The sequence below is a fragment of the Mucilaginibacter sp. CSA2-8R genome, assembly GCF_038806765.1.
Classification (GTDB): Bacteria; Bacteroidota; Bacteroidia; order Sphingobacteriales; family Sphingobacteriaceae; genus Mucilaginibacter.
Genome location: NZ_CP152389.1, coordinates 1,611,650 through 2,073,022 on the forward strand (window position 1 = coordinate 1,611,650; position 461,373 = coordinate 2,073,022).

334 protein-coding genes, 7 tRNA genes, 3 rRNA genes, 2 other RNA genes, 2 pseudogenes and 1 riboswitch (2 of these 349 only partly in view) are annotated in these 461,373 nt (G+C 42.6%); of the genes and pseudogenes, 200 read left to right on the forward strand and 148 right to left on the reverse strand.

Annotated features, from left to right (window positions below; all coding sequences use genetic code 11):
• The 3 genes from proS to AAGR14_RS07040 all read left to right on the forward strand — a co-directional run.
• Positions 1–430, forward strand: partial view of a proline--tRNA ligase gene (gene proS, locus AAGR14_RS07030; protein WP_342647884.1) — the end only. The gene continues 1,043 nt to the left of window position 1, outside the view; only the last 430 of its 1,473 coding nucleotides appear in the window; the start codon falls outside the window, past its left edge; its stop codon occupies positions 428–430.
• Positions 431–548: 118 nt separating this feature from the next.
• Positions 549–1,688, forward strand: a complete 1,140-nt coding sequence (locus AAGR14_RS07035; protein ID WP_342647885.1) for a cystathionine gamma-synthase — start codon at positions 549–551, stop codon at positions 1,686–1,688.
• Between the two features lie 112 nt (positions 1,689–1,800).
• On the forward strand, positions 1,801–2,727 hold the full coding sequence (locus AAGR14_RS07040) for a TIGR02757 family protein (RefSeq protein WP_342647886.1): 927 nt from the start codon (positions 1,801–1,803) through the stop codon (positions 2,725–2,727).
• Between the two features lie 33 nt (positions 2,728–2,760).
• Here AAGR14_RS07040 and AAGR14_RS07045 read toward each other — a convergent pair whose 3' ends face one another.
• From AAGR14_RS07045 to AAGR14_RS07055, 3 genes are all read right to left on the reverse strand, one after another.
• Positions 2,761–3,372, reverse strand: a complete 612-nt coding sequence (locus tag AAGR14_RS07045) for a DUF1349 domain-containing protein (protein WP_342647887.1) — start codon at positions 3,370–3,372, stop codon at positions 2,761–2,763.
• A gap of 76 nt (positions 3,373–3,448) precedes the next feature.
• Positions 3,449–4,294 (reverse strand): alpha/beta hydrolase, encoded by an 846-nt coding sequence (locus AAGR14_RS07050; RefSeq protein WP_342647888.1) that lies wholly within the window; start codon positions 4,292–4,294, stop codon positions 3,449–3,451.
• 92 nt (positions 4,295–4,386) lie between these two features.
• Positions 4,387–5,442: a nucleoid-associated protein gene (locus AAGR14_RS07055; RefSeq protein WP_342647889.1), complete on the reverse strand. Its 1,056-nt coding sequence runs from the start codon at positions 5,440–5,442 to the stop codon at positions 4,387–4,389.
• 184 nt (positions 5,443–5,626) lie between these two features.
• Between AAGR14_RS07055 and AAGR14_RS07060 the strand changes: the two genes are divergently transcribed.
• The 4 genes from AAGR14_RS07060 to AAGR14_RS07075 all read left to right on the forward strand — a co-directional run bounded on the left by AAGR14_RS07060 (position 5,627) and on the right by AAGR14_RS07075 (position 9,294).
• Positions 5,627–6,202, forward strand: a complete 576-nt coding sequence (locus tag AAGR14_RS07060) for a CAP domain-containing protein (protein ID WP_342647890.1) — start codon at positions 5,627–5,629, stop codon at positions 6,200–6,202.
• Between the two features lie 116 nt (positions 6,203–6,318).
• Entirely contained in the window at positions 6,319–7,473 is a 1,155-nt protein-coding gene (locus tag AAGR14_RS07065) for a zinc-dependent alcohol dehydrogenase (RefSeq protein WP_342647891.1), read from the forward strand.
• A gap of 12 nt (positions 7,474–7,485) precedes the next feature.
• Complete coding sequence (locus AAGR14_RS07070) at positions 7,486–7,971, forward strand: hypothetical protein (RefSeq protein WP_342647892.1); 486 nt, start codon at positions 7,486–7,488, stop codon at positions 7,969–7,971.
• Between the two features lie 282 nt (positions 7,972–8,253).
• Positions 8,254–9,294, forward strand: a complete 1,041-nt coding sequence (locus tag AAGR14_RS07075; protein ID WP_342647893.1) for a DUF4097 family beta strand repeat-containing protein — start codon at positions 8,254–8,256, stop codon at positions 9,292–9,294.
• A gap of 67 nt (positions 9,295–9,361) precedes the next feature.
• Here AAGR14_RS07075 and AAGR14_RS07080 read toward each other — a convergent pair whose 3' ends face one another.
• Complete coding sequence (locus AAGR14_RS07080) at positions 9,362–10,201, reverse strand: endonuclease/exonuclease/phosphatase family protein (protein ID WP_342647894.1); 840 nt, start codon at positions 10,199–10,201, stop codon at positions 9,362–9,364.
• Positions 10,202–10,316: 115 nt separating this feature from the next.
• Positions 10,317–12,137 carry a hypothetical protein gene (locus tag AAGR14_RS07085; protein ID WP_342647895.1) on the reverse strand — a complete coding sequence of 607 codons (1,821 nt, stop codon included), beginning with the start codon at positions 12,135–12,137 and terminating at the stop codon, positions 10,317–10,319.
• Positions 12,138–12,592: 455 nt separating this feature from the next.
• Here AAGR14_RS07085 and AAGR14_RS07090 point away from each other — a divergent pair, with 455 nt between their 5' ends.
• Positions 12,593–15,850, forward strand: a complete 3,258-nt coding sequence (locus AAGR14_RS07090; RefSeq protein ID WP_342647896.1) for a TonB-dependent receptor — start codon at positions 12,593–12,595, stop codon at positions 15,848–15,850.
• Between the two features lie 18 nt (positions 15,851–15,868).
• Positions 15,869–17,392 carry a RagB/SusD family nutrient uptake outer membrane protein gene (locus AAGR14_RS07095; RefSeq protein WP_342647897.1) on the forward strand — a complete coding sequence of 508 codons (1,524 nt, stop codon included), beginning with the start codon at positions 15,869–15,871 and terminating at the stop codon, positions 17,390–17,392.
• 93 nt (positions 17,393–17,485) lie between these two features.
• Here AAGR14_RS07095 and AAGR14_RS07100 read toward each other — a convergent pair whose 3' ends face one another.
• Positions 17,486–17,977 carry an ABC transporter ATPase gene (locus tag AAGR14_RS07100; RefSeq protein ID WP_342647898.1) on the reverse strand — a complete coding sequence of 164 codons (492 nt, stop codon included), beginning with the start codon at positions 17,975–17,977 and terminating at the stop codon, positions 17,486–17,488.
• A gap of 71 nt (positions 17,978–18,048) precedes the next feature.
• Between AAGR14_RS07100 and AAGR14_RS07105 the strand changes: the two genes are divergently transcribed.
• The 7 genes from AAGR14_RS07105 to AAGR14_RS07135 all read left to right on the forward strand — a co-directional run bounded on the left by AAGR14_RS07105 (position 18,049) and on the right by AAGR14_RS07135 (position 22,683).
• The gene (locus tag AAGR14_RS07105) at positions 18,049–18,501 is read left to right on the forward strand and encodes a hypothetical protein (RefSeq protein WP_342647899.1); all 453 of its coding nucleotides are present in this window, start codon (positions 18,049–18,051) and stop codon (positions 18,499–18,501) included.
• A 146-nt stretch (positions 18,502–18,647) separates the two neighbouring features.
• Positions 18,648–18,720, forward strand: a tRNA-Phe gene (locus AAGR14_RS07110).
• 865 nt (positions 18,721–19,585) lie between these two features.
• Entirely contained in the window at positions 19,586–20,065 is a 480-nt protein-coding gene (locus AAGR14_RS07115; protein ID WP_342647900.1) for an HPP family protein, read from the forward strand.
• A gap of 45 nt (positions 20,066–20,110) precedes the next feature.
• Positions 20,111–20,467: a DUF1622 domain-containing protein gene (locus AAGR14_RS07120; RefSeq protein ID WP_342648682.1), complete on the forward strand. Its 357-nt coding sequence runs from the start codon at positions 20,111–20,113 to the stop codon at positions 20,465–20,467.
• A gap of 70 nt (positions 20,468–20,537) precedes the next feature.
• Positions 20,538–21,602 (forward strand): hypothetical protein, encoded by a 1,065-nt coding sequence (locus AAGR14_RS07125; protein WP_342647901.1) that lies wholly within the window; start codon positions 20,538–20,540, stop codon positions 21,600–21,602.
• Positions 21,603–21,787: 185 nt separating this feature from the next.
• A complete protein-coding gene (locus AAGR14_RS07130) occupies positions 21,788–22,393 on the forward strand; it encodes a ParA family protein (protein ID WP_342647902.1) in 606 nt (201 codons plus the stop codon).
• Between the two features lie 47 nt (positions 22,394–22,440).
• Complete coding sequence (locus AAGR14_RS07135) at positions 22,441–22,683, forward strand: hypothetical protein (protein ID WP_342647903.1); 243 nt, start codon at positions 22,441–22,443, stop codon at positions 22,681–22,683.
• Between the two features lie 98 nt (positions 22,684–22,781).
• Here AAGR14_RS07135 and AAGR14_RS07140 read toward each other — a convergent pair whose 3' ends face one another.
• Genes AAGR14_RS07140 through AAGR14_RS07150 form a run of 3 tightly spaced genes read right to left on the reverse strand, consistent with a single transcriptional unit; the run spans position 22,782 to position 24,943 of the window.
• On the reverse strand, positions 22,782–23,453 hold the full coding sequence (locus tag AAGR14_RS07140; RefSeq protein WP_342647904.1) for a response regulator transcription factor: 672 nt from the start codon (positions 23,451–23,453) through the stop codon (positions 22,782–22,784).
• Positions 23,446–24,261 (reverse strand): histidine kinase, encoded by an 816-nt coding sequence (locus tag AAGR14_RS07145; RefSeq protein ID WP_342647905.1) that lies wholly within the window; start codon positions 24,259–24,261, stop codon positions 23,446–23,448. The genes AAGR14_RS07140 and AAGR14_RS07145 overlap by 8 nt, the downstream gene beginning before the upstream one ends.
• A complete protein-coding gene (locus AAGR14_RS07150; RefSeq protein WP_342647906.1) occupies positions 24,248–24,943 on the reverse strand; it encodes a hypothetical protein in 696 nt (231 codons plus the stop codon). The genes AAGR14_RS07145 and AAGR14_RS07150 overlap by 14 nt, the downstream gene beginning before the upstream one ends.
• A gap of 798 nt (positions 24,944–25,741) precedes the next feature.
• On the opposite strand from AAGR14_RS07150, the gene AAGR14_RS07155 reads away from it, so the two are divergent.
• The 3 genes from AAGR14_RS07155 to AAGR14_RS07165 all read left to right on the forward strand — a co-directional run bounded on the left by AAGR14_RS07155 (position 25,742) and on the right by AAGR14_RS07165 (position 29,143).
• On the forward strand, positions 25,742–28,120 hold the full coding sequence (locus AAGR14_RS07155) for a TonB-dependent receptor (protein ID WP_342647907.1): 2,379 nt from the start codon (positions 25,742–25,744) through the stop codon (positions 28,118–28,120).
• Positions 28,121–28,290: 170 nt separating this feature from the next.
• Entirely contained in the window at positions 28,291–28,626 is a 336-nt protein-coding gene (locus tag AAGR14_RS07160) for a helix-turn-helix transcriptional regulator (RefSeq protein WP_342647908.1), read from the forward strand.
• Between the two features lie 307 nt (positions 28,627–28,933).
• Positions 28,934–29,143 carry a hypothetical protein gene (locus AAGR14_RS07165; protein ID WP_342647909.1) on the forward strand — a complete coding sequence of 70 codons (210 nt, stop codon included), beginning with the start codon at positions 28,934–28,936 and terminating at the stop codon, positions 29,141–29,143.
• A 253-nt stretch (positions 29,144–29,396) separates the two neighbouring features.
• On the opposite strand, the gene AAGR14_RS07170 is transcribed toward AAGR14_RS07165, so the two are convergent.
• Positions 29,397–31,421, reverse strand: coding sequence for a M13 family metallopeptidase (locus AAGR14_RS07170; protein ID WP_342647910.1), 2,025 nt, complete (start codon positions 31,419–31,421; stop codon positions 29,397–29,399).
• A gap of 663 nt (positions 31,422–32,084) precedes the next feature.
• On the opposite strand from AAGR14_RS07170, the gene AAGR14_RS07175 reads away from it, so the two are divergent.
• Both AAGR14_RS07175 and AAGR14_RS07180 read left to right on the forward strand, forming a co-directional pair.
• Complete coding sequence (locus AAGR14_RS07175) at positions 32,085–33,065, forward strand: hypothetical protein (RefSeq protein ID WP_342647911.1); 981 nt, start codon at positions 32,085–32,087, stop codon at positions 33,063–33,065.
• 527 nt (positions 33,066–33,592) lie between these two features.
• Entirely contained in the window at positions 33,593–34,495 is a 903-nt protein-coding gene (locus AAGR14_RS07180; protein ID WP_342647912.1) for an NAD(P)-dependent oxidoreductase, read from the forward strand.
• Between the two features lie 119 nt (positions 34,496–34,614).
• Here AAGR14_RS07180 and AAGR14_RS07185 read toward each other — a convergent pair whose 3' ends face one another.
• Positions 34,615–35,346 carry an SDR family oxidoreductase gene (locus AAGR14_RS07185; protein ID WP_342647913.1) on the reverse strand — a complete coding sequence of 244 codons (732 nt, stop codon included), beginning with the start codon at positions 35,344–35,346 and terminating at the stop codon, positions 34,615–34,617.
• Between the two features lie 643 nt (positions 35,347–35,989).
• Here AAGR14_RS07185 and AAGR14_RS07190 point away from each other — a divergent pair.
• Positions 35,990–37,099, forward strand: coding sequence for a Gfo/Idh/MocA family oxidoreductase (locus AAGR14_RS07190; RefSeq protein WP_342647914.1), 1,110 nt, complete (start codon positions 35,990–35,992; stop codon positions 37,097–37,099).
• A 484-nt stretch (positions 37,100–37,583) separates the two neighbouring features.
• Here AAGR14_RS07190 and AAGR14_RS07195 read toward each other — a convergent pair whose 3' ends face one another.
• From AAGR14_RS07195 to AAGR14_RS07215, 5 genes are all read right to left on the reverse strand, one after another.
• Positions 37,584–38,513, reverse strand: coding sequence for a rhodanese-like domain-containing protein (locus AAGR14_RS07195; protein WP_342647915.1), 930 nt, complete (start codon positions 38,511–38,513; stop codon positions 37,584–37,586).
• Positions 38,514–39,193: 680 nt separating this feature from the next.
• Positions 39,194–41,617, reverse strand: coding sequence for a TonB-dependent receptor (locus AAGR14_RS07200; RefSeq protein WP_342647916.1), 2,424 nt, complete (start codon positions 41,615–41,617; stop codon positions 39,194–39,196).
• Between the two features lie 266 nt (positions 41,618–41,883).
• A complete protein-coding gene (locus tag AAGR14_RS07205; RefSeq protein ID WP_342647917.1) occupies positions 41,884–42,045 on the reverse strand; it encodes a DUF2004 domain-containing protein in 162 nt (53 codons plus the stop codon).
• A gap of 15 nt (positions 42,046–42,060) precedes the next feature.
• Positions 42,061–42,216, reverse strand: coding sequence for a hypothetical protein (locus AAGR14_RS07210; RefSeq protein ID WP_342647918.1), 156 nt, complete (start codon positions 42,214–42,216; stop codon positions 42,061–42,063).
• A 459-nt stretch (positions 42,217–42,675) separates the two neighbouring features.
• Positions 42,676–45,111: a TonB-dependent receptor gene (locus AAGR14_RS07215; RefSeq protein ID WP_342647919.1), complete on the reverse strand. Its 2,436-nt coding sequence runs from the start codon at positions 45,109–45,111 to the stop codon at positions 42,676–42,678.
• A gap of 239 nt (positions 45,112–45,350) precedes the next feature.
• On the opposite strand from AAGR14_RS07215, the gene AAGR14_RS07220 reads away from it, so the two are divergent.
• The 3 genes from AAGR14_RS07220 (at position 45,351) to AAGR14_RS07230 (ending at position 49,464) form a co-directional block, all read left to right on the forward strand.
• On the forward strand, positions 45,351–46,388 hold the full coding sequence (locus AAGR14_RS07220; RefSeq protein WP_342647920.1) for a histidine kinase: 1,038 nt from the start codon (positions 45,351–45,353) through the stop codon (positions 46,386–46,388).
• Positions 46,381–47,103, forward strand: coding sequence for a LytTR family DNA-binding domain-containing protein (locus tag AAGR14_RS07225; RefSeq protein ID WP_342647921.1), 723 nt, complete (start codon positions 46,381–46,383; stop codon positions 47,101–47,103). The genes AAGR14_RS07220 and AAGR14_RS07225 overlap by 8 nt, the downstream gene beginning before the upstream one ends.
• Positions 47,104–47,445: 342 nt before the next feature.
• Positions 47,446–49,464 (forward strand): M13 family metallopeptidase, encoded by a 2,019-nt coding sequence (locus tag AAGR14_RS07230; RefSeq protein ID WP_342647922.1) that lies wholly within the window; start codon positions 47,446–47,448, stop codon positions 49,462–49,464.
• A 231-nt stretch (positions 49,465–49,695) separates the two neighbouring features.
• Here the strand turns inward: AAGR14_RS07230 and AAGR14_RS07235 are convergent, their stop codons facing one another.
• Positions 49,696–50,556 carry an RNA polymerase sigma factor RpoD/SigA gene (locus AAGR14_RS07235; RefSeq protein ID WP_342647923.1) on the reverse strand — a complete coding sequence of 287 codons (861 nt, stop codon included), beginning with the start codon at positions 50,554–50,556 and terminating at the stop codon, positions 49,696–49,698.
• 542 nt (positions 50,557–51,098) lie between these two features.
• Between AAGR14_RS07235 and AAGR14_RS07240 the strand changes: the two genes are divergently transcribed.
• Together AAGR14_RS07240 and AAGR14_RS07245 are read left to right on the forward strand one after the other, a co-directional pair.
• Positions 51,099–52,241, forward strand: a complete 1,143-nt coding sequence (locus tag AAGR14_RS07240; RefSeq protein WP_342647924.1) for a glycoside hydrolase family 43 protein — start codon at positions 51,099–51,101, stop codon at positions 52,239–52,241.
• 314 nt (positions 52,242–52,555) lie between these two features.
• A complete protein-coding gene (locus AAGR14_RS07245) occupies positions 52,556–53,359 on the forward strand; it encodes a hypothetical protein (RefSeq protein ID WP_342647925.1) in 804 nt (267 codons plus the stop codon).
• Positions 53,360–53,994: 635 nt separating this feature from the next.
• Here the strand turns inward: AAGR14_RS07245 and metE are convergent.
• Positions 53,995–56,289: a 5-methyltetrahydropteroyltriglutamate--homocysteine S-methyltransferase gene (gene metE, locus AAGR14_RS07250; protein ID WP_342647926.1), complete on the reverse strand. Its 2,295-nt coding sequence runs from the start codon at positions 56,287–56,289 to the stop codon at positions 53,995–53,997.
• 183 nt (positions 56,290–56,472) lie between these two features.
• Positions 56,473–56,658: riboswitch (cobalamin riboswitch) on the reverse strand.
• Between the two features lie 175 nt (positions 56,659–56,833).
• Here metE and AAGR14_RS07255 point away from each other — a divergent pair.
• Positions 56,834–57,298 (forward strand): Lrp/AsnC family transcriptional regulator, encoded by a 465-nt coding sequence (locus AAGR14_RS07255; RefSeq protein ID WP_342647927.1) that lies wholly within the window; start codon positions 56,834–56,836, stop codon positions 57,296–57,298.
• Positions 57,299–57,944: 646 nt separating this feature from the next.
• Here AAGR14_RS07255 and AAGR14_RS07260 read toward each other — a convergent pair.
• The 6 genes from AAGR14_RS07260 to AAGR14_RS07285 all read right to left on the reverse strand — a co-directional run bounded on the left by AAGR14_RS07260 (position 57,945) and on the right by AAGR14_RS07285 (position 67,968).
• The gene (locus tag AAGR14_RS07260; RefSeq protein ID WP_342647928.1) at positions 57,945–59,624 is read right to left on the reverse strand and encodes a trypsin-like peptidase domain-containing protein; all 1,680 of its coding nucleotides are present in this window, start codon (positions 59,622–59,624) and stop codon (positions 57,945–57,947) included.
• An 86-nt stretch (positions 59,625–59,710) separates the two neighbouring features.
• Positions 59,711–60,844 (reverse strand): TlpA disulfide reductase family protein, encoded by a 1,134-nt coding sequence (locus tag AAGR14_RS07265; protein WP_342647929.1) that lies wholly within the window; start codon positions 60,842–60,844, stop codon positions 59,711–59,713.
• 76 nt (positions 60,845–60,920) lie between these two features.
• On the reverse strand, positions 60,921–62,351 hold the full coding sequence (locus tag AAGR14_RS07270) for a RagB/SusD family nutrient uptake outer membrane protein (RefSeq protein ID WP_342647930.1): 1,431 nt from the start codon (positions 62,349–62,351) through the stop codon (positions 60,921–60,923).
• An 18-nt stretch (positions 62,352–62,369) separates the two neighbouring features.
• Positions 62,370–65,855 carry a TonB-dependent receptor gene (locus AAGR14_RS07275; protein WP_342647931.1) on the reverse strand — a complete coding sequence of 1,162 codons (3,486 nt, stop codon included), beginning with the start codon at positions 65,853–65,855 and terminating at the stop codon, positions 62,370–62,372.
• Positions 65,856–66,080: 225 nt separating this feature from the next.
• Positions 66,081–67,223, reverse strand: a complete 1,143-nt coding sequence (locus AAGR14_RS07280; protein ID WP_342647932.1) for a FecR domain-containing protein — start codon at positions 67,221–67,223, stop codon at positions 66,081–66,083.
• 154 nt (positions 67,224–67,377) lie between these two features.
• Entirely contained in the window at positions 67,378–67,968 is a 591-nt protein-coding gene (locus tag AAGR14_RS07285; RefSeq protein ID WP_342647933.1) for an RNA polymerase sigma-70 factor, read from the reverse strand.
• Between the two features lie 410 nt (positions 67,969–68,378).
• Between AAGR14_RS07285 and AAGR14_RS07290 the strand changes: the two genes are divergently transcribed.
• Entirely contained in the window at positions 68,379–68,636 is a 258-nt protein-coding gene (locus AAGR14_RS07290) for a hypothetical protein (RefSeq protein WP_342647934.1), read from the forward strand.
• A 597-nt stretch (positions 68,637–69,233) separates the two neighbouring features.
• Here the strand turns inward: AAGR14_RS07290 and AAGR14_RS07295 are convergent.
• The 3 genes from AAGR14_RS07295 to AAGR14_RS07305 all read right to left on the reverse strand — a co-directional run bounded on the left by AAGR14_RS07295 (position 69,234) and on the right by AAGR14_RS07305 (position 70,038).
• Positions 69,234–69,319: transfer RNA gene (locus tag AAGR14_RS07295), tRNA-Leu, on the reverse strand.
• A 50-nt stretch (positions 69,320–69,369) separates the two neighbouring features.
• Positions 69,370–69,445, reverse strand: a tRNA-Gly gene (locus AAGR14_RS07300).
• 110 nt (positions 69,446–69,555) lie between these two features.
• Positions 69,556–70,038: a regulatory protein RecX gene (locus AAGR14_RS07305; RefSeq protein WP_342647935.1), complete on the reverse strand. Its 483-nt coding sequence runs from the start codon at positions 70,036–70,038 to the stop codon at positions 69,556–69,558.
• A gap of 57 nt (positions 70,039–70,095) precedes the next feature.
• Between AAGR14_RS07305 and AAGR14_RS07310 the strand changes: the two genes are divergently transcribed.
• A complete protein-coding gene (locus AAGR14_RS07310; protein ID WP_342647936.1) occupies positions 70,096–72,561 on the forward strand; it encodes a bifunctional UDP-N-acetylmuramoyl-tripeptide:D-alanyl-D-alanine ligase/alanine racemase in 2,466 nt (821 codons plus the stop codon).
• A 14-nt stretch (positions 72,562–72,575) separates the two neighbouring features.
• Complete coding sequence (locus tag AAGR14_RS07315) at positions 72,576–73,172, forward strand: DUF502 domain-containing protein (RefSeq protein WP_342647937.1); 597 nt, start codon at positions 72,576–72,578, stop codon at positions 73,170–73,172.
• Between the two features lie 210 nt (positions 73,173–73,382).
• Here AAGR14_RS07315 and AAGR14_RS07320 read toward each other — a convergent pair whose 3' ends face one another.
• Positions 73,383–75,449, reverse strand: coding sequence for a M13 family metallopeptidase (locus AAGR14_RS07320; protein ID WP_342647938.1), 2,067 nt, complete (start codon positions 75,447–75,449; stop codon positions 73,383–73,385).
• A gap of 382 nt (positions 75,450–75,831) precedes the next feature.
• Complete coding sequence (accD, locus tag AAGR14_RS07325; protein ID WP_342648683.1) at positions 75,832–76,677, reverse strand: acetyl-CoA carboxylase, carboxyltransferase subunit beta; 846 nt, start codon at positions 76,675–76,677, stop codon at positions 75,832–75,834.
• Between the two features lie 187 nt (positions 76,678–76,864).
• On the opposite strand from accD, the gene fbaA reads away from it, so the two are divergent.
• The 3 genes from fbaA to AAGR14_RS07340 all read left to right on the forward strand — a co-directional run bounded on the left by fbaA (position 76,865) and on the right by AAGR14_RS07340 (position 78,937).
• On the forward strand, positions 76,865–77,944 hold the full coding sequence (gene fbaA / locus AAGR14_RS07330) for a class II fructose-bisphosphate aldolase (RefSeq protein ID WP_342647939.1): 1,080 nt from the start codon (positions 76,865–76,867) through the stop codon (positions 77,942–77,944).
• Positions 77,945–78,039: 95 nt separating this feature from the next.
• Positions 78,040–78,552 (forward strand): low affinity iron permease family protein, encoded by a 513-nt coding sequence (locus tag AAGR14_RS07335; RefSeq protein ID WP_342647940.1) that lies wholly within the window; start codon positions 78,040–78,042, stop codon positions 78,550–78,552.
• Entirely contained in the window at positions 78,506–78,937 is a 432-nt protein-coding gene (locus AAGR14_RS07340) for a GNAT family N-acetyltransferase (protein ID WP_342647941.1), read from the forward strand. Before AAGR14_RS07335 ends, AAGR14_RS07340 begins: the two co-directional genes overlap by 47 nt.
• Before the next feature lie 80 nt (positions 78,938–79,017).
• On the opposite strand, the gene AAGR14_RS07345 is transcribed toward AAGR14_RS07340, so the two are convergent.
• From AAGR14_RS07345 to AAGR14_RS07370, 6 genes are all read right to left on the reverse strand, one after another.
• A complete protein-coding gene (locus AAGR14_RS07345; protein ID WP_342647942.1) occupies positions 79,018–80,337 on the reverse strand; it encodes an NAD(P)/FAD-dependent oxidoreductase in 1,320 nt (439 codons plus the stop codon).
• Positions 80,338–80,438: 101 nt separating this feature from the next.
• The gene (gene secDF / locus AAGR14_RS07350; protein ID WP_342647943.1) at positions 80,439–83,414 is read right to left on the reverse strand and encodes a protein translocase subunit SecDF; all 2,976 of its coding nucleotides are present in this window, start codon (positions 83,412–83,414) and stop codon (positions 80,439–80,441) included.
• Positions 83,415–83,524: 110 nt separating this feature from the next.
• On the reverse strand, positions 83,525–84,007 hold the full coding sequence (locus AAGR14_RS07355) for a dihydrofolate reductase (RefSeq protein WP_342647944.1): 483 nt from the start codon (positions 84,005–84,007) through the stop codon (positions 83,525–83,527).
• 25 nt (positions 84,008–84,032) lie between these two features.
• A complete protein-coding gene (locus AAGR14_RS07360; protein ID WP_342647945.1) occupies positions 84,033–84,413 on the reverse strand; it encodes a type II toxin-antitoxin system death-on-curing family toxin in 381 nt (126 codons plus the stop codon).
• Entirely contained in the window at positions 84,410–84,598 is a 189-nt protein-coding gene (locus AAGR14_RS07365) for a hypothetical protein (protein WP_342647946.1), read from the reverse strand. Before AAGR14_RS07365 ends, AAGR14_RS07360 begins: the two co-directional genes overlap by 4 nt.
• A gap of 26 nt (positions 84,599–84,624) precedes the next feature.
• Entirely contained in the window at positions 84,625–85,446 is an 822-nt protein-coding gene (locus AAGR14_RS07370) for a thymidylate synthase (protein WP_342647947.1), read from the reverse strand.
• Positions 85,447–85,566: 120 nt separating this feature from the next.
• Here AAGR14_RS07370 and ispE point away from each other — a divergent pair, with 120 nt between their 5' ends.
• Positions 85,567–86,370 (forward strand): 4-(cytidine 5'-diphospho)-2-C-methyl-D-erythritol kinase, encoded by an 804-nt coding sequence (ispE, locus tag AAGR14_RS07375; protein WP_342647948.1) that lies wholly within the window; start codon positions 85,567–85,569, stop codon positions 86,368–86,370.
• Between the two features lie 23 nt (positions 86,371–86,393).
• Here ispE and AAGR14_RS07380 read toward each other — a convergent pair whose 3' ends face one another.
• The gene (locus AAGR14_RS07380; protein ID WP_342647949.1) at positions 86,394–87,125 is read right to left on the reverse strand and encodes an MBL fold metallo-hydrolase; all 732 of its coding nucleotides are present in this window, start codon (positions 87,123–87,125) and stop codon (positions 86,394–86,396) included.
• Between the two features lie 14 nt (positions 87,126–87,139).
• The gene (locus tag AAGR14_RS07385; protein ID WP_342647950.1) at positions 87,140–88,378 is read right to left on the reverse strand and encodes an MFS transporter; all 1,239 of its coding nucleotides are present in this window, start codon (positions 88,376–88,378) and stop codon (positions 87,140–87,142) included.
• A 123-nt stretch (positions 88,379–88,501) separates the two neighbouring features.
• On the opposite strand from AAGR14_RS07385, the gene AAGR14_RS07390 reads away from it, so the two are divergent.
• Together AAGR14_RS07390 and AAGR14_RS07395 are read left to right on the forward strand one after the other, a co-directional pair.
• A complete protein-coding gene (locus AAGR14_RS07390; protein WP_342647951.1) occupies positions 88,502–89,389 on the forward strand; it encodes a LysR substrate-binding domain-containing protein in 888 nt (295 codons plus the stop codon).
• Positions 89,390–89,561: 172 nt separating this feature from the next.
• Complete coding sequence (locus AAGR14_RS07395; RefSeq protein ID WP_342647952.1) at positions 89,562–92,375, forward strand: L-fucokinase; 2,814 nt, start codon at positions 89,562–89,564, stop codon at positions 92,373–92,375.
• A 288-nt stretch (positions 92,376–92,663) separates the two neighbouring features.
• Here AAGR14_RS07395 and dnaJ read toward each other — a convergent pair whose 3' ends face one another.
• The 5 genes from dnaJ to AAGR14_RS07420 all read right to left on the reverse strand — a co-directional run bounded on the left by dnaJ (position 92,664) and on the right by AAGR14_RS07420 (position 96,727).
• The gene (gene dnaJ, locus AAGR14_RS07400; RefSeq protein ID WP_342647953.1) at positions 92,664–93,839 is read right to left on the reverse strand and encodes a molecular chaperone DnaJ; all 1,176 of its coding nucleotides are present in this window, start codon (positions 93,837–93,839) and stop codon (positions 92,664–92,666) included.
• A gap of 141 nt (positions 93,840–93,980) precedes the next feature.
• The gene (locus AAGR14_RS07405; RefSeq protein WP_342647954.1) at positions 93,981–94,592 is read right to left on the reverse strand and encodes a nucleotide exchange factor GrpE; all 612 of its coding nucleotides are present in this window, start codon (positions 94,590–94,592) and stop codon (positions 93,981–93,983) included.
• A 197-nt stretch (positions 94,593–94,789) separates the two neighbouring features.
• Positions 94,790–95,473, reverse strand: coding sequence for an ATP-binding cassette domain-containing protein (locus AAGR14_RS07410; protein WP_342647955.1), 684 nt, complete (start codon positions 95,471–95,473; stop codon positions 94,790–94,792).
• 6 nt (positions 95,474–95,479) lie between these two features.
• Entirely contained in the window at positions 95,480–95,683 is a 204-nt protein-coding gene (locus tag AAGR14_RS07415) for a fructose-6-phosphate aldolase (RefSeq protein ID WP_342647956.1), read from the reverse strand.
• A gap of 21 nt (positions 95,684–95,704) precedes the next feature.
• Complete coding sequence (locus AAGR14_RS07420; RefSeq protein ID WP_342647957.1) at positions 95,705–96,727, reverse strand: acyl-CoA reductase; 1,023 nt, start codon at positions 96,725–96,727, stop codon at positions 95,705–95,707.
• Between the two features lie 110 nt (positions 96,728–96,837).
• On the opposite strand from AAGR14_RS07420, the gene AAGR14_RS07425 reads away from it, so the two are divergent.
• Positions 96,838–97,191, forward strand: coding sequence for a 4Fe-4S dicluster domain-containing protein (locus AAGR14_RS07425; RefSeq protein ID WP_342647958.1), 354 nt, complete (start codon positions 96,838–96,840; stop codon positions 97,189–97,191).
• 79 nt (positions 97,192–97,270) lie between these two features.
• Positions 97,271–98,032, forward strand: coding sequence for a C40 family peptidase (locus tag AAGR14_RS07430; RefSeq protein WP_342647959.1), 762 nt, complete (start codon positions 97,271–97,273; stop codon positions 98,030–98,032).
• A gap of 12 nt (positions 98,033–98,044) precedes the next feature.
• Here AAGR14_RS07430 and AAGR14_RS07435 read toward each other — a convergent pair whose 3' ends face one another.
• The 11 genes and pseudogenes from AAGR14_RS07435 to AAGR14_RS07485 all read right to left on the reverse strand — a co-directional run bounded on the left by AAGR14_RS07435 (position 98,045) and on the right by AAGR14_RS07485 (position 107,757).
• Positions 98,045–98,950 (reverse strand): WD40 repeat domain-containing protein, encoded by a 906-nt coding sequence (locus tag AAGR14_RS07435; RefSeq protein WP_342647960.1) that lies wholly within the window; start codon positions 98,948–98,950, stop codon positions 98,045–98,047.
• Between the two features lie 133 nt (positions 98,951–99,083).
• On the reverse strand, positions 99,084–99,692 hold the full coding sequence (gene hisIE, locus AAGR14_RS07440; protein ID WP_342647961.1) for a bifunctional phosphoribosyl-AMP cyclohydrolase/phosphoribosyl-ATP diphosphatase HisIE: 609 nt from the start codon (positions 99,690–99,692) through the stop codon (positions 99,084–99,086).
• Between the two features lie 83 nt (positions 99,693–99,775).
• Positions 99,776–100,579, reverse strand: coding sequence for an imidazole glycerol phosphate synthase subunit HisF (hisF, locus tag AAGR14_RS07445; RefSeq protein ID WP_342648684.1), 804 nt, complete (start codon positions 100,577–100,579; stop codon positions 99,776–99,778).
• A gap of 45 nt (positions 100,580–100,624) precedes the next feature.
• Positions 100,625–100,777 (reverse strand): annotated as a pseudogene (locus tag AAGR14_RS07450) (DUF559 domain-containing protein); the annotation flags it as partial.
• 201 nt (positions 100,778–100,978) lie between these two features.
• Positions 100,979–101,728 carry a 1-(5-phosphoribosyl)-5-[(5-phosphoribosylamino)methylideneamino] imidazole-4-carboxamide isomerase gene (locus AAGR14_RS07455; protein ID WP_342647962.1) on the reverse strand — a complete coding sequence of 250 codons (750 nt, stop codon included), beginning with the start codon at positions 101,726–101,728 and terminating at the stop codon, positions 100,979–100,981.
• Positions 101,729–101,731: 3 nt separating this feature from the next.
• A complete protein-coding gene (hisH, locus tag AAGR14_RS07460) occupies positions 101,732–102,388 on the reverse strand; it encodes an imidazole glycerol phosphate synthase subunit HisH (protein WP_342647963.1) in 657 nt (218 codons plus the stop codon).
• A gap of 109 nt (positions 102,389–102,497) precedes the next feature.
• Complete coding sequence (hisB, locus tag AAGR14_RS07465; protein ID WP_342647964.1) at positions 102,498–103,646, reverse strand: bifunctional histidinol-phosphatase/imidazoleglycerol-phosphate dehydratase HisB; 1,149 nt, start codon at positions 103,644–103,646, stop codon at positions 102,498–102,500.
• The gene (gene hisC, locus AAGR14_RS07470; protein ID WP_342647965.1) at positions 103,643–104,692 is read right to left on the reverse strand and encodes a histidinol-phosphate transaminase; all 1,050 of its coding nucleotides are present in this window, start codon (positions 104,690–104,692) and stop codon (positions 103,643–103,645) included. Before hisC ends, hisB begins: the two co-directional genes overlap by 4 nt.
• A 77-nt stretch (positions 104,693–104,769) precedes the next feature.
• On the reverse strand, positions 104,770–106,074 hold the full coding sequence (gene hisD / locus AAGR14_RS07475; protein WP_342648685.1) for a histidinol dehydrogenase: 1,305 nt from the start codon (positions 106,072–106,074) through the stop codon (positions 104,770–104,772).
• A gap of 56 nt (positions 106,075–106,130) precedes the next feature.
• Entirely contained in the window at positions 106,131–106,982 is an 852-nt protein-coding gene (gene hisG, locus AAGR14_RS07480; protein WP_342647966.1) for an ATP phosphoribosyltransferase, read from the reverse strand.
• Between the two features lie 274 nt (positions 106,983–107,256).
• Complete coding sequence (locus tag AAGR14_RS07485; protein ID WP_342647967.1) at positions 107,257–107,757, reverse strand: HAD family hydrolase; 501 nt, start codon at positions 107,755–107,757, stop codon at positions 107,257–107,259.
• 227 nt (positions 107,758–107,984) lie between these two features.
• Here AAGR14_RS07485 and gltB point away from each other — a divergent pair, with 227 nt between their 5' ends.
• Positions 107,985–112,511 (forward strand): glutamate synthase large subunit, encoded by a 4,527-nt coding sequence (gene gltB, locus AAGR14_RS07490; RefSeq protein WP_342647968.1) that lies wholly within the window; start codon positions 107,985–107,987, stop codon positions 112,509–112,511.
• Between the two features lie 4 nt (positions 112,512–112,515).
• Complete coding sequence (locus AAGR14_RS07495) at positions 112,516–113,988, forward strand: glutamate synthase subunit beta (protein ID WP_342647969.1); 1,473 nt, start codon at positions 112,516–112,518, stop codon at positions 113,986–113,988.
• A 61-nt stretch (positions 113,989–114,049) separates the two neighbouring features.
• Here AAGR14_RS07495 and AAGR14_RS07500 read toward each other — a convergent pair whose 3' ends face one another.
• Positions 114,050–114,970: an arginine deiminase-related protein gene (locus tag AAGR14_RS07500; protein WP_342647970.1), complete on the reverse strand. Its 921-nt coding sequence runs from the start codon at positions 114,968–114,970 to the stop codon at positions 114,050–114,052.
• Positions 114,971–114,999: 29 nt separating this feature from the next.
• Positions 115,000–116,448, reverse strand: coding sequence for an arginine deiminase family protein (locus AAGR14_RS07505; protein ID WP_342647971.1), 1,449 nt, complete (start codon positions 116,446–116,448; stop codon positions 115,000–115,002).
• 88 nt (positions 116,449–116,536) lie between these two features.
• On the opposite strand from AAGR14_RS07505, the gene argS reads away from it, so the two are divergent.
• The 5 genes from argS (at position 116,537) to AAGR14_RS07530 (ending at position 124,456) form a co-directional block, all read left to right on the forward strand.
• A complete protein-coding gene (argS, locus tag AAGR14_RS07510) occupies positions 116,537–118,300 on the forward strand; it encodes an arginine--tRNA ligase (protein WP_342647972.1) in 1,764 nt (587 codons plus the stop codon).
• Positions 118,301–118,568: 268 nt separating this feature from the next.
• Positions 118,569–121,604: a TonB-dependent receptor gene (locus AAGR14_RS07515; RefSeq protein ID WP_342647973.1), complete on the forward strand. Its 3,036-nt coding sequence runs from the start codon at positions 118,569–118,571 to the stop codon at positions 121,602–121,604.
• Positions 121,605–121,612: 8 nt separating this feature from the next.
• On the forward strand, positions 121,613–123,175 hold the full coding sequence (locus AAGR14_RS07520; RefSeq protein WP_342647974.1) for a RagB/SusD family nutrient uptake outer membrane protein: 1,563 nt from the start codon (positions 121,613–121,615) through the stop codon (positions 123,173–123,175).
• Between the two features lie 8 nt (positions 123,176–123,183).
• Positions 123,184–123,714 (forward strand): hypothetical protein, encoded by a 531-nt coding sequence (locus tag AAGR14_RS07525; RefSeq protein ID WP_342647975.1) that lies wholly within the window; start codon positions 123,184–123,186, stop codon positions 123,712–123,714.
• A 76-nt stretch (positions 123,715–123,790) separates the two neighbouring features.
• Positions 123,791–124,456 (forward strand): hypothetical protein, encoded by a 666-nt coding sequence (locus tag AAGR14_RS07530; protein WP_342647976.1) that lies wholly within the window; start codon positions 123,791–123,793, stop codon positions 124,454–124,456.
• Here AAGR14_RS07530 and bioD read toward each other — a convergent pair.
• The 4 genes from bioD to AAGR14_RS07550 all read right to left on the reverse strand — a co-directional run bounded on the left by bioD (position 124,441) and on the right by AAGR14_RS07550 (position 127,444).
• On the reverse strand, positions 124,441–125,055 hold the full coding sequence (bioD, locus tag AAGR14_RS07535; RefSeq protein WP_342647977.1) for a dethiobiotin synthase: 615 nt from the start codon (positions 125,053–125,055) through the stop codon (positions 124,441–124,443). The two genes, AAGR14_RS07530 and bioD, sit on opposite strands and share 16 nt — an antisense overlap.
• Positions 125,045–126,163 (reverse strand): 8-amino-7-oxononanoate synthase, encoded by a 1,119-nt coding sequence (locus AAGR14_RS07540; RefSeq protein ID WP_342647978.1) that lies wholly within the window; start codon positions 126,161–126,163, stop codon positions 125,045–125,047. The genes bioD and AAGR14_RS07540 overlap by 11 nt, the downstream gene beginning before the upstream one ends.
• A 56-nt stretch (positions 126,164–126,219) precedes the next feature.
• Entirely contained in the window at positions 126,220–126,609 is a 390-nt protein-coding gene (locus AAGR14_RS07545; RefSeq protein WP_342647979.1) for a hypothetical protein, read from the reverse strand.
• A gap of 61 nt (positions 126,610–126,670) precedes the next feature.
• A complete protein-coding gene (locus AAGR14_RS07550) occupies positions 126,671–127,444 on the reverse strand; it encodes an XRE family transcriptional regulator (protein WP_342647980.1) in 774 nt (257 codons plus the stop codon).
• Positions 127,445–127,528: 84 nt separating this feature from the next.
• Between AAGR14_RS07550 and AAGR14_RS07555 the strand changes: the two genes are divergently transcribed.
• Positions 127,529–127,885: a GIY-YIG nuclease family protein gene (locus tag AAGR14_RS07555; protein WP_342647981.1), complete on the forward strand. Its 357-nt coding sequence runs from the start codon at positions 127,529–127,531 to the stop codon at positions 127,883–127,885.
• Here AAGR14_RS07555 and msrB read toward each other — a convergent pair.
• The 4 genes from msrB to AAGR14_RS07575 form a co-directional block, all read right to left on the reverse strand.
• Positions 127,875–128,354: a peptide-methionine (R)-S-oxide reductase MsrB gene (gene msrB / locus AAGR14_RS07560; RefSeq protein WP_342647982.1), complete on the reverse strand. Its 480-nt coding sequence runs from the start codon at positions 128,352–128,354 to the stop codon at positions 127,875–127,877. The two genes, AAGR14_RS07555 and msrB, sit on opposite strands and share 11 nt — an antisense overlap.
• A 46-nt stretch (positions 128,355–128,400) precedes the next feature.
• Complete coding sequence (locus AAGR14_RS07565; RefSeq protein ID WP_342647983.1) at positions 128,401–129,021, reverse strand: fasciclin domain-containing protein; 621 nt, start codon at positions 129,019–129,021, stop codon at positions 128,401–128,403.
• Positions 129,022–129,110: 89 nt separating this feature from the next.
• Positions 129,111–132,332 carry a basic secretory protein-like protein gene (locus AAGR14_RS07570; RefSeq protein ID WP_342647984.1) on the reverse strand — a complete coding sequence of 1,074 codons (3,222 nt, stop codon included), beginning with the start codon at positions 132,330–132,332 and terminating at the stop codon, positions 129,111–129,113.
• Between the two features lie 64 nt (positions 132,333–132,396).
• On the reverse strand, positions 132,397–134,712 hold the full coding sequence (locus AAGR14_RS07575; RefSeq protein WP_342647985.1) for a transglycosylase domain-containing protein: 2,316 nt from the start codon (positions 134,710–134,712) through the stop codon (positions 132,397–132,399).
• Between the two features lie 105 nt (positions 134,713–134,817).
• Here AAGR14_RS07575 and AAGR14_RS07580 point away from each other — a divergent pair, with 105 nt between their 5' ends.
• Entirely contained in the window at positions 134,818–135,696 is an 879-nt protein-coding gene (locus AAGR14_RS07580; protein WP_342647986.1) for a polyphosphate kinase 2 family protein, read from the forward strand.
• A gap of 82 nt (positions 135,697–135,778) precedes the next feature.
• Here the strand turns inward: AAGR14_RS07580 and AAGR14_RS07585 are convergent, their stop codons facing one another.
• From AAGR14_RS07585 to AAGR14_RS07620, 8 genes are all read right to left on the reverse strand, one after another.
• The gene (locus AAGR14_RS07585; protein ID WP_342647987.1) at positions 135,779–138,355 is read right to left on the reverse strand and encodes a M1 family aminopeptidase; all 2,577 of its coding nucleotides are present in this window, start codon (positions 138,353–138,355) and stop codon (positions 135,779–135,781) included.
• Between the two features lie 15 nt (positions 138,356–138,370).
• Positions 138,371–139,549: an NRAMP family divalent metal transporter gene (locus AAGR14_RS07590; RefSeq protein ID WP_342647988.1), complete on the reverse strand. Its 1,179-nt coding sequence runs from the start codon at positions 139,547–139,549 to the stop codon at positions 138,371–138,373.
• Positions 139,546–140,310: a 5-oxoprolinase subunit PxpA gene (locus AAGR14_RS07595; protein ID WP_342647989.1), complete on the reverse strand. Its 765-nt coding sequence runs from the start codon at positions 140,308–140,310 to the stop codon at positions 139,546–139,548. The genes AAGR14_RS07590 and AAGR14_RS07595 overlap by 4 nt, the downstream gene beginning before the upstream one ends.
• 19 nt (positions 140,311–140,329) lie before the next feature.
• Positions 140,330–141,322 (reverse strand): biotin-dependent carboxyltransferase family protein, encoded by a 993-nt coding sequence (locus AAGR14_RS07600; RefSeq protein ID WP_342647990.1) that lies wholly within the window; start codon positions 141,320–141,322, stop codon positions 140,330–140,332.
• A gap of 1 nt (position 141,323) precedes the next feature.
• Complete coding sequence (gene pxpB, locus AAGR14_RS07605; protein WP_342647991.1) at positions 141,324–142,058, reverse strand: 5-oxoprolinase subunit PxpB; 735 nt, start codon at positions 142,056–142,058, stop codon at positions 141,324–141,326.
• A 138-nt stretch (positions 142,059–142,196) separates the two neighbouring features.
• A complete protein-coding gene (locus AAGR14_RS07610; RefSeq protein ID WP_342647992.1) occupies positions 142,197–143,024 on the reverse strand; it encodes a murein L,D-transpeptidase catalytic domain family protein in 828 nt (275 codons plus the stop codon).
• Between the two features lie 156 nt (positions 143,025–143,180).
• Positions 143,181–143,759 carry a nitroreductase gene (locus AAGR14_RS07615; protein WP_342647993.1) on the reverse strand — a complete coding sequence of 193 codons (579 nt, stop codon included), beginning with the start codon at positions 143,757–143,759 and terminating at the stop codon, positions 143,181–143,183.
• 74 nt (positions 143,760–143,833) lie between these two features.
• Positions 143,834–144,556 (reverse strand): hypothetical protein, encoded by a 723-nt coding sequence (locus tag AAGR14_RS07620; protein ID WP_342647994.1) that lies wholly within the window; start codon positions 144,554–144,556, stop codon positions 143,834–143,836.
• Between the two features lie 209 nt (positions 144,557–144,765).
• On the opposite strand from AAGR14_RS07620, the gene AAGR14_RS07625 reads away from it, so the two are divergent.
• The 5 genes from AAGR14_RS07625 (at position 144,766) to AAGR14_RS07645 (ending at position 151,153) form a co-directional block, all read left to right on the forward strand.
• A complete protein-coding gene (locus AAGR14_RS07625; protein ID WP_342647995.1) occupies positions 144,766–144,960 on the forward strand; it encodes a cold shock domain-containing protein in 195 nt (64 codons plus the stop codon).
• 139 nt (positions 144,961–145,099) lie between these two features.
• Positions 145,100–146,227: an endonuclease/exonuclease/phosphatase family protein gene (locus AAGR14_RS07630; protein ID WP_342647996.1), complete on the forward strand. Its 1,128-nt coding sequence runs from the start codon at positions 145,100–145,102 to the stop codon at positions 146,225–146,227.
• Positions 146,228–146,561: 334 nt separating this feature from the next.
• Entirely contained in the window at positions 146,562–147,242 is a 681-nt protein-coding gene (locus AAGR14_RS07635) for a MarR family winged helix-turn-helix transcriptional regulator (RefSeq protein WP_342647997.1), read from the forward strand.
• 80 nt (positions 147,243–147,322) lie between these two features.
• Entirely contained in the window at positions 147,323–148,228 is a 906-nt protein-coding gene (locus AAGR14_RS07640) for a DUF1338 domain-containing protein (protein ID WP_342647998.1), read from the forward strand.
• A 3-nt stretch (positions 148,229–148,231) separates the two neighbouring features.
• Complete coding sequence (locus AAGR14_RS07645; RefSeq protein ID WP_342647999.1) at positions 148,232–151,153, forward strand: FAD-linked oxidase C-terminal domain-containing protein; 2,922 nt, start codon at positions 148,232–148,234, stop codon at positions 151,151–151,153.
• A gap of 3 nt (positions 151,154–151,156) precedes the next feature.
• Here AAGR14_RS07645 and AAGR14_RS07650 read toward each other — a convergent pair whose 3' ends face one another.
• Positions 151,157–153,514: a glycoside hydrolase family 127 protein gene (locus AAGR14_RS07650; protein WP_342648000.1), complete on the reverse strand. Its 2,358-nt coding sequence runs from the start codon at positions 153,512–153,514 to the stop codon at positions 151,157–151,159.
• Positions 153,515–153,686: 172 nt separating this feature from the next.
• Here AAGR14_RS07650 and AAGR14_RS07655 point away from each other — a divergent pair, with 172 nt between their 5' ends.
• The 3 genes from AAGR14_RS07655 to AAGR14_RS07665 are packed head-to-tail and all read left to right on the forward strand — an operon-like array spanning position 153,687 to position 155,102.
• Positions 153,687–154,271, forward strand: coding sequence for a TetR/AcrR family transcriptional regulator (locus AAGR14_RS07655; protein WP_342648001.1), 585 nt, complete (start codon positions 153,687–153,689; stop codon positions 154,269–154,271).
• Positions 154,272–154,305: 34 nt separating this feature from the next.
• On the forward strand, positions 154,306–154,770 hold the full coding sequence (locus AAGR14_RS07660; protein ID WP_342648002.1) for a hypothetical protein: 465 nt from the start codon (positions 154,306–154,308) through the stop codon (positions 154,768–154,770).
• Positions 154,771–154,781: 11 nt separating this feature from the next.
• Positions 154,782–155,102: a DUF3817 domain-containing protein gene (locus AAGR14_RS07665; protein WP_342648003.1), complete on the forward strand. Its 321-nt coding sequence runs from the start codon at positions 154,782–154,784 to the stop codon at positions 155,100–155,102.
• A gap of 13 nt (positions 155,103–155,115) precedes the next feature.
• Here AAGR14_RS07665 and AAGR14_RS07670 read toward each other — a convergent pair whose 3' ends face one another.
• Entirely contained in the window at positions 155,116–156,258 is a 1,143-nt protein-coding gene (locus AAGR14_RS07670; protein ID WP_342648004.1) for a putative sensor domain DACNV-containing protein, read from the reverse strand.
• 129 nt (positions 156,259–156,387) lie between these two features.
• On the opposite strand from AAGR14_RS07670, the gene AAGR14_RS07675 reads away from it, so the two are divergent.
• From AAGR14_RS07675 to AAGR14_RS07685, 3 genes are all read left to right on the forward strand, one after another.
• Positions 156,388–157,236 carry a 5'-nucleotidase gene (locus AAGR14_RS07675; RefSeq protein WP_342648005.1) on the forward strand — a complete coding sequence of 283 codons (849 nt, stop codon included), beginning with the start codon at positions 156,388–156,390 and terminating at the stop codon, positions 157,234–157,236.
• Positions 157,214–158,155, forward strand: a complete 942-nt coding sequence (locus AAGR14_RS07680; RefSeq protein ID WP_342648006.1) for a metallophosphatase — start codon at positions 157,214–157,216, stop codon at positions 158,153–158,155. Before AAGR14_RS07675 ends, AAGR14_RS07680 begins: the two co-directional genes overlap by 23 nt.
• A 102-nt stretch (positions 158,156–158,257) precedes the next feature.
• Positions 158,258–158,851, forward strand: coding sequence for a DUF6580 family putative transport protein (locus AAGR14_RS07685; protein ID WP_342648007.1), 594 nt, complete (start codon positions 158,258–158,260; stop codon positions 158,849–158,851).
• 24 nt (positions 158,852–158,875) lie between these two features.
• Here AAGR14_RS07685 and AAGR14_RS07690 read toward each other — a convergent pair whose 3' ends face one another.
• From AAGR14_RS07690 to AAGR14_RS07705, 4 genes are all read right to left on the reverse strand, one after another.
• Positions 158,876–159,838: a YpdA family putative bacillithiol disulfide reductase gene (locus tag AAGR14_RS07690; protein WP_342648008.1), complete on the reverse strand. Its 963-nt coding sequence runs from the start codon at positions 159,836–159,838 to the stop codon at positions 158,876–158,878.
• Between the two features lie 13 nt (positions 159,839–159,851).
• Positions 159,852–160,133 carry a GNAT family N-acetyltransferase gene (locus AAGR14_RS07695; RefSeq protein ID WP_342648009.1) on the reverse strand — a complete coding sequence of 94 codons (282 nt, stop codon included), beginning with the start codon at positions 160,131–160,133 and terminating at the stop codon, positions 159,852–159,854.
• A 97-nt stretch (positions 160,134–160,230) separates the two neighbouring features.
• Positions 160,231–160,329, reverse strand: an RNA gene (gene ffs, locus AAGR14_RS07700) — signal recognition particle sRNA small type.
• Positions 160,330–160,451: 122 nt separating this feature from the next.
• Positions 160,452–161,009 carry a 2'-5' RNA ligase family protein gene (locus AAGR14_RS07705; protein ID WP_342648010.1) on the reverse strand — a complete coding sequence of 186 codons (558 nt, stop codon included), beginning with the start codon at positions 161,007–161,009 and terminating at the stop codon, positions 160,452–160,454.
• Between the two features lie 72 nt (positions 161,010–161,081).
• Between AAGR14_RS07705 and dinB the strand changes: the two genes are divergently transcribed.
• Positions 161,082–162,266, forward strand: a complete 1,185-nt coding sequence (gene dinB, locus AAGR14_RS07710; protein WP_342648011.1) for a DNA polymerase IV — start codon at positions 161,082–161,084, stop codon at positions 162,264–162,266.
• A 140-nt stretch (positions 162,267–162,406) separates the two neighbouring features.
• Here dinB and AAGR14_RS07715 read toward each other — a convergent pair whose 3' ends face one another.
• Both AAGR14_RS07715 and AAGR14_RS07720 read right to left on the reverse strand, forming a co-directional pair.
• Entirely contained in the window at positions 162,407–163,501 is a 1,095-nt protein-coding gene (locus AAGR14_RS07715) for an L-dopachrome tautomerase-related protein (protein ID WP_342648012.1), read from the reverse strand.
• Between the two features lie 153 nt (positions 163,502–163,654).
• Entirely contained in the window at positions 163,655–163,942 is a 288-nt protein-coding gene (locus tag AAGR14_RS07720; RefSeq protein WP_342648013.1) for a hypothetical protein, read from the reverse strand.
• 161 nt (positions 163,943–164,103) lie between these two features.
• On the opposite strand from AAGR14_RS07720, the gene AAGR14_RS07725 reads away from it, so the two are divergent.
• The gene (locus AAGR14_RS07725) at positions 164,104–164,829 is read left to right on the forward strand and encodes an RNA pseudouridine synthase (RefSeq protein WP_342648014.1); all 726 of its coding nucleotides are present in this window, start codon (positions 164,104–164,106) and stop codon (positions 164,827–164,829) included.
• A gap of 32 nt (positions 164,830–164,861) precedes the next feature.
• Here the strand turns inward: AAGR14_RS07725 and AAGR14_RS07730 are convergent, their stop codons facing one another.
• The 6 genes from AAGR14_RS07730 to AAGR14_RS07755 form a co-directional block, all read right to left on the reverse strand.
• Positions 164,862–165,599: a class I SAM-dependent methyltransferase gene (locus tag AAGR14_RS07730; RefSeq protein WP_342648015.1), complete on the reverse strand. Its 738-nt coding sequence runs from the start codon at positions 165,597–165,599 to the stop codon at positions 164,862–164,864.
• Between the two features lie 144 nt (positions 165,600–165,743).
• Positions 165,744–167,123: a sigma-54 dependent transcriptional regulator gene (locus tag AAGR14_RS07735; protein ID WP_342648016.1), complete on the reverse strand. Its 1,380-nt coding sequence runs from the start codon at positions 167,121–167,123 to the stop codon at positions 165,744–165,746.
• 122 nt (positions 167,124–167,245) lie between these two features.
• Positions 167,246–167,628, reverse strand: an RNA gene (gene rnpB, locus AAGR14_RS07740) — RNase P RNA component class A.
• Positions 167,629–167,809: 181 nt separating this feature from the next.
• Positions 167,810–168,544, reverse strand: coding sequence for a polyprenol monophosphomannose synthase (locus AAGR14_RS07745; protein ID WP_342648017.1), 735 nt, complete (start codon positions 168,542–168,544; stop codon positions 167,810–167,812).
• A gap of 104 nt (positions 168,545–168,648) precedes the next feature.
• Entirely contained in the window at positions 168,649–170,121 is a 1,473-nt protein-coding gene (locus AAGR14_RS07750; RefSeq protein ID WP_342648018.1) for a POT family MFS transporter, read from the reverse strand.
• Between the two features lie 120 nt (positions 170,122–170,241).
• Positions 170,242–171,162, reverse strand: a complete 921-nt coding sequence (locus tag AAGR14_RS07755; protein WP_342648019.1) for a hypothetical protein — start codon at positions 171,160–171,162, stop codon at positions 170,242–170,244.
• Positions 171,163–171,356: 194 nt separating this feature from the next.
• Here AAGR14_RS07755 and AAGR14_RS07760 point away from each other — a divergent pair, with 194 nt between their 5' ends.
• From AAGR14_RS07760 to AAGR14_RS07770, 3 genes are all read left to right on the forward strand, one after another.
• Entirely contained in the window at positions 171,357–173,387 is a 2,031-nt protein-coding gene (locus tag AAGR14_RS07760; RefSeq protein WP_342648020.1) for an HDIG domain-containing metalloprotein, read from the forward strand.
• Between the two features lie 80 nt (positions 173,388–173,467).
• A tRNA-Ser gene (locus AAGR14_RS07765) sits at positions 173,468–173,557 on the forward strand.
• Between the two features lie 415 nt (positions 173,558–173,972).
• Positions 173,973–174,266 carry a hypothetical protein gene (locus AAGR14_RS07770; RefSeq protein ID WP_342648021.1) on the forward strand — a complete coding sequence of 98 codons (294 nt, stop codon included), beginning with the start codon at positions 173,973–173,975 and terminating at the stop codon, positions 174,264–174,266.
• 46 nt (positions 174,267–174,312) lie between these two features.
• On the opposite strand, the gene AAGR14_RS07775 is transcribed toward AAGR14_RS07770, so the two are convergent.
• From AAGR14_RS07775 to AAGR14_RS07785, 3 genes are read right to left on the reverse strand one after another with little or no spacing between them, the layout of a single operon-like run.
• Positions 174,313–175,260: a 6-bladed beta-propeller gene (locus AAGR14_RS07775; protein ID WP_342648022.1), complete on the reverse strand. Its 948-nt coding sequence runs from the start codon at positions 175,258–175,260 to the stop codon at positions 174,313–174,315.
• Positions 175,257–176,492: an MFS transporter gene (locus AAGR14_RS07780; protein WP_342648023.1), complete on the reverse strand. Its 1,236-nt coding sequence runs from the start codon at positions 176,490–176,492 to the stop codon at positions 175,257–175,259. Before AAGR14_RS07780 ends, AAGR14_RS07775 begins: the two co-directional genes overlap by 4 nt.
• A gap of 16 nt (positions 176,493–176,508) precedes the next feature.
• The gene (locus AAGR14_RS07785; RefSeq protein WP_342648024.1) at positions 176,509–177,486 is read right to left on the reverse strand and encodes a galactose oxidase; all 978 of its coding nucleotides are present in this window, start codon (positions 177,484–177,486) and stop codon (positions 176,509–176,511) included.
• 29 nt (positions 177,487–177,515) lie between these two features.
• On the opposite strand from AAGR14_RS07785, the gene AAGR14_RS07790 reads away from it, so the two are divergent.
• The 5 genes from AAGR14_RS07790 (at position 177,516) to AAGR14_RS07810 (ending at position 185,702) form a co-directional block, all read left to right on the forward strand.
• Positions 177,516–178,151, forward strand: a complete 636-nt coding sequence (locus AAGR14_RS07790; RefSeq protein ID WP_342648025.1) for an alpha/beta hydrolase — start codon at positions 177,516–177,518, stop codon at positions 178,149–178,151.
• Positions 178,152–178,438: 287 nt separating this feature from the next.
• A complete protein-coding gene (locus AAGR14_RS07795; protein WP_342648026.1) occupies positions 178,439–179,482 on the forward strand; it encodes an ATP-grasp domain-containing protein in 1,044 nt (347 codons plus the stop codon).
• 792 nt (positions 179,483–180,274) lie between these two features.
• Positions 180,275–183,388: a TonB-dependent receptor gene (locus tag AAGR14_RS07800; protein ID WP_342648027.1), complete on the forward strand. Its 3,114-nt coding sequence runs from the start codon at positions 180,275–180,277 to the stop codon at positions 183,386–183,388.
• A gap of 28 nt (positions 183,389–183,416) precedes the next feature.
• Complete coding sequence (locus AAGR14_RS07805) at positions 183,417–185,042, forward strand: RagB/SusD family nutrient uptake outer membrane protein (RefSeq protein WP_342648028.1); 1,626 nt, start codon at positions 183,417–183,419, stop codon at positions 185,040–185,042.
• A 438-nt stretch (positions 185,043–185,480) separates the two neighbouring features.
• Entirely contained in the window at positions 185,481–185,702 is a 222-nt protein-coding gene (locus AAGR14_RS07810; RefSeq protein ID WP_342648029.1) for a VF530 family protein, read from the forward strand.
• Positions 185,703–185,750: 48 nt separating this feature from the next.
• Here AAGR14_RS07810 and AAGR14_RS07815 read toward each other — a convergent pair whose 3' ends face one another.
• Positions 185,751–187,052 (reverse strand): DEAD/DEAH box helicase, encoded by a 1,302-nt coding sequence (locus AAGR14_RS07815; RefSeq protein WP_342648030.1) that lies wholly within the window; start codon positions 187,050–187,052, stop codon positions 185,751–185,753.
• A 1,094-nt stretch (positions 187,053–188,146) separates the two neighbouring features.
• Between AAGR14_RS07815 and AAGR14_RS07820 the strand changes: the two genes are divergently transcribed.
• From AAGR14_RS07820 to AAGR14_RS07855, 8 genes and pseudogenes are all read left to right on the forward strand, one after another.
• Positions 188,147–189,665, forward strand: a 16S ribosomal RNA gene (locus AAGR14_RS07820).
• Positions 189,666–189,877: 212 nt separating this feature from the next.
• A tRNA-Ile gene (locus AAGR14_RS07825) sits at positions 189,878–189,952 on the forward strand.
• Positions 189,953–189,974: 22 nt separating this feature from the next.
• Positions 189,975–190,048 (forward strand) — tRNA-Ala (locus tag AAGR14_RS07830).
• Positions 190,049–190,298: 250 nt separating this feature from the next.
• Positions 190,299–193,183: ribosomal RNA gene (locus AAGR14_RS07835) — 23S ribosomal RNA — on the forward strand.
• Positions 193,184–193,370: 187 nt separating this feature from the next.
• Positions 193,371–193,482 (forward strand): 5S ribosomal RNA (gene rrf / locus AAGR14_RS07840).
• Together the 16S, 23S and 5S rRNA genes with 2 tRNA genes alongside form the textbook arrangement of a ribosomal RNA operon.
• Positions 193,483–193,714: 232 nt before the next feature.
• Positions 193,715–194,296 (forward strand): CDP-alcohol phosphatidyltransferase family protein, encoded by a 582-nt coding sequence (locus AAGR14_RS07845; protein WP_342648031.1) that lies wholly within the window; start codon positions 193,715–193,717, stop codon positions 194,294–194,296.
• Between the two features lie 99 nt (positions 194,297–194,395).
• Positions 194,396–195,123 (forward strand): annotated as a pseudogene (locus tag AAGR14_RS07850) (gamma-glutamyltransferase).
• Positions 195,124–195,140: 17 nt separating this feature from the next.
• Entirely contained in the window at positions 195,141–195,401 is a 261-nt protein-coding gene (locus AAGR14_RS07855; RefSeq protein WP_342648032.1) for a hypothetical protein, read from the forward strand.
• Positions 195,402–195,492: 91 nt separating this feature from the next.
• Here the strand turns inward: AAGR14_RS07855 and AAGR14_RS07860 are convergent, their stop codons facing one another.
• The 3 genes from AAGR14_RS07860 to AAGR14_RS07870 are packed head-to-tail and all read right to left on the reverse strand — an operon-like array spanning position 195,493 to position 198,509.
• Complete coding sequence (locus AAGR14_RS07860) at positions 195,493–195,819, reverse strand: hypothetical protein (RefSeq protein ID WP_342648033.1); 327 nt, start codon at positions 195,817–195,819, stop codon at positions 195,493–195,495.
• Positions 195,820–195,822: 3 nt separating this feature from the next.
• Positions 195,823–196,260 carry a hypothetical protein gene (locus AAGR14_RS07865; RefSeq protein ID WP_342648034.1) on the reverse strand — a complete coding sequence of 146 codons (438 nt, stop codon included), beginning with the start codon at positions 196,258–196,260 and terminating at the stop codon, positions 195,823–195,825.
• 26 nt (positions 196,261–196,286) lie between these two features.
• Positions 196,287–198,509 carry a DUF2723 domain-containing protein gene (locus tag AAGR14_RS07870; protein ID WP_342648035.1) on the reverse strand — a complete coding sequence of 741 codons (2,223 nt, stop codon included), beginning with the start codon at positions 198,507–198,509 and terminating at the stop codon, positions 196,287–196,289.
• A 398-nt stretch (positions 198,510–198,907) separates the two neighbouring features.
• On the opposite strand from AAGR14_RS07870, the gene AAGR14_RS07875 reads away from it, so the two are divergent.
• Positions 198,908–198,981: transfer RNA gene (locus AAGR14_RS07875), tRNA-Pro, on the forward strand.
• 549 nt (positions 198,982–199,530) lie between these two features.
• The gene (locus AAGR14_RS07880; RefSeq protein WP_342648036.1) at positions 199,531–201,225 is read left to right on the forward strand and encodes an RICIN domain-containing protein; all 1,695 of its coding nucleotides are present in this window, start codon (positions 199,531–199,533) and stop codon (positions 201,223–201,225) included.
• Positions 201,226–201,649: 424 nt separating this feature from the next.
• On the opposite strand, the gene AAGR14_RS07885 is transcribed toward AAGR14_RS07880, so the two are convergent.
• Positions 201,650–202,999 carry a family 43 glycosylhydrolase gene (locus AAGR14_RS07885; RefSeq protein WP_342648037.1) on the reverse strand — a complete coding sequence of 450 codons (1,350 nt, stop codon included), beginning with the start codon at positions 202,997–202,999 and terminating at the stop codon, positions 201,650–201,652.
• A gap of 436 nt (positions 203,000–203,435) precedes the next feature.
• Between AAGR14_RS07885 and AAGR14_RS07890 the strand changes: the two genes are divergently transcribed.
• The 3 genes from AAGR14_RS07890 to AAGR14_RS07900 all read left to right on the forward strand — a co-directional run bounded on the left by AAGR14_RS07890 (position 203,436) and on the right by AAGR14_RS07900 (position 210,555).
• On the forward strand, positions 203,436–205,673 hold the full coding sequence (locus AAGR14_RS07890; RefSeq protein WP_342648038.1) for a TonB-dependent receptor: 2,238 nt from the start codon (positions 203,436–203,438) through the stop codon (positions 205,671–205,673).
• 437 nt (positions 205,674–206,110) lie between these two features.
• Complete coding sequence (locus tag AAGR14_RS07895; RefSeq protein ID WP_342648039.1) at positions 206,111–208,705, forward strand: sugar-binding domain-containing protein; 2,595 nt, start codon at positions 206,111–206,113, stop codon at positions 208,703–208,705.
• 74 nt (positions 208,706–208,779) lie between these two features.
• The gene (locus tag AAGR14_RS07900; RefSeq protein WP_342648040.1) at positions 208,780–210,555 is read left to right on the forward strand and encodes an SGNH/GDSL hydrolase family protein; all 1,776 of its coding nucleotides are present in this window, start codon (positions 208,780–208,782) and stop codon (positions 210,553–210,555) included.
• Between the two features lie 242 nt (positions 210,556–210,797).
• Here AAGR14_RS07900 and AAGR14_RS07905 read toward each other — a convergent pair whose 3' ends face one another.
• Both AAGR14_RS07905 and AAGR14_RS07910 read right to left on the reverse strand, forming a co-directional pair.
• Positions 210,798–213,062, reverse strand: a complete 2,265-nt coding sequence (locus AAGR14_RS07905; RefSeq protein ID WP_342648041.1) for a sugar-binding domain-containing protein — start codon at positions 213,060–213,062, stop codon at positions 210,798–210,800.
• A 131-nt stretch (positions 213,063–213,193) separates the two neighbouring features.
• Positions 213,194–216,142, reverse strand: coding sequence for a discoidin domain-containing protein (locus AAGR14_RS07910; RefSeq protein WP_342648042.1), 2,949 nt, complete (start codon positions 216,140–216,142; stop codon positions 213,194–213,196).
• A gap of 470 nt (positions 216,143–216,612) precedes the next feature.
• On the opposite strand from AAGR14_RS07910, the gene AAGR14_RS07915 reads away from it, so the two are divergent.
• The 18 genes from AAGR14_RS07915 to AAGR14_RS08000 all read left to right on the forward strand — a co-directional run bounded on the left by AAGR14_RS07915 (position 216,613) and on the right by AAGR14_RS08000 (position 249,587).
• Positions 216,613–217,806: a DUF4185 domain-containing protein gene (locus AAGR14_RS07915; protein WP_342648043.1), complete on the forward strand. Its 1,194-nt coding sequence runs from the start codon at positions 216,613–216,615 to the stop codon at positions 217,804–217,806.
• Between the two features lie 95 nt (positions 217,807–217,901).
• Entirely contained in the window at positions 217,902–219,239 is a 1,338-nt protein-coding gene (locus AAGR14_RS07920; protein WP_342648044.1) for an SGNH/GDSL hydrolase family protein, read from the forward strand.
• 91 nt (positions 219,240–219,330) lie between these two features.
• On the forward strand, positions 219,331–220,692 hold the full coding sequence (locus AAGR14_RS07925) for an SGNH/GDSL hydrolase family protein (protein ID WP_342648045.1): 1,362 nt from the start codon (positions 219,331–219,333) through the stop codon (positions 220,690–220,692).
• Positions 220,693–221,140: 448 nt separating this feature from the next.
• Complete coding sequence (locus AAGR14_RS07930; protein WP_342648046.1) at positions 221,141–223,246, forward strand: glycoside hydrolase family 38 C-terminal domain-containing protein; 2,106 nt, start codon at positions 221,141–221,143, stop codon at positions 223,244–223,246.
• A gap of 101 nt (positions 223,247–223,347) precedes the next feature.
• A complete protein-coding gene (locus AAGR14_RS07935; RefSeq protein WP_342648047.1) occupies positions 223,348–225,654 on the forward strand; it encodes a GH92 family glycosyl hydrolase in 2,307 nt (768 codons plus the stop codon).
• A gap of 162 nt (positions 225,655–225,816) precedes the next feature.
• Positions 225,817–226,653, forward strand: a complete 837-nt coding sequence (locus tag AAGR14_RS07940) for an alpha/beta hydrolase family protein (RefSeq protein WP_342648048.1) — start codon at positions 225,817–225,819, stop codon at positions 226,651–226,653.
• A 235-nt stretch (positions 226,654–226,888) separates the two neighbouring features.
• Positions 226,889–228,628, forward strand: coding sequence for a RagB/SusD family nutrient uptake outer membrane protein (locus tag AAGR14_RS07945; RefSeq protein WP_342648049.1), 1,740 nt, complete (start codon positions 226,889–226,891; stop codon positions 228,626–228,628).
• 16 nt (positions 228,629–228,644) lie between these two features.
• On the forward strand, positions 228,645–229,118 hold the full coding sequence (locus AAGR14_RS07950; RefSeq protein ID WP_342648050.1) for a DUF5004 domain-containing protein: 474 nt from the start codon (positions 228,645–228,647) through the stop codon (positions 229,116–229,118).
• Positions 229,119–229,130: 12 nt separating this feature from the next.
• On the forward strand, positions 229,131–230,135 hold the full coding sequence (locus AAGR14_RS07955) for a DUF4961 domain-containing protein (protein WP_342648051.1): 1,005 nt from the start codon (positions 229,131–229,133) through the stop codon (positions 230,133–230,135).
• 91 nt (positions 230,136–230,226) lie between these two features.
• Entirely contained in the window at positions 230,227–233,355 is a 3,129-nt protein-coding gene (locus tag AAGR14_RS07960) for a SusC/RagA family TonB-linked outer membrane protein (RefSeq protein ID WP_342648052.1), read from the forward strand.
• Between the two features lie 13 nt (positions 233,356–233,368).
• Entirely contained in the window at positions 233,369–235,081 is a 1,713-nt protein-coding gene (locus AAGR14_RS07965) for a RagB/SusD family nutrient uptake outer membrane protein (RefSeq protein WP_342648053.1), read from the forward strand.
• Positions 235,082–235,118: 37 nt separating this feature from the next.
• Positions 235,119–238,247, forward strand: a complete 3,129-nt coding sequence (locus AAGR14_RS07970) for a TonB-dependent receptor (protein WP_342648054.1) — start codon at positions 235,119–235,121, stop codon at positions 238,245–238,247.
• A gap of 84 nt (positions 238,248–238,331) precedes the next feature.
• Entirely contained in the window at positions 238,332–240,626 is a 2,295-nt protein-coding gene (locus AAGR14_RS07975) for a GH92 family glycosyl hydrolase (RefSeq protein WP_342648055.1), read from the forward strand.
• Between the two features lie 7 nt (positions 240,627–240,633).
• Entirely contained in the window at positions 240,634–242,814 is a 2,181-nt protein-coding gene (locus AAGR14_RS07980) for a GH92 family glycosyl hydrolase (protein ID WP_342648056.1), read from the forward strand.
• The gene (locus tag AAGR14_RS07985; protein ID WP_342648057.1) at positions 242,807–243,913 is read left to right on the forward strand and encodes a glycoside hydrolase family 130 protein; all 1,107 of its coding nucleotides are present in this window, start codon (positions 242,807–242,809) and stop codon (positions 243,911–243,913) included. The genes AAGR14_RS07980 and AAGR14_RS07985 overlap by 8 nt, the downstream gene beginning before the upstream one ends.
• 135 nt (positions 243,914–244,048) lie before the next feature.
• On the forward strand, positions 244,049–245,320 hold the full coding sequence (gene fucP, locus AAGR14_RS07990; protein ID WP_342648058.1) for an L-fucose:H+ symporter permease: 1,272 nt from the start codon (positions 244,049–244,051) through the stop codon (positions 245,318–245,320).
• Positions 245,321–245,424: 104 nt separating this feature from the next.
• A complete protein-coding gene (locus AAGR14_RS07995) occupies positions 245,425–246,444 on the forward strand; it encodes a substrate-binding domain-containing protein (protein ID WP_342648059.1) in 1,020 nt (339 codons plus the stop codon).
• A 473-nt stretch (positions 246,445–246,917) separates the two neighbouring features.
• Positions 246,918–249,587 carry a sugar-binding domain-containing protein gene (locus tag AAGR14_RS08000; protein ID WP_342648060.1) on the forward strand — a complete coding sequence of 890 codons (2,670 nt, stop codon included), beginning with the start codon at positions 246,918–246,920 and terminating at the stop codon, positions 249,585–249,587.
• A 536-nt stretch (positions 249,588–250,123) separates the two neighbouring features.
• On the opposite strand, the gene AAGR14_RS08005 is transcribed toward AAGR14_RS08000, so the two are convergent.
• The 3 genes from AAGR14_RS08005 to AAGR14_RS08015 all read right to left on the reverse strand — a co-directional run bounded on the left by AAGR14_RS08005 (position 250,124) and on the right by AAGR14_RS08015 (position 255,934).
• Positions 250,124–252,094 (reverse strand): sialate O-acetylesterase, encoded by a 1,971-nt coding sequence (locus AAGR14_RS08005; protein WP_342648061.1) that lies wholly within the window; start codon positions 252,092–252,094, stop codon positions 250,124–250,126.
• A gap of 55 nt (positions 252,095–252,149) precedes the next feature.
• Entirely contained in the window at positions 252,150–254,294 is a 2,145-nt protein-coding gene (locus AAGR14_RS08010; protein WP_342648062.1) for a TIM-barrel domain-containing protein, read from the reverse strand.
• Positions 254,295–254,470: 176 nt separating this feature from the next.
• Positions 254,471–255,934, reverse strand: coding sequence for an RICIN domain-containing protein (locus AAGR14_RS08015; RefSeq protein WP_342648063.1), 1,464 nt, complete (start codon positions 255,932–255,934; stop codon positions 254,471–254,473).
• A 4-nt stretch (positions 255,935–255,938) separates the two neighbouring features.
• Between AAGR14_RS08015 and AAGR14_RS08020 the strand changes: the two genes are divergently transcribed.
• A complete protein-coding gene (locus tag AAGR14_RS08020) occupies positions 255,939–256,190 on the forward strand; it encodes a hypothetical protein (RefSeq protein WP_342648064.1) in 252 nt (83 codons plus the stop codon).
• Positions 256,191–256,224: 34 nt separating this feature from the next.
• Here the strand turns inward: AAGR14_RS08020 and AAGR14_RS08025 are convergent, their stop codons facing one another.
• The 5 genes from AAGR14_RS08025 to AAGR14_RS08045 all read right to left on the reverse strand — a co-directional run bounded on the left by AAGR14_RS08025 (position 256,225) and on the right by AAGR14_RS08045 (position 263,224).
• A complete protein-coding gene (locus tag AAGR14_RS08025; RefSeq protein ID WP_342648065.1) occupies positions 256,225–257,409 on the reverse strand; it encodes a hypothetical protein in 1,185 nt (394 codons plus the stop codon).
• Entirely contained in the window at positions 257,409–258,584 is a 1,176-nt protein-coding gene (locus AAGR14_RS08030; RefSeq protein WP_342648066.1) for an MBOAT family O-acyltransferase, read from the reverse strand. The genes AAGR14_RS08025 and AAGR14_RS08030 overlap by 1 nt, the downstream gene beginning before the upstream one ends.
• 895 nt (positions 258,585–259,479) lie before the next feature.
• Positions 259,480–260,571: a PepSY-associated TM helix domain-containing protein gene (locus AAGR14_RS08035; RefSeq protein WP_342648067.1), complete on the reverse strand. Its 1,092-nt coding sequence runs from the start codon at positions 260,569–260,571 to the stop codon at positions 259,480–259,482.
• Positions 260,572–260,582: 11 nt separating this feature from the next.
• Positions 260,583–262,766 (reverse strand): TonB-dependent receptor, encoded by a 2,184-nt coding sequence (locus AAGR14_RS08040; protein WP_342648068.1) that lies wholly within the window; start codon positions 262,764–262,766, stop codon positions 260,583–260,585.
• A 239-nt stretch (positions 262,767–263,005) separates the two neighbouring features.
• Positions 263,006–263,224: a hypothetical protein gene (locus AAGR14_RS08045; protein WP_342648069.1), complete on the reverse strand. Its 219-nt coding sequence runs from the start codon at positions 263,222–263,224 to the stop codon at positions 263,006–263,008.
• Positions 263,225–263,580: 356 nt separating this feature from the next.
• Between AAGR14_RS08045 and AAGR14_RS08050 the strand changes: the two genes are divergently transcribed.
• Positions 263,581–265,542 (forward strand): redoxin domain-containing protein, encoded by a 1,962-nt coding sequence (locus tag AAGR14_RS08050; RefSeq protein WP_342648070.1) that lies wholly within the window; start codon positions 263,581–263,583, stop codon positions 265,540–265,542.
• A 183-nt stretch (positions 265,543–265,725) separates the two neighbouring features.
• Here the strand turns inward: AAGR14_RS08050 and AAGR14_RS08055 are convergent, their stop codons facing one another.
• The 5 genes from AAGR14_RS08055 to AAGR14_RS08075 all read right to left on the reverse strand — a co-directional run bounded on the left by AAGR14_RS08055 (position 265,726) and on the right by AAGR14_RS08075 (position 274,421).
• Positions 265,726–266,838 carry a DUF5700 domain-containing putative Zn-dependent protease gene (locus AAGR14_RS08055; protein ID WP_342648071.1) on the reverse strand — a complete coding sequence of 371 codons (1,113 nt, stop codon included), beginning with the start codon at positions 266,836–266,838 and terminating at the stop codon, positions 265,726–265,728.
• Positions 266,839–266,954: 116 nt separating this feature from the next.
• The gene (locus tag AAGR14_RS08060; RefSeq protein ID WP_342648072.1) at positions 266,955–268,949 is read right to left on the reverse strand and encodes an HRDC domain-containing protein; all 1,995 of its coding nucleotides are present in this window, start codon (positions 268,947–268,949) and stop codon (positions 266,955–266,957) included.
• A gap of 26 nt (positions 268,950–268,975) precedes the next feature.
• Positions 268,976–272,188 carry an error-prone DNA polymerase gene (locus AAGR14_RS08065; protein WP_342648073.1) on the reverse strand — a complete coding sequence of 1,071 codons (3,213 nt, stop codon included), beginning with the start codon at positions 272,186–272,188 and terminating at the stop codon, positions 268,976–268,978.
• Positions 272,189–272,191: 3 nt separating this feature from the next.
• Positions 272,192–273,688: a DNA polymerase Y family protein gene (locus AAGR14_RS08070; protein ID WP_342648074.1), complete on the reverse strand. Its 1,497-nt coding sequence runs from the start codon at positions 273,686–273,688 to the stop codon at positions 272,192–272,194.
• 4 nt (positions 273,689–273,692) lie between these two features.
• Positions 273,693–274,421, reverse strand: coding sequence for an Error-prone repair protein ImuA (locus tag AAGR14_RS08075; RefSeq protein WP_342648075.1), 729 nt, complete (start codon positions 274,419–274,421; stop codon positions 273,693–273,695).
• A gap of 409 nt (positions 274,422–274,830) precedes the next feature.
• Between AAGR14_RS08075 and AAGR14_RS08080 the strand changes: the two genes are divergently transcribed.
• From AAGR14_RS08080 to AAGR14_RS08110, 7 genes are all read left to right on the forward strand, one after another.
• The gene (locus tag AAGR14_RS08080) at positions 274,831–275,469 is read left to right on the forward strand and encodes a VWA domain-containing protein (protein ID WP_342648076.1); all 639 of its coding nucleotides are present in this window, start codon (positions 274,831–274,833) and stop codon (positions 275,467–275,469) included.
• Between the two features lie 37 nt (positions 275,470–275,506).
• The gene (locus AAGR14_RS08085) at positions 275,507–276,928 is read left to right on the forward strand and encodes a PP2C family serine/threonine-protein phosphatase (RefSeq protein WP_342648077.1); all 1,422 of its coding nucleotides are present in this window, start codon (positions 275,507–275,509) and stop codon (positions 276,926–276,928) included.
• A 64-nt stretch (positions 276,929–276,992) separates the two neighbouring features.
• Entirely contained in the window at positions 276,993–278,501 is a 1,509-nt protein-coding gene (locus AAGR14_RS08090) for a kinase (protein ID WP_342648078.1), read from the forward strand.
• 37 nt (positions 278,502–278,538) lie between these two features.
• Positions 278,539–279,540 carry a hypothetical protein gene (locus tag AAGR14_RS08095; protein WP_342648079.1) on the forward strand — a complete coding sequence of 334 codons (1,002 nt, stop codon included), beginning with the start codon at positions 278,539–278,541 and terminating at the stop codon, positions 279,538–279,540.
• A gap of 7 nt (positions 279,541–279,547) precedes the next feature.
• The gene (locus AAGR14_RS08100) at positions 279,548–280,264 is read left to right on the forward strand and encodes a hypothetical protein (protein ID WP_342648080.1); all 717 of its coding nucleotides are present in this window, start codon (positions 279,548–279,550) and stop codon (positions 280,262–280,264) included.
• 115 nt (positions 280,265–280,379) lie between these two features.
• Entirely contained in the window at positions 280,380–280,640 is a 261-nt protein-coding gene (locus AAGR14_RS08105) for a hypothetical protein (RefSeq protein WP_342648081.1), read from the forward strand.
• 27 nt (positions 280,641–280,667) lie between these two features.
• Complete coding sequence (locus AAGR14_RS08110) at positions 280,668–281,216, forward strand: RNA 2'-phosphotransferase (RefSeq protein ID WP_342648082.1); 549 nt, start codon at positions 280,668–280,670, stop codon at positions 281,214–281,216.
• Positions 281,217–281,242: 26 nt separating this feature from the next.
• Here the strand turns inward: AAGR14_RS08110 and prs are convergent, their stop codons facing one another.
• Together prs and AAGR14_RS08120 are read right to left on the reverse strand one after the other, a co-directional pair.
• Positions 281,243–282,151 (reverse strand): ribose-phosphate diphosphokinase, encoded by a 909-nt coding sequence (prs, locus tag AAGR14_RS08115; protein WP_342648083.1) that lies wholly within the window; start codon positions 282,149–282,151, stop codon positions 281,243–281,245.
• A 184-nt stretch (positions 282,152–282,335) separates the two neighbouring features.
• The gene (locus AAGR14_RS08120; protein WP_342648084.1) at positions 282,336–284,576 is read right to left on the reverse strand and encodes a glycoside hydrolase family 3 N-terminal domain-containing protein; all 2,241 of its coding nucleotides are present in this window, start codon (positions 284,574–284,576) and stop codon (positions 282,336–282,338) included.
• A 733-nt stretch (positions 284,577–285,309) separates the two neighbouring features.
• Between AAGR14_RS08120 and AAGR14_RS08125 the strand changes: the two genes are divergently transcribed.
• The 10 genes from AAGR14_RS08125 (at position 285,310) to galB (ending at position 302,206) form a co-directional block, all read left to right on the forward strand.
• A complete protein-coding gene (locus AAGR14_RS08125; RefSeq protein ID WP_342648085.1) occupies positions 285,310–288,384 on the forward strand; it encodes a TonB-dependent receptor in 3,075 nt (1,024 codons plus the stop codon).
• Positions 288,385–288,407: 23 nt separating this feature from the next.
• Positions 288,408–289,919 carry a RagB/SusD family nutrient uptake outer membrane protein gene (locus tag AAGR14_RS08130; RefSeq protein WP_342648086.1) on the forward strand — a complete coding sequence of 504 codons (1,512 nt, stop codon included), beginning with the start codon at positions 288,408–288,410 and terminating at the stop codon, positions 289,917–289,919.
• Positions 289,920–289,977: 58 nt separating this feature from the next.
• Complete coding sequence (locus AAGR14_RS08135; RefSeq protein ID WP_342648087.1) at positions 289,978–290,829, forward strand: glycoside hydrolase family 16 protein; 852 nt, start codon at positions 289,978–289,980, stop codon at positions 290,827–290,829.
• 19 nt (positions 290,830–290,848) lie between these two features.
• A complete protein-coding gene (locus AAGR14_RS08140) occupies positions 290,849–292,312 on the forward strand; it encodes a glycoside hydrolase family 30 beta sandwich domain-containing protein (RefSeq protein WP_342648088.1) in 1,464 nt (487 codons plus the stop codon).
• Positions 292,313–292,328: 16 nt separating this feature from the next.
• Positions 292,329–293,780: a glycoside hydrolase family 30 protein gene (locus AAGR14_RS08145; RefSeq protein WP_342648089.1), complete on the forward strand. Its 1,452-nt coding sequence runs from the start codon at positions 292,329–292,331 to the stop codon at positions 293,778–293,780.
• A 44-nt stretch (positions 293,781–293,824) separates the two neighbouring features.
• Positions 293,825–295,054, forward strand: a complete 1,230-nt coding sequence (locus AAGR14_RS08150; RefSeq protein ID WP_342648090.1) for a hypothetical protein — start codon at positions 293,825–293,827, stop codon at positions 295,052–295,054.
• A gap of 61 nt (positions 295,055–295,115) precedes the next feature.
• On the forward strand, positions 295,116–296,354 hold the full coding sequence (locus AAGR14_RS08155; protein WP_342648091.1) for a cellulase family glycosylhydrolase: 1,239 nt from the start codon (positions 295,116–295,118) through the stop codon (positions 296,352–296,354).
• Positions 296,355–296,441: 87 nt separating this feature from the next.
• The gene (locus tag AAGR14_RS08160; RefSeq protein ID WP_342648092.1) at positions 296,442–298,376 is read left to right on the forward strand and encodes a 7TM diverse intracellular signaling domain-containing protein; all 1,935 of its coding nucleotides are present in this window, start codon (positions 296,442–296,444) and stop codon (positions 298,374–298,376) included.
• A gap of 234 nt (positions 298,377–298,610) precedes the next feature.
• Positions 298,611–299,450 carry a phosphatase PAP2 family protein gene (locus AAGR14_RS08165; protein WP_342648093.1) on the forward strand — a complete coding sequence of 280 codons (840 nt, stop codon included), beginning with the start codon at positions 298,611–298,613 and terminating at the stop codon, positions 299,448–299,450.
• Between the two features lie 290 nt (positions 299,451–299,740).
• Positions 299,741–302,206 (forward strand): beta-galactosidase GalB, encoded by a 2,466-nt coding sequence (galB, locus tag AAGR14_RS08170; RefSeq protein ID WP_342648094.1) that lies wholly within the window; start codon positions 299,741–299,743, stop codon positions 302,204–302,206.
• Positions 302,207–302,318: 112 nt separating this feature from the next.
• On the opposite strand, the gene AAGR14_RS08175 is transcribed toward galB, so the two are convergent.
• From AAGR14_RS08175 to AAGR14_RS08185, 3 genes are all read right to left on the reverse strand, one after another.
• Complete coding sequence (locus AAGR14_RS08175) at positions 302,319–302,768, reverse strand: SH3 domain-containing protein (RefSeq protein WP_342648095.1); 450 nt, start codon at positions 302,766–302,768, stop codon at positions 302,319–302,321.
• A gap of 7 nt (positions 302,769–302,775) precedes the next feature.
• Positions 302,776–303,156 (reverse strand): hypothetical protein, encoded by a 381-nt coding sequence (locus AAGR14_RS08180; protein WP_342648096.1) that lies wholly within the window; start codon positions 303,154–303,156, stop codon positions 302,776–302,778.
• Positions 303,157–303,333: 177 nt separating this feature from the next.
• Positions 303,334–304,377 carry an NAD(P)-dependent alcohol dehydrogenase gene (locus AAGR14_RS08185; RefSeq protein WP_342648097.1) on the reverse strand — a complete coding sequence of 348 codons (1,044 nt, stop codon included), beginning with the start codon at positions 304,375–304,377 and terminating at the stop codon, positions 303,334–303,336.
• An 88-nt stretch (positions 304,378–304,465) separates the two neighbouring features.
• Between AAGR14_RS08185 and AAGR14_RS08190 the strand changes: the two genes are divergently transcribed.
• From AAGR14_RS08190 to AAGR14_RS08230, 9 genes are all read left to right on the forward strand, one after another.
• The gene (locus AAGR14_RS08190) at positions 304,466–305,161 is read left to right on the forward strand and encodes a sulfite oxidase-like oxidoreductase (RefSeq protein ID WP_342648098.1); all 696 of its coding nucleotides are present in this window, start codon (positions 304,466–304,468) and stop codon (positions 305,159–305,161) included.
• Between the two features lie 53 nt (positions 305,162–305,214).
• A complete protein-coding gene (locus AAGR14_RS08195; protein ID WP_342648099.1) occupies positions 305,215–308,589 on the forward strand; it encodes a DEAD/DEAH box helicase in 3,375 nt (1,124 codons plus the stop codon).
• 265 nt (positions 308,590–308,854) lie between these two features.
• Positions 308,855–309,379 carry an OmpA family protein gene (locus AAGR14_RS08200; protein ID WP_342648100.1) on the forward strand — a complete coding sequence of 175 codons (525 nt, stop codon included), beginning with the start codon at positions 308,855–308,857 and terminating at the stop codon, positions 309,377–309,379.
• A gap of 362 nt (positions 309,380–309,741) precedes the next feature.
• Positions 309,742–310,677, forward strand: a complete 936-nt coding sequence (locus AAGR14_RS08205; protein WP_342648101.1) for a ring-cleaving dioxygenase — start codon at positions 309,742–309,744, stop codon at positions 310,675–310,677.
• Between the two features lie 2 nt (positions 310,678–310,679).
• Positions 310,680–311,312, forward strand: a complete 633-nt coding sequence (locus AAGR14_RS08210) for a dienelactone hydrolase family protein (protein WP_342648102.1) — start codon at positions 310,680–310,682, stop codon at positions 311,310–311,312.
• Positions 311,313–311,348: 36 nt separating this feature from the next.
• The gene (locus AAGR14_RS08215) at positions 311,349–311,633 is read left to right on the forward strand and encodes a GNAT family N-acetyltransferase (protein WP_342648103.1); all 285 of its coding nucleotides are present in this window, start codon (positions 311,349–311,351) and stop codon (positions 311,631–311,633) included.
• A 16-nt stretch (positions 311,634–311,649) separates the two neighbouring features.
• A complete protein-coding gene (locus AAGR14_RS08220; RefSeq protein ID WP_342648104.1) occupies positions 311,650–312,003 on the forward strand; it encodes a hypothetical protein in 354 nt (117 codons plus the stop codon).
• Positions 312,004–312,136: 133 nt separating this feature from the next.
• Positions 312,137–313,543, forward strand: coding sequence for an ATP-binding protein (locus AAGR14_RS08225; RefSeq protein WP_342648105.1), 1,407 nt, complete (start codon positions 312,137–312,139; stop codon positions 313,541–313,543).
• Between the two features lie 26 nt (positions 313,544–313,569).
• Positions 313,570–315,231: an FAD-dependent oxidoreductase gene (locus AAGR14_RS08230; protein ID WP_342648106.1), complete on the forward strand. Its 1,662-nt coding sequence runs from the start codon at positions 313,570–313,572 to the stop codon at positions 315,229–315,231.
• A 71-nt stretch (positions 315,232–315,302) separates the two neighbouring features.
• Here AAGR14_RS08230 and AAGR14_RS08235 read toward each other — a convergent pair whose 3' ends face one another.
• The 4 genes from AAGR14_RS08235 to ung all read right to left on the reverse strand — a co-directional run bounded on the left by AAGR14_RS08235 (position 315,303) and on the right by ung (position 318,300).
• On the reverse strand, positions 315,303–316,100 hold the full coding sequence (locus tag AAGR14_RS08235; protein WP_342648107.1) for a molybdopterin-dependent oxidoreductase: 798 nt from the start codon (positions 316,098–316,100) through the stop codon (positions 315,303–315,305).
• Positions 316,087–316,788 carry a cytochrome b/b6 domain-containing protein gene (locus AAGR14_RS08240; RefSeq protein WP_342648108.1) on the reverse strand — a complete coding sequence of 234 codons (702 nt, stop codon included), beginning with the start codon at positions 316,786–316,788 and terminating at the stop codon, positions 316,087–316,089. The genes AAGR14_RS08235 and AAGR14_RS08240 overlap by 14 nt, the downstream gene beginning before the upstream one ends.
• Positions 316,789–316,952: 164 nt before the next feature.
• Positions 316,953–317,492: a pyridoxamine 5'-phosphate oxidase family protein gene (locus tag AAGR14_RS08245; protein WP_342648109.1), complete on the reverse strand. Its 540-nt coding sequence runs from the start codon at positions 317,490–317,492 to the stop codon at positions 316,953–316,955.
• A gap of 130 nt (positions 317,493–317,622) precedes the next feature.
• Complete coding sequence (gene ung / locus AAGR14_RS08250) at positions 317,623–318,300, reverse strand: uracil-DNA glycosylase (protein ID WP_342648110.1); 678 nt, start codon at positions 318,298–318,300, stop codon at positions 317,623–317,625.
• A gap of 75 nt (positions 318,301–318,375) precedes the next feature.
• On the opposite strand from ung, the gene AAGR14_RS08255 reads away from it, so the two are divergent.
• The gene (locus tag AAGR14_RS08255; protein ID WP_342648111.1) at positions 318,376–318,927 is read left to right on the forward strand and encodes a DUF2892 domain-containing protein; all 552 of its coding nucleotides are present in this window, start codon (positions 318,376–318,378) and stop codon (positions 318,925–318,927) included.
• A gap of 55 nt (positions 318,928–318,982) precedes the next feature.
• On the opposite strand, the gene AAGR14_RS08260 is transcribed toward AAGR14_RS08255, so the two are convergent.
• A complete protein-coding gene (locus AAGR14_RS08260) occupies positions 318,983–319,192 on the reverse strand; it encodes a hypothetical protein (RefSeq protein ID WP_342648112.1) in 210 nt (69 codons plus the stop codon).
• Between the two features lie 278 nt (positions 319,193–319,470).
• On the opposite strand from AAGR14_RS08260, the gene trxA reads away from it, so the two are divergent.
• The 3 genes from trxA to AAGR14_RS08275 all read left to right on the forward strand — a co-directional run bounded on the left by trxA (position 319,471) and on the right by AAGR14_RS08275 (position 322,456).
• Positions 319,471–319,791, forward strand: a complete 321-nt coding sequence (gene trxA / locus AAGR14_RS08265) for a thioredoxin (protein ID WP_342648113.1) — start codon at positions 319,471–319,473, stop codon at positions 319,789–319,791.
• Positions 319,792–319,864: 73 nt separating this feature from the next.
• Positions 319,865–320,785, forward strand: a complete 921-nt coding sequence (locus tag AAGR14_RS08270) for a DUF58 domain-containing protein (RefSeq protein ID WP_342648114.1) — start codon at positions 319,865–319,867, stop codon at positions 320,783–320,785.
• A 204-nt stretch (positions 320,786–320,989) separates the two neighbouring features.
• Positions 320,990–322,456 (forward strand): glycoside hydrolase family 130 protein, encoded by a 1,467-nt coding sequence (locus tag AAGR14_RS08275; protein WP_342648115.1) that lies wholly within the window; start codon positions 320,990–320,992, stop codon positions 322,454–322,456.
• A gap of 77 nt (positions 322,457–322,533) precedes the next feature.
• Here AAGR14_RS08275 and AAGR14_RS08280 read toward each other — a convergent pair whose 3' ends face one another.
• From AAGR14_RS08280 to AAGR14_RS08325, 10 genes are all read right to left on the reverse strand, one after another.
• Positions 322,534–323,541: a glycosyltransferase family 4 protein gene (locus tag AAGR14_RS08280; RefSeq protein ID WP_342648116.1), complete on the reverse strand. Its 1,008-nt coding sequence runs from the start codon at positions 323,539–323,541 to the stop codon at positions 322,534–322,536.
• Positions 323,541–325,817, reverse strand: coding sequence for a glycosyltransferase family 4 protein (locus AAGR14_RS08285; RefSeq protein ID WP_342648117.1), 2,277 nt, complete (start codon positions 325,815–325,817; stop codon positions 323,541–323,543). Before AAGR14_RS08285 ends, AAGR14_RS08280 begins: the two co-directional genes overlap by 1 nt.
• A 308-nt stretch (positions 325,818–326,125) precedes the next feature.
• On the reverse strand, positions 326,126–327,313 hold the full coding sequence (locus tag AAGR14_RS08290; RefSeq protein ID WP_342648118.1) for an aspartate aminotransferase family protein: 1,188 nt from the start codon (positions 327,311–327,313) through the stop codon (positions 326,126–326,128).
• Positions 327,314–327,377: 64 nt separating this feature from the next.
• Entirely contained in the window at positions 327,378–327,851 is a 474-nt protein-coding gene (locus AAGR14_RS08295; RefSeq protein ID WP_342648119.1) for a hypothetical protein, read from the reverse strand.
• Between the two features lie 9 nt (positions 327,852–327,860).
• Complete coding sequence (locus AAGR14_RS08300) at positions 327,861–328,787, reverse strand: hypothetical protein (protein WP_342648120.1); 927 nt, start codon at positions 328,785–328,787, stop codon at positions 327,861–327,863.
• A 50-nt stretch (positions 328,788–328,837) separates the two neighbouring features.
• Entirely contained in the window at positions 328,838–329,392 is a 555-nt protein-coding gene (locus AAGR14_RS08305; protein WP_342648121.1) for a sigma-70 family RNA polymerase sigma factor, read from the reverse strand.
• A gap of 92 nt (positions 329,393–329,484) precedes the next feature.
• Positions 329,485–329,949, reverse strand: coding sequence for a thioredoxin-dependent thiol peroxidase (bcp, locus tag AAGR14_RS08310; protein WP_342648122.1), 465 nt, complete (start codon positions 329,947–329,949; stop codon positions 329,485–329,487).
• Positions 329,950–329,965: 16 nt separating this feature from the next.
• On the reverse strand, positions 329,966–331,678 hold the full coding sequence (locus tag AAGR14_RS08315; RefSeq protein ID WP_342648123.1) for a M23 family metallopeptidase: 1,713 nt from the start codon (positions 331,676–331,678) through the stop codon (positions 329,966–329,968).
• Positions 331,679–331,684: 6 nt separating this feature from the next.
• Positions 331,685–332,296 (reverse strand): fumarylacetoacetate hydrolase family protein, encoded by a 612-nt coding sequence (locus tag AAGR14_RS08320; protein WP_342648124.1) that lies wholly within the window; start codon positions 332,294–332,296, stop codon positions 331,685–331,687.
• Positions 332,297–332,542: 246 nt separating this feature from the next.
• Complete coding sequence (locus tag AAGR14_RS08325; RefSeq protein ID WP_342648125.1) at positions 332,543–333,043, reverse strand: T9SS type A sorting domain-containing protein; 501 nt, start codon at positions 333,041–333,043, stop codon at positions 332,543–332,545.
• Between the two features lie 196 nt (positions 333,044–333,239).
• Between AAGR14_RS08325 and AAGR14_RS08330 the strand changes: the two genes are divergently transcribed.
• On the forward strand, positions 333,240–335,192 hold the full coding sequence (locus AAGR14_RS08330) for a KUP/HAK/KT family potassium transporter (protein WP_342648126.1): 1,953 nt from the start codon (positions 333,240–333,242) through the stop codon (positions 335,190–335,192).
• A 99-nt stretch (positions 335,193–335,291) separates the two neighbouring features.
• Here AAGR14_RS08330 and AAGR14_RS08335 read toward each other — a convergent pair whose 3' ends face one another.
• Positions 335,292–335,954: a phosphatase PAP2 family protein gene (locus tag AAGR14_RS08335; RefSeq protein ID WP_342648127.1), complete on the reverse strand. Its 663-nt coding sequence runs from the start codon at positions 335,952–335,954 to the stop codon at positions 335,292–335,294.
• A 75-nt stretch (positions 335,955–336,029) separates the two neighbouring features.
• Between AAGR14_RS08335 and AAGR14_RS08340 the strand changes: the two genes are divergently transcribed.
• On the forward strand, positions 336,030–337,727 hold the full coding sequence (locus tag AAGR14_RS08340) for an amino acid permease (RefSeq protein ID WP_342648128.1): 1,698 nt from the start codon (positions 336,030–336,032) through the stop codon (positions 337,725–337,727).
• Positions 337,728–337,817: 90 nt separating this feature from the next.
• Here the strand turns inward: AAGR14_RS08340 and AAGR14_RS08345 are convergent, their stop codons facing one another.
• Positions 337,818–340,034, reverse strand: coding sequence for a penicillin acylase family protein (locus AAGR14_RS08345; protein WP_342648129.1), 2,217 nt, complete (start codon positions 340,032–340,034; stop codon positions 337,818–337,820).
• Between the two features lie 112 nt (positions 340,035–340,146).
• On the opposite strand from AAGR14_RS08345, the gene AAGR14_RS08350 reads away from it, so the two are divergent.
• Positions 340,147–341,298, forward strand: coding sequence for an alpha/beta hydrolase (locus tag AAGR14_RS08350; RefSeq protein WP_342648130.1), 1,152 nt, complete (start codon positions 340,147–340,149; stop codon positions 341,296–341,298).
• Positions 341,299–341,358: 60 nt separating this feature from the next.
• Positions 341,359–341,883 carry a hypothetical protein gene (locus AAGR14_RS08355; RefSeq protein WP_342648131.1) on the forward strand — a complete coding sequence of 175 codons (525 nt, stop codon included), beginning with the start codon at positions 341,359–341,361 and terminating at the stop codon, positions 341,881–341,883.
• 52 nt (positions 341,884–341,935) lie between these two features.
• Here AAGR14_RS08355 and AAGR14_RS08360 read toward each other — a convergent pair whose 3' ends face one another.
• From AAGR14_RS08360 to AAGR14_RS08375, 4 genes are all read right to left on the reverse strand, one after another.
• The gene (locus AAGR14_RS08360) at positions 341,936–342,703 is read right to left on the reverse strand and encodes an SDR family oxidoreductase (RefSeq protein ID WP_342648132.1); all 768 of its coding nucleotides are present in this window, start codon (positions 342,701–342,703) and stop codon (positions 341,936–341,938) included.
• Between the two features lie 102 nt (positions 342,704–342,805).
• Positions 342,806–343,801, reverse strand: a complete 996-nt coding sequence (locus AAGR14_RS08365) for an MlaD family protein (protein ID WP_342648133.1) — start codon at positions 343,799–343,801, stop codon at positions 342,806–342,808.
• Between the two features lie 4 nt (positions 343,802–343,805).
• Positions 343,806–344,579 (reverse strand): ATP-binding cassette domain-containing protein, encoded by a 774-nt coding sequence (locus AAGR14_RS08370; protein ID WP_342648134.1) that lies wholly within the window; start codon positions 344,577–344,579, stop codon positions 343,806–343,808.
• A 13-nt stretch (positions 344,580–344,592) separates the two neighbouring features.
• Complete coding sequence (locus AAGR14_RS08375) at positions 344,593–345,402, reverse strand: ABC transporter permease (RefSeq protein ID WP_342648135.1); 810 nt, start codon at positions 345,400–345,402, stop codon at positions 344,593–344,595.
• 345 nt (positions 345,403–345,747) lie between these two features.
• Here AAGR14_RS08375 and AAGR14_RS08380 point away from each other — a divergent pair, with 345 nt between their 5' ends.
• The 14 genes from AAGR14_RS08380 (at position 345,748) to AAGR14_RS08445 (ending at position 361,985) form a co-directional block, all read left to right on the forward strand.
• Positions 345,748–346,926, forward strand: a complete 1,179-nt coding sequence (locus AAGR14_RS08380; RefSeq protein WP_342648136.1) for an aldose epimerase family protein — start codon at positions 345,748–345,750, stop codon at positions 346,924–346,926.
• 139 nt (positions 346,927–347,065) lie between these two features.
• Positions 347,066–347,635: a C40 family peptidase gene (locus AAGR14_RS08385; RefSeq protein WP_342648137.1), complete on the forward strand. Its 570-nt coding sequence runs from the start codon at positions 347,066–347,068 to the stop codon at positions 347,633–347,635.
• A 23-nt stretch (positions 347,636–347,658) separates the two neighbouring features.
• Complete coding sequence (locus AAGR14_RS08390; RefSeq protein WP_342648138.1) at positions 347,659–347,823, forward strand: hypothetical protein; 165 nt, start codon at positions 347,659–347,661, stop codon at positions 347,821–347,823.
• A 1,758-nt stretch (positions 347,824–349,581) separates the two neighbouring features.
• The gene (locus AAGR14_RS08395; protein ID WP_342648139.1) at positions 349,582–350,490 is read left to right on the forward strand and encodes a glycosyltransferase family 2 protein; all 909 of its coding nucleotides are present in this window, start codon (positions 349,582–349,584) and stop codon (positions 350,488–350,490) included.
• A gap of 4 nt (positions 350,491–350,494) precedes the next feature.
• Complete coding sequence (locus tag AAGR14_RS08400; protein WP_342648140.1) at positions 350,495–351,298, forward strand: DUF5672 family protein; 804 nt, start codon at positions 350,495–350,497, stop codon at positions 351,296–351,298.
• A gap of 1 nt (position 351,299) precedes the next feature.
• Complete coding sequence (locus AAGR14_RS08405) at positions 351,300–352,049, forward strand: glycosyltransferase family 2 protein (protein WP_342648141.1); 750 nt, start codon at positions 351,300–351,302, stop codon at positions 352,047–352,049.
• Positions 352,034–352,888, forward strand: a complete 855-nt coding sequence (locus tag AAGR14_RS08410) for a glycosyltransferase (RefSeq protein WP_342648142.1) — start codon at positions 352,034–352,036, stop codon at positions 352,886–352,888. The genes AAGR14_RS08405 and AAGR14_RS08410 overlap by 16 nt, the downstream gene beginning before the upstream one ends.
• Positions 352,885–353,670 carry an ABC transporter permease gene (locus AAGR14_RS08415; protein ID WP_342648143.1) on the forward strand — a complete coding sequence of 262 codons (786 nt, stop codon included), beginning with the start codon at positions 352,885–352,887 and terminating at the stop codon, positions 353,668–353,670. Before AAGR14_RS08410 ends, AAGR14_RS08415 begins: the two co-directional genes overlap by 4 nt.
• Positions 353,671–353,686: 16 nt before the next feature.
• Positions 353,687–354,910 carry a polysaccharide ABC transporter ATP-binding protein gene (locus AAGR14_RS08420; protein ID WP_342648144.1) on the forward strand — a complete coding sequence of 408 codons (1,224 nt, stop codon included), beginning with the start codon at positions 353,687–353,689 and terminating at the stop codon, positions 354,908–354,910.
• Positions 354,911–354,921: 11 nt separating this feature from the next.
• The gene (locus AAGR14_RS08425) at positions 354,922–355,824 is read left to right on the forward strand and encodes a TylF/MycF/NovP-related O-methyltransferase (RefSeq protein WP_342648145.1); all 903 of its coding nucleotides are present in this window, start codon (positions 354,922–354,924) and stop codon (positions 355,822–355,824) included.
• 17 nt (positions 355,825–355,841) lie between these two features.
• Positions 355,842–357,053: an acyltransferase family protein gene (locus AAGR14_RS08430; protein WP_342648146.1), complete on the forward strand. Its 1,212-nt coding sequence runs from the start codon at positions 355,842–355,844 to the stop codon at positions 357,051–357,053.
• A gap of 9 nt (positions 357,054–357,062) precedes the next feature.
• A complete protein-coding gene (locus AAGR14_RS08435) occupies positions 357,063–358,031 on the forward strand; it encodes a class I SAM-dependent methyltransferase (protein WP_342648147.1) in 969 nt (322 codons plus the stop codon).
• Entirely contained in the window at positions 358,024–358,893 is an 870-nt protein-coding gene (locus AAGR14_RS08440; protein ID WP_342648148.1) for a glycosyltransferase family 2 protein, read from the forward strand. Before AAGR14_RS08435 ends, AAGR14_RS08440 begins: the two co-directional genes overlap by 8 nt.
• Before the next feature lie 80 nt (positions 358,894–358,973).
• Positions 358,974–361,985 (forward strand): lantibiotic dehydratase, encoded by a 3,012-nt coding sequence (locus tag AAGR14_RS08445; protein WP_342648149.1) that lies wholly within the window; start codon positions 358,974–358,976, stop codon positions 361,983–361,985.
• On the opposite strand, the gene AAGR14_RS08450 is transcribed toward AAGR14_RS08445, so the two are convergent.
• Complete coding sequence (locus AAGR14_RS08450; RefSeq protein WP_342648150.1) at positions 361,969–363,018, reverse strand: histidine kinase; 1,050 nt, start codon at positions 363,016–363,018, stop codon at positions 361,969–361,971. The genes AAGR14_RS08445 and AAGR14_RS08450 overlap by 17 nt on opposite strands.
• A gap of 118 nt (positions 363,019–363,136) precedes the next feature.
• Between AAGR14_RS08450 and AAGR14_RS08455 the strand changes: the two genes are divergently transcribed.
• Positions 363,137–363,304: a hypothetical protein gene (locus AAGR14_RS08455; RefSeq protein WP_342648151.1), complete on the forward strand. Its 168-nt coding sequence runs from the start codon at positions 363,137–363,139 to the stop codon at positions 363,302–363,304.
• Positions 363,305–363,362: 58 nt separating this feature from the next.
• On the opposite strand, the gene AAGR14_RS08460 is transcribed toward AAGR14_RS08455, so the two are convergent.
• Positions 363,363–364,094 (reverse strand): LytTR family DNA-binding domain-containing protein, encoded by a 732-nt coding sequence (locus tag AAGR14_RS08460; protein WP_342648152.1) that lies wholly within the window; start codon positions 364,092–364,094, stop codon positions 363,363–363,365.
• A gap of 525 nt (positions 364,095–364,619) precedes the next feature.
• Between AAGR14_RS08460 and AAGR14_RS08465 the strand changes: the two genes are divergently transcribed.
• The gene (locus AAGR14_RS08465; protein WP_342648153.1) at positions 364,620–365,588 is read left to right on the forward strand and encodes a pectinesterase family protein; all 969 of its coding nucleotides are present in this window, start codon (positions 364,620–364,622) and stop codon (positions 365,586–365,588) included.
• 44 nt (positions 365,589–365,632) lie between these two features.
• Here the strand turns inward: AAGR14_RS08465 and AAGR14_RS08470 are convergent, their stop codons facing one another.
• Positions 365,633–368,266, reverse strand: a complete 2,634-nt coding sequence (locus tag AAGR14_RS08470) for a glycoside hydrolase family 3 C-terminal domain-containing protein (RefSeq protein WP_342648154.1) — start codon at positions 368,264–368,266, stop codon at positions 365,633–365,635.
• A 208-nt stretch (positions 368,267–368,474) separates the two neighbouring features.
• Here AAGR14_RS08470 and AAGR14_RS08475 point away from each other — a divergent pair, with 208 nt between their 5' ends.
• The 3 genes from AAGR14_RS08475 (at position 368,475) to AAGR14_RS08485 (ending at position 374,462) form a co-directional block, all read left to right on the forward strand.
• Positions 368,475–370,646, forward strand: a complete 2,172-nt coding sequence (locus tag AAGR14_RS08475) for an alpha-glucuronidase family glycosyl hydrolase (protein WP_342648155.1) — start codon at positions 368,475–368,477, stop codon at positions 370,644–370,646.
• A 28-nt stretch (positions 370,647–370,674) separates the two neighbouring features.
• Positions 370,675–371,793, forward strand: a complete 1,119-nt coding sequence (locus AAGR14_RS08480; RefSeq protein WP_342648156.1) for a glycoside hydrolase family 43 protein — start codon at positions 370,675–370,677, stop codon at positions 371,791–371,793.
• A gap of 107 nt (positions 371,794–371,900) precedes the next feature.
• A complete protein-coding gene (locus AAGR14_RS08485) occupies positions 371,901–374,462 on the forward strand; it encodes a glycosyl hydrolase 115 family protein (RefSeq protein WP_342648157.1) in 2,562 nt (853 codons plus the stop codon).
• An 83-nt stretch (positions 374,463–374,545) separates the two neighbouring features.
• Here the strand turns inward: AAGR14_RS08485 and AAGR14_RS08490 are convergent, their stop codons facing one another.
• From AAGR14_RS08490 to AAGR14_RS08505, 4 genes are all read right to left on the reverse strand, one after another.
• Entirely contained in the window at positions 374,546–375,502 is a 957-nt protein-coding gene (locus AAGR14_RS08490; protein WP_342648158.1) for a transketolase C-terminal domain-containing protein, read from the reverse strand.
• Positions 375,503–375,657: 155 nt separating this feature from the next.
• Entirely contained in the window at positions 375,658–376,503 is an 846-nt protein-coding gene (locus AAGR14_RS08495) for a transketolase (RefSeq protein ID WP_342648159.1), read from the reverse strand.
• 179 nt (positions 376,504–376,682) lie between these two features.
• The gene (fsa, locus tag AAGR14_RS08500; RefSeq protein WP_342648160.1) at positions 376,683–377,348 is read right to left on the reverse strand and encodes a fructose-6-phosphate aldolase; all 666 of its coding nucleotides are present in this window, start codon (positions 377,346–377,348) and stop codon (positions 376,683–376,685) included.
• Positions 377,349–377,417: 69 nt separating this feature from the next.
• On the reverse strand, positions 377,418–378,533 hold the full coding sequence (locus tag AAGR14_RS08505) for an endo-1,4-beta-xylanase (RefSeq protein ID WP_342648161.1): 1,116 nt from the start codon (positions 378,531–378,533) through the stop codon (positions 377,418–377,420).
• Between the two features lie 413 nt (positions 378,534–378,946).
• Here AAGR14_RS08505 and AAGR14_RS08510 point away from each other — a divergent pair, with 413 nt between their 5' ends.
• The 7 genes from AAGR14_RS08510 to AAGR14_RS08540 all read left to right on the forward strand — a co-directional run bounded on the left by AAGR14_RS08510 (position 378,947) and on the right by AAGR14_RS08540 (position 395,240).
• Complete coding sequence (locus tag AAGR14_RS08510) at positions 378,947–383,068, forward strand: two-component regulator propeller domain-containing protein (protein ID WP_342648162.1); 4,122 nt, start codon at positions 378,947–378,949, stop codon at positions 383,066–383,068.
• Positions 383,069–383,854: 786 nt separating this feature from the next.
• The gene (locus AAGR14_RS08515; RefSeq protein WP_342648163.1) at positions 383,855–387,022 is read left to right on the forward strand and encodes a SusC/RagA family TonB-linked outer membrane protein; all 3,168 of its coding nucleotides are present in this window, start codon (positions 383,855–383,857) and stop codon (positions 387,020–387,022) included.
• A gap of 12 nt (positions 387,023–387,034) precedes the next feature.
• Positions 387,035–388,978, forward strand: coding sequence for a RagB/SusD family nutrient uptake outer membrane protein (locus AAGR14_RS08520; protein WP_342648164.1), 1,944 nt, complete (start codon positions 387,035–387,037; stop codon positions 388,976–388,978).
• A 262-nt stretch (positions 388,979–389,240) separates the two neighbouring features.
• Positions 389,241–391,127, forward strand: a complete 1,887-nt coding sequence (locus AAGR14_RS08525; RefSeq protein WP_342648165.1) for a sialate O-acetylesterase — start codon at positions 389,241–389,243, stop codon at positions 391,125–391,127.
• Positions 391,128–391,152: 25 nt separating this feature from the next.
• Positions 391,153–392,691 (forward strand): acetylxylan esterase, encoded by a 1,539-nt coding sequence (locus AAGR14_RS08530; protein ID WP_342648166.1) that lies wholly within the window; start codon positions 391,153–391,155, stop codon positions 392,689–392,691.
• Positions 392,692–392,702: 11 nt separating this feature from the next.
• Complete coding sequence (locus AAGR14_RS08535) at positions 392,703–393,521, forward strand: polysaccharide deacetylase family protein (RefSeq protein WP_342648167.1); 819 nt, start codon at positions 392,703–392,705, stop codon at positions 393,519–393,521.
• Between the two features lie 48 nt (positions 393,522–393,569).
• Complete coding sequence (locus AAGR14_RS08540; RefSeq protein ID WP_342648168.1) at positions 393,570–395,240, forward strand: glycoside hydrolase family 43 protein; 1,671 nt, start codon at positions 393,570–393,572, stop codon at positions 395,238–395,240.
• Between the two features lie 88 nt (positions 395,241–395,328).
• Here AAGR14_RS08540 and AAGR14_RS08545 read toward each other — a convergent pair whose 3' ends face one another.
• From AAGR14_RS08545 to AAGR14_RS08560, 4 genes are all read right to left on the reverse strand, one after another.
• Entirely contained in the window at positions 395,329–396,057 is a 729-nt protein-coding gene (locus tag AAGR14_RS08545) for an esterase-like activity of phytase family protein (RefSeq protein ID WP_342648686.1), read from the reverse strand.
• Positions 395,961–396,623 (reverse strand): esterase-like activity of phytase family protein, encoded by a 663-nt coding sequence (locus AAGR14_RS08550; protein WP_342648169.1) that lies wholly within the window; start codon positions 396,621–396,623, stop codon positions 395,961–395,963. Before AAGR14_RS08550 ends, AAGR14_RS08545 begins: the two co-directional genes overlap by 97 nt.
• A gap of 298 nt (positions 396,624–396,921) precedes the next feature.
• Entirely contained in the window at positions 396,922–397,746 is an 825-nt protein-coding gene (locus AAGR14_RS08555; RefSeq protein ID WP_342648170.1) for a universal stress protein, read from the reverse strand.
• A 6-nt stretch (positions 397,747–397,752) separates the two neighbouring features.
• A complete protein-coding gene (locus AAGR14_RS08560; RefSeq protein ID WP_342648171.1) occupies positions 397,753–399,177 on the reverse strand; it encodes an inorganic phosphate transporter in 1,425 nt (474 codons plus the stop codon).
• A gap of 333 nt (positions 399,178–399,510) precedes the next feature.
• Between AAGR14_RS08560 and tkt the strand changes: the two genes are divergently transcribed.
• From tkt to AAGR14_RS08605, 9 genes are all read left to right on the forward strand, one after another.
• Entirely contained in the window at positions 399,511–401,526 is a 2,016-nt protein-coding gene (gene tkt / locus AAGR14_RS08565; RefSeq protein ID WP_342648172.1) for a transketolase, read from the forward strand.
• A gap of 5 nt (positions 401,527–401,531) precedes the next feature.
• Positions 401,532–401,990 carry an RpiB/LacA/LacB family sugar-phosphate isomerase gene (locus AAGR14_RS08570; RefSeq protein ID WP_342648173.1) on the forward strand — a complete coding sequence of 153 codons (459 nt, stop codon included), beginning with the start codon at positions 401,532–401,534 and terminating at the stop codon, positions 401,988–401,990.
• The gene (gene tal / locus AAGR14_RS08575; protein ID WP_342648174.1) at positions 401,987–403,114 is read left to right on the forward strand and encodes a transaldolase; all 1,128 of its coding nucleotides are present in this window, start codon (positions 401,987–401,989) and stop codon (positions 403,112–403,114) included. Before AAGR14_RS08570 ends, tal begins: the two co-directional genes overlap by 4 nt.
• 4 nt (positions 403,115–403,118) lie before the next feature.
• Entirely contained in the window at positions 403,119–403,736 is a 618-nt protein-coding gene (locus AAGR14_RS08580) for an HAD family phosphatase (RefSeq protein WP_342648175.1), read from the forward strand.
• Between the two features lie 42 nt (positions 403,737–403,778).
• Positions 403,779–405,188, forward strand: a complete 1,410-nt coding sequence (gene gndA, locus AAGR14_RS08585; RefSeq protein ID WP_342648176.1) for an NADP-dependent phosphogluconate dehydrogenase — start codon at positions 403,779–403,781, stop codon at positions 405,186–405,188.
• 39 nt (positions 405,189–405,227) lie between these two features.
• A complete protein-coding gene (gene zwf / locus AAGR14_RS08590) occupies positions 405,228–406,730 on the forward strand; it encodes a glucose-6-phosphate dehydrogenase (RefSeq protein ID WP_342648177.1) in 1,503 nt (500 codons plus the stop codon).
• 16 nt (positions 406,731–406,746) lie between these two features.
• A complete protein-coding gene (gene pgl / locus AAGR14_RS08595) occupies positions 406,747–407,472 on the forward strand; it encodes a 6-phosphogluconolactonase (RefSeq protein WP_342648178.1) in 726 nt (241 codons plus the stop codon).
• 103 nt (positions 407,473–407,575) lie between these two features.
• Complete coding sequence (locus tag AAGR14_RS08600) at positions 407,576–408,529, forward strand: ROK family protein (RefSeq protein WP_342648179.1); 954 nt, start codon at positions 407,576–407,578, stop codon at positions 408,527–408,529.
• 121 nt (positions 408,530–408,650) lie between these two features.
• Entirely contained in the window at positions 408,651–408,785 is a 135-nt protein-coding gene (locus AAGR14_RS08605) for a hypothetical protein (protein ID WP_342648180.1), read from the forward strand.
• 221 nt (positions 408,786–409,006) lie between these two features.
• On the opposite strand, the gene AAGR14_RS08610 is transcribed toward AAGR14_RS08605, so the two are convergent.
• A complete protein-coding gene (locus AAGR14_RS08610; RefSeq protein ID WP_342648181.1) occupies positions 409,007–410,656 on the reverse strand; it encodes a glycoside hydrolase 43 family protein in 1,650 nt (549 codons plus the stop codon).
• Between the two features lie 277 nt (positions 410,657–410,933).
• Between AAGR14_RS08610 and AAGR14_RS08615 the strand changes: the two genes are divergently transcribed.
• From AAGR14_RS08615 to AAGR14_RS08665, 11 genes are all read left to right on the forward strand, one after another.
• A complete protein-coding gene (locus tag AAGR14_RS08615) occupies positions 410,934–413,396 on the forward strand; it encodes a DUF5686 family protein (RefSeq protein WP_342648182.1) in 2,463 nt (820 codons plus the stop codon).
• A 522-nt stretch (positions 413,397–413,918) separates the two neighbouring features.
• Positions 413,919–416,525 carry a TIM-barrel domain-containing protein gene (locus tag AAGR14_RS08620; protein ID WP_342648183.1) on the forward strand — a complete coding sequence of 869 codons (2,607 nt, stop codon included), beginning with the start codon at positions 413,919–413,921 and terminating at the stop codon, positions 416,523–416,525.
• Positions 416,526–417,593: 1,068 nt separating this feature from the next.
• The gene (locus tag AAGR14_RS08625; protein ID WP_342648184.1) at positions 417,594–420,752 is read left to right on the forward strand and encodes a TonB-dependent receptor; all 3,159 of its coding nucleotides are present in this window, start codon (positions 417,594–417,596) and stop codon (positions 420,750–420,752) included.
• Positions 420,753–420,763: 11 nt separating this feature from the next.
• Positions 420,764–422,656: a RagB/SusD family nutrient uptake outer membrane protein gene (locus AAGR14_RS08630; protein ID WP_342648185.1), complete on the forward strand. Its 1,893-nt coding sequence runs from the start codon at positions 420,764–420,766 to the stop codon at positions 422,654–422,656.
• Between the two features lie 18 nt (positions 422,657–422,674).
• Entirely contained in the window at positions 422,675–425,575 is a 2,901-nt protein-coding gene (locus tag AAGR14_RS08635) for a SusC/RagA family TonB-linked outer membrane protein (protein WP_342648186.1), read from the forward strand.
• 23 nt (positions 425,576–425,598) lie between these two features.
• Entirely contained in the window at positions 425,599–427,374 is a 1,776-nt protein-coding gene (locus tag AAGR14_RS08640) for a RagB/SusD family nutrient uptake outer membrane protein (protein ID WP_342648187.1), read from the forward strand.
• A 35-nt stretch (positions 427,375–427,409) separates the two neighbouring features.
• Complete coding sequence (locus AAGR14_RS08645; RefSeq protein ID WP_342648188.1) at positions 427,410–428,441, forward strand: DUF5627 domain-containing protein; 1,032 nt, start codon at positions 427,410–427,412, stop codon at positions 428,439–428,441.
• Positions 428,442–428,565: 124 nt separating this feature from the next.
• Positions 428,566–429,978, forward strand: a complete 1,413-nt coding sequence (locus tag AAGR14_RS08650) for a glycoside hydrolase family 43 protein (RefSeq protein ID WP_342648189.1) — start codon at positions 428,566–428,568, stop codon at positions 429,976–429,978.
• A 218-nt stretch (positions 429,979–430,196) separates the two neighbouring features.
• Positions 430,197–433,343: a glycoside hydrolase family 2 TIM barrel-domain containing protein gene (locus AAGR14_RS08655; RefSeq protein WP_342648190.1), complete on the forward strand. Its 3,147-nt coding sequence runs from the start codon at positions 430,197–430,199 to the stop codon at positions 433,341–433,343.
• 100 nt (positions 433,344–433,443) lie between these two features.
• Complete coding sequence (locus AAGR14_RS08660) at positions 433,444–433,779, forward strand: nitrilase-related carbon-nitrogen hydrolase (protein WP_342648191.1); 336 nt, start codon at positions 433,444–433,446, stop codon at positions 433,777–433,779.
• Positions 433,780–433,898: 119 nt separating this feature from the next.
• Positions 433,899–434,030: a hypothetical protein gene (locus tag AAGR14_RS08665; protein ID WP_342648192.1), complete on the forward strand. Its 132-nt coding sequence runs from the start codon at positions 433,899–433,901 to the stop codon at positions 434,028–434,030.
• A 345-nt stretch (positions 434,031–434,375) separates the two neighbouring features.
• On the opposite strand, the gene AAGR14_RS08670 is transcribed toward AAGR14_RS08665, so the two are convergent.
• The gene (locus AAGR14_RS08670) at positions 434,376–436,166 is read right to left on the reverse strand and encodes an aminopeptidase P family protein (RefSeq protein ID WP_342648193.1); all 1,791 of its coding nucleotides are present in this window, start codon (positions 436,164–436,166) and stop codon (positions 434,376–434,378) included.
• A gap of 317 nt (positions 436,167–436,483) precedes the next feature.
• Between AAGR14_RS08670 and AAGR14_RS08675 the strand changes: the two genes are divergently transcribed.
• The 7 genes from AAGR14_RS08675 (at position 436,484) to AAGR14_RS08705 (ending at position 445,490) form a co-directional block, all read left to right on the forward strand.
• A complete protein-coding gene (locus AAGR14_RS08675) occupies positions 436,484–437,362 on the forward strand; it encodes an AraC family transcriptional regulator (RefSeq protein ID WP_342648194.1) in 879 nt (292 codons plus the stop codon).
• Positions 437,363–437,434: 72 nt separating this feature from the next.
• Complete coding sequence (locus AAGR14_RS08680) at positions 437,435–438,364, forward strand: dihydrodipicolinate synthase family protein (protein WP_342648195.1); 930 nt, start codon at positions 437,435–437,437, stop codon at positions 438,362–438,364.
• A gap of 33 nt (positions 438,365–438,397) precedes the next feature.
• The gene (locus tag AAGR14_RS08685; RefSeq protein WP_342648196.1) at positions 438,398–439,894 is read left to right on the forward strand and encodes an aldehyde dehydrogenase (NADP(+)); all 1,497 of its coding nucleotides are present in this window, start codon (positions 438,398–438,400) and stop codon (positions 439,892–439,894) included.
• A gap of 15 nt (positions 439,895–439,909) precedes the next feature.
• Positions 439,910–440,908 (forward strand): 4-hydroxyproline epimerase, encoded by a 999-nt coding sequence (locus tag AAGR14_RS08690; protein WP_342648197.1) that lies wholly within the window; start codon positions 439,910–439,912, stop codon positions 440,906–440,908.
• Positions 440,909–440,954: 46 nt separating this feature from the next.
• On the forward strand, positions 440,955–442,211 hold the full coding sequence (locus AAGR14_RS08695) for an FAD-dependent oxidoreductase (RefSeq protein ID WP_342648198.1): 1,257 nt from the start codon (positions 440,955–440,957) through the stop codon (positions 442,209–442,211).
• A gap of 688 nt (positions 442,212–442,899) precedes the next feature.
• Complete coding sequence (locus AAGR14_RS08700) at positions 442,900–444,480, forward strand: glycoside hydrolase (protein WP_342648199.1); 1,581 nt, start codon at positions 442,900–442,902, stop codon at positions 444,478–444,480.
• A 26-nt stretch (positions 444,481–444,506) separates the two neighbouring features.
• Entirely contained in the window at positions 444,507–445,490 is a 984-nt protein-coding gene (locus AAGR14_RS08705) for a glycoside hydrolase family 43 protein (protein WP_342648200.1), read from the forward strand.
• A 120-nt stretch (positions 445,491–445,610) separates the two neighbouring features.
• Here AAGR14_RS08705 and AAGR14_RS08710 read toward each other — a convergent pair whose 3' ends face one another.
• Positions 445,611–448,316 (reverse strand): DUF5695 domain-containing protein, encoded by a 2,706-nt coding sequence (locus AAGR14_RS08710; RefSeq protein ID WP_342648201.1) that lies wholly within the window; start codon positions 448,314–448,316, stop codon positions 445,611–445,613.
• Positions 448,317–448,641: 325 nt separating this feature from the next.
• On the opposite strand from AAGR14_RS08710, the gene AAGR14_RS08715 reads away from it, so the two are divergent.
• From AAGR14_RS08715 to AAGR14_RS08765, 11 genes are all read left to right on the forward strand, one after another.
• A complete protein-coding gene (locus AAGR14_RS08715; protein ID WP_342648687.1) occupies positions 448,642–449,997 on the forward strand; it encodes a Gfo/Idh/MocA family oxidoreductase in 1,356 nt (451 codons plus the stop codon).
• Positions 449,998–450,001: 4 nt separating this feature from the next.
• Positions 450,002–451,042: a PmoA family protein gene (locus tag AAGR14_RS08720; RefSeq protein ID WP_342648202.1), complete on the forward strand. Its 1,041-nt coding sequence runs from the start codon at positions 450,002–450,004 to the stop codon at positions 451,040–451,042.
• Between the two features lie 21 nt (positions 451,043–451,063).
• Positions 451,064–451,942 (forward strand): sugar phosphate isomerase/epimerase, encoded by an 879-nt coding sequence (locus tag AAGR14_RS08725; protein WP_342648203.1) that lies wholly within the window; start codon positions 451,064–451,066, stop codon positions 451,940–451,942.
• 21 nt (positions 451,943–451,963) lie between these two features.
• Positions 451,964–452,716, forward strand: coding sequence for a DUF1080 domain-containing protein (locus tag AAGR14_RS08730; RefSeq protein ID WP_342648204.1), 753 nt, complete (start codon positions 451,964–451,966; stop codon positions 452,714–452,716).
• 75 nt (positions 452,717–452,791) lie between these two features.
• Positions 452,792–453,829: an FAD:protein FMN transferase gene (locus tag AAGR14_RS08735; protein WP_342648205.1), complete on the forward strand. Its 1,038-nt coding sequence runs from the start codon at positions 452,792–452,794 to the stop codon at positions 453,827–453,829.
• An 8-nt stretch (positions 453,830–453,837) separates the two neighbouring features.
• Entirely contained in the window at positions 453,838–455,037 is a 1,200-nt protein-coding gene (locus AAGR14_RS08740) for a Gfo/Idh/MocA family oxidoreductase (protein WP_342648206.1), read from the forward strand.
• A gap of 180 nt (positions 455,038–455,217) precedes the next feature.
• Positions 455,218–456,096 (forward strand): AraC family transcriptional regulator, encoded by an 879-nt coding sequence (locus AAGR14_RS08745; RefSeq protein ID WP_342648207.1) that lies wholly within the window; start codon positions 455,218–455,220, stop codon positions 456,094–456,096.
• Between the two features lie 17 nt (positions 456,097–456,113).
• Positions 456,114–457,631, forward strand: a complete 1,518-nt coding sequence (locus tag AAGR14_RS08750) for a gluconokinase (RefSeq protein ID WP_342648208.1) — start codon at positions 456,114–456,116, stop codon at positions 457,629–457,631.
• Positions 457,632–458,134: 503 nt separating this feature from the next.
• On the forward strand, positions 458,135–458,971 hold the full coding sequence (locus tag AAGR14_RS08755; protein ID WP_342648209.1) for a fumarylacetoacetate hydrolase family protein: 837 nt from the start codon (positions 458,135–458,137) through the stop codon (positions 458,969–458,971).
• An 82-nt stretch (positions 458,972–459,053) separates the two neighbouring features.
• Positions 459,054–460,769: an IlvD/Edd family dehydratase gene (locus AAGR14_RS08760; RefSeq protein ID WP_342648210.1), complete on the forward strand. Its 1,716-nt coding sequence runs from the start codon at positions 459,054–459,056 to the stop codon at positions 460,767–460,769.
• A gap of 18 nt (positions 460,770–460,787) precedes the next feature.
• On the forward strand, positions 460,788–461,373 hold the 5' end (the start) of the coding sequence (locus tag AAGR14_RS08765; protein ID WP_342648688.1) for a gluconate:H+ symporter. 731 nt of this gene lie beyond the right edge of the window; only the first 586 of its 1,317 coding nucleotides appear in the window; it begins with the start codon at positions 460,788–460,790; its stop codon lies beyond the right edge, outside the window.

Below are 461,373 nucleotides of genomic sequence, written 5' to 3' on the forward strand. Positions count from 1 at the left end.
TGCCGAATACGAATTAAAAGGGGTTCCTTTGCGTATAGCCATTGGTAGCCGCGATATGCAAAACGGTACTGTGGAACTGGCCCGACGTGATACTAAAACTAAAGAGACGGTAGCACAGGATGGATTAGCTGAGCGTATTGAAAAGCTGTTGGAAGAAATTCAGGAAAATATCTATCAAAAAGCCTTCAACTTCCGCGCAGAAAACACTGTTGAGGTAAACGATTACGAGGAGTTTAAACGCATACTGGACGAAAAGCCAGGTTTTATTTCAGCCCATTGGGACGGCACTCCCGAAACCGAGCAACGCATTAAAGAAGAAACCAAAGCCACCATCCGTTGTATACCTTTAAACAACAAGCAGGAAGAAGGCAAATGTATTCTGACTGGCAACCCTTCAACACAAAGGGTATTGTTTGCGAGGGCTTATTAGCCCCCCAACCCCCTAAACGGGGAGCAGGAGGTTGATAGGCAACAGTGGTAATCATCCTTCCCTAAAAGGATAAACGTTAAAATGCTCCCCCTTTAGGGGGCTGGGGGGCGGCAGCTATATGAAATTTGCAACTAAAGCAATACATGCAGGGCAACACCCTGACCCGAGTACAGGCGCGGTGATGACGCCGATTTATCAAACGTCTACTTATGCCCAGCGGACTCCGGGCGACCACCAGGGGTATGAGTATTCGCGTGGCACCAACCCAACCCGTAAGGCGCTGGAAGATTGTTTAGCTGCGTTGGAGAATGCCAAATTTGGTCTGGCTTTTTCGAGCGGCATGGGCGCTACCGATGCGGTAATGAAATTATTGCAGCCCGGCGATGAGGTAATTACCAACAATGATTTGTACGGCGGCTCATATCGAATTTTTACCAAGATTTTTGCAAACTACGGTATCAAGTTTCATTTCATCAATCTGCACCAACCGGAGATTATTCATGAGTACGTGAACGATAAAACCAAACTGGTTTGGATAGAAACGCCTACCAATCCTACCATGCAGGTGGTTGATATTGAGGCCGTAGCGGCTATCTCCAAGGCTAAAAACCTGATGCTGGTGGTAGACAATACTTTTGCGTCGCCCTACCTGCAAAACCCAATGGATTTGGGTGCTGATTTGGTGATGCATTCCGTAACTAAATACATCGGCGGCCACTCAGATTTAGTGATGGGCGCGTTGATGATGAACGACGAGGATTTGTACAAGCGCTTGTGGTTTATCTATAATTCGTGCGGTGCCACGCCCGGACCGATGGATAGTTTTCTGGCATTGCGCGGCATTAAAACCCTGCATCTGCGCATGAAAGCCCATTGCGAAAACGGCCGCGCCATAGCCGCGTTTTTAAAAGACCATCCAAAGGTAGAACGTATTTATTGGCCTGGTTTTACCGACCATCCAAACTACCATGTTGCAGCCAAACAGATGCGCGATTTTGGCGGCATGATCTCCATCGTACTCAAAGGCGCCGACCTAAAAGAAACTTTCCGCATAGCATCCAATTTCAAGGTGTTCACACTGGCCGAATCGTTGGGAGGGGTCGAGTCACTTATCAATCACCCCGCCACCATGACCCACGCCTCCATCCCGCGCGAAACCCGCGAAGCCGCCGGCGTGGTAGACAACCTGCTGCGTATTAGCGTTGGGGTAGAAGATATCGAGGATTTACTTGAAGATTTAAAGAACGCATTGGCGTAAAGAAGAGAATCAAGAGCCAGGAACCAAGTATTAAGAAATTGCAGTTGATAAAATTTGTTCAATTTTCAATCTTGGTTTCTGGCTCTTGTTTCTTGGCTCTATACTCTAAAAAATGGTAACTGATATCAAAGCTTTTCTGGATGCGAAAGTAGCGCAGTATAACCGGCCGGAGTTTATTGAAAACGATCCGATTGTAATACCGCATCTATTCAGCAAGCAGCAGGATATTGAAATCATGGGCTTTTGGGCAGCCACATTAGCCTGGGGGCAGCGCGTTACCATCATCCGTAAATGCCGCGAACTTATTGACCTGATGGATGGTGCTCCATACGATTTCATCATCAATCATCAGGAGCCCGACCTCAAAAAGTTACTCAACTTTAAGCACCGTACCTTTAACGACATTGATACGTTATACTTCATCGCATTCTTCAGGCATCATTATAAAAGGTATGATAGTTTAGAAGATGCGTTTATAACAGCCCAGCTACACCCCCCCAGCCCCCTAAAGGGGGAGCAAGTATATCAGGCGGAGTATTTTGCTGCTCATCAAACTTCTGCTCCCCCTTTAGGGGGCTGGGGGGCTTCGCCCTCATTGGGCTGGGGGGCTGTAGCTGGTGCAGAATCTTCTTTAAATCACTTCCGTTCCTACTTTTTCTCCCTACCCGATTATCCGCATCGTACAAAAAAGCATGTGTCGTCGCCGTCGCAAAAATCTACTTGTAAGCGGTTGAATATGTTTTTGCGTTGGATGGTTCGAAAGGACGATGCCGGCGTGGATTTTGGTATCTGGAAACGCATTAGTCCGGCACAATTGGTATGTCCCTGCGATTTACATGTAGACCGTATTGCGCGCAAGCTTAAATTGATTACCCGCAAACAAACTGACTGGCAAACGGCTGTGGAACTTACCGAACACCTGCGTCATTTTGACCCGCTCGACCCGGTGAAATACGACTTTGCCCTGTTTGGTTTAGGTATAGAAGAGCGGTGGGGCCTCGACAATATTCTGCCTAACGCCCTGCCCTCAAACGAATAATTTGCTTTGACTAGACCGTTATCAAGGATATGATTACTTAACAGGCTTCACCGTAAAGTTGTCAAACGTTACAGGGAAGTTTTTTTTGCCCGGTGCAGCAGCTACCATACCTATCTGTGCTTTTACTTTAGGCGGGAAGTAAGCTAACCGCAGCATTTTGAAAGTTTTAGCATCAAACGAATACTCAATCTGTACATAATCACCTTTACGCAATAGCTTTAACCAGATAGATTTCGGGCTGTCATTACGCGGCACAACCGACCAGTCTGATACCTCTCTGGTTACTACGGCGCTTATATTTTGCACACCGTCTACATACTCAATACCTGTTTTAATCCAGTTTTTGTTATCAATTCGCACCATCAACCCGGCCTGGTGAAAAAGTTCCTGGTAATGGCCGCTCACTTTTACAGTGGCTTCAAAATCGCCTTCCATTTCCTGGTAGTAAAATGGGCCCGAGTCGCGGATAAAACCGTAGTGGGTAACGCGCCAATAATCTGTGCCCGGGTCAACGGTCATGGTTAACTGGTGTGCATCGCCTTTCCATTGTTTGGGTTGGTTAAGCCATTTCATGGGTTTGTTTTGTGCAAAGGTGACGGTGCTAAGTAAAAGTAAAGCAGCAGTAAAGTATTTAGATGTTTTCATGGTCAGATTAGTTTGTTGCGGTAATGATAGTAACATTCAACGTCATAAACAACTGGCCAGAGTTATCGCCATTGCTTTACTCGCGAATAAACCTGAGTATCATTTGGTTGATTTCGTCAGGTTTTTCATGATGCAGCCAGTGGGTAGCATCTTCAATCATGAAGAGTTTACCTTGCTTGCACGTGGCCAGGCTGTCTTCGGCCATTTCGGCACTCAAAGCACTGTCTTTCTTACCCCAAATAATGAGCGTAGGTACGGAAACCTCGGGATGTTTTTTACCGATGTCATACCTGAATGCCCGATACCAGTTGAGCATGGCGGTTAAAGCGTATGGTTGCCGCCAGGCCTTTCGGTAATTTTCTAGCTCTTGAGCTGTAAAAGTGTCGGGATTAGCCGAACGCACTAGGGCTTGTGTTAAAAATCTAAAATTCCATAATCGGCATAGCAACTCGGGTAGCAAGGGGATTTGAAAAAAGGCCGCATACCAGCTTTTGAATATTTGCTTGATGTTGGTTCGCAAATGCTTTTTCATTACCGCCAAGTGCGGCATATTTAGGATGACCAGCTTTTGCAGCAGTTCGGGATGTTGGGCAGCCAATGCCCAAGCTACACCGCCGCCCCAATCGTGGGCTACCAGTATTACTTTATGCGGGGTAAGCTGTTTAATCCATTCGGCAACATCGGTTACCAGCGCATCAAGGCGGTAAGCTTTTACACCTTTAGGTTTGTCGCTCAGGTTGTAGCCGCGCTGGTCGGGCGCTAAAGCATAATACCCTTGCGACGCAAAAAAAGTAATTTGCTGATGCCAGGCATAACCAAACTCCGGAAAGCCGTGCAAAAATATGATGATTTTCGCCTGAGCATCTCCTTCATAGTTAATATGAAGGTTGATGCCGTTAACCTGGTCAAAACGCTCTTTCATAATGTTGCCTCATATGGTAATAAAGAGGCGGCGGATAATGTTTCGCTGATTTAACGCTAACCGAGTCGGTTAATATTGCAAACAGGCAGGTTTTACTCTTCCTCTTTAAAGTAAACCTTATAAAAGTTCATGGCTTTATCATCGTCAAAACCTTTTTCAATAAGCTCTTTATTGCCGTGGATGTAGATGTGAAAGTTTTTGTCGAGTTTTAAAACGCTTTTGTACACACGGGCCTGCTTTTTAACGGCATTATCCGATATTTCAAAAGTGTCGGGTATTTTGGTTTCAAATTCCTGCTCGTATTGGTTTTTGTAGGTTTTAAAAGATTCAATAGCCTGGTCGTTACCTAGAACCTCGCCCGTAAATTCATCCAGTTCAAACGTATCTTTTTCTTTAAAATACTTCATCGAGCGGTTGAGCAAATCAATTTTATCGGCCTTGCTCATGTCGAACTCGTCGTCCAGTTTTTCGGTAACAAAGTTTTTGTAAATGCTTAGTGCATTGTTGGTTTGATTAAAGTTATCATTCCGCACCTTAAGTTTCAAAAATTCATCTTTCCAGTATACGGCTTCCTGGCTACGGTTGGTGTGGTCAATCACTACCACTTTATAGCCTTCTTCTTTCTGCGAGTTGATGATTAAACAGCCTTTATCCAGCTTGTTGATGTTGATGGCATTTTCTTCATAATCCAGTTCAAAACCATTATCCTGCGGAAAAATCTTCAGGAAGGTTTCTTTAGTTTCCGATTTAAAAATACCGATGGCATCCAGTTGCTCGCCCTCTAACTGCACGTTATTAAAATAACCGATATACACCTCGCCCGCTTTTATTTTGGGGTGGCCCGATACACTGTACAAGTGCTTGGCTATTTGCTGCGACAGCTCATGGAAACGGCTTTCGTCGGCAAACATATCGGTACAGTAGGCGTAAATTTCGTTCAGGTGCAGGTCGCCGCCGGCATGCATCAGGTGGTATACCTCGTTGGTTTTTTCAAACGGTGTTAAAAAGTACTGCATCAGCAGGCGCGGTATCACCTCGTCCTTTAAAGCTAAAGGGGTATCTGATAACACATAGCGCTCATCCTGCATGGGATTGCCCACGTGATGAACCGAAATATTCTGGAGTGAAGCTTCGAAAGAGGTAACCATAATTTAAGGTACCAAAGAAACGAATAATAATGCGAGTAACCGGAACCGATGCGTTATAATTTGAAGGCGGCAGAGGCCACATTGTAATTCATAAAACTAAAATTGAAGCTGCTTTGGTGCTGATAATTTTACCGCCCTGTGCTGCGTTAAACTACATCGAATTTTTAGTGTCTGAAAGATTAGAATGTTGAAGTTTACAAAAAAAACGGCCGTTGCCGGACTAATGATCTTGGTAGGTGCCATCACCGCCGCCAAACTGCCCAATATGGACAATAGCTCATTTAAAAATGAATTTTTAGCGCGCATTAATCAAACCCGTGCCGAGGGTTGCCGTTGCGGAACTACTTATATGCCGCCTGCGCCACCGCTGGTTTGGAACAACCAGTTGGAAGATGCTGCTAAGGGCCATGCTAAAGACATGGATAAACGCGACTATTTTGACCATACCAGCAAAGATGGCCGCACCATTGAAGACCGGATTTTTGATGCAGGCTATACCTATAATGGTTATAAAAGCTTTGCCATTGGCGAAAACATAGCTAAAGGGCAGGAGAGCATAGCCGAAGTAAACGCCGGCTGGTTTAAAAGCCCGGGCCATTGTAAAAATTTGATGAACCCGGCATTTAAAGAAGTAGGCATTGCTGAGCGCAACAGTTATTGGGTACAGGATTTTGGTGGCCGCGAAGCGTTTACCGAGCAGGAGCAGAGGTTAATTAAAAGTGGAAAGCTCATCATCAGGCGGCGAAAATCGGCTGATTAGAACTTTGCCACAGTAATTGAAAGCATACATATATTCCTATATAATCTAAACAATAAATTATTTACTAAGTTATTTGATTAACCATTAGTTATAATTAAACAAGAAAGGAATAAATTATGCTGGCAATGAATTACCGCGGGCCTTTTAGGGTAAGGGTCGAACAAAAGCCTTATCCTGAAATTTTGCACCCGAACGATGCTATTGTAAGAGTAACCCGCTCGTGTATTTGCGGCTCCGATTTGCATTTATACCACGGATTGGTACCTGACACACGCGTAGGCACCACTTTTGGGCATGAGTTCATCGGTGTGGTAGAAGAAATAGGGCCGTCCGTAGAAAATGTGAAAGTAGGAGATACCGTATTGGTTCCGTTTAATATAGCCTGCGGTAAATGTGCTTTTTGTAAGCAGGAGTTGTATGGCAACTGCCACGAGTCGAACCCGGAGGCAACGGCTGTAGGCGGTATTTTTGGCTATTCGCATACTGCCGGTGGTTTTGACGGCGGTCAGGCTGAGTATGTACGTGTGCCGTATGCAGATGTAGGCCCAACGGTTATTCCCGATTGGATGGACCCGGATGATGCTGTGTTACTGACCGACGTAGTACCCACCGGTTACCAGGCCGCCGAAATGGGCGGTATCAAAAAAGGTGATACTGTAGTGGTGTTTGGTGCAGGTCCGGTAGGCATTATGGCTGCAAAATGTTCATGGCTGTTTGGTGCAGCCCGCGTAATTGTGATTGACCACCTGGAGTACCGCCTAGACTTTGTACGCAAATATGCGCAATGCGAAGCTTATAACTTTAAGTCGTTAGAAGATCCGGTTCTTTTCCTGAAAAAAACAACAGATTGGTTGGGTGCCGACGTATGTATTGACGCTGTAGGCGGTGATGCTGCAGGTAGCGCCATGCAAACTATTACCGGGCGTAAATTGATGTTGCAGGCTGGTTCGGCTACAGCGTTGCACTGGGCTATTAACTCCGTAAAAAAAGGCGGTATTGTATCCATAGTAGGTGTGTATGGCCCTACCGATAACTTGGTGCCTATCGGTAATGTGGTAAACAAAGGTATTACCATACGGGCTAACCAGGCTTCGGTTAAGCGCCTGTTGCCTCGTTTAATAGAACATATTAAAGCCGGTCGCTTAAATCCTAAAGAAATTATATCGCACCGTATTCCGTTAGAAGAAGTATCTGATGCGTACCACATTTTTTCGGCAAAGCTCGATAACTGTATCAAACCTATTTTAATTCCACCATCGGCAAGAGTGTAAAACAGTAAAGTTATGGAAACAAAAGAAAAAGACTTTTCGCATATCAATGGGTGGGGTATTGATGCTGACCCTGAAAATGAACCCACCTATCCTATAAAAAAATATACCGGGGACGATCATCAACGTATCCATTGGGAACGCCCGCCGCTACAGCCCGTTACCGTAGAAGTATTGCATTCTAACGAGCGCCCAAACTTGTCGGCCGTTTTCGGTACGGTTGCACCACCCTCAGGGTTAAGCGGTGCTATACGCCGTTATGCATTTAAATACAGCGAGTCGAGTTACGGGCATTGGTTGCCCTTGTTGCTGGCCGACAGGGTAAATGTGGTTGAAGGTATTATTGACGACTTGAAACAAGGCCACGTACCCAATATTTTTGCCGAAAAAGGATGGGCGGCCGAGTGGAAATACAATCGTAAAGCTGTACTACAGAAAGCCGCTACCGCGGCTATTGTAACCTTTGTGGTATTAGTATCGCTCAATAAAAAGAAAAAATAATTAGTAAAGGGGATGTATGAGTGAAAGGCGCTTATGTAATACATAAGTGCCTTTCTTTTTATAAAATGCACTATTATATAAAAGCTAATTTTAACAAATTAAAGTTTAAACAATTACAAAACCTGTATCATTTGCGTACACAAGCTGTTACGCAGACGAACGTAAAAGGTATTGTTATATATTTTCAACTTACTGTAAGTTAGTTGTTTGTGTTCTTGGTATCGCTTTTAAGCTGTTTATGTCATCAGTTTAATCATATTTAAGCATACATAAAGCATTACAATGAAAAAGCAAACCCTTATCCTTTATATGGCTTTGAGCAGCCTGGCTGCATCGGCCCAAAACAAATGGAACGCCGAACCTTATTTAACCAAGTCTTTATCTAACTCGGCTATTAAAGATGTATTTGTACGTACTTCGGGCGGCAGCATCGAGGTGGATGGTATATCGACAGGCGAAGCGCGGATCGAAGTGTACATCAGCGCTAACAATGACCGGGGCCGGTTGAGTAAAACAGAGTTGGAGCAGCGCCTGAAAGAAAACTATACTCTCGAGATTACAGATGATAATCATGAGCTTCATGCTACGGCGAAGTCTAAATCCAATATGGATTGGGGTAAGGCTGTCAGTATATCTTTTAAAGTTTATGTGCATAAGGCAGTATCTACCAATCTAACTACCAGTGGCGGTAGTATCAGTTTGTCCGACCTTGCCGGCGAGCAAAATTTTACCACCAGCGGCGGCAGTTTGCAGGTAAGTCATGTAAGCGGTCGTATTAAAGGGCGTACCTCTGGCGGCAGCATTCAGGTTGACCACGCCAATCAGGATATTGACTTAATAACCAGTGGCGGCAGCATTAGTGCCAGTAACTGCCAGGGTAATCTTAACCTGGTAACCAGCGGAGGTTCTTTACAATTGAGCCAGCTACACGGCAAAATAAATGCTACTACCTCAGGCGGCAGCATAAATGCCGACCATATTTCGGGCGATTTATCAACCAGTACTTCGGGCGGTACTATCAATCTTACTCAAATTGACGGAGGTGTTGAAGCTGCAACCAGCGGTGGCAGTATACATGCTCAGTTAAACAGTGTAGGCAAATACGTAAAGCTAAATACCAGTTCTGGACACATCGATTTAAGTATGCCGCAGCAAAAAGGCTTTAATTTAGATTTGAAAGGTAATCGTGTAAATACCACCTTAGCTAACAGCAATTTTGAAGGCAGCAAAGATGAGGATAGGATAGAAGGAAAAATTAACGGCGGCGGTGCGCTGGTGCAAGCTTATGCATCGCGCGGCAGCGTAAATGTAAAGTTTAACTAATTTATTAAATAACAACCTTATCACTAAAAGCACAAAGGCCGGTTCGTTATTCGAACTGGCCTCTGTTTTATTTAAACGTTATTTGTGCGGTTATCGGGAAGTGGTCTGATGGATACTTACCATGATAGCTGTCGGTCAGTAATCCCCAGCGTAGTACCTTAAAGTTACCGGTGGTAAAGATATGATCTATTACCTCGTCACTTTTTAAATTTGAGCCAAAACTGTTAAAGGAGCCGTTATTGGCGTAAGGATATTTAACCTGTGTATAAGCATCTTTAAGCCAGCCAGAGGTAGCAATACGCTGGTACCAGGTGCTGTTGCGTCCGCCATTAAGATCGCCGGTTAAAACTACAGGCTCATTGCCTGCAATGCTTTTAATCCGTTGCATAATCAGCTTGCTGCTTTCTTCGCGGGCAATATTACCCTGGTGGTCGTAATGAGCATTAAAAAAGTAAAACTTACGTTTTGATTGCAGGTCTTGCAGGTAAACCCATGAGCAGATGCGGTTACAACAGGTTGCATCCCAACCTAGCGAAGGCTTTTCGGGCGTTTGTGATAACCAAAAGTCGCCGTGATTCAACAGTTTAAACTTATCTTTTTTAAATAGAATAGCCGAGTGCTCTCCTTTGTCTTTACCGTCGTCGCGGCCTACACCCGAACGCTGATATTGAGGTAGTATTTTGATGATGTCGTCTAACTGGTTTTGGTAACCTTCTTGCGTGCCAAATACGTCAAAATCATGGTAGCGGATAAGCTCGGCTACAACCGGTGCTCGATTCATCCATAAGTTACCGGTGTCGTTGGTTGTAATCATCCTCAAATTGTAGGTGGCTACAGTTAAGGTTTGTGCTGGTGCTGTACGCAGCATAAAGACGAGCACGAGGGAAAGAAGAAGCCTTAATTTCATAAAATGAAGTGCGAGATTATTAAACGTATTTACTTAGTTAACAAGGCAATTATACCAATTATACATTAGGGCAAAGTTAACTTTTAAGATCGCACCAAAGCCGGTGCGGTTCCAACTATTGCTTTAGCGCTTTTTTACGTGCTTTTTCCAATTCTTTTAAACGGTGCTTTTCTTCTTTACGCTTCTTTTTGGCTTCCTTTTTCTGCTTCTTAAAAAACTTCTTTTTTTCCTTTTTGGATAGTTTAATGTCAGCGTCGCGCTGTGTTTTAAAATCCAAACCGGCGCAGGGTTTAATGCCCATAAGCAAGGTGCGCCATAGCGTAGCAAAAAACGGGTAATTCTTAGGCCGCTGGTAAACCACATGGGCTGTACGTGGCTGCTGGCCCGGTTGGTCGGGATTATTATTTTTAAGGATGAGCGTATTTGCCAGTAAGGAAACTAAGGCAAGCTTACGCATTTTTAAGCTGGCCGTATCTGCTTTTAACAGCTGTATCTTTAAATCATTATACAATAAGGTAACCTGCCCGGTAGCCGTGCTGCGGTTGGCCTTAAAGGCAAATGCCAGCCGCTTAGCTACACCCGATTGTATTTTAAGCGAAGCCAATGGAACCGTGGCCTGGTTAACGCTTGGCATGGCGATGGGGCCTGCCCATCCATTATAGCTATACGAATACAAGCTATCAACCAGGTTAAAAGCAAAATTTACCCGCATGGGGGCATGGTTCAAAAAATGAGCATTAAACGAAGCTTTGCTATAATGGTTCTTTTTTAAAGCATTGGCGTCGGTGGTTACGTTGGTCATATGCCCGTTAATCCGGTTAAAACTTAAAGTGCCAGTACCCTTGGTTTGGGTGTTGTGCTCTGTATAAATAACATCGTAGTTTTTTACGATGATGCTGTCAACGTCAAGTTTAAAGGGGATGGAGCGTAGCGACTGGTTTGGGAATGTAAAGGCCTTGTCTTGCGAGAAACTTTTGGGGTTGATACGCGGATTACTGAACACTTTAATTTGTCCGTTATTGAGTATAACGCTTTTGGCTTTCACTTTACGGCTTTTGTCAAAAAGATTAAAGTCAAAATGGTTAAGCAATAACTTACGGGCAGTAATCACAAACCGGTCTTCATAAGTTTTACTAAAAAAAGCTGCCGGGGTGTATAACGGTGTCAAGGTTAACGAATCAACCTGTAGCTGCCGGGTTTGTGTAGAGAATTTAATGGATTTAGCTTGGTAGCCATACAGCGCGTGCGCAGTGCGGCCTCTGTAGTGCTGAAGTTCTATATCCATATTTCGGCAAAACAAAAAGCGTTGCTTATTATACTGGGTAGCCGAATCAATTAGTAAATCTGTTGCTTTAATATTCAACTCTTTAAAAGCTGTAATAGCCGGTTTGGCTGTTTCATGGTTTTCGTACCGCAGCTTAATCTGGTTCAAGGCAATGTTACCTACCTGTACTAGCTTAAGCGATTTAGACAGCTGCTCGTAAAGTGTACGGTTGTCTTTTGGCTTGGTGGCTTTTAGTGGATCGGGTTTGGCAAGTACCCTGACGTTGGGAGCGTTTAAAATGATGTCGCCTATAATGAGTTTATGCCTTAACCATAAAGTGATGAGGTGAACGTGGTTAAGCTCTAAGCGTTTTACTTGTAACTGATAAACCTGGTTAGGCGCCGTGTGCATTTGTTGTTGCTGATGATAGGTGCTGCTGTCGAACTTTAGCTGGACCTGGTTAAGCATGATCTGTCCTTGCAATAAATTGATGCTGGCACCAGCAAACTCTACATGGTAAAGACCATCAGATGCTTTTTGTACAACTTGATTTAGTTTTTTAGATAAGATAGGACTAAACCACCAGGTTACGATAAAGCCAGCTAAAACAATGGTAAGTACAATAGTTGCAATGGTTATTAATCCAACTTTAACCCATTTGTACTTAATCATTACTCATCCTATCTGTTTTGAATTAGACTCCTCTATCGGCTATTAAAAATTTAACAACACGCAGGAGTAATAAGTTTTGAGATGTTAAAGTAGTTGTTATGCGTAGTTGCGGTTTACACTATACGTAATTCAAAATATACTGGCAAAACCTGACTCGGTCAAAGCTAAAGGCTTTTAGCATTATCCTAAATTAAATGGTAAACCGGTACTAATTTAGTCGAAATGCGGCTATTAAATTTCAATATTACACTTATTGGCTTCTTTCTATTTACAAGTCGGTAGCAAAATGTCTAATTCTTTAACATCATCTTAAAGTTCTTATAAAAAATTAATGATCGTAATAAAAATATTACAGTCAGGATAGCTCAGGACACTAACCGGGCATTGATTAGCTAATATTGAGCAAACCAATAGTTAAAGCTGCATGTATAGCAGCGCCGATTAATTTAAAGTTTATGATGAATAATTTACTCCATTATTTTAATGGCAAGAGAGTAGGTTTGATGCTGGTGATATGCTTGTTGAGCATAGGTACAGCATTGGCCCAGCAGATTACCATAACTGGTACCGTGACGGATGATACCGGCGAAACGGTGCCCGGAACAACCGTTACCATCAGAAATAAGGCCGGTGGTACAGCGGCAGATGTGAACGGTAAATACAGTATTAAAGCTACCAAAGGCGATGTGCTAATATTTAAACTTTTAGGATACGCTGACCAGCAAGCTACAGTAGGCGACAATCCGGTGATCAATATTAAGTTTGCTAAGGATAGTAAGCAGCTTACAGATGTGGTAGTTATTGGCTACGGAACTCAGAAAAGAAGCAACGTGAGCGGATCGGTAGCAAGTTTAAAAGCAGATAATTTACAGGAGCGTCCTATAACGCGTGTTGACCAGGCCCTGGTTGGCCAATTGGCAGGTGTGGTAGTAAAACAAACCACTGGTGTACCCGGTAAGGCATTTAGCGTGCAGGTGCGCGGTAGTGGCTCTATCAGTGCCGGCAATGAGCCATTATATGTTATTGATGGTTTCCCTTTGTCGGTATCAGCTCCTGGAACTAACGGTAGCTTTTCAACAGGTAACCCCTTGGATAATATTAACCCAAATGATATTGAAAATATAGAAGTGCTGAAAGATGCTGCTGCTGCTGCCATTTACGGTTCAAGGGCGTCTAACGGTGTAGTTTTGATTACTACCAAACGGGGTAAAACCGGAAAACCACAAATCAGCTACAACGCTTATGTGGGTTATAACGCCCCGGCCAAAAAACTTAAAATGCTGAATGGCGACCAATGGATTGATAGGGCTACTGAGATGATTAATGCTGCTTACGTGCTTAGGTTTGCTGCTAATGGTGCAACAGCTAATGATACTTACGAGCAACGCCGCGCTATCATTAATAGTACATTAGCTGCGGGCAGCCAGATACAGACCGGGCAGTATAACACGGGCTATATGCTTGATCCGCGATGGGCTGTAGCAGGCCATCCGGGTTTAGAGTCTATTGACTGGCAAAAAGAAATTGAACAAAACGGGTTTGTTCAAAATCATCAGTTGTCGGCAAGTGGCGGTACCGATAATGTAAAGTACTTCATCTCGGGTAACTACGCTGATCAAAACGGCTTTGTAAAAAGCCTTGGATACAAAGCATATTCTGCCCGTGCAAATGTTGAAGTAACGGCATCTAAAAAACTGAAAGCAGGCATCAATATCGCTCCAACCTATTCAATAACCAATGACCCAGGCGTAGAAGGAAAAGATAATATTTTTCATCAGGCTTTGAGTATGACTCCAATACAGGAAAGCAGCTCGGGTTTATACCCTAATGCTTTTGCCAACCCTCAATATGCATGGAGCAATACTACTAACAGCCCAGTGGCCAAATTAGAAAATATTGTAGGCGAAACTAAAAGGTTCCGTACACTAACCTCACTTTATGCAGAGTATCAAATTATTCCTGATTTGACTTTCAGAAGTTCATTAAACCTCGATAACACTGATAATAATTCAAGAGGTTATACGCCTTATACCGTTGCAGGTAACGTTGCCGCGCGTATTTACAACCCGGCAACCAATAATAACCTGTACGCTAACTCATCAGCATCATACAGCAGTTATAAGAGGCTGACGTTTGTTAATGAGAATACGCTGAATTACAACAAAACATTTAATAAAGTACACAGCTTAAGTGTATTATTAGGTCAATCATATAATGTAGACCGTTTAGACCAGGCTTCGGCAGCTTCAGTTGGCGGGCTTACCAGTGCTTCTATACAAACCGTAAACGCCGGAGCAAATTCATCTGGCAGTACAAGCAGCCAGCAAAGTATACTGGTGTCTTATTTTAGCCGTGTTCAATACTCGTTTGCAGATAAATATTTGTTATCAGCCAGTTTACGCGAAGACGGATCGTCAAGATTTGGTGCGAATACAAAGTATGGTATATTCCCTTCGGCATCTGTGGCCTGGAGAGTAACTCAGGAAGACTTTATGAAGCCGGTATCGGCCATCAGCGACTTGAAGTTGCGTTTTAGCTATGGTGTAAACGGCAGTAACAACATACCAAATTACGGCAGTATAGCTACCATTGGCCTTGCTGGGTACGTTTTGGGCGCCACGCCTGCTTTAGCTAACGGACAAGCCCCCAACGTGGTAGCTAACCCGGATTTGCAATGGGAAAAATCACAAACGTATGATCTGGGTGTTGATTTCGGTTTCTTAAAAAACCGCATCACAGGATCATTTGATTACTATAATAAACTTAATACCCAATTGCTATTACAAGTGCCAATTCCGGCAGTAACCGGTTTTACTCAATACTTAAGCAATGCAGGTTCAGTAAGAAATATTGGTCAGGAATTGCAAATCAACACGCGTAACCTGGTTAATAAATTTCAATGGAGTACAACTCTTAATATAAGCCATAACAGCAATAAAATTGTATCGCTGTTTGGTAACCAATCGCAAATTATTATTCCAAACTCTTTTGATGTTTCAGATAACATTTTACGCGTAGGCTCGCCTATAAACAGCATTTACGTAGTTAAACAGATTGGCATTTTAACACAAGCCGACATTAATAACAAGGTAGCTACTTATAATACCGGCGAAACTGTTGGTGATCCAAAATATCAGGATTTAAATGGTGATGGTGTAATCACAGAGGCAGACAAGCAAATTGTAGGTCATCCCAATCCTAATTATACCTGGGGCGTTACCAACACATTCCGTTTCAAAGGCTTTGATTTAAGTGTATTAGTACAGGGACAAAACGGCGGCTCTATTTACTCATTATTAGGCCGTGCTATTACCCGTACAGGCCAGGGTTTTACCGACAATGCACCGGCGTTTTACACCGATCGTTGGAGATCACCTGACAATCCGGGTGCCGGACGTGTAAGTAAAGCATATTCTACTTTTGGCTTTGTAGCTAATACAGACTGGTTATACTCATCAGATTATGTAAGAGTTAGAAACATCACTTTAGGGTATAACTTAAAAGATCTGTTTAAAACATCAAAAGCCATACAAGGCGCCCGGATATATGTATCTGCCGAAAATTTCTTCGGTCATGATAAATATTACGGAGGTTTAAATCCTGAAGCTGCAAATACGGCAATAAGCTCCAACAGTGCCTATCCTCAGTCTGGCGATTACGGCGGTTTGCCATTGGCTAAATCACTAATTGTCGGATTTAACGTTACTTTCTAATCTTCCAAAATTGTTAACATGAAAAAGATACTTTTTCTATCAACTATAGCTTCTTTTTTGCTAACTGCTTCTTGTAAAAAGCAGTTAGATCAGCTGCCTATATCATCATCAACTACGGCAACCTTTTATAAGTCTCCGCTTGATTTTGTACAAGGAACCAACGCTATATACTCATCTTTACATAATTACCCAAACAGGTTACTTAACCTTTCTGAAATTAGGTCCGACAATATTTATGGCGTTTCAGTTACGGTACGCGATTGGGATCCTATCAATAACCTGTCACCGGGTATAGCAGCCAATACTTATATCGATGAGGCGTGGACAACCGACTTTAACGGTGTTTTTAAAGCTAACACGGTGCTCAATCAAATTGCCTCAAACGGAAGTGTTATCAACTCCGAAACTTTGGCAACAAGATTACAGGCCGAAGCTCGTTTTTTACGTGCATTTTACTACTTCGACCTGATTAGGTACTTTGGCAAATTACCTATCATTGATCATGCGGTTACTGTTAACGAAGCTATTACTATAGGTCGTAGCCCGGTAGATGACGTTTACAAATTCATCATTGCAGACCTGCAGTACGCCATGGCTAATTTGCCTGCAACTTATACAGGAACTGATGTTGGGCGTGCAACTAAATGGGCTGCCGAAGGTGTTTTAGCGCAGGTTTACATGGCCCGTTCTGGTGCAACTTATGGCATTGAAGGCCCTGGCCTTGGTGTAAACGAATGGAATTTGGCATTGCCTCTGTTAAATGATATTATAACCAACGGGGGTTTTGCCTTTAATACTAACTTTGCTAATGTATTTTCATATACCAATCAAAGCCCAACCGTAAACAAGGAAGCTATTTTTGACGTAATGTATACCAGTGGTATAAGTGGGTCAAATGATTTGTATGGCGCGTCATTTCCTTGGGTTTTAGCTCCAAATACTTATTTTTCGTCACTTGGCTCTAATACGGTAGCCAACGGCAGCCTGGAAATAATACCTGTTTCAAATGATTTGGTGAATAGTTATGCTGCCAATGATGTGCGCAAAGCGTTTACCATAAACACAGCAGGATACACTTTCTCCGGTAATACCGAAACACGTCCGTTCTTTAAAAAGTATTTGGATATAACCAGGATACCAACGACGAGCCGGTTTGATTGGGCCATCAATTTTATTGCTCTGCGTTACACCGACATCTTAATGCTTAAAGCTGAATGTATTTTACGCGGTGCTCCTGGTTCACAAGCAGACGTTGATGCTATTGTAAATCAGGTTAGAACGCGGGCCGGATTAGCCGCTGTAACGGGTGTTACACTGCCGCAATTATTTGAGGAACGCCGCAGGGAGTTTGCCGACGAAGGTTCGCGTTGGTTTGATTTACAAAGGAGCGGCAATTTGGTAACCATCATGAATGCATGGATCGCTAAAGAAGACACTCAAAAGAGAATCAATACAGCTACCGCTAACTATGTAATTTATCCGATTCCTCAGCGAGAATTAAACACAACGCCTGGATTATATACTCAAAATCCTGGTTACTAATAATCCCAGCTGATATAATTTAAAAGCCCTCCTGTATATTAATTACAGTAGGGCTTTTTTAATTATCAAAGTCTTTAAAAATCAAACAGGGTTTTATAACTGGCTCACCAATAAGCCGCCAAACAGCTGCATATGCCAGCTGTTTTTTAAAGGAACTTCCCACTTGGTTTGCAATTCGGCAAGCGTTTGTACCATGTTGTTAAATACTATAGTATTCTCATCAATCACCCCGGCTTTAATTAGCTCTTCGAATTGCGCACGTGGTGCCGAAGCAATGCCAGACGCCGTTTGGTAGGCCAGGTTAAAGCGGTCGAATAAGTTGATTTGATACTCTTGCTCTAATTGCTTCATCAGGTGGACTGATTTATCAATGGAGCAGCCCGTAGCACCGGCTTGGCTTTCATCAACCAATAAAATAATGAAGCGGTTATATTTAACCATCGCTGCAGCTTTGAGTTGATGATTATGGGCCGTCCAGCTCTGGGTAAAATTATTTAACTGTTGTTGTAACTTTTGCGTCTGCGCTGTCGTTAACTCCTTGTCAGATTGATAAATCCACACTCTTGAATTCTCGGAAACTTGCATCCACAAAAGTATGCAATTTGTGAATTAGAGAGTGAGTTATTATTGTCATGTTCAAATCAGCTTTCGTAAAAATGAATTTATTTAAAATATGTGCTGTAATTGCCTTTTGCGCAGCATTAAGTTTAAGTTTTACGGTCGAATTTGATAAAATCAGCGCTATCGATTTTAGCAGCCGTTGCCTTTACAAAGGCTTCGATCCTACAGATGAGGGTAAGATTACTGGTTGGCAGTTTTATGTAACGCCAGATAATTTTATGCGATTTAAAAAGATTTATTTCAAAGGTCGGCAGGCATACTTTTCTTTTAATATCCATCGCTTTCAGGATTTGAGTTACATTGGCGATCATAATAGGGGCATTGTGCAGATCAAGACCCAGGCTGATGATATCATTGTGCAAACGTACAATGACCCTAAAGGAAATGTAGATTCGATGAGTACTATACTTAAAATTCCGGTGCGGAATGTAAGTGCGGAACAGATAGACAGTCTTAAAAAGGCTTTAACGTTCTTGAAAGCGCATTAAGTGCAGGGCTTGTTGAATTTTTGCTAAAATAATTTAAATGACTATCAGGTAGTTAACGCGTAAAGCGAGTCAATAAACAAAATATATTCAAAATAAATTTTGCAAAACAAAAAATCGGGCTACATTTGCAGACCGAAAAACGGAAAGGTATCATAGCTCAGTCGGTAGAGCAAAGGACTGAAAATCCTTGTGTCGCTGGTTCGATTCCAGCTGATACCACACAAAAGAGAGTACCAACTCAAGTTAAAACCCTGTAAATGTGTAATTTACAGGGTTTTCTGTTTTATATTCGCCCATCAGATTTAATGTTCGTCAATCAGCTAAACCTTTTGTTAAAAATCCATTTGTTATTCAATAGTAAAACAAAAAGTAGTTATGGGGGCAAAGATTCTCACTCTAGGAAATCTAAAATGATTTGGTAGATTGTTAAATCGAATGAAAGCTCTAATCGGCCAGATACAAGGAGAGTCATAGAAGTTCCGTAAAACTCATCATGTAAAAATCTCCAATATTACCTTCCAAGCACTCATGGGATAAAGGTACAACCCCGTTTTACGAAGGTTGGATGAGTTTTCTACTACAATCATGAGTATTTAAAAAGGCAATACGCCGAGCAAGTAGATCAAAATCAGCAGACATGACTCTTTGTTTTGCAAAAGAGCAAATCTGTTGTTTTATATAAACCAACAGATTTGCTCTTTCCGGTTATCAATCATCAAGATACAGCCGAGTAAAACGAAATGATGTGACGCACCGAAAAGTAGACTGTATACTATAGAAATACATCAATAGCGTTAGAGCAATACGCGTTGTTTAATATACTTTGGCCGATGATAAACCATTCGGTGGTAATTTTGATCCTCTTTGGCCTGGAGGGGCTAATAATATAAAGCAGCCAACGGCTGCTGCTAATCATTTAATTAGTCAAGAGTACCTCAGTTATTGCATGTGCTGCCTTAAAGACACTTGCCTGCAAAGAAAGGTATCGGGTAGCTGTGTTTTTATACACTGTCTGGCGTGTACATTTAGTTAATATGCGATTGAATCTGATGAAACAATTTGGGAGCAGGTATCTTGTAGTTAAATGCGAACCCGGTATGACCTGAAGACAGAAATTTATTTAGCATTGCTACCTACACTGACAATGGCGATGGTTTTATTTCTACTGGAGACTTACAGCAAACAACACCTGCTCTTTGCTTCTCTGGCCTCAAGTGCTTTCTTAATCTACCTGGACCCTCACCTGCCGAGTAATAGCATATACACCTTGACGATGGCGCAGGTGTCGGCAGCTTTAGTAGGCTTTGGCGTACTCAAGGTGATTGGGCCTGGTTATACGTCTGCGATGACTGCTATGGTCATGGCTATTGCCTTGATGATACTGTTGAATATAATGCATCCACCAGCGGTTTCGACAGCACTGACCTTTGCCTTTGAAACAGGTAAGACGTTGCCACTTTTTTTGATTGCGCTGGCTTTATTAGTTATTCTAATTGTCTTGCAAAAGGTGTCGGTATGGCTTATTAACAGACGTGTCCCGGCTGACCCGCTCAATCAACTTTAATTTGCCTTTCTGATGACTCACAATCCATCCGTAGAAAATTTGGTTATGTCCCTGGTACAATGGCTTAGGCTTGGCGTCGAGATTACCGGCGCTGTCGCCATAGGAATTGGCTCAGTGATATCTCTTTTTCGTTTTGTCAAGGCGCTTACGGTAGGCCAAGAAACTGATTTCAATGCTATCCGGCTTACGCTTGCACGTTACCTGGCTTTAGCGTTAGAATTTCAACTGGGAGCAGACATCTTGTCCACAGCTATTGCGCCGAGTTGGCAAGAAATAGGTAAGTTGGGAGCCATAGCTGTTATTCGTACCGGGCTAAATTTCTTCTTATCTAAAGAGATGAAGGACGAGAAGAAAGCATCAGCCGGTGAGGAGGATGTGCAGGCCCGTGCTGAACAGAAGTAATGTAACTTAAGTTCTAATTAGTCTTAACTTTAGTGCGGCCTGCTTGTTATGTTCTCATTAATTTTAATGAATGGACTTGTCTGCGCTTTCCTTACCTGTACTTTTGGGCATCTTTATTGCAGCTGCTGTAGCCATTTGGTTAGCAGGCGTCAAGTTGTCGGATACCACAGATATCCTTTCAGCCCGATTGGGCCTCGGTGAAGCACTGGGAGGAGCGATAATTCTCGCTGTGGTTACCAATTTACCCGAAATTGCAATCACCGTAAGTGCCGCTTTAAAAGGTAACTTAGGCATTGCTATTGGTAATATTCTTGGCGGTATTGCCATTCAAACGGTGGTGCTCGTCATTTTGGATGCGTTTGGACTAGGTAAGGCCGGTGCGCTCAGCTTTAAAGCTGCTTCGATGTCCCTAATCCTGGAAGCGTTATCCGTGGTGACAATCTTAGCAGTTGTAATACTCGGTCACCAATTGCCTGCTAACTTGATTTTTCTGCGTTTCCCTCCAGCAAGCTTATTGATCGCTATTATTTGGATCGTCAGTCTTTGGTTGATTAATAAGGCTAACCAGGATTTGCCTTGGGTTGAGCAGGGGCATGCGCCGGATAGTCAAAAGCAATTAAAAGGACATGCAAAGGCTAAAAAAGATCAGCGGGCTAAAGCTACAAGTACTGGTAAGGTAAGCATGCTCTTTTTCGTCTGTGCGCTGATTACGTTGGTAGCGGGAGTGGCCCTTGAAGAAAGTGGAGATGCTATTGCTAAACAAATTCATATGGGCGGGGTGGTCTTTGGTGCCACGGTACTTGCACTGGCTACCTCTTTGCCCGAAATTTCAACTGGTTTAACTTCGGTTAAAATGGGTGATTACAAAATGGCCATGAGCGATATTTTTGGTGGAAATGCATTTTTACCTGTGTTGTTTTTACTAGCTGCGCTGTTGTCAGGTAAAGCACCTCTGCCACAGGCACAAAATACAGACATCTTCTTGACGAGCTTGGCTATTATATTAACTGCAATTTACATCTGTGGTATGATATTCCGTCCTCGAAAGCTTATACTAAATATGGGAATAGATTCATTGCTCGTTTTGACTACATATTTTTTTGGTATACTCGGTTTGCTCATTATCGCTCATTAATTATCAGATCGGCTGTTAATAGCATTTTATTATTTGATATGCCGCCGGCTTATCAAATAATAAAATGCTATTTCTATCTGAAAGCCAATTAATTAACTTATAGAGGAACTAATACATATCTATGCATAAATGCATAGATATGTATTTATGCATATTTAATTAACTTGGACGTACTATATTTGTGCATGGGAAAAATTATAACGGTAGCTCATCAGAAAGGCGGGGTAGGTAAGAGTACCTTAGCCATGAATCTGGCAGTCTGCTTTCAAGACCAGTTAAGCGTGGCCTTAGTAGATACCGATTTGCAAGGTAGTATTGCAGATCTAAGGGAAAATCTACCCGGACTCACCGTAATGCAGGAAGATAACTTTGAGCGTATCAAGTCTGCTGAACAAGAATTGATTGTTATAGATACACCGCCCTATTTATCAAACCGGTTGCCCGAACTTTTTTTGATTTCCGACTATGTATTGATTCCGACCAAAGCAGGCTTCTTTGATGTCATGGCTATCCGCTCAACACTGGCACTGGTAAAGCAGGCGCAGGCTAAACAACCTCAATTAAAAGCAGGTATTGTTTTGAATATGATCAAGCCACGCTCCGGGGTGACCCAAGAAGTTAAGCATTTGTTGCAAAGCTTCGATACTCCGGTGTTGCAAACCATGATTCATGACCGGGTGAGTTTCACTCGATCACCGATTACCGGCGGTGTGTTAGGCGGGGTTGACAGTAAGGCAAAGGAAGAGATTACCAGCTTAGCTGAAGAAATTGTAGATAGTATTAGTACATAAAATTAGATTTATGCATTTTTGTAAATGCATAAATACAAAATTTCAGCATGGCAGATTATAAAAGTAAACTGGGTAATTTAGCAGATAAACTCAAAAAGGAAGAGCCCAAGACGCCCATCCAGGAAGTCGCACCAGTAAAGGCGCAGGCCACGGCGAAAGAGCCGGAAGGACAACTTAATGTATGGATACCGCGAAAGCTGCTTAAAAAAATGAAAACTCATGGCATAGAAGAAGAATTATCTCTTAAAGAAATTACGATTCTGGCGTTAGAAAAATATTTGGATAAGTAGTAATTGTATTGAAGTAGCATTTGCGTATATCGATGCTCTATTGTATTACTGAATAAACTTTTATGCGCTATAATATGAAAGCAGTGTAATAGAGAGGCTTACAACTGTACAATCTGGTTTCTGATAGCAAACAGTACCAATCCGGTGACATTGCGTGATCCGGTTTTTAATAACAAACTGTTACGGTGGCCATTTACAGTTTTTACGCTGATGAAGAGTTTTTCAGCTATTTCCTCGGCAGTGTATTGCTGACAGGTTAATTTGAGCACTTCCTCTTCGCGCGGAGAGAGAAAAGACATCAGGCTTTTAGTAGTCCTTGCCTTTTTTCCCATGCTGTCATGAATTGCTTTCAGAACTGTGCTGTTAATGTAACTGCCGCTCTCGTGTATGTTGACTATAGCCCGATACAGTTCTTGCGGGTCACAATCTTTGGACAGGTAACCATGCGCCCCGTTCTTAATCAGTTCAGCCATGTAATTCTCGTCATTATGGACCGAAAGTACCAGCACTTTGATGTTGGGAAATTTTTCAGCTAATTCCTTGGTCAGGTGCAGGCCGCTGTATTCTTTTTTACCAAGCGGGGGCAATGATAGGTCGACCAGCAGTAGATCCGGCAAGTTAACGGCAGAATCAAGTTTCCCGATCACCGAAAATCCGTCCGAGCTCTCGAACATAACTTCAAAGTTGCTCCAACTGTTCAGTATGGATTTGATACCCTCTCTAAACAGGAACTGATCTTCTACAATTCCTATGCTTATATTTTTAGACATTGCTATCAGTTTGCGGTTTTATGGCAAGGTCAACAGGTATACTAACGATTGCCTTAATGCCTTTTTCGGCTCCATTACCATAAGTAAAGTGCCCATGCATTCCCTGAGCCCTTGCTTCCATATTAGTGAGGCCAAGTCCTGCCTTGTTTTCCTCGTCATTTTGAAAACCTATACCATCATCCTCAAAGTGAATCAGTAAACTTTGCTTGTCGCGAGCAAATGATAATAGTATATGGCTGGCGTTTGCGTGTTTAATCGTATTGTTAATTAGTTCCATGATGATCCGGTAAGCTCCTAATGCGACCTCCCATTTTACATCAGGCCATTCGTGATTTATTATTAATTCGGCTTTGATCTTTCCGGATTGATTGATATCCTTTATTAGTGCAACAACTGTTTTCATCAATCCAAACAGCTCCAGTTGCGTAGGCATCAATTGATGACTGATACTTCTTATGGTGTCAATTGCCCTGGTAGATAAATCAATGATGTTATCTATGCTTAAAAAGTACTGGCTTTGGTTTTCGTTCAGCCATTGTTGTTGCCTAATCAGTTTTAAGTTCATATTGATGATGGATATCGTTGCACCCAGGTCATCATGTAAATCCCGGGCAATGCGCTTGCGTTCTTGCTCCTCCACCATAATACTGTTTTGCAGAAGCTCATTCTGCTGCTTTGCTTCCATGGCAATCTTTTCCAGTTCAAGTTTCACCAAGCTTCTTTGAAAATTTTGGTACAACAATACCACCCCGAAAGCGATGGCAAACAGTATGATCGTAAGCGGTATAATGATATCAGTTAGTGCCATTGTTTCTCCGGTGTTTACACATGGCTATGATGAAGCAGCTGAACATACATGCTGCCAAAAAAGTGTTAAGTATAAAAATATAGCTTACTGTGATGTTAATAAAGCTTGTATGCGATTTGTTTATTTGATGAGCAAGGTAGTAGTTGGAGAAATAGTAAATCAACAAGCTTGCAGAATAATAGACAAATATTCCCGAATTAATGAGTTCAAAAGTTTTGCCTGTTGCTGAGGTTTTCATTCCGGAGCGCCTGTCTAATAGCACCATAAAGGCAAATACTGACAAAATAATTAAAAGGGTTGATTCGACCACCAGTGCATAGGAGTTAAATGTATCTACAGGCTGTATAAAGATGCTGTTAAAGATGGAAAGCATGAAAAAGAAACCAACCAGCGTAAAATATATCTTCTTATCCAGATAGGGTTTCAAGAAGGAGTAGTAAAAATGTGCCAGCAACAAAAATTCGATCGGTACATCAATATGGAACATCAGCAAATGGTAGTTATTTGTGACATTCAGTATAATCAGTTGAGCAACCTGGATAAAGGCGTTAAAGAGCAGAAACAGGTTAAACGAGTATAATTTGTGATCTGCTCTTTTAAAATCACGCAGGGCCATTAAGCCTGCTATCACCGGCGGAACGTTGCACACATAGATGATAGAATGAATGATAGATTTTTCCATGGATGCAATGCTGATACCAATTAACCGATCTCTGCGCTGTTTGACGGGTACTGCCTAAAATTTCCGGATATATTGTCAATAAATGATCAGGGCAGGTTCCGAATAACGCCTCAATTCCCAAAGATGAGGTATGTTGAAACCCTCAATACCTGAGTATATGTTTACTAAGAATAACCTCCTGAATGATTGATAATGCCAAATTATTTAATTTCCATCATTTAAGTTGGTGAAATGACTCATTAGTTATCTGATGACGTATCGTCAAGCACTTAAGGAAACCAATCCACAGCGCAAATTTTGAGTTAGAACACTGTAATTAATCGCTTAAAAGCTAAACACTGGCCAATCACTTTCAGCCATATTACTTAAAAAATATTTATTTAGGTAGCAGTTATCGCCTTAGCTTGATCAAATAGGTATTTCTACCTATATGTTTTCCAAAAAATGGGTGAAAATATGGGTTTATGACTCCCCTTATTTTTCATCTCTTAACGATTTGTTGAAAAAGCCATTTTTACCCTTCTAAGGTTTCGTAGTAAAGTGATTTCACTTCAAAGAAAAGCCCTTGACCAATTGAGGAAATAAATTTTCGTTAATATATAAGTATAAATGCCTAACAGAGTAGACATAGAAATATTGTGTAATCAGAATTTATTCACAGCCCGCTGTGAACGCTTTACTATTTACACCGACTGCCGTTACCAGCAAAAAGAAATTAATAATCAGTTTCTGTATGGTTTTAAAATCCTGTTTGGTTGTCTTATCTGTTTTTTCTTACTGCTTTCTCATACTCATTTGTTGGCTCAAACAAATTCATCATCTATTTCTGGAAGAGTTATTAACGAACACCAGCAACCTGTTGAAGCGGCAACCATTGTTTTATTAAATCAAAAGGATTCTACCGTTGCCGCCTCTGCAATTACAGGCAAAACCGGAGGGTTCCAGATTGCCGGTTTGCGCAGCGGTAACTACCTGCTTTTAGTAAGTGCTGTGGGCTTCATTAAAGCCTACAGCAAATCTTACCCATTATCCTTAAGCAAGGCGCTTATAACGGATGATGTTATTTTGAAAGCGGACTCCAGGCAATTGAAAGAAGTGCAGGTAGTCAGTTCAAAACCACCCATCGAAGTACGCCCCGGCAAAGTTATTCTGAACGTTCAGAACAGCATTATGGCGGATGGCAATTCTGTATTTGAAATATTAAAGCAATCGCCGGGTGTGCGCGTTGATGTTTCAAATACGATCAGCGTGGTAGGCAGACAAAGCGCTTTAATTATGGTGGATGGCAAGCCTACCAACTTATCGGGAGAGGACCTTATAGACTTTCTTAAAACTATCCAGTCAAGCACAATTGATCGAATCGAATTAATAACCAGCGGGTCGGCCAGGTATGATGCAGCGGGTGCAGGTGTGGTAAATATTATTTTAAAGAAGGGAAAAAACATTGGCTTTAACGGCTCGGCAACCGCTACAGCAGGCTACGGTACCTATTATAAAAGCAATGCCGGTGTGAATTTTAATAACAGGACGGATAAGCTCAATGTCTTTGGAAACTACACCTTGAGAAATGACGAAAGTTTTATCAGTAAAAAGCAAAACAGGGATGTTGATTATAATGATTTACTGAGTGTTTTGGTTACTGATTATTATTCCAAGCGGAAGATTATTAGTAATTCTTTTAACGCAGGAGCTGATTACTTCATTTCTCCTAATCATACTATTGGCGTTTTAATCAAGGGTAATTTTCAGCATAATCCGGTTCAAAAGAATATAAATCTGAAAGTTTATAACCAATCTAAGCTCGATTCAACAGTGGTGGCTAATTCTGTGATTGATAAGAACATCACCCAGATGAACTACAATTTAAATTATACGGGTAAGATCAATAAAGCGGGGGGCACGTTATCAGCAAATGTTGACTATAACACGTTTGTCCGTTCTTCTAATGAGTATATCACCAATCGGTTTTACAATTCTACAGGCGATATATTCCGTCCCGACTCTTTGCTACGCAATTTATCACCAGCTCATATTAAGGTATGGACCTCAAAAATTGATTTTGTCAATCCCCTTTCCAAAGTACTCACCTTACAGGCCGGCGCAAAATATAGCAATGTAAAAAGCGATAACAACTTAAATTTTGGGCCATTAGTAAATGGTGTATATCAGACCGACCCCTCCTTCAGTAATCATTTTATCTATCACGAAAATGTAAACGCTGCTTACTTAAATTTTGAGAACAAGGGAGACAAAGTTGAGTGGACCGCAGGCTTGCGGGCTGAACAGACAGTGACCGAAGGAAATTCTATTACCTCACACCAGGTCATCAAAAACAATTACCTCAATTTTTTCCCCAATGCGTTATTGGTTTATAAACTAAACGCAAAGCATAATTTTTCGTTGAGTTATAACCGGGGCATTTCAAGACCCAGCTATTCTTTTTTAAACCCGTTCAGAATTTTCATCGATTTATATGATTATGACGACGCCGGTAATCCTAACCTGCGACCTCAATACACCAACAACCTCGAATTATCCTATACTTATAAAGATGTTATTACCGCTACATTGTTTAGCAACACCGTGAGTAATGCTTATGAATTTCCGCTTTACCAGCAAAATGATACCACTAAGTTGTTTAATACCAGAAAGGTAAATTTGGGTAACGTGTATAATTACGGTATGCGGTTTTATGCTCCGGCAGAGTTTACAGCCTGGTGGAAAGCCGATTTTAATGTTACGGCATCCTATGTGCGATATGTGGTGAATCCAATCTATACCACTTTTAAACAAGGTAGCCAGGACATCATGTTATCAGCAGATCAGCACTTCACCATCACTAAAACTATCAGAGCAGAGCTCAGCGGTTTTTATGAATCTCCAGTGGTTAACGGGCTTGACCGGCTCAAATCTTACGGATATGTTAACGCTGGTTTGAGTATGCAGCTTTGGAACAACAGTGGAAGCATCAGACTTAATGCGGCAGACATTTTTAACACAAACAACTTCAGGAATAGGGTGAAATATGCAAATATATCCTTTTATCAGGTAGCCAAGGAGGAGACTCGGATGGTGCGTGTCACTTTTACCTATAAATTTGGGAAGTCGACAGTTAAAGCTGCTAAGACCCATCAAACCGGTAACGAAGAGGAGCTTAAAAGAACTACCGGAGGATAGCCCGACACTCGGCTTAATTAATATGCTGGTAGTTAACCTAAACTCAACAAATAATCAGTTACCATATCATCTTAGCGCAATGATGACCTGTAATTGTGTACCGGTAGCGAAAATTAAAGATTTGATGCGCACATACTTATCTAAAAGCTATTTTAACTGAACCTCGAATCATGAATATTAAATTTGGCAGTGTGTTGCAGTCCATCCGTAAAGAATCTAACCTGAGTCAACAAGACGTAGCAAATATTATTAGCTGCAGCAGGGGGACTTATTCGTGCTGGGAACATGATGACGGGGAAATCCCAATGTCTAAGCTTTTTGTGTTGCTTAACTATTATAACATTTCTTTGTCAGCTTTTGTTAAGCGCGTGCAAAAAGATAACCATGCAGGTCAGCTTGTGGTATCAGACCTGCAATTGAGTGATCTGGCAGACATCCAAAGTGAACTTACGCAAATCAGCAAACGTATCGATTTGCTCAACAGAAGTTTGTTGTCCAATTCTTAAATATTGATTGCAGCTCACTATGGTCTGAATTCAGTTTTATACAGCTTTTAATCAAAAGATGAGAATTCAATTGTTGGAGTATAGTGGTTGCTTAATAAGCAAATACTAACTTCTCTTGTGCACCTATCGTCTTAGGTAAATCATATCAGTCTTAACGCAGCACATATCCGTTCTCCCCGCAAATTATTTTCATAGTGGTGGTGCAAAAAGCATAAAATTCCAGCAAAAGATGCCTGTTATTCCAGCATCGATTTTAATTAAAAAAGTACACAGAGCCATATCTTTATAATATTATAATTCAAAAAACATGAAAACAAAAATTATTACTTTGTCAATTGTGGCTGTTGTTGCAATGACCAGCGTTGGCCTTCGCAGCGTGATTTATGACGTTCGCTCATCGAAAAAACTGGCTGTTGGTCGTACTGCTCAGTTTGACATTCGCTCATCGAAAAAACTGGCTGTTGGTCGTACTGCTCAGTTTGACATTCGCTCATCGAAAAAAGCGTTAGTAGCATAGTCTTCAACGCTGTTGTTTCACAGCATGCCAGCGAAGGCAGTAGCTGTGCAGTCGTATGATTATCACATTTTAATGCGACTTAAGATCAGATTCAATAGGGTAGCAGCGTGCAAATTTGTACGCTGCTATTTTGCTTTATCCAAATTACCCCGATAATAGATTATAGTCAGGCAAGTCGTACGCTCGGCAATATGTTTAAACAAAAATGGCTACCAACACTTGGTAACCATTCATTTAATATGATTAAAGGTTTTTACCAAACCTTCACTCTTAAACTATCCGGGCGGTACATTTTATCTCCGGGTTTAACACCAAAGGCCTGATAAAAGGCAGGCATGTTAGAAAGCGGGCCATTGGTGCGATACATTTCCGGTGAGTGCGGGTCCGTGGTAATACGGGTACGTGTTTCTTCGTCCCGTTCTTTTATTTGCCAAGCCTGGGCAAATGCCAAAAAGAAACGTTGATCGGGTGTTAAGCCATCAATCTTATCTGTGCTTTTACCCTGCTTTGTCCGCTTAAAGGCTTGGTAGGCAATGGCTAAGCCGCCAATGTCAGCCAAGTTTTCTCCTTGCGTTAATTGTCCGTTTACATGCAGGTTATTTAAAACGGTATAGCTGTTATACTCATCAATAATCAACTTAACTTTTTTGCTGAATTTTACGGCATCTTCTTTGGTCCACCAGTCTTTTAAATTACCATCTTTATCATATTGCTTTCCCTGGTCGTCAAAGCCATGTGTCATTTCATGACCAATAATAGCACCGATTGAGCCATAATTAACGGCATCATCGGCATCAGCAAAATAAAATGGTGGCTGTAATATACCGGCCGGAAATACAATCTCATTTAAGCCGGGGTTGTAATACGCATTTACCGTAGGCGGCGTCATGCCCCACTCAGTACGGTCAACAGGTTTTGCTAATTTAGCAATGGTTTCCTGATAATTATGCCGCTCTGTACTTACTGTATTGGCAAAATAATTATTGCGGCTAATGGTAACGTCGTCATAATTTTTCCATTTGTCCGGGTACCCGATTTTTTTTGTGAAGGCAGACAGCTTGGCCAAAGCTTTTTGCTTGGTTGCGGCGCTCATCCAATCCAGTTTCTCAATGCGCGACCGGTAAACCATTTGCAGGTTGTTCACCAGTTCCAGCATGCGTTGCTTGTCTTTGCGTTTAAAATAATCCTTCACAAACAGCTGACCTAACAATTCGCCCAAACCACCGTCAACTTGGCGTGACACTGTTTTCCACCGTGGCTGCTGCTGTTTGCTTCCGCTTAAAACCCGGCCGTAAAAATCAAAGCGCGCATTGCGGAAGGGTGAGCTTAAATAGCGGGCGTAGTGGTCTGCAATGTTAAAACGAATTTTATCTTTCCAAACGTTAAGCGGCTGCGCTTTAATCAATCTATCTAATTCCTGGTAATATCTGGGTTGGCTTATTAAAACAGTATCAGTTTTAATTCCCATAGTATTTAAAATGGCTGGCCAACTCAAATCAGGCATCATGGTTTCTATCTGCTTAACGGTGTACTTGTTGTAGTTTTTGTTGGGGTCGCGCAGCTCAACCGGTGTACGATGTGCTTTGGCAATCAGGGTTTCTAATGCCAAAATCTGCTTGGCCTCTTTTTGAGATTCCTGCGAATCATAACCTGTTAGCTTGAGCATTTTCTCGATATAAGAAACGTATGCCAGGCGAATTTTATTTGAAGCCGAATCGTTACGGAAATAGTAATCCTTTTCGGGCAAATCCAAGCCGCTTTGGTAAAAATTAGCCATGTATTTGCCGCTGTTTTTATCATCCGGATTAACGCTAAAGTCAAATAAATAGCCTGCGCCGTTTCGGTAATCAGCCGTAACAAAATAAATCAGCTGTTTATAATCTTTCACCTCCGCTAATTTTCTCAATAAAGGCTGTATAGGTTTAGCGCCGGCCTTTTCTATGGCTACCGTATCCATCCCGGCAGCATAATAATCTCCTACCTTTTGTTCAAGCGTACCTGGCGCATGTTTTTTCGAAGACAAGTTATCGAGTAGATTTTTTAACTTTTGCTGATTATTGTTTTCTAACGTGTAGAACGAACCCCATCCCGATTCTGAAGCTGGGATAACTGTTTTTTTGAGCCAGGTTCCGTTGGCGTACAAAAAGAAATTGTCTTGCGCCCTGACGGTTGTATCGCGTGCATTCGGGTCAAGAAAAACCTGTTGCTTTTGTTCTTTTTGTCGGCAAGAAGTGAAAAGCCAGAGAGCTGCAAAAATTATAAATGGTGTTTTATTCATGAGAAAACTTTGTATTAAATATCCGCAATTATCACCAAAAAAGAGAAGCTATAGTTGTTCAGACCATGCCGAATTTTTAATTTAAGCTTACCAATAACGGCTGTTGCTTATGGTTTGGTATGATTACGCGTCTTACAGCAAATAAAGTGTACAATAAACCAGCATAGTTTGTACAATATTTTTGCAAAACAGGCCTGTATGAAAGCTTAATTTAGCTTTATGCACACAGCAAGGTTTTGTTAATAGTTAAAAGGCGCTCGGCGCGATGCCGAGCGCCTTTATTAACATGATCCGGTTTAAACCTAAGCAAATCAATTATTATAGAAACTAATATCATGCTCCACGAGCACTATGAAGGGAGCGTTGATAAGTTTCTCAATTAAAGAGTTTAAGGGTTATTAATAACTGGAAACTCTTAATAAATTAGTTTGGATTATTCCCTGAAGTTCTGATTTAGCTATAGTTGCAGATTAAAAGCATAGCCATTTGAAGTGTCCTTTACCGGACGATAAAAAGCCCATCCTGATTTTTAACCTTATGTTGGATCGCGCCTGCCATCATTGATTGTGATTACGCATTGGTTAACATTTATCAAAAATGGTAATAATCAATTGCCAGATGTTGTAACTTAATGGCGTCAATCTTTTCCTCAAAAATCACTTTATGAGCTATATTACTTACAACATCATTGTTAAAGTCGAAAATAATCGTGACACTTTGATAGACAACTTAACGAAGAATTTAAAATACCAATATGTGCATGAATTTTTCACTCCGTTTCATGGAGTTATATGTCAAACCAACGATAATTTAAGGGAAATTCCATTCGACCGCTTTAAAGAAGAACTTTTTAACAATGAAGCCGATAAGATTGATAAAGTTGAAAACCAACTTAGAAATTATAGTATAGAGCTTTCAAAAAGTTTTACCGATACCGACATTGCATTTATAAACGTTGATTGTTTTGGTGGAAAATGTTCGTCAAATGGCTTTGTTGTTAGAAATGGACAAAAGACATACGAGAATGATGGTCATCACTCTGCACATATAGACATTTTAAAAAGAATATCAGCAGATTATTCTGGCTGGCATTTCTACCCGTTTACCCGGAATTTTTACTCCAGAAAGGCCGGAGTAAAAGGAGGGATAACGGGCGATATAGTCAACTTTACATTGCCTGCAATCTGGATGTCTTTTAACATAGATTTTGGCAACAATCCATCGTATGATATCGCAGTTGCGGAAAATGAGCTATTAGTAGAAAAAATAAATTTTTTTGAATTCTACTTTATGAAAATAGATGAAAACTGGCTGAAAGTTTTAGGTACTCTATTTGATGATTCTGCGGAAAATTTGGCTGATATGGAAAACACAATTACAGAACATTTAGCCGGGCTTGAGTATCAAATCCAATTTGATCTGTTTGATGGTTCATTCCAAAAAAAGATTGGAACGTTACCTAACGAACTTGGCTTTGAAATTCATCAACGAAGTTATAGATATAAAGCATTTAACGAAAGGCCTATCCCATTTCATCCTACCGAAAATAATATACAACAGACTAGTTCAAAACAAGACGAAACTACTGAGAAGGTTTCCGACAATAAGAAAGGTTTTTTCTATAGATTTTTTGGCAGGAAATAACCTATAGAAAAACAGAAAGGGCAAGAGTGTCTTTTTCAGCGGCTATAAGGAATCGGATTTATTAAATAAATGTTTTGAAAAACGCACGTTTAGAGTTAGCTAATTTACAGAAATCATCTGAGATCGAACGATGTTGTTGTCATGGAAATTCTTCTTAATCAGCTAACCAAAGGTCCAAGGTTATTCCTGTTCGGCTACGCCAATAAAGTAAAAGCCTCTTAGAGCAATCGAGAGGCTTTTGTTTTGCAAGGAACATCATCCAGAGAAACTTAGCTGGGACGTTAGTAATCAATACTATAAGGACTTTTCCCAGATACCAAAATCGATAAATGGAAACCTTGATGTTGTTGAACAAAAACTGAATAGGGCGATATATTAGATAAACATTCAAGCGATGCATGAAAATAAGTCAAATCAATCATTAACATTCTCAGGCTTTCATTGTTCCTATATTTGTAAGTACTAACGGTGAAGTAGTGAACAGCTGCAGGGACAAAAAATGAAATCATTATAATTCAGTAGAATTCATGACCAAAAAGCGGATATTTTTTACAGGGGGATCAGGAAAGGCGGGGAAGCACGTAATACCATACCTTCTAAACCAGGGGCATAGGGTAATGAATGTAGACTTGGTTCGTTTGGATTACCCGGGCGTAGACAATCTGATAGCTGATATTACCGACTCAGGGCAAATGTTTAATGCCATGAGTTCGTACGCCGGGTTAGATGAGTTGGAAAGGGGAGACGGGGTGCCGAAATTTGATGCTGTGGTACATTTTGCAGCTGTGCCCAGGATCTTACTTACACCTGATAATGAAACTTTTCGGGTCAATACCATAGGCACCTATAATGTGATTGAAGCAGCCGTGAAGCTTGGAATTAAAAAGATCATTATTGCCTCGTCAGAGACCACCTACGGGATTTGTTTTTCAGATGGCAAAACAGACCCTCATGTGTTGCCATTAGAGGAAGACTATGATGTAGACCCAATGGATAGCTATGGATTATCGAAGGTGGTGAATGAGAAAACGGCAAGAGCCTTCCAGCGACGCTCGGGCTTTGATATCTATGCACTTCGTATTGGCAATGTCATTGAGCCCCACGAATACACGGAACTGTTTCCTGAATATTTCAAACATCCTGAAGTGCGTCGCAGGAATGCTTTCTGTTATATTGATGCCCGTGACCTTGGCCAAATTGTGGATTTATGTTTGGAAAAAAATGATCTTGGTTTCCAGATTTTTAATGCCGGCAATGATCATAACGGTGCGATTATCCCAAGTAAAGAACTGGCTGAAAAGTTTTTTCCCGGTGTGCCGGTGACCCGTGAATTAGAGGAGAATGAAGCCCTGTTCTCAAACCGCAAAATCCGTGACGTTTTGGGATTCAAAGAAGAACATAACTGGCGAAACTATGTAAAGGTGGACTAACCCCTTGGTCTGGAAATTTGTACACCAAACAATGAAACTAATTGTTACTATTTAGGAACTTAAATTTCCCTTAATCAGGTGTGTAAGTAGACGACATTGGTTTATCCGCGTTAGTCTACTTACAGCGACTCACTCATAGTGCGCATTTGGATTTCAATAATTCTTGAACCAGGTGTTTGCGTACAGGCCAATAACACTGCCCCGGCTACATCCGTAGCTTCGAGCATGCTGGATTGCTCAACACTTTCTTCAGTGCGGCCGGTTCCAATAGCAAACTCTGTTTTTACTCCGCCCGGGCAAATAACACCTACTTTAATACCACTTGGTCTAAGTTCTTTGTCGAGGGATTGAGCAAAACCTACCTGTGCAAATTTGGTGGCACAATACACCGCCTGATTGGCAAAACCATAAAGTCCTGCCATAGATGAGATCATCAAGATGGTACCTTGTTTCTGCAGTAACATTTGAGGCACTACTTGCCGGGTAAAAATAAAAGTGGTACGCATATTAGTATCCATCAGTTGGTCATATTCTTCTAAGGAGGTATCAATAAGATTTTTATAATTACCCATACCTGCATTGTTCAAAAGAATGTCAATTCTTCCTGCTTCATTCAACGCGGTTTCGACGCATCTTTTAGCCGTTGCTTCGTCGTTTGCATCACCAGCAACAATATATGCCTGTGTATTCATCGCATTGATTTCAGCTGCTAACGCTTCCAGCCTATCCTGCCGGCGCGCGGTTATAACAACTTTGGCTCCTTCAGCAGCTAAAGCAAGGGCTGATGCTCTGCCTATTCCTGCACTGGCGCCTGTTACAATGGCGACCTTACCGCTTAATTTTCCTGGCATAACTAAAATGGGTTAAAATGTATTCTTAATCAGGAAAACTCTTTAAGTGACCACATTGTTCGCAGAAGTGCTCTTTAAACTGGTGTTAACTAAGCGTGATGATAGAATTATTCAGTAAAGTTGCACTAATAACTGCTGCAACGCGCTCAGCAAAAAAGATGCAAAGTAGAAGGCTATCTCATATGGTATGACCAAAATAATATAGAGTGGTTATCAGTTTATGGGATACGCTATGGTATTGTTCACGTGCATTTCAAATCACAAAACCGGATTATAAAAGCAAGTGCTAACGCTTATGCACAAATGATTAGCGACCAGGAAAAATTGGCCTGAACGATGTAGAACCAATAATTTATAATGCCTTTTTGCGCTGTTAATAATTAACTCGATTACTGAAATTTGAAAATATAAAATTGGCCTGATGATTGCCCCATTCATGCATAAATTGATTTAGGTTATATTATTTGAAGACTGCTTAGTTTTAATGGTCATAATCCTTAAGAATTGGTTCATTGCCAGCCTCTAAATTAAAATATACCTAACTATATATCGCTGTTTTTGTTAACCTATAAGTATATTGTGCCGGCTTACTGCAGCTAATTCTTACAGGTATTCTTTTAAACCATAATCATAAACCCTGCCTATGAAACCGAAACCATTTAACAGAAGAGATTTCTTAAAAACTTTGTCGTACGGTGCCGGTGCCCTTACGTTAGGTTCCGCTCTTGGCTCCATACAAGCAATGGCATTGCCCCAGGGCAAAAAGCTGGGCATTGCATTGGTTGGTCTTGGTGGTTATGCCGGCGGGCAATTAGCCCCGGCCTTGCAGGAAACCAAACATTGTTACCTGGCGGGTATAGTGACTGGTACGCCATCAAAGGCTGATGAATGGTCTAAAAAGTACAGGATACCCGATAAAAACGTTTATAACTATCAAAACTTCGACGAGATAGCTAAGAATAAGGATATTGACATTATATATGTGGTGCTGCCTGTATCCATGCATAAGGAATATACGATCCGTGCGGCTAAAGCCGGCAAGCATGTGATCTGTGAAAAGCCAATGGCATTAAACGCCGCCGATTGTGTGGAAATGATTGAAGCCTGTAAAAAAGCAAACAGGCTGCTGTCTATTGGTTACCGTTTGCACTTTGAGCCCCATACCCAAGAGATCATGCGCCTGGGGCGCCAGAAGGTTTACGGCAAGGTTACAGGAGTTGAAACAGGCAACGGGTTCAGATACACTGGTGATCCCAATGCCTGGCGGTTAAAGAAGGCTTTAGCGGGGGGCGGGGCATTGATGGATATGGGTGTTTACTCTATACAAGGGTCGCGGTATAGTACTGGGTTGGAGCCATTATTTGTAAAGGCAACGGAGCAAAAAACCAATTATAACCTGTTTAAGGAAGTGGACGAAACCATATTCTGGGATTTGGAATTTCCGGGCGGATTGATAACTAAAGGAAAATCAAGTTATAATAACAACTGGGGTTATTTGAATGTAACGGCTGAAAAAGGGCAGTATAGCCTTCAGCCTGCTTTCGCCTATGGAGGTATACAAGGTGTTACTCCGCAAAGAGTCATGAATTTTCCCCAAATCAACCAGCAGGCTTATCAAATGGATGACTTTGCACAATGCGTACTACAGAAAAAGCAGAGCCGCGTTCCGGGCGAGGAAGGTTTAAGGGATATGAAGGTTGTAGATGCTATCTACCGTAGCATTGCCTCAGGGCAAAGAGAAAAAATTGGATAATCGAGGATCAAAGATCGAAATTTAAGTCACAACCGTTCATAACATGCATTACAGCCTCTTAATCTTCGGCCTCAGTAACGTGTGATCATAATTTCATACAGAAGGCAACATATTAGTCTTAAAAGCCAGGTATAACGATTTTAATCGGATCATCCGAAGTCGCACGATTGTTGGCTGCTTTTACTCCGCAAAATATTAAACTGAAATTGCGCAGCAATTGGCGCAAATGTTATGGCCTTTAGCGAGGGCGGTTCGCTTACTTGGCTTATAGGTTTCGAATTTTTGGGCGCAGGAGTTGTTTTATCGAGGAGCGCTTTTTTAACACCAGTGACTGTGCCTTATTATTTTATCGTTGGCTGCTGGACTTAGCAACCGTATGCATAGGCACCAGTGCAAGGCTCTAAAGTAAAAATTCGGGGCAGTTAATGTGTTGATCTGAAAAGACTGCTGGACTTGTACGGCCCGGCAACGTCTTCGCGGAGATTCAGGAAAACAGAACCACTCCGCCGGATCTGGCCCATTCATCAATGCCTCCCAGCAGGGGGCGAATTCGTCGGATACCGGCTTTGCGTAATTGATCTGCATACTTGGCTGCGGTGATTTCGTTCGGACAGGAGCAGTAAACAATGACCTCGTTGTTGTGCCCATACCTGTCAGCGATTTCGCTCAAATTGGCATCATCAACAGCTATCGAGCCCGGTATAAAACCATTTCTCACCCGTTGATCTACAGGACGTGCATCAAGGATGACAGGCAAGTTTTCTTGCTGAATCAAGGCCAGTAAATCTTCTACCGTAACGCGATCTACATTGAATTGTCGAAGCAGCCGCCTCCTTTGATACCATTTAAAAAGAATGTATACGCCAAAAGCCAGGAGTATGATTAGCCCGCCTGCCTTGCCGTAATCGGAAAGGGTAGACAAAATGCTGCTGACCTGCCGGCGAAAAACGTTACCTAATAAAACCGCGCTGGCCAGGTATATGATTGCTGCAATCAAAGAAAAGAATCCAAATAGTCTTAAGCGCATATGATACACACCCGCAATAACCGGAGCAATGGTTGAAAGACCGGGGACGAATTTAGCGACCGTCAGCGCAGGGGATCCATAGCGGTCTAAAAGGTCCCCACTGCTGCTCACGCAAGAGTCGGGAGATAGCGATATTTTGCACAAACGGGCCAGCACCCGGGTGCCGTAATGTTTGCCGGCATAATACAGTACCATATCACCCATAAAGGTTCCGAGCACTCCGGTCAGGATAAGCAGGCCTATATCAGCTGCGTTGGGTGGCATGACAGCCGCAGTGACTACAAGAATCGCAAAGGCAGGAAGTGGCAGACCCAGGCTTTGCAGCAAGGTGATCAGCAAGATCATCGGCAGGCCGAAGGTTTGCACTAAATCTATCAGTGTACTCATGTTTTAGCAATGGATATAAAATTAAAAATTTGACCTGATGCTCAGTTGAGATTTCCCGAATTTTACCATAGGATGCTATTTTAAACTGTTTAACAGGAGAGCTATATCGTAATAAAGGTAACTTCCTGTTTCTGCTATGCTTGCGGCTCTTTTAAAATCGCCTTTTCATCATCTTTGCTGAGCCTTTGAATACATCAATGCCAAAATTTCTACCTGCAAAAACTTTAAGTAGTTTATGTCAATTGGTATTTAATTGTTGATTATTAGTGGATTACAAAAGAAACTACTGTAACTCTTCAACAGAGATGATATCAATAAAAATTTTTCTCAAAATGCTGACTGCTTATGGTTTGTAGAGAGTATAGTTAAGCCTGTTAGGCGTTGTTTTCAATAAAATAAACACACTGTTTGAGACGCAGCCCGACTTTTGTACTATCTCAAATTACATTCAAATTTCAATAATCCTAATATAGAACCTGTTAAACTCGACAGGCGGTTCAAGGTTAGTCCTGCCCGGGCCAATTTCTGTTAAATGCAGATAGTAAAACAAGCAGTGGTACCTATATTGTCTTGGGTGCCGAAATTGCGGCTGGTTATCATAGCTGCTAAACAGCCAACAACTGGCCTATTGTTTATTGTTATAACATCTGGAATGAATAGTAACAATTGCTATCCTCCGGTTAGAATTTAGCGCCTAATGTAATATAGCATGACCTTCCATCGCCGGGTAATATACCGTTGCCCAGATAAACGAGCGTCTCAGTCCTGCGCGTAAAGTATTTATTATCTGTCAGGTTATTTACGCCCATCCTAATGTTGTACTTGTCAGAAAACTTATAGCCCAGGGCAAAGTCGGCCACCCCATATCGTGGCACATAGCCCACATTGGGACTTGTGCTGGTAGCCGCTGTATTATTTGCATCCGACCATGAACTGCCAACATAGGAGTAATAGAAGGTAGCGGATACATTATGTAACGACCCGTTTATGCCCGAGCGGCTAACAAATTGAGGAACATCTTCTAACGTTTTGCCTGTTAAATCAGCCGCGCCTACTTTGCCATTTAAATACCTGGCGTGATTATAAGCGTAAGAAGAAAATATGGAAAGGTCATTGTTAGGGTCTTGGTTATTGAAATTAAGCAGATGAATTTCAACAAAAGCTTCCACCCCCTTAGTGAGCGCATTGCCGGCATTGGTGGTGTAAGTGTACGGTTTACCATTGGCATCGGTCAGGGTTACGTTGCCTATCCTGTTGTTATACTTCAATTCAAATGCGCTCAGATCAAAGTTTAATATGTTTTTGATTTTTCCCCTAATGCCAATATCTGCATTGTGGCCGCTGGCATCTTTCAAATTCGGGTCGATCACCGCAGTGCTCGATCCAATGATCAAATTTGCATAAAGGATAGGCCTGTAAGCCTGCGAATAGTTACCATAAGCATTAATGCTTTCAGTAATCTTGTATTGCGCACCTACGCCACCCAGCACAATGTTCCTGGAGGTTGAAAGGGATACGGGGTTAAAATTTTTATAGACTTTGTATTCCGTACCGTTTAAGGTTGAGTGCAGGTTATCGTACCTTACCCCGGGAGTAACAGACAGCCTGTCTGTGATTCTGAAAAGGTTTTCGAGAAACAATCCGTAGTTTATAGTTCTAAAAAGCAGGTTAATACCGTAATCGCCGGTTTGAGTGAGGTTAAAATCACTTCCTGTAGTTGCCTCCCCATTTTGTTTTCTGTTTGTAGCGGCGTTAGAATATTTTAAACCGCCAGAGATAGCACTTTCATGGCCAAACAAATTGTATTTTTTAATTATTCTTGCGTCAACTGTATAGCTGTTGTAAAAATCTCTATTTAGCTCCCTTGGCGCGTAGGCGCCTGTAGTTTTGCTTATGGTATCGGCATTGGTGGCTAAAGCCGGGCTTGCAATTACCATGTTTCTTTGCCCGAAAAAAGTATAAGCTTTAACATTCAATGAGGTCTTGTTATTGATGGTGTAATTAAAAAGTAAAGCGGGCAGGTTAAGTATCGGGTTAAAATAATTTCTGCTCCGGGTTGATTGGCGCGGATCGGCAGCAAACATCGCGTCGGTAAGTCCGCCTGCAAATTTCTGTACATAGTTTTCTCTTGAGTATTCAAGACCGATATCCACTTTATCTGTGGGCTTATAGTGCAAACTTGCATAAGCATTAAGGAAATTATAGCTGGAGTTTGAACGCCATCCATCGCTGCTACGGTAATTAAAAAAAGCATAATAAGTAAACTTGCCTTTTTTGCCGCCTGCAGAAGCAAAAGAATTTGAGGTATTAAACGAGCCGAATGTTAATTCGGTTGCTATGCTTAACGATCGCGTCGTATCTGGTTGTTTTATGACATAATTGAGCATTCCGCCAAACTGTGGGCCATATTGAAGCGCAGCAGATCCCCTGATGAGCTCAATTTGCTGTACGGCTTCCAGTGGCGGGTTGTACATGGCCTCGGGATAACCATACAGATCGTTATTCACATTGTAGCCGTTCTGGTTCACATTTAACTCCCATGATCTGTGCGGACTTAATCCTCTTGCCGCAATACTTGTTTGGGTACCCGAACCATCCAGCTCCCACGAGGTAATACCCGGTACTTTTGCAAACACGTCGCGGGCTCTGTTTTGAGCAATATCCCCATTAATGCTGTCAACCAAAATTACCTCATTTTTTTTGCCCGAATAAATATTCGTTCCGCCAATCTCCGGTAGCGTTGATATGCTTCCTATACCTCTTTCGCTTTGTACTTCAACAGAACGCATACTGATAACGCTATCCTGAAGCGTATAGGAAAAATCGCCGGTATTATTGTTTTTTATGCGTATACGTTGTGCAACATTTTGGTAGCCCATATGCGAAATAATGATCAGGTAATTTCCGGCCGGAATGTTATTGATGTGGTATTGCCCTTTATTGTCGGTGGTGGCCCTATAGTTTGTTTTGTAGAGGATGATATTTGCCATCTCCAACGATACTTTTCTATTGTTGGCGATGCTGCCTTTAATATTGCCGGTTGATTGGGAAAAAGTGTAGGTAAATTTTAAGAAGAAGAAAAGGGCAAGGAAAGTTCTTTTCATATATGATCGGTTTTTAACACGGGTTGATTTATTCTCGACCTTTCGTTGTATTTTCTAAAATATAACGCTAAATTATAGAAATCTCCGATACCATCAGTTGCCCGGTTAAAAGGTAAAGAAGGGTAAGAAAGTACCCAGTAAGCCAACTAATTGATGGTCAATTAAGGAAGATTGTGAGTCTTAAGTGTAAGCTTTTAAGGCAAATAAAAATTTGTGTTCTACAAGCTTAGGCAGGTCATAAGGCATTGCTGTTCTTATACAATAAATTAGCTTTCCATGGTTATTTCTTGAAGAATCTGCTTGCTATCCATTGTTACAACTAAAAGATAATTAAATATATCTTCTCCAATAGTAAAATCTAAAGTTGCAAACCACTCTTCAACATCAGGATAAAAACCAATTCTTTGTAGTGTAAGTTGAGATAACATTTGCCTTTCAAAAGACTAACTTCTGTCAGCCATTTTAGTAAGCTCTTGCAGATTTTCAGCATTAAGTTCTTCCATGTGAAAGTTTAAAAATTCAAAGGTGTTTTCACCTTCTTCAAGATCCTTATTTATGGCCTTCAGTGCTGCTTGGTAAACGGCTGTCAAGTTATCCAAGTAATCCTTAATACAATCCAGCTTTTGAGATTCAATTTCCTTGTATTCAAAATTTAAATCGATTTGCAGTGTTCCATTCTTGAATTCGGCTTCAACACTATGATAGTCATGCAGATTGTGGAATCAATTGAGTTGAAATAAGGCAGGTCGATAATCATAGTTTCCTGATTTAGTTTATTGAGCAGTAAATGTATACAATCACATCATACATTCACCTCACCTATAAGTTGTTTGAATAGCAGATCAGCAGCAGCGGGAATGGCCTTAAATCCCGATAGGAAAGTTTTAATTTCACAACTGCACTTAAACTGAAAACATGCGTTTATATCCCATCAATATCAACTGTAGGTAAGTAGTGTTTTCATTCTCTAAAACTATCTTTAGCAGATCTATATTTTTGGATTTAAAGTTTTTAGCTACCGATGATAGGTCTTTTAGTTTACTACATTACGTAGTTTTTTAAAGTCTACCCTTTTCATCGTCCAGTCCATTATTTTCATGCTTGCTTTTGCGCTTAAATTTATCCTTTCCGAAGCGGTAAGTAAACGCCAAGCCTATTCTCTGGGTGTCGGATTCAGTCACCTGCGTATATTTAGCCTGTTTTAAATCTACCGAGTAGTTGTGATACACCCACGAGTGGAACAGGTCATCTATGTTGAAGCGTATGCTGCCGTTGCCGTCTAAAATCTTTAATTGTATTGCGCCGTTAATGCGAAACATAGCCCGTGTGTAAGCCTGACCGTTCAAATCGCGGCTGATGTAGTACCCACCTAATTCGGCAGTTAGCTTTTTGCTTAAGGTAAACTGATTTTGCGCTCCGCCACGTATGGCTGACAGCTTGGGATTAAGCGTTACACCATCAACTTGTCCGTTAAGGCCCAGCCTAAGTATCTGCATATCTAAATTAGATGACCACCAGGGGTAAGGCACTAAGGTGGAACCCAGATTTAGGATATACATAAACCCTCCGCCAACATTTTGCGGAGTGCTAATGAATACATTATCTACTACCGTGGTGGTCCTGAAAACCACATCTGTAAAACGGTTATAACTTAACCCTAAGCGTAAGGCCTGGCGGTATTGGTATTTTAGCTCATACCGGTACTGGTATTGGGGCGTGAGCAGCGGATTGCCGGAGGTGTAGGAGTACTGGTCGCGAATGAAGATAAAAGGATTAAGTTGCTGATAACCGGGCCGGTTAATGCGGCGTGACAGGCTGAAGTTAAAGCTTTGCCTGCCTGTAGTATCCAACTTGTAATTAATAAATAAGCTTGGAAACAGCTGCGTATAATCCTTAATAAATTGTGTGCCCGCTACCTGCGCGTTGCCAAACTGCCGGCCTGCAGCATGTGTGTTTTCCAGGCGTAAACCTCCCATGATGCCAATATATTTCCAAGCCTTTTGCACGCTAAAGTAAGCTGAATTAATGTTTTCAGCGTATTTGAATTGGTTAGATCGGGTGTTATCTATCACAGGTGTCCCATCAATTACATTGTAATAACCGGCCGTATTATAGTTGCTTGCGAACCTCGTTTTTACGCCAGCTTCTATTTTTGCTTTTCCTCTCAAGGAATAACTGTAGTCTGCCTTGGCGTTATATACTCGAATGGCTGACGGGATCTGGTAGTAATACCTACTGTTACCTGATGCCTGGCCTGCTGGCGTATACGTGTAATTATCCAGTAACTGCTCGTTTCGACTGGTATAATTAAGATAATTAGCATCCAGAGCCAGCTCTTTTCCGCTTTTTCCAAATTTGTGCAAGTAATTAGCATTAACACTCCAGTTAGTCAAATTATCATTAATCAGCGAACTGCCGGTGCCTGTACCATCAGGCAATAAGGGGCTAAAGTTCATGTTTTCGTAATTGTAATCACTTTTTTGCCTTGTTTGATTAATGTTGACTTGTACCCCGTAGGTTGTATTGTCAGAGATGTTATAATCAAAGCCCGTCACCAGGTTGGCGCCATTCAAGCGGCTGATGCTTTTGTCGTTAAGCAATATCATCGAGCTTAATACTTGCTGTGCATTGTAAAAGAACCGGTCGTACTCCTCGGTATTATAATTTTTTTCATGGCTGTACGAGAGGTTGCCAAATAGATTCAATTTTTTCCGGTTAAAGTTGAGATTCAAATTATTATTGCTCCTGGCATATTGCCCTTGTGAGTAGCCGGTTTGCAAGCCACCTGTTAAGCCGCCTGTTTTTATCTTTTTGAGTTTTAAATTGATGATTGCATTGCCCGACGCATCATAACGCGCCGGTGGATTATCCAGGAGCTCGATTTTGTCCAGGCCGCCTCCGGGAATACTTTTTAGGTAGTTTGAAAGGTTTTGGCCCGACATGTAGGTTTGCCTCCCATCAATCAAAACCATAACGCCCGACTTCCCGTTCAGGGTAATATCCCCGGAAGCATTAACCGATACACCGGGCGTTTTTTCCAGCACCTCCAAGCTATTGCTGCCGGCGGCGCTAATCATAGCATCTACGTTGACGATTGTGCGGTCAATTTCGGTTTGTATCAAGCGGCGTTTTGCGTTAACAACTACAGTAGCCAGTCCAATACTTTGCGAGGAGGTCATAATTATGGGTGACAGTGCAACGCTACTGTTTTTAATGATGATGGGTGGGCTTTGGTAGCTTTGCTGCCCTAAAGCAGTTACGCGAAGTAAATAGGTGCCATTACTAACGTGGTTCAACATAAAGCTGCCATTTGCGTCACTGGTTCCGGCTTGGCTACTAACTGAGTCCGTCGTTTTCAGGAGCCGGATTGTAGCGCCCGTTACAGGGTTATGATGGGCGTCTTTAATAAATCCGGTGATTATCCCTGCTTTTTGTTGTGCTGCAGCAATTAAACCGAAGAAAATGAAGAGAGTGATTGTGATGGTTATTTTCATGGTGTACATATGGGCATTAAGGCGAGTACCTAAGCAAATATTGATTATGCAAACCCTCACCATGCATAATTATGTTATATATTAGCTATGCGGTGACGGAGGGCGTTTTTGAGGGGCCGAAACGTTTGGAACCCCGAAACATCTCATTCGTCAACTGATGGCCTTAGTACAGACCCTTTACTTTGCACTATCCAATTCAATTCTGATATTGTTATCCATTACAATTAGGAATCATCGACATGAGCATGAACGCTTCTATGAATAAGAGCTTCTTTGGTAAAAACTTGTACTTCTACCTGGCAGTCATCGGAGGCGGATTATTATTCGCTCCGATCGATGCTTACGTAAGCTCTGTCGGCATTCATGCGGATGAGGCCGTGGCAGTGGCCGTCAGTGTGTTTTTCGTTTTGGCTGTTTTTGCAGGCAGATATATAATGCAGGTTTGGTCGGCCAGCCTAAATTCACTTCCAAAGGTGTTTTTGGCCGTTGCAGGATTGCTGATCTTGTTCAGTGGGGTTTGGCTGTTCTTTCATGCCAGGTTCTCACTCGGGCGCAGGACTGGCATATTATTCTTTGTCCCAATGATGCTGTTAGGGCTTGCGGCTGGGGCATTAGTTAAGGTGGTGCATGCTGTGACCGAAAACCAGCTTTTAGCCGCAAAAAGCGAGGCTGCGCAAAATAAAAGTGAATTACATTTATTACAGTCCCAACTAAGCCCGCACTTTCTATTCAATACGTTGAATAATCTGTATGGCTTGTCGCTGACCGATCATCAGAAACTGCCGCCTTTGCTGCTAAAGCTGGCCGAACTGTTACGGTATTCGGTATACGATGTAAGTGCACTTTACGTACCGCTGGCCAGCGAGATGGCTTACTTGCGAAATTATATCGAATTTGAGCGCATCAGGATTGGAGAGAAATTGGTGCTGACCACCGACTTGGAAGACATGGTAGATGCGGAGGTGATGATAGCACCCATGCTATTAATCGTATTTTTGGAGAATGCTTTTAAGCATTCGAAAAATACGGCCGACCAACAAATATTCGTTCATGTTAGCTTAAAAACCTGGGAAAACTCCATCTTGTTCACGGTTAAAAATACCTACGGAAATGAAGAGACATCAAGCAATTCTCTTGATGATCGTAGCAGCGGTTTCGGCCTGCACAATGTAAACAAGCGACTGGAAATGCTTTACCCTGATACGCACGAACTGCAGGTGTCGAAAGATGAAAAGTTTTATAAAGTAGCATTGCAGCTTAAAACTCAATATGAATAAATTCAACTGCCTGATTGTTGACGACGAGCCGATAGCCAGGGATATTCTGGAAAACTATTGCAGGCATCTGAGCGACCTGAACATTGTTGGGTTGTGCAGTAATGCGCTCGAAGCAAAGGCGGTACTGCAAAATCAGTCGGTAGATATCCTGTTTTTGGATATTAATATGCCGGTACTCGATGGTATTTCTTATGCCAGAACACTGCGCCATTCGCCGCAAATCATCTTTACCACCGCTTACAAGGAGTTTGCCGCCGAGGCGTTTGATCTGACCGCCTGCGATTATTTGCTAAAACCGTTTTCGTTTGATCGGTTTATCGTTGCTATTGATAAGGCACTAGATAGATTAAAACCTGCTCCGCCACATGGTCCAGTCCAATCGCTTGCAGCCAACCGCGACAGGGAGGACTTTGTTTTTGTGAAGGCGGATAATAAGATATATAAGGTTCTTTTCGATCAGCTGCTTTATGCAGAGGCCCAGGGCAACTACACAAAGATTGTAACCACAACTACAACCCTGCTGCCTAAAATGGTATTTTCATCGCTTGAAGAATCGCTACCCAAAACGTTGTTCTTGCGCACTCACCGTTCATTCATCATCAATAAATCAAAAATAAGCCACATTGAAGGGAATCGCATTTTAATTAACAACTTCGAAATTCCTATTGGTAGCAACTATCGCGAGCAACTATTTAAAGCGCTCGGGTTTGATTAGAATTATGCAAAGTAAATAAGGCAGAAAGTGACGGTGCTCAACTGCAGCAAACGTAGCTTGATCTTCGGTCGCTCATGTTTGTGCCACAATCTGGACGTAATTTACATACCGGGTTATCATCAATATTAAAGAGCGATTTACGGAGTTAATCTCTCTCCAATGCTTCCAAACAAAACAACCAGTTTGAAACATTTATGCGCCAGCGGATAGGGGGATAGCTTTTTTCTGCATAGCCCACTTTGACAGTGCCGATAGATTGTCTGAGGGGAATTTAATTTGAAGCAGCTACGAAGCATTGAACCCGCCTGCGATTAGGGATTATCTTACTATCTTTAGCCAACCATGAAAAAAAATCTTACGCGTTGCTTGGCTATAGGGCTTTTAAGTATAGGTCAGCTGTCAGTAGCTCAGCACAGAAGCTTCGTTGATGTTTCAGGCTTAGATCCGTCGGTAAAGCCGGGCGACAATTTTTTTAAGTATGTGAACGGCCGATGGTACGACACCGTGAAAATTGATAACGACCAGGCCGGAGTTGGTTCTTACTCCTTCCTTAACATTCCACAAAAGCGCCTGCTGCAAAATATACTGGATAGCGTCTCTAAGGCTACAAACAAGCCCGGAAGTGTTGAACAATTGGTAGGAAACTTCTATGCCTCAGGTATGGACATGGCCACAATTAACCGCCGGGGCTATGACCCTGTAAAACCGGTACTGGGACGCATCGCTGCCATACAAAGCATACCCGCGCTTTTGAAGTTTGTTGCTGCAGAAATGCCATTAGGTAACCGCTCAGTCATCAGCTTCGGTATCTCTCCCGACAATCAGAATAGTTCAATCAATATTGCCCATGTATACCAGGGCGGAACCGGGCTACCCGAGAAGGGGTATTATTTCAAGGCAGATTCAGCTACGCTTCTGGTTCAGAAAGCTTATAAAGCCTATCTGCAAACCTTATTTGAACTAACCGGAGCCAGCCCTGCCATGGCAGCAAAAAATGCGGCCATCGTTTACGGCATCGAAAAGCAGTTAGCCGCCGGAAGTAAAAATAATATCGAATTAAGGGATGTTCATGCAAACTTTAACAAAGTGGCCGTTGCTGCTATTCAAAAAAAGCAGCCTAATATCGGTTGGCGGAACTTTTTGAACAGCATAGGAGCCCATACCGACTCCATTGATATGGCTCAGCCGGCATATTATGGTAAATTAAACAGCATGTTAAAGTCGGTGAGTTTAGCCGATTGGAAGACATATTTGAAGGCTACCACTTTGCAAAACTATGCCGACCGGCTCAGTCAGCGGTTTGTTGATGCCTCTTTTACGTTTGGTAAAGTTTTATCCGGTGAGGACAAGCAAAAGTCGCGCAGGCAGATTATGACGGCAAATGTAGATAATCTTTTGGGGCAGGCTTTGGGCCAGTTATACGTTAAGCGTTATTTTAATGAGGACGCCAAAAAACGCGTACTGGCGTTAGTAAACAACTTACAAAAGGCCTTTGAAAATCGCATCAGCCACTTAGACTGGATGAGCGATAGCACCAAAGTAAAGGCTAAGGAAAAACTATATACCATTACCAAGAAGATTGGCTATCCGGATCATTGGCGGAGCTATGATCGGGTACAGATCAGCAGGACCAGGTTTTTTGAGAACGTGATATCGCTCAATCAGAACGATTTTAGATACGAACTGGCAAAGCTTAACAGGCCGGTAGATAAAACGGAATGGCAAACAACGCCCTCTACTGTTACCGCCTATTATAACCCGCCAGTAAATGAGATTGTATTTCCGGCCGGGATACTTCAGTATCCTTATTTTGACTTTACGGCTGATGACGCGATCAACTATGGGGGCATTGGGATGGTGATAGGGCATGAGATGACCCATGCATTTGATGATCAGGGTGCCCAGTACGATAAAGATGGTAACGTCCGGAATTGGTGGACAAAAGAAGACTACAGCAAGTTTAAAGAAAGAACAACCCTGCTCTCCAATTTATATAGCACATTTACGGTGTTAGATACTGTACACGTCAAAGGCCCTTTGACCCTGGGCGAAAACACGGCAGACAATGGTGGTATAGCGATTGCCTATGACGCTTTTAAAATGACGGAACAGGGCAAAAGCAACGAAAAGATTGACGGCTTTACACCGGATCAGCGCTTTTTCCTGTCAATCGCGAGAATATGGCGCGTGAAAACCAGGGACGCATTTTTACGCACCTACGTGAACACCAATCCGCACTCGCCTGCAATATGGCGGGTGAATGGTCCTTTAATGAATTTTGCACCTTTCTACAAGGCGTTTAACCCGCAACCCGGTGACAAAAATTACAAAGCCGAAAATGAGAGGGTTAGAGTATGGTAATTACAGTTCAGGTAACGAGTCGTGACTAAAAATGGACTGGACTTTGCGTAAAAGAAGTGAACGCAGAAGTTTACATTTTTTAAAATGCAGAGGCTTTTTGCTATATATAGAACGGCCGCAATTAGGATATAATCATCACGATTATATCTTGATTGCGGTCGGCCGGGAGAAACGGGATTTGCTGTGCTGATAGATACCTTTAAGCTTACAGCAATTGTAAAATATTGAGGCTTAACCCATGTAGCTTCTCAGGGCGCTTGTTCTTCTGCTGTTGCGCAGCCTGGCTAAAGCTTTGTCTTTTATTTGTCTTACCCGTTCATGAGTAAGATCGTATTTGTCTCCAATTTCTGTCAGGGTATGTGCATGCTGGTTTTTTAGCCCGAAAAACATTTCCAGAATGTCTCTTTCTTTCTGGCCAAGGATAGACATGCTTTCAGATACCTCCACGCTCAGTGATTCATTCATCATAGCTTTGTCGGCACCTGGCTCGGCGCTTGTCAATACATCCAGCAAAGTGTTGGTTTCCTCGCTCGAAAACGGCGCATCATAGGAGAGATGCTTGCCCGAATTGGCCAGGGAACCGGTAACCTTTTCTACGGTTGTTTCTAAATCTGCTGCCAGTTCTTCTGGTGTGGGTTGCCGCTCGTAAACCTGTTCAAGCCGGGAAGCCGACTTAGCGATTTTCGAGATATCACCTACCTGGTTCAGCGGCAGGCGAACCATGCGCGACTGATCAGCAATGGCCGACAAGATAGACTGGCGGATCCACCAAACAGCATAAGAAATAAACTTAAAGCCTTTGGTTTCATCAAAACGTTTGGCCGCTTTAACCAAACCGACGTTACCTTCATTAATCAGGTCGCCCAGCGTCATACCCGAACTCTGGTATTGCTTAGCCACCGAAACAACAAAACGAAGATTAGCCGTGGTTAATCTTTCCAATGCCGCCTGGTCGCCTTCCCGGATCTTCTGCGTCAGGGTGACTTCGTCCTGAGCGGTAACCATAGGTATTTTGGCTATGTCTGATAAATATTGATTTAAGGATGCGCTCTCGCGGTTGGTGATTGACTCACTAATTTTAAGCTGCCTCATGTTGTGTCTTAATTATAACGTGAACACTAAAGATTTAAAGCCATCTAAAGGCCGTTTATCAAAGGAATCCTTAAAATGATAGCCTCAGCTTGCAGAACAGGGTAGAGGAAAGGAATCGCGAAAATCTTTAATGAACAAAAGTAAGAAGAAAAGAGGGCTTTTTTGTTTTCTGGGTGTCAAGATCTTAATGGTCTTGTATTTAAAGCTATTTCGCATCTGGCTGTAATATAAGTCGGCAGACGATAAGTGACCTTTTAGGAGTATAGTGAAATCATTAAATTCTGTTGTGGTAACAATGATTTTGGCAGGGCCGAGCGCATCCGTGTAGGGTATCATGAAGTTGTTGCCTTTGCTATCATAGCATTTTGCAGCTTTCTACATTTTTATCGTCATTTTAGACAATATTGCCATTCAAGATATTATAACTCCTGTAGATTAGCATTTATGGGTGATTCATCCTGACAACTGGCAATTTATATAGTAGTTATATGCATCAACTTGTTTAAGTTCAACTGGTTAACATTAGTTTAAAAAGAATTACTATGGTACAAGCACATTTACATACTATTCTGCCTAACCGGTTTGCGAGGCATATCTTCATTTTGGGAATAATGGTGTTCCATTATACACTTGCTTTTTCCCAGCCGTCGGTAACCGGCCCTCAAACCACAGGTACTCCCGGTATTCAGATCGTACAAGAAATTAAGCAGCCAAACAGAAAGTTCAGTGAAAAAGATTTGGCTGCTTATTTATTAGTCTACTTTAAAGACCAGGACCAGTCTGCATACCTCGCTGTCAGCGCTGATGGTTATACCTTCACGGATATTAATAACGGCAAACCGGTTTTTATTGGCTCCGGGCTTGCTGAGCAAAAGGGTGTCCGGGATCCGCACATCTCCAGAGGTCCGGATGGGGCGTTCTATCTGGCTATGACAGACCTGCATATATTTGGTAAGCGTGCCGGCTACCGCGATACGGAATGGGAGCGGCCCCACGAAAAATACGGTTGGGGCAATAACCGGGCGCTGGTACTCATGAAATCGTACGACCTGATACATTGGACACATGCAGATTTTCGTGTCGATAAGGCATTTCCGGAGCTGGGAGATATTGATTGTGCCTGGGCACCCGAAACGATCTATGACCCAACAGCCAAGAAAATGATGGTTTATTTTACTATCCGTTATAACAATAAGGATGCTGGCATTTATTACGCCTATGCAAATGCAAACTTTACCAAACTCGAAACCGTTCCGAAGCGCATCAACGAAGTTGGTGGTATTGATGCCGATATTACTAAGGTAGGAAATGAATACCAAATGTTTTTTGTTGCAGGTGCTAAGATTTGGCACGCCGTTTCTGATAAAATTAACACTGGTTACCAACCCGATAAAGAACACCGGATAGACCCTGAGCAAGTATCTACAGAAGCTCCAAACGTGTTTAAACGTATTGGCACCAACACCTATGTTTTAATGTATGACGTTTATGGCGCCCGCCCCAGCAACATGGGATTTAGCGAAACAACCAACTTTAATCACTTCAAGGACCTGAAACACTTCAACGATGGTGTCATGAAAACGACCAATTTTACAAGCCCGAAGCATGGTGCAGTAACCTATCTGACAAAAAAGGAACTGGACGCCATAGTAGCGCATTGGCATGTTGAACTTAAAAATAATTAACAGCATCCTTTGATGAGTGCAGGGCCCCTGCTGAACCATATTTTGCCTATAAATGCTTTTATACAAAAAGTCCTTATATATTCGGCTGCTGCAACTTCCTTAAGCTTAAATGAAAGAGCCTTTTATAATTAAGCATTTTTGGTTAAATACGCTGACATACTTTTAGCCGACTTGCTTCGAGACGGGAGTACAACGCAATAGGCGTTTATTACTGCTTTATTGCACTTAAACTAAATGATTCAATAAGTTGTGACAGATAGTGAATTATTAAACTAAAACACAACTTTTATGTTTAAGCTGAAGAATTTCAAGCTATGAATAAATACAAAGCAATCATTATTGGTACTGTCGCTGTTTTTTTAATTACATCTAACGCTCAGGCGCAATTCGGCGGGTTGCTGCAAAAAGCGAAAGACAGAGCAGCGCAAAAAGCAGGCGAAATGATGGATGGGAAAAAAGAGCCTAAAACAGAGCCTGTGTCCGGAAATAAAAGATTAAAAGTGAATGCTGCTTTCGATTTTTCTTCTGGAGATTCTGTGCTTTTTGTGGAAAGCTTTTCTGCAGTGCCGGCTGGAGCTACCGTCAGATCACTTAAAACGAACGGATCTGCCACGGTAGCCACGTTGGATGATATGCCTGGGAAATGGCTGTTAATGGAGGCCAACGCCACGTACAGGCTTACTAAGCAGCTTTTTTACCCAAAACGTTTCACTGTAGAGTTTGATATCATTGTTGCTGCAGACAAAGTAAGTGATGTCGATCCTGTAATTTTCGGTTTTACTAATGACAATAGTGTCAGGGGATATATACAGCAGGATGGAGCCCATACTACGCTGCAATATTATAATAATGATGATATTGTTGTGGGTAATGCGCACGGCAAGTATTTATCTACCAATTTTGATTTAACTCCTTATAACAATCGTTCGATGCATGTTTCTATAATGGTGGATGGGGACCGGTTTGTGCTATATTTAGACAAAACTAAAATTACGGATACAGAATTATTTCTGCCATCCGAAACCAAAAATTTCTATCTGAGTGCCCCTTTGTCTTATCACAATGGTGCCAAAGTTTTGATTGGCAATCTTCGCATTGCCGGATTCAGAAAAGTATAAGTCCAGCTTTCAGCTTCAAAAATTATACTTATCGGAGAACTAAGACTGAATGTTATTTTAACACCGTGACTGTATTTATATTTTAGAATTACAAATTAGCGTTAAGCCTTCCTGACTTATGTGTTAACAAACCTGCAGCTTCTTAATTAGGGTTTATTTATCTTAAACAACCAACGTTGACAGATACGATTTTTATTCCCTGCGCATTCTGCGGCTTTAAAAATTGTGAGCAAAAGTTTTATAAAAGGGTTTAAGTGGATACTATCACGCATTGCTTAACAGCATTCCGCTATTTAGTTACCCGAATGCAGCATGGGAAATACCGCTTTGCCTTAACCTCACTGACGTGGATGCAACTCAAGGGATAAGGTTATTTCGATAAATAACTATCAAAGTCGTCTGACCACCAATTTTCAACATTGTGTTTGTTACAGAATGGTGCCATCTGCACATCACATAAAATTAAACGATTAATCGAGGGATCTATATAATAAGGCCCTGCGCCAATGAAGCCGGTACGACCGGTAACTAAGAAGAATATAAGCATATAGCTTTGTTCTGTAAACGCTTATGACGTTCTAAAAAGCATTACTAAGAATACGGTGGGCATTACGCCCGCCGTATCAAATATTGCCTTAAACGCTGATCTTTTCACGGGCTGCCTTAGCTGCGGCAACCATGTTTTCGAGTGCCGCTTTAGTCTCCGGCCATTTCCGGGTTTTCAAACCGCAATCCGGATTCACCCAAAGGTTTTGTGCTGGTAACAGGGCAGAAGCTTTAATTAAAAGTGACACCATTTCATCGGTTGTTGGTACCCGGGGCGAATGTATATCATATACGCCTGGGCCTATCTCATTCGGATATTTGAAATGGGCAAAAGCATGCAACAGCTCCATTTGTGAACGTGAGGTTTCAATGGTAATTACATCGGCGTCCATAGCTGCAATATGCTCAATAATCTGGTTAAATTCGCTGTAGCACATGTGGGTATGTATCTGCGTTTGGTCTTCAACACCACCAGCCGTAATGCGGAAGGCTTTTACCGCCCAGTCCAGATAGTGAGGGTGTTTGGCTTTGCGCAGGGGTAACCCTTCACGTATGGCTGCCTCATCAATCTGTATAATACCGATGCCTGCTTTTTCCAGCGCCAATACCTCATCACGTATTGCTAAGGCAATCTGGTTGGTGGTTATGTCGCGCGGCTGGTCATCGCGCACAAAAGACCATTGCAGTATAGTTACGGGTCCGGTCAGCATACCTTTCATTAGCTTTTTGGTCTGCGCGGCGGCAAAGGTAATCCAATGCACGGTCATGTCCTGCCGGCGGCTTACGTCGCCGTAAATCACCGGAGGCTTTACACAACGGCTGCCATAGCTTTGTACCCAGCCATTCTTAGTAAACAGAAAGCCGTCCAACTGCTCACCAAAATACTCCACCATATCATTACGTTCAAACTCTCCGTGCACCAGTACATCCAAACCAAGGTTTTCTTGCCAGCGTATCACCTCCACAGTCGCTTCCCTGATGGCTTTTTCGTATTGTTCAGGTGTCAGATCGCCCTTCTTTAACTTGGCACGCAATTGCCGAATGTCTTCTGTTTGAGGAAATGACCCAATAGTGGTGGTAGGGAAAGCCGGCAGACTAAAACGTTCATGATGCAATTGCTGGCGTACAGGAAATGGGCTTTTGCGCGAAGCATCAGCTTCCGTAATGGCTGCTACCTGGTCTTTAACGTTTTGCTTATGTACCTTAACAGACGTGCGGCGGCTAGCTATGGCCGCTTTGTTTGCAGCTAATAGCGTATGATCTCCTTGTGCAATCTGTTTTAGTTCAACTACCTCAAACAGCTTTTGCCTGGCAAAGGCCATCCAGTTCCTGATCTCCGGATCGATCGTGGTTTCCGCCTCCAGATCAATAGGGCTGTGCAACAAAGAGCATGATGGTGCAATGATGATGCGATCTGCACCTAATTTCGATATGGCTTTATTGATTAGGTTGATTGACTTTTCGTAGTCATTTTTCCAAATGTTACGGCCATCAATTAAACCCAAAGAAAGTGTCATATAGTTAGGGATAAATGCCAGCACTTCATCCAGTTGCTCAGGGGCACGCACCAAATCGATGTGCAGGGCAGCAACCGGTAGGTTAACCGCTAACTGTGTGTTATCAAGTAGCCCCTCAAAGTACGTCGCTATCAAAATTTTGATACCGCTTACACGATTGGCGATAGAGCGGTAAGCATATTCGAATGCCTCCTTCTCTATTTTTGACAAGTCGAGTGCAAGACAAGGTTCGTCCAGTTGTATCCAGGCAGCCCCTAATTGCTTAAGGCGATTGATGATCTCAACATACAGGGGTATCAGCTTTTTAATCAAATCAATGCGATCAAAATTTTCCTCTTTCTCTTTACCTAACAGCAGGTAACTCACCGGACCCAGTAACACCGGCTTAGCTTTTGCACCCAGTTGTTGTTGAGCGAGTGTGAATTCGCTAAAAATATTTTCTGAAAACAGCTTGAATTCCTGGTTGGCGCTAAACTCGGGTACAATATAATGGTAATTGGTATCCAGCCATTTAGTCATTTCCATAGCGGTTATATCCAAGTCACCCTTTTGATAACCGCGTGCCATAGCAAAGTATAAGTCGATCTCGCTATTGCCTTTAACGCCGGTAAGTACCTCGGCGTAACGTTTAGGTATGTTGCCTAACAGCAGGCTGGTATCCAGCACATGGTCATAAAAACTAAAATCATTGCACGGAATAAGGTCAATACCGGCCTCTAATTGGGTTTGCCAATTATCAGTTTTTATGGCTCGGGCCACTTGACTCAATTCGTCAAAGTTGATCTTTCCTGCCCAATATTGTTCACAGGCTTTTTTTAGTTGTCGCTGGCCACCAATGCGCGGGTAGCCAAGATTTTGAGTTAACATGTACTAAACTTTTTTTAATGGTTAATGATCATCATAATAAGTTCTTTATGTTTTTAAACTCTGCTATGCGAAGATGCCCTAGACTTGTGTTTATCGTAAAAACAAGACATAGATGTCCCATTGGCCTTTGTTATAGACCTCATACATAAACATTGATCTGACTTAAGCTTCTAATCGCGAAAGCATTGTCAATACAGATGGGGCAGGTATCCTGACTTGTAACAGTTCTCATCTTCCTTCCCGCTTTTGGCAGTGGACTAAATTGAAAAGAACTTGGGTATGTTACTTACAGTTGCGCGACAGTTCGTGATTCACACACAATTCCCTATTCATTTACCGCTAAGTAAAACCACATCCGATCGTTAAAAATTACAAAGAACATCACCTGCTCGTGGCAAGTGTAAAGTGCTGTGCAAATGTATAAATCAAGAGATTGAAACTTTTAACGCGCAAGTAATAGGTGAAATATGCTTAATGGATATTATAAAATAGAATTTTTATCTTTTAAGACCTTACATTTGTTGTGTAGAAAGCGATTTAAACTATGGATGCACTTGATGAGATTGATTTAAAGCTTTTAAGGATACTGGGAAATAACTCGAGTTTTACGGTAAAAGAACTTTCTGCTCAGGTAAACCTCTCTTCAACGCCGGTTCTTCAGCGGGTAAAAAGGTTGGAGAGCAGTGGATTTATTAAGAAGTATATCGCATTGCTCGATCCTGAAAAATTGAGTAACGGATTTATGGTGTTCTGTAATATTAAACTTAAACAGCACGACCGCAAGATAGGGCACCATTTTGTAGAAGATATTATGAGCATACATGAGGTTGTAGAATGTTATAATGTGTCGGGTGAGTACGATTTTTTGCTTAAGGTTTTTGCCAGAGATATGAAGCATTATCAGGATTTTGTATTTAATAAGCTGGGCTCTGTCGAGAGTATAGGAAGCACCCACAGCACCTTCGTGATGGCAGAGATCAAGAATATGCATAATATTCATGTCTTTTAAATTTGAAAATAAGTCACCGTACACTATTTGATGAAGTATAGCCTGGAAAAAAACCTGCAGTCGGGATCAGGTATCTGTTGCAAGAGGTGAGTAATGAAGGCATAGGACGCTCAGAATTCCTTCGGCTGCAGAGTTAGTGAGAGATACAGACAGCCCTAAATCAACGTTTCCCTAAATAAACGTCTGATGCCTGCCGCTGAGGTTTATGACAAGCTCAATGCTCAACAGGCTAACGCTCTGGCTGTGGCGCAGTTTGTTCAGTATGAATGGAACACATCATGATGACGGTAGAATACAATCAAGTGAATGTGACCATGATTGGCAACACCGCATTTCGATATTAAACATCCTAAGAGCTTATTAAGCTCTTAGGATGTTTAATGGCTACTCATTCACCCCAAATAATACACCGTATGTTACTGGTGAATTAATAAAGTTACAGCTTTTGAACAGGCGTTGGTTGACGGTTTGATGCAACCAACTGTTATTAAGATACTACAGTTTATTCACCGGAGCAGAAAAGATTTTATGCTCCAGTGAATTTGGGTTTGCAAAACCTCAAATCAATGCATCTATAAAATTCAGCTTCTTTACAACTTTGTGAACGGCTTAACCTGTATTTTGAAACTTTATGGATGTTTCCGTTTCACTTTGCCTGCCTGTTGCTTTGAAGCTCCATCTTTGCATTGCCGTAAGCCGTGTTGATAAAAGCTCGCAAGACTTCAGCAGGTAATAGCAAACTGTTTGCCCTGCTGTAGCGCGCTATCTGTGTACCGCAGAACTCTCCTTTCAGATTAAAAACAGGACCACCGCACTGTTCAGGTTTTAGCACTGCATCGTTAGTGTAGACATGCGTAAAGCCGTCCCGGCGTCTACTTTTACCGCCCGCAAAGTGCTCGGCAGGGTGGCTGGAACTTGTTAGTGGGGGATAGGTCAACAGCAGGGCAAAGTGCAGTTCCTGGTTTTCCCGCTTAATGTGCAGACTGACTGTATCTCCGGGCCAGTACGTTGACATTGCTGTTGCGTAAGCTGTAGCGCTATCAATATGGGTTAAGCCAACTTGATTAACTACGTCTCCTGTTTTAATACCAGCCAGTGCCGCCGGTGAGCCGGGGCGAACAAAATATATTTTTGCCGGCTTGCTGCTTTTAGCAGCGGTGGCTCCCGAAAAACCGGCACTGCTCACTTTAGGCAATTCAGTGTCGGCGCTGCCTAAAATACTTACCGCTGCTGCAGTGTCAACCTGCGGAGAGATCAGAAATGCGCCTGGTGTCATAGCTGCCATTATATTGGCATCAAACTGTTTAAATGTAATGCCGCCATTGATTGGTGACGAAGGATGCAGTAAAACCAGATCATTTGTTTTATCCCGAAAACCTACTTTAGCACGCACTCTTTTTTCAGGGGAAAAGATTACTATCACGGAGTCATCAACCATAGAGCTCTTAGAGATAATGACTGAAGTGCCCATTGTTTTTTCCAGGGGTGTTCCGCGAAGTGATATCACAGTTCCCAAAATTCGCCTCACCTTATTATTCGCCCTGCTTTCAATAGCTACGACGGCCGGTATTTGATTTGTAGTTTTAAAAGCAGCGATATCTTCCGGTTTCAGCACCGCATACGTTTTGAGCTTAGGTATTATTGCGGACGTTAGCGCGTTTTGCGGTGGCAAGGCATGGTAAGTGGTTGCTGTTAACAGCGCCTGCCAGTGCTTCATGTATACATCAACAGGTACGTCATAGTTATTTTTTTCTGATACTTCTATAGCGCTATGAATGCCGATAACATGTCCGTCAATATCAAAAAGCGGACCTCCGGAATCGCCCGGTTCCATGATGCAGCTTGATTTAATGAAGCCACGATCATTAAGTGGATCTGTTACTACACCAAGCCGCACCGTTGGCTTATCTAAGTTAAGGCTCTCCGGATAAGCAATACTGATACAAGCCGCATGCGGCTGTAATGATGCTGAGCTGCCAATTTCTGCAAACGGCCAGTTGCCTCGGGTCACAATTTTCATCAGGGCAACGTCTGGCCGGGTCTTATCTTCCGAAAGCTCTATTTTTCCTAAAGCAACGGCAATACAGTCACTGCCATCAGCAAACATAACCCGGTAAGTATTGGTTGGTGTTACCACATGCGCGGCGGTTAAGATGTAACTATCTTTAACCACCACGCCGCTAAACTGTGCGCTGTTACGCTGATGAAGCAAAGTATCATATCCCCAAATGCGTACACATGCCGGCCGAGCCTTTGCTACTGCATCTGTTATTTGTTGCTGTAACTGTATGGCTTCCTTGTGCTGTGCTATTACAACTACTGGCAATAACAGTGATATGAAAATGGTAACAAAGCCTTTTTGCCAGCCGTGGCCTTTTACCGGGCTGTAGCTTCTATTTATCCGGCAAAGCATTAATTGGCAAACATTGCAGCTAATTTCTTATTCAGTTCTTCGCCCCTTAAACCGGTGCTAAGCAGCTTCCCGTCTTTATCTACTAAAAATGTGGCCGGAATAGCAGATACCCCATACAAGCGGGCAACCGCATTGCTTTCGCCTTTAAGGTCGGATAGTTGTGGCCAGCTCATATTTTCTTGTTTAAGGGCCAGTAACCATTTTGATCTGCTGTTATCCAGAGACACTGATATAATTTCAAACCCCTTATCTTTATACTGTTTATACTGGTTAACAATATTTGGAACTTCCTGGCGGCACGGTGAGCACCAGCTTGCCCAAAAATCTATCAGCACCACTTTTCCCTTAAAAGATGATAATGTTACCGGTTTGCCATCAACGTTCACCTGTGTAAAATCTGGTGCTGCCGCGCCTACTTTAAGACGGTAATGGGCATTTATAAATTCTTGTATTGTTTTTCCGGCATCGGTAGCCTGTATTTGGGGAGGCATCGTCTTAAAAACCTGTTCAGCAACAGTAACTGTTTTGTCATTTGCGGCAGTAGTAAATAATGCTACCGGCGCGTAATAAGAGTTTGGATTGCTTTTAGCAAACTGCAGGTTTTTGGTTTGATAGTCGCGCAGCATCTTAAAGTGGTGGCGTGCCACCTGGTTGGTAAAGGCTGTATCAGAAGCCAGTTCAGGAGCTGCTGCTATTTCGGCGTTAGAAATTTTATCAATATCCCATGGCATAGGGCCAACGGCTTTAACATAGGTTGCATACTCTGCATACGTTTTAGACCCGGTAATCCGGGCATTGCTTAACGAATCTTTAGAGTCGATGATAAGGTTTTCGCCGCTAAAGTGAAAGTAAATAACATCGCTACCATGTGTGGCCCTATCCTTACCTACACCTTGATGATCAAGCGCCATGCGTGCAGAACTATACGGCTTTATTTTGCCGGCAAACTTAAAGTTGCCATTCACCAGGGTAGATGAGTCCAAGTGATCCTGACGGTCGGTCATGTAGTTCAGGTACACTTTAGCCGGAGCATTTAAAGAGCCAATATGGCCGGTAATGGTAAAATTCTGTGATTGTGCTGCGCCGGTGAGCGATATGAGCGATAAAGCCAGCACATTAAATATCTTTTTCATTTTTTTAGTTAAATATTTCTATTTGTTTCAAGGAGCTTTTTATTATCAGGCTGCTGTGAACAGCTTTAATGCATACTTATCGCTGGTAGCCCGGATTCTGGTCACCAAAATTTGGGTTGTTCACAATTTCTGAATGTGGGATAGGTAGTATGTATTGTATTTGGCTGGTTATAGTCGGCCTTATGGTTTTTACTGTGTTGAAGGGCAGGCGTAGTAGTGCAAGCCATTCACTGCCATCTTCTCCAACCAGGTTACGGGCATACTCATAATACAGCTGAATCAACAGGGCATCAGTGGTTACAGCGGCATCAACAGCACCAAAATCGGTAACACCGGCTTTACTCAATACTGTTTTTAAAAGTGATTTTGCAGTATTTGCATCGCCGCCCGAGCGCACTGTAGCTTCGGCAAGCATGAGGTATACTTCTGTTAAGCGGAAAGCATAAGCTACTTCGGATAGCTGAGTTGGTACTTGCGCTGGCTGCACATATTTAATAAAAAAGAAGGTTTTGTTACCGGTTACTGCATTTCCAACCACCCAGCTTTGGCGCGGATCTCCGGCATATAAGTTCTTTAAAGCTGCCGTAGCCTGAAAAGGACGCGGAGGCCGCGCCAGTCCAAAATTGAGACTGGTATTCTCATTATTGATCAGTAATTCCTGATTAGCTTGCGGCTGTACGCCCAACATAACCTCCTGGCTTTGTAAGCCTCGGGTGTAAAAAATATCTTGTAGCTTGTTTTCTAACTTGTATGGGCTTCCGGTTATAATGGCATTGCCTAAGTTGACCGACTGCTGGTAGTCGTCTGTTTGGCCACGGCTAAGTAATACGCGCATTTTTAAGGCCATTGCTGTCCATTTATTAGCGTAAATATTAGTGTTTACTGCAGTGGCAGCACCGTTAGCTATGGCATAATCCAAGTCACTTACAATAAAGGCATAGCTGTCTTTTACCGAACTGCGCGGTTTGTTGATGTTAGTAAGCGTGTTAAATTGATCGACAGTAACAATGCCGTATTTGCTGTTAATGTCAAACCATTGCCCAAACAGGCTAAGTAGTTTAAAACTGGCGTAAGCTCTTAAAAATCGCGCTTCGGCAATAATCTGCGATTTGCGGCTACCAACAAATTTGTTGTCGGCTAAGTTGTTAACACCGGCAATTACCCCGTTAGCTGTGTTTATTAAACTGTAATAACGTCCCCATTGGTCGGTGTAGGTAGTTAATGCAAAATTGTCAACCTCCTCACTATAAGAGCCGGCACCATAAGCAATATAACCTGCCGCCATTGATCCAAAAACTTTATTGGCACTCCATTTTATCTGTGTATTGTCTGCATTGGCAAACACATAATAGGCGCCATTTAAAGCAATATTGGCTGATGGCTGGTCTACAATGGTATTGCCCTCTACCTTTGCATTTTCGGGCAGGGCATCAAGTTGCTTGTTGCATGATGTATTTAGTAAAAGCGCTGCTGCCAGCAGTGCGTATACTTTATATATATTATTCATTTTATTTTATCAGTTACGTTAAAATCCTAAACGCACGCCTATGGTGTACGTCTTAACTGTAGGGTATCCGCTGTTATCACTGTATCCGCTAATCAGGCTGTAAGGATCATTGCTTACTTCGGGGTCAACGCCGGGATACTTGGTTATGGTAAACAGGTTGGTGGCTGATGCATAAACCGATGCGGTAAGTATTTTATACTTGTTCATCAAGCTTTTGGGCAGCTGATAAGATAGTGTTACCGACTTTAGCTTGGCGTAAGAGCCACTGTAAATGTTAGCATTAGATAGTGAAGCAACGGTATTGCCGGTATAGATAATTCTTGGCCGGTTGGTATCTGTGTTTTGCGGCGTCCAGCGGTTTAAGATGGTAGTTTGTTTGTTGCTTAAATTGTTGACGTTCTGGTTGGCAAAATCAGCCAGATAGTAGATGTTACCGCCGTAAGCATAAGTGAATAAACTTACCAGCGATAGGTTTTTAAAATTGATGGTGTTGGTATAGCCACCGGTAAACTTAGGCGCTGCATTACCAATTACTAATTCGCTGCTCGGGAAACCGCCTAAAGGATTAATCTCATACATTGGATCGCCAATATTTAAGTACGGCGAAATGAATTGAGACAAAGTGTACTTTGCCTTGTAGTCGGCCAGCTGCTGTGCTGTTTGGATGATGCCCAGATACCTGGAACCGTAAAATAAACCAATGGGTTCGCCATTTCTAATAATGGTATTTCCGATATATTGCTGTGACTGATTGGGATCAGAAAAGTCTTTATCAATGTTGGTTACCAGGCTGCGATTAAATGAGAAGTTGGTAGAGCCGCTCCATGTAAAGCTTTTGCTCCTGATAATGTCGCCGCGTACGTCAATCTCCAAGCCGCGGTTGCGGATGCTTGCCAGGTTGGCAATTACACTGCCGAAAGCGGCGCTTGGGGCTAAACTTTCGCCAAATAACAAGCCTTTGGTACGCTTTTCATAAATACCTACCTCGCCTATCAAGCGCGATTTAAAAAGTGAAAAAGTTACACCTGCGTCTTTTTGCAGGGTTGATTCCCATTTAATATTATTGTTGCCTAACTGGCTGGGAGCAATAGCATTGGTGCCCGCGTAAGTACCCGGAGAGTAAAGAGTGCGGTAGAGGTAATTACCAATGTTTTGGGTGCCCGTATAGCCCGCGCTTGCCCTAAGCTTTAAATCATCGAGCCATTTAACTTTTGATAAAAAGCTTTCTTGCGAAATACGCCAGGCGATACCGCCAGATGGAAATACCGCTGTGCGGTGAGCAGACGGAAACTTAGAAGATGCATCTGAGCGGCCTGTAAAGGTAAATAAATATCTGTCCTTTAAAGCGTAGTTAACCCGCGCGTAAAAACTCAGTAATGAGTTTTGGCCAGCCGAAGAGCTTGAAGGTAGCGTAACGGCTGCCGATGATAAATCATTCAATACAAAATCATCCGGAAAGTATTGCCCCTGGGCTAAAAACGAGTGCTGTGTATCTTTTTGCCATGATGTACCGGCCACTACATCAATGCGGTTATCATCATTAAATTGCTTATTAAAGGTTAACGTGTTTTCGAAAAGTTGCGAAACTGATTCGGTTTGTCCCTGAGCTGCAATACCGTCGTTTAGGTATTGGCCGGTTGTGCCATTAACAGCCAGGCCACTACCTGGGTTGTAATTGCGCTGATGGTACTGGTTGTAATTAATAGATGCAACGCTCCTGAACTTTAGATTCTTGATAATATCCCACTCTAAAGCCAATGACCCCAGTAATGAAGCTGTTTGTCCGCGGTTGATGCCTTTTAACAGATTTAGCGGATTTCGCAATCCGCCCGCGATGGCAGCCCCTGATGACTCGGTCGAAAAGGTGTTCACCGAACCGTCTTCGCGGTAAGGCAAATAGGTAGGCGGTGCTAAAAGGGCTTGGGTATAAGCACCGTTAGTGATGTTCTGGGTATTAAAGCCATAATCTATATTGCTTATGGTTCGCAAACGAGAATTGATATTATTGTCCAAGCTTACCTTGCCCGATACGCGCTTCATATCAGAACCTTTAACTACCCCTTTAACATCAGTATAGGATAGCGAAGTGTAGTACCTTGAATTTTGTCCGCCGCCCCGCACCGAAAGATCGGCGTTTTGTGTAATGCCGTTACGTAACACCAGTGCGAGCCAGTCTGTATTGGCATTGCCTAGGTAATTTGCATTGTTAACAATATTAGTAGCTACGTTATCTGCCGGCCGTCCCACTCTTCTTTGTTCAGTAAGCAAATTTTGGGCAGCCTCTCTCATAATCATCTTATATTGGTCTGCATCAAGCAGCTTCAGCTTTTTAGGGTCCTGGACGCCTACCCAATAGTTTGCCTCCAATACTGGTTTTTGGTCATACTTTCCCTTCTTCGTGGTAATGATAACTACGCCGTTCGCTGCTTTAGATCCATAAATGGCCGTCGCAGATGCATCTTTTAATATATCAATGGATTCAATATCGTTGATGTTTAAACCTCCAAGGCTATTTAACCCACGGGCAAAGGCGTCACTTACAGAACCTCCGGCAATATCCCTGCTTGAGATGGGATTGGATACTTCGCCTGCATTTTGGATATACCTGTTTTGCACCGTAACCTGTACACCATCAATAATATATAATGGGTCATTGCCGCCTAAAATTGATGTGCCGCCGCGTATACGTATTTTTGCCACTCCACCCGGAGAGCCGTCGGCCTGTACTACCTGTACGCCTGCTGCTTTACCCGCCAAAGCTTGGTCAAAAGTTGTAAAAGGCACGTTTTTAACTTCGTTAACATCAACAGATGCTACAGCGCCGGTTAAATCCTTACGCTTGGTAGTGCCATAACCTACAACAACCACCTGCTCCAGCCCATCTACCGCAGGGTCGAGGCTAACATTTAGGACAGGCTGGTCGGTAACAGCTACTTCTTTGCTTTTGTAGCCAATAAAGCTAAATACTAATACATCGCCTTTTTGTGCGTTAATAGTGTAATAGCCGTCTTTATTGGTTAAGCTACCGCCTTTGGCATTTTTTTGTCTCACGGTTACCCCAGGTAGGGGCGAACCCTTTTCGTCAACTACCCGCCCTTGTATTGCTGCTTGCACGTCGGCCTTACCCGTTAGTGCAACGGCGGGGTCTTGGCGCTTTACAACAATTGTGTTATTAATTATTTTGTAATTCAGCGGCTGGTTAACAAAGCAAGCTGTTAATGCATCCTGTAAGGATGCATCTTTTAAATACAGATCTACCTTATGCAGATTTTTAAGATCCTGATCGCTGTAAAAGAGCTGAAAGCCACTTTGATTACCAATAATTTTAAGTGCCTTGTTGAGTGTTATGTTTTTTTCACTTGCTGTAATTTTTTGGCTGTAAACTTTAGCACTTACCTGTGTTAAGGCGACAATGAGTAGTAGTACAGTCATTTTCATAACCAGTAGTATTTTAGGAGGCAGCCATAGCTTGGGCATAGCTATCGCAGTAGCATTAAATTTCATTACTTTTGTAAGGGTTTTGGGTTAATGTTTAATCTGTGTTTCAAATAGTTTAATGTCCTGCCATATCTTCAAATGAAGCAGGAAAGGTTTAACTCAGCCCTTTGGCCGGTAAGTGTACCACCACTTGCCGGCTTTTTGCTGAGCACCTCAGTTGCGGGGTTACTTTTGTAAACAATTGTTCATAAAACAGGGGTTAAGGTGAGCGTTAAGGTTATTTGATAAGGTTTAGGGTGTTATTATAATTTTTTTGTCTTCAATTTTAAAATGCAAGCCTGAGTAGCTTAATATTTCCAATACTTGCGAGGCATTTACATTTCGTGCAATGGTTCCGCTGAAGGTTTTATCAGGTATTTTGCCGTTATAAGTAACTTTTACATCATACCATCGGGAAATCTGGCGCATTACAGACTCAACCCCAGCCTGGTTAAATTCAAAAAATCCGTTTTTCCACGCAATGGCCTCATTTGCATTTTGAAGTGTATTTACGGTAATTGCAGCGCCTGATACTTCGGTATTAACCTGGGTTTGCTGTCCCGGATTTAAAGTAGCGTTTTGGTTTTTAGTGGTGACCTTAATCCTGCCTTGTAACAAAGTGGTTTTAATGTCGGGCTCATCCGTGTAAGCATTAACATCAAAATGGGTACCCAGCACTTCTACTTTTTGGTTGTTTGTTATTACCCTAAATGGCCTGGCCGGATTATGAGTTACTTCAAAATACGCTTCACCTGTAATTTCTACCTCGCGCGAGCTGCCTTGAAACACCGTTGGAAACTTAATGGATGATGCCGCATTAAGCCACACTTTTGTACCGTCAGATAATGTTAATGTGTACTGGCCTCCTCTTGGGGTTGATAGTGTGTTGTAGGCAACTGCGTTACTATTTTGAGGCGTGATTGTACCTGCGCTGTTATAAACTACTTTGCCATCACCAGCTTTGCTTATGGCTACTGCCCCTTCGGTTGCAATTTGGCCGGTCGAAACATCATTTAGAGTTATGGTATGGCCGCCTGCTAAGATGAGTATTGCTTTATTGCGCCCGGGTAACAAGTCATGCTTGATAGTTTGGGTGTAATAAGCCGGGGCTGATTTTTTGTTTAACAAAAAATAGGTGCCTGCTGCGGCAAACATTAGGAGAGCCGCTGCCAAACCCAGCCAGGAATAAAGTGATATTGCAGATTTATTACCCGGTTGATTAATGTTAGCTTGAGAGAAAATCTGTTTTTTTATCCGCTCCCTAAAGTCGGCTTCGCCTTCATTGGAGTTGATTTCATGCACTGTGTCATCAAATGAATTGTACCATTGGTCAAATTCATTTCTCTCAGCAGGAGTAATGGTGTTGTTAAGCCACTTTTCAGCAAGCTTAAGCATTCTTTCATCCGGTTGTTGCAAAGACATTTAGGGACTCTTTATTACAAAACCGTTTGAAAGCTGGAAATCCCTTAGTCTATTAAGGAATATTTTACTTCTTTTTTAATTAAAAAGCGCAATCAGAGAGCTAAAAGTCAATTTCAACTCCTTGAAGTCAGATTTTGGGAAAATAAAATGCAAGAAAAGCTAATAAAACGTAGCCAAATTTACCTCTTAGTACTTTTCTGGCTTTTGAAAGGTGGGCTTCTACTGTCTTTTCGGATATATTAAGTTCGCTGGCTATTTGTTTTTGAGAATATCCCTGCTCGTATTTTAGTTTATACACCAGCTGACATTTTTCTGGTAGTGCTTTAATGGTAAGCTGCAGGGTTTGCTGCAATTCGTCCATATCTAACTGTTTCAACAAGCTTTCATCAACCTCTGTAAAGCTATTAGTAAGCTCCTGGCTATATTTAGAAACATGAGCGCGCTTACGCATGGCATCAAGTATCTCAAACTTAACAGCTATAGAAAGATAATTGGCAAAACCTGTAGAAAGGTTAAATGTCTCTCTTCGCCGCCATAAATTCAAAAATATTTCCTGTACTATTTCTTCAGCTTCGTCTTCGTCTCCCAAACGTTTGCTGGCCATTACAAAAAGCTGTTTCCAGTAACGCTCATAAATAACCGTGAATGCCGAAGTACTACCTTCTTTTAGGTGCAAAGCCAACTCGTGGTCGGGTAGATTATTTAAAGCCACTGCCATTCCAATAACGAATATAACTATATATTAACGTAAATTTAAAATACTGATTTTTTAAAACAAGGGTGTAGTTTGTTGTGAAGCGGGATTAAATTAATATACTTTTAATCAGCCTAAAAAATCAATAAACGACCAGGCAGGTAGCTGTTACTTGCTGTTAAAGTACATTTTTCAACATTTTACAGTTCGCTATAACGTTTTAATTAACTACCTCAGATCTTTACAGTCGGTCTGTTAGAAGATTTGCGGTGCCCGTTCGGATTTATATCAGAAAATCTTCCATCAATTAACGGTTGTTATACGGAGGTAGAGGCAGCTGTCTGCTTATTACTTATTACCACATTGGCAAGTTGTCTCAAATCTTGTGTTCGGCTCTCACAAAACTGGCCGCTAAGTAACCTAATGTGGCTTTGTTGAATTTATCGTTAAAATTAGCCGCGGTACATTTGGCATTCTTTTGTTTCTTACAGCTATTGTTAAAGGGCGCCACAAATACCATCATTTCAGACGCATTAAACCAGTTTAGAAGTGCTTTTAAGCAGTTAGATGACAACGAAAAAAGTGACGACGACGGGAGTGATTTTGCAATATATTTTAACCAGGTACATTATAACTTTTTGGGCACCTTGCCGACTTCGCACCAAGATTTACAGAAGGTACAGCCCAACTGACGCAATGGCTTAAAGAAGGTAAACTTACCTACTCAGAAACAATTGTGAATGGATTTGAAAAATTGCCGGAAGCATTCCTTGGCTTGTTTGAAGGTAAGAACGAAGGGAAGATGATTGTTGAGATATAAAAACAAGCAATTGTTTGCACTCGCCACAAACTACTATAAATACAATCAAATCAATAAGCTCTGCTACCGCTTAGATATAAAAATTGTATGAATTAATTATACCGGAACAGTTGCCATTAGCAATAGCGGACTATATAAAGTGGTGATAAACAAGACAGTCTGTTGCAGTAAACGCATCATTGTAGCGATACAAAAAAGCACTGTGGGCGAGAAAATGGTATTGGCACCGCAGCAAAGCCCTTTGCACCAAAGAATACAAAGTTGGGTAAGTAATAATGTGCAGAAAAAGTTTAACCGCTATAAGTAATTCAATACACGTGCATCATACATCGGTCTTGAATTGCTTTGATAACCGGGCTACCAACACAAGTACTTAATGCTACATTGCCAAGACCAAGGCTTTCAGAGCTGTTTCCAGAGCCGAATAGCATCACAAAAAAAGCCCTTCTGATTTCTCAGAAGGGCTTTGTACCCAGGGCGGGAATCGAACCCGCACTCGCTTTAAGGCGAACAGGATTTTAAGTCCTGCGTGTCTACCAGTTCCACCACCTGGGCAGGTGATTAACCTTTTCAAAAATAAATCCCTTACTGGTTAAGAAGGGATTTGGAGCGAAAGACGAGATTCGAACTCGCGACCCCGACCTTGGCAAGGTCGTGCTCTACCAACTGAGCTACTTTCGCATTTGTTTCCGGAGGCTTTGCTTTGCGTAACCCCCTTGCGTTTTGGTGATGCAAATATAGGCACATAAACCTATTCCGCAAATAAAAAATTTAAAAGTTTTTTAACTATTTCATAACTCACTGGATTTCAAAACATCATTTATTAAATCGCTTTCAAAACCCCGGCTCATGGCATACTGTTGCAGTTTGTAACGGCGTTTAAAAGTATCACTTTCGCCAATTTGAGATTGTTTCTTCTCTAATATTTTTTGTAAAACGCTTATATATTCATCTCCGTCTATCAATTGCAGCGCTTTGCCAATGAGTTTGTCAGGTACTCTTTTAAGTTTAAGGCCTTGTTTTATCTTTATTCGTCCCCAGCCTTTCATCCTAAACTTGCCTTGAGCATAGGCTCTGGCAAAGCGTTCTTCGTTTAAATAGTTACCGGTAATTAACTGGCTAATTACACTTTCAACACCGGTAGGGTACATGCCCATTTCGTATAGCTTATCGCGCACTTCTTGTTGTGAACGTTCCTGGTAGGCGCAAAACTGTTCGGCTTTAATTAAGGCAGTTTTTTCGTCGGTAATTCTCTTCTTTTTCGGCTCATCCATGCAAACCAAATTTACCAAAAATTCTTCTGTTTACATAAATATAGCCACTTTAGTACCATGTTGAGCAGCCAGTATTCTATCCTCGAAGTACAGCAAATTATTTACGCTTCGGGTAACATTGTTAGAGAAAATAACATCAGTGTGCTGCTCACCGACAGCCGCCAAATCAGTAATCCGGCCGAGAGTTTATTCTTTGCACTGGATGGTCGGCGCGATGGCCATGCATTTGTTAACGAGGCTTACAACCATGGTGTACGCGACTTTGTAGTGCGCTATGTGCCCGAAGGTGATTACCCGGCTGCTAACTTTCTAGAAGTGCCTGATGTACTGCAGGCGCTGCAAGCGCTGGCTGCTCACCACCGCAGCCGTTTTAACCTGCCTGTTATCGGTATTACAGGCAGCAATGGCAAAACGATCGTGAAAGAGTGGCTATATCAGTTGATGGGCACCGATAAAAATGTAGTGCGAAATCCGAAAAGCTATAATTCACAGATTGGTGTGCCGCTGTCTGTTTGGCAAATACAGGCAGATAACGACTTGGGTATTTTTGAGGCGGGTATATCTACGGTAGGAGAGATGGATGCCTTGCAGGCCATTATACAACCTACAATCGGCGTATTAACCCATTTAGGCTCTGCCCATGACGAAGGCTTCGAGAGCCGGACCCAAAAAGTGCAGGAAAAACTTAAGCTGTTTAAAAACTGCGGCCTGCTTATACATAATTACGATCAGTTGGTGGAGTACCAGGCCGACCTGCCTGCCACAACTACGTTTACCTGGAGCCTTAATTTTAAGCAGGCCGATTTATATGTGTTTAGCCAAACGGTAATATCTAAACGGTTTTACCTGCGAGCCATTTATAAGGGTAAAGAAATTGAGTGTTTGATTCCTTTTTTGGATGAAGCCTCGGTAGAGAATGCCATTTTGTGCTGGGCTACTTTGTTAGCGCTTGATTATAGCCCTGTAGATGCAGACAAAAAACTGGAGCATTTAAGCCCGGTAAGTATGCGGCTGGAGATGAAAACCGGTATTAATGATTGTTCGGTCATCGACGACTCTTACAACTCCGATATCCGCTCACTCGAAATTGCGCTTAACTTTTTGCAGCAGCAAAATCAGCATAAAATTAAAACACTGATTTTGTCTGACATTTATCAGTCCGGTTTACCACCGCATGACCTGTATAGCCGGGTTGCCGATTTAGTTAAAGCTAAACGGGTGGATAAACTGATAGGCGTAGGCGAAGCCATTTCGCAGCATCAAAATCTTTTTGCCGAAGTACCGCAAAGGTTTTTTTATACACAAACAGCCGAAATGCTGCGGCATCGTAAAGAAATTAATTTTAATAACGAGGCTATACTCATTAAAGGGGCGCGTAGCTTTGAGTTCGAACGCATCAGCAGGGCTTTATCCCAAAAGGCGCATGAAACTATGCTGGAGATTAACCTCAATGCGCTGCTGGGTAATCTTAATTTCTACAAATCAAAGCTGCAGCCCGGAGTTAAATTAATGGCTATGGTCAAAGCATTTTCGTACGGCAGTGGCACGTTTGAGGTAGCTAACATTTTGCAGTACAATAAAGTTGATTACCTGGCGGTGGCCTACATTGATGAAGGTATAGCTTTGCGGCAAGCAGATATTACGCTGCCCATTATGGTGCTTAACCCTGAGCCATCTGCTTTTGAAAAAATGGTGGAATTTAAGTTGGAACCCGAAGTTTACAGTTTCGGCATGCTGGATAAATTAGTGAGGTATGCGCAGCTTCACCAAATTTCGGCTTATCCGGTGCATTTAAAGATTGATACAGGAATGCATCGTTTGGGTTTCGAAGAGTATGAGCTGGAAACGTTGTATGATTTGGTACAGGATAATCCGTACATTAAAGTGGTATCCATCTTTTCACATTTGGTGGCGAGTGATAACGAAGCGCATGATGCCTTTACCCGCAAACAAATTAAGGCTTTTAAACAGGCGTTCGCACTGATGGAGCAAGCATTGGGCTATCCTGTAATTAAACATATCTCCAACACATCTGCTATTACGCGCTGGCCTGATGCGCAGTTTGACATGGTGAGATTGGGTATTGGCTTATATGGCATTGATGCCGCCGTGCCTGAGCATTTAAATGGTTTACAACCTATCGCTACGCTCAAAACCAGTATATCACAAGTGAAAAATATAATAGCCGGCGACACCATAGGTTATAACCGCAACGGCTCCCTGCTTAAAGACGGGCGTATAGCTACCGTACGTATCGGTTATGCCGATGGATATTTGCGGGCCTTTGGTAATGGTGTAGGCAAAATGCTGGTTAAAGGCGTGTTAGTGCCTACGGTAGGTAACATTGCCATGGATATGTGTATGATTGATGTAAGCAGCGTTGAAGTGAAGGAAGGCGACGAGGTGATTGTGTTTAACGAGCAGCAAACTATCGAAGATTTGGCCGCACAAATAGGTACCATTCCCTATGAAATTTTAACCAATATTTCGCAGCGCGTTAAAAGAGTGTATTTTTATGAGTAAAATTGCCGTTGTTTATGAATACGGTTGCACGGACCCTTATACGTTATTTCATCAAAGGCATGCTGGTAGTTGTGCCTTTGGGTGCAGCTGCTTTTTTAATATACTGGGCCGTATCTCGTTTAGATAACGCCTTAAATTTAAGTGATGTATTGTGGGTTAATCCTAAAACCGGTAAGGCATTATACATTCCCGGATTAGGAATTTTAACTGTAGTTGTGCTCATCATGATTGCGGGTGTGTTGGTTACCAACGTAATCACCGATCCGATTAAAAACTGGTTTTACCGCTGGTTAAACCGTTTACCACTATTTAAATTCTTGTATTCATCCATCAAAGATTTAACGGAAGCTTTTGTAGGCGAAGAAAAGAAATTTAACGAACCAGTATTGGTGGAAGTTGGTTCGGCAGGTGTAAAGAAGATTGGATTTCTGACACAAAAAGATATGACCAAAATGGGTTTACCAGGCGAAGTGGCGGTGTACTTTCCGTATTCTTACTCGTTTGCCGGTCAGGTTGTAATTGTTCCGGCCGATAAGGTAAAACCTATCAAAAAGAACGCTGCTGAGGTGATGAAGTTTGTTATATCAGGTGGTGTCAGCGGTTTAGAGTAATTAATTTTAGATCGGGCCATTAATCACGTTAAGCACAACTCATTATTAAAGCTTGTCTTGCTCCTTTATAACTTAATCACCTAAGTTATACTCCTAAATATACTATCTACTCCATTTAGGCTAAAACTCACTGGTAGGTTTTAATATAAAAAGGCCCGACTCTATTAATAAAGTCGGGCCTTTAAGTAATTACCTTACGGTAAAAATTGATTACCAGATTCTGATACGGTCTTCTGGTTTTTTATACATTTTATCTCCAGGTTGCACGTTAAACGCTTTATACCAGGCATCGATGTTGGTTAAAGGTGCATTGGTACGGAACTGACCCGGTGAGTGAGGGTCGGTTTGCACTTGTAATGCTAAAGCCTCGGGGCGTTGTAAGCCTCTCCATACTTGTGCGTATGATAAAAAGAAACGCTGATCTGGCGTAAAGCCGTCAATTTTAGTGTTAGACTGGCCTTGTTTGGTCTTCTTAAATGCTTCGTAAGCAATGTTTACACCGCCTAAGTCTGCTAAGTTTTCGCCCAGGGTTAATTTACCGTTTACATGCAAAGTATCTAAAGCCGTAAACGCGCTGTATTGGTTCACCACTAAATCCGCACGCGATTTAAATTTATCGGCGTCGTCTTTTTTCCACCAATCGCGCAGGGTACCATCAGCATCGTACTGGCGGCCCTGGTCGTCAAAACCGTGTGTCATCTCGTGACCGATAACCGCACCTATGCCACCGTAATTTACAGCGTCGTCAGCTTTGTAATCGTAAAACGGAAACTGTAAAATACCAGCCGGGAACACAATCTCGTTATTCACTGGGTTGTAGTAAGCGTTAACGGTTGGCGGCGTCATGCCCCATTCGGTTTTATCAACCGGCTTACCTAAACGGCTAACCATGTCATTATAACCCCATTGACCAACACGACGAAGGTTACCAAAGTAATCATTACGGTCTACAGTTAAACCAGCGTAAGTTTCCCATTTGTCGGTATAGCCAATTTTTACAGTAAAGGCGTTTAGTTTGCGCAACGCACGTTCTTTCGTTTCAGGGGTCATCCACTCTAAACGTTTAATGCGGTCGCCTAAAGTCGACTTTAAGTTGTTTACCAGGGCCAGCATTGCTGCTTTTGCTTGTGGTGTAAAGTATTTCTCTACGTAAAGCTGGCCTAACAACTCGCCTAAGCTGCCGTCTACCAGGCCGGTCATGCGCTCATAGCGTGGAGCCTGTACCTGCTGGCCGCTCAACACACTGCTAAATTTAAACTGAGCCTTGTTAAAAGCTGAGGTTAACGAACCTGCAGAGCCGCGTAAGATGCCCCACTTCATGTACGTTTTTAAATCTTCCACTGGGGTAGAGGCTAAGATGCCGTCGGCAGCGGTTAAAAATGATGGAGAAGATACCAAGATAGTATCCTGACCATTTACTTTTAGCTTAGGCAGTATTTGTGCCCAGTTTAAGTGTGGCGTAGTTTGGCTTAAGCTGGCAACAGCAAACTTATTGTAAGTTTTGTTAGGGTCGCGCATTTCTACACGGCTCATTTGTGCCTGTGCTAACTTTTTCTCAAGCTCAAAAATAGTAGTTGCATTCTTCGCCGCTTCTTCAGGGGTGCTGCCGGTTAAGGTAAACAGGTCAACAATATACTGTTTGTAAGCATTTTGGATGCGGGTAGTGCGAGGGTCTGATTTTAAGTAGTAATCGCGGTCTGGCAAACTGGTACCGCCCTGGCCCAGGCTTACTACGTATTTGCTTACATGTTTAGGATCTTGCCTAACCCCAAAGCTGAACAGCGGGCTGCCGATAGCATGTGAGCGCTCGTAAGTAATTTCGTTAACTACACCATCTACACCATTGATGGCGTTGATGCGTTGCAAGTCTGGTTTGATCGGGTCAAAGCCACGTTTCTCAATGGCAACAGTATCCATGGCGCTGGCATATAAATCGCCAACACGTTGTTTAATACTGCCCTTAGCTGCGTTAGCCGATGTATTAGCCACTTCCTGCACAATACCCTGAAGTTTCTTTTTGTTGTCGTCGTTCAGGATGTTAAAACTTCCCCAACGAGTTTCTTTAGCCGGTATGGTGTTCTTTTTTAACCATCCGCCATTAGCATACTCAAAAAAGTCGTCGCCGGGTTTAACAGAATTATCCAGGTTAGCTGGATCAATAAATTTTTGAGGAGGAGCAAGTTTGGTTTTTCCTGGTTTGCCACCATCTACAGCATACACATTTGCGGATACACAAACGGCTGCTGCAAGCATTACATTTCCAAAATTAAATTTCATATTTAATTAATAACAAAAGCTAAATGTAAACAAATTCAACTGTTTAATAAAGTTAGTTAGTACATTATTACACAATGAAGATGCTTTCCGGTTTGGGGATATCGTTAAGTAAAATAATCGCGGACAATGAGTTTGGAGGTATTTAACTGAACGCTTATAGCCGGATAGAAGTTGAGTTATGCTACTTTAAACTTAAATAGAGTACATATATCTGCAATTAAGTATAAATGTAAATCTAGAAATGATAAAATGGAGATATAAGTAATTGTAGATATATGTAATTATGTATGTATGCAATTACATAGATGTTGGTTGTAAGACCTAAGGGTAATACGGATAAACACAAAAAAGGCCCTGCAATTTGCAGGGCCTTTTTTGTGTTTTAGTTAGCCATCATCTTTAAAAATGATGCCAGTTTTTCTTTCATTTCGCGACGATCAACAATGAAATCTAAAAAGCCATGCTCCTGCAAAAATTCTGCGGTTTGAAAGCCTTTAGGTAAGTCTTTCTTAATGGTTTCTTTAATTACCCGTGGGCCGGCAAAGCCAATCAGCGCGCCGGGCTCGGCAATATTGATATCGCCTAACATGGCATATGATGCAGTTACACCGCCAGTGGTTGGGTCGGTTAGTAGCGAAATATAGGGTATCCGTGCTTTAGCTAATAAAGCCAGTTTGGCAGATGTTTTAGCCATTTGCATTAACGAAAATGCAGCTTCCATCATGCGAGCACCGCCAGATTTAGAAATCATCAAAAACGGTATCTTGTGCTCGATACTGTAATCAATAGACCGGGCAATTTTTTCGCCCACTACCGATCCCATGGAGCCGCCAATAAAATTAAAATCCATGCAGGCTACCATCAACGGCTGGCCGTCAACAAAACCATGCGCGGCACGGATAGCATCTTTTAAACCGGTTTTAGCAATCGTGTCTGTAAGCCGGTCGCTGTATCTTTTAGTATCTACAAACTCCAGCGGGTCGCCAGATCTTAGGTTGGCAAACAGTTCGGTAAACTCATTATTGTCAAAGAGTATTGAAAAATACTCTTTAGAACCAATGCGTAAATGAAAGCCGCAATAGTGGCAAACATATTGGTTTTCGACCTGCTCAGTGTAATGCAGCGGTCTTTTACAATTCGGGCACTTGTTCCACACACCATCCGGCGCTTCTTTTTTATCCTCGGTAGAGGTAGTAATACCTTTTGATTCTCTTTTAAACCACGCCATTGCTTTTTCTATCATGAATAAAACGGATGCAAAGAAACAAAAATAATCTTACTTAATTCCTGGTTCCTTGGTATTGATATCGGTATAATTAACAAACTTAGTAACTATGCCAGTAAATAACTATATACTTTGTTACGTCAACCGTTTAAAATTTATACATTCGTAATATAAAAATTTATATCTCAACATGGATTTAAAAAGTTATAAAGGCGTTTTGCACGGCGACCAGGTGCAAGAAATGTTTGAAGCGGCAAAAAAGCACCAATTTGCTTTACCAGCAGTAAACGTAATCGGCACCAATTCTATCAATGCCGTAATGGAAACAGCCAAGGCGGTTAATTCTCCGGTAATTATTCAGCTGTCTAACGGCGGCGCTCAGTTTTATGCCGGTAAATCGTTAAATAACTCAAAGCTGCAAGCTTGTATTTTAGGAGGTGTATCTGCTGCCAAACACGTACACTTACTGGCCGAGCATTATGGTGTTGCCGTTATTTTGCATACTGACCATGCTGCTAAAAAATTACTTCCGTGGATAGATGGTTTGCTGGAGCATGGCGAAAAACATTTTGCTGAAACAGGTAAGCCCCTCTTCTCATCACATATGCTTGACTTGTCTGAAGAGCCGATTGAAGAAAATATTGAAATTTCGGCACAATACCTGGCTCGTATGGCTAAAATGAATATGACCATCGAGATTGAGTTAGGTGTAACCGGTGGTGAAGAAGACGGTGTAGATAACAGCGACGTAGACAGCTCACGTTTATATACCCAGCCCGAAGAAGTAGCTTATGCTTATGAGCATTTATCAGCAGTAAGCCCACGCTTTACAGTTGCGGCTGCCTTTGGCAACGTACATGGCGTTTACAAACCAGGCAACGTAAAACTACAGCCGGTTATTCTGCACAACTCACAAGAATACTTAAAGCAAAAGCACAACATCGCTGCCGATAAACCAATTAACTTTGTGTTTCACGGTGGCTCAGGCTCAAGCCAGGAAGAAATTCGTGAGGCTATCTCTTATGGCGCTATCAAAATGAATATTGATACCGATATGCAGTGGGCATTTTGGGAAGGTATTAAAGACTTTTACAAAAGCAAAGAAGGTTACTTACAATCACAAATTGGCAACCCGGAAGGTGAGGACTCGCCAAACAAAAAATATTATGACCCTCGTGTTTGGTTACGTAAAGGCGAAGAAACCTTTGTTAAGCGTTTAACGCAGGCTTTTGCCGATTTAAACTGCTTAGACGTAAACAGCAAACTGTAATTATAATATAATTTTAAACAGTAAAAGCGCTGATGCCTAAAAGGTATCGGCGCTTTTTTATGATATTTACTTCAAAAAAGAATAATTACTATATTATGTCTAAAAAGAAAACTGGTGTTATGGAGCGTTTTGCCAATTGGGCTACCAACGCTACGGGTAGTTCGGGGGCATTTATACTGGCGTCGTTAGTTGTAGTGGTGTGGGCGCTTAGCGGACCGGTTTTTCACTATTCTGAAACTTGGCAGCTGGTTATTAATACAGGTACAACAATCATTACTTTTTTAATGGTATTTTTAATCCAAAAGGCGCAAAATAAAGATTCGAGGGCGGTACATCTAAAGCTGAACGAATTAGTAGCAGCCATGGAAGGGGCCAGTAACCGGATGGTAAATATTGAAGATTTGAGCGAGGATGAGCTGGAGCAAATACATAAGTTTTATGTGCGCCTATCACAACTGGCCAAAAGCGAGGATAATTTGGGCTGTACCCACACTATCGACGCCGCTAACGTAAATCACGAGAAGAAAGAAGAACATACAAAAGGGACTACTAAGCGAATAAATGAAGAAAAAAATAGAAGTCAACAAGATAGCAGCCGGCAGTCCTGATTTGCCAAAGGCCTTTGCCATACGGCATGAGGTTTTTGTATTGGGGCAAGGTTGCCCTGCCGAATTGGAAAGAAACCAGGAGGAAGAGTCGCATCATTTTTTAGCTTTGGTAGATGATGAACCGGCCGGTGCATCGCGCTGGCGTAAAACAGACAACGGCATTAAATTGGAGCGCTTTGCTGTGCTGAGCCAATACAGGGGACAGGGTATAGGCCAGGCACTGGTAACGGCTGTATTGAACGACTTACCAGCGGAAGTGAGTTATGTTTATCTGCATGCGCAGTTACCTGCAGTTGGCCTGTACGAAAAATTTGGTTTTGAAAAGGTAGGGCCGGAGTTTGAAGAAGCCGGTATCAGGCACTATAAAATGGTGCTAAACAGATAATTCTCGTCCAACATTGTATAAAACAAAACAGCCTGGAGCATTTGCACCAGGCTGTTTTGCGTTAAGAAATAACAATAATATCAATCTGTTTTTGGCAGTTGTGCCGCAGCTGCTGCTGCAGGAGCCGCTTCGCGTACATAGCGCCGGATGATTAAACGAGTGCCACCATTGTAGGTAACATAGCTGCCTAACCAGTTAATAAAAGTGATCACCTTGTTACGGAAACCTAATAATGATATTAAGTGAACAAACATCCAGATTAGCCACGCAAAAAAGCCGCTTAATTTAATTTTACCTAAGTCGGCTACAGCCTTGTTACGGCCAATGGTTGCCATTGAGCCTAAGTCTTTATATTTAAAAGGCTCGGTGGGTTTGCCGGCAATAATATTTGACAGGTTTTCGGCCAATTTTTTACCTTGTTGTATGGCTACTTGTGCCACACCAGGATGCCCGTTAGGTGTAGCTTCTGTTACGGAAGCGCCTACGTCGCCAATGGCGAAGACATTTTGAGTTCCTACCACCCTGCAAATCTCATCGGTTTTAATTCGGTTACCGCGTACCAGATTTTCTTTAGCAATACCTTCGGGCACTACACCCATTACACCGGCAGACCATACCACATTTTTGGTGCGTATTACGCGGCCGTCTTCAAACTTAAGTTCAGTGCCATCATAGCTCGCAACTTTTACGTTCAGTAGCAAATCAACTCCCATGTTAACTAAAAAGTCTTTAGCCTTAGCCGAGGCTTCTTCAGACATTGGGCCAAGCACCTTCGGTAAAAAGTCTACCAAGTAAACTTTCATTTCTTCTTTTTTTAGTTCAGGGTAGTCTTTAGAAAGTACGTGGTTGCGCAGCTCCGCAAACGAGCCTGCTAATTCTACCCCTGTTGGTCCGGCGCCAACCATCACAAAGGTTAAGTAAGGCTCGCGCTCTTCTGGGGTAGGGGCAATAACCGCTTGCTCCAAATTTTGTAAAAACATATACCGCAGGTTTAGTGCCTCAGGTATAGTTTTCATAGGCATGGCGTAATGCTCAATATCCTTGTTACCAAAAAAGTTGGTAGTTGAGCCGGTAGCCATTACCAGATAGTCATAAGCAATTTCACCAATAGTAGTTTCTATGTAGTTATTCTCCAGGTTTACACCGGTAATTTCGGCCACCCGGAAACGAATATTTTTCTGACCTTCAAAGTTTTTGCGCAGCGAAAATGCAATCGACTCACACTCCAGGCTACCGGTAGCAACCTGGTAAAGCAGGGGAGGGAACGAGTGGTAATTATGTTTATCAAGTAGTAAAATTTCTACGGGTTCTTTGGCCAGGTGCTTGGCCAACTCTATGCCGCCAAAGCCTCCGCCTACAATTACTACCAGTGGAAATTTTGAATTTTGTTTTGCATCCATTTTTTTGTACCTGTTAGGGGTTAGGGTTGATGTCTTGTTTGTATAAACAAAAAAGGCTTCAAATGTTCTTTGAAGCCTTTAGTAAAATATGCTAAATGTGATTATGCGTTAAGCTTCTTGCCGCCAAAATCGAGCATAATTGGTGTTGCTACACAGATAGAAGAGTATGTACCGAAGCACACACCTACTAACAGTGCAAACGAAAATCCGCGGATTACATCGCCACCAAATACGAACAGAACGATTAGCACAAAGATAACAGTTAAGGCTGTAATAATAGTACGGCTTAATGTGCTATTAATAGCCTGATTAACTACTACCGACGGATCATCGGTTTTAGAATGATGCAGGTTGAGGAACTCACGGATACGGTCAAACACTACTACAGTATCATTAATTGAGTAACCGATAACGGTTAGTATAGCCGCAATAAATGCCTGGTCAATATCTAAAGCAAATGGTAATAAGCCTTTAAAAAGCGAGAAGAATGAAAGCACAAGCAAAGCATCGTGAGCTGTAGCCACCATCGCACCCATACTAAACTGCCATCTGCGGAAACGTATCAATATGTAAGCCGATATCACCAGGATAGCGATAATTACTGTCCAGATAGAAGAACGTTTGATATCATTAGCAATGGTAGGACCTACTTTTTGTGAACTTAAGATTTTGAAACTTGGCGAAATCTTAGCTAAGCCCTGGCGTACGGTACTTTCTACTTTATTGTCGCCGGTGGTAGTGTTATCGTCTATTAGGTAGTTGGTGGTAATACGCACCTGATTTGCTCCACCAAAAGATTTAACCTCTGTACCGCGATTAAGCAGTGCGTCCAGTTGGTTGTGTACCTCTTCGGTAGATACGTTTTTGTCAAAACGAACCACATAAGTACGGCCACCCTGAAAATCAACACCGTAATCAAAACCTCTGGTTAACATTGATGCTACACCAAGCAGAATGAAGATACCAGAGAAGGCATAAAATTTAAAGCGGTTTTTTACAAAGGCAAAGTTCGAACCTTTGAACAGATTAGCGCTCCAGGCATTCGATACTTTGATATCCATGTTTTTGTCCAGCATCCACTCGAAAATTACACGGGTAATTAACAGCGAACAGAACAATGAAGTGACAATACCAATCATCAAGGTAGTAGCAAAACCCTGGATTGGGCCTGAACCAAAGATGAACAAAATTAAACCGGTTAAGAAGCTACTGATCTGCGAGTCAAGAATTGATGACAATGCGTGTTTGTAACCATCGGCGATGGCTATACGTTTTGATTTGCCTGCAGCTAACTCTTCGCGTACGCGTTCATAAATCAGTACGTTGGCATCTACCGATATACCTAAAATGAGTACAATACCTGCTATACCTGGCAAGGTAAGTACTGCACCAAGGCTGGTTAATACACCCATCAAAAAGAATACGTTCACAAATACAGCAACGTCAGCCACTATACCGGCATTGTTGTAATAGATGATCATGAACACCAATACCACGGCCAAACCAACCGCACATGACATTAAACCGTCGTTAATTGCTTCCTGACCTAAAGATGGACCAACGATATCTTCTGATACGATGCGGGCAGGGGCTGGTAAACGACCGGCTTTTAATACGTTAGCTAAGTCTTTAGTTTCATCTTGGGTAAAGTTACCACTGATAGACGAACGACCGCCAGAAATTTCGTTGCTTACCCGTGGAGCTGATACTACGTTATCGTCTAACACAATGGCGATAGAGCGGTTGTCGTTTTCATCACCAGGGTTACCTGCTGCTTCTGCAGTGGCACGTCTCCAAGACTTAGCACCTTCGGAGTTCATTTCCATGGTAACTTCGTAGCCGCCGCTGTTTTGATCTAAATCACTTTTAGCATCGGTAATTACTTCGCCGCTTAATACCGGGCCATTTTCGGCACCCGATAATTTGATAGCATATAATTGCACGGCCTTGTTGCCTTGAGCAGGTTTCGCACCCCACAACAGTTTCATGTTTTTAGGAAGCACCGCTTGTACTTCAGGGCTTTTAAGGTAGTTATTAACTTTAGCAGTATCGGTAACAGCAGAAATACCTACGGCAGGGCCCGGAATTAACTGCGGGCCTTGAGGGCCTTGTCCAACCGACGGATTTAAAACCGCAAATAATGGAGCGGTTTCGGCTAACTTAGATTTGTTTTTTAAGCTGGCAGCAGACGTATCTTTAGCAGCGCTTTGTTTTACCTTGCTTAATAACGAACCGCCATTTTTAGCAGTATCGGCAGCCGCAGTTGCAGCAGGTGCCGCTGTTGTGTCTTTTTTAGTGACTGTTTTATTTTTAGCAGCCAGGATACCATTGATGTTGTTAAGTAATGGGTAAACTTCCTGATTGTCATAAGTGGCATAAAACTCCAGTTTTGCAGAGCCTTGTAACAGTTTGCGTACACGCTCTTTGTTAGACTCAGATACACCCGGAAGTTCTACCAAAATACGGTTACCGGCTTGCTGCTGAATGTTAGGAGAAGTTACACCAAACTTATCAATACGGTTACGCAAGATATTGAATGATTGAGTAACTGCAGCGTTTGACTGGTCGCGCAGGTAAGACTCTACCTGGCTGTTAGTGGCGTCAAACTTTAAGTTGCTTTGATTAGACTGTGTAGAAAAAATTGGCGCTAACTTGCCGTTAGGAGCCAGTTTTTTATACTCACGCATAAAAATGTCGATGTAGTTTTCGGGGCTGGTTTTAGCAATTACATCGGCATTATGCAGGGCTTGGTTAAAGGTAACATCAGCATTGTTGTTAGCCAGTGAGCGGATCAACTCGCTTAACGAAATTTGCATAGTTACGTTCATGCCGCCCTTTAAGTCGAGGCCCAGAGCCAATTCTCTGTCTTTGCAGTACTGAAAGCTGTGTTTAAACAGCGGATAAACCGGCTGCGATGAAATAGAATCCAGATAAGCTTTCTCTTTCTCCGAATTACCTTTTGCATAGTTCCGCGCATCAGCTTCAACACTTCTGGTTACCCAGGTAAATGATAGCTGATACAAGCAAACAAGCGCCAACAGAACGGCAAAAAATTTAATAACCCCTTTACCTTGCATGGTGTAGTCTATGTGTAAATTAATTTATAAGCTTTAAAATTAAGTCGGCAAATCTAATAAAATTTAGTTATGGAAACGTTTTAAATAAAACAAAATAAATCAGTTGGTTGTTAGCGACGTTTTAAAGTAACAAAGGAGTACGGGAGCGGATTTTTCTCGTCAGGCTCGTGGTTTTCTCGGCTCACTTCAAGCCATTCTTCAGGCTTAATTTCAGGAAAAAAGGTATCCGCTTCGAAAGCCTGATGCACAATGGTTAAGTATATAGAATCGGTTAGCGGGAGCGCCTGTCGATATATTTCTGCACCGCCAATGATATACAAATCACTGTCTCTTCTGCCGATCGCTATGGCCTCCTGTATTGAGCTGGCCACCTCGCATCCGGGTATCTCAATAGCCTGCCGGGTAACTACAATGTTACGACGCTTAGGCAAAGGCCTGCCCACCGATTCATAAGTTTTGCGCCCCATAATTACAGTGTGGCCGGAGGTGATTTCTTTAAAGTGTTTCAGGTCATTAGGCAGATGCCACAATAACTGGTTATTTTTACCGATAGCATTATTGGTGGCGATGGCCACTACGATGTAGATGTTCATTGGTTGTTGCGGCGTTAGTTAATTCTTAGAGCAAAGGGATGATTCGGGATTGCAGCCAGGTTTTAATTTCTTCAAACCTTAATTCGCCGGTGCTTGAACCTATTACAAAGTCGTAAAGCTCGTCTTCTGTGGCTTCAACGTCCAATTGGCTATCGGCCAGTATCAGCATCATCAAAGCAAAAGCAATTCGTTTATTGCCATCAACAAAAGGGTGGTTAATAATCAGGCTTTCAAACAGGGCACTTGCTTTTTCTAATGCCGACGGGTAAAGGTCTTGTTGGTCAAACGTACTAAATGGGCGAGCGAGTGCTGCTTCTAAACCCCGCTGGTCGCGTACACCTTTGCTGCCACCAAATTCGTCAATCAGCTCATGATGCATACGGATGGCATCATCAACAGAAATCATTGGGCAAGTCGTTTGAGCAGGCCACGATGCTTGTTTATAACAGCTTTGAAATTACTTGATTGCTGCAGCTCTCCGGTTGATTGATTTTTAACTTCTTTTAAGAAATCCAAAATCTCGGCTAACGATTCTTCAGGTACTTCGTCGACAATTTTTTTTATTTCAGCTTTAATTTCGATGGCTGTCATACTCAAATTTAAGTATTATTAGTTAATTACACCGCCACTGCAGCCTTGATATGCGGCCATGGGTCGTAGTTTTCCAGTGTAAAGTCTTCATATTTAAATCCGAAGATGTCTTTAACTTCCGGGTTGATACGCATAGTTGGTAGTGGGCGGGGCTCGCGGCTCAGTTGCAGATGTGCCTGCTCAAGGTGGTTGTTGTAAATGTGGGCATCGCCAAAAGTATGTATGAAGTCGCCGTAATCTGAATCGCATACCTGCGCCACCATCATGGTTAACAGGGCATAGGAGGCAATGTTAAATGGTACGCCTAAAAATATATCGGCGCTGCGCTGGTATAACTGGCAGGATAATTTGCCTCGGGTTTCGCCTTTTTGCGTATTGGCAGGCTCCACGTAAAATTGGAACAGGCTATGGCAGGGCGGCAAAGCCATCTGGTCAACGTCGGCTACGTTCCAGGCCGATACCATAATGCGGCGCGAGTCGGGATTGGTTTTTAACTGTTTAATTACCTGGCTGATCTGGTCGATGTTTCGGCCATCGGGTGTTGGCCAAGAACGCCATTGGTAGCCGTAAACCGGACCCAGGTTTCCATCAGCATCAGCCCATTCGTCCCAAATACGAACGCCGTTTTCTTTCAAATATTTAATATTTGTATCACCGCTTAAAAACCAAATGAGTTCGTGAATGATGGATTTTAAGTGTAGCTTTTTAGTAGTTACCAGCGGAAAACCCTCTTGTAAATTAAAGCGCATCTGGTAACCAAAAACGCTGATGGTTCCGGTGCCGGTGCGATCGTGTTTTTGTGCGCCGTTTTCAAGCACGTGGCGCATTAAATCGAGGTATTGTTTCATAGCTGGTAAAGTAAACCGGTGTTGGATTGAAGTTACAGGCTTACCGATGCAAATTAAATTAATTTAATCTATTTAGCCTTTCCTACCTTTGTAAAAATTAAGAACGGCCCTTAGCGTACCATGATTGTATTTCCAAACGCCAAAATCAATTTAGGATTAAACATTACCCAACGGCGGCCAGATGGTTACCACAACCTCGAAACCATATTCTATCCTTTGATGATTAAAGATGCGCTTGAAATTATTGAGAGCGATGCGCTAAGTTTCCAATCGTCAGGTATTCATATCCCCGGCGATCGTGAAACAAATTTATGTTTAAAAGCCTATCAGCTGCTTAAGCAGGATTTTGATTTACCGCCGGTAAGCATTCATCTGCATAAGCACATCCCCATTGGTGCAGGCTTGGGCGGAGGGTCGGCTGATGCCGCTTTTATGATTAAATTGTTAAACCAGCAATTCGAGTTGGGTTTAACACCCGAAAATATGATGAATTATGCCCGCCAGTTGGGGGCCGACTGTGCTTTTTTTATCAACAATGAGCCGGTTTATGCTTTTGACAAAGGCGACCGTTTTGAGCCGGTTGAGCTTAACCTGTCTCGGTATTGCCTGGTACTGGTGATGCCCCCCGTGCACGTATCTACCGCCGAAGCTTACGGCGGAATTACACCCAAACCAGTGGAGGTATCTTTAAAAAACTTGATACAACAACCAATAAGCCATTGGAAAACGCACATCAAAAATGATTTTGAAGAGCATATTTTTAAAGCTTATCCCGTGATTGCTGGTGTTAAAAGTGCTTTGTACCAGGCCGGGGCCATATATGCTAGCATGAGCGGCAGCGGGGCATCGGTATTTGGTGTTTTCGAAAAGCAACCTGTTTTATCAGCCCTCGCGAAAAGTAACCAGGTTTTTTATAACGTATAATAAAGACGTAAGAGCCTTTTTTATTAGAACTGAATAAACGGCTCCTCCGTATCGTGGTATAACAAAACCTGCCATTGTTCGGCTTTAGCTTGCTGTTCCCATTGCCGGCGTAATTGCATGGCTTTCCGGCCATCATAATCTGTTTTGTAAGCAATATGATGGTAGAGATAATTTTTTTTGGGTAAATCATCAGCACCATAAAAAACAATCCGATTGCTGTCATGTAACCAAAATACCTGCATGTATGGTGTATGTCCGCCTACAACCTGATAGGTAATATTAGGTGTGATATTTCCGCTGTCAACAGTTAATAATTTCAAATTAGGCAACCTGCTAAGTTGTTGCAACAAACTGATATTATAAGATGGATTGTTTTGCTGCCCTAAAGCAAATGTTAGTTCTCTTTGCTGCAGATAAATATCAGCGTTGTTGAAATGAGTTTTAAATATTCCATTTTGAAAATATCCGAGACCGCCAACATGATCGTTATGCAAGTGCGACAAGAGTACCTTAGTTACTTCTTTCGCATTGATGCCGTGTTGGGCTAAAAGCGATTCGATTAAATAACCGTTGTCCACATTCGCCTCAAGGCCGGTGTCTAACAAGATGACTTCTGCGTCGGTTCTTACTAAAAACGGCCTAACCGATAGGCGCAGCATATGTTGATCCGGCAATATGTCATCATGGCTTGCCAGCTGATAGTGCTTTTGCTGATCCACGTGATAGATACCTTCATCTAACGGAGTAATTTTCATGATCTTTATTATGCTTAGGCTGCCTTAAGTATGGCCTTGTTGCTGCCACTGTTTTCTTTGGCCTGTTTTTGATAAAATACGTAAGCCGCTATGGTAATCATACCTAATATACCTTCTAATGCAACAACTTCGCGGGGTTTAAGATATTCTGCCAAAAAGCCAATCAGTAAACTGCCTATCGGAGTAATGCCCAAGTACGCCATTACGTAATAGCTGATAGTACGTGCGCGCATGGCAGGCGCAGCATGAGTTTGAATGTAAGTATTTATGGATGATGTTTGTGCCATCATACCTACACCGCTAATGACCATACCTACCAGCGCTAACGGTAAGTGGTTTGAAACAGCCAGGATTAAAACGCCTGCGCCAAATAATACACTTGCTACTATCGTAATTTGGGTAAGCTTGTTAATATTTTTAAGTCTGGCCAGATATACCGCACTAATTAGTGAGCCTAAACCTATGGCACTTTCAAAAAGGCTGAACGTGCCTGAGGTACCATTAAACAAATCTTTAGCAAAAACAGGCATTAGTGTAGTAAACGGAATTACAAAAAGGCTGCTGGCACTAAGCAATACAATAAGGCTTACAATCTGTTTTTCTGATATTACATACTCCAATCCTTCTTTCAGCTCATGCCAAATGTCTTTTTGTGATTTGGCCGAAGGATGGATATTTATCTTCATCAGGTATAAACAAATTAAAACAGGCACAAAGCTGAAAAAGTTACTGATGAAACAAAAGTCTTCGCCCAGCGTGCTTAAGATAATTCCGGCTATGGCAGGGCCCGCCACACGGGCCAGGTTGGTAATGGTGGAGTTAAGTGCTATGGCGTTGGGCAGGTCGGCTTTGTCATCAACCAGTTCCACCATCAATGATTGGCGGCAGGTAACATCAAAGGCATTAATAATACCTTGCAGAAGGCTAAGGGCTATGATGATGGAAATGTTATATACCTGAAAATAAATCAGTCCGGCTAACAAACCAGCCTGCAGCATAGCCAGTTTTTGCGTGTTTTTCATCACCTTAAACCGGTCGTGGCGGTCAATGTAACTGCCGGCATAAGGCGATAACAGGAGGGAAGGAATTAAGCTAACAAAGCTGACGATGCCAAGCAAAAGCGCCGAGCCGGTAAGGCGGTAAACTAACCAAACCACCGCTGTTTTTTGTATCCAGGTACCTAAAAGTGATATTGACTGACCATAAAAAAACAGTTTGAAATTTTTGTATTTGAAAGACCTAAATGCATCCATAATCTCGCTCCCGTATCTGCTAAGTATTTATTTAATTTTATTACGCAACAAATTTCGGCAGGAATGATTAATTTGTAAAACGTTATTTTTCTATAACATCAATCGATAAAACCGATAACAGATATGGAACTTAGGCAGCTCCGGTATTTCATTAAAGCTAAAGAATTATTAAACTTTACGGAAGCGGCTGCACTGCTGTTTATCAGCCAGAGTACACTCTCGCAACAAATTAAACAGTTGGAAGACGAATTAGGTACGCCTCTGTTTAACAGGGTAGGGAAGCATATTTACTTGACCGAGGCCGGTAACCTGTTTTATACCTATGCCCTGCAGTGTGTACAAAAAGCTAATGATGGTTATCAGGTGCTTAAAGATTTAAGCAACCTGGAAACCGGGGATTTAATGATAGGCACTACCTATGGGTTAAGGCATATTTTGTCGCCTGCTATACAGGCTTTTCATCATCAGCATCCGCAAATTACTATTCAGGTGATATTTGGTACCTCGACAGAACTAACGGACAGGCTGTCGAAATTTGAGCTCGACTTTGTGTTAACTTTTGAAGAAGTGACGCATAACCAGAATATGAAATATCAGCCGCTGTTTAGCTCGGAGCTAAGTCTGATTGCCTGCAAAGGTTCGCCGCTGGCCGAAAAAAAGACAGTTACCTTGCAAGATATTCAAAACTTGCCGCTGGCACTGCCGGCACGGGGGTTTAGTACGCGCAAGTTTGTTGATGAAGTGTTTGAAAAACATCATCTTAGTCCCCGAATTATCCTGGAAACCAACGACATTCCTACCCTGCTTGAATTGGTGGGCACTGGTTACTGGAATACCATTTTGGCGCAAACTACCGTGAGTAACCAAAAAAACCTGGTGTCCATTCCTATCCGCTCACTCAAAACTTTGCAGCAGGCCGCTATTGTGTCATTACACGATGTTTATGAAAAGCAGGCCGTGAAAGCATTTTTTGAGGTATTGCTGCATTTGGATTTAAATGAATTGCACTAAACATTCAGATAGACAGCAGAGCTATTCGTCAATAACCTGACGGTGTAAAAGCATAAAAAATCCGAGAAATTTTGCGGATATCGTATAAAGTTATGGTAATATTGAAACGCGATTCAGGCCGCAATGCTGATATATTGCAGCCCTTTTACAGCCAGATTTCAAATTACTTGTAATGTTAAAGAAGTTACTTACCATTCCTCCCTCTTTTAAAAACTTTGGTGACCAGTATTTTTCCTCTGAAAATTACTTTTTTTGTTCAGATCCTGCCTCGGGTAAAGTGGGGTCTGGCGGTGGTACCGCTAATCTGCTTTACGAAGCTTTTAAAAGTGAAAGTACCGAAGATAAAATAGATGATTGGTTTGAAAAAGAAAACCGGCTTATAATACATGCAGGCGGCCAGAGCCGCAGAGCCCCGGCTTACGCAGCTGTAGGGAAGGTGTTTACACCTATGCCCATTTTTAGATGGAAACGTGGGCAGCAGATTAACCAGGCGCTCATAGATATGCAGATACCTCTTTACGAAGAGATACTGAACAGCGCACCAAAGAGCCTGAACCACCTGGTTGCCAGCGGCGACGTACTGATACGAACTGAGGGAGCGTTACCCGAAATTCCGGAAGCTGATGTGGTTTGCTTTGGATTGTGGGAGCAACCTGAAAAGGCCTCCGCATTTGGTGTTTTTTTTGCCGATAAAAAGTCGCCTAAAGAACTGGCTTTCACGTTGCAAAAGCCAACGCCCGAGCGTTTGCAGGAATTACAGCCGGGTCATTTGTTTTATATCGACATCGGTATCTGGCTGTTTAGCCCAAAAGCCTTAAAATTGTTATTCGATCGTTGCGGTTGGGACGAGGCTACCCAAAGCTTTGCCGGCGGTGTGCCATCATTTTACGATATGTACACCACATTTGGGCAGGCATTAGGTAAACAGCCAACATTGGTAGACGAGGAAATTAACGCGCTTACCGTAGCCGTGGTGCCATTGCCTAAAGGCGAATTTTACCATTTTGGTACCAGTGCCGAATTGATCGAATCTACCAGTAAGCTGCAAAACTTGGTAAAAAACCAGGAAGAGATATGGCAAAACAAAATAAAGCCAACGCCCGAGCTGTTTACGCAAAATGCAATTACCCAGGTAGAGCTAACTAGCCAAAACAGTCAGCTGTGGATTGAAAATAGTTACGTTGGCAGGCAGTGGGAATTGAGCCAGAAACATATAATTACAGGTGCACCCGAAAATAACTGGAAACTAAATTTACCTGCACAAACCTGTCTGGATTTTATCCCGGTAGGCAAGGGCCAGCAGTGGGTGGTAAGGGTATACGACTTTTACAGTCCGCAATTGCCTAAGCGCGGCGTAAATGCCGGCCATCAGTTTGCGGCTGAGGATTGGTTTTACGAACCGGCTTACCAGGTGTTTGATCAAAGCGAACTCACGGAAGACAACATCCAATACCTCATTGATAATCCATTTAGCTATGTAGGCAGCCAGCGTACGCTCATTAGTGCGGCCGATCTGGCCAATGAGGTTAATCTGTTCAGGCAATATGCTCAGCGCAATGCCTACCTTAATCAAAATATGGTGGCGCTGGCCGATAACTGGAAACGTTCTGTATTTTACCAGCTCGATTTAAAGCATGCAGCAAGTATTTTTAAAAAGAACAACTTATCACTCCCTGCTGAATTACCGGCCGATGCCCCGTTATTGACCCGCTTGCACGACCAAATGTTCAGGGCCGAGGTTTTATCGGGTTCGAACGACGAGGCTAAAGAGGCACAGGCAAAAATACACGAGGGTAGGGCGTTTAGCTTATTAGGAGAAACCATTATAGAAACTGCTAAAGCTGACCTGGCCGAACCAGTGTTGGACGTCATGTCTGACCAGATTGTGTGGGGCCGTAGCCCGGTTAGGCTCGATTTGGCCGGAGGCTGGACCGATACGCCGCCTAACTGCCTCATTAATGGCGGTAAAGTGGTAAACCTGGCTGTTGAACTGAATGGGCAGCCACCATTACAGGTATTTATTAAACCTTGCGAAGAGTTTGTAATAACACTGCGCTCCATTGATTTAGGTGTAAAAGAAGATATTACAACTTTTGAGCAACTGAACGATTATAACACGGCCGTAGGTTCTGCTTTCAGTATACCTAAAGCGGCTTTGTGTTTGGCCGGATTTAATCCTGAGTTTTCGGCGGTGAAATACAATACGCTGGCCGAACAGTTAGAGGCATTTGGCTCGGGTATCGAGATATCCTTACTGGCTGCTATCCCTAAAGGTTCGGGCTTGGGCACCAGTTCCATTTTAGCCAGCACCGTTTTGGGTACATTAAGCGATTTCTGTAATTTAAAGTGGGATAAATATATGATTTGCTCGCGCACCTTAGTGCTTGAGCAAATGCTGACTACCGGCGGGGGGTGGCAAGATCAGTACGGCGGAGTTTTTGGCGGTATAAAACTGCTCGAAAGCAAGCCGGGCATCATCCAGGAACCGACGGTACGCTGGGCGCCCGACCACCTATTTGCTGATCCTACTGCTTCATCATCTATACTGCTTTATTATACAGGCATTACGCGCATGGCTAAAAATATCTTGGCCGAAATTGTAAAGGGTATGTTTTTAAATGGCAACCGTTACTTGCGCATCTTAGAAGAGATGAATCATCATGCCGAAAAAACATTCGAAGCATTTCAGTATGGTAATCTCAATAACATAGCACTGTCTATCGGCAAAAGCTGGATACTTAACCAACGTTTAGACAGTGGTACCAATACGCCAGAGACGCAGGCTATCATTGATCTGATTGCCGATCATATTATTAGCTGTAAACTTTTAGGTGCAGGTGGCGGTGGTTACATGCTTATTTTTGCTAAAGATGCCGAAGCAGCCGCACGCGTAAAAGCCACCCTGAATGCTAATCCCATCAATAAGCGGGCTCGTTTTGTAGATTGGGCAGTGTCGCCGGATGGTTTTAAAGTTTCCAGGAGTTAAATTCCAGGGTCTATTATAAAAAAGACCTTCCTGAATAAACAGGAAGGTCTTTTTTACTTGTGGCCATTTCTCAGTCAAATTCTACTCAATAATAAAACCGATAAGATTTCCGGGTAATAAATTACGCTGTTCTTGATGTTGAATGTCAAAGCCTGACATAGCGACCTAACAGCAAACGAAAAGGTAGTTGCTGTTTGATAAGATTGTGGTAATGCCTAAATATAAAAAGGCAGCATCTGCATTAATATTGCTGACACTGCCTTTTTTATTATTTACACCTGATATTGGTTACTCAAAATATTCTTTCATCCGTTCAAAAAAGCTTTTTTCGTTTTTGCCCGGATTGGGTTTAAAGTTAGGAGAATTTTGTAGTTTCTCCAGCAGGTCGCGCTCTTCTCGGCTCAGTGCTTTTGGTGTCCAAATGTTGATGTGAATCAGCTGGTCGCCACGGTGATAAGAGTTTACCTCTGGCACACCTTTACCTTTTAAGCGCAAAATACGTCCGCCCTGAGTACCGGCGTCAATTTTAATTTTGGCTTTACCATCAATAGTAGGCACTTCAACACTGGTACCCAAGGCTGCATCTACAAAGTTTACATGCAAATCGTAAATTACGTTGTTGCCGTCTCGCTTTAGCGTTTCGTGTGGTACCTCTTCAATTAAAATAATTAAATCGCCGGGTACACCACCACGTGGCGCCGCGTTACCTTTGCCGCCCATGCTTAATTGCATGCCTTCGCTTACACCGGCAGGTATATTAATGCTGATAGTTTCTTCACCTCTAACTACGCCGTCACCATGGCAAACATTACATTTTGAGGTGATGGTACTGCCTTCGCCATTACAGGTAGGGCAAGTACTGGTGGTTTGCATCTGGCCCAAAATGGTATTGGTCACCCGGCGCACGGCGCCCGAGCCGCCACAGGTTTTACAGGTTTGGAAAGATGATTTATCTTTAGCACCAGTACCATCACAGGTGTTACAAACTACCTGTTTATTTACTTTTATTTTCTTTTCAACACCGTTGGCTATTTCTTCAAGGGTTAAACGCACTTTGATACGCAGGTTGGTACCACGTGCTACCCGCCGGCCACCACCGCCTTGCTGCCTGCCGCCACCACCGCCGCCAAAAAAGCCTTCGAACGGACTGCCACCACCAAAAATGTCACCAAACTGGCTAAATATGTCTTCCATATTCATGCCGGCACCACCACCGTAACCACCGCCACTGGCCGACTGTGCATTGGCAGCATGGCCAAACTGGTCGTAACGCTGACGCTTGTCTGGCTTGCTTAAAACCTCATAAGCTTCGGCGGCCTCTTTAAATGATTCTTCAGCCGCTTTATCGCCCGGGTTTTTATCAGGGTGATATTTAATCGCCATTTTGCGGTATGCTTTTTTAATTTCATCCTCGCTGGCTCCTTTAGATACACCCAGTATATCGTAATAATCTCTCTTTGCCATGTCTGTTTATATCAGGGAGTAAATGGTTGAATAGGTACAATGAGAGATTAAGTCCTTAATCAATAGTTTACTATTCAAACTTCACTCGTGTTTTAATCAATAATATCAGTGCTCAACTAATGGTAACCGTCACTTAAGCAATTAAGCACCTACTACAACCTTGGCAAACCGAACCACTTTTTCGTTCAGGTAATAACCTTTTTCTAACTCGTCAACAACTTTGCCTTTAAGGTCGTCGGTTGGGGCCGGTATGTTAGTAATAGCCTCATGAATATCGGCATCAAAGGCAGTGCCCTTAGCTTCCATTTCTTTCAGGCCTTTTTGAGTCAGGATGTTTTTAAATTTAGATTGTACCAGCAACACGCCCTCTTTTACAGCATTAATGTCAGTAGCATTTTCCATGGCTTTCACGGCGCGCTCAAAATCGTCAATTACAGGCAGCATAGAAACAATGACTTCCTTGCCGGCAGTTTGCAACAGTTCTACACGCTCTTTGGTAGTACGGCGTTTGTAGTTGTCAAATTCAGCGTATAAACGCAGGTATTTATCATTAGCAAGCGCCAGGTCTTCTTTTAGTTTAACTTCGGCAGAAGGCTCTGCGGCAGCGTCGCTGTTATTTACATTAAGCTCGTCGGCCAAAGGGTTTTCAGCCAGTTCTTCGGGTTGGGTGTTTTCGGTATTCACGTTGTTTAAATCTTCAGTAGTAGGTTCGTCCTGCTTCTTATTTTTGTTAAACATGTCTTTAAAGTTCATGATAGTAGTGCAAGTCAAGTACCTTGCCATAGCTGCAAAGCAGTCAGGCTGTCAGTAAGTTTCAAGTAATTAAGTAGGCTTGTCGGTTGCCGTGCAGATATGACAGTGTTACGCTGGCAGTTTGATAGGCAGCAATCAGAAAGTAATGGCCAGCGCTATTACAGTTTTCTGATTACCGACTTATAAGTTTGAATATCTTAGTTAATCTGTACATCCTCTAACACCTTGCCCGACTCGCATTTAATAATACGGGATGGAAAAGTGCGAATGATATGATAATCGTGCGTGGCAATCAATACAGCAGTGCCCGACTGGCTGATTTGCTTTAACAACATCACAATTTCTTCAGAAGTATCAGGGTCGAGGTTACCGGTGGGTTCGTCGGCCAAAATAATTTCGGGGTCGTTTAGTAAAGCCCGTGCTATAACCACCCGCTGCTGCTCACCACCCGAAATTTCGTGAGGCATTTTTTTGATCTTAGAGCGTAGGCCTACTTTATCCAGCACATCGCGGATGCGTTCGGCAATTAGGGCTTTGTCTTTCCAGCCGGTGGCCTTCATTACAAACTGCAGGTTTTGCTCAATGGTGCGGTCGGTTAATAATTGAAAGTCCTGAAAAACAATACCCAGTTTACGACGAAGATAAGGCACGTCCCGACCAGCCAGTTTTTTCAAATCATAACCGCCTGCATGGCCATCGCCGGTAGCAATGCTGATATCACCGTATATTACCTTTAACAAGCTGCTTTTACCTGAACCGGTTTGGCCAATTAACCATACAAAATCGCCTTTATCAATGTGCAGGTTAACGTCTTGAAGTACCAGGTGTTTTTGCTGATAAATATCAACGTTTTGCAGTTTTATAACGGAGTTTCCAATCATTTGCTTCTACAGTTCAAGTTTCATGATCTCGCCAAAAGGCAGATCTTTGATCAAATTCATAATGTAATCGGCCCGGTCGCCAAGCCCTACCTTGTCCAGTGATTTTTCCGGACGGTCAACCCTGAAATAGGCCAACAGCGTAAACTTGTCATCACGCAGTTGCACGTAGTCGGGTATTTTGGCAACGCCTTTTACTTTGATGATATACATGCCTTTCAAAAATACGTAAAATTAAAGATTCAGCAAGAATTGCAGTGTATCTATTCCGTCGGCATAGTCCCACAAAGCAGGCTGCTGGCTTTGCCCAAAATTCACCACCTGGTTACCGGTTTGTATCGGAGCAGCACTTACTATGCACTGTATCTGGTCTTTCAACTCAGTCAGTGTTTGTTGGGCGGCAGTCAAATCGGTATATTCTTCGTAAAAAATTACAGCCAGGGGAGAGGCTAAGCGGCTATCTTCTTTAAGCAGCAAAAAGCCATTGTCAAAGTGTTTATCACGGTTTACGAGGTAAATGGCCTTGTTATAGTCGTAGTTGTTATGATATTTGTGATGCTGAGCAATAGTGTAGTGAGGCTCAATGGCCTCAAAAAACGGCACAAAATCATACCCTTGGGGTACCAGCATTTTAGATACGTTGCGGCAGCCCAAGCCGTAATAATCAAAAATATCTTTACCTAAGTTGTACAGCTGCTCTTTACTTTCCTGTCCGGTGAGCAACGCCACGCTGTTACGGTTTTTACGAATAATGTGTGGTACCTTGCTAAAGTAATACTCAAAATATCTGGAAGTATTGTTACTGCCGGTAGCAATGATGGCATCAAAACCTGCAAGGCGCTCTACAAACTGATAGCGCTCTTTAAAAGCAGGCTCAATACTGGTAAGCACCTGCAGCACGTATTTAATTAAGCGTGCATCTTGCGACGAGGCTTTAATTTGGGCGATGTTGCCGCTAACCAATACGCAAAGCACATCATGAAAGCCAACCAGCGGTAAATTGCCGGCTAGGATGAGGCCCACCTTTTTAGGCTCATGTTCGGTTAAGGTGTAAGCCGACAACCATTGCCCTAACTGAATTTCGTTAAGTGATAAGGCTGTAGCATTAATGGCCTGTTGCACGTTTTGAGGCGTGAACCATGGGTTTAAATGCTGTTCGGTAGCTGCTAACTCCTGCAACTGTACATCTGGCTCAGCCAACCTGCGGCCTAACTCGGTTAATATTTGGATTAAATATGATTTATTGAAAATTGACATATATACTGTACGGATGCGGAAACCCGCAACAGATTTTTTTGTTATATTTGCAAGCCTTTTTGCGGTAGGCAAAGGTAAACAGAATAATAAGATATTAGCGATAAAGATATATGGCAATTGTAATCACAGACGAATGTATAAACTGCGGAGCATGTGAGCCGGAATGCCCAAATAATGCAATTTATGATGCCGGCGCTGCATGGCGTTTTTCGGATGGTACTGAATTAAAGGGTGTTATTGATTTTGGCGATGGTAATACACTGAATGCTGACGAGTCTCAGGCTGCTATTTCGGACGACATTTATTACATCGTTCCGGACAAATGTACCGAATGTGTAGGTTTTCATGACGAGCCTCAGTGTGCTGCGGTTTGTCCGGTTGATTGTTGTGTAGACGACGAAAACGTTCGCGAAACTGAAGAAGAGCTGTTGGCTAAAAAGCAATGGCTGCATATGGAAGGTTAGTAGCCTATCTTAAAAATTTATAAGGGATGCCGTTGGTATCCTTTTTTTGTATAATGCAAGTTGTTTATAACTTAGCAGCATGGAATACGGTATCAGTAAAATCGCTATCATCCCGGTACGGGCCGAAGGCAGTGAGCGCAGCGAAATGGTGTCGCAGCTGTTGTTTGGCGAAACTTATGCCGTAACCGAACAGCAGGAAAAGTGGGTAAAAATTATTACATCATTTGATGCTTACGAGGGCTGGATAAGCCGTGTGCAGTTTACTGCGTTAAGTACCGATGATTACCAAAAACTGCAACAGGAAAAGCCTGTACTTACCACAAAAGCGCTAACCACGGTTACTAAACAAAAAGATGGCAGTACGCTATACCTCCCCGCTGGCTGTACATTGCCTTTTTTTGCTGATAACAGTTGCAAGATAAATAGTGATGTGTTTACTATCGCTGACCTTGATAAAACCAGCAGCGACCTGATGGTGACGGCAAAAAGTTACCTCAATTCACCATACTTGTGGGGTGGCCGTACGCATTTCGGCATTGACTGTTCGGGTTTTGCGCAAACGGTGTATAAACAGTATGGCATTAATTTGAAACGGGATGCCAGCCAGCAGGTAGAGCAAGGTAAGGTTGTCGATTTTTTACAAGGCGCAAAGGCGGGCGACCTGGCTTTTTTTGATAACGAGGAAGGGCGTATTGTTCATGTGGGAATTATGCTGAATAATGAGCAGATTATCCATGCCTCGGGACGGGTAAAAATTGATACTATTGACGATCAGGGCATATACTCAGAAGAATTCCGGAAGCATACGCATAAACTGCGCATCATCAAACGTATGGTTTAAAAGATAGTCAGGTTAGGAAAAATCTATATTCCAGGCGATGATGCGTTTATCGTCGCCGGTAGATAGTAACTGGTTGCCGTTCCAGGCCAGTTTGTTTACAGAAAGCATATGTCCAGGCATGCCCTTTTCGCGGCTAATGACTTTGTACAACTTAAAATCGTCTGCCCCCCAAATCTTGATGCTCTTATCCATACTGGCCGACGCAAAGTACGGTTGTGTGGGGTGGAACGAGAGATGATTAACGGCAAACATGTGCGCCGGGATACTTTGCACCAATTCACCTTGCGTAGCATTCCACACTTTTATTTGCGCATCCCGCCCGCCCGAGAGCAGGTATTTACCATCCGGCGAGTACTGCAGGGCAAACACGGCCATAGTATGGTCGTTCAAGGTATACAAACGTGTGTAGTCACTGAGTTGATAAACTTGGATAGTATTATCCCGACAGGCAAAGGCTACCTGATTAGTTTCAGAGGATATGGTGATGACCCGTACCGTGTCAGAAGATACCTGAATGGTGTGCAATAAATCCAAAGAATCCAGGCTCCAAACGCTCACCGTACCATCTTCCGACGCTACCAGTAATTCACTTTTATGCTTCACTGATTTGATATCGAAAATAGGCTTAACATGCTGACGCAACGTAGCTACAATTTTTTGCTGAATAAAATCAAACACCAGCACCTGCCCGTTCCGCATGCCAGCAAACATCAAAGGGTAGTCTTCGGGACAGTGTATTGCGTAAACAGATGCCGCAACCGGAAACATCACTTTTATAAAAGCTTGCTGGCCCAGACTCCACTCCACCAGGCCTTTATCATTACCGGCACTAAACAAAATGCCCGGCTTTTGAGATAGCTCCAGCGCAAATATCGGGTTACCATGCCCGGTCAGTTCAAATGCTTTTTCTACTTTCATAAGCTCCCCGGCCCCCTAAAGGGGGAGTTAAATTTTATGTCTCCAACCCGCTGAAATGGGGAGTTGGGCAATGTATAAATACTATTGATTTTGATAGATATTTTTTGTGCCGCCCGCTTATTCTGCTCCCCCTTTAGGGGGTTGGGGGGCTTGGGCTATGCCTTTTTTCCAGATTTTTAGCAATAGTTTCTAAATTGAGGCCCTTCTCGCGTAACAGCACCAGTAAATGGAAAACCAGGTCTGAGGCTTCGTTAATTAAGTCGGTTTCTGTTTCGGCCAGTGCGGCTATCACGGTTTCTACACCTTCTTCGCCTACCTTTTGGGCTATCTTGTTTAAGCCTTTGTTACGGAGTTTGTTGACGTACGACCCTTCTACCGGGTTTTGATACCGGTCGGCAATGATATTCTCCAACTTCAGGATAAAGTTTTGGTTGTAGGCCGTTTCAAAACAGCTGCGCGCACCAGTGTGGCAAGTCGGGCCATCAGGGCGCGATTTGATTAAAATAGTGTCGTTATCGCAATCAATATGCGTGCTTACTACATGCAAAAAGTTGTTGCTGGTTTCGCCTTTAGTCCATAAACGGTTTTTCGACCTGGAGTAAAACGTTACTACATTTTCCGCAATGGTTTTATCGTACGCCTCCTGGTTCATGTACCCTAACATCAACACTTCCAGTGTTTGGTTGTCCTGAACTACCACCGGTACTAAACCATCAGGTGATTTGCTAAAATCTATTTGCATTGTTTATTTTCAATTTTAAGTTTTGGTCAGGCTACAGCCGACCGGATACCTGTTATATCTGCACTAAGCCAAGCAGTGCAAAATTAACGCACTTCAATCTGACGTTCACGTAAAACGCTTTTCAAATCAGGGATTAATATTTCGCCGTAATGAAACACGGACGCTGCCAGCGCTGCATCTACATTAGTTTGCTCAAATACATCAACAAAATGTTGTTTGTTACCTGCACCGCCCGAGGCAATGACCGGGATATGTACCGCATCATTCACTACTTTAAGAAAGGTATTGTCAAAACCGGCCTTAGTACCATCATGGTCCATCGAGGTCAGCAGTATTTCGCCTGCTCCACGGCTTTCAGCTTCTAGAATCCAGTTTAAAGTTTCTTTTTCGGTAGGGATGCGTCCGCCGTTTAAATGTACAATGTTGGTATTGCCTATATGGCGAGTATCTACCGCCACAATTACAAATTGCACACCAAACGCTTTCGCCAATTCATCAATCAGTGCTGGGTTGCGCACCGCTGCCGAATTGATAGATATTTTATCGGCACCGGCATTCAGCAGCGCATCTGCATCTGCAATTTCATTAATGCCGCCGCCAATGGTAAATGGTATGTTAATCTGACGGGCCACAGCCTTCACCAGTTCAACGGTGGTTTTTCGTTTTTCGTGGGTAGCGGTGATGTCCAGAAACACCAGCTCGTCGGCACCTTGCTGCGAGTAATTCCAGGCCAGTTCCACCGGGTCGCCGGCATCGCGCAGGTCAACAAAGTTTACGCCTTTAACCGTACGCCCGTCTTTCACATCCAGGCAGGGAATGATGCGCTTGGCAAGACCCGAACCCAAGTCCCCCGACTCCCTAAAGGGGGAGTTTAATGCAGTTTTTATTTCTTTCAAAACGAATTCTATGCTACTAAAAACTTGATTATTCGTAAATCTTAAAACACTAAATCTTTCGCTCAATAAATAGTTTTCTCTGATAATATCATTTGCATTGATATCGGGTCTGTCATGTATGCTCCCATCCAATTCAACAACTAATTTATATTGATGACAATAAAAATCGGCAATGTAAATTCCTAACGGATGTTGCCTCCGAAACTTGACGCCTGACTGATTACCATTTACATATCTCCATAAAAGATTTTGGCTGTAGTCGGGTTATTGCGTAAATTATCAGCATTTCTATAAATTAAGTGACTCGCCCCAAGCGACATTGTGACTTTTTCATTTTAAACTATTGTTCCCCCTTTAGGGGGTTAGGGCGCTTAGGCGTTGGCTTGCGATTTATATCGATGTCAACGACTTCAAGTTCCAGTGTTTTACATCGTCAATGGTAATTCGGTTTTCGTAAATGGCTTTGCCAACTACGCAGCTTTCTACCTTAATTTTATTTAGCGCTTCAATATCTTTCATGGAGCTTACGCCGCCCGAAGCTATTAATTTGATGAAAGGGGAATGGTTTAACAACTTTTTATACAGCTCTACACCTGCACCGCCTAATTTGCCGTCTTTGTTAATGTCGGTACACAAAAAGCGGTAAAAGCCTAAGTGTAAACAACGATCAATGTAATCAATGAGCTTAATAGGCGAACTTTCCATCCAGCCCGAATATTTAATTACCTCATCAAGCACATCAATAGCTACCACAATACTTTCAGAGCATTTAGTGTTTCCGCACATGCTTTTGCTTAACTCGTCTAAAAAAGAAGGGTTAGTAATAGCTTGCGTGCCTACTATAACACGGGCTACACCGGCATCGGTTAGTTCTTTTACCTTGTCGATGCTGCGGATACCGCCACCGTATTGTATTTTCATATCTGTTTTTTTGATTACATCAAACAGATACTGCTGATTACTGAAATCGCCTTTGGCGCCGTTAAGGTCGATGATGTGGATAAGCTCCGTACCGATAGATTTGTAGCGTTCAATCATTTCCTCCAGGCTTACATCGTATTGCGTTACCTGTTGGTAATCACCTTCACGTAAGCGCACTACTTTTTTATCCAGAATATCAACCGCAGGAATAATATACATGCCCTATATTTTTGAAAAGTTTTTTAATAAAGTTTCGCCGTGCACTCCAGATTTTTCGGGATGGAATTGTACGCCGTAAAAATTGTTGTGCCAAATCGAAGCCGAATATTTAAGGCTGTAATTTGTTGAAGCTAAAGTATATAAATTATTATACTCTATGTAATAAGAGTGTACGTAATAAAAGTGTGAACCATCGGGTATATCCGCAAACAGCGGGTTTTCTTTTTCTTGGTAAACACGGTTCCAGCCAGTGTGCGGTACCTTGTAGTGTTCGCTATTGGCAAAGCGTAATGTTTTATTTGGAAATATGTTTAGTAAATCAGCATCGCCCTCTTCAGAGTAGGCAGTCATTAACTGCATGCCTACACAAATACCCAGGGTTGGTTTTTGTAGCGCTTTAATAGCCGGTACCAGGCCGGTGTGCTGCAGCTTTTGCATTGCAGCACCAGCATGCCCTACACCCGGAATGATATAACGGTCGTAATGCTTCAGGTCGTCTTCGGTATGTATCATGCCGTAAGCAATGCCCAAGCGGTCGAGCGCCGAAGTTAACGAGAATATATTGCCAGCCCCATAGCGCACAATGCCAATACCCCCTGGCCCCCCGAAGGGAAAGGATGAACTTTGCACTTCGCTATCCGGTTTTTCTGTAATTTCCATTTTAACTTTAGTTGTAATTATTGCCTCAATAACACTCCCACCCCAATTAAATTCTTTATATAAGTACTCCCCTTAAGGGGGTTGGGGGGATTGAGCTTGGGGGCTGGAGTTATAGTACCCCTTTCGTACTTGGCAATACCATGTTATTCACATCGCGCTTCACGGCCATTTTAATGGCTTTGGCAAAAGCTTTAAAAATGGCTTCTATTTTATGATGCTCATTGAAGCCTTTGGCCTTAATGTTTAGGTTGCATTTGGCGGCATCTGTAAACGACTTAAAAAAATGGTAGAACATTTCAGTCGGCATATCGCCCACCTTTTCGCGTTTAAAGTCAGCTTCCCACATCAGCCAGTTACGGCCGCCAAAGTCTATAGCAGCCTGGGCCAGGCAGTCGTCCATTGGCAAACAAAAGCCATAGCGTTCGATACCCCGCTTATTACCCAAGGCTACAGCCATAGCTTCACCTAAGGCAATGCCGGTATCTTCAATGGTATGGTGCTCATCTATATGCAAATCGCCCTTGGCAGTCACTTCTAAGTCAATACTGCCGTGGCGTGCAATCTGGTCCAGCATGTGGTCAAAAAAGTGCAGGCCTGTATTCACTTTAGCTTCGCCGGTACCATCCAGGTCAATCTTGATAAAAATGTCGGTTTCTTTGGTGGTGCGGCGGTGTTCAACTACACGTTTGCCCACTTTAAGGTACTCATATATCTTCTGCCAGTCTGTGGTTTTAACGGCCACGGTGGCGTTAATTGCCGAAATTTCATCAGCTGTAAATTCTTTAGCACCCATGCCCAAACCATCATTTAGCCAGATAGCTTTAGCGCCTAAGTTTTTAGCCAAAAGAACATCGTTCAGCCGGTCGCCAATCACGAAGGAGTTTTCCAAGTTATATTGTTCTGCATCAAAATAGGCGGTCAACATGCCGGTGCCGGGTTTCCGAGTTGGCGCATTATCAGCGGCAAAGGTGCGGTCAATATAAGTAGCTTTAAAATGCACACCCTCGTTGGCAAAGGTTTTCATGATGAGCTCATGTACCGGGAAAAAGTTTTCTTCAGGATGCACGGTGGTACCCAAACCATCCTGGTTGGTCACCATCACCAGTTCGTAATCCAGCTCGCGCGCAATGCGTGGTAGGTAAGTTAGTGCACCCGGATAAAAAGTTAACTTATTAAACGAGTCTATTTGTTCATCGGCGCACTCATTTATCAGCGTACCATCGCGGTCGATGAATAAAACTTTTTTGGCTGAGCTCATGCTTGGTATTCTTTTAGCGTGTTTAAAAGTGTTTTATTTTCTTCTGGTGTGCCTATAGTGAAGCGCAAGGCACCCTCGCAGAGCTCCACTTTAGAGCGGTCGCGTACAATGATGCCATGGCTTACTAAAAAGTTGTAAATACCTTTAGCATCGGTCGTTTTTACCAAAATAAAGTTAGCATCCGAGGGGTAAATTTCCAACACAAAGTCAAATGCCTTCAGGTTCAACACCAGCTGGTCGCGTTCAGAAAGGGTTTCTTTAATCCACTGGTTTACCTGCTCTACGTTTTGCAAAGCTTGTAAAGCCAGTTGCTGCGACGCCTCGTTAACGTTGTAAGGTGGCTTCACCTTATTCATCACCTCAATAATTTCTTCGCTGGCAAAGGCCATACCTACCCGCAAAGCTGCCAGGCCCCAGGCTTTGGATAGTGTTTGCAACACTACCAGGTTAGCGTATTCAGTAAGCTCCTGGATAAACGTTTTTTGACGGCTAAAGTTAATATAAGCTTCATCCACCACCACCAAGCCATTAAAGTTGGTTAGCAGTGTTTCGATGTCCTCGCGGTGAATAGAGTTACCGGTGGGGTTATTAGGCGAACAGATAAAGATAAGCTTGGTGTTTTTATCAATGGCTTCGGCAATACCCTCCATGTTAAGCTGGTACTCGTCGGTAAGGTTTACCTTTCGGGTTTCAACATCGTTGATATTGGCCGACACCTCATACATGCCGTAAGTGGGCGGTACCAGAATTACATTGTCTGTACCCGGATTACAAAAGCTGCGGAAAAGGATGTCAATAGCCTCGTCGCTGCCGTTGCCTAAGAAAATGTTACGCGGTGGAACACCCTTGATGTCGCTTAAACGCTTTTTTACGGCGTATTGCATAGGGTCGGGGTAACGGTTGTAGTTTTGCTCAAGCGGCGAACCGAATGCATTTTCGTTGGCATCCAGGTATACGCTGGCTTCGCCCTGAAACTCATCCCGTGCAGACGAGTAAGGCTTTAGGTTTTTTATATTTTCTCTGAGAATATTTTTGAGTTCAAACATCAGTAAAAGAATATTTTTTGCTTCGGATTGAAACGTCCTGAGCACCGATTAATACATGGACGGGTTTTAGCTGATAGTTATATTCTGGCTAAATGATCGGCTGTTCTTACACTAACCGCATTACGATGCGCATGCAAGCCTTCCAAGTCGGCCAAAATTTCTACATGCGGACCAATGTTTTGCAAGCCTTGCGGGGTAAGATGCTGAAACGTAATCTTTTTCACAAACGAATCGACCGATACACCCGAGTATGCCCTGGCGTAAGCACTGGTAGGCAGGGTATGGTTAGTACCCGAGGCATAGTCACCCACGCTTTCGGGAGTTTGGTTACCTAAAAATACAGAACCCGCATTGATAATGTCAGCAGTAATCTGCTGCCAGTTTTCGGTGGCCAGTATCAAATGCTCAGGCGCATAGTGGTTGCTAAAGTGAATGGCTTCGTTTAAATCACTTACCACAATTGCATAAGAGTTAGCAATGGCTTTTGCTGCTATTTCGGCACGCGGAAGAACCGGTAATTGTTTTTCCAGTTCTGCTATCGTGGCCTGAACAATATCGGCTGAGGTAGCGACTAACACGCTCTGGCTGTCGGCACCATGCTCGGCCTGTGCCAGTAAATCGGCAGCGATGTAGGCCGGATGGGCGGTTTCGTCGGCAATCACTAAAACTTCAGACGGGCCCGCTGGCATATCGATTGCCGTAATGGTTGTAGATTGTATGATGGTTTTAGCCTTGGTGACAAACTGGTTACCCGGACCAAAAATCTTATCCACCTTACTGATGCTCTCCGTACCGTAAGCCATAGCCGCAATGGCTTGTGCGCCGCCAACCAGGTAAATACGCTCGATATCTAACAACTGCGCCACATAAGCAATAAAGGCGTTTACCTTGCCGTTTTTTTGCGGAGGCGAGCAAACTACAATTTCGCGGCAACCGGCAATGCGCGCCGGGATGCCAAGCATCAAAAAGGTGCTGGGTAAAACGGCGGTACCGCCAGGAATATATAGGCCGGCTTTCTCGATAGGGCGTAGTTCGCGCCAGCAGGTTACGCCGGGCATGGTTTCTACTTTATCTTCGGCCTTAAGCTGCGACTGGTGGAATTTATAAATGTTTTGATAGGCTACTTCAAGGGCAGTTTTTTGCTCAGGCTGCAAAGCTTCGGCTATTTCTGCCAGTTCCTGCTTGTCTAAGTAAAGCTTATCAATGGTTACCTTATCAAAACGAAGGGCGTAATCAAATAACGCGCGGTCGCCGTGTTGCTGCACATCGGTAATAATGGTTTCTACTACCGTACGTATCTCGTTAGCCGGGTCAATGTTGCGTTGCACCAGCTTTTCAACTTCGGTTGAGTTTAGTTGTGCGTAATTATAAACGTTAAGCATCATGTGTAGCTTTAATGTGCCTGTTGTTACTGATTTAGTAACGGTGAACACATGGTTTACAATATAATTTTTTCGATAGGCATTACTACAATGCCTTGTGCGCCGGCCTGTTTAAGCTGGCTGATGCGGCTCCAGAAATCACGTTCGGGAATAACGGTATGTACCGCCACCCAGTCTGATTCGGCCAAAGGCACTACCGAGGGGCTTTTAACACCCGGCAGTAACCCAAGCACTTTTTCTAAGTTGCTGCGTTCAACGTTCAGTACTACGTACTTGGTCTCTTTAGCTCTTAATACCGATTGCACACGCTGAATCAATTCCTGAATTAGGTCCTCATTTTCAGAACCGGCCCGGCCAATCAGAACCGCTTCTGATGACATTACGTCGGCAAAGGGTTTCAAACCGTTGCTTTTTAAGGTTCCGCCGGTAGATACTAAATCGCAAATGGCATCGGCAAGGCCTAAACCTGGCGAAATTTCGACTGAACCTGATATGGTGCGTATGTCGGCCGTAATGCCTAATTGCTGTAAATGTTTTTTGAGAATGACAGGGTAGGTAGTAGCGATCGATTTGCCATTAAGGTCAGCAACATTCTGAATGTCCAAGTTATTAGGAATGGCAATTTTAAGCGAGCATTTGCCAAAACCTAATTTTTGCAGGTAGCTTACCTGTACTTCGGTTTCCTGTATCACGTTTTCGCCTACGATCCCCAGGTCGGCAATACCGTCCTGAACGTACTCGGGGATATCATCATCACGCAGAAATAAAATTTCGAGCGGGAAGTTGGATACCGGCGATATCAGTGAGCTTTTGTAATTTTCGAAATTTAGGCCGCAGTTTTTTAGCAGCTCTACAGATTTTTCATTGAGCCGTCCGGATTTTTGGATGGCTATTTTAAGTGTTTTCACAAATGGGAGGTATTAAACTATAAATAAAAACGGAGGTCGTTATTTCACGTAGAAACATACATTAATCATTATCGCCGCAGGGGCGATGGTGCATATGCAAATGATGTAATGTTTGACCGTTCATTTTATAGCTAACAGTTTGATGAGCTGCCGCAAATATATAGATAAAAAGAACATAGAATCAAGATTATAGCATTAAGATTATTGTAAATAAAGAATTTGCTTTATTTAAGCGTATCTCAATGCTATACTCTTGAACAGGCAATCTTGTTTTTTATTTAATGAGATGTAAAACATCGCTGATAGGCTGGTCGCTATTAATGAGTATACCAGTAACGCCTGCCGATTGGCCGGCTTCAACGTCGCGCTCGCGGTCGCCTATAAAGTAAGATTGCGCAGGGTCGATGTTGTGTTGTTCTATTCCTTTTAATAGTAAACCCGGTTTTGGTTTGCGGCAATCGCACTCACCGGTAAACAGCGGATGGTGCGGGCAATAATACATGTCGGTAAAAGTAACGCCATGCCCGGCGTAAACATCACGCAGGTGTTGGTGCATTTCGGCCAGTTGCTGTTCAGTATACCAGCCTTTGGCTAAGCCACCCTGGTTGGTAGCTACAATGAGGAGGTAGCCACGTTGTTGTAATTCTTTTAAAGCGCTAAAATTGTGCTCCAAAACTTTAAAATCTTCCAGGCGGCATACGTAGTCGCCAAGCTCTTTATTCAATACGCCGTCGCGGTCTAAGAAAACGGCTTTGTTTTTTGTCGTATTCATCATGTATAGGGGCAAAGGTAATGCAATCCCAGTCTCTTATTTAGTTTGATTATAAGCTAAACTAAATGTTAAAGTGCATTTGAAGTGGTTTTTTGTTGCATTTTTATTAAATACGTCATATGTTAGGCCTATAAAATTTGGCATATTCGTAAAAAAGCAATTTTTGTTTGGTAAAAATCGCAAAAACTGTAAATTCGTAATTAGCCCTAATTTATTAATAAAGTATTAACATGGATCAAATAGATAGTGACCAGCAAGGCCTTTACCGGTCTGAGTTTGAACATGACTCCTGCGGAACGGGATTTATCGCCAACATTAATGGCGCAAAATCTAACAAGATAGTGCACGATGCTCTGAGTATGCTCGAAAATATGGAGCATAGAGGAGCCTGCGGATGTGACCCGGAGTCGGGTGATGGCGCGGGTATACTCATACAATTGCCGCACGAGTTTTTGATGGAAGAATGCTCGGATATTGAGGTTAGCCTGCCACAACCCGGCGAGTACGGTGTAGGTATGATTTTCTTCCCGAAAGACTCTACCTTAAAGAAAGCTTGCCGCAATATTATTACCGCTGCTGTTGAAAAACTTGGTATTCCTCTTTTGGGTTTCCGCAAGCTGCCCGTAAACTCTTCGGTAATTGGGGAAACTGCACGCAGTGCCGAGCCCGATGTGGAGCAGGTATTTGTGCTGCGTCCATCATCTATTACCAACATTGAAGATTTTGAACGCAGGTTATATGTACTGCGCCGCTATATTAATAAAACCGTTAACGAAACGGTTGCCGGAGCCGGTGAGTTTTTTTACTTCACTTCATTCTCTTGCAAAACCATCATCTACAAAGGGCAGGTAACGACGTTCCAGTTACGTCAGTATTTTACAGACCTGACTGATCCGCGTGTGGCATCTGGCTTTGCCATGATTCACTCGCGTTTCTCTACCAATACATTCCCATCGTGGAAACTGGCACAACCTTTCAGGCTGATTGCCCACAACGGAGAGATTAATACCTTGACCGGTAACCTTAACTGGTTCTTTTCGAGTGTAAAATCATTGGCCTCGGCTTACTTTACCCGCGAGGAGATGGAGATGTTACTACCGGTGATTGATAATAACCAGTCTGACTCTGCTTGCCTGGATAACATTATCGAGATATTGCAGCACTCCGGCCGATCATTGCCGCACGTAATGATGATGCTAATTCCGGAGGCATGGGATGGTAATGAGCAAATGGATCCGTTTAAAAAGGCATTCTATGAGTATCATGCTACCATTATGCAGCCATGGGATGGTCCGGCTGCTATCTGTTTCACTGATGGTAAACTGGTTGGTGCGCTGTTAGACCGTAATGGCTTGCGTCCGCTTCGTTACACCGTAACTACCGACGGCCGTGTTATTGCCGCTTCAGAAACCGGTGTCTTAAATATTGATGAGTCTACCGTTTTAAGCAAAGGCCGGTTACAGCCGGGCAAAATGTTGCTGATTGATACGGTGAACAATAAAATCATCACTGATGAAGAAATAAAAAAAGAACTGGCCGAAAAACAGCCTTATGGCCGTTGGCTTGAAAATTATAAGATCAGGCTCGAAGATTTGCCAGAGCCGAGGGTAACCTTCTCGAGCCTTTCGCCCGAGTCGGTTTTTAAATATCAGCAGGTATTTGGCTATACTCGCGAGGATGTTGACGGTATCATTAAACCGATGGCCATTGATGCCAAAGAACCTATAGGTTCGATGGGTACTGATGTGCCATTGGCTATCTTGTCTGACAAGCCTCAACATTTATCAAGCTACTTTAAACAGTTTTTTGCGCAGGTAACCAACCCACCAATCGACCCTATCCGCGAGCGTTTAGTGATGAGTTTGGCTACCTTCATTGGTAACAATGGTAATTTGCTTGATGAAGACAAGATGCATTGCCATTGCGTAACGTTAAAGCATCCCATATTGCGCAACCACCAGTTAGAGAAACTGCGTAGTATTGACACCGGCTTGTTCCACGCTAAAACGCTGCAAACTTACTTTAAAGCTGATGGTCAGCCAGGCTCGCTACAAAAAGGTATTGAGCGCTTATGCCGTTATGCCGAAGATGCCGTTGATGACGGTTTTGAAGTATTAATTCTGTCAGACCGTGCTATTGATTCTGAGCATGCAGCGATACCATCATTGCTGGCAGTATCTGCCGTTCATCATTACCTGGTTAAAAAAGGCCGTCGTGGTGCAGTAGGTTTAGTGGTTGAGGCCGGAGACGTTTGGGAAGTGCACCATTTTGCCTGTTTACTGGCTTTCGGCGCTACTGCTATTAATCCTTACCTGGCGCTATCAACCATCGAAACGCTAAAAAATAATGGCGGTATAGTAAGTGACTCCGATATTAAAACGTTGTCTAAGAACTATGTAAAGTCGGTTAATGATGGCTTGTTAAAGATATTCTCAAAAATGGGTATATCAACCTTACAGTCATATCACGGTTCGCAGCAGTTCGAAATTTTAGGATTAAATAAGGAGGTAGTTGACCGATATTTTGCCGGTGCTGTAACCCGTATTGGCGGTTTAGGACTGGACGAAATTGCCCGCGAGGCCTTAAGCAAGCATAAGTTTGGCTTCACTACTTCTAAAAGTGAAGTGAAGCTGTTACCTGAGGGGGGCATTTACCAGTGGAAACGCCGTGGCGAAGCCCACTTGTTTAACCCGCAAACGGTACACTTGCTGCAGCATGCTACCAGTACCAACAATTTTGATGTATATAAAACATATGCCCGTTTGGTAAACGAGCAAACCGAAAAGCACTATACCATTCGTGGTTTATTAGACTTTACTCATCATCGCGAGGCAATCTCTATTGAAGAGGTTGAACCTATCGAAAGCATCATGAAGCGTTTTGCTACGGGTGCGATGTCGTTCGGTTCTATCTCGCATGAGGCACATAGTACGCTGGCCATTGCCATGAACCGGATTGGCGGTAAAAGCAATACTGGCGAGGGCGGCGAAGACGAGATGCGCTATGAACGTATGGCCAACGGTGATTCCATGCGTTCGGCTATTAAGCAGATTGCTTCCGCCCGTTTTGGGGTAACTTCTAATTACCTGACTAATGCCGATGAGTTACAAATTAAAATGGCTCAGGGTGCTAAACCAGGTGAGGGCGGACAACTTCCAGGCCATAAGGTAGACGCGTGGATTGCTAAAACCCGTCACTCAACGCCTGGCGTAGGCTTAATTTCTCCGCCGCCTCACCACGATATTTATTCGATTGAGGATTTAGCCCAGCTGATTTTCGACTTGAAAAATGCCAACCGTGCGGCCCGTATCAACGTTAAATTGGTATCGAAAGCCGGCGTCGGTACTATTGCCGCGGGTGTAGCCAAAGCACACGCTGATGTGATATTGGTTGCCGGATATGATGGTGGTACAGGTGCATCGCCAATTAGCTCTATTAAACATGCAGGTTTACCATGGGAGTTAGGCCTGGCCGAAGCTCACCAGACCCTGGTGCGCAGCAAATTGCGTACCCGCGTAGTGCTGCAAGCCGACGGGCAAATGAAAACCGGCCGCGATTTGGTGATTGCCGCCTTGTTAGGTGCCGAGGAGTGGGGTGTTGCAACCGCGGCCCTTGTTGCCAGCGGTTGTATTATGATGCGTAAATGTCACTTAAATACCTGTCCGGTAGGTGTGGCCACGCAAGACCCTGACCTGCGCCGTTTGTTTAGCGGTAAGCCGGAGCATGTGGTTAACTTGTTCCGTTTCCTGGCCGAAGATATGCGCGAGATTATGGCCGAGTTAGGCTTCCGTAACATTAACGAAATGGTGGGCCGCGTGCAGTTTTTACGTGTTAAGGATAACATCCAGAGCTGGAAAGCTAAGAAAGTTGACCTATCGGGTATTCTTCATCCGGTTACTAACGCCAAAGGCAATACGTTGTACAATAGCCAGGCGCAGGATCACGGGATGGATAACGTCATCGACTGGAAGTTGCTCGAAGCCGCACAACCAGCACTGGAAGATAAAACACCGGTTTTTGCTTCTTTCGAACTTAAAAATACTGACCGTACTGTAGGTACTTTGTTATCAAACGAAATCTCTAAAAAATACGGCTCGGCCGGATTGCCCGAAAATACGATCAACTTCAAATTTACCGGTTCTGCCGGGCAAAGCTTTGGCGCTTTTGCGGCTAAAGGTATAGCCTTCGAACTCGAAGGTGAAGCTAACGACTACGTAGGTAAGGGTCTATCAGGTGCTCAGCTGGCTATCTATCCGAAAGCGGATGCGGGTTATGTACCCGAAGATAATATCATCATTGGTAACGTAGCTGTTTATGGTGCTACCTCTGGCGAGTTGTTTGTACGCGGTATGGCCGGCGAGCGTTTTGCCGTTCGCAACTCGGGCGCTACCGTTGTAGTTGAAGGCGTGGGCGACCATGGTTGTGAGTACATGACCGGTGGCCGTGCGCTGATATTGGGTAAAACAGGTCGCAACTTTGCCGCTGGCATGAGCGGTGGTTTGGCCTGGGTATACAACCCGGATAACGGCTTTGCTGCCAACTGTAATACCGAAATGGTTGATTTGGATCCGTTAAGCCAGCAGGATGAAGAGCAAATTATAGCCTTGCTGAAAAAGCATGTGCATTTAACTAACAGTAAACTGGCTCAGCAGTTATTGGCCAACTGGCAGATAGCGGCAACGCATTTTGTAAAAGTATTCCCGCGCGAATACAAAAGAGTGTTACAACAGCAGGAGTATCAAACATCAGCTAATTAAAAACATGGGAAAGCCTACAGGATTTCAAGAATATAACCGGGAGCTGCCGGCTAAAACAGCCCCTCAGGACAGGGTTAAGAACTATAATGAGTTTGTTGGCTTGTACAGCGACGAAAAGCTGAACCAGCAATCGGCCCGTTGCATGAATTGCGGTATCCCGTTTTGCCATTCGGGTTGCCCGCTGGGTAACGTTATTCCGGAATTTAATGATGCCGTTTACCGCAAGAGTTGGGAGGAAGCTTACGAGATTTTATCAACCACCAATAACTTCCCCGAGTTTACCGGCCGTATTTGCCCGGCACCGTGTGAGTCGGCCTGCGTATTAGGTATCAACAAACCTGCCGTGGCCATCGAGGAGATTGAGAAGCACATTATCGAGATTGCTTATGCCAAAAACCTAGTAAAGCCGGTTGCTCCTTTTATCAAAACCGGTAAAAAGGTAGCCGTAGTAGGGTCAGGCCCTGCCGGCATGGCTGCTGCCGCACAATTAAGTAAAGCCGGCCATAGCGTTACCGTTTACGAGCGTGATGATCGTCCGGGAGGTTTACTGCGTTACGGTATCCCTGATTTTAAATTAGAAAAATGGGTTATCGACCGTCGCGTAAAAGTGATGGAAGAAGATGGCGTAGTGTTTAAATGCAATACCGAGATAGGTAAAGACCTAAGTATTGATGAGTTAACCCGCAACAACGATGCTGTTGTACTGGCCGGTGGTTCAACCATTCCGCGCAACTTGCCCGTACCGGGCCGCGAGCTTAAAGGCATCCATTTTGCTATGGACTTTTTGAAGCAACAAAACAAGCGGGTAAGCAACACCGGTTTTGATGCCGAAGATATACTGGTGACTGATAAGGATGTTGTGGTAATTGGTGGTGGTGATACCGGTTCTGACTGCGTTGGTACTTCTAACCGTCAGGGCGCAAAATCTGTCCGCCAGTTTGAGGTAATGGTGCAGCCACCGCAGCAGCGTACTGCAAGTATGCCATGGCCAAGCTACCCAATGGTGTTAAAAGTAACCTCCTCGCACGAGGAAGGTTGCGAGCGCCACTGGGGTGTTAATACTAAAGAGTTTTTGGGCGACGAAAACGGCAATCTGCGCGCCTTAAAAGTAACCGATGTAAGCTGGGAAACTGATGTAATGGGGCGCCCCGTGAAATTTAGCGAGGTAAAAGGGTCGGAGCGTGAATTGCCTTGCCAGGCAGTATTTTTAGCAATGGGCTTTTTACACCCGCAACACACCGGTATGATTGAGCAGGCCGGTGTTGAGCTGGATGAACGTAAAAACGTAAAAGCTGCCGAAGGTGCCTACCGTACTAACGTAAGTAAAGTATTTGCCTGCGGCGATATGCGTCGTGGTCAGTCTTTAGTTGTATGGGCCATATCCGAAGGCCGAGAAGCAGCCCGTAAAGTAGATGAATTTTTAATGGGCCACACTATGCTCGAAAGCAAAGATGTAGTTAGCGAACTGGCTTATTAATAAGGCTATCAGATTGATGAGCGGTGTCTGTTTAATTACTAGACACCGCTTTGTTATTTTATTACGTCGCCGTAGGTAGATGGATTTCGGCCAGCATACAACGGGCGCTACCACCGCCAAGTGTTTCAATAGTGTTCAAATCAGCCGATACAATCTCTGTATACTGGTATAATTGGTCAATCTGCAAAGCAGTTAATGATTGATGCGCACTATTTGACATCACCAGTAAGCTCTTTCCGTCACCACTACGCACCTCAAGCATGTTACCTGCAAATTGGTTCATTTGCTCCAGCGTAATTGGCACAATCTCTTTTCCGGCATCCATCAGCGATTTAACTACGGTTTGCTTCTCGCTTTCATTGTTAATGCTATTCAGGCAAACTACGGCAAATTGTTTACCTACGCACATCATCACGTTAGTATGATAAATGGCCTGCTGACCAGCATCAGTTGCGGTAAAGGTAACCGGGGTATAATTTAAATGTTTGCAAAAAGCGTCGAGTACATCTTTGTCGGTGCGCGGAGACAAACACGCATAAGCAATGCGATTTTCCCGGTCGAGCACCATGCTGCCGGTGCCTTCTAAAAACTTATTCTCCATTTCAAACCGGCTTAAATCGATAATGTGCTTTACTGTAAACTGTTCTTCCAGTTTCCTGACAATGTCTTCACGCCGTTCCAGTCGGCGGTTTTCGGCTTGCATGGGGTAAAGTAATACATCGCCATTTTCATGAAAGGATATCCAGTTGTTGGGAAATATGGCATCCGGTTTATGCGGCTCGATAGTGTCGTTAATCACGTGTACATCAATGCCCTTGCTTTTAAGCAAGCTGGCAAAGGCGTCAAATTCTTTCAGTGCTGTTTGCGCAGCCTCGGGTATAGTTGCCTTACTTTGCTGAAAGGCGTTACTTTCGGCAGTTTGATCATTAAACCCAAAGTTGGCTGGTCTGATCATTAATATTTTGGAAGTCGTCTGACTCATGATTAAACGGGTTTAAATTTAATAAACGCTTAGCTGATGTTATCCCTCACCAGTGGTAAACTCATGCAATGGAAACCACCCCGCGCACGCGATAATTCTGACGATGGCATCAGGATTAAGGTATCTTCCATGGTATGAGCGTCTAATCCGCCGTTTTCAAACTGTTGGAGTAAATCTGCCACTTTCACTACCGAAAACCCGGACTGCTTAAAGGCTTCGACCGTTTTATCATTACGGTCATAACCCAACACCACGCCTTCTTTAAGCGCCAGCAGGTTACAGGAGTCGGTCCACTGCTCGCGGGCATCAAACGGAAAATTGTTACCGCCCGAGTAGATGAACTGTGTGGGTTCGGTGCTTCCCAAATCGTTCATGCTGATATCATTAAGCAATTCTTCTATGCAGTTAAATGATATGGGTTGTTCATGCCCGTTGATAAATTGTACAATCTCGGTTTTATCCTTCGGGCGCTTGTCGCCAAACCAACTCAACGGGTCAGAGGCAGAAACCGACATGTCGGCTTTGCCCAGCGATCCTAAAATAACCCAAACATTGCGTTTCACCTGCGTAAAAACGGTATCAATGTGCATGTAATCGCGCTTGTGCGGTATTTTAAGTACAGTTACTTTTTCTACCACTTTATTTTCAAACAGAAGCTTAATAGCTTCATGGGCGCCACCTAACGAGGTGCGCTCGCTGCAGCCGATAATAACGTGGTTTTTACTTACCATCATCACGTCGCCGCCCTCAAGGGTCGTTTTTTCGTCCTGCTCTGTGCCCGGCCTCAAAAAGTGTTGCACCGGGTCGGTAATTTCTAAAATGTGCTCGCGCGAACCGGCAAACAACGGGTGATTAAATAGAATATACCTTGCCAGCAAAGTTTCGCGCGAACGCGCTTTTTTAGCCGGTTTATTAATCAGTATGTGGTTATTAATAGTAATACCAATATCCCGCGAAAAAATGAGATTAGGTATAGGGGAAAAAATTAGGTTGTCTTTATACAACGATCCGGAGATAAATATTTTAGCCAGTTCGACCGGGTCGGTCTTATACAACTGCTGTTGTAAGCGGTAATTACAGCTCTCAATAGCACATACCGAGGCCGTTAGCTTTTCGCGAATCACGTCGTCCTGTAAAATCTCAGCCAGTAAAGTTTGTATTTCAATTACTTTGTCAGACGCATAAAAGTCTTTATGATCGGGTTTATAAAAGTTGCGCTGATTTTCGGAGGCATCAATTTGCTGTAGATGTCCTTTAATTTTGTTGGGATCGAGAAAATAGAGCAACAGCTTGATATAGTAGTCGTACTCATTTCTGCGCATAGTATCTAAATGTACAATGTCCTCAAAAAGCCAGTCCTGCGCTTTTGACGGGACTACTTTACCCAATCCGCTATCTGGACTATGAATTAATAGGGCACGCAAAGTGCCAATCTCTGAACTTACATTTAAGTTTAACTGATTAGCCGGTGAAGTCATAAAATTATAGAAGTAACCAAAGGTATTCATTTCTTAATCAAAATGATTATTGGCGGTTGGTTAAGTAGATTTAACTAATTTTGCCCCTATGGATTTTATTATCGACGCAACCCTGCAAGCCGTAGCGCAACTATATCAAACCCAAATAACTGCACAGGATGTAAACCTGCAACAAACCCGCAAGGAGTTTGATGGTCAGGTAACTATCGTTACTTTTCCGTTTACCCGCTTCTCTAAAAAATCGCCCGAGCAAACTGGTAACGAGATTGGAGCTTATCTTGAAGCTAACGTACCTGAAATTGCTGGATTTAATACTGTAAAAGGTTTCTTAAATATATCTATTGCCGATAACTACTGGCTAAAGGTTTATCAAAACACGGTAGCTCAACCTGGCTTTGGCGTAGCGCCTAAAAATGGTAAAAAGGTGATGGTTGAGTATTCGTCGCCTAACACCAACAAACCATTGCATTTGGGCCATGTGCGTAACAACTTGCTGGGTTATGCAGTAGCCGGCATTTTAGATGCTGCGGGTTATGAGGTGATAAAAACCAACCTGGTGAACGACCGAGGCATTCACATCTGTAAATCTATGCTGGCCTGGCAATTGTTTGGTAACGGCGAAACGCCCGAATCGGCTCAAATGAAAGGCGACCATTTGGTTGGTAAGTATTATGTAATATTCGACAAAGAGTACAAAAAGGAAGTTGAAGCACGCTTAGCGCAGGGTATGACCGAAGAAGAAGCCAAAAAGCATGCTCCGCTGATGAAGCAAGCACAACAAATGCTGCAAAAGTGGGAAGCCGGCGATGAGCAGGTAATTGAGCTCTGGAAAACCATGAACACCTGGGTGTATGACGGTTTTGCCAAAACCTATAAAAAGCTGGGTGTCAATTTTGACAAGTTTTATTACGAATCGAATACCTATTTATTAGGTAAAGATATTATTGAAGAAGGACTGGAAAAAGGCGTGTTCTTTAAAAAAGATGATGGGTCGGTGTGGATTGACCTGACCGCCGATGGCCTGGACCAAAAACTGGTACTGCGCGGTGACGGTACATCAGTATACATTACCCAGGATTTGGGCACGGCTCAATTAAAGTATAACGACTTTGGCATGGATGAGTCGATTTACGTGGTAGGCAATGAGCAGGATTACCACTTTAAGGTGCTCTTTTTGATTTTACAGAAGTTAGGTAAAAACTGGGCGCAGGGTTTATACCATTTATCATACGGTATGGTAGACCTACCGTCGGGCAAAATGAAATCGCGCGAGGGTACCGTAGTGGATGCCGACGACCTGATGGATAGCATGGTTGAAACTGCAGAAGAGTACTTTGACAAACAGGAGAAAAAGCTTGATTTAACAGAAGAAGAGAAACAAGTACTTTTCCCGGTGATTGGTTTAGGTGCCCTCAAGTACTTTTTGCTAAAAGTAGATGCTAAGAAACGCTTGTTGTTTGACCCCAACGAGTCAATAGAACTGCAAGGTCATACCGGACCGTTTATTCAATACACCCATGCCCGTATTAAATCAGTACTGAGCAGGGGAGGAGAGCATCAACTTGCTCAGTTACCCGCTGAACTGGACGCCGTAGAGCGTGATTTAATTATTGTGCTTAGCCAGTATCCTGAAGCTATAGCAGCGGCCGCTAAAGAGTTTAACCCGGCCACGGTGGCTAACTATACCTATGAGGTTGCCAAAGCCTACAATAAATTTTATCACGAAAAATCGATACTGCAAGCCGAAACAGAAGATTTGAAGAGCTTCAGGCTGCAATTGTCAAAGTCTACAGCACAAATCATCGCACAATCCATGCAGTTGTTGGGAATTCAGGTGCCCGAAAGGATGTAAAACATATAATTTTCACTTAAAGTAAGCCGGATTAAATGTTGAAGTGACGTTTAATTCGGCTTTTTTGTATAGTCACAACTACAATGTTCATTTGTAAAGCCTAAATTTTGATAAATGAGGCGAAGGACTAGGAATTAGCAAACAAATTTAACAGATAATAAGAAATACATTAAAATGATAAAAAACTATCGATTTATCTCTTGTTTGTTACGAATTATTCATAATTTTCGCCTTCGAAACTATTTTATTAACTCAAATCAATTAACAAATGAAGAAAATTTTACTAATTCTTCTTGCTTTAAGTATTGGTGTTTCTAATTACACCTACGCGCAAAGCAGAAAAATTACGGGAACGGTAACCAGCGCCGATGATGGCAGTCCGTTACCTGGTGTATCAGTAAAAGTAAATGGTACAAATGGAGGAACGCAAACTAATGCTCAAGGTGATTTCAGCATCACTGTACCTAATAATGCTTCTCTAACCTTCACCTACATTGGTTACACAACTAAAACTGCAGAGGTTGGTACAGCAAATACGTTGAACGTTAAACTGTCGTCAGACAGCAAAGCTCTAACCGAAGTAGTAGTTACAGGTTATGGTCAAATTCAACAAAAAAGAGAGATTGGTGGAGCAATTTCAACCGTAAGTGGAAAAGATTTTGCTAATCAGCCAATAGCTTCAGTACAATCAGCTTTACAAGGGCGTGCTGCTGGTGTAGTTGTTACCGCTAATAGTGGTATACCAGGCGGCGCTATCAATGTTAGGATACGTGGTGTTGGTTCCTTTACAGGTAGCACACAGCCGTTATACATCGTTGACGGTGTGCAGTTAAGCGGTGATACTTTTACAGGGTTTACCCAAGGCAATACATTAGCGGGTATCAACACTAATGACATTGAATCTATTGACATTATTAAAGATGCGGCTTCTACATCACTATATGGTTCACAAGGTGCCAATGGTGTAGTTATTATCACAACTAAAAAAGGTAAAGCCGGAAAAACTAAAATAGGGTTCAATTATTACCAAGGTCGTTCTTCAAGCATTAAGAAATATGATGTCTTAAACACACAAGATTTTTATAATGTTAGAAGAGAGTCTTACCTCAACGCAGGTAGCACAGCTGCTGCGGCCAGGACAAGCGCTTTAGCTGAAATTAATTTGCCGGCAAGCGCTACTGATGCTGATATCGCTGCTGCGCAAAGTACAAACTGGCAGGATGCGGCTTTTCATACTGGACGAGTATCAAATTACGATTTCAATATGAATGGTGGGAATGAAAAAACAACCTTTTTCGTTTCTGCGGCTTACAGCACAATATCGGCTATTGTAACTAAAGCTGACTTTCAACGAGGAACATTTAAAGTCAATTTAGATCATAAAGCAAATGATAAGCTTTCTTTTAACACCAGCTTGAATTTAAGCACGTTTAATCAGAAAGCTCCATTTGCAGTTAACGGTTCATTTTTAGGAAGCCCGGCTTTTGCTGCAAGTACTATATTGCCTTCAAATCCAATATATAATGCAGACGGAAGTTATTTCGGCTTACCTGGCTCAGGTCAGAGCTTTACCGGTGTATTAAACCAAAACATAGTTGCGGTAAACGATTACAATCAGGGTAATCAGCGTACTAACCAGCTAATTGGATCGTTTAGTGCTAATTATAATATCTTGCCTTCACTCCAGTTCAAATCTTTCTACTCGTTAGATTATAGGATGGCTTTAGGTAAGAATTACCGTGATCCACGTACAAACGATGGTTATGCAATAAGAGGAAGTTCTGAAAGCTTTAGTGACATAAGAACAAATATCATTACTGACCAAACTTTGAATTTTAACAAAACTATCAACTCCGATCATAAAATTTCTGCGTTATTAGGGTTCGAATACCGTAAGCAAATCTCGACTCAGATCGATGAATACGGAACTGGTTTCCCAACCAATCAATTCCGAAATTTAAGTGCAGCTGCAAATCCGGTATCTGTATTTGATAGTTTTTCTGGATTTAAGAGCTTGAGCTATTTTGGTAAAGCTTCTTATTCTTATAAAGGCAAATATAGTTTAAGTGGAACTGCTCGTTATCAAGGTTCGTCGAAATTTGGTACTAACAACCAATTTGGGTGGTTTGGTGGCGTTGCGGGTGCTTGGAGTATATCTGAAGAGTCATTCTTAAAAGAAGTAAGTTGGGTTAACAGTTTAAAATTACGTGCAAGCGTAGGCTCTGCAGGTAACGATCAACCATTAGGAAATTTTGATAACAGGAGTTTGTTTGGTGGTGGTTATTTATATAATGGCTCACCCGGCATTGCACCTACAACCCTGGCTAATATTGATTTAAAATGGGAAAGAGGCACGACCTATGACGTAGGTTTAGATTTCTCTTTATTCAAAGATAGAGTTTCTGGTAGTTTTGGTTATTATGTTAGAAACAGTACAAATTTACTATTAGCTCAGCCGGTTAGTTCAACATCAGGTTTTACCAGTATAACTACAAACGTTGGTTCAATTAGAAACTCTGGTCCTGAAATAGAACTTACAACAATAAATATTGCGTCGAGTGGCTTTAGGTGGACAACTAACTTTAACTTTACTTACACTAAAAACGAGATAACCAAGCTGTACGGCGGTTTCAGCTCTTTACCATCTGATCCATCAGTTGCTGTTGGACAACCAAGGGGAGCAGTTTATACCTATCAATCGGCCGGTATAAACCCGGCTACAGGTAGAGCTTTTTGGTATGACGCGAATAACAACGTAGTATATTCGCCGGCACTTTCCGATCGTAGATTTGTTGGAAATTCGTTGATTCCAAAGTTTACTGGTGGTTTTAACAACACCTTTAGCTTTAAAGGCTTTGATTTATCTGCGTTGTTTACGTATCAGTATGGCCAAATTGCGACTGATGCGCAATACAATTTTATTCTTGAAGGTTCAAGGAGGTTAATAAATACAACCTATGAAGTGTACGATAGAAGATGGACTACACCAGGACAAATAACTGATGTACCTAGACCTAACACAGCTACTGAACCTAATAGCATAAGCGCAAACAATGGTACTCGTTTGTACTACAAAACTGACTACATACGCATGAGAGAGGGTCAATTTGGATATACTTTCCCAAGTAAAGTGTTGTCAAAAATTAAAGTTAATAATTTAAGAATCTACGCGCAGGCGACTAATCTAATTACTATTACTAAGTTTCCAGGCTACGATCCTGAATATTATGACACTACTAATAATAATGCTGGGGCTATCCCGACTTCGAAAAACTTTACTGTAGGTGTTCAACTTGGCTTATAATTAAACAAATGAATAACAAATATATTTCATACTTTAAAATAGCTACTCTCTCTGTCGCTATTTCTTTATCAGCCTGCAAAAAGACTTTGCAGATTGATCCGCAAGATTCAATTTCTGCAGATCAGGCGTTAACAAGTAAAGATGGTATCGATGCTACTATCGTATCTATATATAGTTCACTAAAAGCAGAGGTTTTTTACGGCAACCGCTTGGTGATGCTTGGCGACGCTTTATCTGATAATGCTCGTTCAACGAATCATAGTGGTCGTTACGTTAGTGAAGCTGCTAACGCAAGATTAGCATCTTACTCACACTGGTCGGCGGCTTATGTTAACTTAAATAGAATTAATCTCGTACTTGAAGCGCTTCCAAATGCATCCTCGTTATCAGCTGCTCAGAAAGACGCTTATACTGGCGAGCTGAAATTTTTGAGAGCTCTTTATCATTTTGACTTGGTTAAGACTTATGCTTACATTCCGGGAGCTCTTGTTGAATCACAAAACAGAGGCGGTATACCTTTAGCTTTAAAGGCAATATCATCTTCTTCTGATGCTTTACAATTACAGTCAGCAAGAAATTCAATTGCTGAAGTTTATACAGCAATCTATGCAGACTTAGATGAAGCTGTTAGCAAGCTAAGCAATATTACATCTTCTACTGTTGTAAGAGCTAATAAACAGGCTGCGCAGGCACTCTATTCAAGGGTTGCATTGTATAACAAAGATTATCCCAAAGCCATATCTAACGCGTCTAGCGTATTAGAAGTAAGAGCTAACACACTGTTAAATGCCAATAATTATATTGCTGGATGGAGCCAAGCTGTAAATCCTGAGTCAGTATTTGAAATTGCATTTTTGGCAGCCAATGAAACTTTAGGTGTTAATCTGGCATTACAAACAAATTTAACCACACTGAGCGCTAGGGCAACTAACAAATCAAGGGATAGTACAGATAAATATAAAGCTGGATTGCCATTAAAGCCAGGATCTGGGTTTGGTGACTTGGTGCCGACGTCAGATCTTTTAACGGCCTTAGGTATAACCGTTGCAAATAATGGTGCAGCAGCTACAAGTTTAGGCGCAGCGGCTACTACTATAACTAACCGTAGTGCTGATGTTCGGAATTTGTTATATGAAGTTGGCTCATCGAGTAGAACACCTATTTATGTTGAGTGTACTAAATATCTCGGTAAAAGTGGTTTTGCTAACGTTGATAACGTACCTGTTATTCGTGTCTCTGAAATGTATTTGAACCGCGCAGAAGCCTATGCAAATGCAAGTCAAGAATCGTTAGCTCTCGCTGATGTAAATACTATTCGTGTTGCCAGAGGTTTGCCTGCAGTTACAGGTCTTACAGGAAGTGCTTTAATCAATGAGATACTCTTACAAAGGAGATTAGAATTTGCCTTTGAAGGTCAACGGTTCCTGGACTTAAAAAGACTCGGACGTGACATACTTAAACCTGTTACAAACACAACAATTGCATTTACTGACATTGTGATTTTGCCTCAAATCCCAGTAACCGACGTCAATGCAAGCGGGGGCAAACTATTACAGAACTTTGGATACTAATTAACATCATGAAAAAAATAAGACTATATATAATTGGAATCATCGCTGTTGCTATTTCATCATGCATGAAAGATGACAGAGTTACCTTCACCGACACCGTGTTCGAGTGGGACGCTGGAATAAACGCTAGAGCTGCTGGTGTAGATTATCCTATCCTTACCAGAGTGCCCGCGTATAACAAAGTAGTAACTAACGCTGACCCATTAATAACCAGAACATCTGGCACAATAAAATTTAGAATTAACTTAGTTGGGCCTCAACGTTCAACTCCTACTACAGTAACATATCAGGCTTTACAGTTAACACCTAACACGGCTACTCCACTCATTCAACCTGCTGTTGCCGGTACTCATTACACCATAACAGGATCTTGTGTTGTTCCGGCTAATTCCAGTTTTGGAGAGGCTGAAGTAGCTATACTAAATCCTGGTGTGTCATCAACAATATCGAGAGACATAGTGTTGGAGATACTATCAACATCTGACGTAAAGCCGAGTGAGAACTATAAAAGGCTAGGCATTAGAATTGCCGAAAATTAATTTTGAAATAGAAATAAATCGACTTAACTTCAAGAGAAGCCTTTTGGCTTCTCTTTTTTTTTAATTTTAAATTAGTATGAAGAAGACACTGTTTTATCTTACGATCCTTTCGTTAGTTTTCTGCCTTTTGCTCACAGGCAGAGCATCAGCTCAGTTTCTAAGTGATAATTTGACAGGCAGGCCGATAACAGCTAATGCTTATTCTGAAATTAGTGGGTCTCCCTACCTAAATGATACTTGGAGTGTTGGTATGGTGAAGTTGGCCAACGGTGACACTTATAAAAACAATTTATATTTAAAATATAATTTATTAGATGATGAAGTTTATTTCAAGGGAAAAAATGATGAAACATTAGCTTTTGTAGATCCTGTTAAAGAGTTTACCATTGGTGATGGGTCAAAACATTACAGAGCTGGTTATGAAGGTATTAATGGATTCAAGACAAAAGCTTTTTTTCAGGTAATAGCCGATGGTGCAGTAAAGCTTCTGAAAAAAACATCAGTTGTAATTACAGAAATCAAACAGTATTCGGCAGCCTCCAATAAGTTTTTTGAGCGATCAGACTTGTACATTATTTACAGGAATAATAAAGGGCAAATAGTAAAAAAAGATAAAAAGTCTATATTGAGTGTATTGGGCGATAAGCAAAACGAATTGGAGAGCTATTTGAAATCAAATAATATCAATTTTAAGTCTGACGCCGATTTAGGTAAATTGATTACTTACTACAACTCGTTGTAACGCATACAATCCTCAACTGAGGCTTTGTTTAATGCAGCAAGCTGTGGTATATAAATGTTTTTAGCAGAGGTCGATCTTAAAATCGCCCGTTCCGAATATTCGTCTCTTTCCCCATTAAAAATCAAGGCTCTGACCTTGATTTTTTTTTGTTTTAGTAATTCCAGTGATAGCAAAGTGTGGTTAATGCTGCCCAGATAATGCTTAACTACCAAAACAACCTCCGCGTTAAATTTTTCAATTAGGTCCACCACAAAATGCTGGTTGTTTAGCGGCACCATTAATCCTCCGGCTCCTTCAATCAAAAGTTGATTATCGGTGTCAGGTAATTGAATTTGATTGAGGTCGATGCTTACGCCATCTAAATCTGCCGATTTATGCGGCGAGTAGGGTTGGGTAAGCCTGTAAGCTTCGGGATGAAAGCGGGTAACCGGGTTAGAGATTAACCGTTTTACCTTCATGGTATCGCTGTTATCTAAATCACCCGACTGGATGGGTTTCCAATAGTCGGCTTTAAGTTTTTCAACCAAAATGGCGGACACCACAGTTTTGCCTACATCGGTGCCGATACCGGTTACAAATAGAGGTGCTTTATCGGGCATGTAAATATTCTTTAATTAGGTTAGTTAACTGGATAATTTCTTCGTCGGTGTTATAAGTATGCAGGCATATCCGCAAACGTTCGCTTCCCACGGCTACCGTAGGGCTTAATATAGGGCGTACATCAAACCCCTGTTGTTGCAAGGTTTGGGCTGCCTTCTTCGTTGCATCGTTGCTGCCAATAATAACGGTTTGAATAGCACTTTTACTATCAGTAACCCGTGATGAAAAGTTTATTGAACGACGGTAAAGTTCGATTTTTTGGTGCAGTTCTGTAATTATAGAGGTTGAATTTGCCAAGAAGGCATATCCCATTTTTATGACAGACAACTGATGTAAAGGGGCTGCCGTAGTGTAAATAAAAGATCGTGCAAAATTGACTAAGTAACTTCGCAACTCGGTCGATCCCAAAACCACGGCACCATGGGCACCTAACGCTTTGCCAAAAGTCATTACCCTGGCAAATACCTCATGGCATAAATTAAGCTGGTTGACGAGCCCTTTACCAAAAACACCAAGCGCATGTGCCTCATCAACAATCAAAGCAGCTTTATATTGCTTGCACAGTTGGCTAATAGCTTGCAGAGGTGCCTGGTCACCATCCATCGAATACACACTTTCCACAATCACGTAAATAAGGCCTTTGGCAGCCTTTAATTTTTGCTCCAGGCTATCTGTATCATTATGCTTAAATGTGAAACGTGCGGCGTTACTGAGCCTGATGCCGTCAATAATTGAGGCATGAGCCAACTCGTCATGAATAACAGTATCATGGCGTTGCGGCAACGATGATAGTAAACCAATATTAGCATCATAACCTGAATTGAATAGCAGACCTGATTCGGCCTTGTGGTAGTCTGCAATCAGTTGTTCCAAGCTTTCAGCATATTCTGTATTTCCGGAAATTAAACGCGAGCCTGTAGATCCATTAATGGAACTGTATTTCGAAATTTCCTCCTGAATAAGTTTTGCCAATAGCCCGGAGCGGGCAAAGCCCAGGTAGTCATTCGAGCAAAAGTCTACTAGGCTGTTTTCGGGCTTAAGCCAGCGGTAATTACCGGCTTGTTGCCGGCTTTGTAACTTGAGCTGTATAAAGTTGTGATGCGTCAAAAAAGAAAATTTCTGCTAAAATAAAAAAAGCGGCTGTCTGCCGCTTTTCTTAAAAATTATTTTTGAGATGGAGGAGTTCCTCCGCCGTTACCGCCCTGGCCACCGCCCATACGGTTTCTCATTTCTGCCATCATTTTATCGTATGCGGCAGCTTGCTCGGTAGTAAGCAAAGCCTTAACTTTAGCAGTGGTAGCTTCACGCATAGGGCGCATAGCCTGCATCATGGCTTGTCTGTCGCCATTAGCAGCAGTTCTAACGCTATCCATTTGTTTGGCCTGTACCTGATAAATTGCTGTAACTTTAGCAGTTTGTGCATCATCCAGTTTTAACTGAGTTTGCAAGTTTTTTGCTTGCTCTTCCGGGCTTCTCTGCATTCTTCCTTGGGCAAAGCTTACTGCACTGATTCCTAATACAAAGCAGCACATCATTAAAATCTTTTTCATCATTTAAAGTTTGTTTAGTTTTTGATAAAGATATTAGCTACAGGTTTAGTCGCAACCTTGTAACTTAATTGTTGCTTTGTAATTTAGATATAGATTTTTGCATTTCTGCTATCATACTGGTTAAATTTTCCATGCTTGGCTCAGGCGTAGGCATCGGCAACTGGGTTGACAAATAAGCTTTGGCTTTCCATATTTCCAAAATGTCGTCGGCGCCAACGTCATAAGGTTCGTAGGCCGGGTTGTCCGACATCAGCTTTAACTTTTTGTTATCACGGTATTTGTTACCAATACGCTTATAAACCACGCCTTCATTTTTAGATAATACAACGTAGGTGTCGCCGGGTTTAACGTCGTTCCAGTTCTCTACATACTCACCTATAATAACAGTGCCTGATACTAATGGCAACATCGAGTCGCCTTTAATTTCAAAAGCACGGAATGTACCCTGCTTAAACATAGGCAGATAAAACTTAGGTAACTGAGCCACATACTCCGGATCAGCGTATCCATTTAAGTAACCTGCACTGGCTTTAACCGGTACCATTTCAATGTTTTCATTATCCTCTTTATCTACAGATATACTAAGGATACGCAGGTTAGCCGGGTTACCTTTAGGCTTGGGTGCCCATTTCTCATTAATGGTTTCGTTAATGAAATCATCAACACTAATATCAAAGTATGTTGCTAATTTTTTTAGCAAATCGTATTTTGGATCAGCCCGGTCTTCTTCGTAAGCGCCTACTAAAGAGCGCTTTATGCCTATTTCGTCGGCAAATTGCTGCTGTGTTAGTCCCTTTTTTTTGCGAAGGAATTTAATATTTGATGAAATTGTTGACATAAAATTTGGATTTACTAAATTTGTTAGTAAATTTATGCTCATAAAATTAGTAACAAATTTTTAACCAGCAAAATTTATTATCAGATGAAGCACTATATTTATATCATTACCGACAGAAACCGTACAAATTTGCATGTTGGCTTATGTACAGATCTGATTAAAACTATGCAGTTTTATAGCGAAATGCCTACTTTATTTTATGATAAGGCACAACAGTTAAGCCGGTTGGTATATTTTGAAGAAATTAACAATGAAGAGCAAGCCATGGAGCGCTTCAAATTTATGAGCAGCTTTACCCGTGCGCAGAAAGAAAAAATGATCAGGTCTGTAAATGCAGATTGGATAGACCTGACCATCGGATTAACAGCAGAGCACAAAATGCGCATTCGCCCGTATTTCAGACCATCATTGGCCACTTCAAAGCGGTCGCTTACTTTTTAACAAATTTGAGCGCACCGGAGTTCATACAAAAGCGTTTGCCGCCACGATCTTCCGGACCGTCATCAAAGACGTGGCCTAAGTGCAAGCCGGTGCTTCGTTCAATTACTTCGGTACGGCTCATACCATAACTGATGTCTTGTATTACAGCAACTTTGCTGTTGCTAACAGGTTTGGTAAAGCTTGGCCAGCCGGTACCGCTGTCAAATTTATCATCCGACGAAAACAGTACTTCGCCGGTTGCAGCGCTTACGTAAACACCTTTTTCGTGGTTGTTCCAGTAAGCGTTATGATAGGGTGGTTCGGTGCCCTTTTCAACCATAATATGATATTGGTTGGCATTCAGTTCTTTTTTCCACTCGGCAGCAGGCTTGCTTTTTTCGCCTTTAACCTGTGCGTTTTGGCCATTGCTATTCTCACATCCTAAAAGTGCCGATAAGGCTACGGCAAACAACATTACTAAGCTTTTCATATAACAGATATACGCATTTTAAACATATGCGGTTTTGATAGTATGCTTACAACGCCTTGTTTTTGGGTATTAAAGGTTGGGTAACCAAATGCATTAAACCGTTACTTTGTTCTATATCAAATTTGCTTACCACACTTTGTCCTCCGGTTTCATCATATAAAATTATATTACGGTTGCTATCTATCTTTGCAGTTAACTTACTTCCCGACAATGTGAGCAGTTGGGCCTCGCCTTTACCGTCTTTAATCATTTTGGTAAGTTCTTTAGCATTGAAATGGCCTGGCACCACATGATAGCTTAGTAGATTGATGAGTTCATATTTGTGTGCCGGTTTAAGCAACGTATCCAGCCGCATACCCAGTTTCTGAGTAATTGCCGTATCTGCTGGCGCAAACATAGTAAGCGGACCCCTGCTTTTTAATGTTCCAACCATACTGGCTGCTCTAATCATGTCAAGCAATTTTGCATGGTCGGTGGAGGCCGTCAGGTTTTCAAAAAAATCTTTGGCTGTATTCATAGCGGTACCATTTACTATCGTAGTCTTACCTTTATCAATTTGCGATCGTACGGAATCTTGAAATGACGAGCCACGCGGAGGGGTAACTTGCGCTATAGCACAGTTTATACTTACCAAAAACATCAGGTATATAAATACAACTTTCTTCATAACTATTAAATATAACCCTTAAAGTTTAGCCATGTTTTATATCAGCAAAAAAGCGGCTCGGTTGCCGCTTTTTTGCTGATATATTTTGCTTACCATCCCGGAGTGAAATTCAAACCGAACACTGGTTTTTTAACATCGGTGCGGTTAAATGGTATAGCGTAGTAAGGTTCTAAAATTAGAGCGCCGAATAAATTTACCCTAAGTGATATACCCGCACTTAATGCCGGTACGCGCTGGTTGTTGTTATAGGTAGCTACCAAGACAGGTTTACCCTGGTCGTCAAGTACCGGTTTGCCGGTATTGTCTACTTGCTGTTGGTAACCTAACAAGTCCGGGCTTTTTTGAAACTTAATTTGATTGCCACGGTTCCATGCCAGGCCGGCATCAAAAAACAAGTTTAACTCTGTAAATAAAAATTTGGATTTAATAGCCGATAATTTTTCGGGACCGGTAAATGGTAAGCGAACCTCAAAGTTGGCTACGGCCACGCGAGAGCCCGAAAGTTGGCTGATGGTGAAGCCGTTGGATGATGCGGAGGTATTGTTACCATAGAAAGTCTGGCTTTCGTAACCGCGTATTAAAAAGGGGTAACCTATATAATAAGGATACAAGCCGGTATCTTCACCAAAACGCCCGAAAGCATTAAACCTTGCCGCTAAAGTAACCGGTTTTATGCGTGCGTATTTCCGTATGTCAATGGTTGGCGAAAAGAAACGATAGGAGCCGAAATCATACTCTGCCTGTAACCGGTACCTGAATCCACTCAGCGGAGAGGCAATCCCAAAGAATGAATTGTCTCCAATTAGCGCGGCACTCACTTGCATTAAACTAATGGCGCGTAATGTTCCAACATTATTATAAGGATCGGAATTATAGTCATCATTAGAAATGCGACGACGTTTAAAATCCAGGAATTGGTAGTTGGAGTCGTAAATACTGCTATACCGTGTAACCATGTAAGAGTTACGCGAAAAGCCGCCGCCAAATTCGGCCCGGGTTACCTTTGAGAAAGGGTAGGAGGTAAAGGCCGACAACTGGTCCTGAAAAATACGGATGATGTCATACCTTTCTTCTATAGCGTTTTCTGTAATTGTTTTGCCGTTGGCATCATAGCTGTAAGTGGTGGGTACTACATTGTAGGTAGCTAACTGGTAAGGGATATGCGATAAGCCACCACCAAAATTCCAGCGACCTTTTTGCTGAATATAAAACACTTGACCTGCGAAATCATAAATCTCGCCGTTAACCGATGCACCTGCATAAATCTGGTTTCGGCCTAAAATATCGCTGAAAACGCCTTGTATACCGCTTGACAAACCGGCACCATAACTGCCTGCACCAATACCAACACCTACACCCACACCGCTGCTGGCCAGATAGTCCAGTTTAAATTGCGGCCGGTAAGCAATGTTCTGTATCGAATCTGCCGGGATGCGCTGGTACGACAGGAAGTTGTTGAGGTTAGAATTTATCAAATCTACACCTACGGCCTTTGGTGGAGGCAGCAAAGCCGCGTCAAAATTAGTAGCGGTGCTGCTTACCACCTGTGGTTTAAACTCAGATGCCTTAGCGTTGTAAAGTGCATACTTTTGAGACCGGTAATAAGAGTAAATGATATCATCGTGTGCCGAAACGCTCAGAGCCGGCGAAAACTCGGTAATGCCCGATATGCCGGTAAACAACTCAGTCATCTGTTCAACAGCGCCGGTGCTTTTGTTGTAGCGGTACAGGTTGCGGAAACCGTCGCGGTTAGATAAAAAGTAAATCTGCGAGCCGTCGGCCGAGTACTGCGGGTTCATGTTATTGGCACCATCAAAAACTTTAATGTCGGTTACCTTGCCCGTGGCCAAATCAAGCTCGGCTAAATTAAAGGTAATGGTTTGTGCCGTCGTAGCGTCATAAGTGGTACGGTCGCTGGTAAAAACAATATGCTTACCATCACGCGAAAAGCTGGGCTGATAATCGGAGTATTTATCGTTGGTAAGCTGCGTAACCTGTTTGGTAGTAAAGTTGTAAAGGTATAAATCGCTGTTACCGTTTGACAGGCCCTGAAAAGCGATCTGATTGCCATCGGGCGACCAGGTTAAGTTACCAAATTGTTCGGCGTTGCCCATAGCAATATTGCTGATGACCCTGCCACTGGGTATAGATACAACCAGCATACGGTTGCGGCCGCCACTAAAAATACTGAAGGCAAATTTCTTGCTATCCGGAGACCAGGCACCGGCCGACTCGATAAAGTTAAATTCGTCGATGTGCGTGTTTGATGTTTTACTGGTGAGCCGCCTGATGATTTTACCCGTTTGGGCATCAGCCAGGAAAAGGTCAATCGAGAACAAGTCTTTTTCGGACAAGAAGGAAATGTACTTACCATCGGGGCTTACTGCCGGAGCCACGTTCATCTCGCCCGAATTTTTGTTGTCAATAATGCGGTGCCCCGGCGGAATTTGCGAGGTGTCTTTTAAATAAGGTTTATAAGTATTGATGATAGAGTTTTTCCAGAGATTGGAAAGTGTTTTGTCATCATAACCAAAAGTGCGGCGTATACCATACTCTAAACCGTAACGTGCCGTATTTTTAAAGAAGGGTACAATAATCGTATCGCCATAAGTAGAGCCTAAGTACGACCAAAAAGCCTCGCCATAACGGTAAGGGAAATATTTGCTGCTCTCGGTAAGGTCGCGGATGGTAGGAATGTCTTTATTCAGATAAGCATCGCGCATCCACATGGCCGTGTAGGCATCGCGTTTACCTAACGATAAGTATTCGGCCATACCTTCAATCATCCATAAGGGGAGATTGTTAATGTTGCCCAAACCCGAAGAATCGCTTCCTAACAGCATATGGTATTGAAAGGCATGCACCAACTCGTGCCCTAATACGTGGCGGGTAGTTTGGTTAGTTTCCATTACCGGCATTACCACCCGGTTTTTTAAACCTTCTGTAACACCGCCGGTACCTACACTAATTTCGCCATCAATAGCCGTGGTTTGCTGAAAATCCGGATGGTCGGCATATAGTATGACTGGGTTAGGCCGCCTAAATGTGTCACGAAAAACCTGCTGATGCAATGTATACCATAACTCGCTCTCCTGCGCAAAACGCTTAAGCAGGCTATCGTTTTTCATGTAATAGTAAATCTCAAAGTGAGGCGTTTTATAAACTTTAAACTTGAGGTTTTTGTACCGCACCTTATTTTGGCCAAAATACTGAGCCTGCGCGGTGTTATTGATGAAACAAGCACTGATGAGAATGGCCAGCAGAATAAAAAGTAATTGGGCTTTACTTTTTATAAAGTAAAATTTACTCATATAAGTGATTATAGGTGTTTATTTTAAATGTATTAAATTACCGGTGTAACGTGATGGCCTCTACTTAATTATTGTTGCCCGTCGTGTCCGGTGGTGCTACCACGGCGCCGCTGCTATCGGCAGCCGGAGCAGTTAGGCTGTCGGCTACGGCACCCGTGTCAACACGGATACGCGGCGACTCGCACATGTACGGTTTGGTAATTTTAACCCAAGGCTTAGGGAACGGTCCATAAGTGTAGCCCGAATTAGGATCAGCATATACCTTTTCCATAAATGCACCAAATATAGGTAAGGCTGTATGTGAGCCCTCGCCGGTGGCCGAGGTAGTGAAATGCACACTGCGGTCATCTGCGCCCACCCAGATGCCTGTAATCAGGTCTTTGGTAATGCCCATGTACCAGCCATCAACATAGTCTGACGAGGTGCCGGTTTTACCGCCAATCTGGTTGTTGCCTTTTTTCCATAAAATAGGATATTCCCACAAAGCTTGCGAGGTACCGCCCGGTTCTTCCATACCCCCTCTAAACATGTAAAGCATCAGCCAGGCTGTTTCTTCGCTAATTACCTGGGTCGATTTTAAATCAAAGTTGGCCAGTACGCTGCCGCTGTGGTCGGTTATACGAGTTACCAGTAACGGGTCAATGCGCTGTCCTTTATTTAAAAAGGTACTGTATGCCCGTACCATTTCGTAAACCGATACATCATTTGAACCTAAGGATACTGATGGTACTGCTTTTAGCGGACTCTCGATGCCGCACTTATGGGCATATTCAACCACCTTGTCCCAACCTACCGCTTCGGTAACCTGGGCAGTAATAGAGTTAACAGATTTACCCATAGCCCAACGCAATGACATTTCGCGATAAGAGAAATTGAAATCGGCGTTGTTAGGCGACCATACTTCTTTTTTTCCGTCTTCGTCATAACTGATTGATACCGGTTTATCGGTAAACTTATCGCAAGGCGAGTAGCCATTGTCAATGGCAGTTAAGTAAGCAAACGGTTTAAATGTTGACCCGGCCTGGCGTTTAGCCTGGTTTACGTGATCGTAATTAAAATATTTATGATTAATGCCACCTACCCAAACCTTAATTTTTCCGGTAACCGGTTCAATGGTCATCATCCCCGTATTCAATATTTTAGCATAATACTTAATCGAGTCGATACTCGAAAAGGTGGTATCCTGCTCGCCGTTCCACGTAAATACTTTCATGTGTTTCGGCTTATTAAAGTATTCCTGTATCTGAGCAGTATCGCCTTTGTACCTCTTCTCAAGCATGCTGTAAATAGGCAAGCGCTGCTCGGCTTTCAGTACAAAATCTACAATCTCTTTCCCTTTCGAATCGCGCCATGGGTTTTTGCCACGCCAAAGGTTATTAAAGCGTTTTTGCAGCATTTTCATCTTGTCGGTAACGGCTTCTTCTGCATACTGCTGCAGTTTCGAATCAATGGTAGTATATATTTTTAAGCCGTCTTCGTATAAATCGTAATCATTGGCTTTTAACCATTTGTCCAGCCACTTTTCAACGGCACGGCGCAGGTACGAATCGCCTTGGCCTTCTTCTTCAATGTGGCTTAAATTAAGCGTTAACGGTTGGTTCACATTGTAATCATAGTCAGCTTTTTTTAGGTAGCCATATTTTTCCATCTGGCTTAGCACAACATTGCGGCGCTCTACCGATTTTTCGGGATTACGTATTGGGTTGTATGTTGATGTTGCCTTTAGCATACCAATCAGGGTAGCTGCTTCGGCCGGTGTAACTGCATCAGGGTTTTTGTTAAAATATTTTTGGGTAGCTGTTTTAATGCCGAACGAATTGTTGCCGAAAGGCACCGTATTAAAATACATGGTCAGTATTTGCTGCTTATTGTATACATGCTCAATTTTAAAGGCGGTTAGCCACTCTTTAAATTTGTAAGCAATAGTACGTACCACCGGAATATGCCTGATGAAGCCTTGCGCTTTACGTTTACGGGTCTGAAAAAGGTTTTTGGCCAATTGCTGTGTGATCGTACTGCCACCACGTTTATCTCCCTTAGCAGTTGATATCAAGCTGCTGAAAAAGCCAAAGTAATCTACACCGTGGTGTTTAAAAAAGCGTACGTCCTCAGTAGCCACCAGTGCGTTTACCAGGTTGGGCGAAAGATCTTTGTACTTGATGGGCGAGCGGTTTTCTTTATAAAACCTGGCCAGCAGTTTTCCATCGGCAGTAAACACTTCGGAGGATACCGATTGTGTAGGGCTTTTGATATCTTTCATATCGGGCGAGTAGCCGAATATGCCAAACAAGTTAAGTTCTATAGAACAGAAGAAAATGATAGCGAAGTAAATGAATATGACAAGGTAACGCAGAATAGGATTGCGGATACGTTTAAACATTGGCTGTTGTTGTAAGTTATATAGTTAACTTTTAACTGCAAAATAGCAATAACGAAAAAAAGGCAGCTAAATTTTAAGTCAACATCCTGCAAATCTATTTTATCTATGCAACAAATAGTCAAGAAATTTAAAATTACCGGTGATAAGAAGATATCATTAAAAGATTTTGATACCAACGATGCCGAAGGATACGAAAAAGAAGATGCTTCCGGCGTTTTAGAAGATCTGATTGCAGAAACCGCCGAACTGCAAAATAAGCTTTATGCTGCTAATAAGCAAAGCTTGCTCATCATCTTCCAGGCTATGGATGCTGCGGGTAAAGACAGTGCCATCAAACATACCATGTCGGGAATAAATCCGCAGGGCTGCCAGGTTTATAGCTTTAAGCAGCCCAGCGCCGAGGATTACGAACATGATTTTTTATGGCGGCATTATAAGGCTCTGCCCGAACGGGGCCGTATTGGCATCCACAACCGGTCGCATTACGAAAATGTGCTGGTTACCCGCGTGCACCCGGGTTTTATTCTGAAAGAAAACCTGCCTGACATCAAAAGCGAAAAAGATATAGATGATAAGTTTTGGGAGCAGCGATTTAAAAGCATCAGGCATTTTGAAAAGCATTTGTCAGACAACGGAACAGTCATTATCAAATTCTTTTTACACCTGTCAAAAAAAGAGCAGAAAGAACGTTTTTTAAAGAGGATCGAAGACACTTCAAAAAACTGGAAATTTTCGGCTGCGGATATCGAAGAGCGCAAACGTTGGGACGATTATCAAAAGGCATACGAAGAGGCCATTAATGCTACCTCTACCCCCGAATCGCCCTGGTATATTATACCGGCCGACAGAAAGTGGTTTGCACGTATTGCCATTTCTAATATAGTTGTTGAAACACTGAAAAACCTGAAGATAGAATATCCGGAGCTAAGTACTGAGGATGCAAACAAGCTTACTGAGTCTAAACGGATGCTGGAAGAGGAATAGTAAGGAGCAGCAAGTCCCGGCAATTAGTTAAAGAATTGCCGGGACTATGCTTATGTTAATCAATTTGGGGGTGATTAAGTATTTACTGCAATAGCTTTTCGGCCCTCAACACGTTATCTGCGGCTTGTAAAATTTTTCCTTTTAATTTTGGATTGTAATTGGGATGAGCCTGCAAAAATTCCCGTACATTTTGTGCTGCTTCGGTACTTTGATAACTGCCCAAAGTGGCCGATAACCACGACTGCGGGAAAAATATGTCGCCTGTTTGCTGTATTTCCTCAACCATAGCCAGGCTTTTAGGTATGTATTTTACTGACGTGTTTTGCCGCAGTGGATGATGTAAGTAAGACAACGCCGACAGCACCCAGGCTTCCTTCTGCCGGTTTTTACGGTCGGCCAGGCTGGCAAAAAAATTATCACGTTCTTGCTGATTGTTAGACAGGGCCGGCATCAAAAATGCCAGGCGTTGCTTGCGGTCTGCGTTTTTGATACGCTCTTGCTGTTCCTGCAAAATAGCAGCGGGCGCATCGCTCCTCAAAGCCAGTGACGATGCCAGCGAAGTATAATCATCTTCAGAAAGCTTTACACCTGCCGGTGGCTGTTGCCGTTTCCAAACCTGATACAGATTGCTGTAGGCTTCCTTACTTAAAAAAACGTCCTGGTAAGCCCTGAACAATATTTTTCTATGATTGGGTTGCGGCTGTTGGGCTATAGCCTGCCATAAAGCATTTTCGAGCGAAACTGACAAGTCCTGCCTGACCGACGGCTGTATAAAATTCCAGTAAATCGATGTCAGGTAACCCGTAATTAGGCGCAGGTTCATTTCGTCTTTTTCCTGAGTTAGTCCCTGAGTAAAAATTTGTAAAAGTTCCTGCGGTTTTAGGTTACGGCCTGCCAGCATGTTTTCATAAGCGGCAATATAAGCTGATGCCCTTGGCAGTGCGCCGGATACCCTGTAAAGTTTAGGCAGCATTTGCTTATCAGTAGGGAATAAGCCATAACCAATGCCGCTGCTGTTAAACAAAAGGTAATCCGGCTTTGCCAAACCAACAGCTTCCTTTAAGCTGATATCGGCACCCGTCATATTCACATCGACCGTTTTGACGCTGTTAGCATATACCAGCATTACTTGGAAAGCCTGCGGCCATGTGCGGGCGCTACCGTTTTCGGGCTTTTGATTGATGGTAAAAGCACTGATTTTGCCTGACTGGTAAGCGATGTTGTAGTCAAACACCGGCCTGCCGGGCTGGTTTACCCAAACTTGGTTCCATTGGTGTAAATTAAATTTGGTGTGTTTACTTAGAATAGCAATCAGGTCATTCCAGGTAGCATTACTGTACGAAAACCTTTTAAGGTATTCGCGGATGCCCGATCTAAAGTTTTCTTTACCCATCAGCATTTCCAGCTGCCGCATCATGATGGGGGCTTTGTGGTAAATGATGTTACCATACATCGAACCGGCCTCCTGCAGATTGTCCAGTTGCTGACGGATGGGGTTGGCCCCTGTGGTACGGTCAACACCATAGGCAGCCGGGTAATGATCCTGCAAAAACTTGAGGTTAAAAGTTTCGCTACCCATCATTTTTTCGGTCACCTTGTCGGCCATAAAATTGGCAAATACTTCTTTCATCCACACATCATTAAACCACTGCATGGTTACCAAATCGCCAAACCACATGTGCGCAGTTTCGTGCGAGATAAGGTTTGCCCGGCTGATGAACTGGTCTTTGGTGGCACCGTCATCTAAAAACAAACTCGATGCTTTATACTGTACTTCGCCCGGATGCTCCATGCCGCCAAACTGAAAATCGGGTATGGCCACGAAGCCAACTTTTTGAAACGGGTAGGGGATGCCCGTCCACTGTTCCAGAAAGCTGAGCGCATTTATATGCGCAATAAAAATAGAGTCGGTACTGAGCTTAACTTTACTCGAGTCTGTTTCTCGATGTAAAAACTCGGCAGTGCGACTGCCAACCGGTTTATTTACCGACTTGTATTTACCTGCAGTAAAAGAAAAAAGGTAAGTGCTCAACTTATCCGAATTGGCAAAAGTGACGGTTTGTGCAGCCTGGCCGGTAGCAGGCCGAACGCTCAGTATTTTACCGTTCGAAAGCGCATTCCAGCCATTAGGGATAGTTAGCGTTAATAAAAAACGGGCTTTTAAATCGGGCTGGTCAAAGCACGGAAAAGTATTGCGCGCATGGTCGGGTACAAATAGCGCGTAAAGGTATTCATTATTACGGTTGAGCGATTCGTTACCTGCCGTAAAGGTGATTTCTATTTCATTGCTTCCAATTTTTAGTAACTGTTTATCAATAATCAGATGCTCTTGCTGTAAGTTAACGGTAGTAACTTTTTTGTTAACTACAACTTTTTGAATATGATAGGCTAATTGCTTAAAATCAAGCTGGAGCGGCTGATCATTTTGTTGAAGTATAAAACTTAATTTTTCCTCGCCCTGAATAGCTGATACTTTTTGTTTGGGAATATTTAGATGAATGTCGTATTGCAAGTTGCTGACTGCCTTACTGCGATATTGGGCTAACGGATAAGATACTCCACTCTCGACAGCGATAGGCTTTACGCTTTGCGCAACAACAGCCGAACCTGCAGTGAGCAGCGCAAAGAAAGATAGACCAATAGATAATTTATGGAACATTATTTTAATGTAATATTAAGAACCGATTAGTTGTGTAATGGCACCGTAGCTCATCCAGGTCATGGTAAGTACTACCGCGGCACCAAGTAAGGTTAACCACAAAGGCTGGCGGTAGGAACCAATAATACGGTGCCGGTAAGCTGCCACTAACATGGTGCCCAGGGCCAACGGTAAAATTAAACCATTAATAGCACCCACGGCTACTAAGACGCCAACTGGTTTACCAATCAGCAAAAACAAGCAGCAAGCTACCGCAATAAACCCGATAATAATTTCGCGGTTATATTTCAGGATGACTGGATTGAAGCTTTTGATAAAGGATACCGAGGTATAAGCCGAACCTACAACCGATGATATTCCGGCCGACCACATCACCAAGCCAAATATTTTGTAACCTAAATTACCGCTGGCCAGCTTGAAAACTGAGGCCGCCGGGTTGCCTGGATCGAGTATACCACCGGCACTTACCACGCCTAAAGCTGCAACAAACAACAAAAGCCGCATCAACGATGCCAGGCCAATAGCACTAAGTGCACCCTTATTGATGGCGGGCAGGTTTTCATGACCGGTTTGCCGGGCATCCAGCAAGCGATGAGCGCCTGCAAAAGTGATATAACCGCCAACGGTGCCGCCAACAATGGTAAGCAGCGCCGTAAAATCAAACCTGGTAGGGTTAACTGCTCTAACCGCAGCCTCGGCCAGCGGCGGCTCGCTGATATAGGCAATGTACAGGGCGAGGCAAATTTTAAGCAAACCCATGCACTTGGCAAAGGTATCCATTACTTTACTGGCCTCGCGGTAAATAAAAATACCAATAGCAATAATGGCACTGATGATGGCACCCTTGCCTACACTGATACCAAATAATACATTTAAACCTAAGCCTGCACCGGCAATATTACCGATGTTAAAGGCCATGCCTCCTAAAAATACCAGGAAAGACAAAAAGTAACCCAGGCCGGGTACCAGCTGATTAGCAATATCCTGAGCCGGTTTATCGGCTACGGCAATAATACGCCAGATGTTGAGCTGTGCTATGGCATCCAAGATAACCGAAACTAAAATAATAAAGGCAAAGCTGGCGCCTAATTGCTGCGTAAATAAGGCAGTCTGCGTTAAAAAACCGGGACCAATAGCCGAACTGGCCATCAAAAATGCCGCACCAATAAGTATGCTCCAGTTTGCTTTTTTCATGATACCCCCGGAGCTTTAATGGAAATACCCTCAGCTTTTAATCTTCGACTAATGGTTTGGGCAAATTCAATGGCATGTGCACCATCGCCGTGTAAACAAAGCGTTTCGGCTTTTAATGCAATAGGCTTAGTACTGGTGGACATCACTTGTTGTTTTTGCACCATCAATAATACCTGCTCAATAGATTGTTGCTCATTCGTAATTAAGGCATTGCTTTGGGTGCGCGGTGTAAGTGAGCCATCATCCTGATAAGTACGGTCGGCAAAAACTTCGGAAGCGGTAACCAGGCCGGCTTTTTCTGCTTCGGTAATCATGTGGCTGCCTGCCAGTCCGTACAAAATAAGTGTTGGGTCAAAATCAATAATAGCCTGCACTATGGCTTGGGCCAAGGTAGCATCTTTAGCTGCCATATTGTATAAGGCACCGTGAGGTTTAACATGATGCAAACGGCGGCCGGCAGCTTTTACAAAGGCATGAAGCGCGCCGGTTTGGTAAAGCGTTAACTGGTAAGCTTCGTTGGGCGAAATTTTTATCTCGCGTCGGCCAAAACCTTGTAAATCGGGTAGGCCAGGGTGCGCGCCAATAGCTACCCCTTTTTTGATGGCCAGGGCTACGGTTTGTTGCATTACCTGCGGGTCGCCGGCATGAAAGCCGCAGGCTATATTGGCCGAGGTAATATAGTTTAGCAGCAACTCATCATTAGGCATGGCGTAGTTGCCAAATGCCTCGCCCATATCGCAGTTTAAATCAATTGTTTGCATCAAAAATAGTAAGGATGATCTACAAAAATCTGGCGTTTAATGCCGCCCTAACTTTCTGTAAGTTTTGTTCCCGTTCAATATACTGCATTTCTGCATCTGCCTGTGATATCTGTTTAAAAAATATCTGATCATCAGGTTTCAGTTGCCCGCACAAAGGCAAATCAACCGACGCTACCTGGGCAATACGCGGGTATCCACCAGTGGTTTGGCAGTCAGCCATCAGCAGGATGAGGTCGCCATTGCCCGTAACCTGTATGGTGCCCATGGTCACTGCAGTAGATAGTAACTCTGACGTGTTTACACGTTGCATCACCGGGCCATTGAGCCGGTAACCCATCCGGTTGCTTTGCGAGCTCATGGTAAACGCGGTATTAAACATCGTGCTGAGAGATGCCATGTCAAACGAGGAAAATTCAGGGCCTGACATTACCCGGATGACATTGGTGTTTTGCATCCCCAGTGCTGTTTTGCTGACCGACCATTTAGGAAATGCAATAACCTCGCCTGATAAACGGCCGATGTGTGCTTTGTTCAATATTGTTAAGCAATCGTTTCCCATCAATATATCTCCGGCTTGCAATGCGCGACCGCTTACGCCGCCTATTTGTGCAGGCAGGTAAGTACTATAACTATCTAAAACGGACGGTATATCAAAACCGCCAGCTATAGCCAGGTAAGTTCGGCTACCCTTACGGTTATTTTTCAACGAGATTTGCAAACCTCCCGGAACAAATATTGGCCGGTTGGCTGGTAAAAGCTGGTTATGACAGCTCAAGAAAGCTCCTTCTCCAGCATAGGCTAAAAGCGACGGAGCATCAATAGTAAACTCCGCAGCGGCATAAGTAAACTCAATAAAAGGCGCTTCTTCGGTATTACCTAAGGCAAGGTTGGCCATCCGGGCCGAGAGGCTGTCCATGGGGCCGGACACCGGTACGGCATGCGACAAATAGGCCCATCTGCCCATATCCTGAACAGTACTTAATACACCAGGTTTAACAATAGTAAGTTGCATGTCAGGTGAGTTGGTATTGTTTAAACTGGCTTGTAGTGATAGGCTTAAACTGCACCCGGTCACCGGCTTTAAGCAGGGAGGGCTGCGTTCGATCAGTATCAAACATGGATAGCGGTGTGCGGCCAATAATTTGCCAGCCACCGGGTGTGTCTAACGGGTATACTCCAGTTTGCTCCCCGGCAATACCTACCGACCCTGCGGGTACAGCGGCACGGGGCGTGGCCTTACGTGGCGAAGCCAATATTTTATCCATACCGCCCAGGTATGCAAACCCGGGCACGAAACCAATCATGTAAACAATGTAAGCAGCGGCACTATGAATGCTTATCACGGCCTCAGACGAAAGGTGATGCATTGCGGCTACAGCCTCAAGATCGGGACCATAACTGCCGCCATAACATGTAGGTATAATAATGGGGGCTATTGTGTTTAGTGTAGATTGACGGTCAGTTAGGCTTAGTGAAAGTATATAGTTGCCTACCTTATCCAAGCAACGCCAGCCATCTAAAGTTGATTTATAAACTTGCAGTGGGTCAAAATAAACCGTTAGCGTGCTGTATGCCGGTACGGTAGTTATCATTCCGGGAAAGGGCTGTTCCTGTACAAGTTGATTGACTGCTGTAATCTGCGTTAACAAATCAGCTGAAATACTGTCGCCAAAGTTTATGGTAATTGCTTTTTCGCTTAGCGAGTATAACTTTAAATTGGGGTAGTGCTCACGTACTGTTTGCATCATGGCTAAGATAAAAGAATTATCATCTAATTAATAACCGGGGCTTACAGCGGTTTAATTAATCAGTAAGGTATATACAAAACAACAGGGCCCGTACTTAAAAAGTACAGGCCTTGTTGTTTTGTGAAATAAGAAAGCAACTCACATACCTGCTTTAGTTAATTGAACCGAACTGTCTGACGGCGCTGCAAAACTATTGGCAATGATGCCCTCATTTAAATATTTAGAAGTATAGCTGTTTACGTTGGCACTGATAAACAGCATATTTTTACCCTTAATTAAATCAATGATATGATTAGAAACCTCTGGTGATACTGCCGGGCAACCGAAGCTGCGACCTAAGCGACCTAATTGCTTAATGGTGTTTTCGCATACATAGTTAGCAGCGTGCAATACCACTGAACGGGCACGGGCATTGCTGTTAAAGCCTGCATCCATACCATTGAGGCGTAACGAGCGGCCATGTTTACCGTAGTAAATATCATCAGTTACATAAAAGCCCAGGCTGCTTTGATGCGAGTCGGCCTTGTCAGAAAACTGAGTGGCCATGTCATTGCCACTACCTTCGCCGTGCGCTACCCAGGTGTTGAGTAATAGTTGCTTCTTAAGCAAGTCAATAATCCACATGCGCTTTTGCGAACTGGCTTTATTAAAATCTATTACGGTAACCACGGTACTCGTAGGCGATAGTTTTTCGTTGTCTTTTAAGTTATAATAACCTACCACCGCTTTCTGAAAAACTTCATAGTCCATACCTACTGCTTTTAAGCCGGCAGTTTGATATACATCAGCAACATAGTTTTCAAAAGCACTGTGTACAACAGCCGCTTTAGCTTCTTTCTTAGTAGCCATAGCAGCGTTTTTTACCGTGGCCGAACGTGAACTTATAATAGCAGAGGTAAGAATAACAAGAAGGGTAATAGCTAACCAGAATTTTCTCTTCATATGTCCGTTGATAGTTTTAATCATCTGTTATGGTGTTAAAAGAGTCAACAGGCTTAAGTTGATAATTATATGTTTTTGTGATTGTAACACAAATATAATTAAACCGCTGCCTGGTTAGGTCATTACATTCTCATATATCTTAACCCCTAAATTGCTAAAAAAGTTTAATAATAGCTTTGCTTACTGCACCCATTTAACTTTTTCTTCTAATGGCGTTTTTCTTACCCCTTCAGGGTTGGCGTCGCTATAGCCAAGATACAAAAGGCCTAAAACCTGATCATCGGCACCTAAGTTCAAATATTCTTTCATCACCGGTTTTAAGGTAGCGCCACCAGTGCTCCAGAAAGACCCTATGTTTAAAGAGGTTGCACCTAACAACAGGTTTTGTATAGCGCATGATGCTGCAGCAACTTCTTCAACCACTGGTATTTTTGATAATTCGCTGCGGTGCATAATGGCCACTACTACGTGCGACACATTAGCACCCATGTTAGCTAGGTTATTGTAAGTGGCCGGATTAAAATTGTCGCCTGCTGCTTGTTTATATAATTCGGCATGTTGCTGGCAAAAAGCAACCGGGTTTTCATAAACTACAAAACGCCAAGGTTCGGTATAAGCATGCGTTGGCGCCCAGTCGGCCAGCTCAAGTAGTGCAGCCACATGGCCATTAGGAATTTTCTGCCCGTTCATCATACCGGGTTTAATGGTACGACGGGTTTTGATAATTTGCGACAGGTTTGCAAATGTTTGATTATCCATAAAGTATTAGTTTGTACGCTGAGTTTTGCCGCAAAAGTAAATTAAATACCTCGAATAACGATTTGGCTAGTATGTTATTTATCTGTTAATACGGCTTGTTTCAACATCAGCTTTTGACCGGTAGGGCATAAATCCAGCAATACACATTGCTGGCAGGCAGGCTTATAATGAAAGCAAACTTTCTGCCCATGCCGCATCATTACCTGGTGATTATCGTACACATCCTGCGCTGTAAAATCCGGCGGGAGCAAATCTTCAAGTACTTTATGAGCTTTGGCTTCGCCAATTTTTTCGTTAATGATACCCAAGCGTGCTGCCACTCTAAAATGATGTGAATCTACCGGAAGCGCTTTACCCCGAAGCGTACTGAACGACAATACTGCAGCACTGGTTTTAGGGCCAACTCCCGGCAGGTTTTCCAGCCATTGGCGTGCACTTAACACATCCATGTCTGCTAAAAAATTTAGAGATAATTCGCCGCGCTGTTCTGTAACAAGCCGCAACACTTGTTGTATACGCGGTGCCTTTTGTTCTGGCCAGGTACAGGGGGTAATAGCAGCTTCTACTTCGCCTACCGGCGCATCACGCACCGCATCCCATGAACCAAATTGGCCAATTAGCTGCTGAAAGGCTTTGCCCGAATCATGATTTTTAGTACGATGCGAGAGTAGGGCCGAGATCAGTTCGCTCATCGGGTCTAAATCATGAAAGTATTTAATTTGTGTTCCGTAAACATCTGATAAGCGATGGTGCACCTCTAACACAAACGCCTCTTTATCTATAACTTCAGTTACCATAGCTTTATATTGGTTACGTTAAACACAGGTAAGGCTTATTAGCAAATTTACCGGTTAATATTTGCACCAATATGTATGCCGAACAGTGTTATAGTTTATCAGAAACAGAAGTTTTATGTGTAAACTCTATTACTGCGGTAGAAAATATATTTTGTTAAAACAGAAATAGCCCGATTATAATGCCTACCTTGCGGGCTCAATATAATATAATGCAAAAAGAAGGAACAGTAAAGTTTTTCAACACCGAGAAAGGTTTTGGATTCATCACAGAGAGTGGCAGCAACAATGACGTGTTTGTACACTCTACTGGCCTCATCGATCAGGTTCGTGAAAACGACAAAGTAAGTTTCGATGTGGAACAAGGCCGTAAAGGTCTTAATGCGGTAAATGTAAAAGTAATCTAAGAATCACTATAATATTTATATCGTTAGCACCCGTCAGTTTTGGCGGGTGTTTTTTTATGCCTTTTCTGCAAGCTTATCAACTTCGCTCATACCTGAAATTGGTATATTGGTCCGGTAATCGCATCTAACCTGTACAATCGTGCCGATAAAAAAAAGAAATAGCAAACTTATTATTACCATTGATAAAGTTGCGCGTGTTATTAATTTCATTTTCGCGCTGCTATTGTTGCTTAGTATCCTGGCTGGTTTTATAAGTCCGCAAATTTGCTGGCCTTTAGCGTTAGCCGGTTTATGCTACAGTATATTTTTGCTTGGAAATTTGTTTTTTGTGATTTATTGGATTGCCCGGGCCAACCGTTTTGTACTGGTATCACTGGCCTGTATCCTGATTGGCTGGAAGCCATTGATTAATACTATCGGTTTTCATTTGCGGCAACCGGCAGATCTACACAAAAGTCCTGGTAATATCAGAATCATGACTTTTAATGTGCATGATTTTAATACCGAATTGCCTAATCGCGACAGCAGCCAGCACGCCATGCTTCAGTTGCTTAAAAGTAAGCAGCCGGATGTAGTCTGCTTTCAGGAGTATTATAGCTGGCGCAGTGACAACCCATACCAAATTACTGATAGTATCAAAAAAGCATTAGGCGTGTCTTACCATTACTTTAAACCTTTTGCCGGTACTACTACTTACGACATTGGCCTGGCTATTTTTTCACGGTTCCCGATTGTCGATACGGGGTTGATTAGCGCACAGCAAGCTGACAAAGAGCTGGATCCGGGTATTTTTTGTGATATCCGCAGAGGTAAGCAGACGTTTCGTGTTTACGATCTGCATCTGCGCTCTGTGTCTTTCGATGCTGTTGATTATGAATATATTAATCAGGTTGCGGCACATAAGCAAATCCGGCTCCAGCCTACATTACATATTATAAGTAAACTTAAAAGTGCGTTTACAGACAGGAGCGATCAGGTAAAATTGCTTAGGCATCACGTCTTAACCTACAATAACCCATTTATTTTTGCAGGCGATTTTAACGATACACCCACGTCTTATGTATTTACTCAACTTAGCAGCGGTTTAAAAAGCGCTTTTGCCAGCCGGGGTTCTGGCTTTGGTGTAACTTATGAGAGTTATTTGCCTGACTTACAACTCGATCATATCTTGCTTAGCCCAACTATTAAAGTAAAATACTTTAAGATATTTAAAGAAACCATTTCTGATCATTACCCGGTAATTGCAGATCTGTCATTGGAGCAATAAAGAAAAATTTCGTTTGCTTATCATCCTTAGTCGCTAAAAGTCCAGCAATCTTAAATTGCAATTTATCCCAGAGTTATAAAGTGATTTTTGACTTGATTAAGCGCAATATTGCGATATTGCGCTTATTTGCATAACTATAATGATTTTTAAAAACAGGCATAGCAGCTTATACGGCGCTATTATCAATAATATTTAAATTAAGGTTAAACCTTTAACTAATTAATCGGTATATATTACGTTAACCTTTAACTTATCATATTTTAATATTTGAGCAAGAAACAAAATTTATAGAGCTAATAGTTGTATAGAAATTTTATATTTGGCTGCCTTCAAAATGGAATCTTATAAGCTGGTACATCAATTGTTAAATTTGGTTGAGCAATTCGAAAAGGATAATGCATCTGCCAAAATGTCGATACAAGGATTTGCCGGATTTCTGGTTAATCATTTAGAAAAAGATACTCCTGCAGCTGCTGCACCCGATATTAGGTTTGGAAAAAATGAAAAGCAAGCACAGGATTTAGCTTATCAGATTGATAATAGCATTGCCCGCTTATTTATATACATGAGCCGGTATGCAAAGTCGTACGTAAAAAAAGCGCTTGATGGCACACCTCTGCAAACTGCCGAAGACTTTACCTGTCTTGCCATTTTGTTAACCCACGATAACATGTCTAAGGGCGACCTGATCAGCCGTAATTTGCAAGAAAAAACATCAGGTACCGAGGTAATAAGGCGCTTAATTAATGCAGATTTAGTTATGCAGTGGGACGATGATAAAGATAAGCGTGGCAAACGTATATCTATTACCGAAACCGGCAGACAGCTGTTGTATAAAGTTTTTGGCGATATGGATCATGTAGGCCAAATAATTACGGGCGACTTGAGCTTGTCAGAAAAACTGGTGCTGCAGCATCTGCTGCAAAAGCTCGAAAGTTTCCACTACCAGCAGCACGAACAAAAAACAATTACTTCAAAGGCGGACCTGCTGGAGTTTACGAAAAGTATAGCTTAAGCGTTAAGTTTTTATAAAGCATATTTTAGTAGACGGTGGCATTAATTATATTTGAATGTCGCTTGTAAAACTTCTCTGTTATGCATTTTGAACAGCAAACGCCATTAAACGCTTTCCTAAATATCCTTTTTGATCGTTACCAAGAAAAGGTTCCTGCAGTAAAAAAAGTTACTGATGCACTGGTTGCGCAAGGCGTAGTTAAATCGCAACAAGATATAGTAAACGATCATATCGCTTTTCGTACGCTTGGTGTGCCACATCTGGGTATTCAGTCATTCGAGAAGATTTTTTTGCATCACGGATATCAAAAGCGGGATTATTACTATTTTGAAGGAAAAAAGCTGAACGCCTATTGGTATGCACCCCCATCCGACCAATATCCACGTATTTTTATGAGCGAGCTGATGGTCAGTGATTTATCTGAGCAAGCGCAAAAGATCATTCACCGATATACCGATCCTATACAGGCTGACCCGGTTAATGGGTTGAATTTTAACGACGGGCTGCAGATCGGAGAGTTTTTCCACCGGTCGCTATGGCCTTTGCCATCCAAGCACGACTACGAGTTGCTGTTGGCCGAGAGTGAATATGCAGCTTGGGTAATTTATAACCGTTATTATTTAAATCATTATACCATCAGCGTGCATGCGCTTAAAGAAGGGTATAATCATATCGAACAATTTGACGCTTTTGTTGAAGGTTTAGGCATAAGGCTAAATACCTCGGGCGGCAAAATAAAAGTTAGCGGCGACGGGTTATTGAAACAAAGCAGTACTGTAGCCGAAATGCAGGAAGCCACCTTTGCCGATGGCGAAACGATGAGCATAGCCGGCAGTTATGTAGAATTTGCCGAACGGCTCCCCTTGCCCGAGTATGCCGACATGCCTGCTAACCAATTAACGCCGGCCCATCGCCGTAACGGTTTTGAAACCAACAATGCCGATAAAATTTTTGAGAGCACTTACACCGGGCAAACTAAAGCATAGTTAATGCAGCAGCAATTAGCGCATTTGGCCAGCGAGTTGCAGGGAGAGTTGTTTTACGACCTTGCTATGCGTACCCTGTATGCTACCGATGCATCAGCCTACGCCGAAATGCCGCTGGCTGTTGCCTTGCCGCAGAACATTGATGATTTAAAAAGGCTGATTGCTTTTGCCCGTGACCAAAAGGTGTCACTCATACCGCGCACCGCAGGTACATCGTTGGCCGGACAAGTGGTGGGTAGCGGCATTGTGGTAGATGTGTCTAAACACTTTACCCAGATACTGGAAGTAAACGCTGTAGAAAGATGGGTGAGCGTGCAGCCGGGTGTGGTGCGTGATGAACTGAACCTGTTTTTAAAACCTTACGACTTACTGTTTGGTCCGGAAACATCAACGGCCAACCGCGCCATGATTGGCGGCATGGTAGGTAATAATTCATGCGGCTCTAATTCTATTGTTTACCACAGTACCCGCGAACATACGTTAGCCGTGAAGGCGTTGTTAAGCGATGGCTCTGAAGCCGAATTTAAAGCGCTTAGTTTTGACGATTTCATCAAAAAGTGTTCGGGTGATACGCTCGAGGCTGAAGTTTACCGCAATATACGTAGCCTGCTAAGTGATTATGAAAATCAGGTTCAAATTAGGCGGGAGTTTCCAAAAAAAAGCATTGCCCGCCGCAACACCGGCTACGCCATTGATGTGTTATTGGATACTAATCCGTTTACGGCAGGCCAGGACGATTTTAATTTTTGCAAACTACTGGCCGGTTCCGAAGGTACTCTGGCTTTTATCACCGAAATAAAACTCAATCTTGAGCCGCTGCCACCCAAAGAAAGTGGTTTACTATGCGTACATTTTAACACCGTTGATGAGGCCTTAAAGGCCAATCTGATTGCCTTGCAATATCAACCGCGGGCCAGTGAGTTAATTGATCATTATATCTTGGAGTGTACCAAAGATAACCTGGAGCAGAGCCAGAACCGGTTTTTTGTGCAGGGCGATCCGGGGGCAGTATTGGTGGTGGAATATGCTGCAGAAACCCGCGATGAGGTAAAGGTCGTTGCTGCACAGGCAGAAGCCGATATGCGTGCAGCCAGTCTGGGCTATCATTTCCCATTACTGTTTGGTGAGGATACGCAACGGATATGGAAACTCAGAAAAGCAGGGCTGGGCTTGCTCAGTAATTTGCCGGGTGATGACAAGGCAGTACCGGTTATTGAAGATACGGCGGTTGATGTACATGATTTACCGGCTTACATCCGCGATTTTGACGAGATACTCAAAAAACATGGCTTACATTCGGTACACTATGCACATGCCGGTTCGGGAGAGTTGCATTTGCGGCCCATCATCAACTTAAAAACCGAAGAAGGCAATCGTCTGTTCAGGCTTATTGCTCAGGAAATAGCAGCCTTGGTAAAAAAATACGGTGGCTCGTTAAGCGGCGAACACGGCGACGGGCGTTTACGAGGCGAATTTATTGAGCAGATGATTGGCAGCCACAATTACGGCTTACTAAAGTCTGTTAAGCAAACGTGGGACCCGCATCATATTTTTAATCCAGGCAAAATAGTAGATACGCCGCCGATGAACACCATGCTGAGGTATCAGCCCGGCCAGCAATCGCCTGATTTTAAAACCTATTTTCGTTATCAAAATCAAAATGTACTGCAACATGCCGAGCAGTGCAATGGCTCGGGCGATTGCCGTAAGTCGCACTTGATGGGCGGCACCATGTGCCCGTCGTACATGGCCACCCGCAACGAAAAAGATACTACACGGGCCCGGGCTAATATATTGCGTACCTTTTTAACTCAATCGGATAAGCTTAACCGCTTTGATCATGACGAAGTTAAACAGGTGATGGATTTATGCTTAAGCTGTAAAGGATGCAAATCGGAGTGCCCCTCAAACGTAGACATGGCCAAGCTTAAAGCTGAGTTTTTGCAGCATTACCAGGATGCCAACGGTGTGCCCTTACGGTCAAGGCTGATTGCTAATTACACAGCATCAGCACGCTTAGGGGCCGTATTACCTGGCTTATATAACCTGGTGATGACGCAGCCTTTTATCAGCAGTGTAATGAAGCGGTTAGTAGGATTTGCTCCGAACAGAAGTATGTCTACACTACATCAGTTTACTTTAAGAAACTGGTATAAAAAGCACGCCCAAGAGCGGCAGACTACCAAGTTTGACAGGGGCAGAGTTTACCTGTTTTGTGATGAGTTTACCAATTATCAGGATACTACTATCGGCATCAAAGCTGTTTTGCTGCTGGAGCGTTTAGGTTATGAGGTGATGATTCCCGAACACACCGAGAGCGGCCGTGCACATATCTCTAAAGGGTTACTGCGCCAGGCTAAAAAAATTGCTCATTGTAATGTAAAGCTGTTAAGTAACAAGATTACGGAAGCAACGCCGCTGGTAGGGGTAGAGCCATCGGCCATCCTAACTTTTAGAGATGAGTATCCGGATTTAGTAGATGATAGCCATTTACAGCAGGCCCGGCACTTAGCGAAGTGCAGTTTTTTAATTGATGAGTTTTTGGCCGCACAAATGCAAAAAGGCAACATTTCAGCAGCGCTTTTCAACAATGAGGCGAGGCTAATTAAAGTGCATGGCCATTGTCAGCAAAAAGCCTGGTCGGCGTTAAGTGCTACGCAGCAAATTCTATCGTTACCGGCAAATTACCGGGTAGAAATTATCCCATCAGGATGCTGTGGCATGGCCGGCTCTTTTGGGTATGAGAAAGAGCATTACAATATTTCAATGCAGATTGCTGAGCTGGTTTTGCTGCCTGCAGTTCGCAATCAGCCCAATAATGTTATCATCGCAGCTACAGGTACCAGCTGCCGGCACCAAATTAAAGATGGTGCAGGGATAAATGCCCTGCACCCGGTCGAAATTTTATTTAAGGCCTTAAAGTAGTATTTAAGGCTTCATTAATCTTACCTCGTAGATATTTGCAATGGCCGAATTATCAGCAGCTACAAACTTAACTTCTAACTGCTTATCATTCATCACCTGCTGTGGCAAAGTATAATCTACATCAATAAACTGATTGGCATTGGTACCGTCTAATTTTACTGAGGCTACCAACTGCTGATTGATGTATATATTGAAATTGCGGTTCTTCTCGCGGCTAAAATAAGTAAGCCTGAGTTTATTGGCATTTTGAGCCGGGTTTTTTAATACGTAGCTAAACCAGCCGCTGCCGTTACGGAAATGTCTTTCCTGGAAAGAGCCATTCTCTGTTTTTTCGCCTTTAAACTGGTGATCAGTTTCGGGTTGTTGCTCGCCGGTATTCACCAGGTCAACCGTTTTTAAATCCAGTTGCTGTTTCTTTTCTTCTTTGGCTTTCATGTTTGCAACCAGCGTTGGCAGTTTCTCTGACGTGGTGTAAGGCCAGTATAAAACATACCGTTTGTCTTGCAGGGTAAAGAAGGGGACCAGTTTTAGGTTTTTATACTTATCCTGGTAAATCAGCTTATCAGCGTCATATGTCAAGGGTTGTTTTTCTGGCGCAAGTGCATTGGCCATTGGGTTAGCTGTTGATACCAGCAGGGGGGCCTCATCCAACGGTAACATAGGGCCCGAGGCAATATGTCCCATACGGCTTCCGTCGGCCTCCAAACCCACTTCGTTCTGGGTGCCCATATCGGCAGCCAATACAATAGGGCCGTGTAAAAATGCAACGTAGTTAGAGCCATCTGGCAAAGCTTCGCTGGTGTTATGCATTGGTAAAGTAACCGTTATTTTATCGCCTGTTTTCCAGGTGCGGTTAATGCTGGCGTAGCCCAAAGCATTTTTAGCTAGGGTTTGTGATTGTCCGTTTACCTTAACTTGCATTTGCCCGGCGCTCACCCATGATGGATACCTAAAGCGCATGGCAAACCGGCTTGGCTTGTTTAATTTTAACGTTAAGGCCGACTGTTCGCTATACGGAAAGGTGGTTTGTTGGATGAGGTTGAGGCCTTTCTCCTTCCAGTTCAGTTCTGATGCGATAAACAGGTTTACCAGTAAATCATTACCCTGATGGGCATAAATCAGTTCGCCATATTTGCCATGGTTTTCTAAACCCGAACCTACACAGCACCAAAAGCTTTCTTGCGGATTAGAATATACCCGGTAATGTCCCGGACGCATCGGCGTAAAATAAACGAATCCACCTTCGGGCCGTTGCGACGACAGTATGTGATTATAAAGTGTGCGCTCGTAATAATCAATGTAAGATGATGTCGGATTGCTCAGAAACAAATCGCGGGTCAGCTTCAACATATTATAGGAGTTGCAGGTTTCGGGCCCCTCACGCGATTCAATCATCGACGAAAAGTTATCCGCAGGATTAAAATGTTCCCTTACACTGTTACCTCCAATAGCAACGGTACGATGATCAACTACCGTTTGCCAGAAAAAGGCAGCGGCACTACTATAGCTCGTATCACCGCTCAGTTGGGCAATACGTTCAAAGCCAATTACTTTAGGTATTTGGGTGTTAGCATGTATACCGGTAAGTGCATCTTTATGAGCTTCTAAAGGTTGCAGTATAGCTTGGTGCGAAAACCGCCGGGCCATTTCCAGATATTTCTTATTACCGGTAATGCCGTAAACATTGGCAAACACCTCATTAAGTCCGCCTTGCTCGCTACGCAGCATGGTTTGTACCTGTTCGTCGGTAAGTTTGGCCGTGGTGTTATAAAACCAGTCTGTTAGCTTAAGGAGCATATCGCGGGCGGCAGTAATTCCGGCAACCGTGTAAGCATCATACAAACCGGCGTAGAGTTTATGGATATTGTAAAGTGGCACCCATTTATTGTTGAGCCCGAAACTGTTGGCGTTAATGTTGCCTTTTTCAATTTCCTGCCACATTGCTTTACCGCCGGGTATGCCGGCTACATAACCATTGCCGTTGTTATCCTGGCATCGTTTTAACTCAGCCACCATGTAATCGAGCTTTTTCTTCACTTCTGCATTACCGGTAGAGGCATACATGAGCGATAAGGCCGAAAGGTAATGCCCACCGATGTGCCCGTCGAGTCCGGTGTTTTCCCAATTACCATATGAGGGAGCTTTTGGCGTAAGGCCGGCTTCTTTTAAGTAGGGTGCCAATAAACGGTCGGGGTTAAGCGACAGCATATATTTCATGTCGGTTTGCTGAGCCTGCTCAAACGGGCTTTTAAGCAAACGCACATCATTAAGCGGAAAACTCTCAACTGGTTTTACCTGCGCTATACCTTGCGCTGCCCACATGCCAATGAAAGCAGTCGCGATAAATTTTTTTATCATCATTACTTGCTGTTAAGCAGAAATTTAAGATTCAGAAAAAGTATTAAGGAGCAACTACCTGGGTAGCTATAATTGGTTAATTGTCAAATCTACAATTAAAACGAAATAATTACAAATAATATTGCGATAGGTATAAAAACTGTTATGTTTGCAAAACATACCAATTGGTACTTTTATGTCTAAGGCAGCTAACACCCGTTTAACGATATTGAAAAAGGCATTTGACTTGGTTTATAAGCAGGGTTTTCAAGCCACCAGTATCGACGATATTATTGCTACCACGCAGGTTACTAAAGGTGCATTTTTTTATCACTTTAAAAATAAGGATGAAATGGGGCTGGCCATGATTAATGAGTTGATGTATCCCGGTATGTTAAAAGTTATGGTTGAACCACTGCTGGCTGCAAAAAATCCGGCTGAAGAAGTGTATCTAATGATGCAAAATATCTTACTGAAACAGCCCATGTTTGACGTAAAATACGGATGCCCTGCGGTAAATCTGATAGAAGAAATGGCGCCGCTTAATATTCAATTTAACCAAATTCTCTGTAAATTATTTAATGAATGGCAAAAAGCAATTAGCCAGGTCTTTAAACAAGGTAAAATGGCTGGAACAATAAAAAGCAACATTGATGAGAAACAAGTGGCTTATTTTATAATGGCAGGTTATAGCGGCATCCGTAACATGGGTAAGATGTTGGGTCCGGCCTGCTATAAAGCCTATTTATCCGAATTAAAAATCTATTTGAATCAGCTTTAAAAATTTTTTCTAAAAACATACTAATTGGTATCTAATGAGTATTCTGCTTTTACTTCATTCTGTAATGCGCTGGCTGGTATTGGCCAGCTTATTATATTCAATATATCGGGCGTATCAAGGTCATCAGCAAAAACTTCCTTTTACCCGAACAGACAATCAGGTTCGTCATTGGACGGCAACTATTGCCCATATGCAATTATTGATTGGTATAATTGTTTACACGCAAAGTGCAACCGTAAAAATGTTGGCTACTGGCTTGGCTAACGGTAATGGCCATATTACAGAGCCGGTATTTTTCGGCATCATTCACATTACGTTGATGCTCGTAGCTATTGTTATTATCACCGTAGGTTCGGCTATGGCTAAGAGAAAAGTTTTGGCGGCTGATAAGCATCACACGCAATTAATTTTTTTCTCAGTAGCTCTCGCGATCATCTTTATTGCTATACCCTGGCCTTTTTCACCTTTAGCGCAACGGCCTTTTATCAGACTATCATAAAAATCAAAAACATGTTATTATCACTCAGCACAGGTGTGGGTCGGCTGCGCCTTATCGGTTACCTGGAAGGTATTTCTCTTCTTGCACTGCTTTTTGTTGCCGTACCAATAAAATATTGGGGAAACTCGCCGGCTTTGGTGAAAAGTATTGGCCCGGTGCACGGCGGGCTGTTCTTGCTTTATTTGTTTAATGCACTCAGTGTTGGCATAGCTCAGAAATGGCCGTTTAAAACGGTTACCTGGAAAGTGCTGCTGGCTTGCCTGGTGCCTTTCGGGACGTTTTACATTGATCACAAGATATTAAGTCGCATAACAGCGAAACAAATAAGCTAAATTTTAATTTAGCTTACAGCAACAGCACATCAATTCGATGAGCGTGAACGCGATGCAGTTTTTCTGACCAGGCAAATACGGTAAATTGACCATCTTGTGAAGCTACCACGGCAACAGCATTATGTTGGTCGTGCACAAACTGGGCAGCTGCTAAGTGGCGTGTGCCGCCATTTTGCGCCGGGTGCATACGGGTTGCCTGCGCACCGGCCACCGGTTCGGTCATAATAATTTCTTCAACCGGAACGCTATTGGCCGAACGTGCTACTTTAGCGCCAAAAGCAAGCAGATCATAGTGCTGGGTAATTACCGTAGCGCCATCAACAGCAGTAAAGCCACCAATAATATCAATAGCCTGCAGCAGCGATTCTTTCCATTCAAAAGTATCTCGTTCCTGCTCACCCTGCTTCATCAGGTCGGGTATGGCGGAGTAGGGTGGGGTTACCGGATATTTAATAGGGCTTATTACCGATTCCCGCCATTGGTCCGAATCATCAGGAACGATGAGTACCAGTCCGCCGCGGCGATGTAGACGTATGCTGGCCGCCAGTTGCACCAGTACATTGAAAGTTTCGCCCATAAATGATGGCAGCGACATATTCATGAGCGATGCATGCAATGCCGGGCAGTCTGCAATACCCATCGATTTTTCGTCGAGTATTTTAATTTGATCGCCGTGCAGCACCGCTACGTTCACAAACTTGCCAAAGCCATCCAACCGGCGGTGTTTAATAACTAACAATCCGGGTTCAACCACTTCTAAAACAAAGCAAATACCCGGTACGGTATGAGTTGTGCCCCAAATGTATAATTCATCGTCTTCATGCCATACCCCCAAATGTATGCCCGGCTGCTCTACAGCTGGGGCTAATTTCACCAGGTTTTGAGGCGTAAGCCGCAGCCGGTTACCAAATATCAGGGGTTTACCAGCCTGTTTGGGTTCTAATAACGCTAAAGAGATACTTACCGGTCGTCCTTCCTCGCGGCGTAGGCTGGCCCAAAAGGCAATGTCTATCACAGCCTCGATGATGCCGGCACTGCACGCCGTAGCCAGTTCTTGCTCGCCGAGCTCCCGAGCCTGCGCCAGATGATCAGCAAAATGTGTTTCTATAGTTTCGGCTACCATCCGGGCAGCCAGGTACGAAGGTTCTGAAAACATAGGTCGGACGTATAAAGTAACAATGATAACAACCCGGCGCCTCACTTTAGGCAATGCTTTTGTAAAATTGGATATAAATCTAAAGCGTTAGCATAACAGCTCATCAATGCTACCAAATATTTTACATTTATGCACGCCTGGCAGGCAGCATTATTAATGATGCAACAGGTATCTTTGCAGCGCAAATTTGCACGGCACAACTTAGTTAACGAGTTTGCATTAAATATTAATATGCGTTTTAAAATCACCCGGTTTATTTACGGTGCTGCATTACTGTTAGCTTCCTGCAAGTCGCATTATACTTTAGTTGAAGCTAAACGCAGCGAGTATAATATTAATAATGCCGTTTCGGCCGATTCCACGGTCATCAAAACTTACCTGCCCTATAAGCAAAAAATGGAAGCGCAAATGAGCGCTGTTATTGGCCAAAGTGCGCGTCTGCTTACCAAAAGCGGTGAAACCGAAAGCCTGTTGGGCAACTTTTTTGCCGATGCCGTAACCTCCGAGGCGCTTAAGATTGATCCGGCTATTGATTTTGCAGTGCCTACCACCAAAGGAGGTTTACGTAATGATGTTGCCCAGGGCAATATTACCTTGAGTACTATGTTTGAGCTAATGCCATTTGAAAACGAGCTGGTGGTGCTTAAGCTTAAAGGAACTGATGTTGAACAATTACTCACCTTTTTGGCGCAGAGCGGTGGTCAGCCGGTAAATAACATTAAGTTTAGTATTGCTAACGGGCAAGCTCAACAGGTATTGATTAAAGGTCAGCCGTTTGATCGTAACCACATTTATAACGTTTTAACCTCAGATTATATAGCTAACGGCGGCGATAACGTTAAAGGTATGGCTAACCCGCTGGAGCGTAAGGTTTTGGGCTTACGTGTTCGCGATGCCTTGATTAATTACGTAAAGCAACAAACCACAGCCGGTAAACCAATAGATGCTCAACTCGATGGAAGAATTACAAAAAATTAACCGCAGAAGTTTTATTCGGACCGGTGGTACTGCACTGGCCGCTATGGCATTAAGCACTTACTCGTTAGACGCATTGGCTGCCGGTGATGTGCATAGGTTAACTATTTTGCATACTAATGATGTGCATAGTCGTATTGAACCTTTCCCGATGGATGGCTCTAAAAATCAGGGTTTGGGTGGTACGGCACGTCGCGCGGCATTAATTAAAAAAATAAGGGCCGAGCAAGACCATGTGTTGCTGCTGGATGCGGGCGACATTTTTCAGGGTACGCCGTATTTTAACCTATTTGGCGGCGAGCTGGAATTGAAACTGATGAGCCAGATGGGATATGATGCGGCTACGATGGGTAATCACGATTTTGACAACACCATCGACGGTTTTTATAAGCAGCTGCCTAATGCTAATTTTCCGATTTTAGTAAGCAACTACGATTTTAGTAACACGGTGATGCACCAGTCAAGCAAGCCTTACCAAGTGTTTCAAAAAAATGGTTTAAAAATTGGCGTGTTTGGTTTAGGTATTGAACTGGCCGGTTTGGTTGATCCGCGCAATTACAAAGAAACCCGCTATCTCGACCCTATACAAAAGGGTAACGAAGTTGCCGCCCTGCTTAAAAACGAGCTGCAATGCAATTTAGTGATTTGCCTTTCGCATTTAGGGTATAAATACAACGATAAAAAGGTGTCGGACCAGGTGCTGGCTAAGAATACCCGGAACATCGACTTAATTATTGGTGGCCACACGCACACCTTCATGGACCAGCCTGAGGATATAAAAAACCTTGACGGACAGATTACCACGATCAACCAGGTGGGTTTTGCCGGTATTAATTTGGGGCGTATTGATTACTTTTTCGAAAAATGCAGCGGCAAAAAGTCGATGGCTGCGAGCAGTTATCAAATATCAAACAGCATTTGAGTGCCAAATTATTTTCACTCAGCGTGTATTTGAAAGCGTAATTTTTCAATTAGCGGCAGATTAGGTAATAATTTAATAAATTTGGCTTTTAAACGGTTTGATATGTCATTGCAAAAAGTTAAGCTGAACGCACCTGCTTATATCCTGATAATACTGGCTTCGATTATTGCTACCGGTGCCATGCGCCTGGTGAGTTTTTATTTTCCGCTGTTCAGTAACTTTAGTCCGTTAGGCGCACTTTCTATATTTGGAGGAGTTTACTTTGCCGATAAATGGAAAGCCGGTTTATTATCAGTAATTACCCTTTTTGTAACTGATATTTTTATCAACTATCTGTATTCGGCTAAGTTAGTTTTGTGGTACAGCAACAGTGCCCTGTGGTTGTATGCCAGCTTGCTGATTATGGTAATGATTGGCAGCCTGATTAAAAAAGTAAACGTAGCGAACGTGTTACTGGCTTCGTTAGCCAGCGTAGCGGTACACTGGTTGCTTACCGATATTGAGCCCTGGCTGCAAAGCAGCTACTATGCTAAAGGCCTGTTAGGTTACGGTGAGTCGTTACTAATGGCGATACCTTTTGAGCGTAACATGCTTTTAGCCGATGCCGTATTTGGTGCCATTTTGTTTGGTGGATACGAGTTTGTAAAAACCCGTGCCAATGCCAAAAGATATGCTGCAGAGCAGTTAACAGTTTAAGCAAACCACAACTGCCCGCCGCCTTTATTTGCGTTTGGCGGTAATATCATTTAGTATCATTTCGGCATGTACGCGTGAGTTTTCTATAAACCATAAATGCGTATCCATGCCTCCGCAAACTACGCCGGCCAGGTAAACGCCCGGTAGGTTGGTTTCCATCGTTTTGGGGTTGTATTGCGGAATGTACTTGCCATCGTCAGAAAGATTAATACCCATTTTTTGTAAAAAGTTAAAGTTGGGTTTGTAACCCGTCATGGCCATTACAAAATCATTGGCAATGGTAATCAGTCCGTCGGGTGTTTCAATATCTACTTCGTGCTCGCGTATGGCTTTTAGATTGGAGTTAAAGTGGGCTTTAATACTGCCTTCTTCAATACGGTTTAAAATGTCTGGCTTTACCCAATATTTTACGCGGCTGCTAATCTCGCTGCCTCGAACCACCATAGTTACTTCAGCACCTTTGCGGTAAGTTTCGAGCGCCACATCAACCGATGAATTACTGGCTCCTACTACCACTACCTTTTGCAAAGTATAAAAGTGCGGATCCTGGTAGTAGTGTTTCACTTTAGGCAAATCTTCGCCCGGGATGTCCAAGTTTACTGATATGTCGTAAAAGCCGGTAGCCACAACGATGTTTTTAGCTTCGTAGGTGCCTTTGTTGCTCATTATAGTGTAGTTATCTTCTTTTCTCTCAACTGACTTAACTTCTTCAAATAGTTGCAAAGGGAGGTTATTAGCCAGCGATACACGACGATAATATTCTAAGGCGTCGGCACGGTTGGGTTTAGTGTGGGTAGTAGCAAATGGGTAGCCGCCAATCTCCAATTTTTCTGAAGTAGAAAAAAAGGTCATGGTAGACGGGTAGTTATATAATGAGTTAACCAGCGTGCCTTTTTCTAAAATAAGAAAGCTTAAGCCGGCTTTTTGAGCAGCCAGTCCGCAAGTTAACCCAATAGGGCCTCCGCCAATAATAATCAAATCGAGCATAAACGTAAATAAATTAAGCCAGTACGTCCTGATAGCTTTTATTACGGGCAAATACGGCTTTGGCAAAGGTACAAGATGGAGTTATCTTTAACTGATTTTGCCTCGCGTAATCCACGGCGTGTTCAATTAATTGTTCACCCACATGGTGGCCTTGTTCTTTTTCGGCTACTTCGGTATGATAAATTTCTATTTCATGATTATTGTGCTTCGTAAAAAGCACTTCGCCGGTTAACTCGTCATCTTGCTGTATGTAAAAACGGCCTTCGTTACCGTTAATGCTTTCTTGTATATGCATAGCTATTTTACAGGTGTTAACACCAACAACTCCAAAAAGATTAATTTAAAATAGAATTGCCTGAAAAAAGGCGACAATGAAAAGTATAGAAAATAAAAATGGGTAAGCTACTTTTATCGCACCGCTCAACTCTCTACCCTTGCTGCGTTCCCACCCTGGGGGGATTCAAGAGGAGCTGGTCGTAAAAGACTTACCCGTCACAAAAGTAGAAAAATTATCTATTTATCAGTAACTAAATGTAAACTTGCTGTTAAGCGGTTGATGCTCAACTTGAAAAGTTTATTTATGGCGCGTACATGTTTTTTTAACAACATGAAATTAGGTTAACCGAACTGCATTTTGTTCGTTTTTAAAGTAGATAATGTCAATTAATGCATAACCTTTACCATCTGCAATAGTGTTTTTTTCAAATACCAGTACTTTATCTGCACTAAAAGTGTCTTGATAAGTAAGCTGTCTGAATTTTGGCCACAGCTTCAAAAATTTGTCAATAGATAGACTTCTTGCTACAGTAATATGCGGGACTGTCAGTGTACATTTTCCGAAGCATTTTTTTAAGGAATGAAACCAGTTATCAATCTGGTATGAGCCTTTAATTGCTGCATAAATGGTCATGGTTTCTCCATGCTGGAAATAATTAAAGCCGTTGACACCTATGCTAATACACGGTAATTCTGACATTCTTTTTTTGATAGTTTGCAGAGCTACTTCAACCTCTAATGGGTCCTTTTTAGCAATATTCTGCACTGTTATATGTGCTTTTGAATTCATGCCGTCGTAATCACCTATAATCTCAGCTACTTTACTCTTGTAACGACTCACCTGTAAATAAACAGCGTCAGACGGCGGTATCACAAATAAATAATCCTTGTTCATAAAGTCGTTGTTGATGAAACAAAATTGCTAAAAATATTAGTATTTTAAAATTTGTTTCTTCACATTTGTGAGGTGGAATTTAAACGGCACATTGTACACATCGATCTCGATTCATTCTTTGTTTCGGTTGAACGTCGAATTAATCCGGATTTAATTGGCAAACCGGTCATTATTGGCGGATCAAAAGACAGGGGAGTAGTAGCATCGTGCAGTTATGAAGCACGGCAGTATGGTATACATTCGGCCATGCCAAGTGCAAAGGCTTACAAACTTTGTCCACACGCCATATTTTTACATGGCAGCCATGGCCGGTATTCAGAGGCATCACGCGAGGTTACCCAAATCATTCATAATTCGGTACCTCTATATCAGAAAACCTCAATAGACGAGTTTTATATTGATTTAACCGGAATGGATCGTTTTTACGACCCTTACCAATTAGCGACAGACTTAAGGCAGCAGGTTATTACAGAAACGGGCCTGCCTATATCATTTGGGATGGCTTCCAGCAAAACGGTAGCTAAAATGGCGACTAACCAAGCCAAACCCAATGGGCAACTCCGAATTGAACATGGACGTGAAAAGGAATTTATGGCTCCGCTAAACATCAGCAAAATACCCATGCTGGGCGAAAAAACCTGCGAAAAGCTTTACCAATACGGTGTAGAAAAAATAGGTGACCTGCAAAAGTGTAACCTGCGTTTTTTAGAAAGTGTATTTGGCCGGGCAGGCAAATATATTTGGGAAAAGGCCCAAGGCATCGACTACAGTGAAATTGTTCCGCATAGCGAGCGCAAGTCTATTTCTACCGAACATACTTTTCATCAGGATACCGCTGATCAGCGCACACTGGAAACCATGTTGGTATCCATGACCGAAGAATTGGCGTTTAAGCTGCGCAGCGAAAACAAGCTGGCATCATGCCTGGCCATCAAAATCAGGTTCAATAACTTTGAGACGCATACCCTACAAGAGAAAATTGCGTTAACATCTGCCGAACACATACTAATACCCGGCATCAAAAACCTGCTCAAACGGGCCTGGAATCAGCATCGGCCTATCCGGCTGATCGGTGTTAAGCTAAGCCAGCTATGCAGTGGCAGTTACCAGATTAATTTGTTTGAAGATAACGAAGAGCAGATTAAACTATACAAGGCGATGGATAATATCAACTTCAAGTTCGGCAATAAAACCGTTTGCCGAGCCGCGGGTATGGAAATAGGCCAGCGCAATTTTAACCCTTTTCAGGCAGAGTGAATTTTGGGAGTAAAGAACACAGAATCAAGAACACAGTCAATCTGTTAAATAGTCATACAGTTGTATTTATGTAATTCTATAAATACATACATTTGTATTTATAGAATTACATATTATGTATCTTGTGCTTTTACTTTTTATTATGGTAATTTCACTTTGAACACTCTGTAAGGTTCAGTGCGCTTGTTAACGCCGTTGTTAAAGTCGGGTTGCTTTTGAATTTGGGACGTGGTGATGTATAAAAAGTTATCTTTAGAGATAGAATAGGTGTCTGGCCAAATCAGACTTGAACTTTTAAACCACGTATGAGCTTTTAAATTGGGCGTAATCTGTATCATGCGATAGTTTACCATATCGCCAAAATATAAGTTGCCCTTTTTATCAAAAATCATGGCATCGGTGCTGGCAATTTCGCCCAGGTATTTTACTTCGCCGCCTAATTGTTGCGGGGTAAGTTTCTCATCTAACAGTGATGCGGTTTTGATGCGGTACAACTTTTTATCATTGATAGATTTGTAGTATAACCAGGCACGGTCTGGGCTTAGGGCAATACCATCCGAGTTAAACACTGCAGGCTGGCCTTGTTTCATCAGTTGATGACCATCAATCACAAATTTATAATTGGGGTCGGGTTTAACCGATTTGTGGCTTTGCAATACCTGGCGCGATTTGCCTGTTTTTAAATCAAGAATGACAATGCCACCAGTACCTGAATTAGTAAGATAGGCCATCTGCTTTTCAGTATCTACCCTAATGTCGTTTATATAACTGCTGTTATCAATAGTGCCGGTAAAGCGATATACTTTTTCAATTTTATTAGTGTTAAGGTTAAATTTAACCACTTTGGCGCTATTATCCACTACTTTGGCCAGCATTGGTGCGGCGGGGTCAACAATGTATAGATAATCGTTATCATCAACGTAAGCCGTTTGCACACAAACCCATTTATTCATGCCGTCTTGTCCGGGTTGCCAGCTATTCATGGCCGCATCAGGGAAGGGTTTTGCAGTGCCATCGGGCATTACCTCTACCACTGCATATTTATAAATAGACGACCAGCGCGGGTAAGTAACAAACAAACGATTTTTGGCTGATATAGCAACGCCGGTAAACTGATATGTTTTGTCGGCATAAACCTGTTGCAGTTTAGGGGCCTGAGCATGTCCAGGTTGCGCAGCAAATACCATCCAGGTAACTGCCATCATATTAGTAAGGTAGATGAAGAATCTTTTCATATAACCTTAACCTAATTAGAAAATAAAAAGTTTATTTATTATGAAAATATTGTGCGGTGACTAAAAATAACCAGTAAGCTCGATATAATATCATGTAGTCAAACATATTCAATGGCCGTCATTGTGTCGGTTCAAAATATCTTATCATTTAAATCAACGCTTTTCTGCTTCCTTTTTATTAATCGCATTCTTTGATTTAGCGGCCCGCTGTTTATCCAATTTTTTAGCAGCCAAAGGTAGCTGCTTACCTGTATCGGCATTTTGGGTGCTTTCAGATTGCTTTTTGACCTGTTCTTCTTGCGCTTTTGCGTTCTCTGAACTTTTTACTTTTCCCGAATCAGCATCCAATTCATGCGGCCAAATGTCTTTAATGGCTTTGCTAGCCTTTTCAATCAGTTTTTCTTCGTGTGTTTTTACCGGTCTTGCTGATTTGTTACTCATGTTAAACGTCTTGAAATGATAATAGCATTTTGTTAATTATAATATCAACTAAGCAGTTGTCAGTATTGTTTGCTGGCAGTAAGCCTACATATTCCAGGCAAACAAAATTCGGGTTTAGCATTTAAATAGAATAAGCGTACTTTTGCGCTCTGTTTTAAAATATGAAAATTCCAAAGTTTGCCGACCTGATTATTTACGAAGATGATAACCTTTTTGTGGTTAACAAGCCACCATTCATCAGCTCGCTCGATGAGCGGGGAGAAGGTAGCAGCGAAATCAGTATGCTCAGGCTGGCCAAAAGCTATTGGGAAGATGCCCAAATTTGTCACCGTTTAGATAAAGAAACATCGGGTGCGTTAATCATTGCCAAAAACCCGGAAGCGTACCGCCTGGTGTCTATGCAGTTTGAACGCCGGCAGGTTAAAAAGGTGTATCATGCCGTAATTGAAGGCACCCATGTATTTGATAACTTGCTGGTTGATTTACCAATATTAAATACCGGCAAAGGCACAGTGTCTATCAGTCGGCAGGATGGTAAGCGAGCCGAAACCTGGTTTCAATCACTACAATATTTTAAGCATTATACTTTGGTAGAGTGCAGGCCGGTAACAGGGCGCATGCATCAAATTCGTATTCATTTGGCTACGCAGAGGGCTTCTATAGCCGGTGACGAGATGTATAAAGGTAAGCCAGTGTTTTTATCTCAACTAAAACGCAAGTATCACTTAGGCAAAGACCAGGAGGAATTGCCCATCATGAAACGCTTTGCGCTGCACGCGCACGAGTTAACCTTTAAGGTAGATGCTGAGAAACAAGTGGTAGTTAACGCACCTTACCCCAAAGATTTTGAAACCTTATTGAAATTACTGAATAAGTTTGACAGTTAAATAAAGCGGATGCTGACGGCTCATTTTGTTGCTTACTTTTGGTAAATCAGAAAGTGCTGCATTGGCAACCCTGTTTTGTCTTTAATGAAAGAGAAGCCGTTAGCCGTTAACTCTTTGCTTATTTGTTTAGTCGTGGTTTTATGAAGCTCTTTAATAGGAATTTCGGGATCTTCGCCTTTATATTCTAACAAAACTATTTTACCACCTGGCTTTAAAGCTTTATACAAAGCTTGCAGGTACTCATGCGGAAATTCAAGTTCGTGGTAAACATCTACCATCAGCGCCAGGTCAATGCTTCCGTCTGGTAAGTTAGGTGCTTTTTCGCTTCCCTTAACTACTTCAACATTAGATTGCTTTAGTTTTTTGGCCCGCTCTTTCAAATAATCCAAAGCTTCATCCTGCAGTTCAATAGCAACCACCTTATTTACTTTAGGTGCAATTCTAAACGTATAAAAACCTGTGCCGGCACCAATATCAGCAACCACGCTTTTTTGATCAACCGGTAAGTATTTAACCGCCAGGTTAACGTTTTCTTCCTGGTTACGGGTATCGCGCTCCAGCCAACCAGCACCGCTAAAACTTATCACCTTTGCTATTTCGCGGCCTTTATAAATTTTACCAATGCCGTTGGGCGACGGCTTTTTATAAGTATATACCGTATCATTAGACGGAGTTGCCTGGCTTTTACTCTGACCCTGATGCTCATTATTTGGGGTGCATTGGCAAAAAAGTATTGCCGCCGAAAAAAGACAGTTACGGAAGTTGAACATAGCTCAGATAAATTTACGTTTAAGCAATGCTAAATTACTTTAATTGTTTTAAAAAAGCTGTTAGAAAGAAGCGCAATTACACCATGTAATTGCCATTGTATTACAAGTTAATTAGAGTCTGATTAAGGCTAAAAATAAAAGGGGTTATTCACCCCTTTTTAATCCAAACTTTTCAATCTTACTGTATAAATGGCTTCGCTGTATGTCAATGTCATCTGCTGTTTTAGAAACGTTCCAGTTGTTTTTTTCGAGTTTAAATTTGATATACTCGCGTTCGGCAAAGTCTTTGTACTCCTGAAAATTCTTAAACTGTTCGTAGTCTGTTTGCGGGGCAGGCGCTGCTCCGGCAGTTACCGTAACCGGTGCTGACGGATTGGCAAAGGCTCTAACGTCACCATCGGTAATGATCTTATCGCTCAGGATAATTAAGCGCTCAATCATGTTGCGCAGTTCGCGGATATTACCTGTCCAGGGCAGTGCTTTTAATGCTTCTAAGCCGGCATCGCTAATCCGCTTGGTCGGCATACCATATTCGTTGCAAATTTCATCCAAAAAGCTGGTCGCTAACAATGGGATATCATCACGGCGCTCAATCAGTGGTGGTACATGTATCAAAATAACGCTAAGGCGGTGGTACAAGTCCATCCGGAAATTGCCGTCTTCAATCTCCTTCAATAAGTCTTTGTTGGTTGCCGCAACTACACGTACATCAACCTCAATTTCTTTTTCGCCGCCTACGCGGGTAATGCGGCTTTCTTGCAAGGCACGCAGTACTTTGGCTTGTGCCGAGTGGCTCATGTCGCCTATCTCATCCAAAAATAAAGTACCGCCATTAGCAGATTCAAATTTACCGATGCGTTGTTTAACAGCCGAAGTAAATGAACCCTTTTCGTGACCAAAAAGTTCGCTTTCAATTAACTCAGATGGGATAGCTGCACAGTTTACCTCTATCATAGGCCCATTACTGCGGTGTGATTTTTCGTGCAGCCAGCGGGCCACTAACTCCTTACCGCTACCATTAGCACCGGTAACCAATACGCGGGCTTCGGTGGGACCAACACGGTCTATTGTTTCTTTAATTTTTACTATGGCCTGTGATTCGCCTAAAATGGGACGAACTTTAGAAACTTTTCTTTTTAATACCTTAGCTTCGGTTACCAAACTACCGCGATCTAACGCGTTGCGTACAGTAATTAATAAACGGTTAAGATCAGGCGGTTTCGAAATAAAATCGAAGGCTCCCTTTTTACTGGCCTCTACTGCTGTTTCTACCGTACCATGGCCCGATATCATGATAAAAGGCAGATCAGGTCTAATCACTAAACCTTCAGTAAGTACCTCCATGCCGTCCATACGATTCATTTTGATATCGCACAGCACTAAATCGTAGTCGTTCTTTTGTATGAGCTGGAGTCCGTCAATACCGTTGTCAACGTCTTCTACCTGGAAATCTTCGTACTCTAATATTTCGCGCAGGGTGTTACGAATTGCGCGCTCGTCGTCAATAATTAAAATTTTTGCCATGTTGTTGTTTCAGGAGGTAGTCTGTTTCAGCCGCTAAAGTATAGGAATTCGTATAGTAAAACAAACACTTTAGCATTTGGTTTAAAAAAAGTATCCCTTATTGTACAACAATAAGGGATAAAAGCAGCAGCAAAGCTGTAAGCCGGGTTTTGTGCTGCCCAAAGGCAGTTTCTATCATTAATCTGGACCGGCTATTGCTAACCGGCTCTAACAACCTACCCATCCCAACGTTGCTGTTTACACAGCACACAGAAGCGAGCAACTTCCATTTTGGGACCTATTTGGTTTTTCAACTCCTGAGGTTTACCGCAAATACAGTTACCTGTACCTGCCGTGAGCTCTTACCTCACGTTTTCACCCTTACCCTGTTAAGGGCGGTATATTTTCTGTGGCACTGGCTGTCGCCCGCTGCAGGGCGCCTTCCCGTTAAGAAGCAGGATGCTCTGTGTTGCCCGGACTTTCCTCCGCCCGGCCTAAACCGGGCAGCGATAGAACACTTTGCAATTACAAAGATAGGTTTTTAGCAGGTAGGTTGAGTGGTTAAGTTATTGATTAGTTCATTGGTTTACTCGTTCAGTAGCTGATTAGTGCAAAAGTTGATTAGTTTACTTGTCGATTGCCATGAAAATAAAAAACAGGACGAACAACCTAAAAAAAGTCAACTTACCTTATGAATCATAAGCCGCTTATTCTCCCTCCGGATATTTACGAAAGACGCTGTTGATCCGCATTTGAATCACGCCTAAAAATGCTTCGCGGAAAATTCGGGTAGACATTTTAGAAACACCTTCTGTACGATCGGTAAAAATAATTGGAATTTCTACTACTTTAAAGCCGTGTTTCAGGGTAGTGTATTTCATTTCAATCTGAAACGCATAGCCTACAAACTTAATTTTATCCAGCCTGATGGTTTGCAGTACCTTGCGCTTGTAACAAACAAAGCCGGCCGTTGCGTCTTTAATTTCAATTCCGGTAATCAACCTTACATAGGCCGAAGCGTAGTAGCTCATCAGTACGCGGTTCATGGGCCAATTAACTACGTTTACGCCCTTCACATAGCGCGAGCCAATCGCCATATCTGCACCTTCTGCACAGGTTTCGCGCAGTCGTAATAAATCATTAGGGTTGTGCGAAAAATCGGCATCCATTTCAAATATGTAATCATATTTATAGCTGACTGCCCATTTAAAGCCTAAAATATAAGCTGTGCCCAAACCTTGCTTGCCCGAGCGTTCTTCGATGAACAATTTTTCAGGAAACTCAGCTTGCAGTCTTTTAACAATATTACCGGTGCCATCGGGTGAGCCGTCATCAATAATAAGCAAGTGAAAATCATGGGGCAGCGAAAATACCTTGCGGATCATGCGTTCAATGTTTTCCTTTTCGTTGTAAGTAGGTATGATAACTAAGCTATCAGGCACGGGCTGTTGAGGTTGTGAACGGCAAAAGTAAATATTTCGGCTTTAAAAAAAGCAAAAAGCAGGAAAGGGTTACTTTCCTGCTCTCTTATAAACAGTATATGCTGTTATAAATTGTTCGTTTCCGCAATTACTTTATTTTCGTCTTCAGTTACGTAGTTACGCTCTTTAAGACGTGGAGAAACAAACAGGTATACTAAAATAAAAGCCGTCATGATGCCGGCAAATAACCAGTAATAACTTGCACCCTCAAAACGCGAAAAGAAGCCATGATTAGCAATGCTGTTATTTACGTAAACATCAAACAGGTTACCTGCGGCTACCGTCAATAACCAAATGGCAGACATGGTACTCTTCATAGATTTTGGCGATTGAGTATAAGCATACTCTAAGCCAGTAATGGATACTAAGGTTTCACCGGCTGATAATACCATATAAGCCAATATTTGCCACCAAACAGACGGATGTTGTCCGGCATCTATATTTTGCTGTATTAACGCAATGATTACAAAAGACATAGCAGTCAAAACTAAACCGGCGCCCAAGCGACGTAGCGGTGTGGTTTTTAAGCCGATTTTGTCAAAAAACGGATAAACAAAGTAGTTGAATATGGGGATGAACGAAAGTAAGAAAATTGGATTTGCAGTTTGTACTTGTTCTGGTAGCAACTGATAACCAAACATGTTTAAATCAAGCTTTTTAGATTGCAATACCCATTCTGAAAGGCTTTGATCCCACATTGCCCAAAATATCGGAACAAAAGCAAAAACGGCCATTACCCTCCAAACTGCCTTTACACCATCCACTTTCTCGGCATTGTATTCTGCCTTGGCAACATCAAGCAAAGACTGTCCCGGCTGTTTTTTGCCTGCATGCGTTAAAGCATACCAAGAAATAAAGAGGAAGTTATCTTTTTTAATTCCAGATGGCGGTACCCGTACATATATTTTACGTCCGGAAAAAAATATGGCAGTAGCTATCGCCATCAATATACCAGGGATACCAAAAGCCCATTTAGCTCCGTAATGAGCGTAAATGTAAGGTATAGCAATAGTTGACAATACCGAACCTGCATTAATAGCAAAATAAAACCAACCGTATACCTTTGATAGAAGGCTTTGATTGCTTTTGTCGAACTGATCACCTACGTTGGCAGATACACATGATTTAATGCCGCCTGCACCAATAGCAATTAATATAAGGCCGTATCTAAATCCGGTTAAATCAGTATCAAACAACGCCAGGCACAAATGACCGATACAGTATATAATAGAAACATAAAGAATGATTTTGTATTTGCCAAAAAACCAGTCGGCAGCTATAGCTCCAACAAATGGTAATGCATAGGCCAGAGAAACAAAGAAGTGGGTGCTTTCATTGGCTTTTGCTTCGGCTACAGTTTGCAGGGCAGCGTTACCGGTAGGATTAAAAAATTGCGCTACCAAAAAGGTAACCAGTATAGAGCGCATGCCATAAAAGCTAAATCTTTCAGCCGCTTCGTTACCTATAATAAAGGGAATACTCCTGGGGTACTTAGGCTCCGCCAGCTTTTCATCTACAGTAAATGTATCTTGGGTCATCAGGTTAAATTAATCAAAAAATTTTCTAAAAATAGTATTTATCCGGCAAAACCAAATTTTGTATTTGAATGTCCTGATGTAATAACGGTTTAATTGGCTTTACTGGAATAATGCCATATTCTAATTTTTCCTGACTTTAATTTGGTTTCGGTCTTTAACAGCCTGCTGCTTCGGATCAGGAATATCTATATCACTTGGCGCCGGTATATTGCGCATGTCCAGGTTTTCTTTTAATACCCATTTGCCATTTATCAGCTTAAACCCATCATAGGTTAAATCGGGACCATACATACTTAACTGTCCTTTCATTTTGCTGTCGGGAGGCGAGAGGTGATCAAACACAATCAGGTTTTGTTCGGGCACATGCCGCAGTAGCATGGATGCCTGGCGGTTATACTCAAACACCACCCGCTGGTGGGTGGTGGTCCCCGTAGTAAACACAGGTAGGCCAAATACCGGTTTGCCATCTTTAAACCAAAGCGCTTCAATAATTTTTTTGGTTGATTTAACGGTGTTACCTTTCCATCCTAATAGTACATAGTATGGGGTAGAGGCATTCACCTGTACTATTTTATAATACTCGGCACCATACCATTTACGGTAATCCGTAACCGAATCGGCGGGGTTTTTTAAGAAAGGAGAGTAATCTTCGAGCGGAAACAAGGCCAGTTTATTGCCAGTATTAAGTTGTACGGCGCCGTAAAAACGATAGCTGCCGTCTTCGTTCAGCACAAACCAAGTCATGATCCTAAATTTGTTATCAGGCGAGCGCAAGTTGCTGATGGTTTTAACTGAATCGAAATTAAAAGCGTATGAGTTAGGCACCTTAAGCGCTCCTACTAATGTGCGTATAAACTGGTAATTAGCGTTTTTTCGTTCTACATCGCTCTGGTTATTAACCATCTGTAGGCCAAGGCGTTTAAGGCTATCTTGAAAAGGGCGAAGTTGGTTGAGCTGGTCGGGTGTGTTGTATTTTTGCGCAAACAACCAACACGCAAAAAATTGAAATATAAAGGTGAAAAATAACCAAGCTTTTCTCATGCTTTCATCATCAATGTTAACGTTGCCGCACAACTTAATTTTGCGCAGTAGGTTTATAAATTAAAGGCCGGATACTTTAAAAGGTTTATTTGTTGCTATAATTGCAGCAACGCAATTTTGGTGTAAAAATCGCACTATATTTGATATTTAACTGTTGAATGGCAAAATTTAGTATATCACGTCAAAGGGCCCTAATGCGAAAATACGCAACCGGGATAAAATTTTTGATGATATTGCTTAGTGTATTCCTGATTATACTGGCCTTACCCAAACAAACCAAGTTTAGGTACGAATTTGAAAAAGGACGGATCTGGAATCAAAGCGATTTGGTAGCTCCCTACAATTTTGCCATTTTAAAAACCAGTACTGATTTAGAAAAAGACCGCCTTGCTGTATTGCAAAATGTTGCACCTATTTACCGGTACAATGAAGATGTACAGATGCAGCAAGTTGAAGGATTTGTAAATGACTTTAATTTAAAATGGCCCAACGCCGGCATTCCTGAAAAACTTAAAGATAAATATGTAGAAACCGGCAAGGTCCTGTTAGCACACGTTTATGTGACCGGGTTACTCAACCCAACGGCAAAGCGCGAACCCGTAACCCAATATTTCAACATTACGGTTGTTAATAAAAACAATATTGCTGCTGATAAGAATACTTCGGTTTTATATACCAAAGAAAAGGCAATCAATTATTTTGAAGAAGAACTAACACTGCGCGGCCTGGACCGCGCATTTATGCTGGATTTAATGCAAAACCGGTTGCAAAATAATTTGATTTACGATGATAAACTGACCGGCAAATTAAAAGATGATGTTTTAAGTGGCATATCGGCCACGCAGGGCATGGTGCAAAAAGGGGAGCTGATTGTAGCAAAAGGAACGGTTATTAATGACGATATATATCAAAAGCTCTTATCTTACAAAAAATATTTTGAAGATAGCGCCCGGGTAAACGGTAACCGCAAGCTGGTTTTTTTAGGTCAGTTTTTTTTGGTAGGCCTCACCGTAACGCTGCTGATTGTTTTTCTCCACCTGTTCCGTAAAGATATCTACCAGGATAACCGGATGGTAGGGCTGATACTGTTGGTTATAACGGCTATGTTAGCTACGCTCTCGGCTGCTATTAAATTTCAGGTACCTAATCTGTATTATATACCTTACTGCATTGTACCGATCATCATCCGTATATTGTTTGATACCCGCCTGGCATTAAACATTCACTTATTGGTAATTATGATTGCCGGTTTTTATGTGCCTAACAGCTTTGAGTTCGCTTTTTATGAAATTACAGCGGGTATGGTGTCTATTTACAGCATCAAAAACCTGCTGCGTCGCGGACAGTTTTTAACGTCGGCACTTTTAATTACCCTAACTTATCTGGTTGCGTTTTTAGGCATTTCGTTCATCCGCGAAGGCGACATTGCTAGCATCGAGTGGATAGAGTTTTTTCCGTTTATAGTGAGCGTGATGTTAACCTTGCTGGCTTACCCGCTTATTTATGCGTTTGAAAAGGTGTTCCGTATTACATCTGATCTAACACTAATTGAGCTGACTAATACCAATGCACATTTACTGCGCGAAATGGCATTTAAGGCACCGGGTACCTTCCAACACTCGCTACAAGTAGCTAATTTGGCTGAGAACGCTATTTATAGCATTGGTGGCAACGCTTTACTGGTTAGGGCAGGGGCATTGTATCATGATATTGGTAAAATGGAAAATCCGCTATACTTTATTGAAAATCAAACCGCCGGATTCAACCCCCATGATAAGCTGCCTTACGAGGAAAGTGCACAGATTATAATTAGCCATGTGCGCAAAGGAGTTGATATTGCAACGAAAGCTGATTTGCCAGAAGCCATTATTAATTTCATCCGTACCCACCATGGTAACACCCGGGTCGATTATTTTTATCAGTCGTTTTTAAAGAACTTTCCTGAAAAATTCATCGATGAGAACATTTTTAGGTATCCGGGGCCTATTCCATTCTCTAAAGAAACCGGCGTTTTGATGCTGGCAGACTCCATTGAAGCAGCATCGCGCTCTATTAAAGAACCCGATGCCAAATCGATCAGCGAACTGGTAGACCGCATTGTAAATTACAAGCTTAATCAGAATCAATTGAAAGACAGTGATATTACATTAAAAGATCTGGAAACCATTAAAACCATATTTAAACGCATGCTGATGAGTATTTACCACGTGCGGATAGATTATTAAAAATTGATAGAAATTTTTTTTGATGGTATAGTTGAATTACTATATTTGCAGACCCAAAACGGGGCATAAGTTCTAAAAAAGGTGAGGTGCCTGAGAGGCCGAAAGGATCAGTTTGCTAAACTGACGTACGGGAAACTGTACCGAGGGTTCGAATCCCTCCCTCACCGCCAGCAACGATAGAAAACTTCATAGAAGCCTGTAAATCTAAAAATTTACGGGCTTTTTTTGTTTTCAAACACATCGCAACTCACATGTAATCACATAATTCTGTTATAACGAAAGCTTATAAAAGTTTGTACAATAGTATATTGACTAAATGTGCATCTTGATTTTTTATAGCCTCATTTCAATGTTTATTCACCTCCAAAAAGTGGTTTGTTAGAAAAAAGCTTCATTTCGTTATTTTACTTCATAAAACAACGAAATGAAGAATTAGACCTGATGTATGTTTACCTAAAAGTAACGGTAGACAGTGTACCCAAGGAAAAGTTGGTAAAGCGCCCCTGGTCATCAGCGCGCTGGAACGGTAAATCGAACCGTGCGACTGGAAAAATGAAGACGCCAGGTAGCTGAACGCTTACTTGGATGTCATGCAAAGGAGAATTTACCAGCAAAAATTTTAAAGAGGCTGACCGCGCCCTGACTGCGCAGGCCATCGTTGACATCATCAGCGGCACAGAACAGCACAGGCGTGGCCTGATGATGCTAATCAGGAATCACAATGAAGAACTGAAAGAAATGATCGGTAAGGGAGTGGCCGAAGGAATGTGGACGAACTTTAACACCCGTTATAATCACGTCGCCGCTTTCTTAAAAGCGGAGAACAGGACCAGCAAAATTAATATTCTGCCCTTAAACTTCGGTTTTGTGAAAAACTGATAACTGGTTGAAAGTTGATTGGTTAAGCTGAATAAGATGTATCACTTTAAATTACTCTTTCAAGAAAAGAAGGATAAATTTTACCTGAATTCCACTGTGTAACGTAAATATTTTCGTCAGCATCAATACATACATCATGAGGATGTATGAAAGCTTGCTGCGCTTGCTTTTGTGGTTGTAGTATGCCATCTACATAAATAGGTTCCGTTCCTCCCGGAGTAGATACTACACAATTATGCTCGTCAAGAACGGTAATATATCCCGATCCGAAATTTTGATTGTGTTCTGACCTGAACACTGCAGCATATACGTTTTTATTGTATAAAACAGGCCTGCAAACAAAAGATCCCGGTAACGAAATAGTTTCTAAGTACTGCCCATTCATGGTAAACCGCTTTAAAGCGTTATGATTGCGCGATGTGATCAATAATGTAGGTTCGCTATAACGTTGATCAATGGCTATTCCATGGGCACAATCAAATTGCTCATCACTCGTTCCTTTTCCGCCCCAGTGCCTGATGTAATTGCCTGCATGGTCATATTGTATAACAAATTGGTGTCCATAACCATCGGTTATATATAGGTCGCCATTAGCTGCAACAGCGGTTTCTGTCGGTTTGTACTCTTCAGCAGCGGTGTAATTTGGTATTTGCTTAGGATAGCCGTAAACAGAAATAATCTGGCCTTTTAAATCTGTCTTGATCACCTCATGTCGTACGGTATCTGTAATATATAAGTATTCCGTGCCGTTTTCGTCATGGATAGTGAGGCCATGACCACCCGGAAATTCATTACCCCAAGCAGAGACAATTTGACCATCCTTTGAATAAACAAGTACGTTGTTTTTAACCTCATCAGTTATCATATACAACCACCCATTTTTAGCTATAACTATTTCATGACAATTGTTAACAGGATACTTTGCTGCATCAGCCTGGGTCCAATTATTATTGACGCGATAGCGGTAGTTATCGTGTCCAATTATTTCGTTCATTCGGATGATAATTTTTGAGTTTGAACTTTTACTAATAGAAGTGAAAGGCTAGCCAGCAACATTAAAACGGCTGACACCTGGTAAATAACAGAAAGATCAATTTGAGCGTCTTTTAACATGCCGCCTGCGTATACCATCAATCCGCCGACTATGGTACTTAAAAAATTTAAAAATCCGTATCCAGTAGCGATGTAACGGTTATCAATCACTTGGCATAAAATTGGCATCAGGTTGGCGTCATTAAAGCCACGTGCCAATCCATATACAATCATAGCAGCAATGGCAAGTAGCAACAGGTGCGTGCTGGCCATTAAAAACAGAAATGGAGCTCCAATAGTAAAACCTATGATAACAACATATAAACGACTGCGTTCATTAATTTTCGACCAGCGGTCGGCAACAAGGCCGCCTATCAAAATACCTGCAAAAGACCCAATCTGCATATAACCCGTTGCCGATATTCCTGCTTCACCTAATCCCAAATGAAAATGGTCTTTTAAAAAGGTAGGGAGCCAGGCATAGATTAGCCAGTTTACAATGCCCAATACACAGAAATAAAACATGAGTACCAAAAACGAGCGTACTGCGAACAACTCTTTAAATATTTGGAATAAGTTGGATGATTTAGTTTCGGTGTTGCTGTTGCTTTGCGGCATAGGCTTGTCTTTTAAAAAAATCACTAGCACCACAGAATAGGCAACACCAATCAACCCGAATAATTGGAAACCGTGCCGCCAGCCCCAATACTCAGCAATAAAGCCGCCCAAACCACCCAGTGCAAGCCCGACATACAATCCGCTCATGTGCAGACCTGTGGCAAGTGAGCGCGTTCTGCCGTGGTGGTATTCGGTTATTAATGCCAAGGCTGCCGGAATATAGCAGGCCTCACTCAAACCCATCACCACTCGGGCTACCAGCATTTCATGAAAAGAACCAACAAAGCCTGTCCAAAGCGTTACGGCCGACCAAACCGCAACGCTAAAACAGATTACTTTTTTGCGACCGTAGTTATCGGCAAAATAGCCGCCAAGCGGACTCAGAACGCCATAAGACAGCAAAAACATAGTGGTTAAAAGCCCAAACTGCGAATCATTAAGCTTGAAGTCGGCCACAACTGGGTCGTGCATGGATGTGATTAGGTTTCGGTCAAAATAATTTAAAAACGCAACTACCCACAACATGGCTACCAAAGCCCAGGAGTAAGCAGGTGTGTTAGATTGGGAATTGTTCATGTTGATGGCTGATAGCTTAACGTTTAACTGGGGTGGCTACCCGTACCCGCGGTGTACGAACAGCAGGGCGCACTTCGCCGCCCGGAAAAACAATTTTTCCGTTCCAAATTACCGAAGATACTGTAACAGGTGCCCACAAACTTTCGTTAGGGTTAGTGATGCTGTTATCATTTTTGCTGACAGGTATATTTGAGCTAACTTCCCATTGATTTTTTTTGACGAGGTAATTTAATATATGCACATTGAAGCCGGGATGGGTTTCTTTTAAATCGGCGCGCTCAGCCAATTGCCCGTCGTCACCTCCAAAAATGATCAGCATGCTTTCGCCCGACGCGTAAACCGGGGTAGGGGCCGCAACTGCAGGCCAAGGCATTTTGGCAAGTTTGTGCCAGCCTTTACTCGGTTCGTATTTGTAAGCATCGTCTAAATACCGGCGTTTACTTGTACCATTGCCAGCGTCTACGAGTTCGGCGCCACTAAACAAATAAAATGAATTATCAATAGAACCTGCTACGGCCAGCATACGTGGTGGCCCAGGCCATGTATCCAGCATCCTCCAATGCTGTTTAGATGCTGGCAAGGAAAGGTCGAGCGACAAAAACGCAGTAGAACAACGCTTGTCATCAAGGCTTGTTATGCCGCCGGCTACATAAAATATGTTTCCGGCAATAGCGCCCGAACTGTTGGCAAGTGCAAAGGGTAAATCAGGCAACGTATCAACAGCCAATTTTTCAGCTTGGTATGATACGGCAAATACTTTGCGAAGGTGCCCGGCCTCATTGCTGCCGCCTGCACAAATTAAATGGTTTTTCCAAGTTACTGATACGCCGTATCCGGATTTTACAGGTAACACCCCGGCAACCCGCCACCGTCCGTTAGGCTTATCTAACAAAAAGTAAGCAAGGTTGTTTTGCCAACCCTCACAGCGTTTTTGCCCGCCCCAGCTAAAGCGAACGGAACCGCAGTAATCATTTCCCTGGCGGCGGTTACTCATACTTAGTAGTAAACGATGAAGGTAGCAACGTGGCGCGCGAGTTAAATACCCGGGGTATAGCTGCCTTTGTATTGAAGTACAGGCTGCCAAGTGACGAGATTATGCAAAACCGTGAGATTGGCCCGTTGCAGGACGCACAACGTGCTATACAAATAGTGCGGCAGCGTGCGGCAGAATGGCATATTGCACCCAACAAAATCGGCATTGCCGGATTTTCGGCCGGAGGGCATTTAGCTTCAACGTTATCAACGCATTACACTAAAGCGGTTGTAGATAATCCTGACAAGATTAGCTTGAGGCCGGATTTTTCAATATTGGTTTATCCAGTTATCAGTTTTCAGGACAGCTTGGTACATAAAGGATCTAAAAAGGCACTGATCGGCGAGAATGCCAGTGCCGAAAAGGTAATGGAGTATTCGAATGAAATGCAGGTAACTGCCGACACGCCGCCTGCATTTTTGATACACAGCGAAAACGATAAAGTAGTACCGGTGACCAACAGTATTAATTATTTTAATGCTTTGCATGCTCATGGTGTAAAGGCCGAAATGCATATATATCAAGGCGGCGGGCATGGCTATGGTATGAACAATGCCACTACAAAAGATAGATGGATGGATCACCTTTATAATTGGCTGCAGGCAAACCAACTTTTGCCTTTATAACTGCTTAACTATATTAATTAATAAAAGCAGTAAGTAGGAAATCAAATAAGATAACATCAAAAAAGGAAGGCTGCATGTGTTCTGTCAGCTGCTCAGGGATAGGCGTAATTTTTGTTGTAAATTCGGTAATCACTCAACTGAACCTATGCTATACGTTATTGTAATCAAAAACTTAATAGGTGGCAGTAATCTGTGTCTATAAAATGGATTACAACCCTTAATGTATGATTTGAACAGATTTATTTCAATAAGCATACATTTGTTCCGGAAACTTCTATAGTAAGAATATGAAAGTTGCGGTTTTGTACCAAGCACAACAACCACCGGCACAAGAGGGTATACTGAAACCCATGAAGCCGGGCGGCTATTCCGATAGTAGTGCAGATATAGCCTGTACTTTGCAAAATTCAGGCGTTTGCGTAGTCACGCCTGAACAATATCCTGATATAGAGAAAGATTTGGATTGGACGTTTCCTGATACTTATGTTGGAATTCAGCAAGCTATTAGCGCTGGTGCGGATTGTATTTGGTTAAATACAGTGCTCTACCAAGAGCATCCGATTAAACAGTTCTTGGGCCTGCATGTTGTCGGTCAACAGCCCTCAGCAGTGGATAAATATGATGATAAATGGTATACTAATTATATGCTGAGAAAAAGTGGGTTGCCCATTCCCAAAGCAGAGCTTATCACCTACGATTCCTTTAAACATACCAAGCCTGATGTTTTACCTCCTTTAGTTGCCAAACCGATTAGGGGGCGTGGCAGTGAAGGTGTGACTTTAGTTTCGGATTTGAGTGAATATAGAAATGTTTTGACTGCGCTATTTAAACAGGATCGATTTGGCACTGCAGTTTATATTGAAGAATACTTGTCTGGCGAGGAAATCACTATTACAGTAATGCCATCGGGAAATTATGAAGTTAAGGGGCATCAGATTAAAATGGCAATGCCGTGGTGTCTTCCTGGTGTAAAGCGGTTTAACCATCAAAACGGCATTGCACCGTACAACGGCACCATTGCCGTAATTTATAACAGCCAGGTCTTAACAGACCAGGAAGAGGGTTCTTCACTTGTTAAAGATCTTTACTCAAATTGCATTGAAGCGGCAACATTGGTTGAACTGAAAGCTCCCATTCGAATAGATTGTAGAGCGAACAGACAAGGTGAATACTTTATGTTTGACCTAAATATGAAGCCCAACATGACTGGTCCTTCTAGGCCCCATCGGAGTAATCAAGATAGTTTGACAGCTTTAGCCGCTCGGAAGATGGGTTGGGATTATCGTAATCTCTTGATCAACATATTAAATCAAAGCTGGCAGATTAGTTAAGTTAGCAGTTTGGTGCTCAAAAGCAACAATAATTTATCTGTAGCTGAACATATCTTACAATAGATGTACCGGTTCCAAAGGTATTAATCCATATTTTACCCGAGCCATCTTCTTCAATGGACCGGATAACGTTGTCAGCGGGATGACGATAATCTTGAGCGTTGCCGGTTTGATTTACAAACTAGCGTAAGTTGACGAGGCGCTCCAATAACTGAAATTACCCCAAAATTTCATCAACTCAATTATTGCACTGTTTGTTAACTTGATTGTGCCCTTTAACGATCAATAGCGTTTGCTGTCCATCATTAATCACCTTACAGGCGTCATTAAAAATTAAAAAGTCGGTTTCGTACAAAAAGAAGTCTGTTATTGTGCAGTTTATATCTAATGGGTCACATTATTTTTGACTGGTGCGATATTCAATGCATTTACATTCAATGCAATTGCACAAAACCAGTTATACAATACCGGGATTTTAAATTAAAATCATATTAGACTTATATAAAAGAGAATCTGTTACCATCGGTTGGCATTGATTCTTCAATAATATTTTAAGAACCATCCATTTTAAGCAAAAGTAAAGGCATCACGAGAAGATAAATGATACCAGACTTCAATAAACCAATTATTAATTAACCTAAAACCAAGACATGTAAAATCACCCAAACTTTAAAGTAAAACGAGACGCATTTTTACCGCCTTTCGTTCCATGTCCTATATCCTCGATAATCGCTTATTCAAGCGAATGGGGACTGCTATGTTTATTTTTTTACGAATAACAACGTTCAGTTTATGAATTTAAATTTACTACCCACTTATACCTGGCGTAACAAATTTTTGAAGATAACTATAAATTCCGCTTTTATAGCGGTTGTTGCATCAGGAAGCGCCTTAGCAAATACCGGAAGCATCCCAAACAAGTCTGCTGCGATAGTCCTCCCCTCTAAAAATCCGCTTACGCCTTTTACCACACGCGTCCTCCAGGTGATGAAGGTAACTGGTAAGGTAACCGATGCTAATGGGCAGGGCTTACCCGGCGTTACTGTTAAAGTGAAAGGAGCCAACATTAATGCAGTAACAGACGCTCAAGGTAATTATGCAATTAACGTACCCGACAACAATAGTGTCTTAGTTTTTACCTACCTGGGTTTTACAGCCCGGGAGGTAGCTGTAAACGGACAAACTGTAGTTGATGTACAATTAAAAGACGAGAATAAAAATTTAAATGAGGTTGTTGTAGTAGGCTTTGGTACGCAAAAAAAAATTAACCTGACCGGCTCTGTAGCTACCGTAAACGCTGCCGAGTTGGAAAACCGCCCTATTACTCAGGCATCTCAGGCATTGGCAGGGCTGGCACCTGGCGTACAAGTGGTGCAAGGCAGTAGTCGCCCGGGTAACGATGGTGCATCTATTACTATCAGAGGCATTGGGTCATTCGGTGCAGGCAGATCTCCGCTTGTTTTGATTGACGGTATAGCCGGATCTATTGATGATGTTGCGCCGGATAATATTGGCAGCATCAGTGTATTAAAGGATGCCGCATCTGCAGCTATTTATGGTAACCGCGGTGCAAACGGCGTAATATTAATTCAAACCAAGCGCGGCAAAGCGGGTGCAACTCAAATTGCATACAACAACTATTTAGGCTGGGAAAAAGTTACTGAGCTGCCGCAATTTGTTAACTCAGCAACCTATGCTCAGCTTACCGGAGCAAGCCCTGACGTAGTAGCTAAATATGCAAGTGGTGCCGACCCCGATAATTACCCTAACATTTACCATTTAAAAGATTTGTTAAACTCGGGGTCCGGTTTCCAGCAGTATCATAACGTTAGTTTTTCGGGCGGCGAAGGCAGGCATACTTATTTGTTTTCTACCAGTTACCGGGATTTAAATGGCATCACTGCCGAAACCAGCAATAAACGATGGGATATATTAGCTAATATTGATAGCCGTTTAACTGATAAACTTACATTAAAAACCAGCATTACTGGTTTTACCCGAACTGAGCTTCAGCCACAAGCTAATTATGGAGGCATTGGAGCAATTATAGGATATGCTGTACGCGAACCTAATACTATAGCGGGCAGAAAATCAGACGGTACTTATGGTCATCAGGATAATTACTCGCCCGAGGGATGGCTGGATAGCCAGGGCTTTAGTCAATATAAAGCTAAAAACTTTTACGGAAACACGCAGCTAACCTGGGAAATATTAAAAGGTCTTAGCTTAACCGGTACAGCTGGCTATCACTATTATAACGGTTTTGGAACAACTTATAATGCAGACTTGCAGCTGGACAAAAATTTGTACGTTGGTCCGAACAGTTTAAGTAATAATTATACCGAAGGTCATGAAGTAACCTTAAATAGTATATTAAAGTATAACCACTCGTTTAAAAACCATAACTTAAACGTATTGCTGGTATACCAGCAAGAAGAACACCGTGATGATAGTTTTAATGCTTTCCGCGATCGTTTCCCTAATAACCTTTTATACGAATTAGATCTTGGCTCTACAGCCAATCAGCAAAACGGTGGCTCGGCCAACGAGTATGCCTTAATATCTTACATTGGGCGTATCAATTATGACTATAAGGGAAAATATTTGCTTGAATTAGATGCAAACTACAACGGCTCATCAAGATTTGCATCCGGAAATCGCTATGGCTTTTTTCCTGGTGTATCAGCCGGTTGGGTAATTTCAGAAGAGTCATTCATTAAAAACAAGCAAACCTGGATTGACCTGTTAAAATTAAGAGCATCTTATGGATCATTGGGTAACGGAAATATTAATAACTACCCTTATCAATATGTTATCAACACAGGATCTCGATATACCTTTGGCGGAACATTAGTAAACGGCGCTGCCGTAAACAATGCAGCTAATCCAAACATCAAGTGGGAAACAACAACGACTACGGATTTGGGTATCGACTTTGGCTTTTGGAGAGGTAAGTTAACCGGTAGCATAGGTGTTTATAACCGTACAGCTAAGGATATTTTATATAACGTTCCCGTTTCTACCACACTCGGGCTTGGTGCACCAACTATTAACGCCGGCTCCCTGCGCAACCGTGGTTTAGAAACTAACCTGACTTATAATATTAAAAAAGGTGGGTTTACTTTAGCACTGAGTCCAAATTTTTCTTACAATAAGCAAAAGGTTACTGAAATTGCCGGAAACATACAGCGTGTAATCCCTGACTTTTTTGTTGGCCAACCTATGAACCCTATTTACGGGTATGTAGCTGACGGCTTATTCCGTGATGCTAACGATGTAGCTAATTATCCTACTCAACCAACTGCAGGGCAGCCTGGTAGCATACGCTTTAAAGATATAAGCGGACCTAATGGCGTACCTGACGGCAAAGTAGATGCCACCTATGATCGTACTATTATAGGTTATAAAAACCCAACTACTTCCTATGGTTTATTAATTAATTCAGGCTATAAAGGATTCGACTTCTCTGCTTTATTTGCAGGCCTAGGAGGCTATACGGAGCAAATGGGCTCATATATGGCATTTGCCTACTACAATGGCGGCAACATCCAGCAGTGGCAGGCAGATAATGCGTGGACTACCGCCAATCCTGATCCTAATGCAAAATATCCGCGTATTACCAGCCTTGGGCAGGGTAGTGCTAACGTACAAACCAATTCGTATTGGAACAGGTCAGGCACCTTCATTAGGTTGAAAAACTTACAAATTGGTTATACGCTGTCACCATCACTCACCAAAAAGCTACATCTGTCAAAATTAAGAGTATTTGCAGGTGGTCAGAATTTATTTAAATGGGATAAATTTTACACCGGCTGGGATCCTGAAAACATGCAGGGGTCAGGCGACCAACCTAACTATTATCCTATCACTGCGATTTATACGTTTGGTTTTAACGTAAAACTTTAATTGACCATAGCTTAAAGACGATTCAACAATGAAAAAAATATTCAATATAAAATTATTGTTAAAAACATCGGTAGCCTTAGGCGTAGCGATGGCTTTTACAACCGGCTGCAAAAAGAATTTTTTAGACAGACAACCGCTCTCGGCCATATCAGACGCAACTTTTTGGAAAACGGCTAATGATGCAACATTAGCACTTAACGGCGTTTATGATACGGGTGCTGGCTTTACAAATTATAATTTTTGGTCGGGTCTGGGTATGATTAATTTGGATCTTGCCGCAGGTAACGGATCAGAAAAGGAATCTTTACCAGATAACATTACCAATGGGGCACTGAACACTGCCAATGGTGTTACCGGTACTTATTACAGCTCAAGTTATAGGCAAATTGCCCGCTGCAATAACTTTCTGGCTAATATTGGTCAGGTGCCTATGGATGCCAGCACTAAAAATATCATGATTGCAGAAGTAAGAGCTATTCGTGCTTATGATTACTTTAATCTTGCACTTTATTTTGGCGACGTTCCGTTAGTTCAAAAACTCTTATCGACAGCAGAAGCTAACAGTGTAACCCGTACTCCAAAAGCTGATGTTTGGGCTTTTTGTGAAACTGAACTAAAAGCCGCTGCTACTGCATTGCCCAATACTGTACCGGCAGCCCAACAAGGGCATATGACAGCAGCCAGCACACTGGCTATATTAGGCAGGTTGCAAATGGCCCAGAAAAAATGGACTGATGCAGCAACAACTTACAAAGCGATTATTGATATGAATGCCTATTCTATTGATTCGCGTTACCGGGAATTATTTCTTAATGCCGGCGAAAATAGTCCGGAGGTTTTACTTTCAATGCAGTATATAAGAGATACTTATAGCCATGCTTTATTGCAATACCTTACCCCCGAAACTTGGGGAGGCTGGCACCAATTCTCGCCGTTTAATGAGTTGGTGAAAGACTTTGAATGTATTGATGGCAGGCCGATTACACAATCACCATTGTACGACAGAAACAACCCCTATAATAACCGCGACCCAAGGCTGGACTTCAACATCATGATTTCTGACCGCACGGTGTTCCGGGGCCGTACCTATTCTGCCAAGCCAGGTACTACTTTTGTTGACCGCCTGGATCAATATCCCGGTGTTTGGAGTGGCTATGCGATTTACAAGTTTTTGGAAGATGATCCTAACGTAGCAACAACATCTAACGACGGTAACAATTTTCCACTGATTCGTTATGCAGAGGTGTTACTTGGTTACCTCGAATCCAGGCTGGAATCAGGAACTGGTGTAGACCAGGCTTTATTAGACGCTACAGTTAACAAAGTTAGAGGCAGAGCGACTGTACGTATGCCAGCAGTAACTACTTTAGACCAAACTGCTTTGCGCACGATAGTGCGGAGAGAGCGCCGTGTAGAATTTGCCTTTGAAGGCCTGCGTTACTACGATTGCTTGCGTTGGGGCATTATAGCAAGCGAAAACAACCAGCAGTTTACAGGTATGAAATTAAATAATACGCCGGGTTATCAGGTTGATGCTGATGGTTATTATATCTATAAAAAAAGAAGCTTTGTTGTTGGCAAAAACGAATTGTGGCCAATTCCACAATCAGAGCGTGATCTAAATCCACAACTCACGCAAAATCCTGGATATTGATTGGTTATTCCAGGTTGGTTTTATTTGATGTTAAGCGGCAGGCTCTCATACCCTGCCGCTTATTTTATGCTTGTGATTTTGAGCGCTTGATTAATATATTTTACAGGCAAACTTCTTTTTAAAACTGACAACCGCATGTAATATTATTTATTTACAAATAGCGCCAGGGTAGAAGCGATTTGAATCATATATTCTTCTCAATCTGCTAATACCTTTATTTCAATATAGACATCGTTGCATCATCATCATTGTCGGAATGACTGGTAACAGCCAGTTTAAATGCTGATACGCACAACATTCTCTGCGTCCTAATTTTGCATGGAGTTAAATTTCATTAGCAGGCGGTGCTGGCGTCTCTACGGTATTCGCCGTCTGCAGAACTGAGGCACTTAATCAAAGATGTAATTGAGCTTATTTATTTCCATTACTTTTGCATCTATGCAACAGCAAGCCAATAACCCGCTTCACGGTAAAACGTTAGAAGCTATATTGAACGAGTTGGTATCCTATTATGGATGGACAGAACTCGGGGCACGCATTCGCATTAATTGTTTTAATGACAACCCCAGCATCAAATCGAGCCTTAAGTTTTTAAGGAAAACCGATTGGGCAAGAAAAAAGGTAGAAGACTTATATGTTTCTACCTCTTTTAGTAACTGAGTAATCAACTTGCAGACATAATGCTACGAACATTATCAATTATGACATTTAATGCTTCTTCTTATTATTCATTTTAGCTTTTAAACCAGCTCTGTAATTGTAAGTTTTTGCATTACTGGCTTTCTTTTCGTGAAAGGCCGGTCCAGGAGCGTTATCATCTGCTTTTGCTTTGGCCGCCTTCTTTTCGGCTATATCAGCAGATGTGCGTTCTCTTTCAATAATTAAATCTTCAGGCAATTCGCTCATGGGAATTTTTTGTCCGGTAGCCTGTTCTATTTTTTTAACTGCGCTTAATTCAAGATCGGTAGCAAAAGTAAGCGCTATGGTTTCACCTTCTATATCCGGCCAGTGATTGATTATACGGTTGATATAAGTTTCTTTTTCAATCGGTAATTCAAAATGAATCAGGAAGGGGATATGATCCAGATCCAGTTGCTGTTCTGCCTCATTAACTACAATTAATACGCGGGTAGCAGAGTTTTTAAATTCATCTACTGATGTAAATCCATCCATCTCAAAAAACCATGGGTTTAACAAGGCTACCGAGTTTTTACGGTCATGCAAACTCTTATATAATTTTTCGGCTGTGAGGCGGGTGTTTACAAATAAAACCACTTTGGTAAATAGGTCTTCGTCCTGCATAAAAAAGTTGAGTAAATTTACTTTAGTACCAAAATTGGGTAGCAAGTACAGCATTTGCTGATGCAGATCAAACTGCATCTCTGCCATTTCCTCCACCTCAATGGTAGCCGGTTGCTTCATAAACGGCGCTATCATTCTGTTTAAACGTTCGTGCAACACTTCGGTAAAAACAAGGTGCTGACATTTAGAGATACTGCTTGCCAATTCGGTAACAGGTAATTGCAAACCTTGCTTAACAATCAACTCCGCATCATCAATAATCAGCAATTCGATCTTATTTACATCCAGGCCAAGTTTAAGATAGATGGCACGAGCCCTATCAGGTGTGGCAACCACAATGTCGGCTCCATCGGCCATGGCATCCATTTGTGCTTCAATACCAGGAGCTGCAAATAGTGCAACAACTGAAAGTGCTTTGTTTTTGTTGAGCTGGCTAATCTTAAATACAATCTCCTCCACCATATCTTTATCAGGCGCCAGTATCAAAACTCTTGGTATACCGTCAGGCGTGTAGTTAAATTTGTTGAGCGTCGCTAATATATAAGTAGTGGTTTTGCCGCAGCCTTCTGGCCCAACTGCAATGACGTCCTGGCCGCCGCTGATGCGCGTCAATGTTTTCTGCTGAATTTCTTTTGGAGATACAAACCCTACTTCGTTTAAAGACTGTACAAGCCCTTTCTTTAACTTTAATTTATCTGACCACGCCATAACGTATATTTAAAAATCCTGATGGGGCGGCAAATTTATCCTTTTTGGCGTGCATTTTTAGCGCCTTATATCATTTGATAGAAAAAAGGGGCTTGTTATCAATTAATTAGCCGTTCGATGCGTGTAGTGATGATAATTTTCGAGCGTTTTTTTACTTTAAGCGATACCCTGTTGTATGGAGCGTTGATATGAAGCAAGTCTAATAGTTAAGCTTATTAGGATTGTAAAGCGTAGATACATATTATATAAGGAAGCGTTTAAGCTCGTGTCAGCTCCTTATTTCAATTGATTGAACTTAAATGGTTCAACGTAGATCCAGAGCGATAGGGCTGGAACTTTATCGCTCTGCTAATCAGTCCAAACCGCGCAATAACAAGAAAAAAGCGAAGTTGTTTTTGCAAAGAAGGATAAAAACGCTACTTTTGCACTCCCAATCGCAAGGAAGGGGGGGGTGAGTTGAAAGGATAGCGGGAATGAACGAGGTAGGTAAATAAAGCGAAAGCTGAACTTGCCGAAGCTTAAAGACTAAGACGTGATTAGTATATTTAATCATGAAAGTTCGGCAAAGCGGCCTTCAAAAACAACCTCAAAAAAAGATTGAACTTTTTTTTTAGAAAGTGAAAACTATTTTTACCTTTGCACTCCCAATCGCAATGAGCGGGGAAGATTGAAAAGCGGGAAGTAATCATCAGGCAAGCAGGGCGTTAAGCCGGCGAGACTGAATCGAAACGGGGTTGGCAAACCAAGCGAAACCTGGTCAAAAAAAAAGAAAAACTTTTTTTTGTTAAAGTAGAAAAGATGATTACCTTTGCACTCCCAATCGGAAGATAGGGAAAACAGTTAGAAAGTCACTTACCAGTTGTGGTAAGCAGATATAAAGCCGGAGTGAGAGACCGAGGCGAAAAGTTCTTTTAAGAAGTAACATGTAGCGTAGCGGGAGCGGTAGGGAACTACTAATCTTTGCTAAGAAAGAAAAAGAAAACCATTTAGAGTTTCTCAGAAGTTAGTTACGGTTAGGATACTGTATAAAGATACAATTAATAATCAGATTTCTATTTTGAGTAATAGGGTCTGGATCATAAACAAAACATTTTACAATGGAGAGTTTGATCCTGGCTCAGGATGAACGCTAGCGGCAGGCCTAATACATGCAAGTCGGACGGGATTAAGCTTTCGGGCTTATGAGAGTGGCGCACGGGTGCGTAACACGTATGTAACCTACCTTTATCAGGGGGATAGCCTCTCGAAAGAGAGATTAACACCGCATAACATCAAGTTATAGCATTATAGTTTGATCAAATATTTATAGGATAAAGATGGGCATGCGGGACATTAGCTAGTTGGCGGGGTAACGGCCCACCAAGGCGACGATGTCTAGGGGATCTGAGAGGATGACCCCCCACACTGGTACTGAGACACGGACCAGACTCCTACGGGAGGCAGCAGTAAGGAATATTGGTCAATGGGCGCAAGCCTGAACCAGCCATGCCGCGTGCAGGAAGACGGCCCTACGGGTTGTAAACTGCTTTTGTACCGGAATAAACCTTGATACGAGTATCGAGCTGAATGTACGGTAAGAATAAGGATCGGCTAACTCCGTGCCAGCAGCCGCGGTAATACGGAGGATCCAAGCGTTATCCGGATTTATTGGGTTTAAAGGGTGCGTAGGTGGCCTATTAAGTCAGGGGTGAAAGACGGTAGCTTAACTATCGCAGTGCCTTTGATACTGATGGGCTTGAATACAGTTGAAGTAGGCGGAATGTGACAAGTAGCGGTGAAATGCATAGATATGTCACAGAACACCGATTGCGAAGGCAGCTTACTAAAGTGTGATTGACACTGAGGCACGAAAGCGTGGGGATCAAACAGGATTAGATACCCTGGTAGTCCACGCCCTAAACGATGAATACTCGATGTTGGCGATATACGGTCAGCGTCTAAGCGAAAGCGTTAAGTATTCCACCTGGGGAGTACGCCCGCAAGGGTGAAACTCAAAGGAATTGACGGGGGCCCGCACAAGCGGAGGAGCATGTGGTTTAATTCGATGATACGCGAGGAACCTTACCCGGGCTTGAAAGTTAGTGAATGATTCAGAGACGAATCAGTCCTTCGGGACACGAAACTAGGTGCTGCATGGCTGTCGTCAGCTCGTGCCGTGAGGTGTTGGGTTAAGTCCCGCAACGAGCGCAACCCCTATGTTTAGTTGCCAGCATTTAAGGTGGGGACTCTAAACAGACTGCCTACGCAAGTAGAGAGGAAGGAGGGGACGACGTCAAGTCATCATGGCCCTTACGTCCGGGGCTACACACGTGCTACAATGGGCAGTACAGAGGGCAGCTACCTGGCAACAGGATGCCAATCTCAAAAAGCTGTTCACAGTTCGGATCGGGGTCTGCAACTCGACCCCGTGAAGTTGGATTCGCTAGTAATCGCGTATCAGCAATGACGCGGTGAATACGTTCCCGGGCCTTGTACACACCGCCCGTCAAGCCATGGAAGCTGGGGGTACCTGAAGTATGTAACCGCAAGGAGCGTCCTAGGGTAAAACCGGTAACTGGGGCTAAGTCGTAACAAGGTAGCCGTACCGGAAGGTGCGGCTGGAATACCTCCTTTCTGGAGCAGTATCCATAAAGGCCAGTAACGTTAAAGGCTGAAAGAGATCTAAAAGGAAGCAATCTGGAAGTAAAGGATTCTGCTACGCACATGTCATTCTTAAAGTAAAAGAAGAAAAAGAGGAAGAAAAACCCAGAAGAAGAAGCCATATCAGAAAGCTTTATCTAATCAACACAGAGGAGAAAGCGGGATGGCTGTTATTAATAACACCAAGTCTCGTAGCTCAGTTTGGTTAGAGCACTACACTGATAATGTAGGGGTCAGCAGTTCAAATCTGCTCGGGACTACTACAGGGGTTGACATCTTTTTGGGGAATTAGCTCAGCTGGCTAGAGCACCTGCCTTGCACGCAGGGGGTCAACGGTTCGAATCCGTTATTCTCCACGCTGTTTTCTACAGGGATCATTGAATATGAGATTCCGCTACAGATGAAAACAAAAGTTCTTTGACATATTGGAAGAAGTAATTGTAAACGAGAAAACAACAGTGAAGGACGTTGTAAGTATGGAGTAGCAAGTATAAAGTAGCAGTAGCAGGATGCAAGTTTTGATACCTGATACTAATTACCTGATACCCGATACAAATAACGAACGAACATAAAGACATATCATACCGAGCAAAAGCGGTATAGATAGAAGAAAGTAAGAAAGGGCACACGGGGGATGCCTTGGCTCTGGGAGGCGATGAAGGACGTGATAAGCTGCGATAAGCTGCGGGGATTAGCAAATATGAATTGATCCGCAGATTTCCGAATGGGGAAACCTAATCCATTGAAGATGGATTGCATAAATGCGCAAACCTGCTGAACTGAAACATCTAAGTAAGCAGAGGAAGAGAAAACAATAGTGATTTCCTGAGTAGTGGCGAGCGAAAGGGAAACAGCCCAAACCCAATTTGTTACGGCAAGTTGGGGGTTGTAGGACTACGATGTGGTATATTTAACAGAAGCGGAAGGGTATGGGAAGGCCCGCCATAGAGCATGAGAGCTGCGTACGCGTAATAATAAATAACCTAGTAGTATCCTGAGTACTGCGGGGTCGGAGACGCCCTGTAGGAATCTGCCGGCACCATCCGGTAAGGCTAAATACTACCCAGAGACCGATAGTGAACCAGTACCGTGAGGGAAAGGTGAAAAGAACCCCGAACAGGGGAGTGAAATAGAACCTGAAACCGTGTGCTTACAAGCGGTCGGAGCAGACTTGTTCTGTGACGGCGTGCCTTTTGCATAATGAGCCTACGAGTTACTCTTCTCTGGCAAGGTTAAGTGTTTAAGACACGAAGCCGAAGCGAAAGCGAGTCTGAATAGGGCGTGCAGTCAGAGGAGGTAGACGCGAAACCTTGTGATCTACCCATGGACAGGTTGAAGGTGCCGTAACAGGTACTGGAGGACCGAACCGATAAACGTTGAAAAGTTTCCGGATGATTTGTGGGTAGGGGTGAAAGGCTAATCAAACTGGGAAATAGCTCGTACTCCCCGAAATGTTTTTAGGAACAGCGTGGCGGTAAAGTTACACAGAGGTAGAGCTACTGATTGGGTGCGGGGGAGTCAAATCCTACCAAATCCAGACAAACTCCGAATGCTGAGTAATATACGCTGCAGTGAGGCTCTGGGTGCTAAGGTCCAGGGCCGAGAGGGAAAGAACCCAGACCATCAGCTAAGGTCCCCAAATTACTATTAAGTTGAACTAACGAGGTCCGACTGCACAGACAGCTAGGATGTTGGCTTGGAAGCAGCCATTCATTTAAAGAGTGCGTAACAGCTCACTAGTCGAGCGGTCGGGCATGGATAATAAACGGGCATTAAATAGTATACCGAAGCTATGGATTGTATATTTATATACACTGGTAGGGGAGCATTCTACCGTCAGTGAAGCATGACGCGACAAGCGCATGTGGAGATTGTAGAAAAGCAAATGTAGGCATAAGTAACGATAAGGCGGGAGAGAAACCCGCCCACCGAAAGACTAAGGTTTCCTGATCAACGCTAATCGGATCAGGGTTAGTCGGGGCCTAAGGATAATCCGAGTGGAGATTCCGATGGACAACGGGTTAATATTCCCGTACTTTTGATAACTGCGATGCAGTGACGGAGTAGTGACACATCCGCGTTCTGACGGAATAGAACGTTAAAGGCCGTAGGTATAGGTTTGGTAGTAAAGTACGCCAGATTTGCTGAAAGCTGATAGTACACAAAGCCTTCGGGTGGCGTGATAGTGATGGTAATCAGACTTCCAAGAAAACCTGCTAAGCTTCAGGTTATCAAAACCCGTACCGTAAACCGACACAGGTAGTCGAGGAGAGAATCCTAAGGTGCTCGAGTGATTCATGGCTAAGGAACTCGGCAAAATGGCCCTGTAACTTCGGGAGAAGGGGCGCTGTCAGCAATGGCAGCCGCAGTGAAAAGGCCCAGGCGACTGTTTAACAAAAACACATGGCTTTGCAAAATCGAAAGATGACGTATAAGGCCTGACACCTGCCCGGTGCCGGAAGGTTAAGAGGGGATGTTAGTCGCAAGGCGAAGCATTGAATCGAAGCCCCGGTAAACGGCGGCCGTAACTATAACGGTCCTAAGGTAGCGAAATTCCTTGTCGGGTAAGTTCCGACCTGCACGAATGGTGTAACGATCTGGGCGCTGTCTCAGCCATGAGCTCGGTGAAATTGTGGTATCGGTGAAGACGCCGGTTACCCGCAACGGGACGGAAAGACCCCATGCACCTTCACTACAACTTAACATTGATATCGGATACAGGATGTGTAGGATAGGCGGGAGGCAGCGAAGTGGGTTCGCCAGGACTCATGGAGCCAACCTTGAAATACCGCCCTTTCTGTATTTGGTGTCTAACTCTGCACAGCGGAGGACATTGTTTGGCGGGTAGTTTGACTGGGGTGGTCGCCTCCAAAAAGGTAACGGAGGCTTTCAAAGGTAAGCTCAGTACGCTTGGTAACCGTACGTGGAGTGCAATAGCATAAGCTTGCTTGACTGTGAGGCAGACAAGCCGAGCAGGGTCGAAAGACGGATATAGTGATCCGGTGGTTCTGCATGGAAGGGCCATCGCTCAAAGGATAAAAGGTACGCTGGGGATAACAGGCTGATCTCCCCCAAGAGCTCATATCGACGGGGAGGTTTGGCACCTCGATGTCGGCTCGTCACATCCTGGGGCTGGAGAAGGTCCCAAGGGTTCGGCTGTTCGCCGATTAAAGTGGCACGCGAGCTGGGTTCAGAACGTCGCGAGACAGTTCGGTCCCTATCTGTTGTGGGCGTTGGAAGTTTGAGTGGGGCTGACCTTAGTACGAGAGGACCGGGTTGGACAAGCCTCTAGTGAATCTGTTATGGCGCCAGCTGTACTGCAGAGTAGCTACGCTTGGAATAGATAAGCGCTGAAAGCATCTAAGTGCGAAACTAGCCACAAGATGAGACTTCCATTGAGGGTCGTGGTAGACTACCACGTTGATAGGTTACAGGTGTAAAGGTGGTGACATCATAGCCGAGTAATACTAATTGCCCGAAGCTTTCTTCGACAACAGATAATGGTGGTTTAACCCTTTCCGGTTAAACCACCAACCATCAAAACAACAATCACCGTTGTTTTCCCGCAAACAATCACTTCTTTCAATACAATGTCATTGTTGACCTTGGTTCCGTAGTTGAATGGTTAGATAGTTGAAAAACTCCATAACCCAACCACCCAAAGCAACATTAAAATATTCAGGTGCCTATATCGGCGGTGTCCACCTCTTCCCATTCCGAACAGAGAAGTTAAGCCCGCCTGAGCCGATGGTACTGCGGTAACACGTGGGAGAGTAGGTCGGCGCCCAATCCTTTTCGCTTATCAGCCCCTTGTCTTTGGTAGACAAGGGGCTTTGCGTTTTATACGCCCGCGAGGAAAGGGGGGGATGGGTTAATATTCTTCCTGTCTGTAATGTCTTTGGCTAATTAGTTGACACTATTGTTTACTGTTTTAATAGTCTGGCAACATATTTAGGTTTCTCATTTAACTTCTTACCTTATACTACTCAACTCTTTCCCTGGTTACTTGTTACTAGATTTATATGAAAGGTTGGGCTTATTATTTAGTGAACGGGATAACGCTTTGTCGTGTACTTGCTGCTCCGGTTTTGTTTGTCTTAATCTTTACTCATCGTTTCGATATTTTTAGATGGGGGCTCATGCTCAGTTTTGCCACAGATGCTATCGACGGCTATTTGGCTCGCCGTTATCATGTAGTCAGTGTGTTTGGCGCAAAGATGGATTCTATTGGTGATGATTTAACAGTGGCGGCTGGCATCGTTGGGTTGTTAAGCTCTAATCTGCTTTTTTTAATGAACAGGATTGAGTTTGTTATTGTATTGGCCTTATTATATATTGTACAGTTGGGTATGGCTTTTTACAGATATCGCCGCATGACGAATTTTCACACGTATGTTGCTAAAATAGCGGCTGTTTCTCAGGCGGCTTTTCTGCTGTCTTTTTTCTTTTTTACTGGTCCATTATTACCGTTGTTTTATATAACTGTTGCCCTAACTGCTTTAGATTTAGTGGAGGAAATTATTTTGATCTTCGTTCTACCTGTCTATGCCGTAAATGTTAAGGGTTTATACTGGGTACTAAAGCATAGAAGCTTCTATCAGTAAGAACAATTATCTATCTTAATAAGTTATCAATTCTACAAGGTTGGTTTGCTTTGTTCATGTTAGTGTTAAGAAGAACCGCGGCAAGCAAACTATAAAGGCATCGATGTTTATAAACCGCAGCAATGGACACAAGGCCCGGTGGTGCTGCAAGCACTTGATTTCCTAGAAAACTTTGACTTAAAAGGTATGGGATATAATAGCCCGCAATACATACACACGTTGTATCAAGCCATGAATCTATCCTTTGCCGACCGCGATTTTTATTACGGCGCCCCTATGCTAACCCGCAAGAACCGATTAAGGGCCTATTGAGTGAGGCCCATGCAAAACAACGCTCTTTACTAATTAAGCAGGATAAAAATGATCCTCAGATGAGGCCCGGTGATCCGTACCTATTTGAAGGTAAGTCTAACCGTTTCATTCAGTTACTTAAGCAACGTGGCTTTGAAATGCACACCACTAAACGCAATTTTGCTCCTAAGCACTATTTAGGGAGTAACATGCCTAAAGACTTATATCAGGATAGCCTTTGGAGGGGTACTACTTCTATCGAGGCAGCGGACAAAGAGGGTTGGGTTGTATCGGTAACGCCAAGCGGTGGCTGGCTACCGGCCTGCATTGCCGGCAATACAGGCATCGGCATGAGTCAGCGTATGCAGAGCTTTGTGCTGGACTCTGCCTTAAACCCTTTTAACGTAGTGGATCCCGGCAAAAGGCCCCGGGTTACGCTTTCGCCATCCAGGTTTTTGAAGGATGGCAAACCGTTCCTGTCGGCCGCGGTGCAGGGCGGCGACACGCAAGACCAAGATTTGTTACAGTTTTTCTAAATGTTGTGGAGTTCGGGATGACGGTGCAAAAAGCAACACAAGCTGCTAATTTTAATACCAATCAGTTATGGTTATCATTAGGTGGAAGTAAAACGTCCGATCGCGAACCCAAGCCGAGACAAATCCTGTTGAATAGCAATACCAAAGAGGATTTACGTAATGCACTCAAAAAAATGGGTTATGATTTAAGTTATGCCGAACGTACCAGTGGTCCTATCAATGCTATTTATTTTGATTGGGAAACACGGAAGCTTATGGGGCGGTTCCAGCAACCATGATGAAGATTATGGCCGGTTGGTAGCATTAGTCGATTTAACTCAAATAACAGGGCCTACAGATGTACTGCAGGCCCTTGCTGTTCTATAAGGTTTAAGGTTGTTGAATAACGGAGGTAAACTTGCTTCGATATTCTGTTAGATGCTTTTGCACTTGGGCGCTAACCGCCAGTTGTTGGTGCCTGGCAGTCAGCTCAGCCATCTCATTTAACAGCGAAATGCTCACTTGCACATCATACGGATTAATAGTATCGGCATCGGTTTGTAAGCAGTGGTAATTATAGTCCAGCTGGTCTTTAATATAGCGGTCAACACTGCTGAGTATCTTGTTGGCCAGTCGGTACTCTTTTAAGTTACAGGCCGTGTCAGCCAGATAAAATTTTCGAACCGCAACATCTGCATTAGGATAGATATCGGGCATCACCTAGTCGTACTTATGCAGTGTTTTAACAGCCAGGTCAGGGTGGTTTTCGACAGCTAAGTTTCTGCTCAAATTTAAAAAAGTATTGATAATGAATGGATAAAACAAAGAGGTAGACTGTTGGTCCAGCAAACGGGCGTGTTTCATGTTCCCCCATTTAAACTTGTTCATTACATTATCATACATCACCAAAGTATTAATTTGGTTAGCTGGTTGCTGGTCTGCTGTATTTTTTTTAATAGGTAGCAAACGATAGGCAAAACCTTCGTTGTATAAGTAAGGGCGTAAGCCAATAACATTTTCGTTAGGCGCGCCGTTGGTAAAGTAGATAGGGCGTTTCCATTGGTTGTGTACCAGAATATCTATCAACGCCAATTGGTCCTTGGTAATGTAATCATTAGGGTACTGCCACTCCATGGTTTTTGTAATACGATTGCGCATATCGGCAGGTAAAATATTGTTATTGACTACCTCTTTGGCGTTAATGCTGAGCTTAAAATTTTGGTGGGCAGATAATTGCTGGTCGTGCCATTTTCGTAACTCACCTTTGTTTCTTTATTATCCGACGTTATAAATTCAAATAGTTCTTTCAGTTCAACTGAGTCAGGAATTTTAGCATCATGATAAGACAAATAATCCCGAATACCGGCTTTGTACACATCATCATCCATCGTAACCGGCAGCGCGGCAGCTTTATTAATTGGATGTTTCATTTGTTTAATATACCAGTCCATACCCAATAAACTCAAATTCACTAAACGAATATCTGGGCGTATACCTTCCACCTCTTGCGCGTACCACAACGGGTAAGTATCATTATCGCCATAAGTAAATAAAATAGCGTTAGGGGCGCATGAATTTAAATAGTTGCTTGCCATATCATGAGCGGTAAGCTTGGTCGACCGGTCGTGGGCGCTCCATTCCTGTTTAGCCATCAGCACCGGTCCAGCTAATAGGCAAACTATAATAATGGCCGGCGACAGGTAATGCGTTTTTACCTTGGTTTGAGCAAGCCTAACCAAGCCAATCACCCCCAAACCAATCCAAATGGAAAACGCATAAAACGAGCCTACGTAAGAGTAATCGCGTTCGCGTGGTTGTACCGAGGGCTGATTGACATACAGTACGATAGCTATCCCGGTAAAAAAGAACAGTAAGGCAATGATGCCTGCATCCCGTTTATTGCGTTTAAAATGGTAAAACATCCCGCATAAACCAATAATAAGCGGCAACGCATACAACGGGGTGTAAGTATTACTTTGCTTGATGAAAGCGGGGAGATGCTTATTGCCGTCAAACCAGCCCGAAGTCCAGTTACCGTTTAAGTCGGTTGTACTGGTTTGCCCATCCTGATCGTTATATCTACCCACAAAGTTCCACAAAAAGTAGCGCACATACATTTGGTAAACCTGCCAGCTAAATAAGAAGCTTAGGTTGTCTTTAAACGTAGGTGCCTGGCCTTCGCCTAACTGCAGCCACTGTTTATAAAAGCTAATATCGCCGGCCTCATCGCTATAAATGCGTGGCAGCAGCGTATTGTGGTCATAAATAAGGTTTTGTTTTTTGCCTGCCACTTCATATTGTTGCTTGCCTTTACGGTAAATGGTAGCACCATCTTGCTGATCGATGGGGTGAGCGTCAAAATATGGTCCATACACTAATGGCGGTGCGATGTATTGTTCGCGGTTGAGATAGCGCTGTAAAATAAAGGCGTTATCTGGGTGGGTATTGTTTAAGTTAGTTCCGGCATGGGCGCGTATGGGTATCATGGCAAAAGAGCCATATCCAAAATAAATAAATGTGATGCAGATCAGTGCCAGATTTAACACCGGTTTATTTTTACGGATGCTGTAGATAATGCCACCAATCAATATCCCTAACAGCAATAGCAGAAATACCAGTACACCACTGCCAAAGCCCATGTGCAAACTGTTTACAAAGAACAAATCAAAGTAAGCCGCAATTTTTACTGAGTATTGAATAATGCCAAACTGTACAAAGGCCAGCAACGTAATGCCGGTGAGCAAGGCTAATAAGGTCCGTTTGGTATTAATCTGTTTAGACCGCTTGAAACAATATATCAGCGTAAGAGCCGGAATGGTTAACAGATTAAGCAGGTGTATGCCAATAGATAAGCCCATGATGTAAGCAATAAGCACCAGGTAGCGGTCGGCGTCGGGTTGCTCGGCGCGCGCTTCCCATTTAAGCATAGCCCAAAATACTACTGACACGCATAATGTAGCCTGCGCAAACACAATGGTTTCAACAGCCGAAAACCAAAAAGTATCAGTGTAAGCAAACGCCAGTGCACCTACCAGTCCCGAACCCATGATCAGCACCATGTCTTTACCATTGAGTAATTCTGGCTGCTTCACCAAAGCCTTTTTGGCCAGCGCGGTGATAGTCCAGAATAGAAACATCACTGTGGCTGCACTGGCTATAGCCGATGCCATATTGGTAAAGTAAGGCACCCTGGCACGGTTACCCATAGAGAGTAACGAAAAAGCTTTACCAATCATGGCAAATAGGGGATACCCTGGCTGATGCGAAACCTGCAGGCGGTAAGCGCAGGAAATAAATTCGCCGCAGTCCCAAAAGCTTACAGAAGGTTCGAGGGTTAAAATGTAGCTGGTTAAAGCGATGAGAAAACAGAGCCAGCCTAACAGGTTATTAATTTTGTGGTAATGCATAGGATTATAAGTAAAAATGTTACCATAGTACTAATTACCAGCAAGTTCAGTTTAATCTGTCAGACTCGAATTATCATTAACATCTTTTAACATTAGCGCGGTGTTATAAGCTCATTAACTTAGGATGAAAAAAAGAAGAAAATTTAGTGTTTGATTTACAATAGGATAGGATGAAATATAGCCTGTAATACGTTTAATATACTCAAAATAGCAGAATACGATTTGCAATTATTAAAGCAGATGCTATCTTTGCAGCAGATTTAAGGGAAAACACGAATACGTTTCTAAGCTCCTCAAGTCTTCGGTTTCAAAGCATCTAAGATGCAATCGTTCGGAATTGAAAAGATGAAAAAAATATTTGCAAATGGTTTTGAAATTCTTACCTTTGCAAACCCAATCGGGATGTAGCGTAGCCCGGTATCGCGCCACATTTGGGATGTGGAGGCCGCAGGTTCGAATCCTGCCATCCCGACAACAAGCGATACCACAAAGTATTAAAACCCTGTGCATAAAATGCATAGGGTTTTTTGTTTTGATTGAGTTTGTAGATATAGCGTATAAAGCAAAATAGCCATTAAGGCATAGTAAAAGCATTCTATGCATTGGCCCAAATACTTATTGTTAACTTGATTATTAATATTCTCTGTTAACTAACTACTGCTATTTTAAACCAAGTATATTAGTCGTTTAAAAATGTGCACTTTGTTAGAGGGTTTGGTAAAGGGCGCAACTCTTAAATATAAAATGGTTATAAGCACGCTCAGGTAATTACATGCTTTTATATCATCAACTATAGTAAATCATCTAAAATAGCTCCCTTTTTTTTCGGTTCGTATATTCCATTAAAGTGCTTTATTAAGCCATTGTTGCCTGTTTTTTATAAATGCCTGTTGTTAATTTAATGTGATTTCGTTCGGCTGATTCTATAAAAATTAAAAATGCTAAATCGATTTTTAATTAAATGATTGTATTTGTTAAAACTATTATTAAATTCGTTTAAACCAATCAAACTTAATTATTTATGAGAAAGCATTCAGCGCTGCTTATAGCAGCCGCCGGGCTACTGCTTTGCAGTAGCTGCCGCAAAAATCCTATCGGCAACACCGCTCAGGAGCAAGTTCCAGACAAGATTACCCCTAAAGCAACTAACGTTGTTGTAAACAGTTATGGCGCTTACCAAATTACTAATGTGTCGAGCGGTAAGTGTATGGAAGTGAGCGGGGGCTCATTAAACAACGGCGGCGGCGTGGGACAGTGGGACTACCTTGCCGGCGGAACTACAGGAGATGTGAATCCCAATTTTAACAATCAGGTATGGCAACTGATTGATCAGGGCAATGGCTATTATAAAATCATGAATCTTAGAAGCGGCAAATTATTGGGCTCATCATTTCCGGGACCACAATTGTGGCAAAATGTTGATGATGGCTCAGATTTTGAACTTTGGCAACTAACTCAGGTTGGTTTCGGCGCCTATAAGATTATTAATAAAGCCAATAATCTGGCTGCTACTAATTCCGGAGGTGCAACAAATAATGGTGCTCCTATTACCCAGGAAACATTCGCTTCTAACACCACCCAATACTGGGTAATTACACTGGTAAGTGCTGGAGCCTATCGAGATGACGCCGTGGTAAACTTTTTTCATCGCGGTAAAGTAGCTAATACCACTGTAGCGTTTGACGAAGGCACCAGTATACCACTAACCGATGGTAGGGTGCTGTGGTTTACTCAAGATGCTTTTAAATCTGATCAGTTAAACAGCAGCAATATGTTCAATTGCGGATCAATATTCTCGGTAAGTAACTCGGCCCTGATACAGCCAAGCAAGTCGAATTTTAACAGTGCGGCAACGCCAAATATGATCACCAATAATTCTACCAAAGCATTGGAGGTATTTGCTCCGCCAGCCAGCAACGCCTGGAGCTGGCCGTCAGCTGGTATCGAAATTGGCTCGCATGTTTATGTACAAAGTACTGAAGGTGTCTATGGTGGTAATATATTAAATCAATATTTATATGATTTAACAGAAAATAGCGGTACTAATTGGGGAACCGCTCAAAAATTATCGGTACCTGGCATGACTAACCAAAATTTGGCTACCGGCAATCCTTGGATTTCATGGGTGTTGGGTATGGTTAAGCCCGGCGACGGCTATGTTTACGTTTTTGGCGGCTATAATGCCAATTGTGGAAGTTTTTGTTTTAGTACCGATGTGTATGCTGCGCGTTTTCCAGCTAATAACTCTAGTGTAACTAATTGGACCTATTGGAACGGTACCAGCTTTGTAGCCAATATTCCGGTAAGTAGTATGCAAAAAATAGGTAGCGGTTATGCCAATAACGGTTCCGTTTATGTATCATATGTTAATGGTAAATACGTGCTGATGAGTTTGGATAACGGCTTTATTAGCTGCGACGGTAGTCACAACATCTACATGGCGGTATCAGCAAATCCGTTTATTGCCGGCAGTCAAAATACTTTCAGTTCAGCAAAAGCAGTATTTAGCATTCCTGATATGTTTGCCGGGCACATTGCTAAATTTTATACTCCGGCTATTCATCCTGAGTTTAACAACGGGCGCAATGAACTTTTAGTTACTTATTGTTTAAATTATTCGCAGTGCGGTCAGGATGCTTGCCAAAACAACAACGTTGACCCTAATTATTACCAGGTTAAAGGAGTAAGGGTTCCATACTCATTAATAGGCCTATAATAGCAATACAGTTTACTTAATTAATCATTCTGTAGTAAAAGAGGCCGGCACGTAGTGTGCCGGCTTTTTTTTTAGCAACTGTGACTGTTTCTTTAAGCTATACTTGCTCGGCTGATTTATTGACTTCAGCAACTGTGCATTTTAAGTGGTTGTTTTGGCTATATTCCACTAAAAGCAATTTTAATCAAGTTTTCAGCATACTATGTGCTATTAGCTAAATTGAGATGTTCTCTGCGGTATATAGGTATTAAGGCAGAAACTAAAAGGAGAGTATATAAATAAACTATTTTTTTCGAGAAAGACAAGACTCATATTGTCAAGCTACAACGTATGTTTAAAGCTCATTCATTAGCGTTCGTTTAATGAGATGTTACTATGATTTATAAAAACTCAGAAGTAAGATTAAATAAGCATTTTTCAGCCGTTACTGGTAAATATTAAACTCCCAGAGGCCAGCTTGCCTGCCGTTGTTTTGAGCTATTGAAATACGGATGTATCGTGCTTTTACCATCTTTTTGTGTTCAACGGGCCACTCGGTCATCCGGGCATTCTGGCCTGTGGCAAATGGCATCCAGTTTTTTTGGTCTTTTGAGTATTCGATGCGGTAATCATAAGCACCCATGATGTCGTCGAAAATGGGCTCAACGCCTTTGATCGTCGTTGCCTGGCCTAAATCGGCCTGTAAGAAAGCTGCCTGTCCGGCAGGTGCCAGCCACCGGGTGCCAAAGTTGTGGTCGGTGGCGTTATCAGGCACGTAATCCATGTTTTCCATACCCGATGCCTGCACACTAACCGGCTTGATAACCTTGCGTGTATTTTTATGCTTTAAGAAAGTGAGTGGTACCCCGGTAGATGTAGGATTAACTTGTTTAATTAACCCTTGAGCATCAAAATCGAGTTTATCAATGCAAACCTGCCGCTGCCCGTTGCGGTATGGGTAGGTATGTTTTTGGTAAACAATGTAGTACTGACCATTTTTGCAAAACGTAAAATGGTGCCCAGGCCCGCTAACGTGCTTTACGGCATCAGATGTTAAGATGGGACTGTTAACCGCCTGCTCAAACGGCCCGGTAGGTGTGTTGCCAATGGCATATCGTACCTTATAGCTATCGTTAAAGTACACCCCGTCAGAGTACATGAGATAATATTTATGGTTGCGCTTTAACATGTGTGGGCCCTCAAAGTAGCCTTTGGGGGTAACGGCCTGCGGAGCGTCTTTAAACGAGGCCATGTCTTTGTTAAGGACGCCCACAGCGCAAACCGCATCTTTAAAGTCCCAGCCGCTGCCCCAATATAAATAAGCCTGCCCATCGTCATCAATAAAGCAATCGGCATCAATACTGTGTATTTTATCCCAGTACTGGCGATCTTTTATAAAAGCACCGTCGCCTAAAATATTATGAAAAGGGCCTAAAGGGTGATTGGACACACCAGCATATATTTGATGATTAACTGTGGTATACAAATAAAATTGTCCGTTGGTACCTTGCCTCACAGCGGGTGCCCAAACATCAGGCAGGTGCATAGCTGTTGGCCAGTTTAATAAAGTTAGCTTCCAATTTACCATATCTGCCGACCGCCATACCGAGCCTACATTGGCTGCGGTTGCGTAGATATATACCGTATCCTGATAAAACAAGACACACGGATCGGCAAAATCACCGGGCAGAATAGGGTTACCCGAATAACTAACCTGGGCATGAGATTGCGCTTTACACAGGTTTGTAAATAAGGTACTGGCCAGTAGAAAGTAGATAATAAGCTTAAAGGGCATGTAATTAAAAATAGGTGGTTAAATATAGGTAGTCAGGGCTTTAAATGTTTATAATTTGAGTTACACGGTAAATACATCATTAAACTTAGCTAAAGTAATAGAAATTGCTAAATCGTTAAAGTTAAATTTACTTTGTAAGTTATGTATAAGGGTTTTTAGACTTAAGAATAAGATTGATGCTATTCTGCCTTAAGTAGTAATAAACAACAGATAAGCGGTTAATACACGTTTTTATCCAAGAAATTCGCTAAAATATTATTGTCCACAATGTTTTAGTGTAATGCAGATCATTTTACTGGCTTTGTATGTATTGGGAAATTCAAGTTTTCATCTTAGAAATACTCTTTTATAAATTAATCGATTTAGCTTTATTATCTTATGTTAATTTTACCCTGAAAGGTTGATTGTAGTTTTGCTGCTAACAGCATTACACACAATGACCAAGACCTATACCATTAGATTTAAATACTTATCTGATATCAAACGCAATTATACATTTTTGAACAAATTGGTGTTAATTTATTTACTGCTGCTTTTGTGTTTACCTCATTTATTGTTTTCGCAAACTGCTGATAAGCAATTTATTATAAAAGGGCATGTTCGCTCATCCAAAGTTGCTTCAATTAATGGAGCTACAGTAAAAATCAAATCGTCAAACGACGGTGCGTCCACTGATAGTTTAGGTGATTTTAGTTTTAAAACCCGGCTCGTGGGCAAGCATTGGGTTGTATTTTCTTCTGTTGGGTATAAAGCCGATAGTGTGTTGGTTTTTATTAAAGGAGATAGTATAATTTTAAACAGGCAACTTAGCGAATATGGGCACGACATTGCGGCCGTAACGGTTACTTTTCGCCGAAACCGGATTGATGATGTAAAGCGGGAATACGCATTAAATGATTTAGATGCAGTAACCACACCAGGTGCTGTAGCTGATGTAGTTGCCGCACTCCGTACAATGCCAGGCGCGTCTCCAGCCGGTAACGAAACCGGCTTATTTGTACACGGAGGTACCGCAAGAGAAACACAAGCCTTTTTTGACGGTTTGCTGGTTAAAAATCCTTTTGGCAGCCGGTTGCCTGATGTGGCGAGCCGTAGCCGCTTTTCGGCTTTTCTGTTTAAAGAAACAGCTTTTAGCACGGCAGGTTACTCAGTACAGTACGGACAGGCGCTATCATCTGCCTTATCTTTAGAAACTAAGGGGTTAGCTAACAAAACGTCTAACGAATTTTCCATTACATCATTGGGCGGTGGGGCTGCCCATACGCAGCGTTTTAAAAATAGCTCCTTAACTGTTGGTGCCAATTATTACAATTTTACCTTTAATAATAACGCTTTTGGGCATCTTATTCCCTGGGTTAAAGATCCAAGCCAGGTACAAACCTCATTACAATACAAAACGCAAACTTCAAAAACAGGTATGTTAAAAGCTTACGCAGATTACAGCAGTACGCGTTTGTCATTTAACATAATTAATCCTAACACCCTTACTAATGACTTGCTCACCAACACCAACAATAATATTTATATCAACACCAATTATCAGGATTATCTGGGTTCTGCATGGAAGGTATACACCGGCGTTTCCTACAATTACACAGCAGAAAATGGAGAGATCAACCAAACTCCATATAATCAGATTGACAAAGCCTGGCAGGAAAAAATCACATTTTCGCATTACATCAACCATACATCAGTGCTGATGTTTGGAGTTGAGCAATTTCAAAATTCGAGGGCTGAGGGATACGGCACGTATCGTCGCGGATATAATGATGTGCTGTCTGCAGGCTTTTCGGATATTGAATTACCTATCGGCAGAAAGCTTACTTTTAAAGCGGGCGCTCGCTTCGAGTACTCTTCTTACCTGAAAAAAGATAACTTTGCGCCACGCACATCTTTAGCTTGGTATCCAAACGCCAAAAACTCATTCATTTTAAACTGGGGAACCTTTCTTCAAAAACCTGATGATAGCTTTTTATCCCAAACTTCTGCTTTACTGTTCGAAAAGGCTATCAATTATGATCTTGACTACCAGTTAAAAATTGGTGGTAGAAACCTGAGGGTGCAACTGTATTACAAAGACTATAAAAACTTAGTTAAAATAGTAACGCCATTATTCTCGGGCTTTCAGGCCTATGGCCCACCGGTTACTATTAATGAATTTAATAACAGCGGATATGGATATGCAAGAGGCATAGATTTTTTCTGGAGAGATTCACATACCATCAAAGCGGCAGAATTTTATATCGCTTACTCTTATATCGATACAAAAAGAAACTACATTGATTTCAAGACAGAAACACGTCCGGTGTTTGCACCGGCTCATACCGCCAATCTGGTGGGTAAAAAGTTTGTTTTTAAGTATAGGGGACAACTTACGGCTACTTATACATTTAGCTCGGGCAGGCCATACTTCAACCCCAATAATCCGGTATTTTTAGGCGACCGTACAGGTAATAATCAAAACCTGAGCCTCGGGTTTAATTACCTTCCTCACTTTAAAAACAAATTTTCCACATTAAGCTTCTCGGTAACCAACGTTCTGGGCACTAACAATATTTATGGTTATCGTTATTCTTATGATGGCTCACATCGCGAGAGTATATTGCCGCCTAATAAACGAGGTTACATGATCAGTTTCCTGATGAATATTGGTGATGGTTGGTTTAATCATTAATTCAACTTACGCAGACGGTGATGAAAAGCGAGTTCTATTCAGTGCGTTAATGTTTTAATCTTACCTGTTATCTGCATTACACTTTAGCCTATGATTTTGTAACGCAGCCGGCATTTATATCTTATAGGCATCAAATTAATTAGCTGAAATAGCAGTTTAAAGCAACTATCATCTACGCTTTATTCTATTATTTACGACAATCTTTTTATAAGAGAGCCATGCCTGTGGTTTTATTTGCTTGGATGTTTTTGAGCATCTGGCTTAAAGAAAATAAGAACCAAAGTTTAAACGCACGGACATTTATAAAAAATGAAAAATAAATAAATCGATTTAGCTTTTTTGCTTGCAATAGTTTAGCTTTGTTAAGCAATCAGCAACCAATTATGTGTCGGTATTTCGGGGTCTCGCTTTTTTTTGTCGCATTATTATGCTTAAACATGGTTTATTCTCAAAATATTGAGCATTTGAATACATGGAAGCTAATTCCTCAATCATCAGTTCCGGATGGTCCAGCTGCTGTCAGTTCACCAAATTTTAAAACTCAAAAATGGGTTAAGGCTATTGTACCCGGAACCACATTTTATGCTCACGTTTTAGCAGGGAAAGAAAAAGATCCTGATTACGGTGATAACATTTATAAAGTTGATAAATCTAAATACTACCGGCCTTTTTGGTACAGAGCTGAGTTTCCGAAAAGGAAGTTGAGTAAGAGCCAGCGATTGTGGATTAATTTTAATGGCGTCAACAAGATAGCCGAAATTTACATTAACGGGCATCGTTTAGGTCGAATGGCTGGGTTGATGGACCGGGAACGTTATGACGTAACAAGCTACTTGAACAACTCAGGGTCAAACGCTATTGCCGTTTTAGTAACGCCACCTATTTATGATAAAGAAAATCATCATACCCTGGTTAACCACGAAAGCCCTACCTATCTGGCCAGTGCCGGTTGGGATTGGATGCCGGCAGTGCCGGGGATTAACAGCGGTATAACCGGTGATGTAACTCTTACCACTACCGGCCCTGTAAGAGTTGATGATCCCTGGATACAAACAGAATTACCTAATCATCACCTGGCAAACATTGCGGTTAGTGCAGATTTGTTTAACGCTGCTTCAGCACCAATAAAGGGCTTTGTTAAAGTGCTTATTAATCCGGGTAATATTACTATTAAAGGACCTGTTTTAACGCTGCCTGCAAAGGCGGCGCGTAACGTTAGGTTTGATAAAACTCAATTTGGGCAATTGAGTGTAAAACAGCCTAAACTTTGGTGGCCTAATGGTTACGGCAAACAGCCATTATATAGTTGTACCGTAAGTTTCGAAACTGCGGCATCTGTATCTGCAGCAGTCACTAAAAAATTTGGCATCAGAAAGGTAACGGCCGACTCTACAGAATTGAATGGTCCGTGGAAGGTATACGTAAATGATGTACCTGTGTTTCTTAAGGGCGGTAATTGGGGAATGTCTGATTATATGCTTAAAACCCGAGGTAAAGATTATGAAACACGAATACGCTTACACAAAGCAATGAATTATAACATCATTCGAAACTGGACAGGAGAGGTTACTGATGATGAGTTTTATGATTACTGTGATCAGTATGGGCTGATGGTTTGGGATGATTTTTGGCTGCACAATTTTGACTCTGTTGACAGCTTAGATATTTTTAAACGTAATGTAGTACAAAAAGTAAAACGGCTGAGAAATCATCCTTGTATTACTGTATGGTGCGGCGCTAATGAGGGCATACCAGGCGGGCCGGTAAATGGACCGATCAGTCAAAGCATTGTAGCTGCCTTAAAAAATGAAGATGCCAACAGCAGACTCTACTTTCCGCGATCTAACGCAGGAGTAACTGTTCCGCCGTTCTCATTGCGTGGGGGGAGTCACAATTTATCAGGCAGTGGCGTTTGGAACAACCTTGACCCTAAGACTTACTTCACTGATCCGCATGATATGTATTTGTTTTCAAACAATACATACGGTTTGCGAAGCGAACTGGGAACGGCCACTTTTGTAAATATTGAAAGCTTTAAAAAGTTTATGCCCAAGGCGTATTGGGTTGCTCCGACTGCGGAAGATATGAGCAGTACCACCAACATGTGGGCCAGACATTTTTTTTGCAGTAATGGCGATTTAGGAGGTGGCGCCAATCCGGTGCAATACATTACTGACATTAACACCAGGTATGGCAAAGCAGCCTCGCTGGAGGATTTTTGCAAAAAGGCACAGTTAATGAATGTGGAAACCATGAAAGCCATGTATGAGGCCTGGAACGACCATTTATTTAAAGATGCTACTGGTCTTATTATATGGATGAGCCAACCCGCTTACCCAACCATGATTTGGCAAACCTACGATTATTACTTTGACCTTACCGGCTCCTATTTCGCTGCAAAAGCAGCCTGCGAGCCAATACACATTCAATGGAACGCTGCTAATAATTCAGTAAAAGTAATTAACACCATGCCGTATCAGCTCAATAATATGACAGCACAAATGGAAGTTTATAACACTGACGGTACACTGGTCAAAGGCTATACACAGGTAAAAAAGTTAAATGTAACACCGGCCACTGCTCAGGAAGTTTTTGAGGCATTTGATAAGACAGTCAGCTCTGCACCACTCTCTGCCGTACATTTTCTAAAGCTTAAGTTATCGGATGCTAATGGTAAGTTGATGTCCGAAAACTTGTACTGGGTAGGCAATACTTATTTAAATTATCAATCGCTTAATCATTTACCTTCTGTAGCAAACAGACTTGAAGTAAGTAGCCCGCAGATAACAATGGCTGCTAATGGTGTAGATAAAGTGCTGACCTACGCTATAAAAAACACATCGAAACAAACGGCAGCAATAGGTATACGTGCACAACTTAAAAATAAAAACGGCGAACAAATATTGCCTGCCTTATTTACTGACGGTTATTTCTCATTGATGCAAGGGGAGGCTAAGACTTTACAAGTTGAGGTTGATCCGAAATTGCTGGGTAAAGGTTATCATCTTGACTTGAAGGCTTTTAATAATTGAAAATTGAGCTCCTGCTCATTAAAAATAATTTAGCAATTTCTCTATAAACCGATTTTAAACCACTTTAAATAATTATGGAAGTTTACTCCAAAAATAACTACCTGCCTAACTGGTACGAAAATCAAAAAGCAGTTTGTCGCTTTGTACGTATGGTATTTGCTGCTTCGGCTTTAGCTTTAGGCAATCCGGATGTGAGCACTGCACAAACTAACGGGGCATCTTACTTAAATGTATCACCCGTTTGGACAGCCACGCCGGGCATCATGGAATTTTCGATGCCGGGCACACTACAGTACGGCGAGACGAAAGTAACCGGCAGTGCTGCTAATTATACGTTAACGGTAAATCTTAAACCTGGTGCTGATGTAACACGCGTTGTACCTTATATCAAATTATCTGCAGGGGCCACAATTGCCCCTGCAGTAGGGCAGCCGGTTAACATGAGCAAACCTACAGTATTTAAAGTTACACTGCCTACAGGCGAAGTGCAAAACTGGACGGTGAAAACTGTGCACGATAAACCGGTATATACAAATGATGTCTTTAAAGCCGGAGACAGAGTATTGTTTGCAGGTAACAGCATAACTCACGGCGGCCGCTACCATCAATATATCTGGTTGTATTATATGACCAGGTTCCCTAATGCGCGCCTTACCATATTAAATGCCGGTATTGGCGGCGATATTATTGCTAACATCAATAATCGTTTTGAAGAAGACATCCTGACTAAAAATCCTAATATCATCAACTTAACTTTTGGAATGAACGATTCGGGGTATTTTCAATACTTGATGAATGACTCCGCCAAAGTGGCTAATAAGTTGGTGTATCAGTGTGATAGCGCTTTTAAATTAGTTGTAGCTAAGCTTAACAAACGGCCGGAAATTAAAAAAATATTGATGGCTGGTTCACCTTACGATTTAAATACCAAGGCAGTTAAGGAAAATAAATTTGGCCCAAAGCCGGCTACTTTTGAGCGAATTGTTCAATTGCAAATTGAAGCTGCGAAAATCAATCACTGGCCTTTTATAGACATCTATCATCCGATAGACAGGCTAAACAAAGATAATCAAAAAGAGAATCCTGATTTTACGCTCAGTGGTAGTAATGATCGGATACATCCGGAATCTTACGGTCATTTAATTTGGGCATACTTATACCTCCGCAACCAAGGTTTAAAAGGATTAGAAGTGGCCAATTTTACGGTTGATGCATCGAACCTCAAAGTTTTAGCATCTAAAAATTGTACGATAAATCATGTGGGCAACAGCAAAGGTTTGTTGAGCTTTGATTATCTGGCAAATGCTCTTCCTTTCCCTATAGACGAAGAGAAGCACAACGGCGATAAACAACCTGCATCTGCTGCGTTGCAATATGTTCCGTTGATGGATGATATTAACCAGGAAGTGCTTAGAATAAAAAATCTTAAAGGCAAAAACTACGAATTAGTGATTGATGGTAACGCTGTTGGCCGTTTTTCGGCTACCGATTTTTCTAAAGGCATCAATATGGCAAAAATCACGTCAACACCTCAGTACCAGCAGGCAATGAAAATTTTGCGTTTAAATGAAGAGCGCGGATCTACTGAGCGCGAAACACGCGATTATGCCGTACAGGTATATAATTTTGCGCGTGCTAACGGTATAAAAAAAGATCATGATCAGGCGTCTTGGGCTAAGATGCGCGATTTAAAGAAAACCAATGGCTGGATTAACAACGATTTGTATGAGCGTGGAAGTAATCCAAAAACTCAAAAAGAATGGCAGGATAAAATGGAACGCCTAACCAATGAAATTTACAGTAGTAATAAACCTGTAAATCATAAAATTGAAATTAAAAAGGTTGATTGATATTGAATGATAATCAATAAAATTACATCAACGCTATATTCAGATTCAAAAAGTAACCACCATTTACACTGGTAATTAGCAGGCTGGCTCTAATATTGCTTCGAAAAATAAACAACAGACTTCATAACAATCAAACAATTATAGACCCAGCACAATACCTTTGTTACTGGGTTTATGATTGTTTACGAGCTAAAAAAAGACCAGCAGGATTTTCTGCTGGTCTTTTTTTAGCTATGAAATTGTTATTGGTAATCGGCATTAAGGTTAAGCTTCTTTTCGCTTACCAAAACAAGTCCGGCGTCTATAAACTGCCCGCTATTTTTGTTAGTGCAATGTATAGCAATTACGTTGTTGCCATTTTTATTCAATGCTGCTTTGGCAGCGTCGTTAATATGAATATTTTCATAATCAGCTGTCCACCCTTCAATATTAGCTGCTAAAACACCGTTAATGTATATTTGGCAGTCTTCATCATGATGTACTCTAAGTTTTAACTTGTTGATATAGGATGATGATATATGTTTTAACGTGAATGCTTGCCGCATCCAGATGTCAGAGGTGTTCCAGGTGGTACCTATGCGTGCACCAGGCGTGCCTTCCGTTCCGAACCCGCCATTAGCTACACTCCAATTGCCGGCATTAAAGTTTTTAAGCATCCAATCTTTGCCAGGGTTAGTGGTGGTATACTGCCATTGTCTTGGAGCATTTTCGGCCGTGGGTAACATCACATAGGTGTACTCGTTAGCTTGCTGGTTTAAGGCTTTAATATTTGACTGGTGTATCTTGTCAAGGTTAGCTTTAAGCACCCTGTCATAGGTCATGATGCCATTCAATTCAATTTCTACATCCGTAATTTCAGTATAAACGGCTGCGCTCAGCCCTTTGTTATTTCTAAAATTAGCAATCATAGTGGCAAACTTGTCGTATAAGTCAAGGTAATCTTTTTCGGTCTTCATCGTTACGTATTGTGTTAAATCGCGACTGTTCCACACTTTACTGAATGGCTGATACCCAATGCCCCCAAATTCTCCGCAAACATTAGCCTGTGATTTACTGTCTGGAACTACCGGCGGCGGATAGGGGTGTATATCGTATAAATCTCCAACTCCTTCATTCGTCGACCCACTACCTTCATTTACGATACGCGATTTGTCGAGCCCTCTAACCATGGCCACATATTTTTTAGTGTCATGCTGACCTTGGTTTTCATTAAATATCACCCAGGTAATGATGCTCGGTGAGTTATAGTGAGTTTCAATCAGGCGCACTAACTCGTTCGAAAAATTTTCAGCAGCTGGCGCGGGTGTATTAAACGTATACGAATTTATGGAAGGCATGTCTTGCCATACCAGTAGGCCCAGCCTATCGGCCCAGTAATACCAGCGCTGTGGCTCTACTTTAATATGCTTGCGAACCATGTTGAAGCCAAGATTTTTAATCATTTCTAAATCTGAACGTAAAGCGGCATCAGTAGGGGCAGTGTAAATACCTTCGGGCCAAAATCCCTGATCTAATGGACCAAACTGGAATTGTGGTTTATTATTCAAATACATTCGATAATATTTACCATCAAAACCTATTGAGCTTTTGCGCATCCCAAAGTACGTTTCGATAATATCAACTGTTTTCCCTTCGGCATTTTTAAGTGTAACGGTCATATCATATAAAAAAGGATGCTCAGGCGCCCACAGTTTAGGTTGATTGATATTAATTGACGCGGGCGCAGCGGCATCACCCGAGTAGGTGGCAATCGTTTTATTCCCGTCCTTTATTTGAGCCGTATAATAGAGCTGATTGTTTGTATTGGTGTTAACTGAAAGATTTAGTAACGAGTGGTCTATGTCCGGAGTCATTTTTACGTTTACTATATATTGCTTTGGCACCGGCTCAAGCCATATTGTTTGCCAAATACCCGTAGTTGAGGTATACATGATGCCTTGTGGATTTAAGGTTTGCTTACCGCGTGGATAACCACCGCCGTCAGTCGGGTCCCAAACCTTTATAGTAATCACCTGCTCTCCCGGAGTTAATAAGTTCGTTATGTCTATTGTAAACGGATCATATCCGCCCTGGTGTTTGCCGGCCAGCTTATCGTTAATAAAAACTTCGCACTCATAATCTACCGCGCCAAAATGAAGCAGGACTTGCTGATCTTTCCAGTCTGACGGGATATTAAACTTACGGCGATACCAAAGCCGGTCATGATGTTCCATAACTCCCGAAAGCGCAGACTCCACCGGAAATGGCACCAAAATACGTTTTGCTAAATTATATTTAGGGTAAGGTTCATTTTGCCAGGTACCTGGCTTATACTGCCATAGGCCATTTAAGCTTTTCCACTTTGTACGCCTCAACTGCGGGCGCGGATACTCTGGCAAAACATTGCTGGTGTCCACATCTTTAGCAAATCTCGACATCAGTGGCGCTTGCTTAAATTGCCAATTTTGCGCCTTTACCTCAACTAACGGTAAGGCAAGCAGTAATAAACAGATAATTTTTTTGTACATAGCTAATATATTTCAGGAACTTATTAGTTGTGATTAACTCTCTGAACTCATGCTGCTTAGTTTTAGCGAAGTAAGTAGCATGAGTTCAGCAGAGTGGATTTTTAATTGTATGATTTGCGATGACTTTACTATTATTCGCGAATAAGATTGTTGTAAGGTAATACAGAAAGTACGGGTACATCGTCACCTAAAGCCTGGGCATCAAACGAAATGTGCACCTGCTTGCTCTCGCCTTTTAAAAGCGAAAAATAATTGTCGTCCGTTAACGCCGGCAGTATTTGTTCTCCATTGCTTTTCTTTACAGCAATAGCCCTGATAGCAAAGGCAATAGTTTTTGAAGAGTAGGGATTGGTAATGGTGGCCGTTATGTAATACTTTCCGTTAGTATGTACAGTTTTGGTAGACACATTTAAGTTTACTTTTGGCAAAGTATTGAGTTCGGTAAAATCAGTACGTTTATTGCCGCGCCAGTAAAAATTGCTTGATATTACTTTGCCTGATCTGTCTTTAAGCTGTAGTTTAATAAAATGTACGTTAGTTAAACCGTTGTTTTTGGGTTTGCCATGGTAAACTTCAAAGTCCCATAGCGAGTATCCCCAAACCGTATTTCGTTGTATACCCAGCATGCGTACATAGCGGGCTTTTACTTCTTCAAAATTGATGCGTCTTTCTCCGGGTCGGCCGTCGGTTGTGCTATAAACATCTTTCCAGTCTTTGGCGTTGTTAGATACCTGAATTTTATAAGCTTTTGCGCAGGCGGTTTCCCAATTTACACCAACGGCATCAATTAGTTGCTCTTGTTGTAAATCAATATATATCCATTGAGGATCACTGTTTTGACTGCCCCACCGGGTTGTAGGGTTGTTATCTGCCACCATCTCAGGCTTACCCTCATCGGTTGATGATGCATATACCGGCTTACCTTTAGCCAGATTTTGTTCAACTTCTGCAAAGTTTAGCGTAAAGCAATTAGTGCTTACATTATTAGCGGCATTTATTAATACCGAAGCAGAATGGTTTTTTGCCGGTTGGCCATCGCTGTTATAAACGGTAGCTTCGGCGGTTAATGATGTCAAATTATGTCCTGATGTGTTAACAACTTTAACATTGCTATTCAGTGGATTCCATAAGATGTGTATAGGTTCGCAAGCTTTCTTTGCGCCCCAATAAGCGCCGTTTAAATCATAGTAATAATCATAAGTTTGCCACACCAGCGATGGATAAGCCGATTGGCTCATCCATGTTAAAATACCCGAGGCGTCGTTCCAGATGTTATCTGCCCAACCTTCATACATGGCTTGGTTTGTTTCAATGTTAAGCAGTTGTGCTTTACGGCAAAAGTCCTGTATTCCGGTTGCCTGGCCGTAACGCTGGTTTACGGCTACTTCATATCTGTCGGGACTGGCGTTACCTCCGGCAGGGCCAAAAAAGTGCAAGTTCCACATCTCGTTGCGTGGCCACCACTTATCTTGCGGCATAAATTTTTTAAAGCTGTCAAAATTGGTAAAAACTGCGGTACCAACTTCGCTGCGCATGCCCCAGCCTTTATTACCACCGTAACCATCCGGCGATTTAGTGAAATACCAGCGAGGGTCGGCATTGCCCCAGGGGCCGCTACCCGACAAGCCTCCTGCGTGCGAGTTAGGTTGATAACGGCGTTCATCACCGTCATATTTTTTTACAGCATCGGCTAACCATCCATTTAGTGGTCCGTTCGGGTAACCCTCATTGTCTCCACACCATATAGCTATCGACGGGTGGTTTCTAAAGCGTTTAATCTTTTCAATAGCGTTTATATTAAAGTTGTCTACATCGTTAGGGAGGTTGTTATTAGAGTTTAGCCAGAAGTCGTCCCAAACCATGATTCCATATTTATCACAGGCTTCGTAAAACTCATCGTCAGTAGTCGATCCAATCCAATTTCTGATCATATTGAAGTTCATTGCCTTATGCAGCCTTACTTTGGTATCATACTCCTGGCCACGACAGCGCAACATATACTCCGACATACCCCAATTGCCGCCTTTCACAAATATTTTGGTGCCGTTTACATAAAAGTGCAATACATGGCCTACGGTATCATAAGTGTATTTTTTTATCCCAAATTTTACTTTTTTTGAATCTGAAAGGTGTTGATTGGCAACCAAGCTCAACTCGCAAGTGTACAAGTTGGGGGCACCATTACCATTTGGCCACCATAGCTTAGGTTTTTGTACAACCAGTTGCTTAAACTTTTCTTTATCAAGTTTAACATCCAATTCCTGGCCTGGAGCAATCAAAACATTTTGGGAAAAATGAATATTGCCCGGCATAATCCTGCCCGAAAGTAGACTTTGTTGACGCTGATTGCTGTTGTTTTTAATTTTAACGTTTACAGATAGTTCGGCAAGTGCATTGGTATGTAAGTTTGAGCGTACCCAGGTATCGCTTATAGTGAGTTTACCTGTATTACTCAGGTAAACTTTATCTGTAATGCCCATGTTAAGACCAGGAACGCTGGGCATCCAATCCCATCCGTCGCTGGATATATACGTCGGACTTTGATAGTTGACTAGTGGTGGTTTAGGCCAATAAACCAAAACAGTGAGAACGTTTTTTGAAGTTTTGTTGGCAATAGTAGTGATGTCAAAATGGCCCTGTTGCATAAAGCCGTTTAGCGTACCAAGCTTAGTGTTATTTAGATAGACATCGGCTTTGCGGTTAACACCTTTAAAATTAAGCCATATTTTCTCTTTGGTATAGCTGTTGGGGATACCAAATTCGGTGCGGTACCAAAAATTTCGATCGTACTTGGTTCGGTTAACTTTATAAATATTATCGCCAAAGTTGGGGTCTTTTTCTTGTTTTGCAATTACGTAACTATTAAATACTGTGCCGGGTACAATGGCTTTTATCCAATTAGATGTCGGGTAACCGGATTTGCCAATGGCAGTTTGGTCTTTAATATTATCCTCGGGGGTTACTTGCCAAACAAGATCGGGGTTATTGCTATCAAGGGCAACAACAGGTGACTGTGCCGCAGCTTGTAAACAATATATTGAAACAGCTGCAAAAGATGCAAGTAAAAATCTAAAATGCATAGGCCTTTCCGGTAATTTATTGGTTAAAAACCAGACTAATAAATAGGTAGTCATGGTTCATCAAATCAGACAGCTATATTAAGAAAGCTAAATCGATTTATGAAATTTAATTTAAAATACTGTTTCTTGTGTTTGCGCGATGGCAAATAACATCGTAAATATTTAATTGCGCAATTAGGTCGATTTAAAAGTAGTTTAGGCAGCCAGATTTATTAGCCTCATGTTAATTCAATACTTTCAGTATGCCTAAAGTTAAGTGATGATATAGAGAAATTTAAAAGAGTAGAAACTACACAAAGTGTAAGTTCCAGCATAAAGAGATATAATTACTTGAAAGTTATCAAATCAAGGATGACACAAACCATAATTTAATAACAGCGAAAGGAATTTATGAAGTTTGAATGTTATGTTCGGGTTATATAATATTGTTTTGATATTTGTAACACGATGCATTCATTAATAAAAAGATAATGCGAAAGTTAGTCTGTTTACTGATCCTGTTAAATACCCTCGTAGCCAAAGCTCAAGGTAGAGCAACTACTGACACGATACGTTTTGAAGGCTTGAAATTTTATGTTCAGGAAGCATCGGAGTGGACCCAATTGCTAAATAGACAATCAGGTTGGTTTGGCGCCGATGGTATTTACAGTATTCCGCTCAATGGTAAAGAACACCGCCAGGTCAGTAAAACAGATAAAACGTTATTTATTTTTAGTGATACTATGGTTGGCGAGATAAAGAAAGGGGAACTTCAACCAGGCTTCACTATGGTGCATAATTCGGCCGCTGTACTAACCGGAAACCATCCTGTTAAATCTAATCTGAATTTTTACTGGAAGAAAGATACAAAACATCAGCCACTGTCTCTATTTGTGCCGCATACTCCACAAACCGAGCCTGCCGATTACTTTTGGTTAGGTGATGGATTTGTTAATTTGGATCAGAAAGGTGCTTTGTATCTGTTTGGCTACCGGGTGCATAACGTTAGCGAAGATGCCTTTGGGTTTAGAGAAGTTGGCAATGTTTTAATAAAACTCAATAAGAATCATGTTCCGAGATTTACTAAACAGCGGCAAGAGGACACTCCATTTTATTTAAGTGGTAAAAACATTGAAGTAGGATCGTTTGGAGCTGCAATTTATGTAAATACGAAGAGTTCGGGAGCTGTTGATCCCGATGGTTACATCTATGTTTATGGTGTGCAGGGTATGGCCAAAAAGCTTTTGGTTGCAAGGGTGGAGGCAAATGCCTTTGACAATTTTAGTCAATGGAGATTCTGGGACGGTAATAACTGGGTGGCAGATATCAGGGAGGGTAAAGAAATTACCCATTCGGTATCCAATGAGATGAGCGTTAGCAGACTACCCGATGGCAGATATGCGCTTATATTTCAAGTAGGCGGCATGACACCTTATATAGGTATGCGTATTGGTAAATCGTTAACTGGTCCATTTAGTGATGTAATTCATATATGGGATTGTAACCCCGATTTATTAAAGCCAAGTTATTTGGTATATAATGCGAAAGCTCATCCTGCATTATCAAAACCAGGCGAATTGCTGATTAGCTACAACATCAACTCGGCCGAATTTATTAAAGATCTAAAGAGTTATCCCAACCTATACCGCCCGCGCTTTATAAAGCTTCGATTTCTGAATGACTGATAAATTTGTTTTAAAAATGCTAAACCGGTTTACTAATTCGAATTTTATTTTGATATTTGTACATCGTATAACCAATTTAATAAACGCTTTCGTCAATGTTTCAAAAGAAATGCCTGCTTTCTGTGATTGTACTGTGTTCCAGTTTTTCTGTTTGGGCACAACAAGAAACGATTTCACTTTATAAAGACCGTCCGGCTGATGGCCAAATTAACGTGTACCCGGTTGACCCATTAGTGCAGCCATCGGGTACTGCTGTAATTTTAAATGCAGTACAATCAGGTAACGAATCATCTGTTAACAAATTAACTGAAACATTTAGTAAAAAAGGTATAGCCGTTTTTTGCACTGCTGACAAGCAGAAATTATTTAACGCACAGGAACTTACTCGTACGATTGAACTGCTCAAAGCAGAGGCATTGCGCTTACATTTAAATCCGGCTAAAATAGGGGTAGTTAATTATGGTGGTATGGCAGATGCCTTTGCCAGCACAGCTAACGTGGCTTTTTGGAGCATGATCAATGTTGCAGGCCCTTATAAATTAAAACCTTCTGCATCAATGGCACTGATGCTGGATGTAAAAAATGATGATAAATCCGCACTGAATTTTTACCACCAATGGCAAAAAGATGGCGGAAAAGCCGATCTATATTTACACCAGCAAGCCGCACCTGATAGTGTTTATGCTCAAGAAACAGTTAATTGGTTGGCAGGCTTAGGATTTTTAGAACCTGTAAGTAAAGATAAAACCGAGGCGAAAAAAAACCAGGAGAATTGGGCAAACTTTGCGAAGTCGATTGAAGACCGCATCCACAATGACTGGGCATGGCTTAAACGTTACGAAGGCGACAATGAAAAAACACCTATGCCTGCACCCGGCGAAAACAGGGTCATCTTTATGGGCAATTCAATCACTGAAGGGTGGATTAACCAGGATCCGGAGTTTTTTAAAACTAACAAATATTTAAATCGTGGTATCGGTGGGCAAACCACTCCGCAGATGCTCGTTCGTTTTAGAGAAGATATTATCAATTTAAAGCCCAAAGTGGTCGTGATATTAGCCGGTATCAACGATATAGCTGAAAATACCGGTACGTCAAAAATTGAAAATGTTGCCGGCAATATTATGTCTATGGCCGAGCTGGCACGTGCGCATAACATAAAAGCAGTTTTATGCACAGTTTTACCGGCAAAGGCATTTCCATGGCACCCAAGTATAAACCCGGTTGAGCCCATCGTTCAGCTAAACAAGTTACTGAAAGAATATGCCCAGGCTAATAAATTATCTTTCGTAGACTATTATTCGGCTATGGTTGACGCGGATAAGAGTCTAAAAAAGGGTTGGGCCAGTGATGGAGTACATCCCAACTTAGCCGGCTATAAGATAATGGAGCCTTTAGTAAAAGAGGCGATCAATAAAACACTTTCTAAGTAGTTAATCTAACGTACTGGCTTAAACAAGTATGCATTCGAAGCTAAATCGATTAACTGGATATTCTTCAAGAAGATTTGTCTTATCGGCAATTTTGCTCGCTATTTGCTTTAATAGCACAGCCCAAACTTTAGCGCCTTTCAAGAAAGGGGATCGTGTAGTTTTCACGGGTAATAGTATTACCGACGGCGGTCACTATCATTCTTACATTTGGCTGTATTACATAACGCGTTTCCCGAACCGGCGAATAGACGTGTTTAATGCCGGTATTGGGGGAGATGTAGCTCAACAAATGTATGAGCGTTTACAATCTGATGTGTTTGTGCACAAACCGACAGTAGTTACGCTTGGTTTTGGCATGAACGATACTGGTTACCAGTTTTTAGACGGAGCCAAGGCCGATTCGGCCTATGACCGTAAAATTGAGGCATCTGAACACAGTTTTAATAATATCGCGAGATTTTTTAATGCACATCGCGGTATCCGTTACATTATGCTTGGGTCATCACCTTACGATGGTACTTCCAAAATCAAAGCAATTAATCTTTATCATAAAAATTTAGCACTGCAAAAACTGCTACGCTATCAAAAGCAACAGGCAGAGAGAAATAAGTGGCCGTTTATTGATTTTAACCGGCCTATGCAAGCCATTAATGAGCGCGAACAGCAACGAGATACTTCTTTTACTATGGAAGGCTTTGACCGAATTCATCCAACTAACGATGGACATATGGTAATGGCATACTTGTTTTTAACAGCGCAGGGATTAGGAGATAAAAAGGTTGCTGATATTACTATCGACAGCGAAACAAAAAAACTGCAGAAAGTAGAAAATTGCACTATCAGCAAGATTCAATTTAAAGCCAAATCATTAACTTTTAATTATTTGGCTAAAGCGTTGCCTTACCCTATCGATACATTACCACGAGGCGGTGGTAACCAACCCCGGTCACAGGCTGACGCATTAAAATTAATCCCATTTACACAAAGGTTTAATCAGGAGCTTTTAACCGTTACAGGCTTAAATGCTCAAGATAAATACCAGCTTTCTATTGATGATATAAAAATTGGTGAATGGAGTGGCGAAAGTTTTGCTCATGGAATAAACCTAGCCATTTTACAAAACACGCCGCAATACCAACAAGCTTTGGCAATTATGCATTTAAACGAAGAGCGTTGGGCGTTAGAACGGAAACTAAGAGAGTATTATTGGATCCATTATTCTATACTTAAACCCAAGGGTCTGTTATTTAACAACGCGGTTCCTATTGCAGATTCGTTGCGTAAATACGCCCGCAAAGATTATTTTATAGCCGCAACCCTTGGCACTTACAACGCTGCCCGTTTTAAAGCGGTTAGAAATACCTGGCTTAAAGAAATTAAGCTGATAACCGATCAACTTTATACCATTAATAAGCCTGTTGTCCATACCATATCTGTTATGCCTGCTAATTAACTTTATGCATAAAAAAATTATATACATTCTGTTTCCGTTGTTAGTGGTGCTTAACATCAACCTTGTTAAGGCACAACGCACTTATTATATTGATGGTTATCATGGTGGCATCTGGGGGCATTATCCGGACTGGAATACCCGTTTCATTGTTGATCAGTTAAAGGCAAATCCGTTCTGGAAAATTAATCTGGAAATTGAGCCGGAAACGTGGGACCGCGCTGCTGTTGTTGACCCGGACGCTTTCAAGGAGTTTCGAGCTTTAATTGCCGATCAATCATCAAATCCCCGCATCGAATATGTCAACCCGGCGTATGCCCAAAGTTATAATTTTAACATTGATGGTGAAAGCATTATCAGGCAGTTTGAGTATGGGATAAAAAAATTAAAAAGCCAATTTCCTCGTATTCAATTTACAACTTATTCATCTGAAGAGCCATGTTTTACCAGCATGTTACCGCAAATACTTAGCGGATTTGGTTTCAAATTCGCATCGCTTAAAAATCCAAACACCTGCTTTGGAGGGTATACAAGGGCTTATGGAAATGAGTTAGTTAAATGGACCAGCGCTGACGGAAGCAGTTTGATAACATCACCCAGATACGCTATTGAAAGTCTATATCCTCAATCAACATGGCAAACTATTGGTTGGGATAATAGTAAAGCTTACATCACTGCTGCTTTCAAATCTGGTATTGAACATCCTATCGGGATGACTTTGCAAGATGCAGGGTGGAAAAATGGTCCGTTTTTAGGCAAAGCCAACCAGTATCGTGAGAATAACGCTTACACTACCTGGCGTAATTATTTCAGTAACGTTGTAAACCACGATAGTGCGCCGACCTGGCACCTGAGCCAAGAAGATGTATTGGTTAGTTTAGTTTGGGGTTCGCAAGTTACTCAGCGTATAGCGCAACAGGTCAGAAATGCCGAAAACAATATTTTACAAGCCGAGCGCCTCATTGCTTTAACTAATTTATCAAGCAACGTATTATCAAATAAGCAAAGTATGCTGGATAGTGCCTGGCGCACTTTATTGCTGGCGCAGCATCATGATTGTTGGATTGTACCTTATAACGGTGATCAAGGGGATACCTGGGCAGATAAGGTAAATATTTGGACAAAAAATACGGTTAAATTAAGTAAAGATGCAGCTGTAAATAGCCTAAAGGGAGTATTGTCTGACAGGCCTAATGCAATTGTTGTTTTCAATACGCAAGCTGCAAATCGTAAAGAATTGGTTGCATTTCCTTTTCGTGGTGGGCAAGCAACAGCTTATACAGTTTGTGATGCAAGTGGTAAGTCTATGCTAACGCAAACGCACACAAACCAATCAGGAGCCGTTGATAGCTTACTTTTTATGGCTGATGTACCGGCATTTGGTTACGCTAATTATTTGATTAAAACAAAAAAAGCGTTTTTAAAAGGTGCTTCTATTACTAAATTATCCAACGGTATATATCAGCTCGAAACAGACTTATACGTCATTCAAATAGACCCGGTTAAAGGAGGGGCTATAACAAATTTAATAACTAAAAAAGATAATTTCAATTTTGTTGATCCAAGTTCGGCTCATCATTTTAATTCTTTACGAGGCAATTTTAACGCAGATGGCGGAATGAAAACTTCTGCATCGAATAAAGCAGCAATTGATATATTGGAGAAAGGGCCGCTTCGTATAAAAGTTGCCGTTAAAAGCAAAATCAACGATACCGAATTTACACAAACCATATGTTTGGATCAGGGGCAACCCATCATAGACTTTAATGTGAATATTAATTGGCAACGTAATGAAGCGGTAGGGGATGCTACCCCCAAAGAGTCATACAAATGGACCAATTATTACAAAGCATTTTATAATGACAGCAATAAGTTGGTCATTACGTTCCCAACCAGTTTTAAACAAAAGCAAGTGTACAAAAATGCACCGTTCGACGTCGTTGCCTCAAAATTAGATGATACTTTTTTCAGCACATGGGATAGTATAAAAAATAATGTAATACTTAATTGGGTAGATATAACTGATGAAACAGCTAAACATGCTATGGCATTGTTTACCGATCATACAACAAGTTACACGCATGGAAAAGATTTTCCTTTAGGGTTAGTAGCTCAATATTCGGGGATGGGACTTTGGGGAAGAGATTATTTTACCGATAAGCCAACTAATATACATTATGCCCTGCTGCCGCATATAGGTAAATGGAATGATACTGAGTTGTGGCAAAAATCTGCTAATTGGAATCAGCCACTTGAAATTAATAGCGGCCAATACGATGACAAACATGCTAGAGGCTATTTGAGTGCAGATAAGAATTTGATTATCACTACGGCTCAAAAAATGGGTAACGTACTCAAATTACGCGTTTTTAATGCCGACATAAATTCAGGCTTAAAATCAATACATTTAAAAATTCCGGTGAGAAGTGTGGATTTAGTTGATTTCAATAATAATGTATTATCGCATCCAGCTTTGAAGAAAACTTCATCACAGTCGGCAAACATTTATTTGCAAATGCCTGCATTTGGAGTTAAAACAATTTTAGTTAAAATTTAATGAAGTTTTGCTAAATCGATTTTTGTTATAACTTTGTTTTACCAATTATTGCTGATAGTCACTCTAACTTCGGAGCTACAATTATCATTTTAAATATTGCTATGAAAATAAAGCCAATACTGTTTTTGCTGTGTTGCTATATACAAGTTTGGGCGCAACAGCCGGCTGCTTACGTAAATCCGTTTATTGGAGCCAGTACCAGCACGGCGGCGGCAGGCGTATATCATGGCTTAGGTAAAACTTTTCCGGGAGCTACAACTCCATTTGGTATGGTGCAACTAAGCCCGAATACCATAACCGGCGGCGATAATGGCTCTGGTTATAGTTACGAGCACAAAAGTATAGAAGGTTTTGCTTTTACCCAAATGAGCGGTATAGGCTGGTTCGGCGATTTGGGTAATTTTTTGGTGATGCCAACTACAGGCCCAATTAAAACCAGCGCCGGCAAATCAGATAACCCTAATGCCGGATATCGCTCAACGTATCAAAAAAGCTCTGAGGTTGCCCAAGCAGGTTATTATAGTGTCTTACTTACCAAAAATAATATCAAAGCAGAAATGACAGCTGCTCCGCACAGCGGAATGTTGCGGTTTACTTTTCCTGAAAATAAGAATTCCCGGATACAAATAGATTTGGCCCGCAGGGTAGGAGGAACATCCACAAGTCAGTACGTTAGGGTGGTGGGCAATCATGCTATTGAAGGCTGGATGAAGTGTACCCCTGATGGAGGCGGTTGGGGCAATGGCCAGGGTAATGCTAACTATACCGTTTACTTTTATGCCGAGTTTAGCAAGCCTGTTACCCAATGGGGCGTTTGGAGTGCAGATATACCTGATGATTGGCAACGTAAAAGAGAAGATGTTGAAAGTCCGCGGTACCAGGCTCGGGTTGCATCCTCCGCCATCACCCCCAACGTAACTGAAAAGGAAGGTAAGCACCTTGGATTTTTCACCGAATTTTCGACCGCTAAAGGTGAACAAGTATCGCTTAAAGCAGGTATATCATTTGTTGATATTGCTGGCGCTAAAAGAAATTTAGCGGCCGAGATCACAGATTGGAATTTTGATAAATTACGCTCCCAAGCGTATGCGCAATGGAATGAAGCACTTTCAAAAATTGCTATAAGCGGCGGCTCTAAAAATCAGAAAACGATATTCTACACTGCGCTGTACCACAGTATGATAGACCCGAGGATTGTGCAGGACGTAGATGGAAGATACATGGGTGGAGATCAAAAGGCACATAATGCTTCAGGGTTTCGTAAGCGAAGCATTTTTAGCGGGTGGGATGTATTTAGAAGTCAAATGCCGTTGCAAACCATCATCAACCCCTCGGCTGTAAACGATATTATCAATTCATTAACTACGCTGGCACAGCAAAAAGATAAAAATTACTACGAACGCTGGGAGCTATTGAACGCTTACTCAGGTTGTATGCTGGGTAATCCTGCGGTATCTGTTGTAGCTGATGCGTATGCCAAACATATCAGGGGCTTTGATGTCAACGAAGCTTACCGTTTGGCTAAAGGATCAGTTGAGAAAGATGGAAACGGTAACAAAGGATACACGCCAGGGTCACTAAGCTTGTCTTACACATTAGAGTATGCTTATACAGACTGGTGCGCTGCACAATTAGCTAAAGCCGTAAATAATAATAATGATCAAAAGTTTTATACTTCGCGTGCTGAGGCTTACAAAAACGTTTTTGACAAGGATAAAGGTTGGTTCAGACCTCGTGCCGATGATGGCAGGTGGCTTGCCTGGCCTGACTCGGGCCGTTTAACCCAATGGTATGGTTGTATTGAAAGTAATCCCTATCAGCAAGGCTGGTTTGTGCCACACAATATTGAGGGTATGGTACAGCTAATGGGGGGCCGGCAAAAAGTGGTTGAAGATTTAATCAACTTTTTCGAGATGACACCTGCTAACATGATGTGGAACGATTATTATAATCATGCCAATGAACCTGTACACCATGTGGCTTTCCTTTTTAACAGGTTAAAACAACCATGGTTAACACAAAAATGGAGCCGGCTAATTTGCGACAGGGCATATCACAATTCTGTTGAGGGATTAGTTGGAAATGAAGATGTAGGACAGATGTCTGCCTGGTACATTTTAGCTGCCGCAGGTATACACCCAATATGCCCTGGTGATACCCGCCAGGAAATTACAAGCCCGGCCTTTGATAAAACCGTTTTCCGGTTAGATCCCAAGTATGCTAAAGGGAAAACGTTTACTATAGAGGCAGTCAACAACTCGTCAAAGAATCTTTATATACAGCAAGCAACACTTAATGGCACACCTTATAATAAATGCTACATAGACTATTCGGCTATTGTGGCGGGCGGTAAATTAAAGTTGATAATGGGCAGTAAACCCAACAAAAATTGGGGAATTGAGCAGTAATGGATAGCTATTTATTAAGAGGTATTTGATGGAGATTATGTAGCAGCTTATAAATTTTTGCTCGGTTTTACTGGCAAACGATGAAGAAGCTTTAATAGATCAACTTTATAGAATTAACCATTTGGTTTCACTTACAACCTTAACCTGTCTATAACTAAAATTATGAAAAGAGGTAGAATTGCTAAATTTGTTGCTGCTTGTTTGTTCTTATTGTCGCTGTCATTTGCTGCCAGTGCTGCCAAGGTTGATACCGTACAAACCTTTAGCAAAATAATGAATAAAAGTATCCGTGCTGTAGTAATACTGCCTAATCATTACAAAAAAAAGGAGGCGTATCCGGTAGTGTACCTGCTTCATGGCTTTGCCGGTAACTGTACAGATTGGATTAAGAAAGTGCCATCCATAACTCATTTAAGTGATAGCTATCACGCCATTATTGTATGCCCCGATGGCGGCTTTGCCGGTTGGTATATTAACAGTCCTGTAAATAAAGACTGGCAATACGATACCTACGTATCAAAAGAACTGGTAACCTATATTGATGAAAACTACGCTACCATTAAAAACCGTACTGGCCGAGCCATCACCGGGTTAAGTATGGGAGGGCACGGAGCACTATCATTAGCCATCAGGCATCAGGATGTTTATGGCGCTGCCGGATCTATGAGTGGTGGGGTTGATTTGAGGCCGTTTGCTACAAGCTTTGGTATTAATCAAATTTTAGGAAAATATGAGGATAATCCGCAGGTATGGGCCGACCATAGTGTTGTAGGAATGGTAAATAACTTAAAACCCAATGTGTTAAAAATTACATTTGACTGCGGGGTTGATGATTTTTTTTTTAGTGTAAACAACCAGTTACACGATTTATTATTGAAGGCTAAAATACCGCACGACTATACCGTAAGGCCCGGAAGTCATACCTGGGAGTACTGGGAAAACTCGATAAATTATCATATGGTGTTTTTTGACCGATTTTTTAAACATGCTAACCAATAAGAACTTAATATTAAGGTGTGAAAATTTTAATATTAAACGTCCTCAATTGTAAAAATTGTAAGCAATATTCGCATTCAATAATACAAAAATAAAGATTCGACAAAGGCGTAAAAAAAAGCCGGATTTATTTGCTAAATCGATTTTACATTTTTACTTTAGTACTATAATAAACCAATTAATAATCTGATATACTTACCGCGCTCAGCAGGTAAAAATTTGATTTAACAATATGAGTATGGGAAAAAATTTTACAATTTTTCTTGTCCTTTTAGTCATCTTTTTTTCGTCTTGTAAAAAAGAAGGCTTTTTGGCACAAACAGCGGTTTCAAACCTTAACGAAGATGCAATTTTTAAAGATAGCACGTATGCCACAGGATTTTTAACCAATATTTACAGCAACATTGGCTTTAGCGAAAAAGCAAACCGTTTCTCTAATGGCGGTTTGGATGTTTGCTCGGACGAGGCAGAGCCTTATGATAATAGTAATTCAACAACAGTAGCCTTTGCTAATGGATCTGTTGATGCCAACATTGTAGCAAGCGATGCATATAACAATTGCTACACCAGCATCCGGGCCGTAAATAAACTTTTGCAACGGCTGCCAGGCATCCCGGTTACTGCAGCAACCCGTAATTCTATGAAAGGGGAGGCTATATTTTTAAGGGCCTGGTACTATTCTATTTTACTTAAGCACTACGGCGGCGTTCCAATCATTAAGGATACTGTTTATACATTTACGGATGTAATTGGGGCTCAACGGAACACTTACAGTGATTGTGTGAATTACATTTCGGCACAATGTGATACTGCCTCAAAATATTTGCCTTTAATACAATCTGGTGTACGATATGGGCGTGCATCAAAGGCAATTTGTATGGCACTGAAGATGCGCGTTCTTTTATACGCCGCAAGTCCTTTGTTCAATGATCCATCTCCAGGAAGTGACACGCCGTTAGGTATTGCAAGTGGTGACGTAAAACCGCTGGTAGGCTATACCAATTATGATGCTAACCGCTGGGTGCTGGCACAAAACGCAGCAAAAGCGGTGATGGATTTGGGTACGTTTAATCTTTTTACAGATACTTCTAAAACTCCTGGGCGGTCGTTTCAAAACTTATTTATTACGGGCAACAATAATAGCGAGTACATCTGGCAAGTGTTAAATCAACCCAATTCAGATTTGGAAAACATTTATGATCCGCCATCAAGAGATGGTAAGGGCGGAGGGTTTCCGTACCAGGAAATGGTTGATGCATTTCCAATGGCCAATGGCAAAGTAATCTCTGATCCTACATCAGGTTACGACCCTAATAACCCTTACAGTAATCGCGATCCACGGCTGGCATACACTGTAAACAGAGATCAGTCTTTACTGCCGGCCAAACTTACATTTATACTTACACCGCTAAATATTTATACGGTTAACGGAAAACCGGTTGGTTTAGATGCCATATATTCAGGTACAAAAACCGGGTATTACTGTAATAAGATGCTTGATCCAAAAGTTGCACCAAATTCGCTGGCAGCCACTCCAAGAAGTATACCACTCATTAGATATGCCGAAGTGCTGCTTAGTTACGCTGAAGCCTCAAACGAAGCAGAAGGACCCGCAAAGGCTTATCCAGTTATCGAATTAATAAGGCAGCGAGCAGGTTTAAACCCCTATCAATTGCCCTTGGGCTTAACTAAAGAACAGATGCGTAACGTTATTCAAAACGAGCGCCGTTTAGAATTGGCTTTTGAAGGCCACCGTTTTTGGGATGTCAGACGCTGGAAATTAGGGGCAACGCAGGATAAGTTTTTTACAGGTATGGAAGTACAGCGTACAAGTGCAGGTGCATTGGTAGCTTACAAAAGGGTAGACGTTCGCCGTCATGGTTTTAAACCAGCACTTTATTTGTGGCCGTTGCCGCAAAGTGAGGTAGCTAAGTCACCTTTAACTAAGCAAAATCCAGGCTATATAGGCGCAAATTGACAAATTGGAGATTGAAATGAAGACATATATTAAATACGCTAATAACAAGGTATACAACCTTTTATTTCTGCTGATGGGCATTACTATGGTGATGTCATCATGTAAAACTGAAAAACTGACACCAGATTATACAGAATCGGTTAAAGACATTGCAGGCACATGGAAGGTAGTAAATGCCACCGTTAACGGAAACGACATCATCAAAAACATCCCAGACAATATGACGCAAATCAGTGCCTTTAACATATCGTTTAAAGATGGTAAGTATGCATTAAAAGGGCTGGTGCCTTTTATTGTAAGCTTGGATGGCAGTTACACATTGAGTGACCCACAGTATCCTACAGATATAACTTTTGCTCCTAATGGTGGCAAAGCTATTACCACAGCATTTACGTATCCTATCACCCAAGGTCAACGCCAGCTGCAGCTTACTTTTAGCCCTGGGTGTTCGTCAAATACTTATATCTACACTTTAAGTAAAATCAATTAATCGCACAAAATTATGATGACACGTATACATATCAGCAGGCAGCGATTTATAAAATATTTTTCATTAGCTCTAATTTTGTTTGTATTAGCTAATTGTACTGCTACAATTGATAGTATTATCCAACCGCTGTCGGCCAAGGTAAATGACGTTATTTCGGTTAAGCTTAATACGACATTCCAGGCTGATGCAACTTCTGATCCGCAAACAATTATTGTAGGCATTTTGGCTCCTAAGAGCTGGAAATTGGGCCAGGGCGGCAACACTGCCGTTACCATTTCCTCTGTTAAGGGCGACGGTACTTTGTCATTAATGCCATCAAGCAATATTGCTGCTGGTGCTGTAAACGGCGAAAACTGGGCTACCCGATTCAAAAACAGATTTGGTATTGGCCCAAATTACATTGACGATATGGAATGGGTAGTTTTTAGAACTGACGCAAGGTACGTTGGTAATGGAGGAGAACGAATTGCTACTGTATTTAATATAAAAATGAAAGTAGGTGTGGACAATAAAAATACCACAGTGAAGTTAGGCTACGTAATTTGTAACGAAACTAATGGTGTGAATCCAGGAGACGAAAACGTATACTGGAACGTGAAATACACCGATTGTATGTCGGTTACCGGAGGCAAAGGCGATCTGGTTGATTTTTGTAATCCGGCACTAACCATATTAACGCCTGCCAAGGTATTGGATAACGAGTATGTAAGTATTCTGTTCGACAATACCATCATCTCCACCAAACTTACAGGGTCAGACAATACTTACCTGTGCGCTACAGCACACACTACTGATAATCAGGATATTGTAGTGTGCTCTCAGGATGATAAAACAAAAATGATTAAGGTTGCCGATAACAAGTATAGCATTACACTATGGCCTAAAGGGTACTTCAAGGTTCCGGATGGTAAAACGCTGGCCAGTATTGATTACTATATCACTGATAAAACAGGCGCTATCAAAGTAGGCTACGCTAATACCAACACTCCGTTTAAGCTCACTTTCACCTGCGAATAATTATTAAATGGTTTTAACTAAGCATGTAATACGCCTTACGCCGGGCGTAAGCACCTATAATATGCCAAAAAAAAACTGTAAAACATCAAGTATGCTTCAAAAATATTTACTCAAACGCTTGCCTTTGCTCATAAGCTTTATGCTTTTAGGTTTAGCAACGGCTTTAGCACAAACAACCATTGCACAGGATACTGCGAGGATGGCTGTAAAGCCAGGATATATAAGTGGTAAAGTGGTAAACCTGTACAACGTGCCCTTAAAAAATGCAAGGGTAGCCGTTATTGGAACTCGGGATACTACCTCAACCGATCGCGATGGTATGTTTACTATAAAGGCAACTGCCGGCAATAAATTAACTGTTAAAGCTAAAGGGTTTAATGTGACCAACTACCGCGTTAGCAAAACCAGTCGCGCAATAACTATACAGGTAGGGGAGCTGTATATAAAACAGCCTGAGCAACTTAGCGTGCTTTACGATACTATTAAAGCAAGCGAAAACCTCTCTGCCATCTCTACAGTTTATACCAACCAGTTAACAACAACGCCGGCGTCATTATATACATATGCGTTGCCTGGCCGGTTGGCTGGCTTATACACTAAGCAAAATAGTGGGTTTCCTGGCGCGCAAACAAATTCACCTACCAGTACCGGACTTGGCGGTATCCAATATGTTTTTAACGCTGCCAGCAGTACTAATGATAATAATGGACAAATTTCGTTACAGTCTCGCGGCTCAGATAACGCTCCAATAACTGTGATTGATGGTGTGCAACGTGAATTATCATCCATTGATCCTGAATCAATTGAATCTGTTTCTTTGCTTAGGGATGGCTTGTCAACCATTTTGTTGGGTGTTAACAGTTCAAACAGCGTTTTGCTGGTAACTACCAAGAGACCACAGATTGGTAAAACGTTAATTTCTGGCACTGCTCAATATGGTTTGCAGCAACCGCTTGGTTTGCCAACCCCTTTATCATCATTTCAGTATGGCTATCTGCTTAATGAAGCCTTGCTCAATGATGGTAAGGCCCCATTATATACGTCGGCTGATTTAAACGCCTATAAAAATCAAACAGATATTTATGGCCATCCTGATGTAAATTGGTTTAATACGCTGTTAAGAAAAACATCACCACTGCAAAGTTACAAGGTAAACATTACCGGAGGTAACAGCGTGGCTAAGTTTATTGTATCGTTAAATTACTTTAACCAGGCCGGATTATTTAAAAACGACAGTTCGGTACCCTATAATACTAACAATGGTTTAAACAGGTACATACTCAATAGCGATATCAATATTAATGCAACTAAAAACTTTAATATTGACTTGCAATTATTTGGCAGGGTTCAAAGTATTATTTATCCTGGTCAGCCTTCCATAGGTATTGGTGGTCTTTTGTCAACACTGTACAGCATCCCAAACAATGCTTATCCAATTCGTAACGCCGACGGCAGCTTTCCTGGCTCCAACGATTCATTTTACCAAAATAACATCATTGCGCAGTCTCAATTTTCTGGCTATACCAATACCCAAAATCACGATATACTCACCAATCTTGATCTGAAATACAATTTGGGTAGTGTATTAAAAGGCTTGTCGGTTAGAGGAAAAGGCAACTTTGCAATCAATTCTCAAAACTTTATTGATCGTAGTTTACAAAACTCCGTATACCAGTTTAACCCTGTCACAAACGGATACAACGTTTTTGGTAAAACGATTGCTCAAAGCAATTCTTTTTCTAACGTATCTAACTCGAGATACGCCTATGGCCAAGCCGCCTTAGCTTACAACAATAGCTTTGGTAAAAATAACTTTAACTCCTCCTTGTTTTATGATTACCGATCGGTGGTGCTTACTTATGATTTACCGAGGGTTTTTCAAAACCGGGCCTTTAACATAGCTTATAATTATGATGGTAAATATTTTGCCACTGGTTCGGTAAACAACAGTTCAGATGATCGTTATCCTCCTGGCAATCAATCTTACTTCTTCTATGCTGGAGGTTTAGGCTGGCAAATGGGTAAAGAAAACTTCATGAAAAATTTAACCTGGATTAGTTCATGGAAGTGGCGTGCTACTTATGCTAATACCGGAAACGATGTACTGGGTTATTTTGACTATCGGGCAACATTCGAGGGCGGTGGCAATGGCTATCCTCAAGGTACCGGCTATATAACTGGTAACGGTTATACCGAATCTAATTATATTGTTAACCCAAATGTCAGACCCGAGCGTGCTCATAAAATTAACATCGGCACAGACATCGCCTTTTGGGATCAAAAGTTTTTGCTTACAGCTGACTATTATAATAACCGGTATTATGACTTGTTGCAGACGAGAGGTAAATCGAGTCTGATTGCCGGAGTACCTAAGTTCCCGTCAGAAAATATTGGAATTAATAAATATGAAGGCGCAGAGGTTACGCTAACGTATCAGAACCACTTGAATGATTTTAATTATTTCATCACAGGCAACGGAAATATATCTGCAAGTAAAAGGATATACTCCGACGAGTTGCAACAAGTTTATCCATGGCTTGCACTAACAGGCCGTTCTCTGCGTACAGGTTATGGTTATATAGCAGAGGGTTTTTTCCAATCGCAGCAAGAAATTAATTCCAGTGCAAAATATTTTAATTATACAGCTAAGCCTGGCGATATTAAATACAAAGACTTAAATGGCGATGGAATAATAAACAACTTTGACGTATATCCCATTGCAAATGTTCGTCCGCTTATATACTACGGTTTAAACCTGGGTTTCAATTACAAAGGGTTTAATTTTAGTATGCTTTTGCAAGGGGTGGCCAACAACCAGATTATATTTAATCAAATGGACGTTACTCAGGGATTTGATTACAAAGGCTTTCTTAGCGCTCCATACGGGCAGGCTTATACTACTATATTAAACCGGTGGACGCCGGAAAATGCAGCGACAGCAACATCTCCAAGGTTAACAGCCGGTCCAAATGGTAATAATGGTTTACCGTCTACTTTTTACTTGCATTCCGGCAATTATGTCCGTTTAAAAAATGCTGAGATAGGCTACACCATACCCTATCGTTTAACCGGCCGGATCAATGTATCGAGCGTTAGATTTTTTGTAAATGGCTTAAATCTGATTACTGTGGCTGGCTACAAAGGTATTGATCCGGAAGTTAATGGTACGGCTTATCCAATACAACGTGTATTCAACGCAGGTGTAAACGTAAAGCTTTAAATAAAATTATATTATGGGAAGATATATATACATACTATGCATAGGCTTGTTGGCATTGCTTATGGGCAGTTGCAAAAAATATGAGCCGTTTCCGGCCGAGCAACGCACTATAGAGTTTGCTTTTAATCCACAGGATTCATTAGGGAATAATGCGTATGCTTTTTTAAATGGTGTTTATTCTTTTTTACCAAACGGACATAACAGGATTGCCGGATCGGATTACCTGGACGCCGCTTCGGGCGATGCGATATCATCAGGTAACAGCACAACGTCCGAGATATACAATTTATCAACCGGGGCTTATAACTCTTCGTCTATACCACAGTCCGAAAACGTTTGGGGACAGTATTACAGCGGCATTCGTAAAGCAAATTTTGTTATTAATAATGTTTTAACTGTTCCGGTAAAGCAGGAAGTTAGAACTGGTATATCTATGAAATATGCCTGGCGTAACGAAGCTCGTTTTTTAAGAGCCTTATTTTATTTTGAGTTGCTTAAACGTTATGGAGGTATTACACTGGTTGGCAACAAAATATTTGACGTTACCAGTGATTTAAATTTACCACGCAACTCGTTCGAAGAGTGTGTAAATTATATTGTTAATGAGTGTGACGCCATTAAAGATACCATGCTTACAGCGCCATTAGCAAATCCAAACCTGTATTCGCAACGTGCTACTAATGGAGCGGCGCTTGCCCTTAAGGCAAAGGTTTTATTATATGCAGCCAGCCCGTTATTTAACGGTGGAAACATAGATGGTGGTAATCCGCTAACCGGTTATACCAGTTACAGTGCCGACCGGTGGGCAAAGGCGGCTGCAGCCGCAAAAGCCGTGATGGATTTAAATGCATATTCATTAGTATCGGGTTTAAATAATGCGTTTATAACCCAAGTGCCGGCCAATACCGAAACAATTTTTAGCCGCGCTTACGGTATTGCGAGCGATATAGAAAGGAAAAACGGGCCAATTGGGTTTAGTACTAACCCACCAAGTTTAGGTAACACCAGCCCAACTCAGAATTTGGTTGATGCTTTTCCGATGGCTAATGGCTTAGCCATTACGGCAGCAGGTTCTGGATACAATCCTGCTAACCCATATGCCAATCGCGATCCGCGTTTAGCAGCAACAGTATTTTGCAACGGCGCGCCTTGGCTTAACGGTACGGTGCAAACTTTTGAGGGTGGCCGTAGTAAGCCAAACAACGGCACACAGCAAACCACCACCGGGTATTACATGCGCAAGTTTATGGGACCGTACGAAAATCAAAGTACGTTTGGCGGGGTGCCTGAGGACTGGCATATATTTAGGTATGCGGATGTGCTGCTATCATATGCCGAAGCTCAGAACGAATTTTTGAGCAGCCCGGACGTATCAGTTTACACTGCTGTTGAGCAAATAAGAAAAAGAGCAGGTTTAACCACTTACCAACTACCTGCCGGACTGACAAGGGATGCTATGCGAGCTGTGATACAAAACGAAAGACGCCTGGAGCTTGCCTTTGAAGAGAACCGGTACTTTGATATACGACGCTGGAAAACTGCTGAAAGTATTTTAAACCAGCCCCGCCGTGGTGTACAGATTATCAATGATCCGGTATCTGGTTTAAGCTACAACTATGTCACAGCATTCAACTCAAAGTTTATTGCGCCAAAAATGTACTTGTCACCTATACCTTTTGACGAAATCCGGAAAGCATCTAATCTCAAACAAAATCCGGGATGGTAACCATTTCTTTACTGATATCAAGAATCTAAACTTAGTTATGAGAATAATATTACTCACTATAATACTGCCATTACTGTTTATTAACCAGTTAATGGCACAATCAAGGGTGGTTACAGGTACGGTTAAAGATGCCAATGGTGTATTGCCAGGGGTTACCGTTCGCGAAAAGGATGTTCCTAATAATTTGGCTATCGCTAATTCGAGCGGGCGCTTTTCTATAACATTGCGTGGCAAGCTCAACATCATTGTTGTAAAATATATCGGTTACGACGATAGGGAGGTGAAAATTGTACCTGGTAAAAAAGACTACGACATCACGCTTCAGGCCAACAAGCAAGGGCTGGATCAGGTAGTGGTATTGGGCTATAAACCAGCCAGCCGTATAACCAATACCGGTGCCGTGAGCCAAATTGCCGCTTCGGAGGTAAGAACTGTGCCTACCGCCAATATACAAAATACTTTAGCCGGTCGTTTACCAGGCTTTTATTCGCAGCAAACATCCGGTCAGCCGGGCCGTGATGCGGCTACTTTCTTTATCCGGGGGCAAAGTTCAATTAATGGTTCCAATACGCCTTTAATTATTGTTGACGATGTGGAGTATCAGCCCGACCAACTGCAACAAATTAACGTTAACGAAATTGAAACCGTTACGATTTTAAAAGATGCGTCTACTACGGCTGTGTATGGTATTAAAGGGGCAAACGGCGTATTAGTAATTACTACCCGCAGAGGTAAAGTCGGAGCTCCACAAGTTAACCTAAGGGTCGAAACCGGTATTCAATCACCAACTAAATATCCTCAGTTTTTAAACGCTTTTGAAACTGCCAAGCTGGTAAACGAAGCAGAGAATAATTATAATACAGCTTACGGAATTGCTAACGGCACCTTATCATTCACTCAACAAGACTTAGATGCTTTTAGAACCGGCAGTGATCCTTATGGTCACCCAGACATTAACTGGTACCATGCCATTTTAAAACGGCAAACCTTTCAAAGTAATACTAACCTCGATATTTCGGGTGGTAACAATTTAGTAAGATACTTCATAACTGGTGGAGCACTATCGCAGAATGGTTTACTGCGTAATTTCTCTGATCCGGCCAACGAAATTAATAGCGATTATAATTATAAGCGATATAATTTCAGGGCAAACCTTGACTTAAAAGCTAACAAGAACCTAACGGTAAGGTTAGATTTAAGTACCCGCTTCGGCTTACTAAATCAACCACATGCATCCAATATTTTGGGTGAGATTTATGACTTTACAAAAATTACACCTTATTCGGCACCTTTTTTAAACCCCAACGGCAGTTATGCATATGCTTACTCGCAGTTTAACTCAAATTCATACAAAAATACACCACTCCAGTTGTCAACTATTAATGCTCGTTTAGCAAACGGAGGTTATGACCGTAGTACACGCACCGATTTTAATTCGCTTTTTGATGTAAACGAAAAGTTAGACGCCATTACCCCAGGCTTGTCGTTAACCGGGCGTTTTAGCTATTCGAGCATTGAACAGTATACAAAAAAACTGTACCGGTACGGCGCAGCAGGCGGCTCTTTTAGTCCACCAAGTTATTACTACAACCCGGTTAACCAGCAATATACACTTGACCCAAGGCAGCAGTATGTATTACCTGATTATAATAAAGCTGGTTATACAGATTCGTACATTACCAGGGTAAACCTGCAAGGCTTTTTAACTTATGACCGTACTTTTTCTCAAGACCATCATGTGTCTGCTTTATTACTTTACAATCAATATCAAGATAATGATCAGGCTAATCCGCCATCAAAGTTTTCCGGCCAGTCTATAAGAGTAGGGTATGGCTATAAGCAAAAATATTTGATAGATTTCAACGGTGCATATAACGGTACTGATCGTTTTGCCAGCAACAACCGTTTTGGATTTTTTCCTGCAGTATCTGTGGCCTACAATATTGCTAACGAGGACTTCTTTAAAAACAACGTAAAATTTGTTTCGTTACTAAAGTTAAGAGGATCTTACGGTAAGGTGGGTTCTGATGCAATTGGTGGTTCCCGTTATATTTACTCACAATATTATAACGGTGGCGGCGGCTATAACTTTGGTGTTAGCCCGGTGGGTTTTAGCGGCTACTCAGAAGGTACCTTAGCTAACCCTAATGTTTACTGGGAGTCGCAACGTGAGTTGAATATTGGCTTAGATTTCAATATGTTTAATGATAAGCTGACCGGTAACATTGAAGTATTCCGTAATGTGCGCTATGATCAGCTAATTTTCCCAGGCGATATCTCAAATATCCTGGGTGTAGGCGTGCCTCCGGTAAATGCAGGCAAAACCTTAAATCGAGGTATAGAGGGGCAGTTGTCTTATCGCGCGTCAGTAGGCCAGTTCTTATTCTCTACAACTTTGACGGCCTCATTTGCCAAAAACAAAATCTTGTATCAAAGAGAAGCTGCACCGGCTTATTCATGGCTTTATCGCACAGGGCACTCAATAGGGCAGCCGTTTGGTTACCATTTTATAGGATATTATACGCCTGAAGATATCGCTAAGATTAATAGTAACGCAACAGATAAACCTGCTTTACCCGTTAACGGTACCAGAGTGCAGGCCGGTGATTTAAAATATCAGGATTTAAACGGCGATGGCAAAATCGACCTTTACGATCAGCAAGCTATAGGTAAGCCAAACGTTCCAAACACCGTTTTAGGTTTAAATCTGGGTTTTGGTTATAAAGGCTTTACATTAAATGTTTTATTACAGGGAGCAATGGGATACAGTTTTGCCGTTGTAGGTACCGGAATAGAACCGTTTAAAAGCCAGTTCCAACCTATTCATCTTGAACGCTGGACACCGGCTACTGCTAACACTGCCACTTTCCCCAGCTTAACAACAGATCCGCTTAGCGTAAGCAGTCCAACAAATTACTTATCTGATTATTGGTTACTTAACGCACGTTACGTTCGTTTAAAAAGTTTGGATTTTGGATATCAGTTTGCAAACAAATTGTTGCCATTCCATCTAAAAAATGCTCGGTTATATATAAGTGCATACAATTTATTTACGCTTACCAATTACAGAAAATACCAGCAAGACCCTGAAGTTGCCACTGGTGCTGCCGGCGATGTTTATCCGAACCAGCGTGTGGTAAACTTAGGTTTGCAAGTGTCCTTCTAATATTTATCTTCATTGCTAAACCGATTTATTAAAATTAATTTGTAATATAGGAGATGTTTAAGTCGGTTTAGTATTGCTCATTTTATGCTCAAAAAATATACTCTTAAAGGTATAGCCGCCGCTTGTTTAATAACATGTGCCGCGGTTGTTAAAGCCCAAGAACAAGATCTGGTTCATTACGCCAACACGCTTCAAGGCACTAATTCGAAATACGAATTATCTTACGGTAACACTTACCCTGCAACAAGTTTGCCGTTCGCTATGAACACCTGGACTCCGCAAACCGGAAAAAATGGTGATGGCTGGAAATATCAGTATTTCGAAAAAAAAATCAGAGGGTTTCAGCAATCGCATCAGTGCAGTTCGTGGGTAAATGATTATGCTGTATTTTCATTAATGCCCGTTACCGGTAAGCTTTCGGTTACTGACGAGGATAGAGCTACGGGTTTTTCCCATCAAAATGAAGTTGCCCATCCCAACTACTACAAAGTAAAGTTAGATAATAACATTACGGCCGAAATGACACCTACGGAGCGGGGAGCGCATCTTCGTTTCAGTTTTCCGAAGGCGGCGTCCTATCTTGTTTTAGACGGTTATACGCGCATGAGTATGGTGAAAATTTTACCTGCTGAGCGCAAAATTATTGGTTTTGTTGATAACTGTCGATGGGCGCCTTCTAATTTCAAAAACTTTTTTGTTATTCAGTTCGACCAGCCGTTTAAAAGCTATGGCACCTGGGAAAATAAAAAGGGTAATATCATGCCTGGAAACCTAACAGATGAAGGAGAGGGTCGTGGTGCTTATATCAAGTTTGCAGATGGAGCAATAGTGAGTGCCAAAGTGGCTTCATCATATATTAGCCCAGAACAAGCTGAGCTCAATCTAATAACTGAATTAGGTGCTGATAAAACTTTTGATATAACTAAAGAGAAGGCAACGAAAGTTTGGAATAAGCTATTTAACCGTGTTTTAGTAGAAGGCGGCACCGAGGAACAAAAAGCAACGTTTTACTCTTGCCTGTACCATGCTAACTTGTTTTCGCATCGTTTTTTTGAATACGGCAAGGATAAAAAGCCCTACTATTTTAGCCCTTATGACGGTAAAATACATCAGGGATACATGTATACAGATAATGGTTTTTGGGATACTTTCAGGGCTCAATTTCCACTTAATACTATATTGCATCCAACCATGCAGGGGCAATACATGCAGGCTCTGCTTGCAGCGCAGCAACAGTGTGGATGGTTTCCGTCATGGTCTTTTCCGGGTGAAACAGGTGGAATGAATGGTAACCATGCTATTGCTTTATTAGCCGATGCTTGGGTTAAAGGTATACGTACTTTTGACCCTCAGGAAGCTTTAAAAGCTTATTATCACGAGTCTACCAACAAAGGCCCCTGGGGCGGGTCAAATGGCCGTGGTATGGCCAAAGAATACCTTTCGTTAGGATATATTCCTTACTCAGAACAATCCCAGGGGGCTACCGCACAATCTTTAGAATATGCTTATGATGATTTTTGTGGTTACCAGTTAGCAAAGCAAACCCATCAACCATTTTATCAGGAAGTTTATGGCAAGCAAATGTATAACTATAAAATGTCCTATGATCCATCTACAAGATTTATGCGTGCCCGTGATATCAATGGGAAATGGATTGAGCCATTTAAACCGTTAGCCTGGGGTGGTCCATACACTGAGGGCAATGCCTGGCACTGGCAGTGGTCGGTATTCCATGATATTCAGGGCTTGATTGATTTGATGGGAGGCGACAATAATTTTACAGCAAAGCTTGATTCTGTTTTTTCGCAACCATCAACTATTGATGTAGGAGCTTACGGTATCATGATTCATGAAATGACCGAGATGAAGCTGATTAATATGGGGCAGTATGCCCATGGTAACCAGCCCATACAGCACATGATTTATTTATACAATTATGCCGGACAGCCCTGGAAAGCACAGCAACATGTAAGAGAAGTGTTGAACAATATCTATCACTCCAACGAGAACGGATATCCGGGAGACGAAGACCAGGGGCAAATGTCGTCCTGGTATGTTTTGAGTGCAATGGGTTTTTATAGTGTGTGTCCAGGCGTAAATCAGTATGTTATTGGAAGCCCAGAATTTAAAAAAATTACCTTGACTTTAGAGAACGGTAAAAAGTTCGTTATTGAAGCGCCAAACAATGACATGAAAAACGTATACATCGCAAGTGCACAATTAAACGGTAAAAATTATACCAGAAATTGGTTGTCTCACCAAGACATCATGAACGGAGGTACCCTGCGTTTTGAAATGAGTGATAAACCGGTTACCACGCGTGGCATTCATAAAGCAGACCGGCCGTATTCGGTAAGCGTTTATAATGCAACAAAATAGATATTTTATGAAGTCATTGAGTATTGTGACAGGTGTATTGCTTTGTATGGTAACTGCATGTTTTGCGCAAGGCAAAGCAAAAAGAAATTATGCTGGGTTAGTAAACACTTTAATTGGTACTAAAGGTAAGGGGGCTGGTATCAACGAACGATATCTGGAGAGTGGGTACACATTTCCTGGGGCTATGTACCCATTCGGAATGGTTCAGTTTACCCCCACATTTTTTGATGAAGGTAAGGGGTTTGTCGTAAATCAGCTCAGTGGAGCGGGCTGCGATCATATGGGAAATTTCCCAACTTTGCCATTGGAGGGTAAGCTGAACACCTCGCCAGATGCTATGGCTCAGTTAGGTGTAAAATATCAAACTTTGAACGCATGTGCCGGCTATTACTCTGTTAAATTAAATAATGGTATTAAAGCTGAATTGACAGTTACCCCAAGAACCGGTTTGGCAAAATATACTGCGCCTGATCAGTCAAAAAACATTACTGTAATTATCGGGTCAGGCATTAACGCAACGCAATTACAGGAAAGTCATGCTCAAATAATCGGTAACAGGGTAGAAGGATACGCCGATGGAGGATCGTTTTGCAGCCCAAAAATCAAAACCAATTACCGCGTATATTTTGTTGCTGAGTTTAATGTTACACCCGAAATAACAGGTAACTGGAAAAATAAAAAAATTGAAGCCGGAGCGCAAGCAGTTGATGGTTCGAACTCAGGTTTGTATTTTACATTTAATACAAGTAAGCAAAAGGTTATACAATATAAGTTTGCAATTTCTTATGTATCTGTAGCCAATGCAAAAGAAAACCTTCAGACAGAAAACAAAGGTTGGAACTTTAATCAAATTATAGAGCAAACACAACAAGCTTGGAATAATTATTTAGGCAAAATTGAAGTTACCGGTGCCAGCAGCGATCGTATAATTCAATTTTACACACACTTTTATCACGCTTTGGCGCACCCCAGTTTGTTCAGTGATGTAAACGGGCAATATGTTGGAGCGGACGAACAAAAACACCAGGTTAATATACCAACATATACAGCTTACAGTAATTGGGATACGTATCGCACACAGATACAGCTGCTGAGTTTGCTTGCGCCGAAAGAAAGCGGTGACATGGTTACATCACTTATTAATTTTGCTAAGCAATCCGGCGGCGGATGGCCCAGGTGGGTAATGGCAAATAAAGAAACCGGTATAATGCAAGGCGATCCTACTTCAATACTGGTAGCTAATGCCTACGCTTTTGGAGCACGTAATTTTGATAAGAACGCCGCCTTAGATATCATGCGTAAGGGTGCAGAAATGCCCGGAACGCGATCTCAGCAAGAGTTAACCCGTCCGCAACTTGAGCAGTACATCAACAAAGGGTATGCAGATGCCTCTATGAGTTTAGAGTATAATTCCGCTGATTTTGCAATAGCTCAATTTGCGCGGCAAGCCCTAAAAGATAATACGCTTTATGGCAAATATCTTAAAAGAGCACAATACTGGAAAAACCTATATAATCCTTTAACCGGTTGGTTACAATCGCGTAATACAGATGGAAGCTGGAAGAAATATGACGAGGATTGGCGAGAGGCCAGCTTCAAAAATTACTTCTGGATGGTTCCGTTTAACCTGAAAAAGTTAATAGATACAATAGGAGGCAAGGGTAAAGCGGAAGCAAGACTTGATAGTTTTTTTAAAAGGCTGAATGCTACTTACAACCAGCAATGGTTTGCTGCAGGCAACGAGCCCGATTTTCAGGTGCCATGGGTTTACAATTGGACAAACGCACCTTATAAAACACAAGTTTTGGTAAAGAGAATTATCCGGGAGCAATACACCAACCGAGCCAATGGCCTGCCCGGCAATGATGATTTGGGCGCCATGGGAGCATGGTATGTATTTGCTAATATCGGCCTATATCCGATGATGCCTGGCGTAGGTGGTTTCAGTATCAATTCGCCATCTTTCTCGCTTATAAAGATCCATTTGCCAGGTAACAAAAAACTAATTATTTCTGGAGGAAACGAGCAAAAAGCTTATATAAAGCAATTACTTGTTAACGGTAAGCCGGCTAAAAGTACCTGGATATCATTAAACGAAATAATGAATGGAGGTGAGCTCCATTATGTGCTTACCGATAAAGCTCCGCAAAGCAATACGTTTACAGTTGCACCTCCTTTTTATGATTAAAATAAAAACGCTAAGCTTAATTTTAACAAGCAGTTTCTTATCCATTGCTGTGCAAGCACAGAAATTGCCTGATTGGGCTTTAGGGCCGTTTAACAGACCGGCGAATATTAATCCAATTATAACGCCAGATACATCGAGTTACTTCCATGACCCCATGACCGGACGGCGGGTAGCCTGGGAGGCTAATGATACTTTTAACCCTGCAGCAACCGTATTCAATGAACAGATATGTATTTTATACCGAGCTGAAGATAAATCAGGTGTTGGAATTAGCCAAAGAACTTCACGTATAGGATTGGCAAAAAGCAATAACGGTACATCAGTTATACGGTCATCTGCACCGGTACTGTTTCCGGCTAATGATGCTGTAAAAGAATTTGAGTGGACTGGCGGCTGCGAAGATCCTCGAGTAGCTGTAACCGCAGATGGTACTTATTTAGCGCTGTATACAGAATGGAATCACAAAGTACCCCGGTTAGCTGCGGCCATATCGAAAGACTTGCGAAAATGGCAAAAGCATGGACCTGTGTTTCGACAGGCTTACCATGGCAAATTTTTTAATATGGGTACCAAGTCAGCTTCAATTTTGACAAAGCTTGTTAATGGCAAGCTTGTTATAACAAAGCTAAATGGTAAGTATTGGATGTATTGGGGCGAAGACCATGTATATGCTGCTTCATCTACAGATTTAGTAAATTGGATGCCATTGATAGATGCTAACGGAAATTTAAAAATACTTGCTCAGCCACGTAAAGGCTTTTTTGATAGTGTATTTACAGAATGTGGTCCGCCGGCAGTGTTAACAGATAAGGGCATTATACTCTTGTATAACGGTAAAAACGATGAACATACCGGTGATACCCGATATGCTCCAAATGCTTATTGTGCTGGTCAAATGCTTTTTGATAAAAATAATCCCGAAAAAGTATTAGCGCGCTTAGACCGACCATTTTTAAAACCAGAACAGTCTTTTGAAAAGAGCGGGCAGTACCCGGCCGGAACCGTGTTTGTAGAAGGCTTAGTTTACTATAAGAACGCTTGGTATTTATACTATGGTTGCGCCGATTCGAAAGTTGCTGTTGCCATATGGAAGCCCTAACGGGATAGTATAACATACTTTTAAGTTGTAAGAATTTTGAGTGACTATTGATGATTTTGTTTTCTCGATTGCCTTAAAATTATCTAATTTGTTTAAATAATCTCACCCAATATAAATTTATCCTTTTTACCAATTATGCTGATTGATACGCCAGAGCTAACCGTGCACAAGCCCAAGTTTACAGAACGAAAGTATTTTGTTGTGCTTGCATTTGTTACTTCTTTGTTTTTATTATGGGGCATTGCCATGTCATTAGGTGATTCATTAAACAAGCATTTTCAAAATGTACTGCATATATCAAAAGTTAGATCAGCATATGTGCAGCTATCGCTATTTGGCGCCTACGCCATTATGGGTATTCCGGCGGGTTTGTTTATGAAACGCTTCGGTTATAAGAGTGGAGTTCTTTTAGGTTTAAGTTTGTATGCTTTAGGTGCTTTTTTGTTTGTGCCGGCAGCTAATACTACGTCTTTCGGACTTTTTAGAATTGCTCTATTTATTTTAGCATGCGGCCTGGCTACACTTGAAACCGTAGCACACCCTTTTGTTGCTGCTTTAGGTGACCAGCGTACCAGTGATCAGCGCATCAATTTTTCACAATCTTTTAACGGACTCGGCGGAATTATTGGCCCGCTGATAGGTGGTTTTTTTATTTTGCGATCAGGGCAGGAGCACTCCAATGATTTAGTTGCTGTTAAGCATTTATATGTTATTATAGGAACGGTAATTAGCTTAGTGGCAGTTGCCTTTTCATTTATTAAAGTACCCAGCTTAAATGATCCACATGTAGTTGCATTAGATGCCTACGCTACCGGCAGTACAGATAAGGCGCCGGTTAAGCTTTTTCAGCGTAAGCATTTTGTGTTTGCAGCAGTTGCACAGTTGTTTAACGTGGCTGCGCAGGGTGGCACCTGGGCCTATTTCATCAATTATGGTAATGATGTAATGGGGTTAACTACCGAAAAAGCATCCTATTTTTTCTCTTTTAGCATTGCATTAATGGTGCTTGGACGTTTCATCGGAACTCTTTTAATGCGTTATTGGGTGCGCCCAAACGTACTGCTTTCAATTTTTGCATTATGTAATATAGTAATGTGTGTTATTACTGCTCAGCATTGGGGCTGGGTTTCGTTCGCTGCACTAATTGCCATCAATTTCTTTTTTAGCATTATGTTCCCTACCATATTTAGTTTAGGCTTAAAAGATTTAGGTAAACATACTGAACAAGGAGCTTCCTTTATCGTGATGGGGGTAGTTGGCGGTGGCCTGTTTCCGTTCTTGATGGGTTTAATAGCTGATAAAAATGTTGCCACTGCTTATTATCTGCCAATTATTTGTTATATCGTTATTTTTGTTTTTGGGTACCACTACCCTCAACTTAATAGTGCAAGCCGTGATAATCAATAAAATACCTCGACGTGCATTAGTTTTTAAATAATAAGGTATTAATACAGTTACGACTAACTTATTTGTTACTTATCCTTATATATTTGGATTTTAAACCGGTAACAGTGAAGAACAAAGTCTCAATAAACGATATTGCTAAACAGTTAAATATTTCAAAAACGACAGTTTCGTTTATTTTAAATGGACGAGCACGTGAGAAACGGATAAGCGACAGCGTAGTTAAGAAAGTTCAGGATTTAGTAGAGGAATTAGACTATAAGCCTAATCCACTGGCGCAGGGTCTGCGTACCGGCAAGTCTAACACCATTGGATTGATGGTTGAAGATATATCAAATCCGTTTTTTGCTAATATTGCAAGGTTGATAGAGGACATGGCCTACCAAAACGGCTATAAAATATTATATTGCAGTACAGACAACAAAACAGATAAAACTCGCGAATTGATTAAGGTATTTCAAGAGCGTCATGTTGATGGATACATTATAGCGCCACCCGAAAACGTCGAAGATGATATTAATGCACTGTTAAAAAATGGTTTTCCGGTTGTTATGTTTGACCGTTACCTACCTGAAGTGAATACAGATCATGTTGTGGTTGATAATTTTCAAAGTACGTACCAGGCCACGCGACACCTGATTGAGCAGGGTTTTAAAAATATTGGCTTCATTACCTTCATTTCATCACAAACACAGATGCAAGGACGCCTTGTGGGATATAAGGAGGCTTTAAAAGAAGCTGATCTGAAACCCCAAGTAAAAGAAATTCAGTTTGATAGGAATGAAAATTTAATCATTGATGCATTAACCACTTACTTAAAACGTAACCAAGGGTTTGATGCAATTTTATTCGGTACAAACCATATAGGCGCTTGCGGTTTAAAAGTGATGAGTAGCTTAGGTATTAAAATTCCGGAAGACATAGCAGTAGTATCATTTGATGATTATGATGTTTTTCAGTTGAGTTCGCCTCCGGTAACAGCGGTAGCCCAGCCTTTTGAAGAAATTGCGAATAATATCATTTCATTACTGCTGAAAAAATTAGCTAACCGTACAAATACGTCGATACAAAAAGTTTCTCTGTCTACAAATCTAATTGTGCGGAAATCTTCTATTTCTACAAAATAGAAGTTCAATAGAGAATCTATCAATTGAGTTAATGATCAGCTTTAAAATATTTTAGTCATTGCATTTCCTTTGGTCTTCACCTGATATTAGTTAACAACGAGTAAATTCACTTGGGTCATTTGATCAAATATATTTGATGGTGATTTAATGATTGTATAGTTAAAATTCTAAGACGTTTATATTGTTATAAAATAGCAATAATGGTTCGCTGCTGAGGGTCTTTCTAAACACTTCAACCTTGGTAACTTACATCACGATCATATAAACTTACTTATGCCTTTGTAACCACGTGCACAATTAAATGGTGTTGGCTTATAAATGTTGGCTGCTGATACTGTGAACTGCAAATAGCATTTAACTTTTGTAAAGCCGTTTTACAACAGAATAATGAAAAAAGAAGAAATTTAACAATAAGTAAATCGGTTTAGCAAATATTTGTTATTTTGCGCTACCAATAAAACCGAACTCGTTTTATGTCTTATTTTAAAAGCTTATTGTTGGGTATCGTAGTATCCATTTTTTTCTTTGTTAATTCTGTATTCGCTCAGCAGCTTTACGGTCTGCATTGGAAGCTAGCACCTTTGGCTGATGTGAAAGAACACCCTGAAAATGTATCAAGGGTTAATTATGTAACTCAGAACTGGATAGATGCTGTAGTGCCTGGAACTGCGTTTTATGCATACGTAAAAGCAGGTAAGGAGCCCAATCCGGATTATGCTGACAACATCTATAAGGTTGATCACTCAAAATACAACAGACCCTTTATTTATCGTGCAGAGTTTGTTAGCGATAAGCAGTTGCCTGGCAAAAGACTTTGGCTTAATTTAAACGGCATAAATAAAAGAGGAGAGGTATTTGTAAACGGGCACCATATTGGCACCATGCGAGGCTTTATGGAGCGGGGATTATATGATGTTACTGCGCTGCTTAATAAAAGTGGTAAGAATGCAGTAGCTGTAGTAGTTACTCCGCCGCGTAATGATCCGGAGCATAATCACCCTTTAGCTAATTGGGAAAGCCCGACTTACCTTAGTTCTGGCAGTTGGGATTGGATGCCGGCAGTACCTGGCCTCAATAGTGGCATTACAGATACGGTTGGATTTACTACAACAGGTGCTGTACGTATACTTGACCCTTGGATACAAGCATTTTTACCGGATACAAGCAAAGCTGATCTCAAAGTGAATGCACAGCTCGAAAACTCGACCGATAAAGCCGTGCAAGGGCTGGTAACCGTAAAAATAATGCCTGGCAACATTACTATAACCAGTAAGCAACAAAATGTTGCGCCTCATAGCAAATTAACGGTTAACTTAACAGCAGCTGATTTCAAGCAGTTAAAGCTTAATCACCCCAAACTATGGTGGCCGAATGGATATGGAGGTAAAGCCAACGGAACACAACACCTTTACACCTGTGAAGTAAGATTTTTGCAAGCCGATGGAAGTGTATCAGATAAAGTGATTAAGAGCTTTGGTATTCGCAAAGTTACATCAGACACTACTACGCTTAACGGCCCTATGCGTGTTTATATAAATGATGTCCCTATTCTTTTTAAAGGAGGTAATTGGGGAATGTCTGATTATATGCTTAAAGTGCGCGGAAAGGATTACGAAACACGTATCAAGCTACATCAGGCCATGAATTACAATGTTATCCGTAACTGGACTGGTGAAGTTACTGACGAAGATTTTTACAAATATTGCGATAAGTACGGCATCATGATCTGGGATGATTTTTGGCTGAATAATTTTGGAGCAATAGATAGCTTATCGGTTTTTAAAGCTAATGCTATTGAAAAAGTTAAAAGATTCAGGAATCATCCAAGCTTAGTGATTTGGTGCGGGGCCAACGAAGGCGTACCGGGCGGAGAGCCGAACGGAGCCATTAGTCAAGCCATCAAAGAAGCAATTACAGAAAACGACGGTACTGATAAACTGTACTTACCTCGTTCTAACGCCGGTGTTACTAATCCAAATTTTTCTATTCATGGTGGTAGCAAAAATCTTTCTGGCAGTGGTATTTGGGCCAACGTTGATTTAAAAACCTACTTTACAGATCCGCATAACGGTTACCTTTTTTCAAAAAATTCTTACGGTATGCGTAGTGAATTAGGATCGGCTACTTTTGTAAATATTGAAAGCTTTAAAAAATTTATGCCTGCCGAATATTGGCACGTACCAACAGAAGAAGAGGTCAACAGTAAAACCAATATGTGGGCAAAACACTATTTTAGTACAGATGGTGCTTTGGGAGGTGGTTCGTCGCCGGTAAATTACATTCAATCTATTAATAAGAGTTACGGCTCTTCTAAATCAATAGATGAATTTTGTAAGAAGTCGCAATTGCTAAACCTCGAAACGCTTAAGGCGATGTATGAATCCTGGAACGACCATATGTGGAATGATGCAACCGGAATGCTGATTTGGATGAGTCAGTCTGCCTATCCAACTATGATATGGCAGACTTATGATTATTACTACGATTTAACAGGTGCTTATTTTGGTAGCAAACAAGGCTGTGAACCGGTTCATATACAATGGAATATTGCCAATAACGCTGTTAAACTTATAAACAACAGGCCGTTTGCTTTACAAGGGTTAAAGGCCGAAGCCATGGTTTATGACGCTAACGGAAAGTTGGTGTCGACTTTTACGCAACAAAAGCAGCTTGATGTAAAAGCAACATCTGCAACAGAGGTGTTTGTGGCTTTTAAAGATTCTATTAATCGCTCAAAATTAGGAGACGTTTACTTTTTAAAACTAAAGCTGTCTGATGTAAAAGGTAAATTGTTGTCGAGTAATTTTTATTGGATAGGTAACAAATATCTTGACTATACCTCTTTAAATAAATTAAAACCGGTTGGAAACCGATTGCATGTTTCAGCAGTTCAGGTAAATAGCGCTAATGATAAGGTAAACAAGTTATTAACATATACTGTAAACAATACGTCATCAGACCGGGTGGCTTTTGGTATAAGGGCGCAGTTGTTAAACAATCAGGGTAAACAAATTTTGCCTGCTATGATAAACGATAGTTATTTTACCCTAATGCCTGGCGAAAAGAAGTTGTTAGAGGTAGAGGTAGCTCCGGAACAACTTACCAAAGGTTACAAACTGGATCTAACAGCATATAATCAATAATCGGAATTGTTTAACTTAGGTTTCTGAGCAATGTTGAGGGTAACTATTATCCATCTGTATTAAGCCAAAGATTTTTATAAGTTAAATAGTTATTTATCTCCAATCATTGTTTTATTACTTAACTTATAAATGAAGCCAATAATCCGCAACCTAACCGCAGCGTAGATATTCTTTAATATTATTTTCTACGCCAGTCAGGTTCGTTGATATATAGCATTTAAGTCATATATCGCTCACCGAGCAAGTAGCGGCAGCCAAAGCATACAAGTTATGGATTAAGTCGATGTTAACTCCTCCAAAAATACGCAAACCTCAGTTGATATAGTAATTTACCAAAACCTAATAATCACAAAAAAGCCTCTCGGAAGTACCTGTTACTTTTAGAGAGGCTTTTAAATTTAAAGAAAAATTGAAGCTTATTTGACTATAAAACTATGACACAAATCCATCAAACGAGTTAAGCAAATTTATTCAGTTCGTTAAATGACACAATCCAATAACTTTCATTGAGCTAAAGTTACCGGATTGTTGTAGCATCAAAGCTTAATGCCCTGCCAGTTATCTGTTTTAAATGGTGAAGCGGGTAATCCTTCAACATTGTATAGGTTGCCGTCAGGAATGTTTTGCCAATCATAGCGCACGGCTACCGGATGTTCAACCATAGCACTGCTTACAATCACTTTATGATTAACAATGGTAGCTTGAGCTTGATGGAATTTTTTATCACTTCCGGCTATCCAAAAGCCTTTTAACGTGTTACTCCCTTGAGCAGATAATCCACTTCCTGAATGGGTGAAGTTAAGAGCTATTTTATTGCCGTCGATTTGTTGCGAGGCAAATAACGGTCCGCTATATTCAATCTTCTCTCCATAATTTTTATTGAGCGCGATAAGCGCTAACCTGCGGCCAACTTCCTGCTTGTTACGTGGATGGATGTTTGATGCTTCACCAATATCAATAGTAACAGCCATTCCGGTGTTTGGTAATTTTAGCGTGTTAAATTGAGCAAATCGCAGTTCTGGCCAGTCTGCTATTGGTGGTTGGTCGGCTGCATTATAATTCGCAATCTGCACAAAATAAAACGGAAGATTAGGTTGATTAAATTGTTGACGCCAATCTTGTATAAGCAACGGGAACAGTGTTTTGTATTGTTCAGACCGGTCGGCATTACTCTCACCCTGATACCAGATAACACCTTTAATTGTAAAAGGGAGGATAGGATTAATCATGGCGTTATAAATTAGTGTTGGCCTGTTTGGTGTATTGGCCAACACCGGAGGCTGTTCAAGTTTATTTAAAGGCGTTGCCTTTTGATAAAGCCACTCGCCAGCCAAATCAATACTTTTCGAGGGGTCATTAGCTAACTGCAGATTTAAAGGCCCATTATTGATGCCACCTAATCCGCCGTTGTCAAAAACTCTAACTGCAATAATGTGCTTACCTGGTTTTACAAGTTTGCCAGGCACAGTGTAATGGCGCTGATAAAGAAAAAGTTCGGTATGTCCAACCTCTTCACCATCAAAAAAAGTGTTATCATAATCGTCAATGCCTGTTAAGTTAAGTTTTAAATCTTTGCCGGCCCAGTCTGCAGGTATATCAACAGCTTTGCGAAACCACACAGTACCATCATACTGGTCTAATCCTGCCTGTTCCCAGTAGTTGGGCAGTTTCATTGTAGACCATTGGCTGTCATTTAAACTCTTTTGAGCCCACTCCGGATTTGTTCCTTTAAAGCCCGGGTCGGTTGCATTAGATTTATTGATCCATTTACGCACATCTTGATTATATTGTTTTTCAATATCGTCCTGCGTTAAGCCGCCCTCTGCTGATTTTACAAAGTCCGCAAATTCTGGCATCGACTTCAAAGCTTTCCCGCTCGTCCACGCCTCGGCAACGGTGCCGCCCCAGTTGTCATTTATAAGGCCAATCGGGATATGCTTGACATCATAAATCTTTTTTGCAAAAAAATAAGCTACGGCCGAAAACTCTTTAACATTATCTGAATTGCAAGCGCGCCAAGCCCATTTAACCGGTACATTGGATTGAGGTGAAAAGCTTACTTTGTTATCAATCTTAATCATCCGTATGGCATTGTATGCAGCCGCATCGGTAACTTCTTGTTGCAGGTTATTTACGCCAAGCACCGGCATTTCCATGTTCGACTGACCCGAACAAAGCCATACATCACCAATCAGAATATTATTTAAGGTCAACGCCTCTCCATCATTAAACGAAATATTATAAGGTCCGCCATATGATGGAGTTGCAATGCCGGTCTTCCATTTTCCGTCGGCAGCTACGCTTATTTCGTACTTGTGACGATCCCAGCTTGGTATAATAGTGAGTTTGCTGCCTGGTTTGGCGGTGCCCCAAACTGTTGCTTTTGTTTTTTGCTGCAATACCATATTGTCGGTAAAGCAGGCGGCAGGTACAACTTTTGCAAAAGCCGAACTTACCGAGAGTAAAAGCGTCAGCGGCAAAAAGTATTGATGTTTTTTTAGAGCCATCTTTATTTAGTTTATAACCTTTTATGTGTATTTATGTAATTGTATAATTATGTAATTATGGAATAATAGTGGTGCGGTCAATAACATATCGTTTTTGAACATAAGTGCCCTTTCTTTTCATTTTAACTTTAGCTCCGTCGATGGTAAGTTCAATGTTATTGCACTTAGCATTTAGATAATTAAAGCTGATGCCATCATCCTCAAAAAGATACGCGTTGTCTACTTTTTTTCCGTAAACTGAGCATGTTAAATGAAAAACGGTTTTATTATCCGTAAACTGAATTGGGGCAGCTAACGGTAAAATGGTACCCTCTTTAACAAATAGGGGTATATCATCCAGTTTAAAATTTACACGGTAACTTTTGCCGCCGGTATATTTCTCGTTGGTGTTAAAGTTATACCAGTTTCCTGATGGCAAATACACATCACGGGTATCTGCGCCCCCTACAATGGGTGCAGCTAACAAACTTTTACCAATCATATATTCGTTGGCAACTTCAAATACGTGTTCGTCTGACGGGTAGTCCATCACCAATGCTCTAAAAACCGGGTAACCATCTTGCTGATATTTATGAAATGCCTCATATAAATAGGGTATTAGCTGCATACGGAAATTCAGCAATTTTTTTATCGTAGCTTCATTCTGCTCTGCATCCGGTAAAAGGATGCCTTTGTTATTTTTGTCGCGATCAAACTGAAGCCATGGTGGGTTTTGCAGATACCAGCTATTGTATAGGGTTTGTGCTGAAAGTATTGCTGTTTGGCTGCGGCGTGCTAATTCTTTGAAAGAAGAAGACTCGCGAACTTCGGGCGACCACAATAAGCCTGAAAATCCGGTATTGCTGATCTGCTCAACATATTGTGCATGATCATAAGTATCGCTGTACAAAGCTGCCGGATAAGGCGCAGCTAATGCTCCCGACGAGCGCACGTCTAAAAGTGTACGCTGGTTAAGCTTTTTGTAGATGTTGTAAATGGTTTTTTGATAAAGCAAGCCAAACACCTGGTGCATGCGCTCGCCATCAATACCTGACGGAAATTGCGAGAGTTCGGGAAAACTCCATCGTGCGCTGCCAAACCGAAGGTCGGAGTTGTCGCATTCATCCAATTTAAAACCACTAATGCCAATATCAACAAGTTTATCTTGATGATATTGAGCAAATATGTCTCTTCCTTTGGCGCTCGCAAAATCTGGAACAAGCCCGTTAAACGCCAGATAATTGCCAGATTGAGGGAGCAAAGCCTGATAAATAGGTGAAGAAGAAGATACAAATGCATGTTCCCATAAATTTACCTGATAGCCCTGGCTTTTTAATTGTGCTATGAATTTGGCCGGATAAGGAAAGAAATCCGGGTTCCAGGCAAACGAACATGGATAAGCTGCTGTCTGCCAGCGTGGTTCTAATCCGATTACGCTTATCGGTAATTGTTTTTTTCTAAAGTAGTCAGTCGTCTTGTATACATCTGTATCTTTAAAATCTGCCTTAACACGGTACTTTATACCCAGTGCCCAAAGCGGAGGCATGGCACCACCGCCCGAAAACAGATTGTAGCGTTGTACAGCAGTAAGCATATCAGGGCCTGCAAAAACAAAAATTTCAATTCCGTTTACTCCCGGAATGTCTACCAGCATATTGCCTGCTGATGTCGCTGTGGAATTGTATAAGTCCTGAACTGTTAGCTTCGTAGTGTCTGATGAATTATTTTTTGAAGCTGGTCCGCCTTGTTTAGGTTGGTTGCCTCCGCAATAAAAGGTAGTATATTTAGCTGTATTTACCAGGACAGCATATCCCTTATTAGATACATAATAGGGGACAGGTGCATGACTGTATCCTAAATCATTTGACGGGTAATCGTTTACCACAGGTACTTTGCGCAGCCTGTTTTGTCTGAAAGAGCCCATTTGTAAACCAAAGCCGTAAAGTTGCTCGTCGCCGCTTAAGGGTAATTCTATGATAGTGCCACGTGGGTTGAAATTGATTTTAATGTCGGTAAGGTTGAAAGGAAGTTTTCCGGCAGGCAATTGTCTTAAAGCACTTACCTGTGGCAGTTCTTCTCTGAAACGCTCTGGTGTAAACGTATCAGGCTTACCAAGTGTGATTTTAAATACGCCCGGGCATACCTCTTGAACAATTTGCGCCTGGGCAAAATAGGTGTTCAGTAATAGCAGCATTAAGGGCAATAAATGTTTTTTGATCATAATTCTTTTAAGTTGTAAAGTCATCTAACATCAAAAATCAATTTAGTGATGTATAATCGTGGTTTCGCGTTTTGCAATATGATATTGATCTCGTCATGATCAACTTTGCCATTTTTATTACGTTAATTCTTAGGCAAAACCCTATATGCTTGTTTACACAAATGAGCAACTATAGCTTATAAACCTATTTTGGAGTATGGTACTCTTATGAATTTAGGACGGTAATAATATGGGTCTTTAAAGCCATCGGTACAAGGCCCTTGTCCGCAAACATCATAGTTTAAACTATAGCCCAAAAGCAGCTCGTTACGGCCATTTACGTATTCTGTGTGAATAGTTGGTGTATAATAAAAGGTTTTGTTATTGTTGATGTTTTCCTGTATTGTATGCACCGTCACCGGGTCGCTAAATGGCCCCATCATGTTTGTAGACGATGCAACATAAACTTCGCGCACCGGGTTACAAAAAAGCGGATCGCTCAAATACATCATTACCCACTTGCCATTACAGTAAGCAACAGCAGCACCTGGCTTATTTTTGCCTATGTTAATGGCAGCAGCAGCATTAGTTGTTGGTGTGGATGCCCATGCAGAACCGTTCCAAAAAGTCCATACGTTTGGATTGCTTTGCGAAAAGCGAGCTACATACATTCCGTCCACTTTTAAGCCGCCTCCAAAAGCATACACGTACCCGTCGGTATACTTAACCATGCCATTACAGTAATTTATATCAGTTTGATTTACCCCAGGCGGAGTAAGTCGTGTGCCAGACCACTCATTTCCTGAACTTTCTGTAAAATCCCAAATGCTTTGACTGTTAAGCCCTACAAAACCCACACCTTCGGCAACATGAATATATACATGCTGCCCAAGTTCTACGCCAACGTCCGGCCAGGCAAAGTTTGAGTTTGGTTGTTTATCAACTACTTGCTTAGCGCCGTTTCTGGTTATATTAGCGCCGCTACTGCCGGAGTCGTTAATGCTATTCTGTAATATAAAGGAGTTACCATAGTTAAAAAATTGCCCGCAAACAAATTTGCCGTTAGGCTGCAACGTAGCACCGTCATAGGCATCTTGGGTAATCCATAATACTTTTCCGGCATTACTACCCCAGGTTAATGGGATGCTGGTGCCCTCATCAAAAGCGACAGAGCCTTGGCTATTTAAATTGCGCTCAAATATGCGATTAACTAACTCGTCTCTGTAGGTGCCGGGTGAGCGCTGAGTGAATACCCATTTTTGTCTGTCGTCTTTAGTAGCAAGTTCTTGAATAACAGCTGTTCCGTTTGTGGCAGAGGCGTTGGGGTTAGCTATAGACAATCCTGTGCCTTTGTTAACTATGGTGTACTGATTGGCGCTGCCAAGCTGGTTAATGCTCCATAATTGGTTATCAGAGTAACCTGAAAGTGGAGTACGAGCCTGCCACACTTTATCACCTGCTGTTATGTTAGGCGATTCAAGCACCTGTCCTGAAAATGAATTGCGAAAATGGTAGTATTTAACTCCGTTTACCGTATTAACATATATCACATACCATCGTTGCCAGCTGTCTTTGTCATCATTACCAACGGCCTGCCATTGATCAATGGTTTGATGATTTTGATATTTGGCGTTGGCAGACACATCGCCAGACACTTCCATAAAATTGCCGCCTACCAAAGACGAAATTTTATATTCGGCATATGTTGCAGAAATGGATGTTGGTGGCTCGGGCGCAACTGGAGTATTAGAAGAATCTGATGATAACTTATCTCTTTTACAGCTTGCGACAGTAAAACTTATTGAAATAGAAATAATCAATGTCACATTAATTTGCTTTAAGACAAAACATAGCATTGGCTTGTGGTTAAAGGGGGTCATAAATGGTTGGTTTTATAATTTAAGCCAATATAATTAAATAAATCGATTTAGCTCAATTTGCCTAAACTTAACTAATTGTGTTTTACAGTTGTTATTTTCAAAAAATTACTAAATACGGCTGTGTCTCTCATAAATGATAATGGAATTGTGTTTTTGGAAATTATCAGTTGTTTAAGATTCATGCTGTCAACCTTGTTTAATAGTCCCTCCGGTGTGTGTTGAATAAGATATTTGTGCAGAAGCATACCTACTAAAACTTCGCTGGGATGAATGCCATCTAACATATAATTATCAGGCAGACCAAGTTTTTCAGGAGTTGAAAATGGGATGAAGTCAAAGTTGTTTTTTTTCAATGTATCCTGAATACTCAGATATTGCTTGAAGCAACGATAAAAGCTTTTATCTTTTGAGAAATACGCGAAAAAATCGTTAGACACAGGCGGAAAAAAAATTAAGGTTTGTATATCTGCCTGCCTCAATTGTTTCAAAGTAAGTACAAGGTTATTTACCAATACGGGGTCTACTTCAAATGGATAAGTAAATATGTAATCCTTATTCTTGAGTAACCCTTTATAATTTATACCATCCCGAAATACAGGAGTTTTTAAATAGTCTGCTATGTCTTGGGCATAATGTAAACTACCATCGTTTCGGTAACCTGTACCCCTTGATCCAAGATATCCAAATCCACAATTTTTTTTTGAGTACGTTTTATCGAAGCCATTTTGATAAATGAATTTGATCAATGACTGCGCTGCAGCAGCGTGATATTTGATATGAAAAACTTCATCCTCCTGCGGGATAGTTGCCGTGTTAACAGGTAAACTATTGTTTGTTTTTTTTACGAGAGAAAGATCTAATCCAATAATCAGTACTTTAGGTTTTTTTATTTTTTTATTCTTAATTAACTGAATTAAATTCTGCAACTCATTTATACTTGTTAGCGACGGCCCCATGTTATAGAAGCTTTTTTCAAGCGGATGAAACATAAAATCTCTAAATTGTAGAACCGTTGATTGCCCTACCACCAGGATCTCTGCATTCTTCTTTACTGTCATCATCAGTTTATATAAGGATGGGGAGTTGTCAAAAAACTTCCTGAAATAATATTTTTCTGTTTGGCTTTTACACTGTTCTTCAGTAATCTTTTCTATGGATAACAACTCTTTGTCTTTGAAAAAAAAGTATTCACAAAATAATGCGTAGGAGGCAATTACAGTAAGAAATATGATAGCTTTACTTACAAACTTTTTCATTAAAAACGGAAATAAATGAACGTTGTATCTACAAATTTGCCGAAAATCAAAATGCCGAATAATAAGATATAGTATAGCGCCGGTTTTAAAATTGGAGCGTACTTACTGATTGCAAATTGATAATCTTTGTTTCGTTGTACCCATTCCCAGGTTAAGAATAATATTATTAACGGTAAAAGTTTTATATAATAAGGTGATGGAATTGTAAAATGTAACTGAAATAGCCTGTCCAAGTAGCCCAAAGCCAACTTTACATTTGCTGATCTGAAAAATACCGTGGTTACTGATCCCAACACAAATAAAAATGCGACAGATACCACCGAGAAAAAGTTGTTATGTTTCAAATAGTCGAGAGCTGAACGCAATACGATCGATTTTTTAGAGATAATATGTGGTATAAAGTAGATGCCGTTCAGCAGCCCGAAAACTAAGAACGTAAAGTTTGCTCCATGCCAAAAGCCAATAAGCACAAACAAAAAAATGGTGCAGAAAATGCGCCAAAGCATACTGTTCTTATGACGAAACAATAGCGGCATGTATACATAGTCTCTAAACCATGTAGTGAGTGTAATATTCCAGCGAGACCATACCTCTTGTGACGTTTTACCAAAAAATGGAGTTTTAAAGTTGGTGCTAAGCGTAATGCCAAATAACTTTGCTGTACCGATGGCGATGTCGGAGTAACCAGAAAAATCGCAATAGATCTGTATGTAGAAGTATGCCGCCCCTAAAAATAATTCGGTAGACGAAAACGACTCATAATTAAGAAATATATTACCAACACGGTATGATAGTAAATCAGCAATAACCATTTTTTTAAATAACCCATAAGCAATCTGTCGTAAGCCATCAGTTGCTTGCTGATAATCAAATACCCGTTTCTGAAGCAACTGGGGAATAAATTTACTGCCCCTTTCAATCGGACCTGCAAAAACTTGCGGAAAAAAGCTGGTGAAGTTTAAAAAGACAATGAGATTTTTGGTTGGTTTTATCTTTCCTTTATATACATCAATATTATATCCTATGGTTTGAAAAGTAAAGAAACTGATACCAATAGGCTGAACTATGTTTAGTAATTGAAGGTTGGATCTTAAATGAAAATGGTTTAGCAATTCAATAGTGTTTTCAATAAAAAAATTGTAGTATTTAAAGAAGAACAATAGCCCTAAGTTCATCAGTAGGCTGGTACTCAAAAAAGTTTTTTTATGCTTTGAGCTGTTGTAAATTAATAAGCTAAGTACATAGTCTATACTTGCACAAGCAGTAATTAGGCATAAAAATTTAACGCTAAACCAGCCGTAAAAAAAGTATCCTGCTAATAACAGGAATAAGTTTTGTGATTGTACGCTTTTAATTTGCCAGTAAATCACAAAAACAACAAATAAAAAAGCAAAAAATTCAATAGAATTAAAGTTCACCTTATATAATTTATTGGTTAAAAAGCTAATTGGTTTTCGGTATGCTAAATCAGTTTACAATAATAGTAAATCGGTTTAGTTATTTCAAAATTTTAGCTTTATTCTGCGTAGGATAATTTCATTTTCCTACCATGATTCAAATTAAACGGAGGTGAACTTTACGTTTAAAGCCAATAGTAATTTACATGTCGCCAATATGAATAGTTGTAGGTTTCGCCTTATATATCTGCCCGCTAAAAGGGAACTTATACCAATAGCTGCCTCAAAACGAAGATTTATAATTTTGAATGTTTAGTTTAATGAGTAATAAACTATAGAAAACTTAAGCTATATTGGTTATTGGCAATAGCGTAAGCATAAACCATAATGGGGTGTTTGTTGAACCTAAATTAATGCTGCAAACAATTCTTAACAAGGCTGCGCTTATGCAGCACTTTTAGTAAGAGAAAAATTTTCATTTAAAAGTCAATGGATGACGGCGTTTTGCAAAGTAACGAAAGTAAGTACCAGGTTTAGTTAAATGTTGTATAGCGTTTATAGAAATAAATATGCCAAGCTATATCAACTTACTAAGCAAAACTGCAAAGTTTAAAAGCTTCATCAAACCCGTCATCGTTTACCAGCATAGTAACACAAAAAAGAAGACCATCCATTAGTAGGTCCGCTTCATCCACAACAAAGCCCCCGTTACTGATAAGATTCCTGGCATCAATCCCAAGCACACATAAAGCCAGCGGATAAAACTGCCTCCAAATGAGCCAATATGCAGGTTGTATACCTCTGTTTCAAAGCGCTGGTTAAAACTGGTTTTATCAATGTTATTCAACTGGTTAAATTGCCCGGTTTCGGCGTTAAAGGACAGGCTGCTGGCCTTACCCTTCAACAAAAAGAATTTGGTTGTTGGCATCAGGCCTCTCACCAATACATCACCACCTTTTACAGTAGGGATGTTAACTGCAATTGGCGTAAAACCCGGAACAAGTTGTTTGGCTTGTTTAACTACCAAATCTATATTGGCGCGCACCGCATACGCCGGTTGGTGTTTGGGTAGCTGCCATTCTTCTGGAGTGAAGTATTCTTTCAGCATCCAAAAGCCGGTGAAAAATAACAGGGCTGTAAACCCCACAGACCATACGCCCAGAATGCGATGCAGTGAAGAAATAGCGGTACGTCGGTTTTTAAAATTGAGCCCGGCTTTAAAAGTAAACGCCTGCCAAAAGTGCTTGCGGTAAACGATGGTGCCGGTGAGTAGGGATAGCAGCATTAATAAACCAATCACTCCTGTAAACATCATCCCCGGGATGCCCAGTTGCAAGCTGTAATGCAAGGTGTACAGCCACCTGAAGAAGCATGGCCTGACCGACCCATAGCTGCCCTCGCTGATGACCTGCCCGGTGTAAGGATTAACAAACGCATAGTATAAATAATTGTCGGTCAGCCGGTTTTGACGCTTATAAAGCATAAACTCGTAGCAATCATAACGGTCGGCCGGAAAATCATGCAGTACCAGTTTGCGGAGGTTAGGATGTGCTTTCCATACCATCCGGTAAAGTTGATCTGCCGATAAGGGTTTTGATGTGGGCCGGAGGTGATGCAAGTCGGGATTAAAGTACCGGTCCAGCTGATGCCTGAACATCAGCATGGAACCGGTAATACCGTAAAACAGAAAAAATAATCCGGCCAGCAGGCCAATCCAGCCATGAAGCTTAAAGGCTGTTTTGGTTAAACTGCTTTTCCATTTCATGAGGCTTTGGGTTAAAAATTAAATCCTAAATTCATTCGAAATTCGCGCGGAGGATAGGGGACGTAGGCATAAGTACCTACCGTTGCCGATGATGGAGCAATCCAGGCGCTGCCGTAGTTATAGCGGTTCAAAATATTGTTAACGATGGCATTTATGGAGTACCGGCCGTTAGTCCAGCCCAAGCCACCATCTACCCTAAACACCGGAGCCAGGCGCAGTTGTTGTAGCTCATACCGGCCTGCCCGGTTAGCCTGCAACTGGTAGCCGCCAGATACCGAAAAGCCCTTTAAACTTTTGCCCGGCAGCTGGTAATTAAGCCAGGTATTCTGGATGTGTTTAACCCGAAACGGCGTTGCTAAACCGAGTCTAAGCAGATTATCATCCTTAGAAATGTAGCTGTCGGTATAAGCATAGTTTATTACCGCATTTAACCCTTTGGCAATCTCGCCTTTCAAATCAAATTCAATACCTTTAGAAAGAGTCTGGCCTAACTGAGTTTGAACGTTGGTAGACGGATCACTTACTTTAATATTGTCGCGGATGATGCGATAAACCGAGATTGTAGTATTCCATTTACCTTGTACCCAATCCTTTTTTAAGCCTGCTTCTACGTTTTTACCCCTGAGTGGTTTAAAGGCTTCGCCGGTAGTAGTGTTCACGCCGCTTTGCGGGGTAAACGTCTGATCGAATAAGCCATAAAGTGCAAAATCATCCGTGATTGAATAACTTAGCCCTACCTTTGGGGTTAATGCCGTATTGTCGGTGCTGCCTAAGCCGGTTTTAACCGGATTTTTCTTTACCTCAGCATTGGCAAAAGTTAGTCTGGCACCCAAGGTTAGCCGTAACTTATTATTCAGCATCCCAATCTCATCCTGCATATAAGCAGCCTGGTAGCTGATAGATTGTTGATCGGTGGCAATGTCTGATAGGTTACCGGTGCGTACATTAGGGTCAAAGTTTATCCCATACACTGGGTGGTAGGCATCCAGCGGATACAGGGTTTGATTGGCAGTCGGGTCGTTAGAGCCTGAGTACGAGATAAAGCGCTTACGGTTAATATCTATACCGCCCAAAAAATGATGGCTCAGGTTTCCGGTAGCAAACTCACCGCTAAGATAGGGTTGAATAGCCAGCACATCAGTGTTGAGCCGCTCGTAACTTGCTCGGCGCATAATCAGATTAGGCTGGGCTGCATTATATCTCGAAACAAAAAAGTAGGTGCCTTCCAGGTGGTCTTTAGCATAAGCTGTTTTTACGGTGAAGCGCCATTGCTCGCTTAGCTCATTGTAATAAGTCAGAAAACCATTGTTCTCGGTAGATTGATAGGGCTTCTTATTCGGGTCGTTAATGGTAAAATCGCGAGGGAGCGAGGCAAAGCCATCCGGAGCAAACACCGTTGCAAAATATTGCTGAAAGCGTTGCGACTGAAAGATATACTCCGCCGAAATAAAGGAGTGACTGTTGATATTGTACCGCAGCACCGGGTCAACTGTCACCTTATCATTAAAATTATATTTTTGAAACGATTGGTCTTTTTGCCCGACTGCATTCAGCCTGTACTGCCATTTTCCGGCCTGGTCAAGGTTGCCGTCCAGGTCGGTACTAAGTCGATACAAATTAAAACTGCCTGCAGTAAAGCTTACCTGGTTTGAGCGTGTGCCCATAGGTTGCTTAGTCAGTACGTTGAAAGTTCCGGCAGGGTCAAACAGCCCGTTAATAAAACTGGATGGCCCCTTAACAAATTCAACCCGGCCAATAATGGCGGCATCTTCAGCACTTGGCCCCGCGTAAATCATCGAAATATCCATCCCGTTGCGCAGGGGGGTAATTTGTGCACCACGCATGTTAACGTAAGGGGTATACATGTCGGCGTTGTTGTTTCTGAAAGCCCCGCTCACGTTACGAGTAACGCTTTCGTTCAGGGTGATGGCCTGCTGGTCGGCAATGATGCTTTGGTCTATCTCCTGTATGTTTTGCGAAAGCTTTAGTAGGGGTGTATTTACTTTTAGCGATACCGATGCTTTATCGGTTTTATACCTTTTGTAATATCTGGAATTAACTGTTACCTCTTTAAGGTAATGCTTAGTTGTATCTTTAAATATAGATGCCGTGTCTTTGCCTGCATGAGGCACAGACTGCGCAGCAATACTGCCCGACGTTAAAATCATGCCGGCCAGCATCAAAAATTTGGTCATTTAATTAATGTTATATTTTTAATGGGATAAAATAAATGGACGCGCTTGGATAAGCCAGCAGTCAACTGCACTTTGAGGCTGTATTCCCGAATTAAACGAGGATACACGCACCTAACGAAGTAGACAAATCTAGTATCTCTGCAAAGTAAAGTATAGCTGTTGAGGCTTAAATAAACGACACATGATGCCAGTCTTCATCCGTTTTTAGGAAACAAAGCCGCGCTATCAGAATGATGGGATTAAACGACCTGTTTGGGTGGTCTGAATATAGAGGAAAGGTAACGGCTGCTGTAATGGTAGTTGTATACCGGGTAGGTTTCTTTAGTGCCAGATATTGTGCTTAACTCACTAACCGAAAACCCGAACGGCTCCTGTAAAAATGAAATTTCCAGGCGATTCAAATGGTCTTTTGATTCTTGTTTTTTTTCATTTTCCTCAGCCTGCTTTATCTTTTTCATAAAGTAACACTTACCGTTGCAATGCAACCAGGGGCGGGACTTGTTAATACAAAACTTTTCGGCGATAAATTTACGGTTCATGGTAAAGCCGGCAAAAACCACATACATTGAAAAGTGTGCACTTATCAATATTACGAGTAAAAACAGGGCTATGAACCTTTTAAACATTGCAGCAAATGTATAAGAAAATGTTTTTAAAGGTTCTGTTATTTTTACCAAAATTCCATCACTTTAAGTTATTAGGTGCTCAAAATAGTTGTAAAAGCACTTTGTTGCAGGAAATTAGTCAGTTTCTGTTCAAAAAATTTCGTTTTATCATTTCATCATTCTTATATTGACTAAAAATGTAGTTATCTATGATTAACAAGAACCTAATCCTTGCAGCGCTGGGTAGCCTGGCTTTGCAAAATGCTGTTGCTCAGAGTACATCACACCTGAGCCTGTCGGACTCCAAGCCGAAGCCGAACGAAAAAATCACCGTAACCTATGATCCGGCAGGAACGCCTTTGGCGGGAGAAAATGGATTGAACGGAGTGGTTTATTTTTTAGATAATAAAGATTATCCGGCAGCCGACCTGGAACTTAAACCTAACGGTAAACAGCTCAAAGGTGAGTTTACGGTACCTGCTAATGCAAAAGCATTTTTTGTAAAGATTTTTAAGGATGACAAAATTGATGATAACAGCGAAAAAGGATATACCTATTACGTTTATAACGGTGCCGCGCCTGTAGAGGGTGCTTATGCATCAAAAGCTTATATGCTATACAGCGGAATGGGCGAGGCTTTAGGTAAAATTAAAACCGATAAACTAGAGGCTGCCTCTTTATACAAACAAGAATTTGCTGCTCACCCGGGCGCCGAAAAGGAATACCGGACAAATTATTATAGCCTTCTGGCATCCGATAAAAATCCGGAGTCGGCCAACCTATTAACGTCTGCGATTGGAACCTTAGAAAAAAGTAATGACGAGAAAGATTTGGTAGCGGCTTACGGTCTTTATGTGCGCACCGGTAAAAAGGCAAAAGCCGACTCGTTGTCAGCCGTCATCAAAGCAAAATTTCCAAACGGGGATTTGACAAAAAATGATTTAGGAATGGCGTTTAACCGGGAACAGGACCTTAAAAAGAAAGAAGCACTGTATAGTGAGTATGTAAATAAATATCCTGAAAAGGCTGATGATAAATTCAGTACTCAGGATAATTTCAGATTGCAACTGGCTATGGCTTATTTGAAAGCCGACGATATGGCCGGTTTTGAAAAGTGGGCTGCACAGATAAAAAGCAACAAAGTTGGGTTAGCAAATACTTTGAACAGCGCTGCCTGGAAATGGGCCGAAGCCGGTACCAAATTGGATGAAGCAGCTGTGTTATCTAAACGTTCACTGGATATTATGAGTGGACAGATAAAAAATCCGGAAGCGGGCAGGTTCTCATCGCCCAGTATGGTTGTAAAAAATGCGCAAAACTCTTATGATATGTACGCTGACACCTATGCTTATATCCTATATAAGCAAGGTAATTTTAAGGAAGCCATTGCTTACGAGAAACCGGTATATGAAAGAGCGAAAGATGATGGTGAAATAGCCCAGCACTACGCTATGATGCTGAAAGGGGCCGGTGATATGAAGCAGGTGCAACAAGTATTGGAGCAGGCCATGAAAAATGGTAAAGCATCTGTAGCGATGACCGATTTAATGAAAGAGGCTTATGTGAAAAACAAGGGCACTGATAAAGGTTTTGAAGAATACGTAACATCATTAAAAGGTGTATCGGCGGCGGCAACAAGGGCAAAGCTTGCTAAGCAGATGATAAACCAGCCGGCGCCAGTCTTTGCGTTGAAAGATTTTGATGGAAATACGGTTTCATTGGCGAGCCTGAAAGGTAAAGTGGTAGTGGTAGATTTTTGGGCAACCTGGTGTGGCCCTTGTAAAGCTTCGTTCCCGGGTATGCAAATGGCTGTTAATAAATATCAGAGCAATCCGAACGTCAAGTTCTTATTTATTGATACCTGGGAAAATGGCGACAATTTCAACGTTGATGGAGCAAAGAAATTTATTGCCGATAATAAATACAGCTTTTATGTGCTGATGGACGAAAAAGGGTCTGATGGGCGCCAATCTAAAGTAGTATCAAGCTTTGGGGTTACCGGTATCCCTACCAAATTTGTTATCGACGGGGCCGGTGCTATCCGCTTTAAACATGTAGGCTATTCAGGCAGTGATGCTGCCGTGCTCGACGAAATATCGGCTATGGTTGATATGGCATTGAGCCCTGACGCCGTAACCAACGCGGCTAAAGTAACCAAGCTCGAAGAATAAGAATCTTTTGATTATAGCACGAAAGCCTTTCTGCAAACGCAGAAAGGCTTTCGTATTTATAGATATTTTTAGGAGATGAGCTGCGTCTTATATATTAAAAACATCCTATCTCATGTAATCTTGATTTGATCGGAATCAAAGAATATTTTATTAATTGCTTAAGCCATTGATAAGTATTAAAGCTTAATTATTAAAAGTTGATTTAGCCGAATATTTTTTGTGTAACTGCTCAATATAAGCCATTGTTATATCAGAGAAGAGGAATGGCTTGGTCTTGTCTTTTTTGGCAGCCTGCTGGTACAGCATAAAAAAATAGAAGGGGTCTTCAATGTGCGGTAGCAGCTTGGTTTTAAAGCCGTTTTTTTCAATGTAATAACTCATATAAGTACCCGGCACATGTCCGCTGGTAAATTGCGTACCTTTTAAATATTGACGATATTTAATGATCGTGTCTTTTTGAGCATTAATTTGAAGTGTCGAATCCAGATGAGGCATGATCCGTTTACCCTCGTCAAAAAACTCCTGAAAGTAGCGCTGGTATGGGAGCAGTGTTTTGGCGGTGTCGGTCATGTATTTTTTGTCTACCATATCTGCGGTGCCCTCATTCATAATTACGTACATAATGGTTGCCGCACTCTCGTCCTGGTGGGCTAACTTAAAATCGGGTTGTGGCCGTAAAGCATGATGCAGTTCGTGCCCGCCCAAAGCACCCATGCGGTTACTATCATTAAAGTAGGCACACAACAAAGTATAAATTATCCAATGGTCTTGCGCGTGTGCATCATTGTGTATAGGGATGATAGAAAATCGGTAATCTGGCAATTTAAGATGAGCCCGCTTAGGTAAAGCAGTATACGCGTAACGGTAAGACGCATCAAAATAAGCAGCAGGATGATCGGCAATCTTTTTTAAATAGGCTTTCATCCCAGTCTCATTCTTTTTGTACTGATAAATCATGTAGGTAAGCCAATAGCTGGTCGAGTCTTTTAACCGGCGGCGCAAAATGGAGTCTTTTTGCGGCATGTAAACGATCTGCATATTTTTACGATACGATTCGTAATAGGCATCGTTAACGCCCTGGTCGGCCATGTAAGTCTGTATAGCTTTATCCTGCAAAAAAGTATGCCATGCTTCTTTGCTCAGGCTGTCGCCTTTACGAAGCCGGTCGGTAAGCTCAAAGTATTGTGTACATGGCGTAACGTCAATGGTTTGTGCCATGGTAGTTTGTGCATAGCCCAACAGCATCATTACAGCGAGGACAACAGGTTTAATTAAGTAAAGTAGTTTGGTATTCATAAGAATTAAGTCAACGCTTCGAAAATACACCTACAATTCGCCGCCCGTAAAAAGATTATCTTAAACCGCTGTTTTGTTATGCCAACACGATAAATGTGCAGTATGGGTTGAAATTTTTAAAACATACTCACCTGTTCTACACTGGTTCCCCCCTGCAAATCCTGCTGATAATTGCGGATGAGCGGAATAATAGCGGTGCCATATTTAGAGGCTTTTTGCACGCCAACGCCTTTAATGCTGCCTAAGGCTTTGAGGGTAGCCGGGAGCTTTTCGGCAATAGCTGCTATAGTGTTCTCAGAAAAAATCATGTTAGGCATAATCTTTTCTTGTTGGGCAGTTTCTTCGCGCCAGGTAAGCAGCGTTTGGTAGAGTTTTTCGTTAGGTTTGGCATTCAGCGCCTTAACGTACGATTTTTCGTCGGCCGCAACTTTCTGTTTAATGATGGTTAGATATTCTGCAGCTGTAAAAGGATGCGCTGCAAAATGCTCCAGCAGGTGTATCCGGTTCATCAGCCAATGAATAAGGCGGTCGGCTTTGTGGGCAACGTCTTTGGCTTTGCCTATAAATGCAGGCAGGTTTTGATGCAGTGTTTCGGTGAGCAGTGTCAGCTTTTCTTTAAAATACGCAGCCGCCTGCATACTTTTTTCAGGTTTGAGTTGCTTGGCAAACTTTTCGGCCACGGCAAAAATATCTTTTTCCTGTTCGGGTATTAAGTCCTTAAAATCGTTGAGGCGGGAGCGGAGCGGGTTAAAGTTAAATAGCTCTGACAGCATGAAGCGTTCGTATAAATGCTGGTCGGCCAGCAACCGGTTCTGGTCGGGCGTTAAACCAACGGATGCATCGCGGTAGCGGGTAACGGCCGGGTCGCCGATGATGTTGCGGGCCGTGATAGGATTACGCAGTACCATTCCCTGTAAGCTACGGCAACGGCTCAGGGCTACATAAACCTGCCCGTGCGCAAAAGACTCAGAAACATCGATGATAGCCTTATCAAATGTAAGCCCCTGGCTTTTATGAATAGTAATAGCCCAGGCCAGTTTTAACGGCACCTGGGCAAAGCTACCGGCGTTGGTTTCATTAATGGCCTCACCATCCAATTCGTATTTAATATTGCTCCATTCTACGGCTTCAACAGCAATTTCCTGGCTGTCTTTGCTGCATTGTACATAAACGGTTTTTCCTTCTATACGGGTTGCGGTACCAATTTTACCGTTGTAAAAAAGCTTTTCGGCCGAGCCATCGTTTTTAACAAACATCACCTGGGCGCCTACCTTCAGTTTCAGGCTGGTATCGGTAGGGTAGGCATCTTTCGGGAAATCGCCACGTACGTTAGCCAAAAACTCAATTTCTTGTCCTGCTAAACCTTCCAGACGTTCGTTGTTTACCTGCTGGGCTATGCTGTTATGCGTGGTCAGGGTGATGTACGGGTCGGAGTCATCAGGCTTAAAATCGGGCTGATATTGGGCGTTCAATAAGTCGAGGCTGGCCTGGCTGATGGTTTGATTGCGGACCTCGTTCAGGATATCTACAAACGCCTGCTCTTTTTGCCGGAACACATGATTAAGCTCAATGCACACATACCTGGCCTTTTGCATTACCATACTGCTAAAAAAGTAGGGCGTGGCATAGTAAGACCGGAGCATTGCCCATTCATCATCCCGAATAATAGGGCTGAGCTGCGAAAGGTCGCCGATAAGCAGTACCTGTACACCGCCAAAGGGGTGCGATGAGCCTTTGATGTTGCGCAAAATCAAGTCAATTTGGTCGAACACATCGGGCCGCACCATGCTGATTTCGTCGATAATCAGTAATTCCAAACTGGCCAGTAAATCCTTTTTTTCCTGATTAAAGTGCAGCTCGGGCCGCCCGTTGCCTGATGGGATAACCGGTGCAAACGAAAGCTGGAAAAACGAATGGATAGTCATGCCGCCTGCATTGATGGCGGCTACACCTGTAGGGGCTACCACGGCCAGTTTTTTGGCAGACGATTGCCTTAAGTTTTGCAGAAAAGTAGTTTTACCCGTGCCGGCTTTACCGGTCAGGAAAACGATAGTATTGGTAGAGGTGAGGTAATCGGTAGCCATTTGCATGGCCGGGTTAGAGATATTCATTCGTAACGGCAAATTTAACATTATCCTTACCTGAAATTCCGGCCTTTGTGAAATATCTGCCGGCTGTCGGTTACCGGTGCTGTAGTTTCGTCGCCGCGGGCAGGGGTGAACAGCGATGAAGTGTTTTGTTCCGGAGTGCTTAACGTATTGAGCAGGCCGGTTAAGTTGAAGCATTGATACACCACCAAATGAGTTACGTTATTAGCCTTTTGCAGCTTGCCGGTTACCATCAGTAAGCGCGATTGTATAATTTCTTTGCGGTACTGGTCAAATAGTTTTTCCCACACCACCAGGTTGGCCGAGCCGGTTTCATCTTCAAGGGTCATAAATAAAATACCTTTGGCGGTTCCAGGCCGTTGCCTAACAGTAATCAGTCCGGCTACGCTTACCACATCGCCATCGTATTTGTGCTCAAACTCGGCAGCAGTAATGTTTTTTAACCGGCGTAACTGTTGACGTACTAAAGCCACCGGGTGGTTTTTGAGGGATAAGCCGGTTAGTGCGTAGTCTTGTACCACATGTTCGCCCTCGGTAATGGCAGGCAGATATACTGGTATTTCTAAACTGGTTTCGGGGAGTTGACCGGCAAACAAACCAGTGGGTAAATCATTCAGGGCTGAAACCTCCCACAATGCCTGGCGGCGATTAGCACCCAGAGAGCGGAAGGCATCTGCGGCCGACAAAACTTCTAAAGCCTTTTCGGGTACGCCTGCCCTGCGTAAATCTTCAATACGCCAATAGCCGTTGCCACGCATAGCCACCAGGATTTGCATATCTGGCTCGCGTAATCCTTTAACCTGCCTGAAGCCGAGGCGCACGGCGTGGTATTCGTCAACTTTATCCTCCATGGTGTTATCCCATTCAGAATAGTTAACGTCAACCGGCAGTACCTTAACATGATGTTCCTGCGCATCGCGTACAATTTGTGCCGGTTGGTAAAAACCCATCGGCTGACTGTTCAGCAACGCCGCACAAAAAGCATCGGGATGGTAAAACTTCAGCCATGCCGAGACATAAACTAGCAAGGCGAACGAAGCGGCATGGCTCTCCGGGAAACCGTAACTTCCAAAGCCTTCTAACTGCCTGAAGATACGCTTGGCAAAATCTTCTTCGTAGCCTTTAGCCAGCATGCCGTCAATCAGCTTTTTTTGAAAGCCACTAACCATGCCTTTGGCTTTAAACGTAGCCATACTGCGACGTAACTGGTCGGCTTCTTCTGGTTTAAAACCTGCAGCCTCGATGGCTATTTCCATGGCTTGTTCCTGAAATAAGGGAACTCCTTTGGTGCGCTTTAATATTGCTTCCAGTTCTTTGGTTGGATACACAACATCTTCAATTTGCTCACGCCGTCGCAAATAAGGGTGTACCATGTCACCTTGTATTGGTCCTGGTCTTACAATCGCAACCTCAATCACCAAATCATAAAATACACGCGGTTTAAGCCTTGGCAGCATGCTCATTTGTGCGCGGCTTTCAATCTGAAAAACGCCGATAGTATCGGCCCGGCAAATCATATCGTAAACCTCGGTTACATCTTGCGGTATACCAGCTAACGTTAGCTTTTCGCCTTTATGCTTAAGCACCAGGTCAAACGCCTTTCGTATCATGGTGAGCATGCCCAGGCCCAATACGTCTACCTTCAATATCTTAAGGTCTTCCAGATCGTCTTTATTCCACTCCAGTTGGGTGCGGTTTTCCATGCGGGCATTCATCACAGGGCAAATGTCAGATAGTTTGCCGGCGGTAATGACGAAGCCGCCTGTATGTTGCCCTAATTGCCGGGGGAAACCTATGAGTTGCTTGGTCAGCTCAAGTACTTTATAAATCAGCGGATCTTTGGGATTTAAGCCTTGCTCGCGCAGGCGGTTCTCGTCAAAGCCTTCTTTGCTAAAATCCCAAATAGTGGCACCAATGCGCTTAATAGTATCATCGGACACGCCCATGGCTTTGCCCACATCGCGTATAGCGCCGCGGTGGCGTTCTTGTGTTACGGTGGCTACAATGGCGGCATGGTCGCGGCCGTAATCATTATAAATATACTGGATGATTTCTTCGCGACGCTCATGCTCAAAATCCACGTCAATATCCGGCCATTCATCGCGGGCATCCGACATGAATCTCGAAAACAAAAGCCTCGATTTCGTTGGGTCCACCGCAGTAATACTAAGACAATAACAAACGGTGGAGTTGGCTGCCGAACCTCGTCCCTGGTGTAAAATGCCTAACTCTTCGGCCTTTTGCGTATACCGGTATACCCGTAAAAAGTAAGGGGCTAATTTTTTTCGTTCAATAAATTTTAGTTCAAAATCTATCTGCTCGCTTATCTTTTCGGGTATACCATCCGGATATCGTTGTTTGGCACCTTCCCAGGTGTATTGCGTTAGTCTTTGTTGTGGTGTAATGTCGTCAATGATAGCTTCTTCGGGTTCGATGTATCGCAGCTGGTCTAACGAAAACCGGCAGGCTTTGGCTATTTCAAGCGTGTTTTGAACAGCCTGCGGGTAATACAAAAATAACCGCTTAATTTCTTCAACAGGTTTTAAAAAACGCTCCGCATTATAATGGAGCTTGTAACCAGCATTGTATATGGTGCATTTTTCGCGTATGCAGGTAAGGATGTCCTGCAATTCCCGTCTTTTAGGGGCGTGGTAATGTACATCGCCGGTTGCTACCAACGGTATTTTTAAACCGATTAAACGATGTAGTCTTTTTTCGTCATCGCCGCTGTAATAGCGGGTAGCTGCAACATATAAATTGTTGCCAAATTGCTGCCGGTACTCTTTGGCGGTGGCTTTAAAATCATCGTCAAAATCAAAGTTGTCGTTGAGCTTTTCGGGCGGTATCAGTATAAAAATGATATCCTGTTGGTGCTCATATACATCAGCTTTGTATAAATGGCATTCGCCTTTTTCGGCCCGTAGATTACCTTTACTCAATAAGGCCGATAGGCGGCTATAAGCTTCCTGGTTGGTAGGGTAGGCCAGTAAACTCGGGCCATCGAGCAAATCGAGCCGGCAGGCCGGGATGAATTGTTTTTTAAGCGCTTTGTCTTTTATGGTTTCATTATGCTTTTTGACAACCATGTGTGCCCGCACAATGCCGGCCATGGTGTTGCGGTCGGTAATGGCAATGGCTTTATAGCCAAAGGCAATGGCTTGCTCTACCAGTTCGGCAGGGTGCGAGCCTCCCCGTAAAAAGCTGAAATTGCTGGTGATGTGTAGTTCTGCATACTCGTCCATAACTTAAGCAAAAAAACCGTGTAAAAACCACTGAGGCTTATTATCATAATGCCCCAGCCTGAACAGCCAGTAACGCTGCCCGTTATCATCTTCTACGGCATAATAGTCGCGGTGGGCACCGGCGTCCTGCCACCATTCGCGTTCAATACGTTCGGGGCCGTCGGCTTTGGTTACCTCGTGGCGCTTGCCTTTATAAATAAAAAACTTAGGTGGATAATCGGGTACCAAGGCCATCACTTCAACCGGTTCGGGGCGATGCAGTAAGCGCACGGGGCGTGGCCTGTCGGTACGCCAAACCGTTACAGGTTTTTCGGTTAATGAGGCCGCAGGCTTAATAGCACGCTCGGGCCAGTAATGCTCAGCAGGCAAATAACGCTGTATGGCATTGGCGCCTACCTTACCGGCCAGCCGGTCTAACAATTCGGCCAGGGCAGCATCCTGCAGGCCGGGCGGGGCAGTCCACAAGGCCTCCTGTTGATGGTCAACTTCTTCTACCCGGGTAGCTTCCAGCAAAAATAGCTCAATACCCAAAGCAGGTTCTATTTTACTAATCTGCAGTTCAAATAGTTTGCATAAATGCGCCACATGTCCTGTGGCACGTGTGGTTGTAATGCCCACCTGCACTATCTTACCATCAATCCGGAAGCATTTGAGCAAAGCCTTACGTACACCCAAGCCTTCAATTTTTAAGCGCAGGCAAACTTTTTCGAGCAGGGTCTCGATGGCAATCTCTATCCCCTTAGCTGTTTTGATAGGTTCCAGGCAAGGCAGGCGTTCCTGATGAGCTACCGGAGGTATAAGCGGCGTAATGGTTTCTTCTTTTAAACCCAATACCTGTTCTATGCGGCTAACAAAGGCCTCCCCAAACCGTCGGCGCAGCATGGGGCGGGGCATGTTGATAAAAGTTTTTATTTGATGCAAACCAAGCTTCTGTAGCTTTTGCAAATTATCCTCTTCAATACGCAGGGCTGCCGGCGGAAAATTTAAGATAGCCTCTGTTTGCTTACCTTTGGCAATAACCGGTGTTTTTTTACCAAAGCGGGCCACGGCCCAAGCTGTGCCTATGGTATCGGCAATAGCACCACGCGCATCGTAGCCCTGTTCGCGTAGTTTGTTAATAATTTCGCGGTAATACTCCCGCTCGCCGCCCCAAAGGTGGGCACATCCTGAAATATCGAGCATCAGGCCGTCCGGCAAATCAATGGCTACCAGTGGGGTATAGCGCATACACCATAGGCCTAACTCTTTTAATAATTCATCCGCCTTTCCGGGAATATCGTCTAATACTTGTAAATCTGCCGAGCAGGCTTTGGCATCTGCGGCCATCATGCCGGTATAAATATCCTGCGCTTCGGCAGCCGGGTTGGCTGCGGTAATTAACACACGGTTGTGCTCAGGCCTGGTAAAAACAAAAGGTACGTCTTTCAGGTTCGCCTGTTGCAGCGTTTGCCAGTCTGTTAACAGGTGGCCAAACCATACCGACATATACCGCTTTTGCATCACCTTATCCTGCCATTTGAATTTTTGGAGTCAATATTTCAGGGGCTACAGTAGCAAACCGTCCTTTGGTCCACTCCATCACCCAATTGCCCGGTTGCCCGTTACGCACCCGTAGCAACTCTACCTGCCAGCGCGGAAAACCAATTCCCGGCAGCCCGTCAACCGATTCGCTCGGTATTGACTTAATCCTCCAGCGGGCAGCACAAGCGGTAGTGCTCATTTTTTTGAGCTCGTTACGTAGGATAAAACCGGTTACCCGGCTTTGCTCTACGGCCAGTTGCAAGCGGCGCGACTGCTTAAAATCTATTTCTTTAAGCTCGGCTACCACTGCAGAAAGTCCGTTACACTTTAAGGCTTCTTCCATCACCCAAAGGGCATCCTTGTTTTGCATCAGGTGCACAAAAATGATTCGCTCCGGCTCAACCCCGAACGTTTTTAATGATACAGGAAATACGTTGCCCGATAAGCCTATCCACAAACAGGCACCGCCCTGCTGCATCAAACCCGATAACAGTCCGGCCACAAAGCCACCGCAGGCCGCTGCCTGTTCGGTATTACTGCATAGCATCTCGTGTACCGTGCCTAACGGAAATATCCCGTTAGGAAAGGCAGCCTCTACCGGTCCTAAACCTACCGTTTGCGAAGTGCCTGCAGATGGTGCACGATAGCCCTCCCAGCGCAGAATATCCTGCCGCAACTTTTCAATCATCCCACTTTTATCTGTAACTGGCATAACGGTATTGCTATAGAGATGAATAGAATAGTTGTTTGTCCCAAGGCTTGTTATACAAGTTTAATAGCTGTATAAAGACCTGAAAATGTGTATTTTGTAAAGCTTTGTAGACCGGCTGGTTACCGGGTTTTAAATGCAAGTGATATCCGTTCATGGGTTGAGCCTTTTAAGAATTACAAATAAATGCTAAAAATGTTAGTATTTTAAAGGGTGTTGAAAAATAATTTTTAGTCTGCCAGTTATAGTTTCAGGTGTTATTGAATATACTTACAAAAAACTCTTTTCTTATATTTCGGTTGTCAGTAGTAAAAGTTGTAAACATTCGTTCTGCTAAGGGTTAATACTTGCTGCGTTGATCCGAAGCGATTAGATTTATACCGAACAGACACAAACAATTATAAAAACATACATGAGAAGGTTACCCGTTTACTTAGTATTAGACACTTCTGGTTCAATGACTGGCGAGCCTATCGAAGCAGTTAAAAATGGCGTTCAGGTGATGGTGAGTTCTTTAAGGCAAAACCCTCAGGCCATCGAAACTGCCTTTATCAGTATCATTACTTTTGACAGTACTGCCCAGCAGGTGGTACCGCTTACCGATTTGGCTTCTTTCCAGATGGTAGATATTAAAGCTACCGGCACTACTGCTTTAGGCGAAGCGCTTAAACTGGTAGCTACTTGTATTGACCGGGAAGTAACCAAAACTACAGCCGAACAAAAAGGCGATTGGAAACCGCTGGTGTTTATCATGACAGACGGTATACCTACCGACGAATGGCAAAGTGGCTTAGACGAATTTAAAAAGCGTAAAACGGCTTACACCGTGGCTTGTGCTGCCGGCAGCGGAGCTGATTCTAACCTGTTGAAGCAAATCACCGAAAACGTGGTGAGTCTGGATACTGCCGATAGTCAAAGTATTTCTAAATTCTTCTCTTGGGTATCGGCCTCTATCGGCGTGAGCTCAACCAAGGTAGAAGATGGCGGGAAAGAAGTAACCGGGTTAGGTGAATTGCCGCCGCCACCGTCTGAGCTTAATATCGTAACCTAACTTTGTTAGTTACAATCTTACATTTTAAATAAGCTAAATGAGTAATCACAGCAGCAATATTGTAAAGGAGTATCTCATTAAACTTTTTAAAGACCAAAACATCAGCGTTCCGGCTAACCGCCGGGACGCTTTTGAACGGTTTATACAAAAACCTGAAACTGTTAGTGCCGTTAACCTTATCAATCAAACAAAAAATCAGCTTATGGCTAATTGGAAAATTCAGGAAAGGATAACTGAGATTATTAACCAGCCTGTACGCATTTTAAATGCCAGCGTGGGTAAATCTTATGAGGCTAAACTGGATTTTAACAAACTGGGATGGACGGATATTGCCACTTACCGGTTTGAAGGTTTAGGAGAAGCAGGACTAAGCTTTAACGAGCAGCAACAGCAAATTACCGGCAACCCCAAGCAAAGCGGCGACATTAATATTGGCTTTTTATTTAAACTGCAAGGGCAGGCAGATGATGAGCCTTTGAATAAAAAAATCATTACGCTAATTATTAATCCTGACCCTAAAAGTTTGTGGAAAACCATTGATAATGATAAGAATGACCCTTACTGGAAAGAAGATGCCGTTACGCAGTTTGAACCCATAGGCGACCGGCATATTTTAGTATCCTCCAAACGCGGGCGTTCGCATGCTAATGTAGGCTCTTTCAGAGAAGACGATTTTGCATTTAAGGATTTAGGCAATGGCTGGAGCATTGTTGTGGTGGCCGATGGGGCAGGCAGCGCCAAATTATCCCGCAAGGGTTCGCAAATGGCCTGCAACGGCATTGTGGAGTTTTTTACAGAAGAATCGGCTACTGCAAACCTACAGCAGTTTGATGAGCTTTTGGCTCAGCACAACACTCAGACCGACGATAGTACTCAAAATAAAATCAAGCTTTTTGTATATAACAACCTGGGTAAGGCGGTTTTTACGGTTCATAAAAAACTGGAGTCTTTTGCTGCGGAGGCCGGAGCTACTTTAAAAGATTTGAGCAGTACGCTCATCTTCACGCTATTTAAAAAATATGAGTCGGGGTATGTTTTCCTTTCGTTTGGTGTGGGCGACTGCCCCATGGCGGTGATTAACAGGGAGGTTACCGAGGTTACTTTGTTAAACTGGCTTGATGTGGGAGAGTTTGGCGGCGGCACCCGCTTTATCACTATGCCCGAGATATTTAAGAGCGATAAATTTGCCACCAGGTTCAGTTTTAAGCAACTCAAAGATTTTTCTTACCTCATGCTGATGTCGGACGGTATATACGACCCGAAGTTTATTGTGGAAGCCAGTTTGCCTAACATTACCAAGTGGCAGGATTTATTAAACGATTTGGGCGGCAATAATGAAGAAGGTGTTAAGGTAGATTTAAGTGCTGATAACGCTGATATCATTCCGCAGCTTTCGGCCTGGATGGATTTTTGGAGTGCTGGTAACCACGACGACCGTACACTGGCCATTGTATTTTAAACATACCGTTAAACACGAGATAAACCTGTTGAGCCCGAAGCTTAAGTATAATTGAAAAAATAAAATGAGTATAAAGTCGGCACCATCTTTAATAACGCCTGGTAAAGCCTATGATTTTGTAGACAACGGCGAGCCCATGCGCGGCGGGATGAAAGATGTTTATTTTGCTCCGGATAAATCATACGTGGTAGCACTGTACCGCGACAAGCAGGACTTTAATTCGAAAGAACGGCTAACTAAACTGGTTACCCAGTATTACGATTCGTTTTTTAACCGCGAGGGAGGTGCTTATTATAAAAACCTTTATTCGTGGCCAACCGACATGGTGCAGTACGACAACATGATTGGGCTGATTGTACCTACCTACGGTAAAAATTTCTTTTTTAAAAAGGGGTATGCCACCAGCGATGGCATCAAGGGTAAAGAGAAACAGGGATTGTGGTTTGCTTCGGCTAAATTCAGAAACAGAAAATTTAGTCTCCGTTTAGACGAAAGCGAATTAGGCAACTGGCTAAGCTATTTCCAGATATGTGTAAAAATAGCCAGGGGCGTAAAACGTTTGCATGCTGCAGGTTTAGCGCATTCCGACTTATCATACAAAAACGTGTTGATTGACCCGGTAAGCCGCGAGGCCGCTATTATTGATATCGACGGTTTGGTTGTACCGGGCCTGTACCCACCTGATGTAATTGGCACAGCCGATTTTATTGCGCCCGAAGTACTGGCTACCAAACACCTCGACCTCAGGGACCCAAATCGCAAACATGCTAACCGCACGACTGATTTGCATGCCTTGGCCGTAATGATTTATATGTATTTGCTTTACCGGCATCCTTTAAAAGGGGGTAAGGTAAACTCGTTAGATACGGAGCAGGACGATTTATTGTCGATGGGAGAAAAGGCCTTATTTATTGAACACCCTACCGACCACTCTAACCGACCCAAGCTTGACCAGGTTTCGCCCTGGACGTTGCCCTGGGCGGATGTCGAAAAATTGCCTTTTACACTAACCGGCCCTTATTTAACACCTTTATTCAACCAGGCATTTATTGATGGCTTGCACCAGCCTAACCAGCGGCCTAACGCTGATACCTGGGAGCAGGCTTTACTCAAAACTACCGATTTAATGCAGCCCTGCGCCAACCCCGGTTGTGAGCAAAAGTGGTTTGTGTTTGATAATAAAAACGTACCTCAGTGTCCGTTTTGCGGTACTAAGGTTAAAGGTCCGGTTCCGGTGCTTGATTTATATTACCAGTTTAAGCCTAACGTTTGGAAACCCGAAAACCATAGGCTGATGGTGTATAACAATCAATACCTGTTTCAATGGCATGTAAACCGGAACATTGTAAGAAACGAGAGACTGACCGTTGAACAAAAAGTGCCTGTTGGCTATTTTACCTTTTACAATGGCCGGTGGGTATTGGTCAATCAAAAATTAACATCGCTAAAAGACCTTACCGAAAACAAGGAAATACCTGTAAACAGTATGGTTGATATTACCGATGGCAAAAGGCTCTTGCTCTCGCACGAAGACGGCGGCAGGGTAGTTGTTATCACTATGGCTAACCAGTAATAAAACAAACACAATCAACTTAACACAATAAAATATTATGAGAATAAAACCAGCAGGAATCATTGTTGTACTGGCCATTATGGGCGTACTGGCCTATTTTGCTTTAAAACCTAAATTATCCGGAGCAGGTAGCACAGGCAAATCAGATACATCGGGCGCTACATGGGGCACTGATTCATTGGCTAAAAGTACATCTGCAAGCAATGAAAAGTCCGGAAAAAATGAGGATAGCCGCGATTTTAATTACACGCCCGAAGAACCTCAAAACGGCATTCTAAAAGGTGTGGTGGAGTTAGGTGCTACCGGCTTCAATTCGTTTGTAGTTAATATGGACAACCAAAAGCGCTGGAAAATAGTATCCAAAGATTTTGGAGAATCACTAGCGTACGAAGGCTTATCAACTACTGATGATGTTAGAACCGGATTGAAAAAGTACATCGCCGGTATGTTTGATAAAGGCGTTGCCAAAAACAACGTTCACTTTGTTATTTCATCAGGTGCGCAAAAAGAGCCTAAAACCCAGATGATTAGCAATGAGTTAAAAAAAATGGGTTACGTGGTAAACAACGTTACTGCCGAGCAGGAAGGTGTGTTTGCTTTGAAATCGGCCGTGCCGCCATCATTTACCGATAATTCATTTGTGGTAGATATTGGTTCGGGCAATACTAAAGTTTCGTGGGATGAAGGTGGTAAACTAAAAAGCATAGAGCTGCCTGGAGCAAAATATTATCAAAAAGGCTTAAGTGACGATGCTGTATATAACACCGTAAAAAAAGCGGTAAGTGAAGTGCCGGAGAGCAAGCGTAATGTGGCTTTTATTATAGGTGGTGTTCCATTTACTTTAGCCAAACAAACCCGCAAAGGGGATGAGCGCTACACGGTATTAAAAGCGCCGGCTGATTATAAAGCTGCCGATAAAAAAATGGAGTCGGGATTGAATATTTATAAAGCGGTAGTAGATGCTACGCATACAGATACGTTTGTATTTGATTGGGATGCCAACTTTACCATAGGCTTTTTGTTGGGGTTGAAAAAATAATTGTGCAATGAGTTTTTTAAAGCAGCTGTTAAATCCGTTTGTAGAATTTGATGAGGACAAAAAGCCTGTCTCCGGGGCGCCTGCTGCTGCGCCGGTTCTTGTAGTGCCTGCTGCTACGGATGGGAGTGAGGCTGTTCATCATCCACTGATTCCTGATACACAAACACCGGCCGGTACATCCGTGCCGGTAACCAGTCTTCCGGTACCGGCGCCAAACCCGGATATGGCAACAGAGCATCAGCAATATTTTGATAAGCTGATAGAGAAAGCCAACCGCGAGAACCCCTTGTTTGCCGGTGCTGATTATAAAGAGTTTACAGATGCCCGGCGGGATATTGATGATATTACCGACGAAACTGTAAGGTATACCACGGCCTTTAACATTTTAAAAAGTGCAGGATTAACCAAAGACAAACTTTTGTCGTCGGGCCGTGAATATCTGAATATTATTGGCCGCGATTTAAACGCTTTTCAAACAGCACACGCGCAGTTGTATAAAAAGGAGCTTGAACAAAAAGAGTTAAGCTTACAAACCAAAGTGAAGGAATTACAGCAGCTCACGCAGCGATTAACTATGTTAAAGGCCGAAATTAATGCTGCCACCCAAGAAATCAGTCAAACGAAAGATATCTTAAATAAAACCCGAAACTCTTTTTTATTAGCTGGCGAGCAAAAGCAGCATGAAATAGAAACCGAACTTAAAAAAATAGCCGGCTTTTTTTGACCGGATACTTTACGACAAGGGTGGCGATACTATTGCTTAGTGGTAAGCTTTGAGCAACGACTACAATCACAAAGCCTTTAATTATACTACCTTACCTATTTAAAACCAACTACCCATGACTAAATCAAAAACCATAGGTTTCTCTTATAAAGTAGAAAATATTACGCTACAGGCTACTGACGATACCCTGCGCACCACCGACAGCTTTATTACCCGCGAACTGATTGACCAGATAAACGAAAAACTGAAAGACCGGAATTTTAAAGTAGACGAAAGTTCGCTGCGCCCAAAATACCTGAACGACCAGTTTTATATCGATGGCTTTGCTGTGGAGATACAGGAATCTAAGACCGTAGGCTTTTTGTCGGGGAGGTAACTGCCGGTTGCATTGGAATTATATAACATGGCTACCGAAAAAGAAATAGTTAGTATCAGCAAATTTTTAAGCTTGGTGCTCAGGCATCAGCCCGAATTGATTGGCCTTACCCTGAGCCATGAAGGCTGGGCTGATATTGATGAATTACTTGCACTTGCTGCCAAACACGGGCAGATTATCACTAAAGATACACTAAATGTTGTGGTAGATACTAACAGCAAAAAGCGATTTGCCTTTAGTGACGACCGGCAGTATATTCGGGCTAGCCAAGGGCACTCTGTTGAAGTTTCTCTGGGCTATCAGCCACAAACACCTCCTGAGATATTGTACCACGGTACAGCAGTCCAGTCGGTAAACTCCATTTTAGCAATGGGTTTACATAAGCAAAAAAGGCAGCATGTGCATTTGAGTACCGATATGGATACCGCCACTAAAGTAGGGCAGCGGCATGGTAAACCTGCCATACTCGAAGTTTTAACCGGCGATATGCACCGGCAGGGATACTCGTTTTTTTTATCTGAAAATGGTGTGTGGCTTACGGACCATGTACCGCCAGCATTTATCAAGCCTTTGTGATAACCGCTGTCACGGTAAGTACGAACTTACCTGATGGCCTCGCACACCAAAGCCGCAATACTTCTCACTTCAACAAAATCGTCCTGAATATTGCAGGCATTAACGTGCGAATCTGTACAGATAAGTTTTTTGATAAGGCCGCTGGCTTTCAGTTTTTCAATGCCGTTGTTTACAAACAGGCCGTGGGTGGTAATCACGTAAATGTCTTTTGCACCGGCATCTTTATAGGTTTGTGCTGCACCTATAATGCTGCCCCCCGATCGGATCATATCGTCGTAAATAATCACGGTTTTACCGTCTACATCGGCATTAATAGCAGTTACCTCGGTATGGTCGCCGCTCAGTCGACGTTTCAGTATAAAGGCTGCCGGTACACCCATATCATTAGCTAGCGATTCTACCCACTTAGCCCTGCCCGCATCGGTGCTGGCCATCACAAAGTTTTCGCCGCCGTATTGCCGGGCTGCTTCAATAATAATGGGTTTACAGTACACATGTACCGGGTATACTTCATGCTCAAAATAATATTGGGTGCCCTCAGAATGCAGGTCGAACAGATAAATTCTATTACCCTTAGCACTGCGTGGTATAGCCGAAAGCAAACGGGCCCGGGTTTTGGCCGTAACAATTTCACCGGGCAAAACTGCACGCTCCATGGTGGAGTAGCCATAGTAGGGGATTACCAAAGATAACGAGTTGGCACCATAGCTTACTAATGAGGAGGCCAAATCAAACAGCTCAAGGGTGGCCTCGTCATTCACCGTTCCGCCAATAACCACCACGTCGCGGTTTTCTACCGGCGACAAGATACGCTGATAGCGCTCGCCGTCAGTAAAATAGCTGATGGCTAATTCGCCTTTTTCGTAGTCGCCATGCGCTAAAATCTTTTCGGCTAAGTATGCGTATTCTTTAATGCAAAATAATATTTTCTTCATGGTGCTTCGGTTAATGCCGGAGATAAGAGTATCTCTGTGTTATTGGCATGCAAAGTTAAACAGTCTAATTGGGTTAGCAAACAACGGTGCGGGTAATTGAAGGCGGATGCAAGTAAATCACTATAAACGCAAAAATGCCGCTGTTAAACAGTGGCATTTTACATTTTTATATATCATTCAAGCGTTAATCAACCAACTCAAATTTGTCCTGTAATAAAATATGGTCGGAGGCATTGCCAATCATCAGCTTAAACTCGCCGGGTTCGGTAGTCCAGTTCATTTTCTGGTCGTAAAACGAAAGTTTTTCGCGGGTAATGGCAAAGCTGATAGTTTTGCTTTCGCCGGGTTTGAGGTATACTTTCTGAAAATCTTTCAGCTCTTTAACCGGGCGGGTTACACTGGCTACCACATCTTGTAAATACAACTGTACCACTTCTTCACCGGCATACTTACCTGTATTTTTCAAAGTAAAGCTTACCGTCACATCATCATTTTTAGTGATTTGTGATTTATTCAATTTTAAATCAGCAAAAGAAAAATTGGTATAGCTTAAACCATATCCAAAGGCATACTGCGGCGTGTTGGGAATATCCAGGTAGCTGGAACGGTAAAGTGCGGGCTGACCGTTAGGGGAGGGGCGACCGGTATTTTTGCTGCTGTAAAAAACTGGAATTTGCCCCTCGGCACGCGGAAATGACATTGGTAACTTTCCGGCTGGGTTATAATCGCCAAAAAGCACGTTGGCCATAGCGTTGCCAGCCTCACTGCCCAGCCACCAAGTGTATAAAATGGCGTCGGCATGGTCGGCGGTCCAGTTAAAAATAAGCGGTCGTCCGGCCATGATCATTACCACTACGGGTTTGCCGGTAGCTTTAATGGCTTTAATCAAATCTTCTTGTACGCCAGGTAAATGAATGTTGGCGCGGCTTTTAGCTTCGCCGCTCATATTAAAGGCTTCGCCTACGGCCATAATTATTACGTCGGCTTTACGGGCAGTGGCAACGGCATCGGCAAAGCCGGTGCGCACAGTATCGTTAATATTGCAACCCTGGCTGTATAATAAGTTGGTTTGTTTGCCCAACTTGTTCTGTAAACCCTCAAAAGGCGAAACGAGGTGGTCATTCTCCCACTCAACTGACCAAAAGCCTTTCATGTCATTGCTTGATTTACCCAGCGGACCGATAACAGCGATAGTTTTAGTCGATTTTGAAAGGGGCAGCAACTGGTTATCGTTTTTAAGCAGCACTACACTTTTTTCAGCAACATCCAACGCAGCTTGATGGTTTTGCGCCGAATTAAGTACTTTTTTTTCCCGGCTTTCGTTGCTAAAGCGGTAAGGATCATCAAATAGACCCAATTCAAATTTTTTGCGCAGTATACGTTTAACTGCATCATTAATCAGTGCAACGTCTACCTTGTTTTCTTTAACCAAAACAGGCAAGCCGGTTAAATAAGCATGACCTTCCATATCCATATCACTGCCGGCGGTAATGGCCAGGCGCGCAGCATCGGTATTGTTTTTGGCAAAACCGTGAGCCACCATTTCGCTGATGGAACCCCAATCGCTTACTACAAAGCCCTGGTAATTCCATTTGCCTTTTAAAATATCGCGTTGTAGGTAAGCGTTGCCGGTTGCTGGTATGCCGTTTAATTCGTTAAACGAATTCATAAAAGTGGCAGCACCTGCATCAACTGCTGCTTTAAATGGTGGCAAGTATGTTTCCCACAACTGCCGGTCGCTCATGTCAACAGTATTATAGTCTCGTCCGGCAATGGCAGCGCCATAAGCGGCAAAGTGTTTGGCGCAAGCCATTACTGCATCTAAGTTCCCTAAACCCTTACCCTGAAAGCCTTGTACCCGCGCACGGGCAATCAACGACCCTAAATACGGGTCTTCACCAGCGCCTTCCATTACCCGGCCCCAACGCGGGTCGCGGGCAATGTCTACCATAGGCGCAAAAGTCCAGTGGATACCGGAGGCGGCAGCTTCGGTAGCTGCAACGCGCGCCGAACTTTCAATAGCATTCAAATCCCAACTGGCAGCTTCTGCCAGTGGAATAGGAAAGGTTACCCGGTAACCATGTATCACGTCCAAGCCAAATAACAGCGGTATTTTAAGCCGCGACTGCATAGCCATTTCCTGTATAGTCCGTGTTTCTTTAGCCCCGCGTACATTGAGCATAGAGCCTACTTTGCCGTCTTTAATTTCTTGGTATTTGGTGCTGTTAGGCGTAAGCGGCCCGGTAGAAAGGCGGTCACTGGTATATTGGTTAAGCTGACCTATCTTTTCTTCGAGTGTCATTTGAGATAGCAGCTTATCTACTTTTTGATCTATAGCAGAAGATGTTTTAGTTTTTATTTGTGCATGCAAATGAGCACAAAAAGAAAAGACCGCTAATGCTGTTAATGAAAACTTGGATAACATATAGTGTTTATAAGTGGATTGAATATTATCTGAACAGTACAGTTCAATCAGCTACAAACCATATAGTGGAGCGTTGCTTCCTCACTGATTAATATAAGCTGTAGGGTAAAAGTAAGTAATCTCTTTGGTTTTAAATAGTCATTTTATGTATAATGTGTTGTAATACAATTATTTAAATGTTTATTGATACGCTAAAGTGTCAAGTTGTTACTTTGATAATTGATTGATTATTAATGAGAATTCATTATAAGGTATATATCATACTCACATGGCCGATACGCTAATTTCCTTGAAAATTTATATAGATTAAAGTGGGTTGCCGATGCTGTGGAGCATAAAACAGTAATTTTTATGTGTAAAGCAGCCTCCGGATTATAGCGTATCAAAATATTTCTGCATTTCAATCAAAATATATCTTTTGTTGCTGATTATCAATGCTAAACGTTGATGGTAAGCTTGTTGTTAAATCGTTTCAAATACTGGTTAACTATCTAAAAATCAAATATTTATAAAAATAAATTTGTTTGATACTTTTTTAGTTACATACCTTTACAGACCAATTAATGTGGTGAGTTCCTAATTATCACCACAACCAGTAAAACGTTTTATTTATATAACATGATTACAGCATACCTGCTCAGGCATTACGGGTAAAGGTTTGTACCCTTTTATGATATGTGCTTACAGATAGCGTAAGCATATAGCCTTTAAATTTTAACCAACTTTTTACATTATGAGAAAAAAACTTACTTTATTAATTTCTTTTATTTTTATTGCCGCCAATATAGTACTGGCTCAAAGTCCTATTAAAGGCAAAGTAACAGATAAAGCCGGGCAGCCATTGGTTGGTGTATCAGTGAAAGTGCAAGGCACCAGTACCGGCAGTGTTACCGATGTTAACGGTAACTATATTATTAACACACAGCCTAATGCTACTTTAATAGCAACTTATGTTGGTTACGCTACTCAAACCGTAGGCATAGGCGGGCAGAGCGTGGTAAACATTACCATGACTGAAGAAACTACTAACTTAAATGATGTAGTAGTAGTAGGTTTTGGTACGCAGAAAAAGAGTGTTGTTACAGGTGCCATCAGCCGGGTTAAAGCTAGTGATATTCAAGACCAACAAGTATTAAACGTTAACCAGGCACTACAGGGCCGTACTTCGGGTGTTACTGTTGTTAATAGTTCTGGCGCGCCGGGCACTGGTGCACAAATACGCATTCGTGGTGTTAATTCTATTAATAACAGCGAGCCTTTGTATGTTGTCGATGGAGTTGTTATATTAAATGGTGGTATCGAAAACATCAACCCGAATGATATAGAGTCTTTTGAGGTGTTGAAAGATGCATCAGCTGCTATTTACGGTTCTCGTTCTTCAAACGGTGTTATTTTAGTAACCACTAAAAAAGGCAAATCAGGTGCACCTGTTTTAAATTACAACGGATACGCCGGATATCAAAATCCTATAACCAGAGCTAAAGTTACCAATGCCGAGCAATATGCTACTTTAAGAAATCAGGTAGCAGTAAACGATGGTACTGCCTTGCCTTATGCCAATCCGGCATCATTGGGAGCCGGTACAAACTGGCAGGATGTTATTTTTAATAAAAGTGCATTTATACAAAACCATAGTTTAAGTATACAGTCTGGTACCGAAAAAACAACCAGTTATATTTCGTTCTCTTATTTAGACCAAAAAGGAACCATATTTCCTGATATTTCAAATTACAAGCGTTACAATTTCGTAGCTAACAACAGTGCTAAGCTTAAAAAATGGTTAACCATAGGCGAAAACTTTAGCTACGTTTATAACAGAAATCAAAGTAATTTTAACACCAACAGTGAGTTTGGTGGTCCATTAAGTTCTGCCCTAAATCTTGATCCAACTACGCCTGTATTGTACACTGGTAGCACAGCCGGAACCGTTTATGAAACAAGACCGGTAATACGTGATGCCAATGGTGTGCCTTACAGCATATCACAAAATGTTGGACAAGAAATGTCGAACCCGTTAGCTTATTTAGAAACTCAACGCGGTAATTACGGTTGGTCACATAACATACTGGGTAATGCTTATGTAGAAATTGAGCCAATCACCGGATTAAAATTCAGGACTCAAATTAATGGTAAACAAGCATTTTTTGGCAGTCAGTCATACACTCCGCTTTATTACTTAGGCACTCAGAATAACAACACAAGTAACCAAAGTGCTAACAGGGCAAGTAACCGTAACCTTACCTGGAACTGGGATAACACAGCTTCATATAGCCATGCTTTCGGGTTACACAGCTTTACTGCTTTAGTAGGTACCAGTGCTTTTGAACAAGATGAGGTTGGCGTAAATGCTACTTATAACAACTTACCAGTAGCTAATTATTCACAATTGTCGTTTAACTACGCTTTGCCTAATGCTAACAGAATAGGTGGCGCTTATGAATCTCAGCCTTACCATGTTTTCTCCTACTTCGGACGTTTGAATTACGATTATAACCAGAAGTATCTGTTCACAGGTATTGTTCGTCGTGATGGTTCGTCAAAGTTTGGATCAAATAATGTGTATGGTACTTTCCCTTCAGCACAAATTGGATGGGTTGCTACCAGAGAAGATTTCTTCCCCAAAAACTCGTTTGTTGACTTTTTCAAGCTGCGTGCCTCTTATGGTGTTATCGGTAATGAGTTAGCTTTGGATACATTCCAGTATACATCGGTTGTTGGTGGTGGTAACAACTATGTATTTGGCAATGATCAGCTGTTTATTGGAAACAGCCCTAACTCGCCTGCTAATCCTAACTTGAAATGGGAATCTACACATTCTACAGATATTGGGTTTGATGCTATCTTATTCAAGAATCTGAGTGTTACTGTAGATTTATACAGAAAAGTTACCAAAGACATGCTGCAATTTGTACCACTGCCTGGATACGCCGGCTTTAACAGTGCATTGCGGGCCAACGTTGGTGATCTTGAGAACAAAGGTGTTGAGGTAGAGCTTAACTATACTAAGTCTTTCGGCGATCTGAAAATGAATTTTGGCGGTAACATTTCTTACAACCATAATCAGGTGACTAACTTAGGCGTTACTCCGTTTTTAGACGGTGGTAGCTTCCAAAACAGCAGCTATCCATTGTTCCGTACTCAAGCTGGTCAGCCTGTTAGTTCATTCTTTGGCTTCAAAACTTTAGGTGTGTTCCATTCACAAGCTGAAATTGATGCTTATACTGTAAATGGTAACAAAATTCAAGGCAATGCTAAGCCTGGAGATTTAAAATTCCAGGATACTAACGGTAACGGTACCATAGATGCAGCCGACCGTGTTTTCCTGGGCTCACAATTGCCTTCGTACACTTACGGTTTAAATGTAAGTGCAAATTACAAAGGATTTGATTTTAAAATATTTGGACAAGGTGCGTGGGGTAATAAAATATACCAAGGATATCGTCGCTTAGATATTCAAAAAGCCAACTATCCGTTAGCTGCACTTAATGCATGGACACCAACCAACAGCAGCAGTAACTACCCTCGTTTAACTGATACCGATCCTAATAAAAACTTTGCTAATCCATCAGATTTTTATCTGCAAAGTGGTGCCTATTTCCGCATCAAAACCGCACAAATAGGTTACAGCATTCCTAAGAGTGTATTAAGCAAAGTTGATATTCAACGTGTGAGATTTTATTTAAGCAGCAACAACTTAGCAACTATCACCAAATATAATGGCTTCGATCCTGAAATTGTTGGTGGTGTAGACAGAGGTTTGTATCCGCAGTCACGCTCGTTCTTATTAGGATTAGATATCACATTTTAATCGCAAACTTTAATTCATTTTTTATGAAAAGAAAATATTTAAACTACAGTGCCGCCATATTGCTAATTAGCATCGCAGGCTTTGTATCTTGTAAAAAATCATTTCTTGAGCTTCAGCCAGCCGGGCAGTCGCTTGAATCCAATTATTACTCAAACTCTGCTGAAGCTTTTAGTGGTTTGGTAGCGGCTTACGATCCTTTAGTTACAGAAACAGGAGGTTTAGATAATACTTACTCAGGCCCATTGGGTCCTTTAAACTCAGCATCAGATGATTGCTTTGCCGGTGGTGGCGGCAATTCAGATGTGCCGCAATGGCAAAACTGGAATACTTATACTTTAACACCAGCTTCTGGGCCACAAGGCGGCTTTTGGGGTAATAATTTTAGAGGTGTAAGCCGTGCTAATATTATTTTGTCTAAACTGCCTAACGTTCCGGGGTTGAGTGATGCCGATAAAAAACGTTATACAGCAGAAGCAAGATTTTTGAGAGGACACTACTATTTTGATTTAGTACGTTTATTTAAAAATGTGCCTTTGTTTACAGCACCTTTATCGCCCGATGAGGTTTATAATCAACCTCAGGCTACCTCTGACGCTGTATATGCACAAATAGAATCTGATTTGAATGCAGCTATAGCTGATTTACCTACTACTGTTGCTGCAAGTGAGAACGGCCGCGCTACAAAACCGGCTGCTATTGCTCTTTTGGGCAAAGTGTTACTGTACGAAAAGAAATGGACTGCCGCCGCTACGCAATTTGCGTTAGTAAACGGAACGCCAGGTTCGGCCGGGCCATTTAACCATAAGTTGTTAACCAATTTTGGCGCTATATTCAGCCCTGAAAATAAGTTTAACAGCGAGTCAATTTTTGAGATCGTTCATACCGGTTCTCAAAGCTATAGCTGGAATAATTGGAATCAATTTAAATCCAATGTTTACGTACAAATGGTTGGTGCCCGCGGATATAACGGACCTGTATACTGGGGAGGCTGGGGTTTTAACCCAATCACTACACAATTAGTTACAGCCATGAAAGGCGATCCGCGTTATGGTTACACTATTGTAAACATGGATAGCTTAGCTAAAGTAACTAAAAGCAACTACGAAAACAGCTATCAAGGCACAGGTTACCATATCCAAAAGTTTGCGCCATTACTTAAATATAAAGCAGCAACAGGTACTACCGAACTTAATTTTCCAAACGATTACATTGAAATTCGTTTGGCTGATACTTACCTTATGGAAGCAGAGGCTTTAGTTCAGGGTGGTGGCGATGTCAGCCGTGCTTCAGCGTTGTTAAATGCGGTTAGAGCTCGGGTTGGTTTAGCAACTGTTCCGGCTACGTTAGATAACATTTATAATGAACGCCGTTTAGAGTTGGCAACCGAAGGACATCGCTGGTTTGATTTGGTTAGAACTGGTAGGGCAGCTACTGCTTTAAGCTTCAAAGGGTTTAAAACAGGTGTGCACGAAATTTTACCAATACCGCTAAATGAGTTAAGCAATACCAAATTGGTTCAAAACCCAGGTTATTAATTCTTAATGATATGGAGGCAGCCGGAAACACGGGCTGCCTTTTTTACTCAATCACTTTATGCGATTATATGTTAACATAAGTACTATACTGTTCCTTGCTCTTTTTTCATGTTCGGGCAAAGGCGATGATGCCACGCCTTACATCTCTATGCCAACTCCGCCAGTAGATAAGGGCTGGTCTTTTGAAAGTGCTGCTTTCTGGCAGGATGAATTTAACTACACCGGTAAACCTGATAGCACCAAGTGGGGATATGATGTTGGTGGCAGCGGTTGGGGTAACAACGAGTTGCAGTATTACACCAATAGCGCCAACAACGCCAGTGTAGCCGGCGGAAAGCTAAGCATTACCTTGCGTAAAGAAGATTTTGGCGGCCGCAGTTACACGTCGGCCAGGCTGGTTACCCGTGACAAATTCGACTTTTTATATGGCCGGGTCGAAATTAAAGCCAAGTTACCCGGCGGTAAGGGTACATGGCCTGCTTTGTGGACCTTGCCCACTGATTATGCCTACGGCAACTGGCCATCATCGGGCGAGTTTGATATTATGGAACATGTAGGCTATGATCCCAATGTGATTCACGTAAGCGCACATACCGAAAAATATAACTTTAAGCTTAATAATGGCAAAACTGGTATCCGTACTATTGATAATGTAACTACACAATATCATTTATACCGGATGGACTGGACCCCTTATTCCATCAAAGGCTATGTAGATGACGTTTTGCTGTTAGAGTACGTAAATGACGGATCTGGGTCAACCGAGTGGCCTTTTGATAAGCGCTTTCACTTGCTCTTCAATATTGCCTTTGGAGGCGATTGGGGAGGAGCCCATGGCCTGGATACCAATATTTTTCCGGCCACGATGGATGTTGACTACGTTCGCTATTATAAAATGATTGACAAGTAATTTACCGATAAACTTATTTATGTACCGTCCAAATATTCTGTTTAAGGCATTGCTGCCCAGCCTGGCAGCCGTATTATTAATTAACTGCAGTTCAAAAAAAGCAGATAATGTAGTGCCCGAGGTAATTACGCCAACGGTGCCCACAACACCGGTAAAAACCGACGTTGATTTCTGGCTAACTACGTCAGACCAGTCAGTGCTTTTTAAGCAGCAAAACCTGGCACTTAACTTTAATACCAGTGCCAATCAAAACTCAACCATTGAAGTAGATACTACGCAAGCCTACCAAAGTATTGACGGTTTTGGGTTTACTTTAACCGGCGGTAGTGCTACGCTGATCAACCAGTTAGCTGCCACCGATAAGGATAATATGTTAAAAGAGCTTTTTGGTACCGATAACGGTAACATTGGTATCAGTTACCTGCGCATCAGTATAGGTGCATCTGACCTGGATGCTACCACTTTCACTTATGATGAGGTAACTAACACCACTACTGATACCGATCTAAAAAACTTTAGTATTGATAAAGACAGAACTGATTTGATACCAGTGCTGAAAAAAATATTGGCTATCAATCCGTCAATCAAAATACTAGCCTGCCCATGGACAGCGCCTACCTGGATGAAAACTAACAACAGTTACCGGGGCGGCAGCTTAAAACCAGAGTATTATGATGTTTATGCCAAATACTTTGTAAAATACATCCAGGCTATGAAAGCCGAAGGCATTACCATTGATGCCATAACACCGCAAAACGAACCTTTAAACCCCGATAATACGCCGGCCATGGTAATGCAGCCCGGAGAGCAGACTACCTTTATTAAAGCCAACTTAGGTCCGCAGTTTAAAGCCGCCGGTTTAAATACCAAAATTATTTGTTACGATCACAATACCGATCGTACAGACTATCCATTGAGTATATTGGCTGATGCTGCGGCAAACCCTTATGTAGATGGTTCGGCTTTTCACCTGTATATTGGTTCTATTGATGCGCTTACGCCGGTCCATAATGCTTATCCTAACAAAAATATTTACTTCACCGAGCAATACACAGCCTCCAACGGCGAGTTTGGCGGAGACCTGCAATGGCATGTAAAAAATCTGATTATTGGTGCTACCCGTAACTGGAGCCGTAACGTGCTGGAGTGGAACTTGGCGGCCGATCCTAATTACGGCCCTCATACCAACGGCGGCTGCACTACCTGCAAAGGCGCTTTAACCGTAGGTACCAGTGTTAGCCGTAATGTATCTTATTACATTATTGCACATGCCTCCAAGTTTGTAAGACCCGGTGCCGTGCGTATTGCTTCAAATATCACCGGTAACTTACAAAATGTTGCATTTAAAAATACCGACGGTAAAAAGGTATTGGTGGTGTTAAACACCGGTAATACATCTCAAACATTTAACATCAAATTTAAGGGTAGGCAGGTAAGCCCCACCTTGGCTGGCGGTGCTGTAGGCACTTTTGTCTGGCAATAATAAAAGTTAACAAACCATGAAAATAAGCTCTTTAACCTTGGCCTTACTGGCCATATGCAGCGGCCTGGGCTATGCGCAAACTACGGTTAACAAAAATAGCGCTAATAGTAAACAAGTAAAGGTTTACACTACTGCACAAAATACAAATTATCGCCTTGCCGAAACCGGAACACTTGATTTTCATGATCATAATCAGCCGGTAGAAACTGAAGTGAGCATTTTTGTAGACCCGGACAAAAGATTTCAAACCTTGGTGGGTATAGGCGGGGCACTTACCGATGCCTCTGCCGAGGTGTTTGCAAAGATGACCAAGGCACAACAACAAGAATTTTTAGCGGCCTACTATAGCCCGCAAAAAGGCATAGGCTATACCATGGCCCGTACTAACATTGCCAGCTGCGATTTTTCGAGCGGGAGTTATGGGTATATAGCTGATAATGATGCTGAGTTAAAAACCTTTAATGTCGACCACGATAAGAAGTACCGAATTCCGTTTATCAAAGCTGCAATTAGCGCAGCAGGCGGTAAGCTGCCTATGCTGGTTTCAGTATGGTCGCCGCCAGCTTGGATGAAGGATAACCGTAGCCTGGTAGGCGGCGGTAAATTGTTGCCGCAGTACCGCCAGGCCTGGGCCAATCATTACATTAAATTTATTAAGGCTTATGAGGCGCTTGATATACCCGTTTGGGGCCTGAGCGTACAAAACGAGCCAATGGCAAAGCAAACCTGGGAGTCTTGTATCTATACTGCCGAAGAAGAGCGCGATTTTATAAAACAATACCTGGGGCCAACATTAGCCAAACAGGGCCTAAGCAGTAAAAAGCTGATTGCCTGGGACCATAACCGCGATTTAATGTACCAGCGTGCCAGTACCGTGCTGGAAGATAAAGATGCTGCCAAATATGTTTGGGGAATAGGTTTTCACTGGTACGAAACCTGGACTGGCGGAAGCATGCGTTTTGATAATTTGAAGATGGTGGGTGAGGCTTTTCCGGACAAACACCTGATGTTTACCGAAGGTTGTATTGAGAAATTTAATTTAGACAGCGTAAACAACTGGGCTTTGGGCGAACGTTACGGTAATTCATTAATTAACGATTTCAATAACGGCATGGCTGCTTACACGGATTGGAATGTATTATTAGACGAGCAGGGGGGGCCTAATCATGTTGGTAATTTTTGCTTTGCACCGGTGCATTATAATACCAAAACTAAGCAGTTGATTTACACTAACATGTACTATTACCTTGGGCATTTCTCTAAATTTATTAAGCCCGGTGCCCGCAGAATCATCAGCTCATCGAGCCGTGATGTGCTGCAATCTACCGCTTTCGAAAATACCGATGGTTCGATTGCTGTAGTGGTAATGAACAAGTCGGACAAAAAGCAGCTTTACAGCTTATGGATTAAAGGAAAAATTGCGCAAACTACCAGCTTGCCGCATTCTATCAGTACTTTGGTACTTTAGCAGGCTATATGGGGCAAAAGTCGGTAATAAAAAGATGGACGATAATGATGGGCATTTTTATAGTGCCCATTGCACTTATTTTGTCGCAATGTATCAGTAACACACCTGCCGAAAGCGCCGATGCCCGAGGCAATGTTTATGCAGGTTCGGCCAGTTGTATCAAGTGCCATAAATCGATCTATAACAACTATTTGCACACGGCCCACTATCAAACCAGCCGTGCCGCATCGGCAGATAACGTGCATGGTAGTTTTACCGAAGGTGCCAATGTACTGCCGTTGAGCGATAGCGTAAAGGTGGTGATGAAGCATCAAGGTAAAACGTTGTACCAGGTAAAGTATGTTCATGATAAACCTGTCGAGAAGCATCCGTTTGATATTGTTTTTGGTGGTGTTAAAGCCGAAACGTACCTGTACTGGAAAAATAAGCAGGTATTACAACTCCCAGTATCCTACTACAATGCCATACACGCCTGGGGTAATAGCCCGGGTTATGAGGCCGGTTATGCCGATTTTAGCCGTGTAATTGGTACCCGGTGTTTTGAGTGCCATAGTTCGTACGCTAAAGAACTGCCACAGGTAACACAAAGTCTCAATCGTACCGTGGAGTTAGACCGCAAAGCCATGATTTTAAGCATTGATTGCGAACGCTGCCATGGTCCGGCCATTAATCACGTTAATTACCACACAGAGTATCCCGGACAAAAAATAGCTAAGTACATAGCCAGATACAGCACCCTGTCCCGGGCGCAAAAAGTTGATATGTGCGGCGTTTGCCACTCCGGCAATAGCGGCACTATGTTAAAATCTACTTTTGCATTTAAACCTGGCGATACGCTGGCCAAATTTAAAGAAGCTGAATTTTACCACGCTGATACCAATCCGGATAAGTTAGATGTGCATGGTAACCAGGTGCAGTTGCTGCAAAGCAGTGCCTGTTTTGTTAAAAGTAAAATGGACTGTGCTACTTGCCATAACACGCACAATAACCAACGCGGCTTAACCGCATTGTTTACACAGCATTGTACCAATTGCCACAGCGAGGCTAAACATAATTTTTGCAAAATGGCTAACCGGTTAAATAAAGCCACTTTAACGGCGCAATGTATTAATTGCCACATGCCACAAAAGCCATCAAGCGTAATTTCGGTACATAATAGCGGCAAAAGCACTTTAGTGCCTTATGAAGTTCGTACGCACCGCATTGCCATTTATCCGCAAGAAACGCAAAAGATTGTGAACTGGTTTAAAAGCAATAAAATTGCAGCTCTTTAACAGTGTAAAGTTAAGGTGCTGTTTAATTAACAGAATTAATCAACATAGAACATTACTATCTATGAAAATAAACAAACTCAAAATAGCATTAGTTTTAGCTGTTATATTACTCGATGCAACGGTACAAGCACAAACCCAAAAGTTCATCTCGGTAAAAGGTAAAGACATTATTGGTGTTGACGGAAAGCCTTTTTTAATGCGCGGCACTAATTTAGGTAACTGGCTGGTGCCCGAAGGCTATATGTTTAAGTTCAAAAATATAAGCTCACCCAGACTTATTAATACAGCTTTTTCTGAATTGATGGGGCCGGAAGAAACTCAGGCTTTCTGGCTTAAATATTTAGACGTGTATATTACCCGCGCTGATATCCATTATCTCAAATCGTTGGGGATGAATTCTATCAGAATACCATTTAACTATAAGCTGTTTACCAAAGAGCAGTATCTGGGCAAGAGCGATGCCAACCATGGCTTTGAGTTGCTTGACCGGGTAATTAAATGGTGTAAGCAGGAAGGACTTTACGTTTTGCTGGATATGCACTGCGCCCCGGGCGGCCAAACCGGCGACAATATAGATGATGGTTATGGTTATCCTTTTTTGTTTGAGCATGCCGCAAGTCAGCAACTTACTATTGATATCTGGAAACGTATTGCAGCCCGGTACAACAACGAGCGTACCGTTATCGGTTACGATTTGCTTAACGAGCCTATTGCTCATTATTTTAATGTTGAGTACTTTAATCCCTTACTCGAGCCGCTGTATAAAAAGATAACGCACGCTATCCGTACTGTTGATAATAACCATATTTTGTTCTTAGGCGGTGCACAATGGGATAGCAATTTTAAGCCATTCGGGCCACCGTTTGACAGCAAACTGGTTTACACCTTTCATAAATACTGGACCGATCCTACCGTGCAGGTTGTACAGGATTATATTGATTTCAGGAATAAATATAATGTGCCTATTTATGTGGGAGAAACCGGGGAAAATAAAGACGAGTGGGTAAAAACATTTAGAGAGATGCTCGAAAAAAATAACATAGGATGGCATTACTGGCCATACAAAAAAATGGATAATACAGCCGGCATAATGAGTTTTAATAAACCAGAAGGATATGACGAGTTTATCGAATATACCGAGAAGCCCCGAAGCAGTTTTGAGGAAATACGTAAAGCTGCACCTAAAAACCGGGCAAGCGTCAAAAAGGCTATTTACAGCATATTAAACAATGCCAGGTTTGAAAATTGTACGGCCAATACCGGTTACATACAGGCATTAGGTTTGAATGTAAAAAAGTAATATTTTTACAGGCAGAAACCAATTATAAACCCTGCATCTAAGTAGCTATGGCACTTATTTGCAGGGTAATCTAATTTACTGCTAACCGTGATAAAATTTTTACGCAAAATATTGCCCTTGCTGGCTATATGCTGTTTTTTTAATTATCTAAATGCCAATGCTCAAAAAGTAGTTTCGTTGGTTGATACTACCGACCAGCATATCTTTTCTTACAACGAAATTTATCAGTTAGAAGACGCTTCCCGAAAACTTGATATTAATCAAGTATCGGCGGCTAAGCTAAGTAAGCTATTTAAGCCAAGTAAAATAAATACACCAGTAGCCTCCAATGCCTCAAGCAACTACTGGTACCGCATTGTTATTGCTCACAATACCCGCTCAAAAAACAACTGGCTGCTCGAGTTTTTCGATCAAACTATTGATGATATTGTGGTGTACTCGGCTAATAAATCCGGTAGTTACACCGCTAATTATATGGGTGCCAGCCGGCCATTCGGTCAACGCCTGTTTCAGCATAAAAACTTTGGCGTTAATGTGTCTAACAATGCAGGCGGCACATCCACCTATTACGTTCGTGTGCATTCGCACCAGCCTGTTAATATTATCATCGTGTTGCGCTCGGTAGGGTGGTTTATACATTATGCGCTTGATGAGTACTTCTTTTTCGGCATTTTTTACGGCATGATACTCGTATTTAGCCTGTATAACCTGGTAATGTTTTTTGCAATGAGGCAGATACAGTACTTGTATTACATTATGTATAACCTAAGTATAGGGCTTTACGAAATGTGTACAGATGGTATTGCCTACCAATACATCTGGCCCAATGCCTCCGGGTGGAACCAGTATGCTTATGGTATAGCCCTGTATTCATCAAGTATATTTGCCTTGCTATTTACGCAAAGTCTGTTATACGTTAAAGGCAAGGCGCGCCGGCTCAATAAAATAATATGGGCAGTAATTATACTGCGGTCTGTGTTCTTTTTAATTTGTTTGATTTTTAATCGCAGCTGGTTTAACTACAAAATTGTAGAGCTGGTACCGCTGTTATTGGCCTATATTACCGGTTGCCGTATTTTATACCAGGGGTACCGGCCGGCCCGCTTTTTTGTGGTTGGGTATTCGTTTTTAGTTATTGGCTTTATCATCAAAGTAATGATTGCCCTTAACGTAGCCTGGTTACCCTTTGGGCCGGTTACACACTACAGCCTCAGTGTTTGTTTTATTATGGAGATGCTCTTTATTTCTTTCGCCATAGGCGATAAAGTAAGGTTGCTGAAAAAGAAAAAGGATAAAGCGCAACGCAGCACCATTAAACAATTACAGCAAAATGAGGAACTGAAAGATAACCTGAACAAAATGCTTGAACAGCAGGTATCTGAACGCACCCGCGAAGTGATTGAACAATCACAGGTAATTCATCAGCAAAATGCAGAGCTCAAAGCAGTAAATATTCTTTTGCAGCATCAAACCGAAGAAATATCGAGGATGAACGTGCTGCTCGAAAAAGACAACATCACCCTCCAGCATAACATAGAAAAGGTTACTCATGACAGGGTAATGTCGGCAGAGGTAGATTACGAAGAGTTTAGCCGGATTTATCCAGACCGTGAAGCTTGCTTTAAATTTTTGGCCGATTTAAAATGGGAGGGAGGCTATCATTGCCGTAAGTGCAGTTATACGCACTACAACGCCGGGCACCTGCCGTTTAGCCGCCGCTGTTCTAAATGTGGTTACGATGAGTCGGCCATTGCATACACGGTGTTGCAGAATACCCGTATACCTATCAATAAAGCTTTTTACATGATATTTTTGCTGTACTCAACCAAAGGCAAAATATCGTCACATAAACTATCTGAATTATTATCCATCAGGCAAAGTACTTGCTGGACGTACAGCTCGCGCATCAAGAAGTTAATGGATGATAAAAAGAAAGAATTGCGCAATGCCGGAAAAATGGGCTGGAGCAAGTTAATTCTGGATTATACGGAGAGTATCAGTAAAGTAAAATCTGATTTATAGCGTGTGCTATTAATCATCGATATATTCAATTCAGGAATATATTGATTGATAGTATTTTGTATTAAATAAGTTTATAATAGCTGCAGTAAATTAGAACAATATTAGAACAAAGTTAAATTTTCACAATCAAAATGTACAGCACAAGTGTATTATAGTTGTTTGACACTACCGGGGTTGTTTGCGAAGTTCGCATAGACAATTTTGTTATACAGCTTTTTACATCCATTTTATACTGTGAAAAAAATACTTTACTTATTCGTCTTATTATTTAGTTTACAGACAGAGGCACAGGTAGCAACCGATACCCCCAAGGTAAGCGTAGTTGATACCTTAAAGAAGGATTTACTTACCGTGCCGGATACCGTACCGCATTTGCGGAGTAAAACCGCCGCTTTAATTCCGCCTGCAGCATTAGTGGGATACGGTGTGTTATCGTTTTATGCCAAACCGCTCCGTAAATTTGACCGCTATGTTTATAGCGAAGCCCGTGATCACAACATCATCACCAACACCACACTTGAAGATTATTTTCAGTATGCCCCCATCATTATTACTTATGGTGTTAACCTGGTAGGCGTACATGGTAAAAATACCTTTATCGACCGTACACTTATTTACGCTATGTCACAAGGTATGCTGCAGATAGCAATGCGAACCCTCAAAAGAAGTACACATCGTTTACGTCCTAACGGTGCTGATCGTCTATCGTTTCCTTCGGGTCATACGGCTAACGCCTTTGCCGGAGCCGAATTTATGGCACAGGAGCTAAGTGGCAATTCTCCTTACTACGGCGTAGTAGGTTATGCCTTCGCTACTACTACGGGTATTTTTCGTATCTATCACCAGGATCATTGGCTGAGCGATGTGATAGCCGGCGCAGGGGTTGGTATTTTGGCTACTAAAGGAGCTTACCTTTTATACCCTTACATTCGTAATGCGCTGTTTAAGCCAAAAGAGAATGAAAAGAAAAGTGATGTGCCAACTGAGCTGCGCAAAAAGAAGAACAGAAGCGCTATGCTATTGCCGTCTTACAGCACAGGCACGCTTGGTTTACAATTTTCGATGGAGTTTTAATAAAGATTATCTGGACATATATAGGCAACTGCATTAACTTTTAATTTATCTACAGATTTTCTCCAGAATTTAAGTACACCTTTGAAACCGAGCACAGCTCATTAGCATTACTAAATAAAGTTTGGTAAGCAGGTTAGCAAGGGTGTGTTTGCGTTGTTTTTGTATTACCGTTTAGCTTAAACTCGCAGGCCGTTTTATAATTTATTACCCGGTTAAACCTCAAAATTGTTTTAATTGCTGTAATATTACAGCCAATTACTATTGCAGTTTTACTGGTTAAACCACACTTAATGAAGAATAAAACAAGCATCCTTGCTGTGCCTGCATTTTTAGGCCTCTTTTTGTTGAACACCTCTTTTTCTGAAGCCCAAAGCCGTACCGAGTATTTATTAGACAAAGGCTGGAAGTTTTCTAAAGGCGACGTGCAAAACGGTGCTACAACATCGCTCAATGATTCTAAATGGCAGCAGGTAACCATACCGCATGATTGGGCCATCACTGGTCCGTTTAGCGGAAATAACGATGCACAGACTGTTGCAATAGAGCAGAATGGCGAAACCCAGGCTACACTCAAATCGGGCCGGACGGGGGGTTTGCCTTTTATTGGTACCGGTTGGTACCGCCTCAAGCTTAAAGTGCCTGTGTTTAATAATAACAAAACTGCCGAACTGGTATTTGACGGTGCCATGAGCAATGCCAAGGTATTTGTAAACGGCAAAGAAGTTGGCATATGGCCATATGGCTATAATTCATTCCACTTTAATATCAGTAAATATTTAAATGCCGGTACCGAAAACACTTTGGCAGTACGCCTCGAAAACAAGCCCGAGTCATCTCGCTGGTATCCTGGTGCCGGTTTGTACCGTAATGTGCATTTGGTAGTTACCAACAAAGCCCATATCCCGGTTTGGGGTACTTATGTTACTACACCTGTGGTTGAGCAGGGCTTTGCTAAAGTTGCTATCAAAACTAGTGTAGATTTTTCGGGAACTGCCTATAAACCACTTAAACTGGTTACCGAAATACAAGACTCACAAGGCAAAAAGGTTGGAGAAGCCACCTCTACGCTTACCGAAACAGACCAGAACATGTTTAGCCAAGAAGCGGTTGTGAAAGCTCCGCATCTATGGTCGCCAGAAACGCCTGCATTGTACACTGCTGTTACTAAATTGTATGACAATGGGCAGGTGGTAGATGAATACCGGACTAAATTTGGTATCCGTACCATCAAATACGAATCGGCAAAAGGTTTCTCCTTAAACGGCGTTTACCGTAAATTTAAAGGGGTTTGTAATCACCATGACTTAGGCCCGTTAGGGGCCGCAGTTAACAAATCGGCATTACGCAGGCAATTAGCTATATTAAAAGATATGGGTTGCGATGCCATTCGTACCTCGCACAACATGCCGGCTCCTGAGCTGGTTGAGCTTTGCGATGAGATGGGTTTTATGATGATGGTAGAATCATTTGACGAATGGAAAAAACCTAAAGTTAAAAACGGTTACAGCCGCTTTTTTGATGAGTGGTCTGAGCGCGATATGGTAAACATGATTCATCGTGATCGGAACCATCCAAGCGTAGTGATGTGGAGTATCGGTAATGAGATACCTGATCAGGATACCAAAGGTGGCAATAAGATAGCGAAGTACCTGCAAGACATTTGCCATCGCGAAGACCCAACCCGCCCGGTAACTGCCGGATTGAACCACTATGAGGCCTCAATGAAAAATAACTTTGCCTCGATACTGGATATTCCGGGATTTAACTATAAGCCGGAACTTTACAATGATGCCTATAATCGTTTGCCGCAAGGATTTCTATTAGGTTCTGAAACCGCTTCGACCGTTAGTTCAAGAGGCGTATATAAATTCCCGGTTGAGTTTTATAAAGAAAAAAAGTACAACGATAATCAAAGTTCGTCTTACGACTTTGAAGCTTGCCCATGGTCGCAGGTGCCGGACGATGAGTTTGTAAAGCAGGACGAACTGCAGTATGTGATAGGGGAATTTGTATGGACCGGCTTTGATTATTTAGGTGAGCCAACGCCCTACGATGAAAAATGGCCATCACATAGTTCATATTTTGGTATTGTGGATCTGGCTGGTTTGCCAAAAGATCGTTTTTATCTGTATCGCAGCCGCTGGAATACCACCCAGCCAACCTTGCATGTTTTACCGCATTGGACCTGGCCTGGCCGCGAGGGTGAAGTAACACCTGTTTTTTGTTACACCAACTATCCATCAGCCGAGTTATTTGTAAACGGCAAAAGCATGGGTAAGCAAACCAAAAGCAATACCAACAACCAAACCCGTTACCGTTTGATGTGGAAGGATATAAAATATACGCCAGGCACCATTAAAATAGTTGCTTATGATGCACAAGGTAAAGCTGTGGCCGAGCAGCAGGTAAAAACTGCTGGCAAACCTCATCACATTGAACTGACAGCTGACCGCCAGACCATTGATGCCGATGGTAAAGATATTGCCTTTGTTACTGCCAAAGTATGCGATGCTGCCGGTAACCTATGCCCCGAGGCTACTAACCAGCTAACGTTTAAAGTTAACGGTGCCGGTAGCTTTAAGGCAGTAGCCAATGGAGATGCCACTAACCTGCAGCCATTCCAGAATCCTGAGATGAAAGCCTTTAGTGGTCAGTTAGTTGTTTTAGTACAATCTACCGAAAAAGGCGGTAATATTCAATTACAGGTAGCTTCTAAAGGATTAAAAGCTGGTGTGATTGCTATGAAAAGCAAATAAATTGGACAAAGCCATAATTGTTTCGTACCTCGAAATGATGGGGGACTGAAAACGAGGAAGGGCAATGCGGTGACCGCATTGCCCTTCCTCGTTTTTTGAAAAAGATGGTTAATTACATCTGCTCTAAAAAATTAGCAGCGCAAAAGCCTTCAATGCCGTTGTCGGTACGTATATAATACCAGTTGTTGTACATACGCTTAATCAATTGTACGGCAGACCCATGGGATGCTTTACCCACAATATCATATTCTGTACCCGGCCCTTTTCTGATGTTCAGGTTCGACTCTTTGGTGGCAATTTTCATTTTAATGTTTTGTGCCGTCAGGTCTTCCATTTCCAGCAGGTTAACTACATCCTTTACACCAGGCTGCGATTTTAAGGCCGCCACAGCTTTCTCTGCAGTTTGCATATTGGGTACGGTACCAATAATGGTTAGTATACCATTTTCATCCTGCACTTTTAAGTTTTCTACACTAACACCTGCGGTGCTAAGTGCAGCGTTATAATCGTTTTGTTGCTGTTGAGTTTCAACAGCTTTAGTTACTTCGTCAAATAAGCCCATAATAATATTAGTTTACGGCAATGCAGGTAACGGTATTGCCTTTATTGATTAATACAAGATTGTCTTTGTCCAACTTTTTAACGGCATACTGCTCATTGCTTTTGCCGGCAGTTGATGTGGTTGATAAGTTTTTGCCGTCTGAGTCAAGTACATAAGTACCTTGATCTGCGCCAATACCACCTGTGGTAGTGTACTTGCCGTCTTTGGTAAAAGTTAGTTTAGAGTTAGCGATGATGGCGTTTTTTACCGATTCGGGCAGTTTAGTTTCTGTTTCTACGCCGTTTACCTGCCAGGTTTTAACCAGTTCTTCCTGCGGTTTCTTGCCGCACGAAACCATTGCAGCGCTAAACAGCAGGCATACCATCAGTAGTTTCTTCGTGTTGTTCATAGGTCAAAAATTTTATACCTAACAGCCCTTGGCGGGCTTTGTTTCAAGGCTTTATCCCGAAGGATTAATGCGATTGTTGTAAAGTTCTGATTTAAGGTTGATAATTAACAGCCGCCCAAAAGTGAAAAAGGGCACTCCGATTATGGAGCACCCTTTAAATGCAATTTTAACAGCGGTTTACAATGAAGCCATATCAATTACAAAACGGTAATGTACATCGCCTGCCAGTGTACGCTCATAAGCGTCATTGATTTTATCAATGCTAATCACTTCCACGTCCGAGGTAATGTTTTTCTCTGCACAGTAGTCAAGCATTTCCTGTGTTTCTTTAATACCACCCACTAATGAACCAACGATACTGCGACGACCCAGAATCAGTGGGAATGCAGCTACCGGCGTCGGCTCTGGCGGAGCGCCTAATAACACCATCACACCATCGGTGTTTAACAGGTTTAGGTACTCGTTGTAATCGTGTGGGGCCGATACGGTATCGATAATAAAATCAAAACTATTAGCCAGGCTGGCCATAGTATCTTTATCGGTGGTTAATTTAAAATGATGTGCACCTAATTCAGTAGCATCTTTCTCTTTGCTTTTTGAGCGGCTCAGCATGGTTACTTCGGCACCCATTGATGATGCTAATTTAACCGCCATGTGGCCCAGGCCACCTAGGCCAACCACCGCAACTTTATCACCGGCTTTAACACCCCAATGGCGTAAAGGCGAGTAGGTGGTAATACCTGCGCAAAGCAATGGTGCCACTTTTTCGAGCGGTAATTTATCAGATACCGAAAGTACAAAATGCTGTGTAACCACGATATGGCTGGAGTAACCGCCAAGGGTGGTGTAAGTTTTGTCCTGGCTCAAAGAGTTATAGGTTTGGGTATGGCCATTTTCGCAATACTGCTCCAAGTTGTGCTCGCAGTTAGAGCAATGCATACACGAGTCTACAAAGCAACCCACGCCGACAGTATCACCCTCTTTAAAACGGGTAACGTTCTGGCCTACGCGGGTAACCTTACCTACAATTTCGTGGCCGGGTACCGCAGGATAAACTGTGCCACCCCATTCGTTACGGGCAGTATGGATATCGGAGTGGCAAACGCCGCAAAATAAAATTTTAATCTCAACATCGTCCGGCCCCGGTTCGCGGCGGTCTATGCTGATGGGAGCAAGCGGCTGGTCGGCAGCTGGTGCGCCATAGGCTTTTACTGATGTCATATAGTAATAGTTTAGTTTCTGCAAAAGTGAATAGCAGTTGTCGTATTTTTGTTTAGCAAAAGCAATATTAATAGTTAACACAGGTTGCATGAACGACGAAGAAAAGCTAAACCGGATTATTGAGGCGCGCATGAAACTAAAGGCTCGCTTTGAAGAAAAAATGAAAGCCACGCCTTCGGTAGCTGACGATGCACCTAAGGGTTCGGGTGCCATAAACCGGCACGGTATGCCATCGGTACCCATAGGGCAAACCACTACGAGCAAATGGCCGGTGTTGGATTTGGGCTATCAGCCCAATATCCCGCTCGAACGGTGGCGTTTAACCATTGATGGTGCGGTTGAAAACCCTGTACGCTTAACCTGGAAAGAGTTTTTGAACCTGCCGCAAACTAAAGATGTTTCTGATTTTCATTGCGTAACCACTTGGTCTAAACTAAACATGCACTGGAAAGGCGTGAGCCTTTTAGATTTAGCGGCCTTGGTGCATCCTAAAGAAAACGCAACCCACGTGCTTTGCTATGGTTACGATACTTATACTACCAACCTATCTTTAGAAGAAGCCCTGAAGCCTGATGTACTGTTAGTGCATACTTACGAAGGGCAGCCCTTGCCGGTAGAGCATGGCGGACCTGTGCGCATGATTACGCCACAGTTGTATGCCTGGAAAGGTGCAAAATGGATAAAACGTATTCAATTTTTAACCGAAGATAAACTAGGTTTTTGGGAAGACCGCGGTTACTCTAACACTGCTTACCCGTGGCGTAACGACCGTTATAGCGATTAATGCCTTTTTTATATCGTTGCTCATATTCACGTTGTAATATCGTTATCGTTTGAATGTCGTCTGATTTTAAAAGTCATAAGCCCGAATCATCCGGGAGATTGTACACCATTGCCTGCTCGTTTAACCAGTTAAACGAGGTGCTGATAGCACAGCATAGTGCCGAAGGAGCAGCTAATGTTCTGTACAAGCTAACGCCGGATAGTTTGCAGCTAAATGAGGCTACTTTTGTAATTACATCAACTTTGGGCACGGTAACGGTTGGCGTACAGCAGCTAAATCATCAAATGCAGCTAACCTGCACCTGCAAACAAGTAGAAAATAAGCTATGCAGCCACCGGGTACAGGCTTTGCACACCTTGATTTATCAGATTGAATACCGTCAGTTTTTTGACGACGGGCTGCGCCGGCAAAGACTGCTTAAGCTGGCAACCGATTACGGTTTAGAGCATGAAGCCGACCCCGACCAGTTTTTCGAGTTGTTGTATGCCGATGGTAAGGTAACGGCCCAGCCCAGGCAAACGGCGCTGCTGCCGGTAACCCGCATGAGCATGGCCGCTATCCGCGAATTGCTGTTACAACCAGACGCACCGAAGGTAGCCGATACCGAAGCTGAGTTAAGGCAGTGCCTGGTCATCCGGCAGCATAAATATTACAAGCAATTAGTTTTAGAGTTGTACGATGCGGCTTTTAGTAAAGAAGGGCGGGTTAAAAACCCGTTGCTGCCTTTAAACGCACTGGAGCTGGTTTGGGAAAGCGATGACGCACTGGAAATCAAGTTTTTTACGGCTGTGGCGCGTTTTCAAAATAACATGGATGGTAAGGTAACTGCCTCTGGGTTAAACAGCCTTAAAGCAGCCGTGGCCAACCCATTAAACATACCTTGCTACCTGCATCGGTCGGAGGTATCAGAAAAAGTGGTGTCTGCTGCTCTTAGTCCGGTTAAACTCGGCAAAATCGAAAACCGTATCTCGTTAAATGTAGGCAAGGAAGGCCAGTTTTACTCGGTTTCGGGTACGCTCAAAATTGACGATGAATATCACGAGCTTGCCGATTTGCAGCTGCGGTTTGGTTATTTCATTGAGGTGAATGATACACTTTACCTAGCTAAAGATATGCCGATGTTGGGTGCTATCCAGTTTTTTAGCCGCCGAGGTAAGCAGGTATTGGTGCATCAATCGCGCTTCGAACAATTCAGGGCGCAGGTACTTAGCGGGCTGGAGGAGCGCACTGCCGTAACCTACCATCATATACCTGAGGCCTCACCGCAGCAAATCACCGAAAGCGGTTTTTACAAAACCATTGAAAAAATAATTTACCTGTCTGATTTTGGCCGCCATGTAATGATTGTGCCGGTGATGCGTTATGGCGAAATTGAGATACCTATACGCACTCAAAAGCCCATACATGGCATTGATGCAAATGGCAATTATTTTACCGTGCGTAGGGATACTAGTGCTGAGCTGCAATTTACGGCCATGCTGCTCAAGCAACATCATTATTTTGAAGAGCAATTAACTGATGACCTGCAATATTTTTACCTGCACAAACGCCGATTTTTAGATGAGAATTGGTTTTTAAATGCGTTTGAAGAGTGGTTTGCCAATGATATTACCATTTTGGGATTTAACGAGCTTAGCGGCAACAACCTTAACCCGCACAAGGTGAAAATTGATGTGAAGGTGCTTAGCGGTATAAACTGGTTTAATACGGTTATTAACGCCCGCTTCGGTAAGCGTAAAGTCTCATTAAAGCATCTGCACAAAGCCATCCGCAATAAAACTAAGTTTGTGCAACTGGACGACGGCACTTTAGGCATTTTGCCTAAAGAGTGGATTGAGCAGTTTTCTAAATATTTTAATGCCGGCGAAATTATTAGTGATGATACGCTGCAAACCGCCAAAACAAATTACACCGCCATTACCGAGTGGTATGATGATGGTATGCTCGATGAAGAGGTAAAACACGAGCTCGAAACCTATCGCGAAAAATTAGCCGGCTTTGATTTTAACCAGATGGTAGCCATACCGCCGGGATTAAAAACAGAGTTGCGCCACTACCAGCACGAAGGCTTAAACTGGCTTAACTTTTTAGACGACCTTAACTTTGGCGGTTGCCTGGCAGATGATATGGGCCTGGGTAAAACCATACAAATTATAGCTTTCATATTATTGCAGCGCCAAAAAGTAAGCCATAATAAGAATTTACTTGTGGTTCCCACATCGCTCATTTTTAACTGGCAGGCCGAGTTGCTGCGTTTTGCGCCATCCATCAAGGTGCATACTATTTATGGCGCCGAGCGTATCAAGTCTGTAGATCATCTTGTGGATTATGAACTGGTGATAACCTCTTACGGTACGCTGCTGGCCGATATCAGCTACCTTAAAGAATACCACTTTAATTATGTGTTTTTAGACGAGTCGCAGAATATTAAAAACCCGGGGTCGCAACGGTATAAAGCGGTCAGGCTGTTGCAATCACGTAATAAGATAGCTATTACCGGAACGCCCATTGAGAATAATACGTTCGATTTGTTTAGCCAGTTATCATTTGCCTGTCCGGGCCTTTTAGGCAGCCGGCAATACTTTAAAGATATTTACTCACAACCGATTGATAAATTTAAGGTAGATAAACGCACTTACGAGCTGCAGCAAAAAATCCGTCCGTTCATCCTACGTCGTACCAAAGATGAAGTAGCGACCGAGCTCCCAGAAAAAACGGAAATGATTTTATACTGCGCCATGCAGGATGAGCAGCGCAAGGTATATGATGCCTACGAAAAAGAGTTCCGGGAGTTTATATCGGCTACTACGCAGGAGGAGTTGCCCAAAAAGTCGATGCATGTGCTTAAAGGGCTTACCCGTTTACGGCAGATATGCGATTCGCCACTGCTGATTAAGGGAGAAAAGCTGCCGGGCAAGGTATCAGCAAAAATTGACACTTTAATGGAGCAGATCAATAGCAAATCGCACCAGCATAAAATCCTGGTGTTTTCGCAGTTTGTAGGGATGCTTGATTTGATTGGTGAGGAAATGAGGAAACAAGATATCCGTTACACCATGCTAACCGGCAGCACTCGTAATCGCGAAGCCGTAGTAACCGATTTTCAGGAAAACGACGAAGTTAGGGTATTTTTAGTGAGCCTCAAAGCAGGCGGCTCCGGACTAAATTTGACTGCTGCCGATTATGTATACCTGATGGAACCCTGGTGGAACCCGGCTATCGAAAACCAGGCTATCGACCGCATTTACCGCATCGGTCAGAAAAAGAATGTGGTGGCCGTACGCCTGATTTGCCCTGACACGGTTGAAGAGAAGATGATGATTTTGCAACAGAGTAAAAAAGAGCTTACCAATATCCTTATTAGTACGGGTAATCCGGTTAGTAAACTTTCACAAAGCGATTTGTTGAGTTTGTTAAAGCCTTTGTAGCAGCGTAACTAATTTGTTGCCGGAATTCCAAGGTTTCCATTTTTAGTTTTTGCAGCTACTAAGCGTCTTTATCTATTATTCATAAGTATCTGATAAATAATAGATAAAGATGCTTATGTTTACTCACCGGCCGAAATTTTGCCCGTAAACTTTGATGATGCAATTATGCATTAATTGCAATTAAATTGCTGTAAGCGCCGTTACTCTAATATATACTTGTGGTTTTCATAGCCATAAGTTTTAATTTTACGCAAACTATATCCCTATGCAATTATCAACAAAAGCTGTTCTGCTGGCCGGTTTATGTACTGCTTTAACTGTGTCATCATGCAAAACTAAAAAAGCCGTAGTTAAGCCTGCCGAGCCGGCAGTGGCAGCACCGGCTACTCCTCCGCCACCGCCGCCGGCACCGGCAGAAACGCCTAAAGAAGAACCAGCTCCGCCTCCAGCAAAGCCAAACTTTAACTTTAGCAATATCCAGTTCGAGTTTAACTCGGGCGTGTTAAAAACAAGCTCTTACGGTACGCTCGACAAAATTGCAGCCGAGATGAAAAAAGACCCGAACGCCAAATTCATGATCAACGGGCACTCCTCAGCCGAGGGCAGTGCTGCCCATAACCAGTCGTTATCTGAAGACCGAGCAAATGCGGTGAAAGGATATTTAACCAACGCAGGTATTAATGGCGGTAACCTTGAGGTGAAAGGCTGGGGCGAAAGCAAACCCTTAACCAATAATACATCCGAAGAAGGCCGTAGCCTTAACCGGAGGGTAGAAATCAAAGTGATGTAATTACAACATACTGAAATATTAAAACGGCTCTGCTTTAATTAAGGCAGGGCCGTTTTTATTTTGTAAAGCTTGTTTTAGATAAGGGACATCAAGAAAAAACATATCTAAAATCATTTCTTAATGTACGTTAAGAGTAAACGGTTCTGTTGTGCCGACATTTGAATCATCAAATAACAAAACAATGAAAGTAGTTGCCCACATCATCGCTTTAAGTTTCCCGGATAGTAGTCCGATGCAGATATCGGCTGCTTTTATGCATGAGCATAAAGTACCTGCAAACTAACTGGGATAAAGTTAAGCAACAAACCCAAGCTTACTAAGTAATCACAAAACCATCATCATAAATTCAAAAATTTAACACCATGGAAAATTCAATCAATGGCATTCATCATATCACCGCTATTGCCGGTAATGCCCAACGTAATTATAATTTCTACGCTAAAATATTAGGCTTACGCCTGGTTAAAAAAACAGTAAACTTTGACGACCCTGAAACCTACCACTTGTACTACGGTGATGAGCAGGGTACGCCCGGAAGCATCTTAACTTTCTTCCCTTGGGAAAACATCATGGCCGGTCGCAGGGGCAGCCGTCAGGCTACCGAAATTGGTTATTCTGTGCCCGAAAATAGTTTTGACTTTTGGCTTAAACGCTTTGAACAGCACAACGTAACCTATAATAAAGTAGCCGAAAAATTTGGCGAGCCTTATTTAACCTTTTTAGACCCCGACGGTTTAAAACTGGAACTGATTGCCTCTAAAACTGCAGACAATCGTTTACCATGGGAGACCGGGGAAGTGAAAGCCGAAAACGCGACCAAAGGCTTCCATAGCGTAACTATTACCACCAACAAAATGCAGCCTACTGCCGATATTTTAACCGGTGTATTTGGTTACCGTTTACTGGAGCAGCATGTTAATCGTTACCGTTTTGTAACTGATGCGGTAGATAATGCCAACATTGTTGATCTGGTTGAGGTACCCGGCGAACATGCCGGGCATGTAGCCGGTGGCTCGGTACACCATGTGGCTTTCAGGGTTAAAAATGAGGAGATATTAATGCAATACCGTAAAAAAATTGAAGCTTTAGGTCTGCACATTACTGATAAGATTGACCGTAACTATTTCTACTCACTATACTTCCGTGAACCGGGTGGTGTATTATTCGAATTGGCAACCGATAACCCGGGCTTTAGTGTAGACGAGCCGGTGAACGAATTGGGTACTCATTTAAAACTGCCCGCTCAATACGAGCAGTTCCGCAGCGCCCTCGAAACTACTTTACCAAAATTGGTTTAATTATGTATACACACAGCATTCAATATAAAACAGCCGGCACTCCGGCGGCACAAGCCAAAGGGGCGCTGGTAATGCTGCACGGCCGCGGCGGTACGGCAGTCAACATAATTAGCCTAGCCCAAGAGCTGGATGCAGAGGGTTTGGCTATTTACGCTCCCGAAGCTACTAATAACAGCTGGTACCCATATAGCTTTATGGCGCCCGAAGATGAGAATCAACCGGCGTTAAGTTCGGCACTGGACGTGATTGACCAACTGGTTAATAAAATTAAGGCGGACGGAATACCGGCTGATCGCATTTACTTTATGGGGTTTTCGCAGGGAGCTTGTTTAACGCTTGAATACATTGCACGTAATGCGCAGGCCTATGGAGGCGCTATTGCCTTTACCGGCGGACTGATCGGCGAAGAGTTATTGCCTGAACGTTATCAGGGAAATTTTGAGAATACCCCGGTGTTAATTACCACCGGCAACCCTGATCCGCATGTGCCGCTGCACCGGGTAGAAGAAAGTGTAGCCTTACTCCAGAAGTTGGGTGCGCAGGTTACGCTCAAAGTTTATCCGGGCCGACTACACACCATTACCATGCCCGAGATTGAATTGGCTAACGAATTGCTCTCGGGTAAGTCTGCTTAACGGTGTATAAATTAATGTAAGTTAAAGCCTAATATCATGAACTTCGACAGCATTCCTTTAGTTAACCATGAGTCCTTAAATCACTTTGAGCTAACCGTTAAGGGGCAACTGGCGTTTATAGATTATAAACTCAAAGACAATAAAATATACCTCATTCATACCGAGGTGCCCGAAACATTGAGGGGCACGGGTAGTGCCGAGGCTATAGTGAGCAAGGCTCTTCATTTCATTGAGGATCATCAACTAAAACTGGTGCCGCTATGTTCTTATGTACAGGTTTATTTAAAGCGCCATCCGGAATGGAACAGGTTATTAGCTTAATAATAATAATATAGCTATGCAAACTTTCAAAGTAACGCGTGTTTATACCAGCCCCGGCGGGCACAGCTATTTCGATGCGCTCGAATACCCTTTAACTGATGCCGGGCCGATCGGGTCATTGTCAGATAAGGTGGCGGTGAGCCAGGTAATATTTAGAAAGGTGCCGCCCGGGTATGACGATTGGCACAACGCCCCGCAAAAGCAGTTTGTTGTATTGCTGAATGGTGGTGTTGAAATTGAAACTTCGCTGGGCGAAAAGCGAAGTTTTGAACAGGGCGAAATATTGTTGATGGAAGACACCACAGGTAAAGGACATCGCAGCCGCAACCTGCTACCACAAGAACGGACATCGCTTTTTATCATATTTTAAATTTACCAGTAAACAAAGTTCGGTGCAGTGCGCCGGGCTTCGTTTGTTTTGGCATATATGCACCACGCAACAACAGCTCTTAGTTCAATTGTATGGGTAATTTGTATATTTAGGCACTTTAAGTTTTCTAAGTATGGAGCAAGTTACGGTAAGCTGGTTACAAACAATCGAGGCGTTGCAGGGAGTACCAGATGAGCAACTGCAATGGCTGATAGATCATAGCGTATTACAGAACTTAAACGACGGCGACTATATCTTTAAACGCGATGAGCCGCTGAGTGGTACCTTCTTTATTTTTTTAGGTAAGCTGCGCATTTATCGGCTGCAAAATGGTGTGCGCACCGAACTCGTTACCCTTCATGAGCGCGAAATTACCGGCTTTTTACCTTACTCAAGAGGCAAAATAGCTTTTGGTGATGGGGTGGCTGTGGGGAAAACCTTAATCATGACGCTTCCGGTTGATCAATGTCCTGAACTCATTAAAACTTATTATGAGCTTACCCAGGCATTGGTAAGCATCATGAGTAACCGGGTACGCGACTCAACTGCTATGATGCAGCAGAACGAAAAAATGATGGCCTTAGGTAAGCTTTCGGCCGGCTTGGCACACGAGCTAAACAATCCGGCATCATCTATTGTACGTAATGCAGCCTCATTAAAAAAACATTTGCAATCGCAACCCGACTTGTTTGCCAAACTGGTAGCTGTACATATGGATGCTGACCGTATTGGTATGGTGAAGGCGGAAATTACTCGTATTTTAGACCGTGATAATACTATCCGTTTAAGCCTGCGCGAGCGCAGTCAACTGGAAAGTGACATGGCCGAATGGCTGGACGACTACCAGATCGCCAACCCCGATGAGATTGCTGAAAACCTGGTAAGTTATGGATTTAGTATAGACGACTTAGGCAGTATTTGCCGCCATATGACTGCTGAAGCTGCAACGCCAGTATTTGAGTGGATACATGATACCTTGCTGTCGGCTAAAATGGTTGCAGATATTCATGATGCTTCGCAACGTATCGCTTCCTTAATTACTTCAATAAAAACCTTTACCCACATGGATAGGGGACAAGACAAGCAATTTACCCCCGTCGAGACCGGCTTGCGCAATACGCTTACTATGTTGGGGCATAAATTAAAGGAGAGCAAGATAAAAGTAGTGGAGCAGTATGATGCCGCATTGCCGCCCGTTAACATGTTGGTAGGAGAGCTTAACCAGGTTTGGACTAACCTGATTGATAATGCCATTGATGCTATGGAAGTAAACAGCGGCGGCACCCTAACTATAAAAACCCGAAAAGACCGCGACTATGCTGAGGTCATTATCGCGGATGATGGTCCGGGCATCCCCGACGAAATCCAAAACCGCATCTTCGATCCATTTTTTACTACCAAATCAATGGGCAAAGGTACGGGTATGGGGCTTGAGGTTGTACAGCGTATTATTAAGCAGCAGCACCACGGCTCCATTAAAGTGAACAGCCAACCGGGGCACACCGAATTTGTTATTTGTATACCTATTAACAATCGCTAAGTCAATCCTTAAATAAAAAAGATGTTATGAGTCGCCCTATAATAATTGCTATTGATGACGATGTACAGGTATTGCGAGCCATTACCCGCGATTTGCGGCAGCAATACGGTAAAGAATATAAGATTATAAACACCGAGTCGGCCAACGAAGCGTTGGAAACGTTGGTGGAAATGAAAAACGCAGGCGACGTGGTGGCCTTGTTCATCAGCGATCAGCGCATGCCCGAAATGCCCGGCGTAGATTTTTTACAAAAAGCCATGCAGATATATCCTAACGCTAAGCGGGTATTATTAACTGCATATTCAGATACTGACGCCGCCATCAAGGCCATTAATGATGTGCAGCTGGACTATTACTTAATGAAGCCTTGGGATCCGCCCGAGGATAAGCTATACCCGGTGATTAATGATTTGCTGGACGACTGGCATGTGGATTATACACCGGAATTTAAGGGTATTAAGTTAATGGGTTATCAATTTTCGCCGCAATCGCACGTAGTTAAAGATTACCTGAGCAGTAACCTCATCCCATACCAATGGCTGGATGTAGAGCGTAACGAAGAGGCAAAAAAACTATTTGCCGTTAATAAATTAACTAACGATAACTTGCCGGTAATAATTTATGAAGATGGTACCTGCCAGCAACGACCAACGATTAACCAGATTGCCGAAAAATTGGGTATTAGCCCACAGCTAACTAACCAGATTTACGACGTGGTGATTATTGGTGCAGGCCCTGCCGGATTAGCTGCATCAGTTTACGGTGCGTCCGAAGGTTTACGTACCCTATTGATTGAGCGTAAAGCGCCGGGCGGTCAGGCTGGGTCAAGCTCTCGTATAGAAAACTATTTAGGTTTTCCGGCTGGTTTGAGTGGCGCCGACTTAACACATCGCGCTATTAGTCAAGCCAGGCGTTTAGGTGCGGAGTTTTTATCGCCCCGAACGGTACACGACATTCAGGAGCGCGAAGGGTATAAGTATATTATTTTAGATGATGGATCTGAAATCATCAGCCGTTCAATCGTCATCACTACCGGGGTAGATTACCGGAAATTGGAAGTGCCCGGAATAGACCAGTTTACCGGTGCCGGTATATATTATGGTGCCGCCATGACGGAGGCCGCGGCATGTAAAGACAAGCCTGTATATATCATTGGCGGAGGCAACTCGGCCGGACAGGCGGCTATGTATCTGTCTAAATTTGCTAAACAGGTAAACATTGTTATCCGTCGTGAGAGTTTGGAAGCAACTATGTCGGCTTATTTAATTGAGCAGATTGCCAACACGCCAAATATCACCATATTACCTTACACAGAGGTGATTGAAGCTAAAGGCCATAATTGCCTGGAAGAACTGACACTCGTCAATGTAAACACCCGCGAAACGGTTACTGAAAAGGCAACCGCGCTTTACATCTTTATCGGCGCCAAGCCTTATACCGATTGGGTACAGATGGGCATCATCAAAAACAAAGGGAATTTTATAGAAACCGGCCGTGATTTGAACGGACGCGAAGGCTTTGCCAAAAACTGGAAATTAAAACGTGACCCTTATCTGCTCGAAACCAGTTGCCCCGGCATATTTGCCGCCGGTGATGTACGGGCCGGAGCCATGAACCGGGTTGCCTCTGCCGTAGGCGAAGGTTCCATGGCTATTAGCTTTGTTCACAAATACCTGGCGGATGTTTAGAGTTAAGCCAGTGTGTTAAAATATTCTTCCAGCCATTTGCTCAGCAAATGGCTTTTTTGTTGCCACAAAACCTACAATCCCGAAAAGTAATCATACCCCAGTTCGGCCCAGTAATCGGGTGGGCGCTCGTTACTGAAAAATATATTGCCAATCCGCTTTAAGTTCTTGATGCCGTATTTGGTAGGGATGATGAGCCGCAAAGGCGCACCATGCTCAGGTGGTAACGGCTGCCCGCTAACTTCGTAACAAAGCAGCGTTTGCGGGTGCATAGCGCTCGGCATATCAATACCAACATAGTATTTTTTGTCGGGAGTGTTCATCCCCACGTACGCCATGGTTGATTGTTCAGTCAGATTATAATGTTTTACAAAATCACTGAATTTGACGCCCCCCCAATGGCTAATCTGGCTCCAGCCTTCCACGCATTTAAATTCAAATGCAAACTCAGTTTTGGGTAGTTTCTTGAATTCGTCCAGGGTGATTTTAAAGCTTTCGGAGGTGTTTTTATAAACGGTTAATGCCCAGTCCTCAACGGCGTTTCCCTTAATACCAATGTCGCCGTTTACCCGGGGCTTTTTAGCCGCCATGATTTTGGGATATGTCTTAGATAAATGATCCGGGCTTACAGCACTTTCGGCTAATTCGCCGTTGATGTCTAAAAACTTTCTTAAAGGGGCACGGGCGCCTGCGGTAGCATCGGCGGCTGTTTCTTTAGGGGCGTGATACAACTTATCCCAACTCCAATAAGCAAAAGCACCGCCGGCCAGCAGCGTTAAAGATGATATAAAAGTGCGCCGATTTGCTTTACGTGCATCAAACAATTCTACCTCTTTGGGCTGTTGTTGGTCTGTGTTTTCAGGCATTTCCATCGTCGTTGTCTCTTTTAGCTATAATTTTTGCCGTTGATGCATCAGTTACCTCAAAGCCCCGCACCATGCTGATAAAGTTTTGCCACCCGGCTAAAATTACCTGCACAATATGAATCACAAAAAACAGGCAGTATAAAATGGTTAATGTAAAATGAATAAGCCGTGCCGTTTTATAACCGCCGCACAACCATACCAGCCAGTATAACTGAGCAGGTTTGTAAATAGCCAGCCCGGTAAGTAACGAACCTGCACCCATAACGATTACAGCAGTATAAGCTATTCGTTGGGCCGCATTGTATTTGTTTTGCGGTGGTGCAGTTTTGCGTAAATGCAAATCGTGTAACAATACCAGCCAGGCTTCGCGCCATGACGATCTTTTAGGCAACAAGTATCGCCATTCGCCCGAGATGGCTGTATACAAAACGTACAGCAACCCATTGATGGCGAAGAGCCACATAAATACAAAGTGAAAGGCCATACCCTCGGCCAGCCTTCGTTTAATATGATACTTCTGATAAAACCACTCGGGGAAAAACTTAAATAAAGTATGCCCAAATAATTTAATAGCATAAGGGTCGTAAGCCCAGTAAATCAGCAGCCCACTCCATATCATGATCGCCAGCAACGGAAAGTTAATCCAATGAAACCACCGTATGGCTGCCGGATGCTTATTTACAATGTACTTCATGTAATGCTGTTATAACGGTATAAATGTTGCAAATTTTTTGAATATTATGCCTGTTACATTTAACACAATTTTGTTTACAAATTACTATAGTATAATAGTAAAAATTAAAAGCCCCGATGCTGGTTTTGTCCAACGCCGGGGCTTTTAATTTAAATGCAATGGTGTTAATCTATATCCAGCTTGCCTTCAATAGAATCATCCAGAGTTTTACCTAAAACTGCACCGGCGGCTTGCTTAACAAAAGCTATGGCGTTGCCATGTTTATTATCCCAGTAATAACCTTCGCTTGGTTCTACCTTAATTACGGTGATGCGCGGATCGTCTTCGCCTCCGGTAAACCAGGTTTTTAATATCGGTTGCCAAAGCTCTTTAATTTTTTCTTTGTCTTTACTTATCTCGGCAATGCCGTAGATGTTTAAAAAGTCAGAATGTGCCGAACCTTGAAACAGCAGGTGTACAAATGGGTCATGCGAAATCTCTTCGTTTTTATGGCTGTCGTCTGAGCTTAAAAACCAAAAGTTACCGTCATCGTCTATCTTTTGCGCAGACATAGGGCGGGTTGAAAAAGGTACACCAGTTTTGATGTTAGAACAAAAAAAACAGGTTTCAGCTTTTTCAGCTAATTCTTTAATTTTCTGTTTGGCTTCTTCGCCCTGCAGGTTTTTTAAGTTATCTTCAGGTTGTTGCTGATTAATGCTATCCATAATTATAAATATTTTATATCGGTAAATGCATATCAATAACCAGCCGGTAACGCTTTTGTGTGCAACAAATTTGATTTATAAACCGGCAGTTTGAGCCTGAGATTTTGTTAGTAGCCAACAAGCTGCTTTACTACTCAATCTGCCAGTCGATAGGTGTCTTGTTCTGCGAACTGAGCAGTGCGTTGGTTTTGCTAAAATGCTTGCATCCAAAAAAGCCATTATCGGCTGAGTAAGGTGAGGGATGAGCTGCTTTTAGTATATAATGTTTTTGATCATCAATCAGCTCTGATTTAGCCTGCGCAAACTTGCCCCATAACAAAAATACCACGCCCTCTTTTTCTTCAGATATTTTGCGGATAACCGTATCCGTAAAAATCTCCCAGCCCTTTTTTTGATGCGAGCCTGGTTTGCCCGCCTGCACGGTAAGCGTAGCGTTTAATAACAGCACGCCTTGGTCTGCCCATTTGGTGAGGTCGCCGTGGTTGGGTATAGTAAAACCCGAAACATCTGTTTGCAGTTCTTTATATATATTTTTTAACGATGGCGGCACGGTGATACCCTTTTGTACGGCAAACGAAAGACCGAATGCCTGGTTAGCGCCATGATATGGGTCCTGGCCTAGTATTACTGCTTTCAGGTTATCAAATGGCGTATGGTTAAAAGCGTAAAAAATATCGCTGCCTTTTGGATATACCTTATGGCCCGCATCTTTTTCTTCTTTTAAAAATTGTTTAAGCTTAATCATGTAGTCTTTTTCAAACTCATCATGAAGTATTTTGAGCCAGGAGGCTTCTATCTCAACAGCCATATAATTTTTTGTTCGGTTAATTGCTTAAGCGTATAAATAAACGGATATTTGCACTTTATTACAAAAGTACAAACGATGTCAAATATTGTTCGGTTAGTAATTGCCTGTGTAGTAATGGGTGCGGGCGTTGCCTTATGTGGGTTTGGTTTTTGGGGATGGGGTATACTGGTGTTTCTAATAGGCGGTTTAATACTGGCTACATACTTCTTTAACGAGAATATGCTGATTGCACAATTTTACCTGCGTAAAGAAAACTCCGATGAAGCCGAAAAATGGTTATTAAAAATAACCGACTACGAAAAACAGTTATTTAAGGGTCAGCACGGATATTACAACTTATTACTGGGTTTGATAGAGTCGCGCAAAGCGCCTTTAAAGTCAGAAAAGTATTTTAAAAAGGCTATTACTTTGGGCATGACCATGTCGCACAACACGGCCCTGGCCAAGTTAAGCTTAGCAGGTATAGCCATGGCTAAGCGTAACAAACGCGAAGCTCAGCAGTATTTAACTGAGGCCGCTAAAGACGATAAGAATAAGTTACTGGCTGATCAGATTAAGATGATGAAAGGCCAGATGGCTCAAATGGATAAGCAGCAGGTACAACGTGGCGGTTACCGTAACTTCTAAACCAGCAGGAAAAGAAATAAATTAAATAAAGGCTTGAATAGAAATATTCAGGCCTTTATTTTTCGTCAATGCTGCTAAAATATTCAGGTTCGGTACTGCCAACATAACCGACATCTCTAAAACGATCTGTCACAGCTACTTCATCATCAGACGGATTGCAAAACTCAACCATTTTGAGCAAAGAACGGACGAAAGACACGTTAAACTTTTTACGGTCAAGCTTTATTAAAAATTCGCGGTCTGTTATTTCCAATGTAGAATTCATAGTTCTATGGTATTTTTATAAAAGTAAATTAGAGATATAAACTTATAATTAGGCTTTCTTTAAATTTTGGTTAACAACTAAAGGATGCTATAAGTAAAATGGGGCGAAAGCAAACAGTATATCATGCTTGTCTAATTGCATTTATTAAAAAGGGTACTGTACGATGATTGTAGTTAAACGGTAATTTAACCCCGTAATTTATTTGTCAGATTGTCATGGGCAACTTGTGGCAAGCTATTTGATTATTCTATATTTGTTAAAACATAAACATTTAAATCATGGCTGTAGAAATTACTGACGCTAACTTTGAAGAATTAGTGTTAAAATCAGATAAACCAGTATTAGTTGATTTTTGGGCAGAATGGTGTGGCCCATGTCGTATGGTAGGTCCGGTGGTTGAAGAAATCGCTAAAGAATATGATGGCCAGGCTATTGTTGGAAAAGTAAACGTTGATAACAATCCCGGCGTATCTATGAAGTTCGGTATCCGTAACATTCCTGCACTTTTATTCTTCAAAGACGGTCAGATTGTAGATAAACAAATTGGTGCAGTGCCAAAGTCAGTGTTAACCGAAAAGTTAGTTAAACAACTGGCCTAAGGCTTGCCAATAAAAATGGTAAAAGAGCGTTATCGGTTTCGGTAGCGCTTTTTTTATTTTACATTAGCACCCAATGGCCCAGTTAAACACTAATCAGGACATACGCCAGCTGGCTAACCTCGAGTTGCTGGCCCGGCAGGTGGTTGAAGGTTTTATTACCGGGTTGCATCAAAGTCCCTTCCATGGCTTTTCTGTAGAGTTTGCTGAGCACCGTTTATATAACAACGGCGAATCGGTTAAAAACATTGACTGGAAGCTCTTCGCCAAAACAGACAAGTTGTTTGTTAAACAGTTTGAAGAAGAAACCAATCTGCGATGTTATCTTTTGCTTGACACTTCATCCTCCATGAACTATCCGCAAAAGGGGATGAGTAAGCTGCAGTTTTCGGTATATGCCATAGCGTCACTGATGTATTTATTCAAAAAACAACGTGATGCATTTGGCTTAGGGCTATTTTCAGAAGCAATTGATTGGCTTAGTGCCGCCCGCTCCACCTCAACGCATCTGTTTTATTTGTTTGCTGAGCTGGATAAGGCCTATCATCAGCCTAAAAGTAATGCACATACTAATTTGAGCAACGTCATCCACCATATTGCTGAAGAGGTGCATCAGCGCTCGATGATCATCATTTTTAGTGATATGCTGGAAAATAGTATGAACGCCGAAAAAACACAAGCGTTGTTTGCCGCTCTGCAGCACTTACGTTATAACAAGCACGAGGTTATTATTTTTAATGTGAACGACCGGCAGCACGAGGTTGACTTTAGTTTTGACAACCGCCCGCACCACTTTATTGATATGGAAAGTGGCGAAGAAGTAAAGGTACATCCGGGCCGGGTACGCGAAAGCTACCAGTCGGCACTGCAGCAATACCGCCACGAGTTAGAATTGAAATGTGCACAATATCAGGTAGAGTTGGTGGATGCCAGTCTGCATGATGGTTATAACAATCTGCTCAGAGCTTATTTAGTGAAACGCAACAAGGTAATTTAATTTGTGTCGATTATACAATTTGCCTTACTAATAATTATACAATGGCAAAATAGTTGCCAATTAACCACGAATATCAAAAATATAAAACTATAGGCCCGTATAATTTGTGTACAATAGGATTCATTAGATTTATCAGTTGACATCAATTTTTATACAGCATACTGATAAATTTAGCTGATACTAAATATAACTATTAATTCCCGTATGAGACTTTCTATCGAGCGTAAAGCTGTAAAAGTAAATCCTGATTCAAAGCGCGTTATTGCCCGATTTTTCTTTAATGGTAACGAGCGGTCAAAAGAAGTGATACAGCGCGTAATGGCTGTTGATGAAGATAAAGTATTCGGCCTTATTTCGCCATTACTACAGGAGTACTCTTCCAGGCATCGAAACATAACCCGCGTACTTAATCGCCACTGTGCTAAGTTGAAAGACTTATTTGACGAGTTGGGTATCGATTTTGATGCGCTCTCTGTTTATCGTAAGTTACTGATCGGCTCTTACTTTACACATGAGTACTCTATCGAGTCTGCCGCGTTTTTTAACCCATCAATAATAGATGACCCTGATCAAAGCGATTTGGAAGAGGGCGAACGCCGCGTGATTATGAGCTTCAGAGCAGTAGGTGAGGGGCACATTTCGTCTATCACTTTCCGCCGTGCTTTATTTGATAAATACAACAACATTACTGTACTACCGGCCGGTAACTACATTGACGAGGCCGAAATTGTACGTAATGCGGTTTATAATAAAAAGCTGTTTTTTGAGAAAGCAGTTACTACCCAGATTAATATCGATGTATTAAGAGAACTGGAAGAAAAGCTTGACCATCATTTTGAATATTCGAACCTGCGTCGACTGATTCTGGACTCCCAAAAGCTGCACGAAGATGGTTTGACTAAACTGGAATACGACAAAGTGCTTTGGCTGGCCGATTCTTATTACGAAATTGTATTCTCTCTGGATACTGATATATCCGATCGTGTCATTTTCCCGATTTCTGAGTACGAGCGTAAAGGCATCGAGGATGCCCGTTTTGTTAAGTTTATTAACGAAGACGGCAGCTGGTCATATTACGCAACTTATACAGCTTATGATGGTGCCTTAATTATGCCTAAGCTGTTGCAGACCAATGATTTTATTAACTTCCGTATTATGCCGCTGTACGGTGCTGGTTCGCAAAATAAAAACCTGGCACTGTTCCCGCGTAAAATCAATGGTAAGTATGTAATGATGTCGCGTATTGATGGCTGCAATAACTACATCATGTATTCAGACAAGATTAACATCTGGGAAGATCCCCAACTGTTACAAAAACCAAAATTTAGCTGGGAATTCATCCAGATTGGTAACTGTGGTTCGCCTATAGAAACCGAGGACGGCTGGTTGGTGATAACCCATGGTGTGGGGCCAATGCGTAAATATGTGCTGGGTGCCAGCTTACTTAAATTGGACGATCCGGGCGTTGAGATTGGCCGCTTAAAAGAGCCGTTGCTTATTCCGAACAGCGACGAGCGCGAGGGCTATGTACCAAACGTAATTTACTCTTGCGGTTCGATAGTGCATAACGACAAACTGATTATCCCTTATGGTTTATCAGATTACTCTTCTTCATTTGCTGAGGTTAATTTGAAAACCTTGCTCAATCAACTGAAAGAGGATGGCATTTAAGCTATTAAAGGTATAAAAGCAGAAAGGGCTTGCCAGTTTGGCAAGCCCTTTCTGCTTTTAATGATTATCTTATTTAGTTACGTAAGAATTTGCTGATAAAGGCGATAGTAATCGTCTACCATTTTCTCGCTGGAGAAATTCGCTTTAGCCCAATCATGGCAGTTTTGACGATTAATATGGTTGAGGCTTGATACAGCGTCAGCAGCCTCATCAATAGTATTTACCAAAAAGCCTGTTTCTTGATCCTTAATCAATTCAGGCATCGATCCTCTATTAAAAGCGATTACCGGTGTTCCGCACAGCATAGCTTCGGCTACACTCATGCCAAAAGGCTCATTAAAATTAATAGGATGGAGCAATGCAGCGGCCTTGCCTAACAATTCCTGCCTTTTTTCCGGTCCTGCATGGCCTACATATACAATTTGCTCGTTGTCAATAAACGGTTCTACCTTTTCTCGATAGTAGTTAGCATCCTGAATAATGCCTGCAATCAATAACTTACGGTTGGTTTGCTTCGCAATTTGGATAGCCTCAGCTGCCCCCTTATCATGATGAATACGGCCAAAGTAAATTAGGTAATCATCCGGCTGAGCATTAAAAGCGAATTCATTAACATTTAATCCGTTATATACGGTAGCCAAATAATCTAAGTCGGTACTGCGATCGGCATTACTGATTGACACATAATGCGATGTTGCGTTATACTTTTTATACACCGGGATTATCCGCGGCGACGAAAAACCGTGTATCGTAGTAATTACCGGCGTTTTAATCAATCCCGAATACGTAAGCGGTAAAAAGTCAAAATTATTATGAATCAAATCAAACTGGTCAGCCTTTTCCATCAGGTTACTGATGTGCAGGCATTCTAACACTTTGGCATCCTGCGTCCGGTCTTCTTCATAGCCGGTAGCACAAACTGATTCCAGTTTGCCCTGCGTCAAAGAATCGCCGGTGGCAAACAAGGTGACTTCCGCCCCCTTATTTACCATTCCTTCAGCAATATTTGATGCTACCTGTTCCCATGGCCCATAGTGCCTGGGCGGTGTGCGCCAGGCAACGGGCGAAAGTACGGCAACCCTCATTAACAAATCTCTACTTTCTGTCCAACTTTGTTATACTCGTACTCCAACTCAAATGCTTTCAACACAGTTAAATGCGAAATCATGTAAGCTAATGTACTTTCTGCACCCTGATTACGGTTAATACCAGTAGGCATCAAACCATCGCAGCATCCTTTAGTTTCATGGTCGTATAACGGCGCACGCAGTGTGTTTTCACCCAAAAACCATTTGTAGCTCAAGAACAACTTCTCGATATATTCCGGTTGACGCAGGGTTTCATACGCCTGGAAGTGCATTAGCACCATGGCCATAGTCTCGATAGCCTGTTGATCAAAAGTTGGGAAGGTACCACCACGGTAATACCAGCCGTCATTTCCAATCGGACTTAAGTAACCGTTAGAAAGCGTTAGTTTATCTAAAAATGCCATTGACTCTAAGGCAATCTCTTTAACTCTTTCGTTGCTTGTTATCTCATATGAGTGTAACAGTGCTAACGGTAAGATGGCATTATCGTAAGTCATCACTTCCTCAAACCAATGCCAGTCGGCAGATGACGTTTTATCGTAGGCATCGATTAATGGCTGAGTCATTCGCACCAGCTCGTTAACCATACCTTCGTCTGTAGGGATAGCTTTCAGGTACAGAGAAATACCGATAACGGTATTAGCCATTCCTCTGATGTGTGTTAACGTTTTAAAGTGCGGGAACGAGCGGTGGAACAGCTCCATGGCAAACTCGCGGTAAGAGTTATGTGCTGCGCAACCAATTAAGTATCCAAGTGCCCAAATAGTGCGGCCAAATGAATCCTCAGAACCTACTTCATCTAAATAACGGCGATCAAAGCTCAAGAAGTTGCGGAAGTTACCATCATCAGTCTGCATATAGTGTATGTAGCTTAAATAGATAGGCAGCAACTTAAATGCTTCAGGGCTTTTATTGCGTTGGTAGGCCATCAGGGCCATAATTAATGCGCGGGCATTATCATCCAGGCAGTATCCCTCTTTTAAATTGGGTATACCAAACTTAGCATGTTGTACTATACCTGTATCGTCAGTTAAGCGTAGCACGTGTGCCAGATTGAAAGCCGGCATAATTTCAGGGTCAACAATACTGTTACGTAAAATTTTATCTCTAAAATCATGACGACCGCAAGATTCTTGTGCTACTCTAATATACTCAGAGCCTACTACAGGCCAACGCAGGTGTAAACCGTATTCGTATGCGTTCTCTTTAATTTCGTGCAGTTTGTCTTCGTTGTCAAGTAAATCATTTACAGTTTCAGCCAAAGATTCGGCATCTTTAAAATCGAATAAGCGGCCGCGGTTATTATCTAGTAACTCGGTTGCGTGCCAGTATGGTGTAGATACTACCGCTGCGCCCGAGCCTACGGCATAAGATAAGGTACCGCTTGTAATTTGAGCTTCGTTAAGGTAAGGTGTAACATAAACCGTAGCTGCTGTTAAATAGTTAATCAATTCCTCTTCGGTTACAAATTTGTTGATGAACGTAAGGTTATTTGATACTTTTAATTGAACAGCCAGCGATTTCAAATATTCCCGATACTCTTCGCCAGAGTGCTTTACCACGCCTGGATGGGTATTACCTAACACCACATACATTACGTCGGGGTGCTTGGCAACTATTTTAGGTAATGCCTTTACTACTACCTCTAAACCTTTATTACGGCTAATTAAACCGAAGGTAAGCAGCACCTTTTTGTTTTTGAATGAGCTGATGCTTTTAACCGGGTTAACTTCCGGCTGCTCCAGGTCAGGTACACCATGCTCAATAATCTGAATTTTTTCGAGAGGGATTTCGTAAATCGTAGTTAAGAATTCTACCGCTCTTTTACTCATCACCACAATTTTTGACGATTGTTCGGCAATTTCCCTAACAATGATGCGCTGTACATAACTTGGTTCGCGCAATACGGTATGTAAAATGGAGATAAGTGGCTTTTCCAAACGGTTTAACAGCGGCAAGATGTAAATACCGCTTTCGCCTCCGTAAATGCCAAATTCGTGTTCTAAGATGCAAACATCGGCTTCGCTGGTGTTGATGTAATTGGCAGCTCTGATATAATCTTTCTGGTGGTTTTGCCGTATCACGTACTTAACCTCCTGCGGATACTCATATTCTTGCAAATCAACCGTGTCGTTTACGGCTACTACAAAACCACCTTCAGAAAGAGTTTTCCGGTTTGGGTAGTTAGCGTTAATAGCACGCATCAGGCTTTGGTTAAATGTTGCAATTCCGCATTCGCGGGGCGGATAGGTGGAGATGTAGGCAATTTTCATTTTTTTAATATATAATAGGAGATGGTATATAATATTGTTAAAGTTAGAACGGATAAGATAACACTTTTAATACACATAGGTGCATACTAATTAGAACACTTCAATTCGTAAACACGCCTTTTGGCCACATTGTTCTAGATCTGTATCAAATCTTGACGTTTAGTACATAAACCATACCAAATAAAACTGAAAAAGGTGTTTTGAATACACTAAGCATGGTCAGTACAGGGCATCCGCGACTTATCAAAAAGTTATCAATATAGCCCTGTCACATTAAGAACATAGGAATATAAATTTCAGTTGCTTTGTTATAGCGATTTATTAACAGCCCTTAATATGACCTCGCAGGCATGGTTTATCTGCTCTTTGGTTATAATTAACGGTGGCGCGATACGCATGGCATTACTGCAATGTAAAAACCAATCGGTTATTACGCCTTGCGCTATACAATCGTCTATAATTCTCTTGTTCAATTCAAAAGATTCAAACTCTACGGCAAGCATTAAGCCTTTGCCTCGTATGGCTTTAATGGCTGGATGCACTAAAAGCTGCTTGATAAGCGCTTCTTTATTTGGTACCTCATTAATAAAGCCATTGTTTAACAAGACGTTTAACGATGCAAGGCCCGAGGCACAACATACCGGATGCCCGCCAAACGTAGTGATATGTCCTAAAATCGGATTGTTTTTAAGAGCACCCATAATGTTGGTTGAGGCAATAAAGGCACCTAAAGGCATACCCCCACCTAAAGCCTTACCCAAAACCAGTATGTCGGGTACAATACTAAAATGCTCAAAGGCAAACAGTTTTCCGGTACGGCCAAACGCAGTTTGGTTTTCGTCTAATATGAGCATGGTACCGGTTTCGGTACACCGTTGGCGTAAAGCCTGCATATACGCTACATCAGGTACGCGGATGCCGGCTTCGCCTTGTATTGTTTCAACTACTACGCAAGCCGTGTCTTTATTAATGTTGTGTAAATCGTTGGAGTCATTAAATTGAATAAAACTTATACCTGGTAATAGTGGGCGGTAGGCCTGTTTAAATTCCTCATTACCCATTATGCTCAGTGCTCCCTGGGTACTGCCATGGTAAGAGTTATGGCAGGCAATCATATGCTGGCGGCCGGTGTAACGTTTAGCTAATTTCATGGCGCCCTCAATACCTTCAGCACCCGAGTTAGTAAAGTAAACAGATTGTAGCTGAGCTGGCAGAAGTGAAGTGAGTTTTTCGGCAAAGCGCACTTGCGGCGTTTGTACATATTCGCCATACACCATCAGGTGCATGTATTTATCTAACTGTTGCTTAATAGCGCTAATTACCTCCGGGTGATTGTGCCCAATGTTGCTTACGCCAATACCCGAAATTAAATCCATATTGGCGTTGCCTGCTACATCATACATATACACGCCCTCCGCACGTTCAAACTCTAGCATTAGCGGGAAATCAGTAGTTTGTGCGTTGTTGGCTAAGAATAATTGACGTAGGCTTAACATGGCTCAAAAATAACAAAGGCCCGACAGTTTAATGTCAGGCCTTTATTATTTTATGTAATAGCGGTTATTGCCCGTCGGGCGTGCCGCGCTCACCATAAATTTTTATCAGTTCGTCGGTAAACTCACGCTCACTGCGACTGATCAAACTTACCTTGCCGGGGGGGAGAATTTTAGAAAACTCCTGGTTGTATTTTCTTTTGATATCTACCATTTGCTGCTCATAGTAAATATCTTTTTGCGTTTGATCCCTGGAGCGGTTGTTAAGTGTATTTTGCCGCTTTAACTGCCTTACTGCTGCCATTTCCTGACTGTACTGACGATAAAGCGGCCAAAATTTTTCTGCTTCATCATCACTCAAATCTAACTGGCGGGCCACATAGTTTTCTTTAGCCACCTCAATTTTTCGATAGGGCGAAAAATTGCCACGTTGCTGGTAAGTGCGCTGGTTACTCCTAAAAGAAGCAGGCGGCTGGCTGTACGACTCGATGCCCGCGAAAACCAATAGGCTAAATACAATATATTTTAGTAGTGTGTTCATTTTTATTTGTTATCGTGCATCCACATAATCCTGAATTGCAGCTCTTAAAGCGTCATCATCAAGCTGGGTAGCATCTGCAATAACAGTGCGCTCAGTTTCAGTAGCATCCGATTGTGATTCTAAGTAGCTTCTTAAATCATCCGAAGAAACCTCCGACAATTCTTTATGCAGGTAAGAATGGTTTGATGGACCTACATCCTGCTTAATATACACTGCCAGACCTACAATTATAGCTAAACAGGCTGCCGAAGCATATTTAAAGGCTGCACTGCTTACCAATTTTCTAACCACGCCACGCTGCAAAGGCATTTGCACTACTTTAGCTTCTTGCTGTTCTGCAGTTTGGCTTAATATATTTTGTTGCAGGTTGGCAAAGTAGCCCTCGGGCACTTCAAATGCGTTGCTTTCAAAGCTAACTGTTTCTGCAATGGCTATGCGGCTTTGTATATTGCTGCTTAGTTCGTCAAAATACCCCTCAGGTACGGTTAAGCCTTCTGGCTCTCCGTCTAAAATTTCCTCAAGCGCTATGCGACTTTGTATCTGGTTGGCCAGGGTATCAAAGTAACCTTCGGGTACACCAAAACTCTCAGTTTCATCTTGTACAGCCTCTTCAATGGCTATACGGCTTTGTATATTGCTGCTTAATTCGTCAAAATAATTAGCCGGGACAAGCATAGGCTCAACCTCTGCGGCGGCCTCTTCAATTGTTATGCGGCTTTGTATGTTGTTGCTTAATTCAGTAAAATAGTTTTCCGGCACGGTAAAAGCACCCACAGGGTTAGCTTCCTTAATCTGCTCCAGATGTACGCCTGATATAATCCGCTCGCTTAGGTCATCAAAGTAGGCTTCGGGTACGTCAAAAGGGTTACCTTGCGGTAACATTTGACGCCAGGAGTCATCCTCGGGCCATTCTTTATGTTCTATATCGATTTTCATATCTTACGTTAGATGAAATTAAAACAATAAGGTTTAAAATAAAAATCAAATTAATCGTTCGACAGGAGGTAGGCTTCAATCTTTTTCACAGCGAGGTGAAAAGACGCTTTTAACGCTCCTACACTTGTACCTAATACTTCCGACATCTCTTCATACTTCATATCATCGTAGTATTTCATGTTAAAAACCAAACGTTGCTTATCCGGTAAGGTTAGTAATGCACTTTGAAGCTTCATTTGCACTTTATCGCCGCTCAAATAAGTCGAATCAGCCAGTGTGTCGGCCAGTTCGTAAGATACCTCATCAAACGGAATATTATTTTTTTGCTTCTTCTTATTTAAAAATGTAATGCACTCGTTAGTGGCAATCCGGTACATCCAGGTGTACAACTGTGCATCGCTCCTAAAGCCAGGCAGGTTTTTCCATATTTTTATAAATACGTCCTGTACCAGGTCGTCGGCATCATCATGGTCAATTACCATGCGGCGCACATGCCAGTATATTTTTTGCTGATATTTTTTCAGCAATAAATTAAAAGCTTCGTTCCGGGTACGTTCGTCCTGAAACTTGCTGAGTATCTCGGTATCACTAACGGATGCTGACATTTATTGTATTTGATGGTTTATAGCCGCTTAGGTTTAACTGCAGCTATGTTTAATATAGGCTAAAGTAATTAAATGTTTGTAAACCTAGCATTTCAGGTCTTTAACAGTTCAAGCACCTGCTGCGACGAATTTTTGGTATCTACTTTACTTATGATATGGCTGATAACGCCATTGGCATCAATAATAAAAGTAGTACGCTGCGTGCCCATGTATTTTTTGCCATACATGTTTTTTTCTACCCAAACGCCGTAGCTGTTTACAATCTGCTGGTCGTGGTCGGCAATTAAAGTAAAAGGCAAGCTGTATTTGCTCTCAAATTTTTTGTGCGATTTTTCATCGTCGGTGCTTACACCGATTACCTCATAACCCTGCGATTGCAGATACTCATAGTTATCCCTAAAATCACAAGCCTCGGCAGTGCAACCTGGCGTATCATCTTTAGGGTAAAAATATAATACCACGGTTTTGCCGCGGTACTCAGTTAATGATACTGATTTGCCATTTTGGTCTTTTGCGGTAAATTCAGGAGCTTGATCGCCTTCTTTTAATATTGCCATGTTTAAAATAGGTTAATTAGCGGTTAAAGCTTGCTGTGTAAATAGCTGTATTATCTTTGCCATCGGTTACTGTAAACTTAAACTGATGTTCGCCGCTGCCGATGTTGTCATCAAAGGTATATCTAAATATACGGGTTTTATAATCTTGTTCTAACAAAACCCACTTACCGTCAATCTCGGCCCGGTATGATTTGATGCCCGATAAGTTATCATTAGCCCTTAAGGCAATGCTACGCACAGCCGACAGGTTGCTGCCATTGCGGATGTTAACAGGAGTAATAACAGGTGCCACAGTATCAACCCGGATATAAAAATCGCCAAAGGCTGCAGGTTTGGCTTTTATATAGCCGTCATGATAAATGCCGCCTACCGAGCCGCTTGCAGCATTTACAATTACTGCTTTATTGGCCAGGCTGCCTATGCTGGCATCAGGCTTAATCCATAGATCGTAGTTGGCATGTATGGGGGTGTACTTGTTATGAATGCGATGAGTGGCAGAGTAAGCCCCCGGTTTTTTTGGCAGCAAATTGTACATAAAATCAACGTCATCATATAGATTGCCTGGGGTAACTACTACCTTCACTGGCCCATTATTATACTCGTTACGCTGATCATACCTGAAACGGGTACCCGCAAACGTGGCTACCGGTCGGTCTTTAGGAATGCTCGACTGTACCTTAAGCTTTACTGTAGACATGTTGCCGGCAATGTCTTTAACAACGTACTCTACGTCATGCTGCAAAGAATCGTTAAAGGTCATCACACCACGGTTTTCTGATTGGGGATATAAAGAGATATGGCTGCCCGGAGGAACAAAACATTTCTGTATCCACCGGCGCGATTTTAAATATTCAGGGTAGTCAATATATCCATTAATGGCATGGGTTTGGTCAAATGCAAACCGCTCTACAGCAAAAGTGTAAACCGTTCGGCCATCCAGTTTTAATTGTAAAGAATAAATGCCGTTATGATTAACCGACGAACTGTTTTGATCATAAGCCATAATACCAAAGCCTATCTCGCCGCTAACATTAAGCGTTTGTGGCTGAGTTAAATGATAACTACCGCCCGTACCGGCAACAGCGAAAAAGTTACGCGGCGTGTTTTCGCTAAACGGCCTTCCGTTGAGTTGATAAACACCAATACCAGTGATAGCCGGCGGAATTTGATCGGCTATGGTTAAGCCCAAAAGTTGTGGGTTAATGGTTTCTTCGGTAAGCGAATCCCGTATTTCGAAATGCAGGTGCGGGCCACCAGATGCGCCAGTGTTACCCGATATGGCAATGAGCTGACCCTTGGTTACCGGAAACTGAAAGGGTTGCAGCTTAAAGTCTGCTTCAAAAGTTTCGTGCTCGTATTGGTACTTGCGTACGGCCTGGGCCAGTTCGGGTGTGAGATGATCTAAGTGACCGTAAACCGTGGTATAACCGTTAGGGTGTGTTAAATAAACAGCGTTGCCAAAACCACCCAATTGTACTCTTAACCGCGACACATAGCCGTACATAGCCGCATGTACCGGATAACCGATACGTCGGTTAGTGCGAAAATCTAACCCGGAATGAAAGTGGTTAGCACGTAATTCGCCAAAAGAACCCGCCGTGCTTGGTGGCAAGTCCAGCGGATATTGGAAAACGCCTTTAGGATAGGTTCTGCTTTGAATAACATCTTGCGCTTTAGCAGTTATTACCGATATGCAAAGAAAAAGATAACAAAAATATACTTTAACCATGCGTTGTTATTTAACCTGAAAATCAAGTAATTTTTGGTCTTGCAGATAACCTTGCAAGTGGTCGCCGGGCTTAACCGCCGAAACACCTTCGGGGGTACCGGTAAAAATTAAATCACCTTTTTTAAGCGTGATGTATCGAGAAACGAAAGCAATAATTTTTTCGAAAGAGAAAAGCAGATCTTTTGTATTACCGTTTTGGCGGGTTTGGCCGTTTACATCCAGTTTTAAATTGAGGTTATATAAATTCTCGAACTGAGTTTTTGGTAAAAAGTTGCTGATGGGAGCAGAGCCATCAAAGCCTTTAGCTAGTTCCCAGGGTAAACCTTTTTCTTTATGGCGGCTTTGTACATCGCGCGCAGTAAAATCTATGCCCAAGCCAATCTCGTCGTAATAGTCGGCTGCAAATTTTTCGTCGATGTGCTTACCTTCCTTACAAATTTTGAGTACCAGTTCAATTTCATGATGTATGTCTTCCGAAAAATCGGGATGATAAAACGGCTTGTTGTCTTTTAAAAGAGCCGTGTCGGGTTTCATGAAGATAACCGGTGTGGTAGGTACCGGATTATTCAATTCTTTGGCGTGCTCGGCGTAGTTGCGGCCTATGGCAATAATTTTCATAGCAGAGGTTGTGTAAAGGGTCAAATCTAAGAAATATTTATTTTGCCCTATCGGTCCGAACGGTACTTGGTCCGGTTACTTAAACTCATAACAATAACTCTAAAGTAAGTGTTTACTTAATTTATGCACAAATAGACAGGATAAAGAGGGTTTTATACTTGTTTAAAGTATACAGGTAAAAAGTTGACTAATTAATTAAAGCCAAATTGTTACAAAGAATTAAAGATGTAGGTGTAGATACGCGAGTTACAGAATGGTAATCCGTTTAATAACCGATTCGGTGCCTGCAGTGACCTTTAAAAAATAGAAACCGCTGGTGAGCCGGTTGCTTTTTAAATCGTGCACCAGTTTCACTTCGCCTGTTTCTACCCGGTCTGAGTATAAAACAGCAACGTTGTTGCCCAACACGTCCATGAGTTTAATGGTGACATTAGTATTGCGCGACACCATATATTTTAAGTTCATCTGATCTACGATCGGGTTAGGATAAACTTGTACATTACTGAGTAGCTTGTCGCTTGTAGTTTGTATGGCCGGCTTGATAGTTGCGTAAGGCGAAGGCTTAAGCGGCGGTAAAGCACCTACGGTTAAACCGTTTTTAAAATAGGAGGTTTTTTTCGTCTTTTTGTTAAAAATGGTATCAGCACTGGCATATTTGCTCGTACCTAAAGTAAAGGCAAAGGAAACCGCTATCGCTTGCGCAATAAAAATTATCCATAAAAATTTAAAAGTATATCTTTGCCCCATATTACTTCGAGTTACAAAGGTACTAATAAAAGAAGTTAAACGTTACGATGTAAAAATTTTACACTCAAATTTTAACAATTTTTAACAAAAATTGATTTTGCAAGTTATACCATAAACAACTTGTTTTTGCACGTAAACAGCCGTTTAGGCATGTACAACTGAGCATCATAATTTACAAACTTTTTTACAACTTAAAGTGTCATCACACAATAAAGACCTACAAAAGCTGACTACAGCGGGACTGCTAATCAGTTTAGGTATTATCTATGGCGATATAGGTACCTCTCCATTATATGTTTTTAAAGCCATTGTTGGCGATCATGCCATTACCGAGTCATTAGCGTTGGGAGGCGTTTCGTGTATTTTTTGGACGCTTACACTGCAAACTACCATTAAGTACGTAATGATTACCCTGCAGGCCGATAATAAGGGTGAGGGTGGTATTTTCTCTTTATTTTCGCTGGTACGCCGGCGGGCCAAGTGGTTAATTATTCCGGCAGTGGTAGGCGGTTGTGCTCTTCTGGCCGACGGTATTATAACTCCCCCCATTACTATATCATCAGCTATTGAGGGTTTGCATGCTAAATATCCGCAGCTGCCTACTATGAGTGTGGTAATCACCATTATAGCGGCATTGTTTTTTATACAGCAGTTTGGTACATCGTTGGTGGGCAAAGCGTTTGGCCCTATTATGTTTTTGTGGTTTACGATGATGGGCGTATTAGGGATATCATACATTGCCCAGATGCCAAGCATTATTAAGGCACTTAATCCTTATTATGCTTACCACTTACTTACAACTACCACCGATCCGAGAGCGTTTGGCATTTTGGGTGCAGTGTTTTTGTGTACTACAGGTGCCGAAGCCCTTTACTCGGATTTAGGGCATTGCGGGCGGTCAAACATACGGGTAAGCTGGATTTATGTTAAAACATGTCTTATTTTAAATTACCTCGGCCAAGCTGTATGGCTTATGCAACGCGAAGGAAAGGTAATAGACTTGGATGTGCTTAATCCTTTTTACCAAATTATGCCATCATGGTTCCTGATATTTGGTATTGGCATAGCTACCGTTGCAGCAGTTATTGCCAGCCAGGCGCTGATATCCGGCTCGTACACACTTATTGCCGAAGCCGTGCGGTTAAATCTCTGGCCTAAAGTGCGCATCAATTATCCATCGGAGCAAAAAGGGCAGTTATATGTGCCCAGCATCAACTGGATTATGTGTGCCGGTTGTATAGGCGTGGTTTTACTATTCAAACATTCGGCTAAAATGGAAGCCGCTTACGGTTTAAGTATTACCGTGGCTATGCTCATGACTACCATTTTGGTTTCTAAATTTTTGAAACGCCGCAAGGTTCCATCTTACCTAATTAATCTGTTCTTGCTGGTTTACCTGTTGGTAGAAGGCATATTCTTATCCAGTAACCTGGGTAAATTTACGGAAGGTGGTTGGTTTACGTTAACTATTGGTTTTATTTTATTTAGCGTAATGTGGACCTGGCATACAGCCCGTAAAATACGCAACCGTTATGTGAAGTTTGTAGAAGTTGAGGATTACTACGATATTTTAAAAGAACTGAGCGAAGATGAAACAGTGCCTAAGTATGCATCACAGTTAGTCTATTTAACAAGTGCCAACTTTAATTCCGAAGTAGAATCGAAAATTCTTTATTCTATTTTACAAAAGCAGCCTAAGCGGGCTGATGTTTACTGGCTGGTACACGTTGACGTTATGGATGAGCCTTATACCCGCGATTACGAGGTTGACTTTCTGGTGCCTAACAAACTTATACGTATTGATTTTAAACTGGGTTTTAGAGTGGGTCAACAAATCAATTTACTTTTCCGCAAGGTAGTCGAGGATCTTGTAAAAAACGGAGAGGTGGATATTACCAGCCAATATGAATCACTTAACAAACGCAAAATTGTGGGCGACTTCCGTTTTGTAGTGATCGAAAAAGTGCTTTCGCGTTCGCACAATCTTTCTTTTTATGAACGGATAATTATGACCATTTATGCGCAGCTCAAAAAGGTAAGTATTTCTGAAGAGCGTGGTTTTGGATTAGATTTGAGCTTTGTAACAGTTGAGAAAGTGCCGTTAATGCTTACTGATCCGGAAAGTGTAGTGATTAATCGGGTAGTGTAGAAAGCTTAAAAGGTTTATAATTTTATGACGAAAAAATCCCGTTCGGCTTTATTAGCTTGAACGGGATTTTTGTTTTACAGGTGTCAGAGCAGCTTAGTGTTATTTCTTTTTAACCAGTCCTTTTGCCCAACGTTGTGAGTGCATAAAAGCCTTATTGTCCAGCCAAGTAACCCACATTACAGTGCTGAAAGTGCCAAGTATCGATCCGGCGGTTACATCTTCAAAAAAATGTTGGCTCAGGTACATCCTTGAATAGGCTACGCCAATTGCTAATAGCAAAAAGATAAAGCCATAGCGCTTATTTACTGACACATATGACAGTACTACGGCGGCCGAAAAGGCGGTAACAGTGTGCCCCGATGGGAAGCTGTTATGCTCCATCATCCTGATGCCTTTTACAAAATGTATCAACGTTAGTTCTTTCTCAAAGTAAATAACCGGCCTGGGTGAATGGTATATGTGTTTAACAATTTGGACTAAAATACCGCTTATGGCAAAGCTGGTAGCTAATAATAATGCTTTGCGATAGCTTAGGCAAAGCATTATCAGCGTTAGCGTGACTACCATGTAACCCTCGCCTAAATCAGTGAGGTACGGAAAAACGAAATCGCCGGTGTGGGTGTAAAGTTTATTAACAGAAAAATAAATCTCATCGCGGGTATAAGTTATCTTTATAACTAAACAGGCAATCAGAATGATAAGGTAGGGAATATAAAATAAACGGATCTTATATAAAACATCAGTAATACGGGTATTCATCATGTTACAAATTAAGTACATTATCAGTAATCACGTAAAAAATGGTTATGTTTGGTACTGCTAATTTTAATTTTCTGCATGTCGAAAAGTATATTTCGGAAAAAATCTCTCGATAAAATTCTGGCCGATGTACAAAGTGGCTTCGGTGATGGCGAACATTCTGGTTCTCATCTAAAAAAAGAACTGATTACCAAAGATTTAACCTTAATGGGTATTGCCGCCGTAGTAGGTGCTGGCATATTTTCTACCATTGGTACAGCCTCATTTAACGGCGGTCCGGGTGTTACCATACTCTTCGTGCTTACGGCTATCACCTGCGGTTTTTCAGCCATGTGTTACGCCGAATTTGCTTCGCGCATCCCTGTTGCCGGCAGTGCTTATACTTATGCCTACGCCTCATTCGGCGAATTGATTGCCTGGATTATTGGCTGGGATTTGCTGATGGAATACGCTATTGGCAACATTGCTGTAGCCATATCCTGGAGTGAGTATTTTGTTAATCTGCTCGAAGGTTTTCATCTCCATGTGCCCCGTTACCTCACCATGGATTATTTTTCGGCTTATAAAGGGCACGAGCAGTTGCAGCAGTTAACAGCATCCGGCCATTTAACCGAAATAACCGAACGCATAAAAGCTGAGGCTTTGGCTTGGACAACAGCGCCCAGCATTGGCAGTGTTAAACTGATTGCCAATTTGCCTGCCCTGTTGATTGTAATATTGATTACTTACCTGGTTTACATAGGCATACGCGAAACTAAAAAGGTAACTAATGCTATGGTAATGCTAAAAATAGGCGTAGTATTAGCTGTTATAGTTTTAGGCTTTTTTTATGTTACACCGGCCAACTGGCATCCCTTTTTACCCAATGGTTTTAGTGGGGTAATGAAGGGTGTTTCGGGCGTGTTCTTTGCTTATATTGGTTTTGATGCTATATCTACCACGGCCGAGGAGTGTAAAGATCCACAACGCGATTTACCACGAGGTATGATTTACTCATTAATTATCTGTACCGTTTTATACATCCTGATAGCGCTGGTACTCACCGGCATGGTTAATTATAAAGAGTTACAGGTGGGCGATCCGTTGGCGTTTGTATTTGCCCGGATAGGTCTTACTAAAATAAGTTATGTAATTTCGATAAGTGCGGTAATTGCAACGGCCAGTGTGTTGTTGATTTTTCAAATGGGGCAGCCGCGTATATGGATGAGCATGAGCCGTGATGGCTTGTTGCCAAAAGCGTTTTCGCGTATCCACCCCAAGTTTCAAACGCCGTCATTTTCTACTATCGTAACTGGATTTGTGGTAGCTATACCTGCGCTGTTTATGAACCTGACCGAAGTAACAGACCTTACCAGTATCGGAACATTATTTGCGTTTGTGCTGGTTTGTGGCGGCGTACTGCTGTTGCCAAAAACAGAGGCTACACAAGGCCGTTTCAGTATACCTTATATTAACTCCAAGTGGATTGTGCCGATGCTGTTTATTACCGGAATGGTGATATTCTGGAAGCCAATGATAGCGATGTTCTCTGCAGAGAATAGCCATGAGCAGTTTCCATTTGCGCTGTTTATCTTGCTATCGGCTACTCTAACGGTACTGGCGTTTGTAAAAAATTTATCGCTTATCCCGGTATTAGGTTTGTTAAGTTGCTTTTACCTGATGACTGAGCTTGGCTACATTAACTGGCTGCGTTTTCTGATCTGGCTGGTTATCGGCTTGGTAGTTTACTTTACTTACGGTTATAAAAACAGCCGCTTGGGTAAAGAAGCGGCTTAAATATTTACTAAAGCTTCGCTCAATGTTTATTTAATTTAAGCGGAGCTTTAGCACTTCAATTTTCTTAACCTTTCGCAACTAATACCCCACTTACTTTTCGTTGCCTGGGTGATAGGTCATTTCGGCGTGTTTTAATACATCGTCTTTGTAAAACAGAACATCTTTAAAATTGCCATCAAGGTACATTTGTGCCTGATCTGTGAAGTTTTTAGACGAAGCATCGAAAGATTGGCCGCCGGTAATTAATGATTTAGCTTTTACCTTCGGGCCAAACTCTACTGCGGCCATAAAGCTATTACCCGAATAGCCATAACGTTTTTTGGTGCCTGGCATAGTGCGGCTTACAAAAGAAGGGAGTTGCCCAAAGGTGGAAGCTACCGATGCGGCCGGTAAACTGGGCAGCTGGTCGTTAAAACTGATGCCATCAGTTGGGCGCTGGTAGCGGTTAATTTCGCCCCAGGCTATATCCCACTTGCCGTAGTGCAAAATAAGGTCATTGATACTTTGCTTCAACAAATCAAGTTGCTCGGCAGGGGTGATGCTTTGCAAAAGTCTACTTACACGCTCGGTTTGGAATGTGCCTTCTTCTGACGATGAGGGTCGGGGCAATAAACCGAACAAACGCGTGCCGTACTCCACGGCCAACGAGGTAGCTACTGAGTTTATAGCTGCACGGCGGTCCCACTGTTGCAATGTGTTGATGGGGGCTGACAACCTGTTTTTTAACTCGCTGTTGGTACTCTCCTGGTAAGCTTTAAACAGAGGCGGAAGTAGTACATCAAAAGCAGCCAGGTAGCGGTCATATCCTTTGGCAATCAATTCATCCAGGGTAAGCTTCTCGTTGTTGTTTAATATCTTGCTGGCGTTAATGCCACGATAATTCTGCCCATTGGGAGCCATGTAGGCCGGATACAGTTTAGGGTCGGGGCTGTTTTTACCTGCCGATGCATAGGGCGTAGCGTTACAATTTTGTATCCAACCTCCGGTAGGATTATGTACCTGTACAATTTCATTGAGTAGGTGCAGTCCCTGCCATTCGGTAGCCGACGTTGAACCATCCACCGGTTGTGTCCAATCTAACTGAGGGTTACGTTTGGGTATAAAATTGCCGTACCAGAAAACGGTGTTGCCTTTGTCGTCTGCATATACGGTGTTATTGGTGGCGTTCGAAAGCAGGTTCATGGCTTTCATATACTCATTGTAATTATTAGCTTTTGTGATTAACCATGACTCGAGCAGGGCATTATAAGAGCGGTTGTTAGCCTTTAACGAGAGCCATTTGCCGCTGCGGCTACCCAATACCGGACCGTGATGAGTGAAGTAGCCCATCATTTTTATTGGCTCAAGCTGGTTGCCTTTTTTGCAGTATAGCGTTATTGGGCGCTGTAATACCGGTTTTTGTTGCCCGTCATATTCGTAAAACCAGCTGTTGCCCTTTTTAATAACTTTTTCTTCGTAAGCGTCTGCAACATCGGCATTGCTGCTGGTGTGCATCCAGCCACAATGCGCATTAAACCCCTGGTAAACAAAAAACTGACCCCAGGTAACTGCGCCATAGGTGTTCAGCCCCTCATCGCTCACCAGTTGCACTTCCGAACGGAAGTAAAAAGGTACGTGCGGGTTAATGTACAACATAGCATGGCCCGACGCAGATTTTTGAGGCGAGATGGCAAACCCGTTAGAGCCTATTTCTCGGTCAAATACGTGGTTATGCAAACTGTCTGTCAGGTCTGTAGGCTTAGTTAAAGCACCCAGCTTTATTTGATTAGTGCTGCCGTAAAACTGGCGGGTTTCATTTAAGGTGATGCCGCCGGTAATGGTTGCAGCTACACTGCCATCAGTAAACATTAAGGCATACCAAGGCTCAAAATGTTTAAGTACGAGTGGCTGGGTTTGCGGATGTTTGTACAGGTAATAGTTAACCCCGTCAGCAAAAGCATCCATCAGCTTTTTGAACCACACCGGGCTGTTTTTATATTCTTTAATAGCCTCCGTACTGTCGGCAATCAATTGAAGTTGCAAATCGGTATATAAATTGCTTTCGCCATCCACCTCAGCTTGTTTGCCCAATTGGTACAGGTAATTGCGCTCAACACCTTTAAAGTTTTCTTCGCACTGTGCATACATCAGCCCGAATACAGCATCGGCATCTGTTTTGCCGTAAATATGGGGCACACCCCAGTTATCACGAATAATTGTCACTTTTTGCGCTTGTGCCTCACACCGTTTAACGGCTTGCGGAGATAGTTTTTGGGCAATAGCGGCAATCGGCAAACTTAGCAATAAGGCGAGTAGCTGTTTTTTCATAAAACGGGCATTTTACTGTTGAAAGTTAATAAAATTTACACGTTGCCCATGCTTGTAACAGTAATGTTCTATCATTGCCAACACAAACTATTTTAATAATTTGCTTTAACATATGCTTCGTTTAATCATCATAGTTACTCTACTATTAGCTTCGTTACTTACCGTTTTTAAAGCGCCTACCTATCATTTATGGTTGCTGGCTGTTTTGGTGGGCGAGTACGGCATTTTATTTATAAGCATTACGCTATTAGCACTCTTAGCTGGCTTTTTGCCGGGGCGATACGCATGGCAGGGTACAGTGTTAGGCACGATTGCTATTGCACTGTATTTATATCCCATGGTTAGCGCTTATTTAATTGGCAGAAACTTGGATGGAGATATAAGCCACGCCTTTCCAAAAAGTCAACATACGCTAAGCCAATCTTCGTCAACACCTTTCAGTTTTGCCAGGCTGTTTCACCAAGATCCTGAACAAACTCAATTTAAAACATTTACCTACGCCTCGTACGCCGATACCAGTTTAACGCTCGATTACTACCGGGCTGCTGTAAAAGGTAAACGCCCCTGCGTGGTGGTTATCCATGGTGGGTCGTGGAGTAGTGGAGACAGCAGGCAATTGCCGGAATTGAACACAGTGTTGAGCCGGGCCGGTTACCAGGTAGTAAGCATTAATTATCGTTTGTCGCCCAAATGGCAAAGCCCGGCGCCATTGCAGGATGTGGCTGCAGCTTTGACTTATTTACATCAACATGCTGAAGATTTGCAGATAAACACCACCAAAATTGTTTTATTGGGCCGATCGGCAGGGGCACAGATCGCTTTGCTGGCCGCTTACACTTTAAAGCAGCAAGGCATTAAAGGTGTCATTGATTTTTATGGCCCTGCCGATATGGTTTGGGGATATAGCCTGCCAGCCTCAAAACTGGTGATGGACTCGCGCCGGGTGATGTCTGATTATTTAGGTGGTTTTTATCCCAAAGTGCCAAAGCAGTATGCAGAAAGTTCGCCTATTGAGTTTGTAAACCGGCAGACTGTGCCTACGCTCATGATTCATGGCGCTAATGATGTGCTGGTAGCCTATGGGCACAGCGAAAGGCTACGCCATAAACTTACTCAAAACCAGGTGCCGTTTTACTGGCTTAAATTGCCGTGGGCAACGCATGGATTCGACTATCATTTAAACGGTCCGGGAGGGCAGTTATCTACCTATACCGTACTACGGTTTTTGACAAGCGTTTTGCCTGATAATAGCAGCTTAAATTGACCGGTGTCACAAACAAAATCGAGGTTTCTCTTATTCATTGAGATATAAAATTCAAGCGTCATGAAATTTGCATTCATATTTGGAACTAATATCTTTTTAAGTACTGAAAATAAAGTAAGTTATGCCGATGCAGATACTCGCATCCCATTCCTGACCGTATTGTCGTACTATAAGTCTAACAACAATAATCATTCGGATAACCACTTGGTTATTGATTTGAATATTGCCACCTCGAGCGATGAGGCTATTGTTTGGCATGGTGGTCAGTTTGAAGGTAACTCACCTGTTCAGGTAACAACCGACGAAAATTCAATCAGATTATTTAGGGATGGGCATGAGGAGCCAGTGTTTTTTATACGTCAGCTAACCGACGATGATATTTCGGGTCTGTCTAGCCATATTGTAAATGAGGTGGAAGCACAGCAACCATTAGCCGTGTTTAAAATCAGTGGCGACTTTAGAGTTGGAGGCCACCGCATCATTATAGATAACGAAAAGCTGTTTGTAAACGGCGATGACTTTGCCAACGGAGTAACTAACTCCAAACAGGACGCTGCCCTTACACCATATGGTGTGTTATCATAAAATAAAGCTATTGTAATTAACCAAAGGTTAATTTGGTTTAAATAGTCGTTACTTAGGTGCGTAAGTATGATGCGCCATTAATGTCAATAATACCCGAAGAGGTAAACTCAAAGCCAGGAGAGGCATAAACTGCTGCCAGGCGTGCTACCTCTTCGGTTGTTGCAACCCTGTTAAATGGGCTTTGCTTTTTAATAGCATCGCCTTTTGTTCCTTTTAAAGCTTGGGAAGTCATATCAGTTTCTACAAAACCAGGTGCAATTACATGTACGCTTACTTTTTGAGGGGCTAAGCTTACCGCTAATGATTGGCTCATGGCGTTCAGGCCTGCTTTGCTGGCGGCATAAGCCGGGTGGTCCGGCTCGCCTCTGAAAGCGCCCCGCGACGAGATATTAATTATTTTGCCACCACCTTTTTTACCCATATGTCTTGAAGCAAAATAGCAAAGGTTGGCTACACCGTTAAGGTTAGTGTTTATGGTTTCTTCCCAGTTATGCTGCCAGGTTTCGTAACTTACATCGTTGATTTTGTGCTCCAGGTAAATACCCGCGTTATTAATCAGCACATCCAGGCGCGAATACTTAAGCAGCATTTTTTCATAAAAACGTGCTACATGCGTAGGTTTACTTTGGTCTAATTGAAAAACGGAATGCTTACCTTTTCCGCCCAGGTTATCCAGTGTTTGTTCTGCTTCGGTTAAGTTGTTTACGTAAGTAATTATAACGTTAGCGTTGAGCGAAGCAAACAACTGAGCGCAAGCTTTGCCTATGCCGCGGGAGCCGCCGGTAATGAGTACTGTTTTACCTGGGAAATCAATTAGCATGTTGTAGCAGTAAAATCGTATTTAACTAAGGAGCAATTTCCTGCTTATACGTATACTACACCAACAAGTTATAAAGTTGCCCTTTAACAGACAAGACGGAAGCTATTGATTTTGTTTGATTTCGGTCGGTTTTTGAGCTTCTTTTTCGCGCTTCTTAAAAAATCCTCGCAGCAGGAAATTATGTTGCACTGCTTCGAGGTCATCATTCAATTTTATTGAACTTTGATTTAAATAATTTAATGTACTTTTTAATTGTAATGCGCTATTTTGATCATTTAAAAGCACTCCTAACGCGTTGTCGGTAGTATTTAATTTACCGCTGGCCCTGTTCATGTTATCTGTCAAAATGCCGGCTTTTTCAGTTGCTTGTTGTAACTGATTAGCTGATTGCTGCAATTTCGCAAACACGGCTGTGTCAGTCAGCATCTTGTCTGCAAGGCCGCCTTTGGTGTTAATTTTAGTGCTAAAGGTTTTTAATTCATCTGCCATAGCCGAAGTACGTGCAGTAGTGTTCTGCAGGTTCTGCACTACAGCTTTAAACTGCAATGCCAGATTAGAGTCGGCCAATAACGTGCCAGCTAGACCTTTGCCCTCAACCATTTTTTTGCTCAGCGTTTTGAAATCAGAAGTAATATCCAATAAGTTTTGGTTGTTTTTTTGGAAGGTTTTCATGATGTCATCAGTAGACAACATGCCTTTAGAGTTTAACATATCACCGTCCTGAACTACCGGCGATGCAGGGTTACCGCCTTCAATGGTAATGATTTTATTACCAATAAAGCCTTCAGAACCAATGCTGGCAACAGCATCCTTATGAATGTATTGCTGGATAGCCTGGTCTACATTAAATTCAACGTCTACCTGATTAATGCCGGTAAATTTAATGCCTTTAATTGTGCCTACCTTAACGCCCGAAAACCAAACGTTGTTACCTTTTATCAAACCTGATACGTTGTCAAAACGGGCTTGCAAATGCACACCTTTCGAAAAGCTTTTTTGCTGGTTACCCAGCGTAAATATTGCAATCACAAATATCAGCAAGCCTACGGCGATGAAAAGGCCTACCCAAAAAGCGGTTTTATTTTCTTTAAGATCCATTATCTTAGTTGATGAAATTATAGTCGTAAAATTGTTTAACTCTTACATCGTCACCTTCAAACACTTCGTCAAAAGTGCCCTGACGCTGGAACTGACCGTCGAGCAGCATAGCTACCCGGTCGCCGGTGGTTTTAGCACAGGTCAAGTCGTGAGTTATAATAATTGATGATGTATTAAAGCGTTCCTGTACGCGGTTAATTAAGTTGTTTATTTCCATCGATGTGATGGGGTCCAGTCCGGCTGTTGGCTCATCATACAGCATAATCTCCGGGCGTAAAATGAGTGTACGGGCAATACCGATACGCTTACGCTGACCGCCAGATAGCTCAGAAGGCATCTGGTTAATAGTCTGGCCTAGGCCTACAGCCTCCAGTACACGCTCAACCATCTCATTAATCTCTTTTCGCCTCAGCGATTTTTGATTACGCACCAGCGGAAACTCCAGGTTCTTACGCACCGTCATACTATCGTACAAGGCACTATTCTGAAACGAGAAGCCAATACGGGTACGCAATTGCTGCAAATCCTGCGGTGTAATGGTAGTTACTTCATTGCCCAATACATTTACGGTGCCGGAATCGGCTTTAAGCAAACCTGATATGATTTTGATAAGCACCGATTTGCCCGTACCAGAGCGGCCCAGTACTACCAGGTTTTCCTTGCGAAACAAATCCAGGTCGATGCCGCGCAATACGTGGTAGTCGCCGAAAGATTTGGTAAGGCCCTTGATGCTGATTACCTTCTCGTTATAATCTATGGATTGTGGTTGTTTTTCCATATCAATATCTCGTTTAACGGAACCAGCCGGTTATTTGTACAATAATTACTTCCTCAATAAATACCAGAAACATAGCCGTTACTACTGCAGAGTTAGCTGCTTTACCAACACCCGCCGTACCACTTGATGAGTTCCAACCTTTGTAGCTGCCTACTATACCAATAGTAAAGCCAAAAATAGTGGACTTAATAAGCGAGGATTCAAAATCGATAAATCCTAAAGGTTGAAAAAACTGCTGTATATAAGTGCTGAAGCTGGTGCCTTCGTTAACTGCTACGTTAAGATAACCGCCCAACATAGCTATTAAGCCGTTGTATATAGCCAAGATTGGAATACTGATAGTAGTAGCCAGGGTGCGTATACAAACGAGGTATTTAAAAGGGTGAGTGCCCGACACTTCCATAGCGTCTATTTGCTCTGTTACCCGCATGGAGCCAATCTCGGCACCAATACTCGAACCAACACGCCCTGCACTAATTAACGCAGTAACCAAAGGGGCCAGTGCACGCATTAGCGCAATTGATACCAGTGAGGGTATCCAAGAGGTGGCCCCAAATTGTAATAATGACGGGCGCGATTGTTTAGTAAATATCAAGCCAACAATAAAGCCGGTAACGGTAATTAATAATAACGAGCGTACGCCTATTTCCCAGGTTTGCTTAATCAATTCTCTGAACTCGTACGGCGGAACAAAGGCTTCTTTAAAGAAACGCGCAATAAAGGCGAAAACATCATATACGTCTACAAAAAATTGTGTAAAGCGTTTACCAATAGATGGGCCTGCCGTAGCTGCCGGTGCTGTTGTGCTGTTTTGAGTATCCATTAATAAGCCTGTAAAATTACAGCATATTTTTTAGTAACCGCCATTTGTGTATAAACTTAAGCAGGTAGTTTGTAAATCGTATGTAAAAACAATGCGCTTATGCAAGTTGCAACATCAACACCAAAAGCTGTTGCTGGTTTGGTGCAAACTTACCTATTCTAAAACAATTTGCTCTAACGTTGAGAAAGTGACAAAAGCTTGAAGCACGTTTTAATAAATGTGCATTAAACATTTATTGTGAATGATGTTTTTTTTACACATTTTAGGCCCGACTGACTGCGGCTTGTACCAAAAGTTAAAACACACTGTTGCAGCTGGTTGTAAACATTAAACCAATAAACCGTTATGATTAACCTGAAGAGCAAAACTTTTTTTGCAGCAATGCTGGCAGCCGGCCTATTTTCGGTTACCGCCTGCAACCAATCATCCAACAAACAATCCACTAATATGACAGACAGTACTACGGCAACCGGGCAACTCCCGGCGGCTTCTAAATTTGAGAAAACCGTTGATGGCAAACAAACTAAACTATATACATTAAAAAATAGCAAAGGCGTACAACTTGCTATAACCAATTATGGTGGCCGTATGGTAAGCCTGTTGGTACCCGATAAAAACGGCAAGATGGTAGATGTAATTGCCGGACCAGGCAGCGTTGAAAATTTTGAAGACGCCAAAGGTAACTATTACGGTGCTTTAATTGGCCGTTACGGTAACCGCATCGGCAACGCCAAGTTTACTTTAGAAGGTAAAGAATACAAGTTGCCGGCTAATGACGGCCCTAACACATTGCATGGCGGTAAAGAAGGGTTTGATGTGAAAGTATGGGATGTAAAACCTGTTGATGATCATACACTTGAGCTGTCATATACTTCGGCTGATGGCGAACAAGGTTTCCCAGGTATGTTAAAAACCACCGTTACTTATAAATTAACTGATGACAACTCGGTTGAGATTGCTTATAACGCTACTACGGATAAGCCAACCGTAGTAAACTTAACCAGCCACACTTATTATAATTTAAATGGTAACGGCAGCGGTTCTATTCTGCAACACAAACTGCAATTAGATGCCGACCAGATTACCCCTGTTGACAATACATTGATTCCTACCGGCAAGCTTGCTGCTGTAGAAAACACACCGTTTGATTTTAGAAAATCTACAGAGATAGGTTCACGTATCAACGAGGGCGACGAGCAGCTTAAGTTTGGTAAAGGTTACGACCATAACTTTGTATTAAACAAGCACACGCTGCAAACTCCTATTGCTACACTGCAAGGCGACAAAAGCGGTATTGTAATGGAAGTGTTTACCGATGAGCCTGGTATACAGTTTTACAGTGGCAATTTTATGAAAGGCGCCTTTAAATTTAAAGGCGATATTAAGGACGATAACCGTACTGCACTGGCTTTAGAAACCCAGCATTTTCCCGATTCGCCTAACAAGCCGTCGTTCCCGAGCACAGAACTTAAGCCCGGACAGACTTATAAAACCACTACCATTTATAAATTTTCGGTTAAGTAAGGTATTTCAAAATTTAGATGAGGGCCGGTTTGCAACGCAATCCGGCCTTTTTCGTATTAATTGTTTTAATGTGCCGGTGTTGTTATTAAATGATGTCTTACTATTGCCTGATGCTGGTAAACCTGTTACCTTTAACTAAATGATGTTTAAATCCGTCCCCCGGTTGATTTGGTTGTTGATTGTGCTATGCGCCTTGGTGGCTTCGTGTAAGTCTAAAAGAGCAGTGCTCAAGGGGTCGCCGGGCGAGGTTGTTAAGCCGCAGGGCTTTATTGCCGATAAATATGCCGAATTATTACAAATAGACAGCCGCGATATCACCAACGGCCGGCTGTATAATTTTATCGATCAGTGGTATGGCACGCCTTACAAATTTGGAGGTTTAGATCACGATGGGGTAGACTGTTCTGGTTTTACCCTTTTGCTGCAGCAGCAGGTGTATGGCATTAATCTGCCGCGCAATACCGGCAAACAAGTAAACGCTATTAAACGCAAGTATGAGGATGAACTGCAAGAGGGCGACTTGGTTTTTTTTGATTTTGACGGCAAAAAGTTTAGCCACGTAGGCGTTTACCTGCAAAACGGATATTTAGTGCACGCCAGTACACGCAAGGGGGTGTTGATTGTAAAACTGCGTGATCCTTCGATCTATAAATACTTTTCGCGCGCAGGCTCCGTCATCAATGTTAATAGCATAGCTCAAATAGAGTAAACATTATTATTTAACGTATAATCATGTTTGAAAAAATAGTTGTACCAGCACTGGCCTTTTTACTATATAGCCTAAGCGGCACTGCACAGGTGAAAAGAATGAGCTCGTTGCAGCTGCAAAAACGTCTCAATGATACCGATACGGTTTATGTGGTTAACTTTTGGCAACCTAGTGTGCGCCTTGCGTAGCCGAGTTACCATTATTTGAAAAACTGCAAATCACTTATCACAACAAACAGCTTAAAGTATTGCTGGTAAGTATGGATTTTGAATCCAAGTGTCAAGCAGTAGAAGCTTTCGCTGCTAAGCGCCAGTTAAAATGCGAAGTGTACATGGCTGTACGCGAAAGCGATAAGGAAATGATTGATAGCGTTGACAAGGTGTGGAGCGGCGCGTTACCCGGTACATTGATTGTGAACGCAAAAAAAAGGGCATTCATATATTTCAGGAGCGCGAATTTACATATGATGAATTGAACACACATTATCAATCCAACAGATAAAATTACCATAAAAAAACTCGTTTCAATATTCATGATTGCCGTTGCTGGCAAAGCCTTTAAACCGGCCGATTCAGGTTACAAGGTGGGCAACACAGCCACAGATTTAAACTGAAAAACGTAAACGGTAAAAACCGTATCACTGGCCGATTATTAGACCGCAAAAGGACACATTGTGGTATTTACCTGCAACCACTGCCCGTATGCCAAAGCTTACAAAAGCCGGACTATGGCTTTAGATAAAGAATACGCTGCTAAAGGCTATCCGGCGATTGCTATCAGTCCGAACGACCCGGTAGCCAAAGCCAGCCGACTCTTTTGAAAACATGTAGAAATTCCACGAGCAAAAAGGCTGCACATTTCGTATTTGATTGAAAAAACACAAGATATTTCCCGTGCTTATGGTGCTAAAGCTACCCCGCATGCTTATGTGCTGCAAAAAAAACACCGGCAGGCAGTGTGGTAAAATACATTGGCGCTATTGTAACGATACCAAAAACGCGAATCCCGCAAAGGTAAAATACGTAAAAAACCGTTAATGCATTACTGACAGGGAAACAACCACGAATAAAAAGCACCAAAGCGGTAGGCTGCGGTATTAAATGGAAAAAGAGCGTTTAAGTAACAACTTTAACTAACATTAAAGGCTACTCCTCTAACACGTACAGATACATTTACCTGTTTAGAGGGGTAGCTTTTTTTATTCCACTTCTTCTGCCACTGTTGGCATATTATTTTTCTATGTCGATTTTCATTACTGTGGGCAATGAGTTATCCCATATTTCTTTCCATGTGTCTGATAGTACCTACACGTCGTTTGCCAAAGCCCGACTTTGCTAAGCTACCTCCTAAATACGTGGTCACATTACCTTTCAAAGTATAGCTTAATTGCCTGTGAAAACTTCAAGTTTGATCAATGTAAGGCTCACATAAAACTATATATCCAAAACCCCTTCTGTGTTGATTTGAAAGGTAACTCTACTTCTTGAAAGTGATTAAAACAACGGCTTAAATTTTTTAACCGAACTGTAATTCTGTCAAAATCAACTCAGTTTGTCTTATTTATTAACGAAAAAGAAATTGTAAATATTAACTATAAAATAATTAACCCTCATAAAGTGAAGGTTTAGCTTGCTAAAGTACATGTTGGCGTAAAAAAGACAACTAAAACCTATTTGAAGAGTACATTTAGTTCAAGGGCAAGACAGCAGATGATTGACCGTAGTTATCATGTTTTTTTAGACCTATGATAACTGCTTCATGCAACTGCAAGTTGTGCTTATGGATAACAAATTTATATTGATGTTTTCTTATAAGTTTAATTTAATGCAGTTGCATTTTAAAAAATAAGAGAGTGATTAAAAGCGACTAACACACAAGAGACTTTATAGTGATTGCCAGTAAAACAAATATCAGCGTTGGCAGCCACTACAAATAGATACGACTATATGAATAACTTTATAGAAATATCGGTAATAATACCAAGTTACAATCATGCTTCATACCTAGAGCAACGTATTCAAACTGTTTTAAACCAAACCTATCCAATTAGCGAATTAATTATTTTAGATGATGCCTCTCCAGATCATAGTCAGCAAATAATAAGTCGATACAGTTCCGATCCGCGCATCAGTCATATCATATTTAACGAAAACAATAGCGGCAGCACTTTTAACCAGTGGCAAAAAGGCTTGGAACTTGCCAAAAGCCCTTGGGTGTGGATTGCTGAAAGTGATGACTACGCAGACCTCACTTTTTTAGAGAAGATGGCTGGGCTAATACACCATTATCCTAATGTAGGCATTGCTTTTTGCCGATCCCAGATTGTTGACGAAAATAACGAGGTTGTATATTATTCGTACAACCACAAAAAGTTTTCGTTCGGTCCATCCGAAATTAAAGATACCCTAAGCTCCGGATACTGTCTACCCAATGTAAGTGCATGTTTATTGAAAAGAAACTACGCCTTGAGCGCGGTGGTCGGCTTGGGCAAATATAAGGCATCCGGCGATCTGATATTTTATACCCGCATACTGCATTATGCCAATATAGCTTATGAAGATAGCACATTAAACTATTTCAGGGACCATGCAGGTAACGTTTCCCGACCTGCTAAAGTAAATGGCCTATGGGTTACTGAAGGCGTTGATGTAATCGGCAATATCAATTTTAGCCTGGTTGACTTTCCGGTTTATACATTTTTACGTATAAGCTATCACTGGCTTAGGCGGGTAGATAAAATTACTTTTAAAAACAAGATTAAGGTTTTTAAAAAATTGCTTTCGGCCAGCTGGAACTTTGGCCATGCTAAACTTTTGGGAATATTTCGTTCATCCGATTATGAATTTAACAGCTAATCTGATGACGGCCTACAACTGTGTTATCATCATTCCTGTTCATAAGCCGGAGCCTACCTACTATGAGCTGATTTCGTTTGAGCAGGCGTATCGTATGTTTCATAAATTTCCGATTTATATTATAGCTCCCGAAGGTTTAAACCTGAAAGCCTACCATGAAATTATACCTGCAATTAATGTAAAGTATCTGCCTGCCGGTTGCCAAAACAGTTTGCTCAATTATAATAAGCTTAAGTTAAGTCAGTATTTCTATAAGTTATTTGCCAATTATAAGTACCTGATGACTTATGAACTTGATGCCTTTGCTTTTAAAAACGACTTGCAGCTTTGGTGCAACAAAGGTTACGATTATATAGGCGCACCCTGGTTTGAAGGGTTTGCCGAGTGTGTTAGCGATAATTTGATGGGTGTAGGTAATTCCGGGTTTTCATTAAGAAGTGTTGCAGCTATGCGGAGGGGTATTAAAACAGCCGAATATAACGACCCTACCAAGCCCCCAAATTATTACAAAAATAAGTGGCTTAAACTGCGATTCTTGCTCGGCGCGCTTCTGCCTATCGAAAACATATACCTACAAGATGCGGATTTGCTTAACGAAGATTGGGTTATTGCCGAGCTGATTGCCAGGCGCACGCCAGGCTTTAAACTGGCGCCTATCAAAGAGGCTATGCAATTTAGTTTCGAGGTTAAGCCCGAAGCCTTATTTGAATTAAACAATCATCAATTGCCCACAGGGTGCCATGCATGGTGGCGTTATAATCTGCCGTTTTGGAAGCCCTTTATCGAAAAATTTGGATACAAGTTATAAAATGAGTTTTTTTTCGATCATCATCCCTACTTACAATAGCAGTGCCACCATGGACCGTTGCCTGCAAAGTATCATTAAGCAAGATTTTGACGCTTACGAGATTCTCGTGGTAGATGGTGCCTCTGCCGACGATACCGTTGCCGTAGCACGTAAATACCAGCAGGTAGCAAACCTTCGTATAATTTCTGAACCCGATGAAGGCACGTATGATGCCATGAATAAAGGAATCAAATTGGCTAAAGGGCAGTGGTTTTATTTTTTAGGCAGTGATGATGAGTTATATGCCGATACCATCTTATCTAAAATATACAAAACAATACAAAAACGTCCCGAGAGCCGATTTATATACGGCGATGTGCTTACCTCAACAAATACTTTAGAGCGTTACAGCAATTATACCTATGTGCAGTTAATGGACCGCTGCATTTGCCATCAGTCCATATTTTATCATAAATCGCTGTTTCAGCATTCGCTGTACGACTTAAAATTTAAGTTATGTGCTGATTGGGATTTTAACCTCAAGATTTTTGATGATAGCATCAAGCCTGTTTATATTAACCGCATCGTTGCCCGTTTTGATTTGGGCGGCGCAAGCGGAAACTGGATGCAGCATCCTGAATATTTAAATCACTTTGCCAATAAGCGCGAGCTGGCTAACCGCTACAAAACTGCCGCCTGGTGGTACGGCTACTATGTGCCGCTAATGTTGTTTAAGCGAACCAAAAGCAAATTAAGATGGATGTTTCAGTAATTATACCTGTTTATAATCCGGGCAACTACTTGCTGGAGGCGGTAGAGAGTGTTTATGCGTCTGATAGCTTAGATAAGATAAATTATGAAATTATCCTGGTTAACGACGGCTCAACCGATAAATACACCCTCATGATTTTGAATGCGCTTAACACTAAAGAGCATCTTAAAATTATTGACCAAAAAAACCAGGGACCGGCGGCCGCACGTAATACAGGCATTCGCAACTCATCAGGTAAGTGTTTGTTGTTTTTGGATGCTGATAATAAGATAAGGGGCAAGTTTATGCAAACTGCGGTCCGGTTTTTAAAGAGCGACAGCGCAGATATTGTTCATGGTAATCCGCACTTTTTCGGGGATTCAAACGAGATCAGATTTAAAACCGGACATTTTGATATGAACAGCATGCTGTATACCAATCATATTGATATGTGTACCGCCATGAAGCGCAGTGTTTGGGAACAGCTTGGGGGGTTTGATGAAAGCAGGGTGCTCATTGGTTTTGAGGATTGGGAATTTTGGATAAGAGCAGGAGCGGCAGGCATGAAATTTAGGTTTGTTGATGATGTGCTGTATGATTACCGTATCAACAACAAGTCTTTGTTATCAACTAAAAATGTACCTAACAACATAGACAAGGTTTACGATTACGTGTACACTAAGCACCAGAAATACATATTTAATGCTTACCGCTCGTTATATCCGCAGTATATGGTTTGCCAGCAATATCAAAATCAGTCAGTACAAAACTTAATAGGTTTAATTGGTGAGCAATGGAGGCAGCGGTGCATGTACCAATTATACCGGGTTAGAAATGTAATTAAACGAATCATAAGATGACAGATACTTATTGGAAAGACCTTTGGTTGCAACGAGAGCTGGTGTATATGTTTAGCTGGCGCGATATCAAAATACGTTATAAGCAAACCGTCATCGGTGCGTCCTGGAGCATCATCCGGCCTCTGATTACTATACTCATATTTAACTTTGTTTTCAATCGCATAGCGCATATTAACAATCCTTCGGTAGCGCCCTATGCATTAATGGTAGCCGCCGGAATGTTGCCCTGGCAGTTCTTTTCAACAGCGGTAGCCGATGGTTCTAATAGCGTAATCAACAACGCCGGATTAATTTCAAAAATTTACTTCCCACGCCTAATCATCCCGGCAAGTACACTGTTTACGAGCCTTATTGATTTCCTGATATCAGTAGTCATCATAGTAGGGTTTATGGTATGGTACCAGCACGTGCCCGGCTGGCAGATAGTACTGTTTCCGGTATCAGTGGTGTTTATGTTACTGGCTACCATGGGAGCGAGTGTATACCTCACTGCCCTCAATGTAAAATTTCGCGATTTCAGACACCTTATTCCGTTTGCCTTACAAGTTGGTATTTACATCACACCAGTGGCCTTTAGCAGTAAAAACCTGGGCGAAAAGTGGCACCTGTTTTACTACCTAAACCCTATGGTGGGCGTTATTGATGGCTTTAGATGGACACTATTGGGAGACAGCGTTTACTGGCCGGGGGCTATGGTGTCATTGCTGGTATCGCTCGTGTTGTTATGGAGCGGTGTCAGATTCTTCAGAAAAATGGAGAAGACTTTTGTGGATGAAATTTAAATAAAAACTAATTCTAATGAGTCAATCTGCTATAAAAGTTACTGATCTCTCAAAGGCATATATTATCCAGCATAATAATGAATCGGCTGCGTCTTCATCGTTGCGCGAGGTGATCACCAAAAAAGTAAGCGGTTTTTTCAACCCAAAATCTAACGGAGAAAGTCCAGCTGTGCAAGCAGAAAAGTTTTGGGCACTTCAGGATTTGAGTTTTGATGTGGAGCGGGGTAGCCGCATGGGCATTTTAGGTGGTAACGGTGCCGGTAAAAGCACGCTGCTTAAAATTATCAGTAAGATAACCGAACCCACCTCTGGCCAAATTGAAGTGAATGGCCGTGTGGTAAGTTTGCTGGAGGTAGGTACAGGCTTTCATCCGGAACTAACCGGTCGCGAAAATGTGTTTTTAAACGGGGTGATTTTAGGCATGAAGCGGTCTGAAATTAAGAAGAAGTTTGATGAAATTGTCGATTTTGCCGAGATAGAACAGTTTTTAGATACACCTGTAAAGCGTTACAGTAGTGGTATGTATATGCGCCTGGCCTTTGCAGTAGCTGCACATCTGGAGCCAGAAATACTGATTATTGATGAAGTACTAGCCGTGGGTGACGCGCAGTTCCAAAAAAAGTGTATTGCTAAAATGGACGAGATTAGCCGTGCAGATGGCCGTACGGTACTGTTTGTAAGCCATAACCTTGAGGCGGTAAGTTCTTTTTGTACAAGCGGCATTTACCTCAAAAAAGGTAAAATCGTAATGCAGGGAGATATTGACGACGTAGCCGAGCAGTATGCAAAGGATAACACAGAAAACAAACCGGTATTTGCCCCGCATAAAACTAAAGCTATATACTTTAACAGCGTTGAAACGCTGAGGCGTAACGTACGCTTTGGCGAAGAACTAATTTTGAAATGTGAGGTGGTTACCAATCAGAACCTTGACCGGTACATTATTGGTATTACTATCTCTGATTATTTTGAAAATAAAGTAGGTACTACCTTAATTACCGGTCGCAAATACCTGCTCACCGGTTTAAATCATCTCAGTATCAAAATCCCGACCGGAAACATCGTGCCCGGAAACTATAAGATTGCAATTTCGCTGGCGCTTGATGAAAACCTGAATAACGAAGATGTGATTTTTGATCATCCTACGTTTAGCATCATCGCATCAAACATTCGCGATTCTTTTGCCATCTGGCACCCAGCCTGGGGAGGTAACTTTTTAGCAAACGTCGAAATTTCATAATAAGCAAGCTAATGGTAATCAAATTGACGAAAAAGGCAGTACATAAGTTTCTGCGTTTATTTGGATACGGCATCCACAAAATAATGCCTGTGCCGATGATTGAGCCGGTAGCCGAAGAGCCACCGATCATTGAGGAGCCGGCACCTGTAGAGGTTCAGCCTGCTAACCTGGTGACTATTGACCTGGATAACTTTTTTGTGCTACCTAAAAAGGATATCACTTATTCATACGACTTGCTGTATACCTATCATAATTGCGATTTTATGAAAGATCCGCGTTTTATGGAGGCTTATCGCTTAGGGCGTGCAACCGACGTGCACGAGACGGTTTTAAAAAATTACGATATCTATTGGCGTATTCATGTGCTTTGCTGGGCTGCTACTTACGCAGCTAAGCTTGAGGGCGACTTTGTTGATTGCGGCGTAAACACAGGGATTTTTTCACGGGCCATCATCCATTATATTGATTTTAACAGCACCAGCAAAACCTATTACCTGTTAGACACCTTTACCGGGCTCGACGAAAGGTTTAGTACTCCCGAAGAAATGGAGCAACCGCTTAATCAAAAATATACTACCTATAAAGACGGTTTGTACGAACGTGTGCAAGAAACTTTTAAAGGGTTTAATGTAAACATCATTAAAGGTGCTGTGCCCGAAACGTTACCATTGGTAACGGCCGAAAAAGTAGCTTACCTGTCGGTTGATATGAATTGTATACAGCCAGAGATAGATACCCTAAACCATTTTTGGGATAAGCTTACACCGGGCGGCATCATCGTGCTGGATGATTATGGCTATGGAAACATCACCAACGAGCAAAAAGCTGCACACGATGAATTTGCACGCTCAAAAGGCGTTGAGGTGCTTTCGGTGCCAACTTGCCAGGGCATCATTATTAAACCGCTTAATTAATTGTCATCCACACTATCATGAAAAAAATCTATCACCTGGAAGGTATAAGAGGCGTTGGTGCTTTAATTGTTTTCGTCTGCCATTTTCAGATTGTGTTTATGCCAGAATTTTATACCCGCCTGCACTGGTGGCTGGTTCCGCATATGCGTTTAGGTTTAGTAAAGTTTCTGGTAAACTTTGTTAACCTGATGATTGTCGGCAATATGTTTCTGCACATTTTTTGGGCGCTGAGCGCCTATGTGCTATTTGCCAAGTTTTTCAAATACAACACTCAAAACAGCGCCCTTTTATCTAACAGCGTTAAGCGTTACATCAGGTTAATGATCCCGTGTGCGGTATCTATTTTTTTTAGTTACATCATATTTAAAGCCGGGTTTATTTATGTGCGGCAAATTCCGGTACAAACGTTACAACAAAATCTCTATCTCATACCGCCGTCGTTTTTGCATGCCTTAAAAACATCAGTGTGGAGTACACTTTTCGATTACGATTATTTTAGCAGTTACAACGGCCCGTTATGGACCATACAGCGCGAATTTTACGGCTCGGTATTTTGCTATGCACTTTTTGGGGTGATAGATAAATCTAACAATCGTACCTGGTTTTACGCACTGATTTTTGCCTGCGTTTGGGTATTGAAAATTTATTGGCTCAATAGCTTTTTATTTGGGTATCTGTTGAGCGACATCGACTTTTCAGACCGTAAAGACAACAGCATACTTGCCAGGTTTATTCAAAATCTTGATCAGTACTTAACAAAGCATCAGGGTATACTCTTAACCCTGTTCACTGTCATCTACGTGGCCGGTCGTGTGGTAATTTATCGCAATCTCGAACGGATGGATTGGGTAAATTGCATCTTAAGCTTTTTGCTCATTCTTATTTCGCTCCGGGCACAGATTGTTTCAGAGCTCATGAAATTTAAAGTATTCACCTCGCTCGGAAAGTTATCATTCGGTCTTTATGTGCTTCACTGGCCGATTTTATGTTCTTTGAGTTCATGGCTTTATCTCCGGTTTGCACTAAAATCATATCCTAAAGCCTTGTGTTTAATGGCGCTTTCTGCAGCAGTTTGCCTGGCAATGGCCTGGCTGTTTAACAAACTGGTTGACCAGCATGCTATTAAACTGGCCAGCAAAGCTGCAAACCATATTGAAAACCTAACTAAATACAAAACCAAAGATCAACCCAGAGAATCGCTGGTACGCGAAGTTGCTCTGGCTAAATAACTACCATTTATGACAGGCATTGAATCATGGACCGGCGAACGGCTTGAAACCTTTGTATTCAACGAAAATACCATAGAGCACCTGCATCGTTATGTTATTGCAGCAGAATTGGCCGCCGGTAAAACCGTACTCGACATTGCATCAGGCGAAGGCTATGGTACCAACATGATAGCTGGCGTAGCTGCTGAAGTGGTTGGGGTGGATATTGATGCTGAAACCATTGCCAATGCCCAAAATAAATACCGGAGAGATAACCTGAGTTTTAAAACGGGGTCGGCTGACCAAATACCTTGCGAAAGCGGCTATTTTGATTTGGTGGTGAGTTTTGAAACGATTGAGCATCACGACCGGCATCATGAAATGATGGCCGAGATAAAACGGGTGCTTAAGCCAGGCGGCATACTGCTGATCTCATCTCCGGATAAAAAGTATTACAGCGATGCTACTGGTTATAAAAATCCATATCACATTAAAGAATTGTACCAGCAGGAATTTGAAGAGCTGTTGTCCCAATACTTTAAACAAACAAGCTACTGTCGTCAAAAAAACTTTATCGGTTCTTTAATCATACCTCGCTTTGATTGTACAGAAAATGACTCGGTTACTATGTATAATGGTAATTATGATGGTATTGGCAACAATGATGTGGGAGCTCAGTTTTTAGTGGCCTTGGCATCAGACAACGAGTTGCCGCAGTTAAAACTGACTTTGTTTGACGGGCAGCGGGTGGTGCAAAAACAAATTGATGACGTGCGCGACCAGGTAATGGCTTTTATGCAGCAGCAAGCCACTGATTATTTTGGCAAAATGCAGAAGGAAGCTACCGACCATGTAGAACTGTTGAGACAACGAGCCTTGAATGATATAGAGCAGGCCCGGCAAAAAGAAGCGTTACGGCTTAGAAATACTCGCGATTACCGGATGGGTAATTTTCTGTTGTCGCCATTACGTACCATAAAAAAAATATTTTATGCCTGAGGTATCTGTTATTATTCCAAATTATAATCATAGCAAATACCTTAAGCAGCGTATCGATAGCGTACTTAATCAAACTTATCCGCACTTTGAACTTATTATACTCGACGACTGTTCTACTGATGATAGTAAAGCTATTATTGAGGTTTACCGTGGCCATCCTAAAGTTAAAAGGATTATATACAACAATCAGAACAGCGGCAGCACCTTTATACAATGGGAGCGGGGAGCGCAAGCGGCAGTTGCCCGCTGGCTTTGGATTGCAGAGAGTGATGACTATGCCGAGCCCGGTTTTTTGGAAGAACTGGTAAAGCTTGCACAAAGTGATGATAATATTGGTATAGCCTTCTGCGGTTCACACTGGGTGGATGCTGATGGTAACATAAAAGATGATCTTTCTCTTTATCACCATTCTTTTAAACGCTCTGGAACGGTTGAGGTAGGAGAAGAGATGGTAAAGCATTGTACCATACAAAATGCCAGTTCTTGTTTATTTGACCGTAACAAGCTTTTAAGCAGCATTAAAAATTTAAAAACGTACCGGGCCTGTGGCGATTGGGTGCTGTACGTGCGTATGCTGCAACACTGCAACCTGGCATTCACCAGTCAAAAATTAAATTATTTTAGATGGTACCATGCCAACATCAGCAATGCTGCTAAAGAAACTTTGTGGATAACCGAAGGCTTGGATATTTTAAGCAATATCAATACCCGTAAAGTAAAAATCTCGCATGAGCATTTTAAGTGGGTGATTAATTTTTGGAGAAACAAACTTACCCCTTTGTCGGCAACCGAAAAGTTTAAAGCTACGTTAAAGTTAAAAATGTTTGAGCTTGACTATTGGCAGAGTAAGCTTTTCTTTTAAATATGATAGTGATTGCAGGTGGCGCCAACGTAACTGTAAAAGCAATGCATAACGCTTAATATTAGCCGTATAATTTAATCATGCCGAACCATTATCAATTTCATGATACCGTAGTATTACGACATCCGGTATACAGTTTTCAGCAGTTCGATAAAAATAATCTGGCGGCAAAACTTCAGGATAGCTTTTTTAGGGACGCTATTTATTTGTGTAGTCCCACAGTTTTTGATGAGTTGAAGAAGTGCAGTTTCGATTATACCAAACTTAATGCTAAACTTAAAAATACAGTTTTAAAATATTTTAACCGCATGTGTTACCGGCCTACACCGTTTGCGCTGTGCGCAGCAGTGAGTACGGTAAAATGGACTGGCTATGCTGACGAAATACAGGTGGATGAATTAAATTTTAAACCGCATGTAAAATTGAGCTATGCAAAAAGTTTACAGGTAGCTGCCGAAATATTGGAAACAGTGCGCCCCATGTTATATGTTAGGGCTAATGCAACGCTGTACAAGGTAGGGAAGCAATACCGGTATATCAAAAGCATGCAGGATGACACCGATAAGATTACTTTTTACATAGCATCTGCCGATGCTACATCTCTTTTAAGTAAAGTTTTAAAGTTTGGTTCTCGACAACGTGTAGCAGAGGACATAACTGCATTTATTATTCAAAAAACGAATTGTAAAGCAACTGAGGCTGCCGAATATTTGCAGTCGCTTTTAGAGGAGCAGATTTTAGTTGATGCACATGCACTCAATATAACCGGGAAGGATTATTTGCAAAAGTTAAGTTCATTAAAGCTATTAAACGGGATAGACAACGGTAATGGCCTTTACCAAAATTTAAACCACGTAGATAATGCTCTAACGTTGAGTAATTATTTAGGGCACTACAAATCGCGTCTTCAAAAAAATGATCTATACATTAATCTGGAAAGCATAAGCCAAAATGGTGCGATTAGTTCCGTGCATCAAAAGGCAATATTAGATGGTTTGCATTGTCTCACACAACTCAACCAGCCTCAAGCGCCCAAAGGGATGAGTTTGTTTTTGCAACAATTCAATAAAAAGTTTGAGGGGCAAACCATCCCGCTGTTGCAGGCACTTGATCCAGAAGTGGGCGTGGGTTACAGTGATTTAACTTCAGGGAGCGAATCACTAAACTTTGCTGATGGCATTGGATGGGGAATGGTTAGTACAAGTGCTGATACTGTAAAGTGGGGGCAATTGCAAAGCTTGATCCTAAAGAAGTGGATGGCTGGTGGTAAGTATCAACCAGTCATCCTCTGCGCCGAAGATGTAAACATTGCGGCACCGCCCGAAGGTAATAATTTGCCATCTACGCTATCAGTGATGTTCAGGCCGGCTGGCGAAAAAATATTTATAGAACAGGTAGCCGGCATAACGGCCACATCACTAATTGGTAGGTTTACACCTGTCAGCGATGAAATTGACGCGCTTGCACAACATATCGCCTCGCACGAGGCTAACAGTAATCCAGGTGTTATTTATGCAGAAATTGTGCATGTCTGCCACAAGCAAACAGCTAATATTGATCGGCGCAATCATATTTATCCTTACGAAATAGTAATGCTGACGCCATCTGTAACAGAAGAGGATTATCAGATTCCATTGTCAGACTTGTGGGTTTCGGTACAAAATAATGAGGTCATAATGTGGTCGGCTAAGCATGGTAAAAGGGTAATACCACGCTTAAGTTCTGCTTTTAACTATCAGCGGGATGATTTGGCGGCTTTCCGGTTTCTGTGCGATTTACAGCACGTGGGTGTACAAACCAATTTTAACTTTGCTATAGAAAATGTATATCTAGGGTTAGATTTTTACCCCCGCGTCGAATTTGAGCAGGCAATACTCCAATGTGCGCAATGGCATCCGGATATTTCGGTTTTTACTCCCATCATCAACGAGAAAAATGAGCAGAAGCGCTTGGAGGCGTTTTCTCAACTGCGGCATCAACTACAGTTTTGCAAATACGTCGCCCTTACCCAACACGATCATCAACTGGTTTTTAATTTGGATAACCCTGCTGATGTTGATTTTTTCATGGAAACCGTTCAGCCTTTAAAGAAAATTGTAATTAGAGAGGTGCTTGCTAAAAGCATTGATAACCCCACGCTGTTTAACAAAAACAAGGAGGGCGTGGCCAGCCAGTTCATCGCTACTGTGTATCATAATAGGGTAGTTTATCAGCCTAAACCACTAATTCTGACGGCTTTTAAAAAACAAGTGGTCAGACGGTTTTCGCCCGGAACCGAGTGGTTATATTTAAAATTATATAGTCACCAAGCCCGAACTAACGAAATAATAGGTACCGCAATTTGCCAAGCCGTAAGGCTGGCTTTAAAAGCGGACCTTATTAAACAATGGTTTTTTACCCGCTATAACGATCCGGAGCATCATATCAGGTTAAGATTAAAAGTGCGCCAGGGCAAGCATCAAAACGTTATCTCGATATTTAACCAAGAGACAGGTGATTATCATCAACAGGGTTTGCTAAGTAACATTATAATTGATACCTATCACCGGGAGTTAGAGCGCTACCCCAACATCGACGCCTTCGAAAATATCTTTTTTAACAGCAGTGATTGGGTGTGTCGTTACTTTAATAGTATTTGGCAGCAGCTTAATCAGGAGGATTGCTTATCGTTCGCCTTTTTAACAACGCGTAGTTTGCTCCAAGCAGCTGGTTTTTCAAGTAGGGAGAGAATGAATTATCTTACTGGCGTGGTCGATTCCTTTTTCAATGAGTTTAGCCACGTACCTGGCTTAAAATATCAGTTGGATTTAACTTACAGAAAGTATAAAGGAGTTGTAACGAATTTTCAGGATAGTCGGAGCTTCTACGCTCAATATAAACTTGTTGAAATAGCAGAAAAAAACAGTGAAAATTTAACCACGTACTTTGGTCAGATCAAGGCAATACAGCTTAAATTTAAGCACCTTGCTGATATTATTCACATGCACCTTAATCGCATTTTTGCTGATCAACCGCGTGAGCAGGAATGTACATTATATTACCTGCTGTTGAAGTATGAAAAGTCGAGCAGATATATCAGTCAAGCTGTATAAACAGATCAACAGTATACAAATGGTCTGTTTGGGTTACCTTTAACCTATGTTTTTCAGGGTAAGCAGCGTTGAGTCTGGTACGGGTATTTACAATACCTATCTCGAATCCCTGCTTATTAGTACCCGCCGGATTAACGTGATTGCTTGCCGAAAAAGACAAAGCGCCATCATGGACGTTAATTTTAATTTCGGCCGGAAAATGAGTGTTTAAAATAATGCCGTGCTTAAAAATGTTTTCGACGAAGGTCAGTAAAATCAACGGAATGAGCCTTTTATTATCTAATTCACCACTCGTAATGAGGTTAACTTGCAATTTTTGATCAAAGCGGAGCTGGTTGATGGCAATTACTGTTTCGATGTTTTCAATTTCTTTAGTTAATTCTACTTTGCCGTCAGTACCTAATTCGGTGAGCGAATAGCGCATTAGGTCAGAAAGCAGCATAATTCCCTCTGCACTTTTTTCAGAAATGTGGTAAACGGAGTTGTACAAAAAATTTAAAGTGTTAAAAAGTAAGTGCGGATTTATCTGCGATTGTAAATAAGCATTGCGGGTTTTAAATAGCGTTCTTTCGAGTTCTGCTTTCTTTTTATTCTGAACAAGCTGGCGGGTTCTGAGCTTAGTAATTTTAATACTTGTTTCTACCGAGTGTGTAAAAAACCAGTAGCCAAAACTAAGGCAAAGCATATAAAAGGCCCGGTAACCTCCTAATAACAAAAAATGTTTTACAGAAGTAATAGGTTTAGACATGCCTTGATATATCAGTATTTCATTGATAAGATATTGCAGCATAAAGTAACAGATAATTACAACAGCAATAAGGCAACTATAGTAGAAGCTTTTGTTTGTGGTGCGAATGCTGTAAGCTAAGCACCAGGCATTAGTATAAAATAACAAAATGTTGGCAGTATAGTGCAGAGAATAATCTAAAAAAGTAGAAACGTAAGGGCTAACCGCCCAAACGAAAGACACCTCGTATGCAATGAACATCAGCCATACGATGCTGTGAATTAATACAGTTTGTTTTTTATTCATATTATTAAATTTAGTCAAACCCTCTCCAAAAGGTTGTATACCTCACCAAACAACGCCTTCACGTAATAAAATTCAAGTAGTAGTAAAGTAAAAATAGATTTATCTAAAAGTTAAATCTATGAAACAGCAATTATCACAATCCTTGAAGGTTAAAACAAAAACGCTTTTTAAATTTAATAACCAAAAGTTAAATAGCGGTCCAAAATTTTTCTGGGAAACAGAAGTTCCAACTACTACAGTGACTGTTGATCCAACAACCAGCACCACTGTAACTGTTACTCATTAGTTCATAGTTAGTTTTAGGCAAAAAAGGCGGCTTATTTTAAATATTTAAGCTGCCTTTTTTAATTTATAATTCGTCTTTTCAAAATGCTTTTAGCGATTTTGTTAAAAAAATATTCCCGATAACTGTTACCAATGGTTAGTTTCAATTTGTCTTGAATAATGACTTGGTTGCCCTCAATAAATCGTATTTTATTATCGTTGATGATAATAGATTTGTGTATCCGGCTAAAAGTTGACTCAGGCAGAGTAAGCAGTATTTCTTTAAGCGTAAGATAAACAATATGCTTGTTATCGGGCATATGGATTATGATGTAATTATTTAAGCTTTCGATGTAGAGGATATCCTCCAGCATAATTCTGGCCATTTGGCCTTTTGTGCCCGACTGTACATAAATATGCTTAGGCGATTCGGCATTATCGACGTTCTGTTTTTGTTCTGCGTCAGGTGGTTTGAGGCGCTGTATACATTGTAAAAAGCGTTGGTATTTGATTGGTTTAAGCAAATAATCATAACTGCCGAGTTCAAAAGCTTCAAGTGCAAAACCGGGATGGGCTGTGGTAAAAACTATTTTAATTTTTTTATCAAAGTGTTTACTTACTTCTGTGCCCGATAATAGAGGCATTTCAATGTCCGTAAATACGATGTCTGGCTGCAACGCCGAAATCTCTTGTAGGGCATTTACCGGGTTATCATTACTTCCTATCAGTTCTAAGCCCGGTGTTTGATTTATATAACTGTTTAAAATATTGATAGCATGACTTTCGTCATCAATAATATAACAGGTAGTCATAGATTAGCGTTTAGGTATTGTTTAATTAATAGAACAGCCCAATTTATAACTACGTCCCGTTAAATTAAATGTTTGCTTGTGCGTTATTCTTAAAAGTTGTCAATTCGATGGTTTAGCTCAACATTGAAAAGGCATTCACAGCTTGCCTATATTCTTCATCGCATAATCCATCAACCTTCAAATGCTCGAAGGGTAAGTAACAACTAAATTGCACGCGTTATTGGAAAGAGCCGCCTTACCAAATGGTATTATTAAAATTTTTATCAATGTTATTATTAAGGTCGACAACCGTAGTGTAGTGACAAAATATTGTCGCCCCAGCTCGCGCGGCTTTGAGTAATGTTTTGTAGGCATAAGGTGCATGCAGGTACTATTGTATTTCTTTAGAGTCTCTGCCCGCAATGGTTGTCAGGATAAATAAGTATATTAAATGCTGTTTAAAGTCAAGTCCCGTTTTGTTTTGTGAAGCAGCGTCAACTATAAATTAGGGTTACCTTTGGTGCCGGGACATAATTCATTTTCACCATGAAAAAATTCTTTTTTCTGCTCTCATTTATAACTGGGGTTTGCCAGATGATTGCCGCACAAACCCGTATAGTGGTTAACCAGGATGGCAGTGGCACTTATAAAACCGTGCAGGAAGCGATTGACCATATACCCTCGCATAATACTAAACCCATAGAGATATTTGTAAAAAACGGCATTTACCAGGAACGCGTTGTGATTGATTCAACCAAAAATTTTGTGAGTTTGATTGGTGAAGATAAAGACAAAACCATAATTACCTTTAACAACCACGCCGGCATGACCCTACCTTCGGGTAATAGGATGGGAACACCGGAGTCGGCGTCGTTCTTTATTTATGCGCACGATTTTACCGCCCGAAATATCACCTTTAAGAATGATGCCGGGTTTACCGCAGGGCAGGCTGTGGCTGTTTTAGCTCATGGCGACCGGCTTACGTTTAACCATTGCCGTTTAATTGGGTTTCAGGATGTATTGTATACCGAGGGCGAACGGAGCCGCCAGTACTACCAAGACTGTTACATTGAAGGCACTACTGATTTCATATTCGGGCCGTCGATAGCTGTTTTTAACCGATGCCATATTCACAGCAAAAAGAACTCACATGTGACGGCTGCTTCAACGTCCGAGAGTAAGCCATACGGTTATGTTTTTCTGAATTGCAGGCTTACAGCAGATACCGCCTTGCACGGGGTGTCGCTTGGACGGCCCTGGAAGCCTTATGCCAGCGTCGCTTATATCCGTTGCTACTTAGGACCACACATTATTGCGGGCGGATGGAACAACTGGTCAAATCCAGATAATGAAAAGACAGCTCGCTTTGCTGAGTACAAAAGTACCGGCCCAAGTGCAAACGCGGATGCCCGCGTAAAATGGTCGCGGCAATTAAACAAAAAAGAAGCCGGCCAGTATACCGTTAAAAATATACTGGCCGGCTCAGATGGTTGGATACCTACAGTATCCAATTGATTATCTACAACCCAAATTTGCAGAGTAATTAATTCAATTATCTCTTACAAAAGGGTAATGGTTTTGCTGATGGTTTTTTGATTGCCTGCCGATGTTTTGTCTGGCTGGCATCCACCCACGCTAATGGTAATTTTACCTGGCATATACTTTTGCTCACCGTTTTGGGCGGTCAGCATTAGGTCTTCGGGTTTAATGGTAAAACTAATATTCTGCATAGCTCCGGCTTTGATGGGTGTGCGTTTAAAGCCTTTCAAAGCTTTGAGTGGCACAGGCATTTTTAGGCCGTTGTGAGTGATATATAACTGCGTAACTTCCTCGCCGTCTAATTTACCTGCATTTTGCACTTTAACATTTAGCGTAATAGCTTTCCCTTTTTGCACTGTAGCAGGGGCTTGCAGGCCGCTGTATTTAAAAGTGCTGTAGCTTAAGCCATAACCAAAGCCATATAAGGGCTGTCCATTAAAATACCGGTAGGTGCGGTTTTTCATAGAATAATCTTCAAACGATGGCAGGTCGCTGTCGCTGCGGTAAAAGGTTACCGGTAAGCGGCCGGCTGGGTTGTAGTCGCCAAAAAGAACGTCGGCTAACGCGGTACCTGCAGCCTGTCCGCCATACCAGGCGTTTACAATAGCCGGCAGGTTGTCAGCTTCCCAGGGTGTAGCCACGGCACTGCCCGTCATCATTACAAATACTACCGGTTTGCCGGTTGCTTTCAGGGCTTTCAGTAAATCAGTCTGCACTTTAGGCAACATGATAGAGGTACGGTCGCCGCCGTTAAACCCTTGCTGGTTCACGCGCATTTCTTCACCTTCTAGCTGCGGTGATATACCGCCTACATAAATAATGGCATCGGCATCTTTCACGCTTTCTGCAATGGCATTCAAATCAGCCTTTACTGCAACACCCGATTTAAAATTAAAAGTGGCCCGGCCTTCGGTCTGGCGGTATTCAATCACAATGTGGTAAACGCTGCCTTTTTGAGTATTTAGCGTGTAAGTTTTAGGGCCAAAGCCGTCGGGTTCGCCATTCAGGCTGCGTTCTTGGTTATTGATGATGAGTTTATAGGGCTTGTTACCTGTTAACTCGAAAGTAATCTCGTCGTTATTGGTGGCTGTATAGTCGGTAGTCCAGCGGGCAGAAAAGTTTTTTTGGCTGATGTTGTCAACAACAAAAGTGCCATCGCGCCAAATATAATTAATGCCGGTTTCTTGCCGGGTTACTGTTGGTGCACCGCTTAAGTTATTGTTTTGCCAGTATTCGGCTTTAAACCCTTTTTTGCCGTCGGCCTGGCCTAAATCGCCCAGGTCAACATTGCGGGTATATTTGTCGCTGGTGTAATTGATACCTTGCGTATAGTAAACGTTGGCACCGGCACCCAGCTTAGCTTTAATAGCTTTGTAAGGCGTACTGATCTCAGACGGCATACCGTTATAATTGCCTAATACACTCACCGGGTTGTCTGCATTCGGGCCTATCACCGCCACCTTTTTAAGTGTTTTGCTAAGCGGTAAAATCCGTTGCTCGTTTTTAAGCAGCACAATGCTTTGGTGTGCCATTTTAAGGGCATGCGCCTTGTGGGCTGGGGCTTCCAGTATATCAGCACCAATATTGGCATATTTATCTTTCGCCGGCGGATCAAACATGCCTAAACGGAAGCGTATGGTGAATAGTCTTCTCAGCGATACGTCAATCTGCTGCTCGCTAATTTTACCATGCTTTACAGCGTCGGTCAGTGATTGATAAGTGATGTTGCCGCACTCCAGATCAGTGCCGTGCAGTACAGCATCGGCAGCGGCATCTTCGGCCGAGGCATGCGTTTTATGTTTTTGGTAAAAATCATCAATCGCGCCACAATCAGAAGTTAAGTAACCGGTAAAATGCCATTGGTTACGTAAAATGTTATTGAGCAGCAAGTCGCTGCCGCAGCAGGGTTGGCCTTTAAATGCATTATATGCACACATTACACCGGCCACTTTGCTGTCTACTATCAATTTGCGAAAAGCCGGCAAATAAGTATCCCATAAATCATAATCAGGTACGTCGGTATTAAATTCATGGCGCGATGGCTCCGGACCGCTGTGCACGGCGTAGTGCTTAGCGCAGGCTGCTGCCTTTAAATAAACCGGGTCGGTACCTTGCAGGCCTCTAACAAAATTGGCGCCCATATTGGCGGTAAGGTAGGGGTCTTCGCCATAAGTTTCCTGGCCGCGGCCCCAGCGTGGGTCTCTAAATATGTTTACATTGGGTGTCCAGTAAGTCAACCCCAGATAAATGCCACGGTGGTTTGCTTTTACACTCTCGTTGTAAACCGCACGGCCTTCGTCAGCGGTTTGCTCAGCCATCAGGTGCATGCTGTTGGTATCAAACGTGGCGGCCATAGCAATGGCCTGCGGGTAAACGGTAACCTTGTAGGGCGTGCGTGCAACACCATGCAAACTTTCGTTCCACCAGTTGTAAGCTGGGATGCCTAGTCGCTCAACGGCTGGTGCAGCGTTAAGCATTTGTCCAACTTTTTCGGGTAGGGTTAAGCGCGAAACCAGGTCGTTTACCCGTTGCTCAATGGATAAGGCGGGGTCCTGAAACTTGTACGTGTAGTCGCTCGGCCGTGATTTCCAGGCAAAGCATAGCAATAACAATATGGGCAGCGCCGCAAGGCAAGTGTATTTCAGTTTTTTCATGCTGAATAGTTATGGGTTAAATGTGTTTTAAGGTTGATAAAAGGAGGGCGAAAAGATATTTCGGCACCTCAAGTATATAATCGGTTTATGTTGTAAATCTATAGAAATATAATTAAACTTGCAATCGATTGCATAAACTAAAATATTAGCTGTCCTTACAAATCATACTTAGATGTTACGGGCAGATAAATCAAACCAATAAATCTGAATGATAATGCGGCAACAGTTTAGAGTTTTAAGCTTACTGGCTTTTGTATGGATACTTACATGGGCTAACCGCTGTTTCGCAGACGATGGTTACAAGCTTTGGCTAAATTATCCTAAGATAAACGATCGTGCTTTAGCAGCTTCTTATACTCAGCAGTTAAGGCAAATTTATTTTACCGATGGTATGGGCAAAGCCAATGTTGCACGCAAAGAATTACTGTTAGGCGTAGCGGGCATGCTGCAATTTACACCACAAATAGTAAAACCCGAGAGTGCCGGTTTATTGGTTGGGACCTATCAAAAATTACCGGCAGGGGTTACTAAAAGCCTTGCTACTGTTGGTAATGATGAAGGTTACGTTATTAAAACCATTACTGCTAATAACCGCAAACAGGTTGTCATAGCCGGCAAAACCGAAAAAGGCGTTTTATACGGTGTTTTCAACTTTTTAAGGTTACTACAAACGCAGCAGCCTATCAGCGCATTAAACATTAACGAATACCCCAAATTAGAACGCCGCGTGCTTAACCATTGGGACAACCTGAACCGCACGGTAGAGCGGGGGTATGCAGGGGCATCTATCTGGAACTGGCATAAACTGCCTGGTTACATTGATCAGCAGTATATTGATTACGCCCGCGCCAATGCCTCTATTGGTATAAATGGCACCGTTTTGAATAACGTAAACGCTAACGCCCTGATGCTTACCCCGGAGTATCTGGTAAAAGTAAAAGCACTGGCTGATGTTTTCAGGCCGTATGGTATCCGGGTATATTTATCGGTTAAATTCAGCAGTCCTATCGAGGTTGGCAAATTAAAAACAGCCGACCCATTAAATATAGAGGTACGCCAATGGTGGAAAGATAAAGTTGATGAGATATATAAATACGTACCCGATTTTGGCGGCTTTTTGGTCAAAGCCAATTCTGAAGGGCAACCTGGTCCGCAGGCTTACGGGCGAAACCATGCCGATGGGGCCAACATGATGGCTGCGGCACTGGCACCGCACAATGGTATTGTGATGTGGCGTGCATTCGTGTACGATAGTAACCCGTTGAACGACCGTGCAAAACAGGCCTATGACGAGTTTAAACCGCTGGACGGCAAGTTTGCCGACAACGTAATTGTACAGGTAAAAAACGGTGCCATTGATTTTCAACCCCGCGAGCCGTTTCATCCGCTTTTTGGTGCGATGGCTAAAACACCGTTAATGATGGAATTCCAGATTACCCAGGAATATACCGGTTTTTCAACACACTTATTTTACGAGGCTCCTTTATTTAAAGAGGTATTGGATGCTGATACTTATGCTGCGGGCAAAGGCACAACAGTAGCTAAAGTGCTTGAAACTAAACCGCATGCCAAAGCCGTAACAGGTATTGCCGGTGTAGCAAACATCGGTACCGATCGCAACTGGTGTGGTCATCCGTTTGCTCAAAGTAATTGGTATGCTTTTGGCCGGATGGCCTGGAACCCTGACCAGTCATCAGCCCAAATAGCGAACGATTGGTTGCGCATGACTTTTACCAACGACAAAAGCTTTGTACAACCAATGGTACAACAAATGCTGGCCTCGCGCGAAAACACAGTAAACTACATGACGCCCCTGGGCTTGCATCACATTATGGGCATTAATACCCACTATGGCCCTGGCCCCTGGGTAGATAAAGCCGAACGACCGGACTGGACGGCAGTGTATTACCACAAGGCAGACAGCTTAGGCATTGGTTTCGACCGTAGCAGCGCTGGTAGTAAAGCTACTGCACAATACGCGCCGCAAGTGCAGCAGAAGTTCGATAATCTGGCCACCTGTCCTGATAGTAACCTGTTGTGGTTTCATCACCTGAGCTGGAATTACAAAATGCGGTCGGGCAAAACGCTTTGGTTTGAGCTTGTGCATCATTATTACGAGGGTGTAGACTCGGTAAGGCGCTTGCAAACCGTTTGGAACGGCATGCAAGGTAAGGTAGACCGTGAGCAATATATGGCAGTAAAGCAGCTCATTGCTATCCAAATGGAAGAAGCTATACGCTGGCGGGATGCTTGTGTGCTTTACTTTCAAACGTTTTCTAAACAGCCTATCCCTGCCGGGTACGAAAAGCCGTTACATCCCCTGTCGTACTACCGGGACATGCAGTTTCACTTTGCGCCGGGTATTGGCGGCAGTATCTAATTAAATCCAAAATTATAGACCTCATATCATGTTTAAAACAAACCTAAAAATTAACATTGCTTTACTGTTAGGTGCAAGCATGGCGGTAGCCTGTCAGTCATCAGACAAGCAGAAACAATCTGCCGAACAAAAAGATACCGCAGCTCAGGCTGATAGCAACGCTAAAAAATATATTTCTCAGCCACTCATCAAATCAATTTACACGGCAGATCCGTCGGCTCACGTGTTTAACGGCAAAATATATATTTACCCTTCGCACGATATTGAATCTGGTATTCCCCAGAATGATAACGGCGACCATTTTAACATGAAAGATTTCCACGTGCTATCCATGGACAGCATAGGAGGGAAGGTGACCGACAATGGCGTGGCTTTAGATATAAAAGACATCTCCTGGGCCGGGCGCCAGCTCTGGGCTCCGGATGCCGCTTACGAAAAAGGGACTTACTACCTGTACTTTCCGGTTAAAGATAAAAGCGATGTGTTTCATATTGGCGTAGCCACCAGCAAATCACCTGTTGGGCCCTTTAAGGCCGAGGCTAAACCAATTGAAGGCAGCTACAGCATTGACCCGTGTGTTTTTAAAGATACTGACGGTAGTTACTACATGTACTTTGGTGGTATTTGGGGCGGCCAATTGCAGCGCTGGGCTACCGGCACCTACTCGGGCCCAAATGGTTCGAAAACTGATTTGGAAAAAGACGACCAACCTGCATTATCTGCCAAAGTTGTTAAAATGAGCCCTGATATGCTTGGCTTCAGCGAAAAGCCAAAAGATGCGGTGATACTTGACGAAAATGGCAAACCGCTTTTAGGTAAAGACCACGACCGCCGCTTTTTTGAAGGTTCGTGGATGTATAAGTACAACGGTAAATACTACTTCACTTATTCAACCGGTGATACTCACCGCTTGTGTTATGCTACGGGTACAAGCCCATACGGACCGTTTACTTATAAAGGCGTGATACTGGAGCCGGTTGAAGGCTGGACCACGCACCATTCTATTGTTGAAATTAAAGGTAAATGGTACTTGTTTTATCATGATACACAATTATCGGGCAAAACGCATCTACGTAACGTAAAGGTAACCGAACTGAAATACAACCCGGATGGTACCATCCAAACCATTAACGAGCACGTAAAGTAACTGCCCGTTAATTGATTACCTGCCGGTGCTGTCTTAAACAATGACTAAACAGTTGTTGCTTAATGATAGCACCGGCAGTTTTAATAATGATCTATGATGATTTTAGTATGAGAAAAATATTTTTTTGCGTTTTTGCCCTGATGCCTTCGCTGCTGATTGCGCAAACGGTATCCGAAGTTAAAACGCCGGGTGCCTTTGCGGTTATGCAGGCCGGCAAGGCAGCATCGGTATTATTTGATAAGGCTGACGATGAACTGATTGCCATTGCAGGTAAACTATTTACCGAGGATGTGCAACGGGTAAGCGGTCAGCTACCGCAATTGGTTAACGCCAGGCCATCCGGCAAAAGCCTGATTATTGTAGGTACGGTAGGCAAGTCGAAGTTTATACAGGAATTGATTGCCGCTAAAAAGCTGCAGGCCGTTAAACTTAAAGGCGATTGGGAACGGTATCAGATACAATTGGTAAAAGCGCCTTACAAAGGGGTAGACCAAGCGTTGGTTATTGCAGGCAGTGATAAAAGAGGAGCGGCGTATGGCTTATTAGAGTTATCGAGGCAAATGGGCGTTTCGCCATGGTATTGGTGGGCAGACGTGCCGGTGCAAAAAAAGGCTTCTATTTATGTAAGCACCGATATGCCAGTTACCGATGCGCCCAAAGTAAAGTATCGCGGAATTTTTATTAATGATGAAGCGCCGGCGTTTTCCCGGTGGACCAAAGAAAAGTTTGGCGGTGTTAACCACTCAGTTTATGAAAAGGTTTTTGAACTCATTTTGCGGCTAAAGGGCAATTACCTTTGGCCTGCCATGTGGGGCAATGCTTTCAACGATGATGATAAGCTAAACCCGGTACTGGCCGATAAATGGGGCATTGTGATGGGCACATCTCACCACGAACCCATGCAGCGCGCGCAGCAGGAATGGAAACGATATGGTAAAGGGGCCTGGGATTACACTAAAAACGATACGACCTTAAGAAACTTTTGGCGGCAGGGTATCATTAATATGGGCAAGCATGAAAGCCTGGTAACCATTGGTATGCGCGGCGATGGCGACGAGCCCATGACACAAGGTACAGCAACCGCCCTGCTGGAAGGTATTGTTAAAGACCAGCGTAAAATTATTGAAGAGGTAACCGGAAAACCGGCCTCGCAAACGCCGCAAATCTGGGCTTTATATAAAGAAGTTCAGGATTATTATGATAAAGGCATGCGTGTGCCTGATGATGTTACCTTATTACTATCCGATGATAACTGGGGCGATTTGAGAAAATTACCTGCGCTGAACGAAAAGCCACGGGCAGGCGGCTACGGTATTTACTACCACTTTGATTATGTGGGCGACCCGCGCAATTACAAGTGGATTAATACCAACAACATTGCCCGGGTTTGGGAGCAGATGCACCAGGCCTGGGAATATAAAGCCCGGCAGGTCTGGATTGTAAATGTGGGCGATCTTAAGCCGATGGAATTCCCGATTTCTTTTTTTCTGGATTATGCCTGGGACCCCACCAAATGGAATGAGGGTAATCTGCGGAATTATTACACGCAATGGGGTAAAGACAATTTTGGTGTAAAGTATGGCGCAGAGATTGGCGATATTATGCGCTTATACGCGCAATATGCGGCCAGAAGAAAGCCGGAGTTACTCGACGACAATACTTACAGTTTGCAAAACTATCATGAGTTTGAGAACGTAGTAGGCGATTGGAATAAACTTTTAATTAGGGCAGAAAACATGAATGCTAAGTTAGATAGCAGCTATCGGGATGCGTTTTTTCAAGTAGTGTTACATCCTTTAAAAGCAACGGCTAATTTGCATGACATGTATGAGGATGTTGCTTACAATAAGGTGTATGCTGCTAAAAACGACGTACGGGCAAACGCTTATGCTGATAAAGCCAAAGCTGCTTACGCAAAAGATTCGCTGCTTTCGGTACAGTATAACCATGTGATGGCTGGTGGCAAATGGAACCACATGATGGACCAGGTACACATTGGCTATCGTAGCTGGAACGACCCGCCGGTTAACCATATACCTAAATTAACCTACGTTAACGCAGATGCTGCCCAGCAAGCGGCGTCGCCAGAACAAACCAACAGCAAAAGCGCTGAGGCGATGATAACGGCAAAATCGGCTACACATACTTTTTTTGAGAAGGATGGCTACTTAGCCTTGGAGGCCGAACATTATACCCGTGCTGTCAATGCCAACGGTGTACAGTGGAAAGTTATTCCTGATATTGGCAGAACTGCATCGGGAGTGAGTACGTTTCCGATTACAGCCGCTGCAGTAGTGCCAGGTAAGGGAAGTCCGCATCTTGAATTTGATTTTTACACATATGATAAAGGTGAAGTTGTTATACAGGCTAATTTTTCGCCCACGCTTAATTTCAGAAACGACAAAAACGGATTTCAATATGCTGTGTCGATCGATGACGAGCAGCCTCAAATGGTGTCGGTAAATAACGATACCGATGCAAACGTGTGGCGCAGATGGGTAGCCAGTAACATCATCGTTAAAAAGTCAAGCCATACTATCGCTGCACCCGGTAAGCACACGCTTAAATACTGGATGGTAAGCAACGGATTGGTTTTACAAAAGATGGTGCTGGATTTCGGTGGTGTTAAGCCAAGTTACCTCGGCCCACCCGAAACGTTGGCGAAATAGGCATTAGCCAACTGCAATTATAAACAACAACGGCCCGCTCTTTTGGAAGCGGGCCGTTCTTGTTTATGAAATAAAGGCTTTGTTTAACCTTTGCGCTGAATAGCTTTTTGAGCTGCCTCTACAATAGCAGGTGCGTTAAGCTTATATTTTTGCATCAATTGCTCAGGAGTACCTGATTCACCAAACGAATCGTTTACGGCCACATACTCTTGCGGAGATGGCAGGTGACGTGCCAATACATGTGCTACCGAGTCGCCCAGGCCGCCTAAACGGTTGTGCTCTTCGGCGGTTACCACGCAACGCGTTTTAGTTACCGATTTCAGTATAGCTTCTTCGTCCAATGGTTTGATGGTGTGGATATTGATAATCTCGGCTGAAATACCCATAGCTTCCAGTTGTTCGCAGGCTTGTATAGCTTCCCATACCAAATGGCCGGTAGCAATGATGGTTACATCCGTACCCTCGCTTACCATCCAGGCTTTGCCAATCTCAAATACCTGGTCGGCAGGGGTAAAGATAGGCACCACCGGGCGACCAAAGCGCAGGTATACCGGGCCATGATGCTGGGCTATAGCTAAAGTGGCAGCTTTGGTTTGGTTATAATCGCAAGGGTTAATTACCGTCATGCCGGGCAGCATTTTCATCATGCCCAAGTCCTCTAAAATCTGGTGGGTTGCGCCATCTTCACCCAGTGTTAAACCGGCGTGTGAAGCACAAATTTTAACGTTTTTGTCCGAGTAAGCTACCGACTGGCGAATCTGATCGTAAACGCGGCCGGTAGAAAAGTTAGCAAATGTACCGGTGAACGGGATATGCCCGTCGATGGTTAAACCGGCAGCAATACCAATCATGTTAGCTTCAGCAATACCTACCTGCACAAAACGCTCAGGGAAGGCATTGATGAAATCCTGCATCTTAAGTGAGCCAACCAGGTCGGCACAAAGGGCAACTACTCTAGGGTCGCGTTTACCGGCCTCCAGCAGTCCCGCTCCAAAGCCCGAGCGGGTATCTTTTTTTTCTGTATATGTATACTTAGTCACGGTGTTTTTTTTGATGAGTGAATGAGTGAGTTTTGAATGAGTGAGTGAAGAATTGAGCAAAATTTATTTAACTATCCTTTTCGCAAATTCAAAACTCTTGGTTTTTGACTCTTGTTTCTTGGTTCTATTTTCCTCCCCCTTCAGGAGGCCGGGGCTTAATAGTCTCCCAGAGTTTCCTCTAACTGGCCTAACGCCTGCTCCAGTTGGGCATCGTTAGGGGCAACGCCGTGCCATTTATGCGAGCCCATCATGAAATCAACGCCTGCACCCATTTCGGTCTGCATTAAAATCATCACCGGTTTGCCCTGGCCACTCAGGCTGATGGCTTTTTGCAAGCCATCTACTACAGCAGCCATATCGTTGCCTTGCATTTCCATTACTTGCCAGCCAAAAGCCTCAAATTTTGCTCTCAGGTCGCCTAAAGAAAGTACTACTTTAGTAGGGCCGTCAATCTGCTGGCCATTCACGTCTACGGTAGCAATCAGGTTGTCTACACGGTTGTGCGGCGCAAACATAGCCGCTTCCCAAATTTGTCCTTCCTGTAATTCACCGTCGCCGTGTAAAGTGAAAACCAACCGATCATCGCCGCTCAGTTTTTTACCTAACGCAGCACCAATTGCTACCGAAAGGCCCTGGCCTAATGAACCAGATGCAATACGTACACCTGGCAATCCTTCGTGCGTAGTTGGGTGACCTTGTAAGCGCGAATCCAGTTTACGGAAGGTAGACATCTCGGCTTTATCAAAATAGCCTGAATGCGCTAAAACAGAGTAAAAAACGGGCGAAATGTGACCGTTAGATAAAAAGAATAAATCCTCGCCTTTACCTTCCATCGAGAAGGAAGGATTGTGTTTCATTATTGAAAAATATAGGGCCACTAAAAAGTCGGTACAGCCCAATGAGCCGCCCGGGTGACCACTCTGGCAGCCATGCACCATGCGCACCACATCGCGGCGCACTTGTGAGGCAATGCCTTTAAGCTCTTGTATGTCTTGTGTCATTGATTGTTAAGTTGTGGATTAGTTGAATGGTTGATTTTTGGGGTAGTTAATTGGGTTAAGTAGTTGAGCAGTTGATGGATTGAGCGGCTTAGTAGTTTATGAGAAAACTTGTTTTGTTTCTCAAAAAAACCACTTAACGAGTCAACCAATCAACTACTTAACCTAATCAATCAAATAACCTATTTACCAGCTTCAGCTGCTTTAGCGTGGTCGGCCAGAAACTGGGCCAGGCCATTGTCGGTTAACGGGTGTTTCAGCAGTGAAAGCATAGCTGATAACGGACCGGTAATTACGTCAGAACCTATTTTAGCACAGTTGATGATGTGCATAGCGTGGCGTACAGAAGCCGCTAAAATTTGCGTTTCGTAGCCGTAGTTGTCATAAATTAAACGGATGTCTTCAATGAGTTGCAGACCGTCAGTTGATATATCATCTAACCTGCCGATAAACGGCGATACGTAAGTAGCACCAGCTTTGGCAGCAAGTAGAGCTTGTCCGGCTGAGAAAACCAGCGTGCAGTTGGTTTTGATGCCTTGTTTAGAAAAATATTTGATGGCTCTTACACCGTCTTTAATCATCGGAACTTTTACTACAATACGCTCATGTAGTTTAGCCAGTTCCAGGCCTTCTTTAATCATTTCGTCGTAGGTAGTGGCAATTACTTCGGCGCTAACATCACCGTCGGTAATTTCGCAAATAGCTTTGTAATGTGCTTTGACGTTCTCTTCACCGGTAATGCCTTCTTTAGCCATCAGTGAGGGGTTGGTGGTTACACCGTCAAGTACACCCAGTTCGTGCGCTTCTTTAATTTGTGCAAGATTCGCCGTGTCAATAAAAAACTTCATTATGTATGTGATTGATTTCTGAATTGATATGCTTTTATAAAATGTATGGTTTCGTTTATGAGTGTAAAGTTAAAATTTTACTACTTCCCAGTAAGCTTTTTTAGGCTGACGCTTTTCATCAAACAACAGAGGAAAATTTTTCCGTCCGCGCACCGGGTATTCATCCAGCCACGAGTACTGATCACTTATATTCCAGAAGGTAACCCCCGTAACTATACCTTTAAAACTTCTGAATATTTTAAAGACCTCTTTATACTTTTCGGCCTGTTTGTTGGCAAGCTCCGGCGTATATTCTCCCTTTTCGCCCTCACGCAAAGCCCGGCGCTCTTTTTCCCAAGGATAAAGAGATACATCCAGTTCCGTTATCTGAACTTTAAGGCCTAAAGATGCAAATTTTTGTATGGTATTACGCAATTCTGTTGCTGAGGGTTCCCACAAAGACCAATGTGCCTGCAAACCAACGGCATGTACCGGAACTTTAGCATCCTTTAACTTTTTAAGCAGGCGGTAAACCCGTTCTGTTTTTTCGGGGCGCTCGGTATTGTAATCATTGTAAAAGAGCACGGCCGATGGGTCGGCCTCGTGAGCGTACTCAAACGCTTTGGCAATAAAATCCTCACCGCATATTTGATACCATAATGAGTTACGCAAAAATTTGGCCGGGTCGTCATCAATGGCTTCATTTACAACATCCCATGCATAGATTTTTCCCTTGTACCGGCCAACCACTGCAAATATGTGGTCGTGCAGGCGCTTCAACAACACCTCTTTCGTTACCCGTTTACCCAAGCTATCTACAAATAACCAAGCGGGTGTTTGCTCGTGCCAGCACAAATTGTGTCCGCGTACTTTTAGGCCATGGTGTTGTGCAAAATTCACAATAGAGTCGGCATCACGCCACATGTATATGTTTTCGCGCGGATGGATGGGGCCCATCTTCATGGCATTTTCAGGTGTCAGACTGGTAAATTGCTGCAAAATCAACTCTGCATCGGCACCTTTTAAATGACGTGGTGCCACGGCAACGCCTACCGGAAAATAGCTGCGATAGTAATCTTTTAATCCTTTAGTAGCCGACTGTGCATGAGCGTAGTTTAAGCTTAAAGCGGATAAAAATGAATATAGCAACATGCTAAAGCGCATGCATGTGAATGCTTTTTTCAGCGTATTTAAACTGCCTGACATGAGTTGAGTGGATTAAATATTTGCAGTGTTGAGCCAAACGTAATTAAGTGAATGGCAAGTATCACCAATCTGTAATATATTTATTATTACAGCAATGATAGGCAATAATTCTTAAATTGCAATCGATTGCAGTGTTAAATAATTGATATTATAATGCAGTTTTTCACTGAGAGTCAATCCAGTCGTGAAAAACGTTTTAGCAAAGTTGGTATCGGTAGATAGCTCGTTTTAGGTCATCAACTTGTTTAAACTACGCCTCAGTTTTGTTATGCATTAGTATATTTGTAAACCAAGTTATAAATTTTTTCGGTGTTATTTTAAAGGTGCCAGATGGCGAGTATGATATGCGTTTCGAGCATATTGTGAGATGCTGCCACACTAAAATACATTAGTCGAAACCAGGAATTATAAAGATGAGAGGAAGTGTGAAAATTTTGCGTGTGCTGCTGTTTTGTGTAATTACAGCAGTTGCTGCGTCGGCTGGTGCTTTGGCACAAACTTCCAACATTCAATTTACTTCACTATCATCTAAAGACGGCCTGTCATCTAACACTGTTCATGCTATTTTAAAAGATAAATACGGCCTTTTATGGTTTGCCACCGATGATGGGTTAAACAAGTTTGATGGAACGCGTTTTAAAACATACCGGCATAATGCAAACGATACCACCAGTCTAGAAACGAATGAGATTGCCGCCTTGTATGAAGATGGTGCAGGCGAGTTATGGGTTGGCGTTGTAGGTGGCTCTTTGCATAAATACGATCGCCAGCATGACTGTTTTAAACGCATTCGCGCCAGGCAAAAAAATAAATCCTACAATCTAATTAATGTTAAGGCTATCGCTTGTGATAAAAGCGGAAAACTTTGGCTGGCTACCTTTGCCGGTTTGCATGTGCTCGATCCTGCTACTTCGCAAATTAACAGATTTGAAGCTGACAAGCAATTGCCGCCTGTGCTTAAGAATGGCATCACTCTAAGCGTCTATCGCGATCACAAAAACAGAATGTGGGTAGGTACAAGAGCTGGCCTGTACCGGTATGATGACGCTTACGGGCATTTTACAAGTTATTTGCATAATGATGCTGATGTTTTGAGTATTGCGGGTAACGCTATCAAAACCATAACACAAGATGCATTCGGTAACTTGTGGTTTGGTACAACCGATGGTTTAAGTATGTTGTCGGCTAACGAGCAAGCTTTCAAAAATTATAAATACTCCTCAAAAAATGCAGAAAATTCTATTAGCAGTAATACCATCTATGCCGTAGCTGCAAAAAGTAAAAACGAGTTGTGGGTAGGTACCGAAAACGGGCTGGACATTATCAACACTTCATCAGGTAATATCAGTCGTTTTGGTCCTGATAATCGCAATAGTTTTAGTTTAACCAGCAAGTCTATCCGGAGTATACTGATTGATAAACAAGGTATTTGTTGGATTGGTACTTACCAGGGCGGGATAAATAAGTACGATCAGAATCTGACATTTTTTAGTCTGAAAAAAAGTAATCCCTTTGATCCTAACGGTCTGAGTGCTCCCTTCGTGACATCGTTTGCCGAGGGTACCAACGGCAATATTTATGTGGGTACGGATGGCGGCGGACTTAATCTGTTTAATCCGCAAACGCGCCTGTTAAATCATGTGCCCATCAAGTCTAAATTGGCTAATGTTACCCCAGGTGTTTCTATATTAACACTCATTAAGGCAAAGAATAACCGTTTATGGATTGGTACGTATCAAAACGGCCTTTTTGGGTATGATATAAAAACGGGTGCTTACCAGCAGTTTATAAAAGATGGTTCAAAAGCCTCATTAAGCAGTAATGATATTTTTTGCCTGATGGAGGATAAGCGGGGAAAGTTATGGATTGGCACCAACGGTGCTGGCGTTAACGTGCTCGATCCGGTAACGGGAATAGTTGACAGTAAATTGCCGGAGGAGATTTTGGGACAGGTACCACGAACTTTACACAATGGCTTTATCCGGGCTTTTGAAGAAGACAAGCACGGGAACATTTGGATAGGCACCAACGGAGGTGGCATTAATATTTATAACCCGGAAACCAAACACTACACCATTTTGCAACGCAGCAATAAAACGTTTCCGAGCGATAAAATTAACACGATATACGAAGACAGGCACGGTGTGCTTTGGATAGGCACTAACGATGAAGGTCTGGTAAGCATTGATGAATCACGTAAGTACCTGCGGATTTTTAATGAAAGAAACGGTTTGCCTAACAATGTTATTTTGAAGGTTATTGAAGACCAAAATGGTAAAATATGGGTAACCACTAATAAAGGTGTAAGTGCTTTGGATGTTGCTAAAAAATCTTTTGTTAGTTATAACTCCTTTAACGGATTACAGAATAATGCCTTTATACAAGGGGCTGCATTTGCAGCCGGTAACGGACAACTTTATTTTGGTGGTGCAGATGGATTTAACTACCTGATGCCGTCTGAGGTAAAAATAAACAAAAATGTGCCGCCTGTTTTGTTTACCAATTTAACTATAAGCGGTAAAACGGTTAGCTCGACAGATAAAAGTCATCTTAATGAAGATATAACAGTAGCCGAAAAGTTTACAGTTGATTATAAACAAAGCTTTGCTTTAAGTTATGTAGCTGTTAATTATACCAGCCCGAAGCAAAATCATTATGCTTACCGGCTTAAAGGCTTTGAAAAAGACTGGATAGATGCCGGTAGCAATACTATGGTTTACTATACTAATCTTAATCCGGGTGAGTATGTTTTTGAAGTAAAGGCTAGTAATAACGACGGCGTTTGGAATAACACAGGTAAATCCATCAAAATTATAGTTAAACCGCCATTTTGGCTTACGTGGTATGCCTATATTATCTACATCGCGTCGGCAATTGGAGTGTTATTATATATCAGGCACCGTGGTATTCTGCAATTGCAGCAAGAGTTTAAACACGAGCAGGAAAAACGCGAGCAAGAACGCCTGCGCGAATTGGACCAAAGTAAAATTAAATTCCTGACCAATTTAAGTCATGAATTTAGAACGCCCATTGCCCTTATTATGGCCCCGGCAGATAAATTGCTTAATCAGCCGGTAGACATACAAACATCTGCACAAGTCAATATCATTAAACGCAATGCACGCCGGTTGCTAAATATGGTGAATCAGCTGCTTGATTTCCGCAAGCTCGAGGAGCAGGAACTAAAGCTTTGTACCGCAGAAGGGGATGTTATAGCATTTTTGAAAGATGTAAGCGAATCGTTTCGGGACCTTTCGGAAAAGAAGAGAATCACTTTTGTATTTAACAGTGGGTTAGAAGGATTGTTGATGCGTTTTGACCATGATAAACTAGAGCGTGTGTTATTTAACTTGCTGTCTAATGCTTTTAAATTTACTCCGGAAGGGGGGAAGGTGATGCTTGCCGTTTATCTGCGCACAGATGCAGAACAAAATCAGCAAGGAAATTTAGTTATTGAAGTTTCCGACACGGGCATAGGTATAGGGGCCAATCAGCAGGCGCAGATATTTGAACGTTTTTTCCAGAGCGATCAGTCTCCGGCAATATTAAATCAAGGCAGCGGTATCGGTTTGTCAATTGTCAGAGAGTTTGTGATTATGCACAGGGGTACGATTAACGTGAAAAGCGAACCCGGTCAAGGCAGTATATTTACGGTTGAACTCCCTTATGATGCTGTAAATCTGCCATTGCAGTCAACACCTGAAAGTTTGACGGAGCAACATGACTTAACTGTTACCGGGATAGAAACTGAATCTGGCGAGCAGCCTTTGCTATTGATTATTGATGATAACGAAGAGTTTAGATTTTATCTTAAAGATCATTTAAAGGCAAACTATCGCATTATTGAGGCTGCCAACGGTAAAGAAGGCTGGCAACAGGCGCTGGCTCATCATCCTGAGCTAATTATTAGTGATATGATGATGCCGTTTATGGATGGTGTAGAGTTAAGCAAGAAATTAAAAGCAGATAAACGTACTTCTCACATCCCGGTAATGCTGTTAACCGCCTCTACTAGTGAACGTGAGCAAATGCAGGGACTAACATCCGGTGTTAATGATTACCTGACTAAGCCGTTTAGCTTTAATATTCTGAATGCAAAAATCAGGAACATGCTGGCCTTTAGCCGGAATTTGAAAAAGGCCTACTCTAAACAACTCAACATAGCATCGCCCGAGGTGGAGATTGAACAAGCAGGCGAACGTTTCATTAAGTCTGTAATAGATTATGTTAAATCAAATCTGAATAATACGCAGTTATCAGTTGAAGATTTGAGCCGTCACGTCGGCATGAGTCGGGGCTCGTTATATAATAAAATTTTAGAAGTGACCGGCCAAACCCCTGTGGAGTTTATAAGAACCATGAAACTAGAACAGGCTGCGCTACTGCTCGAAAAGAGTGATATGAATATAGCCCAGATTGCTTACGCCGTTGGCTTTACGACGCCTAACTACTTTGCAAAGTCGTTCAAATCTAAATACAACATGCTTCCTTCAGAATACCTAAACCTGAAGCGGAAGGCGTTCGAAATTAAATAGAATAAAATATATTCAGCGCTTAGTCTGTTAGCGTGCAACCGTTTTAAGCTTATTTAACATGGACGAGAAATAGAGGAGTCACCTTGTTGTAGAGCAATGTCGTAATCAACAAGATAGAACTAATTACTACTCGTATAGTATGCACCAAATGTAAATTAGGTTGCTTTTGCTTGAACAGGAATGTAATCAGTGGTACTATTTTTCGGTTCATTTGTACTTAAGTAAGAATTTTAAATGATTTAAAGTATTTGCAATATCTTCTACCGGTCTTTAGCAATAATGCATATATCGTTTTAAGTCATTCCCAAAAAAGAAAAATAGGGCGTTTTATAAGCAGTAATATGCATAATAGATGACCCATTTTATCCTCTGTTATTAAACATTTGTGTATATATTTTGTACAAAACTGCTTTCATCAAATAATTTACTCCTATACCTTTACCATTGTCATAACCAATAAACCAATTGTTTTTGCACATTCTGTCCATCTTCGTTTGCACAGAATTTTTTAGACTGATAAGGCATACAAGTAGCGCAAAACGCACTGATAGGGTAAAATGCCCTTTTTTTGTAAAGATCTATGCAATCGATTGTAATAGATACTTTTTACAAAGCTTTAGTGTACTGATCATGAGAAACCGTTGAGAAAAAAAACAAAAATTAATTATAAACCAAGTGAATTTTAAATTTAAACCACCATCTAAAACGCCTCAGAAAATCAATTAACTGTGAATCAAAAACCAGCCTTAAATTAACTATATGAGAATACTTCAACTTTCTAAATTCATGAAAACATATTGGTTAGTCACTGTGCTAACTATGCTTTCTTCTGTGCTCTTTGCACAAACCGTACCCATAAAAGGTAAAATTGTTGACGAAAAAAATGAACCGCTAGTAGGGGCTACTGTAAAAGTTACAGGAGGTACTACTGCCGCTGTGGCAGATGTTAATGGTAATTTTACTTTAAACGCGCCTGCCGGAACCAGCAGCGTTACCGTTTCGTTTGTTGGTTACAACGATTTCGTAAAAAATGTTGCATCCGGAACTCCCAACTTAGGTACTTTAACATTAACCAGAAGTGCAAGTAACCTAAACGATGTTGTTGTTGTTGGTTATGGCACCCTCCGCCGACAGGACGTTACAGGTACAGTTGCTTCAGTTGATGCAAAAACGTTACAGGAAATACCTGCATCCAACTTTGCTGAACAGCTTAAAGGCAGAGTTGCAGGTGTTGATGTAGTAAGCGGTACTAACGGGCCTATAATATCGATTCGTGGTAACCGTACTATCGGTGCTGCACCAGGTGTAGACGGACCACTGATTGTTTTAGACGGACAGCCTTACTATAACTCTATTGAAAACATCAACCCTACTGATATCAAAAGTATCGACGTGTTGAAAGGTGCTTCGGCAACTGCAATTTACGGTTCTCGTGCGTCGGGAGGTGTTTTGTTAATTACTACCAACCGTGGTAGGGTAGGCACAACTGTTACTGCATATGATACTTACGTAGGTGTAAGCAAGCTGCAAGGTAACCTCAGATTGCTTAACGGACAGGAATTCGCCCAGCTACAAAACGATGCATTGCAGGGTGCTGTATTGCAAGGATACTCTAATAACACCCCTTCAAACCCTTACGCACTTACAGCAATCGAAAAGCAAGCACTGGCTGAAGGTGTCAGCACAGATTACGTGAAGCTGCTGGTTAAACCATCAATAATTTGGGACCAAAGTTTACGGGTGTCAAGCGGTACCGAAAGAACTCAGTTTACAATTGGTGGTGGTTACCGTTTAAATACTGCGCTACAACCTAACAACGACAGCAAGCGTATATCGTTGAATGCCACTTTAGACCATAAAATCAACAAGTACCTAAAATTTGGTTTAACCACTTTAACTACTGTGCGTTTGGTAAACAATGGAGGTGGCGATCAACTTTTAACCGCACGCTACATCAGCCCGCTTACTTATCCGTATTTGCCTAACGGTAATCTCAACCCTACGCCTCAGTCGGATCAAATTGATGCTACGTTTTTAAACCCATTGCTTCCAGGTCAAAACCCTGATCAGTATTACGATTATACCCGAGCGTTTATACACAATGACATTGTTTACGGCGAGGTATCACCCGTTGACCACCTTAAGTACCGTTTCACTGTAAATTATAATTTCTCACAGTCTTTACAAGGTCTATACCGCGGTATCAACAATGTGGATATTGTAAATGCAGCACGTACAACGGCCAGTACATTAAATAATTACCAGTATCGGTTATCTCAAGAGCATTTGTTAACTTACGATAATACATTTGCGAATAAGCACCGTGTTAACTTTGTAGCAGTTTTTAGAAATGAAAAGCAGCACAACGAAAACTCAAGAATAGATGGTACAGGCATTCCATTTGATGCCGTTCGCAATTCTAACCTTGGTTTAGCTAATACCATTACCGGTGTAAACGGCAGCTATACTGAGCAAGGCTTGTTATCTTACATTGCTCGTTTAAACTATGCATTTGATAACAAGTATGATTTAACAGCTTCGGTGACAACTGATGGTAACTCGGCATTGGCATCAGGCAACAAATACACCACCTATCCATCTATTGGTTTAGGTTGGGTATTGAGTAATGAAGGCTTTATGAAGCGTTACTCTTTTATAGATAACCTGAAACTACGTGCAGGTTACGGTATAACTTCTACAACAGCCACAATTAACCCATACTCAACTTTAGGGGCATTAAGCTCTTCAAAATATCAGTATGGTGGTGCATCTACCGGTAACGCACAAGGTGTTAGGGTAACAACGCTTACTAACCCAACATTAACCTGGCAAAGAACACATGAGTACAACCTTGCCTTAGATTTTGGTGTACTTAAAAATAGGATTACCGGTTCGGTAGAGGTGTACAAGCAACGTACTACAGGCATTATATTACCGAATCAATTACCTGTTACTAACGGTGCTAGCTCTCAAACCTCAAATTTGGGTACATCATCAAACAAAGGTTTAGAGATTACTTTAAGCAGCATAAATATCCAGAATTTGGGTGGCTTTACTTGGTCAACCGACTACAATATGTCGTTTAGCCGCGAGCGCATTGAAGAATTACCAAACGGTGCTCAATTTAATATTGGTGCCGGCCAATTCGTTGGTCAGCCATTGAGCGTCATTTACGACGTTAGAAAAATTGGTATCTGGCAATTAGGCGATTCTCCGGGTATCGATAACACAAAACCTCAAACCAGCGGTGCGGTTTACCAACCGGTAAGAGGTCAGGCCGGGACTTTACAGTACCCGGGTCAAATTCGCGTTCAAGACTTAAATGGTGACGGTAAAATCGACGCTAACGATAACCAGATCATCGGTAACTTCCAGCCAAAATACCAGTTCGGTATGACCAACCGTTTTGCTTACAAAAACTTTGACTTAAGCATTGTAATCCAAGGCAGAATGAAGTTTACGACTGTAGTACCTTATGTGTCTTCGGCTAACTCTGCATACGTCGGCTGGCAATATCTTAACTTAGGACGTCATAATCAGCCTTATATTGATTACTGGACGCCTACCAACCCTACTAATGCATTTCCAATGCCAAACGCGCAAATTCAGGGTAACTATTACTCAACCCTGCAATATTATGATGGATCGTTCATCCGTGCAAAAAGCATAAACATAGGTTACAATTTGCCTGCTAATATTACTCGCCATTTAGGTATGAGCTCACTAAGGGTTTATGCTAACGTGACTAATCCGTTCATTATTTATGCACCAATCATGAATCATAGTTTCTCAGTAACAGATCCGGAATCGGTTTATAACCAGCAGGTTATAAATTCATCTACCAGTGGTAACATAGGCGGACAAGATGGTAACTTCAATAACTACCGAGGCTTAGCTATTAGTCCTGGTATCACCACACGCGATTTCATTTTTGGTATCAATGCCCGTTTCTAAAATTTAACAGACATGAAAATTCTAAATAAAGCAAGTATAATTATAGCAACTGCAGCCGTTTTATCGTCTGCTACCAGTTGCAAAAAGATATTAGAAGAGCAGCCAAGAGCACAATTATACCCTGAGTACTTCACTACGGCAGGTGGTGTACAGGCTGCTGTAACAGGAGTCTACAACGATTTAAGAGGAGCCTTTTCGGGCGAAGGTTTAGTTTTTTATTATAACGGTACCGACGAAAATATTCCGGGAGGAAGTGCTGGTACAGTACCTCCACTGTTTAATTCATTTAATGGCATAAACTCGTCAAACGGTCCGGATATTACCGGACTGTATGTAGACATCAATACACTAAATGGAGTATTTCAGTATGCAACAGCAATTACTGATGCTACGGCACGTACACAGTTTGTTGCCCAAGCAAAGTTTCTGCGAGCCTTCATGTATTTCTATTTAGTACAAACCTATGGCGGAACAACAGCTACGCAAAAAAGCGGTATTCCATTACATACGACCTACATTACTACAGCTAGTACTGCCGATGCACCTGCTCCTCTTGCTGACATATATGCGTTTATCATAAAGGATTTAACAGAAGCTGCAGCAGAACTTCCGAACACAGTAAGTACTACGAGTCCATTTTCGGCAGGTGGTGTTGGCAAAACGGCTACTGCTGCCGTAGCAAACGCTTATCTTGCGAAGGTTTATTTAACGCGTGGTTATAGCGAGGTAAAACAAGCTGGTGATTTTCAAAAAGCTGCTGATTTAACTGCTGCACTAATCGCCAATAAAGGCACCTATGGCCTTGATTTATGGCAGGATTATATGGACGTACATAAGCCGGCTAATGACTATGGCAAAGAAAACATGTTTGCAATTGATTTTGGTGGGGCATCAGATCCGCAATATACAGGTTACACACTTCAGGGTTCAGGTGGTTATGGTTTAAATCAGCTTTATGTACTAGCCCGTATGAATTATGTAGGCCCAGGAATTGATAATATTGCTGGTATTGACGGAGTTCCTCAAAGGCTTACAACTAAATCAGGTATGTTCCGCGATGTTTATAACGGCCGTCCATACGTACGTTTGGCCCCTAACGTGCGCTATACTATGAACGTGGCCTTTGCCAATCAGGTAAGTGACAGCCGCTACGATGCTACCTTCCAAACATTCTGGATTTGTAACACCAACGTTGCTGCCGGTACAAAAAGCGACGGTACGTTGAAAGATAAATTAATACCTACATCTAATCCATCAACAAGTGCTTATATAAAGCCGATAGACGGTGATACAGCGATTTTAATGCCAAGCGCAGATGTTACCATGGCTCGTCGTGATGCTTTTAAAGGTTTAATCGTTACTCCTAAACAATTTAACAACGTTATCTTCCCTACAGTGAAGAAATTTGATGATCCAAAACGTAATGCAACCGGTGACTTTTCAAGCCGTCCTATTACATTAATGCGCTTTTCTGAAGTTTATCTGATGAATGCCGAAGCTAATTACATGCTTGGTAACACCAGTACCGCTGCAGATATGTTAAATATCATCAGACGCCGTGCAGCTTACCGTACACCGGATGATGCGCAAAACGTTGCAAAGAATGCTATTTCGGTAACAGCATCAACTATGGCAAGTGTAAATGCTGCAAACGTGGCGGCTATGGCGTTAAATTCTGCTCAGTTAGCTCAATTAGCAATACCAAACAATACCAGCAACACTGCATCGCTTTGTGGTATGGACTTGATTTTAGATGAGTATACCCGTGAGTTTTACGGTGATCCGCGCCGCTGGTACGACTTGGTAAGAACACAGCAATTGGTACGCAGAAATAAAATGTACAATACCAACGGTGGTCCGAATGTTCAGGATTATCACACACGTTGGCCAATTCCACAAAACTTGATTAACAACGTTTTGTCGGGCCCTAAATATCCTCAAAATAACGGATATTAATATTTGACTTATAGAAAGGGCTATGCACTGCATAGCCCTTTCTGTGTTTAAACGCTTGCTGCTACATATACTTTGTTTAACTCTTTATTGCTATAGCTCAAACTTGTTAAAAAATATGACGAGTTTACATGTTGCCGGTTTATGCTGGTATAGTAATTAACGCTACCGCAATACCGTTTTCTGCTTCTCGATATTTATGAAATATGTTAAAATAATACCTTTCTTATGTTCTGCTGTACTAGCGCTTTCGGCATCTGCTCAAGTGAGATTACCACAACTGGTAAGCGACGGCATGGTATTGCAGCGCGACCAAAAAATTAACATTTGGGGTTGGGCTTCGCCCGGCGAAAAACTGAAGGTTAATTTTAAAGGCAAAACTTATAAAGCCACTACGGGGGCGGACGGTAAGTGGATGCTGCAAATGCCTGCAATAGAAGCAGGCGGCCCTTATAGCATGACCATTAATGCCAGTAATCACGTCCAACTCAAAGACATCCTGGTTGGCGATGTGTGGTTTTGTGCAGGCCAGTCAAACATGGTTACGCCTATGGAAAGGGTTAAAGAACGGTACCCCGACGAAATTGCTAATGCAAATTATCCGCAGATACGTAATTTCTTTGTGCCAACAGCTTCTGACGTTATTAAAGAACATAATGACTTGCCGCCCGGCAAATGGATGCCAGCTACACCGGTTAACGTTATGAACTTTGGTGCGGTCAGTTATTTTATGGCCAAACAGTTGCATCTAAAATATCATGTGCCTATAGGTATCATCAACTCCAGTGTGGGTGGTACTCCCATACAGGCTTGGATTAGTAAAGATGGGTATCGCGAACTGCCTGCCTACACCAATCGTTTAAAGCAGTTTTCGGATAGTGCTTTTGTTAATAAAATTAACAGGCCCGTTCAGCCGCGGCCTGCGGCCTCCGCTCCGTTTGTACAGCAGGATAAAGGTTTAGCCGAACCGGTAAAATGGTTTGATAACGCCTATGTTCCAGATGGATGGCACAAATTCTGGTTGCCTGGTTATTGGGCTGATCAGGGCGTAAGGGGACTTAACGGCGTAATTTGGTTCCGGAAAGAAGTAGATGTACCAGCCTCAATGGCTGGTAAAGCGGCCAAGCTTTTTGCAGGGCGTATCATAGATGCCGACGAAACCTATGTAAATGGCGTGAAAGTGGGTAACATCACCTATCAGTATCCGCCGCGCCGTTACGAAGTACCCGCCGGTTTACTTAAGGCCGGAAAAAATACAATTGTAGTACGTATAACCAACACCTTTGGTAAAGGTGGTTTTGTGCCCGATAAGCGTTATGAACTAACTGATGGCGCTACAACCATTGATTTACGTGGTGACTGGTTGTATAAAGTGGGACAGGTGTTTAAACCGCTTAGGCGCAGTATGGGCGACATCGAAAGCGGATTTGCATTTTCTGCTCAAAACGAGCCGACGGGGTTATATAACACTATGGTTAAACCTGCTGTCGATTATGGCGTTAAGGGCTTTGTTTGGTACCAAGGCGAATCAAACGCCGGCAATGCCAAAGAATATAACTCATTGTTGCGTGCGTTAATCAGCGATTGGCGAACCCAGTGGCACAATGCTGCTTTGCCATTTATTGTTATACAATTACCTAATTACGGCGATACAGAATATTCGCCGGTAGAAAGCCAATGGGCTGAACTGCGTGATGGTCAGCTTAAGGTTTTGGATATTCCTAAAACCGCCTTAGCAGTAACTATTGATCTGGGCGAATGGAATGATATACATCCGTTAAATAAAAAAGATGTGGGCGACCGGGTAGCCTTAGCTGCCGAAAAACTGGCTTATGGCAATACTAAGTTGGTGAGTTCAGGTCCGCTTTATCAATCGGCCAGCATTGCAGGCAACAAAATCATCGTTTCGTTTACTAACACTGGTTCAGGCTTAATGGCAAAAGGAGGTAAGCTTGCCCGCTTTGCCATTGCAGGTGCCGATAAACAATTTGTTTGGGCCGATGCACAAATTGAGGGGGATAAGGTGTCGGTTTCAAGCCCTGAAGTTGCCGAACCTAAATACGTGCGTTATGCCTGGGCAGATAATCCGGAAGGAGCCAATCTGTATAACAAAGAAGGCTTACCTGCTTCTCCTTTCCGTACCGATAAGTAGTTGCTTTAAGTAATTTGTATCAGTAATGAAAAAGATCGTCGTGTTTCTCTTTCTATGCTTTTTTAACCGGATGATGGCGCAGCAACAACCTGCAGTCAATCAATATCCAATGCCTGTCACATTCACAGCTGAGCAGGATCATGAGCAAATGATGAAGCAGTTAGGCATAAAAGCTTTGCGCCCGGGACCAAGCGGAGATGAGAAATCGCCTAATCATGCTAATTATGATGAGGCGCTGGCCAATCCTTATCCAAACTTACCAGCGGTACTCACCTTCAAAAACGGTAAACCGGTAACTACACCCGGGCAATGGTGGAAACAGCGCCGACCAGAGTTAGTAGAAGATTTTGAGCGGGAAGTGTACGGCCGTATTCCTCAAAATGTGCCGAAGGTAACCTGGCAAACCAAGGTAACCGATAAGGAGTTTGTAGGCTTTACACCGGTTATTGCCAAACAGCTGATTGGTCGGGTTAATAATTCTGCCTATCCGTTAATTAATGTAAACATCCAGATGACGTTGGTTGTACCGGCTAATGCTAAAAAGCCGGTACCGCTGCTCATGATGTTTGCACCCAGTGCATTGCCCGCACCGGCACAGCCACCAAAAGAAGACTTGGAAGCAATAAACAATGCCTTAAAGGAAATATTAATAAAGGCACATCCCGAATTAAAGGAGGTGTTTGACCATTATCCTGCTTATAATTCTATTGCTGCTCAAAGTTATGGTGTTAATCCGTTTGCACCTCGTGGCCCTGGTGATCCGCCTGCGGCACAGCAACTTATAGCTGGCGGCTGGGGATACATCTTGATTGACCCAAACAGCATTCAGGCTGATAATGCTGCCGGATTAACCCGCGGTATAATTGGGTTGGTTAATAAAGGCCAGCCCCGTAAGCCTGAAGACTGGGGCACCTTGCGTGCCTGGGCCTGGGGCGCTGCCAGGGCATTAGATTATCTGGAAGCTAGTGAACCTATGATTGATGCCAGGCATGTCGGCATTGAAGGTGTATCGCGCTATGGCAAAGCCGCTTTAGTAACAATGGCGTTTGAGCCTCGTTTTGCTATGGGGTTGATCGGCTCATCAGGCGAGGGCGGCGCCAAGTTGCACCGTCGTAACTTTGGCGAGGCGGTTGAAAGTTTGACTGGCGGAGAGTATTACTGGATGGCCGGTAATTTCTTGAAATATGGTGCAGCTGATGCTACCTTCGGCAGTAAAACCGCTAATGATATTCCGGTTGATGCTCACGAGTTAATAGCATTGTGCGCTCCGCGCTTAACTTTTATAAGCTACGGTGTGCCCGAGCAGGGCGATGCCAAGTGGCTGGACCAGCAGGGTAGTTACATGGCAACTGTTGCAGCAGGTTCGGTTTTTAAATTACTTGGCGTTAAAGACCTGGGTGTTTCAAATAATTATCAAACCGAAAAGATGCCGCCGGTAAACACTGGTCTGTTAGATGGGCATCTGGCCTGGCGTCAGCATGATGGCGGACATACCGATGCACCAAACGTTAAATACTTTATTAAGTGGGCTAATGATATGATGGCCTCCGACTCAAAAAAATAATGTGTTTTACCATGAGATTTATTTTATCAAGATTCTTTTGCACAACGGTTGTATTGCTGCTAATGGTTATACATTCTCAGGGTCAGATTAACGCCTGGAATAACAAACAGTGCGCTGTTGTTTTGACATATGATGACGCTATTGATATTGACCTGGACAATGTTATTCCGGCTTTAGACTCTATGAAGTTTAAAGCTACCTTTTACTTGATCGGTTCGTCGCCGGTGTTGGCAAAGCGCATGAATGAGTGGCGCAGGGCCGCCAAAAATGGCCACGAGTTAGGTAATCATGCTTTGTTTCATCCATGCGATGGCAGCCTGCCCGGACGCAGCTTTGTTTCGCCCGACCATGATCTGAGTAAATACACCATTGGCAGGGCCGTAGATGAGATACGCATCAATAATGTACTGCTCAAAGCTATTGACGGGAAAGACCGGCGCACCTTTGCATATCCGTGCGGAGACTTGAAAATTGGCGATGAGTACTTCTATCCTCAATTAAAAAATGATTTCGCCGGTGCGCGCGGGGTAACGGCCGGCTTTAAACAGGCCGCACAAGTAAAATTGGACGATATTAATAGCTATTTTGTGACTAACGAGTCTGCCGAACAGATGATTGATTTGGTTAAAAAAGCGATGGCCAGTCATGCCTTGCTGGTGTTTTTATTTCACGGTGTAGGTGGTGGCCATAGCATTAACGTAAGCCTGGACAAACACAAAAAACTACTCCAGTTTTTAAAGCAAAACGAAAAGCAAATTTGGATAGCACCTATGGTTGATGTAGCAGAGTCCATTCAGGCATATCAGGCTAAGGCAGGTGCCGGCAAATAAATTTAATTTTTATTACCTATAGAGCGTTTAAAAAAATAAGTATACTGTATGTTTAAAAAAGCATTTCTATTATTGACGGCATTTTGCCTGATCTTTAACCTCGTTGATGCGCAAACCACGCGTTTAGTAAATCCGATATTGGCAGGATTTTATCCTGACCCAAGCATCATCAAAGTAGGAAAAGATTATTACCTGGTAAATTCAACATTCGCCTATTTTCCGGGTATTCCGATTTTTCATAGCACCGACCTCAAAAACTGGAAACAGATTGGCAACGTGATTGACCGCCCGTCGCAAATGAATTTTATGGGCGATAGGGTAACCCGTGGTTTATTTGCTCCGGCTATTAACTATCATAATGGAACCTTTTATATTACCTGTACACAAATTGACCACAAGGGTAACTTTGTAGTAACTGCTAAAAATCCGGCCGGCCCCTGGAGCGATCCGGCTTTTTTACCATCGGTTAGAGGGATAGACCCGTCGTTATTTTTTGACAAAGACAAAGCCTATGTGGTATATAACGGTGATGCGCCTGATTATAAACCTTTATACTCAGGTCATCGTACCATCCGGATGAATGAGTTTGATCCTGTTAAGTTAACCGCTTCGGCCGAAAATCAGATTTTGGTAAACGGCGGTGTCGATATCAGCAAAAAACCGGTTTGGATTGAAGGTCCGCATATTATGAAAGTTGGTAACTGGTATTACCTGTACGCTGCTGAGGGCGGTACTTCGGTTAATCACTCCGAAGTTGTGCTGCGGAGTAAATCTGCCACCGGGCCTTTTGTTCCTTATGAGAATAATCCCATCCTGACCCAACGCGGATTACCTGCCGACCGCAAAGACCCGGTAACATCTGCCGGCCATGCCGATTTTGTAGAAGGACCTGATGGAAAATGGTATGCTATATTTTTAGCTGTACGCCCTTACGAAGACGATTATTATAACACCGGCCGCGAAACATTTATTGCACCAGTGACCTGGAAAGATGAGTGGCCGGTTATAAACGCTGATGTTAAAGAGATACAATACAGCTATGCCACTAACATTAAAGAAAATAAAACCCCTGGCTTGCAACCGCAAAGCGGAAATTTTAAATATTCGGTAGCACTGAATAAGCCGCTTGATTACTCGTTTTTGTTTTTAAGAACATCAGACCCATCGTGGTACAGCATTGGTAAAGATGGCCTGACCATGAAACTTAAATCCGAAACATGTGCGGGTACCGGCAACCCGGCATTTATTGCCAAACGTCAGCAACACTTAAATTGCAGCTTTGATACCGAGTTAAGCTTTGACACTGATAAAGCCTATGAAAAAGCCGGTTTGGTAATATTCCAAAACGAAGAGCATTACTATTACATCTGTAAATCAGTTGACGAAAAACAACGCCCGGTAGTACAGCTTTACAAAAGCGGCAAAGCAGGCGAAACAGAGCTGTTAACCGAGCAGCCCCTAACGGCTAATGCACAAGGCAAATTGCAGCTACGCATCAGGTCAAACGGTGCCTTTTATGCTTTTGACTACGCCACAACAGCCGGAAAGTGGACTACACTTAAAGATAACGTAGATGGCAAGTTTTTGAGTACGCATACTGCCGGCGGATTTGTGGGCTGCGTGTTTGCCTTGTACGCTACCTCTAACGGTAAAGAAACTACCAGTACGGCTAAATTTACCCGCGTAGATTACGCTGGCAACGATAGCGTTTACCGTTAAAAGTAGTTGGACTGGTCAACGCCAAAAATATTCTGTTACAAAAAAGCGGCTCCTATACAGGGAAGCCGCTTTTTGTTTAAGGATGAGGTTATAATAATTTCAGTTTTACAAAGTAGATGGTGTTATGGTCTACCTTATTGGTTGCCGGTAATATTTTAGCGGCAAACGTGTTAGAGCCGTTGTCAACCACACCAAAATCGTCGTCGTTTGATATAGCGAGGATGTTGCCCGGTAAAAGGGCCAGACCTTCTGCTTTATCGTGAGGGTAAACGTTTGGCAGGTCTTTAAGTAAATCTAAAACCAGGGTTTTGCTAACCGGCGTAATGCCTGCGGTAGTTAAGCCCGAAAGGTTGTTCAACTCTTCTACAGTTTTGCCGCCGTATAATTTTCCGTTTGTGCCGTTACTGGCGTCAGATATATCTGTGGCCTGGCTGATGTCTGTCTTGTAAATCCGTTTAAAGGTTGACGGGTTGGTAGGAGCGCCGCCGTACAGGCCATCGCGCTCAATAGTTAAAAAGGTAGTGGCATTCACGGCTACAATCTCGCTTACGCCGGTAATGGAGGTGTTCTCCATCAAATAAGCGTATTGTTTGGTTGCACCACTGGCAATATCAAAAGTAAGGATACGTAAAACTAACGAGTTTGCAACTGCTGATTTTGAAGGATTATACATCGGCGATTGCATAATGCCCACTAATGTTTTCCCGTCTGGCGTGATGGTTAAGCCTTCCATACCGCGGTTTGCACGACGGGTAGCAAATACAGCCGGAATTTTACGGCCGCCGGTACCGCTGCCAAAAGGGTTAATACGCTCAATGGTTTTACCGGTGCATCAAAGTGAACAATGTGCGGGCCGTACTCGTCGCTTACCCAAAATGTACCATCAGCTAAACGAACCATACCTTCAGAGTCGATGCCATCAGCACTTGGCGCTATCACCTGGTCGTTAAGGTCATAGGTAGTTTCGCCGGATGCACCCATACCGGCAGGGTTGGGTAAGCCGTTTAATTTGATACCGGCCGCATTTTTAAATTCTATCACCTGCTCTAAAACCAGTTTGCCGTCTTTGAGGCGGTATTTGCCAATCTCGGGGCAAAAATCAGGACGACCAATGATGATGGAGTTGTTGGCTGTGCCTGCCACATTTGGGCCGCGGTCCGTCATCAAATAAAATACATCAGGTTCGTTTGGGTCGGCAGCCATAGCCGAACCAAAACCGCCATTATAAACTTTAACGCCTTGTGCAGTGGTATAAAGTACGGCCGGGTCTGTTGCCTCGGCCATGTCAGGGTAAGTAAAAGATTCGCTGTCATTATGGTGCTTTTTACACGCGGTAAAGCCCATTGCGGCTACAGCCAAAGTGCATAGTAACTGTTTCTTCATTTGTTTGCTTTTACCTGAATTTTGCTACAAAAAAAGAATTGTGATTTTAAGTTAACATTAAGCAAGTAACAACATTATAACTTCTTAACCGGCCACCCATTTGGCCTCAATGTGAACGCATATCAAAGCCTCGTGTATGTCTTTAATATTGATGGTTTCGGATGCTGAAGTGATAGAGATAGAGATTGAGAGTAACCTTTAAACTGCATTGAGCAAGCTCGCTGGAGCATTGGGTGATTGTTTATGATTGGCTCGATACAATACGACGACGGGTTGTTATGTAAACAGTATGGAGTGCTTACTCGTGTAAGACCAATATGGCTTTTACAGTTTTATTCATCACCTGGTTTACAGTACTGCGGGTAAATAAGCGGTATACAATGTTGTGGTGGTGTTTTACCAAACATAAAATGTCGGTTTTATGAGTTTCAATAAACTGAAGTATACCGGTAGAGGCACTGCTGTTTTGGATGTTATGAAACTCAAGATCCGTTTGTGGTAGTAATTCTTTCAGCCTGATTTCGCTGTTAACAGTAGCTTTTTCATTCGGTTTTTCGGTTACATACAGCACCTGAATTTTGTCAGAGCCAGCGGCTTGCGTAAGTTCATTCAGGGCGTTTACATCTTCGGCAGATAAGCGTGTGGTAAAATCAGTAGCCAGGGTAATCATGGGTACTTCGCTAAAGTTGCTTTCCAGCGGAATAATTAAGGTTGGAGTTTTGAACTTGGTTACAATCATGCTGGTATTACTGCCTACAATACCACTAATACCGGTTGATCCCATAATGCCCATCACCAGCATTTCAACCGGGTTGGAGGTGACATAACGGGAAATCACGGTTCGCAAAAAGCCGACATCACAAAGTGTAGTTACCTGTACATCCGCATAATCTGAATCGGAGGTATATCCTGCTGTCCATTCTTTAAGTGCCTGGCGCTTGTTATTGTAATATGCCTCAATAAAAATAGCGTTGTAAGTGCTGTTGTTTATCCCTTCGGTAGGGTGAATAGCATGGATAACGCAGATGTCTCTATCCAAAATCAAGGCCAGTTTCATGGCATAAACTAAAGCGTTACCGGCACACTTCGAAAAATCGGAAGCTACAAGAAGTTGTTTTTTCATGACGGTTTAGATAAACAGGTGAAATAACATGAACAATAAGGCTGCCAAAATAATGGCTACGGGCAGTGTTAATATCCAGGCAATGGCAATGCTTTTAAGCGTATTATTATTGAGATTACCCTTGCCGCCAGATGCCACCATAGACCCGGCAATGCCGCTGGATAGCACATGCGTAGTACTAACAGGCAGACCGAAGGCCGTACTCAAACCAATAGTAGATGCTGCCACAATTTCTGACGAGGCGCCTTGCGCGTAATTAAGGTGCTCGTTACCAATTTTTTCGCCAATGGTAACTACAATCCGTTTCCAGCCAATCATGGTACCTAATCCTAGAGAGAGCGAAATAATAGCAATCACCCATAACGGCGCAAAATCCGTTACGTGCTCTAACTCACTTGCGCTGGAAGCCAGTGTATGCTTGTCCTGATCGGAAAGTTTTAGCTGGTGCTCTTTCTCAATAGCTTTAATATCTGTAATAATAGTTTCTACCTGCTTGCGATAGCTGTACGTTTTGGCAATATCTGTCTCGTTTTTTGCCGCCAGCGATGCTTCTGTTTTACGGATGGCTGTCTTTAAATTATTAACTACTTTCTTTTCCTCCTCATTAGTCACCCAGGTTTTGTTCAGCACCTGTTGTGTTTGTTCTAAAGCAGCTTTTACCTTGGCATTAGGTATTTTGTGATTTACTGCAAAACGGGCAGGCAGAAACGCAATTAAAATAAGCATAAAAAGGCCAACACCCTTTTGCCCGTCATTACTGCCATGAAAAAAGCTAACCAGGGTACAGGTAGTGATAAGGAGTAAACGTATGAAAATAGGAGGACGGTCATTTTCGCCGGAGGGGATATGAAAGAGTGAATGCGATTTGGTAACATGTTTTAGAAACAACATCAGCACTGCCGCTGCACCAAAACCTAATACCGGCGATACGATAAGCGAGGTGCCTATTTCTTCGGCCTTGCCCCAGTTAACGCCGGGGCCGTTATAATACCAAGTAAAAGCAAGGCCGGCACCAATCATTGCACCAATCATTGTATGTGAGCTGGAGCATGGAATACCTAAATACCAGGTGCCTAAATTCCAGATGATGGAGGCCAGTAAAACCGCCAGTACCAAACAGGCACCCACGCTAACCGGCAGTGTCATCAATGTATCTAATGGTACCAGTTTCAAAATACCCATAGCTACGCTGACACCACCTAAACATACACCCAAAAAATTCCACGTGCCTGACCACGGAATAGCGTAAACAGGCTTTAGCGCCTTGGTATAAATAACAGTGGCCACGGCATTAGCCGTATCATGAAAGCCGTTTACAAATTCAAATCCGGCTACGGCCAGTATACATACCAGGAAAACAACAAGCAGGTATCCGCTTAAATTAGTTTGTCCTAAAAATGGCAAAACAACACCGAGAGCTGTAGGAAACATGAATTTTAGTTTGTGAGCACAACAGCTTTATAGGCTGTAAAACTAAATTCAAAATTCAGAATTAGTCGTTCTAAAAATGTGCGGTAAACGTTAACAAATTGTTACTATATGAAACTTAATGTTGTTTTTGTAAACATGGTTGCTTTCATATTTATAACATCAGCAATCATTCAGTTTTATGATTGGTAATTCGACGTGTTTTAAGGCAATCTGCCAACTATGACAGTGCGCTGATTAAGTTATCATTAAAACCTCGCACTATTGAAAACAAGTTCTTCAAAAAAAAGTTGAAACTCCAACGGTATTATGCTGATAATTTTTTAAATCGAGATTATGTCAACAAACCAGTCATCAGACATTGAACAACTAACCATTAACACGATTCGTTTTTTAGCAACCGATATGGTGCAAAAAGCTAACTCCGGTCACCCCGGGTTACCTTTAGGTGCCGCGCCGATGGCATATGTGGTTTGGAATCGTTTTTTACGTTTTGATCCAAAAGAGCCAAAGTGGCCTAACCGCGATCGTTTTGTATTGTCGGCGGGCCACGGTTCTGCATTATTATATGCATTACTCCATCTATATGGCTACGATTTACCTATGTCGGAGCTTGAAAAATTCCGTCAGTTAGGTTCAAAAACCCCTGGGCACCCTGAGTCAACCAACACACCGGGCATCGAAGTAACTACCGGTCCATTGGGTCAGGGTTTCGGTAATGCTGTGGGTATTGGCATGGCCGAAGAGTTTTTGGCAGCTAAATATAACTTGGCAGATGCCAAAATCATAGATAACTACACTTATTGTTTAGTAAGTGATGGTGATTTGATGGAAGGCGTAGCATCTGAAGCTGCATCGTTAGCAGGTCACCTCAAACTGGGCAAACTGATTTTTTTATATGACGATAATAAGATATCGTTGGACGGACCGACTGATCTGGCTTTTACAGAAGACGTGCCTGCTCGTTTCGATTCATACGGCTGGCAAACCTTAACGGTAGAAGACGGCAATGATTTGATTGCTATTGAAAATGCTATTTTACAGGCGCAAGAAGAAAAGCAACGTCCAACACTCATTTCAGTAAAAACCATCATTGGGTATGGTAGTCCGCAAGAGGGTACCAACAAAGTTCACGGCAGTGCCTTGGGCGAAGAAAACCTGAAAAAAACGAAAGAGTTTTTTGGTTGGGATCCCGAAAAAATGTTTTTTGTTCCCGACGGTGTAAGAGAGCACACTGCGCAGGCGATTGAAAAAGGTACTAAACTGCATAACGAGTGGAAAGCGCAGTTTGAAGAATACAAAAAAAATAACCCCGAACTGGCTCAAAATTTTGCCACCAGTCAGGACGGCAAATTGCCCGAAGGTTGGGATGCACAAATGCCAACCTTTAAGCCAGGCGAGCAGTTAGCTACCCGTCAGGCATCCGGTAAAGCTATTGAGGCTTTACGCGCTACTATTCCATGGTTACTAGGTGGTTCGGCCGACTTGTCAAGCTCTACGGAAACGCCGGGTAAAGATGGTTCAGACAGTTTCCAGCCGGGCAATTACGGTGGCCGCAACCTTTGGTTCGGCGTACGTGAGCACGGTATGGGCGCCATTTTAAATGGTATGGCCTCATACGGCGGTACCCGCGTTTTTGGCGGCACATTCTTAACATTCTCTGATTACATGCGCGGATCAATCCGTTTGGCTGCATTAACACACGCCCCAGTTACTTACGTGTTTACACACGATAGTATTGCACTGGGCGAAGATGGCCCAACTCACCAACCGGTAGAGCAGGTAACGTCACTGCGTTTAACACCAAACTTGACGGTGTTGCGTCCGGCAGATGCTAACGAAACTGTGGAAGGCTGGAAGGTGGCTATGAGCCGCTTGCGTGGTCCGGTAGCATTAATTCTGTCAAGGCAAAAATTACCGATCATCGATCAGGAAAAATATGCACCGGCATCCAACGTATGGAAAGGTGCTTATATATTAAGCGAAGCTAAAAATAGCACACCAGATATCATCTTGATTGCCACCGGATCTGAGGTTCATTTAATACTTGAAGCGCAGGAAAAATTGGCTGCCGAGGGCATAAATGCACGCGTAGTAAGTGCTCCATCGCTCGAGATATTTGCTCAGCAGGATGAAGCTTACCAGCGCGAGGTGTTACCAAAAAATCTTACGAAACGTTTAGCTGTAGAGGCAGGCGTTACCTTGCCATGGTACAAATATGTTGGCCTCGAGGGTGATATTATTGGTATCGACAGTTTCGGTGATTCGGGCGAGGGTAACGCAGTATTGGCACATTTTGGCTTCACTACCGAAAATGTAGTAAAAAGAGCTAAAGCGCTTATCAATAAATAATTGCTATGAAAATAGGTATAGTAGCAGACCATGCCGGTTTTGAGCCAAAGCAGCAGCTGTTTAAGATGCTTACAGACGCCGGTTACGACGTGAAAGACTACGGTGCATTTACGTATGAGGCGACGGATGACTATCCCGATGTAGTGATACCGTTGGGAGAAGCCATCGCTAAGGGCGATGTAGAGCGTGGTATAGCTGTTTGCGGTAGCGGTGTCGGAGTATCGGTAGCGGCCAATAAAATGCCGGGGATACGTGCAGCCCTAATTACCGAGACTTACTCGGCGCATCAGGGTGTGGAGCATGACGACATGAACTTGCTTTGCCTGGGTGGCCGCGTAATTGGTTTGGTACTGATGTGGGAAATAATAGAAGCATACCTGAAAGCCAGGTATGACGGTGGCGAGCGCTTTCAGCGTCGCCTGGACAAAGTAATTGCAATTGAACATAAATACACAAAGTCGTGAAAAATCCATTAGCAAGAATTCCGGAGTTTGGCCAGAGCATCTGGCTTGATTATATAAAAAGATCTTTTACCGAAGGTGGAGAACTGAAAAAACTGATTGACGAGGATGACCTGAGAGGTGTTACCTCCAATCCGGCCATATTTGAAGAAGCCATTGCTCATAGCAATGACTATGATGATACGCTGGCCGAGTTAAGCAAAGAAAATTTGTCGCCGCAGGAAGCTTTCCTTAAAATCGCCATTGAAGATGTGCAAACCGCCGCCGACCTTTTTAAAGATGTATATGAAAAAACAGACGGCTTAGACGGTTATGTAAGTTTAGAGGTATCTCCTGGTTTGGCGCTCGATACTGAAGGATCAATTAAAGAAGCTCGCTCATCATGGGCAACGCTGAACCGTAAAAATGTGATGATCAAGATACCGGGTACCGAACCCGGACTGCCGGCTATTAAGCAACTTATCAGCGAAGGCATCAACATCAACGTTACATTGCTGTTTAGTTTAGAGCGTTACCGCGCTGTTGCCGAAACCTACGTTGACGGTTTGGAAGAACGTGCAGCTAAAGGTGAGCCTGTTGACCGTGTGGCGTCTGTGGCTAGTTTCTTTCTAAGTCGCATTGACACCGCTATTGATCCGCTCTTAGACAAAGCCGCCGAAGACGATCATCGCCATGCAACGGTAGCCAAGCAGCTTAAAGGCAAGATAGCTATTGCAAGTGCCCGCGATGCATACTCTATTTATAAAGAGGTTTTTGAGTCTGAGCGTTTTAAAGCCTTAGCCGCCAAAGGTGCCAAGCCTCAGCGCTTGTTGTGGGCCAGTACCGGCGTTAAAAACAAAGATTATCCAGATTTAATGTACATGGAAGCTTTGATTGGTCCGGACACTGTAAATACAGTACCTAAAGATACGCTGAATGCTTACCGCGATCACGGCGACCCGGCGTCACGCCTGGAAGACGGACTGGAAGAAGCGCGTTATCAATTATACCAGTTGGATGACGTTTTAGGCATCAACCTAAATGATATTACTAAACAATTGGAAGAAGAAGGTATACAAAAGTTTGTAAAACCCTTTGATAGCCTGATGAAGGTAATAGAAGAAAAAAGCAAACAAGTAAGCAAATAATACCATGCAGTCGCCGATTAAATTATTGCTGCTCGATATTGGTGGCGTACTTTTAACCGATGGCTGGGAAACACGATCAAGGGAAAAGGCCGCAGCGCTTTTTTCCCTTGATTCAGTTGAGCTGAACCAGCGGCACCGGAACACTTTTGACGCCTACGAGTCGGGTAAGATCACTTTAGATGAGTACCTGGATCTTATTGTTTTTTATGAGGAAAGGCCATTTTCTCGCACTGAGTTTAAACAATTCATGATGGCCGAGTCAAAACCCTTCCCTGATACCATCGATTATATTTCAAAAATCAAGCATCATTTTCAGCTTCCTACAGCTACCGTAAACAATGAGCCGCTTGAACTTAATGAGCATCGTATACACACTTATCATCTAAAAAGTGTGATTGATGTTTTTGTGTCATCGTGTTATGTGAATATGCGCAAACCCGATCCCAAGATGTATCAACTGGCGCTAAATATGATGCAGGTCAAACCCCAGGAAACTTTGTACATTGACGACCGAAAAGTGTATACTGAAATCGCCATTAAGCTTGGTATTAATGCCATCCATCATACTGGCTTAGCATCAACACAGCAGCAACTGGCCGGGTTCGGTTTAACACTGCCTTAACAACACTAACAAAACTTTCAACAATTAAACATTTATAACAACATGGAGCAATATGATTTTGGTATGGTGGGCCTCGGAGTGATGGGCCGCAACCTGCTTTTTAATATAGCAGATCATCAATATAACGTAGCCGGTCTGGATTTAGACCAGGGTAAGGTTGATGCCTTGCAAAATGAAGCAACCGAAAAGCAAATAGTAAAAGGCACAACCAAGGTTGATGAATTTGTAAAAATGCTCAAAACGCCGCGCGCTATTATGCTGCTGGTGCCTGCAGGCAAGCCTGTAGACGGCGCCATTGCTAGCCTGGTTCCGTTGTTGGAGAAAGGTGACATTATTGTTGATGGTGGTAACTCTTACTTTCCGGATACCGACCGCCGTTTTAAAGAATTAAGCGAAAAGGGAATTCACTTTTTTGGCATGGGAGTATCAGGCGGAGAAGAGGGTGCACGTTTTGGACCAAGCATGATGCCAGGGGGCGACCGCGATGCCTACGACAGGCTTAAACCAATTTTTGAAGCCGTTGCAGCCAAAGTGAACGGAGAGCCCTGCGTGGCCTATATGGGTACAGGTTCGGCTGGCCACTATGTAAAAATGGTACACAATGGTATCGAATATGGCATTATGCAGCTGATATCTGAAGTGTACGACTTACTCAAACGTGGTTTAAAATACAGTGACGACCAGTTGCAGCAAACTTTTCAGGATTGGAATGAAGGTGAACTGAAGTCATTTTTGTTGGAGATAACTGGCATCGTGCTTAAAAAGAATGACGATGAAACCGGTAAGCGTCTAGTAGAAATGATTTCTGATGTGGCCCGTGCTAAAGGCACCGGTAAATGGACGTCGCAAAACGCTATGGATATACAGGCACCAGTGCCGGTTATTGACGCTGCGGTATCGATGCGCGATTTATCAAAATATAAAACGGAGCGTTTACAAGCCTCCGAAAAACTGGCCTGGAACAATGCCGCTAATGATAGCGACGAACATGGCGGTTTAATTGAGCACGTTAAAAAGGCATACCACTTTGCTATGTTAACTATCTATGCCCAGGGTTTGGCGCAGCTGCAACTGGCGTCCAAAGAGTATAATTATGGTTTAAACCTTGCCGAGGTAGCTAAAATATGGCGCGGTGGTTGTATCATCCGTTCAACATCGCTCGAGGATTTTATGCATGCTTTTGTTAAAAATCCGGAACTGCCTAACATCATGCTGGATGATAGCATTGCAGCTACTTTGTTAGATACGCAGGAAGCAGCGCGTTTTACCGCCAAGTTCGCTATTGATAAAGGCATTGCCGCATCGGCATTACTATCAGCCTTAAGCTATTTTGATGCATATCGTACAGCAAAGCTTCCCACCAACCTCATTCAGGCGCAGCGCGATTACTTTGGTGCTCACACGTATGAACGTACCGACCGCGAAGGCGTATTTCACACTAAATGGGAATAACAGATTTTTAGCTGATACCTGAATAATAACAACAGCGTAATGAAAACACAAAAAAAAGCACCACCAACCATTATTGTCATTTTTGGCGGTACTGGTGATTTGGCTAAACGTAAATTGATACCGGCATTTTATAATCTTTTTAAAGATGGCTGGATGTCTGATCAGTTTGCCATTGTTGGCCTGGGGCGTACCCAGTTAAACGACGATGATTTCCGTCAACGATTATACGATGGCTTAGTCAGTTTTTCAAGAAGCGGCAAGCCTGCAGATGATAAATGGGCTGTATTTAAAGAAAACATCAGCTATTTTGTATCTAATGCAGATGACGGCAACTCGTATAAAGAACTTGCCCAAAAGCTGGATGCTATCGACCAGAAGTGGGGAGCAAGAGCAAATCGCTTATTCTATATGTCGGTTGCGCCGCAATTGATAGGTCCGGTAACCATTCACCTCAATGAAAGCGGTTTGGCTGCTAACTGCGACACCGACCGCATCGTGGTCGAAAAGCCATTTGGGCACGATACCGATAGTGCTATAGAACTGAATAAACTGCTTACCAGTAAATTTAGCGAAAAGCAAATTTATCGTATAGACCATTATCTGGGTAAAGAAACCGTGCAGAACATTCTGGCTTTCAGGTTTGCTAATGCCCTTTTTGAGCCTATCTGGAACCGTAATTTTATAGACTATGTGCAAATTACTGTTGCCGAGCAGGTTGGGGTAGAAGAGCGCGGAGGTTACTATGAAGGTGCAGGTGCATTGAAGGATATGATCCAGAACCACCTGTTGCAGCTGCTCTGTATGATTGCCATGGAGCCGCCGGTATCATTTGAAGCTGAAGAAATTCGCAACCGCAAAATTGATGTATTGCGCGCGGTGCATCGTATTAAGCCTGAGGATGTGCACAATTGTGCCGTGCGTGGCCAATACGGCGGCGGTTGGATGCAGGGCGAAAAAGTTCCGGGCTATCGTGAGGAAGAAGGCGTTAATCCGCGTTCGAACACGGAGACGTTTGCTGCCGTTAAATTTTCCATCGAAAATTGGCGCTGGCAGGGCGTACCGTTTTACGTGCGTACCGGTAAACGTATGCAGGAAAAAACCTCATCTATTACCATACAATTCAGGCCGGTTCCGCATTTAACATTTGAGCCTTCACAGGCAGACAGTGTGACACCAAACCGCCTGACGATTAATATACAGCCGCAGATGGACATCAGGCTTAGGTTTATGGCAAAAAAGCCAGGCCTGGAAATGGATTTAAAACCGGCCGAAATGGTGTTTGACTACGCCAGCGGAAAAGACTCGCCCGAGGCATACGAAACTCTCTTGCTGGATGCAATGGTGGGAGACGCTACCCTGTTTATGCGGAGCGATCAGGTAGAAGAAGCGTGGAAGGTGATTACCCCTATACAGGAAGCCTGGGCATCGCGCGAGTCTCTCGATTTCCCAAATTACAGTGCAGGTACCTGGGGCCCTGAAAGTGCAGAAGCGCTGATTGCCCGCCAAGGTCATACCTGGAGTTCGGCCCTGCACAAAAGTTAAAATTTAATGTAAAGCTATGATTAAAGTATTTGATAACAAAGCGGAGATAAGCACGGCAGCGGCAGAGCTATTTGTACAGATTGCACAGCGATCCATTAGCCAAAACGGAAAGTTTGTAGTAGCACTTACGGGGGGATCGTCGCCCGAGCAGCTGTACACTTTATTGGCCCAGCCCGAGTATCAAAACAAGATAGACTGGACCAAAGTTTTTGTTTTTTGGGGAGACGAACGTTGGGTGCCGCTTGATGACGAGCAGAGCAATGGCAAAATGGCCGATCGTACCTTGCTAAGTAAAGTACCCGTACCTGAAAACCAAGTGTTTTACATGTGGCAAGAAGGCATTAGTGCCGATGATTATGCGGCTCAATATGAAAACGAAATCCGGAAGCATTTAAATGCAGACCTAAGTTTTGATCTCATCTTGCTGGGCATGGGGCCTGATGGCCATACCGCTTCGCTGTTTCCGCATCAGCAGGTATTGCAAGAAACGCAAAAGCTGGTAGCAGCCTACCATCTGGATGCCCAAAATATGTACCGTATTACGCTAACGGCACCTCTCATTAACAAGGGGCAACACCTGTTGGTAATGCTGTATGGCGAAAATAAAGCACCAGCCTTACATGAGGTGCTCGAAGGCGAGCATAACACGGATTTGTATCCGGCGCAGATGCTCAAACCTGAAACTGGCGACATAACCTGGCTGGTAGACAAGGCTGCCGCAAGTCAGTTAAAATCAGTTTAGTTTTATTGTTCTTTTTAACGCTTTGTTGTGGTTGGTCTAGATGAATGTTTGACCAGCCGCAGCAATGCGTTTACTTTTTTTAGATTTTAAATTTATATTAATTATGGCAACGGATACAGATTTACGGATAGGCATTGATTTAGGTGGAACCAATACCAAGTATGCTTTAATTACCGCAGACGGCACTATTTTAGAAAAAGGCCGCATTGCAACAGCTGACTATCCGGACGCTGCATCTTTTGTTGACGGCTTGCATGAGCAACTGCTGCCTCTTATTGAAAAACATAACGCTAAGGATAAATTAAAGGGGATAGGTATCGGTGCTCCTAACGCGAACTTTTTTACCGGCAACATTGAACACGCCGTTAACCTTAAATGGAAAGACATTGTGCCGCTGGCTAAAATGGTAAGTGATAAGTTTGGTTTAAAATGTGTACTAAATAACGATGCTAAAGTGGCAGCTTTAGGCGAACATACTTTTGGTGTGGCCAAAAACATGTCCGATTTTATTATGATTACCCTGGGCACCGGGGTAGGGAGCGGCATTTTTGTAAATGGCAGTTTACTGTACGGCTGTAAAGGTAACGCGGGCGAACTGGGACATACCGTTATTAGGCATAATGGCCGGATACACTGGTCAACCGGTTTAAAAGGTACTGTAGAGAGTTATTGCTCGGCAACGGGCATCGCCATTACAGCTAAAGAGATGCTGCACAACGCTGAGATAGAAAGCCAATTAAGCCAGTATAAAGATGATGAGCTGACGTCAAAAGCTGTTTATGATTGTGCTGTTAACGGCGATGAGCTGGCTGTTTCTGTTTTCAAATTTACAGGCAATATTTTAGGCGAGGCTTTGGCTAATTTTGCATTATTTTCTGCACCTGAAGCTATTGTGTTATTTGGCGGTGTTATGCGTGCTGGTGACATGATTTCACAGCCTGCTCAACAAAGCTTTGAAGAACATCTGATTACCTCTTACAAAGGACAGGTAAAATTGCTTCACAGCAGCCTGGACTTAGACGATGCCGCTATTTTAGGTGCAAGCCGTTTAGTTTAACCCAGCCGAAGTGCTGTGCGGGCTGTTAAGGTTTAACTGTTGATGCAGTGGCTTACCTATCAGCCAGTCTGTTACGGCCAGCGTAACGGTAACCCATACCGGCAGAGCGGAAGGTAAAGAGATGGTGCATCTTTATACTCACGATTTGTTAAGCACCTGCACTGGCTTGGTTAAAGAACCTAAAGACTTCCGTAAAATTATACTTGAATTTGGCGGAAGTAAAGAGTTAATTTTAACCATCCGCGAAAATACCTGAAGTTTTATAACGAGGTTTTAATACGGTGCCGAACATCGCGATTTAAAATCATTCACCTATAAGGACCCGTTCAACGTCAAAGAAACTCACTTTACATTATTAATTAAGTAAGCGCGCGAATCAAGCATCAACAAAAAGGCCTTTGTCAACTAACATCAGTAGGTAATAAAGGCCTTTTTATAGTGTAATGTGTATTCAGTGTACAAAACTCAACGTTTAAATTACTTCAGTGGCGTCAACCTAAACCAATCAATATCAGCGTAGCCCGAATCATTTATTTGGGTGTTGCGGATGCAGAAAAGGGCGAGCTTGGCACCCACCCAGCGTCCGGGCGTTGCTTTAAAGGTATCACCCACTATATTAAAGTTCCTGCCATCATTGCTGTAAGCAAAGCTGCACATTGCGCCCGGCTGCACAATCACCCGCAAATAAATAGTTGAAGAACTTAGTTTTGCTAATTCCCGTTCGTTTTCCCCGCCGCCGCGGTCGGCACTTTTACAGGTGCTGAATACCAGGTAATCGCCGTCCTTTTTATGTTTGATGCCTATGCCTGCATAACTCAATCCCATTACAGCCAGGCCGGCCTTCTCGCCCTCCAGTTTAGTGTTAGGCGTGAACTCCAGTTTCACTGTTGCTATAAATTCTTCAGCCGGAAATTTCTGCATCAGCAGGTTGGGTACCTGCCACAGATTTTTAGTCTCATCGGGCACTCTGGCGCTGTACAGACGCAATACTCCCTTAGCAGGGTACAGATAGCTCCAATGCGCTTTGGGGTTGGCATTCCATTGCCACTGCAGGCCCAACTGGTTAGTATTAAAGTCATCGCTTTCAATCGGATTTTCTACTACGGCCGGTAACTTACCCACATTTGGCTTACGATAAGTCAGTACCGGTTCGCCTTTGCCATCTCCGTCTTTCTCCAACCCAATCACCGGCCAGTTATCTTTCCAAATCATCGGCTCCAAATGTACCACGCGGCCGTAAGCATCTTTATCCTGAAAATGTATAAACCAGTCTTCGCCGGTACTGGTATTTACCCAGGCACCCTGATGCGGCCCGTTGATGGGACTTTTGCCCTGATCCATCACTACCCTACGTTCATAGGGACCATAAATGTTATTAGAACGCAAAGCCAGCTGCCAGCCGGTAGATACGCCACCGGCTGGGGCAAAAATATAATAGTAGCCATTGCGCTTATAAAATTTAGGCCCTTCCAACGTAGGGTCATGCTCATGCCCGTCATATACAATCATGCCTTCATCAGTTACTTTGGTGCCGGCTTTATTCAATTTATTTATCGCAATAACACTTTTAATACCGGCCCTGCTACCAGCAAACCCATGTACCAGGTACATCGAGCCATCATCATCTAAAAGCGGGCAGGGGTCAATCAAGCCTTTACCGGGCATCACCAGCACCGGATCGGTCCAAGGGCCTGCCGGATCAGTGGCTTTAGTAAGGTAGATGCCGAAATCTGGGTCGGGATAATATATATAAAACTGTTTGTTGTAATAGCGTATGGCAGGAGCCCAAACACCATCGCCGTGGCGGGGCGTATCAAAATGCTCAAAGGGCGGTTGCTTATTGAGGGCGTAGCCTAAAATTTTCCAATTAACAAGGTCCTTAGAATGCAGTATAGGTAAACCAGGTATATTCTCGAAGCTGGATGAAACCAGGTAAAAATCGCTGCCTACCCTAATTACATCAGGGTCAGAATAATCGGCGTTTATGACTGGGTTTTTGTATTGTCCATTGCCTAAATCCGGGCTCCATACTTTTGATATGTATGGTTGAGTTGGCATTATCTTTTGCTGTGCAGATACAACTTGGGCAACCAGGTAATAAAGGAAGAGTAATATTAATTTTTTCAACAGTAATGTATTTGCAGGTTTTGGGCGATTATTTGTTTAGCATCTGAAAGTAAGAAGAAAAGTCGAAATGTACGGTTACCTGTTTTATTCTAGGCCGACGGCTTTCTACAGGAATAATGATGGCTGTAAAATACCCGTTACGTTTATAAGGAAATTTTAAGGCGATAGCAACACAAATGAGTTTATATCTAACTACTTTTAGGTCCTAACTTACCTACTGTTGATATACGTGATAAGGCCGATTATAAGATTTACTTTTGTTTTCTGTTTGGTATGCTTGACTTCTGTAAGCTTTGCACAATCTGCACGATATATTACAGGTAAGGTAACCGACGCCAAAACCGGCGAGCCGTTGCCGTATGTAACCATTTCGGTCAGGTTACCTGCACATCAAATCAAAGCGGTATCAACCGATTTTTCGGGTTTATACAACCTGACCCTTCCGGCAGGCGCTGCACCCGATTCTATTTTTGCCACCTATGTAAGTTACATCACCGGTAAGAAAACATTGAGCCGCACCGATAAAGTGATAGACTTTCAGTTACTGCCAGATAACCAAATGCTTAAAGATGTTATCGTTACACCCCATAGTTATGAAAATCCGGCTTGGAATATTATGCGCAAAGTAATTGCACACAAAGACAGTAATAACTTTGACAAGCTTAAGAGTTATAGTTTTGAGAGTTATAAACGCATTGATCTTTCTATCAATAAAATAAGTGAAAAGCTCAGGCGGCGCAAATTTATGCAACAGCTTACCCCGGTACTTGACAGTTTGAAAAAAAACGCCGGTAGCGACGGCACGGTAATTTTGCCGATTTTTATGTCGGAGAGTATCTCCAATATTTATTATAACCGCAGACCCGAGCGCAAGACGGAACAGGTACTGAGCACCCGGTCAAAAGGGGTGGGCATTGAAGATCCAACGCTTATTTCTCAAATTGTGAGTACCGGATTTCAGCAGTATAATTTTTATCAAAATTACCTGCGCCTGGCCGGCAAAGACTTTATATCGCCGGTTACGGACAGCTGGAAGCTATTGTATGAATATGAACTTATAGAAAACAACGATGTCATTAACGGTGTAACCTGCTACCGCATTGCATTCAAGCCCAAGCGGGCACATGATTTAGCATTTGCCGGTGTAATGTGGATTACGCGGGATAGTTATGCGCTTTACCGTATTGATGTTACGGTAAGTGAAGATGCCAACTTAGACTTTTTTGATAAAATACGTATCCAGGAAGAGATGACACAGCCGGCAGGTACAAACGCATGGTTGCCCGAGAGAACGCGTGTAGTTGTACAAGTAAGTAACCTCATCAAAAATCAGCCTGGCTTTATTGGTAATTTTTATTTGGCCAATAAAAATATCCAAGTCAACAAAGACTTTCCGCAGCAGTTGTTTAAAGAACCGCTAACAATAAATGACAACGCGGTAAAAAACGATGAAACTTATTGGGCGCAGCACCGGTACGATACACTTACCACAGTAGATAAGCGAACTTACCAGGTAATTGATACCGTCCGTAATTTGCCTATTGTTAAAAACTACGCCAACATTGCTTCTACCATCATTAACGGTTATTACCGTGTTGGCAAAATAAGCATTGGGCCTTATCTGTATACTTACAGTTATAACGATTTACAGGGAAGCGTTTTAAGGTTGGGAGGGATGACTAACCGCTATTTTAGTAACCGCGTTGTTTTAGGCGGTTATGCCAGCTATGCATTTTTGAACCGTAAAGTGAATTACGGAGCCTCAGCAGATTATATATTTTCGCGTAAGCCATGGACGCAGCTTGGTATATCTTATAGCCATGATTTAGCGCAAACCGGTTACCAGTTCGAAAACTTTAGCAAATCAAATAACGTCTTCCGCGCATCTATTCGCAACGGTTCCGTAAGCCGGCGTGGTCCTTTTACCCAAAACGAATTTAAAACATACATCCAGCATGATTTAACAGGTACATTACGTGCACAGATTACCGTGGCTCACCGGACATTTGATCCGCTTTTTGATTTCAGTTATCGCAGGCGTGATGACGGCGATGTTATTCATGATTATCAAGTTTCTGAAGCTGTAGCAGAACTGCAATGGACGCCCGGCCGTCGTGAGCTGCAGTCTGAGCAGATTAATAAAAGGATTCTAATTAACAATGGCGAAGATAACCCGGTAATCACTTTCCGTTATACGCGCGGTGCCAAAGTATTTGGCGGCGATTTTAACTACAATAAGTTTGCTGCTAATGTTACCCAAAAGTTGCATATGGGTATATTAGGTAAAGGAGAATATTCGCTTAGCGGTGGCTATATTCCGTCAGTGTTGCCATTCCCGTTGTTAGAAAATCATCGGTTTAACTTTAACACCATGCGCTTTCTCGAATTTACGAGCGACAGGTATGCCTCGTTAAATTATACCCAGCATATGGAAGGTTTGCTCACCAACAGCTTGCCTTTACTTAAATCCTTAAATTTACGTACCGTTGCCGATTTTAATATACTTGTCGGAAGTATAAGCGAAGATAACAATACCCTCAGACAGCGTAATGGTTTACGCCGGTATGACCGGAACCTGCACAGCGATCCGTACATGGAAGTTGGATACGGTGTAGAAAACATCTTAAAGTTTTTGCGTTTTGATGTGCTGTACCGCCTCAATCATAACGACCATTTAGACGAAGCCGGTAAATTGCCTGGCCGCATAGCTTTTAGAACCAGTTTGCAGTTTAGATTATAAGCTTAAAACAACACCAGGCTGGCAACGCCTTACGTTTATCCAATTAAACTATCAACTCCAGCTGTTATCTATAGTGAAATGTACATCGATATTTAACTCAAAGCACAGTATGGGCTTGAAGAGTTTTTGTACAGGCAGCATGTAATGATGTTTGTACTGGGCTATTTATATGTTACTGGAGATAGTTTTCTCATGCAGCAGAGTAGTAGGCTGCCGTGCATGCAGGCGCTGTGCGAAAGTATATAAACTTAATGAGTGGCTTAAAAGTAAACCGTATTTTGAGCGTCTTTTATGGCAAATTCATTTTGCACGCAAAGGGTTTTAAGTATCTGAAGTGTCATTACGCAACTTATATTATTGTATAATTAATTTAACTTTATTGAACATTTGGACCATCAAATTGACGAATAATATATTAAACAGTGTAATTACAAGTATACATTTGATGATTAAGCCTGCACTATGCGCCAATTTTTCAATTAGTTTAGTGCGTGCCGGTATAAAGGAAATTTTTTAAACCTAATGATAAAGTCGCTTCTTCTGTTTTTAACGCTATGGCTTGCCTTGCCGGCTTTTGGGCAGTTGTATAAATCGCATTTCATTAAGCCAGATAAAGTAGCTATTGATTTTTCTGAAGGAGTGCTGGATATTATTCCAGTGTCCGAAAAGGCGGTGCGTATACAATATCATCAAGGTGCGCTTAAAGAAACGCAAGAATTAGTTTTAATTAATAAAATCCAGATACCGAAGTTTAAAGTTGTTGCAACGCCATCGACAATCAAATTATCTACCCGGTCTTTGTTGGTGACATTTTCAAAACTCACCGGAGCCATATCCTTTGCTGATGCAAGCGGAAAAATATTTTTGCAGGAGAAGTTGGGCAGTCGCAAGCTTACACCAGGCAGCACACAGGGCGAAAAGTGTTTTACGGCCGAGCAAAGTTTTACGTCAGCGCCGGATGAAACCTTGCTGGGTTTAGGGCAATTTCAAGACGGTGGCTTTAATCTTTTAAACCTCAGTCGTAAGTTAACGCAGGTAAATACGCAAATCGCCATTCCCTTTATCTATTCGAGTAAAAATTACGGCATTTTATGGCATCAGTACGGGCTCACTTATTATAATCCGTCTGATAGTGTGGTTACGCTCGCAAAAAAAGACACTGTTGCCGGTGGAAAAGCCGATGCTGAGGTAACCACAACGGCAGGTACGAAAAAGGTATCGCAGCAGCAAGCGCTTTACCGGGGTACATTGAATATATATAGGGCCGGAATGTATTCTTTTCTTTTAGATTTAGGCGATATGGATAATAGGCACCTGCTTATTATTGATGGTAAACCGGTAATTGACCAATCTAATTTATGGTTGCCGCCTGCTGTGGGTAAACTGGCACATTTAGAAGCTGGTACGCATACCATACAAGTGGTTTGCAAGGCAAGCAACAAGCCTAAACTTACCTGGAAACCGGCTGATAATAGCACTACGTTTAGATCGCCCAATGCCAGGGAGTTAGATTATCTGGTATTTAAAGGTGCAAATGCAGATGAAGTGATTAGTAACTATCGCAATTTATCCGGGCAGGTACCTATGCTGCCTTTGTGGGCTTACGGCTTTTGGCAGTGCCGTGAGCGCTATACTTCGGGTAATCATCTGGTAGAAACTGTAAAAGAATTCAGAAAGCGTAATTTACCGGTAGACGTAATTGTGCAGGATTGGCAATACTGGGGTAAATATGGTTGGGGGGTACCCAAATTTGATGAAACCAACTACCCTGATCCTCAAAAATTTATTGGCGAGCTGCACCAGTTGAATGCACGCCTGTCTGTATCGGTTTGGGAAAACCTGGACAAGCGCTCTGATGTGGCTAAACCATACATTGCACAAAACCTATACATTGCTAATAGCCCCTGGATTGATATTTTTAACCCGGCAACGCAAAAAGTACATTGGAATGCACTTAACCAAAACCTATTTGCTAACGGAGTAGATTCTTGGTGGATGGATGCCACCGAGCCCGAAAATGATGCCCTTGCGGGTAAGCAAACCTATTTAGGACCAGGCGATTTTTACCGGCTGGTTTATCCGTTGTTTGTAAGTAAAGCTGTATATGACGGGCAGCGGCAAACCAACCCGAAAAAAAGGGTAGCTATATTAACCAGGTCTGCTTTTGCAGGTCAGCAACGGTACGGAACCATTAACTGGTCTGGCGATATTGGCTGGAATTGGGATACCTTTAAAAGGCAGATCGTGGCCGGTTTAAATTATAATATGACTGGTATGCCCTATTGGACTACCGATATCGGCGGGTTTTTCAGGCCGGGGCGTTCTCAGTATACAGACCCCCAATACCATGATCTGCTGATACGCTGGTTTCAGTGGGGGGCATTCAATCCTATTTTCAGGACACATGGTTACCAGTCAGAAACTGAACCATGGAAATATGGTGATAGGGTAGAGGAGCAAATGCGTACCATTCTTAACCAGCGCTATCAACTCATGCCTTATATTTATTCGACTGCATGGCAAGTATCTAAAAACGGATATACGATGATGCGGCCGCTATTGATGGATTTTTCGGCCGATCATGATGCTATCATTCAGCCGTATGAGTATATGTTTGGGCCGTCAATGCTGATTGCACCTGTCATTGAACCGGGTATAAAACAGCAGGCCGTTTATTTGCCCAAATCTGCCGGTTGGTACAACTGGTACAACGAGGAAAAGTACGTAGGAGGCCGGTCGGTTAAAGCTGATGCCGATGGTAAAATTCCAGTATTTATAAAAGCAGGTGCAATTATTCCGGTCGGTCCAACAATGCAATATACCGGACAAAAGCGGGCTGATACCCTCGAACTTCGCATTTACAGCGGGGCGAGTGGTAGCTTTACTTTATATGAAGACGAAGGTGATAACTACAACTACGAAAAGGGTTTATATAATACCACACGTTTTTCATGGAATGAGAGTAATAGATTGTTAACTATCGAACCCCTTATAAGTAAGCACTACCCGGGGCGCTTAACCAAGAGAACATTCTCTGTTCGGGTAATTGATGGAAAGCAGGCAGGGACAACTTCAGCTAAGTCTGCTAATATCACATATTCAGGTATAAAGCGGGTGGTAAAGATCTGACACGTTAAATTATCTTAAATATTAAAGGCTGCACGGATAAAGCAGCCATGATAGATTTTAATTTGCTATTTCAATTCACAATACAAAGGCCATGTTGCTTAGCAGCATGGCCTTTGTATTCGAATCTGACCAAGAGACTATTATTTCATTTCACTGCGACAAGCCGTTTAATTATATGAAATTGATTAATCAGTAGCCCTGTTTGTTGGCTAAAGTCTCAATTCTCAACAGCTCATCAATTCACTACTCATAATAAAAATTTTTCTAAAGGTTGAACAACCTATAAAAATCACTTTATCAATTTTACTATCACAAAAAAGACTTGTAATCGATTGAAATAGGTAAAAAAGCCACTTTTTAAACAAACGTGTGATAGAATTAAACAATTGTACACTTGTGAAATCGGCAGCAAACATAGCTTTGAAACACTGATTTATTGCATCACAATCGAGCATTTATCCGGTTTGATGCCGACCAATTATAACTGAAATTCTTGTTTTTAAAATCTGCCCGAGCAGCTGGTAACAAAGTTTGCTAAAAACTATATGGTAAGGTTGCCACCATGCTGTACTGTTATAAACGTTTGATTGCACAAGCGCAGATTAAAATTAAATACAAGGTATTACCAATAATAGTAAGAACCTGAAAGCCGATAGGTTTTCTAAAATATAGCTTGGACCTATTTATACAACATAAAACCAGAGAAGAAAATGAAAGCACCTACCTAATTTATCAACCAGCCGGCTATTCGACTGAGTGCCGGTTTGCAAGCGTCTAAATAATATTTACTAAAAAAATAATTATGAAAAAAGGTTTACTTCTTCAAAAAATATCTATTAAACCTATCCTGAGCGTTGATGGATTCTATATAGATAAAAACAGCAGTAAGGTGATATAGAAAACATACTGTCAGGTAGTCTCAGCGATATTAAAAATAGTTAATTATTGAATATAATAAACTGAGCCATCAAGTTGAATATATATGTTTTCATATTCATAGTATACCCTGTCTTGGTATAGAATATATAACTATTTAAATAAACCTACTATTCACTATCCTCTGTAAAAATGATAATAAATAATGAAAAGCGATATGCAGGATTTTTGTTCTTGCTACTGCTGATGCTTTTTGACGCGACATCGACGTTTGCGCAAAACAGCATAACCATAAGGGGTACTGTAACCGAAAAAAACGGCGATCCGGTAATCGGTGCTGTAATTTCGACCAAAACTGCCAGTTCCCGCAAAACGATGGCCGATAAAGACGGAAAGTTTTCGCTAACCGTACCCAACAGTGGTAACGTTGTACTGGTAGTTTCTTTTTTAGGTATGGTAACTAAAGAAGTACCTGTTACTCCGGGCGCACCTATTAATGTAATACTGGAGAGCGAAACCAGAAACATGAACGAAGTTGTGGTGGTTGGCTACGGGCAGCAAAAAAAGGCCAGTGTAGTTGGTGCCATTGTGCAAACGACGGGTAAGGTGTTAGAACGCACGGGCGGTGTAACTAACTTAGGTATGGCTTTAACAGGTAACCTGCCTGGTTTAGTAACTCAATCATCTTCGGGTCAGCCGGGCGGCGAGGATCCGCAAATCACCATCCGAGGTACAAGTTCATGGAATAACAGCGCAGCGCTGGTGCTGGTTGATGGTATCGAGCGTTCTATCAGTTCGCTTGATATATCCTCGGTAGAAAGTATTTCCGTTTTAAAAGATGCATCAGCCACTGCAGTATATGGTGTACGTGGTGCAAATGGTGTAATTTTAGTAACCACCAAAAAAGGTGTTGAAGGCAAACCGCAGATACAGTTTCGCTCAAACGTTACTACTAAAATAGCCTCTAAGTTGCCCGAAAAGTACGATTCATACGATGCTTTAACTATTAGAAACCGGCTTTTAGAAAGAGAATCAATTGTAGACCAAGGCGTATGGGCAGCCTACTTACCAGCGTCTATTATTGATAAATACCGTAATCCGGCTAATTCTACAGAACGCGACCGTTATCCAAACGTAGATTGGGAAAAGGAGTTGTTTAAAAATAAAGCCATGTCCTACAATACATCGGTTAATGTGTCGGGCGGCTCTAAATTTGTAAATTATTTTGCAGGTATAGACTTGGTACAAGAAGGTGATTTATTTAAAACATTTCAAAATAACCGTGGCTACAAACCGGGCTTTGGTTACAACCGTACCAACTTCCGAAGCAATCTCGACTTCAATTTAACCAAAACAACTACTTTTTCTACCAAGCTATTTGGTTCAAAAGGTGTTCGTAAGCTGCCTTATGGGCTTAACGATGGCGATGGTCAGTATTGGTCTTCTGCTTACCGTACTGCACCGGATACATTTCAGCCAGTTTACTCAGATGGAACTTATGGTTACTATCCAACCTCTATTCAAGATCAGCCAAATGCTGCTTTCTGGCTGGCATACTCGGGTGTTGAAGAGCGTACAGCCACCCAGCTTACTACCGATTTTATCCTGAATCAAAGGTTAGATATGGTAACTAAGGGGCTTAGTTTTAGATCAAGCATATCGTTAGACAATAGCTTTTTAGAAAGAAACCGTGGTATTAATGACCAGTTTAACTCTGCACAACGTAAGTGGATTAGTCCATCAACAGGTTTAACTGGGTATGAAGTTTCTCCGATTGTTGCAGGATCTCAAGTAGACTTTAGTGATCCCGTATCATGGCAGGTTAACCCAGGTGCGGTAGATAAAACTGCTACCTTCAGGCAAATCAACTACCAAATAGGTTTAAATTACAACCGCAGTTTCGGTGCGCATGAGGTAACCGGTTTGGCATTGTTGCAACGCAATCGCCGTGCAACCGGCAGCGACTTTGCAAGTTTTCGTGAGGATTGGGTTTTTAGAGCTACGTATGCGTACAAAGGCAGGTACCTTTTTGAAACCAACGGCGCATACAACGGCTCTGAAAAATTCGGACCTGAAAATCGTTTTGCTTTCTTTCCTTCTCTATCAGCTGGATGGGTTATCACGCAAGAGCCTTTCATGAGGAATGTCAAATTTATCGACAATCTTAAATTCCGCGGTTCCTGGGGTAGGATCGGTGATGATGCCGCCAATACCGGCGGCCGCTTTACATTCCGCGATTCATATTTATATGGCGGTAATACGCAGTCGGGAACTAACCAGCCGGTTTTTACCCCTGCTTATTCACCTTATACAATTTATCGTCAGGGAAATTTAGGCAATCCCGACATTTCTTGGGAGACTTCAGAAAAACGAAATCTTGCTGCCGATTATAGCTTTTTTAGGGGGCAAATATCGGGTAGCGTAGACTTTTTTAACGATAGGCGTAAACGCATTGTTATTCAAGGCGATGGCCGTGCAATACCTTCGTTTTATGGTTTTGTAAGAAGCGCTCCGAGCGTAAATCTTGGAGAGGTTAAAACCAGCGGTTATGAGATTCAGGTTAATTTGACCCACTCTTTTAGCAATAACATCCGTGTTTGGGCAAATACAGCCGTTACCCATGCCGAAAATAAAACTATTTTTCGGGATGACAGGGAGTTGAAGCCTGCTTATCAAAAACAAGCTGGCTTTGCTATAGGCCAATCAAATACGTACATCAATAGTGGCTATATCAACAGTTGGGACGACCTTTACGGGAGTACTACTCGTGATGCCAGCAACCAAAATAAGCTCCCTGGAGATTATAACATTATTGATTTTAATGCCGACGGTGTTATTAATACTAACGATACAGCTCCGTATGGGTTTACAGGTAACCCGCAAAATACGTACAATGCTACCGTTGGTTTTGAATGGAAACGATTTAGCTTATTTGCTCAGTTTTATGGCGTTAATAATGTAACGCGTCAAATATTTTTCCCCAATTTTCAGGGTTCAAGCAACTTGATTTTTGTTGAGCGCCCATTTTATAATGCTTCAAATGGACAAGGGGATGTGCCGTTGCCAAGATATTCTGTACAAAATGCTTCTGGAGCTAATGGTACCCGGTATTATTACGATGCCTCCTATTTGCGTTTAAAAAATGCTGAAATAGGTTATGCGCTTCCGGCTAATTATGTAAAAAAAGTTGGTTTAAAAACTGCCCGTTTATATGTAAACGGCAACAACTTATTGTTGTGGACCAAGATGCCTGATGATCGCGAGTCTAATTTTAGCGGTGCCGGCGATGGTAGTAATGGTGCATATCCAACCGTAAAGCGCTTTAACATAGGTATTGATATAACCTTGTAAATTTCAAAAAGATGAAAAAAATATTTACGAAAATATTGTTGCCCTTGATGATTGTGTTGGGCACAGGTGCACTAAGTTCGTGCAAAAAATATCTGGAAAGATCTCCTTTAACTGATATCAAAGAAACGGACCCTTATAAAAACTTTCGCAACTTTCAGGGTTTTACCGAAGAGATTTATAACTGTATTCCGCTATTGAGCGTAAATCAGGCTCATAATTCAATTAATCTCGGCGAAGATGAATTTTGGAACCCTCTAGAACAGCGACTTGTTTCTTATCATATTGATAATGGTAATTACTTTAACTGGACCGGAGTTCTTTATACCTTTTTAGGTACTGATGGATCTGGTGCTTCCAATACTGATAATGCCAACAAAGGTAATTTATGGGGCTTGTGCTGGTATGGTATCCGGAAAGCCAATCTTGGCATTGCCAACCTGGATAAAATGACTGATGCAACGCAAGAAGAGAAAGATTTAATAGCTGGACAGCTTTATTTTTTCAGGGGCTTTCTTCACTTTCAGGTAATGCAATATTGGGGTGGCTTGCCTTATATAGACCAGGTGGTACCAACCAACAACGTTATTAAATTTCCCCGTTTGAGTTATCAGGCTACAGCCGACAAGGTTGCGGCCGATTTAAAGAAAGCATCAGAACTGTTGCCTTCAAACTGGGACGAGACAACCGCAGGTAAACAAACCCTGGGTAACAATAACGATCGGATTAACAAATGGATGGCATTAGGCTTTTTGGCTAAAAATTACCTGTTTGCCGGTAGCCCACTCATGAACCGTGAATCAACCGGGAGCAGTACCTACAACACAGATTACTGTAAAAAGGCAGCCGATGTTTTTGCGCAAATGCTGCAGGGCATTGAGTCTACCCAGCGTTATGAGTTAGCTCCTTATTCACAAATACGTGATATACTTTACACCTGGAACAAAGGTGGTTTAGTTCCGGGTTTAAAAGAAAATATAATGCACGAAGGCATGTCAGGTATCAATAATCGCTGGCGATACAACCAGGTAAATGATTACCGGCCTATAGTTATTCACTCGTCTGGTATTAAAGTGTATCCTACTGCCAATTATGCAGATTATTATGGGATGGCCAACGGGTTACCTATTCCTGATCCTGAAAAAGCAGATGCTGAGAGTGGTTACGACCCGGAGTATCCATGGCGCAACCGCGACCCTCGCTTTTACAATGATATTTTGATTGATGGCGAAAAATGTGTTACCAATGGATCTGCTGTTGGTAATAATGAGTTCCGGCAATATGCAAGTTTATTTACCAATGGCTTAATGCGCACCGCTGATGGTAATAATAAAGTTTGGACCGGGTACATGAACTCTAAAGTGGTTGCCAAGAATATGAACAACGTAGATGGTACCGGTTTGCCTGAAAATAACACGTTTGCGTTAAGCTTAATGCGATTGGCCGATGTGTATTTAATGTATGCCGAGGCTACCGCTAACGGTTACGGCACGCCGCAGAGCATTGCTCCCGGATATTCTTTGTCGGCAGTGGCTGCGGTTAATAAGGTGCGTACTCGTGCTGGTATGCCAGGCATAAATACTAAATTTTTAGGCTCAACTACCAGTTTCATGAGCGAGCTGCGCCGCGAAAGAGCAGTGGAGTTGGCATTTGAAGGCCATAGGTTTAATGATTTACGCCGTTGGTTACTATTAACACAGCGCCCGTATACACAAAAAAAAGCTATTGAGTTTGACCGTGCTTTGCCTAATGCTCAGGTTTACGCAGATCCGAGAAATGCCCGTGTAAGAAATTTCAGGGAAACGGTTTTATTTGAAAGGCAATTTACTGATCGTCACTACTGGTTACCTTTCTTAAGAGACGATGTGAACACCTATGCTGAGTTTAAACAGAATCCGGGTTGGTAATTTAATTATTCGATAACAATGAAGAGAAGATATATAAAAACCTGCTGTGTTTTGTTTGCCGCATTTTTTGCAGGTGTGACAAAAACTCACGGGCAGGAAAAAACTGATACCTTGGTAAATGTAGCTTTCCGAACGATAGCTAAAGAAGATTTACTGGGAGGTGTTTCAACTATTAACGTCACTGAGTTATTAAAGAAAAGCTACAGCGCTAACAGTTTAGATAATTTGCAAAGCTTAATTAGTGGTGTTACTGGTACCAGCCTTAATGGTGCACCCAGTGCTAATATTTGGGGGCAGGCACCGCTTATATTAATTGATGGTATACCACGGCGAGCCATTGATGTTCGCTTAACCGAAGTAGAGTCAATTACTGTACTTAAAGGGGGTGAGGCTGTGGTGCTCTATGGTAGCAATGGTTCCAAAGGAGTTATTTTAATCACTACCAAAAGAGGACCAATCGGTCCGTTGCGTATTGATGTTCGTGGTAATGCCGGGTTATTTGTGCCAAAAGCATACCCGAAATACCTGAACGCAGCAGATTACATGACCTATTACAATGAGGCTTTAACTAATGATGGTATCGCTATCAGGCAAGGTTCAGCAGGGTATACGCAGAGTGAAATTGACATCACCAGGGCAGGCACAAGCCCATTTCGTTACCCAAATATTGATTTTTTTAGTTCAGATTACCTTCGCAAAAGTGCTAAAAGAGCCGATGTAACCACTGAAATTGCCGGCGGGAACGAATTTGCACGCTACTACACCAATATTGGTTTAAACTATAACAATAGTTTAAATAATTACGGTGAGCAAAAGAAAAATTATGATTTTGGCTTTAATGTGCGAGGAAATGTTGACATGAACATTTCAAAATGGCTTACAGCATCAGCAAATGCTGTAGCCAACTTGAGCGATAACTACGCAGGCCGGGGCGATTTTTTTGCAGCAAGTGCTTTAATACCACCAAATTTTAACCGGTTTTCGCCGCTTATTCCAATCAGCGCGATTGATCCAACCAATGCTCAGGCTTTAGCTTTAGCTAATAATAGTAATAATATTATTAATGGGCAGTATTTATTGGGTGGCTTATCAACAGCTCAAACTAATGTATTGTCGGACATGCTGGCTGCCGGGTACATTAAAACTAAATCACGCTCTTTCCTTTATAATCTTAACGCAACGGCCGATTTATCAACTTTTACCAAGGGGTTATCGTTTACTACCGGTACCAGTTTAGATTTTAACACAACATACACCGAAGGATACAATCGGCCTTATGCTACCTATCAGCCAACTTGGTCTACTATTAATGGTAATGATGTTATTACGGGCTTAACTCAGTTTGGTGTTGATCAAAACTCCACTTCCGAGTTTGTAGGGCGTTCTATTTACACGCAAACTATGTCGTTTAAATCTCAGTTTGATTACCGTCGTACCTTTGCAAATGACCATAATGTTACGGCTACGGCACTGGGTTGGTGGTTTACCAGTCAGTATTCCGGTGATGCCGATAATGGCAATGGTATTTACCAGCCTTTAAAAAACACCAATTTAGGTTTGCAGGCCGGCTATAACTTCCGCAAAAAATATTATGTAGATTTTTCGGGGGCATTTATACACTCTGCAAAGCTACCTCCGGGAAAAAGAGATGGTATCTCACCAACAGTTACGCTGGGATGGCGTCTCAGTGATGAGGGTTTTTTCAAAAACAATCTGTCATTTTTTAACAACTTAAAAGTTAATGCCTCATATTCGTCCATTAAGCAAGATTTGGATGTAACTGGCAGCAGATCTAACGACAGAAACGTTGCGGTTGATTATTATCTGTACGAGGGCTTTTTAACCAATCGTACTCCTATTGCAAATATTTATAATTGGCGCGATGGTGCAGCCGGTGCTAACACTACCCGCTCGGTAGGTGGCGGTAACCCCGACCTTACTTTTGTTAAACGTAACGAAATTAGAGTTGGTCTGGAAGGTGGTATGTTTAACAATGCAGTCACATTTGATGCCAACTATTTTAATCAAACAACTGATGGTTTGCTAACACAAGGGCAAAGTATTTATCCATCTTATTTTTCGGGTTCGGGTGATTTCAGACCTTGGATAAATTATGGGAAAGAGCAACGCAAAGGTGTTGACTTTGCTGTAAACCTGAATAAAAAGATAGGAGAAGTTCAATACTCACTGGGTGTTACTGGGTTGTTTTATAACTCTAAGATATTACGCAGAGATGAAACCCCTGCCGAAAGTTATTTAGCCAGAACCGGAACTGTTTTAGATGCAAACTATGGTTATGTAAGCCTTGGCTTTTTTCAAAACCAGGCCGATATTGATAACTCTCCGCGCCAAACCTTCGGCACCGTTAAACCAGGTGACATTAAATACCAGGATATTAACGGCGACGGTGTTATAGACACTCGTGACCAGGCAAATTTGGGCAAAAACGGCTTTGCTGCTTCGCCTTTCAACTTTGGTGTTAACCTCACAGTTAAGTGGAAACAGATTACCCTGTTTGCTTTAGCTTCAGGAAATACCGGCGCAATGGCGTTTAAAAACAGCACATACTACTGGCCAACTGCATCAGGCAAATATTCTGAAGAAGTTTTAGGACGTTGGACCCCGGCTACTGCGGCTACAGCCACTTACCCGCGTTTAAGCACTAACAGTACAGCCAATAATTACCGGAATTCAACCTTCTGGCAGTACAAAACCAACCGTATTAACCTGAACAGGTTGCAAATTACTTATGACTTTAATAACGAAATGTTTAAAAAATCATTTGTTCATGGCCTGAGTGTGTATGCACAAGGAGATAACCTTTTGGTTATAGCCAAAGAGCGTAAACTAATGGAAACCAACATTGGTATCGCACCGCAAACACGCTTCTTCAACCTGGGTGTAAGAACCACTTTTTAAACAATTTACTAATGGTAAACCACATGAAATTATATATAGCAATTTTAGGGTTGTCGGCAATAGCTTTATCAGGCTGCAGAAAGATACTGAATCCCGAGCCTGAAAACTTGAAAACTATAGAGCAAGCCTATACAGACGCAACTTTTGCACAGGGTATTTTAATCAATTGTTACAACAATATTCCGTCCTATTATGATAATTCGGAACAAGCGACGGACGATGCCGTAACCAACCAGTTAGGTTCAGCTTACCAGCAGCTGGCCACCGGTGCCTGGACATCGTCAAACAACCCTGTGTCCCTTTGGAATCAATCTTATGAGGCTATGCAGTACATTAATCTTTTCTTGGAAAACTCGGCAAAAGTGAAATTTGCTGCAAATGTAGAAGTGAATACGCTGTTTAACAGAAGGTTTCGTGGTGAAGCATTTGGTCTGCGCGCGTTATACTATTATTTTTTACTTCGCAATCATGGCGGTGTGGCCAGCAATGGTCAGCTAATGGGCGTGCCTCTTGTTACCAAGTATCAAACCGTTGCCGACGATTTTAACCAGCCAAGGGCCAGCTTTGACGATTGTGTAAAACAAGTATACCGCGATTTAGACAGTGCTGAAACCTATTTGCCGGTTGAGTACAATGATATTAGCGCAGCAGCGCAAATTCCGGCGGCTTTTCAAAGCTATACCCAAAATGTTGATAATTACAACCGGGTGATGGGGACGGCTGCCCGTCAATTTGTTAACGGTTTAATTGCAAAAGCAATCAGAGCCCGCGTTGCTTTACTGGCTGCCAGCCCTGCTTTTGCGCCAAGTGCAGCTAAATGGCAGGTTGCCGCTACCGCTGCATCAGTGCTGATTGATTACCGTGGCGGTGTTAACGCCTTGCCTGCAACCGGCGGTACCTATTATGCAACCGATGTAGATAACCAAAGCAACGGATCAAACCCACCGGAGATAATCTGGAGAGCAAACTTGAGTTCAAGCGATTTATCTAACCAGCAGGAGGCCCAAAATTTTCCGCCATCATTGTTTGGGTCCGGCATTATGAATCCTACGCAAAATTTGGTAGATGCTTTCCCGATGGCAAATGGTTATCCTATAAGTCACCCGAATTCAGCTTACAACACTGCTAACCCTTATGCTAACAGAGACCCAAGATTCAGAAATTACATCATCTATGATGGCAGTACTGCAGGCGTAACTAACGCAGTAATCAGAACCGGAAGCAGCTCTACCACAGCCGATGCTATTAACAAGCCAAACGCTACCCGTACAGGCTACTACATGAAGAAGCGTTTACGCATGGATGTAAATCGCAACCCAAGTTCGCTCAATCCCAAAAATCATTACATACCGCGCATTCGTTTTACCGAAATGTACCTTGCTTATGCGGAGGCCGCGAATGAGGCCTACGGACCAATGGGAACCGGCAGTAAATCGTATTCTGCTTATGATGTCATTAAAGCAATCCGCAAACGAGCTCTAAGCCCGAACGCATCTTTTGCTGACCCCTACTTAGAGGAGTGTAAAGCTGATCAGAGCAAGATGCGTGATTTGATACGAAATGAGCGCCGCTTGGAATTAAGTTTCGAAAGCTTCCGTTTTTGGGATTTACGCCGCTGGAAAGTTGATTTAACTAAACTGAATGAAACTGCCAGAGGACTCGATGTAAACGGCAGTGTAATTACGCCTTTAGACAATGTCGAAGTACGTTCATTTCAAAGCTATATGTACTATGGGCCAATTCCTATTTCCGAAGTGCAAAAGTATAGCCAGTTGTTGCAAAACCAAGGTTGGAGATAACGAAATACTAACAGCAAAAATTAATTCTTAGAAACATGAAACTGAATAAAATATATATGAGTCTGGCCATTGCAGCGGGTTTTCTGACCTCTTGCAAAAATGGTGATGCGCCATTTCCCGATTTTACAAACTCAGCCGTATATTTTGCAACGCAATATCCGGTAAGAACTGTAGAACTTGGTGAAGATTTGAACGTAGATAATTCACTGGATAATCAGCGCAAAATATCTATCAAAGCTACCATGGGTGGGGTTTACGAAAATAAAAAGGATGTAGCTATCGATTTTAGAGTTGATGAGTCGCTTTTATCTAACTTATACTACGTTGGTGGTGCTAAAATAAATGCGATGCCTGCGCAGTACTATCAATTAGCTTCTAACAAAATCACCATTCCTTCTGGCAGTATTATCGGAGGCGTAGAAGTACAGTTAACAGATGCATTTTTTGCCGACCCGACTGCCGTTGGCAGAAATTATGTGATCCCATTGGTGATGACTAACGTAAACGGTGTAGACTCAATTCTTAAGGGTGTTCCGATTGTGGCTAATCCATCTCGTGTAGTTGCAGCCAACTGGGCTACTCTGCCGAAAGACTATGTTCTTTACTCTGTTAAATTTGCAAACCCATGGCAGGCCAATTATCTGAGAAGAGGCGCTGATCAAATTACTTCGGCCACCGGTACCGTAACTTCGGCTGCTCGTCGTACGCCATTTGTAGAGAACAACGAGGTGGTAAGTGCGTCAACTTTAGGATTAAAAATAGCCAGGTTGCGTATAAATATCAAGAATGCTACAGGTACTAATGTGCCAGTTGATTTGGATTTAACTTTTGCCGATAATGGCACTTGCACAGTAACCGGTAGCTCTGCTAACTTTGACATTGCTGGCACTGGTAAATTTGTGCCTAACGGTGAGAAAAACAGTTTAGGTGGAAAAGACAGGAGTGCCATTTACCTTGATTATACGATTAACGCTAAGCTTCTGAACATAAAGTATGCTACCAAAGATACATTGGTAGTTCGCGACAGGGGCCTTAAGGCTGAAACCTTTGATGTAGAAAGAAGATAAAACTCACTAGGAAAGTTATTTTAAGGCAGGCTTGAAGCAAACTATTCAAGCCTGCTTTACTTGTGTATACAGCAAGTGTATTGGGTTGCCTGAATTATTATTAATACTTCTCTTACAAACAATCATGAATAAAAAAAGTATTTACTCGTTCTGCACTTCTCTGGTTTTAGGCATTGCAAATCTGCACGCGCAAAACCCCATCATCCAAACCCATTACTCGCCCGACCCGGCACCGATGGTATATAAGGGTGTGGTGTATACTTATACGGGAGATGACATTCCCGGTACGGATTTCTACTACATGACCAAGTGGCGCGTGAGCTCATCAGCTGATATGGTGAACTGGACGGATCACGGCGTGCCTATCTCGCTCGAATCGTTTACCTGGGCGCGCGACAGGGCATGGGCAGCACAATGCATTGAGCGTAACGGTAAATTTTACTGGTACATCTGTGCGCAAACGGTTGATAACAACATGGCTGTAGGCGTGGCCGTATCCGATAAACCTACAGGTCCTTTTAAAGATGCTTTAGGTAAGCCACTGATCAGCACTGGCAATTGGTCGAACATTGACCCTACGGTATATATTGACGACGACGGACAGGCTTATTTATATTGGGGTAATGGCAGTTCGTATTATGTAAAACTGAATAAAGACATGCTGTCTTATACCGGAGATATTGTGCAGTTGCCTCAAACCGAAGCCTCTTTTGGCGGCGTAAGGCAACCTCGAAACAATAGCACTGGCGCTAATAACTTGGGGGCGCCTCCGGTAAAAGATATGTATGTGGAAGGGCCTTGGTTTTACAAACGCAACAATAAGTACTATTTAATGTATGCTGGCATAAGCAAAGGTGCCGAAAGTTTATCTTATTCCATGAGCGATAAGCCAATTGGCCCATGGAAATACCAAGGCAAAATTATGACCGACCAGCCCACCAACAGCTTCACCAATCACGGCGGTATTATTGATTTTAAAGAAAAATCTTACTTATTCTACCACACCGGACTGTTACCCGGCGGGGGCAGCTATGGCCGCTCAACAGCTATTGAAGAATTTAAGTACAATGCTGATGGCACCATACCCGCCATTAGCATGACTAAAACAGGTGTTGAACCGGTAGCAACGCTTAACCCCTATAATAGGGTAGAAGCCGAGACCATTGCTTGGGCCGAAAAATGTAAAATTGACCAGAACGACAAAACCGGAGTATTCGTTACCGGTACCCGTACTGGCGGCTACATCAAAGTGCGTAATGTAGATTTTGGTAACACATCGCCTAATAAGTTTTCGGCCATGATAGCCGCAGGTTTAGACGGCGGTATACTGGAAGTACACGCCGACAGTGTAAAAAGCAAAGCCATGGCTGTAATTAACGTACCGCGCACCGGCGGATGGCAGTCGTGGAAGCTGCTGTCGGCACCGATAGATAATTCCACAACCGGCACGCACGATGTTTACCTGGTATTTAAAGGCCAGAATATCACTGCAGGTCGCGAGCTGTTTAATTTTGATTACTGGAAGTTTGAGAAATAACTGTTATTAAAAACAGGTTAATGGTTTAGGCTTGTTTTGAAACGTTTTGGCTGAATAAAAGCTTTAATTAATTAGAGCTCAAATGCCATAGTTGCTTGTGTATGTGGCAACACATTTGCCTGAAAGAGTGATGCAATTGATAATAGGGTTAAAATGATATTACTGCTTACCAATATTTTTATAGTAAAGTAGAGCGGCTAATATTACTTTTAACCCTTATGCATTGTTATAACGGGTTTACTAAATTTAAAAGAAGTATAATTACCTCGCTGCTTGCGGTAAGTGGTTTCTCTGTATGTGCTCAAACACTGCCCTGGCTCGACGAAACCAAGACCGAGGAAAACCGCATGAAAATGCATGCGTCGTATACAGCTTATGCCAGCGATGCCGAGGCGGCTAAAAACAGCTGGAAACAATCAGCTAATTACCAAAGCCTTAACGGCGACTGGAAGTTTTTTTGGGCAGAAGCTCCGGCCGGATTACCCCAGCATTTTGAATCAACATCTTTTAACGATACCAACTGGAAAACGTTTAAAGTACCGGCTAATTGGGAAATGAATGGCTACGGTTTTCCTATCTATACTACCTCAGGCTTTGAGTTTGCCTACCTAATGCCCAATAAGACCGTTAACCCGCCGGTTGTGCCTATGCAGGTAAACAACACTGGCGTCTACCGCCGCGAGGTTACTATCCCGGAGCAATGGCAAGGCAAAGAGGTGGTATTACACATCGGCGCAGCTAAGTCTAACTTAACGGTTTGGGTTAATGGTAAATATGTAGGGTATGGCGAAGATAGTAAGCTACCATCCGAATTTAACCTGACGCCTTACCTTACCAAAGGCAAAAACCTCATCGTGATGCGTGTAATGCGCTGGTGCGATGCCAACTACCTCGAAGACCAGGATATGTGGCGCCTGAGCGGTATAACCCGGGATTGCTACCTGGTGGCCCGCAATAGCTCTCATATTTATGATGTAGAGTTGATACCTGATTTGGACAGCCTGTACAAAAATGCAACGCTTAAAACCAAGCTTACCCTCAATCAAAAACCATCGGCCAAGTTAACGGCCGATATCGAAATTAAAGATAGCACCCGCTTAATTACCGCCAACAAGGTTAGTTTTGACACCGCGGCAACAGCGTCGCTAAACATCCCGATAACTGCGCCTAAATTATGGACCGGCGAAACGCCTAATTTATATGATGTCACCATCAGGCTGCATAATGCCAATGGTGAGGTTATAGAGGTTATCCGCCAAAAAATAGGCTTCCGTAAATGCGAAATTAAAAACGGGCAGTTTTTGGTTAACGGTAAACCGGTAATTATAAAAGGTATAAACCGTCACGAAACAGACCCCGTTACAGGGCAAACCATCACCCGTGAAGCCATGCTGCGCGACATACAATTGATGAAGAAATTTAACATCAATGCCGTGCGTACCAGCCATTACCCCAACAGCGAAACCTGGTTAGATTTATGCGACCAGTACGGTATTTATGTAGTTGGCGAGGCCAATATAGAATCGCACGGTATGGGGTATGATATTACCCAAACTATGGCTAACAGACCAACTTGGGTACAAGCGCATCTGCAGCGTGTGCAGCGTATGGTAGAGCGCGATAAAAATCATGCGTCTATTGTCATCTGGAGTATGGGTAACGAGGCCGGTAATGGTTATAACTTTTACTCATGCTATTTGTGGATGAAACAGCGCGACCCCAGCCGCCCTATCCAGTATGAACGTGCTGTGGCAGATTACCGTAAGTTAACCTGGGAGTGGAACTCTGACATCGTTGACCCGATGTATCCGTCGCCCGCAGCTATGCTTTCTTACGTGCAAAATAACCCCCAACCGGCGCGGCCTTTCATCATGTGTGAGTATGCCCATGCCATGGGTAACTCGCTGGGTAATTTTACCGACTACTGGAAAGTGATACGCGACAACCCTAAGCATTTTCAGGGTGGTTTTATCTGGGATTTTGTTGATCAGTGTTTCCAGCGCATCAACAGCAAAGGCGATACCGTTTATACCTACGGCGGCGATTACGAAACCCAGGAAGCCATTACCGATTGGAACTACGCTGCAAAAGGTATATTTTACGCCAACCGTACCCCTTACCCTCATGCGGCCGAAATGAAAAAGGTTTACCAGGATATTCATACCACCCTAACCGGCGGCAACAAACTTGAAATTTATAACGAAAAGTTCTTTTCTGATTTATATAACGCCAGGATGAATTGGGAGGTAATTGTAAATGGTAAAAAAGTACAGTCGGGTTCGGTAAGTGATGTTAACGTAATGCCGCATCAAAAACGCACTATCACTATACCAATTAAAACTTTGCCTGCCGGCGAAGCTTTTTTGAATTTATCGTACAAAACCAACAAAGCACAAACGCTGGTTCCGGCAGGGCACGAGATTGCCACCGAGCAGCTGAGCTTAGGTGGTTTATATAAAAACGATTTGGCTGTTAAGCCAAGCGGAGCATTAACCAAAACAGAGGGCGGAGGCTTAATCACCATCAGTTCGCCAACAGTAACTATAGCTTTCGACCAAAAGACCGGTTTCATGACACGTTATGCAGTCAAAAAGCAGCAATATATTGATGCCGGTAAAGCATTGCATCCTAACTTCTGGCGTGCCCCTAACGATAACGACTTTGGTGCCGACCTGCAAAACAAGCTCAAAGCCTGGAAAAACACCACCGCTCAACCAGTGCTCAAAAAGCTATCGTCAATTGTAGAAAATAACCTGGCTATCGTAAAGGCAGAGTATGACCTGCCCGAAGTTCTCTCGCGCCTGCAATTGGAATATATCATCAATGCTAAGGGTGAAATGTTAACGCATCAGCAACTCATCGTAACTGATACATCTAAAAAAGTAGAAATGCTGCCACGCTTTGGTATGCAATGGATTTTGCCTGCCGGCTTTAACCGCGTAGAATATTACGGCCGCGGTCCGCAAGAAAATTACCAGGACCGTCACTTCGGTACTAACCTGGGTATTTATAAGCAAACGGTGGATGCACAATATTTTCCGTACGTTACTCCGCAAGAAACCGGTAACAAAACCGACGTACGCTGGTACCGCGTTACCAATGGCTCGGGTAAAGGCTTACAGGTTACCTCAACCTTGCCGTTAAGCATCAGTGCCCTGCATTATTACGATAGTGATTTAGACGACGGCGCCAAAAGGCATCAGCGCCACGCGGCCGATTTGGTTAAGCGCCCGCAAACCAAATGGAATATTGATTACAAGCAGATGGGCGTAGGCGGCATTGATAGCTGGCGTTCAAGGCCGATGGTGCAGTACCAGTTGCCATACAAAAATTATGAATACAGTTTTATGATTAAGCCGCTTTAATTATATGAGCTACTTTAATTATTTAAGCAATCCGCCCAGGCTACTTGCAGTTGCTTTGTTTTCTATACCTTAGTCGTGCTTAATTGCCTTATTTCATTTAATGAAAATAGCTTTAGCATCTCCGCCAATTCCTAAAAACATCAGTGAGGGTTTAAAAACTTTTAAAGCAATGGTTGCAGAGGCAGCGGGCAGGCATGCTGAAATTATCTGTTTTCCGGAGTCTTACCTTCAGGGGGATCTGGGGATAGGTTATCCTGAAGCGGACCGTACGGTGGAATCGTTAGAAGTAGCTTTAAATGAAATTTGCCGCATCGCGCTCGAATATAAAATAGCCATCATCATTTCGATGGATGGGTATCTCGATTCAAAACTGGTTAACCTGGCTAATGTCATTTCCGCAGAGGGTAAATTATTAGGATACCAAACCCAAAATTAATTAGACCCTTCAGAGGATGCTATCTGGGTGCCAGGCACAGAGCGCTCCATATTTGAGGTTAACGGCGTCAAACTTGGTATAACTATCTGCGATGAGGGCTTTCGTTATCCCGAATCGGTATGGTGGGCAGCACAACACGGGCTTACGTAGGATTTCATCCTCATTTTGCAGGAAGTAACACGGCAGGCGTGCAGCTAACCGAGTGGGGAAATAAAAGCAAGCCTTATTACAAAAAAAGCCATGATGATTAGAGCTTTATAAAATACGATATATTTTGCCAGCGTTAACTACGCCTCTCTGTATCCTGAGTCAGCCAGTGCATTGATTGACCCCTCGGGACGTTGTATAGTCCATGAGACTTACGGCAGGTCTGGTATTATTGTAGGGGATATCGACCCGGAGCAGGCAACGGGGCTGTTGGCGAAAAGATTTAAAAATGAGTTGTACATATAACTACTCAAGTATCCTCTATAAATAAGTATTTGCAGTTTAAATGATCATCTGGGCGATCGCTCTTACCTATTATAAAAACTAAGTGCTTCCGAATAGAAAGCACTTAGTTTAATTCATACGTATATGAAAATAAGCAGTTGCTGTTAGGCTGATACCATAGCAGACAGTTTGCACTTTTGCTGCAGCCATTGCAATTCTTCGGCAGCTAAATGGGGGCCAAGCTTTTCCAAAACCGTTTGGTTATAAGCGGTAATCCATTCAATGTGCCGGCTGTCCAGCAATTCAAATTTAATGGGGCGGGTGTCTATCAATGCCAGCGTAAGGGTTTCGAAGGCATAAAATTCACCAAATTCGTTTATAGTGTCAGTAATGGTAAGCACCAGGTTTTCAATACGTACACCATGTTTGCCGGGGCGGTAAATTCCTGGCTCTATCGAGGTAATCATCCCTAAATCTATGCTTACAGGCACATTGGCTGGGTTAAGTGTTTGCGGGCCTTCGTGTACGTTCAAAAAATAGCCTACGCCATGGCCTGTGCCGTGGCCGTAATTAATGGCATGATCCCAAAGCGGCTGGCGGGTAATGGCGTCAATCTGGTACCCGCAGGTCCCTTTCGGAAAACGGGCCATTGAACCGTTAATCATCGCTTTAAGTACCAGCGTATAATCGGTGCGCTCTTGGTCGGTTAATTCACCCATGGGTATCACACGGGTAACATCCGTCGTGCCGTACGCGTACTGGCCGCCTGAGTCAACCAAGTACAAGCCGCTGTTTTGCAGGGTACTGTTACTTTCGGTGGTGGCGGCATAATGCGGCAAGGCGCCGTGCGGGCCGTAGCCACCAATGGTGTTAAAACTTTTGCCCATAAAGCCGTCTTGTTCAGCTCTGAAAGCTTCCAACTGGTCTGCAGCCGAGAGTTCGGTAATCTCTATGCGGCCAATGTTTTCTTCAATCCACTTAAAAAAGCGGGTTAACGCCACGCCATCTTTAATCATGACTGTGCGGGTATTGGCTATCTCGGTGCTGTTTTTAATCGCTTTAAGATACGTGCTGGGCGCCGGGCCGCGTACAATGGTAGATTGGTCGTTAAAATATTTTAACACCGCATACGAGCTTTTCTTCGGGTCGATTAAAATCCTGGCCGAACCGGTTAATGCGTGCAGATGTTGCTGTAAACTCTCGTAGGGCAATACCTCTACACCGTTTTGATTTAAAGATGCCAAGTCGTCCTGGTTCAGCTTGTCGGGCTGTATAAATAAAATAGCGTTATCAACACCAATTAAGGCAAATGCCAGTACAACCGGATTATAAGAGACATCATTACCACGCAAATTGAACAGCCAAGCCACATCATCAAGGGCAGAAACCAAATTATGCGTAACGTTCCGTTCCTTAAAGTGGCCACGAACGGCATCCAGCTTTTGGGCTACCGAAGCACCGGCATCTTCGGCGCTGATTAAGTAGGCGGGCGCAGTCGGTAAGTCGGGCCGCTCATCCCATACGTGATCAAGGTAATCAGCTGTTTTAAATTTGAATGATTTCGGTAATAACTGTTCGAGCAGTAAATCGCAAAGCTGAACCGAAATAATATTAGCGTCAAAACCGATAGTAGTACCTGCCCGGAACTCGCGCCCAAGCCATTCAATATACTCGGGTGCGTGCTGTACCTTTAATTTAACCAGTTCAAAACCTGAGCCGGCCAGTTGCTCTTCAGCCTGTACAAAATATCTGAAATCGGCCCAGAGCTGTGCATGTTCCTGCGTAATCAGCAATGTCCCGGCCGAGCCGGTGAAACCCGAGGTAAACGCGAGGCATTTATAACGCTCGGGTACGTATTCGCTAATGTGAGGATCGGCTGAAGTTATGAGATAAACATCTACACCCTCTCTCTTCATGGCTTGTCGTATTCCGGCAAGTTTCTCTTTATAAGTCATGTTTAATCATGTTTTTAATTTGATGCAGCATCAACCGCTTACGCCGGCAATATTACATCATTTACTAAAGAACGTATAGTTTAGTTAAATAATGCTTTTGGCCAGACGCTGTCGCGGTAAATGTAAGGTTAACATCTTGGCGGCAAAGATCCGCTATTAACTCTTGAGCACTATATTTTGATCAGGCTTCATGTAAAATAAGGCACTGTATTCTATTAATTTAACCATCATTAGCCATATTTTAACCAGTTTGAGTTATAATATAAAAATGTTGGTTAATATCCGGTATATTTATAATGCCATACACAAACTGAACAATGAAAGCTTTGCAATTTACTTTACCGGTTACACACGATAAGTCTGTAATTGTTCAGGAAGAGCAGCTTCCGCATTTTTATCCGTATCTACACCGGCATAACGAAGCGCAGCTTACCTGGATACAGGAAGGAGAGGGTACTTTAGTGGCAGGCACAAGTATGCACACTTTTGCCGCCAACGATGTGTTTTTTCTGAGTGCTAACCAGCCGCATCTGTTTAAAAATAACCCGGAATATTTTGTGGCCGACAGCGGCAAAAAAGTACGTGCAATGATGGTGTTTTTTAATCCTCATGGTAAACTATCATCGCTGTTCGAACTGCCTGAAGTGAAGGTTTTAGGTAACATGATTAACCAGCATACGGGCGGCTTCAAGTTACCGTCACAGCATGTAAACGCGGTTTCGCAAAATATCTTGGAGATGCAGCAAACTAAGGGCATTAACCGCTTTATGCAGTTTTTTCAATTATTGACATCGTTGCACAGCATCAGCGAAAACTTGATGCCGTTATCAATGACCCCAGTAGAAAAGGTTAGCGAGAGTGAAGGCTTACGCATTAGTACCATTTACAATTATATTATGCAGCACTACGATACCATGATCTCCCTGGAAGATGTAGCTGCCGAAGCGCATATGACCCCGCAGGCTTTTTGCCGGTACTTTAAAAAGCACACCGGGCACACCTTTGTTACGTTTTTAAACGAGATGCGCATTAACGAAGCTTGCAAAAAGCTTGCTAACGGTAAGTGCGACAGCATCTCTAATGTGGCTTATACTTCGGGCTTTAATAGTATTACTAATTTTAACCGCGTATTTAAAAGTGTAACAGGTAATTCGCCGCGCGAGTACCTGGAAAGTTATCGCAGCAATGTGCAGTAGTAAGGTAAAATCCAATAACTATTGATTAATACAAGGAAATATAAAGATTAACAGTCAACTTAAATTTGTAACATGAATACACTATCGTGGATTGGGGTTTACCCTGCATTGTTAACCCCGTTCAAGGAGAGCGAGGAGATTGATTATGACGTTTTTGCAAAAAATATTGAGGCGCAAATTGAAGCTGGGGTAGACGGTTTAATTGTTGCCGGTTCATTAGGTGAGGCGAGCACCCTCAGTACTGAAGAAAAATTTGAGTTAGCTAAATTTGCTATTCAGACGTCGGCAGGCCGTGTTCCGGTAATTTTAAATATCGCCGAGCCTACTACCAAAGGTGCCATTGAGTTAGCTAAGGGTGCAGAGGCATTGGGTGCTGCAGGTTTAATGTTATTACCCCCTATGCGTTACAAAGCTGATGATCGCGAAACACTGGCGTTTATGACTACTGTGGCTAAAGCCACCAGTCTGGACATCATGGTATATAACAATCCCGTTGATTACGGAATTTTTATTAACCTGGAAATGTTTGCAGAACTGGCAAAGTATGAGAATGTGGTAGCGGTAAAAGAATCTACCCGCGACATCTCCAACATAGCCCGTATGAAAAACCGTTTTGGCGATCGTTTTAAGATTTTAACTGGTGTTGACCCATTAGCTTACGAAAGCTTAGTGGCAGGTGCCGACGGTTGGGTTGCTGGTTTAGTTGATGCTTTTCCCGAAGAAACCGTTACAATTTTTAATCTGGTAAAAGCAGGTCAGTATAAAGCTGCTTTAGCTATTTACCGTTGGTTTATACCTTTGCTGGAGCTGGATATTCATCCTAAACTGGTACAGTATATTAAATTAGCGGCTGTTGCCACAGGCATTGGCACCGAGTATGTACGTGCACCGCGCTTAACTTTAGTTGGCGAAGAGCGTGCCCGTGTTACCAAAGTAATTAGCGATGCGGTAGCAATACGCCCTGCTTTGCCAAAAATCAATACTGAAGAAGTAGTAGCCTAAAGCTATCTTTACTACCTAAAGTAAAACAACGATATGTATAAAAATGCAAGCCCGGAGGAGGTAAAGGCCGTTGTGGCTAAAGCCGAAGAAGCATACGGAGTGTTAAAAGGATATTCTATCCGTCAGCGAGCCTCGTTTATGCGTAAGGTAGCTACAGAGATTGAAGCCTTGGGCGATGTGCTGATTAAAACAGCTATGGCCGAAAGTAACCTGACGGAAGCCCGCCTGTTAGGCGAACGCACACGCACCGTTTGGCAGTGGAATAGCTATGCCAACTACGCCGAGTTAGGTAACTGGCTCGACGCAAGGATAGATTTTCCGACCGCTATGCCGTCGCCAAAACCCGATGTTCGTAAAACATCAGTGGCTTTAGGACCAGTAGTAGTTTTCGGTGCAGGTAACTTCCCGTTTGCATTTTCAACCGCCGGCGGCGACACCGCGTGTGCCATTGCTGCAGGTTGTCCGGTTGTTGTAAAAGCACATCCCGGTCATCCCGAAACCTGCGCTTTAATGGCACAAGCTATTGAAAGTGCAAGGGTTAAATGCCTTATGCCTGAGGGTATTTTTGCCCAGGTTTTTGATGATGGTTACGAGATTGGCCAAATGCTGATTAAGCATCCAGCAATTAAAGCCGTTGCGTTTACCGGCTCATTTAAAGGAGGTACTGCCATTGCCGACCTCGCTGCTCAACGTGAGGAACCTATACCGGTATTTGCCGAGATGGGCAGCATTAACCCTATATTTTTAATGCCCGACAAGTTGAAGCAAAATGCTGCTGAAATTGCAGGGCAGTTTGTTAACTCGGTAACTTTAGGTGTTGGCCAGTTTTGTACTAACCCTGGTGTAATTATCGGCGTGGCAGGCAGCGATTTGGATATTTTCCAGGCAACGCTTAAACAGGTAGCGGCAAGTACGCCTGCGGCGCCTATGCTTCATCCGGGCATCGCTAAAAACTTCGAAAAAACAAAGGCTAAAGCTTTGGAGCAAAATGGGGTAGCGGTGCTGGCTAAAACCGAAGCCGAACAGGCCGAAAATTATGGTGGTTTGGTATTGGCTACCGTTAACGCTGCTGAGTTTGTCAGCAATCCAACCTTGCACGAAGAGGTTTTTGGTCCGTATTCTTTGTTAGTAGTTTGTCGCGATGCTGAAGAAATGCTTCAGGTAGCGCAAGCTCTTAAAGGCCAGCTCACCAGTACGTTATTTGCTACAGGCAAAGACCTGGAAGAAAGTGAAAAGTTATGTCGTGCAGTGCAGCAGCGTTGCGGGCGTATCATTTTCAATCAATTCCCAACCGGTGTTGAGGTTTGTCTGGCCATGCATCACGGCGGTCCATTCCCGGCTACCACCAACAGTGCTTATACTTCGGTTGGTGCCGATGGTGTTAAGCGCTTTACCCGTCCGCTCTCCTTTCAAAACTGGCCCGACGAATTTTTGCCTGATGAGTTAAAAAACGAGAATCCTTTAGAGATATGGCGCACCGTTAATAATGAACTGACTATGGAGCCTGTTCATCCGGTAGCTGCCAATTAATCCTTTAATTTTATAATGAAGAGAACGTTTTCGTGCATTGATGCCCACACCTGCGGCAACCCGGTAAGGGTAGTTTCGGGTGGCGGGCCTATGTTAAAGGGTAACAGCATGATGGAGCGCCGGCTGCACTTTCTGGAAGAGTTTGACTGGATACGTAAAGGATTGATGTTTGAGCCCCGTGGTCATGATATGATGAGCGGCAGTATTTTATACCCGCCCACCGATCCGGCTAACGATGTTGGTGTTTTATACATCGAAACCAGCGGTTGTTTGCCCATGTGCGGTCATGGTACTATCGGCACAGTTACCATTGCTATTGAAGAAGGTTTAATCATTCCCAAAGTACCCGGAAAGCTGCGTTTAGAGACGCCGGCCGGACTGGTTTTGGTTGATTATGTGCAAGATGTTAAAAAGGTGAAATCTGTAAAGCTAATCAACGTAAAGTCATTCCTGGCGGCCGAAAAGCTGACCGTTGAGTGCCCCGATTTGGGTACTTTATTGGTTGACGTAGCCTACGGTGGAAATTTTTATGCTATTGTTGATCCTCAGGAAAACTTCAAAGGCATTGAGAATTATACAGCCGATCAGCTAATTAGCTGGAGCCGCGTTTGCCGCAAGCAAATGAACGAACTGTACAGCTTCGTTCATCCCGAAAACGAACATATTAAAGGGCTAAGTCACTTTTTGTGGACCGGTGCAACCTTGTCTGCCGATGCTACAGCGCGTAATGCAGTGTTTTACGGAGATAAGGCTATCGACCGCTCGCCTTGTGGCACCGGTACGTCAGCACGTATGGCGCAGTGGTATGCACAGGGTAAACTTCAAAAAGGCGACCGCTTTGTACACGAAAGCATCATCGGCTCTAAATTTATAGGCACTATTGAAGAAGAAACAACCTTAAACGGTAAACCGGCCATTATACCCGGTATTGAAGGTTGGGCTATGGTAACAGGTTATAACACCATTTTTATTGATGATGACGATCCTTATGCCCACGGTTTTCAGGTTATTTAAGAATCAATCTATCTTTTGCTTCTTTTAAAAACATTAAATTAAATTTATGTCTGCTCCTCGTTCCGCAATAGTTATCGGCGGAGGTATTATTGGTCTTTGTTCTGCTTACTACCTTGTTAAAGCGGGCTGGCAAGTCACTATTTTAGATAAAGGCAACCTGGCTGATAACTGCTCTTCGGGTAACGCCGGAATGATTGTGCCCAGCCACTTTATTCCGCTGGCGGCACCGGGTATGGTTTCTAAAGGTATCAAGTGGATGTTTAATAGTAAAAGTCCTTTTTATGTTAAACCTTCACTCAATCCTAAACTCATATCATGGGGTATACAGTTTATAAAACATGCCAACGATACCCACGTGAATAAAGTTGCTCCGCACCTTCGTGATCTGCATTTGTTGAGCAAACAGCTATATAATCAATTGGCTAAAGAACCTGCTTTGAACTTTGGGTTTGAAGATAAGGGCATACTGATGCTTTACAAAACCGAAAAGGCAGGTGCCGAAGAAATTCACGTGGCCAAGCAGGCTACACACCTGGGGTTAGATGTTGAGGTATTAAGCAGAGCTCAGGTGCAAAGCTTAGAGCCCCACACTGAGCTGAATGTGAAAGGCGCGGTACATTACCGCTGCGACGCCCATATTTACCCCAACGCCCTAGTAAAGCAATTAACCAGTTTTTTAACCGACAACGGTGTAAAAATAGAAACGCATTGTAAAGTACTTAGCGTGAGTGCTAAGAACAATACGGTTCAGCATATTGAAACTACATCCGGTCAGTTTTCGGCCGATGTTGTGGTGATGACCGGCGGTGCCTGGCTGCCCGAACTTGCCCGCCAGGCTGGCATGAATGTACCGGTTATGCCGGGTAAAGGATACTCGTTTATGGTGCCTAACAGCGATCATCAAATCGTTCATCCATCGTTATTACTTGAGGCCCGCGTAGCCATCACACCGATGAACGGGCAGGTACGTATTGGAGGGACTATGGAGATTGCACCTGTGAACGACAATATTAACATGAACAGGGTACAAGGCATTGTGGATGCCGTACCTGATTATTACCCTGAATATCAGGTAACATTACCTAAGGTGGAGGATGTTTGGTATGGCTTCCGTCCGTGTTCGCCGGACGGCCTTCCGTACATTGGCTATAGCCGTAAATGGGATAACATGATTGTGGCCGGCGGCCATGGCATGATGGGTTTGGGTTTAGGTCCTGCCACAGGTAAACTCGTAGCCGAGCTGGCTGCTGAGTCTGCACTTTCGGTAAATATATCGGAGTTCAACCCGAACAGGTTTAACTAAAAGTTTTAATACACTTCTTAAACGCAAGTTACACAGTGTGGCTGATAAGCCTTCTATAGCGTGCCTTTTTCATCGTTACATTCATCCAATAGTTTAGTACTCCTCAAGTCGTTTGTTTTACCTGTTACATTACTTATAATTAAAAGCTTAATGTTTTAGCTTTTTAATATTTGAGTAATCCTATAATAAAGTTAACTGCTTTAATAGTGCAACTATGACCGGTTAAACTTTAACCGAATTCTAATTCTGTTCTTATGCTTCTCTAATCGATAAAGATTTAAGTAGTTAAGATTTGCTTAAACAAAGCCAAAATCTGTTTAGGGAACCGTGCGCCGTAACACTAATTTTACGTAAGTCAACTGTAGCAATGTAGCCTATGAGCGAAGCTGTGAAAGGCCAAGCCGGTCGGTTGCGTTCGAACTGTCATCAACATCTACCGGCATAGATTCTACCGTCAACAAACTGAAAGATAATCTATTAAAATTGTTGTATGCGGTGGTGTTCACTTAATTGCAACGTTAGCCAGGGCGTAGCTGTGTAGGCAACTGTCGGGTATTTATCGGGAAACCTGGTTTTCTTTCATCATGTCAAGAGTATTTGTTTAATTTAATAGTTAAGCTGCCCGGGAGCGAGTCTCGGCAGCTTATTTTTTTTATGTTTATTTGCTGCAGAAATGCCAGTCCGCTCCATGAAAATTCTCAAATCTGTTTTTACGGTTTCTACCTTGCTGCTGTCGTACACGGCAATGGCACAAACCAGTCCCGGTAAACCGTTAACTATAACCATTGATGCTAAGAATACGGCTCAAACCATACACAATATCGGCGCTTCGGGCTGCTGGTTTTCTGAGGGCATAGGCAAGTACTGGCCTGTTGCCAAACGCGAAAAAATGGCCGAGCTGTTGTTTAGTAAAGAACGGGATGCTCAAGGTAATCCTAAAGGCATCGGGCTTTCGGCCTGGCGGTTTAATATCGGTGGCGGTACCGCCGAGCAGGGCGATAGCAGTGGCATTAAAGATTTCCGTAAGCGGGTGGAGTGCTTCTTGGCACCCGATGGTACTTACGACTGGAACAAGCAGGCAGGTTATCAATGGTTTTTGCGCAAGGCTAAGGCCTACGGTGTCGAAAACCTGATAGCGTTTTCGAATACGCCGCCGGTACAGTTTAATAAAAACGGCAGGGGCTTTAAAACCGAAAAAGACTACAAGGCTAATTTAAAGCCTGAAAAATATGATGCCTACGCGGATTTCTTGACCGAGGTGGTTAAACACTTTGATCAAGAAGGTTTACATTTTAGCTATTTGAGCCCGGTAAACGAGCCGCAGTGGGATTGGTCTAACAAACCGGGCCAAGCCAGCCAGGAGGGCAGCCCCTGGAGCAACGACGATATCTATAAGGTAACGAAAGCGGTAGATGCTTCATTAGAAGGCAAAAAACTTAACACTCAAATACTGACGACAGAGGCAGCCATGCTCACCTATTTATATGAAGGGAAGTCGCAATCGTCTAAACAGATACAAAACTTTTATACTGATACCAGCGCTAATTCGTTTAAAAAACTGAAACACGTCCCCAATTTTATAGCCGGACATAGTTATTTTACCGACAGCAACGATAGCAGCATCGTGTCAGTCAGAAAAAAACTGGCCGATACCACTCACAAATATGGCATTGAGTTTTGGCAATCAGAATACTCCATGTTAGGCGATGGTTACAAAGAGGGATCAAAAGAAAAGCGTAGCCAAATTGACTGTGCGTTGTTTTTAGCCAAAATAATTAACCAGGATATCACCGTAGGCAACGCCGCAGCCTGGCAACTCTGGAACTCGTGGGAGCCCGGCAGTGCCGAATTTGACACCCGCTACTACCTCATTGCGTTGAAGCCGGCTAATACCGCTTATACCGATGGTGATTTTACAGTCACTAAAAACTTGTGGGCCATGGGTAACTATAGCCTGTTTGTGCGCCCCGGCATGAAACGCGTCAATGTTGACCGGGCAGATAATCTGAGCCCTGAAAAAATTACGCAGGATGTAATGCTGGCTGCCTTTACCGGCGGAAAGGATAAATTAGTGATAGTTGCCCTCAATTATACCAACGAGGCAAGAACCATTAATCCGCAATTTAAAAACTTGAAGTCCGTTAAAAAATACCACACTTACGTTACCTCGGCTGGTGCTAACGATAATTTGCGTCCGTCGGCCGAGCAAAAACTTACGAGTGCAATCAGCTTACAACCGAGGTCTGTAACCACCATTGTATTTAATTAAGATACTTAAAAAAATTATATCTGTTTATGATTACTAAAAACCTCAGGTTGACCTGCTTACTGTTGGGGGCGTTAAGCTTTAATGCTTCGGCGCAAAAAAAGGCCGGTAAGCAGCCATACTCGGCCTACTTGTTTGCTTACTTTACAGGCAACAGTAAAAACGAAGAGTCCATTCATTTTGCTTTAAGCGATGATGGTTATCATTTTAAAGCGTTAAACCACGACCAGCCGGTGATTCCGTCGGCTGAAATCAGTGCTACCGGTGGTGTGCGCGACCCACATATTTTGCGTGGGGCTGATGGCAAAACCTTTTATATGGTGGCTACCGATATGGTATCAGCCAATGGCTGGGACTCTAACCGCGGGATGGTGCTGCTCAAATCGACAGATTTGACACACTGGACATCAAGCAAAGTTAATATCCCTTCTACTTTTCCGGAGTTTGCTCAGGTAAACCGGGTATGGGCGCCGCAAACTATTTACGATGCCAAAAACGGCAAGTATATGATCTATTGGTCAATGCGTGCCGGCAGCGAACCTGATAAGATTTATTACGCTTATGCCAATAAAGACTTTACCGGTTTTGAGTCAAAGCCTAAGCAGCTTTTTTTCAAGCCGGACAATGGCGCTACCATTGATGGCGACATCATTAATAAAGATGGCAAATACTACCTGTTTTTTAAAACAGAAGGTTCGGGCTCAGGTATCAAAGTGGCTGTGTCCGACCAGTTAACCGGTGGTTATGTGCTCAGAGATAAATACGTACAACAAACCAAATACCCGGTTGAAGGTGCCGGCGTTTTTAAATTGAATAACGGCGAAGGATACATCCTGATGTATGATGTATATACCAAAGGTAAATACCAGTTTACCAAAAGTGCCGATCTGGAAAACTTTACGCTGATTGATAACGAGGTCAGCATGGATTTCCATCCCCGCCACGGTACGGTAATGCCTATCACCAGCAAAGAAGAAAAGAATTTGCTAAAAGAGTGGGGCGATAAAAAGTAAGCCGTTATCTTCCAGCAACTGTTAAAGGGCGAAAGCCTTTGCTATACAAATAAAACACCCCGGTCATCAATCCATTTATATGCGATTGATGACCGGGGTGTTGATGTTTAAGGGGGCTTTTTACTTGCCGCTGACCATCAAGGTGATGGTGTTGTTCGTTTTAACCGCTGACGGGATAAAGTAGTAACCATCCGTGCCTTTTTTATACTGTGGCGCAAGCTTCGCGGTTTTACCTACAGGGGTTTCAATATTTAAATAGGTGTCGCCGGTTATGTTCAGTTTCACTTCACCGGTTTGCGGGTTGTAGTCTACTTGCTTAATACGACCCGACGCAGTAGTTAGCCATAGCTTTTTATCGGCTAAAAATACCCGGCTTTGGCCTGCTGCGGTGATGTCGGTTTTTACCCAGGCACCGTTTTGGGTGAGGTTGCCGCCAAAAGCGGTCCAGCCAAAATCAGGATGTTTAACAATATAAGTGGCCGAGTTTACCGCATAACCATAAAAGCCCGGACCATAATCGCTTGCATAAGCATCAATCGCCAATGTTGATGGATAGGAGTGAAATGCCGCCGGGCCAAAACCATCTTGGGTAATGTTTGATAATGCACCCATTGAGCCGGCATAACCGGTACGCAACAGGTAAAAATCAGCCGGATTTTTGCGGTAGGCTGTTAATAGTGGGATGGCGTTAAGCGCCGAACCGTAGTGGTGCAACTGCCGCTCTACGCGGGCCAGTTTGCCGCCAAACAAAAAGTCCCAGTAGCGGCGGGCGCTACCATTATAGCCCCAATGTGGCACGGCAGGCACGTAAGCTAAAATGGCGTTCAGGGTTACATCCGCCTTATCGTTGTAGCCAAAATAGTTGGTCCACATGTAAACCTCTTCCTGCCCGGTCGAATCCCAGGGCATTTCGCTGCCAAACGGATATTGCAAGGTGCGCCAGTGCTGCGCCCGCATTTTCATTTTGCTTTCCAGGTCGGCCGCCATGGCGGTCATGCCTTCGCGCTGCAAATCTTTCAAAATAAACAAAAATACAGAACCTTCCATCTGGCCAAACTGCACATAGTAAGGCGCAATATTCACCATTGCTACTGTGGTATGGTAGGCTTTTTCTAAACTGGTTTTCCAGTCGATGTCATTCATTTTATGATACCGGCCCAAGCGGTACATTATCCAATGAGCCGCTGCCACATGGGGGTAATTATAAGAACGTTCCAGGTTAGCGGCTTCTTTTTTAGGCCAGGCCGTCCAGCCCGTATACCGGATGCTGTCATTATACGTTCCCGGCGGAACCAGTTTGGGTTCGTAGTAAAACAAGCTCTTTTTAACGCCGTATTTTTGCGGACCAGAGTCTACCTGCAGGTGTCCCCAAAGCGTTTCGTTGGCAAAGCGTTTAAGCTTTTCTATTTCCTGTCGGTTGGGCGCTAATAGCTGTTTCATCATAGCAGCCAGCCAACTGCCCGACCCGGCCTCATCGCTCAGGCCCGCAAACCAGGCTCTGCGCTCCTGGGTAAGCTGTCTTTTCATCTGGTAGTCGTAATTAATTACCGACGGCGACCGTTTAAAGTAATCGTTAGGTTCGTCAAACCACTGTTTGGTAGTCAAAAAGTTTCCTAAATCGTTAATGGCATCATCCTGCGATTTAATCACTTTATAGCTAATGGTTTGCAGCGTATTGTCATCATAAACAATGCTTACACGCGCCCTTCCCCAGGTGTTACCTTTAACGATATAGTCCTGGTATCCGCCGGCGGTTTTGGCTGTTTTAGTAACGGTTAACACATTTGCAGGATAAACCGATATGCTTTTTACCGCCTTGAAATAGTTAATTATTAGCCTGCCGGTTTCGTTCATGGGTAATACATAGCCGGGCAAACCCACTGCAACCGGGCGTTTTTGGCGGGTAAGTTCGGCCTCTACTGTTCGGATAGACGGTGCAAGCACAAATTTTATGGCAAAGCTTTTAGCAGCACCCGGTTTAAGGATGGTAGAGGTAGGGTTGTTCCATTGCTCTGCTCTTTTCCACTCGTTTTCTGCATATGCTTTAGAATTTACCATCCACTCATGGAAACCCTCAAAGGCAATGCCCCGCGGTGTTAAATCATCATTAAGCGGGTTATAAGCTTCCAGCGGTGTATTTTGATAAGGCAATACCAACAAGCTGGCACCTTTACCATGCAGGCGGTTTACCTCCAGGTAACCGGCATCAGCACCAATATACGGGTCGGCAAAAACGTTTTCCCGGTGGGCTTCCTCCAGTTTCTTGCCTTCCAAAATATTGTTGAAAATAAGCGGTATACCCAGCGCGCCTATTTCTACATCTGATGATGAGTTATTGGTAATCAGAAAGCGCAGCACCAGGTTGCCGTTTTCGGTTTCCCAATAACGTTTTACGTTAAGCGGCAGGTCGGCGGGCAGGGTAGGGCTTAAATCGGCCGCTGCCAAAACATGGGCACTAACGGGTAGTGCCTTTACGGGCTGGCGGCGGTAAGCCGTTGAGTAGCTTTTCCAGACAGCATTGCCTGTTCTTACCCGTAATCTGATATCGCCAAAATGGTATAAACTATCTTTGTCTCGCTGTTGCAAGCGGTCGCCCGGCGCATAGTTAAAGCTGGTGTCGGCAAGTGGCGACAGGGCAGCCATAGTTTGCGACGAATTAACCAGCTTAAGCTTAAACAATTTGGTTTGATACTGGTGTATGCCTTGTTCCAGGTGCAGGGTTGATGGTTTTTTTTCTATTGCTTGCCACGACTGTGCGTAAACAGGGGCAGCAAATCCGGAAGCAAGAAGACCGGCTAAAAATGATTTTTTTATAAGAAATAGCATTTACGGCGTTGCTGTTTAACAATGATTAGTAATGATGAATGTTGGAAAAATCTGCTTTGTAATTCTATAAAGTAAACATTAATTTTACTTAAATACAGGGGGTAAACTGTTATTTATAGTGGGATTTATTTTCTTATCGCAAAAATTCGCTGACTGACTGGACATGCCAACGGTTAACCTGATTCCATTATTGAATGTCAATCGCTTTTATTGTCTCAAATTAGTTACTTGCTTTTGATGTAATTTCATAGATATTTGATTTAAGCCGGTGCCTTATGCCGGACGTACCAATTATACTTATTGTAATAAACCTAAATTTAAGATGATGGAGAATTCACGCCGCAAATTCATCAAGCAGGCATCTATGGCCGGTGCCGGGGTAATGCTTGCCAAAACCAGCTGGAGCGCCAAGAGTTATAAGCGCATTATTGGCGCTAACGACCGTGTGCGGGTTGGTGTGATTGGCTTTTCAGACAGGCACCGCAGTTCGCACATGCCGTGCTTTATGAACCATTACAAAGAGCTGAATTTTGAGATCGTGGGCGTATCCGACATCTGGAAAAAACGGCGGGAAGAGGGTGCGGCCATGTGGAAAGATAAAATGCAGCATGATGTAAAAGCTTTCCGCAACAACGAAGAAATGTATGGCAGTAAAATGGTGGATGCCGTGTTTATCAGCACGGCCGATTTTCAGCATGCCCTGCATACCATCGAGGCGGTAAAGGCCGGTTGCGATGCGTACGTAGAAAAACCTTTTGCCGAAACCATGGCCGACAACAAGGCCGCCCTTAAAGCTGTTAAAGAATCCAATAAAATCGTGCAAATTGGTTCGCAGCGCCGTAGCGGTGCCAATTACCATGCGGCTAACGATTTTATAAAATCGGGTAAATTCGGGCCGATTACCATGGTAGAGCTTACCTGGAATGTAAACCAACCTGGCCGCTGGCGTCGCCCCGAACTGCTCCCGATACTGAAAGAAGAAGACACCGACTGGAAGCGCTTTTTAATGAACCGCCCTTACGAAAAGTTCGACCCGCGCATCTATCTTGAGTATCGTTTGTTCTGGCCATACTCGTCGGGGTTGCCGGGTCAGTGGATGAGCCACCAGATAGATACCGTGCATTGGTTTACCGGGTTAAAGCACCCGCGCAGCGTAGTAGCCAACGGCGGCATTTACCAGTGGAAAGACGGCCGGCGCAACTGGGATACTATTCTGGCCGCCTTTGATTACGGCCCGTTAGATGATATGTCGCAGGGTTTCCAGGTTTCGTTTGGTTCGCGTATGCATAACGGCGATGAGCATCCGGCCGAGATATATTATTCTAACGGTGGCGAGCTGAACCTCATTACGAACAAAATATCACCTAAGGGTGGTTTAACCGAACGAATGGCTGCGGCGATGGGCATGAAAGCCAATTTGCTGCCCGAGATTAGCTTAGAGAACGCAGACCCGGTGGTGGCCTCGGCCAATACGGGTGGCGATAGGCTAACCTCCAACCACGTGCGCAACTGGATGGAGTGTGTACGCAGCCGTAAACAACCCCATGCACCTATCGAGGCGGGTTACAGCCACAGCATAGCCAACATCATGACCACGGCTGCCGCCCATACCGGCTACAAGGCCACATTTGATGAAAAGGCGCAGGAAGTGGTGGTCAATGGTAAAGTTTTTAAATATTAAGGTTATGCTCAATCGTAAACTTTTAGGCACCTTAACTTTGGCTGCAGGCATAGCTGCCAATACCTTTGCGCAGCAAATGCCGGTTACCGTAAAACGCAACGACCAGCAAAAAAAGGTGGAGGTGATGATAGGGGGTAAGCCATTCACCACTTTTTTATATCCCGACACACTCGAGAAGCCGGTGCTTTACCCGCTCATTGCGGCCGATGGCGCGGTAGTGACCCGTGGCTTTCCGCTTAACCCTAAGCCAGGCGACCCTACCGACCACCCGCATCATATTGGCTTATGGTTTAATTTTGAAAACCTGAACGGGCTGGATTTTTGGAATAACTCTTATGCCATACCTGCCGACCGGAAAAACCAGTACGGCTGGATACGGACGGAAAAAATTACTGAAGCTAAAAGCGGCAATACCGGAATCCTGGCCTACCAGGCTAATTGGACTAACCAGAACAAAGAGGTAATACTTACAGAAAACACCCGGTTTGAATTTAGCGGTAGCCAGAACAAGCGTGTTATTGACCGCATTACCACGCTGAAAGCCGTTAAGGAGGCTCTATTTACCGATGCTAAAGACGGTATGTTGGGTTTACGCCTGGCGCACGAGTTGCAAATGCCTACCACTAAAGACGAAAAGTTTACCGACAGCAAAGGCATTGTGACGGTGGTGAAAGGTGGTACCGATAAAATACCTAACGGCAATTACTTAACCAGCGAGGGCAAAACCGGCGATGCGGCCTGGAGCACCCGCGGTACATGGTGCAAGGTGTTCGGCAAAATGGGAGCCGATTCGGTAAGTGTTGCCATCATCGACCATCCACAAAATCCTAATTATCCTACCTTTTGGCATGCACGGGGTTATGGTTTATTTGCTGCCAATCCATTGGGCGAAAAGATTTTTACCAACGGTAAATCGGCCAAAAACCTGAAGCTGCAGCCAGGGCAGTCGGTTACGTTTAAATACAGGGTAGTCATTAGCAACGGCACACAAACGCCGGATGCGAAGCAACTGAATACTATGGCCGGTAGTTTTGCTATACAGTAATCTCTCAAAACCATTAACAATATGAAAAAGCCTACATATAAAGCAAAGCTACAAGTTGCTGTAGCCATGGTTTTGAGTTTACTGTTTACTGAGGCAAACGCTCAAAGCAAAAATCTGATCTTCCCGGAAGCGCCGGGTATCGTATCTTATACTTATCGTAATAACTTTGCCAAAGATGTACCTGCAACGCTCGATATCATTAAAAGCAACGGCATTACCGATATCGAATTTTCGAATCTGTTTAAGCAAAAATCTGAAGATCTGCGCCGCATGCTCGACGAGCGTGGCCTGAAATGCTCGTCGTACGGGGTAAGCTACACCGATTTGGTCGACAAAACCGACGAGGTAGCCAGAGATGCTAAAAACCTGGGTGCCGATTATGTACGTATAGCAGGCATCCCGCACACTAAAGGCTCTTTTACGCTGGATAACGCCAAGCAGGCCATCGCCGATTTTAACCGCGTAGGCCAAATACTGAAAGATAAATACGGCTTGATGGTCATTTACCACAACCACGGTTTTGAGTTTGAGCCTTACGAAAAAGGAACGCTTTACGACTATATGGTTAAAGAAACCAACCCGCAGTATGTAGGCTTAGAGCTGGATATACTTTGGGCGTTCTTTCCCGGTCAGGACCCGGTTAAGCTTTTGAAATCTTATGGCAGCCGTTACAAGGCGCTGCACTTAAAAGATTTAAAGGCTGGCGTTACCGGTAATAACTCCGGCGGAACCGACCAAAACAACGATGTAATTTTAGGAACCGGTCAAATTAACATCGCTGAGGTAATACGCGCCGCCAAAGCAGCGGGGGTAAAGCACTATTACATTGAGGACGAAAGCAGCGCCTCGATTGAGCAGGTACCTCAAAGCATTAAGTTTTTACATACTATCAAGAAGTAAGAGTCAACAAATCACTAAACAATGAATATTAAAAAGCTTTATAAAGCATCGGTAATGACCGCGTTACTAATTGCCATAGGCAGTTTGGCCAACGCGCAGAATAATACGTTAACGGCTAAAGAGAAAAAAGAAGGCTGGAAGTTGCTATTCGACGGCAAAACCAGCAAAGGCTGGCGCAGCGCCAAATCCGAAAGCTTTCCGACCGGCTCTCCGGGCTGGGTGGTTAAAGACGGTACCATGACCATACAGGCTACTAATGGCGCCGAGTCGCAAAATGCAGGCGACATTGTTACCGTTGATGAGTACGGACCTTTTGAAATGTCGTTCGATTTTAAGCTGACCCGCGGGGCTAACAGCGGCGTAAAATACTTTGTAACGCTTCAGGAAAAATCGGGCGGATCGGCCATCGGCCTGGAGTACCAGGTACTGGACGACGATGTGCATCCCGACGCTAAACTGGGCCGTGATGGGAACCGTACGCTGGCCTCGCTTTATGATTTAAAAACATCAGACAAAAAAGGTGCAGTACGGCCGATAGGCGAGTGGAACACCGGCAAAATCATTGTTTACCCAAACAACCACGTAGAGCACTGGCTAAACGGGAAAAAGGTGCTGGAGTATGAGCGCAAATCACCGGAGTACCGCGATCTGGTTAAGATGAGCAAGCACAAAGTATGGAAAGATTTTGGTGAGGCTGATAAAGGCCACATCCTGCTGCAGGACCATGGCAACGAGGTAAGTTACCGGAATATAAAAATAAAAACATTGAAATAACGACGGATTAAGGTGTTTTTTGATGCCTGAGCTGTGACGATAGGCTGAGGCAATAAAGCATTGTCCATCATCTGCATGACGTTACTGGCTATATCAACACTTACTCAAAGGCTTATTCAATTCACCGGCGTCTGGCTGTTAATGTTTGCTTCAGTTGCTTTTAGTGTTGGTAACCAACCTAAACGCTATGAGCTGAGCGGCTATGCGCAGGGTACGACTTATCAAATAGTTTACTATGCGCAAGACAGCCTGGTCAGCTTAAGGCAAACGGATAGTTTACTGCACAAACTGGATTTATCGGTATCACTTTACGAGCCGTCATCTTTAATTAACCGGTTTAACCAGTCGGCCGGTGGATTGACGGTCGATGAGCATTTTAGGGTGCTGGTTGCCCGGTCGATGCAAATCTACCAAGATACCCAGGGCCTGGTCGATCCAACGGTTAAACCGCTGGTAGATGCCTGGGGCTTTGGTGTGGTTAAACCCAGTCAGGATCCTACTGATGCGCAAATCAAAGCTTTGCTGCAAAAGGTAGGCATGAAACACCTGTCGTTAAACGGCAATCGTTTGTTAAAAGACCGTCCCGGCCTGCAGTTAGACCTGAACGGCATTGCCCAGGGGTATTCAGTTGATTTGCTGGCCGGTTTACTGGAAAGTAACCATATCAATAATTATTTAATTGAGTTAGGCGGCGAGTTACGTGTTAAAGGTAGTAAGCCCGGCGGCGAACCTTTCGCTATTGGTATTGAGGGTGTTAATGAGGATGCTCCGGATTCGGGACCGATACGTAAAATCATCGAACCAAGCAATGGCGCCATTACTACTTCAGGCAATTACCGTAAACATCATGAGGCGGGTGGTAAGCAGATATCACATATCATCAACCCGCTCACAGGTTACCCGGTGCAAAATGAACTCATCAGCGTAACGGTGTATGCCCAAGATGCACTGACGGCCGATGGGTATGATAACGGCTTTATGGCCATGGGCTTAAGCAAAGCCTTAAGCTTTTTATCAGGCCGGAAAGATATCGGCGCTTACATGGTATATCGTGACAAGAACGGTGCTATCCGCGATACAGTTACCCCGGCTTTTAAAGGGTATCAAAAATAATTTGAATAATGGAAAGAAGAGGATTTTTAAAAAGCAGCAGTTTACTTGCAGGCGGGTTGCTCATGAGCGGGCAAACTTTTGCAGCCGATGCCGGTCCGCTCAAAGTAGCCGTGATTGGCTGCGGCGACCGGGGCAAGGGCATTATGTATGTGATGAATGATTTGCCAGCCTTATTCAGAGTAACAGCCATTTGCGATGTGCTCGACTTCCGCTTAAAGGCCGCGCAAAACATCAGCAAGACATCTACACCAAAAGCGTATACCGATTACAGGAAGGTACTGGATGACAAGGACGTAGATGCCGTCATCATATCGGTACCTTTAAATATGCATTACCCCATCGCCTCGGCCGTTATTAAATCGGGGCGGCATTTGTACCTGGAAAAAACGATGACCTACAACGCCAACCAGGCAATGGATTTGGTAAAGCTCGTGGCCGGGCGCAACAAGCAAGTAGTGCAGGTGGGGCACCAATACCGTTACTCGCCGCTGTACTACAAAGTTAAAGAATACATCAATAAAGGTTACCTGGGCAAAGTTACCCAGGTGGATTGCCGCTGGGACCGCAATGGCAGCTGGCGCAGGGCAGTGCCCGAGCCGGGTTTAGAAAGGCAGATTAACTGGCGGATGTATAAAGAATATTCGGGCGGGCTTGTAGCAGAGCTGCTATCTCACCAGATGGATTTTATCAACTGGGCGTTTGATACGCATCCTACGCAGTTTCAGGCTGCAGGCGGGATAGATTTGTACAAAGACGGCCGCGAAACGTATGACAATGTGCAGGTGGTGGTGCGCTATGGCGAGGAGGGTATGGTGGGCAACTTTGGGGCTACCTGCGGTAACGCCCGTGATGGTTATCTGTTTAAAATCAAAGGCACCAAGGGCACTGTATCTTTGCTGACAGACCAGGGTATGTTTTATGCCGAAAAGGATTTGCTTAAAGAGCGAGGCCTGGTGGATGGGGTGACCGGTGCCACCAAAATAACCTGGGATAAAGAGGGCGGTGTACCTATCTTGCCCGAGCCTACCAAAGATGGTACCTGGTATGCCCTCAAAGATTTTTACGAGAAGGTAATGACCAATACCTTACCCGACTCCAACATTTACACCGGTGCCAAAACCGCCATTTGTGTGCATTTGGCCAACCAGGCTTTATACACTACCCAGCCCACTTACTGGAAAAAAGAGTATTCGGATATCAAAGCTTAAAACTATAGGATCTTACTTCAAAACGATACTATTTTTCTCTGCAATGATATTTTTCAATAATATTATTTACTTTACCAGCGGTTTTGGCAATAGGCACCTAGCAACAGTTACTGCCAGTACCCTCACGTGGTGAAGAATGACCATTATAAACCGCCATTGCAATTGTAAACCGTTAACTGCATGACACAGACGATATTTCGGCATGACCTATCGCCTGAACTTGCTGCGTTTCCGCATTTGCTCGAAATAGGCCTGATTAAAAACAGTACCATCACGCTTAATTCTTTTTTAAAAGAATGTTCTGAAGGTATCGGTTTACGTTTAGTAACCGAGGGCAAGTTTGACTGGCTGATTGACGGAAAAGCTTATACGGTTTATCCTGGAGATTTGGTGCTGCTGTTGCCCGGTCAATTTATTGGCGGCGACAACGACATTCTAAACATCGGGTCGTTTTACTCAATTAAAATTGCCGTACAAGATCAATGCCGGGTGTTGTTAGGAAAGTGGAGCATGCTGAGTCATAAAGAAAAAGTATCGGTTAACCAAATCCTAACGCATAACAGGCAAACACCTGTGGTTAACTTAAAAGATGCTCAAAACCTGATACATACGCTAATAAATGAGCTTAAAAATGAGGATGTTGGCCGCCAAAGTATGGTTAACCACCTGCTCGATCAGCTTTTAATTTATGCCTGCAGGCAACTGGTGCGTCAAAGTAACCTCAGGCGAGATTTTCCGCAAACGTTTTTTAGCCTTGAGCAAATACTGCGAAAAGACCTTGCCCACCAGTGGACAGTGGAAGAAATGGCCGTGCTTACCGGTATGGGAACCACGGTGTTTACCGAAAAAGTGAAGTCGTTTTCGGGCTTTTCGCCCATCAACTATTTAATAAACATACGTATCTCCGAAGCCATTAAAATGCTTAAACGGGGCGAAGCCAACGTAACTACTATTGCACATGCTACCGGCTTTTATTCGTCGCAGCACTTTGCTACTACTTTTAAAAAACTAACTGGTTACACACCAAGCGAGTATCGTAAAAACAATCTGTTTAAGTAAAGCATAATTAAAAGATTATGAACTGCATCATTACCATTGAGCTGGGCACCAACGCTGTACGTGTATTTGCCTTTGATTTTCAGGGAAAGGTTATTGGGTTTCAGAAAGGTACATATCCAACGTTTCATGATGAGCCCGACTACAGCGAGCAAGATCCTGAGCAGATGTTTATCACGATGCTTTACGTACTTAAACGGCTGCTCAACGAAGCAGTTTACCCCAAAAAGTATGGTGTAAGCTGCATCTGCTTCAGTTCGTCGATGCATAGTTTATTGGCGGTTGACGAGGACGGTGTACCACTGGGCAATGCCATTACCTGGGCAGATAACCGCGGTAAAAAAGAGGCGGGCTCATTAAAAGGCACGGCATTGGGCGATGCCATTTACCAGGCTACCGGAACACCTATTCACCCCATGTCGCCTTTGGTAAAAATTGCCTGGATGCGCAATCACGATCCCGAAAAGTTTACCTTGGCCCGTAAATTTTTGTCGGTCAAAAGTTTTGTGGTGCAACAGCTTACCGGTGCGTGTATTATTGATCATAGTATAGCATCAGCCACCGGGCTGATGAATATTCATACCCTAAACTGGGACGCATCGGCTCTAGAATTTGCAGGTATCAGTGCCGACAAACTTCCGGAACTTGTGCCGGTCAGCTATGCTGACATTCGCTTAAAGCGCGAATATCAAAAATCACTGCGATTATCAGATTCGGTTAAAATTCTTATTGGCTCGAGCGATGGGTGTTTGGCCACCCTGGGGGCCGGTGTGTGGGAGCCGGGGCGTGCAACCATCACTATCGAAGATAGCGGAGCATTCCGGGTAATTGGCGACAAAATTATTAAAGACTCGGCTCAGCGCTTGTTTAATTACCGGCTTACCGATAAACTAATTATTTCGGGCGGGCCAACCAACAACGGCGGCGTTGTTTTTGAATGGTTTGCTAACCAGTTCGGCGATCCAGGAACAAACTATGACCTGGACAAAACCATACAGGACATGGTTAAAGAAGCGTCGACGGCGACTGCCGGTTCTGACGGTTTAATTTTTTTGCCTTATCTTTTAGGTGAAAGGGCGCCTATCTGGAATGCCAATGCACGCGGATGCTATTTCGGCCTACACATCCGTCATGAGCGTAAACATATTATCAGGGCCACCATCGAAGGGATTTTATTTGAGATACTAAGCATTGGCAAAACCTTGGAAGCCTACCGCGAAATCAGTAGTCTTTCCATCAATGGCAGCTTCGCTTCTATACCTTTTTGCACACAAATGATAGCCGATATGTTTAATCGTCCGGTTAATACATTGAGTCATGGTGATAGCATAGGCGTGGGCGCATTTTTGTTAAGTGCTACCGAGTTAGGTATTTTCCCTAATCTTGAGCAGGCCTCGAAAGTAGTACAGATGCACGAAACCTTTATGCCCGATCCAAAGGCGCACCAGGTCTATCTTCAATACTTTAAAATTTTCGAGAGCCTCATCGCTAAAGTGGGGGATGAGTTTAATCAGTTAGCAATGTTACAAGGCAAATAATTTGTACAATCAAATTAAAGGCATTTAATAAAGCTTATGCCAGCTGCCAACGCAGATTGCAATACCGCTGGTTATATAAAACTTTAAGTATGATTGCTGTAAGTAGTTGATTTATTGATTATTATTGATACAAATGTGCTTCGTAAAACGTATCCTCGGTTTTTTGAAACATATAAAGACTACATCCTGTCTGCATATTATTTGTTAATCAGTTTCTAATAAATTGAGCTTTTGACAAAAATTAAATATCCTGAAAAGTTTTGTGCTTCTATTGCGATGATTATAGTGTGATATTGCCTTAAGTTAAAATATTATAATATTTAACCTGTTTTGCCATATTATCAACCTATTCACCCTCTAATAATTTGTACAAAATTCTACGTTGGTTTTTTTTGGAAGTATCTGCCTTTTAAGTTCTCCTTCTTTGTAAGGTAATCAATTATAGCCAACCCGGCTTTTACTTTATTAACTTAACAAGCGTACGCAGGTACGTAGGGCAGCTTATGCATGTATATCAACTCAAAGGCAAAGCAATTGTAAAGCACCATGGCGTGTTTTATACTTCAGAACAATGGCTATGGGATGCGTTTATCAACCGTGCCGGGCTTTATCAGCATATACTGGCCGACTTACAAGCCGCAACTCAGCATACCAATTTACCGCATCTGGAAAGTGAAGCCGGAGCGCCCGTATTGTCGCAAGAGGTTTGGGCATCGGGTGTAACTTATCTGCGCAGTCGTGAAGCCCGAATGCAGGAGTCGAAAGATGCTGGGGGAGGCGATTTTTACGCCAAAGTTTATAATGCCGAGCGGCCGGAGCTATTTTTTAAATCTGCACCTTACCGCGTGGTTGGGCACAATCAGTTAGTACGCATCCGCAAAGACTCGCAGTGGAATGTACCTGAGCCCGAACTAACGCTTTTTATTTGCAGTGAAGGTACTATTGAGGGATACACGGTTGGTAACGACATGTCATCGAGAGATATTGAGGGCGAAAATCCGCTTTATCTGCCGCAGGCAAAATCTTACGACGGTGCGGCCGCCTTAGGCCCATGCCTGTATGTACCCGAAAGTCCTATTGCCGAGGATACCCTTATTCAAATTCAAATCAAACGCGGACAGTCAACCGTTTTTCAGGATGAGATCCGCATTAGCCGGATGAAGCGTAAACATCAGGAACTTGTTGATTATCTGACGCGGGAAATGTCATTTCCTTCGGGCACGTATTTGATGACGGGTACCGGCATCGTTCCACCAGATGACTTTACGCTCAATACCGGAGATATAGTAAGTATCACGATTGAACATATAGGCACACTTACCAATACCGTAAGCCAGTAATCATCGCTGCATTTAACAGGTTGCTTATAAGGTATCAACCTGCAACTAATCCAATTATCAATTTTAGAATACGTCATAATTTATGTCAAAATACAGGAGTTCAGAATGGTTTGGTAAAGAAGGCAAAATGGGCTTTTTATACCGCAGCTGGATGAAAAACCAGGGTACACCCGATCATATGTTTGATGGCAGGCCCGTAATCGGCATCTGCAATACCTGGTCAGAACTTACGCCCTGTAATGCGCATTTCCGTGATCTGGCCGAGTCGGTTAAGAGGGGAGTGCTGGAAGCCGGCGGATTTCCGGTCGAGTTTCCAATTATGTCATTAGGCGAAACTCTGCTAAAACCAACGGCCATGCTTTTTCGCAATCTGGCCAGTATGGATACTGAAGAATCTATCCGTGGTAACCCGATTGATGGTGTTGTGCTTTTAACCGGCTGTGATAAAACCACGCCATCAACTATGATGGGTGCTGCCAGCGTTGATATTCCGACGATTGTAGTTCCAGGAGGGCCGATGCTTAACGGTAAATTCAGGGGTAAAGATATTGGTTCGGGCACCGCGGTTTGGAAACTGACTGACGACTTGAAAACCAATAAAATAACACTGACCGATTACCTTGCTGCAGAGGGTTGCATGTCGAGAAGTGCCGGCCACTGCATGACGATGGGTACTGCATCAACCATGGCTTGTATGGTAGAGTCGCTGGGCATGTGTTTGCCCGGATCGGCGGCAACACCAGCGGTAGATTCGCGTAAAAAAGTACTTGCTCACATGTCGGGCCGCCGTATTGTGGAGATGGTTAAAGAAGATCTTAAAATATCTAAGGTATTAACCAGAGCTGCCTTCGAAAACGCCATTAAAGTAAACGCTGCTATCGGTGGTTCGTCAAACTTCGTTATCCACCTAACCGCAATAGCGGGGAGGATAGGCGTAGAGCTTACCTTAGATGATTTTGACCGTCTAGGGAGTAAGATACCACTATTGCTGAACCTGATGCCATCAGGCCAGTACCTGATGGAAGACTTTTATTATGCAGGTGGTCTGCCGGTTATCATTGATCAGTTAAGGGCCGGGCTGGATATGGAAACTATTACAGTTACAGGCCATGGGCATGCAGAGAATGTAAGCACTTTGAAAGACTGCTATAATACCGATGTAATTGCTCCTTACAAGCAGCCATTACTGCCCGAGGCGGGTATTGCCGTACTTAAAGGTAACCTGGCCGTAAACGGTGCGGTAATTAAGCCTTCGGCAGCATCGCCTCACTTGATGACGCATACCGGCAGGGCGGTGGTGTTTGCCACTATCGAAGATTACCATGCCAACGTAGACAACCCCGATCTGGATATTGACGAAACCTGCGTAATGGTATTACAAAACGTAGGGCCAGTAGGCTATCCAGGTATGCCCGAAGTAGGCAATATGGTTTTACCTCAAAAAATACTCGATAAAGGTATAACTGATATGGTGCGGATATCCGACGGCCGCATGAGCGGCACGGCTTATGGCACGGTAGTGCTGCATGTATCGCCCGAGGCAGCCATTGGCGGTACTTTGGCGCTGGTACAAAACGGCGATATGATAACGCTTGACGTGCCCGCTCGTAAATTACACCTGGAGGTATCTGACGAAGAACTGGAACGTCGCCGCGCTGCCTGGGTAAAACCGGCTTATCATACCAGCCGGGGCTATGTATCTATGTACCAGCGGCATGTACAGCAGGCTGATAAAGGAGCCGATCTGGACTTTCTGGTTGGCAGTTCGGGGTCTGATGTCCAGCGCGATTCACACTAAGTAACACTGTTAAGTTTGATGATTTTATTGACGTTGTTTGCTTGTATTGTATTGCTGGTAGTGTTAATTACCTGGGTAAAAGCTAATGCCTTCATCAGCTTTGTATGCACTGCTATAGTAGCTGGCCTACTGCTGGGTATGCCTGCCGGCGACATCATGAAGTCGGTTAACAAGGGTATTGGCGAAAGCCTTGGATCGGTAGCTGCCGTTATTATTTTCGGGGCAATGCTGGGTAAAATAGTAGCCGAAAGCGGAGCTGCCCTACAAATAAGCAGTTTAATGCACCGCATATTCGGTTTTAAGTACATCAGGTATGCCATGGCGTTTACCGGCCTCATTATAGGCATACCACTGTATTATAACGTCGGTTTCATTCTGGCTGTTCCTATCATTTTTTCAATCGCTTATCAGTACAAGCTGCCATCGGTGTATGTTGGTTTGCCTATGCTTACGGCACTTTCGGTAATGCATGGCTTTTTGCCGCCGCACCCGTCGCCCATGTCATTAATAGGCATTTTTAATGCCGATTTAACCAAAACATTTTTATACGGCTTTATCATTGCCATACCCACTATCATCATTGCCGGGCCGGTGTTTGCCGGGC

Bases quoted from the DNA above. Each gene is read 5' to 3' on its own strand.
- AAGR14_RS08620 (WP_342648183.1), top strand. From the start codon at position 413,919: ATGATAAAGTCGCTTCTTCTGTTTTTAACGCTATGGCTTGCCTTGCCG.
- AAGR14_RS08625 (WP_342648184.1), top strand. From the start codon at position 417,594: ATGATAATAAATAATGAAAAGCGATATGCAGGATTTTTGTTCTTGCTA.
- AAGR14_RS07600 (WP_342647990.1), bottom strand. From the start codon at position 141,322: ATGCAACTTACTATTGTTAAACCTGGTGTATTAAGTACTGTTCAGGAT.
- AAGR14_RS07170 (WP_342647910.1), bottom strand. From the start codon at position 31,421: ATGAATAAAACACCATTTATAATTTTTGCAGCTCTCTGGCTTTTCACT.
- AAGR14_RS07685 (WP_342648007.1), top strand. From the start codon at position 158,258: ATGTCATTGCAAAAAGTTAAGCTGAACGCACCTGCTTATATCCTGATA.
- AAGR14_RS07045 (WP_342647887.1), bottom strand. From the start codon at position 3,372: ATGAAAACATCTAAATACTTTACTGCTGCTTTACTTTTACTTAGCACC.
- AAGR14_RS07195 (WP_342647915.1), bottom strand. From the start codon at position 38,513: ATGAGTACACTGATAGATTTAGTGCAAACCTTCGGCCTGCCGATGATC.
- AAGR14_RS07930 (WP_342648046.1), top strand. From the start codon at position 221,141: ATGTTACCGCAAATACTTAGCGGATTTGGTTTCAAATTCGCATCGCTT.
- AAGR14_RS07175 (WP_342647911.1), top strand. From the start codon at position 32,085: ATGAGCTATATTACTTACAACATCATTGTTAAAGTCGAAAATAATCGT.
- AAGR14_RS07680 (WP_342648006.1), top strand. From the start codon at position 157,214: ATGGAAGAATTACAAAAAATTAACCGCAGAAGTTTTATTCGGACCGGT.
- AAGR14_RS07455 (WP_342647962.1), bottom strand. From the start codon at position 101,728: ATGTATATTATTCCTGCGGTTGATATTCTGGATAAAAAAGTAGTGCGC.
- AAGR14_RS08690 (WP_342648197.1), top strand. From the start codon at position 439,910: ATGAAGAGAACGTTTTCGTGCATTGATGCCCACACCTGCGGCAACCCG.
- AAGR14_RS08475 (WP_342648155.1), top strand. From the start codon at position 368,475: ATGATAATGCGGCAACAGTTTAGAGTTTTAAGCTTACTGGCTTTTGTA.
- AAGR14_RS08150 (WP_342648090.1), top strand. From the start codon at position 293,825: ATGATGGGCATTTTTATAGTGCCCATTGCACTTATTTTGTCGCAATGT.
- AAGR14_RS08295 (WP_342648119.1), bottom strand. From the start codon at position 327,851: ATGAACACACTACTAAAATATATTGTATTTAGCCTATTGGTTTTCGCG.
- AAGR14_RS08445 (WP_342648149.1), top strand. From the start codon at position 358,974: ATGCCGAACCATTATCAATTTCATGATACCGTAGTATTACGACATCCG.
- AAGR14_RS08335 (WP_342648127.1), bottom strand. From the start codon at position 335,954: ATGATGAATACCCGTATTACTGATGTTTTATATAAGATCCGTTTATTT.
- AAGR14_RS08495 (WP_342648159.1), bottom strand. From the start codon at position 376,503: ATGACACAAGACATACAAGAGCTTAAAGGCATTGCCTCACAAGTGCGC.
- AAGR14_RS07255 (WP_342647927.1), top strand. From the start codon at position 56,834: ATGGATGCACTTGATGAGATTGATTTAAAGCTTTTAAGGATACTGGGA.
- AAGR14_RS08365 (WP_342648133.1), bottom strand. From the start codon at position 343,801: ATGGATCTTAAAGAAAATAAAACCGCTTTTTGGGTAGGCCTTTTCATC.
- AAGR14_RS07415 (WP_342647956.1), bottom strand. From the start codon at position 95,683: ATGTATATCATCAAAGTAAAAGGCGTTGCCAAAATACCCGACTACGTG.
- AAGR14_RS07885 (WP_342648037.1), bottom strand. From the start codon at position 202,999: ATGCCCTTTAAGCTTATTATCTACTTTCTACTGGCCAGTACCTTATTT.
- AAGR14_RS07215 (WP_342647919.1), bottom strand. From the start codon at position 45,111: ATGAAAATAACCATCACAATCACTCTCTTCATTTTCTTCGGTTTAATT.
- bcp (WP_342648122.1), bottom strand. From the start codon at position 329,949: ATGGCAATATTAAAAGAAGGCGATCAAGCTCCTGAATTTACCGCAAAA.
- AAGR14_RS07955 (WP_342648051.1), top strand. From the start codon at position 229,131: ATGATGACACGTATACATATCAGCAGGCAGCGATTTATAAAATATTTT.
- AAGR14_RS08555 (WP_342648170.1), bottom strand. From the start codon at position 397,746: ATGAAAAAACAACTTCTTGTAGCTTCCGATTTTTCGAAGTGTGCCGGT.
- AAGR14_RS08210 (WP_342648102.1), top strand. From the start codon at position 310,680: ATGTATACACACAGCATTCAATATAAAACAGCCGGCACTCCGGCGGCA.
- AAGR14_RS08675 (WP_342648194.1), top strand. From the start codon at position 436,484: ATGAAAGCTTTGCAATTTACTTTACCGGTTACACACGATAAGTCTGTA.
- AAGR14_RS08345 (WP_342648129.1), bottom strand. From the start codon at position 340,034: ATGAAAAAACAGCTACTCGCCTTATTGCTAAGTTTGCCGATTGCCGCT.
- metE (WP_342647926.1), bottom strand. From the start codon at position 56,289: ATGTTAACTCAAAATCTTGGCTACCCGCGCATTGGTGGCCAGCGACAA.
- AAGR14_RS08375 (WP_342648135.1), bottom strand. From the start codon at position 345,402: ATGGATACTCAAAACAGCACAACAGCACCGGCAGCTACGGCAGGCCCA.
- AAGR14_RS08010 (WP_342648062.1), bottom strand. From the start codon at position 254,294: ATGATCAAAAAACATTTATTGCCCTTAATGCTGCTATTACTGAACACC.
- AAGR14_RS07555 (WP_342647981.1), top strand. From the start codon at position 127,529: ATGAAGCACTATATTTATATCATTACCGACAGAAACCGTACAAATTTG.
- AAGR14_RS07590 (WP_342647988.1), bottom strand. From the start codon at position 139,549: ATGAAAAAAGCAAACTGGAGCATACTTATTGGTGCGGCATTTTTGATG.
- AAGR14_RS07720 (WP_342648013.1), bottom strand. From the start codon at position 163,942: ATGAGTAACAAATCAGCAAGACCGGTAAAAACACACGAAGAAAAACTG.
- hisH (WP_342647963.1), bottom strand. From the start codon at position 102,388: ATGGAAATTACAGAAAAACCGGATAGCGAAGTGCAAAGTTCATCCTTT.
- AAGR14_RS07115 (WP_342647900.1), top strand. From the start codon at position 19,586: ATGCGAACCCGGTATGACCTGAAGACAGAAATTTATTTAGCATTGCTA.
- AAGR14_RS07855 (WP_342648032.1), top strand. From the start codon at position 195,141: ATGACGGTGCAAAAAGCAACACAAGCTGCTAATTTTAATACCAATCAG.
- AAGR14_RS08740 (WP_342648206.1), top strand. From the start codon at position 453,838: ATGGAAAGAAGAGGATTTTTAAAAAGCAGCAGTTTACTTGCAGGCGGG.
- AAGR14_RS07695 (WP_342648009.1), bottom strand. From the start codon at position 160,133: ATGCATATACAAGAAAGCATTAACGGTAACGAAGGCCGTTTTTACATA.
- fsa (WP_342648160.1), bottom strand. From the start codon at position 377,348: ATGAAGTTTTTTATTGACACGGCGAATCTTGCACAAATTAAAGAAGCG.
- AAGR14_RS08090 (WP_342648078.1), top strand. From the start codon at position 276,993: ATGAGTATAAAGTCGGCACCATCTTTAATAACGCCTGGTAAAGCCTAT.
- AAGR14_RS07395 (WP_342647952.1), top strand. From the start codon at position 89,562: ATGTTAAAGAAGTTACTTACCATTCCTCCCTCTTTTAAAAACTTTGGT.
- AAGR14_RS08720 (WP_342648202.1), top strand. From the start codon at position 450,002: ATGCTCAATCGTAAACTTTTAGGCACCTTAACTTTGGCTGCAGGCATA.
- AAGR14_RS07770 (WP_342648021.1), top strand. From the start codon at position 173,973: ATGTCATGCAAAGGAGAATTTACCAGCAAAAATTTTAAAGAGGCTGAC.
- AAGR14_RS07965 (WP_342648053.1), top strand. From the start codon at position 233,369: ATGGGAAGATATATATACATACTATGCATAGGCTTGTTGGCATTGCTT.
- AAGR14_RS07225 (WP_342647921.1), top strand. From the start codon at position 46,381: ATGAATAAATTCAACTGCCTGATTGTTGACGACGAGCCGATAGCCAGG.
- AAGR14_RS08140 (WP_342648088.1), top strand. From the start codon at position 290,849: ATGTACCGTCCAAATATTCTGTTTAAGGCATTGCTGCCCAGCCTGGCA.
- AAGR14_RS07785 (WP_342648024.1), bottom strand. From the start codon at position 177,486: ATGAGTAACCGCCGCCAGGGAAATGATTACTGCGGTTCCGTTCGCTTT.
- AAGR14_RS07625 (WP_342647995.1), top strand. From the start codon at position 144,766: ATGCAAAAAGAAGGAACAGTAAAGTTTTTCAACACCGAGAAAGGTTTT.
- AAGR14_RS07100 (WP_342647898.1), bottom strand. From the start codon at position 17,977: ATGCAAGTTTCCGAGAATTCAAGAGTGTGGATTTATCAATCTGACAAG.
- AAGR14_RS08075 (WP_342648075.1), bottom strand. From the start codon at position 274,421: ATGCCAGTTACAGATAAAAGTGGGATGATTGAAAAGTTGCGGCAGGAT.
- AAGR14_RS07715 (WP_342648012.1), bottom strand. From the start codon at position 163,501: ATGAAAAGATTCTTCATCTACCTTACTAATATGATGGCAGTTACCTGG.
- AAGR14_RS08030 (WP_342648066.1), bottom strand. From the start codon at position 258,584: ATGAACTTAGGGCTATTGTTCTTCTTTAAATACTACAATTTTTTTATT.
- AAGR14_RS07380 (WP_342647949.1), bottom strand. From the start codon at position 87,125: ATGAAAATTACTCCGTTAGATGAAGGTATCTATCACGTGGATCAGCAA.
- AAGR14_RS07570 (WP_342647984.1), bottom strand. From the start codon at position 132,332: ATGAGTAAATTTTACTTTATAAAAAGTAAAGCCCAATTACTTTTTATT.
- AAGR14_RS07130 (WP_342647902.1), top strand. From the start codon at position 21,788: ATGGGAAAAATTATAACGGTAGCTCATCAGAAAGGCGGGGTAGGTAAG.
- AAGR14_RS08260 (WP_342648112.1), bottom strand. From the start codon at position 319,192: ATGAATTCTACATTGGAAATAACAGACCGCGAATTTTTAATAAAGCTT.
- AAGR14_RS07645 (WP_342647999.1), top strand. From the start codon at position 148,232: ATGCAGCAGCAATTAGCGCATTTGGCCAGCGAGTTGCAGGGAGAGTTG.
- AAGR14_RS08390 (WP_342648138.1), top strand. From the start codon at position 347,659: ATGTTTGAAAAAATAGTTGTACCAGCACTGGCCTTTTTACTATATAGC.
- AAGR14_RS08725 (WP_342648203.1), top strand. From the start codon at position 451,064: ATGAAAAAGCCTACATATAAAGCAAAGCTACAAGTTGCTGTAGCCATG.
- AAGR14_RS07310 (WP_342647936.1), top strand. From the start codon at position 70,096: ATGTTGAGCAGCCAGTATTCTATCCTCGAAGTACAGCAAATTATTTAC.
- AAGR14_RS07675 (WP_342648005.1), top strand. From the start codon at position 156,388: ATGCACGCCTGGCAGGCAGCATTATTAATGATGCAACAGGTATCTTTG.
- AAGR14_RS07815 (WP_342648030.1), bottom strand. From the start codon at position 187,052: ATGGCGTGGTCAGATAAATTAAAGTTAAAGAAAGGGCTTGTACAGTCT.
- AAGR14_RS08185 (WP_342648097.1), bottom strand. From the start codon at position 304,377: ATGACATCAGTAAAAGCCTATGGCGCACCAGCTGCCGACCAGCCGCTT.
- AAGR14_RS07970 (WP_342648054.1), top strand. From the start codon at position 235,119: ATGAGAATAATATTACTCACTATAATACTGCCATTACTGTTTATTAAC.
- AAGR14_RS07530 (WP_342647976.1), top strand. From the start codon at position 123,791: ATGAAGAAGACACTGTTTTATCTTACGATCCTTTCGTTAGTTTTCTGC.
- AAGR14_RS08570 (WP_342648173.1), top strand. From the start codon at position 401,532: ATGAAAATAGGTATAGTAGCAGACCATGCCGGTTTTGAGCCAAAGCAG.
- AAGR14_RS08105 (WP_342648081.1), top strand. From the start codon at position 280,380: ATGACTAAATCAAAAACCATAGGTTTCTCTTATAAAGTAGAAAATATT.
- AAGR14_RS08660 (WP_342648191.1), top strand. From the start codon at position 433,444: ATGAAAATAGCTTTAGCATCTCCGCCAATTCCTAAAAACATCAGTGAG.
- AAGR14_RS08370 (WP_342648134.1), bottom strand. From the start codon at position 344,579: ATGGAAAAACAACCACAATCCATAGATTATAACGAGAAGGTAATCAGC.
- AAGR14_RS07230 (WP_342647922.1), top strand. From the start codon at position 47,446: ATGAAAAAAAATCTTACGCGTTGCTTGGCTATAGGGCTTTTAAGTATA.
- AAGR14_RS07950 (WP_342648050.1), top strand. From the start codon at position 228,645: ATGAAGACATATATTAAATACGCTAATAACAAGGTATACAACCTTTTA.
- AAGR14_RS07635 (WP_342647997.1), top strand. From the start codon at position 146,562: ATGGAATCTTATAAGCTGGTACATCAATTGTTAAATTTGGTTGAGCAA.
- AAGR14_RS07690 (WP_342648008.1), bottom strand. From the start codon at position 159,838: ATGCTCGATTTGATTATTATTGGCGGAGGCCCTATTGGGTTAACTTGC.
- AAGR14_RS08040 (WP_342648068.1), bottom strand. From the start codon at position 262,766: ATGACCAAATTTTTGATGCTGGCCGGCATGATTTTAACGTCGGGCAGT.
- AAGR14_RS07865 (WP_342648034.1), bottom strand. From the start codon at position 196,260: ATGCGCAATCGTATTACAAAAACCATGGAGTGGCAGTACCCTAATGAT.
- AAGR14_RS07060 (WP_342647890.1), top strand. From the start codon at position 5,627: ATGTTGAAGTTTACAAAAAAAACGGCCGTTGCCGGACTAATGATCTTG.
- AAGR14_RS08025 (WP_342648065.1), bottom strand. From the start codon at position 257,409: ATGAAAAAGTTTGTAAGTAAAGCTATCATATTTCTTACTGTAATTGCC.
- pgl (WP_342648178.1), top strand. From the start codon at position 406,747: ATGATTAAAGTATTTGATAACAAAGCGGAGATAAGCACGGCAGCGGCA.
- AAGR14_RS08485 (WP_342648157.1), top strand. From the start codon at position 371,901: ATGAGAAAAATATTTTTTTGCGTTTTTGCCCTGATGCCTTCGCTGCTG.
- AAGR14_RS07085 (WP_342647895.1), bottom strand. From the start codon at position 12,137: ATGATTAAGTACAAATGGGTTAAAGTTGGATTAATAACCATTGCAACT.
- AAGR14_RS07795 (WP_342648026.1), top strand. From the start codon at position 178,439: ATGAAAGTTGCGGTTTTGTACCAAGCACAACAACCACCGGCACAAGAG.
- AAGR14_RS07550 (WP_342647980.1), bottom strand. From the start codon at position 127,444: ATGTCAACAATTTCATCAAATATTAAATTCCTTCGCAAAAAAAAGGGA.
- AAGR14_RS07730 (WP_342648015.1), bottom strand. From the start codon at position 165,599: ATGTTCAACTTCCGTAACTGTCTTTTTTCGGCGGCAATACTTTTTTGC.
- AAGR14_RS08550 (WP_342648169.1), bottom strand. From the start codon at position 396,623: ATGAAGAAACAGTTACTATGCACTTTGGCTGTAGCCGCAATGGGCTTT.
- AAGR14_RS08235 (WP_342648107.1), bottom strand. From the start codon at position 316,100: ATGGAAATGCCTGAAAACACAGACCAACAACAGCCCAAAGAGGTAGAA.
- trxA (WP_342648113.1), top strand. From the start codon at position 319,471: ATGGCTGTAGAAATTACTGACGCTAACTTTGAAGAATTAGTGTTAAAA.
- AAGR14_RS08015 (WP_342648063.1), bottom strand. From the start codon at position 255,934: ATGGAAGTGTCTGGCGATGTGTCTGCCAACGCCAAATATCAAAATCAT.
- AAGR14_RS08680 (WP_342648195.1), top strand. From the start codon at position 437,435: ATGAATACACTATCGTGGATTGGGGTTTACCCTGCATTGTTAACCCCG.
- AAGR14_RS07575 (WP_342647985.1), bottom strand. From the start codon at position 134,712: ATGTTTAAACGTATCCGCAATCCTATTCTGCGTTACCTTGTCATATTC.
- AAGR14_RS08130 (WP_342648086.1), top strand. From the start codon at position 288,408: ATGAAAAGAAAATATTTAAACTACAGTGCCGCCATATTGCTAATTAGC.
- AAGR14_RS07385 (WP_342647950.1), bottom strand. From the start codon at position 88,378: ATGGATGCATTTAGGTCTTTCAAATACAAAAATTTCAAACTGTTTTTT.
- AAGR14_RS07425 (WP_342647958.1), top strand. From the start codon at position 96,838: ATGGCAATTGTAATCACAGACGAATGTATAAACTGCGGAGCATGTGAG.
- AAGR14_RS07670 (WP_342648004.1), bottom strand. From the start codon at position 156,258: ATGTTTTCAGAACCTTCGTACCTGGCTGCCCGGATGGTAGCCGAAACT.
- AAGR14_RS07880 (WP_342648036.1), top strand. From the start codon at position 199,531: ATGAGAAAGCATTCAGCGCTGCTTATAGCAGCCGCCGGGCTACTGCTT.
- AAGR14_RS08515 (WP_342648163.1), top strand. From the start codon at position 383,855: ATGAAAACATATTGGTTAGTCACTGTGCTAACTATGCTTTCTTCTGTG.
- AAGR14_RS08320 (WP_342648124.1), bottom strand. From the start codon at position 332,296: ATGAAAATTATTGCCATAGGCCGCAACTACGCCGAGCACGCCAAAGAA.
- AAGR14_RS07640 (WP_342647998.1), top strand. From the start codon at position 147,323: ATGCATTTTGAACAGCAAACGCCATTAAACGCTTTCCTAAATATCCTT.
- AAGR14_RS07370 (WP_342647947.1), bottom strand. From the start codon at position 85,446: ATGAAACAATACCTCGATTTAATGCGCCACGTGCTTGAAAACGGCGCA.
- AAGR14_RS08600 (WP_342648179.1), top strand. From the start codon at position 407,576: ATGGCAACGGATACAGATTTACGGATAGGCATTGATTTAGGTGGAACC.
- AAGR14_RS08240 (WP_342648108.1), bottom strand. From the start codon at position 316,788: ATGAAGTACATTGTAAATAAGCATCCGGCAGCCATACGGTGGTTTCAT.
- AAGR14_RS07565 (WP_342647983.1), bottom strand. From the start codon at position 129,021: ATGAAGAAAGTTGTATTTATATACCTGATGTTTTTGGTAAGTATAAAC.
- zwf (WP_342648177.1), top strand. From the start codon at position 405,228: ATGAAAACACAAAAAAAAGCACCACCAACCATTATTGTCATTTTTGGC.
- AAGR14_RS08755 (WP_342648209.1), top strand. From the start codon at position 458,135: ATGCATGTATATCAACTCAAAGGCAAAGCAATTGTAAAGCACCATGGC.
- AAGR14_RS07775 (WP_342648022.1), bottom strand. From the start codon at position 175,260: ATGAACGAAATAATTGGACACGATAACTACCGCTATCGCGTCAATAAT.
- AAGR14_RS07160 (WP_342647908.1), top strand. From the start codon at position 28,291: ATGAATATTAAATTTGGCAGTGTGTTGCAGTCCATCCGTAAAGAATCT.
- AAGR14_RS07940 (WP_342648048.1), top strand. From the start codon at position 225,817: ATGAAAAGAGGTAGAATTGCTAAATTTGTTGCTGCTTGTTTGTTCTTA.
- AAGR14_RS07410 (WP_342647955.1), bottom strand. From the start codon at position 95,473: ATGATTGGAAACTCCGTTATAAAACTGCAAAACGTTGATATTTATCAG.
- AAGR14_RS08560 (WP_342648171.1), bottom strand. From the start codon at position 399,177: ATGTTTCCTACAGCTCTCGGTGTTGTTTTGCCATTTTTAGGACAAACT.
- AAGR14_RS07305 (WP_342647935.1), bottom strand. From the start codon at position 70,038: ATGGATGAGCCGAAAAAGAAGAGAATTACCGACGAAAAAACTGCCTTA.
- AAGR14_RS07620 (WP_342647994.1), bottom strand. From the start codon at position 144,556: ATGGTAACTGAAGTTATAGATAAAGAGGCGTTTGTGTTAGAGGTGCAC.
- AAGR14_RS07755 (WP_342648019.1), bottom strand. From the start codon at position 171,162: ATGAGAAAAGCTTGGTTATTTTTCACCTTTATATTTCAATTTTTTGCG.
- AAGR14_RS07750 (WP_342648018.1), bottom strand. From the start codon at position 170,121: ATGACCCAAGATACATTTACTGTAGATGAAAAGCTGGCGGAGCCTAAG.
- AAGR14_RS07615 (WP_342647993.1), bottom strand. From the start codon at position 143,759: ATGGATAATCAAACATTTGCAAACCTGTCGCAAATTATCAAAACCCGT.
- AAGR14_RS08305 (WP_342648121.1), bottom strand. From the start codon at position 329,392: ATGTCAGCATCCGTTAGTGATACCGAGATACTCAGCAAGTTTCAGGAC.
- AAGR14_RS07810 (WP_342648029.1), top strand. From the start codon at position 185,481: ATGCAACAGCAAGCCAATAACCCGCTTCACGGTAAAACGTTAGAAGCT.
- AAGR14_RS08470 (WP_342648154.1), bottom strand. From the start codon at position 368,266: ATGAAAAAACTGAAATACACTTGCCTTGCGGCGCTGCCCATATTGTTA.
- AAGR14_RS08645 (WP_342648188.1), top strand. From the start codon at position 427,410: ATGAAACTGAATAAAATATATATGAGTCTGGCCATTGCAGCGGGTTTT.
- AAGR14_RS08110 (WP_342648082.1), top strand. From the start codon at position 280,668: ATGGCTACCGAAAAAGAAATAGTTAGTATCAGCAAATTTTTAAGCTTG.
- AAGR14_RS08440 (WP_342648148.1), top strand. From the start codon at position 358,024: ATGCCTGAGGTATCTGTTATTATTCCAAATTATAATCATAGCAAATAC.
- AAGR14_RS08710 (WP_342648201.1), bottom strand. From the start codon at position 448,316: ATGCTATTTCTTATAAAAAAATCATTTTTAGCCGGTCTTCTTGCTTCC.
- pxpB (WP_342647991.1), bottom strand. From the start codon at position 142,058: ATGATGCAAACAGTACGTGAGCACTACCCCAATTTAAAGTTATACTCG.
- AAGR14_RS08220 (WP_342648104.1), top strand. From the start codon at position 311,650: ATGCAAACTTTCAAAGTAACGCGTGTTTATACCAGCCCCGGCGGGCAC.
- AAGR14_RS07725 (WP_342648014.1), top strand. From the start codon at position 164,104: ATGAAAATTCCAAAGTTTGCCGACCTGATTATTTACGAAGATGATAAC.
- AAGR14_RS08200 (WP_342648100.1), top strand. From the start codon at position 308,855: ATGCAATTATCAACAAAAGCTGTTCTGCTGGCCGGTTTATGTACTGCT.
- AAGR14_RS07320 (WP_342647938.1), bottom strand. From the start codon at position 75,449: ATGAAATTTAATTTTGGAAATGTAATGCTTGCAGCAGCCGTTTGTGTA.
- AAGR14_RS07265 (WP_342647929.1), bottom strand. From the start codon at position 60,844: ATGAAAAAGATATTTAATGTGCTGGCTTTATCGCTCATATCGCTCACC.
- AAGR14_RS08355 (WP_342648131.1), top strand. From the start codon at position 341,359: ATGAAATTTGCATTCATATTTGGAACTAATATCTTTTTAAGTACTGAA.
- AAGR14_RS07075 (WP_342647893.1), top strand. From the start codon at position 8,254: ATGAAAAAGCAAACCCTTATCCTTTATATGGCTTTGAGCAGCCTGGCT.
- AAGR14_RS07200 (WP_342647916.1), bottom strand. From the start codon at position 41,617: ATGAAAAGAACTTTCCTTGCCCTTTTCTTCTTCTTAAAATTTACCTAC.
- AAGR14_RS07095 (WP_342647897.1), top strand. From the start codon at position 15,869: ATGAAAAAGATACTTTTTCTATCAACTATAGCTTCTTTTTTGCTAACT.
- AAGR14_RS07185 (WP_342647913.1), bottom strand. From the start codon at position 35,346: ATGCCAGGAAAATTAAGCGGTAAGGTCGCCATTGTAACAGGCGCCAGT.
- AAGR14_RS08655 (WP_342648190.1), top strand. From the start codon at position 430,197: ATGCATTGTTATAACGGGTTTACTAAATTTAAAAGAAGTATAATTACC.
- AAGR14_RS08045 (WP_342648069.1), bottom strand. From the start codon at position 263,224: ATGAAAAAGATAAAGCAGGCTGAGGAAAATGAAAAAAAACAAGAATCA.
- hisIE (WP_342647961.1), bottom strand. From the start codon at position 99,692: ATGCAAATAGATTTTAGCAAATCACCTGATGGTTTAGTACCGGTGGTA.
- AAGR14_RS07090 (WP_342647896.1), top strand. From the start codon at position 12,593: ATGATGAATAATTTACTCCATTATTTTAATGGCAAGAGAGTAGGTTTG.
- AAGR14_RS07860 (WP_342648033.1), bottom strand. From the start codon at position 195,819: ATGCCCGATATCTATCCTAATGCAGATGTTGCGGTTCGAAAATTTTAT.
- AAGR14_RS08085 (WP_342648077.1), top strand. From the start codon at position 275,507: ATGAGTAATCACAGCAGCAATATTGTAAAGGAGTATCTCATTAAACTT.
- AAGR14_RS07315 (WP_342647937.1), top strand. From the start codon at position 72,576: ATGAATACGGTTGCACGGACCCTTATACGTTATTTCATCAAAGGCATG.
- AAGR14_RS08005 (WP_342648061.1), bottom strand. From the start codon at position 252,094: ATGGCTCTAAAAAAACATCAATACTTTTTGCCGCTGACGCTTTTACTC.
- AAGR14_RS07125 (WP_342647901.1), top strand. From the start codon at position 20,538: ATGGACTTGTCTGCGCTTTCCTTACCTGTACTTTTGGGCATCTTTATT.
- AAGR14_RS08205 (WP_342648101.1), top strand. From the start codon at position 309,742: ATGGAAAATTCAATCAATGGCATTCATCATATCACCGCTATTGCCGGT.
- AAGR14_RS08430 (WP_342648146.1), top strand. From the start codon at position 355,842: ATGAAAAAAATCTATCACCTGGAAGGTATAAGAGGCGTTGGTGCTTTA.
- AAGR14_RS08665 (WP_342648192.1), top strand. From the start codon at position 433,899: ATGGTGGGCAGCACAACACGGGCTTACGTAGGATTTCATCCTCATTTT.
- AAGR14_RS08125 (WP_342648085.1), top strand. From the start codon at position 285,310: ATGAGAAAAAAACTTACTTTATTAATTTCTTTTATTTTTATTGCCGCC.
- AAGR14_RS08435 (WP_342648147.1), top strand. From the start codon at position 357,063: ATGACAGGCATTGAATCATGGACCGGCGAACGGCTTGAAACCTTTGTA.
- msrB (WP_342647982.1), bottom strand. From the start codon at position 128,354: ATGAAAAGCTTAGTAATGTTGTTTGCCGTAGCCTTATCGGCACTTTTA.
- hisB (WP_342647964.1), bottom strand. From the start codon at position 103,646: ATGAGCTCAGCCAAAAAAGTTTTATTCATCGACCGCGATGGTACGCTG.
- AAGR14_RS08400 (WP_342648140.1), top strand. From the start codon at position 350,495: ATGACGGCCTACAACTGTGTTATCATCATTCCTGTTCATAAGCCGGAG.
- AAGR14_RS08745 (WP_342648207.1), top strand. From the start codon at position 455,218: ATGACACAGACGATATTTCGGCATGACCTATCGCCTGAACTTGCTGCG.
- hisD (WP_342648685.1), bottom strand. From the start codon at position 106,074: ATGCTTAACGTTTATAATTACGCACAACTAAACTCAACCGAAGTTGAA.
- AAGR14_RS07190 (WP_342647914.1), top strand. From the start codon at position 35,990: ATGAAACCGAAACCATTTAACAGAAGAGATTTCTTAAAAACTTTGTCG.
- AAGR14_RS08340 (WP_342648128.1), top strand. From the start codon at position 336,030: ATGTCGAAAAGTATATTTCGGAAAAAATCTCTCGATAAAATTCTGGCC.
- AAGR14_RS07245 (WP_342647925.1), top strand. From the start codon at position 52,556: ATGAATAAATACAAAGCAATCATTATTGGTACTGTCGCTGTTTTTTTA.
- AAGR14_RS07505 (WP_342647971.1), bottom strand. From the start codon at position 116,448: ATGACTTCACCGGCTAATCAGTTAAACTTAAATGTAAGTTCAGAGATT.
- AAGR14_RS08670 (WP_342648193.1), bottom strand. From the start codon at position 436,166: ATGACTTATAAAGAGAAACTTGCCGGAATACGACAAGCCATGAAGAGA.
- AAGR14_RS08650 (WP_342648189.1), top strand. From the start codon at position 428,566: ATGAATAAAAAAAGTATTTACTCGTTCTGCACTTCTCTGGTTTTAGGC.
- AAGR14_RS08730 (WP_342648204.1), top strand. From the start codon at position 451,964: ATGAATATTAAAAAGCTTTATAAAGCATCGGTAATGACCGCGTTACTA.
- AAGR14_RS07585 (WP_342647987.1), bottom strand. From the start codon at position 138,355: ATGTTCCATAAATTATCTATTGGTCTATCTTTCTTTGCGCTGCTCACT.
- AAGR14_RS07890 (WP_342648038.1), top strand. From the start codon at position 203,436: ATGACCAAGACCTATACCATTAGATTTAAATACTTATCTGATATCAAA.
- AAGR14_RS07870 (WP_342648035.1), bottom strand. From the start codon at position 198,509: ATGCATTACCACAAAATTAATAACCTGTTAGGCTGGCTCTGTTTTCTC.
- AAGR14_RS08540 (WP_342648168.1), top strand. From the start codon at position 393,570: ATGTTTAAAAAAGCATTTCTATTATTGACGGCATTTTGCCTGATCTTT.
- AAGR14_RS08255 (WP_342648111.1), top strand. From the start codon at position 318,376: ATGTCAAATATTGTTCGGTTAGTAATTGCCTGTGTAGTAATGGGTGCG.
- AAGR14_RS07065 (WP_342647891.1), top strand. From the start codon at position 6,319: ATGCTGGCAATGAATTACCGCGGGCCTTTTAGGGTAAGGGTCGAACAA.
- AAGR14_RS07595 (WP_342647989.1), bottom strand. From the start codon at position 140,310: ATGCAAACAATTGATTTAAACTGCGATATGGGCGAGGCATTTGGCAAC.
- AAGR14_RS07280 (WP_342647932.1), bottom strand. From the start codon at position 67,223: ATGCTTAAGCTTGCTGAAAAGTGGCTTAACAACACCATTACTCCTGCT.
- AAGR14_RS07205 (WP_342647917.1), bottom strand. From the start codon at position 42,045: ATGTTATCTCAACTTACACTACAAAGAATTGGTTTTTATCCTGATGTT.
- AAGR14_RS07055 (WP_342647889.1), bottom strand. From the start codon at position 5,442: ATGGTTACCTCTTTCGAAGCTTCACTCCAGAATATTTCGGTTCATCAC.
- AAGR14_RS07800 (WP_342648027.1), top strand. From the start codon at position 180,275: ATGAATTTAAATTTACTACCCACTTATACCTGGCGTAACAAATTTTTG.
- AAGR14_RS07980 (WP_342648056.1), top strand. From the start codon at position 240,634: ATGAAGTCATTGAGTATTGTGACAGGTGTATTGCTTTGTATGGTAACT.
- AAGR14_RS07275 (WP_342647931.1), bottom strand. From the start codon at position 65,855: ATGAAATTTAATGCTACTGCGATAGCTATGCCCAAGCTATGGCTGCCT.
- AAGR14_RS08100 (WP_342648080.1), top strand. From the start codon at position 279,548: ATGAGTTTTTTAAAGCAGCTGTTAAATCCGTTTGTAGAATTTGATGAG.
- AAGR14_RS07405 (WP_342647954.1), bottom strand. From the start codon at position 94,592: ATGAACTTTAAAGACATGTTTAACAAAAATAAGAAGCAGGACGAACCT.
- AAGR14_RS07365 (WP_342647946.1), bottom strand. From the start codon at position 84,598: ATGACAGCCATCGAAATTAAAGCTGAAATAAAAAAAATTGTCGACGAA.
- AAGR14_RS08425 (WP_342648145.1), top strand. From the start codon at position 354,922: ATGGTAATCAAATTGACGAAAAAGGCAGTACATAAGTTTCTGCGTTTA.
- AAGR14_RS08225 (WP_342648105.1), top strand. From the start codon at position 312,137: ATGGAGCAAGTTACGGTAAGCTGGTTACAAACAATCGAGGCGTTGCAG.
- AAGR14_RS07655 (WP_342648001.1), top strand. From the start codon at position 153,687: ATGTCTAAGGCAGCTAACACCCGTTTAACGATATTGAAAAAGGCATTT.
- AAGR14_RS07915 (WP_342648043.1), top strand. From the start codon at position 216,613: ATGCGAAAGTTAGTCTGTTTACTGATCCTGTTAAATACCCTCGTAGCC.
- AAGR14_RS07525 (WP_342647975.1), top strand. From the start codon at position 123,184: ATGAAAAAAATAAGACTATATATAATTGGAATCATCGCTGTTGCTATT.
- tkt (WP_342648172.1), top strand. From the start codon at position 399,511: ATGTCAACAAACCAGTCATCAGACATTGAACAACTAACCATTAACACG.
- AAGR14_RS07610 (WP_342647992.1), bottom strand. From the start codon at position 143,024: ATGATTAAAACTATCAACGGACATATGAAGAGAAAATTCTGGTTAGCT.
- AAGR14_RS07345 (WP_342647942.1), bottom strand. From the start codon at position 80,337: ATGGATGCAAAACAAAATTCAAAATTTCCACTGGTAGTAATTGTAGGC.
- AAGR14_RS07135 (WP_342647903.1), top strand. From the start codon at position 22,441: ATGGCAGATTATAAAAGTAAACTGGGTAATTTAGCAGATAAACTCAAA.
- AAGR14_RS07910 (WP_342648042.1), bottom strand. From the start codon at position 216,142: ATGCATTTTAGATTTTTACTTGCATCTTTTGCAGCTGTTTCAATATAT.
- AAGR14_RS08695 (WP_342648198.1), top strand. From the start codon at position 440,955: ATGTCTGCTCCTCGTTCCGCAATAGTTATCGGCGGAGGTATTATTGGT.
- AAGR14_RS08420 (WP_342648144.1), top strand. From the start codon at position 353,687: ATGAGTCAATCTGCTATAAAAGTTACTGATCTCTCAAAGGCATATATT.
- secDF (WP_342647943.1), bottom strand. From the start codon at position 83,414: ATGCAAGGTAAAGGGGTTATTAAATTTTTTGCCGTTCTGTTGGCGCTT.
- AAGR14_RS07500 (WP_342647970.1), bottom strand. From the start codon at position 114,970: ATGAGTCAGACGACTTCCAAAATATTAATGATCAGACCAGCCAACTTT.
- AAGR14_RS08095 (WP_342648079.1), top strand. From the start codon at position 278,539: ATGAGAATAAAACCAGCAGGAATCATTGTTGTACTGGCCATTATGGGC.
- AAGR14_RS07360 (WP_342647945.1), bottom strand. From the start codon at position 84,413: ATGATTTCTGTTGATGATGCCATCCGTATGCATCATGAGCTGATTGAC.
- AAGR14_RS07935 (WP_342648047.1), top strand. From the start codon at position 223,348: ATGAAAATAAAGCCAATACTGTTTTTGCTGTGTTGCTATATACAAGTT.
- AAGR14_RS07430 (WP_342647959.1), top strand. From the start codon at position 97,271: ATGGAATACGGTATCAGTAAAATCGCTATCATCCCGGTACGGGCCGAA.
- AAGR14_RS07070 (WP_342647892.1), top strand. From the start codon at position 7,486: ATGGAAACAAAAGAAAAAGACTTTTCGCATATCAATGGGTGGGGTATT.
- AAGR14_RS07515 (WP_342647973.1), top strand. From the start codon at position 118,569: ATGAAGAAAATTTTACTAATTCTTCTTGCTTTAAGTATTGGTGTTTCT.
- AAGR14_RS08000 (WP_342648060.1), top strand. From the start codon at position 246,918: ATGTCTTATTTTAAAAGCTTATTGTTGGGTATCGTAGTATCCATTTTT.
- AAGR14_RS08290 (WP_342648118.1), bottom strand. From the start codon at position 327,313: ATGTTAAGCCTACGTCAATTATTCTTAGCCAACAACGCACAAACTACT.
- AAGR14_RS07580 (WP_342647986.1), top strand. From the start codon at position 134,818: ATGCAACAAATAGTCAAGAAATTTAAAATTACCGGTGATAAGAAGATA.
- AAGR14_RS07050 (WP_342647888.1), bottom strand. From the start codon at position 4,294: ATGAAAGAGCGTTTTGACCAGGTTAACGGCATCAACCTTCATATTAAC.
- AAGR14_RS08155 (WP_342648091.1), top strand. From the start codon at position 295,116: ATGAAAATAAACAAACTCAAAATAGCATTAGTTTTAGCTGTTATATTA.
- AAGR14_RS08270 (WP_342648114.1), top strand. From the start codon at position 319,865: ATGGCCCAGTTAAACACTAATCAGGACATACGCCAGCTGGCTAACCTC.
- AAGR14_RS08245 (WP_342648109.1), bottom strand. From the start codon at position 317,492: ATGGATAGCATTAATCAGCAACAACCTGAAGATAACTTAAAAAACCTG.
- accD (WP_342648683.1), bottom strand. From the start codon at position 76,677: ATGGCGTGGTTTAAAAGAGAATCAAAAGGTATTACTACCTCTACCGAG.
- fucP (WP_342648058.1), top strand. From the start codon at position 244,049: ATGCTGATTGATACGCCAGAGCTAACCGTGCACAAGCCCAAGTTTACA.
- AAGR14_RS08455 (WP_342648151.1), top strand. From the start codon at position 363,137: ATGAAACAGCAATTATCACAATCCTTGAAGGTTAAAACAAAAACGCTT.
- AAGR14_RS08350 (WP_342648130.1), top strand. From the start codon at position 340,147: ATGCTTCGTTTAATCATCATAGTTACTCTACTATTAGCTTCGTTACTT.
- AAGR14_RS07735 (WP_342648016.1), bottom strand. From the start codon at position 167,123: ATGGCAAAAATTTTAATTATTGACGACGAGCGCGCAATTCGTAACACC.
- AAGR14_RS07150 (WP_342647906.1), bottom strand. From the start codon at position 24,943: ATGGAAAAATCTATCATTCATTCTATCATCTATGTGTGCAACGTTCCG.
- AAGR14_RS08120 (WP_342648084.1), bottom strand. From the start codon at position 284,576: ATGTTATCCAAGTTTTCATTAACAGCATTAGCGGTCTTTTCTTTTTGT.
- AAGR14_RS08135 (WP_342648087.1), top strand. From the start codon at position 289,978: ATGCGATTATATGTTAACATAAGTACTATACTGTTCCTTGCTCTTTTT.
- AAGR14_RS07520 (WP_342647974.1), top strand. From the start codon at position 121,613: ATGAATAACAAATATATTTCATACTTTAAAATAGCTACTCTCTCTGTC.
- AAGR14_RS07145 (WP_342647905.1), bottom strand. From the start codon at position 24,261: ATGGCACTAACTGATATCATTATACCGCTTACGATCATACTGTTTGCC.
- AAGR14_RS07660 (WP_342648002.1), top strand. From the start codon at position 154,306: ATGAGTATTCTGCTTTTACTTCATTCTGTAATGCGCTGGCTGGTATTG.
- AAGR14_RS08230 (WP_342648106.1), top strand. From the start codon at position 313,570: ATGAGTCGCCCTATAATAATTGCTATTGATGACGATGTACAGGTATTG.
- AAGR14_RS08300 (WP_342648120.1), bottom strand. From the start codon at position 328,787: ATGAAAATCGATATAGAACATAAAGAATGGCCCGAGGATGACTCCTGG.
- AAGR14_RS08520 (WP_342648164.1), top strand. From the start codon at position 387,035: ATGAAAATTCTAAATAAAGCAAGTATAATTATAGCAACTGCAGCCGTT.
- AAGR14_RS07340 (WP_342647941.1), top strand. From the start codon at position 78,506: ATGAAGAAAAAAATAGAAGTCAACAAGATAGCAGCCGGCAGTCCTGAT.
- AAGR14_RS07900 (WP_342648040.1), top strand. From the start codon at position 208,780: ATGGAAGTTTACTCCAAAAATAACTACCTGCCTAACTGGTACGAAAAT.
- AAGR14_RS08405 (WP_342648141.1), top strand. From the start codon at position 351,300: ATGAGTTTTTTTTCGATCATCATCCCTACTTACAATAGCAGTGCCACC.
- AAGR14_RS07495 (WP_342647969.1), top strand. From the start codon at position 112,516: ATGGGAAAGCCTACAGGATTTCAAGAATATAACCGGGAGCTGCCGGCT.
- AAGR14_RS07485 (WP_342647967.1), bottom strand. From the start codon at position 107,757: ATGATGAATACGACAAAAAACAAAGCCGTTTTCTTAGACCGCGACGGC.
- AAGR14_RS08360 (WP_342648132.1), bottom strand. From the start codon at position 342,703: ATGCTAATTGATTTCCCAGGTAAAACAGTACTCATTACCGGCGGCTCC.
- AAGR14_RS07845 (WP_342648031.1), top strand. From the start codon at position 193,715: ATGAAAGGTTGGGCTTATTATTTAGTGAACGGGATAACGCTTTGTCGT.
- AAGR14_RS08535 (WP_342648167.1), top strand. From the start codon at position 392,703: ATGAGATTTATTTTATCAAGATTCTTTTGCACAACGGTTGTATTGCTG.
- AAGR14_RS08035 (WP_342648067.1), bottom strand. From the start codon at position 260,571: ATGAAATGGAAAAGCAGTTTAACCAAAACAGCCTTTAAGCTTCATGGC.
- AAGR14_RS07235 (WP_342647923.1), bottom strand. From the start codon at position 50,556: ATGAGGCAGCTTAAAATTAGTGAGTCAATCACCAACCGCGAGAGCGCA.
- AAGR14_RS08050 (WP_342648070.1), top strand. From the start codon at position 263,581: ATGATTAACAAGAACCTAATCCTTGCAGCGCTGGGTAGCCTGGCTTTG.
- AAGR14_RS08510 (WP_342648162.1), top strand. From the start codon at position 378,947: ATGAGAGGAAGTGTGAAAATTTTGCGTGTGCTGCTGTTTTGTGTAATT.
- AAGR14_RS08685 (WP_342648196.1), top strand. From the start codon at position 438,398: ATGTATAAAAATGCAAGCCCGGAGGAGGTAAAGGCCGTTGTGGCTAAA.
- AAGR14_RS07035 (WP_342647885.1), top strand. From the start codon at position 549: ATGAAATTTGCAACTAAAGCAATACATGCAGGGCAACACCCTGACCCG.
- gltB (WP_342647968.1), top strand. From the start codon at position 107,985: ATGGATCAAATAGATAGTGACCAGCAAGGCCTTTACCGGTCTGAGTTT.
- AAGR14_RS08465 (WP_342648153.1), top strand. From the start codon at position 364,620: ATGAAAAAATTCTTTTTTCTGCTCTCATTTATAACTGGGGTTTGCCAG.
- AAGR14_RS07895 (WP_342648039.1), top strand. From the start codon at position 206,111: ATGGTTTATTCTCAAAATATTGAGCATTTGAATACATGGAAGCTAATT.
- AAGR14_RS07805 (WP_342648028.1), top strand. From the start codon at position 183,417: ATGAAAAAAATATTCAATATAAAATTATTGTTAAAAACATCGGTAGCC.
- AAGR14_RS08705 (WP_342648200.1), top strand. From the start codon at position 444,507: ATGATTACTAAAAACCTCAGGTTGACCTGCTTACTGTTGGGGGCGTTA.
- AAGR14_RS08505 (WP_342648161.1), bottom strand. From the start codon at position 378,533: ATGTCAGGCAGTTTAAATACGCTGAAAAAAGCATTCACATGCATGCGC.
- AAGR14_RS07040 (WP_342647886.1), top strand. From the start codon at position 1,801: ATGGTAACTGATATCAAAGCTTTTCTGGATGCGAAAGTAGCGCAGTAT.
- gndA (WP_342648176.1), top strand. From the start codon at position 403,779: ATGGAGCAATATGATTTTGGTATGGTGGGCCTCGGAGTGATGGGCCGC.
- galB (WP_342648094.1), top strand. From the start codon at position 299,741: ATGAAGAATAAAACAAGCATCCTTGCTGTGCCTGCATTTTTAGGCCTC.
- AAGR14_RS07920 (WP_342648044.1), top strand. From the start codon at position 217,902: ATGTTTCAAAAGAAATGCCTGCTTTCTGTGATTGTACTGTGTTCCAGT.
- AAGR14_RS08195 (WP_342648099.1), top strand. From the start codon at position 305,215: ATGTCGTCTGATTTTAAAAGTCATAAGCCCGAATCATCCGGGAGATTG.
- bioD (WP_342647977.1), bottom strand. From the start codon at position 125,055: ATGCCCGATAAAGCACCTCTATTTGTAACCGGTATCGGCACCGATGTA.
- AAGR14_RS08325 (WP_342648125.1), bottom strand. From the start codon at position 333,043: ATGGGGCAAAGATATACTTTTAAATTTTTATGGATAATTTTTATTGCG.
- AAGR14_RS07960 (WP_342648052.1), top strand. From the start codon at position 230,227: ATGCTTCAAAAATATTTACTCAAACGCTTGCCTTTGCTCATAAGCTTT.
- ung (WP_342648110.1), bottom strand. From the start codon at position 318,300: ATGGCTGTTGAGATAGAAGCCTCCTGGCTCAAAATACTTCATGATGAG.
- AAGR14_RS07180 (WP_342647912.1), top strand. From the start codon at position 33,593: ATGACCAAAAAGCGGATATTTTTTACAGGGGGATCAGGAAAGGCGGGG.
- AAGR14_RS07760 (WP_342648020.1), top strand. From the start codon at position 171,357: ATGCGAAAATACGCAACCGGGATAAAATTTTTGATGATATTGCTTAGT.
- AAGR14_RS08735 (WP_342648205.1), top strand. From the start codon at position 452,792: ATGACGTTACTGGCTATATCAACACTTACTCAAAGGCTTATTCAATTC.
- AAGR14_RS08415 (WP_342648143.1), top strand. From the start codon at position 352,885: ATGACAGATACTTATTGGAAAGACCTTTGGTTGCAACGAGAGCTGGTG.
- AAGR14_RS08605 (WP_342648180.1), top strand. From the start codon at position 408,651: ATGGTGCATCTTTATACTCACGATTTGTTAAGCACCTGCACTGGCTTG.
- AAGR14_RS07945 (WP_342648049.1), top strand. From the start codon at position 226,889: ATGGGAAAAAATTTTACAATTTTTCTTGTCCTTTTAGTCATCTTTTTT.
- AAGR14_RS07650 (WP_342648000.1), bottom strand. From the start codon at position 153,514: ATGATGATAAAAAAATTTATCGCGACTGCTTTCATTGGCATGTGGGCA.
- AAGR14_RS08460 (WP_342648152.1), bottom strand. From the start codon at position 364,094: ATGACTACCTGTTATATTATTGATGACGAAAGTCATGCTATCAATATT.
- AAGR14_RS08315 (WP_342648123.1), bottom strand. From the start codon at position 331,678: ATGGTTAAAGTATATTTTTGTTATCTTTTTCTTTGCATATCGGTAATA.
- AAGR14_RS08275 (WP_342648115.1), top strand. From the start codon at position 320,990: ATGAGACTTTCTATCGAGCGTAAAGCTGTAAAAGTAAATCCTGATTCA.
- AAGR14_RS08395 (WP_342648139.1), top strand. From the start codon at position 349,582: ATGAATAACTTTATAGAAATATCGGTAATAATACCAAGTTACAATCAT.
- AAGR14_RS08380 (WP_342648136.1), top strand. From the start codon at position 345,748: ATGATTAACCTGAAGAGCAAAACTTTTTTTGCAGCAATGCTGGCAGCC.
- AAGR14_RS07285 (WP_342647933.1), bottom strand. From the start codon at position 67,968: ATGGCAGTGGCTTTAAATAATCTACCCGACCACGAGTTGGCTTTGCAC.
- AAGR14_RS08530 (WP_342648166.1), top strand. From the start codon at position 391,153: ATGAAAAAGATCGTCGTGTTTCTCTTTCTATGCTTTTTTAACCGGATG.
- AAGR14_RS08280 (WP_342648116.1), bottom strand. From the start codon at position 323,541: ATGAGGGTTGCCGTACTTTCGCCCGTTGCCTGGCGCACACCGCCCAGG.
- AAGR14_RS07080 (WP_342647894.1), bottom strand. From the start codon at position 10,201: ATGAAATTAAGGCTTCTTCTTTCCCTCGTGCTCGTCTTTATGCTGCGT.
- AAGR14_RS07420 (WP_342647957.1), bottom strand. From the start codon at position 96,727: ATGTCAATTTTCAATAAATCATATTTAATCCAAATATTAACCGAGTTA.
- ispE (WP_342647948.1), top strand. From the start codon at position 85,567: ATGATTGTATTTCCAAACGCCAAAATCAATTTAGGATTAAACATTACC.
- AAGR14_RS08630 (WP_342648185.1), top strand. From the start codon at position 420,764: ATGAAAAAAATATTTACGAAAATATTGTTGCCCTTGATGATTGTGTTG.
- AAGR14_RS08285 (WP_342648117.1), bottom strand. From the start codon at position 325,817: ATGAAAATTGCCTACATCTCCACCTATCCGCCCCGCGAATGCGGAATT.
- AAGR14_RS08070 (WP_342648074.1), bottom strand. From the start codon at position 273,688: ATGCAAAAGCGGTATATGTCGGTATGGTTTGGCCACCTGTTAACAGAC.
- AAGR14_RS08580 (WP_342648175.1), top strand. From the start codon at position 403,119: ATGCAGTCGCCGATTAAATTATTGCTGCTCGATATTGGTGGCGTACTT.
- AAGR14_RS07270 (WP_342647930.1), bottom strand. From the start codon at position 62,351: ATGAATAATATATATAAAGTATACGCACTGCTGGCAGCAGCGCTTTTA.
- AAGR14_RS08055 (WP_342648071.1), bottom strand. From the start codon at position 266,838: ATGAATACCAAACTACTTTACTTAATTAAACCTGTTGTCCTCGCTGTA.
- prs (WP_342648083.1), bottom strand. From the start codon at position 282,151: ATGAAGAAAATATTATTTTGCATTAAAGAATACGCATACTTAGCCGAA.
- AAGR14_RS07905 (WP_342648041.1), bottom strand. From the start codon at position 213,062: ATGTACAAAAAAATTATCTGTTTATTACTGCTTGCCTTACCGTTAGTT.
- AAGR14_RS08175 (WP_342648095.1), bottom strand. From the start codon at position 302,768: ATGGGCTTATTTGACGAAGTAACTAAAGCTGTTGAAACTCAACAGCAA.
- AAGR14_RS08145 (WP_342648089.1), top strand. From the start codon at position 292,329: ATGAAAATAAGCTCTTTAACCTTGGCCTTACTGGCCATATGCAGCGGC.
- AAGR14_RS07975 (WP_342648055.1), top strand. From the start codon at position 238,332: ATGCTCAAAAAATATACTCTTAAAGGTATAGCCGCCGCTTGTTTAATA.
- AAGR14_RS08385 (WP_342648137.1), top strand. From the start codon at position 347,066: ATGATGTTTAAATCCGTCCCCCGGTTGATTTGGTTGTTGATTGTGCTA.
- AAGR14_RS08635 (WP_342648186.1), top strand. From the start codon at position 422,675: ATGAAGAGAAGATATATAAAAACCTGCTGTGTTTTGTTTGCCGCATTT.
- AAGR14_RS07665 (WP_342648003.1), top strand. From the start codon at position 154,782: ATGTTATTATCACTCAGCACAGGTGTGGGTCGGCTGCGCCTTATCGGT.
- AAGR14_RS07705 (WP_342648010.1), bottom strand. From the start codon at position 161,009: ATGAACAAGGATTATTTATTTGTGATACCGCCGTCTGACGCTGTTTAT.
- AAGR14_RS07220 (WP_342647920.1), top strand. From the start codon at position 45,351: ATGAGCATGAACGCTTCTATGAATAAGAGCTTCTTTGGTAAAAACTTG.
- AAGR14_RS07545 (WP_342647979.1), bottom strand. From the start codon at position 126,609: ATGATGAAAAAGATTTTAATGATGTGCTGCTTTGTATTAGGAATCAGT.
- argS (WP_342647972.1), top strand. From the start codon at position 116,537: ATGGATTTTATTATCGACGCAACCCTGCAAGCCGTAGCGCAACTATAT.
- AAGR14_RS07780 (WP_342648023.1), bottom strand. From the start codon at position 176,492: ATGAACAATTCCCAATCTAACACACCTGCTTACTCCTGGGCTTTGGTA.
- AAGR14_RS08190 (WP_342648098.1), top strand. From the start codon at position 304,466: ATGAACGACGAAGAAAAGCTAAACCGGATTATTGAGGCGCGCATGAAA.
- AAGR14_RS08215 (WP_342648103.1), top strand. From the start codon at position 311,349: ATGAACTTCGACAGCATTCCTTTAGTTAACCATGAGTCCTTAAATCAC.
- AAGR14_RS08700 (WP_342648199.1), top strand. From the start codon at position 442,900: ATGAAAATTCTCAAATCTGTTTTTACGGTTTCTACCTTGCTGCTGTCG.
- AAGR14_RS07105 (WP_342647899.1), top strand. From the start codon at position 18,049: ATGAATTTATTTAAAATATGTGCTGTAATTGCCTTTTGCGCAGCATTA.
- hisC (WP_342647965.1), bottom strand. From the start codon at position 104,692: ATGTTTGAACTCAAAAATATTCTCAGAGAAAATATAAAAAACCTAAAG.
- AAGR14_RS08450 (WP_342648150.1), bottom strand. From the start codon at position 363,018: ATGAATAAAAAACAAACTGTATTAATTCACAGCATCGTATGGCTGATG.
- dnaJ (WP_342647953.1), bottom strand. From the start codon at position 93,839: ATGGCAAAGAGAGATTATTACGATATACTGGGTGTATCTAAAGGAGCC.
- AAGR14_RS08060 (WP_342648072.1), bottom strand. From the start codon at position 268,949: ATGAATATCTCTAACCCGGCCATGCAAATGGCTACCGATTACCTCACC.
- AAGR14_RS07140 (WP_342647904.1), bottom strand. From the start codon at position 23,453: ATGTCTAAAAATATAAGCATAGGAATTGTAGAAGATCAGTTCCTGTTT.
- AAGR14_RS08410 (WP_342648142.1), top strand. From the start codon at position 352,034: ATGGATGTTTCAGTAATTATACCTGTTTATAATCCGGGCAACTACTTG.
- AAGR14_RS07435 (WP_342647960.1), bottom strand. From the start codon at position 98,950: ATGAAAGTAGAAAAAGCATTTGAACTGACCGGGCATGGTAACCCGATA.
- AAGR14_RS07985 (WP_342648057.1), top strand. From the start codon at position 242,807: ATGATTAAAATAAAAACGCTAAGCTTAATTTTAACAAGCAGTTTCTTA.
- AAGR14_RS08640 (WP_342648187.1), top strand. From the start codon at position 425,599: ATGAAATTATATATAGCAATTTTAGGGTTGTCGGCAATAGCTTTATCA.
- AAGR14_RS07355 (WP_342647944.1), bottom strand. From the start codon at position 84,007: ATGAACATCTACATCGTAGTGGCCATCGCCACCAATAATGCTATCGGT.
- AAGR14_RS08065 (WP_342648073.1), bottom strand. From the start codon at position 272,188: ATGGACGAGTATGCAGAACTACACATCACCAGCAATTTCAGCTTTTTA.
- AAGR14_RS07240 (WP_342647924.1), top strand. From the start codon at position 51,099: ATGGTACAAGCACATTTACATACTATTCTGCCTAACCGGTTTGCGAGG.
- AAGR14_RS07165 (WP_342647909.1), top strand. From the start codon at position 28,934: ATGAAAACAAAAATTATTACTTTGTCAATTGTGGCTGTTGTTGCAATG.
- AAGR14_RS08750 (WP_342648208.1), top strand. From the start codon at position 456,114: ATGAACTGCATCATTACCATTGAGCTGGGCACCAACGCTGTACGTGTA.
- AAGR14_RS08715 (WP_342648687.1), top strand. From the start codon at position 448,642: ATGGAGAATTCACGCCGCAAATTCATCAAGCAGGCATCTATGGCCGGT.
- AAGR14_RS08760 (WP_342648210.1), top strand. From the start codon at position 459,054: ATGTCAAAATACAGGAGTTCAGAATGGTTTGGTAAAGAAGGCAAAATG.
- AAGR14_RS07120 (WP_342648682.1), top strand. From the start codon at position 20,111: ATGTCCCTGGTACAATGGCTTAGGCTTGGCGTCGAGATTACCGGCGCT.
- AAGR14_RS08480 (WP_342648156.1), top strand. From the start codon at position 370,675: ATGTTTAAAACAAACCTAAAAATTAACATTGCTTTACTGTTAGGTGCA.
- AAGR14_RS07335 (WP_342647940.1), top strand. From the start codon at position 78,040: ATGTCTAAAAAGAAAACTGGTGTTATGGAGCGTTTTGCCAATTGGGCT.
- AAGR14_RS07390 (WP_342647951.1), top strand. From the start codon at position 88,502: ATGGAACTTAGGCAGCTCCGGTATTTCATTAAAGCTAAAGAATTATTA.
- AAGR14_RS08080 (WP_342648076.1), top strand. From the start codon at position 274,831: ATGAGAAGGTTACCCGTTTACTTAGTATTAGACACTTCTGGTTCAATG.
- fbaA (WP_342647939.1), top strand. From the start codon at position 76,865: ATGGATTTAAAAAGTTATAAAGGCGTTTTGCACGGCGACCAGGTGCAA.
- AAGR14_RS08180 (WP_342648096.1), bottom strand. From the start codon at position 303,156: ATGAACAACACGAAGAAACTACTGATGGTATGCCTGCTGTTTAGCGCT.